A 461,373-nucleotide genomic window follows, 5' to 3' on the forward strand; every position below is an offset into this window, starting at 1 on the left:
GTTGTTAACGCTTTTGATGGAAAACAAGAAGTCTTGCGATGGGATTATCAAATGAGTGCAGTTTTAGATTTATTTGCGAATATGAAAAACCAAGTTTATGAAAAGGCGTTTGCGAATGTTTACCAAGTGTCCACCATCGCTTTGGAATGGGCAATGATGATCAAACATTCATCCAAACTGTCTTCTGTTTCGCTTCGAGACTTATTACGGTTTTCTACGACACGTACAGCGTTTGAAATTATGTATGCGACCACTTGGGATCAAAACCGACGCAATCCATAAAATATGAGATGATTATCAAAGACGGGGGAAATAAAACTTGATATAATGAGAACGATTAAGGAGGGCTTATATGCAAAGATTTAAAATTAAATGGCTGTTGTTTGCAAGTGCAATGGCGTATGCGTATTATTCATTTTTCTATAAGTCACCTACTTTAGGGATTCCCATTGCGGTATTTACAATCTTACTTTCTTGGTTTTTTTTGGAATGCTATTTTGATTTTTTATATCAAAAACGTAGATTAACATTTAAGTTTAATGAACGCATGATTATTGGACTTTCGTCAATTTTAATCTTAGTGGGTATTACGGGAGGGGATTTGATGGGATTATCCCGTTTACACCTCTTAATCTTCTCAAGTCTTTGGCTGGGGTTGCTTTTATTCAGTGCGTTGTATTTATTGCGTCATGCTGCCATTGATCCCCGCACACGGGTTTTAAATCAATTTGTGGAGCAGATGCTTCACATGTCAGAATTTGGACTCCAATGCATGCATACGCTTTATCAGGCCATGGTTTTGACGGATTCCACGTTTCCCATTGACAACCTCATCTTAACAATCTATGCGGATTCCTTAAAATATGATCATCTTGATTTTGAAATCCCATCCCCAAAATTAGAACATTTTATGATTCAAAATGTTGCGCCTAATCACATCGAACAGCTTTTAAACCATCATGTGTTAGAGAATCACTTTGAAGGGATACAAGCTGAGATTCAGCGTACGTTAAAAGATGTTTTAGAAGATGGAACGTTTGAAGTTACAGGAATCTCACCGCTTTATCGCATCGTTGTCTTTGCTTATGCGTTTAATCAAATAATAATACTTGACCGATCCCAGATGGATGTTCATGCTTATCAAATGCGGCGCCTTGATGATGCTCGCAATAAGAAACAGTATCATAGATTAATGCGTCACCGCGATGCCTTTGGTATTTTACAAGTATTCCGCGATACCCACATCTAAACTTATTCACCGCGCGAATCGAAATCGATAAATAAAGCCCTTATTCAAATTCAACTGAATAAGGGCTTTATGTTATGACTTATTTCTGATTATATACGAGAATAATTTCACGGTCATAATGACTTTCCGTCCAACCGATTAAGTGTTGACGGGATGTACGGTTGGCATGGGAGTGACCGAGATACTCAACATCCTCTTGATTAATAAATCGTTCCATTTGTTCTAAAGCATCGAGCGGTGCTTCGTTTTGATGACTATGGTCATGAAAAACTTTCGTCTTAATCATAAAGCCTCCTTAAGATTGAGCATTCACAGTTCTTAAAATATTTTCTGTACAACGAATCATCTCTTTCAGCGCTTCTTTTGCTTCCGTGATGTTGCCTTGAATTAAAAAATCAACGTAAAGATGATCAAAGAAATAATGAGAAATGGTATGAAATGGCGTGGTATCAAGGGTACGGGGGTTGCTTTGATCAAACGCTTCCAGTTCACATTCAAATTGGCGAGCTAAATCTTTTACATGCGCAAGATTTGCTTCTGCAGATTCGATTATATGATATTTGGTAAATGTCATATAATAATTCCCGCTCAAAAGATCAAGAAGACCCCAATTTGATGCACCATCCATCGTTGCCAGTGCATTTTCAAGTGCCCGTTTTAATTCATTACCCACACGCATTAATTCATCACAATGACGTTGTTGCATGAAAATCACCCCTTGTATCTGTATTATACCATAAGATTTTTGCTGTTATTCACACAAGATTGTGAAGATATTGTTAAAGTAGAAATTAGGAGGATTGTATGGAAAATTTTAAAACAATACGTAATCGTCGCAATGACCGCTCATATAAGTGGATGGAGATGGAACAGAATGCGCCCAACCATGGTGTTGATGCATTTCCTTTTACAGTCGCGGATGTTGATATGTATCATCCCAAAGCCCTCACCGAAGGGTTAAAGGCTTATCTGGATGATATGGTCTTTGGATACACGGCACCAAGCATTTTGTATTATGAGGCCGTCATCAGTTGGTATCAAAGACGCCATCAATGGGAACTCAAACAAGATTGGATCCTTCAAGCACCCGGAGTTGTCGTGGCGATTAATCATGCCCTCAAAGCGTTTACTAAGGAAGGGGATGGGGTGATGATTATGTCACCTGTTTATTATCCTTTTAAACGGAGCATTGAGAATTTAAAACGTAAGGTGGTTGAAACCACGCTTGTCGAAGTGGATGATGTAATCGTCATTGACTTTCAAGATTTTGAAGCGAAAGCAGCAGATGCAAACACAAAAGTATTGTTACTGTGTAGCCCCCATAATCCAGTTGGTCGCGTATGGAGTGAACATGAACTCAAACAAATTGAAGCAATCTGTGATAAATACGATGTACTCGTTTTCTCAGATGAAATTCATGGTGATTTAATCATGCCCGGGTACAGATTTATACCTTATGCAACCTTCAGCAAAACAGCACGTCAACACAGCATCACCTTTGTATCCGCAAGCAAATCGTTTAATTTTGCAGGGCTCCACAATGCACATGTGATCATTCCGTCACAATCACTGCGAAATCAATATCGGGATTCAGTAACGCAAGATGGAGGATCTTTGAATACAAATGTCCTCGGGCTTGCTGCAACTCAAATTGCCTATACACAATGCGAATCATGGTTTGATGAATTTGTTTGTTTGATTGCAGCAAATCATCAACTGGTTAAGTCATTTATCGCGCGTGAAAACATACCAATTCGTGTAGGTCCACTTGAAGGAACTTATCTTCAATGGCTCGATTTCCGTGATTCAGGATTGACGGAAGCGGAGCTTATCGAAAAGCTTCAGGAACACGATGTGTTTTTGAGCCCGGGCTCAAAATTTGGTGAATCGGGCCAAGGGTTTATACGTATGAATCTAGCCTGTCCCCAATCAATTTTAAAGGCAGGTCTTAAGCGAATCCAATCTGCAATTCAAGAGTGATGAATTCATCACTCTTTTTATGTATAATAAGATAAAGATTGGAGTTTTATATGAAAAATATTGTTGTTGTTGGAGGCGGCCCATCGGGGATGATGGCTGCAATTTCGGCGAAGAAAAATCATCCTCACGCCCATGTTATTTTATTGGAGCGTAATGAACGTTTGGGTAAAAAATTACGTATGACCGGTGGCGGCCGCTGTAATGTTACGGCGAATGTGAGTAATTAAGAAGTAATCAAACATGTTCCTAAAAATGGTAAATTTCTCTTTTCAAGTTTGACGAATTTTAATCCGCAAGATATTCAGTCTTTTTTTCCTGAAAATGGCTGTCCTTTAAAGATTGAAGATCATCACCGTGTTTTTCCAGAAAGTAACAAATCTCAAGATATTGTGGACGCCTTAAATCGAAAACTTCAAAATTCAGATGTGGAAGTACATCTTCATGCATTTGTAACCGGAATTGATACGGATCGGAATGTTGTTTATACAGAAGCAAAAAAATTCCCTTATGATCATCTGATTCTTGCGACGGGAAGCCGTACTTTACCCGGAACGGGTTCAGATGGTAACGGCTATGCCTTATCAGAATCGATTGGGCACTCAATTACGGACTTAGTGCCTGCTGAGGTTCCTTTAGTTTCCAATGATCTATTTGTTCAAGAGAAGACCTTACAAGGGCTGTCCTTCCATGATGTAACCATTCATGTTTATAAGGGTCAAAAAATTAAGCACAGTATTACGCATGATCTTCTGTTTACGCATTTTGGAATATCAGGACCTGCGGCATTACGGGCAAGTTTTTATGTCATGCGCATTCTCGATAAGGAGAGTCCTGTCAATTTAAGTATCGCTTTCTTGCCCAATGGTTCACTTGAACAACTACAGCTTCATGAGGATTGGGAAGCATTTGTACAAGAAAAAGGCATTCCAAAGCGCTTAATCGCGTACTTCAAAACATTCTGTAAGAATGATCATGAGATAATTCAAACACTTAAGAAATTTCCAATGACCGTTTATGCTACACGTGGGTTCGCACATGCATTTGTTACGAATGGTGGCGTCAATCTTAAAGAAATTGATCCAAAGACAATGCGATCAAAAATTAATCCAACCATTTCATTTTGTGGGGAGTTGATGGATTATAATGCATATACTGGAGGATTTAATATTACATCCGCTTTTTCAACAGGCTATACAGCAGGGCTTTTTGCGCTCGAAGATTAGTACACTACGGTGTGCTTTTTCTTTGTTCAATAAAAGTATCGTAAAGGACAGTATATAGGTACAATAACAATTCATTCCATGTTATTATTATAGAAAAGGAGGTCCTATGTCACATCATCAGCAAAATCAAAATGATCATTCTGAAACTCTGAGCGCACATGTAAAGACACAAACCTTTTTGCCCAGCGAATCTAATAAGAATCGGACGCGTTGTGTGATTATCTTGTTGATTCTCGGTTTTATTTCTGTTGGCGGTTATTTTCTTTGGGATCATATCTATCGCATTACGAAAATTGATCCATTTGCCAATGTAAGTGTTCGATTTCAAGGGGATGAAGAAGGGGCAAGCGGCTACATTGATATCAATAAAAAATTAATTGAGTCCGATCCACAGCTCAATCGCGTTCACAAAGCGATTAAGTATTCGCTAGAACCAAATGAAAATTTAAAAATTGGCGATCGTGTTGTTTTAAAAGCGCGTGTTCCCGAGTCTACGCAACGTTTTATGGACTCCAATAAACTTGTATTTACGGCTACTGAAAAAGTATTTACCGTTCAAGAAATTCACAATGAGGTAGTGTTTGATCCTTTTGATGGTTTTAAATTGCGATTTAGTGGAACCAATGGTGAAGGCATTGCGGAATTGGATACATCAGGGGTTACGCTGGCTGATGATACGATGAAGGAATTGTTTTCGATGTTAGAGTATGCCATTGTCAATCCATCTGAATTATCAATTGGAGATTCTGTAACTGTTACGGTAAAACCTTCTACAGCAGGGAAAACGTTTATGTTAGAACATCAAATTATGTTGGCACAAACAAGTATGGCTTTTGATGTAGATGCGTTAGCGGTCGTACCTAAAAACATTGAGCACATTAATAATCTGGATGTGCTTCGAAGTGATGCGAAAAAACGTGTCGAGGAAACGGTTAATGCGGACGCGCAAGAAGTATATGTTTGTTATGGAATTCTCCCTAAGAACATCACAAATGCACGTGATCGTGACTCGCAACAATCCTATGTAAATGGGACATTGATGTTTGTGTATCAGTATGAACATAAACATAAAGCATATGCGATTGCTTCAGGTTATACAAACTTGATGCTGGAAGGGGACCAAATTGATGAGTCGATGCTGATGCCGATGCAACCTGTCTCAAATCAACAATCCTTGGAAAATGTTTTGCTTGAGCTTCAAGATAACAACCTTACCTGTTCTCCAACGTCTTAATGCCTTCGGGCATTTTTTTATACGCAAACGGTTTCGATTTAAGATTGATTAATATATTTCAATGCTATACTTGCGTCGAAAGGAGTTAGCAATGAAATTTAAAGCAATATTACTTACAATAATTGGTTCGTTTTTAATCATGCCTGTGGCAGCGGATGATGCAATGGATGCAGCCGCACGTCAGCACTTACGTGACAAATATACGATTCATGAAGATAGTTTTAGACCTGTTATCCAACTGTTTGAAGATGGTTCGCAAGCGTTTGTCTGTGACAAGGTAGAATTGGACTACTATTTCACACTCTTACAAGATGATTTGGATGAAGGGATTGATAATTATCAGAATTATGCCTATCTCATTGATACAGGACGGGAGGATCCTGTAATTCGTACAAATCGTTATGATATGAGAGGTTTAGTCCGAAAACAAGCAATTTCTATGCCTCAATATGATGCGTCGTTACCGAATCGACTCCCGTTTAAAATTCGAAGTCTTAAAAAAGATGAGGGAACGACACAATGGTATGTGGATGTTAATGATGATTATCGAGGTGTTCAAAAAGATGGTAAAGGGATGGTGGGATATGATTTGTTCCTCAGTCCATTCCATATTGAAAATGATGATCATAATAATTTGCTGTTTAAGGAACTTGTGGATATCGCGGTGGTGGTTATTCGTCCAAGAGCAGGGCAGGAACCGGATGTAAAACGGTATACACTCTCTAAGTCAAGACCATCGATGAGCTTTGAAGGAGGTCGCATTGAAGTGACTCTCGAGCAAGGAATGAAACACATTCGCCTTGTGGATGATGGCACCTATGGATACGGTCAATTAAAGTTTGAGGTGGAAGGAAGCAGCGCATCCGTTACCAAAGATCCAAGCAAACCTTTGAACGATTTACCCATGGGAATTCGAGCACGTTTTGATTTTTTTGATCAAAAACGTAAAGGGAAAGAATTTGATAAGCTGGATGAAGTTCGAATATTGGAAGAACATCAAACACCGATTGGTCAAATGGTTCATCATGTGTATAGCAATGATCGCAAACCGGGATGCAGTTTATCAGACTTAAAGGAAAAACATGATAAACGTGTGGATGCTCTTGTAAACCGAATGGTAAGTCGATTCAATCAACTTGATGAAAGTACCAAGCAAAGTTTGAGTGAAAAATATTCGGTCAGGACGAGTCAAGCGTTAGCTGATTTAATGGAGCACTATGATCTGAATATCTATCCATTTAATCCAAAGCCTAAAGCCCTTATATCAATGACTCCAAAAACAACTGAGGATGTTTTGACTCAACCAACGGATTTAAACGATCCTGTGGGTCAAGCCATCGGGGAACCAGATCAATCGAAAACATTACATGTTGAATCATCTACAAGACTTCAAAATGTAGCGCCTGCTCCTCAAGCGGGCGCAAGTGCAGTGGCTAAGCATACGATTCAAGCGCCACGTTATCCCATTAAGTTAACGGAGTCACTACCACCAGTCAATTCGATCATTGAACATCAGGATCACCTTGAAATAAAACCTGTTGAATTGTCCACAGAACTTCAACATGAAAGATTACGTCATCGAGTAAGGCCAAGACATTCTGTAACAGATACGGTGAAAACGACACGTTCAGCCCTTAGTTTATTAGAGCCAGAAAAAGGACAGTCAAGTAATCTTAAAGCAACCATCGCATCTGCAATGGTTGTATTGAAAGATGGGAAAGCAGGGAAGATTGAGCCTTCATCGCATTCGGATATGCATCACTTGGTAACTGAGATGTTAAAGCAAGAACAAAATTTCGAAACGACTCAATTGCCATTGGCACAACAAGGCGGTAACGTTGATACACAAACTCAAAATCAATTGGTGTCATTGGAACTTAAGCGTCTACTTGTTCGAAATGCGAATGCGAATCAATCCATTGCATCTCAACCGCATCAAAGCATACCAACAGCCACATTCAACATTTCGGGAGACAAGATGGGTGTTCAAAATCCAATGGAAACCGTTAAATCGGAAACTCATGCGAATCCACAACAGATGTTACCATCGCAATCTAACGCTTCAAAACAACAAGATCCCCTTTACAGTAAACCGAAGCACTTACCCGCTACGGGTGTGGCAGAGCAATCTTCTTGGTTTCTAGGCTCCTTACTGTGCGTCCTAGGTATCTTGTTACGATCAAAACGATAAAAAAAAGACCCAGGAAGCAGGGTCTTTTTCATATTATTATATTATTTGTGCTATCGACTAAGACGGGATATAGGCTATAGCATTGCGCTTACTGATAGCAGTGTAATTAAGGAAGAGCGACGTAAACGTCTATCTGCTATCATAACTTAACCTTAACTATATCGGAGAATTAAGATTGAGTTGACCCTTACGATTGGAAGCCGGTAGAAGGGCACTGAATTGTGATAAAGGAGAAATTACAAGTTGTAAGACACAGATTCAGTGTAATATTTGGAGAAATGTTTATACGAATGATTTGTGGAGCCTTCGTATAAATAATTATTTTACTAAGCAGCTAATACTGATTTAAGGTATTCAGCAATTTCTGCATCTTGACAGCTTTCAAAGAATAATTCTTTGAATTCAGGATAGTCAATTGTTTCTTTTAAGAAGTCTTGATCGATTTCTTTAAGGATTTTAATTAATGGTTGGTGTGTAACTTCTTTAACACCATCTAAGATTTTTTTGTTGCGTTGTTCAGGGATAACGCGATCTTTAGGATATCCACCACCAAATGATTCTGAGAATAATTTTTCGAATGTGTAGTTAAGGTTTAATTCTCCACCCCAACCGAATCCTTGTGCAAATGGCATTGCAATACAGTTACCATCGTTTACTTGACCGAATAGGTAAGCGTCTAATGGGTTTGTAACGTGTCCACAAAGTACATTTGGGAATGAGTTACATGCTAACATAGCGCCTTGACCTGTTCCACATCCTGTAACAACAAAGTCAACTGCTTTTGTTGTTAATAAGATTGAAGCAAGAAGACCGTTTTTAACATATGTTAATTGGTGTTCTTGTTCACCGTTGTACATACCGTAGTTTACAACTGTGTGTCCAGCTTTTTCAGCCTCTTGTGTTAGTGATGCTAAGATAATTCCGTTTTTAGCAGCTTGTGAGTTTTCGTTAATTAATGCGATTTTCATATTTAATCCTCTTTCTAATAATCCACGTGATGTGTCCACCACGTGGCGTTCGATACATCGTTTTGGTTTTAAACTATGCTGGTTGTTTACCAATGTAAGCTAAGATACCACCATCAACATAAAGGATGTGTCCGTTTACGAAGTCTGATGCTTCTGAAGCTAAGAATACAGCAGGTCCCATTAAATCTTCTGGTTTACCCCAACGTGCAGCTGGTGTTTTTGAAATAATGAAGCTGTTGAATGGATGTCCATCAACGCGTCATGGAGCTGTTTGAGGTGTCTCAATATAACCAGGTCCAATTCCATTACATTGAATATTGTGTTCACCGTATTCTGATGCAATATTCTTAGTAAGCATTTTTAAACGACCCTTAGCAGCAGCATAAGCACTTACTGTTTCACGTCCAAGTTCACTCATCATTGAACAGATGTTAATGATTTTACCGTGTCCTTTTTCGATCATTGAAGGAAGAACAGCTTTTGACATGATGAATGGTCCATTAAGGTCGATGTCAATAACTTGACGCCAATCTTCTACAGACATTTCGATCATTGGTACACGTTTGATGATTCCAGCGTTATTTACAAGAATATCGATTGTTCCAACTTCTGTTTCAATTTGTTTGATCATTGCTGTAACTTGTTCTTCATTTGTTACGTCACATACATAACCATGAGCTTTAATGCCTTCTGCTTCGTATGCTGCAAGTCCTTTGTTTACAAGGTCTTGATTAATATCGTTAAATACGATTGTTGCGCCTGCTTCAGCATATCCTTGAGCTAAAGCAAAACCAATTCCGTATGATGCTCCTGTTACAAGAGCGATTTTTCCGTCTAAACGGAAGTTTTCCATTTTAAAGTTACTCATATTTAATTCCTTTCCTATCGTTGTACACGGCCTGAACCGTCACCTTTAGCAAGTGTTTCCACTTCCTGAACAGTAACACGGTTGTAATCACCCTCTACAGAGTGTTTTAGACAGCTCGCTGCTGTAGCAAACTCAATTGCATCTTGAGGTGCATAATCATTGAGCATGGAGTAAATTAATCCAGCACCCAATGAATCGCCACCACCAACGCGGTCTACAATACGAACGTTATATTTCTTTGAGAAATAAGCTTGATCGCCTGTATAAAGCATTGTTGACCAATTGTTATCACTTGCTGAGATGCTTTTACGTAATGTGATTGCAACTGCTTTAAAGTTAAAGCGCTCGTGAAGTTGTTTTGCAACATCAATATAACCATCATGGTTGATTTCACCTGTTGTGATATCTGTGTTTGAAGCTGAAATTCCAAATACATCGTGTGAATCTTCTTCGTTAGCGATGACAACATCAACATACTCCATTAATTCACCCATTGTTTTATTTGCTTGTTCATTACTCCATAACTTCTTACGGAAGTTAAGATCCCAACTTACAGTTAAACCGTGTTTTTTAGCTGCTTTTGCAGCTTGTAGTGTAATCTCGGCTACGTTTTCACCTAAAGCAGGTGTGATTCCTGTTGTATGGAACCAGTCGTATCCTTCAAAAATTGCATCCCAATCAAAATCTTCTGGTGTTGCTTCAGCGATTGCGGAATGTGCACGGTCATAAACAACTTGACTTGCACGTTGTGAAGCACCTTTTTCCAAGAAGTAGATACCAACACGATCGCCACCGCGTGTAATCTTGCTTGTATCGACACCGTAACGACGTAAATCGTTAACAGCGTTTTGTCCAATTGCATGTGTTGGTAATTTTGTTACAAATGCTGCGTCCACTCCAAAGTTTGAAAGTGAAACGGCAACGTTTGCTTCGCCACCACCGTAAGTCGCTTGATATCGATCAGCTTGCGAGAAACGGAGGTAACCTTCTGGAGCAAGACGAAGCATAATTTCTCCAAATGTAATTACTTTTTTCATTTAAATACCCTCTCTACATCTTTACGTCAGGATTAATCAAATGAATGGCAAATCCTGCGATTTCTTTATCTAAGTATGCAAAGTTGATTTTGTTTGTTTTCTTATTGCGAGTAATTGTATCTTCTACAACATGGATGCCTTTTTTCTCTAATTGATAAAGAGCACGTTCTGGGGAAGGTGTGTAAATTCCAAAGTGTCCGTGTTCACCACGTCCAACTGAGTTTAGGAATTCAAAACCGCGACCTGCGAAATGACTCTTAGGTTTTCCATAATACTTAAATCCAAACAAATTACATAATACTTCAGCATTTTCTTTGGCTTCTTCACTAGTGTTGTTATTGAAACCAATATGAATTAATTCATATGATAACAATGCATCCACTGCCTCACGGCTTAGGCGTTCAACAGTATCCCAATCTTTAGCTGCAATCGCATCAGCAGGCAACATGAAGCTACCACCAATAGCATTAATGCAAGGTAAAGCTAAGTAATCATGCATGTTCTTAGCATTAATTCCGCCTGTTGGCATAAATGTAATGTCAGCATACGGTGCACTGAGGTCTTTGATCTTCTTAGCACCACCACTTGATTCTGCAGGGAAGAACTTAACGTTTGTCAATCCATAAGAGATTGCTGTTTCAAGTTCTGATGCTGTAGAAATTCCAGGTAATACAAGAACATCATTTTCAACACACCATTTCACAACGTCATGATTAAATCCAGGTGTTACAATGAACTGTGCCCCAGCCTTGATTGCAGTTTCGGCTTGGGAAACTGATGAGACGGTACCCGCTCCAATTAACATATCTGGTAATTCTTTAGCGATGATTTCGATTCCGGGGAACGCAAATTCACTTCGGAATGTGATTTCCATACAATCGATGCCACCGTTATAAAGTGCTTGTGCCATTGGCAACGCATCTTCGATTTCAGTTATTTTAACTACGGGAACGATACCGATTTTTTCAACTCTATTTAAAACTTCACTCATATAGTAGTCTCCCTTTTATTTTGACCAATGTCCAGTCGGTCTCTAGCAAACCAGCTAAGACAATAATAGGTGAGTAAACCGGTTTTGTCAACTGGTTTACCAAAAAAATAATGTTTCGCCTATATATTAAGGACTAAATTGTGAAAAAAATGATAATTTCACATGAAAGCGGTTAGATTTATTAAAAAAAACCGTTGACATGACAAAATTCAAGGGCTATAATGCGTATGTCCAGTAAACCAGTTTATAAACGTTTTTCAAGGAGGTACTTACATGGAAAAGCATATTAAGCAAGTGACCATTGAGCCAATCCGCGATATTGATATTTTCAAGAATGCAACACTGCTTACAAAAGAAGAAGTGAAGCAAGCAATTGAAGATACCATTAAAAAGATTGATCTCAATATGGAGCACATTGGTGAGCGCTTCCCATGGTCAGCAACAAAAGATCTGAAATATCCGATCATCGATAATATCGAATGGACAGACGGATTTTGGACCGGTCTATTGTGGTTGGCGTATGAATACACAGGTGATGAGAAGTATCGTGAGCTCGCAGATAAAAATGTTGATTCTTTCCACCATCGTGTTGTAAATGATATTGAAATTGATCACCATGATCTTGGATTCCTATATTCATTATCATGTGTGGCAAGTTACAAACTAACAGGTTCTGAAAAAGCGAAAGAAGCTGCTGTTTTAGCGGCTGATAAGCTCCTTACCCGTTGGCAAGAAAAGGGAGAATTTATACAAGCCTGGGGCGAGTATAACAATCCTGAGCATTACCGTTTCATTATTGATTGCTTATTGAACATCCCACTATTATATTGGGCAACAGAAGTTACGGGTGATGACAAATATGCGGATATTGCAGAGCGTCATTTCTACACAAGCTGTCAATACGTAATTCGTGATGATGCAAGTGCATTCCACACATTCTACATGGATCCTGAAACAGGTGGTCCAGTACGTCGAGCAACACGTCAAGGTTATAATGATGAATCATCCTGGGCACGAGGCCAAGCTTGGGGTGTATATGGTATTCCATTAAACTATCGTTATACACATGAAGACGAAGTGTTCCCACTGCATGAAGGAATGACAAATTATTGCTTAAACCGTTTACCAAAAGATTTCGTATGTTATTGGGATCTCATCTTTACAGATGATGATAACCAATCACGCGATTCAAGTGCTGCAGCGATTGCAGTATGTGGTATGCTAGAAATGATCAAATATATGAAAAATGATGAACTTAAAACTGTGTATGAGGGAGCATCACACACAATCTTAAGATCGTTGATCGACAACTATACAAAAACAACACATGAACCAGGAAATCCAGTGCTTTATCACGGTGTCTATTCATGGCACAGTGGAAAAGGTGTGGATGAAGGAAACATCTGGGGCGACTACTATTATCTAGAAGCTCTAATGCGTCTTTATAAAGACTGGGAATTGTATTGGGAAGAAAGAGGTAAAATTATGAGTACTCCAAATATTGTAATGACACGTATCGATGAACGTCTCGTTCACGGTCAAGGTCAGCTTTGGATTAAATCACTTGGCGTTAACACCGTTATCGTGGCAAATGATGAAGCTGCACAAGATGTCATGGCTCAGACACTCATGAAAACTGTAATTCCAAAATCAGTTGCAATGCGTTTCTTCCCCGTTGACAAAGTTATCGAAGTTATTCATAAAGCGTCTCCACAACAATCCATTTTCTTGATTGTGAAAGATACAAAAGATGCTTTACGTTTAGTTGAAGGTGGTGTTCCAATTTCAGAGATCAATATTGGAAACATTCACAATTGTGAAGGCAAAGAAAAAGTTACACGTTCAATCTTCTTAGGTGAAGATGATAAAGACTGCCTAAGAAAAATGGTAGCAAAAGATATTGCTTTCAACACTCAAACAACACCTAATGGTGGAGACGGTGCAGCACCAGTTGACATCCGTAAATATATTTAAGCATTAAGGCAATAACTATTTATTTCTAAAAGGAAAAGAGAGGAATTTAATAATGAATATTACATTATTTCAAGCGATACTAATCGGTCTATGGACTGCATTCTGTTACGCAGGTATGTTATGGGGTATCTACTCAAACCGTGCTTTATTCTTAGCATTTGGTGTTGGGTTAATCTTAAACGGAAGTCACCCAGGTGCACTTCAAACAGCTTTACAAGTTGGTGCTATTTCTGAATTAGCATTTATGGGATTCGGTGTTGGAGCCGGAGGAACTGTTCCACCTAACCCAATCGGTCCTGGTATCATCGGTACATTGATGGCGATTACAAACCCTTCAATTACACCTGAAAGTGCATTAGCATTGTCAATTCCATTTGCTGTTGCAATTCAATTCTTACAAACATTTGTTTACACAATCCGTGCTGGTGCTCCTGAGAGTGCTGCAAAAGCATTAGAAAACAAAGATTTCAAGAAATTCCGTATGACTACAAACTTTACAGTATTACTATTTGCTATCGTAGGTTTCCTATTAGGATTCTTAGGTGCTTACAGTATGGAACTTCTAACACAACTTGTTGGATTAATTCCAGAATGGTTATTAAAAGGCTTAAACGTTGCTGGTGGTATGTTACCTGCAATTGGATTCGCAATGATCTTATCTGTAATGGTTAAGAAAGAATTAATTCCTTTCGTAATCTTAGGTTACGTATGTGCAGCTTACTTCCAATTACCAGTTATCGGTAGTGCTCTAGTAGGTGCTATCTTTGCAGTAAAACAATACAATGATTCACAAAACACAGTAAATGTATCAGGAACAGAAGTGGAGGCAGGTAACGATGACTGGATCTAATAAATTAACAAAAAAAGATTATTTTAAAACAACAGCACGTTCATACTTTTTACAAAACGGATTTAACTACAGTAACTACCAAGGTCTTGGTTATGCTTTAGTTCTTTATCCAGCATTAAGAAAAGTACATAGAAACGATGATGATTTCGCAGCAGCACTTGGTGCAAACTGTGAATTCTATAACACAAACCCTCAATTACTTCCTTTCATTACTTCATTACACTTAGTAATGGCTGACTCAGGACGTCCAATCAAGATGGCTTTAATGGGTCCTCTTGCTGGTATCGGTGATTCCTTATCACAATTTGCGATTGCACCACTTTTCTCAACAATCTTTGCATCACTTGCAATGGATGGTGTTTCAATTGCTCCGCTTCTATTCTTAATCACTATTAACGCTGTATTATTCGGTATTCGTTACGGACTGGGTGTTTATGGTTATAAAGTTGGTACAAGCATTATTGATAAATTAAGTGAAAAGATGGAACAAATCTCAACAGCAGCAAACATTGTTGGTGTTACAGTTATTTCAGGTCTTGCAGCTACATTTGTTAAGATGAAAGTTGATATTTCATTCGCAGCTGGAGAAATCCAAGAAGGTGTTAAACAATCAACCGTTAACATCCAAGGTCTTTTAGACAAAGTTGCTCCTGCATTGTTACCAATGCTTTATACAGGTTTAATGTACTACCTAATTAAGAAAAAAGGTTGGAATACATACAAACTTGTTATTCTTACAGTAATACTTGGTGTTGCCTTAAGCTTCTTCGGAATCTTAGCTTAGTATTTAACTTTAGAGAGCTACTTCGATAAGTAGTTCTCTTTTTTATTCATAAGGAGAACATAAGATGGTAAAGAATTCTTTATATCAAACAATTGAACACAAATCGAACGTCCTTGATCTCAAACGCTTAAAATCAATGTATAATTTTAAGGAAAAAGAAGTGGTCGCTTATGCAGATCAACTGATGATGAATATCTTTACATTCACTCGTGATTGGGATATGGAACCATGTGATACACCTTACACCTTAAATCCATTTGGATGGACAACCACACCAAATGGCGATGATGAGTGGATATTTATGTTGAATCGAATGGATTATCTTCCGTCATTAGTAATGGCGACCGTTTTAACGGACGATTTAAAGTATATAAACCATGCCAAAGATCGAGTGTTGCATTGGATTGATGCACATACACCACTCACTTCAGGACCCTCTACACGTACTCTGGATACTGCGATGCGGATGAATAATTGGTTGGATTTATGCCCTTATTTAAAGGCGTATCATCTTTTAGATGAGGATGTCTTTGCACGCATTCAAACCAGTCTTGAAACGCAAGCAAACTATCTTAAAGAACACTATTTAACCAAGTACACCTTGAGTAATTGGGGTAGTATTCAAACCTGTGTTTTGGCCAAGTATTTGGGGTGGCTTAAACACGATGCCGATACAGACTTTAAAACATGGGTTCATGAAGAAATACAGACCCAATTTGAGATTCAAGTATATCCAGATGGTATGCATTGGGAACAGTCAACGATGTATCACGTCGAAGTTCTAAATTATGGACTCAAGGCGTTACCGTATGTGAAAGACCAAGAAGGATTAAAGCAAACACTTGATCAAATGGCATACGCGCTTTATTATCAAGCAACCCCACAGGGTGATATTGTGGCATTTGGGGATAGTGATCGAACGGTTTTAGGTGGCATTTTGGGGTATTGCGCTGTAGCGTTACAAAATCCAATGTATAAATCAAAAGCTCATGATGTGCTTGATTTTGAGGTTTGTTATGCGTACGGCGTAATGATGCAGGATGCTTTTGAGGCATTGAAACGGAAGTTCCAGTTTCCTTAAACTACGATGGCGTGGATAGTGGTATCTTTACCACGCGAAGTGATTGGGGTTCGGATGCCCATTTCACTAGGTTTACGAATGGGTCTTTAGGAAGTGGACACGGGCATGCAGATAATCTCCATGTTTCAACATATTTCCAAGGAAAACCTGTATTGTTTGATCCAGGGCGTTTAACTTATCGTGAATATGACCCACGTCGCATGCACCTTAAAGGCATGGAAAGTCATAATACCGTTATTCTCGATGGAAAGCCTTCCGCAATTCCTGATACCTAATGGACGTATGCTTCTTTTTATAAACCACTTAAAAATTATGTGCGTCATGAGGGAAATTTCCATTACTATGAAGGCGTTGTGGTTTCGGATACTTCCGTGCACCAACGCAAATTGATTGTTATTGATGATGGTATTTGGATGATTGTCGATGAAGTTAAAGCTGAAGGAAATCATGTTGCTACAACGAAGTATCACTTAGATGAATCATTACTGTATCAAAATGGTATAATAAAGTTTGAAGATGAATCGAAATTAAATGTATTGAGTACAAGTCCGATCACCGTGGCTTCAGATGTAATTTCATATACATACAATAAGGAATCAACACATTCTGTTTTAGTCCAAGAACAGGATTTTGTGGATGCATGTGTAAACGTGACACTCTTTGTAGATCCAAAGTGGACGGTAACACGTCTACCCATTCTTCAAAATGGCGAGACGCCCATCGCTGATGAACGAGGTTGCGCGTATGCTTTTGAAAATGATGATGAAGTGATTGAGGTTTGTGTGCTTCACGAAGAGATTTGGCAAGGGAAAAAAATTATGTACTGTAATGGAAAACCATTCCACGCGAAATGTGTTGTACGCTCAAATCGCTTCGGACAAAAGGTAATGCGCGCTTAAATCAAAGCGCTAACAACTTGTTAATCGGTTTACTTAGTAATATAATAAGTACGTTATGATGTAAAAAAAGAATAAGTTGATGAAAGGAATTAAACATGACTCAGGAAAAGAAGTTAACGATTAAAGAAATCGCTTCGTTGGCGGGTACATCGAAAACCACCATCTCATTTTTCTTGAACGGAAAATTTGATAAAATGAGTGCGGAAACACGCGAACGCATTGAGAAAGTCATTGAGGAAACAAATTACAGTCCCAGTGTGGTCGCGCGCTCATTAAATGCAAAAAGCATGAAACTCATCGGTGTAATTATCGGTGATATCACCAATGCATTTGCAAATCAAATTGTTAAAGGAATTGATGAAGCAGCAAAAGAGGGGAAATATCAACTTATCGTAGGGAATACGAACTACGATATCGAAAACGAAGAGAATTATGTCAATCGAATGCTTGCGATGGGTGTTGATGGGTTTATTGTTCAACCAACAACAAGTTTTCATAAATTGATTAAGAAAATTCGTTCTCAAAATAAGGAGATTGTTTTTATTGATTCACAGACGAATGTTCAAAACAACCCTTGGGTAAAAACGAATAATTATGAAGCTGTTTTAGAAACGACCGAGGAAATGATGAAACTTGGGTATGAAGAGTTTATTCTTCTAACCGCAGATCCAAGTATTCTCTCAACCCGTCAAGAACGTTCACAAGGCTTTATTGATGCACTTGCATTAAATGGCAAACAATGTAATATGCAAATTGTGTCAGACAATGTCACACCCGCAGAAATTACAGAAATTATCAGCAATAATATTATGTTAAACCGTAAAACATTGATCTTTGCAGCCAACTGTTGGCTGTTACCCATTGTTTATATGGGATTGAAAGAATTACGGAATTTGATTCCTACCACAATCGGTTTACTTGGATTTGATAATACAGAGTGGACCAATGTTGCATCACCATCTGTCACGACCATTGTCCAACCTGCATACGATGAGGGCTATCAAGCAGCACGGATTTTGATTGATCGGATCGAAGGCGACTATATGGAAGCACCAAATCAAATTCTTAAATGTAATATTAACTGGCAAGAATCAACATGCCAAGGAGATCTTCTTTAGAGGTCTCTTTTTTTTACCTTAATTTATATTAAATGAGTTTAATAGCTAAGATTGAAAAGCGTGAGAATGCTATAATAGGAAATAAAGAGGAGGATGTTATGGAAAAATCAAACACTTTAAAATGGATGGTGCTTACCGCAATGATGACTGCACTGATTACTGTGGTCACGATGATGATAAAAATCCCTTCCGCAACCGGAGGTTATCTCAATCTCGGTGATTTTGGAATTATGATTTCAATGGCTGTAGTGCCGTTTCCCTATGCGCTCTTTGCTGCGGGAGTTGGAAGTGCTTTTGCAGATATTTTCGCAGGTTATGCCCTTTATGCGCCTTTTACCTTGGTCATTAAAGCAGGTGAAGTTGTGATTTTGTATGGCTTGAGACATCACCTAGAATCCTCAAGACGTTGGATTCCCTTCTGTTTGGCAGGGCTATGGATGATGGTGATGTATGGCTTTGTGGCTGTATGGATTGCGCAAAGTTGGGGTGCGATGCTTATTGCCTTCAAAGGTGATGTGTTCCAAGGACTTCTTGCGGCGGTCTTAGCGACCCTTTACTATCCAAGAATGGTTAAGCTTGTTTCAACCTTAAATCCTAAAAAAAACACCTTGATCGGAACTGACCTAGTTCCGTGGGACTAAAGAAAAAAACCTCTTGTATGAGAATTATTGTAAAATAGTTCAATATAGGAGGTTTTTATATGGGAACCGAACTATGCATAGCTATGAGACAAAGATGAAAGTTATAGAAATGAAATTGGCAGGCTACTCAAGCAGGTTTATTCAGACTGAACTTGGAATAAAAAATGTAACACAAGTCAAAACATGGTGGAGATGGTATCGAAATGGTGAACACTATCGATTTTCTCAACCTGTAGGCAAGCAATATACTTTTGGAAAAGGGCCTGAAGGAGACACGGTCGAAGAAACACAAAGACTTAGAATTAAATCTTTGGAGCAACAAATTGAACTATTAAAAAAGTATTTGGAAAGAGAAAGGATGTGGTTCCTGAAATAATCATCAAGCTCGTTGAAGAGTATCGCAACACTGTATCTCTTAAAGATATCTTGAATCTTTTTGGGGTACCTAAGTCAATGTATTACCGTTGGACTAAAAAAGAGCAACTAGAGTCTAATAATTATTCTGTCAATGAAGGATTAGTAATTGAACTTTGTAAAGAAAATAAATTTCGTTATGGATATCGAAAAATAACTGCATTAATTCGAAAGAAAGAATTATCAATAAGAACACTGTTCAAAAGATAATGCAGAAACACCAATGTCAATGCCGTGTTAGGTCAAACGGTATCGAAAAACAAAATCCGAAGATCATTATGCCCAATATCATTAATCGCGACTTTAAATCACTACGTCCTCTAGAGAAATTGGTGACAGATATCACTTACATCCCTTATGGCCATAAGATGCTCTATTTATCTACGATCATGGATTTATATAATGGTGAGATTATTGCGTCTACATTGAGTGACAGACAAAACCTAGAATGTGTGGTTGATACATTAAATCAACTTCCGGATATCGTTCAGCCATGTATTCTTCATTCTGATCAAGGGAGTGTCTATACATCAAAAGAGTATCAACTCAAAGTAAAAAATAAAAGCATTACCATGAGTATGTCCCGTAAGGGTACACCCGCTGATAATGCTCCTATCGAATCGTTTCATGCCTCGCTAAAGTGTGAAACATTCGAATTAAACCCAGAACTAAAGGGTTCTACTGAAATTGTATCACAAACTGTGATAAACTATTTAAAATATTACAATGAAAATCGAATACAAGAAAAGCTAGGATATCAATCTCCCGTAAATTATCGGTTAACTTCATCCTAACTTGGTTTTTTCTTTAGTCCCAAGGAACTAGGTCAGTTCCAAACTGATTGTTTTTTTATTCTACTTTATATATTTGAATGGTGTCATCGTCATCGAAGAAATGGTATGCCAAATCGGAAAACGATTCGGGATGAGCCAAAATTGCGGGATGTTTACTCTTTTTAAATAAATAGATCGATGTGTGACGCACTTTTTTGAGTAAACAATTATAGATTTGGATGTAATGACATTTACGAATGCGCTGATCATCACGACATCCCGTTAAAAGAAGGGGAGCACGTAGGTTACTCAAATCATCGAAGTAGGGTGTATTCCCAAATTCTAAGATTGCATTGGTTTCATTAACCACTGTTGTATGCCATTTTTTCCATGAATTCTTCGGAGGTTAAACTTTCCGGGTATACTGGAAAGTAACTTGCGACGCTCACGTGCAAGCGATTCAAGAAATTGCGGGCTTGATGATTCACCCTGAAAGTTATCGGCAATGATTTTATGAATCCGTCCGGGTTCTTTGAGTGCAATATTCACTGCAACAATTGCACCACCGCTCATTCCAACTAATTTTACATCTCGATAATCTTTAATATGAATCAATTCTAAAACTTGAGCAGCCTCATAAGCCCAAATATCAAGTGGGAATGTATCAATCTGCTCAGATTTTCCATAACCTAAAAAATCAATGAGAACGACTTTAAAGTCATCTTTATATAAATCAATAATCGGTTTAAATACATCAGATGATGATGCATTACCATGTAGGAAAATCAAGGGGTCTCCCATACCGAATTCTTCATAAAAGATCTCATGCCCCATAAAATTGAAATAAGACATTGTGTAACCTCCAAAATTACAATATCCACATTATAGCAAACTCTTTGTAATAAAACACAAAGAATGATTAAGTTCTCTAAATTACACGATGTAGTTGTTTAAGAAAAAAAATTATTAGGATAAAAAAGAGTATGGTAAAATAAAAATCGAAAGGAGGTTTTTTAGGAATACAAGCGCCTGGCTCATATTGAGCGACGAGGAAAGAGGAGAATCGAGACTTCGGCGGATGCCTCTTCGGTTATATGGAATCGTAAGATAAGGACAAATAGAACAAATCCCTTATCAACCATAATCTTAAAATAATAGGAGATATATAATATGTGTGGAATTGTAGGATATGTTGGCACGCGTAATGCTGTCGACGTTTTAAGCGTGGGATTATCCCACTTAGAGTACCGAGGGTATGACTCAGTTGGTTTAGCGATTCAAGAAAGAAAAAAAATAAAAACGTATAAAGAAAAAGGAAAAATTAAGAATTTAGAAATGCAACTTGAAGCAGCTCGTAAAGGTGAACCTTCCTGTGGTATTGGTCATACGCGTTGGGCAACGCATGGTCGTGCATCTAAAAATAACGCGCACCCACATGGCACAGAAAATGTAGTGTTGGTACATAATGGCATTATTGAAAATTATTTAGAGTTGAAAGAAGAATTATTAGCACTTGGTTACAGTTTTGTATCAGAGACAGATTCTGAGGTTGCGGCCAAGTATTTGGATTATCTAATAAAGCAATCAATCTCAAATCAAAAAGCCATTGAATTACTGTGTGACCGGATTCGTGGTAGTTATGCTTTTGCGATCATGTTTTTAAACGAACAGGATGTTCTTTATGGTGTTCGGCACGGCAGTCCATTGTGTTTAGCTATTGGAAAAGATGAAATGTTTCTTGGGTCGGATATGTCACCCATTTTGAGTTATACCAATGAGTATATACTTCTTGATGATCGTGAAATTGTCCGTGTTGAGTCGGATTCGTTTGTGGTGTACCGATCCGATGGTATCGAAGTTAAAGATAAAGTAATTCATTTTGCGAATTGGAATCAAGAATCATCCGATCGACAATTGTTTGAGCATTTTATGCTTAAGGAAATACATGAACAACCCGATGTACTTGACCGAACTTTAAAAACTTATACACAAGCTGATGATGAGGGTTCGTTAAATGTTTCCTTTCCCATCCCGTGTGATTTCTTTACAAACATTAAAACCATCCACATTATTGCATGTGGAACGGCCCTTTATGCAGGGTTATGCGCAAAGTATTGGATTGAAGCTGAAACAGATTATCGAGTCATGATTCATACAGCAAGTGAGTTCCGTTATTATCCTTTAAAGCTCGGTGAAGCAGATTGTGCATGGTTTATTTCGCAAAGTGGTGAAACGGCAGATAGTCTTGCCTGTTTACGCATGGTTTCTGAGCAAGGAATTAAGACGCTTGGAATTGTGAATACTCAAGGGTCTTCAATCGCACGCGAGGTCGATGTGTGTATTTATACATGTGCGGGGTTTGAAAAATCTGTGGCGAGTACAAAAGCCTACACGGCACAGATCGCATTGTTGTATCTTATTACATTATTACTTCAAGAATCGAAACATCCACATCAAGCCCTTGTGATGCTTCAACAATGTATTCGTGCACAACAAGACCTGCTTGAACAAAAAGATGACATTCAAGCGCTCGCACGAAAATACTTGGGGATTTCTTCAGTGTTTTTCTTAGGTCGTGGACTGGACTTCGCAACCTCGGTTGAAGCATCGCTGAAACTCAAAGAAGTTTCTTATGTTATGAGTGATGCTTATCCGGCAGGGGAATTAAAACATGGAACCCTTGCTCTTATTGATCCAAAAGTACTTTCAATTGTGACCTTAACACAAATGGATACTAAAGAAAAAACCCTGAGCAATTTACAGGAGGTGCAAGCACGATCAGGTCAACTTCTGTTGATGACCAGCGACCCGATGCTTTCGAGTTTTTGTGATGATGTGTTCGTCGTGCCAAAGGTTGATGATAAAACCATGCCGTTTATCAGCATTATTGCACATCAATTGTTTGCCTATTACAGTGCAAAAATCAGAGACTGCGACATCGATTGTCCACGAAACCTGGCAAAATCAGTTACCGTAGAATAACAAAAAAAACGTATCCTTCTGGAGTTGTCAAACAAAAGTAGACATTAATAAAAGACTAGAAACCCTTATCCATTTTATATTGGATAGGGGTTTTGTAATTTAAACAGTAAGCAGGTCTTTCAAAATTGAAATAATGTACATATTCTTCGATAAAATTTTCAAAGTTATCTACGGACCAGTATTGATAATCACACGCCATTTCTGCTTTAATCCATCCATTTAATGATTCGATAATTGGATTATCTGTAGGTGTTCCAGCTCGCGACATAGATCTAATTATGTTATAATTTTCATGCGCTTTAGCGAAAGCTTTAGAGTGGTAGACAGCTCCTTGATCTGTGTGAAGAATCGTGGAGCTGTTTTTTTATTATCCTTAAGTAGCGCAAGGAGATCCTCGAGACACTTGTAGTAAGGCTTAGGATCACCAGTTGTACGCGATAATGCAGAACTGATAATTTCATTGTTAAAGGTATCAACCATTAAAGTCCATTCATAATTAATCCTTTGTTTCGAATATGTGTCATATCTGAAACAATAATTTCTAAAGGTTTGGTTGCCTTCCATTGATTCTTTATAATATTAGGATAAATTCGACTTTGTGTTCCAGGTTTTATGGGAATAGTGTTTAACTTTTGATTTAATATTTAAAACTTGCAACACTTGTGGATTAAATTATCGGAAAATTCAATCCCTAAATCACTTTGCTTTCTCATGACTGCAGCGATATCATGATAACCATAACTTGGAAAACGGCGATGCCAGGCTTTAATCACAAAGCTAAGAATCGCTCTTTTTTGTTCATAAATATTGAGATCATTCTTATGCTTTAACCACTTGTAATAACCAGATCGGTTCAAATTCATAAATCTAAGAATGAACGTAATCGGATGTTTAAAAGATAAGTCATGTGCTATTTAGAATTCTTGTCTTTTAAAGTAACGAACTCCTTGTTTACACCAACTCCTTTCACCTGGTACCCTTTTTTTAATCGTGCAATCTCAATATCTCGTTTTAGAATTTCGAGTTGAAGTCGTTCGATCTCAGTTAATGATTTACTCGTATGAAGCGCAGAAAAATGATTTCCTGTCTTTTTCTTGTTTTTTAAACCCTCTTTACCATCACGCATTAATCGATCAATCCACCCATTAATCGTTCCTTTAGGACTTGTGATAGTTTCGCAGCACTTATATGTTCATCAATATGACGTGTAACGACTTTAATACGATCCTCATAAGTCCATTTATTATTTAATCCACCTTTGGGTCTTCCCATCATTAATACCTCCGTTTTATCTTTGATTTTATTATTACACAAAAAAAGTAGACAAGTCTTTTTTACTTGTCTACTTTTAGTTTACTACTCCACTTCGAAGGAAGTGTTTTTTTTTATTGGATACGGCCAAAGCTGGATGCATTATTTTGGGGATTACGTTGGTCAAGATCTTTTTGGAGAAGGACGCTTGCACGTTTGATGGAATGGTGGCCAAATCGTTCTCGTATCGTGTCGAGGGTTTCATCAAGCTCGGTTATGGGTTCATCAAAAAGTGAAAGCTGAATGGGTTGGCAGGTAGAGACGAGGTCACTTAATGTGATGGTGATGCTGCGAAGTGGTTTGTTTTGGTCCCAATATTTCTCAACTAAAAAGAGGGATTCATTAACAATTTGTTGTACCGTATTGATGGGTTGATTCAGCTTTTTTTGTCTGGATAGGGTTTCAAGTTTGTGATCACGAATACTGATGCGAAGGACACTGCCTTTCTTTTCAATTTTACGACACCGACTTGAAACCGATTCAGCCAAGACCAACAATACCCGTTTGACCTCGTCAATGGTCACAAGATCTTGAGGTGTGGTCATGCCATTACCGATTGATTTGGCGGGATCACTGTAGGGGTTAACTTCTGATGAATCCTCACCATTCGCAAAGGCTTTGAGTAAGCTTCCCATCTTCCCAAGATGCGTATGCAAAGTGTTCTCATTTGCACAAGCCAGATCACCAATGGTTCGAATGCCAATCTGATTAAGACTTTTTTGAGTGCTGGGACCAACATATAGAAGTTCTTGAACAGGGAGTGGCCAAATCATTTGCTTCATATGGGACTCCATGAGGATGGTTAGCCCATTGGGTTTTTGGAAATCTGAACCAAGCTTTGCAAAGATTTTATTAAAACTCATTCCAATTGACACCGTCAAGCCGACTTCTGCTTTGATGCGCTTTTGGATTTCCGTTGCGATATCTCCCGGCTTTCCAAATAATAGAATAGAATCGGAGATATCGACCCATGCCTCATCAATCCCAAAAGATTCCACTTTATCGGTATAGGTTCGATAGATGTCTTTGACCTGATTGCTTATCATAAGATAATCTTCATAGGAAGGTGGAACAATCACGAGACCTGGACATTTGCGTCGCGCATCTTTAAGTGTCTCTGCCGTTTTAACGGCCTTAGCTTTCGCCAACGGATTACGTGTTAAGACGATGCCATGTCGTTTGGACTCATCGCCACCAACACACATGGGGACATTCGCCAAGGATGGATTTTTTAGTATTTCAATTTGCGCAAAGCAATAGTCAATATCGCAATGAAGAATGTAACGTTGCTTCATAAAGTCACCTCAATAATCTCAGTATAGGTTATTGTGTTGCGTAATTCAATAGAAATACGCAACATTGGGAGTTTTGTTGTATGGGGGTTGCATAATGGGTATAATAGAAAAAAGAGGTGATTGCATGACATTACAAGAACTGATTACGATATTTAGAGCGCGCCACAATCTCTCATTAGAAGAAGTTGGTGATGCGGTGGGTGTGAGCCGGTCGACGGTTTCACGCTGGGAAACGGGAGTTATTAAAAAGATTTCATTAGAAAAGCAGGAACGGTTGTCGCATTTATTTAAAATAAACGTTCCCAGATTATTTAGATTATCATTTTTTTAAGCCGGTTTTAGGTGTAGTTAGGGCAGGGTACGATTTGTTAGCGCACCAAGATATAATCGGGTATGAGGAAGTTTCAAAACGTGAATATGATCAAGGCGATTATTTTTTGAAAGTTGTGGGTGATTCCATGACGGGATCACGCATTTATGACGGGGATCTTATTTACGTTAAAAAAACACGAGAAATTGTATCGGGGGATATCGCCGTTGTGTTAATACAGGGGGATGAAGCGACCGTTAAACGTGTTATTTTAAAAGATAATTTGATGATATTAGAGGCTACAAACCCGGACTATCCAACGCGTTATTATAACCCAGAAGAAGTCATGATGTTGCCGGTTGAAGTAATTGGGAAAGTCCTAAATGTGCGTGTTGATTTCTAGAAGTAATCCTTCTTATGTAAATAAACGACAACCCCAAGGGTTAAGAAAAAACTAATCATAAATACAATTAGAGCGCATGAGGGTGGTCTTGGAAGGGGAGATCGATGTTCATGCCGTAAAAACTGGTAATAAAAGTTGGGACTGACAATACGAGTGTAATCGATGTGAGGGTCTGCATTATTTTATTCAATCGATTTGAAAAAAGCGATTCGGACACATCAACAATCGAATTGATGATTTGTTGATACATTTCGATATTTTGAACTAATTGATTCACCTCGATACGAATGTTTGTATATTCCGAAGATCGTTCAGATTGCCAGAGGGGATGTGGTTTTTCTTTCATAATATAATTCGCGACATCACCAATGGCATTAATAGCTGTTTGATAACGAATTAACTTTCGACTTAAACTAAAGAGGGCTTTAATGTTTGCTTTTGTAACCAAATTTTCCATGGTTTCTTCATACTCCGAGAGCTGTGCGTTGATGATTTGAACCATCATTTCATAGTTTTTAAGCGTATGTAAAAGAAGGTCAGTGAGGGTAGCGTGCTGAATGTCTTCGGTTAAAGAAATCGATTCATGACAATAAAGATTATAAACGGTACCCATTTGTTCGATACAAATGGGTTGAATGTTTTCTGGTGAGCTTGGATAATTAAGAATGATATAGAAATTGCCACTTAGAAGACGGATATGAGCCAGTTCCGCTTTATCGGATAACGATTGACGGATATATTCGGGTAATTGAAGCATGTGAGCATCTTGATAGATTATAAGATTCATCGTGAATCCTCCTTGTATAGGTATTATAACACGTGAGAAGAATACGAAATTAAGAAAACCTTAAACTGCTTTAGTGTATAATAGATTTAATTGGAGGACGCATATGTATAAAATCATGATTATTGAAGATAACGATACAATTCGTAATGAACTCAGTAGTTTCTTAAAAAAGAACGGCTATGAGACCACACTCATTACTGATTTTACGAATGTTTTGGATACGTTTAAGCAGGAAGATGTGGATTGTGTACTTCTGGATTTATCTCTTCCTGAAGTTGAGGGACATTATCTTGCGAAAGAAATTCGCAAAATAAGTGAGGTTCCGCTTATTGTTGTTACCAGTCGAAACAGCACCATGGATGAACTGATGTCCATGAATTTAGGGGCTGATGATTTTATTACCAAACCGTATAATTTACAAATTTTGTTAGCGCGATTGCAATCCGTTTTACGACGTGCTTATGAAAAAAATGATACCCCAGTAACTGTTTTAAGAGGGGTTGAGTTAGACATACCGCGCGGAATGGTGCGTTATCAAAATCAAGAGCAAGAACTTACCAAAAATGAATTACGCATTCTATCATTCCTTATTGCAAATAAAGGCAGTATTGTTTCACGACAAGATTTGATGCAATACTTGTGGAATACGGATTGGTTTGTGGATGATAATACATTGACTGTAAATATTAATCGTTTGCGTAAGAAACTTGAAGAAATTGGAATTGTGGATTTTATAGAGACAAAACGTGGTATGGGATATACAATTCATGAAAACTAGAGATTTTTTGATGGATAAAGCGTATCTTATAATCCTCGTTGGAATTTTAGAAGGTGTTGTTTCATTCTTCCTTTTGGCTGTGGGGATTCAGCATGAAATTGTGTGGATTATCATGTTTCTCTTCGCACTGGTGTTGCTTGTGGTTTTAGGGGTTGAATTTTCCCGTAGAAAGCGATTTTATGATGAACTGCTGATGAATTTAGAAGGGTTGGATCAAAAGTACTTGATTACGGAAATGATCCCTGATGGGGAGTTTTTGGATGCAAGGCTTTGGGTTGAGGTTGTAGAAGATCTAAGCAAATCCATGGCAGACCGAGTGAATGAGTATAAACGGCGTCAAGAAGATTACAAAGAATACATTGAGTTATGGATTCACGAAGTGAAAACACCTTTAGCAGGGGCAAAGCTGATTGCTTCAAATAATTCCAATTCAGAAATGGATCTCATAATCCGTGAAATGAACCATGTTGAAGATTACCTGGAACAAGTTCTTTTTTATGCACGGTCAAGCTCACTTGAAAAAGATTATATGATTCAGCCCCTTAATCTCAATACACACATCCGTAATGTCGTTAAAGAACTTGCACCCATCTTTATTCAGCGTAAAATTCAAATCGAGATCCAGGTGACAGAAGAACATGTATACAGCGATTCGAAATGGGTTGAATTTATGATTAAACAAGTCCTATCCAATGCGTTAAAGTATGTGGATGAAGGGTGCGGTCATATTTTCGTATCGACGACCATTCAAGAACATGCCATTACCCTTCAAATCTGTGATAATGGACCGGGAATCCCAACGCAAGACTTAGAACGGGTGTTTGAACGTGGGTTTACCGGAGCGCGCGGACGCCAAAACAAACAAGCGACAGGAATGGGATTGTATCTTGTGAAAATGCTAAGTAATAAGTTGAACTTAGATGTAACTATTGAGAGTCACGAAGGAACCTGTGTTAATTTCGTCTTTCCAAAATCAAAAATGATGTTTAAGTAACCTCGTGAACGAGGTTTTTTTATTTCAAATACACTATAATAAAAGTAAGTGACAATAATGTCATATAACTGTAATGATAATGAATTGTAGAATCATCAAGAATTCTTTAAACTCAATGTAGGAGGTTGGTTATGACAACAATACTAGATGTAAACAATATTGAAAAATACTATGGTAAAAAAGGAAATATTACCAAGGCACTTGATGGTGTCTCATTCACAATTGAAAAAGGGGAATTTGTAGGAATTATGGGACCATCGGGTTCTGGGAAAACAACCCTTCTTAACTGCATTTCAACCATTGACTCGGTAACCAGTGGAACCATTGGGGTGAACGGTCAAAATACTACAAAACTTAAGAAAGAGCATTTACAACGTTTTCGTCGAGAGCAACTTGGATTTATTTTCCAAGATTTTAACTTACTGGATACCCTCACTGCTTATGAAAACATTGCTTTAGCGCTCACCATTCAAAACATTAATCATAAAGAAATTGATCAACGCATTCAAAGCGTGGCGCGTCTTTTAGATATTGAAGAAGTACTTCAAAAATTTCCGTATCAAATGTCAGGGGGGCAGCAACAACGTGTCGCCTCAGCGCGTGCATTAATTACAAATCCAAGTCTTATTTTAGCGGATGAGCCTACGGGTGCTTTAGATTCAAAATCAAGCCGTATGTTGCTAGAGAAACTTCAAGAACTGAATGAACAAGAACAAGCGACTATTATGATGGTAACCCATGATGCATTCAGTGCAAGTTATGCGCAACGCATCCTCTTCATAAAAGATGGGAAAATCTTTAATGAGTTGGTACGTGGTAATGATAGTCGCAAAGAATTCTTTGATAAAATTATTGATGTTGTAACGTTACTTGGAGGCGATTCCGCAAATGTACTCTAAACTCGCACTTCGTAATGTTAAGAAGAGCTATCGAGATTTCTTTATCTACTTTATCACCTTGACGTTCTCGGTCTCTCTATTTTATGTTTTTTCTTCATTTGGTGCACAAGCATCAATTATGGATTTAAGTTCATCACAAGGTTCAATGGTTGAGGCGTTGACACGTATTATGAATGCGATGTCCTATATTGTCGCCGTTGTCTTTGCATTTTTAATTCTCTATGCAAATCATTTTTTAATTAAGCGTCGCCATAAAGAACTGGGCGTTTATACGTTATTGGGGATGCCGAAACGCTACATATCTCGAATTTTAATTTACGAAACACTCTATATTGGGGTCTTTTCATTAGGCTCTGGATTGCTTTTAGGTCTTGCTTTATCTCAAGTTATGACACTATTGAGTGCAAAGGTTCTAAGTGTAGCAACACATTATCATTTTGTATTTTCAATGGTTGCGACTGTGAAAACAATTGTGTGCTTTATGATTATTTTTACAGTAGTCATGATTTTTAATGGTGTGATTCTTAATAAATATAAATTAATTGATTTATTGCGTTCAAAACGTCAAAATGAAACACTTAAAGTACGTAAGACATGGATGAGTGTTGTCATTTTTATTCTTGCATGTGTCCTTATTGGGTATGCCTATAAACTGGCATTGAAACCAATGGAACTGATTCGTTTGCTTCCCCTTGTGTTGGTTGCAGGGGCATTGGGAACTTTTATGCTCTTCCTATCGTTTTCTGGATTTATGCTTAAATTTATGCAATTAAACCAAAAACGTTATTACAAGGGTTTAAATAGTTTTGTCTTTCGTCAAGTGAGCGCAAAAATCAGTACAACGTATAAAATGATGTCTGTGATTACCTTGATGTTGTTGATTGCGATAGGAGCCCTTGCTACTGCATTTAATTTAAATTATGTACTTGGCAATGAACTGGAAAAAGCAACCGGTTACGATGTTAGTGTTGTCGTTTCCGGTTCAGAAGGGAAGGATTACGCGCGTCTTATTGATGAAGTCAAAGGCTTTGAACATCAAACAACCGCATCCCTTTATGATCTGGGCATTGAAGCGAAGGATATGGGGATGGAACAGGAACTTTATCAAGGTCAACGCATTTTATTTATGACAGAGACTGATTTCAATGGTTTACGAACGCATGAAGGGTATGAACCCATTCACCTTGATGAAGATGAAGTTTACTTCCAAAAAGCACCAACCGCAGGGTTACAGGGCAGTGATTTGGAGAAACTGGATGCGATTCCAATTTTAGGACAAGCGTTTGTGCTTCAAGCAAATCATGATGTGAAACCGGTAAGGATTGCGAATGGATCCATGATTCACGGATCACTCTTTGTGGTTAATGATGTTCATCTATCAACATTAAAAGCAGAAATGATTTCAAATGACGCATGGAATCAAAATACATTCATATCCAATCTTGATGTTCATGGCTCACAAAAAGAAGTCGTAGAAAAACTTGAAAACAATTTTGAGGGACAGTCTCTTGGCTTGTATCATAATATTCTTAGTTCCGAAGATGTGAAAGCGTCAATGAGTGGAACCGAACTCTTATTTACCTATGTGGGTATTTATCTTGGATTGGTGTTCTTGTTAAGCAGCGTGGTTGTATTGGCGCTTCAACAGCTTTCGGAAGCCAGTGATAATCAATCACGTTACCGTGTTCTCACAAAATTGGGTGCCGATGAGCATATGCTTAAACGTTCAATTCTAAAACAGATAACGATTTATTTCTTTTTACCACTTCTCATTGCGTTAATCCATGCTTATGTTGGTATCAAAGCAATGAATGTGAACTTAAATTTAGCGGGTCTTGCACCGGACACCATGGTGCCTGCAATTCTTACAACCAGTGCAATCAGTATGTATTTGATCTATTTCATCATTACGTATTTCTCAAGTAAGGCCATTACACTGGAAGCTTAAACACACCTAAGGGTGTGTTTTTTAATATGACATTGTTGTAAGTTAAGTGTAAGGAGATTCGATGGTTTGCTTCTTGCATAAAATCTATACTATAGATAACAAGGAGAAACATTATTAAAATACAAATTAAAAAACTATTTAGAAATGATTAAACACGCAAAAATCTACAAGGACGTAACTCAGAACTAACAAAACCCAAACCTTGCCTTGCGGAAATGAGTGCTGAAGAACAAGCAATCGGGCAAGCGCTATCCAGTTTTGTGATCACGACGATCATTACATTATAAGGGAGGCAATTATGTATTTTAAAATAGCCTATAGAAATGTTAAGAAAAGCTATAAAGATTATTCTGTATATTTTATCACATTGACCTTTTCGGTAGCCCTTTTCTATATCTTCGGATCCTTTGAACAGCAGTCAGCCATTTTAAAAATGACGGCAGGGCAAGGTCAAGCTGTGCAAGCCCTTGTAACAACCATGAATGTTATGTCAGCCATTATTTCTGTTGTGTTCGCATTTTTAATTCTCTATGCGAATCAATTCTTAATTCGACGTCGTCAAAAAGAGTTGGGCCTTTACACATTACTGGGGATGCCAAAACGAAACATTGCGCGAATCCTAACATATGAAACCCTCTATATTGGTGTGATGTCCTTAGGGACCGGGTTAGTTCTTGGCTATCTCGGATCTCAGGCAACCGCAATTTTAAGTGCTCAACTCCTTAAAGCGAACATCACATACCATTTTATTTTCTCAATCAAAGCAACACTTAAAACAATCCTAAGCTTTTCCGTTATTTTTATCATTGTCCTTATCTTCAACGGTAATGTCATTCGGAAACATAAGCTTATTGAACTCTTTCATGCACATCGCGTCAATGAAACTGCTGAAAACAAACGTGCTGTTTTACAATTTATGGTAGGTGTCATTTTACTGATTCTTGCTTATAAATGGGCACTTGTACCCTTACATCTTGTGGTCTTTATGCCTTTGATTATTGCCTTGGGATCATTTGCTACGTTTGTTATTTTTAAAGCACTTTCCGGCTTTATGCTTAAGTTTATGAAGATCAATCAACGCCTCTATTATAAAAATCTCAATGTCTTTGTATTTCGCCAAGTTGCCTCAAAGGTCAATACTACTTACAAGATGATGGCGGTTGTAAGTCTTCTACTCTTATTTGGTATCGCAACATTATCAACGGGGTTTAACCTAAATTCAGTTATGGATGAACAAATTAAACGCAATACACCTTTTGATTACACCTTAATGGTGCCGTACTTATCGATCGAACGTGATCTTGAAATTGAAACCTTTATTGCGGACCAGAACATCGAAGGCTTTGCATCAATGAATCTCTACAACACTGATTATGATGCGGATGTACTCGATAGTGTTGTGATGCACGCCAAAAGCCAACAACAACCACGAATCTATCTTGCGGATATTGAGGATTATAATATGATCCGCGTCATACACAATCAGCCAACCATTGATTTAAGTCCGAACAGTGTATACCCTTATGGTCTTAAACATCACAATCAAACCTTAAAAGCGGATGCTAAAGTTATCTTGGGTAAGGGAGATTATAATGTTGTTGATGATCGTGATGATGAGTCGATAAGCATTAGAAATGGTGATTTTAATGATGTCGTCTTACTCATGAATACGGAAACACTTCATGATACACTTGCATCTCAAACGAAACCCGTAACGATGACAACAATCTACAATGTGAATACAGACAAAAGCAGTTTACTCCAAACATCTATTGAACACAAACTTGACGAATTGGGATATGATCACAATGATATTATAAGTGTTAGTTCAGAACAACTGTTTGAAATGCTATTGGGAATTGAGCTGATTTTTACTTTTATGGGACTTTATTTGGGCGTTGTTTTCTTAATCAGTAGTGGTGTCATTCTTGCCCTACAGCAACTTTCTGAAGCAAGTGATAATCAGGTACGCTATCGTGTACTTGAGAAATTGGGAACGGATGAAGGCATGATGCATCACGCCATTTTCAAGCAAGTTGCCTTGTATTTCTTCATACCACTCTTGCTGGCTGGTGTTCATGCATGGGTTGGGATATCTGCGGTTAATATAAACTTAGATCTTGCAGGCCTTAAGGCAACCAGTTTTATGCCAACCCTTTTAACGTGTGTTGGGGTTATCGGTATTTATTTTGTATACTTTATTGCAACCTATTTAGGCAGTAAGTCAATAATTAAAGGAAACTAGAGATTTCATCTAGTTTTTTTTATAGAATGTTGTATTATAGTTGTAGTGTAAAAGGAGCGTTCCATGAATTTATTTATAAGAGAAGATATTCGGACGAATAGTTTTGATGACCCGGAGTTTGAACAAAAGCTTGCTTCAATGTGGGAGCGATTCAATACATCATTACCACATTATGATGCGGCGAAATATGCAGTCTATACGGACTACAAGACAGACTATAAGGGATTGTATTCTCTGGGCCTTGCAACTGAGTTTGAACAAACAAGCGAATTGTTGGTCGTGGACGAACGCAATGATTATCAAGTGTTTCCTGTTGATGTAACCGATGAATTTGGTGTTTTAAATACATGGAAATTGATCTGGTCGTTGGAGGCATCGGATAAGTTAAAACGTGCGTATACCATTGATTTTGAAAAATACTATGAAGATGGACGTATCGATATCTTTATCGCAGTAGAATAACATTTATGTTATTCTTTTTTATTACGAGAATGTAAGGTGGTCGTTTATTGAAATATGATAAAATACAACTAAGGAGTTCTAACTATGGTCATAAAAATGGCATTTAAAAACGTTCGAAAAAGCTATAAAGACTATACCGTGTATTTTGTGACACTGGCTTTTTCTGTAGCACTTTTCTATATTTTTGGATCCTTTCAAGATCAAGCGGGAATCTTGGAACTTACAAATCAAATGGGACGAACGTTTGAACTGGTATCAGAAGCCCTCAATGTGATACCTTTTATAGTCGTCGTAATCTTTGCTTTCCTTATCGTCTATGCAAATAATTTCATCATTGGCAGACGAAAACAAGAGTTTGGATTGTACATGCTTTTGGGGATGTCACGTTTTAAAATGTCATTGATTTTGATGGCAGAAACATTTTTAATTGGATTGGCTGCACTTGCAGTAGGCCTGTTCTCAGGCTATATCTTAACGCAAATTACGAGTGTGTTGATGGGGACAATCCTAGCGGTTCCGATTCACTATCAATTTATCTTTTCAACACAGGGGGCGCGGCGAACGATTTATTGTTTTAGTGGAATCTTTGTATTGATTATGTTTCTTAATCAACGGAAACTGCGGAAGATTACGTTAAATGAATTGTTTAATGCTCATAGAACACAAGAGATGTTGCGAAATGTTTCGGTTTGGTGGACGGTATTTCAACTTATTGGGGCGATTGCGATTTTGATTTTTGATTACTTATGGGTTCTTAAAGCAGGGCAACTTATCTTCTTTATGCCGATTATTGTTGGGATTGGAATCTTTGCGACAATCCTTTTATTTAAATCTATGGCAGAATTTGTGGAATATTTTGTACATATAAACCGCTCACGATACTATCGCAACCTTAATTTATTTGTCGTTCGACAAGTTTCAAATAAAATTCGTTCGACATATCGTGTCATGGCCGTGGTATCCATTACCTTATTGTTTGGTATTACTATTTTAGCGACGGGGCTAAACCTTAATAAACGCATTTCTAATTTTGCGGTTGAAACCATTCCTTATGATGCCTCATTTACGTTTATGTATGATGACGTGGGAACTGTGAAAAATTACTATAACGATTTAAATCTTAATGAATATTTTAGTTCGGGTTTTCAAATCAACCTCTATCGATCGGAATCTTTTGATACGGAGGTATTCAATATTTATGATGATATTGGTGAAGAAAAACCCGTTAATGAACCTTTGGCTCTCATGACGCTAAGTGATTACAATAAAGTTCGAACCATCCAAAATAAACCGTTGTTGACGCTTTCGAAGAATCAAATCTATTTTCAACCGGATTACAACAATCTCATTACAATGCGTGCGCGTTTGGTTGATGTCCTTGATTATCGAAAACCCTTAACCTTAGGTTCTGTTGACTATTTCCTACAACCTTATGATGAGGCAAATTTTGTGATTTTTTCGAATCAGTCAAATGGCTATCCAATCCTTGTAGCTCATGAAGATGATGTCAATTCGATAAAGGCCACCTGGCCCGATGTTTTTATAAAAACTGTAGTAAGTGGCAATGCACTACATTCAACTGAAGGAGATATTGAACGTATTCTAGAACATGTTCAAGAAAGACAAACCCAAGATCTCACAAATTATTATGATACCGATGTACTTACAAGATATAACTCGGGGCTTACAGGTATGGGAACTGAAATTATTATTGCTGCAATTGGCCTGTATGTGGGGATGGTGCTTCTTATTGTTAGTCTCGTTATTTTGGCGTTACAACAGTTATCGGAGGCTAGCGATAATCAAGGGCGGTATGAAACCCTGCGTAAGATCGGGGCATCACATGCCATGATTAATCGAGCATTGTTGAAACAGACGGCCTTATACTTTTTCATCCCACTAGGGGTTGCATTGATTCATACGGTAGTCGGTTTGATTGCAGTTGAGCGAAATTTAAACCTTATAAATTTAGGGTACACATCAAATGTACTCAGTGTGTCAACAGTGGTTATTGTCTTTATGTTCTACTTGATCTATTTTGTGATCACTTATTTCAACAGCAAACGTATTATTAAAGTAAAACGCAAATAAAAAACAAATAAAAAACAAATAAAAAACAAATAAAAAACATACTCATTTGAAGTGAATCCCTAATTACTAGTACGGAAAAGAGATTTACATCCATGGTGGAGTATGTTTTTTATTTCTATTTCAATGCTTGATGATTTTCGGTGTAGGCATCAAAGTGTTTCAGTTCAAGCATTTCGATAAAGAGGTCAACGCCTGATTCAAAAAAATCTCTAAGAACTGGATTGTCGTTATTATACTTCACCATCATGAGATCTTTTGGATTCAATAATTCATGACTGATGTCATATCGTAGCTGAGCAATTAAGATTGATGTGAGTGCATTCGTTTCATAACGAATCCAATCAATGGTATAGGTTAGGTCGTTTTCAACATATTCGGACAATCTTTGATAGTAGTTACTTAATAAGTTACTCCCAAAAATCGCTTTTTGAAGGTAAATGGTTGTGTGTACAGATTGTTCATTTCCATAGGCGGTGATAAATGACATAACACGATTAAATACTTCTTGGCCTTCGTTTGTATTAAAGTAAGTGCCAGGAATTGATTGGTCATAGTTTAGCGCATAGTAACCCTCGGTGAGTTCTTGTAAGACAATACGAAGTTTTGTGTCCTTCTCAAGTTTTTTCTCTTGATCAATTTGCTTCTGATGGTTCTCTTTGATTTTTTTGAGTTCGGTATCTGCAGATTGTTTTCTACCGAGATATGAACTAATGTATCCAAAAAGAGAACTCAGTAAAACACCAGACAGACTGATTATAGCGACAACGATTTGATAGCTGTCCATGATATTCATAAAATAGATTGATGTAGGCATACACAAACCTCCTTTAAAAGCATTATAACGTATAATGAACGAAAACCAATCATAGAATTTAAAATCATAAAAAAAACTCTATAAGTAAACTTATAGAGTTGGATTAACTGTTTGGAGCAGGTGAGGGAATTGAACCCCCGCCTCAACCTTGGCAAGGTCGTGTTCTACCATTGAACTACACCTGCAAATGGCGGTCCAGACGGGAATCGAACCCGCGATCTCCTGCGTGACAGGCAGGCATGTTAACCGCTACACCACTGGACCATTTGCAAAACGTTAAACCTTTAACGCTCATATATATTACCATAGATATATTCTTATTCCAAGCCTTTTTTACAACATAAACTAGTTTTTTTTTGTCTGATTTCAAAACAACACTGGAATGCAACCTTACAGTCAACAACACGACGGAAAAATACGAAAATTCACTTCTAAAAAGTACCATGAAGTTATTATACGAAAAAAAAAGAACGTTACGTTCTATATTATTTTAATATTTTTGGAGCAGGTGAGGGGAATTGAACCCCCGCCTCAACCTTGGCAAGGTCGTGTTCTACCATTGAACTACACCTGCAAAAAAATGGCGGTCCAGACGGGAATCGAACCCGCGATCTCCTGCGTGACAGGCAGGCATGTTAACCGCTACACCACTGGACCATTTTTTTATTTAAGAAACAAATAATGGCGGAGATGGGGAGATTTGAACTCCCGCGCCAGTTACCCGACCTATACCCTTAGCAGGGGCACCTCTTCAGCCACTTGAGTACATCTCCAAGTTTGTTTCTTGCGCTCTTCTTTGAGTGCTCATTCATATTATCACAACAATAGGTCTTAGGCAATAGCCTTTTATTGTTTTTTTTTAATATTTACCGTTGTTTGGGGTATAATCAGTCTATGAACAATAAAAATAAACAAAAGACTGCAAATATGTTACTTAAAATCACGCTATTCGCCGTTTTAGTAATCGTATTTATTCTAACAGAATTTATGAAACCAAATATAAATTCAAACAAGGAACAGGCTACACTAAGTAAGTGTATTGACGGGGATACAGCACAGCTAAACATTGGTGGGAAAAAAGAGAAAGTTCGTTTTATTGCTGTTGATACACCTGAATTACGTCAAAATGATGAGTACAATCCTCAGTTTTATGCTGAAGAGGCAAGTTCGTTCACATGCAATCATTTAAAAAGTGCAAAAACGATTGAACTTGAATATGATCCCAACGCAGATAAATACGACAAGTATGGATGTGTGATAGCGTGGGTGCGTGTTGATGATGTACTTTTGCAAGAACTCCTGGTTTCGGGCGGCTACGCTAAAGTGAAATACATTTACGGAGACTATCTTTATGTAGATCAACTGAATCGTTTGCAAAATCAAGCGAAAAAGCAAAATATTGGCCTGTGGCGTGATAAAGGTAGACATTAAATCGCTATATCTTTAAAATAAATTATAGATGGAGGAAATTATGATCGAAAAACGTAAAAATTTTATAATTAATATTTTATATTTTGCAATAAGTTTTAGTCTTGCTGCTTTAGTACTTAAGTTTTCAACAAAATACTTGATGCCCTTTATTATTGGTTTTGTGATTGCATTCTTGTTGAAGCCGGTAATATCTAAATTAACGAAAAAAATTGGAAATCAAAAAGGGTCTTCACTTTTAGTTGTTATTCTTTTCTATATATTATTAGCTGCGGCTATTTTTTGGATCTTGGTAGCGGTTATTGCAGGCATCCAAAATTTTGCTAAGGCTGTTCCAAGTTTTTATCAAACGACACTCTCTCCAGCAATCGAATCAATTATTGTTTGGGTTGAAGGTGCGGTCGTAAATCTCGACCCTGATGTAATTGATATTATTGAATCAATCGGTCGCTCTGTGGTGCAAAGCATCGATGGGATTTTCAAAGGGATTTCGGGTGGTACAATAAACTTTATAACACGATTAATTTCCTCGATTCCAAGTGTATTAATTTCAATCCTTATCGCGATTATTTCATCGTTCTTCTTTACACTTGACTATCAAGGGATTGTAAATAGTGTGATGGGAATGATTCCACTTAAACAAAGAACGTTAATCTTAGATATTAAAGATGGACTCATTTCAGTTCTAGGAAAATATTTAAGAGCATATGCCAAGTTGATGTCATTAACGTTTGTTGAATTATCAATCGCATTCTTTGTTCTTGGAATTCATAACCCAATAGGATTAGCCTTTATGGTAGCAATCATTGATATTCTTCCAGTTCTTGGTACTGGGACAGTTATGATTCCTTGGTTCATTATTGAACTCATTATGGGAAACACACCACTCGGTGTTGGTTTAATGATTACTTACATCATTATTACCGTCATTCGAAATATCTTGGAACCAAAGATTGTTGGAGATCAAATTGGATTGCATCCCCTTGCAACCCTTATCCTTATATATGTAGGGTTGAAGATGTTTGGTTTCGTAGGTTTATTCGCACTTCCAATCTCGGCAACAATTCTTAAAACGCTTCATGACGAAGGTAAAATAACCATCTTTCGCAGAGATGAAGATTTGAATCAAACGGCCATAGAGGACTAGAAGAAATTAATAATCGGATGCAGTCACATTGACTGCACTCTGATTATTATATTTTTTTTGTTTAATATGTTGACAACAACGATTAGTGTGATAAAATGTAAATGCTTATGAATTAATACTGGGTTTCTTTCGTGGAAACCTAATTAATATGTGAGTCGCGGCACACATGGTACTGTGTGCACAAAAAAACTAAGAAGGGAGAAAATTAATGCCTACAATTAACCAATTGATTCAAAAAGGTCGTACAAAACGCGTTTACAAATCGAAATCACCGGCATTAGGTCGTAGTTTAAATACGATTAAACGTCAAACAACTAAAGTAAATAGTCCACAAAAACGTGGAGTATGTACACGTGTTGGTACAATGACACCTAAGAAACCTAACTCAGCATTACGTAAATATGCACGTGTTCGTTTGAGTAATGGTATGGAAGTTACGGCTTATATTCCAGGAATCGGTCACAACTTACAAGAACATAGTGTTGTTCTTATTCGTGGTGGTCGTGTTAAAGACTTACCTGGGGTTCGTTACCACATCGTTCGTGGAACAATGGACTGTGCTGGTGTAACTGACCGTCGTCAAAGCCGTTCACTATACGGTACTAAAAAACCAAGACAAGAAGATTAATTAACATCAAAAATGAGAGGAGTGAATTAAATGCCTAGAAAAGGACATGTTCCAAAGCGCGACGTAGTTGCTGACCCAATTTACAATTCAAAATTAGTAACACGTTTAATCAACAGAATCATGATTGATGGTAAAAAAGGTTTAGCACAATCAATTCTTTATAACGCTTTTGCAATTATTGAAGAAAAAACAGGTCGCCAACCAATGGAAGTATTTGAGGAAGCTTTAGACAACGTATTACCAGTCTTAGAACTTAAAGCTCGCCGAGTTGGTGGATCAAACATCCAAATCCCTATTGAAGTAACTCAAGAACGTCGTTTGACACTTGGACTTCGTTGGATTGTTCAATATTCACGTTCACGTGGAGAAAAAACAATGGAAGAACGCTTAGCTGCTGAAATCATCGATGCATCAAATGGTGTAGGTGCTTCAGTTAAGAAACGTGACGATGTGCATAAAATGGCTGAAGCCAATAAAGCATTCGCACACTACCGTTGGTAAGATTAACGTAGAAAAGGAGACTTACATCTTATGGCAAGAGAATTTTCATTAGATAAAATGCGTAATATCGGTATCATGGCTCACATCGATGCTGGTAAAACAACTACAACAGAACGTATTCTCTATTATACAGGTCGTACACATAAGATCGGGGAAACTCATGATGGTGCTGCAACGATGGACTGGATGGCGCAGGAGCAAGAACGTGGTATTACAATCACTTCAGCTGCTACAACTGCTGCTTGGAAGGGCCACCGCGTAAACATTATTGATACTCCTGGTCACGTTGACTTTACTGTTGAGGTTGAACGTTCATTACGTGTTCTTGATGGTGCGGTTACAGTACTTGATGCTAAATCAGGTGTTGAACCTCAAACAGAAACTGTTTGGCGTCAAGCAACAAAATATAACGTACCTCGTATCGTGTTCATTAATAAGATGGACGCAACCGGTGCAGATTTCTATATGTCAGCAAAAACTATTGTTGATCGTTTAGGAGCTAAATCAGCACCAATCCAAATCCCTATTGGGGTTGAAGACTATTTCGATGGTCTCATTGATATCGTTGAGCAAGAAGCACATATGTTTGCTGACGTATCACAAAAAACAGATGATATTGTTGAAATTCCTGAAGAGTTTAAAGCTCAAGTAGCTGAAGCTCGTGAAGTATTATTTGAACAAATCTCTGATTTCGATGAAGACTTTATGATGCTTATTCTTGAAGGTGTTGAACCAACAGTTGAACAAATCAAGACTGCTATCCGTAAAGCTGTAATCAGTGGTGAATTCTTCCCAGTACTTTGTGGTGCTGCTTATAAGAATAAAGGTGTTATCGCGATGCTTGATGCAGTTATCGATTACTTACCTTCACCAGTTGATATTCCAGCTGTGAATGGTACTTTACCAAGTGGTGAAGAAGCTGTTCGTGAAGCAAGTGATGAAGCACCATTCTCAGCTCTAGCTTTCAAAGTTATGACTGACCCATTTGTTGGACGTCTTACATACTTCCGTGTGTACTCAGGTGTTGCAACATCAGGTGGACCAGTATATAACTCAGTAAAACGCAAACGCGAACGCTTCGGTCGTATCATGCAAATGCATGCTAACCACCGTGAAGAAATCGATAACGTTTATGCTGGTGAAATCGCTGCTGCTGTTGGTCTTAAAGTTACAGGAACAGGGGATACACTTTGTGATGAAAAGAATGAAATCATTCTTGAATCAATGGTCTTCCCAGAACCAGTTATTAACGTTGCCGTTGAACCAAAATCAAAAGGTGACCAAGATAAGATGGGGCTTGCTTTAGCTAAATTAGCTGAAGAAGATCCAACATTTAAAATATATACCGATGATGAAACAGGACAAACAATCATTGCGGGGATGGGTGAGTTACACTTAGACATTCTTGTAGATCGTATGAAACGTGAATTTAAGGTTGAAGCTAACGTAGGTGCTCCACAAGTTGCTTACCGAGAAACAATTCGTAGTGCAGCAGACTGTGAAGGTAAATTCGTTCGCCAATCTGGTGGTCGTGGACAATACGGACACGTTTGGATCAAATTCGAACCAAACCCAGGTAAAGGTTTTGAATGGGTTGATAAAGTTGTTGGTGGTACAGTTCCTCGTGAATTTATCAAATCAGCACAAGAAGGGCTTACAGCTGCACTTCAAAATGGTTTAATTGCTGGATATCCTGCAATTGATATCAAAGCTACTTTATTCGACGGATCATCACATGATGTTGACTCCTCAGAAATGGCTTATAAAATCGCTGCTAGCATGGCTTTCAAGGAAGCTGCTAAAAAATGTAATCCAGTACTATTAGAACCAATCATGAATGTTGAAATCACAGCACCAAGTGAATACTTAGGAGCAGTTATGGGAGATATCTCAGGACGTCGTGGACAAATTCGTGATCAAGAAGAACGCGGTAACGCAGTTATCGTTAAAGCTTGGGTTCCACTATCAAATATGTCTGGATATACAACTGACCTTCGTTCATTTACACAAGGTCGCGGTAACTCATCAATGCAATTCGATCACTACGAAGAAGTGCCTAAGAGCATTGCAGAAACAGTTGCTAAAAAGAAAAAATAACCAGTTGATATTTACGTATTGATTTTATATGAAGATTATCTTAATATATAGTTGATAGGCAATATTTTATACATAGGAGGAAAATTGCACATGTCAAAAGAAAAATTTGATCGTTCCAAACCCCATGTTAACGTTGGTACATTAGGACACGTTGACCATGGTAAAACTACATTAACAGCTGCTATTACAAACGTATTAGCTAAAAAAGGTGGCGGGGCTGCTCAAGCTTACGACCAAATCGATAAGGCGCCTGAAGAAAGAGAACGTGGAATCACAATCTCAACTTCACACGTTGAATACGAAACAGAAGCTCGTCACTACGCACACGTTGACTGTCCAGGTCACGCTGACTACGTTAAAAACATGATCACAGGTGCTGCACAAATGGACGGTGCTATCTTAGTTGTTTCAGCTACAGATGGTCCAATGCCTCAAACTCGTGAGCACATCCTACTTGCAAAACAATTAGGTGTTCCTTACTTCGTAGTATTCTTGAACAAATGCGACATGGTTGATGACGAAGAGTTAATCGACTTAGTTGAAATGGAAGTTCGTGAATTACTATCAGAAAACGATTACGATGGAGATAACTGTCCAGTTATCCGCGGATCAGCTCTTAAAGCATTAGAAGGCGAAGCACAATGGGAAGAAAAAATTATCGAACTCATGGATGCTATCGACGCTAATGTTCCAGAACCAGTTCGTGATACAGACAAACCATTCTTAATGTCAGTAGAAGACGTATTCACAATATCAGGTCGTGGTACAGTTGCTACAGGACGTGTTGAACGTGGAGAATTAAAACTTAACGAAGAAGTTGAAATCGTTGGTATTCACCCTACATCAAAAACTGTTGTTACAGGTATCGAAATGTTCCACAAAATGTTAGATTCAGCTATGGCTGGTGATAACGTTGGGGCACTTCTACGTGGTGTTAACCGTGAAGAAATCGAACGTGGACAAGTTCTTGCTAAACCAGGTTCAGTTACACCTCACAAAATCTTTAAAGCTCAAGTTTATATCTTAAGCAAAGAAGAAGGTGGACGTCATACTCCATTTGTTAACAACTACCGTCCTCAATTCTACTTCCGTACAACAGACGTAACCGGAACAATTCAATTACCTGAAGGTGTTGACATGGTCATGCCTGGTGATAACGTAGAAATGACTGTAGAACTTATCGCTCCAATCGCTGTAGAGCAAGGTACAACATTCTCAATTCGTGAGGGTGGACGTACAGTTGGTGCTGGTAACGTTACAGAAATCGTTAAATAATTACTTTTTAATAAATGAACCTCTACTAAGTAGAGGTTTTTTTATGCAAACAAGTCAAATTGTGGACTCGTACCTATTGTCGCTATTTATATAAGAAAAAAATGGATTTTTCGAGATCAAACAGAATGTAATTACAATCAATAGAACCGCTTAAAAGGAGGATTTTTATACCAATTTATTTTTTTTGAAATAATAGTCTAAAAGTCCTTGAATTTATAGATAGATAGTGTATAATACTAAAGCGACTGCATAGAAGTGCAAGGTTGCCGGCACACTGAATAGCGTTGTCATGGTCAGTGAGAAGCCGGGGAATTTGTACAGAGCAGGTCTATTGGAAATAGACAGTAGAAGGAGGAATTTCCATGGCAAAGAATTTTATTCGTATTCGTCTAAAAGCTCATGAACACCGTACTATTGATAGTGCAGCACAAAAAATTGTTCAAGCTGCTAACGATCACGGCGCACAAAAGGTAGTAGGACCAGTTCCATTACCAACAGAAAAACAAATCGTAACAATCTTACGATCAGTACACGTTAATAAGGATTCTCGTGAACAATTTGAATCAAGAACTCACAAGAGATTGATTGAAATTGTTGGCCCAACGGCAGAAACTATCGACGCATTAAGTCGTTTAGATCTACCAAGCGGTGTTGATATCGAGATCAAACTTTAGTAGAGAGGAGTTATCATGAAAGGATTACTAGGACGTAAATTAGGAATGACACAAGTCTTCACAACTGACGGTAAATTAATTCCAGTTAGTGTTGTCGAAGTATTACCAAACGTTGTTCTTCAAAAGAAAACAATGGAATCAGACAATTATGAAGCAGTTCAATTAGGTGCCTTCGACGTGAAGGAACAACGTGCAAATAAATCTGAGATTGCTCACGCTGCTAAAGCAAGCACTGCTCCAAAGAAATTTGTTCGTGAAATTGCTGGCTCAGAAATGATGAATTTTGAGGTTGGCGCAGAAATTAAAGCTGATTTATTCAGCGAAGGGGAATATGTTGACGTAACTGGAACATCACGTGGACATGGTTTCCAAGGTTCAATCGTTCGTGCGAACCAAAAAACAGGACCTAAAGCTCACGGTTCAGGATACCACCGTGGAGTTGGTTCACTTGCAACAGGTGGATTAAACCCTGCTGTAATTAAAAAAGGTCGTATTTTACCAGGACAACATGGTGGATACACTACAACAAACCAAAAATTAGAAGTTATCAAAGTTGATACAGAAAGTAACTATCTATTAATTAAAGGAAACATTCCTGGACCTAAGAAAGGTTTCGTAATTGTTAAATCAACAGTTAAACGCGTTAAATCTAAAGATCCAGTTGAATTAGTTGACTTTGCAGTTAAGGAGGATTCCGAAAATGCCTAAGTTAGATATTTTAAACCTTGAAGGCAAGAGTCTTCGTGAACTTGAGTTAAACGAAGCAGTATTTGGAATTGAACCAAATAATCAAACAATCTTTGAAGCCGTTGTTATGCAACAAGCTTCACTTCGTCAAGGTACACACAAAACTAAGAACCGTACAGAGGTTCGCGGTGGTGGACGTAAACCATGGCGTCAAAAAGGAACAGGGCGTGCTCGTCAAGGGTCAATCCGTTCTCCTCAATGGCGTGGTGGTGGAGTTGTTTTCGGACCTACTCCAAGAAGCTACAAATACAGCCTTAACCGTAAGGTTCGTCGTTTAGCTCTACGTTCAGCATTATCACAAAAAGTTATGGATTCAGAAATGTCAGTTGTTGAAAACTTAACAGTTGCAAACGTTAAGACTAAAGAATTCATTACAGTGATGGATGCACTTAAATTAAACAAGAAAACTCTATTTGTTGTTTCAGCTGAAGAAAATGTTGACAATGCTTACTTATCAATGCGTAACCTATCAAACACAATGATGTTAGATGTTCAAGGTTTAAACGTTTATGATATCGTAAATTGCGATCAAATTGTATTCACTGAAAAAGCAGCTATTGAAGCTGGGGAGGTGCTTGCATAATGAAACGTAACCCTAGAGATATTATTGTTCGTCCAATTGTTACTGAGAAAACAGTAGCGATGCAACAAAATGATAACAAAGTTACTTTTGAAGTAGCTAAGGGATCAAACAAAATCGAAATTCGTCAAGCTATCGAAGAAATTTTCAATGTTAAAGTTGAAAAAATCAACGTTATCAATGTTTTACCACGTAAAAAACGTGTAGGACGTTACGAAGGACAAACTAAGGCAGTTCGCAAAGCAATCGTGAAACTTGCTGAAGGTTCAAAAATCGAAGTTCTTTAATCAATAAAACTTATCGGAAGAATTACGCTATTTCCGGATAACTTGCGTAGGGAGGAATTATTACATGGCAATTAAACATTATAAGCCAACTACTCCTGGACGTCGCGGAATGACAACTTTAGCTAACGAACAGTTATCTAAAAATGTTAAACCAGAACGTTCATTAGTAGCTCCACTAAGTAAAACTGGTGGACGTGGTAATACAGGTCGTATTACAACTCGTCACATCGGTGGTGGACACAAACGTCAATACCGTATTATTGACTTTAAACGTAACAAAGATGATATTCCAGCAAAAGTTGCTACAATCGAATATGATCCAAACCGTTCAGCAAATATTGCTTTATTAAACTATGCTGATGGTGAAAAACGATACATTTTAGCTCCAAAAGGGTTAAAAGTTGGAGATGTAATCTTTAGTGGCGCATCTGCTGATATTAAAGTTGGTAACGCTAAAGAATTAGGCCAAATGCCTGAAGGTACATTAGTACACAATATCGAATTAAAACCAGGACGTGGAGCACAATTAGTGCGTTCAGCTGGAACATCAGCTCAAGTTCTTGGTATTGAAGAAAAACATGTTACTGTTCAATTAGCATCTGGGGAAGTTCGTAAGATTTTATCAACATGCCGTGCAACAATCGGTGAAGTTGGAAACTCAGAACATTCATTAGTAAACATTGGTAAAGCTGGACGTAAACGTCATATGGGTGTTCGCCCAACTGTACGTGGTTCCGCTATGAACCCTGTTGATCACCCTCATGGTGGTGGGGAAGGACGTACTCCAATCGGACGTAAGTCACCTATGACACCTTGGGGTAAAAAAGCTATGGGTGTTAAAACTCGTAGAGATAAGAAAGCATCGACTAAGTTAATTGTACGTCGACGCAATGATAAGTAGACGAAAGGAAGGAAGAAAGATATGAGTCGTAGTTTAAAAAAAGGACCATTTTGTGATCTTCATTTAATGAATAAAGTTGAAAAACTAAATGCTGAAAGCAAAAAAGAAGTTATCAAGACTTGGTCACGCCGTTCAACTATTTTCCCTCAATTCGTTGAGCATACGTTTGCGGTGCATAATGGTAAGGAACACGTTCCTGTGTTTGTTACTGAAGACATGGTAGGACATAAATTAGGTGAGTTCGTACCAACACGTCGTTATACAGGTCACGCAGCTGACAAGAAGGCGGGTCGTTAATATGGAAGTAAAAGCAATAGTTAAAACAGTTCGTGTTACTCCACGTAAAGCACGTCTTGTTCTAGATGAAATTCGTGGACTTGATGTTGATCATGCAGCAGCTATCTTAAGATATACACCTAATTCTGCTTCAAAAGTAATTGCTAAAGTTTTAGATTCAGCAATTGCAAATGCAACAAACAATCATCAATTAGATGAAGAAAAACTTTACATCTCAGCATGCTATGCTGACGAAGGTGTAACAATGAAGCGTTTCAGACCTCGTGCTAAAGGTTCTGCAGCGCCAATCATGAAGCGTACAAGCCACATTACTGTTGTGGTTTCGGAACGCGCCTAAAGGGAGGACAGACAATGGGACAAAAAGTACATCCGATCGGTATGCGCGTTGGTGTCATTCGTGATTGGGAATCACGTTGGTATGCTGAAAAAGATTTCGCAAATTTATTACACGAAGATAAATTAATTCGTGACTATATTTTCAAAAATCTTAAAGATGCATATGTATCACGCGTAGAAATCGAACGATCAAAGAATCGTGTTGACATCATTATCCGTACAGCTCGCCCAGGAGTTGTTATTGGAGTTAATGGTGCAAATATTGAAAAAGTTAAAAAAGATATTGCAAAAATCTCAGAAGGCAACACAGTTAACATTAAAGTGTTAGAAGTTGCTAACCCAGATTTAGATGCTCATTTAGTTGCTCGTAATATTGCTGAGCAATTAGAACAACGTGCATCATTTAGAACTGCTCAAAAACGTACAATTCAACGTACAATGCGTGCAGGTGCTAAAGGAATCAAAACAGCCGTTTCAGGCCGTTTAGGTGGAGCAGATATGGCTCGTACAGAAGGATATTCAGAGGGAATCGTTCCTCTACATACACTTCGTTCAGACATTGACTACGCACACTATGAAGCTAATACTCAATTTGGTATCTTAGGTGTTAAAGTATGGATCTGCCGCGGAGAAGTATTACCAGGTCAAAAGGTTCAAGAACCTGAAGCACCTAAGGGTGGTAAGTTTGATCGTCCACGTCGTCGTAACGACCGTCGTCCAAACAACAACCCACGTAATGCTAAACCAGTAGCTTCAGCTGCATCAAAAGACGAGCAAGGAGGTAACTAGTTATGTTAATGCCAAAACGTACAAAATATAGAAAACCACATCGTCTTTCATACGAGGGACGTTCAAAAGCTGGACGTACAGTTGCTTTTGGAGAATACGGTTTGGTTGCTGAATCAGGAAACTATGTAAGTAACCGTCAAATCGAATCTGCTCGTATTGCAATGACTCGTTATATGAAACGTGGTGGGAAAGTTTGGATTAAAATCTTCCCTCACTTAGCAATCACTAAAAAACCATTAGAAGTTCGAATGGGTTCTGGTAAAGGTGCACCTGAAGGTTGGGTAGCCGTTGTTAAACCAGGTCGAGTAATGTTTGAAATCGCTGGAGTATCTGAAGAAGTAGCACGCGAAGCGTTCCGCTTAGCTTCACACAAACTAGCAGTTAAAACTCGATTTGTTAAAAAGGGAGAGGAGGAACAAGTATGACAACAGTAAAAGAAATCCGTGAAAAAAATGACGCTGATTTATTAGTTGAAATTGATGCTTTAAAGGAAGAGTTATTTGATTTACGTTTCCAACAAGCAATTGGTCAACTTGAAAATCCTGCTCGATTAAGAGAAATCCGTAAAACGATTGCTCGGATTAAGACAGTGATCACTGAGCGCGAGCTTAGTGACAATAAGTAGGAGGTCACAACGCGATGGAAAGAAACAAGCGCAAAGTTTACCGTGGTACTGTTGTATCTGATGCAATGGATAAAACGGTAGTAGTAGAAGTAAAAACGTCAAAACGTCATCCATTGTATGGAAAACGTGTAAACTATTCAAAAAAATTCAAGGCTCATGATGAAACTAATGAAATCAAAGTTGGAGATATTGTTGAAATTATGGAAACTCGTCCATTATCAGCAACAAAATTCTGCCGCGTAACAAAATTAGTTGAAAAAGCCGAAGTATTGTAGGAGGTTGTCAAGATGATACAAAATGAATCAAGATGTAAAGTCGCTGACAACACTGGTGCTAAGGAAATCTTAGTAATTCGTTGCCTAGGTGGTAGCCGTCGTCGTTCAGCAAGCATTGGAGACATTGTTGTTGGTACGGTTAAACAAGCTATTCCTGGTGGAACAGTTAAAAAAGGTGATGTCGTTAAAGCGGTAGTAGTTCGTACTAAATACGGTGTACGTCGTGAAAATGGATCATACATTAATTTCGATGATAACGCAGTTGTTATCTTAAAAGATGATATGACTCCTCGCGGAACTCGTATTTTTGGACCGGTAGCTCGCGAGCTTCGTGAATATAATTTCATGAAAATCGTATCATTAGCACCGGAAGTGTTATAGGAGGCTTTTATGAGAATCAAACGTGGAGATAATGTTCAAGTAATTACAGGCTCATACAAGGGGACCATTGGTGATGTCATTGAAGTTTCACCTAAACATGACAAAGTAAAGGTTGAAGGTGTTAATTTAATTAAAAAACACATGAAACCAAGCCAAATGAACCCAGAGGGTGGTATTATTGAACAAGAAGCATGGATTCATGTTTCAAACGTAATGTTATACGATGCTAAAGCAAAAGCTCCAAGCCGTGTAGCTTACAAAGAAGAAAAAGGTAAAAAAGTTCGCGTCTATAAAAAATCAGGCGCAGCAGTAAAATAAGGAGGTATAGCTAAATGAACTTAAAAGAACAATACAAAAATGAAGTAGTTGCTAAATTAGTTGAAGAATTTAACTATACTTCAGTAATGCAAACACCTAAACTCGAAAAAATCGTTGTTAACATGGGTGTTGGTGAAGCAATCAACAACGCTAAATTCTTAGATGATGCTGTTGCTGATTTAGAAATTATTACTGGTCAAAAACCAGTTATCACAAGAGCTAAAAAATCAATTGCTAACTTCAAATTACGTGAAGATATGCCTATTGGATGTAGAGTAACACTACGTGGTCAAAAAATGTATGACTTCTTAGAAAAACTTATCAAAGTTGCTCTTCCTCGTGTACGTGACTTCCGTGGTATTAACGGTGGATCATTTGACGGACGTGGTAACTATACTATGGGTGTTAAAGAACAATTAATCTTCCCAGAAATTGATTTTGATAAAGTAAATAAAGTTCGTGGTATGGATATTACTATCGTTACTACAGCTAAAACAGATAAAGAAGGTTATGCTTTACTTTCAATGTTAGGCATGCCATTTAAAAAGGAGGGTAACTAATGGCTAAGAAATCAAAAATCGCTCGTGAAAAACAACGTCAAGAGATCGTAGATCGCTACGCAGAAAAACGTGCTGAGTTAAAAGCCAAAGGTGATTACGAAGGACTTCAAAAACTTCCACGTAATGCATCACCTGTACGTCTTCACAACCGCGACATGGTTGACGGACGCCCTCACGGATACTTACGTAAATACGGTATGTCTCGTATTCGCTTCCGCGAAGCTGCTCATAAAGGGCAAATTCCAGGCGTTAAAAAGGCAAGCTGGTAGTATAAAGGAGGAGCTTTTCAGATGTATGTAACAGATCCAATCGCTGATTTACTTACACGTGTTCGTAATGCTATTCAAGCAAAACACGATGTAGTTGAAATTCCAGCAAGTAAAGAAAAAACAGAAATCGCTAGAATTTTGAAAGAAGAAGGTTTTATCCGCGACTACCTAGTTAGTGGTGAAGGAATCCAAAAGACAATTACAATTGTTCTTAAATATGGTCCTAACAACGAACGAGTAATTAGCGGGTTAAAACGAATTTCAAAACCTGGTAAACGCGTATACGCGAAGACAAATGAAGTTCCACGTGTTCTTAACGGACTTGGAATTGCAATCATTTCAACTTCAGAAGGTATGCTAACAGACAAGCAAGCTCGCGCTAAACATGTTGGTGGCGAAGTCTTAGCTTACGTTTGGTAAGAGAGGAGACACTAAATGTCACGTATCGGAAATAAAACGATTACCATTCCGGCAGGCGTTGAAGTCGAAGTAAAAGCTGGCAATGAGGTGACAGTAAAAGGTCCTAAGGGAACTTTAACACGTCAGTTCAGTGAGCTTTACGAAATCGAAATTAACGAAGGCGAAATCAACGTTAAACGCCCGAATGATTCAAAAAAAGTTAAACAATTACATGGTACTACACGATCACTAATCGCTAACATGATTACTGGAGTAAGTGAAGGATTCACTAAATCTCTAGAATTAGTTGGTATCGGGTATCGTGCATCTAAGTCAGATAACAAGTTAGTCTTGAATGTTGGATACTCACATCCAATCGAGTTTGAACTAGAAGATGGTGTAGATATCGAAGTACCTAGCTCAACAGCTATCAACGTCAGTGGTGTTGATAAGCAACGCGTTGGAGAATGGGCAGCAAATATTCGTGCTACTCGTAAACCTGAACCATATCTCGGTAAAGGTGTTAAATACAAAAATGAAGTTATCCGTCGCAAAGAGGGTAAAACAGCAGCTAAGAAATAGTGGGAAAGGAGAATTTGAACGATGGCAAAAAAATTATCAAGAAATCAAGAACGAGTTCGTCGTCATGCTCGAGTTCGTCGTAAAGTCAGTGGAACGCAAGAACGCCCACGTCTTAGCGTGTATCGATCAAATGGAAACATTTCTGCACAAGTTATTGATGATGTTACAGGTAACACATTAGTATCAGCAGGATCGGTACAAATGAAACTCGCAAATGGCGGTAATATTGAGGCAGCAGCGCAAGTTGGTAACGCTGTAGCTAAATTAGCATTAGAACAAGGAATTAAATCTGTAGTGTTTGACCGTGGTGGTTATATTTATCATGGACGTGTTAAAGCATTAGCAGAGGCAGCTCGTGAAGCTGGACTAGAGTTTTAATAAGGAGGAACATGATGAATCGTAAACCTAGAAGAGAACAACGCGAACAAGAATTCGAAGAACGCGTTGTTGTCATCAATCGTGTAACTAAAGTTGTTAAGGGTGGTCGTCGTTTCCGCTTCGCTGCTCTAGTTGTAGTTGGTGACAAAAAAGGTCGTGTCGGTTTCGGAACAGGTAAAGCCAACGAAGTTCCAGATGCAATCCGCAAGGGTGTAGAAGCCGCAAAGAAAAACTTAATTAACGTTAAGATGATTAACGGAACATTGCCACATGCAAACACAGGTAAATTTGGTGCCGGAGAAGTATTTGTACGTCCTGCAGCAGAAGGGACTGGAGTTATTGCTGGTGGAGCAATTCGTGACGTTATGGAGTTAGCAGGTGTTACTGACGTGCTAACAAAATGTATTGGTTCACGTACACCAATCAACATGGTTCGTGCTACATTTGAAGCACTAGAATCAATGAAAACAGTTGATGAAGTTGCGAATTTAAGAGAAATCAAAGTCGAAGACGTACGATAGTAGGAGGCCTTTATGAAATTACATGAATTAAAATATAATGAAGGTGCACGCCAAGATCGTAAACGTCTTGGTCGTGGACAAGGTTCAGGAACTGGTAAGACATCAGGCAAAGGTCACAAGGGTCAAAATGCTCGTAGTGGCGGTGGTGTTTCACTAGGATTTGAAGGTGGTCAAACACCATTGTTCAAACGTATTCCAAAACGCGGTTTTAAAAATGTTAACCGTGTGGACTACGCAGTTGTAAACTTAAGTTCATTAAACGTATTTGAAGACGGAACTGAAGTTACAATTGAAGCACTTTTAGAAAAAGGAATTATCAAAAAAACACTTGACGGAGTTAAAATCTTAGGTCAAGGTGAATTAGAGAAAAAATTAGTTGTTAAAGCTAACGCATTCTCAAAATCAGCAGTTGAAAGTATTGAAAAATTAGGTGGAAAAGTAGAGGTAATCTAATGAGATTTTTTACTGATTTATTCAAAAATAAAGAAATCAGAATAAGAGTCATTTTCACACTTGCAATGTTATTGATTTATCGACTAGGGACAGTTATTCCTGTTCCTAACGTCGATAGCGTTAAAGTCGCAGGATCAATGGCTAGCGAACTAAATTCAAATACATTAGTTGGAATGATGAATATTCTTGGTGGAGGGTTTATCCAATCATTTTCAATTTTCGCTCTAGGTGTAGGACCTTACATTACCGCATCAATTATTATCCAATTGTTATCAATGGATGTTATACCATATTTAACTGAGTTAACGAAGTCTGGTCAAAAGGGTAAATTACAACTTGACCGAATTACACGTTACCTTGGCGTGGTATTAGCATACATTCAAGCGATTGGAATTATTAGCTTACTCAACAATCAACATAAAATTCTGTTGAGTAGTACTGTAGCGGACTACTTCTTTATGGGAACTGTAATGGCTGCGGGAACAATGTTCCTTCTATGGCTTGGTGATCAAATCACTCAAAAGGGTGTAGGTAATGGATTATCAATGATTATTTTCGCAGGTATCGTATCAAATCTACCAAGTCAGTTTAAAGGCGCTTTTGCTGAAATGACTAAAGCTGGTACAACTATGGGCTTTGTATGGTGTGCAGTCTATGTGCTCTTATACTTAGCGATTATTATTCTTGTTATCTACATGAACGGCGCCGTTCGTAAGATTTCAATTCAATATACATCAAACGTAGGTGGAACCACTCGTGGTAAGAATATGAACCATTTGCCATTAATGATTAACTCTGCATCAGTTATTCCAGTAATTTTTGCTGGAGCAATTATGCAAGCACCTGTTATTGTTATGAGTTGGATTAACCAAAATAGTGGTTTCTACAAGTTTATGACAACAACAATGAGCTTACAACAACCGGTAGGATTAATTGTCTATGCATTATTAATAATTGCATTCACATTCTTCTACACACACTTACAAGTTGACCCTGAAAAGATTTCAGAGGATTTCGGTAAGAATGGATCATATATCCCAGGTGTACGCCCGGGTAAAGATACAAAGAATTACATCAGTACAATTCTAAATAGAATTACGGTATTAGGAGCCTTATTCCTAACATTTGTAGCATTACTCCCTCATGTGCTACCGATGATTACACAGGGAGCAATTCCAGCAAGTACAGCAATTGGTGGTACAGGTATCATCATCGTTGTCGGTGTTGCACTTGAAACAGTTAAGGAACTTGAGGGTCGTATGACACAACGTTCATACAAAGGTTTATTTAACAAATAACAATTAGGAGGACAGTTTATGAATTTATTAATCATGGGTCCTGCTGGTAGTGGTAAAGGTACAATGTCAGCGCATATTGTTGAATTGTTCAATGTTGCTCACATTTCAACTGGAGATATGTTTAGAGAAGCTATCTCAAATGCTACTCCAGTTGGAATTGAAGCAAAATCATATATTGATCAAGGAAAACTTGTGCCTGACGAAGTAACCGACCGCATGGTAAAAGAGCGTATCTCAAAAGATGATTGCTTGAATGGTTACTTATTGGATGGCTATCCACGTAACTTACATCAAGCAGAAGCACTTGAGGTAATGTCAAATGATATTAACCGCCCTATTGATTTAGTAATCAATCTTGAGGTAGAATATGAGGAGCTTGTAAAACGAATTACGGGCCGTCGTCTATGTAAAGATTGTGGTGCGATCTATCATATTGACAACAATCCACCTAAAGTAGAATCTAAATGTGATATTTGCGGTGGAGAACTATACCAACGAAGCGATGACAACGAAGAAAAACTTCAAGTTCGTTTTGAAGAGTATATTAACCAAACAAAACCAGTTATCGATTATTATCGTGAAAAAGGTTTAGTTCGTGACGTTAATGCATCTCAACCTGCAGAAACCGTTATGAATGAGATAAAAAACATCTTGGAGGCGGTTAAATGATATCAACCAAGTCTGAACGTGAATTAGAATTAATGCGCGAAGCAGGAAGAATTGCTTTTGAGTGCCAAGAGGCAGTCAAGGATGCAATCCAACCTGGTGTATCAACCAAACATTTGGATGATATTGCTCGTAATTATATTCTAAGTCAAGGTGCAACACCAGCGTTTCTTGGTTATGATGGATTTCCGGGTTCAATTTGTGCTTCGGTAAATGAAGTTTTAGTTCATGGTATTCCTAGTTCAGAGGTAATCCTCAAGAATGGCGATATTATCACGATTGATGTAGGCGCTATTTATAAAGGTTATTACAGCGATCATGCTTGGACATATCCTGTTGGGGAAATAAGTGATGAAGCAAAAAACTTATTAAAAGTAACTGAAGAGTCGTTATTTGCAGGAATTGAAGCTGCTGTAGCGGGAAATCGTATTGGAGATATTGGTCATGCGGTAATGACAGTAGTTCAACCATTTGGTTATGGACTTCCTGTTGAATACTCAGGACATGGTGTCGGAACTTCGATGCACGAAGCTCCATACGTACCCAATGTTGGTGTTCCTAATAAGGGAGCGCTTCTTCGCAAAAATATGGTTATTGCGATTGAACCTATGGTTCAAATTGGAACCAATAAAACATCTGTATTAGATGATGAGTGGACTGTTGTATCAGAAGACAGATCCTTAACAGCTCATTTTGAACATACAGTGGTAATTCTTGAAGATAGTTATGAAATTTTAACTCGAACAAAGGAGGCTTTTAAACACTCATGAGCAAAGAAAATGTTATCGAAGTAGATGGAGTAGTTCTTGATACATTGCCTGGAGCAATGTTTAAGGTGGAACTCAGTAATGGTCATGAAATTTTAGCTCACGTATCTGGTAAAATCCGTATGCACTACATTCGCATTTTACCGGGAGATCGCGTGACTGTTGAGATTTCGCCTTACGATTTATCACGTGGGCGCATTACATTTAGACATAAATAAGATAGTTTTAGGAGGAGAATACTATGAAAGTAAGACCATCTGTAAAACCAATGTGTGAAAAATGTAGAGTTATTCGACGCAATGGTAGAGTAATGATTATTTGTGAAAATCCAAAACACAAACAAAGACAAGGATAGGAGGACGTCATATTAATGGCTCGTATAGCAGGAATTGACATTCCACGTAATAAACGTGTAGTAGTCTCATTAACATATATCTACGGTATTGGCTTAACAACATCAAAAGAAATCTTAGAAAAATGCGAAATCAGCCAAGATATCCGCGTTAAAGATTTAACTGAAGAACAAGTTAATGCAATCCGTCGTGAAGTAGAATCAATCAAAGTTGAAGGGGATCTTCGTCGTGAAGTTAACCTTAACATCAAACGCTTAATGGAAATCGGTTCAAACCGAGGAATCCGTCATCGTCGTGGCTTACCAGTTCGTGGACAACGTACAAAAACAAATGCACGTACACGTAAAGGACCTCGTCGTACAGTAGCAAATAAAAAGAAATAATAAGGTTAATTAATTAGGAGGAAAACGTAATGGCAAAAGCAAAAGTAGCTCGTAAACGTCGTGTCCGTAAGAATATAGCACGCGGAGTTGCACACATTCATTCGACATTTAACAATACTATTGTTACAATTTCAGATGAACAAGGAAATGTTATCGCTTGGTCAAGTGCTGGTGCTTTAGGCTTCAAGGGTTCACGTAAGTCAACACCTTATGCAGCTCAAATGGCATCAGAAGCAGCAGCTAAAGCGGCAGTTGATCATGGTATGAAAACAGTTGAAGTTAGTGTTAAAGGACCTGGACCAGGTCGTGAATCGGCAGTTCGTGCACTTCAAGTAGCAGGACTAGAAATTAGTGTAATCAATGATGTTACACCAGTTCCGCACAATGGATGCCGTCCACCAAAACGTCCACGTGGATAATAATATAAACTATAACAAGGAGGTATTCATAGATGAACAAGTTTGAACGTGCGAAATTTGAAGTAAAAGAATTTGATGAAACAGCACATTATGGTAAGTTCGTTATCGAACCACTTGAACGTGGTTTTGGTAATACTATCGGGAATGCGCTAAGACGTGTACTCCTTTCATCTTTACCAGGAGCAGCAGTTTACTCAATTAAAATTGAGGGTGTGTATCATGAATTCACATCAATTGCAGGCGTAGGAGAAGATGTTACAGGTATAGTTCTCAACGTTAAGGATCTTGTTTTAAATGTTCAAGATGAAGAAGTTTATACACTTCGCATCTCACAAAAAGGTCCTAAAGTTGTTACAGCAGCTGACATCGAATGCCCAGCAAATGTGGAGATCTTAAATAAAGATCACATTATTGCAACACTTGCAGAAGGTGCAGTGTTAGAGATGGAGCTTAAAGCTCGTAATGGTCGTGGCTATGTAAGTTCTGATGAAAACAAATTAATCTATCAAAATGCATCACAAGGAATTGGCACGATTTTTACAGATTCTATTTATACTCCAATTGAAAGAGTTAAGTATCATATCGAACCGACACGTGTCGGTCAAGACTCTAAATATGATCGTTTAATTATGGAAGTTTGGACAAATGGTTCAATACAACCTCAAGTAGCGTTATCATTAGGTTCAAAAATTTTAATGGACCATTTAGAGCAAATTGTTGCAATTAAAGATTCAGTTTATGAAACAGAATCTGTAATTAAACCTGATGTTTCAGGCGTTGAAAATCCAATGGCAACAATGATGATCGAAGATTTAGACTTGTCAGTTCGTTCATATAACTGCTTAAAGCGCGCAGGTATTCAAACAGTTGAAGAGTTAACACTTAAAACTGAAGATGAAATGATGCGCATTCGTAATCTAGGTAAGAAGTCACTTAAAGAAGTTAAAGACAAACTCCATGATCTTGGATTAGGCTTTAAATCATTTGAATAGGAGGAAATAGAATGAAAAACCGTAAATTAGGTCGTGATTCAGCTCACCGTAAAGCATTGCTACGCAATCTTTCAACTAGCTTAATTGTTCATGGTCGAATCGAAACAACAGAAAAGAAAGCAATGGAACTTCGTTCAGTTGCAGATAAACTTGTAACTCTTGCAAAACGCGGGGATTTACATGCTCGTCGTGAAGCAGCAAAAATCGTTTTTAACGTTGTTGCTGATGAAAAAACTGGTCAAACAGCTCTTCAAAAACTTTTTGATGAAATTGGACCTAAATATGCAGACCGCAATGGTGGTTACACACGTGTAATCAAAACTGAAATGCGTCGTGGTGATGCAGCTCCAATGGCTATTATTGAATTCGTTTAATATTAGTTAAAAAAAGATAATCGATACAGTATGCACGGGAGTATCCACTCTCGTCTCGAGGTATTGTACTCAAAATATAATCTTTTAAACCGCTTTAATCATTTAAGGCGGTTTTTGTGCTCTAGAGCCCGTGTAGGTCCCCTTAACAGTACAAAATCGTTTTTAAGGTAAAAATACACATAAAGATGATATTGATCCTAGGAGAGGATTTGGGAGAAGCATAAAAATAATCCATCACGCTTCCATAACGAAATATTATTTCAAACTGTGTCCAATATCGGCGAAAATATTATTTGACATATTCATATAAATAAGGTAATTTATTGATAGAGGTACATCAGTACCGAGGAGGAGAAATATGGACGCATTTGTAAAGTTTTTGGATGAAAAATTGTCCGCGCCAATGGCTAAACTTGCGAACCAACGACATCTGAGAGCAATTCGTGACGGGATCATCGCTACATTGCCGTTAATCGTTGTGGGATCTTTCTTTTTGATTCTTGCAGCACCGCCATTACCACAGAGTTGGAAGCTCTATCAATTTCTAACAGGCCATGCCGCTAAAATTCTACTGCCATTTAGATTATCGATGGCAATCATGACGCTTTATGCTACATTTGGAATTGGATCAAGCTTGGCTAAGTCTTATGATTTGGATGAACTTTCGGGAGGAATTTTAGCGACTGCAGCCTTCCTATTGACTTTTATACCGATAAACATTCCTGCAGATGCAGGGTTGGAAGTATCGGGATGGGTATTACCAATGGCAAACCTTGGTGGAGCAGGGATGTTTGTTGGAATTATCACATCAATCCTTGCAGTCGAAATATTCCGTTGGACTGATAAATCAAACTTCAAGATTTCAATGCCGCCTCAAGTTCCAACATCTGTTGCGCGCTCGTTTGAAGCACTTGTTCCAACCGCAATCATACTTGTACTTATGGCAACCATTACGTATTGGATTGGCTTTAACTGGCATACATTTATCGCTGGACTTGTAAAACCAATTGTCCATGCTGCCGATACACTACCAAGTGTTCTTATCATTGTTTTCCTTGTTACATTCTTCTGGTCATTTGGGATTCATGGTGTCTCCATTATTGGGACATTAGCACGTCCGATTTGGCTACAACTATTGGATAATAATACCGCTGCATCCGTAGCGGGACAGGCACTTCCAGCAATCAGTGCAGAGCCCTTCTATCAATGGTTTATTTGGATTGGTGGTTCAGGGGCAACGATTGGTCTTGCAATTGCCATGGCCTTCTTTTCAAAATCCGCATATGCTAAATCATTAGGTAAAACCGCATTTATTCCTGCATGTTTTAATATCAATGAACCGATTATATTTGGTGCACCCATTGTGATGAACCCAATATTAATCATTCCATTTATCATTACACCACTTGTAGGTACGGTTATCGCGTGGTTGGCAACTTCAGCCGGCTTGGTTAATCGTGTTATTGTTACAGCTCCGTGGACGTTGCCTGGACCTATTGGGGCCTATATCGCAACAGGTGGCGATTATCGAGCAGCGATTTTAAATATTCTACTCATCGTAATTTCAGTTGTGATTTACTATCCATTCTTTAAAATCTATGATAATAAACTATTAGAAGAAGAACGCGTAGGAAGTTAAAAAATTGTGATCTAGACGGGGGTCTTGCAACTGCAAGACCTCTTTCGTTAAAATGAGGTATACTATGTATAAATACGAAAAAAGTAATTCAGCACCCCTAATCAGTTTTAAAAGTGCATTTATTATTGTTGGGAGTATTCTTCTTGGCACAATCATAGTACCGGCAATGTTAAATCAAGTTGGTTTAAACCAAAAATGGATACAAGTAATCGTAGTATCAAGTATTACAGCATTATCTACCAGTTTTTGTTTCTTTTTTATTGAAACAAATAAACGATTATCACGTTCATTTTGGTTGGTATTTTTGATTTTATTTCTTGTCATAGGGCTTATCTCGACATTTTGGATTTATGAAATATTATATATATAGGAGCAATTATGAGAAAACTTGGAATTTCAATCTATCCTGACAAATCGTCAGTAGAATCAATGAAGCACTATATCGATGACGCAGCAGATGCGGGCTTCTCACGAATCTTTTCGTGTTTGTTATCGGTTGAGAAACCTAAAACAGTTATTAAAGATGAATTTTTAGAAATAAATCGTTACGCACGATCAAAAGGTTTTGAGATTATTGTTGATGTTAGCTCTAGAGTCTTTAAAGATCTTGACATTAGCTACGCAGATTTATCATTTTTCTCAGAAATAGAGGCGGATGGTCTTCGACTTGATGCTGGATTTGGGGGGAGTGAAGAAGCAATGATGACCTTCAATCCTTATGACTTAAAAATTGAGATTAATATGAGTAACGATACACACTATATTGATACAATTATGGACTATCAGCCCAACCATTATAATTTGATTGCATGTCATAATTTTTATCCGCATCCATATTCGGGACTTAATGAAGATTATTTTATGAAGTGTACTCAAAACTTTACCAAATACGGTTTGCGCTCTGCTGCATTTGTAACCAGTCAAGCGGAAGGATCGTATGGCCCATGGCCCGTTTCAGACGGACTTGTAACACTTGAAAAACATCGATACTTACCACTTGATGTTCAAATTAAAGATTATATCGCGATGAACATTGTCGATGATATTATTATTTCTAACTGTTATCCTACTCAAGCAGAAATGGATGCAATAAAAAAAATCGATTTATATAAGCTTAATTTAAAGGTTGAATTGGTTAAAGAAATACCAGAAATTGAGCGTAAAATTGTCTTAGAGGAGCCTCATTTTAATCGAGGTGATCGAAATGATTATATTATCCGTTCAACCATGTCACGCGTGAAATATAAAGGTCATGATTTCAAAGTTTTAACACTCCAGATATGATTAAGCGTGGCGATATAATTATTGAAAGTAGTTTATTTGGTCATTATGCTGGGGAACTTCAAATTGCAACTCAAGACATGAAAAACACAGGGAAATCGAATGTTGTGGGTCATGTCGTTGAGGAAGAACTTTGCCTGTTGGATCGTATTAAGCCATGGCAAAAATTTAGTTTTACGCTATGAAGTATTACTTAGGCATTGATGCAGGAGGAACTTATACGCGCATGGTGATGTTTAATCAGGCTGGTATAGAAGTAGACTTCGTACGTCTGGAAAGCATCCATTATATGCAGGTTAGTTTTGATGGGATTACAAAAATTCTTCAACACGGTAAGACTGAGTTGGAACAACATGGTTATTGTTTTAAATCGGTAGATGTTGCAATTGGAACAGCAGGTTATGGCAATGATCCTAAAATTAGAGAAAAATTGAACATGCAATTTGGTCTGTATTTCCCCAGGCACTTATTATGAATGATGCGCAATTCGCGATGGTTTCAGCATTGGATAATTATGACGGTGTTTATCTTATTTCGGGAACAGGGTGCATTGCTATGCGTAAAATAGGATGTTCTACGGACCGGAGAGGTGGTTATGGGTATTTGCTGGGTGATGAAGGAAGTGCTTTTTGGATTGGACGCAATTTATTAAGTGTTTTACCCAAGAATCGGATGGGCGCTTACCGAAATCTGATTTTTATCATGCGATGATGGAGCATTTCAAATTAAACCAGCCTTATGATCTTGTGGGTGTTGTGAATGAATCCCAAGACCGTTATCGAGGCTTTGCGGCAGAGGTTAGTCTTGTGGGTTCAAAATGTTTGCATGTTGACCATGTTGCCACAATCTATCGAAATGCGGGGATCGAACTTGCGAAACTGGCAAACAGTTTTGAGCTTAATGGAAAAACGAAAATTGCCTTTGGTGGCGGTGTCCTATTAAATAATGAATGTGTTCGAGATTCAGTTATCGAGCACATTCAGGAAGGTTATGATGTCGTGGGGAACCATCAAGCTGTAGAATATGCCGCCTATCTACTTTTAAATCAAAAAAAACCTTATGAAATTTCATAAGGTTTTTTCTTCGTATTGAAAGAGTTCATCAAGAGTACAATTCAAAATGATTGCACATTTAAATGCGAGTTCTAAAGACGGATTATAAGACCCTTTCTCAAGAGCAATAATGGTCTGCCGTGACACCCCGACTTGATCGGCGAAAATCTGTTGGGTATAGCCACAAGCTGCTCGTTTTTCACGAATATGATTGAGTATCAAAAATAAGCCTCCTATCGGTAATAGAGTTGTTTTAATTTAAAGTAATAGCTTAACTCGTAGACTGTAAAAAGGATTGCGATGGCATAAAGAATCGTGCTACTTTGCACAGAGAGTGGCCCCATCATGAGTGCAAAAAGATAAATGAGCATTGTCATTACAAGAATATTGCCTGCAAAGCGACGTGCAGGCGCATCAATTAAAATACTTCGTTCATCTTCATTCAATTGATCAATCTCTTCAAACAGAAATGTTTTCCAAGAATCTCCACTTTTTTTCTTGTAGATAAATAGAATCGTTAGGGCAAATGTAATGAAAAGGAAGACCCATATAATAGAAATTTTAGCCTGAATTGTGACGGGTTCCACACCCGCATCAGTTATAATGAGTTGTTTTATCTTATCAAATTGGATCATGGTTCCAAGAAATCCCCAAATTAGAATGATGACATAAATAATTCGATTACGTGTTTGTTTCATAGTATTCCTCCTGTTAAGTTAACTTCACATCAAAGAAACCACTATGTCAAGTTTGGTTTACATGAAAGCAATAAGCACTTTATTTATTTCGTTTTGATAAATGGCTTTAAGTTGCGGAAATGCACCAACTGCATCGAATTCATCAGTTCATGCTTGAACTTACATCTTTAATTTCTTACGATTGATATGGTAGGAGGAAGTTATGATGAAAACCGAAAATAGTACTTCTTGTTTTATCGCTTTTGACACTTATTACTCCTGGATCTACAGTCCTCTCTGTGGCTGCAGATACTTCGATACAAGCGCAAAATACTGTTACGATTATGCACACCAATGATATGCACGGTCGTTTTGGTACGAAATCGCTTGGGCTTGCACACATTAAGACACTAAAAGATGAGATAAATCCACTACTATTAGTCGATGGTGGCGATGCCTTTCAAGGTCTACCGATTTCAAATGTAGATAAGGGTGCAAGTATGGCAAAAATCATGAATGCCGTTGGCTATGATGCAATGGTCGTTGGAAACCACGAGTTTGATTTTGGTACGGCGGTTGCATTAGGTGAAGCGGAAGGTTTTGGTTCAAACGTAAAGTTTCCAGTCCTTTCATCAAATACGGTCTATACTGAGTCAAATCAAAAAGTCTTTAAAGAGTCGACGCTTATTTCAAAACCAAATTCAAACGCTGCCCTTATTGAAAAGGATGGTTATAAAATTGCGGTGATTGGGGCAACAACTCCTGAAACTCAGACTAAAACGCATCCTAAAAATATTGAAGGCATATCATGGTTGGACCCAATTCCAACCGTTACACATGAAATTCTAAAAGAAGACTATCAGGATGTTGATTTTTATGTTGTCTTAACACATCTCGGTATTGATAATGAAACTAAAAATGCATGGCGCTCAGATACGCTAGCACAATCTTTATCTGAAAACAGTAGTATGAAAGATAAGAAGATTCTCATTGTAGATGGTCATTCTCATACGCCTATTGAAAATGGAATTCATGTCGGGGATAATGTAATCTTAGTTCAAACCGGAGAGCATTTAAACAACGTAGGACTTGTAACGCTTAATCTAGATGATTTCGGTTCAAGTGTTGCGAAATTAATTCCCTTAAAGGACATTGCAAATCAACCAGATCCAGAAATAATGAATATTATTCAAACTTCAGATGCGGCATATTCAGATCTCGTCGCGAAAGTCATTAAAGAAAACAATATGATTGAATTCCAAGGTCAACGGGATTGGGTACGTGTTCAAGAAACAAACTTGGGTAATATCATTACCGACTCGATGGTAGCTTATGGAAAAGAAGGATTTAAAAATCCTACAGATTTCGCGGTCATTAATGGTGGTGGTATTCGGGCAAATCTTTCGAAAGGACCGATAACATTAGGTGATGTCATCAGTGTATTGCCCTTTGGGAATGTAATGGCTCAAATTTCGGTAAACGGCCAACAAGTTTGGGATATGTTCGAGTTCTCGCTGCGTACTGATGTGCAAGATGCTCTTGATAATCATGGACTTCCAAAATTAGGTTCAAATGGAGGTTTCTTACATGTATCGGATACGATCCGCATCCATTATGATCCCACAAAAGATGCATCCAGTCGCGTCCTAAGAATTGAAATTTATGATGCTAATCAGGATCAATTCGTTCCAATTGATTTCGAAAAAACTTATTACATGGCGACCAATGATTTTCTTGCTGCTGGTGGCGATGGATACTCGATGTTGGGTGGTGCGCGTGAAGAAGGACCATCCCTTGATGCAGTCTTCGCAGATTTTATAGAACATAACGCATTTATCGATTGGGGACGCTATGATGAAACCCAAATTCCGCAACGAATTATTTCGATTCTTGAAAAAGATTATGCCAGCCCAGGTGTATCTCCTTAGAATTTGGAGCGCTTGAGCAAATCTTGATAAAGCAAAGGCAATTAAGGCGAAGGATTATCCAGAAGATAGTTTTCAAAACCTTCAAGATGCGATTGCTATCGGAGAATCTTACCTTCAGACGCTAAGCAAGAGAACCGCTTCGCCTGTTTCACAAGCCGATATTAATAAAGCGATTGAGCAGATTGAAGCGGCGATTGCGAATCTCAAACTTAAAGACATGAAGAAGCCAATCGTGGTTCCTGAAAAACCGGAAACACCTGGAATCGGTACAAAAGATCCAATTCTATCAAGTGAACAAGAAAGTTTAAATATTTCGACCTTACCCAAAACAGGAATCAACAATCGTTTTACTTACGGTCTAGGGAGCGGTTTAACAGTTCTTGGCTGGATTTTTGTGAGAGGAATTCACAAAAAGAAATCAATAACTAATAAGAAATAAGAGGCTAAATAAATATCAAGAATGAATATTAGAATTAACACGAAGTTTACACAATCTTCCGCGTCTTATAACTTTAATTTCCACTTGAATCTGTGGTAGAATAGTAATAGATAAGAAAGGGAGGATCATGTATGAAAAAAGTATTTCCACTCGCAATTCTTGGCGCCGCAATTGGAGCTGCAGGTTATTATATGAATCAAAATAACAAAAAGCATGTTGAGAAAACGATTGAAACTCTCGATGAAATTAGCCGATCAGCTGAAGATACGGTCTCAGAACTTGCACAAGAAATTGATGAATCGGAAGAAGCTTAGTAAAACTAAGCTTTTTTTAGTTTTACGGTCTCAAATATGATAAAATATCATAAGTAAACACATAAAAAGGTGAGGTAAATAATGAAAAAGACACTAATAGAACGACTTGTTCGTTATACAAAAATTAATACCCGTTCCGATGCGGCGTCCCAAACGCTTCCATCATCGAAAAACCAATTTGATTTAGCTGAGGTTCTCTATAATGAGTGTATTCAAATCGGTCTTGAAAAAGTTCATATGGATGAATTTGGAATTGTGACGGCGCTTTGCCCATCAAATGTTGATGAGGAGGTACCGACCATTGGATTTATTGCGCACATGGATACAGCTGATTTTAATTCAGAGAATGTAAATCCTCGTGTTATTGAAAACTACGACGGATCTGATATCGTTTTAAATGAAGAACTTAATATAGTTTCTAAAGTATCGATGTTTCCATCCCTTAAAAATTACGTAGGGAAAACATTAATTGTGACAGATGGTACAACGTTACTTGGCGCCGATAATAAAGCTGGAGTTACGGAAATTATGACTGCCATGGAATATCTTATTGAGCATCCAGAGGTAAAACATGGAGCTATTCGAATTGCGTTTACCATTGATGAAGAGATCGGTACAGGGGCTGAAAGTTTTGATGTTGAAGCATTTGGGGCTGATTTTGCCTATACTGTTGATGGTGGTGCTTTAGGCGAAATGGAATAGGAAACATTTAATGCGGCGGAATCCGTTGTTACGGTGAAGTGTGTTTCGGTACATCCCGGTTCTGCAAAAGATACAATGGTAAATGCTTCTGTGGTAGCGCATGAATTCTTTGTGATGTTACCAGTTCACGAGCGACCTGAACACACTGAGGGTTATTAAGGATTTTACTTATTAACCGAAATGAGTTCAACTATTGAAGATGCAACGATGTCATTTATCATTCGTGATCATGATATGGATCGATTGATAAGTCGTAAAGCAATGTTGGACACCATTGCATCAAAACTTAATGAAAAATATGGTTATGACTGTGTTTCTGTAAAAACAACGGATACATACTACAATATGAAAAACATTATTGAAAAAGATATGAGTATTGTTGAACTTGCAAAGAAGGCAATGGTTTCCATTGGTGTTGAACCTATTATTGCGCCAGTACGTGGTGGTACCGATGGATCACGTCTTTCTTACATGGGATTACCAACTCCCAACCTCTTTACAGGTGGTGAAAACTTCCACGGTAAACATGAGTTTGCGGTCGTGGAAACAATGGCAAAAGCTACAGAATTAATTATTGCGATTTCAGAATTAAATACAGAGCGCTAGTTTGGAGTGATTAGAGTTGAAACAATTAGCAGTTAATGGATTAACGTTTTCATATGATGGTTCAAGAAATGCTATTGATAACGTATCATTTGATGTTAAAAAAGGGGATTATGTAACCGTAATTGGTCATAATGGAAGTGGTAAATCTACCCTTGCAAAACTAATAATCGGATTACTTGATTGTAAAGAAGGAACCATTGAAATTGATAATTTACGTTTAAATCCTGACAATGTATATGATATACGCGAGAAAATTGCAATCGTATTTCAAAATCCGGACAACCAGTTTATTGGTTCCACTGTTCGCGATGACATCGCATTTGGATTGGAAAATCGAATGATTGATCCAAGTGAGATGGATGCTTTGATCCACGCGTATTCAAAACGTGTTGGGATGGAAGATTTTCTGAGTCATGAACCTACTAAATTAAGTGGAGGACAAAAACAACGTGTTGCAATTGCAGGTGTTTTAGCCATGCAACCGGAGTTGTTAGTTTTAGATGAGGCAACAAGCATGCTTGATCCCAAGGGTCGAAAAGAAGTGAATGATCTCGTTCATGAATTGCATACAGAAAATAAAATGAGCATTTTATCCATTACCCATGATATCGAAGAAGTGACAATGAGTGATTATGTCATCGTTATGAATGACGGAAAAATTGCAATGCAAGGAACTCCAGAAGAAATTTTAGTTCACGCGGAACGTTTGGTTAAACTCTCATTGGATATTCCTTTTAGTCTTAAATTTTACCAAGCAATGAAGGCTTATGGAATTACATTATCAACGCCATATGATTTAGAAGGGATGGTGGAAGAATTATGTCAATTACATTCGAAAATGTAAGTTATGTTTATGCACCCAATTCGCCATTTTCCCATCATGCGTTGACGGATATTAATACATCCATCCAAACAGGTAAGATTACGGCCATTATTGGAGCAACAGGAAGTGGTAAATCAACTTTGGTCCAACATTTGAATGGACTTATCCAGCCCAGTCATGGCAGGGTAACAATCTTAGACCATAAAATACAAGCAAATGATAAAACACGTAATTTGAAGCAATTACGTTCAAAGGTTGGCTTGGTATTTCAATTTCCAGAGATGCAACTCTTTGAAGAAACGATTTACAAAGATGTTGCTTTTGGACCGAAGAATTTTGGTTTTGATGAGAAACAAATTCAAGAGAACGTTGCCCGATCATTAAATCTTGTTGGAATTCAACCGGAAATATGGGAGCGATCGCCTTTAGATCTTTCAGGAGGCCAAAAACGTCGCGTTGCAATTGCAGGGGTTCTTGCAACCAATCCAGATGTAATCGTTCTTGATGAACCGACTGCAGGCTTGGATCCACAAGGAAGCAAGGACATGATGGATTTATTTGTTCGATTGAATCAAGAGATGAACAAAACAGTGATTATGGTTACCCATGATATGGATCATGTCCTAAGATATGCAGATAATGTTTTAGTGCTAAATCAAGGCCGCGTCTATTACGATGGACCTGTTAAGGAATTCTTTGACGATCCAAACAAGCTTGAGACCTTGGGCTTTGTAGCGCCGAAAATATTGCAGTTGAAGCAACTACTCAAAAAGCGTGGTTTTGATACAGACTCGTCTTTAGAACTTGATGAGATTGCTGGAATGATCAAGGGGGAATTAAAATGAACGATATTGCACTCGGTCGTTATGTCCCACTCGATTCTAAAATTCATAAAATGGATCCGCGAATTAAAATTATTGCAATGCTTGTCTTAATGGTATCGATTTTTATGGTTAAAAATGTTTGGGCGAATGGGTTGCTCTTCCTCTTTTTTGTATGTGCAATCCTTGCCTCCAAATTAACATTTAAATTTATTCTGAAATCAATTAAACCGATGATGTTTATGCTTATCTTCTTATTTGTGATGAATATGTTTCTAATACGAGATGGGGAATTGTTGGTACATGTTGGTTTCTTTAAAATATACAGCGGAGCACTATATCAAACGGCATTTATTGTTACGCGATTAGTCTTGATGATTATGGTCACAACACTGCTGACGGCAACAACGGCACCCCTCGATCTAACACTTGGTATTGAAGATTTGTTGAATCCCTTGAAGAAAATTGGCGTGCCTTCTCATGAAATCGCGATGATGATTTCGATTGCGCTTCGCTTTATCCCAACGCTTATTGAAGACACGCAACGAATAATGGATGCTCAAGCGAGTCGTGGGGTTGATCTCAAAGAGGGCACATTTAAAGAGAAAATAAACGGTGCAATTTCTATGTTGATTCCTTTATTTGTTTCAATTTACCATCGTGCGGAAGATCTAGCGGATGCAATGGAAGCACGTGGTTATTATCCTGGTAAAACCCGAACCCGTTATAAGCAACTTAAAATTACTGCTTCGGATTGGATGATGCTGTTTCTCTGTATCATGATCCTCATTGCTGTAATTGGAATGGGGCGCTTCTAATGCGATTTAAAGCGACAGTTCAATACGATGGATCTATGTTTAAAGGCTGGCAAAAACAGCCGTCAGGTCGTTGTATTCAAACTGAAATTGAATCAGTCCTCACAAGAATCAATAAAGTTCCAATTCATATCAGTGGATCAGGACGCACCGATGCAGGCGTTCATGCCTTAGGTCAAGTCTTTCATTTTGATAACATCGTAAATATGGACGAAAAACAATTGTTTCGTGCACTTAATACACTTTTACCCGATGATATCTCAATAACAGATATCCATCCAGTTCATTCTGATTTTCATGCTCGTTTTGATGTTGTGTCGAAAACGTATGAATATCGGTTAAACATGGGGTCTTACAATCTTTTCGAACGAAACTATGTTTATCAATACAATAAGTCTTTAGATCTTCAAGCTGTTCGAGAAGCAATGCAAGTTTTTATTGGAACGCATGATTTTACTTCATTCAATGCGACCGGTCTTGATGAAATTGAAAATCAGGTTCGAACCATTACTGATTTTGATCTCATCGTAGCGGGTGATCAATTAAGTTTTGTAGTTTCTGGAGATGGATTTTTGCGTTATATGGTTCGCATGATCGTTGCGACATGTGTTGCATGTGGGAGTGGTAAATGTACACCTCACGATATCAATTTGATGCTCAAAGAAGCAGATAAAAACAGTGTTTCCTACAATATTGATGCTTGTGGTTTATACTTGAAGGAAGTTAACTATAAATAAAGCTTGTTTTCTTGACATGAGCCTTTAAAAAGCATACAATAGTAATCGGCACTTTATGCCAATAGTAGCCCCGGAAACTACTTTTGGTTTAGGAGGAAATTATTATGCGTCAAACAACTATGACGAAACCAGCAGAGGTTGTACGCCAATGGTACATCGTCGACGGAACAAACATGACATTAGGTCGTCTTGCGAGTGAAGTTGCACATGTATTACGTGGTAAACACAAACCTTCATACACACCTAACGTTGATGGTGGAGATTACGTAATCGTAATCAACGCTGACAAGATTAAAGTCAGTGGAGATCAAGAATATAAGAAAATGTACTACAATCACTCACACTACCCAGGTGGTATGAGAGAGCGTTCAACACGTACAATGCGCGAAACATACACAATCGAATGGGTTGAAAGAGCTATTCATGGTATGTTACCACATACACGTTTAGGCGATAAACAACGTACACACTTATTTGTATACAAGGGCGAAAACCACCCTCACGCAGCACAACAACCTGTGGAAATGGTTATTAAGGGATAGGAGAATATATGACAACAAAAAATAAAAACGCTGTACAATACCTAGGTACAGGACGTCGTAAGACATCTGTTGCTCGTGTTTATTTAACTCCTGGAACAGGTGTGATTACAATTAATCACAAACCAATTGAAGAGCATTTGCCTTCAGAACTATTACGTATGACAGTTCGTTCACCATTTGAAGTTACTTCAACTCAAGATACATTTGACGTAAACGTTAATGTTAAAGGTGGCGGTTTAACAGGTCAAGCCGGAGCAATCCGTCATGGTATTACTCGTGCTTTAATGGAAGCATCAGCAGATTACCGTCCATTGTTAAAAGCAGCTGGATTCGTTACACGTGATCCACGTGCTAAGGAACGTAAAAAACCAGGTCTACGCGGCGCTCGTCGTGCACCTCAATTCTCAAAACGTTAATCTCAAAGATTTTCAATTTTGGAAACTCTCACTTCGGTGGGAGTTTTTTTTATCTTATTCACAGGATGGGTGTGTTAAAAATGATGCACTAAAATCACGATTGTGATTGTTCCTAAAGGAATTTTCACAATTTTAGAAATATCAATTGACACCCTTATTTATAGATGATATATTGTTAAGGCAGTTAAGAAATGGGCCTGTAGCTCAGTTGGTTAGAGCGCACCCCTGATAAGGGTGAGGTCGCTGGTTCGAATCCATTCAGGCCCACCATTTCTTTAATAAATTTTTGGGGTTTTAGCTCAGCTGGGAGAGCGCCTGCCTTGCACGCAGGAGGTCAACGGTTCGATCCCGTTAAGCTCCACCAATTTTAAATTAAAAGCCATTCAATGAATGGCTTTTTTTATTGATACTTCAAAATTTGGAAGGGTGAAATTATCACTTATCCAGGCGTTTTAGCGATTCTAAGCCCTGTTTGATGCATTTATAACTATAACTGGCATACATACCGTTTAACGCTTAGGAGCGCCCAAATAAAGAGGTGTAAATATATTGGAAATATATACTATATTGCTGAATTTACTATTGTTTTTTTTAGGAACCTGTGATATTATAAATACACGAAATACATGGGGTTTTAGCTCAGCTGGGAGAGCGCCTGCCTTGCACGCAGGAGGTCAACGGTTCGATCCCGTTAAGCTCCACCAAATTTCAAATAACAAACGACATCAGATGTCGTTTTTTTATTGCGATTCGTAGTTTAATCTTGAATTGTGTGATGATTGGGCACAAGATTATCACAGTCATTTCATTGCAAATATTTAGGTATCGGCGTTATACTATACATATAGGAGGATTTTGAGATGAATAACTTGTATGAAGAAATGAATGTATTTTTGGCTGATCAAATTGTTTTGGGTATGAAAATTCATAATATCCACTGGTTCTTAAAAGGTGAAGGCTTCTTCCCTGTTCACGAACAAATGGACACCTATTATGAAGAAGCAGAAGAACGTATTGATGAAGTTGCTGAACGCCTTCTAACAATCGGATCAAAGCCTGTAGGAAACTTAGCAGAAGTCCTAAAAATGACTTCGATTAAAGAATTGGATCAATCTTGGAAAACAGCAAAAGAAGGTTTTGAGCACCTTATTGTTGATTTTGAACACATGAATCGTTCTGCATTACGATTGGTTGAACTTGCTGAAGCAGCAAACGACCCTGGAACTGCGGACTACTTTACGGCAGTGTCACAAGATCTTGGCAAAAACTTATGGATGTTTAATACTTACATTCGTGACTAAGTTGTTATTTTAGAGCATCTTTTGATGCTCTTTTTTTTATATTTGAACTTATTTTGTCGCGGTTTAATCACGTTTTTTGTTTTATTTTTTTATTTGTTTGATTTGACTCATTTCGTGTTGACATGGGTGTTTGAGAGTGGTATATTATTAAGGCAGTTAAGAAATGGGCCTGTAGCTCAGTTGGTTAGAGCGCACCCCTGATAAGGGTGAGGTCGCTGGTTCGAATCCATTCAGGCCCACCATTTCTTTTGTTTAAATTTTGGGGTTTTAGCTCAGCTGGGAGAGCGCCTGCCTTGCACGCAGGAGGTCAACGGTTCGATCCCGTTAAGCTCCACCAATTTATCAATTTGTAAACGTTCTACTGAGATCGATGATCCTTGTATGAACGTTTTTTTATTATAGATTTGATGAGTGAATGAGAGAGTCCGTGTTCTCTTATTTAGAGACGATTCGATACGTTTTAGAGTCTTTGGATGTCCTCATCCTTGATGATGTCTTGAGTGTGTTCGGATTGCTGAATTTGGAACATTTACGGCATATAGGGTGATGTAAAAGCACGATAGCGTAAAAAGTGATAATTGTTTGAAAATCTTATTGACACACTATGTTTTGGGTGGTATATTATTAAGGCAGTCAAGGAAATGGGCCTGTAGCTCAGTTGGTTAGAGCGCACCCCTGATAAGGGTGAGGTCGCTGGTTCGAATCCATTCAGGCCCACCATTTTTACTTGACAATAAGATTTGGGGTTTTAGCTCAGCTGGGAGAGCGCCTGCCTTGCACGCAGGAGGTCAACGGTTCGATCCCGTTAAGCTCCACCATATATAAATTAACGCATGACTACGGTTATGCTTTTTTTGTATGGGGATGTTTATCACAATAATACATAGAACTGTCGACAAAATGTCCCTGTTGTGAACTCATTTCCCGTTATAATAAGGATAAGAGGTGGTAGGATGATTAAAACAATTGATTTACATCATGATGACGTGATGCGACTTGTGGATGTATGGGAGCAGTCTGTGCGTGATACGCATGATTTTATTACTGAAGCAATGATTGATGCGATGCGTCCAGAAGTTCATACCGCATTTGCATCAATGGATGCAGTCGTTGTCTATGAGGATCATCATATGATTTCAGGGTTTATGGACGTATTAAATCAAAAGGTCGAGATGCTCTTTCTTGATGCATCTGCTCGAGGGCACGGTGTGGGTTCGCGTCTCATCCACTATGCGATTTCAGAATTCTCTGTAAATCGAGTTGATGTGAATGAACAAAATTATCAAGCGCGGGGGATTTTATGAACATTTGGGTTTTGAGGTGTATGACCGTTCAGAGTGTGATGATGCAGGTCGTCCGTTCCCAATCTTACATATGAAGCGTTCTAGGGTGGTTTGAGTGTGTTTTTTTTTCGATTTACATGCTTTATTTGAGAAATGTTAATTTAATTTCATATTCACCGTTTTTTCACGTGGTATCATGAGAATGGTCGAATTTTATAAATGGAGGCATACTATGCAATTATTGGCTGCACAATCACAGTCTATTATGGATTTGGGAATTCACGTAATTTTAGGTGGGTTCGGTTTATTCATGTTGGGAATTAATTCATTGGGAGATGGTTTTAAAAAAGTAGCGGGAAACCGCATGCGGGATTATATTGATAAATATACGAGCAATCTTTTTTCTGCAATTTTAGTGGGGGCTTTGATTACAGGAATTATGCAATCGAGTTCTGCGGCTACGGTTATTTCCATTTCGCTTGTTCGCGCGGGCTTAATGCGCTTAGATCAAGCAATCGGAATTTCTTTAGGCGCAAATATTGGTACGACTGTAACGGCGATTATCGTTGGATTAAATATTGATGAAATGGGTTATTTCTTCTTATTTATTGGGGCAATGATGGTGCTCTTTGCGTCACGTCGTGATATTAAAAACTATGGACAAGTTGTTCTTGCATTTGGTTTAACATTCGTTGGGTTACAAATTATGAGTGAAAAGCTCATGCTTATACAACAAATGCCATTTTTTGAAGCGTTAATGGTGCAACTCTCTGATCATCCTTGGTTTGCGATGTTAGGTGGTACGGTGTTAACTGGAATTATTAATTCATCTTCCGCAACAATTGCGGTTGTTCAAAAGATTTATGGTAACGGTGGTATGTCCATGGTTGCTGCGACGGCGTTTGTATTTGGTTCAAATATTGGTACGACGGTGACAGCATTGTTTGCGTCAATGGGTGGTTCCATTGCAACACGTCGTGCTGGTTTGTTCCATACAATGTTTAACGTTATTGGGGCAGTCTTGATGATGTTATTTGTAACACCTTATTCACAATTTATTTTAAAAATTAATGCCTTAATGGGTGGTACGGATGCTATGGCCGTGGGAATTGCGCATTTTGTATTTAACCTGTTCTTTGCAATTCTGGTAATTCCGTTTGTTCCAGCCTTTATACGTCTTCTTAAGATTTTAATTCCTGGTGAAGATAAAATTAGAAGTCGTGAAAAACTGAAACCTCTTGATCGTGATATTATTCATACTTATCCAGAAGGCGCGCTTCAACTGGCAAAAGCACGCACCACCAAAATGGGTGACTTGGTTCTGGAAGCCGTGGATGCATCCCATGGTTACTTACATTCTAAGGATGACGAGGATTATGAGATTGTCATGCAACTTGAAGGTATGGTGAACCAGTTGGATACGGAATTGACGGAGTACCTCCTTGAAATTATGAAACATAGTAATTCTGATTCACATATCGCGGATACGTATACAAAGTATTTAGAAGTTATTAAAAATTATGAACGTATGAGTGATTTATCAACCAATCTCGTTGAGTTTTATCGTATGGTTTTTGAAAATCGTGAGAATTTCTCTGAAGATGCTTTGCATGATTTAGATACAATGTATAAACTTCTTATGGATATGATGCGTCGTTCACTCAAAATCTTTGATACTGAGGATTTAACGCGTTTTGATGCTTTAATCCGCGATGAGGAGTATCTAGACTTGATTGAAGATAAATATCGTGAGAAACATTTCCAACGCATGGCGGAAGGGATTTGTGATGAAAAGGTTGCAAGTTCTATCTTCATTGACGTTCTCGGTATTTTAGAACGTATTGGCGATCATGGCGTTAATGTTTCAGGTTATGTGCATTCCGCAGTTGGTGTGCATGCGAATCGTGAAGATGTTATTTTAAAATCAAATAATTAAACCGAAAACTGAAACGCATAAGTTTCAGTTTTTTTCTTTTAACTCTTTTAAAGAAATATATACCATGCTTGATTGATATTGTGATATTATGGTGATGGTCTAAATTTTTTTTATGGAGGAAAGAATGAATAGTTTATTCTTGGCAACTCAAAATCCATCGTTTTCGGATTTGGGTATTAATGTCATTCTAGGTGGATTCGGCCTTTTTATTCTTGGAATTAAATTTCTTGGAGAAGGATTAAAGGAAGCCGCAGGGCCTAAAATACGAGATTATATTGAAAAATACACGAGTAATACCGTGATGGCGATTTTAGTTGGTGTTGCAATTACTGCAATCATGCAATCAAGTACTGCCGCAACGGTTATCTCAATTAGTTTAGTACGCGCAGGGTTAATGCGTTTGGATCAAGCGATTGGTATTTCAATTGGAGCGAACGTAGAAACAACGGTAACCGCGTTAATGATTGGTTTAAATGTTGATGAATTGGGTTTTATTTTTATTTGTAGGTGCGATGATTATTGCATTTTCAAAACGCAAAAAATATAAAAATATCGGTCAGATTTTATTTGGCTTTGGAATTACTTTTGTTGGTTTAAAACTGATGAGTGATAAGTTAATCCTCATTCAATAGTATCCATTCTTTGAAGCATTTATGCTTAAAATGTCACAAAGTCCTTGGCTTGCTCTTTTTGCAGGTACCATAGCGACGGCAATTATTAATTCTTCTATGGCAGTCATCGCACTTGTTCAAAAGATTTATGCGAACGGCGGTATGTCGATGGTTGCGGCTTCTGCCTTTGTATTTGGTTCGAATATTGGAACGACACTTACGGCAGTGCTTGCATCCATTGGTGGGTCCGTGTCAACGCGACGCGCCGGATGGTTTCATGTAATTTTTAACTTTACAGGGGCAATTATTGTTATGATATTCATAGAGCTTTACGCTGCCTTTATGGTAAGTGTTAATGAATTAATTGGTGGCTCACTCGCTTTTGCGGTGGGACTGAACCATTTCTTTTTTAATCTAATTTTCGCGATTGTGATCATACCTTTTGTACCAGCGTTTATTCGTTTGATGGAATTTTTAATTCCTGGTGAAGATAAAATCAAAGAACGTGAAAAGATTAAACCTCTTGATTACGGTTTGATTGGAACCTTTCCAGAAGGGGCGCTTCAATTAGCACGTAAAACGACGGTGAAAATGGCAGATTTAGTTCTAGAATCAGTCGAAACGTCGAATCAGTTCTTGCATTCGCGAGATATGGAAGATTATGATGTTGTGATGCAACTTGAGGAAATGGTGAATGGTTTAGATACAGATCTTACTAAATATTTACTCGAAATTGCGAAGCAAACGGATGTTTCCGGACATATTACCGAAGAATACACCAAAAACTTAGAAATAATAAAGAATTATGAACGCATGAGTGACCTCTCGACAAATCTAGTGGAATTTTATAAAATGAGTTTTGAGAATCGTGAGTCGTTTTCAGAAGACGCGCTTCGTGATTTGGATACTATGTACCAACTGCTTATGGATATGTTGAAGCGTTCAACGAAAATATTTGAACGTGAGGATTTATCAGGATTTGAATCTCTATGTCGTGATGAAGAGTATATGGATCTTATTGAAGAGAAATACCGCGAGAAGCACTTTCAACGCATGGCAGAAGGAATCTGCGATGCAAAGGTTACGAGCTCAATCTATATTGATATTTTAGGTATTCTTGAACGTATTGGAGATCATGGCGTTAATATTGCACGGAATATGTTCTCGGCTGTGAAGTTGCATACTTCTGACGAACACTAAAAGGGGGATATTATGAAGAAAATTTATTTTGCAAGTCCATTGTTTACGCATATGGAGTTTCGTTATAATGCGGAAGTTGTTGCACAAATTCGATCGGTTTACCCAAATGTGGAGGTCTATCTTCCTCAGGAACAGATGGAAATTAACGATAAGAATAGTTATGCGAATTCCATGATGATTGCACAGGCAGACACGGATGCGCTTTTGAAATCAGATCTTATTGTTGCGGTATTGGATGGGCAAACCATTGATGCCGGTGTCGCATCAGAGGTGGGTGTTGCCTATCAAGCAAATATTCCGATGATCGGACTCTATACGGATAGTCGTCAACAAGGGGCTGACAACGCAGAAAAAATCAATGCTTTGCGTGAAGTTGCGGAATCACAATTTTCTTATGTGAATTTGTACACTGTGGGTCTTATCAAACTTAAGGGAACAGTCGTAACGGATGAACAAACACTTATTGAACTTATTGGTGAAATATTAGGTCAATAATTGACCTGTTTGACACCACCTTTGTTTTTGGGTATAGTATCAATAACAAGGCGGTGGGAACATGGACAGAATTTCTTTCTAAATCATTAATAATAAAATAGGAGGAAGTTTTGTCATGTTTAATTTTAGTCTTAATATTAAGACGGAAGCAGGGCGCGAGCTTATCGCGCCTTTTTCTATGTCTTTAAATCAAAATGATCGCGTCGCATTAATTGGTGAGGAAGGGAATGGAAAAAGTCTAACCCTTAAGGCACTCGTCCAAGATAATTCTTTAGATGAGCTTCATGTTTCAAGGACGCTAAACAGTCGTCATGTGGTATTTGGCTATCTGAGTCAAGAAATGCCTCGAACGTTGCTTGAACAAGATGCGCTTTCGTATATCATTAAAGAACAATGGAATCGATATGGTGATGTGTCTCGGAAAATGAAGGAAGTCTTACCTCATTTTGAAATGGAGGATTTAAATCGTCCCATGCACTCATATAGTGGTGGGGAGCGCGTGCGCTTGCAGTTATTACAGTTGATGGTGCATCCATGTGACTGTTATCTTCTGGATGAGCCCAGCAATGACTTAGATTTAGAAACGTTAATGTGGCTCGAAGGGTGGATGCTTGCGCAAACCAAACCCATTATCTTTGTATCGCATGAAGTCATGTTCTTGCAAACGTGTGCGAATCGTATTGTTCATCTTGAACAAACACATCGTAAAACACGCTCACATGTTACAGTCTATGAAGGTGATTATCAAGGATATTGTGATGCCTTTCTCAGTCAGATTCAAAAACATAATCATGATGTTAAGTTGCGTCAAAAAGAAAAACAAAAACAAGAAGCGCGATGGCATCAGTTATACCAAAAAGTAGAGCATCGTCAACGGACACAAACCCGTCAAGATCCAGCAAAAGGACGTCTTTTGAAGAAAAAAATGCATACGATAAAATCGATGGAGCGACGTTTTGAGCGGGAAGTCGTGCCGGAAAAACGCGATTTTGAAGGTGCGATCAAGCTATCGTTTGAGGAACAAGCGAGAATCCATCAAAAAAAGATCTTAGATTTTCATCTTGATGAATTGGTGCGAGAAGGACGTATTCTGGCTTGTGATCTCGATATTGTGGTGTATAGCCGTGATCGCATTGCCATTGTTGGGTCCAATGGTGTAGGGAAGACAACGTTTCTGCATGAAATAATAAAAGAAATTGATGCTGAAGATGTCGGTGTGATGCATCAGTCCTACGATCTTAACTTGGATTATGATTTGTCACCGATTGAAAACTGTGTTCTTGAAGGGTCCCGCGATGAACGTGGTCTGATCACAAATCATCTAGGGAGTTTGAAATTTACAGAGGATGAGATGAACACGCCGATGGAACGGCTATCGGGTGGTCAAAAAGCTAAGGTATCACTGCTGAAATTAGTTCTTAAGAATCCGAAAATAATCATTCTCGATGAGCCAACACGAAACTTGAGTCCACTCAGTGTTGGTGTGATCTATCACTTACTTAATAACTATCAAGGGGGGATTATTTCTGTAACGCATGATCGTGCACTGATTCAAGAAGTGATGGATGATGTTTATTCATTTGATGCATCTGGACTTAAGAAAATATCTTAATATTTCCCGGGTGAATTTTTTGTGAAGAAAATTGTTTTCGAATCAATTTGAGACTTTGCGTGAAAACGAGTAGAATAAAAGATAAGGATGGTGGAACTATGAAAGAACACGTAATTCGTTTAATGCCGGGTGATGATTTATTGCAAGGAATTGATGCTTACTGTAAGAAATTTCAAATTACATCAGGCTATATTGGAACCTGTGTTGGCAGTTTATCCAGTGTAGTGTTTCGAAAAGGACATAATAAAAAAGAGATACAACTCAAAGGGCCATATGAAATTGTTTCGTGTGTGGGAACCGTTTCTCAAGGAGGACACCATATTCACGCTTCCATCAGTGATTTGGAATTTAAAGTAATGGGTGGTCACGTAGCGCTGGGATGTACGGTAAAGTCAACGGCAGAGATTGTTATTATTGAGCTGGAACATCATCAATTAACACGAACTAAAGGTGAATTATCTGGATTTAAGGAGCTTGAAATCGAAGTTACCGGTAGTGTATGTAAAGAGCGTTAAAAAAAGAACGGAGGCCTCCGTTCTTTTTATGTATTTGAATTATTAACAGTTTGTTTAGATTTCGCAAGTTCTGCGTCGATGGCAATGGCGATACAAAGACATATTAATGCATTGCGATCGTCATTAATATCAAGTTCATAACTATCACCCCAACGCAGCCATTTTTTTGAAATCGTCATGATGGTATTATCGCGGGACGTAACTTTATAATGGTGATCAAGATAATCACCACTTAGTTTCCAATCAAGGTGTTTAAGTGAAAATTTCATTTTTAAAAATGTGAAGTTCTTTTTTAAGTTGATCTTGTGATCAGGGGTGATCAGGGTATATTCAGATAAAAATCGAAATGGTCTTTGTTTTACGGTTGCAACTGATTTTTGTGTTGCATCTTGAATTGTAAATTTTCGACCGATGGTTAAGGCTGGGCCTTTGACTGTGTATACGGTAGTTCCGTTTTCGTCCTTGACCTCAAAGCGATCACGAATTGAGAAGACGTGTTGTTTTATATATAATTTCATATTTTTTCTCCTTAGGTCTTGATTTGAAAGTCAATGAGATGTACAATTTAATCACGCCGGCTTAGCTCAATAGGTAGAGCAACTGAATCGTAATCAGTAGGTTGGGGGTTCAAGTCCTCTAGCCGGCACCATAACATTTACACCAGATGGTGTTTTTTTTACAGTCTCAGTTTATCACAATCAATTCATGTCGTCGATGGATGTGTTTTGAAATATATAGAAAAAACATTTCATATAAGTATTTGAGTGTAAGGGGTTTATGTCCTTTATTTAAAGGAAATCTATGAAATATTATTTCAATACATTGGGCTACCATTTTGAAAATGAATTTGATATAATGACACTGTACATAAAGGAGAATATCATGGAAGGTTTAGAATTACTTAGTTTTCAAATGATTTCATTTAACGGGTCGGCTCGTTCATGTTTTGTGGAAGCAATTCAGGCAGCGAAAGAGGGCGACTTCGAACGTGCAGAACAGCTTATGGCTGAAGGTGAAGAACAATTTGTTGAGGGACATCGTGTTCATGCACAATTAATTCAACAAGAAGCTCAAAATGGTGCTACTCAAGTCAATTTATTGTTGATTCACGCAGAAGACCAAATGATGAGCGCAGAAGTATTAAAAATTATGGCTACAGAGCTTATTGACATTCACAAGAAAATTCAATAAGAGCTGTGGCTCTTTTTTTATTATTTAGCACATGGTACAATGCAATTAGTTAGATAGAAACATAAAATGAGGAGATCATCATGTTAAAAGAAAATAAAATATGGATTGCACAGGGCGAAACCCCAGTGTATATTTTACCGCAGATGTTAAATCGTCATGGACTTATTACTGGTGCTACGGGTACCGGAAAGACGGTTACATTGAAAGTTTTAACGGAAGCATTAAGTGATTTAGGTGTTCCTACGTTTTTAGCGGATATTAAAGGTCATGTGTCCGGTCTTGCTTCCGCAGGGATTGAAAATCCAAATGTTTCCAGCCGTGTTGAAAAATTTGGCGTGGACGGTTTTGAGTACAAAGGGTTCCCGGTAACGTTTTGGGATATTTACGGTAAGGGTGGTATTCCAGTTCGTACTACTATTTCAGAAATGGGCCCCATTATGCTCTCAAAACTTATGGATCTTAATGAAACACAGGCAAGTTTACTCTCGTTAGTTTTCAAAATTGCGGATGCTCAGGGACTGTTACTGCTTGATATTAAAGATCTCAAATCCATGTTAGATTATGTTTATCAAAACAATAAAGAGCTCACTGCCGAATATGGATTGATGTCTACACAAACCATTGGTGCGGTTGTTCGCAAGGTTGTGTTTTTAGAGGAACAAGGTGCAGACATCTTTTTTGGTGAACCAGCTTTAGATATTCAAGATTGGATTTGTACAGATTCGAATGGACGAGGTATGGTTAATATTCTTCATAGTGTGGAATTGTTCCGCCACCCAACACTGTATGCGACGTTTTTACTTTGGATGTTATCGGAACTCTTTGAAACCTTACCTGAAGTGGGTGATGTCGAAAAACCGAAGATGGTTTTCTTCTTTGACGAAGCCCATCTACTCTTCAAAGATGTACCTAAAGCATTGGTGGACCGTATTGAACTTGTTGTTAAGTTGATTCGATCAAAAGGTGTGGGCGTTTATTTTATTTCTCAAAGCCCATCGGATATCCCCGACCGTGTTTTAAGTCAATTGGGAAATCGTATCCAACATGCCCTTCGTGCCTATACCCCTGGCGAACAAAAACAAGTACGAGCAGCAGCTCAAAGTTTTAGAGCGAATCCAAATTTTAATACTGAAACTGCAATAATGGAGTTGGGTACAGGTGAAGCTATTATCTCAACACTCGATGAGAAGGGGACGCCACAAATTGCGGAACGTGCTTTTGTCTTGCCTCCACAAAGTCTTATGGCTGAAATTGATGCAAGCTTACGTACATCGATGATTCAAAGCAGTAGTTTTTATCAAAAATATATAGAATCTATTGATCGCTTTTCGGCCTATGAATCGTTAGCTGAAAAAATGACACAAGCAGGAATTGAAGAGGAACAAGATAAAATGAATTTAGAACTTGAAAAAGAACGTCTCGCTCTTGAAAAAGAAAAGCAAAAATTAGAAAAAGAAAAAGAAAAATTACAAAATCGTAAGAAGACAACAACACGTCATCGTCAAACACCGATTGAAAAAGGCATGAACCGAACGATGAGTACCATTGGGAATGAACTCGGTAAAGCGATTACAAGAAATATTATGGGAATTCTTACTGGAAAGAAATGATTGGAAATGTTAACGCTTTCTTATAGACGCTATTTGCCTTTGTTGTTATAATAGTTTCATATCGAGGAGGATATTATGAGAAAAATTATTTTATTATGTTCAGCAGGTATGTCAACAAGTATCCTTGTTACAAAGATGCAAGAAGCCGCTGCTGCACAAGGATATGATGTAGAAATATCAGCTCACGCTGTAAGTGAAGCCGCACGCGTTGGTGCTGATGCAGACATCATCCTATTAGGACCCCAAGTTCGATTCAATTTAAGTACAGTTCAAAAACAATTACCAGAAAAACCAATTGAAGTTATCGATATGCGTGCATACGGTACGATGAACGGTGAAGCCGTGATTGCGGAAGTTAAAAAAGTACTTGGTGATGCTTAAATCTAAAAAATGTTAGTGAAAAATAACATTTTTTATTTTATAATAGAAAGTAATTACGATGGAGGTTGTTATGAAAATAAATATCGTGTATTATTCAGCTTCAGGAAATACGCAAATGATTGCGGATTCAATTTATGAAGCGGTTGAAGATTTGGGAATTGATGGGAGTAATGATTTTGTGACAGACGTGACAGCGGATGCTGTTATTGATGCAGATATCCTATTTCTAGGATCCCCAGCAATGAATGATGAGAATGTTGAGGAGTATGAGTTTAGACCGTTCTTTGATGATTTGCTTCCCATGCTGTCAGGGAAACGTGTGGTGTTGTTTGGCTCTTATGATTGGGGCGAAGGTGTTTGGATCGAAAATTGGGAACGTGAGATTGTTGATGCGGGTGGAATTGTGGAACGAAAATTTGCATATCAATGGGAACCGACCGAAGCACAATTAAAAGAAGCATATGAGGAAACGAAAACACTTCTCACAATGTAAATTGTTTCAATGAATGTATAATTTACATATTCTTTGTCAAAAGTGTTGACATTTTTCATTGTGTCGGTATAATTAGTTTATAGATAGTTCATCTATCTAAAAAAACTTGTCCTTTAGACCATCGCTCATAGATAATCTATTTCCTCAAAATTATATAAATTAAGTATTCCTCCAATAATACTGACGATGGATCTTAAAAAACACACATCACTCGGAACTGACCTAGTTCCTTGGGACTAAAGAAAAAACCAAGTTAGGATGAAGTTAACCGATAATTTACGGGAGATTGATATCCTAGCTTTTCTTGTATTCTATTTTCATTGTAATATTTTAAATAGTTTATCACAGTTTGTGATACAATTTCAGTAGAACCCTTTAGTTCTGGGTTTAATTCGAATGTTTCACACTTTAGCGAGGCATGAAACGATTCGATAGGAGCATTATCAGCGGGTACCCTTACGGGACATACTCATGGTAATGCTTTTATTTTTTACTTTGAGTTGATACTCTTTTGATGTATAGACACTCCCTTGATCAGAATGAAGAATACATGGCTGAACGATATCCGGAAGTTGATTTAATGTATCAACCACACATTCTAGGTTTTGTCTGTCACTCAATGTAGACGCAATAATCTCACCATTATATAAATCCATGATCGTAGATAAATAGAGCATCTTATGGCCATAAGGGATGTAAGTGATATCTGTCACCAATTTCTAGAGGACGTAGTGATTTAAAGTCGCGATTAATGATATTGGGCATAATGATCTTCGGATTTTTGTTTTTTCGATACCGTTTGACCTTAACACGGCATTGACATTGGTGTTTCTGCATTATCTTTTGAACAGTGTTCTTATTGATAATTCTTTCTTTTCGAATTAATGCAGTTATTTTTCGATATCCATAACGAAATTTATTTTCTTTACAAAGTTCAATTACTAATCCTTCATTGACAGAATAATTATTAGACTCTAGTTGCTCTTTTTTAGTCCAACGGTAATACGTTGACTTAGGTACCCCAAAAAGATTCAAGATATCTTTAAGAGATACAGTGTTGCGATACTCTTCAACGAGCTTGATGATTATTTCAGGAACCACATCCTTTCTCTTTCCAAATACTTTTTTAATAGTTCAATTTGTTGCTCCAAAGATTTAATTCTAAGTCTTTGTGTTTCTTCGACCGTGTCTCCTTCAGGCCCTTTTCCAAAAGTATATTGCTTGCCTACAGGTTGAGAAAATCGATAGTGTTCACCATTTCGATACCATCTTCACCATGTTTTGACTTGTGTTACATTTTTTATTCCAAGTTCAGTCTGAATAAACCTGCTTGAGTAGCCTGCCAATTTCATTTCTATAACTTTCATCTTTGTCTCATAGCTATGTATAGTTCGTGTTCCCATATAAAAACCTCCTATATTGAACTATTTTACAATAATTCTCATACAAGAGGTTTTTTTCTTTAGTCCCACGGAACTAGGTCAGTTCCCTCCCAGATGTGTGTTTTTTTGTAATTCATCACAACTATTAACATTAAAACGACCGATTCGCTTAAACCATTCTTTTTAAATCATAAAAGTCATAAGCACATCAAATTATGACTTTTTTAAAAAACACAAATACGTTATAATAAGTTCAAGTGAGGTAAGTCTATGAAAGTAATGTATCCAGGATCTTTTGATCCAATCACAACAGGTCACATTGATTTAATCGAACGTTGTGCAAATATGTTTGATCATGTAGTTGTGGCAATTATGGTTAATGAAAAGAAATCAGGAACGTTTACAATGTCAGAACGTTTAGAAATGGCTTGTGACTGTTTATCTCATCTGTCCAATGTTGAGGTTGTTATTGGCGAAGGTCTCACCATTGATTTTGCGGAAAAGCAATCATGCCCAATTCTTGTCAGAGGGATTCGCGCAGTTATGGATTATGAAAATGAATTGCAGTTAGCGACTTCCAATCGTGTTCTAAATGAATCCATTGAGACGCTTTTTTTGGTCGCATCACCCAAGTATTCATACATTTCTTCCAGTGTAGCGCGTGAGATTGCTCGTTACGGAGGTGACCTTACTGGATTTGTTCCTCAAAGTGTTGCAGTGCGACTGTATCAAAATATGATGTTGTGGTTTAGGTCTATAACGCGGCTTTAGCTCAGTGGATAGAGCAAGTGCCTCCTAAGCGCTGTGTCACAAGTTCGATTCTTGTAAGTCGCACCAAATATTTTTACTCTTGAAGTTGTATCAAGAGTTTTTTTTATTGATATTGGCTCGTTTCGTGAGCACATTAGTTTTATAGAAATCTATGATATAATAACAAGTGCACATATAAAAAATAAAAACAAAAGTCAAAGGTCTCATTCTATGAGTATAAGAGAGGAATACATTTTATGAAAAAGAACGCAATAGTTTTAATATTGCTGATGGTAGTTAATAAATTCTTTGGAATTTTTAGAGAATTGTTACTGGCCAAGTATTTTGGTGCGACGGCGATTACTGATGCATACATCATCGCATCGTCCATTCCTAATTCATTATTTAGTTTTATTGCAACAGGGATTACGACGTCATTTATCCCGATTTTTAGTAAGATTCATAAGCGTGAGGGAAGTGACAAAGCTGAAGGATTTACAAGTAATATCATTAATATCTTACTTGTAGTTTTCGTGGGTGTTATTCTTTTAGCGGAAATCTTTACTGAGCCGCTTGTACGTCTATTTGCTTCTGGATTTAACGCAGAAACGATGGCTTTGGCAGTTTCCTTTACAAGAATTACATTACTTGCTGTGTTTTTCCAAACCATTCTCGCTGTATTACAAGGCTACTTACAAATTAAGGAACGCTTTGCAGCTCATGGTATAAGCTATGTAATTATGAATATCGTAATTGTTATAAGTATTATTTTATCAAAAGGAAATTCTATATACCTTCTAGCCTATGGGGTAACCTTTGCGATTGCCAGCCAATCACTCTTTATCTATTTGATTGCGAAACGCTCGGGTTATAAACATCAATTCAAATTAAAAGTTCGCGATGAACACATTAAAATTATGCTTGTTATGGCAGTTCCTGTAATTATTGGTTCGTCGATTGATCAAGTTAACGCTAGTTTTGATAAGACAATTGCTTCAGGGGTTATTGAAGGTGGGATTTCAATTGTAAATTATTCAAATAAAATTAGTGATTCAATTATCGGTCTCTTTGTGAGTTCGATCATTACAGTTTTATTTCCGGCTATGGCGAAGTTTGCTGCCAATGGTGATCATGATGGACTTAAAAAATCAATTTCCAATACGCTGATAGCGGTCAATATGATTGTTGTTCCAGCAACATTGGGGATGATGGTGTTATCACAACCTCTGGTTCAGTTGTTCTTTGGTCGTGGGGCTTTTACACCGGAAGCGGTTGTTTTAACGTCGAATGTGTTAATTGCCTCGTGTTTGGGTCTTATTGTTAATGCGAATGCAATGATTTTACTCCGTGTCTTTTACTCATTAGGGGATACCCGTCGTCCGGTGGTATACGGAGCAATTTCTGTTGGCGCAAACATCGTCGCGAGCTTATTCTTTGTTCAGTTTATGGGATTACCGGGTCTGACCCTTGGTACAAGTATCTCAAAACTGTTTTATTTTATCCTAATCTATTATTTCTTGTATAAAATGATCGGAGATTTCAACAATCAATATATTTTTAAAACCGTTCTTAAACTGATCGTGTCAGGATCAATCATGGCGGCTGCGGTCTTCTTTGCCTATCCATTTATCAGTGCGAAATTGAGTTTGGTAACGGGTCTTGTTCTTGTAGTTTTACTGAAAATCGTTGTCTACTTTGTTGCGGTTAAATTAATGCGAATCGAAGAATTTGATCAAGCACTCGATAGTGTGAAAGCAAAATTTATCAGTAAACTAAAACATTAAAGTTCTCATTTGAGAACTTTTTTACTTGTAAGGGATAAAAAGCCATGTTATATTATAAATAACTAGAAAGGTAGCAGATTGCTATCCGGTGAGACTTATGGGAAATGCGCCTCGACTTAAAACATAATAACTAAAAAGGAGGCGTTTTTTCAATGTTTAACATAAGTCTTGATGTTAAGACAGATCAAGGACGTGATCTTATCACGTCTTTTTCTATGTCCGTAAATAAAGGGGATCGTGTGGGCGTGATCGGAGAAGAGGGAAATGGTAAAAGTGTATTTCTTAAATCACTTGTCAATCGTCCCGAAATTCAAAAACTCAGAATCCACCGTTCCTTGCATCCAGAATCCATCGTTTTTGGATATCTAGGTCAGGAGTTGGAACCGCAGGAGCGTGCTCTAACGCTCTTGGAATTTGTGTTAGGGAGTGCTTGGGATCGTTTTGGGGAGTTTGTCCCCTTGTTTTTAACGATGGTACCAACATTGGATGAAAATGACTATAATCGCACCATGGACTCATTAAGTGGTGGTGAATGTGTTCGTATTCAATTACCAAAGCTTCAGATGCAAGATGTTGACTGTTATGTTTTGGATGAGCCCACCAATAATTTAGATATAGAAGGCTTAATCTGGTTTGAACACTGGATGGAAATGCAAACCAAACCCGTTATCTTTGTATCACACGATCTTAATACGTTAAAACACAGTGCAAATCGCATTCTACACTTTGAACAATTACATCGTAAATCAATTTCAAAATTAACACTGTTTGAAGGATCCTATGATGCATATATTGAAAATCGTGAACGAGCCAGAGCGCACCATAATCAACAAGTTCGTTTTCAGAAACGATTTGAAGCGAAACAAGAGGCAACATGGCAAAAGCAGTATCAAAAAGTGGGTCATCAACTTCGAAATGTGAACCGGGCAGACCCTGGTCTTCAAAAGAAAATGAAAAATTTAAAAGCACAAAAGAAGCGACGATCTAAACAAGTGACCTTGGAACACCAAGATCAAGAAGAAGCAATTAGAATGGAATTCGGCAAACAAAAACCAGTCTATTCGAATGTTGTTTTATCCATTGATATTCCATTTTTAGAGACCGATTGGGGTGTCCGAGGCCGAAACTATTACTACCGTTTACATGCAGGTGAAAAAGTTGCGCTTGTAGGTCTAAATGGTAGTGGTAAAACGACTCTTTTTCATCGTATGATTCAGGGTCTTGAAGGGAATGTAGGTGTGATGCATCAGGATCATCATCAAAATCTTGATGTGAGAAAAAATGCAATTGAAAATTGTATGCGGCTTGGGGAAGCGGAAATGGAAGTTCGAATTGAACTTGGCAGACTTAACTTTACTTCTGATGAGATGGAACTTCCGATTATCCATTTATCCGGTGGACAAAAGGCAAAATTATCGCTGTTAAAGATATTACGGACAAAACCGGATGTGTTGTTATTGGATGAACCGACGCGTAATTTAAGTCCATTTTCATTAAAGGTGATCTATGAGATGTTAGCGGATTATCACGGTGCGATTTGGTGTATTACGCATGACCTCCAACTTATCCAACATGTATTTAAAGATGTTTTAGAAATGACACCCAATGGTTTTACGAAACGTTAAGAAATGCTTGACAGCAAGGATATTCGTGCTATTATTGCATTAATAACAAACTTTATGATTGAGAGGAGTAGCTTTCAAGAAGTAAGTTCAGAGAGTCTGTGGTTGGTGTGAACAGATCTTACCTCGAAGGTGAATGGGCTCATGAAAGGCGGAATGAACACTTCGGTAAGTAGTTTACGACGGTTGCCCCCGTTAAATGGGCAGGAATATGATAGTATTCCTATTGAGCTACGTAGATTACGTAGAGTTTCAGGTGGTACCGCGAAGACTTCGCCCTGTATGGGTGAAGTTTTTTTTGTTCTTAGGGAGGTGATGACCGTGGTATGAAGTGATTGGTGTTTGTTGAATCATTTTGATAAAGGAGCGAAACATATGAAAATCAAAAATTTAACCCTTTCGACCTTGTTTTTAACACTGGGTCTTGTATTACATATCACGGTCCCGGGTACCGTAGGTTTTATGAAACCCGATTTTATGCTTGCGATGTTTTTCTTTGCGCTTTTTGGACTGCAATCGTTTCGAGAGGTTATCGTTGTAAGCATAGTTTGTGGCTTTTTGACTGCCATGACAACGGCAATGCCTGGTGGGGAAGTTGCTAATGTCATCGATAAACTCATTACCGGTCCACTTGTCTTCTATGGATACCAATTCTTAGTTAGAAAATTGGATTTAAAGGTTTCGTCGTGTTTGATTACGTGTCTTGGAACTTGTATATCCGGCTTGATTTTTTTAAGCATCGTTCAAGTGCTGGGTGGGATTTCCCTCCCGCTACAATTTTTCCTATTGGGTATCATTCTTCCGGCGATGGTTGTAAATAGCATCCTTGTTTTGCTAATTTCAAAGGTGATGGAACGCATTCAACCGAAAAAAGAGCCTAATCTTCATTATTAAATATGAGATGGTTTCGTATCAAAAAATAATGTTTTGGATCAGATTATTTTCTGTGTTTTTAAAGATAAGTTTGATTAAGAAGACTAGAGTGGGTATACGTCCATGGAACACGATTGTATCAGTGTGTGTTTTGAGATTAAAAAGTCTTATACGTTGATAATGCGCTTTGATTATTTGTATAAATCCGATAATTTCACACTAGCATTCCCATAGTTTTTCGTTATAATAGGAACGAGGGATAAAATATATGAAACTGATCGATTTAACACAAACATTTAATGAAGCAACTGGGGTCTTCCCAGGCGATACGAAAACAAAATTTGACTTGGATGCATGTTTTGAAGATGACGGCTACACAAACTATTCGGTGACGGCATCCTTGCACACAGGAACTAATGTGGAAGTTCCCATGCACCTATCAAGTGATGAGCGATTTATCAGTAATTTCCCCATTGACCGGTTTATTGGTCGTGGCGTTATGATTGATGTTCGCAATCAAAAAGAAATTGGTTATAAACCGGATTACGAGCTCTTGGTGAATCAAGGGGATGTCGTCGTGTTTTATACTGGATTTGATGAGCGCCGTGGTGAGAAAGCGTATTTCGAAGATCATCCAGTCTTTACTGAGGAACTTGCAATGTTTCTTGTGGAAAAACAAATTAAGATGGTAGGGATGGATATTCCATCACCTGATTTGGAACCTTATTATGTCCATAATATTCTTATGGATGCGGATATTATGATCTTAGAAAATCTCAACAACTTAGATTCATTACGCTATCATAAAGATTTTATTATTTCGGCAGTGCCGCTCAAAATCGAATCAGAAGCAAGTCCTGTTCGTGCTTATGCTGTTTTAAAATAATGAGGCGTAACGTAACGTATGTGTGTATTGTGATGCTTTTTGGACTTACAGGCTGTCAAACACATCAAAACTCCGTCTGCGAAAAAGACTATGTTGTCGATGGAAGTCTAATCCATGAAACGTATCGTGATACAATCTCGGATAATTATACAATTGAGCGTCTCCATACTTTTCAAATCAGTGATTTAAAGGAAAATATCGATGACTGGTTTTTAACGCAATTACCCCAAAAGGAAATCGTGATGTTCAAGGAAATTTTGAATCAAGAATCGTTGCGGTTTACCATGTTAAGTACAGACCAAGATTTTAATCAAGGAACGTTTTTAATTTCTCATCGTTATGTTTTTGATATGATGAGTTCGGATGAATTGCATCTTGTTTCCACAACATTTAATCAGTCCGTTCTAACTTTTGAAGCGTTAAAGACTTATCGCACACAACAAAATTTTAAATGCACGTATTAACGTGCATTTTTTATTGCTTCGATAAATGCGTTGTGGTATTGTATCGGTATAACGATACAGAGGTGGAACTATGAAATTAGAGATTAATAATCTTTCAAAATCGTTTGATCAACAAGTAGTTTTGAAGGACATTAATTTAACGCTTGAAAAGGGAAAGATTTATGCGTTATTGGGGCGCAATGGAGCAGGGAAAACAACATTTTTTAACTGTATTAGTCAAGAAATTCCCTATGACCAAGGGACGGTTTGTTTTGAGGATGGATCACCCTTAACCCAACAAGATGTCGGGTTTGTTTATACAAATCCGATGTTGCCTGAGTTTTTGACAGGACTTGAATTTCTGACATTTTTTATTGATATTCATAAGGATCAAGGATTTAAACGTGAAGATGTTCATTCTTATTTTGATACAATACAATTCAATCAAGATGACCGTTATAAACTTATCAAAGACTATTCACATGGAATGCGTAATAAGCTGCAGATGCTCTGCATTATGATGTTGAAGCCAAAAGTTCTCTTTCTTGATGAACCATTAACTTCATTTGATGTGGTTGCATCCATTGAAATGAAACGTCAACTCGTAGCGTTTAAAGAAGACTGTATTATGGTTTTATCAACCCATATGATGCAGATCGCTGAGGATATTTGTGATGAGGTGATTATCTTACATCACGGTGAAGCATCCATCTTAGATTTTGGGCGATTGCATGATCCTTCGTTTGAGGAAGATATCATTCATATCTTAAGTGATAATCATCAATCATAATGTTTTAAAGGATATTACAAGGGTAAATCGAACGAATCAATTTATTTACTACCTTCGTTCGATAAAACCACTACGTAAAGTCATCTATACCAATATTTATGAAAAAACGGATCAAAAAAAGAAACTGGGGCGCGTTGTATCGGTTTTTCATTTTATACGAATCGTCGTGAATCAATTTGTTTATCTATTTATTGTTTTTGGTCTGATTGCGAAAATATTTCCATCCGTTCCGATTGCGTTTATTTGGTTGCTCTTGGTGTTGCTTGGGTGCTGTATCAACACCATATCGACGGATGACTCTAAAGAGAAGTGGACCTTAATACGTTCCTTCAAAGTGGATTATCAATCTTACTACATGTTTCGTATGCGAAATGACTTCATTGAACGGATGCTTTACGCAATCGTGATGATGTCTACCGTTTTAATGTATAACCAAAGTTTTTGGATTGCATTGATGATGGGACTGTTTGTGATGGCGTCCAAAATTATCGCGGAAGGCATTGATTTAACCTATTTCGATCGATACCACGAGAAGATTAAAGGAAGTTATAAAATAGGATTTATGCTGGTGCTTACTTTGAGTGTAGGTGGTCTATATTTATTGAACCTCTTATCGGATCATTTGTTCTTGATTGTGACATGCATCACTGTCGTCGGTGCAATTGGATTTATAATTCGCAATCCATTTAATGCATCGGATATACATGAAGCATATGGACTCACGATGCTTCAACGTACACGTCCCGATGAAAGCCTTGCAGAGATAAATCTTAAAACAACACAGGAAACGTTACGCATTGATGATGATTACAATCTTGAACGATCGAATCGTGTTTTGAATCATCAAGAAGGATACAGTCTTTTGAATCGACTTTTTCTTGAACGTCACCGGCGCCTATGGTTTAAACCCTTGCGTTTCCGATTTGTAATTATTTTGGTGGCAATGCTCCTAAGTATCGTGGTGTTATGGGGAATGCGAATTCTTTTCCCTAATGAATTTATTGATGTCTCGAAAACACTTTCTACGGAGATTTTTAAATCGATAGGACCTTATATTTTTGTCGTCTATTTGCTGAATATTGGCGAATCGATGACCCGTGCTTATTATCTAAACTGTGATTCGAAATTATTGAATTACGCTTTCTATCGTCGTCCTGAAATTATTTGGAAACAATTTCTTGGGCGGCTTGGAACGCTTGTAACATTGAATTTGATTCCACTTTTACCAATCATCTTGGGTGTGGTTTTTATGGTTTCAGTTGAATTCATTGTACCAGTACGTGGTGAAGTCATGATGTTTATACTTACCCTAATACTTTTAAGCATCTTCTTCAGTGTTCATAATCTACTGATGTATTATACGTTGCAACCTTACAATGAATCGATGCAAGAGAAGGGAATACTCTACAACCTCATGAAGATTCTTGTGGTGATGGTTGCTTATAATGGTAATCGTCTAAGTTCAGTACCGAATCTAAATATATGGCTGTCTATTATTACAACCGTCTATTTTGTATTGGGTGTGTTTTGTGTACGAATGTTTTCAGGGAAAACCTTCAAAATCAGGAAATAGTTTTATTCGGACAAATTTCGATAAACGAGTAAGAGACTTGAACCCCGAGGATATCTTCTCTATAATTAAGAAAATGCAGGGGAGCTGGATTGATGAAAAGAAGAAAAGGGTATTTAATGGTCATGACCGGTGTGTTTTTTATCGCCGCGGTGTCTCATTTGATTTTCCCAAGTTATATGATTGAAAATTCAATTTGGGGTTTTGATTTTGGATGGCAGCGTGAATTGGGAGCAATGTATCTCGCGATAACCTTTGTGAACTGCTATGCACTCTATACACACAATGATGATCAACAACATATTTTGGTCATGCTGGCGATGACGATGTGTATTGGAGTGGGGTTTAATAATTTAGGTGCATGGCTTTCATCGCCTTTAGACCATAATTCTGTTCATATCGTAGGTGTGATTAATTTTTTAATAATTGGTGGATTTGCTGGGGTTTATCAAGGCTATCGAATTATGGCAAATGCAGTGGAACAACGACAATAAAACGACAATAAAACGACAATAAAACGACAATAAAACGACAATAAAACGAGGCTTAGATGTCCTCGTTTTATTATGTCAATTCTTGACTAAAACATAAAAAAACCAACCGAAGTTGGTTTGAAGATATATTTGGTGCACCAGATAAGATTTGAACTTACACGACTTGCGTCACACGCCCCTCAAGCGTGCGCGTCTACCGATTCCGCCACTGGTGCATTGCACTTAATTGCTTTTTTATTATAGCATTGGAATAAACAATGTGCAAGATTAAAAGTGGCTAATTTAATGATTTACGTAAAATATCGTGTATAATATTTATGGTTAAGAAGGAAGGTTATAATGAAAATTCATAAAAAGACGTCAATGACAGAGGGCGTCATTTGGAAAGAAATGCTCTTGTTTTCAATTCCGCTTTTGATTGGGAATCTATTCCAACAACTTTATAATACCGTGGACTCCTTTGTGGTTGGAAACTATGTGGGTGAAGAAGCGCTTGCGGCAGTTGGTGCAAGTACGCCTCTAAGTAACGTTATTATTGGTTTGTTTATGGGGATTTCGACTGGTGCGGGTATTCTTATTTCTCGATATTTTGGGGCGAAGAAAGATGAAGAATTGCATGATTCGATTCATACCTTTATGGCGTTTTCGTTGATTGTAAGTGTTTTTCTTACATTTTTCGGTTACGTAATGTCCCCAATATTTCTGGGGTGGCTCAAGACACCCGCAAATATTATGGAACCTGCAACACTTTACTTAAGAGTTTATTTTTGGGGTGTAACCGGTCTTGTTATTTATAACTCAGGAGCAGCTATTTTACGTGCAATCGGGGATTCACGCAATCCCTTAATTTATCTATGCATCTCAAGTCTTATAAATGTTTCATTAGACTTATTGTTTGTTATTGTTTTTGATATGGGAATTTTAGGTGTTGCGGTTGCAACACTGATTGCTCAGCTTACATCTGCAATTTTAGTCTGGATGCATTTACTACGCGTTGATGATATTTATCAACTCAAGATGACAGATATTCGTATTCATCGAGATAAACTGTATGAAATTATTCGATTGGGAATTCCTACTGGAATTCAACAGACTGTAGTTTCATTTTCCAATGTCTTGGTACAATCGTATATCAATGCCTTTGGTTCTGCAGCCGTTGCCGGATTTAGTGCGGCGGATAAATTTAATGCGTTTTTATCCATGCCAACTCAAAGTTTTTCGTTAACAATAACGACTTTTACCGGTCAAAACCTTGGAGCTGGACGTAAAGAACGTATTATGGAGGGGGTTCGTACTGCTCTAGTTTTAGCGGTCGGGATCGTTATTATTATCGGGATTCCAACGTTTATCTATGCAGATCAACTCATTGGTTTCTTTTCACCTGAACCGATGGTTATTGTATATGGTGCACGGATGTTACGGATTATGGTGCCATTCTATTTTGCACTCAGCACAACAAGTATTTTGAGTGGTGCATTACGTGGTGCAGGCCTCACAATGGTTCCGATGATTATCATGATTTCGTGTTTCACCATCCTAAGACAAATATTCTTATTTATCATGATGCGAATCAATCATTCCATTGATTGGGTATATTGGAGTTATTCTGTTACCTGGATCAGTTCAATGATTCTTACGCTTCTTTATTCAAAAGCTTCAAAATGGCTTGAAAAAGCATAGTCCTCCAACGAGGACTTTTTTATGTTACAATAAAATAAAAAGGGTGGACAATATGAAAAAATTAAACATTATCGTTGATGTTCAAAATGACTTTGTATCGGGGACACTTGGTTTTGAAGGTGCAAACCAAGTGGTTATGAATATAATCCAAAAATTAGAAAATGAGCAAGATTGTGATGTTGTGTTCACACGTGATACGCATGGTTCAAACTATCTTGAGACGCAAGAAGGACGTCGATTACCAATTGAACATTGTATTTTGGGGTCTCATGGATGGGCGTTGGATGCGCGGTTAGAGCCATTTATTAAGCCGGATTCAATTATTTTTAATAAACCGACGTTTGCATCGTTGGAGTTGGGGAATTATTTAGATCAAAAAAATTATGATGAAATTGAAGTGATGGGTCTTGTTTCAAATATCTGTGTTATTAGCACGTGTGTGATGGTTAAGGCTGAGTGTCCCGAATCCCGCATTCTTGTAGATGCATCATGTACAGACAGTTACGATCCTCTTTTAAATCAAAAGACCTTTGATGTCCTTGAAGGTTTACATGTGGATGTGATTCGATGAGTCGGGCGAGTATTAAGCGCGGACTTTTAGCTGTATTAGCTTTGGTTCTTTTAATTGTAGGTGGCGTTGCTGTTTACTTTATTGTGGATCCATCTCCTGCAGCATATCTTATTCGAAAAGTGTTTGAAGGCGGGTTAGCGGTAAAACCACATGGTTATGAATTGATTGAATCTGAAGTTGATGCTTACACCGATTTAACGTATTAATCCACTGCTGGAAGAAATACCTTTGATTTGTTTGGACCGAAAAATGCCCAGAAGTTGCCGACGATTATTTGGGTTCACGGTGGTGCATTTGTGGGTGGTGATAAGCACGATAATTATGAGTATGCGGTTCAATTAGCGCATCAAGGCTATCGTGTTATTAATCTTAATTATGACCTCGCTCCAGAGGCGGTTTATCCGTCCCCAGTTCACCAAGTTGGTGAAGCCATAACATATCTTCAAACCCATGCGGATCTCTTTGGTTTAGATATCAATAATATTATTCTCGCGGGCGACTCTGCGGGGGCACACATTATCTCGCAATTCATGATGGTTCAGGTGGATCCGGCGTATGAACAAAAATTGAATCAAAATGTAACTTTAAATCCAAGTTCTGTCAAAGGGATGGCATTGTTTTGTGGTCCCTATGATTTAAATGGTCTTTTAAATATGCAGTCTTCATCCGGTATTTTAGATTTCTTTGTGAGCCGTTTAGCGTGGGCTTATATGGGTGAAAAGGCATGGATGGATACCGATTATGTTGAGTCATTGTCCATTCTTAATCATGTAACGAGCGATTTTCCACCGACATTTATTACTGACGGAAATCAAATGAGTTTCATGGAAGATGGCTTAAAAATGCAGGCAAAATTGGAATCGCTCGATGTTCCAGTCACTTCTGTCTTTGATGAAGGTGTGGCAGATGTTTTAGGTCATGAGTATCAATTTAAAATGGATAATCCGTATTCGGTTCATACATTTGAAGAATTTGTTGGATTTCTAAATAATTATACAAAGAAGGTGTGAAGGCTTACATCTTTTTTGATGGGGTTTTATATATGCAATGAATATGCGATAATGTTATAATAAACACATGAAATGAGAAAGTTATGAAGAAACGTTTAGGATTATTAAGTGTCGTAATTATCGTGATCGATTTGCTATCTAAGACATGGATCGACAAAACAATTCCATTATGGGAATCGTTACACGTTATACCCGGATTTTTCTCACTTCGGTATGTACGTAATACAGGAGCAGCATGGAGCTTGTTGGATGGTCAAAAATGGCTGTTTATCGTTCTTGCATCAGCAGTATGCATTGTGCTCGCCTATTATTATGTAAAAGAAGATAAACCTGTCATTTTGACAGCGATTGCCTTAATATTTGCAGGTACTTTTGGGAATTTGTTCGACCGCGCAGTTTATGGCTATGTACGTGATATGTTTGCGTTCAATATCTTTGGATATCAGTTTCCTGTATTTAACGTAGCAGATATGAGTTTGGTTGTAGGGGTTTGCATTCTAGCAATCGTACTCTATCTCGATGAAAGAGGTCAAAAATATGAATAAATTAATTGTAGAAGAAATGTTTGATGGAATGCGTATTGATCAGTATATGGCACTTGCTGTAACAGATTATTCACGCAGTGTTTTACAAACATGGATTAAAGATGGAAAAATAACAGTGAATGGGAATGCGGTTAAACCGAACCTTCGCTTAAAAGAAGATGATATTGTTGAGTATGAAATTACGGAAGAACAAATTTCGATTGTTCCCGTCGCGATGGATTTGGATATCGTCTATGAAGATGACGCAATCCTTGTTGTGAATAAACCAAAAGGGTTAATTGTGCACCCATCACCATCAACCTTAAATCAACCTACGTTGGTTCATGGCTTGTTAGCACACACAACGCAGTTAAGTAATCTTAATGGCGAACTTCGCCCAGGTATTGTTCACAGAATTGATAAAGATACAACGGGTTTGTTAGTTGTAGCAAAAACAAATGAAGCGCATGAAATTTTAGTTGAAGACTTAAAACAACGACTTATTTCAAGAGAATATGTTGCAATTGTTCATCATCAATTTAAACATCAAAGTGCAACGGTTGATGCGCCAATTGGTCGTGACCCCAAAAACCGTCAACGCATGGCTGTCACAGATCAAAACAGTAAGCATGCAGTAACGCATTTTTATTTGACAGAACGGTTTAACGATTATAGCGTCTTGCGTTGTAAGTTAGATACAGGGCGTACGCATCAAATTCGTGTTCATGCTCAGTATATTAAACATCCAATTGTAGGTGACCAAACGTATAGTTATAAAAATACATGGGATACAAACGGTCAATGTTTGCACGCTCAAAAATTATCGTTAACGCATCCCATTACAAAAGAGGTTATGACGTTTGAAGCTGAATTACCTCAAACAATGAAAGATGTAATCGAGGACATCAGGAGGTTAGATTAATGTATACAAAGTCTCAATATGATGCATGGGTAATTGAAGTCGCAAACTATTTTATGAAGCATTTTCAATATCAAATGGTTTCAATGACTCAAGACAGTTCACAGGTATGGCTTGTGAATCAAAATGTTGAGGACAATTCGATAATCATGGTTACTTCGACATCCCTTTCAAATATTGATCGTGCAATGATTTCAAAACACCGTGAAAGCCTTGCACTCGTGTTTAAGACGAAGGCAGAGGGTCTTAATATCAGTGTGAATCAAGAAGACAAAGTTGGGGATGATTTGAATGTGGTTGTTGGACCGAATTATATTTCATCGTCGCAAATCTTAGATTCTTATGGTGAATTGAAGGGGTTACTAAAAGTAAGCCAAAATCCGGATCGTTCTTTGTCAAAAGCGGTTCTTAGTCTGAAAAAAACAATCGGAAAAATGCAAAAACAAGCACGTCATCGCTCATTTCCTGTAACCAATGTTATCTCAATTATTTGTGTTGTGGTGTTCTTAATTGCACAATACTTAATCTTAGTGCCTGGGTTAAACATCAATACGGTTGCGGTTATGTTGGGGGCATTTTATAAACCATTTATTGTTCATGCTCATGAGTGGTTCCGTTTTTTAACTGCAGGATTTCTTCATATTTCGTTCCTTCACCTGATTATGAATCTGATGTCTCTCAGAAATTTAGGTGTGGTGATGGAAACGGTGATGGAAGGTAAAAAGTACTTATTTACCTTGATTGCTGGAATTTTGATGGGGAATGCATTTGTTTTTATTCTCGATGAGGGTGTTATTGGACTTGGTATCAGTGGTGGTTTATTTGCCTTGCTGGGTGCAATGTGCGTTTATTTGGTTGAAACAAAAGCAATGCGTAATCCAAAGGTTATGTCTCAAGTTTTCCAAGTGTTATTTATTAACTTAATTATTAGTACTTTACCTGGTGTGAGTGCAACGGCTCACTTAGGTGGTTTAATTGCTGGAGTGTTGTGTGGACTTATTTTTTCAAAACGAAAAGATTGGGACTATTTACGTAAAGGAACCATGGTATTATCGTCAGTATTTGTCGTTGGCATTGGAATCGTAATGACTCAGCATGCTGGAACCTTATCCAGTCCAAGATTGGATATGTCTGTGATTAATAGTTGGTATAAACTTGGATTTTAAAATTATGCAAACCGCTTAAGCGGTTTTATGAAGTAGGGGAATCGTATGAGTAAACGAGATAATGTCATTTCTTGGGATGAATATTTTATGGGCTTGGCTCATTTGTCGGCGTTACGGTCAAAAGACCCTTCAACTCAAGTTGGTGCCGCAATTGTGGATCAGCAAAAAAAAATCTTTGGAATTGGCTATAATGGCCTTCCAACGGGATTGAGTGATGATGCGTTTCCTTGGGAGCGTGAGGGAGATTTTCAAACAACGAAATATGCTTATGTCGTTCATGCAGAGTTGAATGCAATTCTCAATGCGACCCAATCGTTACAGGGGTGTACAATTTACGTTTCTTTATTCCCATGTAATGAGTGTTCAAAAGCAATTATTCAAAGCGGTATTAAAGAAATGGTTTATGAAGATGATAAGTATGCAGAAACAGATGCTGTTTTAGTGTCAAAACGCATGTTTGATGCAGCAGGGGTTTCCTATCGTAAGATTGATAAACCCATCGCGGTTTCGCTTACACATCGTTAAGAATGCGTTGTGTATTGGCGAAGTGAACCTTAGCAACATTTTCGAGTTCCTCTTTGCCATAACGCTTTACAAATTCTTTACCAAATGTATCAACGTGAGGACCAGCGCCTTTGGGGAATGTACAGTCGTATTTGCTGGATAGTTTATCAAGGTAATCTAAAAAACCAAATCGCGCAATGATTGCACCGCATGCGACGGCAATATATTTGTTTTCGGCTTTAGTTTCACAGATTAATCCCCTGAAGATTTCCGGTTCGCCTTTAAGGGCATTGTAGTAAGGTTTTTCAGCCATGAACTGATCAATGATTGCATAGGGAGGCATTACATAGCGTTTTTTTAAATTTAAAAAAGCTTGATTATGGAGCTTTGCCTTAATAACATTCATGTTCATAGTTGGATGGACACGGTTGTATTTCTTATTATCGAGAATAAGAAGACTGTATTGAAGCTCACGTTTCAGAATCGGTGCGATGTTTCGAATTTTATCATCCGTCATTTGCTTCGAATCCACAATCTCCGAAACGGGAATGCGTGATAAGTCGGATTCATTCACAATACAAGCACACACCGTGATGGGGCCGAAGTAATCTCCGGTACCGACTTCATCACTTCCTGCCATAGAACCTTTGAGCTTCGATGTTGAAGCAACACTAGATTGTGGTTTTGCAGGCTGTTCTGAATAGGATGAAGCGTGAAAAGATGCGCCTTCCCCGCTGAAAACAACCTTACCACTGGTATAGGCTGTAATGGTTACATCACTTCCCTTAATTTGGAAGTGAGTGTACTGAATATCGTAACGAATCGGATATTTTGAATATCGTGATTTTAATTCGTTAATTTGGTTATCTGTTAATTTTAATGTAATAGTTGTCATACTAATAATATAGACTATTTTTTATGAAATGAACAGTTGAACCCTTAAAATAAAAATACAAAAGGAGTGATTTTATGGTGATGTTTCCTAATGATTGGATGGGCTACTTAAATGGGGTTATTATAATATGGTTTGCGGTGACCTTATACATTGGATACAAGAAAGGTTTGTTGTTGCAACTTGTTGATGTTGTTGGAACATTTGTATCTCTTTTTGCAGCATGGATTTTTGCACCGGTTTTTGTGCAAGTTTTCCAATTCTTCAAAGCATCGGGAACGGGGTTTTTAACCATTAATCAACTCGTTGTACATCAAATGAATCAGTTGATTTGGTTTGTAATTCTATTCATTGTGATTCGTATCGTTTTAATGCTTGTAACACCACTTGCAACGGTAATCTCAAAAGTCCCTTTAGTAAAGCAAGTAAACTCAGCAATTGGAGGGGTCTTTAGTGTCGTGTTTTTTGCACTTAAACTTGTTTTGATCTGCGTTATATTGACGACACCAATCATCAAAAATGGCCAGGAAGTGATCGATAACACGTGGCTCGTTTATGTTGAGAATGCTTCAAAACCAGTTTTAGGAGCTTTTGATGATTTCATGAATCAAAATACTGCAATTCAAAGCATTATTACAGATCAACAATTATCGCCAAGTCAACAAGAAGCCATGGTCAAGTGGCTTGAAAAACATGGTTTTAATGAAATACAGATTAGGGAGTATCTAGAAAAATATGAATAATACATCGTCTCGATTAGAGTTCGATAAAGTGCTTGAGCGCATCGCTCATTTCGCATCTTTTTCCTTGGGAAAGGAAGCGGTTTTGAATACGGTTCCTTCATTTTCTTCATTAATCGTAAAACGTGATTTGGCTCGTGCTAAAGATGCGTTGCAATTAGTGGTTGTGAATGGCTCAATGTCCTTTGGAGGGATTACCGATGTGTCCTATGCCTTAACCCTTGCTGAAAAGGGTGGGACTTTATCCGTAGAAGATATCGTAGATGTCGGACGCTTTATGCAAGGTCTTGAACGTCTAAAAAAACAATTTAGAAATTTAGAAGGGTCTTATCCTGCACTTGAGGATTTATTTGAAAGTCTTGAAGTGAAAGCATCAACTTTGAAACATATTGAGCATTGTTTTGGAGAACAAGGTGAAGTTTTAGATCGTGCAAGTGCTCATTTGGGCGAACTAAGACGCCAAAGCAAAGCACTGGAACAAAATATTGAGAATAAAACACAAGAGTTTTTAACAAAAAATCGGGCAATGCTGAGCGAAGCCGTCGTTTCACTCCAACATGGTCGTCGTACATTTTTAGTCAAACCTTCAGATAAGTATAAGCTTGAAGGAACAATTTATGGTGAATCCGCAAGTGGGCAGTCGGTTTATTTTGAGCCTGCCTTTTTAGCGCGAATGCAAAATGAATATCAAAGTCTCATCCATCAAGAACATGATGAAATTGAACGTATTTGTCGTGAAACATCAAACTTAATTGCGGAAGATGCTCAACAGTTAACCACAGATCTTGATACGGTCGCAATCATCGATTGTCTTTTTGCGAAAGCAGAATGGGGATCACACAATGATGCTGTGGTAGCGACCTTGACCCAAGATCGTTTATACTTAAAAAATGCACGTCATCCTCTTATTAATCCGAAAGAAGTTGTCGCGAATACATATACCTTAACACCACCTCATAAAATGATCTTAATTAGTGGTCCCAATACAGGGGGGAAAAGTGTGAGTTTGAAAACAATGGGGTTATCGATTCTCATGACTTTAGCGGGTTGTCCAATTTGTGCGGAATCAGCAGAAGTGATGTTAGTGGACCAAGTGTTTGTGGATATTGGTGATCAACAGTCAATTGAAAAATCATTATCTTCTTTTTCTGCTCATATGGAAACAATGACGCAAGTGAATGCTCAAACAACATCCAAATCCATTGTATTGCTTGATGAATTGGGATCGCAAACGGATCCTCTTGAAGGGGAAAGTTTGTCAATGGCTATTTTGGATCACTTTAGATCGGTTGGTTGTTGGGTTATTGCGACGACACACTTTTCAAGACTTAAAAAATACGGAACGCAATATGACGATATTCTGATTGCAAGTGTTGAGTTTGATTTGCAAAATCTTAAACCAACATACCGTTATCGTGAAAATGTAATGGGGGAATCCAATGCTTTTGCGATTGCGAAGCGTCTAGGGTTACAAGCGGACATTATTGACCGTGCTTTTAAATACAAACAAGAAGGTCAATATGAAGCGGATCATTTATTAGAAATTCTTGAAGCGAAAATTAATGAACAAGATAAGCTTGAACAAGAGCTTCTAAAAGAAAAAGAAGCGATTGAAACACTTAAGCACGAAGCATTGATGAAACAAAAAGCACTTGAAGCTGAGTTTGTTCGTAAAGAACAAGCCTTGCGTGAAGAGAATGAAGCATTATTGGAACAGATGGTTGAAGAGGCGGAACGCCAATTGGATGTATTAAATAAAACGAATCGTCCTGACCTTCGAAAAAAAGCAGTTAAGCAAATTCAATCATTGCAAGCAGAAACAGCTGTTGATGAGACCATTGGTAAGGGTGATCGTGTACAGTTAAAATCCACCAACCAAGTTGGTATTGTAGATTCAATTGAAAAAAACACAGCCTTTGTCTCGATTGGTGGTTTAAAAGTAAATGTTGATTTAAGCAAGCTCACTCGTATTGCTGGACCTGCGAAAAAGGTGAAAGCAAAACCAACACGAAGTCATAGTGTTAATGCGAGATCTTCATTTAAAACAGAATTGAATATTATCGGTCTTCGTGTTGTGGAGGCTATACCTCAAGTTGAGAAATATATTGATGAGTGTGTACTTCATAAAGTACCAACGTTTAGAATTATTCATGGACATGGGACGGGACAACTTCGTACTGCAGTTCATCAAACACTACGTCGTAATAAACATGTAGGCTCCTTTGAATTAGGTGGTGTTGGTGACGGTGGTATGGGTGCGACGATTGTGAAATTAAAACAATGACCCATACAACAATTGAAGAAAAACTGAAACGACTACCGATGGAGCCGGGTTGTTATCTTATGAAAAATAAAAATGGGGAAATCATCTATGTGGGAAAAGCGAAAAAATTAAAAAATCGCGTAAGCTCCTACTTTACAGGTGCCCATGATCATAAGACAACGCGCATGGTACGTCAGATTGCTGATTTTGAATTTATCATAACCAGTACGGAGAAAGAGTCCTTAATTCTAGAGATTAATTTAATTAAAGAACACCGTCCTCAATTCAATATTATCTTTATGGATGATAAATCATATCCATATCTTAAAGTACCACGTGAGGGGAAACCCGAGGTTTTGGTCGCTCGCGATCGAAAGCAATCAAAGCAATTTCATTACTTTGGACCGTATCCAGATGCTACTGCAGCCCGTGATATGGCGCGGCTTCTAAACGATTCTGTGCCTACAGGAGATACCTTATTACCCAACACATTAGCCATTTACAGTGCATTTAATCGAACGGGAAAACGTTATTCAAAAGAAGAATTAGATGTTTGGCGTCAAAATGTTATGAGTATTTTGAATGGCAATATAAAAACCTTTAAAGAAGAATTAGAGCGAAAAATGCTAGAGGCGAGTGAATCTTTAAATTTTGAGTTGGCTCAAGTCTATAAAGAAAAATTGCACGCTCTAGATTATATTGGTGATAAACAACAAGTTCAGTTTTCTTTAAACGAACGATTTGATTTGTTCCACTACGCCTACTATCAAGGTTACATTGCAATTGTCGGATTGTTTGTTCGTGGGGGTCGTTTATTAGAGCGCAGTATGGCGGTTGAAGCATGCATGGAGGAGCCCCTCGATGCGTTTGTCTCTTTTATTGCGCAATTCTATGAAAATCAACCGTTACCGAAAACAATTTATGTTCCAAACGTTGTCGATGCGGAAGAGTTGGGGGATGTTTTAGAGGCTGAAGTCAAAATTCCGATTCGAGGTAAGAAGAAAACCTTGTTGGAGATTACCCAAAAAAATGCACAACAACAGCTCGATGATCAATTCTCATTACTTCGTGAACGTCAACAATTCAAAGATGAAGCGTTGAAGGATTTAAGTGATGCTTTAGGTATGGAGACTTTGATTCATCGTATTGAAGTTTTTGATAACTCACATATTTCGGGTTCATTCGCAGTATCAGCGTGTGTTGTTTATGATGATGGGGAGCCAAATAAAAACTTATATCGACGGTATAAGTTGCATCAAGGTAATGATGACGTTGCATCCATGAAGGAAGTTTTGTATCGACGTTATTTCCGTTTGTTACGTGAAGAGAAGCCAATGCCAGATTTAGTGTTGGTTGATGGTGGTAAACCACAACTTAATGCGCCTTTGGAGGTTTTAAGGGATCTCGAATTGAATTTAAGGGTGTGTTCTCTTGTTAAAGATGATCGTCACCGTACACATGCTTTAATGCGTGAAGATGGCAGCATGATTTCAATCAATAAAACCAGCTCCCTTTTTAATTTCCTTATGCAAATGCAAGATGAGGTGCACCGCTTTGTGATTACATATCATCGTAACCTAAGGAAAAAAGCAATGACTCGATCAATTCTTGATGAAGTAAGTGGATTAGGGAAGGTTCGACAAAAAGAACTATATAAGAAATTTGGATCACTTAAAAATATTCGTGCAGCATCTTTAGAAACTTTGAAGACGGTTTTACCGGAGGATGTTGCGATTGATTTGTATGATATACTACATATAGATTGGAATGATTATCATGAAAAAAATTAGTACATTGGGAATTTTTGATTCGGGACTGGGTGGCTACAGTGTCTATCAATACTTAAAACAAAATCTTGATCCAGTCTCTTTGGTGCTCTATGCAGATCAAAAGCATGCACCTTATGGGAATCAATCGGATGATGCAATCATTGGGTATACCATCAATGCAATGCAATGGTTCCATGATCGAGAGATCTTAGATGTCGTCATTGCATGCAATACGGTTTCGGCGGTTGCTCTGACAACCGTACGTAAACATTTTCCCGATATGAATCTTATTGGTATCATTGAACTTACCGTTGGTCAAATTGATTTGACAGATGATGTTTGTGTGGGAATTGTATCGACACTTGCCACATTTAATGCCCATGCATATCGTAATTTGATTCATGAAAAAGGATCAGGATCGGTTAAAGAACTTGCGCTCCCTGAATTGGTTAATATTATTGAAGGTCTAAATCAAAATTTAGATTTAGAAACATACCTTCGGAATGAATTAACGCCAATTCTTGAGGCAACCGATTTGATTCTTGGATGTACGCATTTTCCACTAGTAGAAGATGTCTTTAGAAAAATATATAAGGGAAATATTCATGATTCCAAACGACCGATTCGTGAATTTATTGAAATGAATTATTCGTTTAACTCATCAGTGTGTCAAACCTATACAACGGGTGACGCCCATAAAATGGAACGTCAAATAGAACGTCTCTTTAAATCAATAGAAAAGGTGGAAACAATATGACAGAAATTATCGTTTGCAGTGATAACCATGGTAAGAAAAAAGTTCTCGATGCGATTTTACAGAATTATCCTCATGCAGATGCCTACATTCATTGTGGCGATAATGAACTTGATCTTGAATCCATGAAACCCTTCCATGCAGTGACCGGTAATAATGATACATTCTATAAGTACCCTGAATCGTTAGTTATTGAGGTTAAGGGAACCCGTATTTTTGTAGCGCACGGTCATTTAATGCGTTACCGTCATATCGAAGAGGATATTATTGCCTTGGCCAAGGAACACCGTTGTACCATTGCGTGTTACGGTCATACGCATGTTCCGGTTGTGAAAGATGTCGATGGGATACTGCTCATCAATCCCGGTTCACTCTATTATAATCGTGACGGATCGCCGACATGTTTCGCAAAAATCACGATTACAGATGATAAAGTGACCGTCGAAGAATTATTTGAAAGAGATTTATAAAAAGCATTGTATTCTATGCGTCTTAATGATATTATTGTAGACGCATAGAGCACAATTTGTCTCCGTAGCTCAGTGGATAGAGCACGCGCCTTCTAAGCGTGTGGTCGGGAGTTCGAATCTCTCCGGGGACGCCAATTTTAAACGATAACACCTAAATTAGGGTGTTTTTTTTTATGTTTTCCAAAAAAGTTCACATATAATAAAATCTACACGATAAAATGAGTTTAACAATAGGATTTTATGTGAAAATTTAGTACAATTATACAAGAACTTTATATGGAGGGGCATATGAAAGTAGAAAAGAAACACATTATTGGATTTTTTGGATTATTAGTTTTTTGCTTAGGTTGTGGTGTTGAATATTTTCAAGGTGTATCCAAGAAACCAGTGGAACAAGAGCCCCCAAAGATTATAAAAAAGAAGCCGGATCAATTTAAGGTTTCAAAGTTTGTAAAGCGTGAAAAACAAGATGATGTAGAGATTGAGGAAGGCGATCATTTTGTGGAGAATGTTCGTAGTGAAGAAACACCGATTCCCTTTGATACGATAGAAAAAAATGATGATGGACTTAATAAAGGCGAAACGGTAATTGAACAAGAGGGACAACTGGGTCTTAAGCGTACTGTTTACAAAGAACTCTATAAAAATAATGATTTAATTGACTCAACAATGGAATATACCGAAGTGGTTTACCAACCCGTAGATGAAATTACACGGGTTGGCATTAAAGAGGTTGTTGTGAATCATGAGTACATTAATAAAGAGGAATCGCTCTTAATGTTTCAACGTGTGAATCAGATTCGAAGTGAACATCAGTTAGAACCTTTAACGTGGTCGGAATCCTTATTTGAATACGCTGGGATTCGTGCAGTGGATTTAGAACAAAGTTTTGAACATCGACGACCCGATGGAAGCTCATGGGATAGTTTAAATCCACAGTTGATTTTTGCTGAAAACTTGGCAAAACGGGCATTTTCAGTTGATAGTGCCATCAGTGGATTTATGGAATCACCAAGTCATCGTGCAAACATTTTAGATGATTTTAAATCGGGTGCTTGTGCTCTTTATAAAGCATCTGATGGAAATTGGTATTGGGTGCAATTGTTTGGATATTGAAACGGTCTTGTTTGAAATGGAAACAAAGGTTATTATAGATGAGGTATGTGGAGGTAAAGCATGGGTCGTATAAAATATTATTTTAGAAGGTTAAAAGCATTGGATTATAAAAACATGTGGCGAATTGCAGGTATAATTCACCAGGAAACAGGAAAATTTAGACTTGTGATTCTTCTTGATATGATTGGTTGTTCGTTTATCTATCAATCGGGTTATTTTGATTATTTTGAGTTTGAGTTTTATTTATTGAATCGTGCTGAACGAAAAACGTTTATCACAGGGGGAATCGCAAACTCAATTATAGTAAAGTATAATCAAAAAGAGTTTAGACATAAATTTGCGGATAAGTCAGAATTTAATAAAGTGTTCCGAGAATATATCGGGCGTGATTTTGTGGACTTACGAGAATCATCTGATGAATTAATTAAGGCTTTTTTAGAGGGGCATGATGTTGTGATGGCTAAGGTTACTGATAGTTTGATGGGATATGGTGTCGAACGATTTGTAACTTCTGAAATTCAGGATTTTGACTCCTTTAAAAAAGAACGTATGGAACGCCGTCAATTTTTAATTGAAGAGTATTTTGTTCAGCATGAAGCCATGTCATCCCTTTATCCAGAAAGTGTTAATACACTTCGCATGATTACGTTCTTTGATGGTAAAGATGTTCATGTGTTGGAAGGGGTCTTGAAAATTGGAAATGGTGGACATTTGGACAATTTTGGTGCGGGTGGTATGTATACCGTTTTGGATGATGGTGGTAAGGTGCTGTATCCAGCATTTGATAAAGATGCCGTTGCCTTTGATAAACATCCAATTACCGGTACTGATATTGTTGGTTTCCAAGTGCCTCTTTACGACGAAATTGTTGAGATGCTAGATCGCGCAGCGCGTGAGGTTCCTCAGATTCAATATGTTGGCTGGGATGTTGCTGTGGGTCAAAAACGACCTTCACTCATTGAAGGAAATTACAATACCGGTGTATTCCAAATGAAACCAAGTTTAACGGGTTCAAAGGAAGGGCTGTTGCAAAAGTTCCGAAAAGTAATCGATATTTAAACCTCGACATTGTCGAGGTTTTTTTTGATTTTGTACCCTTTTAAAAGATAACGAAAACAAATGCGTTACTTTTGTTTTTTATCAAACAAAAGTGTGTTAAAATGAAACAGTATGAAAGGAAAAGTATGAACAACTATTATGAAACGTGCATGAACTCAATTCAAAGCCTTCTTGATGAAGGAAAAACACGTGAAGCACTTGTGCTTATCGATGAAGAATTGAGAATGCCTTATGTACCCGAACCATATTTTACGCAGTTTCAATCCATTCGTGATTCGATACGAATCGATACAAGCCCATCAAGTAAATACTATGAAGATATTGAGGACTTAGAGGAAGCATTACGTGGAAATGAACTTTTACAACAAAAGGCCATTATTTCTTTGGAACGTATGAACCTACGTAATGAACTCCCTCATATAAAAAAATGGCTTGCAGATGAGTACACCGAAGATTGGATCAAAAAACAAATATTATTTTTCTTGATTGATCAGTCGATTGATTTGAAATTGAATTTAAAGTTAAAAATGACGGAGCAGGTGGTTGATACATCTCAATTGGAAAATCCATTTGAATCAGAAGCGTATCAAGCATGTGTATTACAGTTGGGTGATATGCTTGAGTCTGAAAACCCGAGTTTATTAATTCTTTGTCTTGGTGCTTTGGAACAACGCGTCCTCGATGCATTCCCAGTGTCAATTGATGAATTAAAAGCAGAGGAAATATTGTATACAGTGAACACTTATTTGTATAAAGTATAAAGAATGCAATCCCCACTCATTTCGGTTAAAATAGAGTGGTCGTAAGTTTTTAGCACTCGTGTGTTGACTGTGCTAAAAGTTATGTTATAATAGTGAAGTACTAGGAGGACAAAAATGAAATCTACATGGACATTAAATGAAAACTCAACAGGATTATTAACTGTTGAAGTTGAAGAAAAAGCTTGGAAAAAAGCACAAGATAAAACTTTAGAAAATGCAATTAAAAACGTTGAAATTCAAGGGTTCCGAAAAGGACAAGCACCTAAAGAATTAGCTCGTAAACAAGTAAACGAACAAATGATTATGATGGATGCAGTTAATGCCATCGCTAATGAAGCATTTGTTGCAGGTATGGTTGAACAAAAAATTGAACCTGTTGCAACACCTGAATTAGACATCGAAGCAATGACTGAAGATGCATTAACATTGAAATTTATCGTTACTGTTAAACCAGAAGTTGAATTAGGTGAATATAAAGGTCTTGATATCAAACGTAAACGAATTACTGTTTCTGCAAAAGATATCGAAGCTGAGCTTGAAAAATTACAAGCAGAACAAGCAGAATTACAACTTAAAGACGGTGCAGTTGAAAACGGCGATACAGTTGTAATGGATTTTGAAGGATTTAAAGACGGCGTTGCATTTGAGGGTGGAAAAGGTGAGAACTATACATTAGAAATTGGTTCAAACTCATTTATTCCAGGTTTCGAAGAAGCAATGATCGGTATGGTTTCAGAAGATGAAAAAGATTTAGATATCACTTTCCCAGAAGAATACCATGTAGAAGAACTTGCTGGTCAACCAGTTGTCTTCAAAGTTAAATTACACGAAGTAAAAACTAAAGTGTTACCAGAATTAAACGATGAGTTTGTTGAATTGTTAGATGATGAAGAAATTACATCTTTAGATGCACTTAAAGATTCAATTAAGAAAAATCTAAAAGCACAACGTGAACAAGCAGAAGAAGATCGCGTAAATGAAGAACTTGTGGAAACAATTTCAAATAATGCAAAAATTGATATTCCTGCAGCAATGATTGAAGAAGAGTTAAACCAAATGTTTAATGAATTCAACCAACGTCTTGCACAACAAGGTATGAACTTCGATCTTTACTCACAAATTCTAGGACAATCAGAAGAAGATGTTAAAGAACAAATGCGTGAAGATGCAGAAAAACGTGTACGTACTCGCTTAACACTTGAAAAAATTGCTGAAGTTGAAGGATTAAAAGTAGAAGACGAAGAAATTGAAAAAGAATTTACAACAATTTCTGAAGTATACGGTATGGAACTTGACCAAGTTAAAAACTTAGTTTCACCTGATGCTATCGGATACGATATTTTATTACGAAAAGCGATGGAGCTAGTACAAGAAACTCTTGCTTAATTAAAAGACGCTTAGCGTCTTTTTTATCCTTAAAGGAGGGATTGCTATGAGCGAAAAAAATATAACAATAAGCGTTCCTGTTGTTGCAACGCGCGGTGTTATTGTGTTTCCAGAACAAGAAATTATGATTGAAGTTGGCCGTCACAAGAGCATGAATGCTATTGACGAAGCAGAAAAGTTCTTTAATGGACAAGTCGTGCTTGTAAGTCAAAAAGACATTCTTGTGGATGATCCGCGTCAAGATGAACTTTTTGAGTATGGTTCACTTGTTAATATTAAAGCCGTAAAACGTAAACAAGGATTTTTACGTGTTACATTTACAGGATTAAAACGTGTTAAAATCGACACATTAAACGATGATGGACGCATGCTTTTCGGTGCAGTAACATCTTTAGATGATATTATTGGCGAAGAAAACGAAGAAATGGCATTAGTTCGTCGTATTACGAATGAAATTGAACAGGTTTCTGTTCAAAATATAACAATCCCTACTGAGATTGTTAATCAACTAACGATGGGCGTGTCTGCCTCACAATTGAGTGATCAATTTTCTCAATACTTCCCACTTCAACTTGAACGCAAGCAGGAATTGCTGGAAGAATTAAGTGTAAACGAACGTCTTCTAATGATTATCGAAGAGATTCAACGCGAGCATACGCTTGCTCAGATTGAAAACACGATTAACGAAAAGGTTAAAGATCGTGTTGAAGAAAACCAACGTGAATATTACTTACGTGAAAAAATGCGCGCAATTCGTGAAGAGTTGGGTGATGTCAGTGATATTGGCGAGGATAGCGATGAATTCCGTGAAATGATCGAGAACAATCCTTATCCAGAATATGTTAAAGAAAAAGCGATGGAGGAATTGCGTCGTTATGAAATGTTACCACAAGCCTCAGGTGAGTCGGGTGTTATTCGTTCATATCTAGAATGGCTATTAAAAACACCATGGTGGCAACAAACGGAAGATATTAAAGATTTAAATCTTGTGCGTGAACAACTTGATGATGACCACTTCGGTTTGGATAAAGTTAAAGATCGTATTATGGAGTATCTTGCGGTTAAAGAAATGACCGGGAATTTAGAAGCTCCAATCATCTGTCTAGTGGGGCCTCCAGGGGTTGGTAAAACGTCACTTGCGAAATCAATTGCGGATTCACTTGGTCGTGAATTTGTAAAAGCATCTGTAGGTGGTGTGCGTGATGAAGCGGAAATTCGTGGTCACCGTCGTACTTATCTTGGATCATTACCAGGACGTATTATTCAGGGAATGAAAAAAGCGGGTGTTGTGAATCCAGTGTTCTTAATTGATGAGATTGATAAAATGGCTTCAGATTATAAGGGCGATCCTTCAAGTGCGATGCTTGAAGTGTTGGATCCTGAACAAAACAAAATGTTTAGCGATAACTACTTAGAAGAACCTTATGATTTATCAAATGTTATGTTCGTAGCGACTGCAAACTACTTAGGGGATATTCCTGAAGCGTTACGCGATCGTTTAGAAATTATTCAACTTAGTTCATACACTGAAGAAGAAAAACTTAATATAGCGAAAGAACATTTAATACCAAAACAATTGGAATCAAACGGACTTAAAAAATCTCAATTCCGTATGAGTGATGCACAATTACGATATGTAATTCGTCACTACACACGCGAAGCAGGGGTTCGCCAATTAGAGCGTGTCATTGCGTCGTTATGTCGAAAAACGGTTCTTGCAATCCTCAAAGATGGTAAGAAAACAATTACAATCAATAAAGACCTAATTACAGAGTGGTTGGGACAAATTATTTTCGAATATGGCCAAAAAGAGAAGAAAGATCAAGTTGGTGTTGTAACAGGTCTTGCTTATACTCAATTTGGTGGTGATGTACTTTCAATTGAAGTAACAACGTACGAAGGTAAGGGTCGACTTGTGGTTACGGGACAATTGGGTGATGTAATGAAGGAGTCGGCAGAAATTGCAATGGGATATGTTAAGAGTCATGCTCGCAGCTTGAATATTGCTCCGGATTTCTTTGAAAAACATGATGTCCAAGTTCACGTACCAGAAGGTGCTGTTCCAAAAGATGGTCCTTCGGCAGGTGTAACCTTTACGACGGCATTAATCAGTGCTTTAACTGAAAACAAAGTGCGTGCAAACCTTGCGATGACTGGTGAAATTACATTGCGCGGTAATGTCTTGCCAATTGGTGGTTTAAAAGAGAAATCCCTAGCGGCACATCGTGTAGGCATTAACCGAATTGTCATTCCAAAACTCAATGAAAAAGACTTAGCAGAAGTTCCAGATGTTGTTAAGGAAAGTGTAACATTTATTCCATGCGAAACCATTGATGAAGTGTTGAAAGAAGCGCTTATTTAATGGCGTGGAAGACAAATGATGCGCAGTTGATTATCTCAGCTGCGCATTCGTCTCAATTTCCTGAGACGGGACAAAAAGAAATTGTTATGGTAGGTAAATCAAATGTAGGGAAATCTTCGTTGATAAATGCGATAACAAACCGTAAGAAGTTAGCTTATGTTGGACAAACACCTGGGAAAACCCGTTTAATAAACTTCTATCATATTAACGATGAAGTTATTTTAACGGACGTACCAGGTTATGGTTTCGCAAATCGTTCCAAACAAGAGCAAATCCATTATGGGACGTTGATGGATAGTTACTTTGAATTACGTCATCCATCCGTCATGCTTGTCCTTGTGGATGTTCGTCGTGGTGTAAGCCAAGATGACCTAATGATGATTGAGTTTGCGATTCATTACGGAATTCGTTATGCTCTTGTTTTATCAAAAGTCGATAAATTATCAAAGAACAAGATCAATAACATAAAGCGTGATGTCTTTAAGGAATTCCCGGATGTTACGGTACTTGAGTTTTCATCATTAAAAAATGAAACGCGTGAACCAATCATTAAATTTATTGAACAAAATATTTAACAATATTAACTGCAATGCGATGTCAATGACATCGCGATGGAACACATGAGAGGGACGAAAATGAAAAAACTATTTTGGAAAATTAAGTATTATTTTAAACGTCTTTTTAGTATGGATTTTTCTGGATTTAAAAATGCTATCCAATATGCACATGAAAAGAGTGGGCGTTCTCGTATCGTGTTATTTTTTGATATGGTTTGGTGTTCATTTAAATATACTGCGGGCTATGTTGATTACAATGAGTTTGAATTCTATGATTTGAACAGTAAGCAACGGGAAACCTTTATTACACTCGGTCATTCTGCAAGGATTGCTAAGTACTATAATGATCCTGAATATCTCGATATTTTTGATGATAAATCAATTTTTGTGAAGCGTTTTAGTGATTTTGTTCACCGTGATACCTTTGATATTCGTGAAAGCGACGCAAAAGGGCTTGAAGCCTTTGTTCGTAAACACGGAAAAGTCATGGCAAAACGTACAACGGATTACGTTGGTCGTGGTATTGAGGTTGTTGATGTGAATGAAAATCCGGATCTTGATTTTGAAGAACTTTATGTAGCATTGATGGATAACCGTCAATATCTTATTGAAGAGTTCTTTAAACAACATCCTAAAATGAATGAATTATCACCTACGAGTGTTAATACGCTACGCGTCATTACATTTTTAGATGATGAGAATGTTCCTCGAATTTTAGTATCGGTATTAAAATCGGGATTAGGAAGCCACGTTGATAATATCGGTCAGGGCGGTATGTATACCATTCTTGATGATACGGGAACCGTTGTTTACCCATTTATCGACAAAAACTGTAATCAACATACAAAGCATCCAATTACTGGAACTGATTTGATTGGTTTTCAAGTGCCCCATTATGAACAACTGATTTCGAGCATTAAAGAAGCGTGTCTTGTGATTCCACAAGTTCGCTATATGGGTTGGGATGTTGCGGTTGGTGTTGATGGTCCTGAAATTATTGAAGGCAATTCATCGACTGGTCCATTCCAAGTGATTCCAAGTATGTCTGATGAAAAAGTCGGTGTTAAGCCGATCTATGATCAATACATTAAAACGTATTAAAGAGCGAAAGCTCTTTTTTTATCTGCTCAGGTCTAATTGACGGGTAAGTTTTTATGTGATAAAATAAGATAAATCGTTGAACAAGAAGAGTAACTTATGGATTGAGCTAAGAGAGTTGTTGGTTGGTGCGAAACAATCTGATGCATGAGTGAAGGTAGCTTGGGAGATTGATGTCTGAACGTTAAGTAAGATGTTACGTAGCCCGCGTTAACGGCAAGAAGGCATACGCATGTATGTAAATTAAGGTGGTACCACGATTCATCGTCCTTTGGATGGTGTTTTTTTTTATTTTTTAAGGAGGAATTATGAAGGCTAAGACAGATTTAGTACTTGAAACGGAGCGGTTAATTCTTCGTCCGGTCGTTCTTGAAGATGCCGATGATATGTATCTCTATGCACGGACGTATCAAGTAACACGTATGACACGATTTAAGCCTCATCAAAATGTCGAGGATACGAAGCAGGCAATTAAGAATGTCTTTTTATCCAGACCTCAAAAAAGTTGGCCGGAAGCGTTTGCGATTACTTTAAAAAATAATGGCCGAATGATTGGTACGTGTGATTTTTGGCCAATCAGTGAATCGGAAGGTGTGTACGAGATGGGTTATGCATTAAATCCGCGTTTTTGGGGATTAGGTCTGATGACTGAAGCGGCAACTGCGGTTTTAGATTTCGCATTTAACACATATGATGTACGTCGTATGGAATTGAAACATTTAAAGTGTAACCCCGCGTCGGGTGCTGTCGCACGAAAAATAGGTTTTATTGAAGAAGGAATCAAACGTCAAGCGGCGAAGTTCGAAGACGGCTATGATGATATTGTATGTTATGGACTACTCAAGGAGGAATATGATGACCGAGAAACTGGCGAAGAAGTATGCTCACAACGAAGTTGAATTAAATAAATACAATGAATGGATTGAAAAGGGTTATTTTACCGCAGGAGATACCTCAAAGACGCCTTATTCATTGGTAATTCCACCCCCAAATGTTACAGGTAAATTACATTTAGGGCACGCATGGGATAATACATTACAAGATATTATTATTCGTTATCAGCGATTGCTGGGTAAGGACGCACTTTATTTACCTGGTATGGATCATGCAGGGATTGCGACTCAGGCTAAAGTTGAGCAAAAAATGCGTGAACAAGGCATTTCACGATATGATCTTGGGCGCGAGGCTTTTTTAGATAAATCGTGGGAATGGAAAGAAGAATATGCGGGTCATATTCGCGAACAATGGTCTAAACTGGGGATTTCAGTTGATTATTCGCGTGAACGATTTACACTTGATGAAGGTTTAAACCAAGCAGTTAATAAAGTTTTTGTGGATTTATATCGTGATGGTCTAATTTTTCAAGGTTATCGCATTATAAACTGGGATGTTGAAGCACAAACTGCGCTTTCAAATATTGAAGTGATTCATAAAGAAGTCGAAGGAATTGCTACACATTTGACTATACTGTTGTTGAAACAGGGAACAATTGAAAGTTTCCACAACACGTCCTGAGACGATGTTTGGGGATGTTTGTATTGTTGTCCATCCGGATGATTCTCGTTACACTCATGTTGTCGGTATGCATGCGATTAACCCTGCCAATGGGGGATCTTTACCGATTATTACCGATGATTACATCGATATCGAATTTGGTACGGGTGTCATGAAATGTACACCTGCTCATGATCCTAATGACTTTGTTATTGGTGAAAAATATGGTCTTGAAATGCCAATTTGTATGAATCCTGATGGCACGATGAATGATCTTGCAGGGAAATACCAAGGTATGGAACGTTTTGAATGTCGTAAGGCTTTAGTGGCGGATATTGAAGCAGCTGGTAAACTTGTTTCAATCGAGAAACATGTACACCAAGTTGGGCACTCAGAACGTACGGATGTTATTGTGGAACCATATCTTTCAAAACAATGGTTTGTTAAGATGAAGCCCTTAGCGGATGAAGTTCTTGCACACCAACAAGGTGATGATAAAATTAATTTTTACCCGGAACGCTTTGAAAATACGTTCACACGCTGGTTGGATAATATTGAAGATTGGTGTATATCGCGTCAATTATGGTGGGGTCACCGTATACCCGCATGGTTCCACAATGAAACTGAAGAGATTTATGTAGGACTTGAAGCACCGGAAGATATTGAAAATTGGCATCAAGATGAAGATGTTTTAGATACATGGTTCTCGAGTGCATTATGGCCGTTTTCAACGCTTGGATGGCCAGAGAACACAGAAGATTTGGAACGTTATTATCCAACGAATGTCTTAGTAACCGGATATGATATTATCTTCTTCTGGGTCGCACGTATGGCTTTCCAAGCCCGTTATTTTACGAATTCAAGACCATTCGATGATGTCTTAATTCATGGTTTAATTCGTGATCAAGATGGCCGTAAGATGAGTAAGTCATTGGGTAATGGTGTTGATCCAATGGACGTGATTGAAACGTATGGTGTTGATGCCTTGCGTTATTTCCTCACGACAAATTCAACACCGGGTCAAGATATGCGCTATATGCCAGAAAAAGTAGAATCTTCTTGGAATTTTATTAATAAAATTTGGAATGCATCCCGTTTTGTATTAATGCATATAGAAGACGGCGTTTATGAACTCGAGAAAGCTACATTATCACAAGTTGATCGTCATATTATCGATAAGTTAAATCAAACACTTGAAGAAGTATCACGAAATATGGATAAATATGAATTTGCGCTCGTAGGAAATACCTTAACACGTTTTGTTTGGGATGATTTCTGCAGCTGGTATATTGAATTGAGTAAGAGCGGATTACAAAGTGATGTGGCTGATGTTGTGTACGCAACCAAGGCAACGCTCTCACATATGCTTAAAAACATTGTCATCCTCTTACATCCTTTTATGCCATTTGTTACTGAAGAAATATATTGTGCATTACCGAATCATTTAGATTCGATTAACTTGGAATCATGGCCAGTTGCACTGGACATTGAATCAACAGATCTTGAAGAAGTTGACTTTATGATTGAAGCAATTCAAGCAGTTCGTGAGGTTCGTGTAAGTTATGATGTGAAACCTTCGAAACCACTAAACGTTGCGGTTCTCGATGCAAATAATGGCGTGTACGCTTTTAATCCAGTACTTACACGTATGTTTGAATCGATGGTTAAGGTTACTATAACCTCATTAACTGAAGGCAGTATTACCCAACCAATTCATGGTGGTGCAATCTGTTTCGTACAAGAAGAGCTTGTTGATCGTGAAGCGTTGGTTGCGAAACTTCAAAAAGAGCAACAAAAACTTGAAAGTGAAATTACTCGTGCAGAGAAAATGCTTTCAAATGAAAAATTTATTGCGAAAGCGCCAGAATCAAAAGTATTAGAAGAACGCGCTAAACTTGATCAATATCGTCGACAACTATCATTGGTTTTAGAACAATTACAATAATTAAAAGGACCCTCGAGGTCCTTTTAATTTGCTTAAATTACGAATGTACGTGTATAATCGAACTTAGAAGGATAGGTTATGAATATGAAATTAGATAAAACAACATTCTCGATTATTGAATTTAACGAAGAGGTGAGCTACCTTGAAACGAAAGCTGAAGAAGGATTGATGCTTGAAAGCTATGATGGAATTGGCTACCATTTCAAGGCAAGTGAGCCAGCCAAATTAAACTTCGAAGTGGCGTATACAATAGAACCGATGCACGACAACCTTATGGACTTGTATCTGAATCAAGGATTTATTTTAATTTGCGATTACAGGAGTGAAAAAGGAGGAACTTATTATTATTTCGCAAGACCACGTTCAAACCAACCCATAGAATCGTTTAATGAGGACCGCGTTGAGGTCATACAAATGATGATCCACCGCATTGAAAGGTTTACAGGGATTGTAATTGGGGCGTTGCTTGTATTTTTCATCTATTTGTATTTAAATTATCGCAATAATCTTTATTTCATTATTATTGGTGCTGGTGGTGTTTTGGGTATCTATACGTACCAACTTCGTCGTAAAGCGAAAGCGGTACTTGAAGAAATTAGTAAATAATACTGGTAAATCAAGTCAAAATTTACTAAAATCAAGATAGAGGTACAAACTAAATAAAAAGGAGGAAATTATGGCTACCATTAAAGATATCGCATTGAAGGCACACGTCAGTCAGGCAACCGTTTCTCGGATCTTAAATGAGGATCCAACATTAAGTGTCAAAGATGAAACCCGTGACGAAGTGTTTCGTGTTGCGAAAGAATTGAATTACCGGATTAAGAAAAAGAATAAAAAAGCAGATGTATTGATGGTTGGTATTGTTCAATGGATTTCAAGTAATGAAGAGGAAGAGGATCCCTACTACTACTCACTCCGTATGAGTGTTGAGAATTTCTGTATCAGTCATAAAATTCAAATAAAGCGTTATTATAAAGAGAATATGGTTGATGTGTTTTTGGAAGATGATCTGGATGGATTAGTCTGTGTTGGTAAGTTCTCACACCAACAGGCAAATGATTTGGAGCGGCATTGTCCTGCGATTGTATTTGTGGATTCAAATCCTGATTCGCACAAATATTCTGCTGTTGTACATGATCTTGAAGGGGCTACTGCAGCTGCCATCAACCATCTTAAAGCGATGGGACACACACGTATTGGCTATATTGGAGGTCGTGAGTATTTAGGGGCTACGAAGATTGAATATGTTGATCGACGCGAAAGTACATTTAATGAGTTGATGCAAAAGGATCCTGAATTGGATTTTAATAAAGCGAATGTTTACTTGGGGAAATATACAGCTCAAACGGGATATGCAAGTGTGATTGAAGCATTAAAGCATGAAGTTGTACCTACAGCTTTTGTTTGTGCAAGCGACACGATTGCAATGGGTGCATTACGAGCTTTAGGGGAAATGAAAGAATCAATCCCGCACCAAATATCCATCGTCGGGTATAACGATATTGCCAGTGCTAAGTTCTTTAATCCGCCCCTTACAACGGTTGCGTTGGATACAAAATACATGGGTGAGTTGGCAGCGCAATTGTTGACATTGAGGATTAGCTCTAAGAGTTTTATCCCGGTTAAGGTTGTCTGTTCCACGAAGCTGGTGGTTAGAGAAACTGTGTTTTCAGTAAAAACTTTACTGTAAGCGTTTACATGGGTTATTATGACCTTGCTAGTGGTAAAACATTTACTAGAATTTAGTACAGGAGGAAGTACAGATGAAGAAATTGAGTAAATTGATTTTAGTATCATTGTTAGCGCTTACTTTATTCGGATGCTCATCCAAGGGTGGAGCAGAAGGAAATGCTAATGAAGGTGGAAAGACTTACAACATCGGAGTTGCAATCTATAAATTCGATGATAACTTCATGACACTATATCGTGAAGAACTTGCATCATACTTTAAAGAAGTAGGGGAAAAAGACGGAAACACTTACAAACTTGACATTCAAGATGGTAAGCAAGACCAAGCAAACCAAACAGAGCAAATTAATAACTTTATTGCTCAAGGTAAAGATTTAATCATCGCAAACATGGTTGACCCTACAGCAGCAGGATCAATTATCAATTCAGCAAAAGCAAAAGACATTCCAGTTGTATTCATTAACCGTGAACCAGAAACACAAGAATTAGAAATCTGGCCAGGAAAAACAACATATGTTGGTGCTGATGCAACACAATCCGGAACAATCCAAGGATATATGATCGCAAACCTTGAAAATAAAGGTGATATCGATGGTGATGGCGTTGTAAGTTACATTACTTTAATGGGTGACCCTGCAAACGTTGATGCAAAACAACGTACAGAGTTCTCAGTTAAAGGTCTTGAAGAAAAAGGCGTTAAAACAAGTGCTTTAGCTCAACCTTACCAAGCGAACTGGGATACAGCTAAAGGTCAAGAATTTACAGCAAACGCATTAGAACAATTTGGAAATAAATTAGAAGTTGTATTTGCAAATAATGACGGTATGGCAGTTGGTGCTGTTACAGCAATCGAAGCAGCTGGACGTAAAGTTGGTGAAGATATCTTCGTAGTTGGAGTTGATGCAATTCCAGATGCGATCGAACTTCTAAAAGTTGGTAAGTTAACAGGTACGGTTCTTAATGACCACTTTAACCAATCACACACAGCAGTTGATGTAGCACTTGAATTATTGCAAGGAAAAGATGTTTCAGCTTACTACTGGCATGATTATGTTGGAGTAACAAACCCTGAAGAAGCAGAACTTAAACGTGCAGAAGCTCGTAAAGAAACTGTAGAAGAAGCAGTAAAACGTTACGCAGAACGTGACGCTCAATAATTTAAAAATACGTTAATGTTTAATCTCAAGTGTGCTTAACGGCACACTTGAATATTTATAAGGATAGGAAGGTGACCGACATGAGCGAATACATCCTAGAAATGAAAGATATTAATAAAACATTCCCTGGGGTTAAAGCATTAGACCATGTCAATTTACGATTAAAACCGGGTACAGTTCATGCACTTATGGGTGAAAATGGAGCTGGGAAATCAACGTTGATGAAATGTTTATATGGAATCTATCATAGAGATTCAGGGTCCGTAATCTTTAATGGTAATGAGGTTGAATTTAAAGATGCAAAGGAAGCCATTGATTCAGGAATTTCAATGATTCATCAAGAATTACAACCAATTCGTATGATGACTGTTGGGGAAAATATTTTCTTAGGAAATTACCCAATGACCAAATTTAATACGGTCGATCATAAGAAAATGTATCATGAAACGAAACGTTTATTAGAAGAAGTTGGATTGGATGTGGAGCCAACAACGTTACTTAATGAATTAACCGTTTCACAAATGCAGTCAATTGAAATTGCAAAGGCAATTTCGCATAACGCTAAGGTTGTAATTATGGATGAACCAACATCATCACTAACTGCTACAGAAGTGGAGAAACTGTTTGCAATTATTGATAAACTCACCAAAAAAGGCATCGCAATTGTTTATATTTCCCACAAGATGGATGAAATATTAAGAATTTCGGATGAAATAACAATCATGCGGGATGGTTGTTATGTTGGCACATGGCCAGCAAGTGAAATGACGAATGATTCAATTATTAAAAATATGGTTGGTCGTGAGTTGAAAAGTTTATTCCCTCCAAAGACAAACAAACCGACTGATGAAGTTGTCTTACGTGTTGAGAATTTAACGTCACCAAATCCATTGTCATTTAAAGAGTGTTATTTTGAATTAAAACGTGGTGAAATCTTGGGGGTAGGGGCCTTGTAGGCGCTCAACGTACCGAACTTATGGAAGCGATCTATGGTATGCGCGCAATTGATCATGGGATTGTAAAATTAGGGGATAAACAACTTGTTGTGAATCGTCCTCAAGATGCAATCCGTAATGGAATCGCGCTGGTTACGGAAGACCGACGCGGGAATGGTATCTTTGGTGTTTTATCCGTATCGGATAACGTTGCCATCGCATCGATTGATCAGTATATTCATAAAGGTCTTTTGGATGATAAAAAAATAAGCGAAGTTGTTGATCGCAGTATTGATCGCCTAAACATTAAAACTGCAAGCAAGAAAACGCATATTGAAAATCTATCTGGAGGAAACCAACAAAAAGTAATTCTATCGCGTTGGTTAGCCAATAATCCTGACATTCTAATTTTAGATGAACCAACACGTGGTATTGATGTTGGTGCGAAGTTTGAGATTTACCAAATCATTAATGAGTTAGCTGCTGAAGGTAAGAGCATCATCATGATTTCTTCAGAGATGGCGGAACTTTTAGGGGTCTCAGATCGTATTATGGTAATGTGTGAGTGTCGTGTTTCAGGCTTTTTAGATAAAGAAGAAGCAACACAAGAAAGTGTTATGACGCTTGCAACGAAGTTTATGGAATAAGGGAGAAAAATTATGACAACGCATTTATTTGAAAAAAAAGATAAAAAATTCGATCTTAAAGATTTTTTAACAAATTACTCTATGTATATCGTGGTTGCGGTTATGATTCTGTTTACAGGTATTACACAAGATAACTTCTTTACCGTCGGAAACGTTTCCAACATTCTTGCGAATACATCAGTACGCTTTATTATCGCTTTAGGGGTTTCAGGTACATTAATTATTCGAGGAACTGATTTATCGGCAGGACGTATCGTGGGATTATCCGCATTTATTACCGGAACACTTGTTCAAAAGCCGGACTTTATTGGTAAATTCTTTCCAAATGTTCCAGATATGCCTTTAATTGTACCATTACTGATTGTATTGGTTGTATGTACGGTATTTGGGATTATCAATGGTCTCATTGTTGCTTATCTTAATGTTCCACCGTTCCTAGCAACATTGGGTACACAAATTATGATTTATGGGATCAATATGCTTTACGGTCAAAATAAACCGATTGGTACGTTTAAAGATGAGTTTATCCAAATTGGTCAAGGTAAAATTTTTGGCGCCATTCCATACTTAACGATTATCGCAATTTTTGTTGGGATCTTAATGTGGATCTTATTTAATAAGACAAAACATGGTAAATATATGTATGCGATCGGTGGTAATGAAAATGCAGCTGAAGTATCAGGTGTGAACGTTCGCCGTTCTAAAGTACGTATCTTTGCACTCGCAGGGTTCTTATATGGATTAGCTGGCTACTTACTCTCTGCTAAAACTGGATCTGTTGGACCATCAGCAGGACAAGGTTATGAACTTGAAGCGATTGCATCAGCAACAATCGGGGGTGTTTCAACAGCTGGAGGACAAGGTACAGTACCGGGAATCTTACTTGGGGTATTTGTATTTGAACTCTTAAAAGTTTGTCTTTCATACTTAGGTGTATCACCTGATATGACAAACGTAATTCAAGGTATTGTTATTATTATTGCCGTTGCACTTGATATCCGTAAAACGACACGTAAAAAATAATTATGGAAAAACAACTTGCACAACAATTTGAGACCGTATTTGGTGTAAATCATGAATTTGAATTTTTTGCACCAGGTCGTATTAATTTAATTGGGGAACATATTGACTACAGCGGCGGTTCAGTATTTCCTTGCGCGATTACATACGGTACTTATGCGCTTGTTCGTAAGCGCAACGATAAACAACTCAATCTTTATTCAGCCAATTTTGAGAATTTAGGCATTATCACTTCGGAAGTCGATCAACTTGTTTATGATGAAAAAGATGATTGGGCCAACTATCCCAAAGGTGTGATCAAAATGTTTGAGTTGGAAGGTCATGTATGTGACTTTGGCCTCGATATTCTCTATTATGGAAATATTCCAAATGGAGCGGGTCTTTCAAGCTCAGCTTCGATTGAAGTTCTAACAGCTTGGATTGTCAATAAACTGTTTCATTTCAATGAAGATATGATTACATGTGTTAAATTATCACAGAAAGCAGAAAATCAATTTATTGGTGTAAACTGCGGTATTATGGATCAATTTGCTGTGGGGATGGGCCAGAAAGATCATGCAATTTTATTAAATACGAATACGCTTGCTTATGAATATGTTCCTGTTGAACTGGGGAATGCATCCATCGTCATTGCGAATACAAATAAACGTCGTGGATTAGCGGATTCTGCTTATAATGAACGCAGAGCTCAATGCGAAAAAGCGCTTGCTATTCTTAAAGAGGAATATAATATTGAACACCTCTGTGATCTCTCCTTGGATCAATTGATAGCAAAAGAATCTCTATTTGAAGACAAACTTGTATATCGTCGTGCTTATCATGCTGTAAGTGAAAATGAACGAACTCAGCGTGCTTCAGAAGTTCTTAAATCAGGGGATATTCATGCTTTCGGAATGCTCATGAACGAAAGTCATCAATCACTTCGTGATGATTATGAGGTTACTGGAATTGAACTTGATACCCTTGTGGAAAGTGCATGGGGTCAAACAGGTACCATTGGTGCACGCGTCACAGGAGCTGGTTTTGGAGGCTGTGCGATTGCGATTGTTGAGAATCAACACGTTGATGCATTCATTCAAAATGTCGGCACAGAATATGCTGAAAAAATTGGTTATGACGCAACATTCTACGTTGCGTCCGTTGGTGAAGGCACACATCAAATTAAATAATTGAAAAGGATGTGGCCTCACATCCTTTTCAACATTCATAAAGGGGAAACAGTATGTTAAATGTGAAACAGGTGATGACACACCAAGAAAACGTCAAAGAAATTACATTAAAAACTGAAGAAGCCGAGGTAAAAATTTTAACTTTGGGTGGAACCATTACATCATTTAAATTGACGGATGATCTTAATGTGGTAACGTCATTTATGAATTATGAAGATTATCTCAATAATTCTGTTTACTTAGGGTCGTGTATTGGTCCTTTAGCAGGAAGAACACGTGATGGAGTGATTCATTCAGATGAAACCACTTTGAATCTAAGTCAAAATAATGGTAAAGCGCATTTACATGGTGGTTATGAAGGCTTATCTACTCGTAATTTAACCATTAAAAGTCTTTATGATGATGACGAACCGATTGTAGTACTTGAAGGGGATTTTAATCATGAACGTGATGGTTATCCAGGTAATGTACGTTATGAGATTATTTATCGTTTAGATGGTTCATCATTGTCGGTCAGCTATACTGTAACGCCTTCATGTTCAATGCCTTTAAATCTTACGAATCATATGTATTTTGATTTATTGGGCCATGGTGATTTATCACAGCATCATCTTCTTGTTGACGCGGATTGCGTTGCTTATCTTGATGAGGATTTATGTACGGATGGTACATTGATTGATGTAACGGATACAGTCTTTGATTTACGAGATAACCCATCGCTTGAATCTGTTTTACAAGGCTACCATCCACAATTTCAAAATACACGACATCTAGACCACAATTATCAATTAATCGGTGATAAACGCGTTATATTGTCCGCTATGAACAAATCATTACTTATTGAAACATCGTCCCCGGCGGTTCAAATTTATTTTGCGAATTATTTCGATGAAAGTTTTAAGAACGGTCACGGTCAATTTGCCTTGAATCACTCAGCCATCGCCATTGAACCGGAATATTTACCAGGAAGTTGTGTTCCTTGGTTTTCAGAAGAAAATCCATATCAAGAAATCACGACGTATACCCTTAAGAAATAAGAAAAGACGAAAGTCTTCTCTTTTCATTGATGGGTGACATTTACATAAAGGAATTACCCTTACATTTGTAGATGTAAAAATTGTCATCAAAAGGTGTTCCATTTTTAATCATGGAGATACAATCATACACTAGATTCTAAGCGAGATATGATAAGATAAAGGAAGAAAAGAGGGATAGTGTGAAAATAGTTCATTTAGCAGATTTACATATTGGAAGAAGGCTTAATGATTTGAGTCTTCTTGATGATCAACGGTATGTTTTAAATCAAATTATTGAGGCATTCGATACCATCAAACCGCATGTTTTGATTATTGCGGGGGATGTTTACGATAAAGCAAATCCTAGTTCAGAAGCATTTGAAGTTTGGAATGATTTTTTGACGCAGTTAGCGCAACAAAGTATTCATGTTTTAATTATTTCAGGGAATCATGATTCTCAAGAACGGCTGGGTGTGGGGCGTGCTCTTTTTGAAGAACACGATATTTATTTAGCGTCTCATTATACAGGTGCGATTTCGTCGGTAACACTCCACGACGATTTCGGACCCGTTCATTTTTATCTGTTTCCTTATATAAAACCGTCCATGGTGCGCAATTACCATCCGGAGTTTACGGGGAATACATTCCAGGAGGCATTTGAATTTATTTTCCAAGATTTAACGATAAATCAAGATGAGCGAAACGTCGCGATTGCGCATCAATTTGTAATTGGAAATGGTATGACGCCAATCTTATCCGACTCTGAAATCGGACCCTCTGTAGGCGGGTTGGATGCAATAGATGCATCTTTATTTAAAGCATTTGATTATGTAGCGTTAGGTCATATTCATCGACCTCTGGCAATTGGTCGTGAAACCATTCGATACGCCGGCTCACCGCTAAAGTATTCATTCTCAGAATGCATGCATTCGAAACAATTACCCATCATCGACCTTAATAACGATGTATCCCTTTCGTTTATAGATATTAAACCCCTTCGGGATGTACGCTTGATAAAGGGGCCTTTAGAAAATCTTTATGAAATCGGAAAGGTTGAAGGAAGTGAAGATTATATTCATGCGGTGTTGACGGATGATATTATTCAAGGTGATGCGCTTCATAAATTAAGAAGTGTTTATCCAAACCTTGTGAGTTTGGATTTTGATAATACACGTACATCGACGGAAACTTCATTAGAACGTGCGACAACAATCTTAGAACAAAAACCTTTTGATCTTTTTAATACCTTTTTCACTGCACTCAATGGTCGTGATTTTAATCAGGAAGAATCAGATCTTGTGAAAGCAGTTATCGATGAAATTCAGGAGGAAATCTTATGAAACCGATACTTCTTTCGATACGAGCATTCGGTCCGTATTTTGAAGAAACGACCGTAGACTTTACACAGTTTCACGAAGGTTTATTTTTAGTGACTGGCGATACAGGTGCAGGAAAAACCACTATTTTTGATGCCATATCTTTCGCGCTTTATGATGTAGCCAGTGGGAGCCAACGTCAATCAGAATCACTTCGAAGTGATTTCGCGGATCCCTCTGTTGAAACGTACGTTTCGTTAACCTTTAGTCATAGAAATGAGACTTATCGCATTATTCGAAAACCTCGCTATGAGCGTTTAAAAGCGCGTGGAGAAGGCACAACCGTGCAGAATGCAACGGTACAACTTTATCTTCCAAATGGTCAAGAAATGGACGACATGAAAGCGGTGAATGCGAAGCTTATTGAAATTATTGGTTTGGATGCACAACAATTCAAACAAGTAGTCATGATTGCGCAAGGAGAGTTTTTAGAACTTCTAAATGCATCAAGTACGAAACGTTCCGAAATTTTTCGGACACTTTTTGATACGGAATTCTATCTTAAACTTCAAGAAAAATTAAAACAGAAAAATCTCAATCTTAAACGGGAATTGGAACATACAAAACATGAAGTGCAAAGTGTGTTAGATGGACTTCCAGATTCCATCGAAACGATTGAATATACCGGATTTAATCTTGACGATGTTAAGGATGATTTGGAACAAAAACAGGAGATAATGATAAAGCAACGCGCATCACAGCTTGAAACACAACAAAATTTCTCGATTAAACGGGATGTCCTTCTGGAATCAATTAAATCGTGGCAGTCGCATCAGCAAATCTTGAATTCTATTAAAGATAAAGAAATCGAAGCAGCTCAGTTGTATAAGCAAAAATCGGACTTTGAGGTCTTACGAAAAAATTTTGAAACTGAAACACTCATTGTGAACCACTTGATGCCGGTACATCACGCGCTTAAAGCTAATGAGGCAAAAATAGCGGCGCTAAATCTTCGTTACCAAGAAATTTGTGCCAAACTAAATACAGTTCAAAAAGAGTTCCAAGAAATTGAAGAACGTTATCTTCAACGAAATATACGTTTGGAACAGCTCGAACTCTTAAAACAACAAAAAACGATGTACACGAAAATGCTACCTCAATATAAGGCCTTGCAGACAGCTAACGATGCATACAAACAGGTAACAAGTGACCTTGATGCATTGAGTCAAAAAGAAAAGACGATGCTTAAACAGATTGAAAATAAAGAAACGTTGAACTCATCGATTTCATTGCTTATTGAACAAAAAAATGAACTTGAAAAACTCATTTTAATCCGATTGCATGAACTTGATACAGATTGCCAGCAATTAGAACTTAAACAAAAACACATTCATGACTTTGATCAAAAAAATATTCTTACAAGTCAATGGGAAAAGGCGTCTGATGAATACCGTGAAAAAGAACATGTTTATTTGCAAGCCAGAGATCAACTTGTGAAACAAGAACTGCGCTATTACCAGGAACAAGCGGGTATGCTAGCACAAAATCTTGAAGAAGGATCCCCTTGTCCGGTCTGTGGTTCCTATGATCATCCAAACCCAGCCCAGGTTGTGGAATCGGTTCTAACTTATGATGAACTTCAAGTATTAAAAAACGAGGTTCAAAAGAAGCAAGAAGGGTGCCAAAAGCAGGTGTTGGTTTGTAATAATCTCAAATCAAAAATTGAAAACATATCAAAAGAAATTGGACCTATTGATGAGATAGCGCTACGCGAGGATTATCAATTGCATCTAGAACGGATTGATGCGAAGCGAGCCCTAATTGATGAACACAAACGTAACCTTGAAACCCAAACTTCACAACTAAATGCACTCCAACAACAGCATCAAAATTTAGATAGTCTCAACAATGACTTAGAGAAACTGAAAGAGACCCAACATCAAATTCAAATGCGTAAAGTTTCGCTTGAAGCACAAATAAATATGATTCAAGCTGAATTAGAGTTCGAAAGTATCACGATATTGTCAGAGAAAATCGATCATTTAGATGTGCAAATTATAAGCGCGGAAGCCAAGGAACGTCACGAGTTGGAACGATATCAAGCGACCGCTCGTCTTCTTGAACAGATCGGAATTCAACGAATTGAGACGTCAAAACAACTTGAAACAGAACGTGCTGAATGTTCGGAAAAACAACATCAGTTAGAAAAACTCAGTAAAAAATATGCCATTAACCTTGAAGCGGTTGACTGGAGTACGCTCAACGAAACACGTCTTAATGAGCAGGCGCAACAACTGAAAGATTATGACCATCGAATCATTCAACTGAGTTCTGAGATTAATCAGTTAAAAGCTCAATCGAAAGAAACACCGAAACAGAGCTTGGAACACTTAAGCGAAGAAAAGGATGACGTTGAGAAAACATTAGCCAATCTTAATACATCGATACAAGAGGTTTCAACCCATACTGCGAGCTTGGCAATGGTATTGAAGCGATTGGAAGTCATTCAAAAAAACAGTGCAACGCTGGAACGACAAGGTGCATTATTGGATGGCCTTTCGAAAACTGCGAACGGTCATTTAAGTGGTAAACAAAAAATCGCACTTGAACATTATGTTCAATCAGCATATTTTGATTACATTGTGGAAGAAGCAAACAAACGGTTTACGCCAATGACTTCAAATCGATATGTTCTTTTAAGACAAGAAAAAGCTGAAAGACTTAACACAAAGTCGGGCTTAGATTTGGATGTTTATGATCAATACACGGGTAAGATACGCTCGGTTAAGTCTTTATCGGGAGGAGAGTCCTTTAAAGCATCGTTATCACTTGCTTTAGGATTATCAGATGTAGTACAACGGTTTTCAGGTTCAGTTCGTGTCGATGCTCTCTTTATTGATGAAGGGTTTGGAACATTGGATGATACCTCACTCCAACAAGCCATGAAATCATTAACGGACCTTGCAGGCACTGCGGAATATGTCGGTATCATTTCTCATGTACCGGAGCTGAAAACACTAATAGAACAACAAATTATGATCACGAAGACAGAAAAAGGCAGCACAATTAAGACACGTGTGCTTTAAGCCACCTGTCTTTTTTATTGACAAATTCTAGAGATTAGGATAATATCTAAATGCGAAACATTTGCAACAACAGGAGGTAAACCATGAAACAAGATCGGTCAACTGCGCATCGGAATTTAAAATCACCCAACATTAAAACACGAAAACGCGCATTAAAAATAATCAAACAATTACGTAAAAAGGGGAAATAAACATGAAAAAAGAAATTCATCCAGAATATCGAAAAGTTGTCTTTATGGATATCAATACACAAGCTCAATTTATCATTGGTTCTACGATTCAAACAGATAAAACGATAACACTTGAAGATGGGCGTGTGATGCCACTTGTAAATCTTGATATATCGTCAACATCGCATCCATTTTATACCGGAAAACAACGAGAAACGCGTGTTGAAGGTCAAATTGCGAAATTTAATCGTAAGTTTAAATCACAACAATAAAAAAAGCCCTTTATCTAGATAAAGGGCTTTTCGTTTAATCTAAAGGTGTCCAAACAAATTTCTTAACAATTGCTGTTGTTACAAGATAGAGACCGACGATTCCAAGAACGTATGCTAGATGATTTAAACTTAAAACTTGAAGTTCAATTGACTGAGCAAGCGGAGTTAGAACGAAGATTAATGTAATAAGTACAGCAAGTGCTGAGACGCCTACTAAGATCGAAGCAGGTTTGTTCTTGAATGAGAACGGTTTTTTAGCACGAATTACAAAGATAATGAGTGCTTGCGATAAGATTCCAAATGTAAACCAGAATGTTTGGAATAAGGTCGCTTGTTCGGCAGTATTTACGCCGAGCACATACCATAGTGTGATAAAGCACAGGATATCAAATACTGAACTTAAAGGTCCAAATACGGACATAAAGTGTACCAATCGATCCGATTCAAGTTTGCGTGGTTTATCGAGATCTGATTCGTCGCAATTATCAAATGGAATCCCTGTTTGAGCAAGATCACTGAGTAAGTTTTGAACAAGAATATGAACGGGTAACAGCGGTAAGAAAGGCAAGAAGATACTTGCAACGATTACGGAAATCATATTTCCGACATTACCACTAACAGCCATTTCTAAGTACTTAATCATATTAACAATTGTCTTTCGGCCTTCCATGATTCCTTTTCTAAAACCGTTAGGTCTTTTTTAAGAAGAATAATGTCGGCACTTTCTTTGGCAATGTCAACCGCAGTATCAACTGAGATTCCAACATCAGCTTGTTTTAATGCAAGGGCATCGTTGATACCGTCGCCTAAGAAACCAACTGTATGATTGTTTGCCTGGAATGCTTCCACAATACGTTGTTTTTGAACGGGGGATATTTTAGCGAAGAGATGACATGTACCTACAACGGCTTGAAGTTGTTCATCACTCATTTCTTCAATATCTTTACCCATATATGTTACTTCTGTATCAATCCCAACTTTACTACATACTTTCTTAGCTACACCTAAACTATCTCCGGTGATAACAACAACATCGACACCATGACGATTTAAACTCTCGATCGTTGGTTTTGCGCTTTCTTTAGGTGGATCAAGGAATCCAATAAAACCAATGAGTACGAGATCTTTTTCATCTTCGACACTGAATTCATGATCTGTTGGTAGTTCATTTTTTTGTGCAACGGCAATCATACGCAAACCATCATTATTATGTTGCATATAGACATCCATTGCTTCTTCACGTGTTTCATCATCGAGTGGGTATACTTTTCCATCACGATCGATATAGGAACACAATTTCATGATTTCTTCAACAGCACCCTTTGTAATAAGTTGTTTTTTACCGTTACTGTCTTCCAAAATAACACTCATTCGACGACGTGCAAAATCAAATGGAATTTCATCAACAATTGTATAATAGTTAACTAAGTCATCCATGTTGTAACTTGTTGCACGTTCAATAATTGCAAGGTCAATTAAGTTTTTTAGTCCACTTTGGAAATACGAGTTAAGATAAGCATGTCGCAATACACGCATGTCATCTTCACCGGTTGTATCCATATAACGTTCTAAAATAATATCCTCCTGAGTAATCGTACCGGTTTTATCGGTACACAAGACATCCATTTCACCAAATGATGAAATTGAACTTTGTGATTTCACAATGGTTTGATGTTTAGACATGTTTATCGCACCACGTGCCAAGCCACTGCTAAGGACTACAGGGAGCATTTCAGGTGTTAATCCGACTGCTACGGTGAGGGCAAAAACAAATGATTCAATAGGATTTGCCTTAAAGATCCAATTTAGGATGAAAATTGCGGGTAGCATAATGAGCATTAATTTCATAAGCAAGCGACTTACTGTTGAAATACTGCTTTCGAAACTGTTTGGACGTTTTGAATTTTTTAATGATCGGTTCATTTGTCCAAGATAAGTATCGCTACCTGTTCGAATTACAACCGCACGCGCGGAACCGGAAACAACGTTTGTTCCCATTAAACATAAATTCGTAAAGTCACTGTCTGCATCCATTTGGGATTCGTCAAATTTAACAAATTTCTCAATAGGTTGAGATTCACCGGTTAGTGTGGCTTGTGAAATAAATAAATCTTTTGCGGAAATTACTCGCATATCTGCAGGAATAATATCTCCAGCAGATAGACGGACAACATCCCCTAAGACAAGATCATCAATTGGAATTTCTATAAATTGACCATCGCGAAGCGCTGCCGTTGTATTAGAAACCATATTTAAAAGTTTCTCGCTGGCTGCACTGGATCGCTCATCTTGAATAAATGAAATCAGTGTAGAAATAATAATAATAATTGCTAAAATTGAAATGGTTAAATAATCTTTTTCCTGTGTTAATAAAATATCCGTAATAAATGTAATTACGATAACGACCATTAAGACTAAATTAAATGGATTAATTAAAACGTTAACAAATCCAATAAGAGGGTTTTTCTTTTTTTGAGGCTTGATCTCATTAGGACCATATTCTTCGAGCTTTTCCTCTGCTCGATTGGATGTATAACCCTCTGGAGATGCATCCAATTGTTCAAACAATTCCTCTTGGTTAAGTTGGAGTGTTTGAATTAGCTCTTTGTTTGTTACTGACATAGTTATAAACTCCCTTCATACTGTCATGTATGAACAAAATTTATCGATGACTTTCTTGAGGTGTACCCAAGGGGTCATCATCCAAAGATCGTTCACTAATACTGTCGTTCATGCAACTCTGACCTTCCATTGGTTTTCACCTCCTCGCTTTAAAACTATAACAAATTGAGGTTCATTAAGCAATAAAATCGAGGAGACATTGAAACTTAATGGTAAGAATATTTAACAGTTATGATATAATTCAAAAAAGTGGGAGGTAACATATGAAAAATGTAAACTTGAGCAATGAACTCGGAATTGATACAGTACTCTTTGATTTGGACGGTACAATTCTACCGCTTGATGGGGATGACTTTGAACGAACATATTTAACATCGATTACACAAAAAGTCGCGCATATTATTGAACCGGAAGCAATGGCAAAAGCGTTGTGGAAATCAAGTGCGGCAATGATTCAAAATACTGATATTTTTAAAACGAACGAACAGGTGTTTTATGATTGTTTTGAAACACTGGTTGGTACAGAAATTAAAACTCAAATTGATGCGATATTAGATGATTATTACGAACATGAATATGACATCGTGGAGACGGTTACATCGATTTCAAAACCGATGGTTGATGCGGTTTATTATTTAAGAGAAAAAGGATACAAAGTAATTCTAGCAACCAATCCGCTTTTCCCAAAACTTGCCACGGATAAACGAATTTGGTGGTCGGGTCTCGAATTAGATGATTTTGATGATATTACTCGATTTGAGAAAAATCATCATTGTAAACCCAACCCAATGTATTATGAAGAAATAATAAGTGATAATAAGTTGGATCCGAATGCGTGTCTAATGATTGGGAATGATGTTGAAGAAGACATGATGGCATCACAATTTGGGATGAAGACGTGGTTATTAACGGATAATTTAATTCATCGTGGCTCAGATTATCATTGTGACTGGATGGGTTCACGAGAGGAATTAATTAAGAAAATAAAGGAGTTGTTTTAATGCGTATAGGATCAGTAAAAGAACGAAAAGATTTTGAACAACGTGTAGGGATTATGCCTTCTCATGTTATTGAATATATTAAAAACGGTCATGAAGTCTATGTGGAGTCTGGGTTAGGCCTTGGGAGTGGCTTTACCGATGAAGAATACCAACATAACGGTGCCATTCTTTGTGATGATGCTGCTTCTGTTTGGAAACAATCAGAAATGATCATTAAAGTAAAATAACCCATCGCAGAAGAATATGATTTAATGCAACCCAATCAAATTCTTTTCACTTACTTGCATCTAGCCGATAATTTACCCTTAGCTAAAGCATTAATGGAACGGAATGTAATTGCCGTGGCCTATGAGACTGTGACAGATGAATTAGGGCGCTTACCGCTATTAAAACCAATGTCTGAAGTAGCAGGGCGACTCTCGATTCAAGAGGGTGCGAAATATTTAGAAAAAACCTATGGTGGAAAGGGAATTTTATTATCTGGGGTTCCTGGTGTCCGTGGGGGTCATGTTGTCATTATTGGTGGTGGTGTTGTTGGTATGAGTGCATGTAAAACGGCGTTAGGAACGGGAGCAACCTTGAGTGTAATGGATCGGAATTTAGATCGATTGGCTTATATTGAAGATGTTTTCGGAACTGCTGTCAATACAATATATAGTGACTTAAAAAATATTGAAGATGAGCTCCGCCGTGCTGATGTTGTGATTGGAAGTGTCTTACTTCCTGGTGCTCGTGCCCCAAAATTGGTAACGCGTGACCATTTAAAAATTATGGAACCTGGAACCGTGTTAGTTGATGTAGCGATTGATCAAGGGGGATGCTTTGAGTCCAGTCACCCAACAACTCACAGCAATCCGGTATTTGTTGACCAGGGAATTGTTCATTATTGTGTTACCAACATGCCTGGGGCGGTTCCCAAGACTTCAACCTATGCGTTGGGGAATGCGACTTTACCATATGGTTTAAAAATTGCTAACAGTGGTATTCATGAAGCGGTAACCAATGATCCAGGGATTAAAAATGGTTTAAATATTTATCACGGACAGGTTGTGAATGACGCGGTTGCGGCTGCACTTGATTTAGAATATATTGAATATGAAAACTGTGTTAAAGTGGTGCAACTTTAGTGGTTATTTGTTAGAATGTAGTAAAGGAGGTGGCCGTCATACCAAATGTTATTACACATGGGCTGATGGCACTCGATGTTTATAATGAACTTGACGTGTCTACAGTCCAAAAAGCGATAAAAAAACATCCGCGAGCATATTTGCTTGGGAGCAATGGACCCGATATTTTGTTTTATTACAAAGTATTTCCATGGCAAGATCAAGAACTGAATAAAATTGTCGCTGATTATGGTGGGATTGTGCACCGAACTCATGTTAATGATTTTTATAATCAAGCGGTGAGTTTTATAAAGGAAATGAAAGATGAACGAAGAAAAACCATTCTAATTGCGTTTATTGCCGGACATTTTCAACATTGGTCTTTGGATACCTTAGCGCATCCATTTGTATTTTATCGCGGAGGCGAAATTGCTGGATCAACACGTTACTGGCATTTTCGATATGAGTCAATGCTAGACTCACTCATGGTTACATATGTAAAACGACGGGATATGGCATCGTTAAAACCAAAACGATTTGTCGATGTCAATGAAGAAGAACGACGTGTTATTGCTTCGTTTTATCAAACAATGCTCGTTCAAGTTTTTGGAATCTATTTGGAACCCTTAGTAATTGAAGAAGCAATTAGTTCCTTTAAAAAGATTTTGAATTATTTATACGATCCGCACAATATTATGACTCCAGTGATTCAAAAACTGGAACGTAAAATGGCTTATCCGTGGGCGTTTTCAAGTCATATCGTAAATTCGAATATCGATGCGCGATACGACGTTCTTAACTTAAAGCGTGAAACATGGTCAAACCCAACAAATATCGATGATACATCGAACGAGACATTTATGGAACTCTATGAGTCATCCATTGTGCTAGGGAATGAATGCATCGGGGCTTTAAACGATGCATTAGAACACAATGAACCTGTAAATTTTGACGCACTTCTAGGAGATCGTCGCTATGATACAGGGCGTCCACCCGGACGTGAGATGAAATACTATGATAGTATTTATCAAAAGTAAAAAACAATAACAATAATAGGGAGGGTTTTATATGTTAGTTTATATTCATGGAAAAAATGTGGAAATCACAGATGCAATGCAAGAAAAGGTGGAAGAAAAATTAGAATTCTTACACAAATATTTCGAGGTAGATGACTCATGGCGTGCAAATGTGGTTGTCAATGTTTATCCTCAAGGTTCAAAAGTTGAAGTGACGATTACATCAAAAATTGGACCACTACGTGCCGAAGTTTTACATGAAGATTTCTATGCAGCACTCGATCGAGTTGTTGATAAATTAGAAGATCAAATTCGCCGTCATAAAACAAAAATTTCACGTAAAAACCGTGAGGGCTTATCACAAGCATTCTTAAATATGATTGCGGAATCTGAGGCAAAAGAAGAATCTAAACTTGTTAAGACAAAATCCATTGTGGCTGAAAAAATGAATCTTAATGATGCGATTGTAGATATGGAAATGTTGGGTCACTCATTCTTTATTTATACGGATGATGAAACATCAGATGTTGCAGTTGTCTATAAACGTCTTGATGGCGATTATGGTTTACTCGAAGTCGATCGCGATAACGATTAATTTTCAACGATTAATATGATATGATATACTTATCAAAACGGAGGTTTGAACAATGAGCTTTAAAGATAAACTTAAAAATATTCTTACACCGGTTGAAGATGAATATCTTGAACTAACTGACGAGGAGGCTGAGAGCTTGAGCGAATATGAAACACCACGCGCATCTTCGGAAGCGCCTAAACTACCATCAGATACAAAAATGGTTTTATTTGAACCGCGATCATTTGAAGAATCAGAGGAGGTTGCGCGTTATCTAAAAGAGAAACGTGCAGCAGTTGTAAACTTACATCGATTACAACGTGACTATGCACAACGTACGATTGATTTCTTAACCGGAGTTGTGTTTGCACTTGATGGATCAATTCAAAAAATTGGCCACAATGTAATTCTTTGTACACCACGTACAATAGGAGTTCAAGGGGAAATTAGTATGAACCTTGAAGATTTAGATCAATAGTAATTGAGTATGTCTCATAAACCCAAATTTAGAGTGATGCGCCAAGGGTATGATCGCTTTGAAGTTGATCAAATGATTGCGAATTTGGAACATGATAAAACGATATTAACAAAACAAATTGAACTTTATCAAAAACAAGTGGAGTCATTACAGGAACAACGTGATATAATCAAAAAGCGATATCAACAATTGGTAAGCGAAAGTGGTGTTCGTGAGAAAGCTGCAGAAGAAATGTCGCGGCTTGCCTTACGGGAAGCAAATTCAATTATCGATACAGCCTATATGAATGCGGACATGATTGTTCGTGAGGCGATGTCTACATCGCGTCAAGTACTCGTTGAAATAGCTCGTATTTCAAATGAATCAAACGAACTCCGTGACGAATTAAAAGAAAAATTAATGGAATTAGAGGTGGCAATTGACGATTTAACCTTGCCAGATGCGCCCAATTCCAAACTTATTGGTGAAGATCAAGACACATTAAAACGATAAATTGTTTCAGAGAGCTTGTGGCTGGTGAAAACAAGTAACAATCCGTTTTAGTATCACTTGTGAACCTTACTTTTGAAATTATAGTAGGAAGTACGTACTACGGCGTTAACGTATTGAGATTACAGATTACTCTGTAAATTAAGGTGGTACCGCGTTGAAGACGCCCTTATGAGGGCGTCTTTTTTATATGTTAGGAGCAAAAATATGAACTACAAAGACACACTGTTATTACCCAAAACAGATTTTGAAATGAGAGGAAATCTTAATAAAAAAGAACCTGGAATTCAAGCAGATTGGGATAAAATGAACTTGTATGAACGAATGCAAGAAGTGCGCGAGGGCGCACCACTTTTTACCGTGCATGATGGTCCTCCTTATGCAAATGGAAACATCCATATTGGTCATGCTTTGAATGGTATTCAAAAAGATTTAATTATTCGTACCAAATTTATGGCAGGTTATCAAACACCATTTAGACCAGGTTGGGATACACACGGGTTGCCTATTGAAAACGCAATTCAAAAATTAGGTGTCAATCGCAAAGAAATGCCGATTTATGAATTCAGAGCACTTTGTGAGAAGTATGCTCATGAACAAGTGGCGATTCAAATGGCTGATTTTAAATCGTTGGGTAAAATTGGTGATTATAAGAACCCTTATTTGACCCTTAATAAGGATTTCGAAGCAACACAAATTCGTGTATTTGCGGAAATGGCGATGAAAGGGATGATTTATAAAGGATTAAAACCGGTATATTGGTCACCATCCAGTGAATCAGCACTCGCTGAAGCGGAAATTGAATACCGTGAACGTCGTGACGCTGCAATTTTTGTCGCATTTGACGTTGTTGATGGCAAAGGCGTATTGGATGCAGGCGATAAGATGGTTATTTGGACAACGACGCCTTGGACCATTCCAGCAAACCTTGCAATCTCTGTTAATGCAAACATGGATTATGTTCTAGTTAAAACTGAGAAGGGTAATATGGTGTTTATGGAAACACTTATGGAATCCGCACTTAAAGAATTAGAACTTGAACAGGGCGAAATTTTAAAACGTTTTAAAGGACGCGATATTGAAGGTGTAACAACACAGCATCCGCTTTATGACCGTTTGTCACCTGTATTAAATGGTGATCATGTAACGGATGAAGCGGGTACCGGTTGTGTTCATACAGCGCCTGACCATGGGGTTGATGACTTTAATGTTTGTGCACTTTACGGTATTAAACCAATCAGTCCTGTCAACGAACAAGGTGTTTTAACTGAAGTTACTGGTGAATTTGCGGAATTGTTCTTTGAAGATGCAAATAAAGCCGTAACCATGAAACTTGAATCCTTGGGTGCTTTATTAAAAATGGGATGGATTAAACATAGTTATGCACATGATTGGAGAACAAAAAAACCAATTATCTATCGTGCAACAACACAATGGTTTGCATCCATTGACTCCGTACGTCAAAATGTATTGGATGAAATTGAAAAGGTGGAATGGACACCTAAATGGGGTCAAAAACGCATGCATAATATGATTGCAGACCGTGGTGACTGGTGTATTTCACGTCAACGTGTTTGGGGCGTTCCAATTCCAATTTTCTACGCTGAAGATGGAACACCAATTATTGAACAAGATGTTTTTGATCATGTAGCAGACTTAGTTGAACAATTTGGTACCAATGTATGGTTTGAGCGTGAAGCAATTGATTTACTGCCAGAAGGTTATACTCATCCAAATTCACCTAATGGTACATTTAAGAAAGAAACGGATATCATGGATGTTTGGTTTGATTCTGGATCTTCACATACGGCAGCACTAAATCACTGTAAAACACCACTTCCTGTTGATGTTTATGCAGAAGGTTCTGATCAATACCGAGGTTGGTTTAATTCATCACTTATTATTTCAGTGGCCCTCTATGGTTTTGCCCCATACAAACAAGTTGTAAGTCATGGATTTATTATGCATGATGACGGTGAAAAAATGAGTAAATCAAAAGGGAATGCTTTAAGTCCTCAAGCAATTACAGAGACTTTAGGAGCAGATATTTTACGCCTTTGGGTTGCAAGTGTAGATTACCATTCTGATATCAAAATGTCCCAAGACTTATTGAAACAAGTATCTGAATCTTACCGTAAGATTCGAAATACATTTAGATTTATGCACGGAAACCTTGCGAACTTTGATATTGAGACAGATGGTATTGCCATCGAAGAATTGTCACTGTTAAACCGTTATGTTCTAAACGAAGTAATTCGTGTTAATAAAGAAGCACAAGAGGCATATAAAGCCTTTGACTATCAAAAAGTTACAACAGCAGTTGTTAGTTCATTAACAAATATGATGTCATCCTATTATCTAGACTATACCAAAGATATTCTTTATATTGAAAAAGAAGACGACCGTGCTCGCCGTGAAATCCAAACTGTTATTTACCACGCATTGATGATTTATTCACGCATTATGGCACCGATTCTTGTTCATACAACTGAAGAATTGAATCGTGTCTTTAGACCTGAGGATGAGAGTATTCACCTTCAAGCTTTTAGTCAATTGGTTGATCCAGTTCTTTCAAGTGAAGAGGTTGTGGAAATGGATTCGCTCTTAAAATTACGTGAAGCTGTTTTCAAAGCACTTGAAGAAAAACGGGCAGAGAAGATTATTGGTAAATCCTTGGAAGCCCATGTGCGTCTTCATCTTGATGATGAAAACGCAGGTCGTGTGCGAGATATTCTCGGCAAACATGATGCACAATGGTTTATCGTGTCAAAACTAGAACTTGTAGAAGATGCATTAACTGACGTTATGGGATTTGAAATCGCTGTTGATAAAGTGGAAGGTCATACATGTCCACGCTGTTGGAATATTGTTGATGTTGTGGGTGAAGATGAACTTTGTCTTCGTTGTCATAATGTTGTCAAGGTGTAGATATGATCATTACATCACTTCAAAATGATTTCATCAAACACTGTGCTAAATTGAATAAGAAGAAGTATCGGGATGAATATAATGAAGTATTGATCGAGGGAGAGCATCTTATACAAGAGGCTGAAACGGCTGGAATTGTAAAGAAAACAGTAGGATTATCTGAAAATAATGATATTCAAATTACGGAACACATCGCTCATAAGCTCTCCAATACGGTATCGGGATCTTCGCAATTTGCGGTGATTTCGAAACCTCATTATGAATTAAAAAAATCTGAACGCTATTTAATTTGTGATGGCATTCAAGATCCGGGAAATCTTGGTACGATTATTCGCACAGCGCACAGTTTTGGGTTCGACGCAGTTATTGTGTCTGAAACCTGCGTCGATGAATTTAATCATAAAGTGATTCGTTCAACTCAAGGATCGATATTTCATATTCCAGTCATTCGAATGTCCTTGGCAATGGCAATCACTCAAATAAAATCGTGGGAGGTACCTGTATTTGCAAGTTATCTCGGCGAGAATACGCACAATTTACAAGATATCCAAACCCATCCAATTGCGGTTGTGATGGGTTCCGAAGGAAGCGGTGTATCTGATTCAATCGTGGACTTGTGTGATGGTACGGTTAAAATTGAAACATCACAGTTTGAATCATTAAACGTTGCGATTGCAACAGCAATAATCTGTTACACGCTTCGAAAATAGGGAGGAACCATGGAATTAAGATCGTTTACGGATTCTGATTTACCATTATATGCAGAACTTGCAACCAAATTTCTTACAAGTCCCGCATGTTTTGGAGAACCAGATTTTGAATTGTTTACGCGAAACTTTAAGCACATCATTAAAGAAAACGACTGCTTTGGCTGGTTTTTAGTCGAAGATGGTAAAGTCTGGGGATACCTCTTAAGCTCAATTATGTTCTCAACTGAAGTTGGGGGCTTGCAGTTGTGGGTGGAAGAGTTGTCTGTTGAAGATGCATATCGGGGTCAAGGTCTTGGAACTGAGGCGTTACCCATTTTGATGGATGCGTTTCCCGATGTAGTTCGCTTTAGACTTGAGGTAACGCCAAGCAATAAAGGCGCGAAAAAATTATATGAACGTTTAGGATTTGAGTTTTTGGGATACGAACAAATGATTCTAGACCGATAAAAAAAACTGCAGGAACGGAGATCTTATTGATTCTCTCAATTCCTGCAGTTTTTTATAAAAGCACCACACATTGAGTCGTTTGTGTGGTGCTTTTAGTAAGCTTATTTATTGTCTGTGTACAATTGATTTACTTTTTCCCAATTAATAATTTCAAAGAAACTATTGATATAATCAGGACGACGGTTTTGATAATTAAGATAATATGCATGTTCCCAAACATCAAGACCTAAAATAGGTGTTAACCCTTCTGAAATAGGGTTATCTTGATTTGCCGTTGAAACGACTTTAAGTGATTTGGTTTCATCCAACACTAACCAAGCCCATCCACTACCGAAGCGTGTTTTTGCCGCATTTGAAAATGATTCTTTAAATGCTTCAAACGAACCAAAATCTTTATTAATTGCATTCATGAGCGCTTCACCAGGTTCTTGACCTTTTTGAGGGGATAAGAATTCCCAAAACATTGTATGGTTTAAATGACCACCACCATTGTTTTGAACCGCTGTACGAATGTCTGCTGGGACATTGTTTAAGTTCTCAATTAGGCTTGTTAATGATTCTTGCTCCAATTCTGGGTGCTTCTCAAGTGCTGTATTTAAGTTTGTAATATATGTTTGATGATGCTTTGTGTAATGAATTTCCATTGTTTTTGCATCGATTTGTGGTTCTAATGCATTAAATTCATATGAAAGTTCGGGTAATTTATAAGTCATCGTAAGTCCTCCTCTATTTATAAGTAAATTGTAACAAAGATGAAGGGGATGGTCTAACTAAATGCCTAGAAGTGCAGAATACTTTTCGATGAGATAATCAATGTAGTAATCAGGGTTGAAGGGTTCGTTGGTTACGTTCTTTATTATTGTTTGTGTATCGTACATACCGCCGTATTGATGAATGTGGTCACGTAGCCATTGGAATATAAGGTCCATTCTACCGTCTAACAGTGCCTCATCAACATTTACGTCCTCTTGCATTTTCTTCATGAATTGAGCAGCGTATGCTGTACCAAGTGCGTAGGTTGGGAAATACCCAAATGAGGCATCGCTCCAATGTACATCTTGAAGAATTCCATTGCTTGGATTTTCAGGGGTAATTCCAAGTAATTGTGTCATTTGATCTGCGAAATATTGATCAAGTCCCTCAGCGCTGTGATTATGATTGAAAATCTCTTTTTCGGTATTATAGCGAACCATGATGTGAAGCGGGTAAGTGAGTTCATCAGCTTCTACTCGGATAAAGCCTTTTTCTACATAATTAATCCTTTTTATAAATGTATCGAGGTCAACATCGTAATTGTGTTTTTGCACTTTCAGCGATAATTGGGTTATCATGATTTTCATTTTCCTTCAAAATCTGATAGGTTGTTGGATCGGTAAGTAGCTCAAAATATTCGCCCGAGAGAATCGATAGGGCCTTATTTCGAAAAGCTGCACCATTTCTTGGAGCAATGGTGAGTGCGTCAAAACTCATTGTTGTTATTGCAAGGTTTAAACTATTCAATTTATCGAGTAATACTTCATATGTCATATAGTGACCTCCTAATTATTCCTTATATTGTACCGCAAGCAGTGATAAAATGAAATAAATAACAAAGCTTGCATCCATTTCTGTTTTTTTATGACAAAAGTCATGTATAATAAATCTATATATGGGAGGGTTCATTATGTATGATAAATGCGTTGAAATGTTAAACAGTCGTGGCGTTGAAATTTCAGATATTATCGAATGTGTTGTTTTTCTCCAAAAGGACTATGTCGAAGATATCGATTCGGTTGACATCCACTCGATAGTGAACAGTGTTTTGAATAAGCGAGAAGTTCAGCATGCGTTAATAACAGGTATTAATATTGATATTTCCGTCGAAAATAAAAACTTCGGTGGTGAAACGATTGAGGACATCATACATCGTGATGAAGGTCTCTACGGCATCGATGAAGTACTCGCCTATGGAATTTGTAACCTTTATGGATCAATTGCACTCACGAATTATGGCTATATTGATAAAGTAAAACCTGGAATAATTGGTGCACTCAATGATCACAACAATGGGCAGTGTAATACATGTTTAGATGATATTGTAGGAGCAATTGCTGCATCAGCTGCGAGCAAATTAGCTCACAGTCAACATCAAGAAAGTAATACAAAGCAATAACGTAATAACTCATAAAAGAAAAGGTGGTGTTATCTGTGTATTCTTCAAATGACGTTGCTCTAACTGTAGAAAAACTTTTAAAACGCTTGGAAGTAGAGAAAGATGGACTGGTTCTTGTTCATGAAAGCGATGGATTTGACCCGTTTTACTCAAAAATTATTCTGGATAGAATCCAAAGTCATATGAAAGATGGAACTGTTTGTGTATTTGGTGATTGCGAGTTCAATTCGGATGTACTTGTTAAGGATATGGTTCCCTACATCTCAAATCAAGAACGACTTGTTCTCTCAAGTGGGAAAATGATGCAACTCATGACACTTCAACAAGAATGCATTTATGCAACACACCCGAGTTTGATGATAGCGACTGCCGGTAAATTTAGTCGTTATTTCGGAAGACCGACGGATTTAGATTTTCCTTATGGAACCCATTCTGTATTCACCGATTTTTATGATCTAAATGCTACCTTAATTTTAGTCGGCGATGTCTTAGAATTATTTGAGGCCAAGTTTGCGTATGCTACACTTGACCATCATGTTATTCGAAAGACTGCCTGTCTAAAGGATAAGTCGGTGATGACGTATCTGGATATTGTCCCCAATTATACTCGTATTTATGATTTGGTATTTAATTCTAAACTGCTTCTTTATGAGCAATTGGATGGGCAGACACTTTACGGGGTCAAATACCGAGATTTTATTGATTATTTAAGAGAGGGACTTTAACCTCTTTTTTATTTTGCTTGTAAAATATATAATAAGAAAGGATGTTTTAATTCAACGATTCTAAAGTATTGAGGTGACTTAAATGAAAACTAAAGATCTTGTAACAATATCAATGTATGCAGCACTTTTCTCAGTTTTGGAGTATATTACGGTTACGTTTGATGTTTTGAAATTGCCACAAGGTGGCTCTATTTCTCTAAGTATCATTGTTTTAATAATCGCAAGTTATCAATTAGGGTTTAAAAAATCGCTCTGTGTAGCAATTTTATCTTTTGTCGTAAAATTTATGATCAAAACGCCCATGGTGGTTCACTGGATTCAATTTCTATTTGATTACATTTTTGCGTATTCTGCCTACTCAATCGCCGGTCTCATTCCGAATCTCAAAGTCCACGATCTATCCCTACCGTTTGGTGTCATCGTTTCAAATATATTAAGATTCATAATCCATACAATTTCAGGGCTTTTATTCTATGCTGAGTTTTATCGTGGGAATGTCCTACTCGGTGTTGTTTCATATAACGCAACTTATATGGTTCCAACTACAATCATATCATTCGCATTCATTTTAGCGATTCTACCTAAAATGAATGCTTTGTTAACGCCACGAACTTCAATTAAGAATAGAAATTAGGATAATATTGTGTATAATGTTAAAGGATGGGGAGTGTTGTTATGTTACCAAAAATTGGAGAAGTAATTTATATTCAAAGTTATAAACACGATGGATCACTCCATCGAACATGGTCAAGTGGAACGGTGCTCGATGTCGATTCAGAAAAAATTGTGCTAATAACATACAAAACCTGGGTTGTTGAGTCTGATGGAAGAAGATGGTTTACCCGTGAACCAGCAATTTGTTTCTATTACTTAAATCGTTGGTATAATGTTATGTCGATGATTCGTAATAAGGGTGTATATTATTATTGTAATCTTGCTTCACCAAGTGTGTTCGATGAAGAGGGTCTTAAGAATATAGACTACGATCTGGATGTTAAGGTTTTTCCAGATGGAAAATATATTGTTCTAGATGAAGATGAGTTTGAAGAGCATCAAGTATTAATGAATTATTCGCAAGAAATTATTGATGTTGTAGTCGAAGAGAAAGACCGTTTGGTCGAACAGGTAAAGAGCAAAAGTTATCCATTTAACGAAGAAGAAATCTATAGATATTTCGATAAATATTTAACGGTAAAAGAATTTAAATGAAAATCCATAAAACATTTGACAAATCTATAGATGTGGGATATTATATAGAAGCGCTAAGGGAAACCGAGTGCAGAAAATGGTCTTTGAAAACTAAACAGGAAACGTCAATTTCAAAAAGAAATACGGATAAATAAATAAACAAAACTCGTCAGAGTTAAAAAGAGAAAGAATCAAATGGAGAGTTTGATCCTGGCTCAGGATGAACGCTGGCGGCGTGCCTAATACATGCAAGTCGAACGAAGTGAAGAGGAGCTTGCTCCTTGGAACTTAGTGGCGAACGGGTGAGTAATACATAAGCAACCTGCCTCGATGCCTGGGATAACAGAGGGAAACTTCTGCTAATACCGGATACGTTAATCTAAGACATCTTAGATTAATTAAAGATGGGATACATCACAACGAGATGGGCTTATGGCGCATTAGTTAGTTGGTAAGGTAACGGCTTACCAAGACGATGATGCGTAGCCGACCTGAGAGGGTGACCGGCCACACTGGGACTGAGACACGGCCCAGACTCCTACGGAGGCAGCAGTAGGAATTTTCGGCAATGGGGAAACCTGACCGAGCAACGCCGCGTGAGTGAAGACGGCCTTCGGGTTGTAAAGCTCTGTTGTAAGGAAGAACGATAGGAAGAGGAATGCTTTTATATGACGGTACCTTACCAGAAAGCCACGGCTAACTACGTGCCAGCAGCCGCGGTAATACGTAGGTGGCAAGCGTTATCCGGAATTGGGCGTAAAGGAGCGCAGGCGGTTTATCAAGTTTATGGTTAAAGTTCGGGGCTTAACCCGTGATGCCATAGAAACTGGTAGACTAGAGTGCAGGAGAGGTTAGTGAATTCCATGTGTAGCGGTAAAATGCGTAGATATATGGAGGAACACCAGTGGCGAAGGCGGCTAACTGGCCTGTAACTGACGCTGAGGCTCGAAAGCGTGGGAGCAAATAGGATTAGATACCCTAGTAGTCCACGCCGTAAACGATGGATACTAAGTGTTGGAGAAATTCAGTGCTGTAGTTAACGCAATAAGTATCCCGCCTGGGAGTATGCGCGCAAGCGTAAACTCAAAGGAATTGACGGGGCCCGCACAAGCGGTGGAGTATGTGGTTTAATTCGAAGCAACGCGAAGAACCTTACCAGGTCTTGACATACCGCGCAAAAGCACAGAGATGTGTAATAGTTATGGCGGATACAGGTGGTGCATGGTTGTCGTCAGCTCGTGTCGTGAGATGTTGGGTTAAGTCCGCAACGAGCGCAACCCTTGTCTTTAGTTACCAGCATTAAGTTGGGGACTCTAAAGAGACTGCCGGTGATAAACCGGAGGAAGGTGGGGATGACGTCAAATCATCATGCCTTATGATCTGGGCTACACGTACTACAATGGCGTATACAGAGGGCAGCGAAGCAGCGATGCGGAGCGAATCTCAGAAAGTACGTCTCAGTTCGGATTGAGTCTGCAACTCGACTCCATGAAGTCGGAATCGCTAGTAATCGCGGATCAGAATGCCGCGGTGAATACGTTCTCGGGCCTTGTACACACCGCCCGTCAAACCATGAGTTGGTAATACCCGAAGCCGGTGGCCTAACCTAGTTTACTAGGAGGAGCCGTCGAAGGTAGGATCGATGATTGGGGTTAAGTCGTAACAAGGTATCCCTACCGGAAGGTGGGGATGGATCACCTCCTTTCTAAGGAGTAATTAGAAAGACGTGAAGTTGACACCTAAAGTTTCCTGTTTAGTTTTGAGAGTCCGTTGGAATCTCAAGAAAAATGATCTTTGAAAACTGAATAACAGAAAAGAAAAAGAGATAGACAAAGAAATAAATGTTATCAACATGATCTTTTCGAATAGTTGTATAAAACTAGATTTACATCAAGTTAAACAAAAACAGTAACTTAAGCAATTAAGTAAGCAATCAAAGCAAACACACAGCTTATCAAGCGATAAGCGTAAAAAAACCTGATTTTAAGAATTAGGGCGCGAAATTACATGTGATTAAATATGTAAGGGCGTACGGTGGATGCCTAGGCACTAAGAGCTGATGAAGGACGCGACTAACAGCGAAATGCCTCGGGGAGTGGTACGTACACAACGATCCGGGGGTATCCGAATGGGGAAACCCAATACTGGTTATGCAGTATTACACATAAATGAATACATAGTTTATGATGAGGCAACCTTGCGAACTGAAACATCTTAGTAGCAAGAGGAAAAGAAAACAAAAGTGATTCCCTGAGTAGTGGCGAGCGAAACGGGAAAAGCCCAAACCATCTTCGTGATGGGGTAGTAGGACCACAACGTGGGATATCGAAGCTAGTCGAATGGCATTGAAAGGCCAGTCAAAGAAGGTGCAAACCCTGTAGACGAAAGCGTAAGATACTCTAGTGGTATCCTGAGTACGGCGAGGCACGTGAAACCTTGTCGGAATCAACCGGGACCACCCGGTAAGGCTAAATACTCCTTAGTGACCGATAGTGAACCAGTACCGTGAGGGAAAGGTGAAAAGAACCGCGGAAGCGGAGTGAAATAGATCCTGAAACCGTATGCTTACAAGAAGTCAGAGCCCGTTAATGGGTGATGGCGTGCCTTTTGTAGAATGAACCGGCGAGTTACTCATAATGTGCGAGGTTAAGTTGAAGAGACGGAGCCGAAGCGAAAGCGAGTCTTAATAGGGCGATATAGTACATTGTGGTAGACCCGAAACTGAGTGATCTAGCCATGACCAGGTTGAAGTTTGGGTGAAACCAAATGGAGGACCGAACCGACCATCGTTGAAAAGCTGGCGGATGAGTTGTGGCTAGCGGAGAAATTCCAATCGAACTCAGATATAGCTGGTTCTCCCCGAAATAGCTTTAGGGCTAGCGTCAATGTAAGGCCACTGGAGGTAGAGCACTGAATGTATGATGGCCCCATCTCGGGGTACTGAATATAATCAAACTCCGAATGCCAGTGGATAGTAGTTGGCAGTCAGACTATGGGTGATAAGGTCCGTAGTCGAAAGGGAAACAGCCCAGACCATCAGTTAAGGTCCCAAAATTCATGCTAAGTGGAAAAGGATGTGGGGATGCACAGACAACTAGGAGGTTGGCTCAGAAGCAGCCATCCTTTAAAGAGTGCGTAACAGCTCACTAGTCGAGTGACCCTGCGCCGAAAATGTACCGGGGCTAAGTATGATACCGAAACTATGGATTTATTGTTTCAATAAATGGTAGGGGAGCGTTCTATACTGCGTTGAAGCTGTACCGTAAGGAGCAGTGGAGTGTATAGAAGTGAGAATGCCGGTGTGAGTAGCGAGATGTCAGTGAGAATCTGACACACCGATTGCCTAAGGTTTCCAGGGGAAGGCTCGTCCTCCCTGGGTAAGTCGGGACCTAAGATGAGGCTGAAAAGCGTAGTCGATGGACAACAGGTTGATATTCCTGTACCCGATACATAAGTGAAGGAATGACAGAGAAGGCTAGGTTAAGCCAGCGACTGGAAGTGCTGGTTTAAGCGAAGGAGCTGTATGGTAGGCAAATCCGCCATGCAAAGCAAAGGCGTTATGAGGAGTGACCCCGTGAGGAAGTAGCGAAGTAACTGATGCCAGCTCTCAAGAAAAGTTTCTAGCGTTAATTATGTATTGGCCCGTACCAAAACCGACACAGGTAGGCAAGGAGAGAACCTAAGGTGAGCGAGAGAACTGTTGCCAAGGAACTCGGCAAAATGACCCCGTAACTTCGGGAGAAGGGGTGCTCGTAAGAGCCGCAGTGAAGAGGCCCAAGCGACTGTTTAACTAAAACACAGCTCTCTGCAAAGTCGCAAGACGAAGTATAGGGGGTGACACCTGCCCGGTGCTGGAAGGTTAAGGGAATATGTTAGAATTCGTTCGAAGCATTGAACTGAAGCCCCAGTGAACGGCGGCCGTAACTATAACGGTCCTAAGGTAGCGAAATTCCTTGTCGGGTAAGTTCCGACCCGCACGAAAGGTGTAACGATTTGGGCGCTGTCTCGGCAGCAGACTCGGTGAAATCTTAGTACCGGTAAAGATGCCGGTTACCCGCAACTAGACGGAAAGACCCCATGGAGCTTTACTGTAGCTTGATATTGAACTTTGAGCCTACATGTACAGGATAGGTGGGAGACTATGAAGCATGTACGCTAGTATATGTGGAGTCGCCATTGGGATACCACTCTTGTATGTTTGAAGTTCTAACCGCGTACCGTGATCCGGTACCGAGAGTGTCAGGTGGGCAGTTTGACTGGGGCGGTCGCCTCCTAAAGAGTAACGGAGGCGCCCAAAGGTACCCTCAGATTGGTTGGAAATCAATCGACGAGCGTAAAGGCAGAAGGGTGCTTGACTGCGAGACCTACAAGTCGAGCAGGGACGAAAGTCGGGCTTAGTGATCCGGCGGTTCCGCGTGGAAGGGCCGTCGCTTAACGGATAAAAGCTACCCTGGGGATAACAGGCTAATCTCGCCCAAGAGTTCACATCGACGGCGAGGTTTGGCACCTCGATGTCGGCTCATCGCATCCTGGAGCTGAATTAGGTTCCAAGGGTTGGGCTGTCCGCCCATTAAAGCGGTACGCGAGCTGGGTTCAGAACGTCGTGAGACAGTTCGGTCCCTATCTGTTGTGGGCGTAGGAAATTTGAGGAGCGCTGTCCCTAGTACGAGAGGACCGGGATGGACATACCGCTGGTGTACCAGTTGTTCTGCCAAGGGCATCGCTGGGTAGCTAAGTATGGACTGGATAAGCGCTGAAAGCATCTAAGCACGAAGCCAACTCCAAGATGAGATTTCCCATACGTAAGTAGTAAGACCCCTGAGAGACGATCAGGTTGATAGGTCAGAGGTGGAAGCATAGTGATATGTGGAGCTGACTGATACTAATAGGTCGAGGTTTTAATCACAAAAGATACAACGATTCGAAAAAGATCAAATTTCTGTTATTCAGTTTTGAGAGTTCATCTCTCTAAAGCACTAAGATCTGGTGGTTTTAGCGAAGTGGTCACACCTGTTCCCATCTCGAACACAGAAGTTAAGCACTTTAGCGGCGACAATATCTAGCCAAGCGCTAGTGAAGATAGTTCATCGCCAGGTAATTTGACACTCTATTTAGAGTGTCTTTTTTTATATTTGTGTAAGAAGTGTGATATAATTATTCGGATGGTGATGAAAATGAAAAAACAAATAAAAACATACTCAGTAACTGAGACAATGCAATTAGGAGAGCAATTTGGACAAAGTCTGTCAAAGGGTTGCCTTATATCTTTAGCAGGTGATCTAGGCGTTGGAAAAACTGCGTTTACAAAAGGCCTTGCGAAGGGTTTAAATATTTCTGAGACAATTAGTAGTCCGACATTTACGATTCTAAAGGAATACGACGGTCGACTGAATTTAAAACATATTGATGCATATCGATTAGAAGGTGTTTCTTCGGATGCGATTGGTTTATTTGATTTGTTAGACGATGAAAATGTTGTCGTACTCGAATGGGGAAAATATCTGGATGACTTGGATTTCAAAATAGACTATCTAATAACTCTTGATTATGATGATGAAAATGAGAGAACAATTACAATTGAGGAGCTGAATTAATGAATACACTAATTATTGATACATCGCATAAATTTCTTGCTGTTGGCTTGGAGGTTGATGGGACCTTGAAAGTAAATAAACAATCTCTTATGGATAAAAAGCAATCTGAATTTTTATTAACTTATGTGGATGAAGCAATTCGAGAAGCTAAATTGGTTCCTATGGATATCGACCAAGTCGTAATTACAAGTGGACCAGGAAGTTACACTGGTTTAAGAATTGGGATGACTTTCGCTAAAACATTTGCACTGACTAATCATAAACTAAAGGTTTATAAAGTTAATACATTGCTTTCTTTATCTGGAAATAATAATGGTTTCTCATTCATTGATGCGCGATCAGGTCGTGTATTCGGTGCTTATGTATCAAATGGTATAGTTAATGATGAGCGTATATATATGATGGATGAATTAAAGGATATTGATCTTGATTTATTTGGTGATCTGGATTTGTTGGATCAAAAATCAGAAAACCCACGCATTATACAGAATATTCTTGATGTAAAGGACTCTTGGGAAGTAGAAACAAATATTGATTTACTTGTTCCGAATTACATCAAATAATGATTCGTAACGCAACAATTGATGATGTTCAAGCAATTATTCAAATTGATCAACTTACACTTGCTTCGCATTGGACTGAAAAACAATATTTGGATGAACTATCAAACACAAATTCCGTGGTGGATGTCATTGAAACGAATCATAGCGTGATTGGTTTTTATAGTCTTAGGTTGATTGGAGATACATGTGATATACTCCAAATTGCAATTCATCCAGATTATCAATCCCAAGGTTATGGAAAGAAACTTATGAATCATCTATGTAGTGTTTCCACAAATTACAAGGTAAAAGAAATCTTCTTAGAAGTTGAAGAAAACAATACAAATGCACTCCAATTCTATCTAAAATTTAATTTTGAAATGATATCAATTCGTCAAAATTATTATGGTACAAACAGAAATGCAATTGTGATGAGAAAGGTGTTATAAATGTTAATATTAGCTATAGAGTCAAGTTGTGATGAAACATCTTGCGCAATAATTAAAGACGGTATTGAGGTTTTAAGTAACTCGGTATCAACTCAAATTGAAATTCATAAACAATATGGTGGTGTTTTTCCAGAAGTCGCTTCAAGACTTCATGTAGAAAACATCAACATCGTAATTAAGGATGCTTTAAACAAAGCAGATATAAAAATTGAAAACGTGGATGCGATTGCTGTTACACAAGGACCCGGTTTAATTGGGTCTTTACACGTAGGTGTTATGGCAGCCAAAATAATTGCCTGGAGTTTAGGAAAACCTTTGGTACCAGTACACCATATTGCGGGTCATATTTATGCCAATAAATTGGTTGGAGATTTGAAATTTCCATTGCTTGCTCTTGTTATTTCGGGAGGTCATACTGAGCTCGTCTCAATGATCGATGAATATCAATTTGAAGTAATTGGTAAGACTCAGGATGATGCGGTAGGAGAGGCATTTGATAAGGTTTCACGTCTACTTGGATTAGGCTATCCCGGCGGACCGGTAATTGACAAACTCGCACAGACAGGAAAAACGAATTATCAATTACCAAAAGTAAAAACAGAAAATCCACTGGATTTCTCTTTTAGCGGACTAAAATCAGCAGTGAGACAATTAACGCTTCGTGAGGAGCGCAATGGTCGTGAGGTTATTGTAGAAGATGTTGCATATGCATTCCAGCATGCAGCGGTTAGAGAGCTCATGTCACGTGTTGAATACGCTCTTGAGAACTCAAAAATTCAATATAAATCGCTTGTGTTGGCAGGCGGGGTCGCTGCTAACTCAGAGGTACGTAAACAAATTGTAGATTTAAATATAAAATATCCAAACTTAAATATTTTAGTTCCGCCACTTTGGGCATGTATGGATCAAGCGGCCATGATCGGATTAGCAGGTCAAATCGCTTATGATAAAGGTGTGCGCGGAGATTGTGAAATATCAGCGCTTTCTAACAAACAACTAATTTCTTATTAAAGTTTTCACATTTAATATAGGAAGACTTTGTGATATGATTTACACGGTGGTGATATCATGAGTAATATATCTAATGTACCAAAGGCAACTATGCAAAGGTACCCTATATATTTAAAGGCATTAAGAAAACTCTATAATATGGGAGTTGAACGTATTTTATCGCGAGAATTATCTTTATTTGTAGATATTGAATCTACTACAATTCGGCGTGATTTTTCGTTTATTGGTTCTCTCGGTAAGCAAGGATATGGTTATGATGTGAAAACGTTAATTGAAACGTTTGATAATCTTTTAGGTGTGAGTTTTGAAGAAGAGTTGATTTTAGTGGGTGCCGGTAATTTAGGGCGTGCTATTCTAAATTATAATCGTTGGAATCACGTAGTTGGAGAAATTGCGTGTGCATTTGATATTGATCCTAATAAATTAGGGGAGGCATCGGACATTCCGATTTACCATATGAGTGAGTTGGAAGAGCGAATGCCTAAAGGATGTCGCATTGCTATCGTAACGGTTTCAAAAAATGTGCAAGAAACAATCGATAAACTTGTGGATTTAGGAATTGTAGGAATTGTTGACTTTTCGAGTGAACATATTCAAGTTCCAAAACATGTAATCGTAAAAACTGTAGATGTCGTATCTACGGTTCAGGAATTAATTTTCCAAACTAATAATATTCGTTAAAAATAGTTGAGGTGTAAAGATGATTTCATATTTAACAATACGAGAGTGCTATGACTTATTAGCATATGGATCGGAAATTGAAGTAGATGCAATTGAGTTTGTTCAATTGCAAGGTTGGGTTCGAACCAACCGCAAAGGGAAAAATGTTGGGTTTATAGAACTGAACGACGGAACCTATTTTAGAAGTGCTCAATGTGTATATGCAGCAAATCTTGAAAATTATGATGAAATTGGTAAATATAATACAGGAACAGCCATTACCGTAACAGGTTTGTTTAAAGTAACACCTGATGGTAAACAACCTTTTGAAATTGAAGTTAAAGAAGTCAAGTTGGAAGGTGAATGCAGTTCAGACTATCCGTTACAGAAAAAACGCCATAGCTACGAGTATTTACGTGAGATTGCTCATTTACGCGTTCGTACCAACTCATTCATGGCAGTTTTCCGTGTTCGATCGGTGCTTTCAATGGCAATTCATGAATTTTTCCAAAACCAAGGATTTGTTTACGTTCATACCCCAGTTATTACTGGAAATGATGCTGAAGGCGCAGGAGAAGCGTTTGTTGTTACAACACGTGATGATGCAAAATATGAAAAGGATTTCTTCGGAAAAAAGGCAAGCCTTACGGTATCTGGACAATTGCATGCAGAAGCTTTCGCACTTGCATTTAGGGATGTGTATACATTTGGTCCAACTTTCCGTGCAGAAAACTCAAATACAGCCCGCCATGCAAGTGAATTTTGGATGGTTGAGCCAGAGATTGCGTTTGCAGATCTCGAAGACAATATGAATTTAATCGAAGACCTTGTAAAATATTGTATTGAATATGTCCTTGAAAATGCACCTGAGGAAATGAAATTCTTCAATGAACGTATTGATACATCATTGTTAGAGCGACTCAATCAATTACTCTCAAGTGAATTCAAGCGAATGACTTATACTGAAGCAGTCGAGTTACTTCAAAAAGAGAATGACCGCTTTGAATATAAAGTTGAATGGGGAACGGACTTGCAGTCAGAACACGAACGTTTTATTAGTGAAGAAGTTGTTAAAGGACCTGTATTCATTACGGACTACCCTAAAGAAATTAAGTCATTCTATATGCGTCTCAACGATGATTGTAAAACCGTAGCAGCTTGTGATTTACTCGTTCCGCACGTTGGTGAACTCGTAGGTGGATCACAGCGTGAAGAGCGTCTTGATGTCCTTGAAAAACGTATGGAAGAACTTGATATACCAAAAGAGAGTCTTGAATGGTATCTTGATTTAAGACGTTATGGTGGTGTCAAGCATGCAGGATTTGGAATTGGATTCGAGCGTTTCTTAATGTATATTACTTCAATGACTAATATTCGTGATGTGCTTCCATTTGCACGGACACCACGTCATTTAGATTACTAGGAGTAGGACATGGATTTTAAATCAAATTATGTTCCAAAAGAAAGAAAAAGAGCGAACTACAAAATTGTAGTTCCTTTTATTCTATTAGTAGGGCTGCTAGTTTATGCTGTTTATGACCTTTATAAGCCTGCAAATCAAGAAATGGATCCTCATTTTTCGATATGTAAGACGGATTTTGTTCAAACACAAGAAATCCTTGCACATTTAGAACATCAACCGCCCATTGATTTGAATGATTATGGTATCTATGGACAAACGTTAGGATTGTATAATAAATCATACACAGTTCATGAACAAGATCCTTTTGATGGCAAAACTGTGTTTTTGAATAACCTTTGTAAAAATGAAGAAAGTGTCTATATGATGAACGTTGATTTGGACAATAAAATTCCAATGGAGATGCTTGAAGATGGTTTTTATCAAATTAAAATACTAGAAGGGCTCAAGCAGTTGTCACTTCGATCAGACAATAAAATTGATGACGTCTTTTATTCCGTATCCAAGGATGGCTATTCTAAAAAAATTCGAATTATCGCGGATAAGGATTTGTTTAATGACGATCAAGAAGTTATGAATGATAATTATGTATTTTTAGAGGTTTCATCAGTAGAAACACCGAAAGAAAATATTGATATCGTTATTGATCCAGCAGCATTTATTGAAGATGAGAATGGAAATATTGATTATGGTGGTCAACGCTCGGATCTAATCGAAAGTCAAGAAATGTATCGTACCGCTGAAGGAATCAAAACTCAGTTAGAGGCTAAGGGACTGACGGTAATGATTGCACGTGATGATAAGCTTCCGAAGTCATTAAATGGTCCGGATGGACGTCTAAAGACTGCTTACGATGTTGGTGCGAAGTATTATATTCAATTGCGTTTTCCGAACAGTCCATATGAAGGTGATAAGGGTGCAACGATTATGTACTCTAACTTTACCTCTAATAAGCTCGCTACAAATATTATGAAAAACATTATGAATACAACGTCCTTAAAACCATCGATTTGGTCTTCAGGGAGAAGTATGGATGGTGTGTATCATCCAGAACAAGTTGATGGGTATGATTCCATTGATTCTATACGTGAAGCAGGTGGTCGTTTTACTGGGGCGGGAAGTATGAATGAAACATATCTCGAATTAAATCAATTTGCGTCGTCTAGTAACAAGGGTATGCAATCGATTGTAATTGAATATGGGTTCATGAATGATGATGAAACATTTAAGACATGGAAACAAGAACATTCGAAAATTGTTGATGCAACGGTAGCAGGAATTCTTGCAGAATTAGGGTACTCAAAATAATTAGGTGAAAGTATATGTTAGTTCAAGTTAAAAGTGCATTTAAATCTTTTGGAAGTCAGGAGCTTTTTAGAGATTTAAATTTAATTATACAAGAGAATGAAAAAGTTGCGCTTATTGGAGCCAACGGTGTTGGGAAAACAACATTATTCAATGTTCTCTCAGGTAATGAAATTTTAGATAAAGGGAGTGTGTTTTGGAAGTCAGGTATCCGGACTGGATTTCTAGAGCAAATCCATATAACGCAAGATCAAGTGATCCTCAAAGATTTTTTCGCAGAGGCATACAGTGACATAACTCAACTTCAGGCTCAACTTCATGATTTAGAGCAAATTATGAAGACGGATCATAGTGAAAAGGTTCTAAAATCATATGACCGTATTCAAACTGAATTTTTAAGACGTGGTGTATACTCGATTGAGACAGAAGTTCATACGCTTCTTACAAAATTTAATTTTTCTGTAGAAGATTTGAATCGACCATTGAATACATTTTCCGGAGGTCAAATCACACGTTTAGCGTTCGTAAGACTCTTATTAAGCAAGCCAGATATTCTATTTCTTGATGAACCGACAAACCACCTCGATATTTCAACGATTGAATGGCTTGAAGGGTATCTTAATGCATACGATGGTTCTGTCGTTGTGGTATCGCACGACCGATTATTTTTAGATCGTGTATGTAATGTTGTTGTGGAGATTGAAGATTACATTGCGACACGATATTCGAGTAATTACTCAGGATATCAAGTTCTAAAAGAAAAAGATATTGAGCGTCATAATATTAAAGTTCGAAATCAACAAAAAGAAATTGAACGTATTGAATGTCTAATTGAAAAATTTAGATATAAAAAAAATAAAGCAGCTTTTGCTCAATCAAAGATTAAGTATCTCGAGCGTATTGATCGACTTGAGACAAAGGATTCGAAAACAAAAGAGTTTAAAGCAGAATTTAAATCCCAAGTAAGAGGTGGAAAGGATGTTTTAACCTTAAGTGATTTTGTTATTGGTTATGATAAACCTTTAACAACCGTGACACAAACCTTTACGAGGGGGCGTCGTTATGCAATTGTCGGTGATAATGGTACGGGAAAATCAACGCTTCTAAAATCTTTAGCGGGACGTTTAGAACCGCTCAGTGGTGACATTTTACTCGGACATCAAATTGAAATGGGATATTTTGACCAAAATCTTCTAGACTTTTCTATGGAAAAAACTGTTTTAGAAGAAGTATGGGATGACTTCCCTCAGTTAGATCATACAGAAATTCGGACTGCTTTAGGCCAATTTCTTTTTAAGGGTGAAGAGGTTTTTAAATCTGTTTCGGTTCTTTCTGGGGGTGAACGTGTTCGTTTGTCTTTAATTAAATTAATGCTCAGTCACGATAATCTTCTAGTTCTTGATGAACCAACCAATCATCTTGATATCCAAGGTAAAGAAGCACTGGAAAAATCATTAAGTCATTATGATGGTACTATGATTTTTGTTTCGCATGATCGGTATTTTATTGAAAAACTTGCGACGGATATATTGCTCTTAAAAGATGGTGTTCTTGAACACACAGAAAAGAGTATGAATGAGATTGTAAGTGAAAACAAACAAAAGTCCATGGAGCAAAAGGAATCGAACAAAAAAGAATATGTTAATCTAAAAAAATATAAAAATAGACAAAAGAAACTTGAAGAAGAACTGATTGAGTATTATGAAGATTTAGAAATCCATCGTGAACTTCGGTTCAATCCCGATTATTATCATGATTATGAAAAAATGAATGAATTAAATCAAACGATAGATGAAATTCATAATGAAATTAAGAACCGAGAAAATGAATGGGCTGAGGTTTCTGAAATCTTAGAAGAAAACGCTTAGAAATTGCTTTCTTATTTGGCTATTTTGATATTATTGTGTATAATAGGAATTGGTAAAAAATAAAGGAGTAGATTACTATATGGCTAAATGTTTAGTGGCTCAATCAGGTGGGCCAACATCAGTAATTAACGCTACTGTTGCAGGTATCGTTAAAGCAAACCAACTGAACCCAATTTATGATGTGGTTTTAGGTGGTCTTCACGGAATTGAGGGAATTCTTGAAGAAAAATTTGTGGATTTAACACACATGAGTGAAGACGAAAACAATGTTTTACGTCAAACACCTTCAAGTGCTTTAGGTTCATGTCGTTATAAGTTAAAACGCGAGAACGTTGCAGATTTCGAAAAATTGTTTACAATTTTAGAAAAACATGATATCCGTACAATGTTCTACGTTGGTGGAAACGACTCAATGGATACAGTGTATGCATTGTCACAATATGCAGAAGCAAATGGACATACAGAATTCCAGTTTGTTGGTTGTCCAAAAACTGTTGATAATGACCTTATGGTTATCGATCACTGTCCAGGATTTGCAAGTGCAGCGAAATTTATTGCTACAACTGCTTACCAAACATGGTTGGATAGTACAGTTTATACACGTCAAGATGTATTCATTCTTGAAACAATGGGACGCGATGCTGGTTGGTTAGCAGCAAGTGCATGTGTTTCAGGTGTTGTTGATATGGTAGTTCTTCCTGAACTAGCGTTCGATAAAGAAGCATTCTTGAAAACAGTTCAAAAACACATTGATGAAAAAAATAAATGCTATATCGTTGTAAGTGAAGGTGTTCGTTATGAAGATGGAACTTACTTAGCTGCTGGTGAATCAAAAAATGATACATTTGGCCATGCAGTTCTTGGTGGAGCAGGAAATGCTTTACGTGAAATGATTCTTGAAGCAGGTATTTCAGAACGAGCTAAAGTTCAAGATTTAAGTAACGCTCAACGTTCACACGCTACAGAACAATCAAAAGTAGATGTTGATGAGTCATTCAAACTTGGTATGTCAGCACACATGCGTTCAATGGAACCATCATTTACAGGTAAAATGGTAGCTCTTAAACGTGTTGAAGGTGTAGAAGAATACGATGTTGAATTCTTTGCAACAGATGCAAGCAATGTAGCAAACCATGTTAAGAACTTCCCAGTTGAGTGGATCTTACCAGAATTTGCAGGTATCACTCAAGAAGCACATGACTACATCGCACCTCTATTAGTAGGACGTCCAGTAGTTATGTTTGACGAAAAAGGTTTACCTCGTCAAGTAAAACCATTCTACATGCGTTAATTCAAAAGAGGAACTGACCTAGTTCCGTGGGACTAAAAAAAAACCTCTTGTATGAGAATTATTGTAAAATAGTTTAATATAGGAGGTTTTTATATGGGAACACGAACTATGCATAGCTATGAGACAAAGATGAAAGTTATAGAAATGAAATTGGCAGGCTACTCAAGCAGGTTTATTCAGACTGAACTTGGAATAAAAAATGTAACACAAGTCAAAACATGGTGGAGATGGTATCGAAATGGTGAACACTATCGATTTTCTCAACCTGTAGGCAAGCAATATACTTTTGAAAAGGGCCGGAAGGAGACACGGTCGAAGAAACACAAAGACTTAGAATTAAATCTTTGGAGCAACAAATTGAACTATTAAAAGTATTTGAAAGAGAAAGGATGTGGTTCCTGAAATAATCATCAAGCTCGTTGAAGAGTATCGCAACACTGTATCTCTTAAAGATATCTTGAATCTTTTGGGGACCTAAGTCAACGTATTACCGTTGGACTAAAAGAGCAACTAGAGTCTAATAATTATTCTGTCAATGAAGCATTAGTAATTGAACTTTGTAAAGAAAATAAATTTCGTTATGGATATCGAAAATAACTGCATTAATTCGAAAGAAAGAATTATCAATAAGAACACTGTTCAAAAGATAATGCAGAAACACCAATGTCAATGCCGTGTTAAGGTCAAACGGTATCGAAAAAACAAAAATCCGAAGATCATTATGCCCAATATCATTAATCGCGACTTTAAATCACTACGTCCTCTAGAGAAATTGGTGACAGATATCACTTACATCCCTTATGGCCATAAGATGCTCTATTTATCTACGATCATGGATTTATATAATGGTGAGATTATTGCGTCTACATTGAGTGACAGACAAAACCTAGAATGTGTGGTTGATACATTAAATCAACTTCCGGATATCGTTCAGCCATGTATTCTTCATTCTGATCAAGGGAGTGTCTATACATCAAAAGAGTATCAACTCAAAGTAAAAAATAAAAGCATTACCATGAGTATGTCCCGTAAGGGTACACCCGCTGATAATGCTCCTATCGAATCGTTTCATGCCTCGCTAAAGTGTGAAACATTCGAATTAAACCCAGAACTAAAGGGTTCTACTGAAATTGTATCACAAACTGTGATAAACTATTTAAAATATTACAATGAAAATCGAATACAAGAAAAGCTAGGATATCAATCTCCCGTAAATTATCGGTTAACTTCATCCTAACTTGGTTTTTTCTTTAGTCCCAAGGAACTAGGTCAGTTCCAGACTCCAAACGGAGTCTTTTTTCTTTATAATCAAGAACACATCGCGTAAGTTGTTGATTTAAAATCAATAAAGTGGTTAAATGTGGATATACATGCTAATAAAAAAACAATCACTACAAAGTGATTGTTGAAATTTTATTATGGCGGAGAAAGAGGGATTTGAACCCTCGCGAGCTTTCACTCCTATCGGTTTTCGAGACCGACCCCTTCAGCCTCTTGGGTATTTCTCCAACAATGTGTATTATACCAAGTTTTAATAAAAAAAGGAATATTTTATTGAAATTTATTTTTGATAGGAGTATTATAGGTTTTGTCTTTTTAAGGAGGGCAAATTATGGATGAACATATTCTTCGAATATTGAAAGCAAATCAAAGTGCAAAGCAGTTGGTTCATGAACATGAGTTGACGAATGAATTTGATCAAGAACACTTTGAAGAATTAAAAAAATCGATAGATAATGCGTTATCAGAAGTATTTGAACACGAATCTGCAAAGATTCGAGAAGAGTCTAATGCACGCTACGAACGCCTTAAGCCTATGTCAGATCATGAATATAACGAACGTGTCAAGGACTTGGACGAGCGGTTTAATGTAGCCAAAAAAGAATGGGAGCAAATTCTTTTTAAAAGAATTACTACATTAGATGGCAAGTGATTATGCAATGTCTACAAAGGCACGTTCGTTTTATAGTCAACATTTGACGGCTGCACACTATCGATCGATGCTAGAAATGCCTGATATTCCGGGAATTGCAAGTTTCTTGAAGAATGAAACACGATACGAGGATGTATTAGAAGGCATTAATGAAAAAGGGATTCACCGTGGTTTTTTTGAACAGCGTATTCGTTTAAAATCACATTTAGAGTTCTTAAGTCTTATGCGGTTTATTCAAACTAGTAAGCATCATTTTTATGAGTTCTATGTTCGCGAAGTCGAAATCTCGCAAATAATATTTATTCTGCATGCGATTGATGCAGGAACAAGTCATTTTGTAGAGGACTTTGTTGAAGATCTTAATCATCTTATGTCATTTGATGTATATGGTTTAGCGCAATGCACAACATTTGAAGCGGTTTATAAGTATTTAGAACATACGTCTTATAATAAACCACTCGCGTTCCTTACAGATAGTGTTGTTGATATTTCAAAGTGCGAAGATAGCTTAAAAATATTCTATAACCAACGTATGTTGGATCTAATTCGCCATGAACCAAACAACAAAGAATTACTCGAAGTTTTTCGAATTAATATTGAACTTGAAAATATTTCGAACGTTTACCGAATGAAAAAGTATTTTAATATGACATCGAATGAGATTCTAAAACGCGTTCATTATGAACCATACTATATCTCAGAAAATAGACTTCAAGATTGGATTTTTAACTGCGACGCAGACAGTTTTTTAGAAGCATTTAAAGAGACACCTTATGGTAAGTATGAGGATTTTGAAGGAGACCGTCACATCGAATATTACTTTGATATGATTCGTTATAGTATCATGAAACGAAAAATTCGTTTTTCAACAAATTCAGATGTGATTTTGTTCTCTTATATGTTTCTAGTGAAAATAGAAATCGAGAATATTATTGATGTTGTTGAGGGAGTTCGATACCAGATGAGCCCCGAAGAAATTGTTAAGTTGCTGATTATTTAGGAGGTGGTTTAGTGGCAATAGAAAAAATGAGACTTGTTATGGTATCAACGGAACCTGAAAATGTGTTATCGATGATTGACAATATTATGACTTGTCCAAACTTTCATCCTGAACTTGCGACGGAAGTTGTAAAGGATGGAGACGGTGGGTTGTTATATCCCAACGATCGAATTTATGACAGTTATCTTTCACGATGTGAGCGTATTATTACAGATTTACATTTAACGCTAAGTGATAACCATGATCGCAGTTATTCAGTGGAACAAATTGAAAATGCTCTACAAGAAGCTGAGCAACGATATAATACACTTCACCGACAAGAATCGTCTTTATCAAGTTTAAATGATGACGACAAAATAGCATTAAGTAAGTTGCGAGAGTATCCTTTAGATCAAGTAGAGGAGGGCTTTATCCGTGTACATTTCGGAAGAATTCCTACTAATTCATTATCTAAAATTACACTGCATAATGATGAACGATTTGTATTCACAGAATTGCATCGAACGAAGCAGTATGGTTGGATTGTTTGGATTTGTTTGGAAGAAGATGAAAATCATCTTGTCCCAATGTTTGAGACCTTATTTTTTGAACCGCTCGCGATACCGATTGGTGCGGATGATAGTTTAAGAAAAGAATGTGCCGATTTGTTAGAGAATATGTATGGATATATTAAAGAACAATCGATGAAAGAGGCATACTATAAATATATAACAATCTACAATCAAGAAGCGGTAATTGTTGGATTTATTCCAGAAACAAGACTTTCGGTTTTTGAGTCGTTATTTCCAAAAGAAATGAAGGTTTTAAACTTTGATGCATCAACGCAAGAAGGTTTATTACCGCCAACACGATTGAAGAATGGTTGGTTCTCTCGACCGTTTGAGACTTTTGTTGAAATGTACAGTTTGCCTAAATATGGCGAATTTGATCCAACTACATTTTTTGCAATAACATATTGCTTGCTGTTTGGGATTATGTTTGGCGATTTAGGTCAAGGGTTTGTAATCGCATTAGGCGGGTATTATTTATCTAAGAAAAAAGGGATTAAGCTTGGAGATGTTGCGGTCCGAATTGGAATGTTCTCCATGTTCTTTGGATTAATTTATGGTTCGTTTTTTGGAAACGAAGAAATTTTGAAACCAATTCTAGCGCCATTTGGATTACCGATTCATGTTACAAGTCCTGATTTCACGATGACGTTGCTCTTAACAACAGTCACACTTGGAGTTGTCTTGATTTTAATGTCAATAGTGCTCAATATCTTTTTATCGTTAAAGAAAAAAGATTTCACGAACGCAATTTACAGTCAAAACGGTATTGCGGGCTTGATGTTTTACGGGTTTATTATGGTGGCCGTCGCATTAAATTCTCAAGGAATCAATGCTGTCAATCCACTAACAATTTTCCTGTTTATTGTTTTACCGTTAGTCATGATTTTATTTAAAGAACCGTTATCGAATCTTATGAATAAAATGAGTGCTTCTCCCCATGAAGGTTGGGGTGGTTACTTAGTCGAAAGTTTCTTCGAATTATTTGAAGTTTTATTAAGTTTTATCGCCAACACGATGTCATTTCTTCGTGTTGGAGGGTTTGTCCTTTCACATGCTGGAATGATGAGTGTTGTTATGACTCTCAATGAGATGGCGGGAAATGCGGGTATTTTAATCTTAATATTCGGTAATATTTTCGTTATCGGTTTAGAAGGACTTATTGTGGGTATTCAAACATTACGTTTGGAATATTATGAAATGTTTAGTCGTTATTACGACGGTGGTGGAAAGCCATTTAAATCAGTTTACTAAGGAGGAAATATTTATGTCATTATCATTATTTGAAATTCTCGGACCAATGCTTTTAATTGGTCTTATCACGTTACCACTTATACCGGTATATAAGAAAAAAGTGGATCCACAAAATGCGAAGTTCCGAGTTTGGTTCCAAGTATCATGTTTCTTTGCAGCATTAATTGGTGTTGTTTTGATTAGTGGTTATACACATGCTGATGAAGCTGTCTCAAATGCGTTTCAAGGAAGTAATGCACAGGGAATGGCTTATTTAGCTGCTTCGATTGCTGTAGGCTGTTCTGTACTTGGTGCTGGATATGCTGTTGGTCAAGCGGCACCTGCTGCAATTGGTGCTATTTCTGAGAAGGGTGAAAACTTTGGTAAAGCAATGATTTTCGTTGCACTTGCTGAAGGGGTTGCGATTTATGGGCTCTTAATCGCTATTCTTATTATTAATAAATTATGAAAATGTATCTTATCAGTGACAACATCGATACCCAAATGGGACTACGTTTAGCTGGTATTGAGGGTGTGGTTGTTCACGAAAAAGAGGAACTTAAAAAAGAACTTGAAACTGCAATTCACAGTGCTGATATTGGAATTGTTTTACTTACAACTAAAATTTTCGATTTAGATCGTGAGTATATTCAAGATTTAAAATTAAATCTGTCGAGTCCTTTAATTGTTGAAATATCAGACCGACATAAATCTCATGAAGTTCAATCGATGCTTGATGAAACAATTTCTAAAATTATCGGAGAGGTGGTATAAATGGCTGGAGAAAAAGCTAAGGTTTCAAAAGAAATCGTTAATATTATTGATGAAGAAGCACGAAATTATACAGAAATGAGTCAACGTGCTCAAAAAGAAAAAGTAGATTCAGAACTTTCAGCATATAAAATTCAAGTTGAATATTCAATTAAATCACGTATTCGAAGTATTAAAGATCGCGAAGAAAAAAAACGCAGTCGCGTCGAATCGGAATTAAGATTCAGTGTGCAAAAGCGTCTTAGAATGCGTCGTCAAGAATTGCTTGATTCATTTGGAAATGAAATTAAGGAGAAAGTAGTTCATTTTCGAAAATCGGAGGACTATAAAAATTATCTCGATCAATGTCTTGATGGTTTAAATCTTGATCCAACACTGCCGGTAGTGATTTCGATTTGCAGAGAAGATCAGTTATTATTTGATGTAAAAAATGCAACAATCGAGTTTATTGAACTTGAACTTGGCGGGTTTTTATGTGAAGTTGGCAATGTTGTTTATGATTACACATTGGATTCTAGATTTAATGATGCAATGAAATATTTTGTTCAGGAAAGTCAATTATGGATATAGAGGTGATCAATATGAGTACAATTTATTGGATTAATGGTCCAATTATTAAGAGTCAAGATGTTGATAACTTCACAATGTCTGAGATGGTGTATGTTGGACATCAAAAATTATTAGGAGAAGTTATTGGAATCGATGATGATTTCGTGACCATTCAGGTTTATGAATCAACATCTTCTATGAAAGTTGGAGAACCCATTGAACATACGGGCCAATCCTTAAGTATTGAGTTAGGACCTGGACTTTTGGGTAGTATTTATGATGGTATTGGGCGTCCTCTCCAAGGATTGTCTGAAAAATATGGTTCCTATCTCGATGTGGGTCAAAGTATGCGTACATTGTCCGAAGATCGTGAGTGGCACGTGAATTTTTCCGTTTCAAAAGGTGATTTTGTTGAGTTAGGTCAGATTTACGCAACATTTGAAGAAACAGGTTCAATCGAGCATCGTTTGATGGCTACGACGGCTGGAATTATTGTATCGGAGTGTCAAGATGGACTTTATAAACTTGATGATACGCTGTTAACATTAGAAGATGGAACCGTGGTTACACTTTCTGTAATGTGGCCAATTCGCCATGAACGCCCTGTCGCGCGTCGTATTGATGCGAAGCAACCATTGATTACGGGACAACGAGTTATTGACACGTTGTTTCCAATTGTAAAGGGCGGTAGTGCCGCAATTCCAGGTGGTTTTGGCGCAGGTAAAACAATGCTTCAACATCAACTTGCAAAATGGTGTGATGCCGATATTATTGTCTATATTGGATGTGGCGAACGTGGGAATGAAATGGCTCAGGTTCTTGAAGAATTTTCAGAATTAATTGATCCAAAAACGGGACGTACGCTAATGGAACGAACCATTTTAATTGCAAATACATCTAACATGCCTGTAGCAGCGCGTGAGGCCTCTATCTATACGGGTATTACCTTTGCAGAGTATTACCGTGATATGGGCTATCATGTAGCCCTTATGGCTGATTCGACGTCACGCTGGGCAGAAGCATTGCGAGAGTTATCAGGACGCCTTGAAGAAATGCCAGCAGAAGAAGGATTTCCAGCTTATCTTGCATCAAGGTTAGCGGCCTTTTATGAAAGAAGTTCGTTTGTTGATACGCTCAATGGTGATGTGGGTTCAATTAGTATTATTGGTGCGATATCACCTCAAGGTGCTGATTTTTCGGAGCCTGTAACACAAAATACGCAACGTTTTATTGGTTGTTTCTGGGCTTTAGATAAAGCTTTAGCGTACATTCGTCATTTCCCATCTATAAACTATAATTTATCCTATAGTGAGTATCTTGTTCAATTAGATGGATGGTATGATCAACATATTGCACCTGAGTTTTTGGAGTATCGACAAATGATTCTATCTATTCTTAATGAAGAAACAAGTCTGATGGAGATTGTCAAATTAATTGGTCAGGATGTCTTGGCAGATAGACAAAAATTAACGCTTGAAATGGGACGTGTGATTCGTGTCGGATACCTACAACAAAATGCATTTCACGAGTACGACAGTTCTGTTTCGCTCCAAAAGCAATTTGAAATGTTGAAGCTCATTAACTATACATATCAACAATGCCAATTGGTGCTACATGATAAAAAACCTATGAACGCAATCACAAACACCCATATTTTTGATGAAATTGTGGGAATTAAATATGCCATTGATGAAGATTTATCAAAGTTTGATGCATACTATAAAAAAGTAGACGACGCACTTGCGTCCATTCAATAGGAGGAGATCGATATGAGTATATTATTTAAAGGATTATCGCGTATTAATGGTCCTCTAGTAGCAATTGAAGGTGTTAAAAACGCATCCTTTGATGAACTCGTGGAACTTGTAGATGATGACAATCATAGACGTCTTGGACGCATTATTGAATTGCAAGGTGAGCGAGCATTAATTCAAGTTTTTGAAAATACTGAGGGCATGTCGAAGAAAAACATGTTAACACGATTAACTGGAAAGCCTATTGAGATTGGTCTTTCTGAAGAAATATTAGGTCGAAGTTTTAGTGGCTCTGGAGTTCCAATCGACGGATTAGGACCCGTGTTTACTGAGAAATTCTCGGATATTAATGGACGAGTTATTAATCCTGTATCTAGAATTTATCCTCGAGATTATATTAATACAGGCGTTTCCGCTATGGACGGGTTAAACACACTTATTCGTGGACAAAAATTACCGATTTTCTCAGGGAGTGGGTTATCCCATAATGAGCTTGCTGCACAGATTGTTCGTCAAGCGAAGTTGCATGGAGATAGTAATGAAGATTTTGCTATTGTCTTTGCTGCGATGGGAGTAAAACATGATGTTGCGGCATTCTTTAAACAGACATTTATGGAACACGGTGTAATGGATCACGTAACCATGTTCTTAAACCTTGCCAATGATCCAATCATTGAGCGAATTTTAACACCACGATTTGCACTTACTGCGGCTGAATATCTTGCGTTTGAAAAAAATATGCATATTCTTGTTGTGATGACAGACATTACATCATATTGCGAAGCATTGCGTGAATATAGTTCTTCCAAAGAAGAAGTTCCAGGTCGAAAGGGATATCCAGGGTATCTCTATTCAGATCTTGCAAGCATGTATGAGCGAGCAGGATGTGTTGAAGGAAGTACTGGATCATTAACTCAAATTCCTATTTTAACAATGCCTAATGATGATATATCACACCCGATTGCGGACTGTACAGGTTATATTACAGAAGGTCAAATTGTACTGGATCGAGGCATGACGCAAAAAGGAATCTATCCACCCATAAACGTTTTACCGTCCCTCTCACGTCTAATGAAAGACGGGATTGGAGAGGGTTTAACTCGGGGCGATCATTCAAGTGTTTCGTCACAACTCTTTGCTGCCTATGCAAAAGTAATTGATGTTCGAAATTTAGCCTCAGTTATCGGGTTGGATGAACTTTCGAAAGCGGATCAAAAATACCTATCTTTCGGTAAGATTTTTGAAAACTATTTTGTTGGTCAAGGCGATGGAACAAACCGCGGTGTCGCTGAAACCTTAGATATTGGTTGGCATTTGTTATCATTGCTACCAATTCATGATCTTGACCGCCTTGATTCAAAATTACTTGAAGCGCATTATGATCATGCTGCTGCAGTGGTATATTTTAAAGAAAATAGCCCCGAACTTGTTGATGCAGTCTTGTTAGAAGGAATGCACTAACGTGTTAATTACTAAAGGAAATTTACTTGCATGTAAAGAGTCGTTACGATTAGCAAAGTTGGGCTACGAGCTAATGGATCGAAAACGAGTTATTCTCATGCAAGAGTTATCCAAAATGATGGATGACGTTAAAGAATTGCGTGATGTGATCGACGAAACTTACGATAAAGCATATCTTTCTTTACAACGTGCAAATGTTTCATTAGGTGTAATTGATCGCATTGCAAAATTAATGCCTGTTGAAGAAGAAATTAAAATAGTCTATCGATCTGTTATGGGGATTGAAATACCTAAAGTAACCATCGAGGAAAAGGAAGTTAAAATTCCATATGCGCTTAGTGTAAGTAATTCGAGACTTGATGAAGTTTTTTTGCAAATGCGTCAGGTTAAGCTCTATACCGCAAAACTAGCTGAACTGGACAACGGTATGTACCGACTTGCAAAAGCAATTGAGAAAAGTCGAAAACGAGCTAATGCACTTGAACAAATTGTTATTCCAGATCTTGAGATTAAAATCAAAACAATTTCAGATGCACTCGAAGAAAAAGAGCGTGAAGAATTTATTCGAATGAAATTAGTAAAAAAAATGTAATTGAGAAATGACAGACGGTTATCGTCTGTTTTTTTTATAACTAAGATAAAGCAGATGGCTGAAAAAGATATAATAAAAATTGGAAATTGCGTATAAGAGCAACTCTGTAATAGAGATGGAATGTTTGGAATGTGATTATTCCAATATTGAGCATCAAAGTTTCATACTAACTTTTACTAAAAACTTTGATTACGCTAGTAAAAAGTGCTAAAATGACAATGATGAATTAGGGAAAAAGGAGATTATTCTATGATTAAAGGTATTGCTGCTTCAGCAGGTGTTTCAGTATCAAAGGTTTTTAAACTTCAACATCCAGTTTTAGAAATTGAAAAACGTGATGCAAACGCCGAAGAGGAAATCAAAAAATTACAAGATGCTGTTCTTGCTACTCAAAAGGATATTACAGCGATTAAAGAAAATGCAGTTGGACGTCTTGCTGATGAAGAACTCGCAATTTTCGATGCTCACTTAATGGTTACTCAAGATCCAGAATTTGTGGGTCAGATTGAAGAGATGATCAAAAATGATGCTGTTAATGCAGAATTTGCAATTAACGAAATTGGTAATATGTTTATTGGTATGTTTGAAAGTATGGATGATCCTTACTTCCGTGAACGTGCTGCAGATATTAAAGATGTGACGTATCGTATGAAGTGTCATGCTTGTGGCTTAAACATTCCTGATTTAACAACAATTAGTGAAGAAGTTGTAATAGTTGCAGAAGATTTAACACCATCCGATACAGCACAATTGGACCGTAATTTTGTTAAAGGTTTTGCTACCGAAATCGGTGGACGTACATCTCACTCAGCAATTATGGCTCGTAGTTTAGAGATTCCAGCAGTTGTGGGTGCAGGAAGTCTTTTAGACCAATGTGAACATGGTGATGAAGTGATTCTTGATGCTTTAGAAGGGGTTATCATTTTTAAACCATCTGAAGAAGAAAAAGCTTCGTACTCTAAAAAAGCTGCAGAATATGCAGAACACCGTAAGAGTCTTCTAGCGTTAAAAGATGCTGAATCTGTATCAAAAGATGGACGTCACGTTGAACTTGCCGGAAATATTGGTACACCTAATGATGGAGAGGGTGTCGTTAATAATGGTGGAGAAGCTGTTGGACTTTATCGAACAGAATTCCTTTACATGGATGCTTCTGAATTACCAAATGAAGAAGAACAATTTGAAGCATACAAGACTGTTCTTGAAAACATGGCACCTGGTCGTGTAGTCGTTCGAACGCTTGATATTGGTGGAGATAAGGAATTATCATACCTTAAATTTCCACATGAGATGAATCCATTCTTAGGTTATCGAGCAATTCGTTTATGCCTTGACCGATTAGATATTTTCCGTGTTCAAATTCGTGCACTTCTTCGTGCAAGTGTTTATGGAAAATTAGCAATCATGTTCCCAATGATTGCAACAATTCAAGAATTCCGTGATGCTAAAGCGATTGTGGAAGAAGAAAAGAAAAACCTATCAAAAGAAGGTATTGCATATAGTGATGAGATTGAACTTGGAATGATGGTAGAAATTCCTGCAGCAGCGATGCTTGCAGATCAATTTGCTAAAGAAGCAGACTTCTTCAGTATCGGAACAAATGATTTAATCCAATACTCAATGGCTGCTGACCGTATGAATGAAAAAGTATCATACCTCTACCAACCATATAATCCTTCCATTTTACGTCTTGTAAAAATGACGATTGATGGTGCCCATAAAGAAGGTAAATGGTGTGGAATGTGTGGTGAAATGGCAGGGGATGAGAAGGCAATTCCTTTATTATTAGGACTTGGTCTTGATGAATTCTCGATGTCAGCCTCATCAATTTTAGAAGCACGTCGTATTATCCGTGATTTAAGTTACGAAGATATGAAAGAATTAACAGATAAAGCGCTAAACTGTGCAACAACAGAAGAAGTGCTTGAACTCTTGGATAATGCTATCCAATAATCAAATTTCTATTTTAAATAATCTTGATCAAAATATTTTTGAGATGATGTCTGCGGACAAATCAGGTCATGATTATTATCATATTAAGCGTGTTGTGAATCTCACTTCACGCTTAATTTCTGAAACGGATAATGAGTTCGTAATAAAATCAATTGCTTATTTACATGATGTGTTTGATGATAAAACATTGAAAACAGACAATCTCGAGTTATCACTACAAAATCTTTTTAAGAAATGGAATCTTGATTTTGAGGGCTTTGAGGATGAAATTATTCTCGGTGTATCTCAAATTGGATATAAAGGTGGATTTGGAGTTCAAAATAAAATTCGATCTGCACAAATCGTATCGGATGCGGATTATCTCGATGCAATGGGTGCTATTGGGATCGCGCGAACATTTTATTATGCTGGAAGTAAGGGGACACCGCTCTATGATCCGACACTAAAAAGTGTTGAGATCGATTCCTTATCAGCTTATCGCACATCAAAACGAAACGCGATTGAACATCTCGATGAAAAATTAGTCAAGCTCTATGATTTACTCGAGACAGAAAAAGCCAAACGTATAGGTAAAGCAAGGCATCAGCGTTTATTAGATTTTTACCAAGATTTTTACGATGAAATGAACGAATCGGAAATGTAAAAAAGACAGGAAACTGTCTTTTTTTAGAGTGCAAGAAAGAATCCAATACTAATAATTGGTACAAACGGGTAATGTTCTTCTAGGGATTGACGTCTCAGTATCAATGAACATAAGAAAAAAAACGCAACGAATCCCATATAATAGATGCCCATTATACTTTTTTGCATTCCAGAGTAGAAACAAAGGGCCTCGATGAGTAGGACATCTCCGTATCCTATACTAGCTCTAAATCGATAGCAAAGATAAAAAGGGAGTCCAAAAACAATCGAACTTATAAAGTTATCGATTGTGATGGGTATTGGACAGATGATTCGTAAAATGTAGATTAGGTAAATAAAACATTTTGGTATTTTAAGTAATTTAAAGTCAAAATAAGATAAGAGCACCAGGATGACGACTAATAATGTGTTCGTGGTTTCAATAACAATCCCCCCTTATTAGATAATCTTCATATCAAGGTAACCATAAAAAAAGAGCTTACGCTCTTATTTTGAAAAGATTGTGATTGAAGCAATAAAAGGAAGTTCACCGTGTTTGCATTGGCCATCTGCTTTCCAATTTCGATAATGACCACCGGTAATCTTTCCACGGATATGATAGATTGAATTGAAAGATTTGTGGACTTCTACGAGATGTTTTGTGGGGATGTAACCAATAAGAACAAGATCATCATCAGAAACACCTGCCATAACTTTAATATGAGTAAGTGTTTCTTTACGATTACGCTCCTTAACAAGACTGATTGAAGGAATGTCGTTGAAGATGGTTTCAAAGATATACTTATCCAGTAATTTATGATTTTTTATTTGATCATAGTTCATTTTGTATGCAACGGATTCTTTGAGGAGTCCTCGTGCATTCATTTTGTGTAATAATTGATAGATATTCTCTTGGTTTTCATCACTTCGCACAAGCGTTAAGGTAATTCTTGATGATTCGTCCGTTGGATTTGTGCTTTCCAGTGCTGGGTTAGACGCTTCTTTTGGTACGAAAGACGTAGCATTCTTCAGCGGATCATCAAAATTTGAAGGGTTGAAGATACGTGTTGAATTTGTTTCTTCAAATGCTTGCGAATTAGAATCGCTTGATTTATTTTTTTGATTGGTTAGAGCAATATCGAAATCTTCTTCATCTTGATTGTCGAATACGGGCTCTAAGGGCTCATCTTCTTCCTCATCATCGGTTAAGTCTTCATAATCCTGTCCCTTATGAATGGAGATTACAATAATACTTATGATTACGAAAAATAATGATGTACCACAAGCTAAAGCTGCATAGAGACGGTAACCTTCTTGATTCAGAATGTAAGCACCACCAAGACATCCGAGTCCAATTAAAATTAATAATGTTGGTAATATATTTCGTTTTTTCATCTAAACACCCTCTCTTTACGACTACATTAAGTGTAACCTATCCCTCTGTCAGAAGGCAAGTAAATAACCAATGTGTTTTCAAATAAAAACAGTAGATAATCTACTGTTTTTATTTATCTTCAAGCGATTTAATATCTTTTCGTAACTTCAAATATTGTAGTGAAAAGTATCCACTCATAAGAACTAATAATACAATTCCAATATACATAATCCATAAGTCAAACTCTGATGGATTAAAGCGTCCGTCTGCATTTCGTGTAACAAGGATAATAATTACAAGCAAAGGCACGATTACATAGGATCCAGTATCGGTTTTTTTGGATTTTAAAGCACTGAGAGAATTGAGTTTCGCATAGTCTTCATCTGATATCTTAATTATGTTGCGATCTTTTAAAAAGATGTATTTTTCATAAAGATAAAAGCCGATAAACACTACGACTGACACGATAACTGAAACGAGAAGGGATTGTCTTAATAATCCATAAGACAATACGAATCCAAGCAGAACCCAAAGATTTCGTCCTGTAATAATATTCATAATCTTCATTTCACGTTCAAGGATATGGTAACCTTCTTGTTTTCCCTTGATGACATAAAGTAAACGACGACGTTTATCTTTTAGCATGTCCATCTTAAATAATTCTTCATCTGTAAAATTCATAATTCGCTCCTACCTACAGTACACCATGATATTTTAAAGCATACATAATGCCGTCTTGATCAACGTCATGTGTAATAAAATCAGCGACTTCTTTTGCGGTATCACACGCATTTCCCAGTGCAACTGAATAATTCGCATTTTTTAAGAAATCCACATCATTGTCACCGTCTCCAAAACCTACATAACGTGTTACATTGAGGTGTTGGTTTAAGGTTCTTAATCCGTTGTATTTCCCACCCTGAGATGGGATTACTTCGAGATTTCCAAGTTGATCAAAAGCGGTGTTTTTATCACCGATAAGTCTATTATAATCATCTTTTGAGAGTGTGTCGATATCATAACTAATTAAATTATAGATTTTTTCATTTTGATAGGGCACAACAGGATACGCAGCAGGGATTCCAAAATGCTTCAAAGAATCCAATAAACGTTTATTGGCCTCACTTGTAAGCGTGTTTCGCGCTCCTTCTAAAAGCAAGGGTCCTTTATTAACTGCAATAAGATCATGTATAAATTCTGGTTCAAAATATATTTCAGAAATAACACGTTGCTCCGAATCTAAAATAAGCGAACCATTTGAAAGAACATAGCCATCCCATGGAAAGATATTATCGACTCCAGCCTCATGAATACCTAATAAACTCCGACCCGTACATAAAGCAACTAAGTATCCTTTTTCTTTTAACAGGTACAATGCATCAAGTGTACTTTGTGGAACTGTATGAGTGGTATTATCCAATAACGTTCCATCAACATCAAAATAGAATATTTCATTGTTTTTCATTTTATCACCTTAGATAGTATAGCATGAATGTGCTATGATACCCTTATGAATATTGAAATCAGTAGAAGTAAACGCAAGACGATGGCAATTTTAGTTCAAGATGGACGCGTTATCGTGAAGGCTCCCTATGGGACATCTGATACCGTAATCGAGTCGTTTGTTGCGCAAAAGACATCGTGGATTGAAAAACATTTACAAGCCTATGCACCCCTTGGATACCATCATAAGAGCATCGATCGGCTTCGTGTTTTTGGTGTGTACAAACACATAATATCGCTTGAAGGAAGCCCCTTTAAGATTATGGAGTCAGCAGATAGCATAGAAATTACGATTCCGCCTTCGCTGTCTGAATCCCGTATCAATCAAAGGGTGGATGATTATTTCAAAGAACAACTTGAATTACGATTAGATGCACTTGTGTGTTTGTATGCATGGCGATTGAAATTAAAAACGCCTCCCTATAAGGTGAGACGTTATAAACGCTTATATGGTCGCTGCAATCAAAATCACGAACTAGCGTTTAATACATATTTATATCATGAGAGCCTTCCATTTATTCATTACGTAGTCCTTCATGAATGTGCTCACATTATTGAATTTAATCATAGTGATCGATTTTATAACGTCATATCATCTATTATGCCAACTTATAAGGCGGTCATTCGTTCAAATAAGATAAGACCAACGTCTCATCTGGATCAATAAAGATGCTCTTTTGTGTCGAAATATTTACCAATCCAGGGTTTGCACCCGGGATTTTTTTTATATTTTTTGCTTGTGTGTAGTATACCTCAACACTGCTTCCATGTCGGGCCTTGGAATAATATGCTGCAAGATGTGCACAGAGACGAATCTTGGATTCATCCAATTCAGATGATTTAATGATGACATGAGCGCCAAATGTATTGGCAGCATGAAACCACATATCATCTTTTCGTGCGAGTTTAAAGGTTAAATAGTCGTTTTGAAGATTGTTTTTACCAATGAAGATTGTTGTTTCATCATCATAAACAATTGTTGAATAGTTCGGCTTTTTCTTTTTCTTTATGGTTTGTTTCCCGATTCGCTTTTGATTAATAATTCCAAGAGAAATTAGCTCGTCACTAATTTCTTGAGCATCCTCAACAGTGGCTTGCTCAGCTTGGGTTTGAAGTTGTTCAAAATAATGGATTCGTGCCTCTGTTTTATGAATTTGATCCTCAAGATAGAACAAACTGGTCTTTGCCTTTTGATAACGTTTAAAATAGCGCTTCGCATTGTCTTTGCCATTAAATCGTGGATCCAGTTCAATGGTCACATCATTGCCTTCGAAATCTTTTACGGTAATCTCACGGTGCCCGCTAGGTAAGGTGCTTGCGAAAGCAAAGAGGAGGTCACCTTTTTCTCTCAAATAATCACTGTCTTGTGCTTGATCATAATCATCATACAATTTAGGAAGTTTAATGCGACTACGTTTTAACTCGCGTTTGATTAGTTTTAAAAGATCTCCGGTATGGGCTTTAATGCGATCTTTCTGCTGTAAATCCTTAAAGTATAAGTCAAGACCTTCCATGATTGGCTCTTTTTTAAAATCCTGTTTTAGGTGGGTTAACTCAAGAATATGAAAACCACGTTCATACAAATAGATGTTTTGGGACTCAGATAAGCATCGAATGATTGCTTCTGGAGTTTGAGTTTTTAAACGGAATGTAATTTCACGTTCTAAAAGGGGAGAAATCCCATTAAATTGATTTTTTAATGCGTCTTCAGGATTATAAGAGGCAAGTTCCAAAAATGATTTCTTATCAAATTGAGGGGGATATTCATAGAGACCTCCGCTCACGATTGCTCGCGAAGCATTTTCAAAAGGCGCGATGCGCTTGAGTGCATCAATAATCACACCATCCTCATCGACAATGATAATGTTTGCATATTTCCCGAGAAGTTCGACTACGAGACGGTAAGGTCTTATCACTCCCATGTTGTCACGGTGCTCAATATGGATCTCGAGAACTCGATCAAAACCATATTGGGTAATTTGTGTAATAATACCGCCTTCGAGATGTTTTCGCATTAGGGTTAACAAATGTGTCTGATCGAGATTTGCAGTCGGTTTTTCTTTTGTCCATTGAACTCGACTAAACACAGGGTGTGTTGAGATAAACATATTCAATTTTTTACCTGCAAAACAATGAAGCATAAATTCATGATTCGAAGGTTGAGTAATTTTATTAATTTTAACAGGACAATCTTCATTCATCATCCTCACAATTCGATTTAACAGTACGCCATCTATAGCCATTTAATCTACCTCTCAATACTAATATTTAATATTATACCATTAAGTATGCATGGTTTATAAAATTGTTTGACTTGTTATGGTATAATAAGTAAAATTATTAAAAGGGATGGTGTTTATGAGACGAGGATTATTAATTATTTTTTCAGGTCCTAGTGGGGTAGGAAAAGGAACAGTTCGTAAATTGTTTTTTGATCGTGAAGAGTTGAACCTAGCGTTTTCTATTTCAATGACAACACGCAAACCACGAAATGGTGAAGTAGATGGACAAGACTACTATTTTGTTACTCAGGAGCGTTTTGATGAAGCACTCGCAAATAATGAGTTGCTTGAGCATGCTGAGTTTGTTGGGAATCATTATGGAACGTTGTTAGCGGAAGTGGACCGATTACGAGATTTAGGTAAAAATGTATTACTTGAAATTGAAGTTCAAGGTGCACTCCAAGTGATTGATCGAGTTCCAGATTCACTCAGTATTTTTTTAGTTCCGCCAAGTATGGAAGAACTCAAACGTCGCATTGAGGGAAGACAAACGGAATCCCAAGATGTCATTAATGAACGACTTGAAAAAGCAGCAAAGGAAATGGAATTAATGAATCATTACCGCTATGTAATTTGTAATGAGGATCCACAGAAAGCTGCAGACTCTGTTGCTTTAATTATTAAACGAAACATTGAAACAACTCTATAAGAGTTGTTTTCAGTCTATAGGAGGTGAAGTCATTGAAATACTTAGAGGTTTATATTGAAGAGAGTTTCTTAAATAATCAAACACTTACATACTCAAATAATGGTTTTAATGTCTCACCCGGTGTTAGGGTTATGGTTCGCGTTCGAAATCGCTTAATGGTTGCCTTTGTGCACTCTGTAAAAGAACCGTATGAAACAACATATAGAGTCGCGCCCATTGATTCAGTTTTGGATGATGTTCCGATTTTAAGTGAGGAGCTCTACGATCTTGCATCATGGATGAGTTATGAGTACATGACACCCATGATACGCTGCTTACAAACGATACTACCAAATAAATTAAAACCAAAGCGTTCTGCAGGTACGATTAAAACAGAACGTATTTTGACCGTTAAGTCTCAAAAAGATTGGTCAGTACTCACACCGAAACAACGTGCTTTTCTAAAGTACCTGCAAGAACATTCAACGCTCACATTAAAAGATGCGCGAGCATATTATTCCGACTATCGAAAACTCATTGATCGAGGTTTTGTGGAGGAATTTGAACGTGAAGTAGCTTATCAGCCTCAATTTGTGAATGCAAATTATCAAAACCTATTCTGACACAAGACCAAAGGAGTGCACTCCAAAAAATTGAATTTGGTGTGTCCCATACCTACTTATTACACGGTGTAACAGGAAGTGGCAAAACAGAAATATACCTTAATGCTGCTGCAAAGGTATTGAAAGATGATAAGCAAGTATTAATTATGGTGCCGGAAATTTCGCTCACACCTCAAATGATTGAAAGGGTTTCGAAACGATTTGGTGAAGATGTTGCGATTTACCATTCTGCATTAAACGATCAAGAAAAATATGAACAATATGTTAGGGTGCAAAAACAAGAAGTTAAAATTGTTGTCGGGACACGTTCTTCGATTTTTATGCCTTTTGATCATTTAGGGTTAATTGTCATGGATGAGGAACATGATTCAAGTTATAAACAAGATCAAATCCCGATGTATAATACTCGAGACATCGCCATCAAACGCAGTCAATATCATCAGTGCCCCTTAGTTTTAGGGAGTGCATCCCCAGCTTTGGAAAGTTATGCACGCGCCCTTAGGGGAAAGTATCAACTGTTAGAACTCAATGATCGCATCAATCATATGTTTCCCAGTGTTACGCTTGTTGATACGCGAACAGCGCTTTATGATAAACAGTCGCCTTATCTCACTCAAACACTTATAAATGGCATTCATAAACGGCTAAGTCAGGGAGAGCAAGTGATTTTGCTGCTTAATCGAAGAGGGTATAATACCCTTCTGAAAAACGCTAATACAGATGAGGTATTGCTTTGCGAACATTGTGATGTTGCTTTAAATTATCATAAAGATGACCAAACAATTCGCTGTCATATGTGCGGAGAAATCTACCACCAATTACCACTGGTTGATGGAAGACCACCCAAAATAATCGGAAGTGGTGTTGGAACACAACGCTTGGTTGAGGAGTTGGAAAGTATTTTTCCTCAAGCACGCATTGCGCGGATGGATGCTGATACGACTTCAAAGAAAAATGCGCATCAACGCATCCTCAATGATTTTATTGATCATCAATCGGATATTCTTGTAGGAACACAGATGATTGCTAAGGGATTGGATGTCGAAAATGTAACGTTAGTCGGAATCGTTAATGCCGATGCAACACTTGCGTACGCTGACTATCGCTCAGTTGAGTTGACCTTCAATATGTTGTTACAAGCTTCAGGCCGAAGTGGTAGGGGTCAGTACCGAGGGGAAGTCATAATTCAAACAAGTAATCCAGATCATTATGCAATTGTGTGTGCAGTAACCCAAAAATATAAACATTTTTTCAAACAAGAAATGGAATACCGAAAAATTGCGGGCTACCCACCTTACAATTACTTAATTTCACTTGTTTTTTTAGATGAGGATCCTTTGAAATCGTGGCAAGCTGCCGAAGATTTCCAAAAATTATTAAGTGACCAAAAATTTCAAATATTAGGTCCAACTGAACTTCGAAAGCTTCAACGAAAATATCGAACGCGCATGATCCTAAAAGGAAAAGATTTAGATTCAATGATTAACATCTGTAATCAAGCATTGCAGTTATACCGAAAAATTAATGGAACAGGAGTTGTCGTGGACGTTAATCCCATGACGTTAGAATAAGTATGAGAAGATTAGAGACTTATAAAGTACTAAGTGAAGTGTATTTCAAAGGCAGACACGCACACCTTGTGCTCAAAGAACTGGATTTGCCAGTGCAAGATCAAGCATTTGTGAGTGCTTTTGTTTACGCTACGCTGCAGAATAGCTTATTTTTAGATTATCAATACGAAGATTTGGTGGATGCAAAGTTGCCTAAAGAAGTACGCCTTGTAATTAAAATGGGATGTGCTCAATATTTCAAAATGGATAAAATCCCTGATTACGCATTAGTGAGCGAGACGGTTGATCTTTGTAAAACCATTGGGAAACACCGTTACGCTGGTGTTGTTAATGCGGTTTTGAAAAAAGTGATTGCACGTAATGAACGCCCTTTATTGGGCAATGACCTTGAAGTCGCATCGATTCAATACAGTATGCCACTTTGGATCATGAAACTTCTCTCAAAACAATACAGTGAATCGTTTTCAATAGACTATGCGAAGTACTGTCAGGCGATAAAGCCAACCTACGTTCGTTTTAACACTTTAAAACCAACAACTGATGATTTATCAAATTATATCCTAAAGGATAATGAAACCATACAAGCAAAGCCAGCACTGTTTAAAAGTGAATATTTACAAGAAGGTTATGTTCTTGTTCAAGATCGAAACAGTCAAGAAGTGGTGCGTTGGATGGATTTAGAACCTTCGTTATCGGTCCTTGATTGCTGTTGTGGTCCTGGAACGAAAACCGTTCAAATTGCTAATTATCTTGAAAATACAGGGTCAATTACAGGTGTTGAGCTTCATGAATCACGTGCGCAAGCAACAAAGTCTCTTTTAGAACGCTGTAATGTAATCAATACACAAGTTGTAACAAGTGATGTACTTGAATTTCAAACAAATCAAGAATATGATCGCATTCTTGTTGATGCACCTTGCTCAGGTTTAGGTGTTTTATCGCATAAGCATGACTTGCGCTATCATATATTTCCACAAGACTTGGATGAATTGGTTAAAATCCAACAAAAAATGTTAATTCATACGTCGCAATTCGTAAAAAAACAGGGACTTCTTGTCTATTCCACGTGCACCCTGAATCGAAAAGAAAATGAGAAACAAGTCCAAACATTCTTAGAAAATCACTCAAATTTTGAACTTGTTCAAGAAGTCACCCTTAACCCGGTTGAGACAAAGGGTGATGGGTTTTATATCGCCAAATTGAAGAGAACATGTTAATATAAATAAATAGAATAAGTGAGGGTTTCGCGTGAAGTATACAAGTATCAGTGAAATCGGATTAATCCGCAAAGAAAATCAAGACTACGTTGCTGTAGTTGAAAATGACAATGCACTTTTAGCTGTTGTATGTGATGGTATTGGGGGCGCGAATGCAGGATCTGTTGCAAGTCAAATGGTTGTAAAACTACTTCGTGAAGCTTTTATTGATAAGCGTGAATTTTCAAATCTAAAGGATATTCGTGCTTGGTTTGATAAATCAATTACATCCATTAATCGTGCGACCTACCATGAATCTTTAGTCGTGCGCGAGTATTCGGGCATGGGAACGACACTTGTTGCAGTTGTTGTCTTGGGTGATGATGTGATTGGTTTCAATATTGGTGATAGCAGAATTTATAGTGTGAACCAAAATCAATTAACATGTTTGAGTCATGATCACACGTATGCATATGAAATGTATAAACGTAATGAAATTTCGAAAGAAGAAATGTATAACCATCCTAAACGTAATATTTTAATGAATGCCGTTGGAATTGATGAAAATGTTGATTTTGAAGTCATTGACATAACGTCACAATGGGAATATTTATTGCTTTGTTCGGATGGACTTCATGGTTATGTTCCGCAAGAACACATTGAAGCAACCTTTAAAATTAATGGCCTTCTTGCTCAGCGGAATCATTTAATGGAAATGGCATATAAAGCGGGAGGATATGATAATATTTCAATTATTCTCCTCGAGGCAGATCGTCATGAATAGTAGTATTATTGGATCACGTTATCGTATTGTTAAGAAGATTGGTACCGGAGGGATGGCGGATGTCTACTTAGCACTCGATACTGTTTTAAATCGTGAGGTCGCACTCAAAGTTTTAAGAGGTGATTTATCACATGACCCGGTAGCGCTTTTGAGATTTCAACGAGAGGCAAATGCAGCCTCTGGATTGAATCATCCAAGTATTGTTGAGGTATATGATGTCGGTGAGGATGAAGGTCAACATTACATCGTCATGGAGATGATTCGAGGAACTACACTTAAACAACTCGTTCATCGCCGAGGTGCTTTAGATAAATATGAATCGGTAGCAATTATGCAACAACTCGCATCTGCATTACAACATGCTCATGCAGCACAGGTAATCCACCGAGATATTAAACCGCAAAATATTCTCGTGAAGGATGATGGAACGGTAAAAATTACGGATTTTGGTATCGCACTTGCCGGTGACGCAATCCAATTAACCAAATCAGATTCCGTATTAGGTTCAGTGCATTATATGGCTCCAGAGTGTTCTCGGGGTGAAGGTGCAGGAGAACAATCGGATGTGTATTCTCTTGGTGTTGTTTTTTATGAATTACTCACAGGGGATGTTCCTTATCGGGGAGAGACACCGGTTGAAATTGCTATGAAACATATGAGGGAACCATTTCCTTCTGTAATGAAGTTTAATCCTACACTGCCCAATTCAATTGCGAATATTATTGCACGTGCTACGCATAAAAACCGTACGCATCGTTATGCAAACATGAAAGAGTTTGTAGAGGATTTAGACACATGTCTCCTTGAATCTCGTGCGGATGAACCTTTATGGGAAGCAACGATGGAAAGTGATGATGGAACGAAATTAATTGAGAAACTTAATGGGGTAACGGAAACGGTCCCCAATCAAGACAAACCTAAAAAGAAAAAAACGATGATTATTGGTGCAAGTTTACTGGCTATTATTATTGTAATTTTTGGTATTTGGATGATCTTCGCCCCGAAAAAACCAAATGATGTAGAAATTCCAGACTTAGCAGGACTAAGTGTATCAGAAGCGAAAGAACATCTTGCAAGTTTAGGTCTTAATTATTCCCCGTCATATTTATACGAGATTTCCGATAAATATGAAGATGGCAAATTAATTGGTACAAAACCCGAAAAGGGAACGAGAGTTCTTAAAGGAGACCAAATTAAACTTATCGTATCGCAAGGAAAGATTTACACTGTAGAAGATTTTTCTGGGAAATCCGTAAATGATGTTAAGGCAACTTTATCTGATAAAAATATAAATATTAAAACGACTTCAGAATATTCAGCATCAGTTCCAACGGGTCATATTATCCGTCAGGAAGGATTGATGCCAGGTGATAAAATTAAGCTAGAACAACGTTATGATATTATTTTGGTTGTTAGTTCCGACAAAGAACTTGTGTTACCTGGGGACTTAATTGGTAAATCCATTGATGAAGCGAAAGCACAATTAGAAGAATTGGGTGTTGAGGTGACCACTTCAGAATTACCAACGCAAAACCTTAGTATTTCAGAGTTAAACAGTCTGAGCTTTGGCACGGTAATTCGGTCAAATCCAATGCCTGGAAGTTATTATATCCAAAATTCAGGGAATTCTGTGACATTGTATTACTATAGTGAGAGCAGTCGTCCCAAAGAAGAAGACGAAAAAGAAGAAAAGCCAAGTGATTCTGATGAGCAATCTGAAGGGAATCACGACAGGGAGGCATAATGAAAGAAGCTGTTATCACACGAATTGTATCCAACCGATATTCCGTTTATTTTGAAGGGGAGTTTATTATCGCGACTGCAATGGGGAAATTGAGGCTCGGTGATAAGCCAATTGTCGGAGATCATGTACATATCGAGGAGTTAGAGGGGAAATGGGTCATCCAACGCGTTCTTCCCCGCCGAAATCAATTGATTCGTCCACTTGTGGCAAATGTTGATCAAGCTCTTATTGTGATGTCTGCGAAAGAACCTGATTTTTCCTTTACTCTGGTCAATCGTCTTATTTTTCTTGTATCCCTTCAAAACATTAATCCTATTATTATAGTCTCAAAGAGTGATTTAGCGGATGAAGCACTCAAACAAAATATTCTTGATGAATATGAAAAATATGGTTATCAAGTCATCATGAGTGGAAGTAATTTACCAACCGATCCGCTTGAAGCGATTATGAAGGGAAAAATATCTGTCTTAGCAGGTCAAAGTGGTGTTGGGAAGTCAAGTATTCTCAATCGCATTAGCGACGATCTAGAACTTAATACACAAGAAATATCTAAGGCATTAGGACGGGGTAGACATACGACGCGCCACAATCAAATTTATCCTTTATGCGGTGGATGGATTGCGGACACACCGGGCTTTTCTTCATTAGATTTTAGTACTGTAGATCCGCTCGAGTTATCGCAAGCAATCCCTGATTTTGCGCCTTATATCGGAAATTGTAAGTACCGTGATTGTATGCATATAAAAGAACCGGGTTGCATTATTAAAGAAAACGTTGAAAGTGGAGCAATCTCAAAACAACGATATCAAGATTATCTTGATTGCTTAACATTAATTAAGGAGGAGTCACGATGAGTAAAATCGTATCACCATCTTTATTATCCTTGGATTTTAAAGATATGAAAACACAATTGAAACGTGTAGAAGTAGCAGGTGCAACGTGGTTGCATTACGATGTAATGGATGGAGTTTTTGTGGACAATATAAGTTTTGGTCCAGCAATAATGAAACAAATTGGTCAAGTTTCAGATTTATTGATGGATGTCCACCTTATGATTGTAAATCCTGAAAAGTACTTTGATATGTTTATTGAAAATGGCGCTGATGCAATAACCTTTCATACAGAATGTTATGGTGACCCAACTCAAGGCATTGAAGCTGTTAAGTATTTGAAGAAAAAGGGGATTAAGTCGGGGATTACATTAAGACCAGGAACAGATCTTGATAAAATTGTCCCTTACTTAAAACATGTAGATCTGGTTTTAGTGATGAGTGTTGAACCGGGATTTGGAGGACAAGCGTTTATGCCTGAAATGCTTGAACGAATCAAGCAACTTGATGAAATGCGAAAACTAAATAATTATGAATATCTTATTTCGGTAGATGGGGGCATTAATGGTGAAACCGGTCCTCGTGCACGTCTTGCGGGCGCAGATATCCTTGTTGCGGGTAGCTATGTATTTGGGGATGATATTGAAAAGGCGGTTTCGTCTTTACTATGAAAACCGTCACAATCGTTTTAGGAGAGCATCACGAAACTATTATAGGAGATGTCATTGGTGTGGATTTTGGTGCTTATGTATGTGCTCGCGATGGTGTAGCGATGACATTAGCCTGTGGCGATTTTGATTCTGTAACAACAGTGCAATTCAAGGAGATTGAGTTGCACTGTTCGCATATTCATAAATTAAACCCCATCAAAGATGAGACTGATTTTAAGTATGCATATTCTCTTTGTGATGATTATGATATTATTCGCGTTCTTGGCGGTTTGGGACGTCGAAAGGATCACGAGTTCATAAATATTATGACAGCGATGAAGGACTCAAGAATCGAGTTATATGATGGCTTAAACAAAATAAAACGATATGGCTCAGGGAGCCATATCGTAGATAAGTTAAATTATAAGTATTTTTCGGTTGTTGTACTTAAACAAGGTTATATTACCCTGAAGGGTTTTAAATATCCTCTTACTCGACGAGAAATATTTCCTTTTGATGATTATCTCACTTCAAATGAAATGATTCATGATAAAGGAGAAATAATCCTCGAAGATGCAAGTGTTCTCGTTATTCAAGCATGCGATTCATAATAAAAAAACGGTGTGAACCGTATTTTTTATTATTTTGCTTGTTGTGCTTTCAATGATTTTAGTGCACGGGCGGAAATACGGACACGAGTTGGTTTTCCATCCACCATAATTGTTGCATTTTGCAAGTTTACATTCCATTTACGACGAGTCGCACGAAGTGAATGTGAACGTTTGTTTCCTGATAGTGTTTTTTTACCGGATACGGAACATACTCTAGGCATACCGTAACCCCCTTTCTTATCTATTTCATAACGCTTGACTATAATATCATATAGATTTTGTTTAATCAAGTATCTCAGGGAAAAATTATCACCAAAAATTCTTGTGTGAAATAACAAGCAAAAATGCACTTAACACACCATCTATCACTTTGCTATTGGACTTTATTATGATATTATTATAATAGCACAAGGAGGTTCGCTGATGGAGAAACAAATAGTTGCAGCTTTAGAAATCGCGGATCATGAAGTGCGCTTATTAGTTGGACAATTTTTCAATGGCCGATTAAATATATTAAAGGTTGAACGAGTCCCACATTTAGGTGTGGCGGGCTATTCGATTATGAGCGAAACGCATGTGGTCGATTCAATTAAAAAAGCGATTGAAAATGCATCGCGTAATTTGGGGGTTGTAATAAAACAAGTACTATTACTTGTTCCTGGCGTCCATATGAAGCGAATCAATAAACAATTGCGCGTACCAATCACTGGGCGTATTTCTGAGAATGATGTAAAAAGAGCATATAAAGAATTATTAAACGTAAAAGCTCCTGAAGGACATATATTAACGAACGTATTAATGAGTAAGTATTTTGTGAACGGAAGTTCGACTCGTAAATTACCATTAAATGAACGATGTGAAAGTTTAACGATAGAAGCAGATTGCTACTTCGGGAAACAATCCATCATTTTCCCATATGTGTCATGTGTTGAAAAATCAGGATTAAAGATTATTGATATTGTTTTAGATGATATTGGTTTTGCAAAAGAGGCTTCATTATTTGAAGCGTCAATTGATAAACCAATTGTTTCTTTAACATTAGGTGAAAAACTAACAAAATTATCACTATTTAGTAAAGGTATTCTCTTATCTAATGATTATATCGATCGTGGATTTGATGTCTTTATGAAGAAAATCGAACGTACATTAAAAGTGCCAACGGATGTTGTGCATCGATTATTGTATTTTAATGTCGATTTAAATAATGAAAATCCGAAAGATGACCCTATATTTATATGGTCAACTAAATCAACATCCCATACCTTATCTCAGGTAGATCTTATGGATTTAGTTGCAGAGGATATTCATAAATTTATTGTTGAAATATGTAATAGTTGTGAACCGATTTTTGAAAGTCTTGGGGAACCTCGTTTTATTATTAGTGGAGAAGCCGCAGAGATTTCAGGAATTACAAATTGTATTGAAAAAATAACAGAAGCGGAGGCGGTTACATACCGTTCTACAACATTTGGTGTAAAAGATTATGGTCTAACATCTCTTGTAGGGGCATTTTACTTTTATAAAGACCAAAGTATATTCCGTGATGTAACACTCTCAAGCGTTGATGAAGATGAGTTTAAGCGAGTTGTGTTACAATATGAAAAAGACGAAGATGACTCGATTACTCAAAAACTGAAGAGCATGTTCTTTGAACGTTAGATGGAGGAGTGAACAAATATGGATGCGAATTTTGAACAAGTAGCAAGAATTAAAGTAATAGGTGTCGGTGGCGCTGGATGTAATGCGGTTAATCGAATGGTTGATGAAGGCATGAAAGGTGTAGAATTTTATGTCGCAAATACAGATTTACAAGTGCTTAACTGTTCGCCTGTAGTTAATCGTATAGAATTAGGCCGTGAGGTGACGAAGGGTCTTGGGGCAGGTGCGAATCCAGAAATGGGACGTAAAGCTGCCGTTGAGAGTGAAAATGAAATTCGAGAAGCTGTAAAAGATGCTGATATGGTCTTTGTTACAGCTGGTTTAGGCGGTGGAACTGGTACAGGAGCATCACCACTTGTTGCGAAAATCGCGCAAGAAGAAGGTGCACTTGTTGTAGGGATCGTTACAAAACCATTTACATTCGAAGGACGTCGTCGTTCAAATCAGGCAATGTCTGGATTGGAAGAATTAAAGTCTTATGTTGACTCATTAATTATTGTAAGTAATAATCAATTACTTGAAGTGATTGGACGTATTCCATTCCAAGAAGCATTTAAAGAGGCAGATAATGTACTAAGACAAGGTGTTCAAACAATTACTGATCTGATTGCTGTTCCTGCAATGATTAACCTTGACTTTGCGGATGTTCGATCCGTTATGGCAGGACAGGGAAGTGCTTTAATTGGAATTGGTATGTCACAAGGTGAAAATAAATCAATTGAAGCGGCTCAAAAAGCGATTACTTCTCCACTTTTAGAAGCACAAATTGATGGTGCTCGTAATGCGATTGTAAACGTTACAGGTGGCGATTCAATTTCGATTCAAGATGCATCAGAGGCAGTAGATTATATTCGTGATGCAGCGGGAAATGATATTGATATTATCTTTGGAGTTGCGATTAATGAAAATATTGGTGATTCCATTATTGTAACCGTAATTGCGACTGGTTTTGATGGTGCGGAAGAACCTGCACCTGAAGCCCATGCTACGCGTACTGCGGCTGAAGCAAGACCCGCTTATCAAACGTCACATAACAATCAGGAAGAACGTCGTACTGAAAACAATGATATCCCTGAGTTCTTTAAAACGCGATAAGTCACATTGTTTGATCTTTTAAAAGATTAGAAGTAAAGAAAGAACACGTTTCTTTCTTTTTTTATGAAGTTATTTCTGAAGTACATACATAGTAACGGAGGTGATTTATGCTTTCGTTATATATAACTGGATTGATTGTATTAATCGGATTGGCGGCGGTATACAAAATCCTAACAAGTAGTAGCGGCAGTTTATCTTATGGTAAAGCCAAAATTCAGTGGGGACGATGATGGTCGACAATATCACCTAATGCCACGTGAGAAACTTTTAGCGCTCGGTCCTGAAAAACTTTCGGATGCGGAACTGATTGCAATCTTATTACGGACAGGAACACGCAATAAAAGTGTTACAGTCCTTGCTTCTGAAGTCATACAATCGATTGGCGGAATTCAGAATCTGATTACGATTCAATATGGGGAATTATCAAATATCAAGGGTATGAAAAAAGCTAAATGTTCAACTCTCATTGCGTTACATGAGTTGCTTCGAAGAATTGTCAAGCCAGTGCCTGGGGAAAAGATTCAACTAAGTTCGTGTCAACATACAGTGAGGTGGTTAAATCTTGAGATTGGGTTTGAGGAACAAGAACGCTTTCTTGTGCTTTTTCTTTCCACTCAGAACAGACTGATTCGCTACTTAAATTTATTTAAAGGTACGGTTGATCAGAGTTTAGTTCATCCACGTGATGTCTTTAGAGAAGCGGTACGATGCAATGCATCTCGAATTGTACTCGTACACAATCATCCTGGAGGATCGCTCGCTGCCAGCGAAGCAGACATAGAGATGACTCAAGTTTTGATTAACTCTGGTTATATGATTGGAATTGAGGTGCTCGATCACATTATCGTCACCTCAACAGAGTCTGTTTCATTACGTAAATTGCAACCGCTTTTATTTGGAGAATAGGGGTTAAAACCCTTATTCTTTCATTTGTAAAAAGTTGGATTTGTAAGTATAATAAAGAAGGTGATTAAATGAAACGAAAGAATAATTTTAGACGTTTACTTATTTATTTGTTAACAACAGTTATTGTTTGTCTTTTTGGAATGGGATTTGTAAAAAAATCGTCATTTTATGAATCATCAGATCGTAATTTCTTTAGTTTCATTTCGATGGTACGTTATGGGTTAATTGATTATCCAATTGAAACAATGAGCAATGTCGTAAAAGACACATCGACGATGTGGGATGTGCGTCATGAAAACGATAAGTTAAGAACACAATTAGAAACATCTCATCATTGGCAAACGCGATTAAATGAATTAGAGAGTGAAGTGGCTGAACTTAAAGCGCTGAATGAACTTAATTCAGTCTATTCAGAATTTACACAAGTTAACGCAACTGTAAAAAACCGTTCATCTGAAAAATGGGATTCCGTTATCACAATTGATAAAGGAAGTGAAGATGGTGTTGCTGTTGGCGACGGTGTTGTGGCTCCGAAAGGAATTATTGGTAAAGTATTAAGTGTTGATAAAAATCAATCATTGGTAGCACTTCTAATTGCTAATGATGAAAATTCGAATGCTACGGTGCAAATAGAGGTATCGAAAGGGAATTATGTTCAAGGAATTTTAAATTCGTATGATCATGAGAAGAAATTGTTTTCTGTCGTACTTCTTGAGTCTACTTCAACCATTGCCGCAGATATGCCTGTATCAACTGCAAGCATAAGTAGTGTCTATCCAAGTGGTTTGTTTGTTGGGAAAGTCGACTCTGTTAAAAATGTTGCAGATAGTGTTGGCGTGCTTGTGTATGTAAAACCTTCTGTAGATTATAATAATATTAAGTATGTTTCGGTGGTGAAAAAATCATGAGAATGATTCGCTGGATGCATTTTCTATATATTTTGGTTTTATTGGTTTTAGATTCAATTTTTAATGCTCTGTTTACGCAACTTGGTTTGAGTTCGATAACGTTTGTAAGCAGTTTGCATTTTCTTGGACTAATGCTATTAACGCAAAATGATTCTCAGACTGAATCGATTGTCAAAGCGATTCTTTTAGGGATATGGATGGATTTAAACCATATTGGATCGTTTCCAATGTTCTTTGTTAGTTATTCCGTCACAATAGCGATTTTAAGAGTTTGGGATCGTTATATTGGGACATCAACATTTGAGTTTCTAGTTCTAGCAGTTATTGGGTTGTTTATCAAAGAAATGTTAATTTTTGGAATGTTACCTCTTGTTAAAGGGGTATCGTATGGTTTAATTACTTTTATAAGTACTCGAACTTTATGGGTAATTATCGGTAATTTAATTCTGCTACCAATCGCTATGACGTTATATAAATTAATGCATCGTATGATTATGCAACGTGTTCAAAATTTATATATGCGTTAATAAAAACAGAGGGAGATATTGATTTATGAACATATTTCAACGCATTCAAAAATTTTTTGATGATCATTTCAGTTGGAAGCAACTTGTTCCTTTTATGTTATTTTTATTAAGTGTATTTTTATTGATGCAAACATGGGCTGTTTGGCAACATGCAATTGAGTTAGCAAAACGCATTCTACTACCATTTGTTATCGGTTTTGCGCTCGCATATATTGTTAGACCCATTGCTGTTTTCTTTGAAAAATACAATATTAAGCGGGCTATTAGTGTTCCCATCACGCTTGTATTGTTTGTGGTACTGATTGTACTTCTTTTTTCATCAATTTTACCATCACTCTATACAGATATATCACAATTAATTGGTAATAGTATGGATGGGATTCAACAGCTTTACAATTACTATAAAGAGATTAATCATAATAATCCTTCACCTTGGGCAGATGATATATTTAAGCAAGTTATGGGGATGCTCAATGGAATTGTCGGTCAGATACCAACATTGCCTGCTGCAGCATCACAGTTTTTATCAAAGATTTTTTCAACAATCACGACTGGAATTTTTTCATTTATTATTGGGATGTATTTTGTTTTTGATTATGAAAATTTCACGGGAAGTGTTTTACGAATTGCAAATAACATTTCACCTAAATTGGGGAACTCTATCATTGTTATTGATCATGCAGTTAGCCGTTATTTAGGGACGCTTGTAGTTATTATGACCATTACATGCATTGAGTACAGTTTGCTTTATCTAGCTGTCGGCCATAATTATGCATTTGTTCTCGGGGTGTTGACCGCATTTGGATTATTAATTCCATATATTGGACCAACTGTTGTGCATGTACTGGGGATTTTAACGGCATTAACGTTACCGTTACCACGTGTGCTTATTCTTACTATTGGTTTAGTTGTTTTGTCAAATGTAGATGGTTATGTGGTGTCACCGATGGTTTATTCAAAACGCGACAAAATCGAACCCCTATGGTCGTTATTCGCATTTTTTGCGTCGAGTGTTTTATTTGGATTTGTAGGGATTTTAATTTCCATGCCATTATACTTCTCGATACGTGCCTTATTTAACTTGAGAAAGAATAATTGGGTTATCCCTGAAGAAAATTAGTGTATAATAAAATGTGAAAAGAGGTTGTGTATGAAACGATTGATGAGTAAAATACTAGTGTTGGTTATCATACTGGGGACATTGTCGGGATGCGTTCCTAGAAGTCGGAATGTAATCGTTACAAATTATCCAATTCAGTTCTTAGTTGAGCGTCTTGCTGGTGAGCGTGTAAACGTTCAACGGATTGACACCGGTTTAATACCTCAACAGGCGACAGTCAAAGATGATTTTCAAGAAATCATCAAAAAAGCAGATACAATTTTTTATATTAATGAATTACAGCCCTACTGGCAACTTTACCTCGATGATCTTCAAAATTCTAAATTGCAGATGATCGATTTATCGGAGCGATCAATGTTGTATCCATTTAAACGATATACAAATGTAGTAGTTGATGGCCAGTCCCATGCGATTGAATCTGCATATTATGAATCAGAAGCTTTTGCCGCTGTGGATCAATACGACAAAGATCCATTTTTATGGATGGATCCTTTAGCGATGACGTCCATGGCACGTACAATAAAAGATTGGTTGGTTCAAACGTATCCAGATGAGGAAGCTTATTTTACAGAACAGTTTGAAGTCTTAGAAGTTGAATTAACAGGACTTCAAGCGCAGTACCAGTTATTGCGAGATTCAGAAAAAGGGATTAAGTTTGTTTCAATGACACCATCTTTTGGTAACTGGCAAAAGAGTTATAATATTGGTGTTTATCCCGCAACCTTGTCAAAATACGGAGTGTTGCCGGATGAAGAAATGTTGAATGCAATTAGATCACGCATTGCAAAAGATGGTGTTCAATATATTGCGTATGAAGAGAATATGCCAGAAGAATATGTAAAATTATTTAATCAATTAAAAACAGAGTTTAATTTAACACAAATTGAATTAAGCAATCTTTATAATCTATCAGATAAAGATATCGAAGCGAATTATGATTACATCGCGAAAATGAGACTTAATCTAGAAACCCTTGAGACGATTGCTAAGTAATCCCAAGGGTTTTACTTATTTAGAAAGTAGGAAAACATGAATAAATTATTATTAATCGATGGGAATTCAATGCTTTTTAGAGCATATTATGGAACACTTTCAAGGGGTTATATGAAATCCAGTTCAGGTGTAGTGACAAATGCAGTATATGGCTTCTCAACGATGCTTGCAAAGGCTATAGAAATTATCAATCCAACACATGTGCTCGTTGCATTTGATACAAAGGATAAGACGTTCCGTCATGATATGTTTGAAGCCTATAAAGGAACACGTAAAGAGGTTGATGAAGAATTGGTGTCACAATTTGCTCTTGTACGTGAATTTTTAGATGCATATCCTATACAACGGTTTGAATTAAGTGGGTATGAAGCAGATGATATCATTGGAACGATGTCAAAAATGTATCCTGATTCGAAAGTTGAAATTCTGACAAGTGATCGTGATATGCTTCAATTAATTGATGATAATGTTGATGTTTTGTTAATGAAAAAGGGTCTTACAGACTTGCGTTTAATGGATAAAATGAGTCTTTTGGATGAGATGGGTATTGAACCAAAACAAATTGTCGATATGAAAGCTCTCATGGGTGACGCAAGCGATAATATTCCCGGTGTTCCTTCGATTGGAGAGAAAACAGCGCTTAAACTTCTCGGCCAATATGGTAGCTTTGAAAATCTTTATGAACACAAAGATGAAATCAAGGGGAAAATGGGCGAAAAAATTCGGGAATTTGAGGACCAAGCGAGAATGTCATATCAGTTGGCTGAAATCTATACTTCTGAACCACTTGATATTGATCTATCTTCCATTAAGTATGAAATTCCAAATGAATCTTTAAATGCATTCTATCGTAAATATGATATGAATTCGCTTATTACAGATCATTATGATGTCGAAACAATTGAAAAAGAGAATATAAAGTTTATTCATTTGGATTCATCCTGGCAAAAATCAGCCATCGCAATTTCGATGGAGCTTGATAAAAAGGGAAATCTTCAGGGGTGTTTCATTTCTGATGGGAAGGAAAATATTTACCTCACACTTGGGGAAATGGTTGAAAACCCTGAATTTAGAGCTCTGATTGAGTCCGATATTTCCATTGTAGTAGATTCATCAAAATCGCTTTATCGTTTTTGTCTTGAGAACCATTTTGAAATTCAGCATCAGTTCGATGACCTTTTATTGCTTGCATTTATTGTAAACTCATCGATTACAACTATGGCACGATTAAAAGATGAATTTGCGCTCTGGTTTCATGAATACGAAGGGATGGAGAAGGGTGCGGCTTTCACTCAAGCTATTCTTTCTCAATTTAAAACTTTAAGTGATGAAGCAAAACAAATTGAAGTGCTTTCTGTCTATGAAGATATTGAAAAACCTCTTGTCCCCATCTTATCAAAATGTGAATTTAGGGGGATCAATGTCGATCGAAGCGTTCTTGATGATATTGCAAGTGCGACACACCAAAAAATTGAGACGCTGAGTAAACATGTTTATGACCTTGCAGGCATGGAATTTAATTTAAATTCACCGAAACAGTTAGCGGAGGTCTTGTTTGATCATTTAAAACTCCCAACGAAAAAGAAACGTTCAACTGCTGTAGATGTGCTTGAAGGTTTGATTGATGAGCATGAGATTATTGCACCTATTTTGGAGTATCGTAAGTATCAAAAACTCTATAGTACCTATGCCGTAGGATTGACCAAACATATTCACGCCGATGGGAAAATACATACTTCTTTTAACCAACACGCAACACAAACCGGTCGTTTATCGTCAAGTGATCCAAATTTACAAAATATCTCTGTTCGTGATGAAGAAACACGAATGATTCGAAAGGCTTTTGTAGCATCAGAAGGATGTACGTTAATGTCAATTGATTATTCTCAAATTGAACTTCGTGTCCTTTCTTATCTTGCTGATGAGAAGCGTATGATGGCGGCATTTAATGGTGGCCATGATATTCATGCTGAAACGGCAAAGGCAATTTTTGGAGTGGATGAAATTACCGATACCATGCGACGTCAAGCAAAAAGTGTTAACTTTGGAATTGTTTATGGTATGTCCGAATATGGATTGTCTAAACAGTTGGATATAAACATACCTGAGGCGCGTCATTTTATAACACGATATAATGAAATATATCCGAACATTACGAAGTATATGGATTCCGTGGTAGAAGATTGTACGCGTGATGGTTATGTTAAAACCCTATTTAATCGACGTCGATATATACCTGAAATCTATGATGCAAATCGAGCGGTAAAAGACTTTGGTAAGCGTGCTGCGATGAATGCACCCATTCAAGGGACTGCAGCGGACATCATTAAGATAGCTATGATCAAAGCAGATGAATTGCTTGTATCCAACAATTACAAATCTGCTATGATTTTACAAGTTCATGATGAGCTTGTATTTGATGTTTATGATGATGAGCTTGAAGCGATTCAAAATCTTATGGTATCAGTTATGGAACACATTGTTTCTTGGCCGATTGATCTGAACGTTTCTGTGGATACCGGTAAGGATTGGTATTAATAATGCCTGAGTTACCAGAAGTTGAGACGATTGTACGGACCCTAGAGAAGTCACTGAAAGGAAAACGTATAATTTCAATTAATTTTATTTATCCAAAGCTTCTTGAAACGCAATCGGAGTATCCACTGGAGGCATTAGAAGGAACATATTTTAAGGATTTCCATCGTCGAGGAAAATATTTGTGGTTTGAGATGTCGAATGGTTTACATTGGATTCTGCATTTGAGAATGGAAGGCAAATTTCACCTATACGACGAGGTAAAAGTGCCATCTAAACATACTCATTGCGTTATTAATTTTGATGGAGGAACGATTCACTATCTGGACACGCGGAAATTTTCGCGTATGGCTGTCGTATCGGATCCAATTCGATATTTAGAAACCAAAAATTTAGGATTTGAACCGTTTGACCCTAATTTAAGTGGTGACTATCTATATCAGAAAATTCATCAATCCAATCGTGTTATGAAAACGATCTTACTAGACCAAAGTATTATTGCGGGAATTGGCAATATCTATGCAGATGAGATACTTTTTGAAGCACAAATTCATCCACTTACCACCGGATCAAAAATATCAAAAAAACAGTGTGATATGATTGTTGAGACGGCACAAGTTATTTTGATGAACGCAATCAAGGCGGGTGGAACAACTATTCGTTCTTACACGTCCTCGCTTAATGTTACTGGTCGTTTCCAAGTTAATTTGAATGCCTATGGGAAAGCGGGGGAACCGTGTTCACGATGTGGGAAGACCTTGGAGCGCATTGTAGTATCAGGACGATCAACTGTTTTTTGCGGAAAATGTCAGAAGGTGAGACGATGAAAATTGGAATAACAGGAACAATTGGGGCAGGTAAATCGAGTGTAAGTCAATATATAAGAGACTCCGGATATCACGTTTATGATATGGATCGTTTGACGCATTCATTTTACGAACCCAATGGTATTTTATATGATTATATTATCGCGCTACTCGGTTCGCAAATTTTAGAAACAGATGGAACCGTAAATCGTCAGAAAATGTCTACCATTCTATTCAAAAATCCGGAAATGCTGGCGGAACTCGAACGAAACGTTTTTTCGGAAGTCAGAGTATTTATTGAGGAGATTATCGATAATGAAAAATCAATAATTTTCTTTGAAGTCCCACTTCTTTTTGAGGCAAATATGGAAGACTTGTTTGACAGCATCATCATGGTGAGTGCAGATTATAATACACGAATTCAAAGACTGTTGGCTCGAGGCATGAAAATGGAAGATATCAACCTTAGAATGAATCGACAGTATTCGGAAATAATCAAGGAAGAAAAATCAGATTATATTTTATATAATAATGGTACACTTTCCGAATTAAATTACGACACTGAGATATTGATACAAAGAATTAAAATGGAGGGTTTAAAAGATGCAAGAAGTCGTTTATAAAACAAATGTAGATTTTAAAATCGCGCCGGATCAGATGGAAGCGTTGGTACTTTTATATCAGCCACTGTTTTCTTATCCTGCATTAAGTCTTTATCTAACCCTTTATGAGTTTGGGCAATATGAATGCGAAGTACCGATTCAGACCTTAACGCATATGTTACAACTTGGAATTTCAGAAATAAACGATTATCGAAAAGAACTGGAAAGGTTTGCACTTGTGCGAACCTTTGATACAGGCGTTTTAACGCTTGTGCTTGTACCGCCAATGAATCCACATGATTTTCTCCAACATCCTACTTTTGGAAGACTCTACTCGATTGTGAGAGGGAGCGAGTCATTCATCGAAGTTTGCACACGCTATCGTAAAGACGTTTGTGTCGAGGTGGATAATGAAATATCGGCGAGTTTCGATTTAACACGGCTATCGTCTTGGGATGAATCACTTGAGGAATCCTATACATCGAAGCGAACTGAAGGAGCGGGCCTGATCCGTAAGCACAAATTTGACGTTGAAGGGTTCTTTAAGTCTATTAGTAATGCGATGTATCCCCAAGCATTTCGAACGGATGATGTCCGAGAAAAAGTAGGTGTTTTTGGATCGTTTTATAACTTAAGTTATTTAGATATGAAATCGGTATTAATGGCATCTACAAATTTTGAAACAGGGACATTTGATTCAAAAAGGTTCCAACATCTTATTGAAAAAAATCATGGAACACAAAGTGTTGCGAGTGTTTCAGATCCATATGAACTTGATCCGATTAGTTTCCTCGCCTACAAACAAGAAGATACTTATATTATCGATGCCGATCGTAAGCTCTTAAAATCTTTGGAGCATAATTTTGGCTTTGATAATAAAGTTATAAATGTCCTCATAGAGTACATATTAGAAACAAATGATAAGAATTTAAATCGAGGGTTTGTTGAAAAGGTTGCATCATCATGGAAACGTCGTGGTGTGAAGACGCTCGAGGATGCCCTCAAAGAAAAAGAAACGCCAAGTCACACAAGCAATAAACGCATTGCGAAACCCAAAGTAGAAGTGGTGAGTCCGACATATTCGACTGATACTACCATTGATAAAGATGTTGATTCCCTGAAATCGCGATTGAAAGGGATGTTAAGTAAAGGAGAAATCTAGATGAGTATGCGCAATCTAAAATTCGAGTTAACCGATGAACAAGTTCAAAAACGTTTGGAGACGTTTGAGCGTTTACGTACATTGCCAGAAATAATTGATTTCATGAAACGTTTCGAATGCCCTGACGCTATCATTGAAGCAAATGCATTTCAATTTAAAAACTGGGTATTAAATAAACGGAAAGCAGAATCGTATACGCCTCAAGAACTTGAAAATGATCCGAGTTTAGGTCAATATGTAGACCTAATTTATGATCAATCAACAGGTATTTTGTCGGAACAGATTTATGAACTTCCAATTGTTCGTGAAATTGCTGAAGAAAATGCATATCTAAATCAATATGTCATTTTTGATTTGCCATTGAGTTTACATAATGCACTTTTTTCGAAAATTTCCATTGAACATGAGAATCCAAATTATTTAAATGTACTTGAAGATATGATTAATTTTGTTGAAAATGATAAGCTGGGATATTATCTCTATGGTAATTTAGGAATTGGAAAGAGTTACTTAAGTGCATGTGTTTCCAATGATTTTGCCAAGAGTGGACGTAATGTGGCGTTTATTCATGTTCCAAAACTCATGAGTCATTTAAAGCAATTATTTACACATCCGTCAGAGATGGAATATACGTTGAGGAAACTTAGAAAAGTACCTTTGCTCGTTTTAGATGATTTAGGAGCAGAACCGATAACGTCATGGAGTCGTGATGAAATTTTATTATCAATACTCAATGAACGCCTTGAGAATAAGAAGAAGACCATTATAACAAGTAATTACAGTCCGGATATGCTTGTAGACTTGTATAAACTTGATAATAAGGGAACTTCTGATGAGATTCGAGCTAAAAGATTGGTAGATCGTATCCATGCTTTAACAATCCCATATGAAATGGTGGGTCAAAATCGACGAAACAAGTAATTTCTCAACATTTTGTAGAGAAATAGCAATAAAATAGTGGTATGATTACAAGAGAGGTGAATTATGAAGAAGATTGGCATATTAACTTCAGGTGGTGATGCTCCGGGCATGAATGCAGCGATTCGTGCCGTTGTCCGTTCTGGTATTTCAGCAGGACTTGAAGTATTTGGTGTTTTTGACGGATACGAGGGCCTAGTTAACGATAATATTCGTAAACTAAGTCGTGGTGATGTTAGTGACATTATTATTCAAGGTGGAACAATTTTAGGGAGTGCACGTCTTGAGGACTTTAAGCTTCTTGAAGTTCGTGAAAAAGCTGTAGCGAACTTAGAGAAACACGGTATTGAGGGTTTGGTTGTCATAGGCGGTGATGGTAGTTACCGTGGTGCGATGGCACTTACAGAGATGGGGATTAACTGTATTGGAATTCCAGGTACCATTGACAATGATATTGCATCTACTGATTACACGATTGGTTTTGATACAGCATTAAACACAGTTATTCTTAATGTTGATAAACTCCGTGATACTTCGAGTTCACACCATCGTTGTTCAGTTGTAGAGGTTATGGGAAATCGATGTGGTGATTTAGCCCTCTATGCTGGATTAACAACAGGTGCTGAAGTAATTATTACAAAAGAAACAGGATATGATGAATCAGAAGTATTAGAACGCTTAAGCAGAATTGAAGAAGTGAAGAAAAAACGTCATGCTATTGTTATTATTAGCGAAAAAATAACGGATGTAGAGCTTCTAGCGCAAAAGATTTCAAGACATACTGGTTTTTCTGGCCGTTCAACTGTTTTAGGTCATATTCAACGTGGTGGATCACCGACGGCACGTGACCGTATTTTAGCAACACAATTCGGTGATAAAGCAGTAAGACTGCTTATCGCAGGTGATGGCGGTAAATGCGTCAGCATCTTAAACGAAGAAATAGTAGCAATTGATATTGATGAAGCATTGAAAATGCCTAAAAAATCAAGTAGAGCGCTGTTTGAATTACATGACAGATTGGTATAGGAGGATAAACAATATGCATGAAATGAAAAAAACTAAGATTATTTGTACTATCGGACCCGCTTCCGAATCACCAGAGATGATCGAAAAACTCGCAAATGAAGGAATGAATATCGTTCGTTTTAACTTCTCACATGATGTTCAAGAAAATCATTTACGTCGTATGAAAGTTGTTCGTGAGGTGAGTGATCGAATTGGTATTAACTTGGGAATTCTTTTAGATACAAAAGGACCTGAAATTCGTTGTGGCGATATGGAAAATGGCGCACTTGAATTTGCAGAAGGTGATATCGTTCGTGTAGGGGTTGATGCAGATTACGTAGGAAATAATGAGCGTTTTACTTTATTAGTACCAGAAGTTTACGAAGACGTTAAAGTAGATGACTACTTACTTATTGATGATGGTAAAATGAAACTAACCGTTATTGATAAAAAAGATGGAGATCTCGTTTGTCGTGTCGATAATCCAGGTCTAATCAAAACACGTAAAGGTGTTAACGTACCGAATGTTGTGTTAAGTATGCCATTCCTTTCAGAAAAAGATCGTGCAGATATCACATTTGGGGCAGTAAATGGAATTGATTATATTGCAGCATCTTTTGTAAGACGTGCACAAGATGTTTTAGATATTCGTGAAGTGATTGAAGCAGCTGGAAAACCAGACATCCAAATCATCGTTAAGATTGAAAACCAAGAAGGATTCGATAATATTGAAAGTATTCTTGAAGTCGCAGATGGTGTGATGGTTGCTCGTGGTGACTTAGGTGTTGAAGTAAGTACACATTTAGTTCCTATTTACCAAAAACAAATCATTAAGACAGCAAATAGAATGGGTAAACCAGTTGTAACAGCTACACATATGCTTGAATCAATGCAACAAAACCCACGTCCTACTCGTGCTGAAGCAAGTGATGTTGCGAATGCAATCTTAGATGGTACTGATGCAATTATGCTTTCAGGGGAATCAGCTGTTGGTGCCTATCCAGTAGAAGCTGTTCGTACAATGGCTGAAATTGCAATTGCTATGGAAGAAATTATTCCTTACCGCGATCGTTTGCGTCATTCAATTGAATCATCAAAACGTACAATTCAAGATTCAATCGGAATTTCTATTGCTGAAACAGCCTTAAACCTTGATGATGTAGCCGCAGTTATTGCATTTACTCAAAGTGGTTCAACAGCAAAACGTATTTCAAAATACCGTCCAAATGTTCCGGTAATCGCTGTTACTTTCACAAAAGAAGTTCAAAATCGTCTAGAAATCGTTTGGGGTGTAAAACCTGTGGTTTCCGATATTCGAAACGAAATGACAAATGATGATGAAATCGCAAATACAATTGCGAAAAACTTTGGTATTGAACCAGGTAAAAAAGTTATTATTGCAGCTGGATACCCAACAGGTACCGGTAATACAAATACAATGAAAATTATTGAAATTAAATAAGGAGATTGTTATGAATAAATATATCGGAGTTGATTTAGGCGGTACGAATGTACGTGTAGCTGTTATTGATGAAGATGGAAAGATTCATGAGCAAGTTAAAAGCGAATCATACGCACTTGAGGGACCGGAAGTTGTTTTAGATAACATCATCTCGATGATAAAAAATCTAAAACAATTTGATGAATGTGTTGGCATTGGACTGGGTTTACCCGGTCCAGTTAACACAGAACTCGGGTGCGTAACCTTATCTACAAACATGAAAGGGTTTACGGAATATCCGGTAATCGACTATCTCAAAAAACATATAGATTTACCAATCTATATGGATAATGATGCAAATGTAGCAGGTCTTGCGGAAGCACTTGTTGGTGCAGGTAAAGGCAATAATGTAGTCTATTATTTAACGCATTCAACTGGTATTGGAGGGGCACTTGTATTTAATGGACAAGTCCTTTCAGGTCATAAGGGTTATGCAGGAGAAGTAGGAAATATCGTAATTGACCGTGAACGCGTTCGTCGTTCGGACATCAACACACTTAATGCAGGTGCAGTTGAAAATGAAGCGAGCGGTTCAGCATTAGTTCGCAAAGCTCAAGAATTGATTGATCCAAAGATTCAGTCTGCTGAAGAAATCTTTACGCTCATGGAACAAGGAAATGAAAAAGCGATTCAACTTATTGATGAGATGTCATATGATTTCGCAATGATGCTCTCTTCAATTGCACATGTATGTAATCCACATATTTTTGTAATTGGTGGTGGTGTTACGAAGTCAAAAAACTTATATTGGGATCGCATGATTGGTTATTATCAGGATTTAGTTCACGAACAAATGAGAGATACTCAATTTGTAGAGGCTGAATTGGATGAACCCGGTGTAATTGGTGCTGCGATGTTGTGTTACTCGAAAGAAGGTCACAGATAATGAATGATTTATTAAAAAAATATGCTAAATTAGCGGTGCGTTCAGGTGTTAATGTTCAAGAAGGACAAACAGTTTTAGTAAATGTTAAAGCTGAACATTATGAATTTGCACGTTTAATTGTTGATGAAGCCTATGCAGCAGGGCAAAAAGGTTGTTGTTAAATTTGGTGATGACCACATTGCTAAAATGCATGTACAAAACCAAGATATGGATACTTTAACAGATATTCCTCAATGGCTTATTGATGAATATGACAGTTATTTGGAAGAAGATTTATGTCGTTTATCCATTTATGCACCATCACCAGGTCTTATGGCTGATGTTGATGGCGATAAACTTGCTGCACAAGCAAAGGCACAAGGACAAGCTCTAAAACGTATGCGTGAATATACAATGGCAAATCGAGGACAATGGTCACTTGTTTCACTTCCAACAAAAGAATGGGCACATGTTGTGTTCCCAAATTTAGAAATTGATGAAGCTTATGATAAATTGTTGGAAGCAATTCTCTATGCTGTTCGTATTAATGAAAATGATGATCCTGTGTTAGCATGGGAAAAACATAATGAAAAACTATCACATCAAAACAAAATTCTAAATGATTACAATTTCAAATCCTTGCACTTTAAAAATGGCAAGGGAACAGATATTGTCGTAGGTCTCGTGGATAATCATGTTTGGGCTGGCGGCGAAGAAGTCTCTGAACGCGGTTATACTTTTAATCCAAATATGCCAACAGAGGAATCATTTACGATGCCAGATCGCCTTAATGTGAATGGTATTGTCTATAGTACAAAACCTTTAAATTACAATGGTAAACTTATTGATGAATTTTGGTTGAAGTTTGTTGATGGAAAAGTTGTTGAGTTTGATGCGAAACAAGAACGTGAAACACTTGAACAGCTTTTAAACACGGATGAAGGAAGTCGACACATTGGTGAAATCGCATTGATTTCTCACAAATCACCAATTTCGGATTTAAATATCCTATTCTATAATACACTCTTTGATGAAAACGCATCTTGCCATATGGCTTTAGGACGTGCCTATCCAATGAATATCAAAGGTGGAACAGAAATGACCGACGAGGAATTACTTGCACATAATGCTAACGACTCATTAAATCATGAAGACTTTATGTTTGGTAGTGAAGATATGAGTGTTGTCGGAACAACACACGACGGCGAATCAATTATTGTGTTTAATGAAGGTAATTTTGTAATTTAGTTGATATTTCTTTACTATTGATGTATAAATAATATATAAACAGTGAAGAGGACAAAAATACGTTGTTTTGAACTAGAGAGTGAAGTGGTTGGTGAAAACTTCTCGTAGAATATGCGTATTTACCACCTCAGAGTTGGATTTTAGAAAAAATCCCGTATTCTGGCGTTAACAGTTTAAGTGCACAATTTAAATTGTGAATTAAAGGTGGTACCGCGTAAATTCGTCCTTTTGGATGGATTTACGTTTTTCTTTTTTATAGAGGAGGTTATTATGGTAAATATTAGAGAAGATGAACGTCTTAATATCTTGAATCACTCATCAGCACACTTACTTGCTCATGCTGTGAAACGTCTTTATCCTGAAGCAAAGTTCTGGGTAGGACCTGTAATTGAAGATGGTTTTTATTATGACATGGATTTAGGAGATCAAGTACTTACAGAAGAGGATCTACCTAAAATTGAATCAATGATGCGAAAAATTGCTAAAGAAGACAAGCGCATTACACGAGAAGTGTTAACAAAACAAGAAGCGTTAGAAATCTTTAAAGATGATTCGTATAAAATCGATATTATTAACAATCTTGAAGATTATGCAACAATAACTGCATATCGTCAAGCTGAATTCATCGATTTATGTCGTGGTCCCCATGTTGAGACGACAAAGAAAATGAAATATTTCAAATTATTAAAAGTTTCTGGAGCGTATTGGAAAGGGGATTCCAAGAATAAAATGCTTCAACGTGTATATGGAATTACATTTGAAACTGAAGAAGACCTTAATCAATACCTTGAATGGTTAGAAGCTGCGAAAGCACGCGACCACAAAAAACTTGGTAAAGAACTTGAACTCTTTATGATGAGTGAATTTGGGCCAGGATTCCCATTTTGGTTACCAAATGGTATGACATTACGTCATGCTTTAGATGAATACTACTATAACGCGCATATTAAACGTGGTTATGTGCTTACACAAACACCAACAATGCTGAATAAAGAGTTGTGGGAAGTTTCAGGACACTGGGAAAACTACCGTGAAAACATGTATACCTCAACAATCGATGATCGCGAATTCGCAATCAAGCCGATGAATTGCCCAGGTGGAATGCTTGTCTATAAAAACGGCTTACATTCATACCGCGATTTACCGATTCGTCTTGCTGAAATGGGTCATGTGCATCGTCATGAAGCCAGTGGTGCGCTAAATGGTTTATTCCGTGTGCGTTCCTTTACACAAGATGATGCCCATCTATTTATGAGAGAAGATCAATTACAAGATGAAATCGTAGAAATATTAGATTTTATTGACGAGATTTATTCTACATTTGGTCTTTCATACTCAATCGAATTATCGACACGTCCTGAGGACAAGTATATTGGTGACATTGCGGTTTGGGACCGATCTGAACAAGCCCTCAAAGAGGCTTGTATGGCTGCTGGTGTCGACTTTAAAATTAATGAGGGAGATGGTGCGTTCTACGGTCCGAAACTCGACTTTAAAGTGCGAGATTCATTGAATCGTGTATGGCAATGTGGTACGGTTCAATTAGATATGAATCTTCCTGAACGTTTTGATCTTACATATGTCGCAGAAGATGGTAAGAAAAAACGACCTATTATGCTTCATCGTGCAATTTTCGGTTCAATTGAACGCTTTATCGGTATTCTTATTGAACACTTTGCAGGGGGATTCCCACTATGGATGGCTCCAAAACAGATCGAAATTATTCCTGTTAATACAGAGTTCCATATGGACTATGCCAATGAAGTTTGCGATCTTCTTTTAAATAAAGGAATTCGTGCACATGTCGATGGACGTAATGAAAAATTAGGCTATCGCTTACGTGAAGCGCAAAAGAATAAAATTCCACTTCAATTAATCATTGGAGATAAAGAAATCGAAGATCGTAGTGTCAATGTTCGCCGTTATGGTGAGCGTGCACAAAACCCATTTGAACTTGATGGATTTATGCAATTAGTGGAAGCAGAAATTAAATCCCGTTATATTCATAAAATTGAGAAAGACTAGTTTTTAAGGCATTAAATCGATCATAAATCGAGCGTAAATACACCATTGTATTTACGCTCTTTTTCGATATGTCAGTCCTCAAAGTGAAGTAGAGGGGCACTTATCCCTACATATATGATACCGGTTACATTTATTTGTGACATTTGTATTGATTATCAATATAAAATTCGATACGATATAGATACAAGGAAACTTGTATGGAGGAAACAGATGAAAAAACTATTTTCTAGTGTTTTAGTTGTCTTGTTAGCTCTTTCTCTAACCGCTTGTTCAGGTGGCGAAAAAGCACAAGATGGTAAAGGCGCAGAAATCGCTTTGATTACTGACGTTGGTACAATTGATGACCGCTCATTTAACCAAGGTTCATATGAAGGCGTTAAACAGTATGGGGACGAAAATAAAGTCACATATACATACTATCGTCCCGTTGCAAAAGATGACGAGGCATACTTTAACGAAATCGAAAAAGCGATTACTGAAGGGGGCGCTAAGGTTGTCGTTATGCCAGGATTTTTATTCGCGAACGCAGCTTTTAGAGCACAAAAGGAATTCCCAGATGTTAACTTTATTTTTGTAGATGGTGCTCCTTCGGAAACACCACAGTCGGAGCCTGTAATTGGTCCTAATATGTATTCTGTTGTTTGGGAAGAACAACAAGCTGGATTCTTAGCAGGATACGCTGCAGTCAAAGATGGCTATACAAAATTAGGTTATATTGGTGGTATGAAAGTTCCAGCTGTTGAAAAATTCGGTTTAGGTTATGTTTACGGAGCGAATCATGCAGCTGAAGAATTAGGTATTACTGTTGATATGATGTACAAGTATTCAGGAACATTTGAAGCATCTCAAGAAGTTCAGATGTTAGCTTCAGGTTGGTATGCAGGGGGAACTGAAGTAATCTTTGTTTCTGCTGGTGGTGCTGGTCCTTCAGTATTTAAAGCTGCAGAGGATAAAGAAGCTAAGGTTATTGGTGTTGACGTTGACCAATCAGGCGAAAGTGAAACAATCATCACTTCTGCTTTAAAAGAACTTCAACTTGCTGTTTATGAAGGATTAAAAGCACACTATGATGGCAAATTCCCAGGTGGTACGCAACATGCTTACAATATCAATGACGACGGTGTCGGATTACCTAAGAATTTCGACCGTTTCAAAACCTTTAAACAAGAAGATTTAGAAAAAGTTATCGCTGATATGAAAGCGGATAAAGATGGTGTTACTTCAACGATTAAAAAACAACATGCTGATGACTTTACAGATGTTATCAGTGATCCAATCTTGAAAAATATCAACATCACATTTATTAAATAGTAATGTAAAACGGCTAATTAGCCGTTTTCTTTTGCATAAGTGGAAAAAGAAGTGTTTGAATCAACGTCCTTCACTTGATAAAGTAAAAGTGCAGGGGGGATGATTATGAAATCTAAATGGGTTATTATGCTTTTAAGTTTTGTGCTGCTTGGTGGATGTTCGACACAATCATCGCAGGAGCAAACAAAATCTGAAGTCGCACTGATTACAGATATCGGAACGATTGATGACCACTCATTTAATCAAGAGTCGTGGGAAGGGATTATCGATTTTTGTAAGGATCACAATGTCTCGTATAAGTATTACCGTCCTGAGAATAAAGATGATATTGCATTCTATAATGAAATTCAAAAAGCGATTGAAGAAGGGGGCGCAAAAGTTGTTGTATTACCAGGATTCTACTTTGAATCGACTGCAGCAAAAATTCAAGATGACTTCCCTAATGTCAAGTTCATATTGATCGATGCACTTCAAAGGCTAATGAGGCCGGTGAGGTTGTGATTCGCGACAATCTTGTTCCCGTACTTTTTAGAGAAGAACAAGCAGCATATCTTGCAGGCTTTGTCACCGCACTTGAAGGATATACTAACGTAGGGTTTGTTGGCGGCGCAAAAATTCCAGCTGTAGAACGCTATGGAATGGGATTTGTGAAAGTTTTACAAGATGGTGCGAAAAGTAAGGATAAAGTTATTCATTTAAAGTATAAGTATTCAGGAACATTGGAACCATCCACTGAGATACAAATGTTAGGATCGAGTTGGTATAATGAGGGAACAGAAATTATTTTTGCCTCTGCAGGTGGTGCAGGACAATCAATTATTAAGGCAGCAGAAGATGCTGATAAGCGATTTATTGGGGTTGATGTGGACCAGTCATATATGAGCGATAAGGTTGCATTTTCTGCAACAAAAGGGATTCGGAAAACGGTTAAAAACCTTCTCGAGGCAAACTATAAACCAGAATTTCCGGGTGGAAAACGTTTAATCGTAGATCTCTGGCATGATGGTGTTGGTCTAGCTTATAAAGAAGATCGATTGAAAGAAATCAATAAAAACCAGGTTGATACGCTTATTGAAAATACGATGCAATTGATCGAGTCCAAAGAACTGATTATCCAAACGGAACATGATGAAAGCGGGGCTATTTTTTCAGATAAAAGTCAATTTTCAAATTTACAAATCGAATACTATCGCTGAGCATGAAGCTCAGCGATTCGTATGTATCCCATTATTGAAAGCGCTTGCTAAACTGTGTTGAAAATGCTAAAATTTAGGTGAACATCAATCATATTCTACCAAGGGGATCATTGAAGTTAGAACCCATCACAAAGGGTTAATTACCACACAAATGATACAATCTATGCGCTTCAATTGAGTAAAATATGAGGGTTTAAAGTAAAAAAATAATATGGGGATGATGCTTATGAAAAATCGACAATCAAATATCAAGTCTGCTTGATATTTTTATTATTTAAATTTTACTGTTTTATAGGTCTTTTTTTGTGTATGATATGTTTAAGGAGTGTAAGGGAATATGAAAAATATTGTTGAAATGAATCATATCACCAAGACGTTTCCAGGCATTAGAGCCAATGATGACGTCACAATTTCACTTCGTGAAGGGGAAATTCTAGCGCTACTGGGTGAGAATGGCGCTGGTAAGTCAACGTTGATGTCTGTGTTGTTTGGAATGTATCAACCAGATTCAGGGGAGATTGTCATTCGTGACAAAGTAACCCAAATCAATAACCCTCATGAGGCTACCTACCATAAAATTGGAATGGTACATCAGCATTTTAAATTAGTAGATAACTTTACGGTTACAGAAAATATTATTTTAGGCGTTGAAACCGTTGAGCGCGGCATGGTCCGTCTTGCGGAAGCTCGAAAAGACATCATTGAGTTAAGTAATCGATACAATTTAAATGTTGATCCGGATGCGAAAATATCTGATATATCTCTTGGAATGCAACAACGTGTTGAAATTTTAAAATTACTTTACCGTGAGAGTGATGTCATGATTTTCGATGAACCAACGGCTGTTTTGACACCTCAAGAGATTCAAGAGTTAATGGCAATTATGAAACAACTTCGATCGGAAGGCAAATCAATTATTTTTATTACGCATAAATTAAATGAGATTAAAGAAGTTGCCGATCGTGTGTCAGTTTTACGTAAAGGAAAATTTATTGGGACTGTTAATGTTAAAGATGTGACCGTCGATGAAATGTCCGAAATGATGGTTGGTCGAAAAATAGATTTAAATATTGATATGAAACCACAAGAACGTGGTGAAGTTGTTTTAGAAGTTACAAATATTAATGTGGCTTCATCCCATGGAAATCATGATGCTGTAAAAGCAGCTTCTTTTGCATTGCATGAGGGTGAAATTGTAAGTATTGCAGGGATTGAAGGGAATGGGCAACATGAGTTGGTTTATGCAATTGCAGGGATGTTACCCATAACTCAAGGAGAGATTGTGCTCAAAGGGGAAAGTATTGAAGATAAATCGATACGATACCGAAATACACATGGTATCTCGCATATCCCTGAGGACCGTCACAAAGATGGCTTAGTCCTTGATTATAAATTAGATTATAATCTCGTCTTAAAACAATATTTTACAGATCGATTCCAAAAAAACGGGATGCTCCGATTTGATAAAATTGAAACATACGCTCGTAAAATGATTGAGAAATTTGATATTCGTAGCTCAAAAGGACCAAGTTCTGTTGTGCGCAGTATGTCGGGTGGAAATCAACAGAAAGCAATTCTTGCCCGTGAAATTGATATGGGTTCTGAGGTTCTGATGGCAGTTCAACCAACGCGAGGTTTGGATGTAGGAGCAATTGAATATATTCATAATCAGCTTGTGGCTCAACGTGATGCTGGAAAGTCAGTGCTTTTAGTATCTTATGAGTTATCTGAAATTATGAACATTAGTGACCGGATCCTCGTAATGTATAACGGAGAGTTTGTAGGTGAATTTAAGCCGGAAGATATTACGCAACAAGAACTGGGCTTATATATGGCTGGAGCAAAGCGGGGTACTCTAAATGGCAAAAACTAGTTTAATTGGAAAAAAAATTAAAGACTTTTTCGCGAATGAAGGCAATCATGCAGTAATTGCATCTTTTCTTGCAATCATCATTGGTTTGTTTGTTGGATTTTTAGTGATCCTTTTGACAACGCCACAATATTCACTCAGTGCATTTTGGATTATTCTTAAAGGTGGTTTCCATCATAATTTACGCGGTATGGGTAACGTTCTATTCCGTGCTGCGCCGATTATTCTAACGGGATTATCCGTCGGATTTGCATTTAAAACGGGTCTCTTTAATATCGGAGCCTCCGGACAATTCACGGTTGGTGCCTTTACTGCCGTATATATTGGTGTGAACTGGACATGGATGCCTGCTGGAACTGGTTGGATTGTCGGATTAATTGGTGGAGCACTTGCAGGAGCGCTATGGGGTGCGATTGTTGGTGTTTTAAAGGCTTATCGAAATGTGAATGAAGTTATTGCTTCGATTATGCTGAACTATATAGGAATGTATGCAGTAAATTATCTAATTACTAATACGGCATTTGATTCCGTTCATTCAAGAACCTTACCGCCTGTCAATGCATATTTACCGGTACTTGGTTTGAATAAAATTTTTCCAAGATCATCAGTAAATATTGGTATTGTTATTGCGATTGTTATGGCAATTCTAATCTACATTGTTTTAGAAAAAACGAAATTCGGATTTGAACTCAAGGCAGTAGGGTATAATCGCCATGCAAGTCGTTATGCAGGAATTAATGAAAAAAAATCAATTATTCTCTCGATGACAATTGCTGGAGCGCTTGCTGGCCTTGGAGGTGCAGTAATGTATCTTGCAAATGTTGGAAAATACATGGATGTCCTCAATGTTCTTTTAACAGAAGGTTTTGATGGTATTTCTGTCGCATTACTTGCACAAAGCAATCCGATTGGTATTATTCTTTCGGGTCTATTCATCGCACATATTACGTATGGTGGTAATAATCTTCAATTATTCGGTCTTGAACCTGAAATTATTTCTGTTATCACCGCAACAATTATTTATGTGAGCGCACTAACAATACTTCTTAAGGGATTTATTGCGAAAGTGACTAAAAATTCCGGAGGTGATAACTGATGAACACACTCGCATTTATTGTTCAACAGATGTTATATGTTGCGATTCCATTATTGGTTGTTTCACTTGGAGGACTTTTCTCTGAACGTGGTGGAATTGTCAATATCGCTTTAGAAGGGATTATGGTTTTTGGTACCTTCTTTGGAGTTATCACTCTCTTTTTCCTTCAAAATCATATGTCAGGTCAATTGCTGTATATTGTTGCAATGTTAGCATCCATCCTTGCAGGACTTGCGATGGGAGCAGTTCATGCCTTCGCGGCAATTAATATGAATGCAGACCAAACCATTAGTGGGACTGCGATTAATATGTTTGCTCCGGCATTCACGGTATATATTGCGCGACTTTTATATTCTGTAAAAGAAATTCCTTTTAGAAATGAGTTCCTCATTCGAAAAGTACCATTCTTATCAGAAATCCCAATCGTTGGAAAACTGTTTTTTACAAACGCGTATATTTCTACCTATATTGGTATTGCAATACTTTTTATCGCAACTTTTGTTATCTATAAAACACGCTTTGGATTACGTTTACGATCTGCTGGAGAAAATCCTCATGCACTTGATGCTGCAGGTGGAAATGTAAAACGAATTCGCTGGGCGGGTGTTCTTATTTCTGGAGCATTGGCTGGTCTTGGTGGACTTATTATCACAGTTCCAATCAGTACTTCATTTACGGGAACAGCCAATGGATATGGGTTCCTTGCATTAGCAATTCTTATTTTCGGACAATGGAGACCGAAGACGATCTTCTTCTCATCGCTATTTTTCGCACTTGCGCTAACGCTTTCAAATGTTTATTCGGGAATACCGTTCTTGAATGGGCTTGGAATTCCTGATCAAGTATTTAAAATGTTGCCATATATTGCGACTTTAGTCGTACTTGTATTCACATCTAAGAAATCTGCCGCACCTAAAGCTGCGGGTCAACCTTATGATGCAGGGAAACGTTAAATTAGAATATTAAAAGAAAAAAGGTATGATTTTCTAGGAGAGAATCATACCTTTTTTTGTGGAAATGTATTTTAAAACAGAAAACATTGAATTCCATAGAGTCTATTTATTTTCGTTAATATTGTGAAGAAGTTCTAATTTTAGGTCATAGAGTTTTTGCGACAAATCAACGTAGTAGCGGTGAGGGTAGTGAAGACGTTTAACCTCATCCCAAATTGTTTCCAATTCTTTTTGCGAATATAGAGCGATTTCTTCAAGATTGGGTAGTTCATAAACACATTTACCATTTTGATAAATGGGAACTTGTAATTCTCTGACTTGATAATCGGTAAGTGTTTTTTTCTTCCAAGGCGCTGATGGATCAAAGATTGTAATCGTATCTGTTGGAATAATCTCATCTGCAAGTGCAATGTAATCTGCAAGTGCCTTGTTTGTATGATTATCATAAAACGATAGAGACGTTTATAACTTGGGTTTGTAATTTTTCGATGTTTTCGCTGACTTTAATTTTAGGTGTCAGGGTTCTATCTGAATGTTCTTGGGCAACTAACTTGTAGACGCCTCCCAAGACTGGCTCAGATTTAGAAGTTATCAAATTTTCGCCAACACCAAATGAATCAATTTGTGCACCTTGGTAAATGAGGTCATCGATGAGATATTCATCAAGAGAGTTTGAAGCCATAATCTTACAATCTTCAAGTCCTGCCTCATCAAGCATTTTGCGCGCTTCCTTGGATAGGTAGGCGAGGTCACCGGAGTCGAGTCGGATGGCTTTAAGGCGGTATCCATTTGGAATTAGATATTCATGTGCAACACGTATTGCGTTAGGGATACCGGATCCTAATGTATCATAGGTATCAACTAGAAAAATTGCATTATCTGGATTAATTTCCGCAAAAGACATAAACGCTTCAAATTCAGAATCATGAAGTTGAATATACGAGTGTGCCATAGTTCCAGAAACATTGGCTCCGTATTGATAACCAGCAAGCGTGTGCGATGTCCCGATACATCCAGCGATGATTGCAGCACGTGCTCCATCGACCGAAGAATCATAACCATGTGCACGACGTGCGCCAAATTCAAGGACAGCACGTCCTCGGGCTGCATTTACAATGCGACTCGCTTTAGTTGTCACTAAAGTAGAATAGTTGATGGATAACAAGAGCAGTGTTTCGATAAGCTGTGCTTCGATCACGGTACCCCGCACCGTTACAAGGGGTTCATTTTGGAAGACTACAGTTCCATCTTCCACTGCCCAAATATCGAGATTTAATTCTAAGTTTAATAAATAATCAAGAAATTTCGGATCTGTAAAGCCTTGTTCATAAAGATAATCAATATGATCCTGTGTAAATTTAAAATTATTAATTGTTTCGATAAGTTTGCTTAAGCCATTGAAAATGAGATAGCCCCCTTGGTTTGGTATTTTACGGGTAAACATATCAAAATAAACAATTTCTTCATGTCGGTTTTGTTTGAAATATGTATAAGCCATCGTAAATTCATATAAGTCAGTCAAAAAGACTGCATCATTAGGTTTTATCATTCTGTCACCGTTCTTTCTATTTACATCATATTGATGTACAATGCTATTATATTGTATCATTTTTTGGAGGATGTATCATGAATGAAGAATTAATATTAAAAAATGGCATAAAGGTTTATCAAATTAATGAAGAAAAGTTTCATGAAGTGTATCTTTCGTTAAAAATTGTATTTAAGCTTGAATCACGAACAAATACGATTGCTAATTTATTAACACGTATGATGGGAGACCGATTGATAGAAAACCCTACAAAAACATCACTGGCACAGCGACACGATATGTTGTACGGGGCGAAGACCAGTGCTTTAACGTATACTCTTGGCACGTATCAAGTTATTGACCTTGGAATTAAAATGATTCATGAGCGATTCACAAATGAATCGTTGCTTGATCAACAAATTAAGTTGCTTAAGGATATGTATCTGTATCCACTTCTTTCTGAACAAACCCTTGAAGAGGCTAAGAAAAATTTACGTATTAGTCACATGCACATCAAAGAAAATGCATCCCAAAATGCTTTGGTTAAGAGTTTTAAGTATGCGGGCGAGGGTCAATTATTTGGATTAAGTGCTTTTGGTGATTTAGAAGATTTGGACACCATTACCTTATCAGAAATTCAAAATTTCCATACACGTTGCATTCAAGAATTTAATAAACAAATCTATTTAGTTGGAGGTATTGATCGTGAGTGTAATTTCGATGCATTTACAGTAGGTCATTCAATGCCCATAAATGAAGCGCTATTAAAAACCAAAATTACAAACGCGTATCTTGAGGAACGTTATAAAGGAAGTCAAAGTGAGCTGGTATGTGTTTATGAAACAAGCATCACACCTTATGACGATTTATATTATGCATATTTGGTATTTATCGCATATTTAGGTCAACTTCCAACATCACTTTTATTTCAAAATATTCGCGAGAAACATAGCTTATGTTATTCAATCTATGCATCGCGTCAAGTCTATGATGGAATTTTCTATATTGCGACAGGCGTAAGTGATAAAAATGTTGAGAAAGCAATATCACTGATTGACGAGCAATTTGACTTGATTCGTGAGGAGCCTTTAGATCTTAAAGCAGCGATTAATTACTTAGATCTTTCATTGGAAGGCAATACAGAACGAATTAAGAGTATTGCAGATCATACCTTTAGAAACAATATGTTAAAGGTGAATGAATCCATTGAATCAATGCAAGAAAAAATTCGTGCTGTAACAGAAGCGGATGTGAAAGCCGTACTAGAAAAAATTACAAAACCGTTTATCTTTGCGTATCGAGGTGAAACTAATGAAAACAATTAAGAACGATTTTAACGAAAAAGTGTATACATTTACGACACCCAGTGGCTTGAGCGTTACTGTAGTGCATCGACCCGGATTTAAGCGGTCCAGCGCAGTTTACGGAACGCCATTTGGTGCATTAAATCTCAAACAGAGTTTGAACGGAACTGTTGTTGAGCACAAGTCAGGGGTTGCACACTTCTTAGAACATAAACTTTTTGAAGATGAGAGCAAAGACATTTTGAGTCAGTTTGCGGAACTTGGTGCAAGCGGTAATGCTTTTACCTCTTATGAACAAACGATGTATTATTTTGGGCATAACGGTGATTTAGAAGCGCCATTACGCTTGTTGATTCAATTTGTGAGTAAGTTTAGTGTAAGTGAAGCCAGTGTTGAAAAAGAGAAGGGTATTATCATCGAAGAGATTAAAATGTATGAACAGATGCCGGATATGCGTTTATTAAACGAAACGTATGTAAATCTATTTCACCACTATCCCTTTATCTATGACAATGCGGGAACAGAACAAAGTGTGACAGAAACGACACGTGCTGATTTACTTAGAGCATTTGAAATGAATTATTCAGACCATCGTATGGCATTGACGATTGTAACGCCTATGGATCCACAAAAGGTGGCGGACATTGTACTTGAAGAAACTGAATGTCATCTTGCATCCGAGGAAGAAGTGGTTGATTTTTTTGATGAAGAACCGTATTGTGTAGCGATTAAAGAGCGCGAAATTCAAGGGGATGTTGAAGTTCCTAAGATGACTTATTCCTTTAAGTTTCCATATAACCGGAATCATAAGCTTAAAGATGAATTTTTAATTCGTATGTTATTGGAAATGAACTTTTCGGAAATGATTCCAGACTATCAGGTTTGGCTTGATGAAGGTATTGTTTCGAACTCATATGGTTATGATGTTGATATTCGTGAGTCCTTTGGAGTCATCTATTTTGTGAATGAAGGCCATAAACACGAAGCGTTTAAAGCGATTATCAAAGAACGCATGGCTCATATTAAACATGATGAAGCGTTATTTAATCAGTTAAAGAAGCGTTATTATGGTGAAATGATTATGTCATTAAGTAAAACTGATGAGCTCGCCATTACGTTGGGCCGAGCACACTTCGATGGGATTTCGTATTTTGAATATTTAGAAATGATTCGAGACTTATCCTATGATGCACTCGTAGAAATTGTGGGTGTGATTTTAGACAGTGACGATACGTTTTTACGAATGATTCATGCAAATAACTAAGTTAGATTCTCAAGAATCTAACTTTTTTGTTGTATTTACAAAAAAATATTTAGGATGTTTATAATTTGAAGTAAATTTATATTTGTGGGCAATTCCACACAAAAAATAAAAGGAGGATACTATGAATTTTGTCCAATTGGTTGGTCACATAGAAACTATGCCTGTGCCAATAGAAGATCACTCAAATGAGAGTTATGCATTGATGCACGTTAGTGTTACTTCAAATTTTAGAACTCCGACAGGGATTTTTAGAAAGGATACCTTCCCAATTCTACTTTGGCGGGGTGCAAGTGAGACGACGACAAACTCTTGTAAACCGGGGAGTTTAATCTCTGTAAAAGGTCGATTGGAAATTAATGATGATCAATTCATCTTAATTGCAGAACATCTTGAGTTCTTGTACCCGAAAGAGTACCCAAGAGAGTGATTTTTTTGTATAATAGAAAGTAGGTGATAAAATGAAAAATTATTTGGAAATGTGTCAATTTGTATTAGACCACGGTTCACTACGAGAAGATCGTACGGGAACGGGTACCAAGGGTGTTTTTGGCTATCAGATGCGTTTTGATTTAAGCAAGGGATTTCCCTTGCTTACTACTAAAAAAGTTCATTTTCCATCGTTAGCGAAAGAGCTACTGTGGTTTGTGAGTGGCGACACCAATATTAAATGGCTTGTCGAGAATAAAGTCCGAATTTGGAATGAATGGCCTTACGAACTTTATAAAAAATCTGAAGATTACAAGGGTGAATCGATGGATGAATTTATTCAACGCATTCTTGAAGATGATGTATTTGCGCAAAAACATGGGGAATTAGGACCCGTTTACGGCAAGCAATGGCGTGATTTTGGGGGCGTTGACCAATTAAATAATGTCATTGAAACAATAAAAACAAATCCATACTCACGTCGTATTATTATGAGTGCTTGGAACCCTACGGAGGTTGATCAAATGGCATTGCCACCGTGTCACGCATTTATGCAGTTTTATGTAAGCAATGATCAAAAATTATCATTGCAACTTTATCAGCGCAGTGCGGATGTATTTTTAGGTGTTCCATTTAATATTGCTTCATATGCGTTGTTGTTACATATGATTGCTAAAGTGTGTGATTTGGAGGTAGGAGAGTTCGTTCATACCTTTGGAGATTTACATATCTATAACGATCACTATGATGCAGTTCAATTGCAACTAGCACGTGAACCAAAATCTTTACCACAACTGGTTATCCATGGAAACCAAGAGAAAATTACGGATTTCAAGTTTGAAGATTTTGAAGTGGTTGGCTATGATCCACATCCACTAATTAAAGCTAAGGTGAGTGTGTGATGATAAAAATCATTGTTGCAATGAACCAACATCGTACGATTGGCTTGAATGGCTCAATGCCGTGGCATAATAAAGAGGATCTCCAACATTTTCGCAAAACAACTTTAAATCAAAAAGTGATTATGGGGCGAAAAACATTTGAAGGTCTTCCAAAGAAACTCGATAATCGAGAAATATATGTTGTAACACGTAACACTTTGATTGAAAATGCAATTCCAGATCTTAGGGCATTTTTAATTCAACATCAAAATTCCAAAGAAACTATTTTTATCGCAGGTGGCGGCGAAATTTATGCTCAAAGTTTACCTTTTGCTCACGAATTAATCATTTCGTATATACCAAATGATGTGATTGGTGATACATTTTTTCCAGATTTTTCTGATTTAGAATTCAAGATCAAGAATCAGGTTGAATATAGTACTTTTAAACAAGTTACTTACGAGAGGATATAATTATGACTATAGTAGAAATTATTGAAAAAAAACGTGATGGTTTTGAGTTAAGCCAAGAAGAAATTAGTTTTTGGATTAACGGAGTTACTAAAGGTACGGTTAAAGATTATCAAACCAGTGCTTTACTCATGGCAATTATGCTCAAAGGGATGAGTTTGGATGAAACAACTGCGCTAACGGATGCGATGATGCGTAGTGGTGATATCATTGATTTATCATCCATTGTAGGGAAAAAAGTTGATAAACATTCCACGGGTGGAGTTGGCGATAAAACAACAATTATCTTAAGCCCAATTGTAGCGGCAGCCGGTGCCAAAGTTGCGAAAATGAGTGGTAGAGGATTAGGACATACAGGTGGAACACTCGACAAATTAGAATCAATCCCTGGGTTTAATATTGAAGTGTCCAGTCAAGATTTTATTGATCAAGTAAATGCAATCAATCTAGCGGTTATTGGTCAGACTGGAAATTTAGTTTATGCAGATAAGGTCCTCTGCTTCGCGATGTTACTGGAACGGTAAATGCAATTCCTTTAATTGCATCGTCAATTATGTCAAAAAAACTAGCAGGTGGTGCTGACTGTATTTTGCTAGATGTGAAATACGGTGAAGGTGCTTTTATGAAGACTGTAGAAGATGCTCGCGAATTAGCGGACACCATGATTACAATTGGTCGTAATCTTGGCCGAGAAGTCAATGCGATGCTCTCAAATATGAATCAACCATTGGGTCATTCAATTGGAAATGCTTTTGAAGTAAAAGAAGCAATTATGACTTTAAAAAATGAAGGTCCAAAGGACCTTGAAGAATTGTGTCTTGTTGCTTCTGGATACATGCTATTCCAAGCAGACCTTTCGGATTCCCCAGAAGCGGGCTACGAATTGGCTAAAGAAACATTGCAAAGCGGTGCTGCCTATGAAACCTTCTTAAAGTGGATTCAAGCACAAGGTGGCGATGTATCGGTTTTTGATAATTTAGATCATTTCACAAATGCAAAATATGAAGTTGAAGTGTTTGCAGAGCAGGATGGGTATCTCCATGATTTAAAAGCAATGGAACTGGGTATTGTGTCAATGCATTTAGGCGCAGGAAGACAAACGAAGGAAGATGTCATCGATTACAAAGCGGGTATTGTGCTTCGTAAAGAGATTGGAGATATCATTCATAAAGGTGATTTGTTAGCGACTTTATATAGTGATACACCCATTACAGATGATCACAAAAATAATACAGTATCGTGTTTTATCATGGGTCAAGAAGCAGTTGAAAAACCAAATTTAATTGCTGCCGTGCTATAATAGTTTAGATTGGAGAATAACCATGAATTTTGAAGTATCTATTGATCAATTTAATGGTCCATTGGATTTAATGCTTTATCTTATAAAAGATAAAAAGTTGGATCTTTTTGATTTGAATATTGATGACTTAGCGGACCAGTATATTGCGTTTATAGATAGCGTTCGAGATCAAAAACTTGAAGTAGCATCTGAATATCTAAGTGAACTTGCTGGTTTAATTGAGTATAAAAGCAAGCGTCTTTTGCCTAGAGATAAGAGTGAACTTGACGCTAAAGACGTTGAAGATGATGAGAATGATCTTGTGAGACGACTCATCGAATATCAACGGTATAAAGAGGTCAGTATTGAATTAGCGGAGCGGTATGAGGAACGATCAAAACAATTCGCGAAACCAATCTCGTCGCGCTTATTTAAGGAAATTAAAACGAGTTTGCAAGATTCGGTTACCTACGAGCAAACACCTTATGACCTTATGAATGCAATGATGAAAGTGATGAGTCGTTTTAAGTTAGCCCATCCTCAGGATGTTTCAATTGAACGCGCTGAGCTTTCTGTAGATGATGTTGTAGAGGACTTAAGAAAAGTATTTCAAGGAGGGGTTGTTTTATCGCTTGATCATGTATTGTCACAAGCACCTAACTTGCAATACCTGCTTGTATCCTTCTTAGCCGTTTTAGATATGTTAAGAATAGGAGATTTAAAAATGAGCTATCAAGATGAAGCGGTCTATTTGAAAGGGGCGATTTAATGACTGATTTTGCAATCATAGAAGGCATTTTATTTGCCTTTGGCGAAGAAGGCGTTGATAAAGAACAATTAATGCTCGCGCTTGGGATCGAAAATGAAGCATTTGATAACAAAATAAATGATTATAAACAAAGTTTATTGGACTTAAATCGAGGTTTGGAATTGGTTGAATTCGGATCTGTTTATAAGTTGATAACAAAAAAAGAGCTACACGAAACAATTTCGGATATGCTTGAATTTAATAAAAATCGGCAATTATCTCAAGCCGCTTTGGAGACTCTCGCAATAATTGCCTATAAACAACCAATTACACGGTTAGAAATTGAAGAAATACGCGGTGTAAATAGTGATATGATGTGTCGAAGATTAGAGGCATTGGATTTAATTCAAGAATGTGGTCGTGCGGATTCTGTAGGGCGTCCAATTCTGTATGAAGTGACGAATTCGTTTATGGATGTCTTTAAGCTGACAAGTTTAAAAGAATTACCAGAAATTAAGATAGAAATGTTGGAAGAAAATAATGAACTCTTTAAATAATATTAGATTACAAAAATTTATTGCGATGAGCGGCTATTGTTCGCGTCGTAAGGCCGAAGTTTTAATAAACGAGGGTAAAGTAAAGGTTAATGGGATTAAAGTGACCGAACAAGGGATGAAGGTGTCAACGGAAGACCGCGTCATGGTTAACGGCATCATTATTACCGTAGAAGAAAAAAAAGTGTATTACATTCTTAATAAACCTCGTGGCGTTGTTTCAAGTGCAAACGATGACAAAGAACGGGAAAGCGTTGTTGATTTAGTGCCTAATGATATTCGGGTATTTCCTGTAGGCCGTTTAGATCGTGAAACAACAGGTGCGCTCATCTTAACCAATGATGGCGATTTTGCATACTACATGACGCATCCAAAATTCGATTTATCGAAAATATATCGTGTGAGTGTGCAGGGGAGACTTTCTTATGAAGTAACCAATTCTCTTAAGGAAGGCGTCTCAATTGAAGGGGTCGATTATAAAGGTGTTGAAATTAGTCGTGTTAAATATGATGTGACGAAAGATAAGACACAATTCTCGATTACACTCCATGAAGGTAAGAATAGACAAATCCGTAAAATATTTGCCCACTTTGGTCTGCCGGTATTAAAGCTTCACCGTTATCAAATTGGATATCTCAATATTAACGATCTCAAAATTGGACAATATCGTGAATTAAAACCATTTGAGGTAAAAAAATTACTTCTAACCGCTAAAGGTGAAATCTAATGCAACAATTCTTCATTGAATCAATTGAAGACTTGCAACTCAGTGCAGATCAATTACATCAATGCCGAAAAGTACTTCGAATGCAGGAGGGTGATTCGATTCGACTTGTAGATCACATGGGAAACGGTGTCATCGCAACATTTTTGGACGATGCCCTCACACAACTCAAAGTTCAAGAATCAATTGTTTGGGCAAAAAAGAAATATAAATTAAGAATTGTTGCTTCATTAATACGATCTGAGCGATTGGAGTGGATGATTCAAAAAGCGTGTGAATGTGGTGTTGATGAGATTGTGCTTTACCAAAGCCAACATGGTGTTGTTCGTGATTTTGGTAAACGATCTGAACGTAAAATGGAACGCTTAAATCTTATTGCGAAAGAGGCATCTGAACAATCTTATCGACAATATGAGGTGCCAGTCTTAGGGATTGCGACACTTAATGAATTACCACAGTATCAATCGGATTTAAATCTTTATGCGGATATCGGAAATCAACCGCATCTTATTCACGTTGTAGACGAAGCGACACCATCCATTACGGTCCTTGTTGGACCAGAAGGTGGCTTTAGTAACGATGAACGTGTTAAGTTTGAGGCCATGGGGTATCGTCAGGTCAGCCTTGGTGATAATGTGCTTAGAGCTGAAACTGCAAGTATCTATATTTGTAATATCGTTTCGGCGTGTGAGGTGATTAAGTGAATATATTGAATAAATATCATGACCAAAAACGACCGAAAAAAGAATTGAAACTGTTGATGTAAATGAATAAATATTATAATTTGGGAATGAGCCTTAAATCAGATTCTGATCTCTTTAAACTGGATATATTTAAACATAGTTTAGAAACTAAAAAAGCTTTTGAAAATGAATTTGAGCGTATTCGTAATGAACATTTTGATATGTGGGATAATCTGCTTTTTAATGAACGAAATTTCATTGTTCAATGCGACATCGCACCGATGAAGTCAAAATTAAAAGTATTCCAGATTGAAAATGAAAATAGAGTATACATTCCGTTTTTCGATCCTTTGTTAAATACACTTTATGATCGTGAAACCGCAATATTGGAATTACCTCAATACTTTAAACTCTATAGTGATTTTCAAGATCGATTAATTTCAAGTGATATCTATGGATTGAATCCGTATATCTCTAACATGAGTTCCGCACGTTTTATCGCGCGAAATGAGAAAGAAATCGTGTTATTTCGCAAAGATATCAATGTCTTTTATCGATTTAATTTAAAGGGGTGTGAATCATTTCCACTATGGATTGAAAAGCAACTCGACGCGAAACAAATTAAACAGGTCGCTGATTTGATTTTAACTTTGGATGAAACTAAATTATTAGATTATTGTATTGAAAATGAACTTATCAAACCGCGCTGCATTAAGAAAATTAATAAACAACGCGTTAAAGCAGAAAAAAAGAGTAGGAGATAAGTATGAAATTGAATAAACTTGTGAACACAGAATTTGATGGTGATATTGATCATTTAGTACTCGATTCTCGTGATCGTGTTAAGAATGGTATGTTCTTTTGTCTAAAGGGGTTGACTGTAGATGGTCATCAATTTGCCCAACAAGCGGTCGAAAATGGTGCTGTTGCCGTTGTGCACTCCGATGACATTGAACCGATTGAAGGTGTTATTTATATACGTGTCGAGGATGTCATGACTGAATTACATCGGATAACGGATCGATTCTATGACAGTCCATCAAAAAATATGTATGTGTATGGTATTACCGGTACGAATGGAAAAAGCACGACAATGCTCACGGTGCGCAATATTTTAAAACGATTTGGCGTGAATGCAGGGTATATCGGCACAATTTCTGTGGAATATAATGATCATAAATTTGCACCATCATTAACTACACCGGATATTGTTGAATTGCAGTCTTACCTTCATGATATGCGTTCGGAAGGTGTTGAAGAAGTATGTCTTGAGGTGTCAAGTCAAGGGTTAGCATTAAGAAGAGTCGAGTCTATAGATTTTGATAATGCTTCATTTACCAATCTTACCCATGATCATCTTGATTATCATAAAACGATGGAAAATTATTTTGAAGCTAAGAAAATGCTTTTTGATAATTTAAAACCATCAGGATTTATGGTCATCAATATTGATAATGAGTATGGAGAGACCCTACTAAAACAAGATTATTCTCATGTTGTGACCTATGGAATTGAAAATAAAAATGCAAATTATCGTGCTCAAAATATTGTTTTACATGATGACTTTACGGAATTTACACTTGTTCATGAAGGGAAATCCTACGATGTTGTTACCAATTTCGTTGCGATATTTAATGTATACAATATGCTTAATGTCATCGCCATCCTTCATCAACGTGGATACGAAATCGAAAAGATTATTCCAGAACTTAAAGATATTGAACATGTTGATGGTCGTCAAACAATGATTTCAAAGGGACAACCGTATCGAGTTATTGTCGACTTTGGACATGCGCCGGATAGTATGAAAAATGTTTATGAATTTGTTCGTGAAACACAACCTCAATCCGCTCGAATCATCACGGTTTTTGGGGCAGCGGGAGGCCGAGATACGGCTAAAAGACCGATTATGGGTCGCGTTGCTTCAACTTATTGCGACCATGTTATTATTACAGAACACGATAACCGTGATGAATGTGTCGTGGATATTACTGAAGATATCATTACTGGCATTGATGGCGATAATTATGAATTTGTACCCAATCGAATTGATGCAATTGAAAAGGCATTAAAAATGGCTCAACCAGGCGATACTGTTGTGTTAATTGGAAAAGGTGAAGAGAAATTTATTTACCGTGAGCATGGAACGAAAGAAAAGTGGATGGGTGATGAGGTTTGCGCATCACGTATCATTGAAAAACTATATGGAGGAAAAGAAAATGAAATTAAGTAAATACATTGATCATACATTACTAAAACAAAATGCTACCGAGGCTCAAATTCGTGTTTTATGCGATGAGGCAAAAACGTATGATTTTATGAGTGTGTGCATTAATCCAGGATTTGTTTCCCTTTGTAATGAACTATTAGAGGGTACTGACGTTAAAGTATGTACCGTTATCGGTTTTCCATTAGGCGCAAATACAACTGAAGTTAAAGTTTATGAAACACAAAACGCTTTAAATAACGGCGCGGATGAAATTGATATGGTTATTAATGTAAGTGCATTAAAAGATAAAAAATATGACTTAATTGAAAATGAAATTCGATCCATTAAATCCGTTTGTGGAGATAACATTCTTAAAGTTATTATTGAAACATGTCTTTTAGAAGATGATGAGATTGTGAAGGCTTGCGAACTTGCTGTTGCTGCGGGGGCGGATTTCGTAAAAACTTCAACAGGATTTAGTACAGGCGGAGCAACAGCTAAAGATGTGAAGTTAATGAAAGATACAGTCAAAGACCAAGCTTCCGTAAAAGCTTCTGGTGGCGTTCGAAGCCAAGAAGACATGGATGCAATGATTCAAGCGGGTGCAACCCGTATTGGTACTTCTTCGGGTGTTGCATTAGTTAAAAACGAAGTGAGTCAATCTGATTATTAAAAAAAGGTATTTTAAGCCTTCAGATACACAAGATGTATTTGAAGGCGAAAATACTTTTTTTTATTCATACCAATTAATTTGTTCGTTTTCATTGATTAAGGTTCGGTAACCAATTGAAAGAGATGTGAATGTTGTGAGTGCAACACCTGTGGTAATTGCTATCATAATTGCGGTTTGATACATGATGGCGGTGAGGGGCTCTGTACCCGAGATTATTTGTCCAGTCATCATGCCAGGTAATGAAATAATACCCATATTGAGCATATTGTTCAGCGTTGGTAAAAGTGCCATTTCGAGAGATTGATTCACAAACGGAATCATAATTCTTCTGGGTGTGACACCTAAATTTAAGAGTGTTTCGACTTTATTGCGCTCAAGATCCAATGTATCAGTAAGCGTCTTAATGCCTAAGCTTAAGCCATTCATGGCATTTCCAATAATCATACCACCAACGGGAATAGCATATTGAGGGTTAAAGACACTGGTTTTAACGATAACACCTACAAAAAATGCGACCACAAACAGTCCGGAGGCCATTAAACAAATAAAGATAACCCGCTTAAATTGTGGATTCAAACGTGGATTTTTCTTTAAAATTCTAAAAGTAGAAAAAAGGACCATCGACATTAAATATAAAATAACAAAAATAGGATGTGGATTGCCGAAAATATACGTTAGAATCAGTCCAGACAAATACAATTGCACCGACATTTTGATGCTAGCGGTAAATAAGAGTCGGGTCTGACTTATTTGTGCTCGTTTCATAATAAACAATACGACGAGTAATAGAAGATAGATTAAACTAAATTGAAGAATACTCAACTGTATAATGCCGCTATTCATGGCTTATGCCCTCCTTTAAATTTGAAATATGGACAATATCATCGGCATATTTTTCGGTCAACTGAGAATTATGACTCACAATAATTAAGGTTAATTGATTTTCATTGCAGTAAGATTTGATGTTATTTAATAGAATATCAGCTGTTGTATCATCAAGGGCAGAGGTGGGCTCATCAAACATAATCGCATGACGTGCCAAAGAAAGACAAATCGCAATATAGATTCGTTGACGTTCTCCACCGGACATTGAAGTTACTCGATCATCGAGATGTGCTGATGAGCATGCATAACTCAGAAATGTTTCCATCTGAGTATCCGATAATAATGCATTGTCTCTTAAACGATAAAACGCATGAAAATTCTCACGCACACTTAGTTCGAATAAAAAAACAGATTGGTCACATAAAATGTAGTCCCTGCGTCGTTGTATGCGATTATAGTCTTCTATCGCACCATCTTTCAATAAGATGGTACCATCAAGTGGATCAACCATGCCATTGATTAGTTTAAGAAGTGTCGATTTTCCTGAACCGGAAGGGCCAGTGATAAATGTTGTCTTGCCTTCAATAATCTGAATTGAAGGGTAATGCAATATATTCATAAAATTAAGATTTGTTAGTTCAATCATAAAATGCCTCCATAGAATTATCATAGCTTAAACATCAGGAATTGAAAGCAAAACTACACAATAATTTATTTTTGTTTACTTTGGGCTCATAAAACTATAAGATTAAACGGTTGATGTTCTGTCAAAGAACACAAAATGTATAAAAGAATTTAAAGAGCAATTATATGGAATTTAAAGACTTAGGAATAAATGAAAAAATACTACAAGCATTAACGGAGCAGGGATATCAAAAGCCAACTCCAATTCAAGAACAAGCAATCCCTGCATTGCTTAAACATCAAGACCTCATTGGACTTGCGCAAACCGGAACCGGTAAAACGGCTGCTTTTGCGGTTCCTACCTTACAAAATTTAAAACAAAAGGCATTTGACCGTAATGGGAAGCGTAAAATAAGAACGCTCGTGTTAACACCAACACGCGAACTTGCCATCCAAATTCAGGAAAATTTTGAAATGTATGGCAAATATATGGATTTACGATCAACTGTGATCTTTGGTGGCGTTGCTCAACGTTATCAAGTAAAAGCACTTCGTAATGGAGTCGACATTCTGATTGCAACACCGGGTCGTTTAGAAGATTTAATGAGTCAAGGTTATATAGACTTATCTCATATTGAGATTTTTATTCTTGATGAAGCGGATCGTATGTTGGATATGGGATTTATTAATGACGTGAAACGCATCATTAAAAAACTTCCTAAAAAGAAACAAACACTTCTTTTCTCAGCTACAATGCCATCAGAAATTTCAAGTATTGCGGAGATGCTTTTAAATCATCCCACAACGGTTGCGGTTACACCCGTATCCTCAACTGTTGAAACGGTAGATCAAAGTGTTTATTATGTCGATCAGCGCAATAAGACACAACTTCTGATTGATGTTTTGGAGAATAAGTCTTTTGATTCTGTTCTTGTGTTTACGCGTACAAAACGTGGTGCAGACCGTGTGGCACGTGATTTATGCCGTAGCAACATCAATGCAGTCGCAATTCACGGAGATAAATCACAAGGGGCACGTCAACGTGCTTTGAGTGGTTTTAAAGATAAAACCATTAATGTTATGGTGGCCACAGATATTGCGGCGCGTGGTATTGATATCAATGAATTGAAATATGTCGTAAACTATGAACTTCCAGAAGTTCCTGAAACTTATGTACATCGAATTGGACGTACGGGTCGTGCGGGGTTTAGTGGATCTGCGATTTCGTTTTGTAATTTTGAAGAAATCCCATTACTAAAAGATATTGAACGTGTGATTCAAATGCGTGTTCCTGTAGTCAAGTCACATAACTACCCATTGCTTGATAAAACAATTAAAGATGGGAAGATTAGTAAAAAGAAAAAAGCGAAGTTAGAACGAATAAAAGCTGAAGAATCCAAAACTAAGAAAAAACCAACTAAGCAAAAAGACTCTAAATCAAAAGGAAAACCTAAAAAAAAAGAAAAAGAACTCAATGGACCCTACGATTGGAGTAATCATGCTTCAAAAAAGGCAAAGAAACAATCACAAAAAGCAAAGAAGTCGAACAGTTCTCGTTTGCACGATAAAAACCAAGAGCAGAAGTCAACACAGCGTCGTAAAAAGTCAGTTCGATAACCACATCATTTGGAGATCATTTTGAGAAAAACACACCAAAACGTGAGTGTGAGGGTGCTTAATGACGCGCTTTTTACGGTTTTAGCAATATATCGAAAAAATCCTAATTATATACTTGATTTTGATATATGAAGTGTTATAATTAATTTGCTTGCATCAGAAGGGAGGTTAGTCATGTCGAGAATTGTAGTAAAAGAGAACGAAGGTTTGGATGACGCATTACGCAGATTCAAACGTCAAGTATCTCGTAATGGTACCCTTGCTGAGGCTCGCAAAAGAGAGTTTTATGTAAAACCTGGCGTACGACGCAAATTGAAGTCGGAAGCTGCTCAAAAAGCACGCCGTAAAAAACGTAGATAACAAAAACCAGAAGCGCTAAGCGCTTCTTTTTTATTGCATGTTTTTTATTTTGCGATATGATTAATACATAAGGAGGACTACTCTTGGTAACTCAAACAGTCAATTTAAACGAACTTGATATCTCACTCCAGCAACTTGTTGGTATTGAGAATAAAAATATTAATCTTATTGAAAAAAAATATGAAGTAAATATTCAAGCACGGGACGCTCATCTTTCAATTGAGGGTGCTGAGTCCAACGTTGAGGACACGGTTTCATTTATTCGACTTGCATCTTCTGTCATTAACCACTATGAACGACTCGATGTTCAAGAATTTGAGTATTTGTTTGATGTTGTCGCTCATCATCAAACTGACCGTTTTATCGAAATGTTGGACGAAGTCTTAACTCGATCCTATACAGGTAAACCCATTCGTCCAAAGACGTTAGGTCAGAAAGTATTTATTGATGCGTTCAAGCATCATGATTTAACGTTTGCGGTTGGACCTGCGGGGACCGGTAAAACGTTTTTAGCGGTGTGTTATGCAGTTGAGCTTTTAAAAAAAGGGGAAATACAAAAGATTATCCTTACGCGTCCTGCTGTTGAAGCAGGCGAGAATTTAGGGTTTCTTCCAGGAGACCTTAAAGAAAAAGTTGATCCCTATTTAAGACCTTTGTATGATGCATTGGATGACATGCTTTCTCCAGAACGTGTTCAACGCTATATGGATAAAGGTGTCATTGAAATTGCACCGTTAGCGTATATGCGCGGTCGTACCTTGGATGATGCAATGATTATTCTTGATGAGGCGCAAAATACGACAAAATCTCAAATGATGATGTTTTTGTCACGACTTGGTCGTAATTCAAAAATGATTGTGACCGGAGATATCGATCAAATCGATTTACCGCGTCATCAAGCTTCTGGGCTTCGTGTTGCGCAAGATTATTTATCCGATATTTCTGAAATTCAATTTGTGAATTTGTCGCACAGTGATGTGGTTCGTCACCCATTGGTGATTAAAATTCTTAAGAAGTTTGCGGAAGGAGATCGACGTGAGCAAGAAAATTCTAATAATCGAAGATGAGGAAGGAATACGTCGTCTGTTACGTTATGATTTAAAACAGATGGGTTTTGATGTTCATTCTGCTAAAGATGGCCGTGAAGGGCTTGAAATGGCTCTTGATGGCCAATTTGATGTCATTATTATTGATTGGATGTTACCGTATTACGACGGCATTGAACTTGTTTCAAGGTTTAGAGGTCGTGGTTTAAATGCTGTTTTAATTATGCTGACGGCTAAAGATGAAGAAGCGGATATTCTCGAAGCGTTTGAAGCGGGGGTTGATGATTATCTCTCAAAGCCTTTTTCACCTCGAGAGCTCTCAGCGCGTATTACTGCACATCTACGCCGGGTAGATATGAACCACGAATTAAGAAGGATTGAAGTCGGGGATATTGTGATTAATTTGGATCAACATACCGTGATGGTTGCTGGTGAGAATGTTGAACTTACGAAAAAAGAATTCGACTTATTAATCTACCTTCTCCAAAATGAAAATATTGTCTTAACACGTGCTCAAATTTTATCAGAGATTTGGCATTTTGATTATGATGGGGATACGCGAATTGTTGATGTCCATATTTTTAAATTAAGAACAAAACTTGAAGATTCAAATGTTAAAATTAATTCGCTGAGAGGAGTTGGATATGTTGCGAAAAGAGAATAAAATACAATTACTCGTTCTTGTACTTCTTTCGGTGATTGCGCTTTGGAGTCGCACCGTTGTTTCAATACTGTTTTTAAGTTTGGGGATGGCACTTTTATTTATCCTTGATACATTAAATACAAAAAATAAAGTTGAAACAATTAAAGAAGATGTTGAAATGGTAAAAAAAGAAGCAACGGTGCAAGCCGATTATGCGTTTGATCGTACTGTGCAGTTGATTAATGCAATACCGTCACCTTTGGTCTATATTGATCAACGTGGAGATTTTGAGGTGAGTAATCAATATTTTGATCAACTCATTCATGTTGATGCAAAGAGTGTATACGATGTAAAAATTGATTCGCCAATACGACAAACATTATTGGATGCGTTCCTAAATGAAAAACAATTTGTTCGTCAAGTCAGCTACCAAGATGTCGAATTTCAAGTGTTATCGATACCGTTCTTAACTGAAAAGCGTCGATACAATGGCTGCATGCTTATTTTTCAAGATGTTACCCGTATATTAGAGGGCGAAAAAATGCAAAAACGCTTTATTGCTGATGCATCGCATGAGTTGCGTACACCCATAGCATCCATTAAAGGAATGGTTGAAATCTTAAATCGACCTGGATTCAATGATGTTGAAACGCTGCAAGAATTTTTAAAACAAATCGAAAAAGAAAATAACCGTCTTGATCACATTGTTGAGGATTTATTGCTTCAATCACGTCTAAAATCAAATACGGTCTATTTAGAGAAAACAGTCTTTAATCTCAAACAATTTTTTGATGGGTTAATCTATGAACGAAGACAAGAACTGCATCAAGCCAATATTAAAGTGGTTTTAAACTGTCCATCCAATATTACAGTTTACGCAGACCAGTTTCGCTTGTCACAAGTATTTCTTAATCTTTTCAATAACGCAATCAATTATGCGGAAAATGGCCGAATCAAAATTCAATGTGATACGGATGATGAGCATGTTCATATCAACTTCTCAGATAACGGAAAAGGCATGGAACCTGATTTAATTCCCCATATTTTCGAACGATTCTATCGAGGGGAAAAAGATCGCAGTCGTGAAAATGGAGGAAGTGGCCTGGGTCTTGCGATTTCTAAGTCGATTGTTGAGGCGCACGGGGGGACGATTAATGTCTCCAGTACCATTGATAAAGGAACAACCTTTACCATAAAGTTAACACAGAATTAACAGTTAATTGATTTTCTTTTAATGATGCATCGCTATACTTTCCGTAATGGTAGGAAAGGGAGCGTGTATTATTATGAGGAAATCTTTTATTTTGCTTTTTCTATTTTCATTCATTCTAAGTGGGTGTCATACTTCAAGTAATGAAAATGAAATTAAGGTTTATACACGAGACGGTTCATCGGGGACACGGGAAGCGTTCGAATCGATTGCTGGAATCAAATCGATTACACACAACAGTGCTGAAACAACAGGGAATGGCGATATGGCTACCCAAGTGGGGCAAGCACACAATGCAATTGGATATGTATCGTTAGCAATGGATTTTCAAAGTAATGGCATTAAACCACTACGTTATTTAGGTATTATGCCATCCATTGAATCAGTGAATGCAGGTACTTATCAACTTGCGCGTCCATTTAGTTTTGTAACGCGCGGTGAAGGGGATTTTGATTCAAATGAGAAACAAGCGTTGGTACTCGCGTTTCTGGATTACTTAAATAATTCGATTGAAGGTAAGGAAATTGTTTTGGCCTCAGGTGGAATTGTGGATATTTCGAAAGGCGTTTTATGGGAAGATTTGAAGGAACGTCATCCCATTGTGTCTAGAGATAATTCAGATCTAGTGCTTAAAACAGGTGGTTCGACTTCTGTTGAGCCGACCATTAAAGCTGCGGTTGAATCGTTTATTCCAATGGCTGGGAATTTTAAATATGAACCCAATCATACTGGATCGGGTGATGGCTACAAGCGCACATTGGGCAGCGAAAAGGATGGTGCCAATCATATTGACATTGGATTTGCGTCACGAAAATTCAAAAAAGAAGAACCTGTGGATAAGGGAATGATATCAGGAGTGTATTGTATGGATGCTGTAGTCGTGGTTGTTAATGAGGCGAATCCACTCGAAGATATCACTCCGGAACGCCTTCAAAAAATATTTAGCGGAGAACTCTCGCAATGGAAGGAACTTGTATGAGTTACAAACAGAATCGTTTCGGGGTTCACACTCCGGAAGGCTATCAACATCGAAAAAGAACAATTGATATTTGGGTTCAAAGCATTTTAAAACTGATGGGAATTCTTGCGGCATCGATGGTCGTTGTAATCTTTGTATTTATCTTTAAACGTGGTATTGCTGTTTTTCTTCCTTCATATGGTCCAAATCAAATTTCATTACTGGATTTTCTTACTGGATTTGTTTGGGAAGCGGACAAGAAGATATATGGTGTGCTTTTTATTGTGATTAATACGGTCATTACCGCATTTTTAGCAATGTTAATTGCGTTTCCAATTTCAGTGCTCACTGCATTGTTTATTTCTAAAATTGCACCCAAGAATTTATCCAAGCTACTCACAACGGTGATTGAGATGCTTGCGGCAGTTCCTTCTGTTGTTTATGGTGTTTTTGCTTCGGGTGTCATAGTGCCATTTGTCGATGAATTTGCAACCGCTCTTGGTTTTTCAACATTTGGTGGAAGATCAATGTTAGCGGTTGTAATCCTACTGGCGATAATGGTGTTACCAACCATGACTTCGCTTTCAATCGTTTCAATGAATGCGGTTGATAAAAATTTAGAACTTGGTTCGCTCGCGTTGGGCGCTTCATCGACTCAAACGAATTTTAAAGTGGTTTTAACGTCAGCGAAATCTGGAATAACTACGGGGCTCATCCTTGGGTTGGCACGGGCGTTTGGTGAGGCTACGGCCGTTTCGATGGTTGCAGGAAATAAACCGACCGGACCAACATGGAGTCCATTTGATATCACGCGAACACTGACATCTACGATGCTCTCAGGAATGAAAGAAACATCGGGCGTTGATTATGATGTGCGATTTAGTGTCGGGATTGTGCTTATGGTTATTATTTTGATCTCAAACTTAGTGATTCATGCATTCAAAAAGAAAGTGGGGAATGACGGAAAATGACACGTAAACGTAAAATTCACGATTTGTTCCTAAATGGTATCACGTATCTCGCTTCTTTGCTTTCAGTTCTTGTTCTTATCGGCATTTTTAGTTTTGTGGTAATTCGGGGTAAGGATACACTCAGTTGGGATATGTTACGTTCAAATTATTGGTCGGAAAATTATTTGCTGGGGTTCCCAGATACAAAATCAGGAATGTTTGTTGAGCCTGAGAATTTAGATACTGCAGATGTTTTTAATGAAAACTATGGTATTGCCATTCGAGATCATCAAAATCATGAAGGGAAAAAGACGGTTATCGTATCGTATGTGGATGAAAAAAGTCCATTTAATGAAACGATTAACTTAACTGCTGGGCCACAATTTGAAAAGCATCACGTCATTCATAAAGGTGATGCAATTGAACGACTTACAATGAGTGACTCCAATGGAGAACGAATGATTTCTGGCCATGTCGCTGGGGATGATGCCCAGCAATTAAACATAAAGCTAAATGAAGCTCAAAGTTTGCAATCCATTTATTATAAAACACAAAGTGGGGGAATTTGGGGTTCTATTCTTGCAACCTTGCTTCTGATTGGGACATCGTTGCTCTTTGCATTACCCCTAGGAATCGGCGCAGCCCTTTACCTTACAGAGATTGCACCAGATACTGCGTTGACACGCATGTTAGAAAGCAGTATTGAAATGTTAGCAGGTGTTCCAAGTATTATCTTCGGGCTTTTAGGGATCGCTGTTCTCTTTCCTATCACCGCTTTCTTTAATGTATCGGGGTTAAGTATTCTTCTTGGCGGGATGACGATGGCCGTAATTTTATTACCAGTTATAATTCGATCGGTGAAAGAATCGTTGTTGGTTGTACCTGACGGTTTACGATCGGCATCGCTTTCACTTGGTGGAACCCAAACACAGACTATCTTTAAAGTGGTGCTCCCAAGTGCTTTACCTGGAATCTTATCAGCTGTGCTCTTATCAGTTAGTCGGATAATTGGGGAGTCGGCAGCTCTTATCTATACAATGGGAACGTTTGTGAACGATGCACCGGGTATCACTCAAGGAGGAACCTCACTTGCGGTACATATTTGGTCTGTTATGAGTCAAGAACAACCTAATTTTGAGTTAGCCAGTGCTATTTCAATTGTTATTTTAGGGCTTGTATTAATCTTAAATTTATCCGTCAAATATATTTCTAAGCAACTTCAAAAAAGGATGGGATATTAATCATGAATAGTTTCCAAGTTAAAAATTTAAATCTTTTCTACGGGGATCATCAGGCACTCAAAGATATATCTATTGACATAAAAAAACAAAAAGTTACTGCTTTTATTGGACCTTCAGGATGTGGTAAATCGACGTTTCTACGATGCTTTAATCGAATGAATGATTTAGTAGAAAGTTGTCGAATTGAGGGAAGTGTACTTTTTGAAAATGAGAACATCTATGGAAGGGATGTGGATGTGGTGGATTTAAGAACACGGGTAGGGATGGTGTTTCAACACCCAAATCCCTTTCCAATGAGCATCTATGATAATGTTGCGTATGGATTGCGATGCCAAGGTATCAAAGACAAACATGTTCTCGATGAAGCTGTTAAGACCGCGCTGATTAAAGCGGCACTCTATGATGAGGTTTCGGATCGATTGGGTTCATCAGCACTCCGTCTATCAGGAGGTCAACAACAACGTTTATGCATCGCGCGTGCAATTGCTTTAAAACCTGAAGTGATTTTGATGGATGAACCAACTTCAGCACTCGACCCAATTGCTACCGCAAAGATTGAAGAATTAATTCTTGATTTAAAAAAAGATTATACAATTATTATCGTAACGCACTCAATGCAACAAGCGGGGCGTATCAGTGATATGACTGCCTTTTTCTTAATGGGTGATATTGTTGAATATGAAACGACACGTAAACTCTTTCATACCCCTAAAGATAAGCGTACTGAAGACTATATTACAGGCCGATTTGGCTAGGAGGAACTATGCGATTAGAAGACAAAATGTTGGTGTTTGAAGCGGATTTATTAGCGATGGCAGATCGCGTTCGTAAGCAGATGGCAATGGCGATTCAAGCAATAGTTACGGAGGATAAAACACTTGCTTTAAATGTCATAGAGAAAGATGACTATATTAATGATTCGGATGAAAGCATAAATGATCAAGCGATTGAAATTCTTTCGTTAATGCAGCCGGTCGCGAAAGATTTGAGAATGGTCGTTGGCGGGATTAAGGTGTCCGCGGATTTGGAACGGATTGGTGACTATGCCAAAAATATGGGGCGATACGTTATTAAAAGTAAAGAATCTCAACCTGAGTATCAAAGTGATGTTGAGTTGTTGGGGGCTAAGTTCCTCGAAAATTTCGATGCAGTTGTATCGCTTTTAAAGAAACCGAATGTTAAAGATGCCTATGTTGTTGCGGAGATGGATGAAGCTTTAGATGAACTTTTTCAAGGGATTATGGCGCGATATGCTTCAGAGCCTATAGAATCAGATCGTATTCCAACTCAAACAATTGGAATCTTGCGTAATATTGAACGTGCAGGTGATCACGCGACGAATATTTGTGAGCATGTAATCTACATTGTGAAAGGACGTCATATCGATTTTGGGTAATATGTGATAAAAGGCTTAGATTTAAGCCTTTTTTTTGTGATATAATTAATGCGGAAGTGATAAAATGGAAATAAATTATATTAATCAATCAAATGATGACTTTTGGGACGCTTATGAGACGTATCTCAAGCCAATTTTGGAAGAGACTTTAAGCAAGACTGCTTTTGAGAAGGCAGTAGAAGTTAATGTTGTTTTAGTAGATGACCAAAGCATCCATAACTTTAATAAAGAATTCCGTAATATTGATCGACCTACAGATGTTTTAAGCTTTGAGGATGGTTCAATGGATGAGGAAGTTTTTATGATGGGGGATATTATTATCAGTGTTGATGCGATTCGCCGACAAGCAGAAGAATACGGGCACTCCCTTAAACGTGAGTTCTGTTTTCTCGTAGCACATGGGTACCTCCACTTATTAGGCTATGATCATCATACGCCGGAGGAGGAAGTCGTTATGTTTGGACTACAGAAAGAAATCTTGCATGATATCGCTCGCAAAGATTCTTAAACGTACCCGGAAAAAATTTAAGTCGGCATTTCAGGGTGTTAAGACCGGAGTGTTATACGATCATAGTATTCTGATACAACTGATTCTTGGATTCATTGCCATCATCGTTTTTGCGTTGATCGGGATTACTCCCGTTGAATGGATGTTTGTGGTGAGTGCAGTTTTTATGGTTCTGGTTACAGAATTTTTAAATTCAGCCGTAGAGGATATTTGTGATTTGCTTATTAAAAATTATAACTTGCATGTAAAAGAAATTAAGGACATTGCAGCAGGTGCAGTGTTGTTAGCAGCAATATATGCAATTATTATAGGAGTTATCGTGCTCACAAGGAGATTTATATGAAAGACGAACTCATTTCAAAAGCTTTTGAAGCAATGCGTAATGCCTATGCACCGTACTCGAATTACCATGTTGGCGCATGTCTTTTGACTCGCGATGGTAAGACGTTTGTAGGTGCAAATGTCGAAAATGCATCATATGGTGCAACAAACTGTGGTGAGCGAAGTGCTGTGTTTTCCGCTTATTCCCATGGATATCGACAAGCGGATATTGTTGGAATTGCAATCGTAACGGATGGCAGTCTTTTAGCAGGACCGTGTGGAATATGCAGACAAGTACTTTCAGAGTTGCTTGAACCGACAACACCGATCTATTTATCAAATGGCAACGAATCAATGACCACAAACATTGAAGAATTGATGCCATTAATGTTTGGAAAGAAGGACTTAAATGACATTTAAATCAGGATTTATTTCAATTGTTGGTCGTCCCAATGCTGGGAAATCAACATTAATTAATCAAATCGTTAAACAAAAAATAGCGATTGTTACAGAAAAAGCACAAACAACACGAGATGCGATTATCGGGGTTAAAACCGAAGAGGATTATCAACTTATTTTTATTGATACGCCTGGCATTCATAAACCAAAACATCAGTTGGGTGAACGAATGAATCGAACAGCCTATGCGCATTTTAAAGGCGTTGATTTGGTTTACTATATTATTGATGGTGCAGAACCATTTGGAACTGGTGATGAATTTGTCATTGAGCGATTAAGCAAACTGAAAATTCCCGTATTCCTAATTATTAATAAAGTTGATAAGATGAGCGAACAGGCTCTTTTAGAACGAATTGCTGCTTCGACTGATTTTAAATTTACGGAGATCATTCAATTTCAGCTTTAGAAAACAATAATGTTGATCGATTATTGGATGTGACTCTAAGTTATATGGAAGAGGTGTGATGTATTACCTAAAGATCAAGTGAGTGCATACCCCGAACAATTTATTATGGCTGAAATTGTTCGTGAAAAAATTCTTGAGTTAACAGAAGAAGAAATACCTCACAGTGTAGCAGTTGCGATTGAGCGAATAGTTAAGAAGAAGAATGCGACAATCATTAGTGCTGTTATCCTCGTTGATCGACCTTCACAAAAAGGGATCATTATTGGTAAACAAGGGAGTATGATTAAGCAAATAGGGGAACGTGCTCGTGGAGAGTTGGAAACAGTTCTTGGAGAAAAAGTGTTTTTGGAAACCTATGTTCGTGTTGAAAAAAACTGGCGTAATCGTGCTCGAATGTTAAATCAGCTTGGATATATTGAAACTGAATATGAACAATAAAGATATTGGATTCATTGTGTCAATTGTTCCTTTTCGTGAACATGATGCAATGGTCCATTTTCTTGGTTATGAATATGGATTGATCCGGATGATTTTGCCGGGTTATTACCGTGCAAAATCAAAACAAGGTCGATTGGGTTTAGAATTTTCAAAAGTTCAATATCGATTTAATTATCAAAATCAAAAATTAAATCGAATTATAGGTGGGGAATCAATCAATGCGTATTTACAAGTGCGACAAGATCTTGATTGGTTGATGTATATGTCGTTGGTATCGGAATTAACCGTCCGTTGTTATGATGCCAATACGCATGCTTCATTCTATAATTGGTTTGAAAATTGTATTGAATCCACAGATTTAAAAGTGCTTTGTATCAAGTATTTGGCATTTCTAATTCAATTACAGGGATTTACTCCAGATGTTGAAGGGTGTGTGGTGTGTGGAAATACTCACGTAAATGCATTCTCAATTGAACAGGGCGGTTATGTCTGTGCAACCCATGCGTACCATCAATTTAAAACGACGAAGTCATTAATGATTGCACTACTTGGAATATTTTCAGATCGTGATGTCGATGCATATTTAGAGACAATCAATCAATATGAGTTGTTAAAAATATTGGTTGAATATTTAGAATTTCATGGGGATTATAAATTTAATAGTTGGAAACTCATTTCTGATGTATAATAGAGGGAAAGCAATTGGAAGGTGAAAGAATGAAAAAATATGAATTTGAAACGATAGTAAACCATGTTAGAACAAGTGGTTTCGTTTTTCAAGGTAGTGAGATTTATGGTGGTTTAGCAAATACTTGGGATTTTGGTCCTTTAGGAATTGAATTAAAGCAAAATGTTAAGAAATTATGGTGGGAGTCTTTTGTTTCTCGAAATCCATATAACGTTGGGATTCAATCTGCTATTTTAATGAATCCATCAGTATGGCAAGCAAGTGGTCACTTAGACACTTTTAATGACCCTTTGATGGATTGTCGAAAATGTAATACGCGTCATCGCGCTGATAAACTTATTGAAGCGTTTTCGGAAACTGAAATTAATGCGGGTGTTATGAGCAATGACGAAATGGAATTGTATATTCAAGAACATCAAATTCCATGCCCTAATTGTGGTGGTCATGACTTTACAAACATTCGTCAATTTAATTTAATGTTTAAAACATTCCAAGGTGTTACGGAGGATAGTTCAAACGCAATCTATTTACGTCCTGAAACGGCACAGGGGATGTTTGTTAATTACCGTAATGTCCAACGTTCAATGCGTAAAAAACTACCATTTGGGATTGCGCAGATTGGTAAGTCATTTAGAAATGAAATTACACCAGGACAATTTATTTTTAGAACACGTGAGTTTGAACAAATGGAATTAGAATTCTTTGTGAAACCAGGTGAAGACCTTGAGTGGTATGAATATTGGAAGAAATTCGCAATGGATTGGTTAATTGGGCTTGGTATAAAACCTGAAAATCTACGTTTAAGAGAGCACGATGAAGATGAGTTATCACATTATTCTAAAGGAACAAGTGATATCGAATATCGTTTCCCATGGGGGTTTGATGAGTTGTGGGGCATTGCTGACCGTACTGATTATGACCTTAAACAACATCAAGAACACTCAAAAGTAAGTATGGAGTATTTAGATCCTGAGACAAATGAAAAATTTATCCCTTACTGTGTGGAACCATCTTTAGGGGTTGAACGATTAATGCTTGCGTTAATTTGTGAAGCCTATGATGAAGAAGAACTTGAAAATGATACACGTGTTGTAATGCATTTTTCACCAAAACTTGCGGCAACACAAGTGTGTGTGTTGCCGCTTTCCAAAAAATTAAGTGAACCGGCTCGTGAGGTTATGCATAAGCTAATGGGATCTTTTGCTTGTGATTTTGATGAGACGGCAAGTATTGGAAAACGATACCGTCGACAAGATGCAATCGGAACACCATTCTGTATTACATTTGATTTTGATTCTTTAGAAGATGAAAAGGTAACGTTACGCTATCGTGATTCAATGGAACAGGTTCGTGTAAGTGTGGACGAAGCGATTGCATTGATGCATGAAGAAATTAACAAATAAGAATAACGGGTGAGTGATATGAAGCGAATGCCAGAAGAATTGATCAATGACATTCGTGCTAAAACGGATATCGTTGATACCATTTCTCGATACATGACACTATCAAAGAAAAGCAAAAATTACTGGGGGGTTTGCCCTTTTCATGATGATAATAATCCATCTATGTCAGTCTCTCCAGATCGACAAATTTATAAATGCTTTGTTTGTGGAGCAGGCGGAAATGTTTTTTCTTTTGTAAAAGATTTTGAGAAAATTGGTTTCATTGATGCTGTCGTTAAAACTGCATCATTTATTGATGTTGATGTTTCAGAGTACGAACAGCAAAATATAGCACCGATAGACAATGAAAAATTAAAGTTATTTCAAGCACTTGATGAGACTCAAAAATTTACTGAATTTCAACTTTATACAAAGGCGGGTAAGGATGCATTAAGTAAACTTGAAGCACGTGGTTACAGTATGGAGTTGATAAAGAAATTTGGTATTGGCGTTGCATTTGGCGATAATCAATTATCAAAATATTTGTTAGCAAAAGGTTTTAACGAAAAAGAACTTGTGGATGCGGATTTAGTTCGGGTCTCCGAGCGTGGGGTTGAAGACGTGTTTTATCAGCGTATCATGTTTCCAATCTATGATCGACATGGGCGCGTAATTGCTTTTAGTGCACGGGCTCTAAATGATGATAATAAAGTTAAATATATCAATACTTCCGAAACGCGTTTATATACCAAAGGATTGACAGTTTATAATATCCACAATGCAAAAGATGCAGCACGTAAACAAGATTTTATTCTGGTAGCTGAAGGTGTTACCGACACAATTGCTTTTACCAAATCAGGCTTTGATAATACCGTTTCTTTACTGGGGGTCGCTTGTACCAATGAACAAATTCAAATGTTGAAACAGTGCAGTTCAAATATTGTTTTGGCTTTCGATGGTGATCGTGCCGGACTTGAAGCGACATATCAAGTTGGTTTGAAGTTACGTAAAGCACATTGTACAGTTACAGTATGGTATAATGATACGGGATTAGATCCAGATGAATGTATTCGTGAATTTGGAATTGAACGTGTTCAAAAAGGTGTTGCTGACCGTATTAATTGGCTAGATTTTTTAATGAGTTATGGAATTGGAAACTATGGTTTGGATTCATTTGATAATCGTAAACGAGTTGTTCAATTTATGATTGATCATTTAAAAGATGAAGACGAGTTGGAACAGAGCTATTACCTCAAGAAACTTTCTGACAAAACAAATTTTGAATATAGTGTGTTATCACAACAACTCAATGCGCGTAGTCTTTCGCTTGAACGTGATACCCACCGAATTCCGAATAATGTTGATCATGCGATGGAGTTTAATGTAAAAATTCCTGAAAGAGCAATTTTGAGACAAATGCTGATTTCTAAAGAAGCAGCATACCTATATCGAGATCAATTAGGCTTCTTAGTGTCCGATTTGGCAACTGATTTTGCACTAATAATTCTCGATTGTTATCGTAATCAAGAAGTTATTGAAATTGCAGATATTTTATCTTTAAACATATCTGATAAAATGAAAAAATTTGCTATCGATATCGAATCAAGCGACTTATTGCATGGCTATAATCGAGCAAGTATGGAACAAAATATTAATTTGATTCGGGATCATCTTGTCGTCATGGGAGTCCATGATATGAAGGGTCGGGTGCTTCAACAAGATAAGATTGATGATCAAGCAGCACTACTCGAAGAAGCAATAAAACAATTAAGAAATAAAAATAAGAGAGAAGGAGAACATTGATGGCAGCTAAAAAATTAAAAACATTAGAAGAAGTTAAAGAGAGTTTTCTAAAACAATATGAGAAAAAGCGTGTTCTATTAAATGATGATGTAGAAAAGGCGATTGATCACCTTAATTTGAGTGATGATGATTCTGAAGAGCTTTTTGAGTGGTTTACAGAAAAAGGCATTATTCTCAGTGATGATGAAGATGATATTGATGAGGAGGTAATGCTTGAAGCTGGTGAGCCGGATGTCGATGATGATTTTATTAGCGATGAGTCAGAAGAGGAAGATGAAATCTTTGACGATTCACTGAATAAAGTTGACCTTAGCTCATACGAAAATGAATTAACCAGTGCCAACATGGTTCGCATTAATGACCCTGTTAAGATGTATCTCAAGGAAATTGGTCGAGTTAATCTTTTAGATGCTAAAGATGAACCTGAAATTGCACGCCGACTTCAAGAAGGGGAGCAAGCTAAAGAATTTATCATTAATAAGTATAAAGAAATTGTGGATCCAGCAATTACGGATGAGGAACTTGCGGAGCGTCTAACGGAAAACCAAATTGGGTACTTTTTTGATGATTTCGAAGCGTACCTTACGGATAACGGTGATGAGGAAAATCTTGCCTTTTTAACTAACTGGGTTGCAACTTATTACGATGGGTTGGAGGCGCGACGCATCCTAATCTCTGCAAACCTTCGTTTGGTTGTTTCAATCGCTAAAAAATATGTAGGTCGTGGAATGTTATTCTTAGACTTAATTCAAGAAGGAAACATGGGTCTTGTTAAAGCAGTTGAAAAGTTTGACTATACAAAAGGCTTTAAATTTTCAACATATGCAACATGGTGGATTCGCCAGGCCATTACTCGAGCAATTGCAGACCAAGCACGTACGATTCGAATCCCAGTACACATGGTCGAAACAATTAATAAATTAACCCGAATTCAAAGATCACTAGTTCAAACGCTTGGTCGTGAACCAACAGCTGAAGAAATTGCAGCTGAAATGGAAAACATTACCCCTGAAAAAGTGCGTGAAATTCAGAAAATTGCTTTAGATCCAGTTTCATTAGAGACACCGATTGGTGAAGAAGATGATTCGCATCTTGGTGATTTTATTGAAGATAAAGATGCATTATCACCAGATGAGTATGCGAACAATCAACTTCTTAAAGAAGAGATTAAAATGGTTCTTGAAGGGTTAACGGAACGGGAAGAAAAAGTCTTACGACTCAGATTCGGTTTAGAAGATGGACGTACTCGTACGTTAGAAGAGGTCGGGAAAGAGTTTAACGTTACACGTGAACGTATTCGTCAGATTGAAGCCAAAGCACTTCGTAAGTTGAAACATCCTACACGATCAAAACGCTTAAGAGACTTTGTAGACAAACGATAATATGAAGCTTTCGAATCGACTTACAGAGATTTTTAATTTAATTCCTGATCAAGCACGTGTTGCTGATGTGGGAACAGACCACGGATTACTTCTTATCAAAGCGATCCAAGAGCATAAAGCGTCTTTTGGTTATGGTCTTGATATTGCAGAAAAGCCATTACAACAGGCACGTGAAAATGTCGAGCGTTTTGGATTAAAAGATAAAATTGAACTCCAGTTAGGTAATGGTCTTGAAGGGTTTCAGGGTGACGCTAATTGCTATGTTATTGCGGGAATGGGCGCTGAAACAATATGGTCTATAATTTCTAATTATAAATTTAATGAGAATGATACAATTATCATTCAATCAAATACAAAAAATGCTTGGCTGCGTCAAACCGTTAGTGAGCATGGATTTGCACTTATTGATGAACGATTTATTTTAGAGCGAGAAATTCCAGTATTTATTATGGTAATCAAGGTCTCGACGTCAAACCAGAGTGCATTAACACAGGAAGATGTGTTGATTGGTCCTATGTTAAAAAAACAACTTAATGAAGATTATCGAATCTATTTAACCAATCGCGCAAATCATCTATATTCTATTAAGAAGCATAATGTTGCTTTCGAAGAAGAATATAACACCATAAAGAATATTTTAGAAAAGGAGTGTTAATATGATGAATAATATTAATAAAAGATTTTTTGAACTGAATAAATTTAAAGATCTTACATCAGTTCAAGAAAAAGTTCTTAAAGAAATTAAGACTAAGCGTGATTTGATTGTTAAATCGGATACCGGTACAGGGAAAACGCATGCGTTCTTATTCGCTATTTTGGAACTTATTGATCCAACGGTAGAACAAACACAGGCTTTAATTCTTGCACCAACGCGTGAATTAGCGATGCAAATCCAGAGCTTTGCACGTGAAATTACTACTTTAGATGAACGCATTACGACCGAACTTGCAATTGGTGGTATGGACAATAGCCGTCTTAAAAAGAAAATTGAAAAACAACCGATGATTTTAATCACGACACCTGGGAAATTTATTGATATTTTAGGTTGGAGTGTTCTAAGACTCGATTTCATCAAGACTTTTGTTATAGACGAAACAGATATGATGTTAGACTATGGATTTATCAATGAAGTTGATACGATTGCATCAAGATTATCGAATGATACAATTTTTATGCTTTACAGTGCGACAATTCCAAGTGGGCTTCGTGCATTCATTAAAAAGTATCTAAAACACCCTATTGAAATCGTTTCAACAGAAGAAAAATTGAAACCAAGAATTGATCATATTCTCATTAATCAACGTCATCGTGATATGAATGAAGCAGTCCTTGACGTTTTATCAGCAATCAATCCATTACTTGCTGTTGTTTTCGCCAACACTAAAGTACAAGCAGGGGAAATTGCTCGATATCTTCGTGATTATGGAATTGAGTGTGTAGAGTTACATGGTGACGTTAGTGACCGTGGCCGTAAACAGGTATTGAATCAAATTAACAGCAAACGTGTTCAGTACATTGTTGCGACTGATTTGGCTGCTCGAGGTATTGATTTACCTGAAATCAGTCATGTCATTAATGCAGGGTTACCAAACCATGATTTAGATTTCTATACGCACCGATCAGGCCGAACTGGTCGAAGTGGTCGACAAGGATACAGTATTAGTATTGTTACCCAAAAAGATCAGGGTGCGGTAACGCGATTGATGAAAAAAGGTTTACGTTTTGAGTATAAACGCGTTAAAGACGTAGGTCTTGAAGATGTCCGTCCTTGGTTTAACCTCGAAAAACGTACCAAACAACTCGATCCAGAAATTGTCCAGGTGCTTCATCGTAAAAACGTGAAGGTTAAGCCTGGTTATAAAGTTAAGCGTAAACGAGAAATTGAACGTTTAACAAATAAGAAAAAACGTAATATGATTCAACAAGAAATTCGAGAACAGAAAAAAGAACGTGCAAAAGCAAAACAACGCGAACGTGCACTCGACACTGAGAAGTAGTGACTTAACGGGAGGTTTTGATGGGTATTTTTAAGCGACGTAAAAAAACTGACAATTATACAGGAAGCAGTGAACATTTAAAACAAGGATTAGATCTTGATAAGATGATTAATAATCGTCTGAAAATCTTTGTTGTGATTTTAATCGCCATCGCTGGGGGTCTTGTTTTTAGATTGTATAAAATTCAAATTGTAGGTCAGAATCATTATGAAGATTTACTAGCTAAATACTCATCGCCACCGGTTCGAATGCCAACAATGCGTGGTGAGTTTTTGGATTCAAGGACGTATTATCGTTTCAAATAAAGCTGTAAATTCAATAACCTATTATCCGTCAAAAATGCCTGAAGGCATGAAAGAGGAAGAAGTAGCGCTTAAGTTTGCAAAGCAGTTTGAAGTTAAAGATGAGTTGAATGAAGATGATTTAAAAGTATTATGGCTGAGAAAAAACAATCTTGGTGAAAGTCTTTTCACAGAAGAAGATCGCAAAATAATTAAAGAAACGGACATGGATCAGAGTGCCGTCGAGTCGTTAAAGAAAAGTAAAATTACGAAAGAGATGACTGATTCCCTTTCAAAAGATGATCGCCTTGCTTTTCAAGTGCAAGTTAAAATGGGAAACATTCAAATGGGGCAACCCTCAATTATTCTAGAGGAAGCCACGAATGAACAAATTTCGTATTTAGCGGAACATGCTGCTGAATTTCCCGGCTTCTCACGTACGACATCTTGGAAACGTGAACCCAATAAAGAAGTGGATTTAATGTCACTTATTGGTGATTTAGGGGATGTTCCATATGAAAAACGGGATTATTATGTTGCTGAGGGATATGAACTCAGCGAGCAGGTAGGAGCCTATGGATTAGAATACCAATATGAACAATTCCTTTCGGGTTATAATAGTGAATATGAACGAACCTCGGGAAGTAAGTTTAAACTTCAAAAAGATGGACGCAAAGGTAATGATATACGTTTGACTATCGACATGGATTTACAAAAAGAAATGGAAAAGATTGTTAAAGAGCGTCTTGATTATCAAAAAAGCATTGGTGAGCGTACAAAGATTAACAATCAAATTCATGTTGTAGCAACCGATCCTCAGACCGGCGACATTTTAGGTATTGTAGCAATGGTCCGTGGTAAAGACGGTAAATACTATAATGATCCTCAGTTAACGATGCTTCAAGGGTATCCTGTTGGGTCAACGATTAAAGGGGCGACAGTATACATGGGGTTGGATCAAGGGGTTATGAAACCCGGTGAGACCGTCAATGATACGCCTATGTATATTGAAGGGACACCACCAAGACATTCATGGCGTAATCTTGGAATTGTTGATGATCAGACGGCATTACAACATTCTTCAAATATTTACATGTTTAATGTTGCAATACGTCTTGGTGGATCTTCATATGTACCCAATGGACCACTTGTATTTTCGGATGCTGAAAAAACCTTTGCACTTATGCGAAATTACTACAGTCAATTTGGTTTAGGGGTTCGTACTCAAGTAGATTATCCGCGAGAAGAAATTGGTTATAAAGGCGGCACAAGCAATTCAGGGTCATTACTAGAATTTGCGATCGGTCAATTTGATAACTACAATGCAATGCAACTCAGTCAATACATCACGACAGTTGCTAATGGCGGATATCGATTACAACCTCATTTTGTAAAAGAAGCGTTAAATCATGATACGCACCGTCCTGTCTATCAAAACAATGTTAATATTCTTAATTCCATTGAAAATAAAGAAATGTTAGAGCGAGTTCGTTCCGGTATGCGTTTGTGTGCTTCCTCAAATATGTGTGGGGATCTTATTCCAACCGTACCATATAGTGCTGCAGCAAAAACTGGGACAGCGCAAGCGTATGATCCAGAGATTGGTTCCTATATCAATAATACATATGTTGCATTTGCTCCATATGAGCAGCCCAAAATAGCTGTAGCATGTATTGCACCGCTTGCTTATACTGAAGATTTATCGAATCCTGTTACAAATATTTGTACTTCAACAGGAGATCGAATTGTTGATGCTTATATGAATTTAAAATAATATATGCAATTAAAATAATATATGATATAATGAGTTGGCTAATAAATATTGGAGGTAACTATGAGAACTCAAGCGATTTTAGTTTGCACAGAATGTGGCGATGAAAACTATCACACAAGTAGAAACAAAAAAGTTCAATTAGAACGTATGGAAGTTACAAAATACTGCCCACGTGAGCGCAAACATACATTACATAAGGAAAAAAAATAAGCCTCTTTTGGCTTTTTTTTCTAGGTGAAAACGATGAAAGTAACATACAAGACATTAGGCTATGCAGCCACAAATACATATTACTTAAGTGATGGGAACCAAATGCTTATCATTGATCCATGTTTAGATCCACATCAAAATACTACCAATCTTTTAAAACCAACAGAGGGTTTTGAGGTTCTTGGCGTGCTCTTGACACACGGCCATTTTGATCATATTTCGGGTGTTGACGTTATCGTGGATACATTTAAGTGTCCGGTATACATGTATCATGAAGAAATTCACTATCTAAAAGATATGTCGTATAATTTATCAAATCAAACACCGGAGCCTTTTACGATCAATGCGAATCCGATTGCAATTGATTTGGAACCGTTAACAATCGGTCCTTTTGAATGTGATGTTGTTAAGACAGCAGGTCATACCAGTGGCTCTATTTCTTTTGTTTTTGATGATTTTATATTCGATGGTGATTTTATATTTGAACAAAGTATTGGAAGAACAGATTTACCTACCGGCAATATGAACGTCATGAATGCATCACTAAGGAGTTTTATAGCGGATTTTGGTGATATTGATTATATACTTTATCCTGGGCATGGGTCACCAACATCACTTTATAAAGAAATTGAAACCAATCATATTTAAAACCTAATCTATAGATTAGGTTTTTTTTATCTATTCTCGTAATTTAAGGTATGGAATATATTGATAAGAAATTACATGATTTATTAAAGATGGCACTTTCACAATCAATTACAGATATCCATTTCGACATTACGGAAATCTTTCAAGTGATTCGCATGAGACGCCATAAAAAAACGATTAGAGTAATCCATGATCGAGCAAACTCTATGAACACTTAAAATATATATCGCGTTTTGATTTAAGTTTAACAGACATTCCACAAACGGGGACGTTTAGTATGATTTTTGATCGAAAGTATTATTTTAGATTTGCTGCAATTGAAACGTTTGAAAGAAAAAATGGTGTTGTTCGGATTTTGAATATTGTATTGATTCATTCTGCCTACGAATGTATATCGAATAAGCGAATTGTAAAATCACTTTTAAAATCTTTTGAAGTAAACTCCGGTTTAATTCTATTTTCGGGTGTAACCGGGTCAGGTAAGTCTACAACCATGTTCAATGTTCTTAAGGAAATTACGACAGCATCCATTTACAGTGTTGAGAGTCCAATTGAGCATTTCTATAGCCATATTATCCAACTCGAGCCCATTAAATCACGACTTACTCAAGAAGATATTTTGAACCAACTTTTAAGGATGGATGCTGACATCATTGTGTTTGGTGAAATACGTACACGACAGGATTTAAGTCTATGTATTCGAGCTGTGAATATGGGGCATCGTGTATGTGCTACGATTCATGCGAGAAGTTCTTTTCATACAATCGATCGTCTCTTTGATCTTGGCGCAACGCGCTATGAAATTGAAACAGGATTAAACGGTATTTTATACCATTATCTGAAAAATACAAAAGGAGGGGCTATTTTTAAACATGAATTTTCAGATAAACTTCAAATTTATGACTACCTTAATCAAACATGTAAAAACGAACCTGTTGTCGATCTCTGAAACGGATAAATCAGTTTTAAGGCTTCTTGTCGTTGGTCTTTCTTTTCAAGAAATTAAATTTTACCTAAACATAAAAGATCAATCTTTCGATGCATACCTTCATCGAATCCTTCCAATCAATCTCTATGCACTTTATCCTCAAGTATCTGGAATTACACTTCTAAAGTTATACGATGAACTTAAAACACGAAAAGCTTATCGTTTCAAATTATTATGTCAATCGCTCGGATATTGGATTTTTCTTCACGCAGTCGTTTTATTTATGTTTGTATTTTACCGGAATCTATTGTATCCCGCTGTCGCCAAAGAACTTGAAGTATTTTCAAATAATCAGATTTATTCAAATGTTTCTCAAATATTGAGTCGAATTCTTTTGTATTTACAAATGTTGTTTCTAATACTCTTTATTTTAGCACTAAGTGTTTGTAGTCATAAAAAAATACGAATGATGATTGGTGCGGTGATCAATGGAATTTGGAAAGATAATTTGCTTGTTTTGTATCTATCGGAACAATTTTGTTTATTCTTCTCGATGATTTATCCTGAAACTAAAACAACACGTTTAACGCTTAAGTGTCTTCGAACTTCACTTTCTAAAACACTATCTGGTTCAATTGCATTTGAAATTGAACGTCTTTTGGAACAGGGTCAAGACATTTCAGATGCGTTATCACACGCTTCGCTCCATAGTTTAATTAAAAGCAATATGCGTGAGGGATTTCTATTTAATAATTTAGAATCGGTTTTCGTCACATGTTTAAATCTTACAGATATTCTTATATTGCACAATCTTACAAAAGTCATTCGAACATATAGGATGTTCGTCTCGATAAACATAATTATGATTGTGGTTATCTACTATGAACTAGTTATGATTCCACTTAAACTTATGGAGGGATTATGAAGCAAGGATTTACGCTAATTGAAATGGTACTTGTGATGACGATTGTCGCAATTATCTTTATGTTGACACTACCAAACATTCAAAAGACGATCACGATGGTAAATCGGAAAGGGTGTGATGCTCAGAAGAAAATCGTAGATGCAGCAATTATGCAATATAAAATAAATTATGATGAATTACCAACAACAATAGATCAACTGATTAATGCAGGTTATTTAAGAGCAAATCAATCTAAATGTTTCAACGGTGAGGGCATCCACATTGAAAATGGTCAAGCTGTATAATATACGTTTTAGCCTGTGTGAATTTCTTCTTATGGTATTTGTTGTGAGTGCATCGATTCCAGTATTTCTTTCGTTTCAAATTGAGATGAAGCACGAACCCAATTTGCTTGAGTATCAATTAAGTGCAATGGAAGATCTCGAAGTGGTTCCAATTCATGATAATCATTGGTTTAATGCGAATGGAAACATCAATAAAGGAGGGACAATTCAAATTGACGAGTACCGTTGTGTCATTCAACTTGGTTTTGGACGGTATCGCTGTGATTAACTGCTTTACTTATATAGAGGTGATGTATTGTTTATTTATTTTAAGTTTGATGACTTATTTATTGTGTCTGTTTTATGCATAGAGCTTATTCGTTAATTGAGTATCTCTTGTGTTTAGCAATTACACCTTTGTTAATGCTTGTTTTAAATCAGACTCTTGAACGGAGTTACATGCTTTTGGTTGAGGCACCGAGAATTAAACAGAATACTGTTTTTGAACTTCAGCTGCAACAGCTTTTAATTCGGAGTCGACGCGTAAAATGTGAAGCCAATCGGATATACTTTGAAAGAAACAATTTAGTTAATGAAATCAGTTTTAATGGGAAATATATTATTAAAAAACCAGGTTATGAGATTCTCTTGCATAATGTTACAGACTTTTCATGTGGAGGAAGTAGGGTGACTTATACGTTTGAAGCGAAAGAATACGAGTTTTATGGATGGTAATTTTGTCGGTTGCGCCAATGTCGTTTTTGTTATTTTATGTTTTTCAATTATTAAAGCATCAACACTCTATGTAAAGCATTATCGAATGAAGCAGACCATTAATAATATACAACAAAGGATCGAATTGGAACGACTGGTGATTGACCATTTTTGTTTTGAGGATGAGGATTTCATGTACGAAGATGTTAACTTTGAAGTTTTTGCACAAAAAAAAGATCAAAAAGTTTATGTTTCTATAAATGGTATTAGGTCATATCGGTTTTCTTATGATATAATTGATGATGGAAGTTTTAACTTAACTAAAATGGAGGATTAATTATGATTCAATCAAATGATTTAAGAGCTGGGATGTCAATTATCTATGAAGACAACTTACACCAAGTGTTGGATACATCGCATAATAAAACAGCGCAACGACAAATGATTATCAAAGCTAAAGTTCGTAACATGCGTTCAGGTTCTGTTACGGAACTAACAATGATCGGTGGCGATAAAGTTGAGCAAGCACATATTGATAAACGTGTAATGCAATATCTATATGATGCTGGCGAAGAACTTGTTTTCATGGATGGTGAAACATACGAGCAACTCGAAATTTCAAAATCCCGTCTTGAATGGGAAATGAACTTTATGAAAGAAAATCAAGATATTACTGTTGTTTTCTATGAGTCTGAAGTACTTGGTGTTAATTTACCAGAAAAAATTGCTTTAAAAGTTACTCAAGCTGAGCCAGCTGTTAAAGGTGATACAGCAACGAATGCTCAAAAAAACGCTGTTGTTGAAACAGGTTTAGAAATCCGCGTTCCGTTATTTATCAGCGAAGGTGAGATTGTACTTGTAAATACTACAGATGGTAAATATTCAGGTCGTGCGTAAATCTATTATCAAATAACCACAAGCAAATTCATTGTTAAATCGTGAATTTGCTTTTTATTTATCAGTACAATTATTGGACATTAGGTACAACTTTACTTATAATAAACGTGTATACTTCAGGGCAGGGTGAAATTCCCGATCGGCGGTAAACCCCGCGAACCAATTGGTTGAACTTGTGAAATTCAAGTGGCGACAGTTAAAGTCTGGATGGAAGAAGTTTTTTTCATGTTCGCCTTGAGTATTAATATTTTTTTACAAGGAGGCTAATATGAAAAAATATAATACTCGCACAATGGTTAGTATAGCAATGCTGACAACAGTATCCGTGATTCTCTACATGTTTGAATTTTATGTACTTCCGGGATCACCGTTACAAGCAGATTTAAGTGATTTACCGGTTATTATCGGTGGTTACCTTCTCGGCACAGGTCCAGGACTTATGATTGCTTTTTTAAAGAATATATTGCATATGTTCTTTTTATCAAAAAATGCAGGACCGGTTGGAGAGATTGCGAATTTTAGTTATGCAGTCTTAATCATGTTACCCATTGCATGCTATAAACCTACTACAAAAACCAAACGTAGTGGATTATATGTTTTTACAGTATGTGCGAGTGCACTTTTAATGAATCTTATTAATTATTTTATAACATTCCCATTATATGGAATGAGCCAAGAAGGCGCGTGGAACTTGCTCTTTGCGGTGTTTTTACCATTTAATTTAGCAAAAGGGACGCTCTTAATCGTTTTCTTTAGCGTTTTACGTCCCCATTTACATAGAATCACAGGACATTAATGTGATATAATTACCTCAAGGAGTGATTGGATATTATGAAATCTCGAGTGAATAAATATCAAGACTTACATGAGCAAATTGCATTGGACTCTGAAAGTAATATTGAAAATTCAGATCTCTCACATTTTGCGAATCGATTGAATCAAATTGATAATCAATTTGATAAAATGGATGTCGTTGCAAGGGAAGATCGTGAGCCAACACATGCACGCCAAATTGAAGAGGTTCAAGAAGAACATTCGATTGATGAAGAACCGAAAGTAGAACCTCAATTTGATACGTTTGAGAGTGCATATCTCAAAGATTTTTTGGATGAAGTAAAAGAGTATAATGTTCGCAAAGGTTATCGTGATCTTGAGAATACCGATGCAAATATTTTAAGCGAGTTAAATAAATCGTCAGAAATTGCGAAGCCATTTAATGACGATGAAATGACAACGGTCTTACATGCGATTGATCCTGAACTGTCAACGATGGATGCAGATGATTTTATTGAGGATGAAACGGAAGAAGATGTGAATCTTGATGAATTACCCAATCTTGATGAGACAATAGTATTCAAATCTGTAGAACATAATTCAGTTGATGCGTATGAAGCAGAGGATGAGCTTGAAAAGACAATTGCGATGGCAGTTCAAGAAATGGTTGATGATGAAGAAACTGTAGTAGATATTAACAACCAAGAAGCATTATCTGATGTCGAGTTTGAATTAGATTCTGATGAATTTGACAATATTTTGTCTGAGGAAGACGATTCAATATTTGAAATGCAAGCGCAATTAGAGGCGATGGAAGATTATTCAGACAGTGATTTTGACTCGGATAAATTCCGCAGTGAATTACTCGCTCAAACACAAACATTACAACATAAGATTATTGATCAAGAACAAAATATTGATCAAATGAATGAAACGATGGTACGAACGAATAGAATGTTAAACGTTGTTTTATCATTACTCATTCTTGCGATTATTGTTGTATTGTTATTGATTGTAGCGCAATTTAGGAAGTAGGAATGTTTTTGTGTTTAATATAGCAATTGATGGACCGAGTGCATCGGGTAAAAGTACCATCGCTGAGCAATTAGCAAAAAAATTAGGATTTGTCCATATTGATACGGGAGCAATGTATCGTGCAGTAGCACTAATTTGTTTAAATCAAGATATTGATTTGAATGATGAAAAAGCTTGCTTTAATATCGTTAAAGATTTAGTTATTGAATTACCAGAAGAAAATATGATTTTGGTTAATGGAGAAGATGTGTCACTTCTTATTCGAAATGACCGTGTATCCAAAGCAGCTTCACAGGTTTCTAAGCATAAATCGGTTCGAGATGTATTGGTATCCATTCAACGCGACATAGCTTCGAAAAAAGGATTTGTATTGGATGGACGTGATATTACATCGGTTGTTCTTCCAGATGCAGAAGTGAAGATTTTTCAAACAGCGGATGCAGGGGTTCGTGCGCGTAGACGTTTTAATGAGTTGGTTAAAAATGGAATTGAAACGACCTATGAAGCAGTTCATGCAGATTTGCTTGAACGTGATGCGCGCGATATGAATCGTCAAGAATCACCACTCATTAAGGTTGAAGATGCCATTGAAATAAATACAACATCAATGTCAATTGAAGATGTTGTATCACAAATAATAAATATTATAGAGAGTAGGAATTTGAATGATTGATGGAGTAGTAGCAATCGTTGGCCGTCCTAATGTAGGGAAATCATCTCTGTTTAATCGAATTATGGGCGAGAGAATTTCTATTGTTCATGATGAAGCAGGGGTTACGCGTGATCGTCTTTATGGAAAGACCACATGGTTAACAAAAGATTTAAGATTTATTGATACGGGTGGAATTCAGATGGAAGGTCAACCGTTTCAAGAAGAAATAAAGATGCAAGTTGATATTGTAATTGATGAAGCAGATATGATTATTTTTGTAGTGAGTGCCAAAGATGGTTTGACTACGGATGATGAGTTTATTGCACGTCTTTTAAGACAAACCAATAAACCAGTTATTATTGCTGCAAATAAGGTTGATGATGTTCAATTTGTTTCAGATATATATGAATTTTATGCACTTGGTTATGATGAACCGTTTGCGGTTTCTTGTGAACATGGTATTGGTTTAGGGGATCTCCTTGATGAAGTCATCAAAAAATTACCACAAGATGGTATCACAATGTATGAAGATGAACTTAGTTTCTGTGCAATTGGTCGTCCTAATGTAGGGAAAAGTTCATTGGTCAATGCAATATTAAACCAAGATCGTGTTATTGTTTCCAATATTGAAGGTACCACACGTGATGCAATCGATACGCCTTTTAGAATGAATGACCGTGATTACGTAATCATTGATACTGCTGGGATTCGAAAGCGTGGAAAAATATATGAAGACGTTGAAAAATATTCCGTTCTTCGTGCAATGAGCGCGATTGATCGAAGCGACGTTGTTCTATTTTTAATTGACGGTGAAGTCGGTATTCGTGCTCAAGATAAACACGTAGTTGGTTTTGCGCATGAAGCAGGAAAACCAATTATTATCGTTTACAATAAATGGGATGTCGTAGATAAAGAAGAAACGGCAATGGAAGATGTTAAAAAAATCATTTGTAGTGAGTTTATGTACTTATCCTATGCTCCAATTGTATTTGTATCCGCATTAACACGTAAACGTGTTCATACATTGATTCCCTTAATCGAAGATGTTCACGCAAATAGCATCAAACGTATTAGCACCAGTGTTATTAATGAAGTTATTCATGATGCTGTAATGCTTACGCCACCGCCATCACACAATGGAAAGCGTTTAAAAGTATTTTATGCATCACAAGTAAGTACGGTGCCACCAACTTTTGTAATTTTTGTGAATGATCCTGAGTTGTGTCACTTCTCTTATAAGCGATACTTGGAAAATGCTCTAAGAAATGCTTTTGATTTCACAGGGACACCGATTCGAATACTTATTAGAAAGAGGGGAGCTTAATGAAAATCGGAATTGTAGGTTCTGGTAGTTGGGGAACTGCTTTGGGGCAAGTCTTAGCGGATAATGGCCATGAAGTTATGATGTGGGGACGTAAGTTGGACCAGGTTGTTGATGTTCATTTATATCATTTAAATGAGGAATTCTTCCCAGGGATAAAGCTTAACGAACGATTAGATGCTACACAACATTTCGAGGATATTTTAGACTCTCAAATCATACTGCTTGCGGTGCCAACTGGAGCCGTCGAAGAGGTATGCATCGAGCTTAATGCTCATTTAGATCATCCTGTCATCATTATTAATGTCGCGAAAGGACTCCATCCTACAACGCATGAGTTGCTTGATCACGTTATTAAGCGTGTTATCGATTCCGATAAACTCACAGGTGTTGTTAGTCTCATTGGTCCTTCTCATGCGGAAGAAGTTGTATTACGTAAAATTACAACAATTAATGCCGTGTCGGATGATATGGAACTTGCGGAACAAATTCAATTACTTTTCTCTAATGAATATTTTAGAGTTTACACCAATGATGATGTGATTGGATCTCAATATGGAGTTGCTATCAAAAATGTAATTGCACTTGCAAGTGGAATGGCTGCGGGGTTAGACGCAGGTGATAATGCACGTGCAGCATTAATTACACGTGGTTTGACAGAAATGCAACGATTTGGTGTTCACATGGGTGGACAGCCGGAAACCTATCTTGGACTTTGTGGTGTCGGTGATCTCGTCGTAACTGCGACATCGGTACATTCGCGCAATTACCAAGCGGGTATGGAAATTGGTCAAAAGAATTCAGCTGATGGATTTTTAGATCATAACACAAAAACTGTTGAAGGCGTTTTTGCTGCAAAGGTAGTTTATGAAATTGCAGTGGAAGAAGGCATTGAGATGCCAATAACTGAACAAATTTATAAAATTATTTACGAAGAAAAACGCCCTTCTGAAGCCATAAGTGAATTAATGGTGAGAGATTTGAAACCTGAGCGTATTTAACTTGTCAGACAGCAGTTATAATGCTATTATTTGATTATGAAATGGAGGTTTCAATATGAGTGAAACATACAACAAGAAATTATTAAGCGAGTCAATCGCTGGCAAATTAGACATTAGTAAAAAACAAGCAAATGAATTAATCGAAACATTCCTAGACGAGGTAAAAGAAATTCTCGAAAACAAGGGAACAGTCGATTTAGCTGGTTTTGGAAAATTTGAGGTTCGTCATCGTGCAGAGCGTGATGGTTTTAATCCTCAAACAAAAGAAAAAATCCGCATTGCCGCATCACACAGTGTTGGATTCAAACCTGCGAAAGCTCTTAAAGACGCAGTTAAATAATTAATGATTTTAAAAAAGGAGCTCGTCTCCTTTTTCTATAGTGGAGGTTAGTATGGGTTTAATGGGTGTCGGCTATGGATTTGTAATCCTTGCCGCTATAATATCTTTTGCTGCACAGATTTATGTCCAGTCTGCCTACAGCAAATACAGCCAAGTTGATACATTTGAGCATCTGACGGGTGCACAAGTTGCACGTCGTATTTTGGAGTTAAAAAATATTGATGATGTTCAAGTAGTTGAATCAAATGGTGGTGAATTGAGTGATCATTACGATCCAACCAACAAACTTGTTGCACTTTCACCTAAAGTTTATCACGAGACAAGCATTGCTTCGGTTTCAGTTGCTGCTCATGAATGTGGTCATGCAATTCAACACGCTGAAAATTATGGTTTTATTGCTTTACGTAATAAAGTTTTACCGTTTGCAATCGTCGCAAGTAAATTTAGTATGATTCCAATTATGATTGGTTTATTTGGAAGTCCACAATTTTTAAAAATTGGAATTATCTTATTATGTGTTATTGCAGTTTTCCAACTCGTAACACTTCCTGTTGAGTTTGATGCGTCCTTACGAGCCGTCAAAATATTAGAACAAGAGTCTGTACTTGACTCAGGGGAACTTCAAGGTTCTAAGAAGATGTTAACGGCTGCAGCGTTGACCTATGTTGCAGCATTGGTTGGAACACTATTGAGTATTCTACGTTATATTGCGATTTATAATCGAAGAAACGATTAAGACACCAAGTGTGTCTTTTTTTTATGCACCTAATTCCCTATAGCTTATTTAAAGAGGGGGGATTTAGATGCATATCAATTTTATATTTTTTTGCTTATTCATGATGTTCTTTACGACAGCGGTATCATGTGAATACATCGATGATCGCCAACGGGTTCCAAGTGAACTTCTCGAAGTTAGCTTTGATAAAGGCGAACTCTCTTTAAGTGGATGGGCTTTTATGAGAAGCTACATTAATTATTACGGTTCTACGACCCATTCGTTCAGTTTAAATATAAAAGGTCCTACCCATAAGGTTTTACCTCTTGAGTTGGATTCAGTGGATTTAACGAGTATCATGTCTTATCGAGGCAATAAGCAATGTCGTGATAATCAAAAGCGAACCCAATCGTGTAATCATATTTATCAAAATGTTGGATTTAAGGGGTCGATACCGCTTCAAGAGCTCCAGGAAGGCGATTACGATCTAACACTTGTAATTCATCATAAAGATACGGAACATCGAGTGGAAGTGCCTTCATATTTGACGAGTATGCGTTCATTGTCGCATTACCATGAAGGACTGGAATATGTCGTGGATTCTGTTTTCAAGCAAGGCGGCCTTACGGTGTATTATCACACACTTATAGCAACCGCAACACCATCTCCATCTTATGAGGGAAGGGTTGTGGAGTATGGTCAAACGTGTTCCAGTGCAGATGGAAATACTGCATTTTACCGGAAAGGGGCAACATTTCATAACATAATGGACGTGTCTCGATACAAAGATCTCGTTTCGTATTTCAAGGTTCGTGCGAAACAATCTGGGTGTTTTGACGGACGCCAACGATTGGTAGAGGGCAATGAAGTCACAGTGCATATTCCAAGTACGTATGTAAATTATACTGGAGGGAGGATGAAGCTGAAAATTCGTCAAAAACTGCCTAAACTTGATGCACAACCTTTAAAAATCAAACAGTATCAAACTTATGATGCATTTGAAAAGGTAACTGCATTTGATCATAGACAATTGAATACTTCCAATCGTATTAACATTTCATCTAATAATGTTAATGAGAGGATTCCTGGAGTTTATCAAACATGTTATGTAATTACAGACTCGTGGAAACGGAGTGCGCGTTCATGCCGTAAAGTTATCTTGGAGAAGATTCCGACTTATTCTAGGTATATGAGTGAAAATAGTTTTTCTAGAGCTCGATTAAAACTTTGGAATCAAATTGAACTGAAACGTGTGATTCAAGATGCATTTTTGCGTAGAAAGCGGTACATAAAAAAATCGTATTGATGAAATATATGGAGTTCATCAATACGATATATTTAATTATTTTTTTGCTTCTTTTTCTACAGCAGCTTGTGCAAGGATATTTAAGTAATTCCAAGGACGGTCAAAATGAGGTTGGAAGAAGAAATCAACATATGCTAAATCTTCAATCGTCATTTTATTTTGAACTGCAAGTGAAAGTGTGTTTGCGGATTGAGTAATATCATATTTTGATATGACTTGACCACCAACAATGCGATGTGTGTCTTTTTCATAGACAAGTTTCATCATTACTTCTTCTGTTGTTGGCATAAACTCAGGGCGGTAGTTATCTTTAACAAGTACAGAGTCTACATCTAACCCAAAGAATGGCGCTGAATTCACCGTAACACCGGTGGATCCAATATTATAGCCAAAGAGATAAAGACCTGATGTACCTTGTGTTCCACGATACTTAACTTTGTTTTCAACAATATTTTTTCCTACAAGAGTTCCCATTCTTACAGCGTTGGTTGCAAGTGGAATATAAGCGTGATCGCCCGTTGGATTGTAGTGAACTGCGACATTATCACCCGCAGCATAAATTTCTGGACGGCTTGTTTGCATATACTCGTTAACTTTGATCGCGCCATTTGGTAGTGTTTCAACCTTATCTTTAATTAATTCTGTACTTGGTCTAAATCCAACACACATAATTACAAGGTCTGCATCGAAACTACCTGCGGATGTGACAACTTGACTTACATTTCCATTATCATCGGCTTTAAATTCTTGAACAGTTTGGTCCAATGCAAGCTTGATGCCACGGTTTGTTAAGTCAGCTTCGAGAACATCCGTAAACTCAGGATCTAAATACTTATTAAGGATTCGATCGAGGCCATCAACTAATGTTACATCCTTTCCTGATTCACCAAATGCTTCAACGAGCTCGATTCCAATATAACCACCACCAACAATAACAACTTTTTCAGCTTTATCTTTACGTGCGATGATTTCTTGAGCTTGATTATAGTTTTTACACAACATAATATTTTCAGATTCAATACCTGGAATTGGCGGAACAATTGGCCAAGAACCTGTTGTTAAGACTAATTTATCATAGGTTTCTTCAAAAGTTTCATTTGTAAGTAAATTTGTAACAGAAACGCGTTTTGCATCAACATCGATATCTGTAACATTATGTTCCATATGAACTTCTGCACCTAATGATGCGAGTTCCTTAGGACTTGAATAAAATAGGCTTTGTGCGTCTTTCACAACACCACCGATATATAAAGCAATACCGCATGATAAAAATGAAACATTATCATTACGTTCGAAAACCTTAACCTCAGCAGTTGGGTCTTCATTAATTATTGCTTTAACTGCGGATGTACCTGCATGTGTACAACCAATAACTACAACTTTCATACATAATCCTCCTTAATGTATACGCTTATTATACCAATGTTTAAAATGAAATTTGAGTGATATGACCGTAAACGAATAACTGTTGTTGACACAGAATCGAATCAAATATATAATAATTGTTGCGAACCATTTGCAAATGGTTTAAACGTACACATTAACATTAAATAATTATAAAAATATAAAATAAAAGGAGAGGACATGCAAGCTATACTTACGGTAGAGAATATGAGTTTTTCTTATTCCAAAAATAATATTTTAGAGTCTGTGTCCTTTGCGATTCATGAAGGAGATTTCGTAGCGCTCATTGGCGCTAATGGTTCTGGAAAATCGACACTTCTAAAGGTTGTATTGGGATTTGAGCGGGCAAAAGAAGGTTCGGTAACACTTCTTGGAGAGCCAATTGATCGATTTAGTCAATTTGATTCCATTGGATATGTCCCACAAGGTGGGTTATTGGGAGTTGCGGATTTTCCGGCAACTGCGTTGGAAATTGTAATGCTTAGAATTTCCAAGGGTAGTTTTTTTAATTTTTATTCCAAATCCCGTAAAAAACGTGCACTTGAAGCTTTAAAACGTGTGGGTATGGAAGCATATGCTGATGAAATGATAAATAATCTTTCGGGTGGGCAATTGCAACGCGTTTTAATCGCACGTGAATTAATTGTAGAACCGAAAGTACTGTTTTTAGATGAACCGACCAATGGTTTAGACCAAGATGCGATACAAAATCTTTATCAGTTACCTGAAATTCTTAACCAAGAACATAAAATGACAGTAATTATGGTAACACATAAGCTCGATCATGATGTTCAGAAGATTAATCGTATTTTTGAAGTGAAAGATCGTACAGTTCAAAAGGTGACTGCACATGTTTAAATATGAATTTATGCGAACCGCTTTTCTTGTCGGTGGTTTATTAGCCATTATTATTCCTTTGATTGGCGTCGTTGTTGTTTTTAAACGCATGTCAATGATTGGAGACGCACTTTCGCATGCTTCTTTAAGTGGCATTACAATTGGTCTGATTTTAGGATTTAATCCAATTGTTGGTGCGATTGCTCTAAGTTTGGTGGCTGCATTAAGCATTGAATTTATACAAAAACGATTTGGAAAATATCAAGAATTAGCCATCGCAATTATTATGTCGTTTGGAATCGGTTTATCGGGCGTTTTATTGGGGTTTGTTAAAAACCCAGCGAATTTTAACAGTTTTCTATTTGGCAGTATCGTAGCGATTGGTGGGAGCGACAATTGGTTGGCAATTTTATTGAGTCTTATCGTTATTATTGTATCGATTCGATATTATCGAGAGTTTTTCTACCTTGCATTCGATGAGAAATCAGCGATGTTATCGGGTATTGATACAAATCGCATCTCGTTAATCTTTACCATCTTGACTGCAATCACCGTATCGGTTGCATCACGCATTGTCGGTGCGCTCATTGTTTCATCGCTCATGGTAATTCCCACAGCATGTGCAATGCAAGTATCAAAAAGTTATCGATCAACAATGCTTTATGCAATTGGATTTTCATTATCATTCGTTTGGGCAGGATTAGCACTCTCGTACAGTCTTAATCTTGCACCCGGTGGCACCATTGTGCTTTTGGGTGTCGCAATATTAGTTTTACTCATTCTAATAAAAACTGTATTAAAGCGAGGGTAATCTTGAATTTACCTTCGCTTTTAGTTATAATATAGAAAATAAAAATCATTGAAGAGAATAAGTAACAGGACATATCTTTTATAGAAACAATAGGGTTGATGGAACTATTGATTGATATCCTGCGAATTCATCTTGGAGAGAAGCTAATCACTTACGTGTCGTTTGCGTTAAAAACGAAGAGATGTATACATTATTTTGTATAAATCAGGATGGTACCGCGCTTGACGTTCCTGGACGTGCGGTTTTTTTTTATGTTTAAGGAGGATTTAGATGGACTTAAAAGAAATTATGAATCAAGGGCTTGAAGCAATCAAATCTGCTCAATCACTTGAGCATTTAAATGATGTTCGTATTGAATATCTAAGTAAGAAAGGTCTTCTAACAAAAGTTATGGGCCAAATGAAAGATTTATCCAATGAAGAGAAACCTTTATTTGGTAAACGTGTTAATGAAGCGAAACAGAGCATTGAGTCAGCACTTAAAGAAAAACAAGCAGACTTAGAAGCAATAAAATTAGAGCAAGATATGGCTCGTGATGCGATTGATGTGACGCTACCTGGAACGCAGTTTAAACAAGGAAGTCAAAATCCATTAATTCTAATGCGTCGCGAAATGGAAGATTTCTTTAGAGAAATGGGATATAAAGTCGTGGAAGGGGATGAAGTTGAACTTGATTTATACAACTTTGAACGTGCCAATATTCCGCAAGATCATCCTGCTCGTGAGATGCAAGATACATTTTTTATTGATGAACATACTTTACTTAGAACCCATACAACGGCAATCCAAATGCGTGCATTAGAAGAATATGCGCCTTCGGTTCCAGTTAAAGTTATTTGTCCTGGAAAAGTTTACCGTCGTGATGATGATGATGCGACACACTCGCATCAATTTGTACAGATGGAAGGTTTAGTACTGGGTCATGGCATTACGTTATCGGATTTAAAAGGGACTTTAAACCTTTTTGCGAAGAGGATGTTTGGAGAGAGTCGAGAAATTCGCTTTAGACCAAGCTATTTCCAATTTACCGAGCCTAGTGTTGAGATTGATGTAACATGTCATCTTTGTGGTGGCAAGGGCTGCAACATTTGTAAGGATACTGGCTGGATTGAAATTCTGGGTGGTGGTATGGTTCACCCAAACGTCTTGCGTGCAGCGGGTTATGATGACCCAACGCTTTCAGGATTTGCCTTTGGAATTGGTGTCGAACGCATTGCAATGCTTAAATACGGAATTGATGATATTCGATCATTTTATACAAATGATAAACGATTCATTGATCAATTTAAGCGGTTTGAGTAGGAGGTTAGAATGTTAGTTAGTAGAAAATTATTAAATAGATATGTGGATATTGCTGATATCGACACATTAACACTTGCGGATACCCTCACAAACGCAGGTTTAGAAGTAGAAGGTATTGAACCGCTCATTCATGGTACCAATTTAACCGTTGGTCATGTATTAGAATGTGTTCCACATGAAGACAGTGACCACTTAAATGTATGTCAGGTAGACTTAGGTGATCGCGTAGAACAAATTGTTTGTGGCGCATCAAATATTAAAACCGGCTTAAATGTCTGTGTTGCTCAAGTCGGTGCAGTGTTACCGGGAGATTTTAATATTAAAGCATCAAAAGTACGTGGTGTAGAATCAAATGGAATGATTTGCTCTCTCAATGAACTTGGTGTAGCTGAAAAATTCCAAACTGAAGAACAAAAAACGGGGATTGTCGTTTTACCAAAAGCAGAGCCGGGAAGTAATCCTGCCGTTGCATTAGGATTAGATGATGAAATTCTTGATATTTCTCAAACGCCGAATCGTTCTGATTTTATGTCAATAATCTCAATTGCGCATGAAGTGAGTGCGCTGTTTGGTCGTAAACTGACATTACCGCAATTTGAAGGTGTAGCGAACATCGGTAGTGAGACCAAGCTTCAAATTCAATCATATACTGAAAAGTCACCACTTTTTTTAGGTAAAGTAATTGGTAATGTGACAATTGGGACATCACCAAGTTGGATTCGTGAAGCCTTGATTGGTTCTGGAATTAAACCAATTAATAATGTTGTCGATATATCAAATCTTGTCATGCTTGAAACCGGTCATCCAATGCATTTTTACGATATTGACTTCCTAAGTCATCAAAACTTGTCAGTTCATGATGATTTTGAAGGTACAGTAGAAGCGCTTGATGGTCAAATGTATAAACTCGAAAAAAATGATCTTGTTATTATGAATGGTGAGGTTCCAGTGGGGATTGCAGGGATTATGGGTCTTGGTAATTCGATGATTCAACCGAATTCTAAGGGACTCGTAATTGAGGTCGCACGTTTTAATCATGTGTCTGTTCGTAAAACAGCAACACGTTTAGGGTTAAGCAGCGAGTCATCTACACGTTACACAAAGCCAATGGATAATAATGCATCCAAACAGGCGATGGATCGTGCAGTTCAACTTTTAATCGAGTATGCAGATGCAACAAATATTGAAGAAACTGTTCAGTGGGGCGCGCTTGATAGCACTCCTGTCGAGGTTTCAATCACGGTTGATCGTATCAATCAATATCTTGGAACTTCTTTAGAAGAAGCTGTCATTATGGATGTATTTGAACGTCTCAATTTTAAACCGCGTCACGTTGAGGGAATGATTACATGTACAATTCCTTCATATCGTAAAGATATTTCGATTGAAGAGGATCTCATTGAAGAAGTCATCCGAATCGTTGGTTATGATGTCATGGATGAGACATTACCGCTTATGGATTTAACACTGGGTAATTTAAATAATCAACAACTTAAGACACGCATGATTGAAGATGTATTATTAGGCTTTGGTGCAGACCAAATTCTATCCTATACACTTGTAGATGAAGCGAAAACAGTTGGCTCTGAGTCATTGGGTACTCCAATTCGTCTAGCCAATCCTATCAGCGATAAACGAGCTTTCTTAAGAACGCATTTATTACCATCGATGGTGGAAGTCTTGGCGTATAATAATGCTCACAAAATTTCCGATGTTCTCTTTTTTGAACAGTCTTCAGTTTATGCCGAAGGTGTTAAATCAAATCGTTTAGGAATTATTGGTCAAGGTTCGCTCTTTAATAAGAATTGGACTAAAACAGAAATTCCTTTAGACTTCTTCACACTTAAGGGAATGGCGATGGAATTATTTGATAAATTAGGATTTAGTGAAAAACGCTTCCAATTCAAACAAAGCGGTTTTGATGATACAAAATTCCATCCATTCAAGAGTGCAGAAATTCTATTTGACCGTAAGCACCTGGGGGTCATTGGACAGCTTCATCCGACCTATGCGAAAGAACATGATTTGAAAGATCCTATTTATTTAGAAATTGATTTGGATTCTCTTTTAGGTCAAAAAGCAGGGGCCATCAAAGCAACTTCGGTCGCAAAATATCCAATCATGACTCGAGATCTCGCAATTCTTTGCGATAACAATCTATCGGTAAGTGATTTAATCCAATCGATTGAAAAAGTATCACGAAAATATTTGGTAGACTTAAACGTCTTTGATGTGTTTACATCTGAAAAACTAGGGGATAAAAAATCTATTGCATTCCAGTTGTCTTTTGGGCAAGACCGTACCTTAGAGGTCGAGGAAATTAATGATATAATGGAAGCAGTAGTTGAAGAATTGAAAAAACGTTTCAACGTTGAAGTGCGATAACATTAGGAGGTAAAAAATATGGGTAGAGCATTTGAAGTTCGTAAGGCGTCGATGCAAAAGACAGCGGCAGCTAAAACGAAGGTATATTCACGATATGGAAAAGAGATTTATATGGCGGCTAAGGCTGGTATTCCTGATCCTGAGATGAATGTGGGTTTAAAGCGTATTATCGATGAAGCAAGAACAAAACAAGTTCCTGCGGATGTCATTAAACGTGCGGTTGAAAAAGCTAAAGGGGGTTCTGAAGAGAACTACCATGCGGTACGTTATGAAGGATTTGGACCCGGTGCATCGTCATTTATTGTTGAATGTTTGACAGACAACGATAACCGAACATACAGTGAAGTTCGAAATTGCTTTACAAAATCTAAAGGGAAAATTGGTGTGAATGGTTCGGTTGTTCATGGTTATGAACACGTTGGTTTATTATCATTTGAATCCAATGATGAAGAAGCAATCATGGAAATTCTTCTTGAAAACGATGTTGAATTGATCGATATTGAACAAGAAGAGGGTCATATGACAGTTACTGTTGATACGACAAGCTTACATAAAGCGAAAGAAGCACTTGAAAGCAAATTGGGCGAAATTCAATTTGATGTCCTTGAGATTACTTATTTACCGAATGAATATGTAACCGTCGAAGGTGAAGATGCCGATAACTTTAAAAAAATTCAAGCGATGTTTGATGAAGTTGAAGATATTCAAGAAGTCTATCACAACGTTAAGTTTGAAGATTAAGATTGTAAACCTCTAGAATTATTACTAGAGGTTTTTTTGTGAACCTTTGATGAAGAATGTATGGATTAAGTCAAAAGCTTTGATTGGTCTGTACTATGTACGATATAATCAACATATACAAAAGGGAGGCTTTAAAATATGGGAAATTTATTAGACAAAGCAAAAGAACTTGCAGCAAAAGCAAAGAGCTCTGCTGATGATTTGGGTGTCAAAGCCAAAGAAACCGCCGAAGATCTTGGTGAAAAAACTGAGTCGGTCACAAAAGAAGCATCTGAAAAGATGAATGAATTTGGAGAAAAAGCGAAAGAAACTGCCGAAGATGTATTGGAAAGGGTCGTGATATGACCGCCGATGCTGTAACAAAAGGTAAGCAAGTCGCTGAAGATTTATCGGAAAAGGCTAAAGAAACCGCTGAAGACTTAACCGATAAAGCGAAAGACATTTTTAATAAATAATTTAACGTGTTAAATGGATAAAAAAAACCTTAAGATATCAAATGAAGATTGGAACTGACCTAGTTCCGTGGGACTAAAGAAAAAAACCTCTTGTATGAGAATTATTGTAAAATAGTTCAATATAGGAGGTTTTTATATGGGAACACGAACTATACATAGCTATGAGACAAAGATGAAAGTTATAGAAATGAAATTGGCAGGCTACTCAAGCAGGTTTATTCAGACTGAACTTGGAATAAAAAATGTAACACAAGTCAAAACATGGTGGAGATGGTATCGAAATGGTGAACACTATCGATTTTCTCAACCTGTAGGCAAGCAATATACTTTTGGAAAAGGGCCTGAAGGAGACACGGTCGAAGAAACACAAAGACTTAGAATTAAATCTTTGGAGCAACAAATTGAACTATTAAAAAAGTATTTGGAAAGAGAAAGGATGTGGTTCCTGAAATAATCATCAAGCTCGTTGAAGAGTATCGCAACACTGTATCTCTTAAAGATATCTTGAATCTTTTTGGGGTACCTAAGTCAACGTATTACCGTTGGACTAAAAAAGAGCAACTAGAGTCTAATAATTATTCTGTCAATGAAGCATTAGTAATTGAACTTTGTAAAGAAAATAAATTTCGTTATGGATATCGAAAATAACTGCATTAATTCGAAAGAAAGAATTATCAATAAGAACACTGTTCAAAGATAATGCAGAAACACCAATGTCAATGCCGTGTTAAGGTCAAACGGTATCGAAAACAAAATCCGAAGATCATTATGCCCAATATCATTAATCGCGACTTTAAATCACTACGTCCTCTAGAGAAATTGGTGACAGATATCACTTACATCCCTTATGGCCATAAGATGCTCTATTTATCTACGATCATGGATTTATATAATGGTGAGATTATTGCGTCTACATTGTGTGACAGACAAAACCTAGAATGTGTGGTTGATACATTAAATCAACTTCCGGATATCGTTCAGCCATGTATTCTTCATTCTGATCAAGGGAGTGTCTATACATCAAAAGAGTATCAACTCAAAGTAAAAAATAAAAGCATTACCATGAGTATGTCCCGTAAGGGTACACCCGCTGATAATGCTCCTATCGAATCGTTTCATGCCTCGCTAAAGTGTGAAACATTCGAATTAAACCCAGAACTAAAGGGTTCTACTGAAATTGTATCACAAACTGTGATAAACTATTTAAAATATTACAATGAAAATCGAATACAAGAAAAGCTAGGATATCAATCTCCCGTAAATTATCGGTTAACTTCATCCTAACTTGGTTTTTTCTTTAGTCCCAAGGAACTAGGTCAGTTCCATTTCAATCTTAAGGTTTTTTTGTGTTAAAGTGTTTCAATAATTTGTGGAAGTCTCGTTTTAAAGAGTTTTTTAATGACCTGATACAGGATAAAACTGAGTAAAATGAGTAGAATTCCAAATGTATAAATAACATGAATCGGGTTAAAATTCATCGCTGCGTAAACAAATCCTCCAATAATCAAAAACGAAGAGAAAAGTGGGATTAAAGCGAGAAAGTTTTGTTTAATGGCTTGGGTTTCATTGTCCCATACTAATTTTGGTGAGAAAACGTCTAAGACGATTGCACTCGTGTTTGAAAGGATTGACCCTAAAAATGCACTAAGGACAAAAGAATGATATACCCAAAATTAAGATTCAAGAAAATCGCGAGCAGGATTCCAATAATCCATGTTGGAATAACCGTTATCAGAGATCCGATCAGAATCTTTGCATGGACCAAGGTCATAAAATCGAGAGGCATTGCTTGAAACTGTTGTAGGGTACGCCCTTCACGCGATATTGAAGTCGCGGTAATCATTCCAACATTCGCCATGAAATAAGATATTACAAGACCAATAATAAAAACGAGCGCAAATTTAACCGACAAGGGTTGAGTGTAAAATTGTAATGTCATGATTTCTTGAACGGTCTGATTTATTTCCGACAAGGATACTGGGGACTTGGAGACCCCAATTACAAATGGAATCACAAATGATACCGGTATAATAATCAAACCTGCGAAATAGTTTGTTGTGAATGTTGGGGTTCGAAGAATATTTCGAATGTCGTATCTCATGATGGCACTGAGTGCAGAACGTTTCTTTGTTGATTTATTAAACGCTTTAGTTGTGAGTGCTGTCTTTTTCGAACTTGCTTCATCAATTCCAATAACGCCTTTAAAATATAGTTTTTGCACAAGCGTAACACAGAGGAAAGGACTGAGTATTGAAATTAAGATTCCAAGAAACAACTTTTCATAATCTGCATAAACAACACCTTGTGAGAGCAGTGGTATTGTAGGGAAAATGCCATTCATGACTTTAAGTAAGGCGTTATCACCCGATGCAATACTGGTCATGATTTTTGATAAGAAGTCGGCACCGCCGGTTCCGGATGTTTGACCAAGAAAGGCCATACCAAGCCCCAATACAATACCGAGCAACGTTGAGACATAGGTATAAACGTCTTTATTTTTGAAAAATGGAATAAAGGTCAAGACGAGAATCATAAAGATCAACGATAGTGTAAATGGAATTATCGGAATCATCAGTGAACTCACGATAAATCGGATTATAAATAAGAAATCTGGTTTAACATTTACCATATACGCAATTGCGAAAGGAATAAAAATAACTGCAGCGCTGAGATACGTCGTGATCAAACTCGCAATAAATTTTGAAAAAAGAATATCGGCAGCACGAACGGGTAGCACTAAATAGCGCTCAATATCTTTTGAAAAATAAAATATCCCTGGAACGATGAGAATGCCCATAATTAAGATATAAATACTAGCACTCGCAAATAATGTATGGATTGCTATTCCAGGCTGTCCTAACGAAACTGCAGATTTAATAAGTGCATTCCAAAGAAAGAATACAATTCCACCGAGATAAATGAAAAGAAAGCCAAATAAGAGAAACATATATTTTGAATTTTTTTTTCTTTTTGGTTGAGAGTTGCTGCGTAAAATCATAAGTCGTTGTCTTCAACATTATTTTTGTTAGTGTGAGAATTAGACTCATTTTGTAAGCTCCAAGAAGATTTCTTCAAGTGAAAGTTGATTGTAGTTAGATTTCAGTGACTCAAGGGTACCTGTATAGACAATCTTACCGTGATTGATGATAACGACTTTATCGCATAATTTTTCCGCAACTTCAAGAACATGGGTTGAAAAAAATACCGCGCCACCGTGTTGAGCATGTTCACGCATGGCTTCTTTTAAAATATAAGAAGATTGTGGATCAAGTCCGGTTAGGGGTTCATCCAGGATGAGTAAGTAAGGATTGTGTAGAAGAACGCCAATCACCATAATTTTTTTTCGCATTCCATGTGAGTAGGATAGAAGTTTATCATTCAACGCCTGTTCCATCCCCAATAGGTGAGTATAGTTTTGGATTCGTTGTTGGCGATCTGTTTCATTGATGTTGTAAATGTCGGCAATAAAATTGAGATATTCAATCCCTTTCAGTTTTAAAAAAGCATTGGGATCATCAGAAACATATCCAAACTGTTGTTTTGCTTCAATCGGTTGTTCGCGGATGTTTAAATCGTTGAGTGTAATCGAACCCGAGTCCGGTGCCAAAATGCCTGTAAGCATTTTAATTGTCGTTGTTTTGCCGGCGCCGTTTGGTCCAATAAATCCAACAATTTCTCCAGAATTAATCTGAATAGATACATCATCAACAGCTTTATGGGACCCATTATAGGTCTTTGTGACGTTCTTTATATTTATCATAATCTTCTCCTTGATCATAAGATGTATTAATTATATCACTATTTTCACTATTTTCAATATCTTCACCAAAGTGGATAAAAATAGAGGGAATCATCCCTCTACATCCATGTAATTTTTCGTTCGGTTCCGTCTTTAATTCTTTGAATATTCGAACGATGACGGTAAATAACAATTATTGCGATAATTGCGAACGCAAAGGTTACTTGAATGTTATCTTGTGAAATACCAAGAATAACAACTGCAGTAATAATTGAAATCATAGCGGATAGTGAAACCATTTTAGATAAGTACAGTACTGCAAAGAAGATGAGTACAGGTACGATAAAATGCAGTACAGGTCTTTTTGTCACAAGAATTGAAATCCCCAATAAAAATCCCATAGCGGTTGAAACGGCTTTTCCACCTTTAAACTTAGCGAATATTGGAAAACAATGACCCAATGTTGCGAAAAATCCAGCGTAAATCGTTGCATCTGGGAATAAGAAATTGGTGATAACCATTGCGATGGTTGCTTTTAAAACATCTAAGACCGCAACGGCAACGCCAGCTTTCGCGCCCAAAGTTCGCCCAGCATTTGTTCCCCCAAGATTTCCAGAACCGTGTTCACGGATATCGGTATTAAAAAAAAGTTTTCCAATAACTAATGCATTTGGAATGGATCCTAAAAGATATCCAAGCACACTTGCTAATAATATTTCCATAAATTCACCTCAAAATCATTTTACCATGTTCAATGGCAAAGTTAAAAGAACTTTTCATGCTGGTTGAACTTTTAATACTCAAATAATTATTATGTCATGATATAATACACGTTGAGAGGAGTTGGAGAGCTTGAGTACACAAAATTATTCAGCTTCAAGTATTGAAATTTTAGAAGGTCTTGAAGCTGTAAGAAAACGCCCTGGGATGTACATTGGATCTACCGATTCACGTGGTTTGCATCATTTAGTATGGGAAATTATGGATAATGCGATTGACGAAGCGCTTAATGGTTTCGGAACGACAATCCGTTTAAATATAGAAGATGATATGACTGTTTCGATCCGAGATGAGGGTCGAGGAATGCCGATTGAAACTCACACAAGTGGTGTTAGTGCATTGCAGGTCATTTTTACTGTGCTTCATGCCGGCGGAAAATTTTCAGAGGCAGGTGGATACAAAACAAGTGGAGGTCTTCACGGAGTTGGTGCATCTGTTGTAAATGCGTTGAGTGAAGAAGTTAATGTAAGTGTATTCCGTAAAGACGGAACTTATAATATGACGTTTAGAAATGGTGGTAAAGAAATCGAACCCCTTAAAAAAACAAGTGATCGGGGTCCGATTGGAAGTCGCGTTCGTTTTAAAGCTGATCCAACTATTTTTAAAAATTCAAAATTTAGTTTTGATACCATTTGTGAACGTGTTCAAGAGAGCGCATTTTTACTACAAGGGATTCAGTTTATTGTTACGGACGAGCGTGTCAATATCACACGAGAATATCGTTATGAAAAAGGACTTGAGGCCTTTATGGAGTATATTCATGAAGATCAAGAAGTATTAAATGATGTTATTTTACTAAATGGTTCTGATCAAGGAATTTCAGTTCAAATTGCATTGCAATATAATGAAGGCTATAACGAAGACACCTATTCATACGTTAACTTGGTTCGAACCCATGATGGAGGGACTCATGTTGCAGGTTTTCGTTCTGGATTTACGAAAGTCATCAATGAATGGGCTCGTAAACATAACCTTTTAAAGGAAAAAGAAAAGAATTTTGAAGGAAATGATGTTCGTGAAGGGCTTTCTGTCATTCTATCAGTAAGTATTCCTGAGAATCTTCTTCAATTTGAAGGACAAACAAAAGGGAAATTAGGAACGCCTGCCGCAAAAGGTGTTGTTGATGCGGTAATCTCAGAGCAGTTACCTTACTACTTGGATGTTCATCATGAAGAAGCTACAAAGATCATCACTAAAATTCAAAAAGCTTCGCATGCCCGTTTAGCGGCTCGTAAAGCACGTGAACAGGCACGAAATGGAAAACGAAATAAGATTGAACGTATTTTGTCAGGAAAGCTTGCGAATGCTCAAACGCGAAATAAAAACAAGAATGAATTGTATTTAGTCGAAGGGGATTCAGCGGGTGGTAGTGCTAAGCAAGGACGTGATAGTAAATTCCAAGCGATTCTACCGTTGCGTGGTAAGGTTTTAAATACGCAAAAGGCAAAATTTGAAGATATTCTCAAAAATGAAGAATTAAATACAATTATTCATTGTGTGGGTGCTGGTGTTGGGAAAGATTTTGAGTTAAAAGATTGTAACTATAATAAAATCATTATTATGACCGATGCGGATACAGATGGTGCTCATATTCAAGTGCTGCTTTTAACCTTTTTCTTTAGACACATGCGTCCGCTTGTTGAGGCAGGGTATGTTTATATTGCGCAACCGCCGCTTTACCGTGTTAAATCCGGTAAAAATGTCCATTACGCTTATACTGAAGAGGAATTGGATGCATACCGTAAACAGTATGGTAAGGTTGAACTTCAACGCTATAAAGGGCTCGGGGAAATGAATGCGGATCAACTTTGGGAAACCACGATGGATCCAGCGAGCCGTTCGTTAATTCAAGTTCAAATCGATGACTTTTTAGTCGCTGATAAACGTGTCTCCGTACTTATGGGTGACAAGGTTGATGTTCGTCGCGATTGGATAGAACAAAATGTCGCATTTACGTTAGAGGAGGATCCACATGTCGCATGATTCATTAATTAAATTACCGATCGAAGACATCGTTGGTGAACGCTTTGGCCGGTATTCTAAATACATTATTCAAGAACGTGCGCTCCCAGATGTGCGTGATGGATTAAAACCTGTACAACGTCGTATTTTATATGCGATGTATCATGATAAAAACTTCTATGATAAACCATATCGAAAATCCGCAAAAACAGTGGGTCTTGTTATTGGTAATTATCATCCTCATGGAGATAGTTCAGTTTATGAAGCAATGGTTCGAATGTCTCAATCATGGAAGATGAATATGCCCTTGATTGATATGCAAGGAAATAATGGTAGTATTGATGATGATCCCGCAGCGGCGATGCGATATACAGAAGCTCGTATTTCAAAATTGTCTCAAAAACTTCTTGAAAACATTGATGAAGACGTCGTCCCTTTTGTACTAAACTTTGATGATATGACGACTGAGCCTTCCGTTTTACCAGCACGATATCCAAACCTTCTTGTGAATGGTTCGACAGGGATTGCGGCTGGATATGCAACCAATATACCGCCATTCAACCTTAATGAAATTATGGATGCTTCAATTTATCGCTTACATAATCCAGAGTGCGGTGTAGATGAAATCATGACTATGGTTCAAGGTCCTGATTTTCCAACAGGTGCCATTATTCAGGGTAGAGATGGAATTGAAGATATTATTCGTAAAGGAAAAGGACGCATTGTAGTTCGCGCTAAGGCAGATATCGTAGAAAATAAAAGCATGAAGCAAATTGTTATTACCGCATTACCTTATGAAGTGATTAAGTCTAATGTTGTTCGTAAAATTGACGAATTGCGTTTTACTAAAGCCAGTGAGGGATTTGGTGATGTGATGGATGTCCGTGATGAATCCGATCGTACAGGGTTACGGATCGTCATTGACTGTAAACGTGATGCTAATGTAGAAAGCATTCTCAATCTTTTCTATAAATACACGGAATTACAAGTTTATTACAATGCGAATATGGTTGCGATTGTTGATCAACGTCCACAGGTTTGTGGTCTTTTAGAAATTCTTGATGCCTACTTAAAATTTAGACAAGAAGTTGTGCTTAACCGTAGTAAATATCGTTATGAACAAAAAGAAAAACGATTACATATTCTTGAAGGGTTAATGAAAGCAACATCAATACTTGATGAGATTATTGCAGTCATTCGTCGTTCAAATAACCGCTCTGAATCACGCAATAATATCATGGCCGAGTTTGGATTTACCGAAGCGCAAGCAACCGCAATCGTTGATTTACAACTGTATCGTTTATCTTCAACGGACATTAATGCCCTTCGCGATGAATTCGCAAAACTGGCAAATGAATTAGAATATCTCGATTTAGTCATTAACAATATCGATATGTTAAACAATCTTATTGTTAAAGAATTCATGGAAATCAAAGAAACTTTTGATACGCCACGCAAATCATCAATAGAAGCGGAGATTTCAGAACTTGAGGTCGATCACCTCAGTCTTATTACAAATGAAGCGGTTATGGTTACCGTCTCGCGTGATGGATATCTCAAGAAAGTATCATTACGTTCATACGGTTCAAGTCAAAAAGATGTGATAGCACTTATGGATGAAGACATGCCAGTATTTAGTTCAGAAGTAGAAACAACCGATTATCTCGTCTTTGTAACGTCTAAAGGTCGTTATGGCATGATTCTTGTGCACGAAATTGATGAGGCTCGTTGGCGTGATACCGGTTCACACATTAACCAATACATGAAATGTGATCCAAATGAAAAAATCATCAGTGTCTTTACATTAAAATCGTTTGATACCTATCAATTTATCGTGACATCAACAGCATCGGGTATGGTGAAGAAAACAGCCATTTCAGAACTTGAAGTTAAGCGTACAAATCGACTTTACGATGTCATGAAGTTAGGGAAACATGATGAGTTGGTGGGTGCTGTCATTACTTCGAATGAAGATCATTTACTACTTGTAAGTAAAGAAGGACAATGCATGCGCCTTGATCTCTCAGAAATTAATCCAATTGGTTTGCGTGCTAAAGGTGTTATTGGAATGAAACTCAAATTAAATGATCGCATTGTCTCGACAATAGGATTATCGGATGAAAGTGACGTTGTTTTCGTATCAGACCGATTCCAAATGAAACGTATTAAGGCGCAAGATATTGCAATCAATAACCGTGCAACTCAAGGGACTTCAATTGTGAAAACGGTTAAGAGCAATCCGCACTATTTAGGTGAAGTTTTTGTGGGTAATATACAAGATCATATCTTAATATATAATGACCATACATCAATTATTTCAATTAAAGATGTGCCTATTATGTCATCAGATGCAACATTCTCAACGGTTACGGATGAAAAAGATTTCTCAATACTGAGACCGCTTGTTCATGTTGTAAAGGTTGCGTTTCCTAAATCAGAGGCGAAAAGCATTGATGAACCTTTGAAACTTGATTTATAATTATGTATAATTGTAGGGTAGAGTTATTACGTTCGACCTTACAAAACCAAGTCTGGCGGTTGTATACTTCCAGACTTTATTATTTCAATTAGGAGGTTTTATGATTAATCGGTATTCAAGAGATGTAATGAAAACAATATTTAATGATCAATTTCGTTTTGAAGCGTGGCTAAAAGTTGAGATCCATGCTGCAGAGGCATTCAATCAATTGGGCGTTGTTCCTGATAATGATTTAAAAGCATTACAAGAAAATGCTTCCTTTGATATCAATCGAATTTATGAAATTGAAGCGGAAACACGTCATGATGTTGTCGCATTTACCAGAGCCGTAAGTGAGACACTGGGTGATGAAAAACGATGGGTTCATTACGGCTTAACGAGTACTGATGTTGTTGATACGGCATATGGATATATTTATAAGCAAGCAAATGATATCCTGGAACACGGTCTTATTGATTTTATTGAGGTTTTAAGACAACAAGCCATTCGCTATAAAGATACTCCATGCATAGGACGTACGCATGGAATTCATGCTGATATTACAAGTTTTGGCTTAAAGTTTGCGCTTTGGTATGATGAGATGAATCGAAATTTAACGCGCTTTCAAAGTGCACGTAAAGATTTAGAAGCAGGTAAAATTAGTGGTGCTGTTGGAAATTTTGCGAATACAGATCCTTATGTACAAGATTATGTATGTGCGCAATTAGGCATTACGTCCACAAATATATCAACCCAGGTACTTCAGCGAGATCGCCATGCATTCTATATGTCGACACTGGCATTAATTGCGACAAGCATTGAAAAAATTGCAACAGAAATCCGACACCTTCAACGAACAGAAGTTGGTGAATTGGAAGAATTCTTTAATAAAGGTCAAAAAGGATCTTCTGCGATGCCTCATAAACGAAATCCAATCAGCAGTGAAAACATGGCGGGTTGTGCACGTGTGATACGTGGCTATATGATGACATCCTTCGAAAACGTCGCATTATGGCATGAGCGTGATATTTCACATTCCAGTGCGGAACGTATCATTTTCCCGGATGCAATCACCTTATTGGATTATATGTTGCATCGATTTACACGAATTGTTGCGAATTTAGTTGTTTATGAAGACAAAATGATGGATAATATCAACTTGACACACGGTGTTATTTTTGCACAACGTGTAATGACAACATTGATTGATAGCGAGGGATTAAGTCGAGAAGCGGCGTATGATTTAATACAGCCACTTGCAATGGAAGCATACAATACGCATACATCGTTTTTGGATGTGCTTCTTAAAAATGAGAATGTTTTAACATTGATGACTGAAGATCAATTAAAAGAGTGTTTTGATTTAAACTACTTCTTAAGAAGAGTTGATACCATTTTTGAAAGGGTAAATATATATGGAAAATAAAAAATGCGTTGGTTGTGGTTCAGTCTTACAAACTGAAGATGCAATGGGACGTGGTTACGCGAAATCAATTGAGAATGATTATTGTCAATCATGTTTTCGTTTAAAGCATTATCGCGATTTTAAACGTGTTAAAGCTGATGTTAATGATGGAACGACGCTTGAGTTTATTGAGCGTTTTGATGGCCATATTCTATGGGTTTTAGATATTATGCATTTAAATCAAAGTATGCACACAGGGTTGCTTCGTGCATTAAGAAATAAAAGTGTTGTGCTTGTCGTGAATAAGCGTGATCTTTTACCGAAGTCTGTTTCAAACAACAAACTTACAAATGCAATTATGCGTGCACTGAAAAATGAAGATGTATCGTTGATGGATGTTGTTTATGTTTCAGCCTTGAAAAAGAATACACTTGAAGCGTTGACACCATACTTGGAGGATGCTCCGTGTGCGTTTGTAGGATGTGTCAATGCAGGGAAGTCTTCTTTACTCAATGCATTAATGGGAAAAAACGATTTATCGGTATCGCCGGTTGCATCCACAACTGCGGATGTGTTACATATTGAAACGGAACATTACGATGTTTACGATACACCGGGATTAAGCAATGAAACTGAATTGCTCTCTAAGTTTACAGATGAGAACTTGGTGATGTTAGCGCCACAAAAAACACTGAAACCTGCTGTATATCAATTATATGAAAAACAAACGATTTTACTGGGGAATCTTGGGGCAATCACGGTTACTCCTAAGTCACACGTTCACGTTGTTTCATATCTTCCATTCGAGCTGAAACGGATAAAACCGGAACGGTTGGAAGCAAATTTTGAATTGGACCATGATTTTATGATTCAAAATCCTTCATACCGTAAGAAAAAATGGCCGGTAACGGATAAGCACATTGATATTGAAATTTTCGATGTTGGATTTATCAGTATTCAAGGTGAGTTAAAAGAATTAGAGACTCGTTTCGATAAAGAAGCGGAAGTCGTAATCAGAAAGGCGATCATTTAATGTTAAGTAAAGATCAAAAAAAAGAATTAAAACGTATTTCTCATGAAGAAAAAACAACTGTATTTATTGGAAAAAATGGATTAACTGAAACTGTTTATGAAACGTTTGAGACATCCATGTTAGCTCACAATCTTGTGAAGGTAAGTATTCAAAAAAATTCAGATGTTACAATTTTAGAAGCAATTGAAGCATTTGAAGATCGATTTAGTTGTGATTTAGTAAGTAAAATAGGGCGCGTTGCAGTTTTCTATCGTTACAGTAAAAACGGACGAATTAAAGTTTGAGAAAAATAATCTTGTTTGGCGGGAGTTTTGACCCCATTCATGATGGCCATTTAACGATGGCGAAGCACGCCCTAAAACAACGTAATGCGGATGAGCTTTGGTTTATTGTCAGTGCACAAAATCCGTTTAAAGAAGGAAGTTCCGCATTCCATCATCGATTTGAGATGGTGAAGTTGATGACTCGACCTTTTAAAAAAATGAAGGTTCTTGATCTAGAATCGAGAATGCCTTTACCCTCGTACTCAATCGATACCGTAAGGGTATTAAAAGCCCAGTATAATGATTGTGAATTTGAGTGGTTAATTGGTTCAGATCAACTGCCGACTTTAAATCAATGGAAGGCATTTGACGAACTACGTCAACAGGTACAATTCGTCATTTATTCACGCGATTCAAATGTTGATACGCAATTTCCACGTGTCATCGGTCCAGTTCTACCGATAAGTTCGACTGAAATTCGAAAAGGTTTCATTACCAAGACGGCACCATGCGTCCTTCAATACATGACGGAACGTGGTTTATATCTCGACGAAATTTTACGGAATCGTGTGTCAATGCGACGATATGAACATGTATTAAGAGTAAAAGATCTCGCATTAGAAATTGCAGCTGTACATCATGTTGATGCGCATCGCGTTGCGCTCGCATGTATGATTCATGATTTGTGTAAAGAAGATTCTGATGAAATCTTACTTAACATCATGAAGGCAACGTTTCCCCATCATATCGATTTGCATTCTGCATTTTATCATGGTTTTGCGGCAGCGTCAGAATTATCAAAAAAATACTATGTGCGAGATAAACAAGTATTAAATGCTGTTAGAGGACATGTTAATGGTGCTTCGACTCATAAAATTGGAATTATTTTATATATTGCTGATAAATGTGAACGAGGCAGAGGCTATGACAGTGAACCTTTAATATCTTTATCAAAACGTAATTTAGTTGAAGGATTTCAAGAAGTGAAAAGGGCACAAGGTGCCTATCTAAGGAGAAATAATGAATAATTTATTAGATGTAATTGTGAAAACAATTGACGAAAAAAAAGCAAATGACATTGTTACAGTTGATTTTAAACGAGAAAATCCATTATGTGACTATTTTGTAATTGCGGATGCACCAAGCGTTCGCCAACTTAATGCTATTGCTGAGTTTGTTGAAGAAGCGATTGAAAAAGAAGGATATAAAATTCGCAGTATTGAACGTCAACATGGTTCAACCTGGATTCTTATTGATGCATACGATGTAGTAGTTCACCTGTTTTTAACTGTGGAACGTGGCCACTACAACTTAGAAAAACTCTATCAGGACTATATTGATGAAAACGTATTACGATAGTCTTTTTTCCTCAAAAGAAGGTACTCAGTTATACAAAGCGTTTGTTCAAAAACATGCTGTTGGTAATACCCTTTTAGAAATGGCATGTGGAACGGGTGATTTGCTTCATGAACTTGATGATTATTTTGATGTTAAGGGTGTTGACCTCGATGATTCCATGCTCGCGTTAGGGTATGAAAAGTATCCTGAATTAGCCAATAAAATGGTTCAAGGTGATTTTCTTACGTATGAAGATCAAAAAACGTATGACACACTTATTTGTGTTGGAGACAGTCTTAATTACATATTAACTGAAGAAGATTTATTAAACTTTGTTGAGCGAAGCGTTGCTTTATCATCCAATATTATTTTGGATTGTCACCATCCCTATCGCTTAAATGAATTTGCCGATGATTACTATGAAGAAGGGTCAACCGATACCTTTGATTATGCATACCAAATTGAAGTGGATGGATCTCATTTAGTTCATGTCATTAATTTTTTAGATGGAACCTTTGACAGTGTTTATCAATGGGTATTTGATCCACAAATTTTAATTGATGCGTATGAAAAACATGGTTATTCTGTAAAAATATATACGGACTTTAATCACAAGGGGATTTGTGATGAGGGTGAGAAAGTAATGCTTGTCATTACAAAGGAGCGCTTATGATTCTCATTATTGGTGCGATGCAAGAAGAAGTTCAAGCATTGACGTCACTTATGTCGGGGGTAACATCGAGCAATGTTGCCGGTATTGATGTTTATATGGGTGTCTTGTCTCGTCAAGAAGTGGTTGTTGCACAAAGTGGTGTTGGTAAGGTTAATGCTGCTTACACTGCTTCTTGTTTGATAGGCATATACAATCCGCATCTTGTCTTGAATATTGGAAGTGCCGGTGGATTAAAAGCTGATCAAAAGCATGGTGATATGGTTGTGGCAACACATCTTCAATATCACGATTTGGATATTGGACCGGGAACCGACACGGACCCACGCTTTATTTTTAAAACAGATTCAAATCTTTTCCAAATTGCAAAAGAAACTCTTGAAAGCATGGGAAAACGTTTCCATGTTGGATTAATCGTTTCGGGAGATCAATTTGTGACAAAATCATCACAAGCTTTCCTTAACATCCAAAAACATTTCTCAGATGCAATTTGTGTCGAAATGGAAGCGACTGCGATTGCTCATGTGTGTTATCGAAGTCAAACACCATTTATCGTTTTAAGAGGGCTCTCTGATGTTACACATGATCCTGAAAATGATCTCGATTTTGAACAGCACTTACCTCTTGCAAGTAAAGTGAGTGCGATGTTGTGCCAACAATTTATTCTGAATTTGTAAAAGAAAAAGTACGAGATCATCTCGTACTTTTTGATTGCTATCGTAAGATAGTTTATGATTTTTTGCTTTCGATTCCATAAGGACCAGTCCAAAGACCGTTATCGAAGAACCATGTTTTAAATCATCGCTTGTAAAGGATTATCTTGTTTAAATACAAGTGTTGACTTAACATCAACTTTATCCTTTTTAGCTTCAATTACGACAAATGCAGGATATTTCTCAACACCCAATAATTGTTTTAAGCGTGTTACTGAGATGTTTTGAGCATCAGACATATCAATCGTTGTAATTTCAGGTGTGGGACGTACTTCTTGTTCTGTTGTTAAAGGCAAGTAATGCATCTTCAACATAATCAGAGTCGGAATTACCATCTTTTAGTAAGAATACGTGTTGTCCTGGATTATCATTTAAAAATGACTGAATTTCATTAAGTTTAATAACCGTTTCGCTTTTAGGCATACCGGTACTCAGCGTTAGAGCACTTGTTTTTGGTTTGAATTGATCGTATAAAACGACAAATAATGAAACGAGTGCAACTGCAGTAAACGCAATTAGAATAATTCGTTTTCGCATATTTCCTCCTAACGTAGCCAATAAAAGAATAGCACTTTGTTCAGAGAAAATCAAATTGTAGGATACATCTTTCATGTTTCATCATATTACGGTATAATAAGTTCATATGAGAATGGGGGTTTCTATGTTCCTCAAAAAGATAGAAATGCAGGGTTTTAAATCCTTTGCGGATAAAGTAGTTATAAATTTTGATGATGCCGTTACGGGTATTGTAGGTCCAAATGGATGTGGTAAAAGTAACATTAGTGATGCGATACGTTGGGTTTTAGGCGAACAGTCCGTAAAATCAATGCGTGGCTCGAGTATGACTGATGTTATTTTTAATGGGTCTGAAACGCGCCGGAAGGTCAATCTTGCGGAAGTTACTTTAGTCTTCGATAATGAAGCACGGCCTTTAAACAGTGATTATGAAGAATTAGAAGTAACACGAAGACTCTATCGGGATACTCGTGAGTCTGAATATTTAATCAATAAAGTTCCATGTCGATTACGCGATGTTCATGATTTAGTAATGGATACGGGTTTGGGTAGAGATTCATTATCCATCATCTCGCAAGGGACAATTAGTTATTTTGCCGAAGCAAAACCTATTGAACGTCGTGTGATTTTTGAAGAGGCAGCTGGTGTCTCCAAATATAAAAAACGTAAAATTGAATCCATCAATAAACTTGAACGCACAAAGGAAAATGTTGATCGTATGCAAGATATTGTGGATGAGATAACACGTCAGGTTAGTTCATTGAAACGTGCTGCTAAAAAGGCAGAACAATATAAAGAAAAAAAAGCGTTGCTTGAATCGATTGAAGTTTCAGTTATCTGTCGAGAGATCAAAGAACTGGAAGAACTTATTAATTCAAATAAAAACGATACCTATCGTTTAGAATCGGAGATTGCAACCTTAGAAACAAATATTGGCGTCTATGGTCATGAACTCCAAGAGAAACGTCAAGAAATTTTTAAGATGGATCAAGATATCGTTAAAGGGCAAGAAAAGGTTATGCAATTTGTCCGTGAGATTGGTATCTTAGAAACGCGAAAAGTTGAAATTGATGAACGCCGTAAGTACACATTGGAAGTCGGCGATAAACAAGCAAAGGCACAAGAACTCTTTGCTGCTATGAATGATGCGAAGTTGGAATATGATGAACGTAAAGAACGTCATCAGAAACTAAATGCTGAAGTGGAATTGTTAACTGAAACAACGTATGAAAAAAATCGAGAACTTGCAGATAAACAACAATCCCTGAATACGTTGTTGTCATCTCTAAACCAATTAAAAAACAGATTGGAACTTGTGGTGCATCGATTGGAACGCCCTTTTGAATCTCAAGCAGGTGTTCAAGCTGTTATGAATAACAAAGCATCGCTTTTTGGGGTTCTTGATGCTGTGGGGAATGTTTTTACCCCTAAAGACGGTTTGGAAGTCGCCATCACAACGGCTTTGGCTGGTTCGATGGTTCATATTGTTACTGAGAATGATAAAGCGGCAGTGAATGCGATTAACTTTTTAAAGAAAAATATGTCAGGGAGAGCAACTTTTATTCCTCTTACATCATGTAAATCACGTTCTGTTGCGGATGATGCCTTAACGGTTTGTGAACATGCTCCAGGATTTATGGGTGTTGCTTCAGATTTTGTATCCAATGATCCGGTATTTGAAATCTTAAAGAGAGTTTGCTGGGCAATGTTCTTGTCGTATCCACAATTGAAGATGCTAACCGTCTTGCGAAACAATTACACCATTCCTATAAAATTGTCACGCTTGATGGGGATGTTATGCATCGTGGTGGAACAATGTCGGGTGGTAAGACTAGAAATAACCAACAGTCCATGTTGACGCTTAAACGTGACAAGGAATCTTTAGAAGAAGAAATCACAAAGCTTAAAGATCGAATTGTATTCTCGGAAAACGAAGTGCGAATGTTGCAAACAACGATCAAAGAAACGAACGACATCTTAATGCAACGCCGAATTGCTTTAGCGCAATTGGAACCATTGCTTGATGTCAAACGATCGAAGTATGAGCGTTTACAACAAGAGTATGAAGAAATAAATCCAAATGATGAGTTTATGACCGAGGATGTTGTTGACGAAGTTGTAGGAAAGCTTAATCGTGCTTATATGGAGCGTGATGAGTTAAGTTCTAATCTTGCCTTGATTCGCGAACGTCGTTTGGCACTTGGGAATGATGTTCAACGTAAAGAAGTCTTGATGCGTCAATATCGAAGTGAGTTAAATAAATTGACGCAAGAAAAACATGAAGTGAATTTGAGTGATACCAAGAATGCAACACGACTTGAATCAAATCTTGAACGTTTATCAAGTGAGTATCAAATGACCTTTGAATATGCGCTTGAAAATATTTATGATGAATCGGCTGCAAACGGTCGTGATGAAGTTCTTAAGCTGCGCGGCGAAATTGCTGCATTGGGAAATGTTAACCTTGAAGCCCCAGAAGAATATCAAGAAGCGTTTGAACGTCATGAATTTCTAACGAAACAGCTCGATGATCTTATTTCTTCTCGTGATAAACTTCTTAGTGTCATCGAAGAGATGGATCAAATCATGGTTAAACAATTTAAAGAAATGTTTGATAAGATTAACGGGGAGTTGGGTTCAGTATTTGGTGCTTTGTTTGGTGGAGGGAAGGCGAAACTTGTGTTGGAAGATGAAGATGATCTTCTAAATACCGGAATCGATATTGATGTACAGCCACCAGGGAAATCGGTTCAAAATATTCGTCTGTTTTCAGGAGGCGAAAAGAGTTTAATCGCAATTTCAGTTTTGTTTGCGATATTAAAAGCACGACATGTCCCATTATGTATTTTGATGAGGTTGAAGCTGCGCTGGACCAAGCAAATGTTGAGCGTCTTGCAAACTATATCAAAGATTTCAGTGATGACACCCAATTCTTAGTAATTACGCATAGATCGGGAACGATGGCACAATGTGATGTCTTGTATGGTGTAACCATGCCGACACGTGGTGTTTCATCCATGTTGCGTGTACGTTTGGATGAGGCAATTGAATTAAAGGAGGAAGTATAATGGGATTTTTTGATATGTTTAAAAAATCAAATAAAAAAGATCAAAAAGAACAAGCACTTTATTCCACCGGGTTGGATTCAACCAAAGCATCTTTTGGTAATAAGCTTAAACAAATGTTTACAGGTAAACCTAAGTTTGATGATGCTTGGTATGATCATCTTTTAGCGGTTTTGATTCAAAGTGATGTATCTTTAAAAAGCGCTCAAAAAATTATTAAAACATTTCGAAAAAATGTGAAAACTTCGATGAGTGAAGAAGAAGAAGCTTTGGAAACGCTTGTGGAAGTGATTTTAAGACAGTATGGGGATAATTTGGAACCATATGCCATTGAACCAGGACGCCTCAATGCAATTCTTGTTGTGGGTGTGAATGGTTCGGGAAAAACGACGACTTGCGCAAAATTGGCGTATAACTATCAACAAGAAGGTCATAAAGTATTGTTGGTAGGTGGAGATAGTTTTAGAGCAGCTGGAAGTAACCAACTAAAAGTATGGGCTGATGAGCTTGGTGTTGATTTTATTGGCGGTAAGGATAATCAAGATCCGGCATCGGTCTATGTTGATGCAGCGCGGTATGCCAAGGAACATGATTTTGATGTCATGATTTGTGATAGTGCAGGTCGCTTACAAAATAAAGTAAACCTTATGAAAGAACTCGAAAAAATGAAGCGTGTTTTAGAGCGTGAAGTGGGAAGTATTGATCATACCTACCTAGTGATTGATGGTAATACCGGACAAAATGGATTATCTCAAGCGAAAATGTTTACTGAGGTCACGCCCGTTGATTCCTTAATCGTTACGAAACTGGATGGTTCACCTAAAGGTGGGGTTCTGATAAGTATCAAAGATGAATTGGATTTAAAGGTAAGTCATATTGGTTTGGGTGAATCGGTCAGCGATTTAAGAGCGTTCGATATCGAGAGTTATCTCTATCATCTTGTGAATGATAACCATGAGCATTGAGAAAGCAATCGAATTAAATCGGCTTTTTGATTACTACGAAAGTTTGTTAACAGAAAAACAAATACAAGTTTTTCAATATTATTACCAAGATGACTTGTCATATCAAGAAATTGCGGATATCCTTAATATTAGTCGTTCGGCTGTTTATGATAACTTAAATCGAACAACCAAATTACTCGAAGAGTATGAGCAGAAGTTGGGAGTTGCGACATCCTATCAAAAATTATTTGATAAACTTTATGCCCTAGGGGATGGGGAAGTCAATAGAATCTTAGATGATTTCAATAGAGGAGGAAATTATGAGTAAAGTTTTAGCGGTAAATGCCGGAAGTAGTTCATTGAAATTTCAATTATTAGAAATGCCAGAAGCAGAAGTGCTTACAAGTGGTATTGTTGAGCGTATTGGTTTAAATGATGGAATTATCACATTTAAATATAACGATCAAAAAGATACAGATACTTTAAATATTCCAGATCACCATGTAGCGGTAGATCTTGTATTAAAAGGTCTTGTCGAAAAAAATATTGTTTCTGATTTATCAGAAATCGTTGCAGCGGGTCACCGTGTTGTTCATGGTGGTGAGTATTTCCAAGGGAGTGCATTATGTGATGAAGTGTCTGTAGCGCAAGTTGAAGAACTTGCTGATTTAGCTCCTTTACATAATCCAGCAAACCTTATTGGTTATCGCGCATTTAAAGAAGCGTTACCAAATGCTACACATATTTTCGCATTTGATACAGCATTCCACCAAACAATGCCTGAAGAAGTGTTTATGTATGCATTACCATACGAATACTACAGCGATTTAGCGGTTCGTCGTTATGGTGCACATGGTATTTCTCATGAATATGTTGCACAACGCACAGCAGAATTAATGGGTAAAAACGTTGAAGATGTTAACTTAATTGCACTTCACTTAGGTAATGGTGCTTCGATTTCTGCAGTTGAAGGCGGAAAATGTGTTAATACATCAATGGGTTTCACACCATTAGCAGGACTCATGATGGGTACACGTACAGGTGATTTAGATCCTGCAATCGTGACTTATTTAATGCGTAAGCTTGATATTACAGCCGAAGAAGTTTTAGATATTTTCAACAAAAAATCTGGAATGGCTGGAATTAGTGGGATTTCAAGTGATGCTCGTGATATCGAAAACGGTATTGATGACGGCAATGAACGTGCAATTTTAACACGTAAGATGTATGCACAACGTGTATTACAATATGTGGGTGCTTATGCACTTCAATTAGGTCATGTTGATGGTCTTGTCTTTACAGCGGGTCTTGGAGAAAACGATACAGGAACACGTGAAGCAATTTTAGATGTGTTACAACCAGGATTAAAACTTGATTATGACCGTGAATTAAATAGTAAAACACGTGGTAAGGAAGTTAAATTGAGTACCGATGCTTCTTCAATGGATATTTGGGTTTGTCCAACAAATGAAGAACTCGTAATCGCAACAGACGCTTACAGAATTCATAATGAACAAAACTAAATTTCAAGAATATGTCGAATCTTATGATAAGATTTGCTTATTTCGCCATGTCCAACCAGATGGGGATGCTTTAGGTTCCCAGGTTGGTCTGGCAAAATGGTTGAAGTTAAACTATCCTGATAAGGAAATCTTAATGTTAGGAAGCGATCTCCATAATTTTACGATTTATGAAGCCATGGATCAGGTAGAAAATCTTGGCTCGTTTTTAGCGATTGTTTTAGATAGCGCAAATCAAGAACGTATCGATGATCAACGTTTTCAAGAGGCAAAAGCGATTATTAAGATTGATCACCATCCAGAAGTAGATATTTATGGTGATTTACAAATCGTGGATTCGAGTCGAGGCAGCGTTTGTGAAATTGTCGCGGATTTATTGCGAGAACTTCAGATGAACATGGATGAAACGATTGCTAATACGCTTCTTTCGGGTATTTTGACCGACACACAAAAGTTCTCAATTGAAACAACTTCTTCTAAAACACTCCGTGCAGCAGCTTGGCTTATGGATGAAGGGGCGAACATTACAAAACTTAATCATGCGCTTTTCCTGCGTACGCGCAGAAATTTTGAAATCAATCGCGAGATTCAAAATCATATCCAAGTAAAAGATGCTTTTGCATATGTTATCATTGACCAAGCATTGCGTGATCAAATGGGAATTACTGAGTCTGATGCGAAAATGTTTACAGGTTCAATGGCAGGTGTGCGTGAGTTTAAAATTTGGGGATTGTTTATCCAAACTGAAGATGGAACGTTTAAAGCATCGTTAAGATCTCAAAATAATACAATTAATACCATTGCACAACGCTATAACGGTGGTGGACATCGTCTTGCTTGTGGTATTAAAGGTTTGACCTATCAAACGATGGAATCACTTATTCAAGAATTGGCAGAAACATCGCTATTATAGCGATGTTTTTTCATGTATAATAATGATAGAGGTGGCAAAATGGCGACACATTTAATGGTTCGCAGTCATTATTCGCTCTTAAAAGGAATGATGTCTGTAGACTTAATCTGCGAAAAAACAAAAGAATTTGGTATGAAGAGCATCGCCCTGACTGATCGGCATGTTCTTTTTGGTGCACTTGATTTTTATGTAGAAGCACAAAAACGTAATCTTAAACCGATTTTCGGTATGGAAATTACGATTGATGCTGATGATTTTCAATATGATTCACTCGTTCTCGCACGTACGAATGAGGGGTATCAAGGGCTTATTCACTTATCCTATCTTCTTTCACAACAAGAATGTGTATCGGAGGCGGATGTGATTCCTTTTCAATCCGATTTAGTGTTCATTGCATACTCCGAACAAGGGCCCTTTGAAAAAGGGATGCTCGGTAAAGATTTGGATGATGTTGCAATCGTAATGGAACGACTCAACGCTTCGTTTTCGCATTTCTATATTGGATTATCACATCAAGAGTCCGGTTTTTTTGCAACTGTTAACGATCAACTTCGTCAAATGGCGGCTTTAAGAGGGATTGACTGTGTTGCGCTTCCAAAAGTATATTACGAAAATAAAGATGATGAGGAAGCCTTTCGAGCTTTGCAAGCAATCGATAAAGGAACTTATTTAGAAGATAAAACGCTTGTTTCTTCCCCGAATCGGCATTTTACGACGTGTGATGATTTTACGGTGCTTTATCAGGAATCTGAAATTGAACTTACTAATGCCATCGCGGAAATGTGTCATGTATCGATCCTTGATTTGACAACAGAATTACCGGAGTTTGAAACGCATCAAGATGTAAGTAATAAGATTTATTTAGAACAGTTGAGTCATTTTGGCTTGAAGCGCAGATTAAATCAATCTGTACCTGTGAAATACCAGGAACGTTTGGACTATGAGTTGAAAATTATCAATGACATGAATTTTACAGATTACTTCTTAATCGTCTATGACGTGATTCGCTATGCGAAAAAAGAGGGGATTTATGTAGGACCAGGTCGTGGGAGTTCTGCGGGTTCCCTTGTTGCCTATTGTTTAGGTATCGTTGAAATTGATCCGATTGAGTATGATTTGTTATTTGAACGATTTTTAAACCCTGAACGTGTATCAATGCCCGACATTGATATAGATTTTCCAGATGATAAGCGGCAATTTGTAATTGATTACGTAAGGGAAAAATATGGTGATAATTATGTTGCTCATATTGTGACATTTGGGACACTCAAGGCGCGGCAAGCGTTTCGGGATACAGCTCGAGTATTGCAAGTTCCAATTCGTAAGGTTGATCAAGTTTCAAAACTTATTGATCCACTTTTAGATTTGCGTCAAAATTACAATCAGAACAGTCGATTTAGATCGCTTCTACAATCTGAGAATATCTTAACCAAAACGTTTGAGCTTGCGTGTAGTCTTGAAGGTATGCCACGACATACGTCGACCCATGCTGCTGGAATTGTGTTGAGTAAAAAACCACTTGAAAATGTGGTCCCTATTATTCAATTAGACTCAGAGACCAAAGCGGTCCAATATGATATGAGTCGTCTTGAGTCAATTGGTCTTGTGAAGATAGATTTTCTGGGACTCAGAAATTTGACGATTATTGACAATATCAGTCGTCAAATTAATGAACAGGAGCGATTTGACATTATGGCAATTCCTCTTGACGATAAAAAAACTTACGATTTAATTTCACGGGCAGAAACGGTTGGGGTGTTTCAACTTGAATCCGATGGGATGAAAGCATTGTTAAAAAAAGTGAAACCGTATAAGTTTAGTGATATTGTAGATACCATTGCACTGTTTAGACCGGGACCTATGGAAAATATTCCATTGTACCTCGAAAATCGTGCGCATCCCCAAAACGTCAAGTATATTCATGAGGACTTAAAAAAAATTACGGAAAGTACCAATGGGATTCTGATTTATCAAGAGCAGATTATGCAAGTTGCTCAAATTATGGCGGGATTCAGTTTAGCTCGAGCGGATATTTTACGTAAAGCAATGAGTAAGAAAGATGCTAAAGAACTTGATGGTTTAAAAGCGGAGTTTGTTCAAGGATGTATCGATAAAGGTCATAGTAATGTTTTGCGCAAGAGCTTTTTGCGCTTATCTATAAATTTGCGAATTATGGATTTAATAAATCTCATTCGGTTGCATATGGTTTAATCGCCTATCAATTGTCTTATTTAAAAGCAAATTATCCGCATTTATTCTATACTTATTTACTCACCAGTGTGATTGGAAGTGAGGTTAAAACACGACAATATATTGATGAATGTCGTCGTAGGAAGGTTGAGTTACGACCGGTTAACTTGGAACAAAGCACTAATCATTATACACTTGAGGGATTTGCGATTCGCTTGCCATTTACCGTTATTAAAGGTATTAGTAAAAGTATCGGGGCTAGAATAAGCACTGAAGTAAATAAAAATGGGCCATATTTGAGTTACTACAACGCAATTAGCAGACTCAATTTAGTGGGCATCAAGAAAAATCAGTTTGAGTTATTGATTCAAGCAGGTGCGTTTGACTATTTAAATCCTGATCGTTTGAGTATGATTGCATCTCTTGAAGAAGCGTTACGCTATGCGAACATCATTCGAGTTGAGAAAGATGGTCAATCATCCTTGAATATGGATTTAATCAGTGAACCAATCTTTACAATGGTAACTGAAAATCGGCGACAGGTTCTCAATGATGAACTGCTTGTTTTGGGCTTTTACTTTAGTGAGCATCCAACATTACGCTTAAAACAGAAACATGAAGCGGACTCAGTCATTGATGTTAAAGTTCGTGATAAATATTTCAGAATCATCGCAATGGTTGATCGGATAAAGCTCCATCGAACCAAAAAAGGGGACCAAATGGCCTTTATTCAATTAAGTGATGATACAGGTTTGATTGATGGAGTGGTATTTCCGTCAGTATATGATAAAATAAAAGTGAACCTAGAAATAGGAGCACTTGTCTTAGTGAAGGGGCAGATGCGTGAACCGGGCTCTTTGATCATAATGGATATGTACCGATTTGATTCAAATCCGGAATTTCACGAATCATAAAATGAAAGAGGTGAATTCACATGGTTAGATTTTTGATTGTAGATGATGAAGAGAAAATTAGAGAAGTTGCCAAGGAATATGCAAAGGCGACGGGTTTATTATGTGATGAGGCGTCCGATGGAGCTGAAGCAATAGAAATGGTCAAAAGCAATGACTATGATGTTGTTGTATTGGACATCATGATGCCAAATCTTGATGGTTTTACTGCATGTCGTGAAATAAAGAAAATCAAAGATGTTCCGATAATTATGTTATCTGCACGTCAAGAGGAGTTCGATAAGCTTCTTGGTTTTGAATTGGGAATTGATGACTATGTCACCAAACCGTTTTCGCCAAAGGAATTAATGGCTCGAATCAAAGCGGTAAGTGAACGCGCTAAAGGAATGAAACACAGTGTTTATTCATTTGGTGGTCTTGAAGTGGATATTACAGGCCGTAACTTAATTATCGATGGTGAAAGAATTAATGTCACCCCTAAAGAGTTTGACCTATTGGTCTTTCTCATTCAGCACAAAGATCAAGCGCTTTCGCGTGATGTATTGTTAGACAAAGTATGGAATTATAATTATTATGGTGACTATCGTACCGTCGATACTCATATTAAAATGTTAAGACAAAACTTAGGTCCGTATCGTGACTATATCGTAACGGTACGTGGAACAGGCTACAAGTTTGAAATCAACAACTAAAAATATGGCCTTTCGTATTTGGTTCTACTTCCTATTATTAACAGGAATTATGCTGTTATTTTTATGGATGTTACAGATTTCATTTATAGGACCATATTACGAGCGTAATCGATCTCAGACGATCCAAATGAAGGTCACAGAGATTGAACGGTTGTTAGAACGATCGGATATTTCGATAGTCGAAGAAGCAACAGGAAAAATTCTTGCAACTGAAAACATGTGTATTAGTATTTATAACGATATTGGGGTTCGTACTTATATTGGTGAGAACCCCAATATTCCTTGTCAGTTAAACAATCTAAAAAATTCTACGATGAAAGAGTATATGATTATGGCTGATAATGCTTCTACACATGATTTTTCGATTAATTTTAATAATGGAATCCATGAGCAAGGAATGTATTTTTATGGGAGAAGTACACTCATAAATGGGAAACCGAATTACATTTTTGTTATTTCTCCGATAAAACTTTTAGATTCAACGGTATTTGTTTTAAAAAGACAATTTGGATTGCTAGCACTTGTAGTATTTAGCGTTGCGACAATTGTTGCTTTTATCTTATCGAAGCGACTATCAAGTCCAATTACAAAAATTACCAACAGTGCTAAAAAGTTGGCGGATGGCGATTTATCAGTAGATTTTGAAGGGGATGATTATTCTGAAGTTGAAACTTTGGCAAGCACATTGAATTATGCAACCCAAGAGTTTCGTAAAACCGATGAATTACGAAGAGACCTAGTCGCCAATGTCTCTCATGATATCAAAACACCTTTAACCATGATAAAAGCATATGCAGAGATGATTCAAGATATCTCCGGCGATAATCCAGAGATGCGTGAACAGCATCTTCATGTTATTGTGGATGAGGTTAATCATTTGGAACGTCTTGTAAATGATATGTTAACCTTGTCAAAATATGAAGCCAATGTATTCGATATTAAAGAAACTGAGTATTTTATGTTACAACAAATTCGCAGCACCACCCATTTGTTTTTAGCAATGGATTTACAATTTGAAGTTCATTGTGATCCTAACTTAATGGTGATAGCGGATGAAATTAAAATGGGTCAGGTTCTCTATAATTATATTAATAACGCTACCAAATATGTTGGTGAAGATAATTTAATCATCATTAAAGCAGAAGTTGAAGGGGATTTTGTTGTCGTTTCCGTTACAGACCACGGAATTGGAATTAGCCCTGATATTATTGATCATATTTGGGATCGGTACTATAAGATTGATAAAAACTACCAACGTAGTGGATCAAGCAGTGGGCTGGGGTTATCCATCGTTAAAGCGATTTGTGATGCCAGTGGATCAAAATATTGGGTTGAATCGGAATTAGGTTCGGGAACTTCGTTCTATTATTCTGTAAAAAAAGCAAATTAAAAAGTTAGGTTTAACCTGGAGTAGTAAACTAAAAGTAGACAAGTAAAAAAGACTTGTCTACTTTTTTGTGTAATAATAAAATCAAAGATAAAACGGAGGTATTAATGATGGGAAGACCCAAAGGTGGATTAAATAATAAATGGACTTATGAGGATCGTATTAAAGTCGTTACACGTCATATTGATGAACATATAAGTGCTGCGAAACTATCACAAGTCCTAAAGGAACGATTAATGGTTGGATTGATCGACTCATGCGTGATGGTAAAGAGGGTTTAAAAAACAAGAAAAAGACAGGAAATCATTTTTCTGCGCTTCATACGAGTAAATCATTAACTGAGATCGAACGACTTCAACTCGAAATTCTAAAACGAGATATTGAGATTGCACGATTAAAAAAATGGTACCAGGTGAAAGGAGTTGGTGTAAACAAGGAGTTCGTTACTTTAAAAGACAAGAATTCCAAATAGCACATGATTTATCTTTTAAACATCCGATTACGTTCATTCTTAGATTTATGAATTTGAACCGATCTGGTTATTACAAGTGGTTAAAGCATAAGAATGATCTCAATATTTATGAACAAAAAAGAGCGATTCTTAGCTTTGTGATTAAAGACTGGCATCGCCGTTTTCCAAGTTATGGTTATCATGATATCGCTGCAGTCATGAGAAAGCAAAGTGATTTAGGATTGAATTTTCCGATAATTTAATCCACAAGTGTTGCAAGTTTTTAAATATTAAATCAAAAGTGAAACACTATTCCTATAAAAAACCTGGAACACAAAGTCGAATTTATCCTAATATTATAAAGAATCAATGGAGGGCAACCAAACCTTTAGAAATTATTGTTTCAGATATGACACATATTCGAAACAAAGGGATTAATTATGAATGGACTTTAATGGTTGATACCTTTAACAATGAAATTATCAGTTCTGCATTATCGCGTACAACTGGTGATCCTAAGCCTTACTACAAGTGTCTCGAGGATCTCCTTGCGCTACTTAAGGATAATAAAAAAACAGCTCCCACGATTCTTCACACAGATCAAGGAGCTGTCTACCACTCTAAAGCTTTCGCTAAAGCGCATGAAAATTATAACATAATTAGATCTATGTCGCGAGCTGGAACACCTACAGATAATCCAATTATCGAATCATTAAATGGATGGATTAAAGCAGAAATGGCGTGTGATTATCAATACTGGTCCGTAGATAACTTTGAAAATTTTATCGAAGAATATGTACATTATTTCAATTTTGAAAGACCTGCTTACTGTTTAAATTACAAAACCCCTATCCAATATAAAATGGATAAGGGTTTCTAGTCTTTTATTAATGTCTACTTTTGTTTGACAACTCCAGTTTAACCCTAACTTTTTTTGACTTCAATTTATTGAATTGGATCAGCGTTAAAATAAATAGCATTTGTTTTAACGCTGTCATTGCGAGATTCAAGTAATTCTTTGACCGTTACAAATTTATAGCCTTGATCATGCAGTTTTTTTGCTGCACATTTAAAGCCTTCGTAACTGGATTCATAAATATCATGGAGTAAAATAATTGCACCATCATGTTTATATTTATCGATGGTATTACAAATCTGTTGAGAATCTCGAGATACCCAATCTTCACTGTCTACAGACCAGTTTACAAATGTTACGGGTGCTCCCTCGCGAACCGCTGCATTTGCACTTCCATAGGGTGGACGTACCATAAATGGACCTTTTAATCCTGAAGCTTTATACAGTGCATCGTCGGTATCTTTGATCTCCTTATTTACATCCTTAATATCCATTGAATTAAAATCCGGGTGTGTATAAGAGTGATTTGCAATTTGATGTCCTCGACGAACAATCTCTTTTACAACTGACGGATTTTGGTTAACCCGCTCGCCAAGCATAAAGAATGTTGCTTGACCTTCATATTTATCCATTTCATCCATAATTAACTTCGAATTACGATGATGTGGACCATCATCAAAAGTAAATGCAACCAATTTATCTTTTGGATTAATACCACGATCGAGGTAGACAGGTGGAATTTCGCCATCTGTTTTTTCATACGAACCGATCGAATGGGAGAAGTAATCTGTAATTTTAGATAGATCAAATGAAACGGGATCTTTAAATCCGTCGATTGTAAAGACTACACCTGAATCCGATAATGAAATCGACGCATTTTCGTCAAGTGATGTTGCCTTGAGATAGCTAAGTCGATTCATTTCTTTGGGTTTGGTAAGTGTTGCTCTTACATCGCTGATGAGTTTCTTTCGACCAAGATCATTAAATAAGTCAGTTGCTTTGACAAATTCTCCAGTTTCAATATCGTAGGTTCTAGAGATTTGATCTGTAATTTCGTTATTTAATAATGTTTTAATATCTACAGTTACATATTTATCATGGACTTGATAAATTGAGTAATCTTGGAATATTTCAGATTTCTTTCCATCTTTATTTGATAATCCTTTCGAACGCTCTTTGCTTTGAGCGGTAATCGCTTCAATCCAAGTGTTTACTTTTTCATTATCGAGTGTTGGATAATGTAAAACCATGACGTTATCATCGGTTGCTTCTTTGATGACTTCATGATGACCAATTTTTTTATACTCGTTTGAAACACGGGTCATGTATCTCGGATACTTTGAGAAAGGATTAAATATCAAAGTCACGATGATTGTTACAACAACGAGTAGGGCGGCGATAATTGACGCCACTGCCTTCATATTGAGTTTGCGTACCTTGATGCTTCGTTTAGCTTTCATAGACGCACCCACAAAATAAAAATGCTTTCATCCCAAATCCACCTTTCGTTAAGATTTTAACATATAAACAGTGGAAATTAATGATATTATCGGAAACTTAAGAAGAATTTAAGGAATAAAAATCGAAAATGATTTGTAATTCAAAAAAAGAGCTTCTTAACTAGATTTTAAACGCAAAAAATCGCTTAATGATTGTATAAATAGCCTTTTGATTTTATTGGGCTTATGTTAAAATTTTTCTTTAAACAAAGCGGTGTTTGAGCTGAAAATAGAGAATAGTCAATATATTAAATAATTTCGATATAGACTAGACATTATATTGGGACTGTTATATAATGTTAAGGCATTTAAAGGCGTAGTTGCATGTCTCTGGACGTACAACCGCACACTGTAAGGTTTAAGTGATTCGTCCACCTTACTTGGCGAGTCTTATGGCAAAAAATTGAAGGAGGTGTACTATGTACGCAATTATTGAAACAGGGGGAAAACAAGTTTTAGTTGAGAAGGATCAAACAATTTTTGTAGAAAAATTGGATGTTCAAGAAGGTGAAGAAGTTGTTTTTGAAACAGTTGTTGCTGTTAAAAACCGCACACTTAAAGTTGGTACTCCATACGTTAAAGGTGCGACTGTAACTGCTAAAGTTGAAAAACATGGAAAAGGTAAGAAAATTACTATCTTCAAGTATAAAGCTAAAAAAGGTTCAACACGTAAAAAACAAGGTCATCGTCAACCGTATACTAAGTTAGTTGTAACTGACATTAACGCAGGATAGTTCGATGATACATGTATCTGTTTTAATTAGTGAAGGCATCTATAAAAAAATGACCGTAACAGGTCATGCTGGTTCAGGTGAACACGGATTTGATCTTGTGTGTGCGGGAGTTAGTTCCATAATGGTTGGTGCTCTCAATGGTTTTGATTCATTAGATGATTCAGTAGAATTGGTCATGACTCAAGAACCACTAATTGAAATCGAAATTAAACATAGTAATGAACTAAATCAAAAACTATTTGAGTTTGTCTTGTTGCAACTTAAAACAATGGAACAAACTCAATCTAAATATATCGAAATAAATGAAAAGGAGGTTACTTCATGAAATTCGTATTAGATATCCAATTATTTGCTTCTAAAAAAGGTGTTGGTTCGACAAAAAACGGTCGTGACTCACATTCAAAACGTTTAGGCTCAAAGCGCGCAGATGGTGAATTCTGTACAGCAGGTTCAATCTTGTACCGCCAACGTGGTACAAAGATTCATCCAGGTGTTAACGTAGGCCGTGGTGGCGACGACACTTTATTCGCTAAAGTGGATGGTGTTGTTAAATTCGAACGCATTAGCAAAACTCGCAAATGTGTTTCAGTTTATCCAGTAGCTTAATCTGAAGCCCCCTTAAATAGGGGGTTTTTAATTGAAATGGAAAGGGTGATTTAATGTTTGTAGATCGCGTTAATATAAAAGTAGTAGCCGGAAACGGTGGCGATGGAATGACATCATTCCGTCGCGAAGCATTTGTTCCACTTGGTGGACCTTATGGCGGTGATGGTGGAAAAGGCGGCGATATTGTTTTTGTTGCCGATTCGAATAAATCAACATTGCTTGATTTAAGATATAATAGTGTTATCAAGGCTTCACATGGTACACCGGGTAAGAATAAAAAAATGCACGGAGCAGGCGCAGAAGATGTAGTTTTAAGAGTTCCTGTAGGCACTATGGTTATTGATAACGAAAAAGGTATTGTTATTGCTGACTTGACAGAAGTAGGCCAACGTGAGGTTGTAGCGCATGGCGGACGCGGTGGTAGAGGTAATGCTCGATTTGCAACAGCAAATAACCCTGCACCGACTTTTTCAGAAAAAGGTGAATTAGGTCAAGAACTTGATATCACAATTGAGTTGAAACTGCTGGCTGATGTAGGAATAATTGGTTATCCTTCAGTTGGGAAATCAACATTACTTTCTGTGATTTCAAGAGCCAAACCAGAAGTTGCTGATTATCATTTCACAACAATTGCGCCAAATCTTGGGATTTCAAGCAGTCCAGATGGACGTTCATTTGCGGTAGCCGATTTACCAGGTCTTATCGAAGATGCCCATCTTGGAAAAGGTCTTGGTCATGTATTCTTGAAGCACATTGAACGATGCCGTGTTTTAGTCCATGTTGTCGATATGGGTGCAGAAGATGGACGTGATCCGATTGAAGACTATAAAGTTATTAATAATGAATTGGAAAAATACAATGAATCGTTATTGAAAAAACCGATGGTTGTGGTCGCCAATAAGATGGATTTAGATGTTGCGCCTTCAAATTTAGAGAAGTTTAAAGTAGCATATCCCGATTTAGAAATTTTTGAACTTGTAACGATGGTTGGGGAAGGGATTGATTCGCTTCTTTACCGCCTTGCAGATATTCTTGACGAACATGTTGAAGAGCGCATTGAAGAACAAAGTGAATCCGTTGTCTATAAATATGAAGCTCCAAAACGTAATTTTGATATTGAACAAATCAATCAAACAAAATGGCGTGTTACGGGTGATATTATTGATCGTCAGCTCCGTCAATATGAATTTGATACAGAAGAATCTGCCATCCAATTTGGCCTTGCTATGAAGCGTTTAGGTGTTGATCAAGCACTTCGTGATGCTGGCGTAAAAGATGGAGATATTGTAATTGTTGCAGATATTCAATTTGTTTTTGAAGAAGGTATGGTAGAATAATAATAGGTGATAATATGATTGCATTTATTTCAGGTGTTGCAGTGGATCGAGGAATCGATTATGTTGTGGTCGATAACCATGGTATTGGTTATCAAGTTTTTTGTGGGAATCCAGAAATGGTTACATTAAATGAGAGCATAATATTTCACACTTACCAGCATGTGAGAGAAGATGCAATCATTTTATATGGATTTGTCGATAAACGTGAGTTGGATATTTTTCGCCAATTAATTACAATTAAAGGCGTCGGACCTAAAACGGGGATTACAATTTTAAGCCGTTTTAGTGGTGAGGATATCATTCGCGCGATTGACCAAGAAGATATGGCTTTCCTTAAGAAACTGCCAGGTGTGGGTCCTAAGATGGCTTCTCAAATGATGTTAGATCTTAAGGGAAAATTTGTCGCATCCGATACACCGTCAACAAAACATGTGGCAATGCCACTTGTTGATGAAGCGTTGGATGCACTGGCTGATCTTGGATTTAAAAAAGCAGAGTTAAACAATATAAAGCAGGAGTTGTCGCTTCTAAATCTTGATTCCGTTGACGAGATGATTAAAGAAGGCTTAAAACTCTTACATTCAAGAAAGAGGGGATTGTAGATGGAAGAACGTCTTATGTCGGGTGAAGCAGTTTTATCCGGTCAAGATTACGAAGAAAGTTTACGTCCCCAAACACTTTCTGCTTATGTTGGTCAAGAGGGATTGAAAGAAAACTTAAAGATTTTTATCGAGGCTGCGAAGTCACGGAATGAAGCACTTGATCATCTCTTGTTTTACGGTCCTCCGGGATTGGGTAAGACTACCATAGCGCATGTTATTGCAAATGAGATGCAGACCGGCATCAAGGTTACAAGTGGACCAAGTATTGAACGAAGTGGTGACCTTGCTGCTATTTTATCAAGTTTAGAACCAGGAGATGTGCTATTTATCGATGAGATTCATCGAATGCCAAAAGCTGTCGAGGAGGGTTTATATCCAGCGATGGAAGATTTTACTTTGGATCTTGTTGTTGGTAAGGATTCATCAACAAGAAGCATTCAAATTGATTTACCACCCTTTACACTTATTGGAGCGACGACGCGAGCGGGGATCTGTCCTCCATTACGTGATCGTTTCGGCATTATTTCTAAGCTCGAATATTACAGTCAAGAAGAACTTGAAACCATTGTTGCCCGAACCAGTCGAGTTTTAAATACGGTTATTGACCGTGAAGGTGTCAGTGAAATTGCAAAACGTTCTCGTGGAACACCTCGAATTGCCAATCGTTTATTTCGTCGTGTTCGTGATTTTGCTCAAGTCTTAAACGATAATGTTGTTGATATTTCAATCACAAAACTTGCGCTCGATAAGTTGAAAGTTGATAATTTAGGGCTTGATGATGTCGATTTACGGTATCTGCGTGGGATTATTGAACGATTTGATGGTGGACCGGTTGGAATTGAGGCTATAGCCGCTTCAATATCCGAAGAAACAATGACGCTTGAAGATGTATATGAACCCTACTTATTACAACTGGGTTTTATAAATCGCACTCCCCGAGGTCGTGTTGTTACGACAAAAGCATATGAACATCTTAAAATTGATGTTAATCAAAGGCTATTTGAATAGAGGTAAAGTATGAAAGTTTGTATAGTTACAGGTGGTAGTGGCGGTCATATTTACCCCGCAATTACTTATGCTGATTTCATTAAGAAAAATCGAAATAGTGAAGTTGTTTTCATTGGAAATGACCATAAAATGGAATCATGGATTGTTCCAGAAGCGGGATATCCGTTTTTTGCGATTCATAACCAAGGACTACAAGGCTCTGTTTTGGATAAAATTAAAGCTGTATTTTCTCAGTTTGGTGCATATCGTTCAGCAAAAAAACATCTTAAAACAATTCAACCAGATGTTGTATTTGCTTTTGGAGGTTATGTATGTGGACCGGTTACTTTTGCGGCAAAATTCCTTAACATTCCCATTGTTTTACATGAGCAAAATGCTTATCCTGGAAAAGCAAATAAGATGATTGCGGATTCTGCGAAAGCGATTGTTACATGTTATGAGGAAGCATTTTCGGGTAGAGATCATGTATATTATCTTGGCAATCCGCGTGCTTCGCTTATTCATGAAGATATCGATAGCTCTGATGAGGTCAAACGGCTTAATTTAGATTTAAATTTAAATACAGTTCTCATGGTTATGGGGTCTCAAGGTTCGACTGCTATGAACAAGAAATTCGTGGATTTTGTAAAACAATACGATGACGCATCGGCACAAGTCATCATCGTGACGGGACCACTCCATATTGAGGAATTCAAGAAAACAGTTGGTGAGGTTCATCAAAATATCCGACTGGAAGGGTTTGTTGATCAAAAAGCATTGCTACCAGTCATAGATTTAATTGTATGCAGATCTGGTGCATCAACGGTCGCTGAAATTGAATCATTTGGGCTTCCTTCACTACTTATTCCCAGCCCTTATGTGGCTAATAATCATCAATTCTACAATGCTAAATCGTTATTTGATAAAGGTGCATGTGATATGCTATTAGAGGAAGATATCCATGATAATATCTTAAATAAGCATGTTTTTGAACTGATTCGTAATAAACAACGATTGATTGATTTAGGAAGCAATGCGCATAAACGTGCAACGCCTGATGCGGTTTCAAATATTGCTGATTTAGTTGAAAAGGTGGTGGGGGAAAATGACACGTCGCAATAATCCTGAATTAAACGATGAACGGGAACCAATTGATAAAATTAAGGCCTCGATAGACCTTAAAAAGAAGACAATTCGCCGTAATAAACGCAAACGAAGACTTATCAAATCGATCCAAATTTTAGTTGTAATTGGAGCTCTTTTAGGGATTTACTATTTTGATAAAAGTGATGCTTCACGAATTCACAACGTAAGAGTAAATGGGAATGTGATTCTCAGTGATGACGAAATCAAAGATGCGCTTAACATTCATGAAAATCAACGGATATATTTAACGTTTAGACTTTTTATAAATCAAAAAGGAAAAAAAGTTAAGGGGATTGACAATGTTGATGCTAATGTATATTATCGTCAAGGTATCGTGAATTTAAACGTAACTGAAAAAAAAGCTGTAGGATACACATTAGAACCAACGATACGTATTTATTTTGAAGATGGATATTATAAAGAATTCGAATCGATAGATCCTGCGACAGTTGAACGCTTGCCGTTACTTGTTGGTTTTACGGAAGAATCGATGACTGAATCTTTATTAGCAGCTTTAGCCACCATTGATGATGGCTCGATGGCTTCAGTTTCCGAAATTCATTTTGAACCAACTAAAGTTGAACCAGACTATATGAGGATTGTAATGAATAATGACTATTTTGTTTTTACAAATGTAGAAACTTTACCACAACTGAATAAATATGCTACTATTATAAGTGGGGCTGATCCGAATGCTCGTTGTATCGAGTTTATCGAGTACGGTCCAACTGAAGAAACACAGTCTGCTGTTGTAAAGGCATGTGGATCATAAAAATATAAAAATATGAAAGAGGAGGAGAAATGATGGCGATTGAAAAAACCAATGAATTTGGAAAAATCAATGTTTCAAACGAAGCAATCGCAATGCTAGCTGGCGGTGTCGTGACAGAATGTTATGGTGTTGTTGGTATGGCCTCTCAGCAAGTCTTTAAAGATGGCCTTGCAGAATTGTTAAAAGGTGAAAATTATTCCAAAGGTGTTATTGTGCGTAAAGGGGATAATGGATTTGATTTAGATTTATATATTATTGTGAGTTATAACGTTAAGATTTCAGAAGTAGTACTCGAAGTTCAAAAGAAAGCGAAATACATGTTAGAAAAAACACTTCAACAAAACTTTAATACGATTAATGTTTATGTTCAAGGTATTAAGGTTGTTCAATAATGAATACGATTAATGGCGATATCTTTTTGAAGATGCTTCAAAGTGGTGCCAACAATCTGACAAATAAGCATCATGAAATCAATGCTCTTAACGTTTTCCCAGTTCCAGATGGCGATACTGGAACTAATATGAATCTTACGTTTACAAGTGGTCTAACAGATTCTAAAAAAGCTGTTACATCTCATTTGGGTCAATTATCCAAAACATTATCTCGTGGTTTATTAATGGGCGCACGTGGAAACTCAGGTGTTATCCTTTCTCAAATCTTCCGAGGTTTTGCTCAATCCGTAGAACATTTGCAAGAAGCAAGTGTAATGGATCTCGCAGAAGCGTTCCAAAAAGGGAAAGAAGTTGCATATAAAGCAGTTATGCGTCCTGTTGAAGGAACAATTCTAACTGTTTTACGTGAAAGTTCACAAGCAACATATGAATTCGTTCTTAAAAACCCGGAAATTTCAGTTATTGAATTTTTTGAGCGTTTAGTATCCGAAGCCAATATTTCTTTAGATGGAACACCAGAACTTTTACCTGTTTTAAAAGAAGTTGGTGTTGTCGATAGTGGTGGTAAAGGTTATGTTACCGTTCTTGAAGGGTTCTTAGCTGAATTAAAAGGCAATCCTATTGAACTTGAAGAGGGTGATGAGTCCAATCATGCTGCTGCATCTGATTTCGAGCATGATGAGTTTGGTTACTGTACTGAATTTATCGTACGTCTCGATGAAGCGTCAATCAACCGTTATAATGAAGATAAATTTAGAGCGCAATTAGAAGCGCTTGGTAATTCTTTGGTTGTTGTTACAGATGAAGATTTGGTCAAAGTTCATGTTCATACATTGAAGCCAGGTAATGCTTTAAACTTAGCGCAACGTTATGGTGAATTTGTTAAACTCAAGATTGAAAATATGTCAGAACAACATAATACGATTTTGGATGCAGAATCAAATGCAACTAAAAATCAAAAACAACATAGTAAATATGCGATTGTCGCGGTTGCTGCAGGATCAGGTGTTGTTGATATGTTTAAAGAACTCCGTGCAGAATATATTATTAGCGGGGGTCAAACGATGAATCCTTCAACTGAAGACTTTGTTGCATTAATTAATAACATTGATGCAGATCACATTTTTATTTTACCGAATAACTCAAATATCATTATGGCTGCGAAACAAGCTCAAGATATTTGTGAAGATAAAGATATTCACGTTATTGAAACCAAGACAATACCTCAAGGTTTATCAGCGTGTGTTATGTTTAATCCAGATGTCGACGTTGAGGATAACTTAAGTGAAATGCTTGAAGCTGTCGCAAATACAAAGACAGGTCAAGTTACATACGCAATTAAAGATACAATGTTTGAATCCATTGAAATTAAACAAAATGATTTCATGGGTATTCTTGAAAAAGACGTTGTTGTAACCAACCCAAATCGTTTAGAAACAACAAAAGCACTTTGTGCGAAGTTAATCGATGATGAGAGTGAACTTGTTACCTTAATCACGGGTGAAGATGTATCTAATGAAGAAGCGGATATGGTTGTTGATTTTATTGAATCTAACTATGACGTAGAAGTAGAATCACATCGTGGTGAACAACCTGTTTATTCATACATCATTGGAGTAGAGTAAAAGGGCTTAGCCCTTTTATTTTTATATGAAAATCACGGACAAGCAGTTAAAAATCATTGAAACTTACGGTGCGGATTCGCCCGAAAGTTTTTTAATGGTTTTTCCTTATCGATATGAGCGTCTTGAAGCGAAACCATTCGATGCCTGGCGTTCAGGGGATACCGTTGTTTTTTCGGGACGATTATTGGGTGGTTTTAAAAATTTTACATTTCGTAAGAATCAATCTGTAACAAATTTTAAAGTTGTCTATCAGGATGAAATTGTACCCGTCGCGATTTTTAATCGACGTTATCTAAACACGCGTCACTATGAACAAGGAATCGTTGTCGTGGGTGTCGTTGGGAATGATGGCAAAATTACAGCTAAAACGGTAAGTAATAAAGATATTCGTGATATTATCGGGATTAAGCCAATCTACAGTCAAAAATCTGGAATTAAGCAATATGAGATTGAACGTTTGATTGGGAAGATTATTGAAAGCGTATCGTTAGCCAATATCATCCCTTCTGAATTTCAGACGCGTTATAAGTTGATGGACCGTTTTGATGCAGTGAAGGCCATTCATATGCCCCAAAGCGAAGTTGAACTTCACCATGGTTTAAGAACTCTTAAATATGAAGAGTTTTTGGCATATCATTTATCCATTAGCTTAAATAACAGTGATCGCGAATATGGTATTTCAAAGGTATTTGATGAAGATCGAATTGCGGCAATGGTCAACGAGCTTCCTTTTAAGTTAACGGTCGACCAAGTTCAGTCGTTAAATGATATTCTTGATGATTTAAAAGAGACTAAAAAAATGAATCGTTTGCTTCAAGGTGATGTTGGTAGTGGTAAGACAATTGTTGCATTTCTTTCTGCATTTGCGTGTTATTTAGCTGGTTATCAAGTAGCAATCATGGTACCGACGGAATTACTCTTAATGCAGCATGTGAGAGCATTTCAAAAACTTTTTCCACATGTAGACTGTGTTGTATTGTCGCAAGGGGTTGATCAGCGGGATCAAGTGCTTCAAGCAATTGCTACAGGAAAGGTTCTTGTTGTTTTTGGTACCCATGCTCTTTTCCAAAAAGATGTTATTTTTGATAATTTGGGATTCGTGATTATTGATGAGCAACACCGATTTGGTGTTGAACAACGGCGCGCACTCATTGCGAAAGGAAATCACATTGATACCTTAATGCTTTCTGCTACGCCGATTCCACGAACTTTAGCCGCAAGTCTATTTTTTGATTTAGACGTATCAACGATTTCGACTTATCCAAGTCATCGAAAGCAAATCGAAACTCATTGGATTCGTGAAAATTCCCTTCGCAGTATCATGGAACCAATTCAAAAACGATTAAACAATCACGAGCAAATCTATATCGTTTGTGCTGCGATTGATGAAGGGGAACGAGCGGGTGTTAAAAACGTTCACACATTATTGGGTAATTTAAAACCTGTGTTTACTAATTATAACGTTGATATTGTCCATGGAAAAATGCCGAGTGACTTAAAGAATGCGAAAATGCAGGCATTTGTTTCGGGCGAGATTGACATTCTCATTAGTACAAGTGTTATCGAGGTTGGATTGGATGTTCATAATGCCAATATGATGATTATCTATAATGCTGAGCAATTTGGATTGGCGACCCTCCATCAGCTTCGGGGTCGTGTTGGCCGTGGAAAAATCCAAGGCGTATGTTATCTACTGAGTTGTAATGAAAGTGATGAAACGGCTCAACGTATGAATGCGTTGGTTTCTTCACATGATGGATTTGAACTCTCGGTGATTGATATGAGACTTAGAGGATTTGGTGATGTGCTAGGCCAACGTCAATCTGGGCTTCCAAACTTCATACTGGGTGATATCATTAAGGATGAAAATATTTTAAAACAAGCTAAGATTGATGCACTTACTATTGCTCACGATTTAAATAATAAGGATTATGCAGAAATAATTGCGGATGTCGACCGCCGACAGTATTTTAAAACGACATAATGGTGTATAATATTATAAGGTGATAACATGACAAAATGGGATTTATTGGATTCTATGAAGATTCCATACTTTAATAAAGATTTAATTAATAATGCGTTTATTCATTCTTCATATGTAAATGAAGCAGAAGAATTATTGGAAGATAATGAGCGTCTTGAGTTTATGGGCGATGCAGTTTTACAAATTTGTGTATCAGAGCGTCTTTTTAAGCATCAAGATCATTTTAATGAAGGTGATATGACGCTTTATCGCGCAAAATTAGTTTGTGAGGATGCGCTTGCGCAGTACAGTTTAAAACTTAAACTCAATGACTATTTGATGTTGGGAATGGGTGAGGAGAAAAATGGTGGTAGGGTTCGTGTATCCATTATCGCTGACTTGTTTGAAAGTTTTATTGGTGCTCTCTATTTAGACAGTGGTATTGATAGCGTCAATCGAGTGCTTGATTCTGTAATGAATGATGCGTTTAATGAACTTGAATCGTTGAGCATTACGGATTACAAAACAAAGTTACAGGAATATATCCAATCCGATTCACGTAAGTCGGTGAGTTATGAGGTTATTAATGTTGTGGGTCCTTCCAATGCCCCTGAATTTGAAGTCGTTGTAAAGTTGGATGAACTTATTTTTGGCCAAGGAAAAGGCTTATCAAAAAAGAAAGCAGAACAGATGGCTGCAAAGGATGCTTTTGAAAAATTAGTAAAATAATAAAGGAGATGATATCGTGACCGAAATTTTTGACAAACTTGGAATTAATAAAAATTATTCGTTTCATTTGGAGGATGCGGACATTATCTCATGTAAGTATAATCCAGAACAAAAGAAATTGATTCTAAACTTGAAGGTAATGAAAGCATTACCTTTTTCAGTCTATCGAGAGGTAGAAAAGAAATTAAAATTATATACCAAAACGGATGTTGAAATTAAGGTTGAATCTGAGCAATGTGACTTGGACTTTTTAAACATCAGTCAGTACACTGACATGATTGTTAGGGTAAATAATTTATCGGCAGTCAAAGAAGCGTCATTGCAACTTATAAATCAAGAACTTAAGTTACTCTGTATTGATTCTCGTCATCAAGAGGCAACATCGCGTGAATGCGCCATGTTGTGTGATGCTTTGAAATCATTTGGCATCCATCTTGATGTTTGTGCAGAAATCTCAGTTGAAAATCTTGCAGATGAAATTTCAGAAATGCCTAAGGTTGATAAAGTTGAGGTCATAGACCGTAAAGTGGTATCAAGAGTACCAAAACGACGAAATGGTAAAGGGAATTATAATCCAATTAAGATGAGTTTGCTTACGGATGAAGCCCGTGATGTTTCGGTTGCTGGGAAGGTGTTTGATGTTGAGGTTCGCGAAACGCGTACAGGGAAATTTATCGCGAAGTATTATTTAAGTGATGGGGAGTCAGCAATTTGTGTTGTTGATTTTGCAGATACTGAAGACGAAATCATTTCAAAAGGAATTTGTATTCGAGTCTTTGGGACCTACGTGTTCGATGCGAAATATGAACGTGATTACATTTTTAAAATGGATCGCTATGAAGAAATTGACAATATTTTCCGCCGTTTTGATACTGCTGATGAAAAACGTGTCGAGTTCCATTTACACACGAAATATTCTGAAATGGACGGTATTAACGATGCTTCAGAATATATGGCTCAAGCTTTTGAATGGGGGCATCCCGGAATGATCATAACGGATCATACGGGTGTTCAATGTTTTCCTAAAGCGTATGGTAATCTCAAGAAATTACGTTCAAAATATCCAGATCACGCATTTAAACTGGGTTATGGCGTTGAAATGAATATGGTTGATGGTGAACTTAAAATTGTTTCAAATGCACATGGTGAACCACTCCAAACAGGATCATATGTTTCTTTTGACTTGGAAACTACGGGACTTTCAAATTATTATGACCACATTATTGAATTTGGTGGTGTTTTAATTGAGAATGGACGTGTTGTTAAGAAGATGCAAACGTTTATCAAAGCACCAGTTCTGGTTCGACCATTTATTCAAGAATTAACCAATATTACGGATGCTGACTTAATGAATGCACCTACAATCGAAGAAGCAATGGATGAAATTTTAGAGTTTTTAGGGGACCATGTTCTGGTTGCTCATAACGCCCAATTTGATATTGATTTTATTCAAGAAACTCTTCGCCGAATGGGAAGAGCACCAATTCAAAATGCAGTTATTGATACTCTAGATTTATCGCGTGCTCTTTTTGATAATCGTCGTTCATACCGATTAGGTAGTATTGCGCGATTTATGCGAATTGGTTATGACGAAGGGGTTGCTCACCGGGCAGATTATGATGCGGAAGTATTGTCTCTTGTATTTTTAGAAATGTTGCGCTTAGAGCAATTAAGTTCAATGCAAACGATTGATGAATTACAATCCTTAAATAATGAATCAAGTTTTAAGAAATTACGTAAAAGTCATTGTACAGTAATAGCCAAAACACAATCAAGTATTAAGGATTTATATCAATTAATAACGTTATCTCATACCAAATACCTTGCGTTCTTCGGTAAAACATCGAAAGGTGATGCAGTTATGGCAGAACCGAGAATTCTAAGGAGTGAATTAACGCGTTTTCGCGAGAATTTATTAATTGGGGCAGGATGTACTAATTCAGAACTCTTTGAGATTGCGATGAATAAAAGTCAAGAAGCGCTGGAGCGTTGTATTTCGTTTTATGATTATGTAGAGATTATGCCTTTAGATTTATATGCGCCTTTGTTGGAGAGTCAAGCCATTGAAAGTGAGGACCGTTTAGTTGATATTATTAATCGTATTATTACGACAGCGAATAAACTAAATAAACCGATCTTAGCAGTTGGGAATGTTCATTACAATCATCCAAGTGAAAAAGTCATTCGTGATGTCTATATTCACTCACAAGGTATTGGAGGTTCACGTCATCCGCTCTATATCTTTAATGAGCAACGTCGTATGGCTTTTGAAGCACCCGATCAACATTTTAGAAGTACAACCGAGATGTTGGATGCTTTCGCCTTTTTAGGTCCAGATAAAGCATATGAGTACGTCGTGAAAAATCCCGTGAAATTATTGGATCAAATTGAAGATATCGCACCAAAGAAAAAAGAATTGTTTACCCCGCATTTAGAGAACAGTGATGAGCTCCTTAAGGAAATTGTGTATCGCAATGCCCATAACCTTTACGGAAATCCGCTTCCTGAAATTGTTGAGGCGCGCATTGATCGTGAGCTAAAATCAATTTTCGGTAATGGATATGGAGTTATTTACTATATCTCACATCTTCTTGTAAAGAAATCATTGGATGATGGATATCTTGTCGGATCTCGAGGCTCAGTTGGTTCTTCACTTGTTGCGACCATGGCAGAAATAACCGAAGTTAATCCCTTGGCACCTCATTATGTATGTGACAATTGTCATTATAATGAGTTCTTCCTTGGTGGTGAATACTCTTCAGGATTTGACTTGGACCCGAAAGATTGTCCGAATTGTGGTAAAGCACTGCATTGTGAGGGACAAGATATTCCTTTTGAGACCTTTTTAGGTTTTGAAGGTGATAAAGTACCTGATATTGATTTAAACTTCTCGGGTGATTATCAGGAATTTGCACATGCTTATACGAAAGAAATATTCGGTGAAGAATATGTTTATCGTGCTGGAACAATTTCAACAGTGGCTCAAAAAACTGCTTTTGGTTATGTTCTTGGTTACCATGAAAGTATGAATATTACCAACAGTAATAATGCATGGAATACATATCTTGCGGTTGGTGCCGAAGGGGTTAAACGAACGACTGGACAGCATCCAGGTGGAATTATTGTTGTTCCAGATTACATGGATGTTCATGACTTTACACCCATTCAATATCCTGCGAATAATCCTGATTCGTCGTGGTATACGACGCATTTCGAATTCCATGATATTGATGACAACGTGTTAAAACTTGATATTTTAGGCCATGTCGATCCTACGGCGATGAAGATGTTAGAGCGCCTTACGGGTGTTGACATTCATGATGTGCCGATGAACGATAAAAAAACGTTATCCCTTTTTGGGTCTACAGAAGCCTTGGAAGTTGATGAGCGTAAATATCATGAAGTAACAGGGGGACTGGGATTGCCTGAGTTTGGTACTCCATTTGTTCGTGGCATGCTTGAAGCGACACGTCCTAATAAATTCTCAGACTTAGTTCGAATTTCAGGATTATCACACGGAACAGATGTTTGGAGAAATAATGCAGAAGAATTAATAAAACAAGGATTAGCGTTTGATAAGGTAATTGGTTGTCGTGACGATATTATGGTTGACTTGATGCATTATGGCCTTGAAGCAAAAGAAGCATTCACCATTATGGAAAGTGTTCGTAAAGGACGCGGACTCACGGACGATTGGATTGCTTCGATGAAAAAAAATAATGTGCCGGAGTGGTATATCGATTCGTGTTTAAAAATCAAGTACATGTTCCCGAAAGCCCATGCGGTTGCATATGTTATGATGGCGATACGGGTTGCTTGGTTTAAAGTTTACTACGCGCGTGCATATTACGCGGTGTATTTTACATTGCGAGTTAACGCTTATGAGATCGAAACGATGTGTGCTTCACAAGAAATCGTTGCCAGTCGTTTAAACTCAATTAATATGCGCCTGAAGAGTTTCGATACAAAGAAAGACGTTTCGATAAAAGAAAAACTTGATTGATACACTTGAAGTAACGCTTGAACTTCAAAGTAGGGGATATAAGGTAAGTCCAATTGATTTAGAATTGTCGAAGGCAACTGAGTTTAGTTTGGATCCGCGCGACGATAAAGCGATTTTACCGCCATTCAATGTTGTTGATGGGTTAGGTGATAATGTTGCCCGTCAGCTTGTGAAGGCGCGAGAAGAGCAACCGTTTATTTCGAAAAAAGATTTAATGACTCGTGGCGGAATCAGCTCAACTTCAGTCAAGAAATTAGACGAGTTGGGTGTCACGACACATCTACAAGATAGTAATCAGATGAGTTTGTTTTAAAAGATTAGATGCTAAAAATTAATCTATTTTTAACTGCTGAAACTGGATGCATAAATTTGCTTTTACCACGGTTTAAGTGTATAATATGCATATACTTTTAAACAGAGGAGTGGTTAAGCCACTCCTTATATATTGTCTAAGGAGCGAATATGGAAAAGTATTTAGAGAAAATTAAACCAACTGCAGAAGCGCTGGGACTTGATATTATTGATGCAGAACTCATTGGCAACGATTTGCTTGAATTGAGTATTGCACGTAAAGACTTCACACCTGTGGACTTAGAAATCTGTGCGAAGGCTGGTGAAGCATTTGGTGAAGCATTGGATTTTGAGATTGGTCTGGATGTAGGTTCTGCTGGTGCAGAACGTGTCATTCTTGAAGAAGATTATGAAAATGTTGTTGATCAATATGTATTAATTAAATTTAAAAATCCAATACAAGGTGCTGACTATGTAGAAGGAACAGTAATATCCGTAGACGAAAACGAGGTTGTTGTATCTTATAGACAAAAAACAGCATTAAAGAAAATTGCAATTGAACGTTTAAATATTAAAATGCTAAGATTAGCGGTTAAAGTTTAAGGAGATAGTGAAATGAACGTTAAGAATGTTATATTAGCGATGCAAGAGATTGAAGATAATCGCAATATTTCAAAAGAGATTATTATTGATGCATTGCAAGACTCATTGATTAAAGCATATCGCAAACAAATCGGGGTTCCGGATGCACTTGTCGATGTAATCATTGATGAAAGAACTCAAGAAATGAAATTATTCCATAAATTCCTTGTGGTTGAAGAAGTAATGGATGACGAATTAGAAGTTGGAATTACAGAACTTCCTGAAGGTGCAGAAGGCCTTCAAGTAGGGGAGTACTACATGATCGAAGAACCAATTATGGAGTTAGGACGTGCCGCAGCGACGCTTGCGAAAAATGTGATCAAACAAAAAATTCGTGAAGCCGAAAAGCAAGCTGTTTATGATGAATACATTGATCAACTGGGTGAGATGATTATGGCCATGGTTGAAAGTGTTGAAGAAAAATTTGTGGTTCTAAACCTCGGTAAGTCATTGGCAGTCATGCCACGTGCAGCACAAATTGAAGGTGAAACATACCGTGAAGGACAAACACTTAAAGTTGTTATTACGGATGTAAACCGTGATACTAAAGGTGCTCAAATCTTGGTATCGCGTGCTGATGCAATGCTTGTGCGTCGTTTATTTGAAAATGAAGTTCCTGAAATTTTTGAAGGACAAGTTGAGATTAAAGCAATTGCACGTGAAGCAGGTGAACGTACTAAAATCGCCGTATATTCCCATGATTCTGATATTGATCCAATTGGAGCATGTATTGGACCAAGTGGAAGTCGTGTTCAAGCCATTATTGAAGAACTCAAAGGTGAAAAAATTGACATCTTTGAGTGGAGTGATAATATGGTTGAGCTAATCAACAATGCACTTGCTCCTGCAGAAGTAATTGCAGTTTATCCAAATGCGGATAATAAGGGCCTTGTGGTTATCGTTGATGACAACCAGCTATCCTTAGCGATTGGTAAACGCGGTAAAAATGCGCGTTTAGCAGTTCGTCTGACAAAACAACGCATTGATATTAAGTCTGTATCTGAAGCGCAAGCAGAAGGTATTGATTATGTTTCCTTAATGGCAGCATATGAAGCAGAAATTCGTTCAAAACAAGTTCGAGACGAAATTGTTGAAGAAATCGAAGACCGCGATGAAGTAGTAGAAACAGTCGAAGTTGAAGAATCTACTGATGAAGTAATTCAAGAAGTGGAACAAGACGTTGTCGAAGATGTGACTGAAGAAGAAACTCAACCGGAAGAAGTTGAAGAAACGATTAAAATTGACCGTAAAGATGTTTTCAAACCACGAACAGACTATGTGTCAAAATTCGAACAACTTGCTGATGCATCACGTAAAGAAGAAAGTGATTTACGCCATCGTAGACGTAAACCAGAACGTGAAGAAGAGAAGCCAGTAAACACAAGCGAACTTCTTAAAGAAAAAGAATATGAAATTCTTCCTGAGTATTCACCTGAAGAACTCAAACAAATTGAGAAACAACAGGCTGCAGAATCGAATTCATGGTTAGAAGAAGAAATTGACTTCGATGAATTTGATGAGTACTACGACGCCGAATAATCTTAGGAGGTGTGTCATGAAGAAAGTACCATTGCGCAAATGTATTGTAACGGGAGAACAACATCCAAAAGCGGATTTGCTTCGCGTTGTATTAACACCCGAGGATACAATTGAAATCGACCCAAGTGGGCGAAAAAACGGGCGTGGAGCATATTTATATGTGACGGAAGAGACCATTGAGAAAGCTCAGAAGTCTCGTGCTCTCGAACGTGCACTGAAAACTAAAGTTCCGGTTGAAATTTATGAGGAGCTTAAGAACTATGTTCGATAAACAAAAAATGTTAAATACGCTTGGTTTATGTCAACGTGGACGAAAGTTAGTTTACGGAGATGAATTGCTTCCAGCAATCACAAAAAACAAAGTGTATGCAGTCGTTTTAGCGGATAATGCATCCGATCGAACACGAAAACAAATCCAAGATAAGTGTAATACAGCGGGAATTCCTGTTATTGGAGGAATTACACGTGAAGAATTGTCGTGGTCAATTGGCATGACAAATCGTGTTGCTGTTGGAGTAAGTGATCGAGGATTTAGTAAAGTATTTAAATCTTACTTAGTAGAAAGAGGTGACGTAGTAAGTGAGTAATAAAAAAAGACAAAGAAATAATAAAAACAAACAGAATCGTAATAATAAGCGTCCCGCTCAGGACAACTTTAAACCGAAAGATAACGTCGTAATTTCGGAGATTGAGTATACTGATGGTATTACGGTTAAGGAATTATCTGAGAAAATAAATAAAAGTCCTGCTGAAGTAATTAAACTTTTATTTATGATGGGAACGATGGTTACGATCAATACGTCTTTAGATGATGATACGGTACAGTTAATCTGTATGGAATATGAAATTGAAGCAACACGTGTTGAGCCTGTTGATGAATTAACATTGGATGATGAAGAAAAAGATGATCCATCAACTTTAGAACAACGTCCTCCAATTGTTACAATTATGGGACATGTTGACCACGGTAAGACAACAACATTGGATACAATTCGTAATACGGATGTCGTTGCGGATGAGTTCGGTGGTATTACCCAACATATTGGGGCTTACCAAATTACTCATAAAGGCAAAAAAATTACCTTTTTAGATACTCCAGGTCATGAGGCTTTTACAGCAATGCGTGCTCGTGGTGCGAGTGTAACCGATATTGTTATTGTTGTCGTTGCTGCGGATGATGGTGTGATGCCACAAACACGCGAGGCAGTTGATCACGCTCGTGCAGCGAACGTTCCACTTATCGTCGCAATTAATAAAATCGATAAACCGAATATTAATATTGATCGTGTATATTCAGAATTTAGTGATCTTGGAGTTATGCCAGAAGAATGGGGTGGAGACACTGTATTCGTTAAAATCTCGGCAAAATCTGGCGAAGGAATTGAAGAATTGCTCGAAACAGTTCTTGTAGCTTCTGAGCTAGAGGACTTGACAGCAAATCCAAATCGCTTGGCGTTTGGTACTGTTATTGAGGCTAAACTTGATAAAAGTCGTGGTCCCGTCGCAACCCTTATTGTTCAAAAAGGAACATTACGTCAAGGGGATCCAGTTGTAGTAGGAACTACATTTGGTCGAATTCGTAAAATGGTTGATAACCGTGGTCGCGAGTTACAAGAAGCATTACCTTCAATGCCTGTGGAAATTATTGGTCTAAGTGATGTTCCAATTGCAGGGGACTCATTCAGAGCGTTTGATGATGAAAAGAGTTCACGTGCCGTTGCGGATAAACGTAATCAAGCTCGAATTCTAGCAGATCGTAATCAAACAAGTGCATTAAGTCTTGATGATTTATCACAACAAATTGCTGATGGTGAAATTCAAGATATTAATGTTATTCTTAAAACGGATGTTCAAGGTTCAGCAGAAGCGGTTAAAGCAGCGCTGGAACGTATTGAAGTTGGTGATGGACATGATGTTCGTGTAAATGTTATTCGTGCTACTGTAGGTGGTATTACAGAGAATGATATCATGTTAGCATCTGCATCAAATGCTATTATTATTGGATTTAATATCCGACCTACTGCAGCAATTCGAAAGAAAGCTGAAGAAGAAGGAATTGAAATTCGTCTTTACAATATTATCTATAAAGCAATTGAAGCTATGGAAGCAGCGATGAAGGGTATGTTAGCACCTGTGTTTGAAGAAAAAATCTTTGGTCAAGCTGAAGTACGTGAGATTTATAAAGTTTCTAAAGTTGGTACAATTGCTGGATGTATGGTTACAGATGGTAAAATGCTTAAAGAATCCGGTGTACGTCTAATGCGTGATGGTGTTGTTATCTATGAAGGGCAAATGGCTTCATTAAAACGATTCCAAAATGATGCAAAAGAAGTATCGCAAGGATTTGAATGTGGTATTACAATTGAAAACTTTAATGATATTAAAGATGGTGACGTTATCGAGTCATTTGGTGAAATTGAAGTTGAACAAAAGTAGAACAGAGGTAATTTAATATGACAGTTAAAAAAGAACGTATTGAATCTATCATTAAGCGTGAACTTGCTCCAGTGATTCAAAATCGCTTGAACGATCCAAGTTTAAAGTTTGTCAGCATAACAGAAGTCGATGTTACTAACGATTTCTCGTTTGCGACAATTTATGTTAGTTTTTTAGAAGATGCTAAGAAAAAACCAGGTATGGATGCTTTAAATAAAGCAAAAGGTATGCTTCGTTCAGAAGTGAGTAAGGCATTAAGTATTCGCCGAACTCCTGAGTTAATTTTTAAACTTGATGAATCATCTGAGTATGGTGCTAAGATCGACGGTATCTTAGAATCACTTAAAAAATAATAAAAAAGGCTTGGACTATAAATCCAAGCTTTTTTTATGGGAGTATAAAAAAACGGCATTTACTTGCCGTTTTTTGGGGGTTTAATCATACCTTCATGAATCGCGTTAAGAACTGTTTCGTACGCTCCTCCTTAGGATTCAAGAATAATTCCTCAGGGGATCCTTCTTCCAAAATAATTCCGCTATCCATGAATAAGATGCGGTCACTGACTTCTCGAGCAAAATCCATTTCATGAGTAACAATAAACATGGTATAGCCTTCTTTGGCTAAGCTTTTAATCACTTCAAGTACATCTCCGACCATTTCAGGGTCTAGGGCTGATGTGGGCTCGTCTAAGAGGAGAAATTCGGGTTTCATACATAATGCACGCGCAATCGCAATACGCTGTTTTTGACCTCCAGAAAGCTGTTTAACGCTTTGGTCTTTAAACTCAACCATGCCAACGCGTTCAAGATTTTTAATGGCTTCTGCCTCTGCTTCTTTTGGATCCACTTTTAATACTTTAATCGGGGCAAGCGTACAATTTTCTAATACAGATTTATTGTTAAAAAGATTAAATGACTGAAAGATCATACCAACTTGTGAACGGTATTGATTAATATCCATTCCATGATCCGTTACATCTTCATTGTTAAACGTGATTGTTCCGTTGTCAAACGTTTCAAGAAGGTTAATACAACGTAAAAGTGTTGATTTACCACTACCACTTGAACCAATACACGAAACAACTTCACCTTTTTTTATTTCAAGATTGATGTCTTTCAAAACTTGCAATTCACCAAATGATTTATTTAAATGTGATATGGATAAGAAACTCATTGTTAATTACCTCCTTCTTTTTTATCGAAGTGAACTTTATGGGTTACTGATGCGGGATAACTCCCTTTTGGTGCATCCATTCGTTTTTCAATCATATTTAAGATTTGAGTTGAGCATATTGTTAGGACAAGGTAGATAAGCGAAACAATAAAGAATGGCTCCATTTGTCGGTAATAGATACCGGTTAAACGGTTACCTTGGAAGAACAGTTCTGATACTGTAATCACATTTAATACCGATGAATCTTTAATATTTACAACAAATTCATTCCCAATTGCAGGGATTGCATTACGAATGGCTTGCGGTAAGATAACATAACGTAATGTTTGTGCCTCAGTCATGCCAAGTGAACGTGCAGCTTCATTTTGCCCTTTATCTATCGATTGAATTCCGGCACGAATGATTTCAGACATATAAGCAGAGGTATTAATCGAAATAATGATGATCCCTGCTGTAAGAGGGGAGATGGCAACTTCTAAACCACGTAAACCATAATAGATTAAGATTCCTTGAACCATCATTGGAGTTCCACGTAAATATTGAACATAGGCTGTGACAATAACATTCATTAAGCGTTTTAAAAGACGGGGAATCCCTTTATCGCGCTCGCTGATTTTAATTTGACGAAACCCTGCAATAACAAGACCAATAATCAAACCGAATGTTGTCCCAGTCAAGGCAATTAAGAGGGTAATTCCCAATCCATTTAAAAATAATTTCCAGTTGTTTTGAATAAGGAATCCAACACCGGCAAAGAATCCAGATGGCATTAATTTAGTTTGGTCTTCACTCGAACTTGGTTGTCGCTTAATGGCTTCGGACATCATGGCGTCACGTTGTTCAGGTGATAGTTTACTTAATGCATCGTTAACGTCATCAAGAAGCTTGTCATTACCTTTAGCAAGCCCAATTGAAACAGTTACTTCCTCTGCATCGACGATAAATCCGTTATTACCTTCAAACTCAACAATCGCTAAGTTTGGATTACTGCTTGTAATCGCAAGTGCAACGGGTTTTTCAGATACAAATGCATCAATGGCATTATTATTAACGGCGGTTGTTAAGAAAGGAAAGGACTCAAGGGGAACACCATGATTAACTGATGGAATTTGATCTACAAGCTGATCATGCATGGTTCCAATTTGTGCTGAAACATGCGCTCCGGAAAAATCGCTTAATGCGGTTGCATTTGCATAAGGACTGTCTTTTTTAGTAACTAAAACCATCTCACTTGTATAATAAACATCGGTGAAGTCAACTTCTTGACGACGTTCTTCTGTATTAGTCATCCCAGCAATAATGAGATCAATGTCTCCAACTTTTGCGGATTCCAATAGACCTTTAAATACTGCGTGTTCTTTGATTACCAGATTGCGATTGAGTTCGTTCGCGATGTGACGTGCCATCTGAACATCATAACCATCACAATAGCTATGTCCATCTGATAAAGGTTCTGTAAATTCAGTTTCTATCGACTGTGTCCAATTAAATGGGGCATAATTGCATTCCATTCCAACGACTAAATCATCCTGTCGCTGTGACGAGTTCGTACAACCGGTAATGGTTAGTAGAACGAAAAATATAAGTAATACTTTTTTCATGTTTTTGCTCTGCATAACATGTCTCCTCCTAAAATAAACAAAAAAAGACCCACGCTAGAGGTCCATATTGAAATAAGGATAGTCTAGCTCCACTTCACTAAGGAAGGAGTGTTATAGGTATTTCCTATAACCCCACAGTAAAAATTTGCGGTTTTTACCGTTCGGCGATGGTTGCCTTTTTGTATCTTCAAAGCCTGCAAGCTCCAATACATACTTATCTGCATCGCTACCTCTAATATTGTCTTTTAATAGACTTATCATATCACTCAGTGAAATTAAGTCAAGTTTGCTTTTGACTAGTTGTGAAAAACCTATATAATTTATAGGTAGAAATGAGGTTCTTATGGACGGTATCTTATGTATTAATAAACCACAAGAAATGACATCATTTGATGTGGTAGCGAAAGTACGAAAATTATTAAAAGTTAAAGTAGGCCACAGCGGGACGTTGGATCCAATGGCTACCGGTGTTTTAGTGTTAGCCGTGAATCAAGCAACTAAAGCACTTCCTTATTTAGGGTTGAACGATAAAACGTATCGCGGTAAGTGTAAATTAGGATTACGAACATCGACTGGAGATGTTTGGGGAGATGTCGAAGAACATGCGGATATCCCTGAAGTTTCTGAAACAATCGTATTAGCATGTTTTGAAACGTTAACGGGACCTCAAACACAACGTGTTCCTAAAGTTTCAGCAAAAAAAATAAATGGAAAAAAATCATACGAGTATGTATTTAACGATGAAGAAGTGAAACAACTTTATACAGATATAACAATTTATAAATTAGAACTTATTGCCATTGAAGGGGATGAAATTGAGTTTAGAGCTTTTGTGTCCAATGGTACATATATACGTACGCTTTGTGAAGATATCGGTGTTTTATTAGGGACTTTGGGAACGATGTCTGCTTTGGAACGTGAACAAGTCGGACCGTATAGACTTGAAGATGCTATAACATTAGAAGCATTAACACCCGAAGTTGAGTTGATATCGGTTAAAGATACAATTGCACTGCCTAAGATTGTTAATCCTCGCATGGAGGATTATGTTAAAAATGGAAAGAGACTTAAATTAGATATTGTTGAAGATCAAGTGCTTATCGATACAGGAGCATATTATGCTGTCTATGAGCGTGAACATGATACAACATTTAAATCAGTAAGAGGACTTTGGTAATGAAGCAAATTACAATACGAGACTATTTACAACTTCACCGTAATAACCATCAACTTGCAGCGTGTATTGGTTATTTTGATGGATTGCATCGAGGGCATCAAATATTAATTAATGAAGCAAAAAACATCGCACAACAATTCAATTATGAGACTGCGCTGATTACCTTCGATCCCGATCCATGGACCGTTCTTCATAATAAATCACATGTTAAACATTTAACACCGATCAAGGAAAAGGTACGTATTGCGGAATCATTAGGTATTGATTATCTGATTACGATAGAGTTTACAAAAGATTTATCAAAACTTTCACCCCTTGAATTTATTGAGAAAATTCTCGTTCCACTCAATGTTAAGACCTTAATTTGTGGTGCAGATTATAAATTTGGTTATCGTGGTGTGGGAACCGTTGAAGACTTAAATGAGATGGGTCACTATTGCTTTGATACCCACGTTGTTCTATTGGACCATGTTAATGAGCAAAAAATTGGTACAACAGCCATAACGCAAGCAATTTTAAATGGTGATGTCGAACAAGCTAATGACTTATTAGGACGTTTGTATGCGATTAGTGGATTTGTAGTAGGCGGTCAACATCGTGGCCGTGAGATTGGCTTTCCAACGGCGAACATGGATGTTGTCGATGAATATGTAATACCGAAGCAAGGCGTTTATGCTGGGTTTGTAGAAGTTAAAGGGAAAACCTATCAATCTGTTATTAATATTGGTCATAATCCAACATTTAATACGACTGAACACCTATCCCTTGAGACTTATATTCTTGATTTTGATGAGGATATTTATGGTGAAGTGATCAAACAATCTTTTGTGAAGCGACTACGTGATGAATTAAAATTTGAATCAATTGATGCACTTGTGACACAAATGCATTGCGATGTAAAAGAAGCGAGATTAATTTTAGATGAAATTGACCGCTGATTATAAAGAGATGCTCATCGAATCTTTTGGTGAGGCACAGTTTCAAAAAATAGTTGAAGCGTATCAGATGGATTCTGTACATGGATTACGATTGAACCCTTTAAAGCCGTGTACCTTACCGTTTAGTGGAACCGAATCCTTAATCAATCACCAAATCCTTATTCCGGATGACTATGCGAAGACGGTAACACATCCACTAAGTCATGCCGGTTGTTATTACATTCAAGATCCAACCGCAACGACACCGGTTACAGCGCTTCATGTAGAACCTCATGATATTGTTTTAGATTTATGTGCAGCACCAGGAGGAAAAACGACGCAAATTCTCAGTACATTGACGACCGGATTTCTAATCAGTAATGAAATTGACTCAAAGCGCAATATCAAACTTCAGCACAATTACGATCGTTGGGGATCAGAGCGGGGTGTTGTGACCCAGATGGATACGGATGATCTTGTGCACATACTTGCGAATACATTTGATAAGGTTTTGTTGGATGCGCCATGTAGTGGTGAAGGCCTCTATCGCCGTACCCCTGATTTTGCGCTTGAATATAAAAAAAGCGAAGCGTTACGCTTTAGCGTGCTACAAAAACTTTTACTTGAGAATGCTTTTACCGCATGTATTGATGGTGGTGTTATCGTATATTCGACATGCACCTTGAATTTTCATGAAAACGAACATGTGATTCTTTCTTTTCTGGAAGAACATCCAGAATGTCACTTAGAGGTTGTTGATCTTCCAGAAAAAAACGATGGTTATCTTGGTTTGGGAAATAAGGTTTCGCGCTATTTTCCATCAAAAGATGGTGAAGGACATTTTATAGCTCGAATTCGAGTATCTAAATCCAATAAAGAACGTCATCAATTAAAGTTTGGGAAACATAAGCCCACACCCTTTGACTGCTTTGATCGAACCCTTGTCGGTAACATTAAAGAACGTGCTGGCAAGCTCTATGGGCTGAGACATCGAGGTTTTCTTGAAGAACCACTTCATATAACCCGAGATGGTGTTTTTATGGGGGAAATCAAGAAAAATCGAATTGAATACAGCCATACACTTGCGCAATCGTTAAATTTTACCGATGCATTTGAACATCTTGAATTGGACCTAAAATCTGCATACCGCTACTTATACGGGCACCCTGTAAGGACACCGATTCAAGGCATGCATTGTGTTACCTATAAAGGACATGTTCTGGGTTTTGTTAAAGGTGATGGTAAGAAAGGGAACAATCGTTATCCCAAGGGATTACGAAATAACTTTGAGTCTTATTAAGAGGAGGTGGGGAACATGGTGGTAAGTAAACGAACAGCTATTACTAATATTAAAAAAGAAACGGCTTCATTTCTTGAAGAAAATATGAGACATTTTATCATTGATAATGCAGCCATGGAATTTTATGCAATGGCGATCGATGTAAATCCGCAAAACGGTATGTTAAGCATTTCGTTAAATACTGATTTTGATTTTAATAAAAAATTGCATCAATATCGCATTCAAAGTAATAACAACCGTTATAATGAACGTGAAGCCATTGAAACACTAAAATTCACAACCAATGAATGGCATTATCAAGCATTCGCATCATCTTGTCCCATTAGCCAAGAGCTCTATGATCACTATTTCAGACAAAATTTTGAAGCTTATCTTGAAATTATTACATCATGTTTAGTTGAATTTAAAACGACTGCAGTCTATGACGCAATTTCGAAATGTGATTGTTTTACAATTCTATGCAAAGCGGAAGAAGAACCTTATGCTATATCACTGGGACGCACCCAGCGCATAGAGGAGAAAATGTCGATTTAACACGGGTTCAGTGATAATTCGTAAACCTTTTGAGTTCTTTCTTTTGTTTAGATTTTTTTTCTGTTATAATTAGTTTAGTAGGTGATAAATATGTCAAATGAATATGTCTTAATTCAAAATGAGAAGACTGGTTTTGGTCAAATTGCAATTTCGAACAATGTTATTAATCATATTGTTCAGATTACAGTGAATGAAAATGATGCTATCTTTTTTGAAGATGGATCAGGAAAAAAATCATTGATCGTTTCAAACGAAAATGGTCACGTTAATGTAGACCTTAAAGTACGCGTTAAATATGGTAAAGATGTTGAACGTGTATGTCGTGCATTACAAAATGATTTGCAACGCAACATTGAATTGATGGTTGATTTCAGTAATACATCAATCAATATTAATGTTGTCGGATTTAAGTTTAATTAGAAGCAGGATTCTGCTTCTTTTACTGTGGAGGTTTTTTTATGGTAATGTCGCGATATAACGAACGACAAAATGCAATGTCAGCAATCTATATTCATCTCTTAAGAGAGCAAACTATGCAAGAAGTTCTTGAGGATAATCGTTTTGTTTCAGAAGTAGGGACGTTTATTCAAGATTTTAATTTGCAAGACGAGATGCTTCAAGTTGTGATGAATGTCGAAGCACGTAAAGATATTTATTCGCGAGCAATCGATCATTATTTAACGAAATGGCGTTTTGACCGTCTCGGTTTTATTGAACAAGCAATTCTTTTAATGGCTTGTGCTGAATTGGAACTCGGTTATCAAGATAAAGTTGTTATTGTTAATGAAGCGGTTAATCTCGCTAAAGATTTTTCAGATGAAGAGTCTTATAAATTAATTAATGGAGTCATTGATGCACTATGATAACTCAGGATGTAATTACGGTTACAGAATTTGTTCATGAATTAAAAGGTGTTATTGATCAACATCCTTCTTTTAAGAATGTCGCATTAGTCGGTGAGCTTTCTAATTTTAAAGCACATCATAGTGGGCATTTTTATTTTTCCCTAAAGGATGATAAAAGTAGAGTTACGTGCGCTATGTTCCGTCGCAGTGCAAGTAAAGTTTTATTTAAGCCAAAAGACGGTGATAAGGTTGTTATTTTTGGTCGCTGTGAAGTGTACACGGATACCGGTACGGTGCAAATTTATGCAGATCGTATGAATTTAGATGGTTTGGGTGATTTGTATATCCAGTTTGAGAAATTAAAAAAAGATTTTGAAAATCGAGGTTATTTTGATCCCAAGCATCGAAAGCCAATTCCTAAGTATCCTCAACGTATCGGCGTTATTGTAGGGGAGAAAAGCGCCGCTTATGCCGATATATCCCGTACACTTCAAGAGCGTTGGCCACTGGCACAACAAATTGATCTCTTGGCTTATGTACAAGGGGAGCATGCCTCTAACAGTTTGGTTCAACAAATCAAAACAGCACATCTTCAAAATATCGATACCATCATTTTAGGTCGGGGTGGGGGATCGATTGAAGACCTATGGGCATTTAATACACCCGAAGTTGTTGAAGCAATCTTCTCTAGTGAAATTCCAATTATTTCAGGTATTGGTCATGAAAGTGATGTTACATTATCAGATTTTGTTGCAGATTATCGTGCTGCGACACCCACTGCTGCAGCCGTTGCTGCAACACCGAATTGTGTCGAGATGAACACCATGATTCGTGATTATAAAAACCAGTATTATCTTGCAGTTCGAAATAAGTATCTTAGACGGATGGGTGACTTTACATACTTGATTCAAAGCAGTGCATTAAAAGATCCAATTCTTTTAGTCGAACGCAAACAACAAAAGTTAGATACGTTGACTGTCCGAATTACACATCAACAGACTTTATTTGATGAATCAAAGCGGATGCTTACACTGTTTACGAATCGAATGGAAAATTCGTTGCAGATAAAACAAAATAATTCACACCATGCGATTAACCAGTTTATGAGTTTAAGTACCACTACAATTCAACAGAAATTGAATCAATCATTACAAAAGTTCAATATGATGGAAAATCGATATGTCTTCTATTCGCAATATATTGAACGTAACATTAAACAAAATCAGCTCATGATTCAACAATATAATGGTCGCTTTCAGTCACTTGTGGAGCGGGACTTAAACTTGAAAAAAGAGCGTTTAAACGAGATACTTAAGTCACTTAAGTATCGTTCACCCTTGGAGGTAATTCAACGAAATCTTAACCAAGGGTATGTGATTCCACGTAAGAACGATACGCATGTTTTAAGTGTTGATGCACTGAATCTTAACGATCACATTCAGTTAGAATTTAAAGATGGATTTGTGGTGACACAGGTCATCAGTAAGGAGTCTAAAGATGAATAAAGATTTTAATTTTGAAATTGCAATGGCGCGTCTTGCGGAAATTGCAAATGAGTTGGAAAAAGACAGTCTTCCCTTGGATCAAGCAATTGTTCTTTTTGAAGAAGGTTTGAATTTATCCAAGCAATGTCAAGAACGTTTAAGCGGATATGAAAATCAAGTTAAAGCTTTAGTTCAAAAACATCAAGGGGAACAAAATGATTAAAGACATCGATAAACAATTATTTACAATTTTAGCGTATTACCCCGAGACCTCTGTTGTTAAAGAAGCCATGTCGTACTCACTAATGAGTGGAGGAAAGCGTTTAAGACCTCAACTCTTATTGGCGATGCTTCAAGATTTTGGTTGTGATTACCAAATTGGTCTATATCCTGCATGTGCACTTGAAATGGTTCATACCTATTCTTTAGTACACGATGATCTTCCTGCGATGGATGATGATGATATGCGACGTTTTAAACCAACCAATCACAAAGTGTTTGGTGAAGGTGTTGCAATTCTTGCAGGAGATGCACTTTTGACAGGGGCTTTTACAGCTTTGTCACAGGCGTCTTTAGATGCAGATGTTCTCGGAAAGTGTTTTGAAATTCTAGCGCGTAATGCTGGAAGTAATGGGATGATTTTAGGTCAAGAATTGGATATCGATGATCAAATCCAGCATATTGATGATCTCGTTGCGTGCTACAATCTTAAAACCGGTTGCTTATTTGCAGCGGCATTTGAAATGGCAGCCGTAATTGCAGGGCAGGATGCGTACCAAAAATTAGCTCATGAGTTGGGCTTATCCTTGGGCGTTGCTTTTCAATTCCAAGATGATCTTCTTGAAGTTACAAAATCTTCAGAGGAAATCGGGAAGAGCAATCAAAGCGATGCAGAACGCGATAAAACAACTGTTGTGAGTTTATTGGGTCTTGAACAAGCTCGCACCTTAACGGAATCGTATTTTTCAAGTATTAAAGATTTATTAAGAAAAATGAATATTGAAAATGGAAATCTGAAACAGATTATTGATGAAATGATGAGTCGCGAATTATAGGAGGCACGTCTCTTGTTTGAACAATTTAGCAAATCGTATGATATTAAATCTTTAACCGTTGATGAATTAGAAAAACTCAGTGATGAAATCGCTGTTTTTCTTGCGTCTAAAACGCGATATGAAGTGGATACTGTTATTGAAAATATCAATGTTCTTGAAACCACTCTTGCGCTCCATCATGTATTTGATCTGACTTGTGATAACGTAATTTTTGATGGTGGCAAGCAGGTAATGGTACATAAAATACTTACAGGCAGATCACAGGAGTTGATGCTTCGAAATTCAGGTTCGATGTACCTTGATGATCAAAATACGATGGATCGTTATAGTGGTGGAAAGCCAGGTGAAGGGTTGGGAGTTGCCTTGGCTTATGCTATTGAAAATCCGGATGTTCATAATGTAATTGTTCTGAATGACTACGCATTGAATTACGGTATTACGTACGAATCATTGGTTCAAATTAGTCGTTTTAAGCCAAATTTAACCATCATTTTAATTGATGAACAGCAGTCGCTTTTAAGACATTATACCTCGATGGATGCGTTAATTAAGTCAATTCGTATTAGCAAAACGTATACGGGTCTAAAAAAAGATGTTAAATCGATTTTAGATTCAAATCCAATCAGTAGACCCATACTTGCCACACTGACAAAGATAAGGGATGCAGTCAAAGAAACTGTCTTAGAACCAACTATTTTTAAGCAATTTGGGGTGGATTATCAAGGGCCAATCGATGGTCAAAATCTCAAGGAGTTAATCCGAGTATTTGAATTGTCAAAAAAATATAAAGGTCCGCATGTTATCCATGTGCAGACGCGTTTAAAAAATAAAAAACAACGGAAACTTGAATTTCCAACTTTTAAAACTGATCATGACCGTGCGGAAAATTATCATACTTATCTAGAAGCGATTGATTATCAATTAACAGATATTGCGCAAGATGACCCCGATTTATATGTGCTTTCGGATGCCTATAAACTTAAGGATTATTTGCCAACATTTGCGCTTACACGACCAGATCACTTTATGACGACGTCCGGATCAACACAAGCCTTAATCTCGATAGCACATGGACTTGTTCGTGAAGGAAAACATGTCCTTATATCAATTCATGCCTCCCAGCTTGAAGGTATTGTGATGCAACTACGTAATCAATTTTCAATCAAACAATGTCCCATTACAATTATTGTAAATGATTCTGGACTTAATCCAGAAGGCGATACGTATCGTCAAGGAATTTTTGATATAGGAATCTTTGCGAATCTTACACATTTTAAAGTGTATATGGGAAAATCAATTGTAGATACGATTTCAATTTTAGAACGGGTAATCCAAGAACCTCAAATTAGTGTGATCAGAATTCCGTCAGGTCTTGAGTATGTTGCCCCGAATAGCGAATTAAAACCAGTAAAGGGATGGCATCTTGAACATGATTTTTCATTTGATAGCTCTGGGGTAATTCTTTCTTTTGGACCCTCTATTAATGCACTTAAACAACGAATTCAATCCAACGACTTGGATATAGGATTAATTAATTGTACTGAAATTATGTATGTGGATCCTACTCTATTAGAAGAAATAATTAGATGCAACCTTAAAATTGTAGTCTACGATGTTGAAAGTACGAAAAGCGTTCTTTATCAGAATGTTCTTCAAAGCCTTTATCAGCGTGGTGCAAATAATGAGTGCATCGATTTACATGTTTCATGTATTCATTTAAATAAAACTTCAAAAGATGCGAAATCATCTCAAAAAATACATATTAATAATGTTTTTGATTATTTTCAGTAGTAAAGGAGGAATACCATGCTAACTCATTTGACGATTGACAATTTTGTACTGATTCACCATATTTCGGTGGATTTTTCAGATCATTTTAATGTTTTCACAGGTGAGACGGGAGCGGGTAAGTCTCTATTGGTCGATGCGTTAAATTTCGTTTCGGGACAACGAAGCAGCGCTTCGGTAGTTGGCAAAAATGGGAAAAGTGCTCGTGTCGAGGTCGCTTTTAATCTTGAAAAAGCACAGAATCTTACCAATAAACTTAAAGATTTTGATTTGTATGATGATGCGGATGAATATGCAGTCATTTCGAGAGAGATGAATTTGGAAGGACGCAGTATTTGTAGAATTAATCATCGTGTCGTTAACTTGTCGACGGTGAAGTCATGCTTGGATGGTGTTCTCGATATTCATTCACAGCATGAAACGCAATATCTTTTAAACCCGAAGAATCACTTGAAACTACTGGATGAGTTTGCTCAAAATGAAACAGTTCGTTCACAGTATCAAGAATTGTTTCATCTCTATCAAGCCACTGAAGCACGCTTAAACAATCTTGAAAACAGTAATATTAATCCCGATGAGATTGAATTCGGAAATTTTCAGCTTAATGAGATTAATGATCTCAATCCGAGCCTTGATGATTACCATCAAACGAAACAAGATTTAGAAATGTTGTCCAATTTTGAGAAAACAAAAACATTTACGAACGCATTAGAGGATATTTTGGATGGTGACGAGGGTGTCGTAGGGAAACTCTATGAGTTTTTAGATCGTATTGATGTCCTTCGAGATGAAACGCTTCAAGAGCGGTTTAAACATGTTTATTTTGAAGCTGAAGATCTTCGAGATGAGTTGGTACGATATAACAGTGGTTTGGTTTTTGATGAGTATGAATTTAATCGTCTACAAGATCGTGTCTATCAATATGATCAATTAATTCGGAAATATGGTTCAATCGATGGTGTATTAAAAAAACAAGAAGCATTGATTCAACAGATTGAACAAGCAGAACATTTTGATGATTTTAAGATTGATTTAGAGAATGAATTGAGAGCCGTACAGCTTCAATTGAGTGAAGCAGCGCAATATTTATCACAATCACGTTTTAAAGCTAAAGCGGATCTAGAAGCTGCAGTGATTGCACAACTTGATGATCTCTTGTTGGAAAATGCGCAATTTGTAATTGACCTTAAAAACTCAAGTTTAACGTTAGATGGTGCGGAGACTGCACATTTTCTTGTATCGATGAATAAAGGGATTCAACCTTCTCCATTAGAGCGTGTAGCAAGTGGTGGAGAACTTTCTCGCTTAATGTTGGGTTTAAAAACGATTTTCAGTTCAATTTATGGCGTATCTACACTTATTTTCGATGAAATCGATACGGGAGTTAGTGGTCGAGTTGCGCTCAAAATTGGTTCTAAAATGAGTAAAATTTCTCAAACATCTCAAGTTTTGACGATTTCGCATCTCGCTGCAGTTGCAGCTTGTGCAGATCATCATTTCTTGATTTCTAAAAATGAAGTCAATGATGAAATTGTCACGGATATTCAAGAAATTACTGAAGATGACCGGATTCATCAAATGGCACTCATCATGTCAGGAAATGTCACGGAAGCCGCTCTATATTCTGCCAAAGAACTTCTTAAAGAAGGGCAACACTTACGATGGCACAAGTAATCTTTCATATTGATATCAATGCATTTTATGCCAGTGCTCATTTAATTGCGGATGCAAGTTTGTATGGAAAACCGGTAGTCGTATGCAGTAACCATAGAGGATCCGTGATTACAACTGCCTCTTATGAAGCACGTTCATTTGGAGTGAAATCGGCTATGCCGCTGGCTCATGCCAAGCGGTTATGTCCCAATTTAGTGGTTATTGAAGTAGATTTTGAACTCTATCAGGATTTATCGGTTAAGTTTATGAATCTTATCCGCAGTTATTCAAGCCTAATGCAACCCGCTAGTATCGATGAATGTTATGTTGATATGACGGAAGTAATTAAAAACTATGAGAAACCACTCGATCTTGCAGTTGAAATCCAACAAAAAGTTTGGGATGAATTAAAACTTCCGATTTCAATTGGCGTCGCACCCAATAAATTCTTAGCTAAAATGGCGAGTGATATGCAGAAGCCACGAGGCATCACGGTTTTAAGAATTCGCGAAGTGCCACAAAAATTGTGGCCTTTACCCATTGAACTCATGCATGGAATTGGGAATAAAACAGTTCCTCGATTAAAAAAAATAGGTATTGAATCCATTGGTGATCTTGCGAATCAGAATGCAGACCATTTAAAAAATATTTTGGGAATTAATGCTCACAATTTTGTTCAAAAAGCAAATGGATATGATCATTCAAAGATTGATACTGATGTAACGATGAAGTCAATTGGTCAATCAAAAACTTTTAAAGATGCTATGTCTGATCTCGATGAAATTCGAAATGCAATTTTAAACGAACTGGATGAAGTTATCCGGCGTATGGAACTTCAAAATGTAGTAGGGAAGACCGTATCTTTTTCAATTCGACTTGATGATTTCAAAACCGCCACACGTTCATTTACATTTGATGAATACACAAGTGATCAAAATTTATTATTTGAGCGTTTGATGAGCGTGTACGATGAATTTGATGGTCTTGGAGGTGTATCATTTATTTCTGTCACCATGACCAATTTAATGCCCAGAGATGAAATCATAGAGCAACTGAATATTTTTGATGATTTGGAGGAAGTTACGGTCAATGACATTATTCATCGGTTAAATAAACAGCTCAATCAAAATCTTTTTAAAACGACTCGTTCAGTTTTAAAGGAGGCAGCTTATGAAAAGCCAAGCGAATGATTTTATACATTATCTTCAATATATTGATCCTAAAGCTGCTTTAACCGTCACGTCCTATCAAAATGATTTAAACCACTATATTGATTATCTAGAAAGCGACGGTTTGACATCTTTACAAGAGGTTGATGCGGAAATAATTCGAAAGTATATTGATCGTATTCACGATGACTATGCGGCTTCAACACTTCAGCATAAGATCGTCGTAATTCGGCAATTTCATCAATATCTACTCAATAGTGGTCAGCTTCACCATGATCCGACAGTTTTCATTTCGGTCAAAATAAAGGTTCACGCATTCCACTCAGTGTATCGGAGGATGTAATCCGAAAGCTTTTTTCTTTTGATCGTGTTACCGGTAAAGATTATTTGGATTATGCGATTTTAATGCTCCTTTATCGATGTGGTCTACGCGTATCGGAGTGTGTTCATTTAGAGTTTTCACACGTTTATATTGACCAACAGTGGTTGCGAATTCTTGGGAAAGGGAACAAGGAGCGGATGATTCCCTTATCAGAAGATGCAATTGATAGTCTGAATGATTATCTGAATGACATTAGGCCGCAGTGGCTGATTCAATCATCAGATCGAATATTTATTAACGCAAAAGGCAAGGGAATCTCAAGACAATATATCGATTCTATGATAAAATCTAGATGTAAAGAAATGGGAATTACAACTCCGATTTCAGCGCATACTTTGCGACATAGTTTCGCAACAGCTATCTTAGACACAGGCGTAGACTTGCGTATTATTCAAGAACTCCTCGGTCATCAAGATATCTCAACAACTCAGATTTATACTCACGTAAATAAGAAGACATTGAAGCGAGAGTATGATCAGTATTTAAAAGGTGGTTTTTCGAATCAAGGAGGGAATAGAGATGAAGAAATTTGATCGAATTATTACAGTAGTAATGGACTCAGTTGGTGCCGGTGCAGCACATGATGCAGCGAAGTTTGGTGATGTTGGCACAGATACGTTAGGCCATATTGCAGAGGCAATGGATGGGCTTAACATGCCAAATTTGGAAAAACTTGGTCTTGGTAATTTACATAATATTAAAGGTGTATCTCAAGTTGAGGAACCTCAAGCATACTATACAAAAATGATTGAAGCTTCTAATGGTAAGGATACGATGACAGGACATTGGGAAATGATGGGTCTTTATATTGAAAATCCTTTTATCACGTTTACCGAGACAGGATTCCCTAAAGAACTCTTAGATGAGCTTGAAAAGCGTACCGGTTATGGCATTATTGGAAATAAGGCAGCAAGCGGAACTGAAATATTGGACGAGTTGGGTGAAGAGCACATGGCGACAAAGAAAATGATCGTCTATACTTCAGCGGATTCAGTGCTTCAAATTGCAGCACACGAAGAGGTGTTTGGTCTAGATGAACTTTATCGATGCTGTGAAATCGCCCGTGAGTTAACCATGAAAGATGAATGGAAAGTAGGTCGTGTTATTGCTCGCCCATTTGTTTGTGAGGGTAAAGGCGCATTTAAACGTACTTCAAACCGTCACGACTATGCTTTAAAACCATTTGGAAAAACGGCACTTGACTCGTTAAAAGAGAATGGTAACGATGTGATTAGTGTCGGAAAAATTGCAGATATTTTTGATGGAGAAGGTATTACCGAAGCTTATCGAACCAAGAGTAATGAGCACGGAATGGAAGAAACAATTCGTATTACTCGAGATCATAAGTTCAACGGATTTATGTTTGTGAATCTTGTAGATTTTGATGCAATGTATGGTCATCGTCGCGATCCAATTGGTTATGGAAAGGCTTTAGAAGCATTTGATGTTCAACTTGGAACGCTCCTTCAATATATTGGTGATCGTGATTTACTCATTATAACGGCTGATCACGGAAATGATCCAACGCACACAGGTTCAGACCATACTCGTGAAGAAGTACCTGTACTTTATTACTCACCATTTTTAGAAGGAAAAGGTCTCTTGAAAAAAAATAATACGTTCTCTGATTTAGGTGCAACAATCGTGGATAACTTTGGTGCAAAGCCGACTGAATATGGAACGTCGGTTCTTGAACAGTTAAAATAATTTAAGCACCAGATTTCTGGTGCTTTTCTAAAAGGAGGATCTATGAACTTTATAGAATTTTGTGATGCGGTTCGTGTTATAAAAGGTTATGTACTCTACGATCCACTTCAAAATTTACGCGAACAAGCCTATAATCCCGATTCGGTTGTAACGCTTATTCTGGAAGGGGAACGTATTTTCGTTGCGGATTTAAATGTAACCGAACGCTATACCTTAAACTCTAACCTATCATACCTTTACCGCCTTAATCATCAGTATAAAGATGCGCTTTACTATATGGAAAAGTGTATTGATTATGCTTATGGGACGCCCCATAATGAAATTCAGCTCATGAATCTCATTGATAAGGCAATAATTTTAAAATGTTTAAAATATTATGAAATTGCGATTGAACTCTTTGATTCACTTGAAACCCATGAACATTTGGATGAAATTCCACATGTTTTAGATCGAATCTATCATGAACGGGGTAAGTGTTTGCTTGAAATGAATGAATTTACGCTCGCAGAGTCTTATTTTAAGAAAACACTCGAGCTGCGTCTTTTATCTGAAAATGAAGATCTAATCAATGAGACTGAAGAGGCTTTAGAGTACACGCAATCAATCGAATTCAAATTAATTAATGGTCATGAGTATCCCATTTATATGGATGATTTGGTCCTTGTGGATGCATACTATGTACCTAGGGATACTGTACAATCGTATATCAAAGACCGTGAATTTTTTGCGATGAAGGCTCAAGATGTTTTCGCTACATTTTGTGCACGCGTCGAACGGAAATGGGAGAATACCGAGGAGGGCGAAGCGATTGTTGGTTATGATGAGCATAACACGATTGTTGCTTTGGTCCATCTAAATCCAAAGGGGATTGAACAGATGCTTCATGCTTATCAAAATCATGATTTAGAGTCCTATTTATTGAAACTGAATCAACTCAGCAGACAAATACAATAACAAGATATCATAATCTTGTTTTTTTTATTTTTCAAAATTCACTTGATTAAATAAAGTGACATGCTATAATATCCATGTTTTTACGAATCGTATATCATCACTAATATGGAGTGATAGTTTCTAGCCGATACCAATGAAAAGATCGGACTACGATAGGAAAAGTTCTTTTTCCTATTGGTAAAAACTTTTTTTATATTAAAATAGAATCTTTTTTATCATATATGTGTCTAATAAGGGACACGTTTCTACCTGATACCGTAAATATCAGACTATGATAGAAAGTGTTTTTTAGTTTTCTATCATTATGTTGATAGAAAGCTTTTATTTTGTTAGGAGGCGTCCATGAAACGTTTTAAAAATTCGGTGTATCTTTTTCCGGGATTATTACTCGTCGTTGTTTTTATGATAATTCCACTTGTGATTACCATTATGCCCACATTCATCAATAATGGTATTACATTTACAAACTATACATCTGTCCTTACGGATCCGTTTTATCAAAGTATTTTGATACGGACCATCCGTATTGGTCTGGTTACGACATTGATATGCCTTGTATTGGGATTTCCAACAGCCTATTTTATCGTAACTGGATCTGAATTGCGTCGGAAATTAACCATGGCACTCGTGTTATTTCCCTTATTTACAAACGCAGTAATTCGTGGGTTTGCCTGGATTACGATTCTCGGTAAGAACGTTTTTTTGAATCAAACACTCTTAAATTTTAATTTGATCCAAGAACCGATAGGATTTATGTATACAGAATTTTCAATTATCATTGGATCTGTTTATTTATTTCTTCCCGTTATGGTTAATACGTTGGTCTCCGTTTTATCGAAGGTTGATGGGAAATTAGTCGAAGCCGCACAGACTTTAGGTGCGAAAAGTGGTGCAATATTTAAAGAAATTGTATTGCCAGTCACATTCCCAGGAATTGTCTTGGGTTCGGTACTTGTTTTCACCGGAACAATAAGTGCCTATGTTACACCATCATTACTTGGTGGAAACAAGAATATGATGCTTTCTACGCTTTTGTATCAGCAGTCCAATGAGCTCATGAATTGGCAATCGGCAAGTGTCTTCGCATTTATCATGATTCTTCTTTCTGCAGGCATTATGAAATTAATGACCTACTTAAGTCATAAAGTTGATCAAAGGTGGATGTCTCATGAATAAAAGTCGTTTTCTCGATTGCATTGCTTATCTTGCGATAAGTTTTATTGGAATTCCTTTGATAATCATCACGGTGACAGCTTTTGGAGAAGCTCCGATTATTCAATTTCCAATTCAAGGATTTACGTTAACTTGGTTCTCTAAAGTGTTTCAATCTCAAGTATTTATGGAAAGTTTTGTATTAAGTTTGAAAATATCTGTATTGGCTACGATTTTATGTATGGTGATTGCAATTCCAGCTTCGTATGCACTCGTGGTAAATAAAGGGAAGTGGAGTGAGCGAATTAACTCAATTTTTCTCGCACCATCATTAATACCTTCAATTGTACTCGCTTATGCACTTTTTCAATACTTAGTGATTCAGCTTCATTTAAGTTTGAATATCGCTTTAATTATTGGTCATATGTTGATTGTATTTCCTTATACGATTCGAATAATTTGTGCCTCACTTCATGAATTTGACTTAAGCATTCATGAGGCAGCTGTTGTATTGGGCTGTGGACAATTGGAAGGCTTTGTGAAAGTTGTACTTCCAAATATCAAAGATGCATTAGTATCGGCAAGCATCATGGGATTTATTAATTCGTTTAATAATTTACCCGTTTCGATGTTTCTAAAAGGTCCGGGAATGAATACATTACCTGGGGCGCTCATGAATCATATTGAGTATAATTTTGATCCAGTAGTGAGTGCATTATCTGTTATTCTTATGGCATTTACAATGGTACTGATGTTTGTCATGGACAAAGGATTGAGTAAAAAAGGAGCGAATGTTTAATGAATTTTGCGGTATTAGATCAAATTAGTGTTTCTTATGATGGCAAACACAATGTGCTTCAAGATTTAGATTTAGAGATAAGAGAAGGGAACTTTTATCTCTACTTGGACCATCAGGGGGCGGTAAATCTACAAAGTTACGTACCATTGCAGGATTTAATGCAATTCGGACGGGAACATTTTATGTAGAAGATAAAAGAATGAATGAGGTTAAAACAAATGAACGAGATTTTGGAATGGTGTTTCAAAGTTATGCGTTATTTCCTCATTTAAGCATTCGTGAAAATATTGCCTTTGGGTTAAAACAACGAAAGGTAAATCGTGGCATGATTGCAAGTGAGGTTGAAGGAATGGCCCGTATTTGCGGTTTAACAGAACTGCTCGATCGTTATCCAGGTCAATTATCCGGAGGCCAGCAACAGCGTGTTGCACTCGCTCGAGCCCTTGTTATTAAGCCGAAGTTATTACTGCTTGATGAGCCCTTGAGTAATCTTGATGCTCAACTTAGGATTCAAATGCGGGAGGAAATACGACGAATACAACAAGAACTGAAGATTACTACTGTATTTGTGACCCATGATCAAGATGAGTGTTTTGCGATAAGTGATCGTGTTGCAATTATGAATAACGGCAAAATTGAACAACTGGACACACCTGAAGTGATTTATTCAAGTCCTCAAACGCATTATGTGGCGGAATTTGTTGGATTTGAAAACATAAAACCAATCGAAGATTTCAAGTTTTTAAATAATGGACAAGGTCTCATTGCTTCAAAAGATTATGTGTCGTCAAAATCGTTTGGTATTAGACCTTCAGACCTCATGCTCGGTTCGGGAATTAATGAAATGTCAGGACTCATTAGTTCTGTTGCATACCTAGGGAGTTGTTATCAATATCAATTAGAGACTGAATGTGGTGCATTTAAATTATGCACACAAGAAAAACTTCAGATTCATTCAGTCGTATCGTTTAGAATAAATCCAGAATCAATTGTCTTTATTTAGGAGGAAAATATGAAAAAGAAAATTGCATTAGCGCTTGTATTATTAATGGTAAGTGGATGTTCTCAAAAAAAAGAGACTCAAGAATTAGTTGTATCCTGATGGGGACTTAGTGAAGAAGTCTTAAGAAATGAGGTTTTTAAACCGTTTGAAGAAATGCATAATGTAAAGATTGTTTTAGACAGCGGTAGTACTTCAGAACGTTTTGCGAAATTCAGTAGTGGGGACAACAGTAACATTGATGTTATTGAGTTATCACAAAAAGCAGCAGATGATGGTTATCAAGCGGATTTATTTGAGAAAATAGACCTTAATAAATTGGAAAATGGATCAGCCCTCATTGATGCAGCTCAAGAAGTAACACGACGTGGTTATGGTGTACCTTATACAATAAATAGTATTGGTATCGTTTATAATACTGACACTGTTAAGGAGCCAATCGCATCATGGAAAGACTTATGGCGTGAAGATCTTGTTGGAAAAGTAGCAATCCCTGAAATTGCTTCTACATTTGGTCCTGCAATGATTCAAATGGCAAATGATTACAGTGGAGGCGATTTAAGCAGTGATAACGGTGAGAGAGCATTTGAAGGGCTAGAAGCGTTGCAACCAAATATTAAAAAGACTTATAAAAAATCCTCAGATCTCTCTGTCATGATGAGTACTGGAGAAATCGATGTTGCTGTTGTGGGTGATTTTGGTTTTGATGTCATAAAGAAATCTGTACCAACGGCTGAACTTGTATTCCCAGAATCTGGTACCTATGCAAACTTTAATACCATTGAAATTAATAAGAACTCAAAAAATAAAGAGCTTGCCTACAAATTTGTTGATTGGCGTTTAAGTCAAGTGCTACAAGAGAAAACTGCTGCAACACTGAATGAGGCGCCTGTTAATAAAAATGTTGTGCTTAATGACGAGGTTGCATTAAACAAAACCTATGGACCTATCGCTGAAAAGGCAAAAACACTAAATTACGAAGTAATGAATCCTCTAATGCCTGAGTGGATTGACCGTTACAATCGTTTGATGAACCAATAATGATTACAAAATTTACAGGTGCTTTCCTTTACAACACGGCACAGCGACAATTTGAAAAAGGAGACTTCTACATTCAAGATTCAATGATTTACCATATTGGGGAGGCAAAAATCAATCCGGATCATGAAATTAATGTAGAAGGCAAATGGATTATTCCTGGTCTTATCGATATTCACATGCATATTGAAAGTTCCATGACAAATCCAAATGAGTTCTCAAACACCGTGCTTCCAATGGGTACAACGACTCTTGTAGCGGATGCACATGAAATTGGTAATGTGTTTGGAACCGAAGGGTTGATTGATTTTATGGACATCGATACGAACCTTGATATCTTTTATGCAATTCCTTCTTCCGTTCCATCCACAAACCCATTTCTAGAGACTACAGGTGGAATTATTGATGAATCAGCGATTAGAACGCTCTGTAAACACCCTAAAGTGATTGCATTGGGTGAGATTATGAATTTCAAAGATGTCATTTCTGATGAAGATACCATGACTCGTAGAATTATTGAAACGTTTAAAGAATGCAAACCTGGATCACCAATTGAAGGCCATATTCCAAGAATAACAGGGCTTGAATTATCACGTTTTATTCAGCGAGGATTGGTTCAGATCATACATTGCAAACTCCAGAATCAATCCTTGAACGTACACGTATGGGCGTTTTAGTTCAAATGCAGGAAAAATCACTCAGTAGGGAAACAATCGCGACGCTTTGTGAGTATAAGCTTCACGGAAGCTTCTGTTTAGTAACCGATGATGTTATGCCCGATGACTTAATTCACAAAGGACATATGAACCATCTTATTCAATTGTGCATCAAATGTGGGATGCGCGCAGAAGATGCAATTTATGCAGCAACGCTAGTCCAATCACAGCGGATGCAACTGAATGATCGAGGTGTTTTATCTCCTGGAAAACTGGCAGACTTTATAATCCTTGATGATTTAGATGCTTTTGCGATCCAATCCGTATATAAAAAAGGGATTAACGTCCAAAATCTTGAGCATGAACACTTTCTTTTCGATGATGACTCAATATTTAATACTATCAAGCGAAATCCGATTACTGAAGCAGATATTGTATCTTCAATTTCAAAAATTAAAGGTGACGAAGCAACAATAAGAATTATGCACCGTGAAGTTACCAATACATTTACCGAAGAACAAAATCAATCCATTCCTGTGAGGGAAGGGGTCTTACAGTGGCAGGATGCAGGACTCACAATGATTGCGGTAATTGAGCGCTATGGACATCAAAGTCCAATTGCAATTGGTTTTACCGATAATGGTTTTACAGAGAAGGGGGCAGTTGCTACTTCTTGGACCCATGATCATCACAACATACTCGTTATGGGAACGGATGTACAAGATATGGTCAATGCCGTAAATCACTTAATTGATAAGCCAGGTGGTATTGTTTCCATCATCAACAAGAACATTCATTTCGTTCCTTTATCGTATGGTGGCATTGTCTCTACACAATCAATGGAATCTCTAGCACTTGATGTATCACAGATAAGACATGACTTAAGAACATTGGGTTATGAGGCTCAAAATGGATTAATGAGCTTTTCGGTTTTAGGCTTAATCGTATCACCAAGCTTAAAAATATCCGATAAAGTTTATGTCGATGTGAGAACTCAAGAAATCAAGCCATTATTTATAAATCCAAATATTACATAATATAGATTATACGAAGTTGTATATAAATAATAAAAAAAGACCGATATTAGTGTAGGGAACTGACCTAGTTCCGTGGGACTAAAGAAAAAAACCTCTTGTATGAGAATTATTGTAAAATAGTTTAATATAGGAGGTTTTTATATGGGAACACGAACTATGCATAGCTATGAGACAAAGATGAAAGTTATAGAAATGAAATTGGCAGGCTACTCAAGCAGGTTTATTCAGACTGAACTTGGAATAAAAAATGTAACACAAGTCAAAACATGGTGGAGATGGTATCGAAATGGTGAACACTATCGATTTTCTCAACCTGTAGGCAAGCAATATACTTTTGGAAAAGGGCCTGAAGGAGACACGGTCGAAGAAACACAAAGACTTAGAATTAAATCTTTGGAGCAACAAATTGAACTATTAAAAAAGTATTTGGAAAGAGAAAGGATGTGGTTCCTGAAATAATCATCAAGCTCGTTGAAGAGTATCGCAACACTGTATCTCTTAAAGATATCTTGAATCTTTTTGGGGGACCTAAGTCAACGTATTACCGTTGACTAAAAGAGCAACTAGAGTCTAATAATTATTCTGTCAATGAAGCATTAGTAATTGAACTTTGTAAAGAAAATAAATTTCGTTATGGATATCGAAAAATAACTGCATTAATTCGAAAAGAAAGAATTATCAATAAGAACACTGTTCAAAAGATAATGCAGAAACACCAATGTCAATGCCGTGTTAAGGTCAAACGGTATCGAAAAAACAAAAATCCGAAGATCATTATGCCCAATATCATTAATCGCGACTTTAAATCACTACGTCCTCTAGAGAAATTGGTGACAGATATCACTTACATCCCTTATGGCCATAAGATGCTCTATTTATCTACGATCATGGATTTATATAATGGTGAGATTATTGCGTCTACATTGAGTGACAGACAAAACCTAGAATGTGTGGTTGATACATTAAATCAACTTCCGGATATCGTTCAGCCATGTATTCTTCATTCTGATCAAGGGAGTGTCTATACATCAAAAGAGTATCAACTCAAAGTAAAAAATAAAAGCATTACCATGAGTATGTCCCGTAAGGGTACACCCGCTGATAATGCTCCTATCGAATCGTTTCATGCCTCGCTAAAGTGTGAAACATTCGAATTAAACCCAGAACTAAAGGGTTCTACTGAAATTGTATCACAAACTGTGATAAACTATTTAAAATATTACAATGAAAATCGAATACAAGAAAAGCTAGGATATCAATCTCCCGTAAATTATCGGTTAACTTCATCCTAACTTGGTTTTTTCTTTAGTCCCAAGGAACTAGGTCAGTTCCGTTTAAAGTGTGTTATTTATTGAGGTTTTAGATGTTACTTTGAGTGCAATCCAAACTGCAAGAAGTCCTGCAGTAAGTTTTCCAATCATTAACGGAAGGATTAACTGTGGTTGGAAATTAGCGGTGAATGCGAGATGGTCACCAATAACAAATGCACCACAAACTGAAAATGCTGTAATGGCAATCATTTCACGATCACTCATAGTATCATCAATCATTGCAAATGCTGCGATGACATTTGCAGAACTCGCAAGGATACCGGTCGCAATTTTTCGAGAGATACCTAATTTGTCAGAAAGATTTTCAATGGTTTTTTTAAGTTTCGTTTCAATTAAATAGACCATAGGTAATGCTCCACTTAACATTAAACCAATATACCCTGCAACTTCGAGGGCACGTTCAATATCGATACTGTCCGCAATAATGGGATCAAGAATATAACCACCCAATAAATTGGTAAAGATATGTGTGAAATGTTCGAGAATACTGATTGTAAGAATGACTTTTGTAAAAATCTCAATAAATTTTGAAAAATACTGAAATCCTTTAATCATAAGTTCTGATTTTTTCCAAAGACCTATTGCCATCAAGAGGCAAATGATGATCAGTGGAAGCAAATTTTTAACCAGAATCATCAGTGTCATGTTTAAAAGGATTTGGGGTGCATTGGGATCTGATGATACGATAGTGCGAACCATTGGATTAAATATCATGATAAGAACATTGGTGATGAATACACCTATTGGTATGGTAATAAACCCAATCATTGTACCAACTGAGAGTTGACGGTGGTATTTAACATCAATGATTTTTGTGGCAATGGGAATACTAAATACAATGGTTGCACCTGCCATATAACCAACGGTCATTGAAATAATCCAGGCTTCGTGGGTTTGTGCTAAAGCCGCTGCAAGTTGATACCCACCCATATCAACAGCGAGTAAAGATGTTGCTGCCATTGCAGCATCAGCACCAAAAACGGTAAACAGTGGTGCAATAAATTTAGAAATAAAGATATTGAGGATGGGCAATGCTGCCATAATTCCAGCAATTGGTATAAAAAGACCTCCAATTGCTTCAATTCCTGCAGTAAATTGTTGACCCAATTCGGATTCACTATCTTTAATTGAATAGAAACATCCAATGACAGCACAGGCCATGATGATGTAGATTACAATATCACTAATGATTTTCATAGGTTCCCTCATAGAGCGCTAAGGCTTTGTTTCCATAAGATTTTGAGTTATTATACCAGATTGTAAGATATTCACCTACCGCTGCGCCATTCGATTCTTGGAAAATGGCCCAAACAAACCAATAGTATGATGCAATCGCAATATATGCGATAAAATGACGTTGCATTAAAGGATCCATCGGTGCTTTGTTATAAAGATTGAGGACTTTCATTGCTTCCTCATAAGTGTAGTCGGAGCATGCAATAAAGGTACCAATATCAACCCCTGGATCATCAACGCCTGCATATTCCCAATCAATTGGGTATAATGAATTACCTGAAAATAGGATATTAGGGTCGTAGAAATCACAATGACATAGACGCAATGGAACCTTATCGTTATCAGCATATGCTTTAACGGATTCAACCATCTCGAATAATGCATCAAAATCATCGAAGGCGTTGCGATCTTCGATTGAGAGTTTTTCAATAAAGTCACATGATTTTTGCCATATATTAAATTCGAATTCACCTTCAAGTTGTTGGTCATGCATGTCTTTAATCATTTCGAGTGCTTGTTTTACTTCATCCCATTGATGATAATCAAGTTTTCGTGCTTGTTCAATAAAAAATGAGAGTTTCCAGCCCTTTTCGGGATCCATATAAATATATGAATCATCAAATCCTAATTCTTTTGCTTTATGCTGTGCAAAAAACTCTGATTTACGATTGATGTATTCATCGGTTCCAACACCTGGATGACGGTAGATATAGAATTTTCCATCATATTCAAATTTGAGCGATAGATTGGTGAGACCATCTTTAATCGGTACAATCCCGGTAATATCTGAAACGTTACAGTGAAGGACAGATATAATATTATTGAAAATTTCACTATCTTTTATATCTAAATAGGAAGCATCAAAAGTTTGCAGTTCTTCCAGTGAATCAAACTCTTTTATAATATCTGGGGAGTATACTTCCGCATACATTTCGAATTGATTCATATGTTCAACATATACTTTTTCCCAAAGTTTTGCTTTTGTTTCTTCTTTTGGATACTCTTGTTTAAGAAGTTCACTAAAATCGTGTGAGAACGTTCGATCAAAGAAAACGTGACAGACCATACAGTAATAAGAACCGGATCCGATTCCAATTTTAGTAATGAGCCCTTCATCGGTAAAATCCGCATAATATTCCCCCGTTTCATGGGATGCATGCATTTGAACGGGATATGTTGTTTTATATTCATATTGATTGAATACATTTTCTACGAAGTAGTTATCGGAAGAACAAATGTATGTATTTTTCAATTGATCCAATACGAGCATCAATGTGGATGTGTTATTGTAACGATAATAATCATCATTCACTACAAATTTAACTTGATACTTATCCTCTAAGTAATAAAATTGTTCTTTCATATAACCCAGTACAATTGTAATATCAGTAATGCCTCGTTCATGTAATTGACGAATTTGTCTTTCAATCAGGACTTCACCGTGAACTTTTAAAAGTCCTTTAGGACGCTCATATGAGAGTGGTGCAAAGCGTGATGACATACCCGCAGCCATAATGATGGCATTGTCAACGCGGTAAGATTCCATTGCTTGGGATCCCTTTGCCGTCACCTTACCATCTTGGTCAAGGTAGTTCATCGTTTCAAGGGATTCCTGTGCCATTTTCATTGCTTCATTGAACATTTCTGGTGAGTGTTCAATGCCTGATAAACACTCACGTAATAATTTAAATTGATAGATATTCATGAAATTCTCCTTTTAGTAATTTTATCATCTATGTTCAATAAAGACAATATTATAAAGAAAATGAACATAATAAAAAACAGCATGATTCGATGCTGTTTTGGTTATTTTTATACTATTTTTTACGCTTAAAAAGTTCTACCAATTCACCCGGATTTTCGGAGGAAAGAATCGAACCCATCATGATAAAAATTACAAGTATGAATTGCTTAAAATTAAAGGTCTGATCAACCATAAACTGAAAGAAAAATGCCCATGCTGGATAACTGATATTTAAACCCATTGCTTTACTTGGACCGATTAATGAAATGGATTTATAGTAGAACGAATAGGAAATTGAACCAATAATACCACTGATTACAACCATCAAAAATATTGGGTTCATTACGCTGATGTTTTGAAGCTGATGATATCCGATTATCGGCATAATAACTAGTCCATAAGTTATAAAAGATACAAACTGACGAATTGTTAGCGCAATATGTGATGGGACGTCTTGTTTGAGTGCTGTACTAATTATTACAGCTTCACTCCCCCATCCAATAACACAAATACTGATGAAGACAAGACCGAGTTTTAAGTTTGAAATTCCCATGCTCCCTGTAAAACCCATCAGGATAATAGCGGTGATTGCGATAAATAAACCCAAAATAGTTCGCTTGTTCGGTTTCTCTTTTAGGATAATAAAACTCAAGAGTGCTCCGAAGAGCGGATAGATTGCTGAAATACTTGCTGAGATTGCGGGTCCAAGATGGTTAATGGATAAAATATATGCCCCCATTCCTAGAGGTCCACCCAGAAGGGCCGCGATTGCAATCACCAGCCCTGATTTTGAGCATAAAACCTTAATGAAATTTTTCAATTGATTTTGAAAAATCAGCAGCATCAGTAAAAAGATAAATGACGCTCCATCATGGATAAAGGTCGATATAAGGGGTGCGTTAGACCCAAATGCGATAAACATTGCCGAAGCGAGAACAACACCAATCATTACAGTATCAAGTCCCCAGAATAGTCCTGAGAATAGACCTGTAACTGTTCCTTTATGATGCATTTCGATGATCCTTTAATACTACCTCATGATTTGAAACACGTTCTGACTCTGGCGGTAACTGCATATAGTCTCCGTAGTTTAATGTAAGAATTTCATCATATTCCGCTGGAATTAAAAATTGATGATTTTCAAAGACACCTGCAGTCACGGAGTCTAAGATCGCATTACGAATGAAAGTTGCCTGATAGATTGCGTCATTAAAATTGAATACCAACATATTTGCATACTCCGTTTTATCATTATTGTATTTTCAATCCAAACCTGACGTTTTTATAGAGCGTTGGGAGTAAGAAATTAACACGATAAAAGATTCGATTTAAGTGATAGAATGTGCTTTTAATTAAACGTTTTTTCCCTAAATCTTCATCAGTTACAAATGTATATACAAATAGTGAGATCAATTTATTGTAGAAACTAACTTTTTTCTTTTGCTCGTTACGAAGTTCTAAATCATCTGGAATATTATCATAAGGAAAGATATCAATCCAGACACCATGATTAATATTGAGATAGTCTGTAGATTTCTCTACAAGTTCTACTTTGTTACTTCGAATTTTGCTAAAAGCATGATAGTGATCTTTTTCAGTTTTAAATGATTGGTAAAAAAAATCTTGATTCAATTCTTCAGCTACAACCTGTTCAAATCGGTTAAATTCACTGCGGGACATATTTACATCAATATCATCCTCCCATGGAATAAAGCCTTGGTGACGAATCGCCCCCAGTAATGTTCCAGATGACAACGAATAGATTATGTTGTGTTTTTTACAGATCCGATCAAATTCAATGAGAATATTCAACTCTTCTTGCTGTAGTTTGTTCATTTAGTCCTCCATAGCTAACGCTAAGCGTGCATATTTATGTGCGTAATGGTATTGATCTAATGCATAACTTCCAAACGATTCACCCCTTGCCTGTTTAAATTGAGCCCAAAGTGCCCATAAGTATCCTGACAAACTCACATACATATATAAGATTTTCGTTTCTTGTTTTGTAGGTTTTCGTTCAAGATAGATTTCTATTAATTCTAAAATTCGTGTTTCTTGATGACCAGAGTAGATTGCATGCATGGCAATATCTAAAATTGGATCACTCATACCGGCATATTCCCAGTCTAACAGCCTTAAGGAACCATCATACAGTTTCACGAAATTTGACTCAACAGGATCAATATGACATAAAACTTTCGGACGATCTAGTTGTTTCAAATATTCAATTTCTTCTTCAATCAGTTTTGAAACTTCATTGATATCATCAAATAAAATTGCGTTTGAATCTTTACATAACATCATATAATAAGCAATGCGTTCTTCAAGATCGAACGTATGATCCACGGATATACCACTTGTATGTAACGTTCGCAATATTTTAAATGCTTGGGGAATATCGTCGTGATTGATTGATTCACAATGCTCATAGTACCGTGAAATTTTATACCCATTATGTGGGTTTATATAATAAAGTTTATCTGATATTTTTAAAGGATTTATCGTCTGATATACTTCTGCTTCTTGGCGACGGTTAATGAGTTGCTCAGTTCCTTTTCCAGGGGCCCTAAACACGTATGACTTATTGTTGACTCTAAATATAAATGAATCATTGGTCATCCCCTTTTTCATGGATTCAATACCACTGATGTCTTGGGAAGAAACATCAAAAACATCACAAATAATTGTAATCATTTCATTTTTAGTTTCAGTTAAGTACGATGGATCATAAACACGCAATTCCTCGATGCTTTCAAATTCAAAGATGGAATCCCTTTTGACCTCATTTGAAAAGATTTGAATCTTGTTAATTCGATCAAGCCAACAGTTCTCCCAGTAATATTGTTCTTTTCCTGCAATTTTAATATCACGATTCACAGCCTCGATGATTTCTTTTGACGTCTTGGCATCAAAGAACGTTGGTCCATAGAGGCCTACAACATCCTTACCGCCAATTTCCATATCTGTAATGAGACCGTTAGGAGCTGTGTGTACCGTCCATTCATCCGTTTCCCCTTCGAAATACGTCGTAGCGTACCATGACTTATATTCATACTTATGAAACATATTTTCTGTAATATAAATGTCTGAGGGCATGATTAAGGTGTTTTTCATAACATCTTGGGCATGATATAGGGTTGAAATATTATTGAATCGATGATAATCGGGATTATGAATCAGTTCAACACCATACTTTAAAACAAGGTATTCAAATTTTTCTTTGAGATAGCCAACGGCGACATATATTTTTTTTATTCCAACTTCTTGAAGTTGCTTGATTAAGCGTTCAACCATACGCTCACCGTGAACTTCCATGAGACCTTTGGGAGTATCATAGGTATAAGGTACAAACCGTGAACCAAATCCTGCTGCTATGATAATGGCATTATCGACTTCATATTCTTCAAGGAATCGAAGTCCCTCTTGAGTAATCTTGAAATTATTTACATATCCTCGATTGATGCAATCATTTAAGAGTGAATTAACCTTCCCTAAGGAAAAATTTGTGTGTTTACTTAATTCACGCTGTGATGAAATTTCTTGCTCAAGTAACGTTCTGATTATATAAAATTTCGAAAACATTAAAAACCTCCGTTCAAATTTGCTACCACATTGTAACATTTGAACAGAGGTTTATCAATTACCTTTGGTATAACTTAAGAGTGTTTGCGACAAAAGTATGTGAATCATGTATCAAGTCGTCAAACGCATCAAAAGATACGGTTTGATTTGATTCCAGCGTCTCCACAATCGCATCCAAATCACCTTGTTTGACAATAGTCATAAAAGGATGATCAGCAACCTCTTTATTCCCACCCGTATCGTAAGCGATAACCGGTGTTTGGCAACATAAGGCTTCAATATTTGTAGTTGGATAATTATCCTCGTAAGTTGGGTTTATAAAACGATAAGAGAGCGTGTAATATGCGGCCAGTTGCTCAGCACTATCGGTTCTTAAAACACCATCAATTGAAGCGGGTAATGCCTTCTTTTGCTCCTCTGTTAAACCAATCAGGACAATTTTGTAATCCTCAGAAATCATCGTACTCAATTTAATGAAATCATTTAAACCTTTCCGTTGTTCCCAAATGCTTGCTACACCCAGTAATACGCGTTTTCCTTCGTATTTTTGGCTTAATTCTTGATCATAAGTCGGTTTGAATAGGTCTGTATTAATACCGTTATGAATCACTTCACATGGATATTGCGAAAGAAAACTTTTTGAGAGTAAGTTCTTAAGCCAATATGAAGGCGTAATTAAGGTTAAATTATCAAGTCCGCTAAATGCATTCTTTTTCCATAAGAAATTCTTTTTTTGACGTTTGAAAAGCAATGCCTCTGGATAATCACGTGTTGAATTGCATTCGACACATCCCTCATCCCACATTTTACATCCATGAAAGTCAAAATATGCACTACTACCACTTATTGGCCAACAATCATGGAATGTCCAATAAATCTTCCCTTTATAGGATTTAAGCGATTCAAATAACATTTCAACATTTAAGTAATAGCCGTGAAGGTTATGCAAGTGAATTACATCGGGTTGGTAGGATTCAATTTTTTGAATCAGTTTTTGAGTCGCACGGTTTGAATGAAGACCGTGACGGTTAAAGAGTCGAGTCATAAGAACATGGTTATATGTAGAGCGTTTATCGCCAATATAAAAAGTGTCTGTTTTGTCCTTGGCATCATGACGTCCATAACTGATTAAAACCTCATGGCCTTCTTTTTTTAATCCATTTGCGAGATCGCGTACAATTTTACCAGTACTGCCATAATCACATACCGAATTAATAAATAGAACCTTCATTATTTGCTCCAAACAGTACGATTGATGTAGTCAACATATGAAATGATTATGCGTAATACCTTTTCGGATACATTTGGCATACTGTAATCAGCAACATGGCGCAACGTATTGGGTTCTTGCGTTTCTAATACCGCTAACCCTTGTAGAATACGTTCTTTTCCAAGACCTACCATCATGACCGATGCTTCTTCCATTGCTTCTGGACGTTCGTGTGCTTCACGTAGATTAAGCGCTTTAAATCTCAGAATTGAAGACTCTTCACTAATTGTACCACTATCACTGAGTGTCGCTTTCGATTCCATTTGAAGTTTAACATAATCGTTAAATCCCATTGGTTTCATGATTTTTACAAGCGGATGGAAGGATACACCCTTCGCATCAATCATATTTTTTGTTCGAGGATGTGTGCTCACAATGATTGGCATCTGATATTTTTCAGCAATCGCATTGAGACTATCAACAAGATTTAAGAAATTCTTCTCTGAGTTAATATTCTCATCACGATGAGCGGAAACGACAAAATATTCACCTTTCGTGAGATTAAGTGTTTCTAGAATGTTACTTGCAGCAATATCATCATGACGCGATTGGATTACCTCAAACATTGGGCTTCCAGTTTTAATGACGCGATCTGCGGATAAACCTTCACGCAATAAATACTCACGTGCAATATCGCTGTATGTAAGGTTGATATCAGAAATATGATCAACAATTTTACGGTTTGTTTCTTCAGGAACGCGTTGATCAAAACAACGATTTCCAGCTTCCATGTGAAATATTGGAATCTGTTTTCGCTTTGCAGCAATTGCGCAAAGACAGCTGTTTGTATCGCCAAGCACTAAAAATGCATCGGGATTCACTTCTTCTAAAACAGGTTCAATATTGATAAGAATATTACCAATGGTTCCCACTGGTTTTCCCGTTGCGGTTTCTAAAAAATAATCTGGTTTTCGAAGCTTAAAATCGTTAAAAAAGACTTCATTTAATTCATAATCGTAGTTTTGACCTGTATGAACCAGCACGTGGTCAATTGCATCACTTGATTCTAAACGATTTATCACAGCGGATAATCGAATTATTTCGGGGCGTGTTCCCACGACAGTCATAACTTTTAGTTTTTTCATCTAAACCTCCAAATAGTGTGTATCGGGTGTTTCGGGATTGAACGGTTCATTCACCCACATCACCGTAATTAAATCCGTAGTACCCGTATTAATGATATTGTGCGTATATCCAGTAGGTATATCGATAACTTCGAGTTTATCCCCAGATACATGATATTCTATAATTTCTGTTTCAAAGATATCTCTAAATTGGATACAGCCTTGACCCGAAACAACAAGAAATTTTTCGTTTTTACTGTGATGCCAATGATTCCCCTTTGTAATTCCGGGTTTCGATATATTAATACTTACCTGACCACGATCAGGAGATTTTAAAAATTCTGTGAAGGATCCACGGTCATCACATTTCATATCGAGGAAATAATTAAATTTATCTTTGGGTAGAAAAGCTAAATAAGTACTGTATAGTTTTTTCTCGAATCCATCCTTAAGATTCGGTACAAAAAGGGAATCACGTGACGCTTTAAAAGCATATAATAAGTCAGCAATTTCACCTAAAGTCACATCATAAGATGTTGGGACAGTACAATAGATTTCCTCCACAATGGTAGGCGTTCCATTTATTGCACGTATAAGCTCTAAGACAACATCATCAATATACATAAGATTTAATGAAACATCGGGATCATTAATCTGTATGGGTTCATTTCGTGATATCGCATGACACCATGTTGCAATGACCGTATTGTAATGTGGTCGCGACCATTTTCCAAATAAATTTGAAAAACGATAGATCCAAACAGGTGCTCCGGTTTGTTTTATATGGTTTATCAAAACGGACTCCCCTTCACGTTTGCTTCGCCCATATTCATTATCCAATACTGCTTGAATGCTTGAAGAAACAAGAATGGGCGCTTTATTTTTATTTTTTTCAAGAGCATTACAAAGGTGTTCTGTAAAACCTACATTTCCCTTCTGAAATTCTTCGGGGTCTGTCGGACGATTAATGCCTGCAAGGTGAACGACAACATCTGCTTGAGCACAGTAATCGTCAAGTTCAGAAAGAGTATTATTGCGATCATAAGCAAGGACTTTGTGTCCAAGATGATCTAATGTCGCAATCAGATTTTTTCCAACAAAACCTGATGCACCGGTAACCAGAATTTTCATCTACATCATACCCTTTAGCTCATCTTTAATTTCATAAAGATCGACTAACTTAGCCTTAATTTCTTCTACATTTAGGCGATATGTATTATGAGAGTTATATTCTTGTTCTTCATGAATTTCCTCACCTTCCATGAAATATTTATCGTAGTTGAGATCGCGTTGATCCATCGGTACACGATAATAATCTGTAAGGTCTTCAGCTTTTTCAAACTCTTCTTTTGTTAGAAGGGTTTCATAGAGTTTTTCTCCATGACGTGTACCAATGATACGTGTTCCTTTTTGATATCCTGTGAGTTCGACAATCGCTTGGGTTAAATCTTCGATTGTACTTGCAGGTGATTTTTGTACAAAGAGATCGCCCGGTTCGCCATGTTCAAAGGCAAATAATACCAATTCGACTGCTTCGTCAAGACTCATCAAGAAACGGGTCATGTGGGGATTTGTGATGGTTAATTCTTTACCCATACGAATTTGTTCTAAGAATAATGGAATTACAGATCCGCGTGAAGCCATGACATTTCCATATCGCGTTCCACAGATAACGGTATTGGTTTCTTTCGCAATCCGAGCTTTCGCAACAAATGTTTTTTCCATCATCGCTTTTGAAATTCCCATAGCATTAATTGGATATGCTGCTTTATCTGTTGAAAGACATACAACACGTTCTACACCACAGTCAATAGCAGTTTCTAATACATTATCGGTTCCAATAACGTTTGTTTTAACGGCTTCAATTGGGAAAAACTCGCATGAAGGAACTTGCTTAAGCGCAGCTGCATGGAAGATGTAGTCAACACCACGAACTGCATGAATCAAGGATTCTTTCTGACGAACATCTCCAATATAGAACTTTAAGCGATCATCATTGAAAAACTTACGCATATCATCTTGTTTTTTCTCATCGCGCGATAAAATGCGGATTTCCTTAATATCTTCTTTTAAGAGTCGACGTACTACGGCATTTCCAAATGAACCGGTACCGCCTGTAATGAGTAATACTTTATTTTCAAACATAATTTTTACGCTCCCATGTGTTTTATAATTATTTCGTATGCATGTGCAACAGTATAATGATTCATTAAATAATCATGTCCATTTGCACCCATTTTTTTTCTTAAATCTTGATTTGATACAAGCGTGTCAATTGCTTGATACCATGCATCAACATCAGTACTTTCAATTCCGAATCCATACTCATTTGACATTGCAATGGTTCCAATATCTGTAGCAGTGTCTGTTGCACAAACAACCGGCTTTGAAGCCTCAAGATAGGTTAAAAGGCGTTGTGGGTAATTAGGAATTGTAAAACGATGATCTAAGAAAATTAAACCAACATCACATTGACTTACAAGACTATTATATACCCTACTTTCAAGTTGCCCTAGGAAAAGTGTATTGGATATATTTTTTTCTTTAATAAATGAGGTAATAAGATCTTCTTTAGCACCCGATCCTGCAATTAAGAAAACAATACGTTCATCATTTTTAATACGATCAATACACTCAATGACAAATGGGATTGCTTGCGGAGCTCCTAAATTACCTCCGTACAAAAGAATTGTTTGATCATCTCGAATCGCATAGGCTTCACGGATAGAAATGCTGTCATGTGCCGTATTGTTTTCATTAATATCCAAAGCATTTGGTAAAATTTCAAGCCGCCCAATTGTAGAAGGATGGTGAATTTCCATGTATTTTAGGTTTGCGGGTGACATGGTACCAATTACATCAAACATTCTATAGAGCGCTTTTTCTTTATGAGCGAAGAAACGATGAATAAGTCCGTTCGCTTTCATAAAACCAAGGTCAACTGCATTTTGTGGAAATATATCCTTAAGCATGAGATAGCATAATGCATTGGGATTTTTTGATTTAAGATAGTTAACTGTTTTGAGTAACGTAATGGGTGGCGTCGAATAGAGAATTAAGTCAAACGATTCATGACCTAAATGCTTCTTAAGTGCGCTTCTAAATTGTGAATCAATTCTAAGCGTTGCGATACCTTTATCGATTAGGTTACTATTTTTCGTTAAATTTCCTGTTTTAATACCAAGATAGTGCATGCCAAATTGTTCATAATACTCGGTTTCTTGGTCTAAACGTTTTTCACGGGCATAAGCAATGGTAACATCATGACCTTTTTTTTGGAACTCAGAAAGCAAATCAAAGTAAATACTGTGACGATGCATCCCTGAATTGGTAGAACTCAAATAAAGTACTTTCATAGGACCTCCTTAATATTGCCACAATAAAGAACCATCTTTATTGTAAAGGCGTTGACGACAATACGTATCTACAGTGATCACACCATCGGGTGCAATTCGATAAAAATCGTTACTTAAAACGGGGACAATTGGCTCAAACGACTCATTAACATAAAGAAAGAAATGATAATCGATGTACTCCAAATCAAGAATTTTATAGGTATAAGGTTTATCAAATTCCACATATTTTACGCTGATAATTTCATCTCTATAAGGGAACATATTAAGAATGCTTTCCGGTAAATTCTCAACATCATAAGATTTTACTTCAAGTGGTTGTGTAGTAATTTCTTGACGTTCGGAAGCGTCATTTGTTAATGCTGACTGAATCCGTTCTTCAGTCACCTCAGCGCCGGTTAAATCGAGATATTCAGTCGATTTAAAAGCTTGTTTTAAGTCATCATTAGGTGTATATGCAACAAGTGATCCATAGACTGTGGGTTTTCGTTTAAAGCTTGGTTCAACAATCCATGTGCGATCAGTCCCTAAGATTCCATAGAGCTCTGACTCATGATCCCACATTGCATAATAAGATAAATCCTCACGATAATTCGATGAAATCGGTAATGAAGCCTGTGCATCTAAAAGTTCATCACGTTCGTCATTACAATCACGTCGAATTGTGAGATAAGCAAAGCGATTATCATAATCATCATAATTTGGACGATTGAAAATGGTATTAAAACGTAAGAGTTTGTTTGTTCCTCGATAATTAGATTGATGCATATAAGCATTGATATCTTTGTAAAGAAATAACCCCGTGAAGCATGCAAGTCCTGTATAAATGAAGCCATTCAAAATCCGGGAGTCTTTCAAGAAATAGTAATCGAGAATGTATTTAAACACAACAATGCAGAGGATAAAGGTATAAATCGTCGTACGACCAGCAATTAATTCGGAAAATTTGAGGCAGAAATAGACACCGAAGCCCAGCAATGTCGCATCCACAAGATATTTTTTAAATACGGTATCTGTGATTTTATCGTAGTGATAAAGAATTATTGCGGAAAAACCAATGCGGACGATCCCAGCGAAATTTAATACCTGTGTTTTCGCATCAATGTATCCCATTATTTTCTTCGAACCGGGAATAAATGGAAGATGCGCTAAAACACGTTGCCATGGAATAAATGCAAAGAGGAACGAGACACCTAAAAGAATAAGAAGGTTTTTCTTATTCCATTGAACATTACGCGCTAAATAAATCACTGGAATATAGAACAATACGGATATATGGAATAATGCAAGCACAGCGATTAATAACAGCGATTGCTTCTTCGACAAATGCTTCTGTGGATTAAAAAAGTAATACGATGCGACGGCCATAACAAGTCCTTGTCGTATTGCACTCAAATTCCAAACAAAGAAAAACATCCCAATAAAGAGTATTAAGGACACAAGTGACGCATTTGTTGTATCATCGATCCATTTTACAAAAAAACCAAGTGTAACTGCACCAAAGAATCCAATAAAAAATTGGAATGGAAGTCCGATAGATTTAAAGATAAAAATAAAAATTCGGAACCCGAGTTCAATGTTGCTTTGGTGGTCTAACATTTTTCCAAATGTTGAAACATTTTGAAGATTATAGAGATATTCATAGGAAAAATAATCCGTTCCTACCCCTACTCTAAAAATAACAATAATGAAAAGCGGAACTGTTGCCAAATAAAATTTTTGCTTGTTTGTCAATCTAGGTAAAAAACTGACAATAAAAGGAAAAATCAGTGCGAAATAGTACATAATTACCTCCAATAAAATAATATAAAATAATAAGTCTTAAAGATACATTCTCTAAGACTTATTCGAGCTTAAAATCCTTCAGTACTGTCTTTTTTAAATATCACGACGACGGTGCGTAGAATTAATTTAAAGTCAGTCCAAATTGAATAGTTTTCAATATACATAAGATCCATAAGAAGTTTATCTTTTGGAGATGTATTGTACTTACCTTCGATTTGAGCAAGACCTGTTAAGCCCGCTTTCACCTTGAGACGGTAAGCAAATTCCGGTAAAACTTTTTGATACGAATCGACATTTTCAAGCATTTCAGGACGCGGTCCGACAATGCTCATTTCCCCTTTTAATATATTAATAAGTTGTGGAAGTTCATCCATTCGAATTTTTCGAAGTACTTTCCCAACAGACGTAATCCGATCGTCGTGTTCTGTAGCTGAATAATTTTCAACGTTTTCTTTCATCGTACGGAATTTATAAACATCAAAAATACGGCCATCGATTGTTGCTCTTTTTTGTTTGAAAAGAATGGTACCCCCGTCATTAAGTTTGATTGCAATTGCCGCAATAATCCAGATTGGTGACGAGACTATCGCTCCGATTACCGCAACAAAAATATCTAAAATACGTTTCAATACCCGCTGTTCAAAGGATAAGCCTTGTATGTTAACTTCAACCATCGCCTTATCATCTACAACCATCGAAAATCCTGAAAGCTCCACAATATCTGAAATTGATGGCGCAAACATAAAATTCAATTGATGTTTATAGCATAGATCAACGAGACGTTTCCGCTCACTTACAGGTGTTTCTAAGATCACTACGTAATCAACATTGAAAAGCATCGCTTCTAAATTTGGATCATCAACAGTAATACACCCCAAAATATCATACTGAAGCTTAAAACGTTCCAAATAGTGATTAACCTTCGGTAAACTTTCCTGATCGTTTTTATCATAGACTATAATCGTTCGTGATGGCTTATACATTTTAAAATAGATGTAATTACCTAAATAAGCGAAGACCACAATGCCTACAATTTGAATGATCATGGTATAAAAAAGTAAATCCAATTGTTCAATTTTAAAAGATTGATTGTTGTTTGGATTTGTATTCATAACCATTAATTGAAAAAACGTTGCTAAATCTGTCAAGATAATCGCAATCGTAGAATTATAGATAATTGGTTTGCTTTTCTTAATACCAATTTCAAAAGGTCCGTAAACCTTAAGCATTAAAATTCCAATCAAGATAAAGGTTGATCCGGTAATGACCGCTGTTCTTGACCAATTTTGTAGCGCAATATTTTCTTTTCCAAAGAGATAAAAGAATACCGCTGCTAAAAACACAAAGATAAATCCCTTTAGAGCCACAATTACTAATGACTTTAGATTTTTACTCATATTTTCTCCTAATTATTAACTACTACCCGTAAAACACAAATTCGTTTTCATATAGAAACATTTTTATATTTTTAGTAATCAAATACGTTATAGATAAAGTGTTTTCACAATAAATTCCATTGAATGGGTTGAATCAAGTTTCAATGGAATAATTTTGTATAAAACGCAGTAGATAACCTATTTATCCTTGTCAATTATACCATTTTGACGTGTTAGATTCAATATTGTAGGGCTGTCTTCATTAATTGTTAAGAAAGAATTCAAAAAAACAGAATCAATTTGATTCTGTTTCAGTTGGCCAGGGATTCGGACAAATTTGCCCAAGGATCATACGTTCGTTTGAGGCTGTTGCCGAAGGAACATTACTTGGTTTTCCTGCTAATGTTTCATTCCCCAATATGGCAAACGCAATGGCTTCTTTCGCATCGCTTGAAAACCCTAAATCTTCTTGAGTACAAACTTGAATCTCTTTTGGTAACATTAAACGAATTTCTTCAAGTAATACTGGATTATAAGCGCCCCCACCGCCAATAATTACTTTATGTATCGTGTGTTTAGGCATAATATATTGTTTATATGCATTTGTAATCGAGTAGGCAGTAAACTTCGTCAAGGTGTAAATTACATCATCTGGATCATAACCTTCTTTATAGAATTCAGAGACCATTCGTTCACCAAACATTTCACGCCCTGTGGATTTGGGCGGTTCGATCTTAAGGTAGGGATGATTTATCAGTGATTGATAGAGTTCGTCGATTAACAAACCCTTTCGGGCATGGGTGCCATTCTCATCGTAGAGTTCTTGATAATAATGAGCCGTAGCCGCATTCATCATCATATTACCCGGACCTGTATCAAAGGCAAAGACATCATCGAGATGTGCATTTGCTGGAATTACGGTAACGTTTCCAATTCCACCAATATTTTGAAGCAAGACGGTCTGTGTTTTTTCACGATAAATTAAAAACTCAGGATATGGAACCAGTGGGGCTCCGTCCCCTCCAGCCACAATATCCATGACTCTAAAATTAAAAACAACTGGCACTTTATGATGGAAAGCAATCATTGATGGATCCCCAATTTGTAGCGTTGATTTCAAAAAATGATTCTGTGGGATTGGAAGGTGGTAAAGTGTTTGGCCATGAGACGCTACAAAGTCTAATGAACCTTTAAAGTTAGTCTCACTTAACACCTTCGTTGTAGCTTCGTTATAGAGCACTCCCAATTCAAAATTAAGTGAACAAATTTCATCAATTCGTGATGTCTCAGGAACACTGGCATCTAAAATACGTTGACGTAATTGTTCCGGTATTTCAAGGGTTACAAAATGGATTAATTTGCATGTAGTATCAATACCAGAACCTTGAATTTTAACTAAAGCTGCATCAATGCCATCAAGTGATGTCCCCGACATCAGACCAACCGCATATTTAGTTTCCATATTTTTCACGCTACTTATTTTCTAGAGCACGTGCAATATGACCTTGATTTTGATTTAAAAGTTGCACAGCATCTTCAACCTCAAGGTTACAAAGTTCCATAACAATTGCGACTTTAACACTCTGGTCGCTTAAATCTAACAAGTCTGTTGCACGGTCATAAGGACAACCGGTCGCATTCATAATAATACTACGCGCACGCTCAATAAGTTTTGCATTGGTTGCTTTTACATCGACCATAAGATTACCGTAGACCTTGCCCAGTTTAATCATCGCTCCGGTTGAAATCATGTTTAATACCATTTTAGTTGTAGAACCAGATTTCATGCGTGTAGAACCCGTAATGACTTCTTGACCAACTACCACTTCAATGGGATGATCTGCATATGCAGCGAGTTTACTTTCTGAAACGCATGCAACAGAAATGGTTTGTGCCCCAAGTTCTTTAGCGTATTTAAGTCCGCCGATACAATAGGGCGTACGTCCTGACGCACCGATTGCACATAAGATATCATTTTTAGAAAAATTAAGGGCTTTTAGATCTTCAACACCACGCATTTCATCATCTTCAGCCGCTTCAACTGGATGCCTTAATGCAGTATCTCCACCAGCAATAATACCAACCACAGATTCCTCACCAACACCAAAAGTTGGAAGACATTCTGATGCATCAAGAACACCAAGACGACCGGATGTACCTGCACCCATATAGACAAGGCGTCCACCTTGAGCAATAGCCTCATAGGTTGCATCTATTGCAGCTGCAATTTCGTGAGTCTGTTCACCCACTGCATCAATGACACGTTGATCTTCATTGTTAATCAAAGCTACCATCTCAACGGTATCGAGTCGATCAATATTTTTAGTATTTGGATTTTGAAGTTCAGTTCCAATTTTTGATAAATCGATTTTCATATATCTGTCCTCATTTCATTGTATATCTATTATACCTGCTTTGAAATGATATTTAAATTTATTTCACTAATGCTTGAAATAAATTTAAATATTCCGGATTGACTTGATCGTATCCCGTGTATTTACGATCTTACGACGTGTTTCTTCAATATTATTTTTGGCGACGCCTAAGTAAAGTAAATCCGAAATTGCGAGCATCGAAAAACGTGAAGCTATTGATCCCAAACGCACTTCTGACTCCTCTTTCGGTATATTAATGACGAAATCGGAATTCTTTGCCAGCTCATTACGACCGACTTGAGTAATTGCAATCGTTGTCGCACCTTTTTCTTGTGCAAGTTTTTGAGCCATAATAATTTCACGGGTTTGACCTGAATACGATAATGCAATCGTGACATCATTTTCAGTTATATGAGTTAATGACGACATTTCTAAATGGAAATCATCAAAATACACAACATCCGCATCAATCCGCACAAATTTGTGATAAAGGTCCTGACATACAATCCCTGAACCACCAATACCCAATAAATAGATACGACGTGCATTGCTAATTGCCGCAATCGCTTCATCCAACACTTCTAAATTTAAGAGTTTGTAAGTATTATCAAATGTTCGGTGATTGCTATAGTGTGATTTTCGTACCATTGTTTCAATCGTATCTTCTTCTTTAATGAGTTTATCGAACGATTGTTCTTCTTCACTATGATCTCGAGCAAGCTCTACTTTTAGGTGAGTAAATCCGTTATACCCTATTTTTTTGGAAAAACGAACGATGGCAGCCGCTGACGAATTAATTTCTTTCGCAAAATGCTGAGACGAAAAATTAACGACCTCATTTTTATTTTCGAGTATATACTCAGCGATGCGCTTTTCTGTATCAGTATAAGTGTGCATATTCTCTTTTATCCTATAAATACAACTCATCTAAAATCCTCCTATGATATTTTAATTATCCTGTTCTTGTTTAACCAACGATTGATCATACTTTCTAAAAAACGGGAAATAAACTGCTGTCGTAATCACAATTAAGAGTAATGATAAGACAAGTGATCGTACATCACCAAGGGTTGAAATAAACAAACCTAATGGCATTGGTATCACCCATGGCGCAACAATACTTGGGATTGCTACAAAACCCAACTTCATTGACCAATACGCAACAGAACCGGTGATTATGGGTGCCACGAAAAACGGTATTCTGAAGTATTGATTTTCAACGATCGGTGTTCCAAAAATAATATTTTCGTTAATATTGAATATATTTGAAACAACGCTGTCGCTTCCAAGTTGCTTAAGATGACGACTTTTCGCAAAGATTAGGTTAACGGTTAAACCTAAAGTACAACCCGAACCACCGATCCAAACACACCATCCTAAGAACGCTTCAGTTCCGATATACACCGGTAAATCCCCTGAAAAAATCATAAAGCCATTCACAAGCATCATATGGAACCAAAAAGGTCGCATTAATGTTCCAATAACACCGACACCATGAATCCCTAAAATCCAAAACATACAAATAATCATGATGAGTGAAAGCATTACAATAAATCCACTCAAAACATTGGTTATACTTATAATAACATTAGCTAGGCCTAGAAAGAAATGGTTAAAAACAAATATAAAAATAAAAAGACATAGCATGAGGACGAACGTTGGCCATAATCGATTATAGTAATCGGTAACTGCTTGGGGAACATGTTTCCCTTTAACCTTAAATTGATCCAGTCGATTAATAAAATATGATATCGCTACCACAACAATCATCGTAACGATTGGAAAAGCTGTTACGTAGCCCTTTGGAACCAAAACAATCCCAGGTAACAGAGATAAAAATACAGCACTCATTCGAAAACTTACATCAATGTCTGCATTGAGGGTTTCACTCGCAATAAGATAAGCCAATGAAACAGCGAGCATAATGCAATACAATTGGTAGAACAAGACCGCCTGGGTACGAATTGAATCAGTAATTCCCCCAATCTGATCAAACTGATAAAAGATAAATATACAAACACCTAAAATTATATTGATATAAGCCATTTTATTAATTGCATTTTTAACTGCATTTAAGGAACGACTTCCCTGTACCAATGTAACGAACTTTTCTAAAAACATAATCAACTTCCTCTTCTAATTACTCATAATACCAATAATATTTTAAAAAAGAAGGATTGAATCCTTCTTAGTCAATGCGTACAAATTTAATTTTAGTATAACGATCAATGGAACATACAAGATCAACATAGTCTGGATGTATAAATCCGATTACATTTGTTCGAGCATCCATTGGAAATGCTTTCTTACAAATTTGCATTTCACCACTGTAACGTCCAGATAATTCGTTTTCGATGGTAATGGCTCCACGAACCCGTGCGCCATTATCCATTACAGGAATTCCCGGAATCCGTGGTGTTAACATACGAATAACATGTTCCGATAAATCCTTACGAACTTCAAACGTTTTATCATACATTGAAGGTGCATGCTTACTAAAAAATGCAGGTATATGCATGATTGAGTCTTTCATATACGATTCAATATAAAATAATGTTTCAAGGTGTGCTTTACTATCACCAATTAAAATATCTGTGATACCACAATCATGCATGAGCTCTACAGCTGCAAGATATGGATTACATTGACGGTGTTTCTCAACCGTTGGTAAGCCTTCGTAAAGTGGGAATCGTTTTAGCGCATCCCCTGGAACAAATGCCATAATTTTAATTTTATGTCGAATAAACACTTCATTAATTTTTTTAAAATAGTCTAATGAAAGTCCCGTCTCTGTTTTAGGATAAAAGTTATGTAAAACAGAAATGTTATTAAAATCGACACCCGCTTCCAAAGCATCGAGAATATACGGTTCATTTACAACACTTGCATTTAACATTAAGTCAAAATCTTTTTGAAGTGCTTTAACGATTTCAAAATCATCAAATCCGTAATCCAAACGCAATGACGTAAATCCAAGTTCTTTTAATGCTTGATAGTCATTGGCCTTAATGCCTAATTTCTCAAACGTTGCGGGGGAGATATCAGGTACCAATTCAAGACCCAATCGTTTTACTTCTGCTAAGAATTTTGGCATTTCTTGATCAAGTTTCGACAAATCTTCTTCTGGGATATGGAGTGAAGTAAATAAATACTTCACTCCAATGGCAGCAGCAGCTTCCAAATACCCATAATCTAAATCTTTAAAATAACTCGAAATACCTAACATAATTTAATTTTCTTTCGCTTCTTCTACAGCAGCCATTTCAGCAAGGTCATTTTTCTCCATTGCTTTAACAAATGGATAGAAGCAGAGGAACATAAATACCCATCCAACAAGGACGAATACGGTTGCAGGAATACTTCCAGCTGTCGCTAAATAAGTTTTAATTGGTGCAGGTGTAATCCAAGAAATCATTAATGCCGGTACAGGAATCACACCAAGCGTTGTTAGAATAATTGCAGCAAGTGCAAGTACTAAGTAGCTTAAGATAAATGGAATCATCATCAGTGGATTCAACATAATTGGTAATCCAAAGATAAGTGGTTCCCCAATATTGAATAACGATGCTGCTAATGCAAGTTTACCCAGACCGCTTAAACGTGGCGATTTAGACATAATTAAGCAAAGTGATAATGGGAACAATCCTGTCCAAATATAGTTATCCATAAATACGGATGTATAAGTATGTGGTAAATTTGCAAGACTTCCGGTAGCTTCAAATGCAGCAAGGTTTAATTGTGACATTTGACCCCAGAATGTTCCACCAACTGAGTTTACAATGTTTGAACCATGAATACCAACAGCCCATAAGATCCGGTTTAAAAGTGTTGCGATCATCACAACGATTGGTGAATCACCAACAGCTACTAATGGTTTGAACACACCAGCAATTAATTCTGGAATGTTTAATTGGAAAACATGACCGAGTAACCACCAGAATAAAATGACAAAGAAACTTGGAATTAGAGCGATAAATGATTGAGATACCATTGGTGGAACCCCTTCAGGCATTTTAATAACAAGTTTTTTATTAACAACGAAACGATAGATTTCAACAGTAATAATTGCCACAATCAGTGCCGCAAATACTCCAAGAGCTCCCATATACGTTGATGGAACCCCTGTAAACTTACCTTCAACACCATCAACCATTGTTGTAACAGTTTGTGCAGGATTTAAAAGTAAGAATGATGCAACCGCAAGAATCATTGGTTGAACAATATCATGATTTTCTCCGCGTTGTTTGTTGTAGTACTCTACTAAACCATAAGATGTCGTGATAACAGTATATAAAGCAATAAATCCAGTACCGACTCCAGAAGCTGCCGCAATAACCCAGCGATTATCTCCTAAAAAATCAGTCCATGCTTTAACTGGGAATGATGCAACAAGTAAAAATACAGAACCAATAACTAATAAAGACATGATTCCAAGTCCAGTACGTTGCATTACTTGAACGTATTTCAATTGAGAAAATTTAATTAATGGTGGGGCAATCTTCTCTTCTATAAATTGTGTTAACTTCTCCATATTAACTCCCTTTCTTGCACTTGTTAGTGCTTACATATGAATAGTAACCGATTTCAAAATATATTTCAACCTTTCTTTGTAAATATTGGAATAATATTTCAATATATTCGTTTTTAATTGTAATCGGTTCCATATTTTGCTAATATGATTTTGTAGAAAGAGGTATAAATTATGAATACAATTATTATTAATAGCCCTATTATGCAAAAGCAAATTCAAAAAATTGTTGAAGGAATGACAGATCCTAAATGTACATTTATTAAGAAAGATGGAATCAAGCTCTACTTTGAAACGGATATGGAAGACAAAGATGAAGCTTGCAAACGCATTAAAGCTGAAATTAAAAAGGATCCAATGGCGGGTGCAATTATGTTCACCGTTAAAGCAGATGAATACATTTAAATAAAAAGAAAAGAAAACGTTCACGGATGCAGTGAACGTTTTTTTATACAAGATATCATGTTTTAATATTACCCGTCTATGTTGTGATCGGGATATGTACTGACCATTTGTGTCTTAGAAATGCGTTTATAAAACATTCGATAATTCCTATGAAACATCGTTGATAGAACATGTATCATCATAAAAATCCAATAACCCATAATAATTAAAAGATAGAGCACTGAAGTGAGCGTATCGATGTATGGATTTGATGTCGAGAGCCCTTTAACGAGTAAACCACTTAGATCGCCAAATCGTATCATAAAGACATATACAAGAAGGCAACGCATCAAAATACCTTTAACTCTGGATTGTGATTCATCTACTTCAATTCGAATTTGCACGATAGACATTCCTAAGGTTGACCCTTGATGTGAAAGAGGCCATACAAAAAAGAAAAACATAAGTCCATAAAATGAGTCACGGACTCAAATACTGGATATTGAGGAACCCCCGGCATTACCGCACGCATTCCAAGTGTAAAGATTGAAATCGCAAGCGTCATGATGACGCTATCTATTAGATAAGCAATAAGACGTCTCACATACGTTACCGTTACAGATTTTTCCGCAGATTCGAGATCTAAAGCCTCGCGTGTAGGAAAGAAATAGGTCATTGCGGGTGCAATTGCATAACCTATTAATCCACCCATACTGTTTAAAATCAAATCATCAACATCAAACAATCGATAAGGTCCTGGATAAATCCCATAGAGACCGGTAATTTGTGTAAGTTCAAAAAACAGCGACAAGCTAAAACTTAAAATCAATGTTTTTTTCAAGTCACACTTAAAGTATAACGAAGGTAAATCCCAAAGGGTAGTGTCATCACAATATTAAATACAGGTTGTGTGAACACCCCTTCGCGCAATCCGACAACAAGTGATCTTGGATCTGAGAAACGCATGGATGTTTCACGGATAAAGTCTGAAACAAACGTAAATGGAATGAGTTGAATCATCTCACGCCAATGTGTATGAACATGTTCACGCTCAGGTAACGGTAAAATCACAAGGTAAAATGCACAGAGCAAATAGAATATAAAACTGTAAACTACAAACGCACGCCACTTCGATACCGACCCATGTTTATGATAGTCATACATTAAATATGGAACTAGAATTGCGAATGCAATGAATGGAAAACTGATTAAAGCAGTTCGTATTGGATAGAGATAGGTTTGCATCATCATTTAACCTTTCAAATTTATTTGCGTTCTAAATATTCTTCGTAGGTTCCAAGATAATCAACTAGAGTACCATCTTCTTTAAATTCCATAATGCGTGTTGCCGTTGTTTCAATAATTTGATGATCATGTGAGGCAAGAAGAATTGTTCCTGGAAATTTAATAAGTGCATTATTAAGTGCGGTGATTGACTCCATATCAAGGTGGTTTGTTGGTTCATCAAGAATCAACACATTTTTACCCATGATCATCATTTTAGACATCATACAACGTACTTTTTCACCACCGGATAAAACATTAAGTTTTTTTAATGCGTCATCCCCCGCAAAAATCATTCGACCTAAAAAGCCGCGAACATAGGTCTCGTCTTTTTCGTCAGAAAATTCCATCAACCAATCAACAATTCGTGCGTCATTTTCAAAATCTTCATCAAAGTTTTTATTAAAATAACCATAATCAACGCTTGAACCCCAATGAACTGATCCTGCATCCGGTTGAACACGTTCCGTAATAATATCAAAAAAGCGTGATTTTGTGATTTCTTGATCACCCACAAAGGCTACCTTTTCACCATTTCCTATGGTGAAACTTAAATTTGTGAAAAGTTGTTTTACTTCAAGGCTCGCACTTAGATCACTTACTTCCAATACGGAACTACCAAGATTACGTTTTGGTTTAAATTCAATAAATGGATAGCGACGTTTTGAAGGTACCATTTCATCGAGTTTAATTTTTGAGAGTGCTTGTTTACGTGATGTTGCTTGTTTTGATTTCGAAGCATTGGCACTAAAGCGGTCAATAAAATCTTGAAGTTCTTTAATTTTTTCTTCTTTTTTCTTATTTGCGTCCTTCATTTGACGAAGCATTAATTGACTGGATTCATACCAGAAGTCATAATTCCCAACAAATAATTGAATTTTACCAAAATCAATATCAGCAATATGTGTACACGTTTTATTTAAAAAGTGACGGTCATGTGATACAAGAATAACGGTGCTTTCAAAATTAATTAAAAATTCTTCAAGCCATTGAATTGCTTCAAGGTCAAGGTGGTTGGTAGGCTCATCAAGTAAAAGAATATCGGGATTACCAAAAATTGCTTGAGCTAATAAGACCTTAACTTTGTCCGAACCTGGGAGTTGTTCCATCTTGGCTTCATGGTATTGACGATCAACACCTAAACCATTTAAAAGTGTAAAGACCTCTGCTTCCGCATTCCAACCATCCATATCCGCAAATTGTTCTTCCAATTCTCCTGCGCGAATACCATCCGCTTCCGAGAAATCTTCCTTTGCGTAAATAACCTCTTTTTCTTTCATAATTTCATAAAGTTTTTCATTCCCCATGATAACTGTCTCTAAAACCGTATAATCATCAAATGCAAAGTGATCTTGCTTTAGAAATGAAAGACGTTTGCCACTTGGAATGGAGATGTGACCGCTTGTGGGTTCAAGTTCTCCCGATAAGAGTTTAAGGAAGGTTGATTTCCCTGCACCATTGGCTCCGATTACACCATAACAATTCCCTTCAGTAAATGTTATTGATACCTCTTCGAATAATGCCTTGCCATCAAACATTAACGATAAATTATTTGTACTAATCACTGATATTCTCCTTTAAATTCATTCAAACTCCTATTATAGAGTAAATTTATAAATAAACAATAAAAACAAGACAGATTTGTCTTGGTTTTTACGTTACTTATCTGCATACTAGTATAGCAAATTTTTGTGAATTTAGTACTCAAATGATATTAAAGCCATTATAGCCATGACACATTGCCGGTAGTGATGTCATAAAATGCACTGATAACTTTTACATCATGGCGTTGAATCGAGGAATTTTCCGCAATTTTAAGAGCTGTTTTTCGTGCGTGATTTGCTGAAGAAATGTCAATCCCTTCTTGCACTACATGCGCCTGAATCTGATCAACAATCGTTTTCAAATTCCCTTTTAAGGACAGTTGATGATAAGCAGCATTAATTGCTCCACATTGACTGTGCCCTAAAACAACAACCAAAGGTGTTTTAAGATTTTCAACCGCATATTCAATGCTTCCTAACACCGAAGCATCCGTAACATTCCCAGCATTTTGAATTAAAAACAAATCTCCCAACTTACAATCAAAAATAATATCAGGGGATACCCGTGAATCCGAACAACTTAGGATAATTGCATAAGGATTTTGTCCCTCCCCTAAGTCTTGCATGTCATGTTGTGAATGATGTGAATTTTTAACGGTTTGGTGGGTAAACCGAACATTACCATCCTTTAATAAATGAAGTGAATTTTCCCATTGATGCTTCATAAACGATTCTCCTCTTGCAATCTTTTAAATTAAACGATTTTCTGTGTTTTATTATAAAGTGAATCCACATCGAAACAAACGACTGTCATGAAACCTTCACAAAATGTCATTAAGAATTCTTCTCGTGTATTTAAGGTAAGAGTGCTATGATATTAAAAGAATGGAGCTGAATTATGAAAGCAGAAATTATTTGTGTAGGAACGGAATTGTTGTTAGGGGATGTTGTGAATACAAATGCGACATACATCGCGCAACAACTTGCAAGCAATGGAATCTTTTGTTATCACCAAAGTGTTGTTGGTGATAATCCAAACCGTCTGGAAGAGACGTTTAAAGAGGCGTTGAAACGAAGCGAACTCATTATTTTCACTGGAGGATTGGGTCCGACTTATGATGACTTAACCAAAGAAGTGATTGCAGAGGTCTTAGAACGCCCCCTTACCCTTCATCAACCTTCAATGAACAAACTTGAAGCATATTTTAAAACCACTGGCAGATCAATGACCGAAAATAATATCAAGCAAGCAATGATTCCACAAGGTGCCCATGTTTTTGAAAATTTATGCGGTACAGCTCCTGGAGTTTGCATTGAAACTAAGAATCATACCGTGATAATGTTGCCCGGTCCACCCCGTGAAATGACGATGATGTTTGAAACATCTGTGAACGATTATCTAAGCCAAAAGACTAACTTAGTACTTGTATCTCATAAACTCTATTTATTTGGAATTGGGGAATCAAAAGTTGAATCGATTTTAAAAGATAAAATGATCGATTATCAAAACACTACCATCGCCCCCTATGTAGCGGATGGTAGTGTGATGTTGCGTGTTACAGCCAGTGGCAAAATCTACCAAGAAGCAGATGCACTCATTAAACCAGTTCTTGAAGAAATAAAAGACTTATTCTACGATTTTTATTACAGTACTGATATTCCCGCTTTGGAATCGGTGATCGTTCCCTTACTTGCAAGTAAAAATATGACGGTTGCAACTGCAGAAAGTTGTACCGGTGGGTTAATCAGTACTCGAATAACGCGTGTATCCGGGAGCTCCCAAGTATTTAATTTAGGTGTGACAACATACTCAAATGAACAAAAACATAAAATTTTAAACATACCTCAAGCGTATTTTGAAACCGTGGGTGCTGTTTCACCTGAAGTGGCAGCACAAATGGCCACAAACGTTCGATTATTGGCTGAATCGGATCTTGGAGTTGGGATAACCGGCATCGCTGGACCAACAGGCGGTTCTGATGAAAAACCTGTTGGTTTGGTTTATGTGGCTATAGCCACTGCGGAACGTGTATCTGTTAAAAGATTACAATTAGGACGAAATCATGCGAATGAGCGCATTCATATTCAAGAAATGGCAACGAACCATGCTTTGAAATTGATTTTAGACGAAGTTAAAAACAAATAAAAAAACGATGTAGCTAAACGACAAAAGGCTACATCGTTTTCATGTCGAAATATATTCAAGGAGAAGTGCGAATATATTTTTCGGTCCAATGTATCGGGCATACATTTCCCCCCAGACCGTTCGACAAAGATAATAATAAAATCTAATTCTTAATATCACCTTAACTAAAACTTAAATCGATTTAAGGTCCCGAGACCACAATTCAAAATTCATAAACAACACCTTCATTCAACAGAAAAATTCAAATCAAAGCGAAAGATATCCATTAATCAATAAAACAGTGTATAATCCTTATTATAGTGCATGAGCGGGGGATCAATATTATGAATAAAAAGAATCTCATAACCTACTTTCTATTAATATCGGTGTGTATTGGTTTGTTTATGTATTCATCTTTAAATCCATTTATGAAACACACACGTTTTTATAAATGCGGTAATGAATTGGAATCTCAACTCATTTTAACGCATACTGGATCTTACGTTATTCTCAATCAAGATGGAACCTTTTATAAAGACAATTATCATCGCACATTTTTAAGATCGTTTCGTTTAACAGACCATAAAGATGTACTGATTGCCTCTTTAAATAAATCCATTCGATTTAAATCGCGAAGTCATGGAGATATGGTCTGTCAACAGAACTACCTCAATGATGAACTCAAAAGCACTGACCGTATGGCACAATTAATTCGGGATCATCACAATCACTTGATTGAATTGAGTGACCTTATTAAGAATAAGACGAATAATACCAGTCCTTTAATTACCTATAATACGATAGACTACCAAATAACTTTATTTGAAAAAAACTTCGACCATATTCTCGGTAATTAAGTTAATTTCACTTAAAATCCATCTTCACGCTATAAACTAAAATTCTAGAAATTGGGGTCTGTTATGAATAAATTATCACGCCTTGAGATTCTCTCTCTCGGTATTACTGTTTTTTCCATGTTTTTTGGAGCGGGAAACCTTATTTTCCCATCCATGATCGGTTACCAATCGGGATACAACCTTCCGATATCGATTTTTCTTTGCTTTGTCTGCAGTATTTTAACCTTTTAGGAATCTGTGCAGTTGCGAAAGCAGAAGGATTTTATCAATCGGATCAAGGTTCATCCTTACTTCGCTACAGCTTTTACAGTTGTCATCTATATATCAATAGGCCCCGGCTTAGCGATCCCGCGTGCGGGTACAATGCCTTTTGAAATCGCAATAAAACCGATGTTGGCTGAGTCGCATTTAGGAATTGGTATGTTTGTTTATACGCTTGTATTCTTTGGTCTAGCTGGTTGGTTGTCAATGAAACCAAGTAAATTGGTGGATCGCATGGGAAAAGTTCTAACACCGATTCTTTTGAGTCTTTTAGTGCTTACTTCGATTTTAATTTTTTCAAATCATACGCAAATTATCCTCCCACCGCAAGATCCTTATCGTCTCCATCCTGCAACCGCGGCCTTTGTCGACGGATATATGACGATGGATGCGATTGGGTCGCTTACCGTTGGGCTTGTCCTTTCGATGATTATTCGTGATTTCGGGGTTACAGACAAAAAAGTTATTCGCAAAACAACATATCGTGTTGGAGCAATTGCCGCAGTTTTATTATTTCTTGTATACATCCTTTTAGCGCTTTTAGGCTCTCATATCGCACCAAGTTTACCCAATGCCACAAACGGTGCGGGAGTACTCATTGCGGTGTCATATGCCGCCTATGGCACTTATGGACCCATTGTACTTGGGATTATCTTTACCCTTGCATGCTTAACAACCTGTGTCGGTCTCATTACCTCATGCAGTAAATATTTCTCAGAGCTACTCAAAATTCTCAATTATGAAAAATTTGTCGTTTTACTTTCGAGTATAAGTTTAGTAATTGGAAACTTCGGACTCAATCAAATATTAGCCATCAGTTCACCAATACTGAGTGCAATCTATCCAATTGCGATTACATTGATACTCCTTACATTGATTGGGAACATCCCGGATATAACCTTTAAAATTACAACCCTTGTTGTCGGAAGTATAAGCGTTATGTCAAGCATTAACCATGCTCAGAATACATTCTTTAAAATTGTAAGTGAACTTCCTTTACATCAACTTAAATTATCATGGGTAATTCCTGGAATTATCATTGCAATTGTCACGACGCTTTATGCAAACCTCACTCAAATTGAGGCGTAAAAAAAACGACCGAAGTCGTTTTTTTTATTTGCCGATCTTTTCTTTGACCCATGCAAAGAATCCTTTATGTTCTTTGACTGTTTCTTCAATTACTTTCGTTTCTTTCTCTTTTTTTATGGCTTCAGTTCTCATAATCATTTTCGAACTTCCTTCCATATCGGAGCCAAGGCCACTTATTGTTGTGTTGCTTTCAGCAATTTCAATAAGCCCATCTTTCACATCCAGCACGCGAGTTAAATCATCAAGACTTATTTCATCATGTGACTTAGCTTCAGCGAGGCCTTCAGAAACCTTGTTGTTTAATTCCATTGAACCTTCAGCCAGTTTTGAGGATCCTGATTCAAGTTGAGAGCCGGCTACATATGCCTGAGTGGTTCCACTTGCAAGTGCATCGAGACCTTCTTTGACAGAACTTGATCCATCATTAAGTTGGTTCATTCCATTGGATAATTCCGTAGCACCTGAAGCAAGTTTTGATGATCCTTCCAATAAAAGCTTACTTCCTTCAAACGCCTCTTTTGATTTAGCATCAAGAACCATAGCGCCTTCGTTAAGTTTTTTTGCGTTTTCATTCAGTAACATCGAAACATTCTCAAATTGTTCCAAACCGTTGTCCAGTTGGCCAAGACCCGTTAAAACAGCTTTTTGATTTGTATTCACAGTTTCAAGTCCTTGTTTCACGGCTTCACTACCCTCTACAAGTTTTGGAAGTTGTGAGTCGATTTGGCCATAAATTGAATTTACAGCTGCATTCGATTGTTCAAGGGCATGAACCGTTTTAACGAGTGCTTCGTATTCTTGTTGAATTTCTGTACGGTCTTTTTCTTCTGGAATGAGTGCAATTGCCTTTTCAAGTACAGATATTTGATCTTTCAATGATGCAATGGTTTGTGTAGATTGATTAATTTGATTTAATCCCATTGTATTAGCACCTTGAACTCCCGTTACACCGGTGACAACTTGATCAGTGCCTTCGGTAAGTTGTTGTGTTCCTGCATCAATTTGGGCCATACCTGAATTGAGTTTTGAAACTGAATCTTTAACTGGTTTCAATGCTTCAGAAGCCTTAACAAAACCATCACTTAACTGTGTTGCTTTTGACGCATACTGTGTCACACCTTCACTTAAAGCCATGTACCCATGACTTAACTGTGCAGCTTTTTCACCAAACAGCGAGGTATTGTCAGCAAGGGATTGTGCACCAACTGAACTGCGATAGATTCCATCGAAGAAAACACCTGCTCCAGATGAAAGTTCATGCGATCCATCGTTAATCTTACCAACTGCATTTACATAGTCAGTAATACTACTATTTAATTGATTTGAACCCTCCGATAATTGTTGTGTTCCATCAGCAAGTTGGTTGGCAGCATCTTTTAATGTATCAATGCTTCTTGCGATATCGTCAACACGATCGAAATGCTCTAATGCATCTAAATCAGGAATGTTTGAAGTTGCGGTAAAAACAATTGGACTCATTTCGAAATCTACAACATTCGCTTGGACTTCAATATGGTTATCAAGACCAAATAAGTCTTTAGTAATACCTAAATTCTCTTTCATCCCTGGAAGCACTGCAAAGGTTGCGATTTGATTGTTTCCATCTTGAATTAACTTACCTGTATTCACAGTAACATCTTTAAAGACGTCTGATGATAAGTTCATGACCGTTGCAACCAAATAAGGTGCATAACCGTTCTTAGTACCTCCATTTTTTAATTTAATAGTGCGTGGATCGTTATTTTTAATGTCAATTAAAATTTTCAATCGACCACTTTGTCCTAGAATTTCTTCAGGACGAACCGTTTTACCATCTAAGGTATAGTGTATGGTTGTCTCAATTGGTAGAGCTTGTTCAAGATCACCTTGATAATACACATCTTTTTGATCGGTATTCCAAAGTACTGTATTTCCAGCAATTCCCGGTTGATCATCTGTTTTAACATTTACAATATTTTTTAGATTGGATTGATCCGTTACTGTTTTTAGTGCTTTATCTGAATGCAAGTGTACACTCGATACTTTATGGAGGACCCGACCATCACTATCTAAATTTACAAATACAGTTTCATCTTTTTTTATGGGTTCATCTGCACTAACTGGTATAACTGCAACCATAATTATCGCAATTGCTCCACTGAGTGCACGGATTGAATTTTTAGTCTTCATTCGTTCTTACATCTCCTTTATTACGTTTGATCCATCCGCGTGTTGTTTTACTAATAATGCCTTCACAGCCAAGTAAAATACCCGGAAGGATAAATAAAATAACCAGCGTAGAAATGATCGCACCGCGTGCAATCATGCCACTTAAACTTGATACCAGTTCCATCTCCGAAATCATAGCGACGCCAACTGTTGAACCGAAAAACGCTAATCCGCTTGTTGTAATTGACTTAGCAGACTCTTTAACAGCGATTTCCATCGCATCATGTTTTTCTAAACCATTTCCACACTCTTCTTTAAATCGCGTAGTAAGCAGTATGGCGTAATCGACTGTAGCACCTAATTGGATAGAACCAATTACAATACCGGCGATAAAAGGTATTGATGATCCCATATAGAATGGAACACTCATGTTGATAAAGATGGCAAGCATAATTGCGGCGATTAGAAGAACCGGAATCGATACAGACATAAAGACAAGGGCAATAATGATAAATACTGCCGCAAAGCTTAGCGTATTAACACGAGCAAAGTCTTCGTCCGCAATATCAATGAGGTCTTTCGTTAATACCCTTCTCAGTTAATAATGCGTTGTCATCGTAACGTTTCATAATTGAAGAAATTGCTTCAATTTGTTGATTTTCTTCATCCGTAGCGGATTTAAATGAAGAATTAATAATTAAACGTTTGTAATCACCTTTTCAAAGATTGAAACAACTTTTCTGGTAAGAATGATTCTGGGATTGTTGGTCCTACATATTTTGATATGAAATAACATTTTCAATGCCATCTAACGCTTCGATTTCTAATCATTCGGGTGATTTCGAAATCAGGAACCGTATTCGGAATAACAGCGAAATGTGTTGTTTGCATATTATAATCATCTTTAAGTGTTGTAAGTGCAACCATGGATGTCATATCTTTAGGTAAAGATTCATCAAGGTTATAGTAAACATCATTATTACTTTGGCCAATGTATGCCGGTACAAAAAGGATTGCACCAATTAATACAAAGGTTTTCGCATGACGTGTTACCAATTTAGATAAATGATCAAATTCTGGTAATATGGTGCGATGGCGCCATTTATGAATCGGACCATCGAAGATAAGAATTAATGAAGGTAAGACTGTCAATACAGATAAAACACCTAAGACAACACCTTTAGCCATTACAAATCCAATATCTTTACCAATGGTTAGATTCATAGCACCGATAGCTAAAAATCCTGCAACGGTTGTTAACGAACTCCCTACAATTGACGATGCGGTTGAAGCGTTTGCAGAACCCATTGCGTGTTCTTTATTTGGATTTTTACGTAATTCTTCTTCATAACGATGCAATAAGAAAATTGAATAATCCAAAGTAACGCCCAATTGAAGTACTGCGGCTAAGGATTTGGTTATATATGATATTTGACCAAATATCACGTTTGTTCCAAAGTTATATGCGATTGCATAGCCTATACTTAATAGAATAATAAAGGGTATAATTGTTGACTCTAACGTCATTGCAACCACTAAAGTAGCAAGTAGAACTGCAAGTCCCACATAAATGGGTGTTTGAGCATCAGCAAGCTCCTTCGTGTCTTTAAGTAATGCCGACATCCCACTCAGAAATGAATGGTCATCAAGCATTGATCGTATCTCACCAATTGCTTCATGGGTAAGCGGTGCTGCGTTTCCTTCTTCAAACTTAACGATCAGTAATGTTGAGTTTTCACGGAATAACAAGGATTGAACATCTTCCGGTAGCATTGTTGAGGGAACTGATGTATCTACGAGATCGTCAACCCAAATAACATCTTCAACACCCTTAACCATTTTAATTTTTTCTTTGGTCTTTACGACATCTTTGTTTGTCATATTTTCTATGACTAACATTCCTGTAGAAGCACCACCAAATTCTCGGTCTAATATTTCTTGACCTTTAACCGACTCAGAATCTTTGGGAAGATAAGTTAAAATATCATAATTTATCTTCGTAGAAACTGTGCCGTAAAGCGATGGGATCAATAACAAGGTCGCAATGATTAAAATTATTTTGCGATGTTTTGCAATTGCATCTCCAAACGCTTGGGTAAAACCTTTCTTCACGAAATCATCTCCTAATAATACGTTTTATGGTATCAAACAGGAAAGGTTTCATGGTTTCTAAACTTGAAGGTTCCTCAAGAATGATTGTATTATACGCAATCGAACCGGTAAGTTCGATTACGATGTAAATCGTATGATCGATTTCCGCATCGGATATCCCTACATCTTTTAGGCCTTTCGTAAACATATGATAGATTAGGTTAATCTCTTCATAGTCTTCTTTTGCTCTTTTAAGAACCCCCCATGATAAATTCTTATGAATAAGCTTAAGCAGTAAACGATCTTTTTCTAAAAAATCAAGAATCACGTTTATAAAGAAGATTACTTCATCTTCAAAATGTTCAAATACATTTAAGTGTGTTTCATTCACTGCATAGACTAAGACATCGGAGCTTTTTTTAAAGATAATGCGATCTAAAATATCATACTTATCTTTGAAATAAAGATAAAACGTTCCTTTGCCAACACCTGCATGCTTTGCAATATCGCTGATTAATGTTTCATTAATACCATGACTTGTAAATAAATCATACGCTGCGTTATACAACTTGTTTTCTTTAAGTAACTTGTTTTTCTCAAGTTTAGATACCATATTTCCCTCCTTCGATACAAACTGACCGTTGGTCATTATGTCAGCCGTTTTCTAGTTTAACGCCAAACTGACCATTGGTCAACTTATTTAATTTGATTGTATCGTTTTTATTTTCTCTCAATCTATTATCGCATTATTCGCGCAATAAAAAAACACGGTTTCCCGTGTTAACATGCTGTGTAAGGCAAAAGTTGATCAAGAATAACTAAGTGATCTTTAGAAACCATGATCTCGCATTGTTTATTTTCAGAATTGATTTGTGCAAGCAAGTCACGTGTCTGACCTGAAGGTGCAATAATATCGCCCTTGCTGTTTACGGTCACCATCTTAATAAAATGTGATTGACCGGACTTTAAAGCTTCAGCAATGGCACTCACGCCTGAATTGCAACCTGCCTGAGTTACACTTTGTACTGATATTCCGGTAAATACGGTTCCATCTTTTGATAGCATTGCAGTAGACTCACCATCTAATGATGCGTTGTCGGATAGCGCTACACATCTTGAATTTTGTAGTGCGATTTCAATTAATTCACTGTATTTCATACTTATCTCTCCTATTTCTTCGTAATTCTATCACAACAATTACACAATTAAAAGTGCTTTTGTTAAAATAAATATACATTTTAAAATCCATGAGTTTGTAAATTATTTTAAACTTTTTATTAAATATACATTAAAATAATTCGTTTTCAATTCCTTACTAAAAACTCCAAAAATTTTATGAATTTTCCATTTTTTTTTAAAATAACCCAACAAACTAAAAAAAATCTTTACATTCACCCCAAAATATTTTATATTTGACAAGAAAAAAGGAGAAATACAATGAAGAAACCTTACGAAGATTTTGGATGTAAACTCTTCACAAAAGATGTGATGAGTGAATATTTACCACGTCCTGTTTTTGAACGTTGGCTGAGTGCAATCCAATATAAAGCGAAAATGGATATGGCAAATGCCGAAGCCATTGCTCATGCGATGAAAGTCTGGGCATTGGAGCATGGGGCAACTCATTATTCGCATTGGTTTCATCCCATGACCGGATCGAGCGCTGAGAAACATGATGCCTTCATCGAACCGGATCGAAATGGTAAGCCAATTACGCGATTCTCTGGCAAAACATTAATTAAAGGCGAAACGGATGGATCATCGTTTCCAAATGGCGGTTTAAGACAAACATTTGAAGCGCGTGGCTATACCTATTGGGATGTAACCTCAACCGCATTTATCCGAGGTCATGTTCTGTTTATCCCTTCAATTTTTATTTCCTATCACGGTGAATCTTTAGATGAGAAAGCCCCTCTTTTAAAATCCATGGAGGCCTTAAGTAAGCAAGCCACACGTATCGTCAATCTCTTAGGTGATAAAAGTGTTACAAGTGTTGATGCCATGATTGGACTTGAACAAGAATATTTTTTGGTCAATGCGAAGCATTTTGAAAAACGCGAAGACTTAATATTTACTGGACGTACACTTTTAGGCGAAAATGCTCCGAAAGGTCAGGATTTAGTGGGACACTACTATGGGAATATTCCTTCAAATGTAGTTCATTATATGGAAGATGTGAATGATGAACTTTGGAAATTAGGTGTCTATAGTAAAGTAGAACATAATGAAGTTGCTCCAGCTCAATTTGAAATTGTAACCCACTTTGATAAAGCAAACATTGCGCTCGATCAAAACATGATTGTTATGGAAACATTGCAACGTGTTGCCAAAAAGCATCATTTATCTGCACTTTTACATGAAAAACCATTCAAAAATATCAATGGTTCAGGTAAACATAATAACTGGTCGTTGGTAACCAATACCGGGCATAATCTCTTTGAACCTGGAGAGCGTCCTCATGAAAATATTCGTTTCCTTGTATTCGTATGTGCGCTTGTGGAGGCAGTTGACTCGCACGCAGAATTACTACGCTTTGCAGCCTCCTCTGCAGGAAATGATCATCGTCTCGGCGCATCCGAAGCACCACCCGCAATAATTTCACTCTTTGTAGGTTCTGTTCTTGAGGAAATATTTAAGCAATTGGCCACCTCAAAGAAAATTAATATTGAAAAAGAAGTTCAATATTTTACTCCTCTTACAACACTGAGCGCTGTAACGAAAGATTACTCTGATCGTAACCGTACGTCCCCTTTTGCATTTACTGGAAATAAGTTTGAGTTTAGAATGCCTGGTTCCTCGATTTGTAGTGCTTTTGTGAATACTGTATTGTGTTCAATTATGGCTGAATCGCTTGAACGTATTGCGAATGACTTAGAACAATTCAAGTATATTCAAGATATTCGTGAACATGCCCTTGGACACTGTCAGCGGATCATTAAGGCTCACCATCGAATTATTTTTGATGGCGATGCTTATCACGATAATTGGAAAGAAGAGGCATTACAACGTGGGTTACCAAATCTTGAGCACTATGTAGATTCTATCGCTTCAATGCTCTATCCCAATACAATTGCGCTATTTAAAAATACGGATGTTCTAAGTGAGCGTGAATTAGAAGCGCGTACCATCATCGTGCAGACACGCTTTATCAAAACCATCAACACCGAAGCAAACACATTACTTAAGATGGTAAAACAAGATATTATGCCTGCAATTGTCACCGCTATTAATCACCTATCAACCTCAGACAGTCAAAGCAGTTATATCCAGCGTCAAATCACAAACCTTGAATCAAATCTTGACGCTCTGGATGCGGCCATAATAACGCTTGAAGACAAAATACTATTTGTTCATGAAATCACAGATTTAGAAGAAAAGGCATACGCAATGCATCATCAAATTCGACCAGAATTTGAGACGATACGAACCCTTGTTGATCAAATGGAACGAGTCATCGCGAAATCGCATTATCCCTTCCCTACCTACACCCAATTACTGTTTGAACTTTAACAAAAAAAGGTATTCAATTTTGGAGTTGTCAAACAAAAGTAGACATTAATAAAAGACTAGAAACCCTTATCCATTTTATATTGGATAGGGGTTTTGTAATTTAAACAGTAAGCAGGTCTTTCAAAATTGAAATAATGTACATATTCTTCGATAAAATTTTCAAAGTTATCTACGGACCAGTATTGATAATCACACGCCATTTCTGCTTTAATCCATCCATTTAATGATTCGATAATTGGATTATCTGTAGGTGTTCCAGCTCGCGACATAGATCTAATTATGTTATAATTTTCATGCGCTTTAGCGAAAGCTTTAGAGTGGTAGACAGCTCCTTGATCTGTGTGAAGAATCGTGGAGCTGTTTTTATTATCCTTAAGTAGCGCAAGGAGATCCTCGAGACACTTGTAGTAAGGCTTAGGATCACCAGTTGTACGTGATAATGCAGAACTGATAATTTCATTGTTAAAGGTATCAACCATTAAAGTCCATTCATAATTAATCCCTTTGTTTCGAATATGTGTCATATCTGAAACAATAATTTCTAAAGGTTTGGTTGCCTCCATTGATTCTTTATAATATTAGGATAAATTCGACTTTGTGTTCCAGGTTTTATAGGAATAGTGTTTCACTTTTGATTTAATATTTAAAACTTGCAACACTTGTGGATTAAATTATCGGAAAATTCAATCCTAAATCACTTTACTTTCTCATGACTGCAGCGATATCATGATAACCATAACTTGAAAACGGCGATGCCAGTCTTTAATCACAAAGCTAAGAATCGCTCTTTTGTTCATAAATATTGAGATCATTCTTATGCTTTAACCACTTGTAATAACCAGATCGGTTCAAATTCATAAATCTAAGAATGAACGTAATCGGATGTTTAAAAGATAAGTCATGTGCTATTTGGAATTCTTGTCTTTTAAAGTAACGAACTCCTTGTTTACACCAACTCCTTTCACCTGGTACCCTTTTTTTAATCGTGCAATCTCAATATCTCGTTTTAGAATTTCGAGTTGAAGTCGTTCGATCTCAGTTAATGATTTACTCGTATGAAGCGCAGAAAAATGATTTCCTGTCTTTTTCTTGTTTTTTAAACCCTCTTTACCATCACGCATGAATCGATCAATCCAACCATTAATCGTTCCTTTCGGTATTCCTGTTTCTTGTGATAGTTTCGCAGCACTTATATGTTCATCAATATGACGTGTAACGACTTTAATACGATCCTCATAAGTCCATTTATTATTTAATCCACCTTTGGGTCTTCCCATCATTAATACCTCCGTTTTATCTCTGATTTTATTATTACACAAAAAAGTAGACAAGTCTTTTTTACTTGTCTACTTTTAGTTTACTACTCCACAATTTGAATACCTTTTTCTTATTATGAATTGTACTTATAATGATCCATAAATGCATCTAACGTTTCTCTTTGAGCTTCAATTTGCTTATAAATTCGAGCAATCTCTTCTTCAAAGTCATTCTTAGTTGCAGTAGTTTCAGTAACCTTTGGAGTTGGTGCAAAGTTTGCGATCGGATCAACAACAGGATCTTGAATATTCATATGTTGAATACGAGTCCGTTCTTGCAAGGCATCATGAGATGGGTTTGTAAAATTAACACGTCCCATTAATGCTTCCATTTCTTTTTGCATATTCTGTAGTTTCTGAAAGAGTTGATTGATTTGGGTGTCTTTTTCATCGATAATCCGTTCAAAGTCTTGTCTGGGTTGCCCTTGAAACGTTTGTGTATCTAATCGTTCTTTAAGACGACGCACCTCATCGTTCAATCCTTTACGAACCTGATATTTGTCAATCATTTCTTGCTTAAGTTCTTCTTGCAATTGTGCAATTTCTTGTTTTAAAAGTGCACGTTCTTGATCGAATGTAAAAGATGGAGCATTGTTTACTTCTGCTTCCAAACGATTAATGATCATATCTTTCTTTTGCAGTAATTGATCATATTGTGTACGGATATCTTCTACACGTTGCATAATATTTGGTTGTAATTGAACTTGTTCAAGTTGTTGTGTTAAATTTTGAATTTTTTCTTGCAACAACATTACGGTCTCATCTTTTTCAGATGTCATCAGTTCAAGTTTTTTAGTTAAAAATTCAACTTCATTGGTTAATGTTTCAACTGCCAAATCATCTTGATTGTTCATCGCTTCCACAGCATCATTAAGTTCTTGGATTTTGGCTTCAAGAGTCTTAATTTCCTCTTCTTTCTCATCAAGGACATTTTGTGTATGTTCAATTGATTCCTGTTGCTCATCAATAGTACCTTGTTGATCCATGAGTCGGGCTTCAAATGCTTCGCGTTGCGTTTCAAGTGATTCGACCATACGAGCAGCTTCTTGTAGTGCATTATTGCGTTCAAGAATCATATCTTCTTTTTGATCGATTAAAGCCATAAAGTTTTCTTCTTGAGCTTGATACTCTTCTAAAATTTTCATGGTACGCGCAATTTCTGAATCTTTTTCAGCCAGTTTTGTTTCCATAACTAACATTTGCTCACGTAATTCATGGACTTCCGCATTGCTTGTCTCAAGTTCAATTTCTTTTTGTTTTAAAAGACGAACACTTTCTTCAAGTGCACGGTTCTTTTCTTGAAGACTTGCTTCAAGTTGATCAAGATATTGTTCAACTTTGATATTCTCTTCTTCATTTTCTTTCACTTGTTGGGTTAAAACGGATACTTCACCATGTGCACGTTCTAACTGTTCCTGGAGTGATTGATAGTGAGAAGATATTTTATCTAACTCTTCTTGTAATTCTCCACTAACGGCTTTATATTGATTTAATTCAGTTGAGAATTGTTGTTCTTGATGTTTAATATTCTCAGCTAATTCTTCATTTAAACCTTTAATGCGTTTGTACTCTTCTTCAATTTCAATCATTTTCGATTCCGCATCGGTAAATTGTGATTTAAGTAATGCGTTTTCTTGTGAAAGTGACGCTTTTTCAAGCAACATTTCTTTAATTTGAAATTCGAGGTTTCCTTGCATTTGTGAAACACTCTGTTCAATTTGTTCTACATATGCTTCTACACTACCGCGTGTATAGCCTCCGAAAAGTGTCTTTTTGAATTTATTTGATGATTCTTCGAGCTCATCATCTTCATCATCCTCGATGTCATTTGACGCATCAAATGTCGGCATGGCAAAGTCGTTTGATTTTGAATCATCACCAAAACTCATATCAAAAAAATCGTTCATCTTATCCCTCCTTCATAATTAATTCATGGAATGTAATATCACTTAGTGACGTTACAATTTCAGGTGACGCTTCAATTAGATGACGTGCACCCTTTACTTTTCTACCCAGACGCCAAGGTTTTATTATTTCATGGTCAATAATATTAAAGTCTTTATCTAAGTAGATTACGCAAATGTCAAACTTCATAAAACAAGTGTGAACACGAGCACAATGAAGAAATAACATCCCTTGATCTTCATTGATTTCTTTTCTTAACATCAAACCTTTAAAACGTGTTCCAAAGTTTGATGCAATCTCGAGGTTTTTTATCATTAGCGGCCTCCCAATGCTTCAATAATCGTCGGCACAGCAGGACCGAGCAGAATAATAAAGATAACAGGAAAATAAAGAGCACCATTGGAATCAAAATCTTAACTGGAATTTTCGCAGCACGCTCTTCAACATCTTGACGATGTGAAGTACGAATCATTTGCGATTGACTCATCAATACATTTTGAAGTGAGATCCCAAGTTCGTCCGCTTGAATGATTGCGTTGGTAAAGGCTTTTACCTCTTCAATTTCAGTTCGTTCGGATAGTCGGTTTAATGCCTCTTTACGAGGTTTCCCCAACATAATTTCACGCTGACATATACGAAACTCATCAATCAACGGTCCTTCAGCTTTGGTTGTAACATGTCCGAGTGCTTGGTCAAAACTCAAACCAGCAACAACCGAAACACTTAAAATATCCATAACTTCAGGCAATTGTCCTTTGATAACTTTTTTACGTTTTGTTATCTTTCCCTCTAGTGAATAACGACGATATACGTATCCACCAGCCATTCCCATCAACATATACATAATTCGAGAAAATCCGCGTTGATGGGATGTAATTGCGAAATAAAGTCCTACCACCCCAAAACCGACAATAATGATTACGTTCATTGCCCGATAATCTTTTGGGTCGGTGGTAATTCCCGCTTTAAGCAAACGATCTGCGAGTTTTAGCTGCGATTCTGCTTTAACCGGTAACATTGTTGATACGGCATGAACCAATTTATCAACAATAGGTTGTAAGAAACGTTCTTGGAACGTTTTATCTAAAATGTCATCAGAACCATGTTTTTGTGTACTTGAATTCTTTGTTTCGTCGAGTCGCTTTTTAATCACAAGTGCTTTACCTGTTAATACACTCATTACGAAATCTACGAAGACATACGCAAAGATTGCTCCCGTAATAGCTTTTATCATGAATTCCTCCTACATCTCAATATTTGTTATTTTTTTGATCATAGCATAACCCATAATTTCAAGGGTTGCACTAACACCGAGCAGTGCATAACCAAACGGCGTGGTAAACACAGGCTCCATATATTCTTTATTAACCATCGAAATTAAGACTAAAACAACAATCGGAAGTCCCGCAATAACTTTTGCAGATGCATCCCCTTGTGCAGTAAGCGCCTTAATATTTTTTTGAATGGTAATACGTTCTCGAATTGCTTCACCGATATTATCCAAAACATCCGCAAGGTTTCCCCCTACTTGACGCTGAATGCTAACGGCGGTGTTCATCAATTTCATTTCTTCAGATTCCATGCGTGTCGAAACTGCGGCAAGTGATTTTTCAATGTTCTCGCCCAATTCAACTTCACGGCAAACTTTTAGAAATTCAGGTCCAATTGGATCTGGTAAATCTTTTGCTATACTTGCAAGAGCTTGCTCAAAGGTAAATCCGGCACGCAAACTGTTTGAGAGAATCAATAAGGCATCCCCTAACTGTTGGCTAAATTTACCGATACGTTGTTTACGTTTCACCTTGATATACATTGGCGGACCTACAAGAGCAGCTACAAATGCAAAGAGCGTCACAATCATTCCTTTATCTAATGCAACACATATAACAACTGAAAACGCAGCGAGACCCAACCACATCTTTAGAAATTCATCAGGTCGTAAGTTAATGCCAGCCATTAAAAGATTATCTTTTAACTTTTCAGGAACTTCAATACTGATGGATTGTTTCTCTTTCTTTTGATCTTTTTTTGATTTTTTTGAATATCCGTATAAACTTTGTTTTTCAATTAAGTCAAGACGGTCTTTCAACATAATGAAGCGATGATAAATCAAATTTAATACAAATTGCAAGACAACAAGCGTAATATAACTAAGGCATGCTGCCATAATGATCCACATTATTTTTGGAACCACTCATCTTTCACAAGGATACCATTCGCTTCTAATGTATCAATGATGTATGGACGAATTCCTGTTGGCATAAATTTACCTTTAACTTTACCAGCAGCATCATAGCCCTCTTGTTTGAAAACAAAGATGTCTTGAAGGGTTACAATTTCTCCCTCCATACCTGTAACTTCGGTGATCGATACAACTTTACGTGATCCATCACGAAGACGCGTTTGTTGAACAATAATATTAATCGCAGAAGCAATTTGTTCACGAATCGCTTTAATCGGCAAGTCCATTCCCGACATCATAACCATGGTTTCAAGACGTGAAACCATATCACGAGGTGTATTGGCGTGACCTGTCGCTAAAGAACCATCATGACCAGTATTCATCGCTTGTAACATGTCCAAGGCTTCTCCCGAACGAACCTCACCGATAATAATACGGTCAGGACGCATCCGTAAGGAGTTCTTTACCATGTCACGAATCGTTACCGCACCTTTACCTTCAACGTTAGCAGGGCGTGCTTCAAGGGTAATAACATGATTTTGCATCAACTGAATTTCAGCCGCATCTTCAATGGTTACGATACGTTCCGTTTCAGGAATAAAACTGGATAAAACGTTCAATAATGTGGTTTTCCCAGAACCAGTACCTCCAGAAACCACAACATTACAACGTCCCTTAACACAGGCTTCTAGAAATGCAGCCATCCCAAATGATATTGAATTAAAACCAATTAAGTCACTAATTTGAAGTGGTGTCGAATTAAACTTACGAATCGTAATTGTAGGGCCACTTAACGCTACCGGAGGTACAATGGCATTAACACGCGAACCATCCGGTAACCGCGCATCTACCATTGGGTTTGCTTCATCACAACGTCGACCCAAGGGTGAAACAATCCGGTTAATAATTTGAGCTACGTGAGCATCATCTCTAAAGAAGACGTTGGATAACTCAAGACGACCCTTACGTTCAATATAAACGGTATTTGGACCGTTAACCATGATTTCAGAAATATCTTCATCCCGAATCAAAACTTCTAAAGGTCCCAACCCAGTAACATCATCAAATATTTCTTGAATAAGCTGTTCGCGTTTTGCTTTAGTCATGGCTTCTGCACGTTGGGTTAAACATTCTGTAATAATTTCACGAACATCAATGCCTTCTTTATCGCCGTGATTATCTTGAATGCGTGCATTATACGAATCAATAGTTTCACGGTGAATAATAGCTTTTAAATCTTTAAATTGGTCAACTTGAGGTTCGGCATCAACTTCAAATACACCAGGCATAAACGCTAGTCCATCACCGGAGCCGCCACCTTCAGTTGCTTTAGCACGTTCTAAGCGTTCTGATAACTTCATTATTTACCACCTTTTTTTCGTTTACCTTTTTGCTTTAGCAGGTTTTCTTTAGGTTTTGGTAAGAATTTCGCAAGCAGTCCAGCAGGTCCCGCTTCTTGTTCATCAGGTGAATCAGATTGATCAATTTCATCCGCCATAACTTGATATGCCTTTGCGACACCCGATAATGGAGAATCAATCGCGATCGGTTTCCCTTGATTCAGTGCATCGATGGATGATTTTAAATCATAAGGAACGGTGTGCCATAATGGGAACTCCAAGACGCGTGAAACATCTTTAGGTTTTACACGACCCGGTTCTTCTTTTGCGACTACCAATTTAATTTTTTCATTACCTGCTAGTGAGGTTACAATCGACAAGCCTTTTTTCGTTCGTCGTAATGTTGGAATATCCATTCCGGTTACATAAATAATTGTTGATGAGAGATCAAAACATGACAAGTTAATGTTGTTAAATCCCATACTTGTATCAATAATCAAGTAATCATAATAGGAACGAAGTGAAGATACGATTTTTTCAATTTGAGAAACTGAAATGTTATCCGCAAATTCAGGACTGTTCGGTGCCGCAAGCACATTCACACCGGAAGGGTGAACAGCCATATATTTTCGGATGGTATCAACGTTTGGACTCGCCTGTTCTTGTAACAATTCTGCAAGGGTGTCTTTGGTCTCGATACGCATTGCTGTAGCGACTTCACCAAATTCTAGATCAAAGTCTAAAATCGCTACTTTTAATTTCTTTTGCGCAAGTTTAACCGCTAAGTTCATGGCAACGGTTGTACGACCAACACCACCCTTTGAACTGAATACTGTAATAACTTTTGATTTCCAGTTATTGGTTGAACTGTTCTCAAGCGCAATCAGTCGAGATGACTCATTACTGTGAATTCCTTTTAATTGCTGTATTAACGTTGAACGATCAATTTGCATTGGCAGGATATAATGAACACCTGTTTGCATTACCTTTTGCATCGTTTCACTTGTATATTCTTGAGTAAGAACTACAGGTACAGATTTAGGACGTAATAAATATATTTGTTGACAAACACGTTGCAGAATACTTTCATGAGAAGAATAAATTAGAACAATATCTGGTTTTGTTTTTGAGATATCATCTAAGACTTTGTTCTCATCGTTTGATTTACCTACGATGCGGATTTCGTCATCTTGTAGCATTGGAAAGAGTCGTTGAGCGACACTATCTTCAGCAAATACTAAAACTTTTAACTCCATCTAATTCTCCTTCTCTATTTCAATAAATCGCCTGTAATAACACCAGGAACTTTATCAACCTTGTCATGATCATGACTTCTTAAGATTGCACGGTTTGTACCTACGGATTCCGAAACCGCCAATTTCAACGCATCTTCTGCTGAAACAGCAAGTGTTACCGTCGTATACATTTTATCCGCTACTTTTTTATCATCAGGTAAGGTTTCTTGATCAATCGCAAGAACTTCCTTATTTTGTAAAAGGAGCACTGCTTTTTTCTCTTTTAAACCAAGTACAGGAATGCGTTCTTTACCATCAACTGCAGTCTCAACTGATCCAGCATACAACTGAGGATAGTTTTTCTTCAAATAATCATATTTTTGAAGTGTATCTTCTGGCAAGTCACTATCTAATACAGTGATAATATCAATTTTATTTCCGACACGGATTAATCCTTGCATCCCATATTGACCCTCAAGTTTAACAGTATAAGCACGCATATTGTCCGTAAGAACAGTACTTAACCCACTTGATCCTTGACCTACAACTTCAACCTTTTCTCCGGTAAACATATCGCCAACAGACATCTTCGTCGTTGTAACTTTTCCTACAACACGTTCCGCATCCGCAAAAGCACCTTCAGGTGCAGCGTCTTTATGAACATTTTTAACTTCTACCATATCTTGAGTAATACGAGTTTGTGCTGTAAGGGGTTTAAGCGCTACAACAACTTGCGTTAAATCTTTCTTCGGTATTTCCTTTTTTAAACCTTGGATTGGGTTCATTAACGCTAAAAGAAATACCCCTGCAGCTACAACCACAGAAATTAATTTATTCTTATCCAAAGTAATTCCTCTTTCTTAATATTAATAAACACCATTAATGGTTGGAGTACGACCATCCCAAATCGGTTGTTGATCTGTAAAGTTTTGCCATACAGGTAATTCAACTTTGATTGGGAACTCATCAATTCCAAGGGCTTTTAAAGTTGTCGTTTTATAAACATCACGCAATATAATTGTCCCTGTAAGACTAATCATATAGTTACCATTGGGTGACATACCACGCTGTTCATTCCAAACCAACTCAAATTGACTTGGATCAATACCATTTCTCTTTAAGATTTCATGTGCATTATCCAATGCAATTTGTTGTCCTTGTTGTGAGTGTAACATTTCTTCAGTAATATCCAGTCGCGCTTCACGCACTAAATATGCTACTTCTGTTAATTTATCTTTCTTACTCATTGCTAAAACAACATCTGTTGAAAGTGCAACACATCCCAATAGAAACATTAAAATAAATGCAAACATTATAAGAATATTTCCATCTTCTTCATTTTTAAAATTTACCACTGCTGATTCTTACCCCCTACTAACTCAATTCTTCTAATTTTATAAAGATTATTTTTTAATTCAACACCATCTTTGAGAAATGGCTTTGAGAAAGGAGTAATCGGGTAGACTTTGTATTTTACATCCGACGCTATTTCCATTGTCGTTGTTTTAAATTTACTGTTCGCACGGTCTTTATCCGTACCATCTGGGACACCATAATTAAATTCACGTTTTCCAGCAAGAACGGCAATCCGACTGTTTTCAATCGTTACACGACTTACATCAATCGGTGCACCCTTTTCTTCAATATTTTTTTCATACATATCACGAATATGGGTGTTTGCCCAACCCCCGTCAACAATATAACTTTGGTTAGTATGTAATGCATGTTTTTGTTGAGGACCGAGATCCAATTGAATCGCCATTTTACGTAACGAATAGTCAAATTGAACTTTATTGTAAACAACCCAGCTCACATCAATTAAAAAACAAACAATCAATAGAAAAAGTGGCAGCACAATCGCAAATTCTACCATTGCCTGACCTTTTTCTTTTTTTGATTTATTGACCAACTTTGACATTAGCATCACCATCGCCTCCTAAGTATATTAAACCACTGTACGTTTCAGTTAGACGAAGTGTCTCACCCATTACCTGTTTTGTAATATACATTGAGAAAGGAACATCATAAGTAGTTGTTACGGTTACATAACGTATATCAGTTCTGTTTTTATGTCCGATAAAGCCACCATCATTTACACTCCAAATTTTCCGTGTAAAATCACGATGTTCAATATCCGATAAATCAATTTCATATTTTAAGCGTTTAGGGTCAAGTGTACCGTTATTGTTAATAAGTGTTTCAATCGTCTTTTCTTTACTGCTAAATCGGGATTGATCTTTTACACCACCCGTTGCACCACCTTCGTCGTACAATACCGCAACCTTTTGAATTTCACTGGTTAGATATTGCAAATTGACCTTTGCATGCACCGCTTTACCAACGTCCATGATCAAAGCAAGCATAATTATAAGAATAGGAAGGATTAAAGCAAATTCCGTAACACTTTGACCACTTTCACCTTTAAGTTTTTTTATCATATTCACTCCTTAAAGCGACAAATAAAGGGGATGAAAAATCATCCCCTCGGAACTATCCAAGCCGGATAGAGATTATAAACTATTTAAAGTTAAAGTATCACTTGCGCGATACTTTAACAATTTATAAATGCGTGTTAAGACTAAGCGCCTCTACCTGCTTGTAATTCTTTACCTACGTTTTCGAAGATTCCTTTTAGGTTTGTACCTAAAGTTTTCATAACAACGATAACTACTACTGAAACAAGAACTAAGATAAGTCCGTATTCAACCATACCTTGTCCTGATTCTTCATTTAATAACCAGTTTTTCATAATTTTCTCCTCATTTTTCTTCCCTAGTTTATTTTAGGGACTAGATCAGCGACTGTTTCAAACATCGTTTTTACATAACCACTCCCAATGGATTGGAGTACCACTACAGTAACTACCGAAACCAATACAAGAATAAGTCCGTATTCAACCATGCCTTGTCCAGACTCCTCGTCCATAAATTCATTTACGGTTATCATAACTATCTCCTAACATCCTAACAGAACACTGCAAATCAACATACTGATGACTGGGTAATACAGCGCGAATAAAGCACCGCCCATTAATTGTGTACACATGGGGAATGTACTACCGATGTACATCGTTTTATTATAAAAACCAATAACAATGTAAATTAACAAGCAAAGTACGATACCTATTAGAAATGTTAGAATATTAGGTAATCCCAACATAAATGATAATGCAATTGCAAGCTTTATATCGCCTGCTCCCACACCGAGACTTCCAGAGAATGCTTTTGTCAAGAAGGCTGTAGCAAAGAACAGAATACCTGTTAATAGCATTGCTATAAGTCCAGTTGACAATCCATGAAATCCATTTGATGCAAACTGATAAACAACTCCAATAACAAGGATACTAAGGACCATCTCATTTGGAATTATTCGAATACGTTGATCGATTCGAATACCATAAACTGCTAAGAAAGCAATTATGGAAATAACAGTTGCTTCAAAGAATCCGAATGATGTATATGCAACTAAAGTAGCTGCACCGACATAAATGCCATTCATCAATGCGTCATGCGCATCTTCTGGACGAAAGACCTTATAGATCTTATTGTTACGATTTTGTTTACAAGCAACTGTATCTTTCACAAATCTTGAAATGTTGTATCCTAGTGTAAAAAATAAAGCTGTTAGAACAATATAAACAATAATATTCACTATAGAATCTCCTCATCACCGACATAGATAGTATATGACGATACGCGCACGCTATCTACCAATATTTTGACGTGAATTTCACAAAATTTTAACCATTTACCCATCTTTGTTGTAGAGTACGCATTATTTGTCATGATATTTGTAAATAATTGTATTAAATGTGAAAAAAGTAAAAAAGATACCGTAATTTGGTATCTTTTTATATCTTATTTAACTTAATGAGACTTATATTCAACAAGCTCTGATTGAATGTGTAATCTAATTCACCGTCAAGTTCCAAATATTTAACCTTCATTCTTGGATTTGACTGTTGACGTATGTAATCACGTTCTTCTGGCGTGAGATTTGAAATCCCTGTATCCTCAATCCAGTTCTGACAGAAATAAGCATTCTTATAATCTAAATAACGTTCCGTCATCTTGTAACGACCGTTTATGCTTTCAATTTTAAAATTAACCTTGCGCTCATAATCAGAACCACTGTTTCGATCCTTTGCGTCAACACGTCGATAAGACTCATAATAATTTGAATATACAATAATGGCGTAATCGTGATGATTTCGAGTGACGATATACCCCTCTCCATAATCAACCACCGTACCAAATAATTCTTGAAGGAATTTAAGCACGTAAAATGGCATCCGCTCAACACGGAGATGGTTGTAGAAACTTGAGTAGGACATCGGAAGCATTTCTTGCTGCGTTCTCCCAAGGATATTCCAAGATGAAAAGTAAAAATCCCCTAAATTTAGCTGAAGTAAAATAGGCAGGAACAAAAGATTATAGAACGGGTTATCAAAAGAATCGTTCCATCGGTAATCATCGTCTACCGCATAATTAAATGACGCTGCAACAATATGACGTCCTAATCGGTCTGCTGGTAAATTACTTCGAATCGCTTGATTAATCTCACGAATGTCATTAAGAATTTTCGGTAGTAATTGATCACTGCCAAAATCATTATTCGTAAAATTTAAATCGCACGTGTAAAATGCTGGATCAATATTCATACCTGCAATCATTTCAAGATACTCATGATGAATTTCTCGCGTATCATTATCGAAGCTCCCCAGATACAAACCCCAACGGACTTTTTCTTGGTCAAACTTTTCTTGAAGTACATTTACAAAAGAATGGATGCATTCTTTAAACATTGGTCTTCGTGCATGATCACTTACAGCATCATTGATTGTAGGAAAGTACAATTCATAACCCCATTCACGAAGTTTTGAATTACTAATAATTAATGATGCTTCATCCAATGCCTTTTGCATTCCAACGACTGCGTGACTCATTTCGTTTAAACTCGCTCCTTCTTGCAACAAAGCATTAAAGGTTACGAAATCAAGTCTTAAAACGGGAACAATATCAAATTCCGAAAAAACAGTAAAGATATTGTAGATTTCAAACGAGGAAAAGTCACGAAGTGCTCCAGATTTCGTTTGCAACTTAAATACACCATCTAAGAATGCAAGTTTAATCTTGACTGTTTTAAATTTAAAATGTCCCAACGTTTCACGCAATTCTGCAATACTCAAGAAATCACGATCAACAACACAATCCAAATCCACAACGACTCCCCATGCATTCCGGAAATGACCTTTAATAAAATTTGGATTAATTCGCGCTTCTAACGCCTTAATCGGTTCGTTTTCCAATTGACTGGGTCCTTTCGTCCCCACCTCTAAGAAATAACGCACCTTCGAATCTGCTGCATATGGATACTCTAAAGATGCAATATAATCCGTTGTATACTGTTTTCTAAATTGAGTTGGTGATAAGCCGAAAACTTTTTGGAAATCTCGACCTAATGCTTTGATGTCTAAAAACCCACAATGATTTGAAATCTCTGTCATTGTTAAATCTGTATTGATAAGACAGTCAACAGCGTAATTGATACGATTTACTCTAAAGTACTCACTAACATTAACACCTGTAATCTTCTTAAACATTCTTGATAGATAAGCACCGCTGGCATTATATTCATCCGCAAGTCCTTCTAACGTAATTTTTTCATTCTTCGCATCTGCATATTTTTCAGTAATATCAATAACGATTGATTCAATTGAATCTGTTGTCTGAATGGTTCGCTTTTGATTCATTACAAACAGTTTGATGGAATCAACGACTTCTTTAACGGCATGATAGCTATTTTCAAACGTTACTTCACCGGCATCTTTTTGACCGTATAAGTGACGAATGGATGCGATAAGACGCACTTTATTTCTTTGGTCTTTAATGGTACTATCAATACTTACCTTTTGCGATAAGTTAAACTGTTCTTCTGCAAACGACGCATCAATTTGTGTTACAAGAATTAGATTATCGCGACTGTTTGCATAAAAGCAATGCGCTCGATTCGGCTCAAGAATATAAACATCACCCTCATTTAGATTTAAATACGAACCCTTAACGCGAAGCCCAATCATGCCCTTAACAACATAAATGACCTCAAACGCCTTGTTCGCCTCAAATTCCTTACCATCGATTTGTTTCAAAAACGTACGGTACGGTAAATTTCTTCTAACAACAACTACTCCATTATTCATAGCAATACCTGCGAGTGAGCAGGATTCTGATTTTTTGATATGTATAGTATTCATGGTATGGTTCTCCCTTGCACATTGTCATCAAAAAGAATCACAATACATCCCTAGAATGCTTGTGATTGCCTCTTTCTTTGATAAGCATTACCCATACTTATTCAACTCAAAGATCGTATTTTTGTTTATATCTTTTCTTGATCGAATACAACATGTAAGATTTTAACACATTTCAACAAAATTTCACATAGAATTTGCATATTTGGTATGTTTCTACGCAAAATATGTCTTTTTTGTGCACTTTTCCGTACTATTTCGCAAAATAAAAAGAAGGTTTCCCTTCTTTATGGATTTGTGATGTGTGCTTCTCCAACTTTTCGTGCCGTGGCAATTTTTGACTCAGTAATAAAATAAAAATGATTCCCAGGATGGTCAACTGTCCATCCCATTGTAAAGAAACGGTCATCGCCTTCATCTTGATGGGCATTTAAATGCATGGGACCAACCTCATATTTACCGTATGAATAATCTAAGAAAAGCACTTTTTGTTTTAACTCGATTGTTGGGTTATCAGAGTGAAACCCTTCAAAATCATCGCGTTTTAATTTCATATACCCTTCCATCGAAACTGTATTGTGTTCAAAAGTATAGTACTTTCGATTTGCCTTGCCATTTGAAATCATATTCCGCATATTCAAGCGATATGTAATTACATCATTCGCAGATACTTCCAAATAAATACTGAACATCATAAAGAGAACAAGTAAGACGACCGACAACACATTTAACCCTTTACGCTGTAACCAATGTCCCTCTTTTTGATCGACATAGTTGAGTAAATGACGAATAACGCCATAATACAAACAAAAACCAAGAAGTCCACCAAGTGTATTGGTAATTAAATCTGTTACATCAAAATGCCAAAGAATCACACCGAACGCAAGCGTCAACAGTAATTCAAGACATTCAATTAACAACGATATAAAAAATGTAACAAATACCGTATATTTAATATTCCGAAGCCGTTTAAAGAATACGGGTAAAAATACCCCCATCGGAACCATCATCAAAACATTCAACAACGGTTCTTTTAAATTTTTGAGACTCAACCCACTCCGAAACGGCACTAAATTATAATAATCGATAGACACATTCTCAAGCGAAAAATGAATGGCCGCATTTTGAATTTCTTTTTGATTTAATGGTAGTGGAAATAACGTAAGATCAAGAACCTTACCGAGATATAAAATGAATAAAAGACCGAGTATTTTATTTTTAATTGTGGTTTTACGATATTTCACTAAAAAAAACATCGCAATGAGAATATATACGATGATCCCAGAATTGATCGATACCCCTTGTGTATTCTTAATTATTGGACCTAAATAACGTTCAAACATGTAAAACTCCATTCTATACCCAAATTTTACATGATTCCCTTATTGTTGTCGAGAATTCTGGAGATTAATATGTTTAATTTCATCGATTGGTGATTCTTTAACAAATTTACGTGGTTTTTCTGTTTTAACGATGACATCATCGTGATAAATAATCCGTGTCCGAATTTCCATAATCCCATTTTCTCCAGATACTGGATGCATCATGTCGATTTTATTTGGATCAATATAAATTGTTTTAAACGGAATTTCGACATACTCAACAACCTCATCGTATGTTACTTTTTTACACACTGCATAAACCGTCATGTCTTTATTAACCCTGATTCTATTTTCGGATATTGCATGATTATCAAAGGACCACCCTTTGAAAAGAACCGCTTGTTCCGCATCAAATAAATGTTTCTTCGGCAATTCAAAAACAGTATTTTTACGAACAACTTGGATTGTTTTGGTAAACGCTTGAAATGGTATGGATTCTGATTTTAAAACTACAAACGCATAATTATTTTTAAATACAATAAATGACATTACACAGATACAAACTGAAACTAGAAAAACATACCTTATTCGTTTATTTTGATTCATAGATACCCCTCTATAACGTATCATAAAACTAAGTTTATTTACGAAAATCGTTATTTAAGACAAAACCATTCCTATTTAGTACAAAAATGAACGCTTAAAAAGATTTATGTTATAATGTTTCAAGATATTTTAGTGAAGGATTGTAAAGTTTAACCTTCATGATGAAAGAAGGTTAATGATGCCCTATCTAGAAATTAAAAACCTAACGCACACTTTTGTGGAGCGTCAGTTGTATAGTAATGCCGAGTTTCTCCTCCATAAGGGAGATCATATTGGTCTTGTAGGATTAAATGGCGCTGGTAAAAGTACTTTAATTCGATTTATGACTGGTGACTTATCGCCAGACTTTGGAACCGTTGTCTGGCAAGATAAAATTGAACTTGCCTTTATGGATCAATATGTTCGTGTTGACCCGAATTTAACCATCCATGGTTACCTATCAACAACCTATAAAGCTTTATTTGAGCTTGAGGCTCGTATGAATGCATATTACCTCGAATCGATGGAAGATGATGATGCACTTCGTAAAGCTTCAAACATTCAAGAACGTTTATTGCTTTCTGAAGCAGATGTATTGTTACTGGATGAGCCGACCAACTTCTTAGACGTTGACCATATTGAATGGCTTGCGAACTACCTTAACGCATACCCTAAAAGTTTTATTGTTGTTTCACATGATGATTCATTTATAAACCGTGTTGCGAATGTGATTGTAGATATTGATTTCCAAAAAATAACACGCTACAACGGAAACTACGATGCTTTCTTAAAACAGAAAGAACATAATCGAATGGAACAGCTCAGCCTTTATACCAAACAACAAGCTTATATTCACAAAACGGAAGCATTTATTCGTAAAAACAAAGCAGGTGGTAATGCGAAAATGGCACGTGGACGTCAAAAACAATTAAACCGACTCGACCGTGTCCATGCACCCCTTGCTCATGCAAAACAAAACTTCGCCTTTAAAACACTTTCTCAAGCTAATGTTCGGGTTCTTGAAACCCTTGAACTTGCAATTGGTTATGATTCTGTATTAATTGACGGATTTAATATGAAAATTTACGGTGGTGAACGCTTTGCGATTACAGGATTTAATGGTATTGGTAAATCCACACTAATTAAAACCATCATGGGTCAGCTTCACCCTTTAGAGGGGAGCATCTACCTTAATGATGACCTCCAAATCGGATACTTTGAACAGAGCCTCAATTGGGAAGATGATACGTTGACACCAGTTCAAATTGTTAGTCAAACATATCCAAAGTTTTCTCAAGGGGAAGTACGTAAAACCCTTGCTTCCGTAGGAATGAAAGAAGAACACTGGAGTCGCAGCATTAAAACATTAAGTGGTGGCGAACAAACTAAAGTAAAACTTTGCCTTCTGATGAACCGATATACCAACATGCTCGTACTTGACGAACCAACCAACCATCTCGATATTGAGAGTAAAAATGCCTTAAAATACGCATTACAGGCTTATACAGGAACCATCATTCTTGTATCTCATGAAGCCAGTTTTTATGAGGATTGGGTTGATCAAATCATCAGTATCGAAAAATAAAAACTTAGACTCTATGAGCCTAAGTTTTTTTTAGTCTGTAATTTCTATGGAACGGTGCTCAGGATGATTAAAACTTTTAATAAAAACAAGTGGACTCCCGTCATTTTTATAAATAATGGATTCAATAACTAAAATAGGACTTTCAAGTTTAACACCCAGTAAATTCGCGTACTTAATGGGAACATGCATAGGGATCACCGTAAACGATGCACTTCCTCGATTGAAAAACGAATTAAAATTTTCGAGTTTTGGGAGATCATTGAACGCGTCATCGGATAACTGATTTCGAGCAATATAAACTTCTTCAATCGCAATATTAACATTATTCATGGATAAAATACGAATAAAACGAACAACTGAAGTGTCTTGCGTAATGTTTAACTTTGAACTTACATCCGCACCACATGACGCCTTCACATCAAAATATAAGATCGTATGCTTATCAAATTCAGGGGTTAATAACGAATTCTTTTTAATCAATCGCTTATCAGAGACAAAGGTTCCGCGATTTGCATCACGGTATAGACAACCTTCATCAACCAATTCATTAATCGCTTTACGAACCGTCATCCGACTTGCCTGAAAATGATCAGTGAAATCACGTTCACTAGGAATTGAGGCATTGGGCTCCATCATATCGATCATCTTAATGATCTTATCTTTAATTTGCTGATAAAGTGGAATTTTCATCCATACACCTCCAATATATACCTATTATAAAATAATCTATAAAACATTCAACGATTATTTGATGAATGCGAAAGGACGCCAAGGTTTGATGTAATCAAGAAGCATCATTTCTGAGTTTGGGATGTGACCGATTTTATTCTTGTTTCCCTCATTTGGCATGGGTTCAAGAACAATATGTAATTCCCCTTTATATCGACCGTATGCGTCATTTAATATAACAACATCACCACGCTCTAAATCTACGGTATTCTTGGGTGAAATCACTTCATTTGCATAGGTAAGACGCGGCATCGTTGAACGCGCCATATACGCACTCATATCCCCACGTACAAAATGATAATGATCATAAATAATTTGCGCTTCAACCTCAGAGAGTTCAACATCCAAGTCTACTTTAAATTGTAACTTCCCTAATGCTATCTTGGCACACGCCTCCAACTCTTCATCTGACGCGTATGCATTTCCAATAAGAATATCATCAATCATCTTAGTCGCGATTAATTCACGAATTTGCACATCAATCGGTAAATCACGATGATGTTCAAGGGTACACAATCCTTCATAAACAGGCCAGGGTCCAAACGTTCCACTATTCTGACTGGATACAAATGCAGCGCTTTGCAGGCCAAGTTTACGAATCTTTTGATTACAAAAATCAAAATGCGCTTTACTTAGACCCGTAAATCGTTGTGGATAAAAATTATGACATGTAATCAATGCATTTTTATTGGGATAAAAAGTCATGACATTCTCAATATAGTCATTTCCTTGACTTGAGTTTAATTCAATTTTTAAGTCGTATTGGTTAAACGTCATTTCACTTTCAAATGCTCCATTAAACCCTTCATCCAAACGGATACCATCGACCCCAATTTCCTTAAAAAACACTAAATTAGAATGCTTGATTTCAAATGCCTTAAATACTGCAGGTGCCACATCTACAATAACTTCCATCCCGCGCTGATGCGCTGCATCCGTAATGGAGCGATAATCCTGAATGAGTTTGTTTTGATTGCTTGAATCAGTTTGAAGTAAACTCATAAAAATACGCTTAAACCCACAGTCTGCCGCTTTATTTATGTATGTGATATCCTGTTCCATCGTCGAATTTTCTGGATAAATTGATATTCCTAATCGTGCCATAATATGCTCCTTTTCTACGCCTTGACGCTGCGTTCATTCAAGATTGTTTGAATTTGATCTAACAGGAGATTAATTCGTTTTTGACTGCCTTTACGATAAAAGCGTTCCATTAATTTGAAATTCAACATCTTTCGCTTCTTAATTGAATGATATGACTCGGCGTATGTTAGCTTAAATTGAGAATCATCAAGAGGTTCTAGATGATATTCAAGGGTGTTAATCCCTTGAGCACTCTCAAAGCGTACCGAGTATGTATTCGGTCGTTTAAGTTCTAAAAGGGTTACCGTAACACTGCCAGAATTACCCATGCGACCTCTTAGTTGTTTTTGATATTGATATCCTTCGTAAATTTCATCTTCCGTAAGGTTATGACCTGTACTTGTCGCAAGACCCATAAGCAGTGATTCGATTAACAAATCATAACACTGTTCCGGTGTGCCTTGCATCGTTCTATATACTTCCATTAATTTCGCCCCTTTCGATAAAAGAGTATCATCGCAATGACAATGAGCATGACACCCGAAATCAAGATACCAAACCCTTGATCTACCGTACTGGATAGTAAGACCAAAAGCGTTCCGATTGCGAATATAAAAACAATCCACTGTTTCATAATTAACCTCCACTAAAACAAATATTAGGAGCAGTTAAGCCCCTAATATCTCAATAAATATTATTCTTGTGTTTCAGTATAATCAATCTTATTTGCTACCATTACAAATACGGCCCAAATTGCTGTACCAATAACCAAGTTAATCAATGCTAGCATGGCTGCTGTAAATGAGAATCCCGTTGCCATCCATGCATAAAGAATTGGTGGCATAACCCATGGAACTTCTAAGAATACAGGTGGAACGATTCCAGCTGATGTTGCAAGATATGCAATCGTAACAAGAATTGTTGGTACTAAAATCCAAGGGATTAAGTAAATTGGATTTAAAACAATTGGTAATCCAAAAATCACTGGCTCGTTAATATTAAACAATCCCATTGGCGCACTTAACTTCGCCACTGCACGATTTTCTTCACGTTTCGAGAAAATAAGAAGCGCAATAATGAGTCCTAACGCACAACCAGCGCCACCCATCCACGCAAAGGCATCAAATGATCCACGTGTCCATAAATAAGGTAAATTTTCTGCAGATAAGGCTGCATTATATGCGTTTGTATTTGCAGTTAAAGCTACTTTATACACACCATCAAGGGCTGGTGCTAATACATTGGTACCGTGAAGTCCAAAGAACCAGAATACCGAGACTGACATTGTTACAAAAATAACTGACCCAAGACCTTGTGAAACATTTAAGAAAGGCATTTGGACATATTTAAGAATTAAATCCCCAACCGAAGCATCAAAGAATGTTGATGTAAGGTATGCAAGTGTTCCAACAGCATATAAAGCCACACAACCTGGAATAATTGAAGCAAATGCGCGGGAAACTGCCGGTGGGACTTGATCCGGTAACTTAATTGTAATGTTCTTATTCATAAGTTTTGCATAGATTATTGTTGCAATAAACCCTACAATTAAAGCCGTAAAAAGACCCTTAGCATCCATATAGCCAATGCCAATGAATCCCCAGCCCACTACAGGTTCTGCTAACCCAGCCACATCGATGGATGCAACTTGTGGTGTCACAACAATAAATGAAGCGAGTGAAATAAGACCACCCGCAAGTATCCACATCATAGGCTTTCGATAATTGATAACCGATTGCAAATGCAAACACTAACGCTAAAATTGCCAGTGTTCCAAACCAAATGTTTCCGTTGATACCAATAAGCCAACTAAATGCATCGGTAATGCCATCTGCACCAAATTTAGCGGGTAAATCACGTACAAGTGCATTTAATAATACCGCGACAGACCCAGCCATCGTGATTGGCATGATGCTTATAAATGCATCACGAATTGCCACTAAATGCTTTTGTGAACCAATTTTAATTGCAATTGGGACGAAATGCTCTTCCATCCATGAAGTTAATTTCTCCATATATATCTTCTCCTTTACTACAGCTCATACCGGTTATTTTAAGTGGTATATACCATGTAGTTAATCTTAATATAACACACTCATATCGAGATGCAAGCGTTATCATCAGACTTTCACAAAAATAACACGAACTCAAGACGAACTTGATTCCACAAAAAAAACAGGTTTATGAAACCTGTTTTTTATTCTTGATTTAAAAGTCCAAGTGTGCGCGATGTCTCGACAACAAAGATTACGCCATGTCCTGGTTTATCAATTTCAAACGATGTATTGAGCGCATGAACGATGGCATCCGTCATATCCATTTGCGATAGGATGAGGATTACTTCTTTCTCAGGCTCAATATCCATATTAAACAATTTTTCATGCTCATGAGTTCCAGACCCTCGTGCATGAATAATGGTTCCCCCTGTTGCACCATGTTCTTTTGCAACATGCATTACATCTTGGGCAAATCCATCATCGACAATAATAAAAATAGCATCGATACCCACGTTTCGCTCACCTTCCTTTAACGTTTTAATATGACTTGGTAATTTTTGAATCCCAAGAACACTTTTAAGCGGGACTGAAAAAATTACGCCTGAATCGGTTTTTTTAAAATTTGTGTGCTTTTGAATGTGATCATAGAAATCTTTCTCAAGCAATTCCGGCATAATTGTAAGACATACCTCTTTACGACGTTCTTCAATCCCAAGAAGATTGAGCAGACGGTCTCTGACACATCCACGTCCTTGAAACACAGTTCCACCGGTAGCACCGACTTCGCGCGAAATTGATAGAATATGCGAACCGCGTTCACTTTCCACAATTGAGCAAACCATGATAAGATTTGAAATTTGGAAAGGCATAAACTACCCCCCTCTTTTTTTTGTTTTTAGTCCATATAAGACACCTAAAATTTGAATTGCGATAATTGGCATCATTGCAATCATCGCGATGACACCAAATCCATCGGTCATAACATTTGCTGTTGGAATTGCAGTTGCCGCACCTTGTGCAAACGCTAAGACAAAGGTTGCAGTCATGGGTCCAGAAGCAACGCCCCCGGAATCATAAGCAATCCCTACAAAAATGTTGGGTACCTTAAACGACAGCATCGATGCGAGCATAAAACCAGGTAAGAGCATATGCCAAAGTTTAAGGTGCTCTGAAGTAATGCGAAGCATCGACAACATAACCGCAAAGGCAATACCAATTGAGAGTGTAACTAAAATTGACTTTTTCTTAATATGACCCGAAGTAACTTCCTCAACTTGTTCTGTTAGAATATAGACCGCTGGCTCTGCCAAAACAACAACCATCCACATTAGAAATCCTACGACTAATAAAAGGGCCCGATTTGGTACCAACGCCACATCATGTCCTAAAATTCGACCTGCATCCATAAAACCCGCTTGTACGCCCGTCATAAAGATTGAAAGACCGAAGAATGTATAGAAAAGCCCTTTAAAAATTTTGTCTCGACGAATTCGAGTAAGTTTAAATTTCAAGACGTCAAACACGATAAAGAGGATGGTAAGTGGTAAAAGTGAAAGCAATGACTCTTTGAACATTGTAGGCAATATCTGAATAAAAGGCAAGAGAATCCCCTGTGATTCAAGAATCACGGCACTTTCACCTTCAATCCCACCCAAACCTCTGATCAAACTTAAGATCATAACCATAAAAATGGGACCCTCAGACGCTAAGCCAACCATACCAAAGCTGTCCTCTTCCGCATGTTTCCCACCTTTTAACTGAGAAAAACCATAACCTAAAGCAAGAATAAACGGTGTGGTCATCGCACCCGTTGTAGCTCCTGAGGCATCAACGGAGATTGCAAGAAACTCTTCCGAAACAAAGATCCCTAAAACCATAATCCCAAAATACGTTACCGCAAAAAGTTTATTGAGAGGTTTATTAAATAAAATCCTTAAAAGACCGATGGCAACCATAAGACCAACACCCATCGACACAACACTTACAATTAATGTTGCGGATAACGTTCCACCCGAAGCCATATTCACTTCATTCGCAAGAATTTGCAGATCAGGCTCTGCAAAGGTAATTAAGAACCCAAGGATAACCCCTAAAAGTGCAACAATGCTTACTTTATTCGTTCTTGCAATGGATTTTCCCATGAGCGTTCCAATTGGAACAATTCAAGTTCTGCTCCAAGAAAATCCCCAGACCAACAATCACAAACAACGCACCCATTAAAACGTACCAAAACTTCCGTTTCTAAAGGCACAATCAGCAGATGCATTAAAAGCACTAAAACTGTAATGGGTAACACAGAAAAAGATACTTCTTTAAATTTATTCAATAAGATATTCAAAAAACCCCTCCTAACTCACTGTTTTTAATATAACATGAATCAACGTTCATAATCTATTTATGTGGAACATCACATAAAAAAATCTAACCGAAGTTAGATTTCTTTAGTACTTATCAATATGACGTTTCGCCTCTGAAAGCGACATTCCTGTTTTCTCAATCAACATTTTGATGGCTAGAATCTTTTTGCCAGATTGTACGAGATTCCGAATTTCCGTTTCAGAATACTCACTGACACGTGTAGACGTATTGGGTGTTGTTTTACTCCCAAATTCTAGTTTATGGTGATGAACTTCTGCTTCCGTATAGGGTCTTGATTTTCGTTCCGCTTCAAATACATCGTATTCTGTTGTTCGTTCTTGAATTCGAGCAATGCTTAAACCGATAATCAGCACAACAAGAATAATAATTAAACCTACAAGTACTTGTTCCATAATAATCACCTTCTTTCTCTTATCATATCTTATCTGCTCATTATTTAAAACAATTAGTAGTAAATACAATGTTTTTTTAAGCTTTTAATCACATTTAAAGAACTTTTTGCTATACTATAACAAACTAATCATAGGTTAAGGGGATACTAAGATTAACTCATCATATCGGAAAGGTACGATGAAATGAAAAATAAAATTAAAGAAAAGCGTAAAGCATTAAAATTGACACAACAAGAACTCGCAGATCAAACCGGGGTTACCCGGCAAACGATTTTAGCCGTTGAGCACAACAAGTATGTGCCATCATTACAACTTGCTTTCAATATTGCGAAAGCACTTAAGACTGACTTACAAGATGTTTTTATTGATGAGTAGTCCCCAAATCACAAATTAGTTTACAGGCTTATGCCTGTTTTTTAATGATTAATCGTCGATCGAATCCAAGTAGCTTCCAACACAAACTCCAACGCTGCATCCAAGACCCAAGCCCAATACTAATTTATCAAGGATAAGTCCGACAACCAAGCCGACACCGACTCCAATCGGAATCCACGTTGCAAGTGTATTTTTTTCATGTTTCATAAAACCCTCCTTAAAATTCGGTTCCTTTAAGTATGGGTGCCACCCACACAAATCCAGCCCCTGCAAGTGCATAAGCAACTAGACTGGCTGTTATTCCTAGAGATAGGATATTGGCTTCAATATCAATGCCTAGAAGCCCTGACATCGTCAATACGACTCCAATAGGCAACAAACAAAGAATCATACGAATCAACATATCGACAATTTGATTGTTTCGTGATTTCATAATACGAATTGTAAGAATTGACGAAACATTGATCAAGGCAACATAACTCGATACAAAAACACACGCAACCACAATATCCACAACACCTGCCTGTGTAAGCACACCGGATACCAGCGTAAAGCAGAACGTGATGGCTAACGATTTAAGGAATGGAAGTTTAACGGTATTAAAAAGCTTACGCAACGGCGCATCCGGAATCAGATATAAATGGTATTGACTCAAATCATCCTTTAACGTATCTACATTTGCCTGATTGAAGAGTGCAATAATAATAAACATAACATACCCTTGAAGCGGGAGTTTCATCACAAATCCCATGACACTATATATGAGATAGAGCAAAACATCCTTCAGCCCAATCATCCGTCGTTGTTTTTTTAATAACAAGACGTTTTTGTCATGGATTGCGCGTGCACCAGCACCATACTTAATCTCAACATGTTTTATTTTATCGGTATCGATTTCTTGTTTGCCTGCTTTTGCACGGGCATAAAATTCTGAAAATCCTCGGCATCGAGCATCGCCTGTTCAAAAAAATCACCCTTTGTGTTCGCAAAAACATAGACGGCCAGAATGTGGAATAGAATCATAAGGCCAAATCCCAGGGTTAATTGCCCTAGATTTGATGATACAAATCCAACAAGTCCGAGTTTTGCCCATCCGAATAAAGGAATCCAAAAGAATGCATCTTGGGTTACAAATGCCATTAGAGATCCCATGAAATCAAAACCGTTTTGTAAAACTGCAAACCAAAGATAACCAAAGCACTCAGAATGAACCCTGCAAAAAGAATTCGTGGTCCTTTGCTCTTTGTTTTATTGATAATTCCTTTTAAGTAAAACCATTCCATGATGAGTGAAAAGGCACTAATTAACAGTGTCGTCATGAAAAAAGTAATGAGGACAAGTTTCAACGGCATTACAAAATGAAGACTAAACTGAAATGCACAGAGAAATGATGCCAATATCGATAAGAGCATACTTCCCCAGACATTTTCAAAGGGTAGTAGACTTAAAATTTGCTTTCGATTAAAAGGTCCAATAAACATGAAATAGGAGTCTTCTAAAAAGAAGAGACTTTGATGTTTGGATAAAACCATCGACAACATAAAAAATGCACTAATGCCTAAGACAATCATTATATAGGCTTGCATCAACTCTGGCGGCATGATCATTTTCCCTTCATGTCGAAACATGGGAATCAGCATCGAACCATAAAGTACAATTGCCCCTAAAGTAACCAGCGCCGAGGTTGGTTTCTTAAATATATTTCTTATTTTCGCAAAGCGTTTGAGTATAGATAATTTAAGCAAGATGACCATATTATTGACCATCCTTGCCGACTTCAAAGTAAATTTCTTTTAGACTTCTATCTTGAATATCTTTACGCAATACTTCACAAATAACATGACCTTTTTTCATAATATAAGCACGGTCCCATACATCACTTACAATATCGATAACATGTGTGCTTAGAAGGACACTTGTCCCTTTATTTTTAAGACTTGTAAGGAGTTTAAGGGTATCCTCAATACTTTGCGGATCGAGTCCCATCATAGGCTCATCAACGAGAATTGCTTTAGGTTCTGTAATTAAAGCAAGAATCATTGAAAGTTTTTGACGCATCCCCTTTGATAATTCTTTCGCAGTGGTATCGCGCTTATCATCAAGTCTAAATAAATTCAAATATTCCGTCGCATTATGTTCATAATCTTTGACTTCATAAGCATGACCGATAAAATCAATGTGTTCTTGAACTGTAAGCAAATCATACAAAACAGGAACTTCAGGAATGTACCCAAAACGCTTTTTAGCTTCGACACTGCGATTATCATAACCGCAAATTGAAATTTCGCCATCATAGTCTAATAATCCAATGATGGACTTAATTGTTGTGGATTTTCCGGCTCCATTTTCCCCAAGTAATACGGTAATCTCCCCTGGATTCGCAATTAATGAAACATTATTGGCCGCTACTTTGGTGCCGTATTTCTTTGTCATATTCTTTACATGAATCATACTCAATCTCCTTTAATGGTAATTAAATGGTATCATGTACAATTGAATTTACGTTTTAAACGACCTAAATGACCCTATTTCTTGGCTAAACGACAAAAAAGAAGGCCTTAGCCTTCAAGTGTTTTCCGTCCTTTTCGTGACATCGGAATGATTTCTCCGTTGTCCAATTCAATTTCAGAATTACCGCGATCAACCCGTTTTATGCGTTTTTCATTCACAACATAGGATCGATGTACACGTACAAACGTCTTCCCCAAATCAAGATCAATTTTTGATAAATTCCCAACAAAATCAATAAATCGCGATCCGCATGAATAATAATGCGGTGTTTTCTTGTGATGTTTCAAAATAGAGGGTCTCACTTACTGGAATATGATAAAGATCATCAAAAATTTTGATCGTATAATACTCCCCTATTTCCATTTGCTCTTTAATGACACGGTTAATGGTTTCCTCGATACAATGGCGAATGCGAATATCCACTTGACTCATATCATCTTTAAGAATATAATCCATAGCTTCCAAACGCATCTTAAAGGTTTCTAATAACAATTCATCATGTGTTGTGATAAAAACGAGATACCCACGCGGATCACGCTCTCGAATCACTTTTGCGAGCTCGAACCCATTCATTGCATCCGGTCCTAAATCGACATCAAGAAAATAGAGACCGCGTACATTCTCAGCTGCACCTATTTCCAAAATGGTTTCGGGATTGTCAGCTGCGCAAAGTACTTTCATGTCATAATTCTCAATAACAATATGTTTCTAAATAACATCTTTGATATGATTTCGAATCCTTGTCTCATCTTCTACGATATATACAGGTATCATGTTAAGCCTCCACTCTTAGTTCTTGTTTAAATTTTTGATGTGTGCAGGATGTATGTCCCACTGCCTTTCGATATTTATTTAAAATACTACGGTAACTTTGTAGCCCCAGACCGCGTCCGCTGCCTTTCGAACTGTAGTCAGAATTAAAGATTTTATCAATTGCAATGGGTTCATGAATCGTATTTTCAATGATGACTTTAAGGTAAGTATCTTCTTGGTAGAGGAGCACGTTAATATATCCAGTCGGATACCCTTCTACAGCCTCAATTGCATTATCGATGAGAATGCCAAGCGCACGAATAAAATCGTTGGAATGCATTGAAATGGTTTTAATGGGATTCATGCATTCAAACACATAGTCAATCCCCTTCGCTTGCATTTCAATAAACTTACCCAAAAGCAAACTTTTTATTTCCATGATTTCGATGTTGGCAAGTTGTGCCGTTTGTTTAACTTCCTTCTCAAGCTGATGATCGAGGGCTAATGTATTGGTTCTTAAATACTCACGGCCTCCATTAAGCCCACTGGCTTCAATTTGATGGGCAAGTTGATTAAAGGTATCACGATAGATTTTTTGACTCTGTCGGACCCCTTCTTGAAGCTTAAAAAGTGAATGAAGATAGTAATTTTGCTCCGCAATATAAGCATTGGTCGCATCAATACGCTTGGATACAGATTCAAACGAGAGAAAGACCACACTTCCAATCGCAAGACAAGACAGGATTAAGATGAGATGAACACGATTACTTTCAAGATACTGATAAATTTCTAAGTTTTTGCCATTCACTTCAAGCAAGACAATCCCACCAAGCACCAAAATCATTGAAATTCCAAACCCATAACGAAGTTCATACAACGTATTCAAAATTACCTCAACAAAACCAGTATCGTTTGGCGTCTGAGTAATTTGAATGGGTTCAGGATGATCAATATGGTCCATGTAACGTTCTGTTTGATCAAGAATGCGTTGTACCGATTCATCCCCTTCATCAAAAGCCAGATAAATACTTGAAAACAAATTTTTAAAATCATGTCTCAACATACGTACTTCCTGAGTTAATCGTTCCAAAGATTGTGCCTGTTGAACTTGTTGGAGGTAGTGAACCCGCTGTGTATGGAGAATCAATCGTTGATGTTCTAATACTGAAATCACCAAAATAATCAAGATGACTTCAAACACCACGATCACTCCAAGAATAAAGGACGTATTACTGTAACTCTTGCTACCGTAGACATAAATGATCCGGAAAATATCTTTAATGCACCAAAAGATAAATGTCACCAAAAGCGACTTTCGCCGTGAGGTAAACAGTTTTGAAAAATAATCACTAAAATTTGAAATTCGAAAAAGTATTGAAACTAAATATGCAACACAGGCAGTGAGAATGTATCCCCCCAAGATTGTCCACGAAATGAATTGAGGATAAGGTGATAGAATTTGATACAACATCGTAGTCACAACCGTAAAAAGACTCCCCGTAATAAAGTAACTGAATAAACTGGAAGACAAAGCATGGAGGTATGTGATATGGGCATCTCGAGCTAGAATTACAGATAAAACAAGGGCTTGAATGGCAAAAACAGGACCTTCAACTAAATACATGAGATTACGATTCAAGAGATTGGCTACCAACCCCGGTGTAAATTCTAAAATGTAATTATTAAGAACTTGGATTAGAATAAATAATGTTATGAATTTGAAAAATGTTTGTTTACGATGATGTAGTGCAATCATTTCACGATTCAAAAAAAACCAAGAAATTCCATAAAAAAACGATATTAAAATCGCAATGACTGTAATCATTAAAAAATATGTCATGATTCCTCCTGGTAAGTGATCTGAATGAATATGCGATTAGCGCTTAAATTTAAAACCACGCTTGATTGAACACGTACGCTCATGCTGTGAGCGCATAACATTTCGTTCATGAAGTAACGGTGTTAAAAGGCGTTGAAAACTCTTGGAACGGACATGCACATCATCCCAATCGATTTCTTGATACAATTCTAAAGCCAAAACCTTTGCTTGTTTAGGACTTAAAACTGATTGAATTTCAATGGCTTCCGCAAGCTTATCCAAGCGAAATTGTTCTAATTGACTAATCATCAGATTTCACCCCTTTATAATCCATTAACGTTAAGATTTCCTTATGGTTGGTTGCCTTAAACGATGACATATCACCCGCGAACTCACCATCGATATTCATCGACATCATGGTATCCGATTCAATTTCAACTTCACAACACTGACGAATAATGAACATTTCATTATCGTATTCACGACTCATCATGCCTTTAAGTATTTGTCGAATTTGCGAAACATTTTTGGGTTTACGAATTAACATTACCTCAAACAAACCATCTGAAAGTTCAATATCATTTTCATCATAGTGGAAAATGCCGCCAACCGACTTGGAATTTGTAATCCCACCAAAAACAAAACTCCCCGAAAACAAGGTATCATCAATTCGAACCTTTAAACCATATGCATGAATGCGACGAAACGTGAGAAAACCATAAATCAAATATGCACGGTAACCTAGCCAATTTTTAAGGTTTTGAGGTGTTTTATAAGTAACCTCCGTAAAATTCCCAAATGTGAGGGCAAACGTAAAACAATCCGTTTCATTTAACACACCCAAATCAACTGGACGTTCCGTTAAATTTTCAAGATTACTGAGTATATCTGTAATATGTGCAACATTCCCTAAATTCTTGGAAATCTCATTTGCCGTTCCAATAGGTAGAATAATGAGAGGTTTTTGGATCTTGTGATTATATAATCCCTGAACCATCTGACTAACCGTTCCATCACCACCCGCAATAATATAACCTTCATACGTGTGTTCCACTTCATCCATAATCTCTACTGGACCATAATTAAGATCCGTCAGAAATAAATCAAACCGAATTTTACTTTGATTTAGACAGTGGATGAACTCATTCAGTTCATTACGTTGCGAGACACCCGCTTTTGGATTATAAATAAACAAATACATACCATCACCTCGATTTGTAAATATTATACCACAGGATGTCATCGCTTCGCATATTCAAACTACAATCCTTAGGATAAAAAAAAACATTGGCGTTTTCGCGAATGGTTTTTAGATTGTTTGTTATATTTTATAGCACCATTGAAGCGCTAAAGTACCAATACCTGCATGGGTTGCGACTGCGGCGGGTAGATTCACAATTCTAACTGTGAACGGACCTAGTGATTCTGTGAGGAAATCTTGGAACCGTTTTAAAGTATCTAACCCTTCACTGTGGAGCAGATAGATATCATGCGTATCCGGTTTCACTTCATGGTGAATCAAATCATTGACCAATAAGGAAAAAATTCTACGTTCCGAGCGGGCAACACCCAGTTTTTCAATGGATTGACCTTTATTTTCCAAATACAAAACCGGCTTAATTTTGAGTAAACTCGCAACTTTCGCAGCCGTTTTGGAAACCCGACCGCTTGCAATCACTTGATCAAGCGACTGAGGATAGATGTAGGACACTTGGTTTGAGAAGAAATGATCCAGGTAAACTTCAATTTGTTCAACCGTGTAATTTTCTTCATTCATCTTACGAATCGCACGCACCGCTTGTTGAACCGGACCCGTGATGGAATACGTATTGATAACAGTCATATTTGTAATCTTTAAATCTTGTTTCACCATTTCCATCGAACTATAGGTTCCGGATAAAGCCGTTCCAATGCTTAAAGCAAAAATATGATCATAATCTTTGCCCATTACGTTTTCAAACAGTTCATAAATCGTCCCAAGGTTGGGTTGAGACGTTTTTACGACTTCATGATTTCGTAATAAATCATTTACTTCTTGTTCCGTGATAGTAACTTGATCAATGTATACAGTGTTATTATGGATAATGGTCAATGGTGCAATATATACGTCAAATGCTTCAATTTCAGCTTGCGTAAATGATACTGATGAATCACATATTATGGCTATTTTTTTCATAATGCCCCTCCGTTATAGATAGAGTATATCGAAGTGCATGCACCGTGTCAAAGTATATTTAAGAGAAAACGAAATTATCTGAAATTTCACTCAATTCCCTCGTCAAATACCTTTTAAAAATAGGCTATAGAGGATAAATTGTTCTACAGAATTTTCCCAATATCTTTAAGCTCAATCGACACCTTCCCGTTAATATCTGTAGAGATATTAACAATGTCACTGATATCTAAAATATCGAGGGGTAAAATAATCTCAATCCCCGACTCCGTAACAATACGATGTTTCTTTGCTGCCTGTGTACGATTAACCATTTTTAAATTGATCATATCGTGAACATGTTCGTGCTCAAACGTCTCATCGATTAAACGTTCCTCTTCCTCTGAAAAGGTGTCAAATACTTCTTTTAAAATTTGTTTAGGCTCTATTTCATCAAAAAAATCAACATTATCGGTAATCACTTGCTTCGCTTTAACGATATTTTCAAAATGAGAATCGTCTCGAACTTCTGAGATGGTACTTACAAGTGTATCCACAACTTGAAAACTCGTCTTAGAATTCGCAATAATCTCACAATCTAAAAGTGATTCCAGAAGTTCTCGATAACGAATATCTTGAAATTTAACCAAAGTTTCCCCAGTTGTGAGGTTAACCATAAATGCATTTTTGACACTCGCAAACGTTTCCGGAAGAATCGCTTGATTATGCACTAAAGCATTTTCTAATCCGTGCTCATTTTGCGTAATTTTGATATAACCGTTTTTGCTTAACACTTCAAACATTGCAAGTGAAACAAAATCACCCATATCAACCATAGCAAACAAGAGATTTGTACTCTCAACCGTCATCGCTGCAATATGATGGTCAAACCAACGTTGTGCAAGTTTTTGAGTTTCTTCCATAAAATTAATTGGCGTACCAATAAGACTTAAAAAAGGACTTCCTGGGTTTAGTTTTGCTTTTGAAGCTGTTGGGCTTGTTTGAAATGCTTTCGCGAGTTTCGCAATAAAAGGCTCCACATCTTTTGATGTATTAAAATTTAAGGGTTTTTCTGATAGAATCATTGATTGTAAATCTCGATCTAATGAATGTATTACACCTTTATCAATATTCATAATTACCTCCACGATGATACCTAACTAATATAACAAAAAACAACATGAAAATCATGCTGTTTTAAGTAAATAATGTGTCATCCCTAACTTAGATACGTTCTTGTTTTTGCTTAATATAACAAATTGATCCAATAGCCACAACCACAAGAACACTTGTATATAGAACAATGTACGTCCAAGGTTCAACGCGCGCTTGGATAAATTCCTCACTCAAAATGGGTGCCTTATGCTCAGAACTTCCAGCAATTCAACATATTTATCTTGATGGGACCCATCTACATTGATTGCAGGACGTTCAATTGAATTCACCCGAATTTGAGGACGCTTTTCATCTTCTTTAGCGGGAATTGAACCAAAAGCTAGAATTGACACGGATAACGATACTGCTATTATTGTTGGTTTAAACATCCAATGCCTCATTTCTTCCCTTATAATTTATCACAATAAGTTCACATTGTTCAATGATATTTGCAGAAAAGAAAAAAAGACGATTCTTGGTGGAGTAGTAAACTAAAAGTAGACAAGTAAAAAAGACTTGTCTACTTTTTTTGTGTAATAATAAAATCAAAGATAAAACGGAGGTATTAATGATGGGAAGACCCAAAGGTGGATTAAATAATAAATGGACTTATGAGGATCGTATTAAAGTCGTTACACGTCATATTGATGAACATATAAGTGCTGCGAAACTATCACAAGTCCTAAAGGAACGATTAATGGGTGGATTGATCGATTAATGCGTGATGGTAAAGAGGGTTTAAAAAACAAGAAAAAGACAGGAAATCATTTTTCTGCGCTTCATACGAGTAAATCATTAACTGAGATCGAACGACTTCAACTCGAAATTCTAAAACGAGATATTGAGATTGCACGATTAAAAAAAGGGTACCAGGTGAAAGGAGTTGGTGTAAACAAGGAGTTCGTTACTTTAAAAGACAAGAATTCTAAATAGCACATGACTTATCTTTTAAACATCCGATTACGTTCATTCTTAGATTTATGAATTTGAACCGATCTGGTTATTACAAGTGGTTAAAGCATAAGAATGATCTCAATATTTATGAACAAAAAAGAGCGATTCTTAGCTTTGTGATTAAAGACTGGCATCGCCGTTTTCCAAGTTATGGTTATCATGATATCGCTGCAGTCATGAGAAAGCAAAGTGATTTAGGGATTGAATTTTCCGATAATTTAATCCACAAGTGTTGCAAGTTTTTAAATATTAAATCAAAAGTGAAACACTATTCCTATAAAAAACCTGGAACACAAAGTCGAATTTATCCTAATATTATAAAGAATCAATGGAGGCAACCAAACCTTTAGAAATTATTGTTTCAGATATGACACATATTCGAAACAAGGGATTAATTATGAATGGACTTTAATGGTTGATACCTTTAACAATGAAATTATCAGTTCTGCATTATCGCGTACAACTGGTGATCCTAAGCCTTACTACAAGTGTCTCGAGGATCTCCTTGCTACTTAAGGATAATAAAAAAACAGCTCCCACGATTCTTCACACAGATCAAGGAGCTGTCTACCACTCTAAAGCTTTCGCTAAAGCGCATGAAAATTATAACATAATTAGATCTATGTCGCGAGCTGGAACACCTACAGATAATCCAATTATCGAATCATTAAATGGATGGATTAAAGCAGAAATGGCGTGTGATTATCAATACTGGTCCGTAGATAACTTTGAAAATTTTATCGAAGAATATGTACATTATTTCAATTTTGAAAGACCTGCTTACTGTTTAAATTACAAAACCCCTATCCAATATAAAATGGATAAGGGTTTCTAGTCTTTTATTAATGTCTACTTTTGTTTGACAACTCCAATTCTTGGATCGTCTTTTTAGGAAATGGTTGCACGAATTAATTCTACCGGATCTTCTACATTACCACTTGGCATGGTTACCGACTTACGGAAGATGCCTGGTGTCATGTTTTTTTGTTTTACAAAGTTTCGATGAAACGTTTTACTGTTGTTATAACCTACAGCGATGCCGATGTCGACAATCGCCAAATCGGTTGATAAGAGGAGCTCACACGACTTATTGATCCTAAGATAATTCAAGAAGTCTTCAAAGTTCATTTCAACTTGGAAAAGCAGAATCAAATTTAACTCAACAAGTGGTATGTTGAACTTATCCGCTACTTCTTGAATTTTTAAGTTTTCTTTGTAGTTGTTATACATGTAATTTAAAACTTGATAAGAAAGACTTAATTCCTTATCATTAATCACTTGATGAATATTTCGATAAATCTTACGATATTCATTCGGTGTGGTTCCAATACGTTCATTATATACTTTTGATAAATGTGATGCATCTGCAAATCCCGTCAATTCCGCAATCTCACTCAGTGACATCCCTGTATAAATAAGCAAGTCTAAGGATTTCACAATACGCATCTCATTAAGTAACGCAGTAAAAGACAACCCTGTTACATCATAAATGTACTTGCTGATGGCAGACTCACTCATATAGAAAAAGCCTGATAGTTTCGAAAGTGTTAATTTTTCACTCAAATGCGAGTATAAATATTTGAAAATTTTATAACGATGATCAAGTTCAATTTCTTGATTTGACTTCATCTTACATTCCTTCTTATTCGCAAATCGTTGGAAATGAATGACAAGTTCGATCAATTTATTAGTGACGTAAAGTTTCGATAAACTTTGTTCTTCAGGAATGTCGAGGTTTGATTCAACGCCGACTTCATCACGAATTTCATCTAAAACCTTTAAAATAACGTCTGCCTCTTTGGCAGTACATTGAATCACGTGATTTTTTTCTAAGGGTCCTGTCACAGCAATCATATCATTACTTGGATTCGCTCCACACTTCATCGCTTGAGAAATGTAATCGATATTATAGATTATGCGCACAAATTGGAGGGGCCTGGCCACGCTCTCAATTTCTGTAATTTCCCAAGGAAGAATTGCGATAAGAGAATTTTCTCTAATAGGATAACTTATACCGTCAATCAAAATCGTTCCCTCACCTTTTTTGATAAAGAGAAAGCGTGACGCCTGATGAATGATCGGATAGGTTGGTAAGTCAATAAATTCCATGTCAAAACTGCATAGCTTTCGCTTATCATATCGAGAGCAGTTTTTACCTTGTATTTCAGTTACAAAGTCCATGAAATATACCCCCTTTCACACTTCTTGATTACACTCTTATTGTACACTAAAAAAACACTTTTTTACAGTACCTAGATTGCCCTCTTACAGCATAAATTATTTAATCTTAATCATGTTTTACGACGAAAATAAAACGTGCAAGGATTGGCATCTTACACGTTAAATAAACTTAAAACCCCTTGAAACACCAATATATCGAAATCAATCTCACCAAGATACATATCGATAATCGTAAATAAGCATTGTCATGTTCTGGAAGATTGTTAATATCTTGCTAAAAGAAAAAGGAATGGAAGGCAACATCCATTCCTTGATTCATTTTTTTATTATAGTTTAAATTATAAGCATCGCTCCGGTTAGAATAATAACACTTACGATCGCAATTATTAGGATAATTTTCTTCGAGAATTTAATCCATGTAGAGTATTCAACTTTGGCGATTGCAAGACCACCCATGATAGCTCCACATGTTGGAGTAAAGAGGTTGACAAGACCACTACCCGCTACAAAGATCATTACCATAACTTCAGGACTAAAGCCTAATTCAGATGCAAGTGGAGCCATAATTGGCATCGACACAGTTGCAAGTCCTGATGAGGAAGGAATAAGGAAGGTTAGTACGAGATAGAGTAAGTATGCAAGCGGTGCAAAGATGATTCCAGGCACCCCTTTTAGTGCGTTTGCAGCATTGGTTAAGATGTAAACATCTAGTCCTGTTTCAGTCATAAGAACTGAAGCACCACGTGCTAATGCAATAACGAGAACAACACTCATCATATCGGCAGCGCCATCCATGAATGTATCGACGATTTCTTTCTCGTTAAGTTTACCAACAATACCAATAATGATACCCATGAGCAGGAACCATGTTGTTGCTTCTTGGAAATACCATTCTCCAAATGGAATTCCTGTTAACCAAGCAGTCCAGCTATCAAAGAATGTAATTCCAAAGGATCCCCATGGAATAAAGGAAAGAATCATTACTAAGAATGTAATACCAAACAAAATAAGAACTGTTTTGTGTGTACCGGTTAATTCAACAGCGGTTGCACCTTCTGCATGTCCATAATGTTTATCAATTTCTTGTTGTTCTTGAAGTGAAAGGATGGTAGATCCTTTATCTTGTTTAACTTTTTTCGCATAACTCATTACAAAGTAAATTGAGGTTAAGAGTGCGGAAATCCATAATACAAGACCAATTAACATAACAAGTCCATTATTTACTGGAATGTCTTTAGGAATGGCATCCAGAGCTGCACCAACTGCAAATGGGTTAATTGTCGATCCAAGTACCCCAGCACCCGCACCAAGCAAGACAACTGCGGAACCAACAACAGCGTCAAACCCTGCTGCAACCATGGTTGCAGTAAGCAGTGCATAGAATGGCACAGTTTCTTCAAGCATTCCGTAGGTAGAGCCACAGATTGAGAAGAGTGTCATTAATACTGGAATAATTACAAGTTCATTACCTTTAAGTTTTTTAACTAAAGCAGCAATCCCCGCATCCAATGCACCAGTTTTTGTTACAAGTCCCAAAAATCCCCCTAGAATCATAACAAACACACAGACATCAATCGCATCTGCAAAACCTTTAACTGGAGCCATCATGACTGTTGATAATGTAGCACTTGTTACATCAGGAATTAAGACTGTTACAAGAGCTAAAACAAACAGAATGATGAAAAGAATTGAAAACGATGAAAGCATTTTTCTAGATTTCTTTTCTTTTGCCATATTTTTCTCCTCCGTATGTCATCTATATAGATTGACTATTTTTCGATGATCGTTCCGGTAACGCCTGCAAGTGCATCTTTTGCTCTCACAAGTGATGTAACAAGAGCTTGCCCCTCTGATGCATGTTCAACAAAATCCAAACACGCTTCAATCTTAGGCAACATACTTCCAGGAGCAAAATGGCCTTCCTTGATGTATTGTTTTGCTTCTGCAACATTCATCGTTGCAAGTTCTTCTTGTTGTGGTGTGTTGTAGTGAATGCAAACACGATCCACTGCCGTTAAAATAATAAGCATATCGGCATTTAGGTCAAGAGCAAGCTTTGAGCAAGAACGATCTTTATCAATAACAGCTGCAACCCCTTTATAACCTTCAGCTGTTTCTATAACAGGAATACCGCCACCACCGACTGTAATGACAATATCGCCTTGACCTGTTAATTGCTTAATAAGATCAATTTCAACGATTTCTTTTGGTAATGGTGAAGCGACGACACGACGATACCCACGTCCTGCATCCTCCATAAAACTGTATCCCTTTTCTGCTGCAAGTTTCACAGATTCTTCTTCAGTATAGAAGAGTCCTACAGGTTTCGTTGGTTTTTCAAATGCTGGGTCGTTTTCGTCCACAATCATTTGAGTCACAACACTTGCACAGTGTTTATCTATTTTACGTTTACGCAATTCGTTTTGAATAGCTTGTTGTAGATGATATCCAATGTAGCCTTGACTCATCGCCCCACATTCTGGAAAAGGCATGGCTGAAGTTCCACCGCCATTATTTGCAGCGAACTCCATTGCCAAATTAATCATACCTACTTGAGGACCATTACCGTGACCCACGATCACTTCATAGCCTTCTTCAGCCATATCAACGATTGTTTGTGCTGTTTGTTTAACGAGCTCGATTTGCTCTTCAGCATTATTACCGAGTGCATTACCACCAAGAGCGATTACAATACGTTTTCCCATAGAAATCGCCTACTTAAGTGTTGCATACATCACAGCTTTGATCGTATGCATTCTGTTTTCTGCTTCATTGAAGACTTTTGATTGTTTTGATTCAAATACTTCGTTTGTTACTTCCATTTCTTTTAAACCATATTTTTCATGGATTTCTTGTCCAATTGTAGTCTTAAGATCGTGGAATGAAGGTAAGCAGTGTAAGAAGATTGCATCATCAACTGCATTTGCCATAACATCACTATTTACTTGATATGGACTTAAGAGTTTAATACGTTCTTCCCAAACACTATCAGGTTCACCCATTGATACCCAAATATCAGTGTAAATGACATGAGCACCTGTTGTTGCTTTTTTAACATCTTCAGTTAATGTTACAGTACATCCGTTTTCTTTTGCGATTGCACGGCATTCTTTAACTAATTCTGCGTGTGGCATTTGTGCTTTTGGTCCACAAGCTGTAAAGTTAAGACCCATTTTTGCACATGCTACCATAAGTGAGTTTGCAACGTTATTTTGAGCATCCCCCATAAATACAAAGTTTAGACCTTTGAGATAACCGAAGTTTTCTTCAATTGTAAGTAAGTCTGCGATCATTTGCGTTGGGTGGAATTCTGTAGTTAAACCATTCCATACTGGAACGCCTGCATCATCTGCTAATGCTTGAACAATTTCTTGTGCATAACCACGATATTCGATTCCATCATACATGCGACCAAGTACGCGTGCTGTATCAGGAATGCTTTCTTTTTTACCCATTTGGGAACTACCTGGATCTAAGTATGTAACACCCATACCCAAGTCCATACCTGCTACTTCAAATGAACAACGTGTACGTGTTGACGTTTTTTCAAAAAGTAATACGATGTTTTTTCCTTCGAGGTAACGGTGTGGTGTTCCTGTAAGTTTTAAATTTTTAAACTCTTTTGATAAGTCTACTAAATATCTAATTTCTTCTGATGTGAAATCCAAAAGCTTTAAGAAGCTTCTTCCGCTTAAATTTACTCCCATGTGATCTTAATCTCCTTTATATTATTTTTTATTAAATATCTTCACGAACTAATGGCATACTCATGCAACGAGGGCCTCCACGACCACGAACAAGTTCGGCACCACGCAACTCGATTAATTTGAGTCCATGTGATTTTAATAACTCGTTACTAATTTCGTTACGGTCATACACAACAACAACACCTGGTGCGATTGTTAATGTATTGGAACCATCATTCCATTGTTCACGTTCTGAAGCCATCATGTCTTCCCCACCACATTTAATTAATGTTACAGGACGTCCAACATGTTTTGATAAGATGGATTCCAGATCGGTATCAATCTTAACAATATTCACATCACCATTTGTACCTTTAGTAATCTCAAATACTTGAAGTGGTCCAAGGATACCTGGGTGAATTGTAAATTTGTCATAGTCAACTTGTGTAAACACTGTATCCAAGTGCATAAATGCACGACTGCTTGGAATATCAATTGCAAGAATTGTTTCAATTTCTGTGCCCTCAACATTGAAGATATTATGTGCGATGTCTTCAATTGCTTGAGCTTGTGTACGTTGTGAAATCCCAATCGCTAATGTTTTAGCGTTGATGTTTAGGATATCGCCACCCTCAATGTGGAAATCTGCTGTACGATCATAATAGTAAGGAACATTTCCTTTGTATTCTGGATGATATTTGAAGATGTAGTCTGCATAGATTGTTTCACGATTACGTGTTACAGAATACATACGATTCAAGCTTACACCATCACCAATTGATGCAAATGGGTCACGTGTAAAGTAAAGGTTTGGAAGTGGATCTAAGATTAAATCTTGAACCTCTCCAGCCATTTCAACTAATGACTTTTTACCTGAATGATCAAGTTCATGTGTGCGAACACCTTCCATTGTTTTTAATACAAGTTCTTTTTCATCTTTAATTGAATCTAAGAAATTGTAAACCATGTCGTGTTCACGTTTGGTTTTGATGCCGCCTTCTTCAATGAATTGATCTAAGAATTGTTTACGTAGATTTGAATCTTTAATTACTTCTGCCATTAAATCTTCAAGGTAAACAACTTCAATATCGTTATCACGAAGTGCTTGAGCAAACTTGTCATGCTCATCTTGTGCATCTTTAAGGTAAGGAATGTCATCGAATAGAAGACGTTCTAGTGTATCGGGAGTAAGGTTTAAAAGCTCCCTACCAGGTCTATGTAATAAAACTTTTTTAAGCGTTCCAATTTCGCTTGTAACTCTAATTGCGCTCATTACGTTTCCTCTTTTCTTTTTTTCTAGGTTTTGAAAGTGAACTGATCAGGAACACTTTCATCAACCGAACATAGAGTGTCTAATTCCCATGGGTTGTGCGACCTTCTATGTTTACATTTACATTGTAAGCGCTTTTTTGATTGCGTGTAGGACAATTAACCCATTTCAAATTGTATTCTTAGCATTTGCGGAATTTCATGTGATTTTTTTGATTAGTTCCATTTAAACATATAAAAACCCACTTAAAAGTGGGTTTTTATCATAAATGAAATCTTCTCGCCTTTTTTATAATCATGCAAAGAACACATTCAAAGGCGTAAATTTCCGATTATTTCTTAATCGATGTCCTTTTCAAGTTTTAGAAGGGTCTGTTTTAAAGTGAGTCCGCCTCGAAATCCTGTTAGTGCCCCATTTTCCCAATAACCCGCCGATGACAAGGTACACAAAGAAGTAGTGGATTTTGAGAGACCGCTCGAGCAACAGCACGCGTCTTCCGTGTTGTAAACAACATGTCTGACAGAGCCTCGTAACTGATCGTGGATCCATAAGGTATGGATTGAAGCCCTTCCCACACTTGACACTGGAAGGATGTGCCAATCAACTGGTAGCGAAAATCAAAGCATGTACGCTCACCTGATAGATATTCGTTTAATTGTTCTACGACTTCCTCACAGGCCTGCATGTCCAATTCTAAATGATCCACTTTAAATTTTCGTTTAAAAAAATCAAGATCCTCTGCAGTACTAAGAAAAACGATGTTGTCTTGGTGTTCAACAATAAGATAATCATGTCCTTGAATATTACAGATTCGACCAATCATAGTTATCCCTCCGTCGGTTTATGATACCTGGCTTAATGTTCCATTTTCAAGTTTCCATACCTCATCCGCAATTCTAAGAGTTGAAGCTCGATGGGATACAATGAGAATGGTTTTGTCTTGTTTGTAAGCTACAATCGATTTTAAGATTACAGCCTCATTAAGGCCATCTAAATTGCTTGTGGGTTCATCTAAAAGGATAAAATCGCCTCCATGTAAAAAGACGCGTGCTAATCCAATACGTTGACGTTCTCCAGATGATAAGTTACTTCCAAGTTCTTCCATCATCGTATCATACCCTGAAGGAAGGGTCATGATAAAATCATGAACTGAGGCTTGTTTTGCTGCCTTATAAATTTCATCCTCGGTTGCATTCGGTCTAACCAAAGCAATATTATTCTTAATTGTATCTTTAAAGATATCCGTATCTTGGCTCATCATACTTTCAATACTTCTTAGATGTTGGGTTTCAATTTCCTTAATATTAAGATCATTAATGTGAACACTGCCCTCGTTCACATCCCAAAAACGCATAAACAGTTTCAAAATGGTGGATTTACCCGCACCGCTTTCACCAGTAAGTGCAATAATTTTATTTTTACCGATGTTCATCGAAATCCCATCCAAAATCACTTCTTGGTCATATTTAAAGGTTACATCCCGCATGGATGCTTCGTTAAAGGGTTCTTTTTCACCAACTGAAACCGCGTCAACCTGGGGCTTTTCATCCAATAAGTCAAGAATTCGTTGTCCGCTCGCTAATGTATGATACAAATCACCACTCAAATTTGACAATGCAATGACTGGGCCAAACGAACTCATATGCAACGTAAATATCAGTAATAGAATTTTGAAATCCAGATGTCTTCCATAATAAAGAATCGCAAATCCTGACAGCATGATGATGAAATCAACTACCACGCGCATCACACTTTGATATCGATTGAGTGAATTTTGCTTTTCATTAAGATCATATGTTCGTTGTTTGAGTAAATCCATGGTTCGTTGTGAATTTTGATATTGTTCCAGTTCTTCAATACCACGAATTGAATCAAAACCCGTGTGTTTAAGTCTCCTAAGTCATTTCGTATCTCAAGTCCCAGTTCATTTCCTAATTTACTCCTCATAATTGGGATAACAACACCTACAAGAAGCAGTGCACTTAAAGAAATCAATGCTATGGTTCCAGCTCGGAAAGCAATTGTGAGAACCACTGTAACGGAAATTATCACTGCAATAATAATGGGCGAAATCGTATGGGCATAGAACACTTCTAATAACTCTACATCATTGGTAATCATTGCAATTAAATTTCCGCGATCTTTTGTCTCTAATTTTGCGGGGGCCAGGGCTCTTAATTTCTCAAAAACTTGATGACGGATATGGGCTAACAGTTTAAAAGCTATAAAGTGATTTAAAGCTTGTTCACCATATCGAAACACCCCTCTTAATAAGCCACAGCAAATAAGAATGATGAGTAAAAAAGTAAATGAATTGCTTTCAATAATTTCGACTACAATACGTGCTGATAAATAAGAAATTCCGATGGCCGCGAAATGCCCTAGTACGCCAAGGGTAATTGCGCCCAACATCGGAAGATAGAGTGGCTTTACAAACCCTACAAGACTTTTCATAATACCTAATCCAGTTCGCTTTTTCATCGTTAACATGCCTCCAAGAAAATATAGTTTTCAAGATCTTGTTGTGCTTTAACAAGTTCTTGATAAACCCCAGGCGTTTCCATAAGGGTATGGTGATCACCACATTGAACAATCTCACCTTGATCAAGTACGTAAATGCGATCACATTCAAAACAGTTTGCCAAACGGAGAGAAATCATAGTAATCCCTTTTCCGTCATGACGAAGTTGTTGAATGGTATTAAGAATAATCATTTCACTCTCAACATCAATATTGGACGTTACTTCATCAAAAATATAGAATGGGGTATCGTGAACTAAAGCACGTGCAAGAGCCAAACGTTGTTTTTGTCCTCCAGAAAGATTAGAGCCGCGTTCCTTAATTTCATGATCAAGACATAACTCAAGATTTACACGATTTAAACATGCTTTAAGACTCTCATCGGAATAAGAACCGCCCATCATCAGATTTTCGCGGACACTCCCCTTAAAGATAATACTGTCATGAATTACATATGTTACATGTTTATAAAGTTGACTGCAGTTAATCTCTTGACCACCAAAATAGAGGTGTCCGGATTGCGGAAGAATGCGTCCCATAAGCAAGGCGACCAACGTGCTCTTCCCCGAGCCACTTTCACCAACAATACCAATAAATTCATGGGACTCTGCATAAAAGTTTATTTTTGATAAAACGGGCGAATCTGTATATGAAAACGATACGTCTTCGACAACATACCCTTGATCACTGAATGAGTCCGATAAGATCTTTTTACAATCTGCCTCCGTTGCAAGTAATTTAAATATTTTCTCGCTTGCAGCCATTCCATTCATTGCGATATGGAAGTAGGAACCCAGCTGGCGCATTGGAATAAAAAACTCCGATGAAAGTAAAATAAAGAGTAACATTCCTGTTAGGGAGAGAGTCCCTGATTTATAAGCAAAAACTGAAATGACAAGTGCCAACATGGCTCCCCCATAGGCGACCAAATCCATCACGGATATAGAATTCAATTGCATAATCAAAACCCGCATGGTCACTTTCCGAAAAGATTCGGCATCCTCATCCATTTGTTCTTGACGCAAACGATCTGCATCAAAGACTTTTAAGGTTGTCAGACCTTGAAGGTTCTCAAGAAAATGATCGCCTAAACGTGTGTATTTCGACCAATACTTATTTAATAATTTTTTGGCAAGCTTCTGAATTACAATGATTGATAAAGGAATCAACGGAACACAAATAAAAAGAACAAACGCTACACGAAAAGAATACTGAAGCAAAAACACAAAGAGTGTTAAAGGTGCAAGAAGACTATAAATAAATTGGGGTGTATAAAGGGCAAAATAATTTTCGAGTTGTTCAACCCCTTCTGTCGAAACTTGCGTAATTTCACTGCTCGTTAAAACCGATTGATAATCTGATCCAAGCTCAAAGAGCTTCCCAAAAATTAACGATCGCATTTTAATTTTTACACATGAACTTGTCTTTTGCATTGCACGCGAGCTTTTAAAAATTGCAATCCCCTTTAAAACAAGGGCAATCCAAAAATAAAATGGAACATGGAATGACATGCCTATATAATGGTCGCCTAAAACCTTAACAAAAACATACGTTAATACGATATTTGTAATGAGTGCGACCCATTTATAAAAAACTGTTTCCAAAATTGGTTTTTTTGCTTCCTCAACAGTCTTTATGAGTTGAATATTGATCATACTTTGAATCCTCCAGCATCGTTACGTCATCTTCATCTGCAATTTTAAAGATAAAATAATAATATTTAAACAGAATAAGCAAACCGATTATGATGCGTGCATAAAAATTTTTTGAAAAATAAAAAGCACACGCCATCATGATCGTAGCCAAGCATAAAATTTTCTTTTTAGTTTTTCGCTTCATCGTGTGTTTCGTGACAAAATCATCCAAATGATTTTGATATACCGACGTATGCGTTAACCAGTGATGAAATCGGTCAGAACTCTTTGCACCACATATGGATGCACATAACAAAAAGGGCGTTGTGGGTAGCACTGGGAGCAATACACCCAACAGGGCTAATCCTAAAAATAGAATTGCTAAAATCATCATAACTGTTCGTCTCATAATCCACCTCGTCAAGAAATTATAAACGATAAACAACGCATTAATCATGTGAAATCATTTGAATTCATATATTTTTAAGAAGTGAAATCTAAATAGTGTCCGAAATGCACGCACTTGTGTAATTTCACCTCAAATTAACAATTGTTTTGCACGATGCTATTCTTCTCTTTTTAGGCTTTTATCTGGATTCACCACATGATATAATTTCCAAGTAAAAAATAGAGGTATGAATATGGAATCATGGATTATTACGTCGAAAACAATTGGGCAACGCATTGACCATTTTTTAAATGAACACCTAGACCTATCACGAAGTAAAATTGCGAGTATGATCAAAGATGGAACCATCTTATGTAACGATATGCCCACGAAAGCAAATTACAAAACGAAACTCAATGATTGTATTACCGCTTCAACCTATCAAGTAAAAACATTGGATATAGAACCTGTTAAAATGAACATTGATGTCGTTTACGAAGACGAATACCTTCTTGTCGTGAATAAACCCAGAGGGCTTGTCGTACATCCGGGTCATGGTGTTAAATCTGATACGTTACTTCATGGATTGATCTATTATTTAAATCACAACAAAGATCACTATATTCGCCCCGGTCTTGTTCATCGCATTGACCGAAATACATCTGGACTTCTTGTCGTTGCCAAAGATGATAAAACACATCAATTTCTCGCTGAGCAGTTGCTTGATAAAACAATGAATCGAACGTATTACGCCTTAGTTCACGGCGTATTGCCACAGGCCCATGTTCTGGTTGATGCGCCCATCGGCCCTGATAAATCAAACACCAAGATTATGACTGTGAATCAAGCACGGAGCAAACCAGCCCGAACCCATTTCGAGAAAGTTGAAACTTATATAAACTCAAGTTTGATTCGTTGTAAACTTGAAACTGGAAGAACACATCAAATACGTGTTCATGCGCTTCACGCTAAGATTCCGCTTCATGGTGACCCCCAATACGGGCACCCGCTTGATGCAGATCAAAGTGGCCAATACCTTTGTGCTTCAAAACTTGAATTTATTCACCCTAAAAGTTTAAAACTCATGCAATTTGAAGTGCCACTTCCTGAATATTTTATCGAGAAAATTAAAACAATCACACATGCAAAGTAAGTCTTTTTCCCAAAAGAAAAACAAACATCACTGAAGTATTTAGCGATGTTTGTTTTTTTTATGCTTCCAATCGACTCATAATTTTAAATAACAGACTCATTCCAAAATTCCCCAAAGCCATCCATAGACATGTCCTAAAGGGATTCTGTTTCAATGAAATTGCCGTACCGAAGCGCTGTTGGAGAGCATCCAGGATTACAGGCGAAATAAGATAGAGTGCAAGCATTAAAGCGGCTGTAATGAATGCAATCTTCCCAAAAAGTTTCGTCCAATGCCAGCCCGTATTCATAAGCATAAGCGTTAAAAGAATGAGTGCTATACTGACAAGGCTCCCCATGATAATCTTACTGCGTTCGTTCATAAACCAATGAACCCAAGTTAACACGCGTTGTTGATTGGGAGAAAGTTCTTGTTGAACACGAGTAATGATGGTTTCATACGTACGCTGCACATCTGGATGATTTAAAGAATCCTCCACGACTGCACTGACTTCTTCAACCGAAACATTGCCCTCGCTCAATGACTCAATTTCAGGGGCATAGGATTCAATATAGGATTGAACCTCTCCCTTTAATGCAAGCTCATTCATACTGATGTCACCCGTCACGACATCACTTAAAGCATTCGTTACCAGTGTTTCAGAAATTTCTTGAAATTTTGGATCTTGAACAACCTCTTTTTGCAATGCATCAAACTCATTTTGCTTTGGTTCTGGAATCATGGCGCGAATCGGCTCAAAGTAGTGCGCTACCTGTGTTTCAACATCCATAAATGTTGGTTCAATAAATGAAGAGATCTGTCCCAATTGGGATTGTACCATCAATGTGCCAACCAATACGAACATAGCAACAATTACAAGCAAACTCAAAAGTCCATTAACAATTTTTTTCATAATCCACCTCAAAGTCCATTATACATGATTCGAATCATTACGGTAACAGCCTTTGGTTATGATCTTGTGTACGTTGCATTGCCTCTTGAAATTGATTTTGATCTAAATCATCCCGTTTTCGAAACTCAATAAAATCACAACGCTTAGATAGTTCATGAATCAGAAGATCACCGATGTATCGTGGGGTCAATTCATACCCTGTAAGCATGTCCAATGATTCCATGGAATGGGGATTAACATCGACGACATCGCCCCGGCAGTGAGCATAAAAATCTCGCACCAGTTCACCTCGTTTTATTTGGTCACCGCAGACACTAATGTAACATACCATTGATGTTTTTGACCCTGAACGACGTTGCGCAGTACCACAGAACTTTTTTCCGTGTATACTCATATCCGTATCACCAGGACAATATGCACCCGCTACTTTATATATCTCAATTTTATTTGAAATGGGTCGAAGTGCTTCACGAATAAAATCACCATACATAAGGTAGTTATCGTTCATCGACGCAGAAGAATGAAATGTAAGTGACATATTCAAAACCCCTTCATCCGCCACGATTGAACGACCCCCCGAGTTACGAATCATAACCGGTTGGCCTTGTTTTTGGTAAAACGCAAGCCCTTTATCAAAATCATCCATTCTTACATCATCAACACCCATATTGATGCCTTTATGTTGAAAAAGATGTAGAATCAACTCATCTTCTGCAACATTTTTTAACGAATATGCATCTATTGAAGTCGATATAAAAGCATCCTCCGTTTGCATAATTTCATCAATAACAATTCCCTTCATACAATCCCCTACTTTCTAACTCAATCTTAGATTCATCAATCCTCCAAGTCAACAACCATGACCTTTCACAAACACATGATATAATCGAGACAAAGGAGGCATTTTATGGAAAAACAACAATACGATGTGTTGCAACAGCTTTATCTTTTGTACCAAACCCGTTGTGATCGAAAAGATTGTTCGCGAACGGTTTCTAATTTCAACAGTTCATTCATACAAGAAATTGCTTCAAACCTCGACCTGGATGAAGAACAGGTTAAAGAGAGCATCACGTTACTCCAAGAAGCGGGTTATACGAAACTATGGGTTGTTGGTGGTTTTGAGCTCACGCGACGTGGCATTCGAGAAGCGCAACGATTATTTCAATAAAATCTTAAAAAACGCTCAACAAAACCTGCGAGCGTTTTTTTTTGATACCCTTTAAAAGCGGTCATAACTTATTCAAATGTATGTTTCAAAATCCGTTTTAAGGTCTCATCATCATTAAATTCAAATTGGTCAACAAGACTTGCATCGAGATGCGTTAAAAAACGACTGTTTCCCATTGAATCCATGGCGATAATTGCTTCTCCATCTTCAGATCCCGCATACGCACGTTCGATATTTCTAAAACCACGAGCATCTGCTTCTTCAATTATTTTGCGTGCAAGAAATTCACGTTTATCAATATTAGACTCTACTTCTTCATTGGTGACAAGATATGCATCCACTTGGGTTGCATCATCAACCATCCCTGTCTCTGAACTATCCATGTATACTACTGGAATCACAAAGACCGAAATTCGTTCATTAGGAACAAACATGTGTTTTGTGATTGGGACACGCTTACCACGGTAGTGAATTTCCTCATAATCAGGCAAGTTTTCTCGATTGATCGAGTAATCCGTAAACGGTTCTTCGACCCCTTCAATTTGGTACTGTTCAATTTCAATATGAGGAATTTGTTTGATAAAGTTAAGCGCATTTGCTTCTGTATCAAAGATCCCTAATGTATGATGACGCTCATACTGCATTATTTTAACAATAAACATTGTCTTACTCCTTCCGACGCTCCAGCGCTTTAAACGATAACGTTATTTGCTCAACATTTATATTTCGACCGATAACTACGAAATGACTTTGCGTTTCTTGGTTTTCATCACCATAATCAATCATAAAGGTGCTCGCAACCCCCTGAACGACAATGGATGCATCGATTCCCTCTACCGACAAAAGCCCTTTATAACGAAGAAGATCATGTCCCATTGATTCTACCAGTTCCACAAGCCACTCTTTAAAATCAGAAAAAGAGAGTGGATTTCAGCGTAAAGTGTCAAGGTATCCACGTGTGAATGACGATGATGTTTGGTTTCATGCGATTGATTTAAAACCGTTTGATTTAACGAGGCATACTTGGTATGTGATGCATCAAAACGGTCTTCATTTAAAAGATGAAGATAAGTTTGATCCTGTTTTAAAAGAGAAACTGGAGCTAATGGATTAATAGCTTTTAACTTACCTAAAAGGGAATACGGTGTTGATGAGGCTTTCGTGATGTAAATCCGATCAGCAAAAGCGATTTGCTCCAACGATTCACGGTAGTGTTCCAATGCTTGATCCCCATTGAGTGCATCCACAAGGGTAATAATTTCGTTTAAAAAGAAATGGTTTTGGATTGGTTGTGACTTTAAAATCGTTTAAATTAAGGGATTTACTTCCGCAAGTCAGCTTGTTTTAATGCAAGGGCATCTTTTGGGCCTCAAACTGTTGCTTTAAGTCTAGAATCGCACGTTCAAATTCACGATCATCGACACAACATAAACACGCACTGTTAATTTCAAAAATACGATCTTGATCATATTTAATAAATGCTTTATCCAGGTTTACAGATCCAATTTCATTGATAATTAAACCAATTGTATCGTCTTGAGACTCACGTAGAATTTGATTGATGAATGTTGTTTTTCCAGATCCTAAAAACCCAGAAATAATTGTAATTGGGATCATAGCGCCCTCCTTATTAATAATTCTATTATGCGTGAGCGACAGAATTCACGCAAGTAAAAAGTGTCTTAATTCAAAATAAAAAGATCCATTGATGCCAATTCAATCAAAGTAGAGAGGTTTGTTTGACAAAACCGGTTTACTTAATTAGAATGGTTAGTGTTGTCGTCACCGATATGTGATGATTTGTGGAGGAAAGAATAACAATATGAAAAACAAAACAATCTTAAGAACCTACTTTAGTTTCTTCTTAAGTGGGATCTTTATCCTAGGTATTGGCGCAATTATGCCAGACCTTATTACAAACCTGAATCTCTCTTATAGCGATGCAGGAACCTTACTCTCAATGTTTGCGGTAGGTAACCTACTTTCTAACTTTATCAGTCCCTTTGTATCTGAACGCTTCGGAAACAAAATTGCGATTGGTATTCTCGCTGCACTTGTACCCTTAAGTTTCTTATCGATTGTAGTATTTACAGAATCCATTCGTAAAATATTATGGCTTGGATTTATCTTAATGAGAATTGGACGTGGTGCCGTAAGTATTTTGAGTAATGCCATCGTTAATGATCTTAGTGATAATAAGTCACGAGACATGAATATGCTTCATACAATTTTTGCGATTGGTGCCGGTCTTGCATCCTTTGTAATTATTGGTTTGAAAAAAATTGGATTTGACTTTAATCAACTCATTCTATTTTTAACTGCAATTACAACCATTTCATGGATTAATTATCTCACCATGGATCTCGATTTAAATGGACAACAAAAATCCACAAATGTTGTGGAAACGCAAAAATTAGACTTCGCTTTCTTTGCAGTTGCATTTGTTATGTTCTTCTATCTAGGTTTGGAGAATACGATTAACGGTTGGTTTATGACCTACTTAAAGAGTATGAACATTTTGTCCGACGCATTTGCTGCAACCTTAGTTTCCTTGACATGGATTATGATAATGATTGGACGTTTAATGACTGCATTTATTTCTCAAAAAGTTAAAGGATCCAAACTGGTGTTGGTTTATACCGTTGGAGCCGCAATCGCATTCTTTGGTCTTGTATCAACAATGAATCCAGTCATTATTACAATTTCGATTTTAGGACTTGGATTATGTCTTGCAGGAATCTATCCAACAAGTATTGCGAATACATCAAAATATGTTATTGGGAACCAAAAACGTTTAGCCTTATTGCTTACATGTGCTGCATTAGGTGGAATCATTACCCCTCAAATTATTGGATCAATTGCAGACCGTACAAGTATGGTTTTCGCGATTAATGTTCTTGCAATCAATGCAATTGCAATGGTATTCTTCGCATTTATCTCTGATCGTAAATTATAGAAATAATTCAAACCACTTTCGAAATAAAGTGGTTTTTTTTGTTTAAAAAAACCAATTCATGAAGAATTGGTTTAAACGCGTAATGTATGCTACGACTCTATCGTAAATACGATCTCATCAGCATCCTGATGTGTTGCGATCTTACTTCCTGCTAATACCACACCAACATAGATCATGAAGTAGCCACATGTATAAATGATGCTTGGAACGCCATTTAGAAAACTTAATGCTACCGGTGGTGTTGAAACATACCCATAATTTGTTTGGATTAGATGGTTAATAAAACTTACGATGATAAAATAACCACCCACCATCTTGATGACACCTAATGTTGCACTTTCCTGCATGGAGAAATGATAAAGATACTTCATATAGAGTGGCACTAAAATCATTAATGAATGTCCTACAAAAAATTGTATAAACATCGCATTCGGGAAGCTAAACCCACTGGTATCTGCTAAAATCAAGGCAGTTACGGCTGCAGGAATTCCAAGCAATCCCAAAACTTCATAGATACATTCCTGTTTCGATACAAGTAGAATAATTGTCATAATCTGCAAAATACGACATGGATAAAGCGGTAACGCGTCATGTAAGGTCAGTTGATGATTCATCGCATACCAACTATAAAGTAACCCCTGTTGAATCAAATAGACGCCAAGGAAAACCCATCGTAACCAAGCATATTTCCCCATTGCAATTTCATCACGTTTTTTAATCACTATTCCGATACAAATCCCCGCCAATATTAACATTAAGAAATGAATCGGCGTATAGAGTGTAAAAGGGTTTTGACTAAAGTATAACTTTTCACTTAATTGACTCATAAAAACTCCATTTTTCTATTTTTAAAGTAACATTCATTATACCCTATTTCACAATAAAATCACACTGATTTTGGCTGAATCAAAATGAAATGACGTTAATAATTACAAAGAATGCATTCCTCCAAATCTAAAACAGAAGGGCTTTAGGTTCTAGCTTTTCTAATAAAACATTGTGAATAAAAAACACCAAAAAGAATTTGGTGTTTGGATCGATCAAATCGATTCACGAATTAATCTATCGTTAAGGATTTAATATAGACAGGATGATTGTTTTTCGCGCGATAACTTCGGTCAAGGATATATCCATTTTTTAAGTAAAGATGCTGGGCGAAATCGGTGGTTAGGATGAGTTTAAATACTCGATTTATCTGCGCTTCGCTTTCGACTTCCATCAGTAATTTTGAAGCCAACCCATGTGTTCGATGGGATGGCTTGACCCAAAGTTCACGAACAAACATCACATGCTCCGTAAAAACCAATGGGTAAGATGATCATATCGACACATGATAAACGCAATGATCTGACCCGCTTCTTCATACGCTAAAACTTCATTGTTTTCTTCACGATTCATTGCTTCAAAAAATTCATGATGATTGCTTATTTCATAACCAAATTCATGAAAATACGCCATAAATGCATCTTTAAAGAGTGCATCGGTTAAGTCATCAATACATACTTTTTTCATTTAATTACCTTCCTTTTGAACCTTTATAATCGTGTCTGCTCTAAAAATATCCAAAGGTATTTTAAAAAAATAAATTTAGAGGGATCTCATCATATTTTTTCATCATTAATCCCTCCTTTCTCTAAAAAAGTATAACATAGAATACATTTCATAATCGATGTTTATTATCATTAACAGACCCTATCAAAAAAAGAACTCATAATCATGAGTTCTTTTTAAACCATTATTGTTGTTTACGTTTCTTTTTAAGACTTACAACATACATCAACCCACCGAGTGTAATCAGTGTCGTCACATTTCGTGATCCAACACCGGTTGTTGGTAATGTGGTTGGTGGTGTGGTTGATGTGGTTGGTGTTTCTGTTTTCTCATTTGGATCGATGACAATAGGTTTGTCTTCTTCCTTTTGAATCGTTACATCAACTTTAAATTCTTTTACATATGGATTGGATTTCATGCGGAAGAATGAACGCTGTAAGCGTGTAAGACGTACCGTTACCGCATAAGTTCCTTCCGTATTTTGGTCGACAAGTTCCATAAAATTCGTTTCAATATCAAACGCAATGCCGTCTGGGTTTTGAATATTAAGGGCTTCAATAAATGCCGCTTCTGTGATTGGTTTTGAACCATCTAACGTTACATTTGGATTCAAGGTAATTGAATCTAAAGGTCCCTTAATGGTTTGATCACGATATTCTAAACCAAAAATCGCTTCACGAAGATTATTCGTAACAACCTCAAGGATTGAAGTTGTTGCGGATGCATCATTAAAACTTACATTTGCAAATGATAGTTGTTTATCTCAAGCTGCAAGACTTTCCTCAGTATAAAGTGATCGATCAATGCTCTCAGCAATTTCAATCATCGCTTTAAGCGATGCACGTGCCTTCTCAATTTGATTGCCAACTTCTTCTAAGTTATCGATATGCTCTTGCAATAACTGTGCGAGACTCTCCAGTGTTTTCACATCTGAATTCAGATCATCCACAGCATCTTGCGCTTTAAGAATTGATGCTTGCATCGCTTGTACACCAGTACTTTCATACCCTTCGATATCAATGTTTTTAGCCTTTGTAATCATCGCTACTAAAGCATTGCGTGCATCGCGTATCGTTGAGTCATAAGTAACTGTGTATGTTTCTGTATTAATACCATCCTCTGCTCTTACAACATATTTCATCCCATTATCGGTTTCAATAGCACTAATGCTCGCATTCTGCGATGTCTTAAGTTCGAGTTCAGGTAGATTATTTGTTTTTTGTTCATAAACAAAATTGTTATTTTGCGCGAAAGCATCAACTTCTTTTCCATCAACAAGTAATGTCACGTTAAAGTCTTGATGTGCTTTAGCGATGCGATCATAAACTTCCACTTCTGTAATCGCAATTCCTTTTTTGTTTGCTTGTTTGGTCATGTTAATGCGTACCGCATATGTTTCCACGCCATCAAATGTTAACGTATTCATGGTTTCATACGCAAACGGTTTTGCCTTAAGGTTTTGTACTTCAACCCAATTATTTGGATCATTCAGGACTGAATCCTCACTGCTTATATGACCAAATTTTGTTGGCAATTCTGGTTTAATTCCTTCTTTCAAGACTTCAACTACATACGAACCAGGGAATCCTGTTCCATTATCTTCGAAGAAACCAATACTAAAGTTATCAACGAAGCGTGGTGCCATAGTCCCTGCATCCGCAAAGACAATTCCCACCCAGTCTTTTTCGCGACTTTGTGCTTGCCAGTTGGTCCAACGGTTTGCAGGACTGTTAGTATACGAGATAACCGCATCGTTCATTGCACTGACACGATCGTTAGAACCTGGGCCATCGTTTGTAAAGGATGCGATTGCAGCTGGCAATTCCGAACCGGTCCACATCTTAGCGATGTTATCGCCTTTTTCGTAATCGGCGGTAACGCGGATCGATAGCGTTGTTTCGGCATTTGCTGTTTCGACCATACCTTTGAGTATATAGGTCCCTGGGGTTTTTAAGTTTTCTTTATCAAAGGTTTCCCAAGTGACATTAAATTCATCAACACGACCCGTATTGTGGTATGCCTTTGCTTTAAGTGGTAGTTTAAAGGATTTATCTTGAGGTGTCACAAGACTAAAGCTTTCAACACCGACATAACCCTCGACAATAACCTTAGCGACAGGTTGAAGTTTTGTACCCTCAACATGACCCTTAATTTCCAAGGTTCCGTATTCTTCAAGACGTTGTTCATCAAATGCATCCCAAGTTACTGAAACGTCTTTATCAAAGAGTGTTTCATATTGGGCTGTAACGGTTTGAGGCAGTTCAATCTTCTTACTGCGATCTGTTCTTATCACGATTGGTTTAAATGCTTTAATCGGTTCTTGAACATCATTTTTCGTTACCGTAAAGGTAACATCGTTGCTTTCATATGATTTACCACCGTAAGCAATATGCGCTTTAACAGTATACGTTCCCTCTTGATGTAAGTAGATTAAGCCCGATTCCATACGAACTCCTGATTTCTCACCTTGGACCACTTCATATGTGATATCAAGTAATGAAGGTGCAATCACTGCTCCATCTTCAAGGAAACTTTCCAATTTAAAGGCAATGGTTTCCTGAGTTTTACCTTGTAAACGATCGAGTGTAAGGGTTGAATGATCATAAACTGGATCGGAAACAACATAAGTCAAATCATAATCTTTCGAGTTTAACCCATCTTCAGATGTAACACGAACTTTCCCTTGATAATTATTATCGCGGGTAGGTTGGACGACATTTACAAAAGAACCTGGTTTTGCTGTACCCTTAAGAATTGGTAATGCTTTTCCAAATGGTACGCTTACAACATAAACATTTTGATCGGATTTAAAGTTTTCTAGCGGTTTGTCATCAAGATGAATCATTTCCAATTCAGCTTTAGAATTGGCTTCAATCTTAAGGGTATCACCGATTACTTTTAATTCAGAAAGACCCATAGGTCTTGGCTTATCGCCATTCATTTGTGAAGTCATATTGAGGCGAATAAACTTCGCATCAACTGTATCAAAGGTGATTGGAATTTCCTTGGTCACATCCCCTGCTGTCACCACAAAATTATCATTTTTACTTTGATTTAGAACAGGTGTAAAGGATACACCATCAACACTTGTTTCAATGATTAAGGAAGCAGGTACTTTCGTTGTATTGTCTGTAAAGAAATGAATTCCAACTTGATGGATTGTTTCAATCTTTTCAAACTCTAACATGACCCATTCTTCTTTTTTGTCACCATAATTATTAACCCAGTTGGTCCATCGGTTTTCAAAAGCAATGGTACCATCATTAATCCGTTCGATTCGATCACCACCACTCATGTAGGAGCTTGTAGCGATTGGATACGTATCTTGTGGACGACGCACGGCAATATTTTCTCTTACCGCTTTCGGTTCTAACACTGTAATATGGGCAGTGCCCGGATAATCCTGACAACCCGAATGTGCTTGACCGGAAACCTTGATAATGCCTGCTTTCGCAACCATAGCTTCAGAAATAGAGTCCCATGTTACCGGTAAGTTTACTTCCGCACCATTTGAATAATAAGCGGTAACGGTTGAAGGTAAGGTTGGTACGGTGCCCTTTGGCGTCGCAAGGATTGGATCAATAAGATCAGTAATCATGCGCACCCATACGGTTGCCGTTACAGGGCGTGTTACCCCTTCGACGGTTCCATTCACTTTAAAGGATCCGGGTTGTTCAAGGTTCGATGCATCGATGGTTTCCCAACTTACATCCACTTTCTTTTCCGTTCCGTCAGAGTAAATAGCATTTACAGTCGTTGGGAGTTCAGGTTGGACATGTGTTTCGGTAAATACAGAAACATCATCAAATCCTAAAATTTCAGGGGTCTCAGGTTGTTTCTCAATCGCAAAGACTTCAGTCTTTGCTTCAGATAAGTTTTCAGCTTTCGCAGTCAACTTAAAGGAACCTGGTTGGCCATCCGATTTGACAATGACAAGTGCTTTACCATTGAACGCTTTTCGTTGCCATGTACCATCATGTTGTGCTTTATAACGTTCATTACTTGCAGGATCCCCATTATCGACCCCAACAATCTCACCATTTCCCTCTAGGGTAAAGATGATATTATTTTGAGCATTCGGATTCATCACACCGTTTTCATCTACAACATTCACATGAATGTAGGATAAATGATCACGACCATTTTGAATCACACGTTTTTCAGGAGCTAATGCTACAGCTGCAGATCCTTTTGAAGTCTGAATCACATCTTCAGCGATAACGTTGCCCTCTGCGTCTTTCGCAACGGCTTTTAAAGTCCCAGGTTTAAAATCCAAACGCCATTCTAAGTATAATTCTTTAGCATTGGCACCTTCCTGATAAGGACGACCATACGCTGTTGTTTTTTGAACAAATGCTTTTTCGCCCAGTGAGACGTCATCTAAGAACAACTCAACCTTCGCCGCATTGGAGAAGATACGTACGGGAATTTTCCCATCGCGTGTTCTCATATTGTAGTCTAAAAGCGATTCTTTCTCCCAGTTCCAGTGTGGTAAGATGTGCACCATTGGATCAGTCTTTACATCTTTCCATTGACTTTGATAGAGGTAGAAATCATTTTTAGGGAATCCAGCGGTATCAATGATACCAAAGTAAGATGATTTTGGTGGCGTTTGATTTTGGTTGTGCCATGGTGTTGGCTCACCAATATAATCAAATCCGGTCCAAATAAACTGACCCGCATACCCTTTTTCATCACGATCTGGAATCCATGAATTGGTTGCTGTTTTACCCCAACCAACATGATCATTACCATAATCCGATTGTTGATACTTACGCGCTGCACTGTTGTCATGCGAACGTAATTCATCCGGGAATGCATAAACACCACGACTTCGTGTTGCTGAGGAGGTTTCAGATCCATAAATCAACCAATCTGGATGTTTTGCACGAATCGTTTTATAAGAATCTTCAGCATAGTTGATTCCAACTGCATCAACTTCAGCACTGATACGCTCATGTGCACCTGTTGCAGCCCAACGGTAAACATCTTGTCCCATGGTTGTATAGCGCGTTTCATCAACTTCTTTCGTCCATCGGTGTAAATTACGGATCGTTTGAACTGCTTTTTCACTACCTCCGTTGGACTCTCCAATTTCATTACCTAAAGACCACATAATGACTGCAGGTGAGTTTTTACCACGTGCAACCATACGTTTAAGGTCATATTCTGCCCATGTTTGGCCTTCAAGTGCTTCGGGATGGGTTGCTTTTGCATCGAAGAAACGACCATAATCATAAGGCTTTTTACCACCATACCATGTGTCAAAGGCTTCATCGATAATCATAAGTCCCAAATCTTCAGCAATCGCAAGGAGCTTATCATCTGCAGGGTTGTGCGTAATTCGAACAGCGTTAACGCCCATATCTTTTAGAATTTCCATTTGACGTCGCATTGCATCATAATTCGCAACTGAACCCAGTGCACCTTGATCATGGTGCATTGAAACTCCATAGAACTTAACATCGTTACCATTTAATGAAAAACCGCCATCAGGAGTCCAATTCATAAAACGATAACCAAATCGTTCGATTGTCTCATCGACGACACGGTTATTTTTTAAAACTTGTGTTTTAACGCGGTACGTTACCGGTGTGTCGATATCCCATAACGTTGGATTTGTAACCTTTATGGTTGAATCCAAGGTGTGTTCTTTCCCAGCTTGAATTTCAACTTCTTTCGTTTCGGATGATCCCATTGAAGTTCCATCAACCGTTACAACTTCAGTTTTAACTTTAACTTTTTCAGCTTTTTTTGATTTATTTACGATGGTCGTCTTAACATCAGTCGTAACCTCATGACCAACTTCTTTTTCTAAGTTTGGTGTTAAGACGGTTGTTCCATACTCTTTTACGGAAACATCGTCAGTATACGTTAAGGAAACATCACGATAGATTCCACTTCCTGAATACCATCGACTACTTGGCTGTTTATTCACAACTTTGACCGCAATCGTATTCGGGCCTTCTTGATTGATATAATTCGTTATATCATAAGAAAAAGGCGTGTAGCCGTTCGAATAGTTTCCAACTTCTTTACCATTCACAAATACCGTGGAATCCATATAGACGCCACCAAAATTTAAACGAACATGTTTGTCCATCTTTTTATCAAAAATAAATGTTTTGCGATACCAACCCGTACCACCATTTAACAAACCACCCTCATTTTGTGCCGGTGAGTTATGGTCAAAATCAAAAAAGATCGACCAGTCATGAGGTAATGATAACGATTGCCAATCTGTTTCAGCATAATCAACTTCGCTTGGACTTGATGCGCCTGAAACATTCAGCTTAAATTTCCAATCATCATTAAAATCAACATTTCGTGAATCTGTTTTGATTACAACAGGTTCCACGACAGCAGCATGGATTGGGGTTTTTTCTATGAAAACACTTGAGCAGGTCACAGCTACCACCACCCCCATAATTTTAACTGCTTTTCTAAATGACGAATTCATACTCTTCCTCCTATTTAGTGAAAACCAGTAAACATTTAAATATCTTTAATCGATATCTTTACCAAAGATATTTCTCATGTATTTCATATTGTTAGCGCTTACGTGTCCATTATTGCGTTTGCAAGCATACTTGTAAAGTGTAAACGGTAACATTTCACAAGTAAAATATTGGTAAACTTTACTTAATTCCCGAATACCCTTGTATGAGTGCTTTTAACCCTAAACGTTACTTGATTATCGTTGTTCGTCAATTAACCTTAAAAATTCTTTGGTAAAGCGTAAAAATAGAAATATGATATAATAATAGAAAAATGGAGGCACTATGAAAAAAATCACAACCTTACTTGTTATGAGTTTTTTTGTTTTAATTTCACTGACTGGGTGTTCACAGACCCCTAACCAACCGAAACCGGATGCGTCATCAGAGGTTCAAGACTTCTCAAAAGACACCAATCCTGTCGTCACAATCGAAATGGAAGATGGCGGTATTATTAAAGTAGAACTTTATCCAGATATCGCTCCAAACACCGTAAACAATTTTATTAGTTTGGCTCAAAATTCGTTTTACGACGGCTTATTATTTCATCGCGTCATTCCGGGATTTATGATTCAAGGTGGTGATCCAAAAGGAACTGGAACTGGTGGTCCTGGCTATACGATAAAAGGCGAATTCGCTCAAAACAATTTTGATAATCCTATCAAACACCAACGTGGTGTTATATCGATGGCACGCAGCAAAGGCAATGATACAGCAGGTTCACAATTTTTTATCGTAACCAGCGATTCCCCTCATCTTGACGGAAGTTATGCCGCTTTTGGAAACGTTATTGAAGGCATGGAGACCGTTGATCGCATCGTGAATGTAAAAACAAATCAGGAAAATCGTCCTGTCGATGGAAGCGAACAAGTTATGAAGCATGTAACAGTGGATACCAAAGGGAAAACCTATACCACTCCGACTCAAAGTTAGGTGTATTATGTAGAGACAGAGGATGCGATAACCGTACGGAAGATGTACGGTTTTTTATGTTATAAAAAAAGGAGTTTCCATGAATGAACTGAACCCCAAATTTTGGACAAGCTAATTATCTTTTAAATTTAAGGATTGATTCCTGTATTGAACAGGGGTCAGTCCTTTTAGTTTGCTCTTAATTCTCTTGTTATTATAAGAGTCGATATATTCATCAATTGCATCAACTAATTCTTCTACCTTTTTATACTTATGTTCTTGGTCATAATACATTTCTGATTTTAGTAGCCCAAAAAAGCCCTCCATGAGTCCGTTATCAATACTATTTCCCTTTCTTGACATACTTCTAATCATCGAATGTGCTTCTAATTCTTTCACATAAAATTGATGTTGGTATTGCCATCCTCTATCCGAATGAATAATTGTTCCTTGCGTATCGTTACAAGAAAATGCCTTGTGAAGCATGTCTCTAGTTTGATCCAAATTAGGACTTGTAGATATGTTGTAAGATACAATGTATCTACCATATGCATCAAGTATTGGTGAAAGATAGATTTTCTTCCTTGCACATTAAACTCAGTGATATCCGTAAACCATTTTGATTGGGTTTATCAGCTTCAAAATCTCTTTGAACTCGATTCTCAACAATGGTTCCCACTGTCCCTTATATGAAGAATACTTACGTTTCTTTCTTATGATTGAATGTAATCCCATTTTATTCATAAGTCTCAAGACTTTCTTGTGATTTACACGAATTCCTCGATTATTTAGTTCTAAAGTAATTCTACGATAACCATATCGTCCTTGTGATCATAATAGATTTCTATAATCTCTTGCATGAGTTCGTCGTTTTGGTATCAAAATCAATTTTGAAACGTAGAAGTAGTAAGTAGATCGAGCGAGTCGGATATTTTTAAAAGAATCTCTAAGGGATATTTTGTCGTAGTAAGGAGACTACTCTGGTTTTCTTCTTTCGCGCTCCACCCTTTGTTTCACTACGGCATTCAATTTTTAAATATTCATTCTCCGCTTCCAAATACTTGTTTTTCTTCAATGCCTTTAGTTCATCATTAACTGTTAACAGTTTAGTTGGTTTTGTCATAGATGGTTTACCTCGTTTCCGTTCTATGACATTATAGCCGTTTTCTTTATAATTTTTAATCCAATTGTAAATCAATCCATCAGAACTTAATCCAAGTTCGATGGCGACAGCTATTGTACTTTCTCCATCCATTAATATCCGATTTATTACTTCTGACTTAAATTCATGAGAATAAAAGTGATTTTTGTTTCGTCTTAGAACATTGGGTCCATGTTGATCGATAAGTCTTACCAAATATTTAATACTTGATTTATTAATACCATACTCATTTACTAATGAACATACTGATTGTCCTAACTTTCGTTTTTCATATATTTCAATTTTTTGTTTTCGTGTTAGCTTAGCCATAAAAAACCGCACCTCCTCATCTTTGTCCAAGATTCGGGGTGCGGTTCATGAAATGGAACTCCTTATAATCCGTTGATTCTTTAGTCTAGTTTGAGGTTGGGAGGACTCGATTGACTTCTCCCGCTAAATTCGAAATTGGAAGTGTCTGAAGCACTACTTGACCGGGTCCAGTCAACTTAACCAAGAAGAACCCTTCACCACCGAAAAATTTATTACTTAAACCTTTTACGGTTTCAATTGCATAAGATACACCGGTTTCAAACATAAATAAATTCCCTTGATCGACTAATAAGGACTCACCTGCTTGAAGATCATACGTAATGAGTGACCCATCCGCTTCAAGAAAGAGGTTCCCAATGCCTGAAAATTTTTGAAGAATAAAACCCTCACCACCAAAGAATCCAGCCGATAATTTTTTGGTGAATTCGTTGGAAAATTCAACGCCTGGTTCCGAAGCGAGAAAGGCATTTTTTTGAGCGATAAAGGTTTTAGAACCGTCCATAACGATATGTTTAATTACACCTGGCATCGACATTGCGAACGCAATTTCTTGATTGGAAGCCTCAGCAGTATACGTATTTTGGAAAAATCCTTCTCCCGAAAAAGCACGGCCAAACGCTTTCTTAAAGCCGCCTCCCGAATGTACCTTATAAGTCATATTGGAGGTCATCCAAGACATATTTCCAGCACTTGTAACTAAGGACTCCCCCTCATTAAGAAAACAGCGTAGGACTGGATAAGTCCCTTCAATTTTAAATTCCATAAACGTTCTCCTTTTCTTGAATTATATCATAAACAACAAAAAGAGGCATTATGCCTCTTTAGTGTTCTTTACGATAAGACTTATAAACGAAAACCATTCCCACTAACGCTACGCCCATTGCACCGTATAGCAGTGTTTTTGATGCGGAAACCCCAGTGTTTGGCAAGGTTTTTGAAGTAGGTGTTGCACCTTGATCCGATGGACTTGGAGTATCTTCTTTTGTTGTTTCAGAACCACTAGGTTTTTCCGTTTTCGGCTCCTCCACCTTCGGTTCCTCTGTTTTGGGTTCTTCTGTCTTTGGTTCGATTCCCTTAAGTTTTTGATCCAATGCCTTCAATTTATTAAACGCATCATCCGCAATTTGCAGCGTGTGTGCTTGGTAATCAAAATCAGCGGAACGCATCATAAAACGCTTCTCAATATTCAGTTGATCTTCAATTAAAGCATCTTCAAGTTCCTGCCATTGATTCTGAATTTCTTTACGTTTCGCATCATCTTCAAACACTTGATGCGCAATTGAATTCGCATTCCAATACCATGAATTTTCATCAAATGATGTACTCGTAACTTGGTAAGATTTATGCGTATCAGTTATGGTTCCCATATAAGGAATATAAGGCGAAACCAAGGGTGAACCCACAGCAAGCCACATTACCGCACCCGCATCTGTTGGCAGCGATTCTTTAATTTGAAAGATATGTGCTTCCATTGTATTAATATTACCAATTGGATACTTAAGTCTTCCTTTATCGTATTCTCCGATAATATTCCCTTTGTTATCCAATTTAATTTCATCGGAAGGAATAAAGTCTGTACCTTCGAGTCGGTTCCGTTGGAATTTCATCACATCCTTCAACCCAACCTTACCATCCATCGATTGTAGTAATTCAAAGGTATCATCATTATAATTAATGGTGCTGTTTGGGTTGATTGCTTTGATCCCAGACCAAACGCGAGAACGGTTCCCCTCACTCATTTTTATTGGATTGTATGAATTTGCGATATGGAATGATCCATTTTGTTCAACATAGCGACCGGCTGCTATCGCAGTCTCTTTAAGATTTTCGGACTGGATTACCGCTCCCTCATCAAAACCATCAAGCGTTCCAAGGTAAAAAGCATTTGGAAAGACCCCAAACTTATCATCAGGGAATTTAATGGCCGCATATTGGTGACCGGAAAGAATTTCCATATACCACACTTCATCCTTGTCCGCTAAAACAACAATATTTCCTTCGCCAGCACCCTTTTCATCAATTACGTTTGCAATAAGTTCGATCCCTTCACGAGCAGATTGAATGCGTGGTAAAATTAACGTTGTGATGGCCGCCTCTGTTAATCCATCCGATAAATAGGGATCCACAGTTTTATAAGCTGGATCATATTTTGCAGATACCGTAGCCGTCATCACAACCCCTTTTTCATTAATTCCAGCAGCATCATACATACCTTCTTGCGGGGTTACATCAGGAATCGCAGTGTATTTAAAATTATGTTCACTTTGTGGATAGCTAAATCCATTCGATGGGTCTACAAATGGAACCGAATTATCAATCATCCGTTCCCCCACATTTTTAACAACAAAGGTTTTATTATGATTTAATTCAAGGTCTTCAGTACGACCAATAATTACAGAACCATCCTCGGTTAAATTTTTCCCAACAATGATACCGGTACAAGCAAAGGCACTTGTAATGGATAAGCTCATACCCACAAGACTTAATAGACCTGTTAATGCAATTTTTTTTATTTTATTCATAGTTTCCTCCATTTATAAAAAAATGCACACGAAAACATAACGTAGTTTGTTCTTTTATACCTCCCTTTCTATGTCTAAATTCATAGTATCATAATGTTTATTTTTGAAAAGATACGATTGGAAACTGGGCAATCATGTAATATTTTTCATCCATTAAGGTCTGGGCATGACACATCTAAAATAAAAAAACGATATACATGATGTATATCGTTTTCGTTCTTATGACTTCACAAGTACGGGTTCCTCATTTTGTAAGGATTGAGGGGATTCATGATACGTTTTAAGATTTAATTCTTCTAAGTCGTGTGCAACACAGACCGCACTGACCCCATCATCCACAACATTAATTGCCGTGACAAGCATTTCGACAGGACGGTTAATTGCGAGAATAAAACTGTATGCAGCAAGAGCATATTGGTTTGTATATCCCATTCCTGTAAGGATTGTAAAGAGTAGAATGGCTCCCGATCCCGGTGCAGCTGGCGTACTGATGGAACCAATGATGGTTAGAAGAATAATTGAAACTAACTCAACGATTCCAACATGATACCCTGCTACCGATGCAACAAAGAGCGTCGCAATAATTTGCGTGACTGCAGTTCCTGTCATGTTAATGGTGGAAGCGAGAGGCACAATAAAGGAGGCGACCGCTTCATCAACACCAAGCTCATTCATTACGGTCTCTTGTTTCAATGGCAGCGTCGCTGCTGATGATGAGGTAGAGAAGCCAAATACAGCAACTTTATACATCTTCTTAATAAATGGAATGGGTGATAACCCCGTCTTGATTGTAATAAAGAACGGAAACAACACAAACCCTAAAACAAGAAGTGTTAACGATGTTAAGATCATGTAAATGAGAGCTGGTTGTAAGTAATCCGTTCCATATGATTCGAGCGTACGAACAAGCAAACAGAAAATTGCAATCGGACCAAACTTCATAATAACGACATCCAATAATTTCATGGAAAGAAGATAAATTTCATCAATAAGTTTCGGTAAAACTTCCATTTTCTCACCGAGTTGTTGAGCCATAACACCTACAATAAGCGCCAGCACTACAACCGCGATAATATTTGAATTACTGCTGAGTGTTCCTAAGGCGTTATTATTAAACGCATTAAGCAACATCGATAATGGGTTGGTCTGATTCACAACCCCTTCAGTAATCTCAATTGCACCGAGATTCGCAATTTGGAAGACCCCTAATTTATAAGCGGTAAATCCAGTAACACTTGCTAAGACGATTGCGATGGCCAAGAGTTGCATAAAATTACCGAACCCTTTTTTGGCGAGTTTATTTAAAACGCGTGTTTCTTGAATTTGTTGAATTGAACGCACAATTGATGTGAAAATGAGTGGCACTAATACAAGTTGTAATAAGCGCATAAAGATCTGACCAATAATATAGAAAATACCAATTGCTGTTGTATTTGCCGGCTGTAAGATATCCGCAAACAATAAATCATTAATTTGCTTCCATAGTGAAGCATTACCATTTCCAATCAAGGTTTCTCTTAAAAAGATAAAACCAAGACCGACCCCTAAACCTAAAACCAATGTCCAAATAATTCTACGTGTGAAGTTGTTTTTCTTCATATTTCCCTCCTGTATTTGGCTCCAAATAATAAGTTTTCCAAAAAAAAAACTTATTTTGAATCAAATAAGTCCGAAAAGAATATAAATATATACTAAAAAAATATATTTTTACTCCTTATAAACATCTCGTGCTTACTTAAAGGATTCGTATGTAGTGTATCAAAGTTACTCTAAGAATTCAAGACCCATAATACGACAAAATATGATTTTTAAAACAAGGGTCCGAAACGGAAATAAAATAAGGTTTCATGATTGCTTGTGTTTTCTGTGCTTGGGATGAGGCAAGTACAATGGTTGGATGATAAACCCTAAACCCCATCTTTCCCGGTGTATGAGCCGATTTTAAAATTTTAAGCTTATCAAAATCATCGCCACAAATCGCAAAAAAAACCGGATTCGATTCATCTGATACATAGATGAGCAGACCATCTTTTAAATCTGATAGGCAGTATGGAATGTTTTGTAAATCTTGAATATCTTTTTTCCAAAGTGTTACAAAATGACCCTTCTTTTGAGGCGTGCTCCGCCCCTCTCGAAAAACAATTTCAAATTGATGGTTAATCATAACATTCATCCCTGAATAGGCTTCATTATAGGGATCTCGTGACATGATATTTACCGGAATACCTGCTTTAAGCAGTGCTTCAATGCCTTTTGACATATAAACTCCTCTCATTAAAAAGAAGTCCTAAGACTTCTTATTTGTTTATTTCGTATTCAAGAACATCCTTCGCAATGTCCGCTTGTGTTACCGTATGGTCGTCGTTCACAATCATGATTTTCTTACCATCTAAAGCATCTTGACCATATTTTTCTTTAAGGTAATTCAGAGCTTCACGTTCTTTAACTTTATCTTGAATAATGTCTTTTTCGATTATTTTTTTAACGATTACACCAACACCGAGTACGGCTGCTGCACCGAATGCTACTTTAAATAATTTATTCATAATAGTACCTCCTTGTTAGTAATATTATAACACGCCCTCTCACGATTATCATTAATTATCATAAGACGTTCACATCAATTAAATGTTCCGCAATATATTCCGCCACGCCATTCTCATTATTACTTCTCGTAATCGTATCCGCAACGATTTTTAAAGTATGTCGAGCATTTTCCATTGCAACACCAATCCCCGATTGTTTTATCATGGTTAGGTCATTATCACTGTCACCAAAACAAATTATCTCATTAGGTTGTATCCCACGACTTGCGGCATATGCCATTATTGCATCGCCTTTATTAATGCGCTTAGGCATTATTTCCGCCCACCCAGGCGCAACCATTAACAGATCAAAATCCGACTCCATTTCAAAAGCAATACGTTCCTTTACCAATTCCGTATAGTCTGCATTTTGAATATAGACGATTTTCAGAATTGAATCTCCCTTTTCAAAACGGTCGTGAATATCGTCTAAATGATTTATTTTAGAAACTCTTGTGCCATCACTAAAAAATCTCAAGCGATCTTCATCTTCACCAAAAACAAAATCTTCTTCCGATTTGGAATCCATTTGAAAATATATAATGTCATCAAAGCAATAGAGAATGCCCATAAAATACTTCGTACCCAGTGCCTCCATGCGCTCACATGCTTCATAACTCATTGGAGGTTCAATTGCCTTATAATTTCGAATAGGATGCTCTACACGCATCCCATTGAGTGACACAATGGGAATTTCATTTGGATCAAGACCCAAGGCTTCCGCAATCGCTGCAGCACTTTCATAATTTCGCCCCGTCGCAAGCATGAACTCATATCCTTGATTGCGCGCTGCATGAATCACCTCCCGTGTACGGTCCGTAATGACATGTTCAGAATTCAATAAAGTACCATCAATATCACTTGCTATTAACTTAATCATAAAAAGCTCCTTTATCTATTTATTTTCAAGATTTTTCATTATTTCCACTAATTTGTTAAACATCGCGTCCTCATAAGGGCTGTGTCCACTTGTCTCCACCAAATGAAATTGCACCTGATCCAGTTTTTGTGCTAACGCATAAGCACCACTGGGGCGACAATCCACATCATACCGTCCATGCACAATTTCAGTTGGAATCGATTGAATACATTCAATATGATTGAGAATGTATTGATCATCATCCCAAAACATGTTATTCGCAAAGAAATGACACTCAAGCGTCGCAAGACTGATGTCACCATCAGAGATTTCTAAATGCTGTGCCTTAGGTACCAAATGTACTAACGAGCTTTCCCATGTTGACCACGCTTTTGCACACAGTCGTTTTTGCTCATCATCGCCTTTGGTGAAAACATGATAGTAAGCACTGATTAAATCATGACGCTTATCAGGAGCAATGACAGCTTTAAATGCTTCATGTTCTTCTGGATAAAAATACGATGCCCCTTCTTGATAGAGCCAATCAATATCCGATTTTCTTCCCAAAAAGATACCTCGCAATACCAATTGCGAAACACGATTTGGATGTTTAATCGCATATAACAGTGCTAATGTTGATCCATAACTACCACCAAATACAATCCAAGACTCAAGACCATAATGTCGACGAATCATTTCAAGATCTTCAACACCTGTAAAGGGCGTATTATCTACCAAGGTCGCAAAGGGTTTTGACTGACCGCAACCGCGTTGATCAAAAGCAATCACAAACCATTTCGTTAAATCAAAAAAACTAAATGATTTCTCAGAGATCGACCCACCCGGTCCACCGTGTAAAAAAACAACCGCAGGATTCTCGCGATTTCCACGCGTATAAACCGCTAATGTTTGACCATCATGCGTTCTTAATTGTTCTGTTATTTCCATCTTTAACCTCTTTTTCTTTTTATTATTATATCATGAATTTAAATGTGTCTAGAAAACTTGAAATAATATATCGTAATCGCTATTATAAGTATGTTATGTAATTGAAAAGAGGTCAAACTATGAACGAATTACAACGCGAAGATTATAATATTTTAGTTTGGGTTAAAGCATTTTGTGAACGAGAGAAGATTAATTATTTCCTTTATGCAGGGACATTACTGGGTGCGATTCGTCATCAAGGTTTTATTCCCTGGGATGATGATGTTGATATCGCAATGGAGCGCGAAGATTTCGAACGGTTTGATACACTCATGGCCAAAGAACTTGACCATAATTCACCTTACCGATACCAATCACGCATTAAGGATAAATACCTTGCGATTGAGTATTCCAAAGTACGCTCCGATGTTTTAAAAATCAAAGAAACTGTTTCAAAAACTCAAAAAGGATATGAAGGTGCATGGGTTGATATTTTCCCAATGGATCGCGTTCCAGACGACGAGACGCTACGTCGTGAACAATTTGAGCAGGTCAATAAGTATACGCGTCTTCTACGCATTTTCTTATTAGTTCAAGAAACGGAGAATGATAAAGGCGTTAAACTTATCGTAAAGAAAACAATGCAATTCCTTAATGAAAAATTATACAAGATTAATGTTTTTATTCCAATTTTGATGAAAAAACGCTATAAAGCCATGACCAAATACAAGGACGTCGATACGACATATATTGGAGACTTAAGTTATTTATACTTTGAAAATTACGACCAATTTAATGCAACGTTAATTGATCGTAAATATATTGAAAACCCAGTCGAGGTTCTCTTCGAAGATGAGATGTTTAAGGTGCCAACCTATTCCGATGCAGTGTTAACACGTGCATTTGGCGACTATATGACACTCCCCAAAGAAGAAGACCGAAAGATACACCGTATTGAAACCTTAGAATCATAAAAAAAGTGTATGTTCCCATATCTGGAACATACACTTTTTTATTTAATCTGCAAAGTTATCAAAATACCCTTGAACAAACACAATAGGCGTTCCTTTATCGCCAGAACCACTTGTTAAGTCACAAAGTGAACCAATAAGGTCCACCAAACGACGCGGTGTCGTTCCTTGTGCAGCCATATTGCCAACTAGATTATCATCTTTATCTTTAATATGAGCTTCAATTGCTTTCTTAAGCGCTTCACCTTCTAAATCTTTAAAATCATTATCGGCAAGATACTTAAGTTTCAATTCATTCGGTGTACCTTCAAGACCTTTTGTGTAAGCTGGAGAAACTGTAGGATCTGCAAGTTCCCAAATCTTTCCAATTGGATCCTTAAACGCACCATCTCCATAAACCATAACTTCCACATGCTTTGAAGTTGCTTCAAGCATACGTTTTTGAATATCTTCAACTAAATCTGTGCATTCTCTTGGGAAAAGTTTTACAGAATCTTCAGTAGATTTATTTGAGCCAAGGAGACCATAGCGTTCATTATAACCACTACCATCAACACTTTCATTTAAAATATCGTCGAGACCACAAACAATTTTTGCTCCATTATCGCGTAAAATTCGTTTCGTACGTGGATTGGTATGAATATCACACGCTAAAACTTTATCTGTATAATCTAAGATTGTGCGTGGGTTGTTTGAGAAAATAATTTCAACTTCCGCACCTGCTTCTTCAATAATACTTGCGTAATAAGCAACGTAATCAATTCCAGTGAAAGGGTGTTTGTTCTCACCAAACAAACCACGATATTGCTCAAGATTTAGAACATCACTATATGGGTTAATACCTGATGCATCAAGCTGATCAAGACTCACAAGTTCATTACCTACTTCATCTGAAGGGTAACTTAACATGAGCACTACCTTATCAACACCTTTAGCGATTCCACGTAAACAAATTGAAAAACGGTTCCGTGAAAGGATTGGGAAAATCACACCCACAGTTCCACCTTCCATTTTCTTATTTACATCTTTTGCAATGGCATCAACAGAAACATAATTTCCTTGAGCACGAGCAACAATGGACTCCGTTAATGCGATAATATCACGATCACGCACATCAAAATTTTCACTCTTTCCAGCTTCCAAAATGCTTTCTGTAACGATTTGAGCTAAATCATCACCTTCGCGAATGATCGGACAACGAACACCTCTTGAAACAGTACCAATTTTTCTTTCCATATATAACATCCTTTTTCTTTATAAAACACCGAAAGCCTCGTATAGAGGCAATCCATTAATGATTGTAACACATTTAAGCATAAATTTAAATAAAAAATATAAAACAGTATCACTTTAGGATACGTTTATGCTATGATATCACTAAAACAATTTTAGAGGTTAACCAATGAAGTCAATTCGTTATTATATTTATTATATGAAAGTCAAAAATAAGAAAGCAAAAGATCGAGAGATGCAATTTGAGCTCGATGCCTTTAAACAATTATCACAAATTCCAAAGTCGTATACGTATCATGGCACATATATTCCGATCCATCGAAATAATGGCATTACAGAAATTGATCTCATTGTCGTAAATTGTCACGGTATCTTTTGTTTTGAGGTTAAATACACAAAGCACCCGTTCATAGGATCACAAGATGCTCAGTTTTGGTATAAAAAAGGTACTCATCAACGTATACGTAATCCTTTTATCCAAAATCGCTATCACGTCGAAGCACTGGCCACCTATTTAGGTATGGATGCTGCCTTGATTAAAAATTGTGTTCTTGTTAATCAAATCGATCAGCCTTTACCCGATCTATTCACCCTTAAATCTGCGATGACTCAAACACGTTCGACCTCAAATCGTCTGTCTCAATCCGAGATTCGAAGCATTAATCGATTATTACTCAAACGACAGCGGTGGATGCTCTTTAAAAAATGGAAACATCGTCGTTATCGTAAAAAAATGATATTGCGTTGTATTAATGGTTAGGGTACCTACAGCCATTCGACCACTTTTTTTAAGATAATACCATTGATTCTTATAGTGTTTCCAACCGGTTTTCATGGATCCTGATGATTCTAAATAATACCAATCTCTACGAACCTTTTTCCATCCTGTTGCCATGGCCCCTGACGATTCGAAATAATACCATTTTTGATTGATTTGCTTCCAGCCTGTCACCATGGATCCCGATGGTTCCAAATAGTACCATTTCTGATTGATTCGCTTCCAACCCGTAGCCATCATTCCGGATGGTTCAAGATAATACCATTTATTCTTATCTTTTTTCCAACCAGTCGCCATAGCGCCTGATTTTTCAAAAAAATACCACTTATTTTCAATTTTACGCCAACCACGAATCATGGTAGCATTCTCATGAAAATAGTATTTAGAACCCGAAATTGTTTTCCATTGTACTTTTACTAACTTAAGATTCTCGTCGCGATAGGACGATCGACCTTCTAAGCCTTGCCAACCCGAGTAGAGTAACGGTTCCTTTAGTTTAACCTTGGGCTTTATTTTCTTCTTATCTCCCTGATTTATAGCAGGATTTTTCTTTTGACCCTTTAATTCGAGCGTTTCAATTTCTTTAAGAATCTGAGCCAACTCAATAGAGTCACTGCGTTCTTGTGCATTTTGAAGTTTTTGCCTTAAAATCGCTTTATCTTTTTCCGAGATTTTATGACTTTGAGTTATTTTGAAACTAACATGTTCCACGCTTGTGATAAATAAACGATGCTCCTCATTTAATTGACTTGCTTGTTTACGAACCTTATCAAGTTGATGCTCATCTTTACTCGACTCAATCGCCCCCACCAGCTTTTCAAAATCTTCAACGGTCAGAAATTGAAATGTTTCGTGCAACGTTTGTTTTAACTCATTTTTTTTATTTTGAAGATTAACACGCTTTTCCTCGTCTGTGATCATCTTTTTAATTGCTTCAATTTTGCGACGTTTCGTTTCTCCTTCAAGTGCTTTTATTTGACTGAGGTAATCGTTGCGTCTTGAATTTGTAAGCATCGCCTTACCTTCAAGATATCTTTGAAATTCGATATCATCCGGATTACTTGATTCATCCAACACAGGATTTTTTTGCTCATCCTTATCTTTTTGATCCATGCGTTTCCATGGCTTGCCACCTTTTTTTATATGTTCTAATTCAATCTTCTCAAAAAAGGGAATCACTTGTCCCTCCAAGTCTTTTGAATTCATCCAAATGCTCGCGAGCTGCTCCGCATAGTAACTGCGACTATTTTGATCGAGACGATCAAAGGACTGAATCGCTTTAAGATACGACGCTATTAGATTGCCATTTCGCTCTATTTTTTCTTCTAAAGCTTGAATTTCCGCTCTTAACTGATTGAGCTGCATGTCATCGATGGTTTCTTTTGAGCGATCAATAAAGTGTCTTATTTGATAACCGGATAAAAATCTATTTTGGCTCAATTCACGTTCAAACCGTTCAAGATTGCGTAATCGTTTTTTCTGTGCAACACTTTTTTCAACGATTGATTTAATTTGATTTATTTTTTCTTGTCGTTGATGAATTGGTGTTCGTTCAATCATACGAATATACTTTTCGATATGATCAACATGACGTCAAATATCTACTTGATCATCATCCATATCTTCAAGTGAAACCAAATAAGCTTTTAAAGCAACCAAATCACGGGCACGCGGCACGCTTTCATCAGCGTAAATCGACGCATCAAATCCTATAACACTTGCAGTACACAATACAGTACATGCCAATGATAACAGTCTTATTTTCATGTACAAAATCTCCTTAAACTGTAGAATGCCCTTAGGATAATTGAGAACGTTTCAAATGTAAAGACTAAAAATTAAATACGCCAAAGGGTAGTTAAAGTGAATTTAAAATGAGACAAAGAAATCAAAAGCAAGATAGTCACAACACGTAAAATTTATACGACATCTAAAAATCATCAATGAAGGCTTTAGGGTCCCCTATCCGCAATCCATAACGATTTCGAAGATCATGTCATAAGAGCATGATACATCATGTAGGAACGCAAGCCGATTTGGTATAATAAAAAGGTAAGAAGGAGGCATAATATGAAACTAAATATTGATTGTGTAAGAGATATTCTACTCCATCTCGATCACCCCGAACCAACCATCACCTTTGAAGCACTGTCACTGGGTGATTTGCAAAATGTTTATCAACAGCATCAGTGTCTTGATCATCTCCGTAAAATGCATCATGCACATATTGTAACCTTGTCACAATCGGATTCGGAGAATCCTTCAATTCAATTAACTCCAAACGGACGGAATCTTATCGATGCTGTTAAAGATGATCGCCTTTATCAGGAATTCAAAAAAGAAATCAATGAAAAGTATCCAATCTATACAGTCGAAATTTTTGCTTATGGACTGTTTGCATACCGTTCTACACGATATGGACTCTAAGAATGCACTGTCGTTGCATTCTTTTTTTTGTCTTTAAAGGAATAATACATTTGAATTAGGACGAAAGAAATTACTGCCGGAACTACCCAAGCCAAACCCTGTCCATTTAGCGGGACTCCTTTCAAAAGCGATCCATTCGTAAACACATACACATCAATGATTGAAACCATCGACATTAAGGTCGTGACACCAATTGTTGCTTTATATACTGAATGCTTGAGATCCGCAAACAATTCAAGAAAGTTCAATACAATAAGAACCATGGCAATTGGATAGATTGCTTCCAATAAAGGAACTGATATCTTTAAAATCTTACTTAACCCTAAATTTGAGGTAATAAAACTCCATATTGAAATCGCAATAACCCAATTTTTATATGAATACCTTGTTTTCGATGAAAAATACTGGCTGCACGACGTAATTAACCCCACCGAAGTTGTAAGACATGCTAAGGTAAAAATGATTGCTAATAAAAGAACCCCAACTGGTCCAAAAATATGCGTGATGATATGCGCAAGGGTTTGTGCGCCGTGTTCTGAATAACCGTATGCATGACCACTAAGCGCACCTAAATAGGCAAGAGATCCGTAAACAATCATCAACAAGACCCCTGCAAATAAACCGGATCGAACGGTATTTTTTACGACATCTGATTCTTCCGTTATTCCAAGACTTTGAATGATTTGCGCAATGACAAGTCCAAAGTTTAAAGCAGCAATGGTGTCCATCGTAAGATAACCATCAAGAAAGCCTTGAACAAGAGGTGTGGTTTGATAGTTTCCAATTGGTGTCGTAAAACCATCAAACGGTTTTATAAAACTTCCTACAAACACAATAACCATAAGCACAAGTAAAAGGGGTGTTAGGACTTTCCCCATTCGATCTACCAATTTCGTCGGATTTTTAGAAATAAAATACGCAATCGTAAAAAAAACAAATGTAAATAAAAATAAACCAATTTGCTGATATCTTGCCAAAGAACCCAAGAAGGGTGCTACCTCCATTTCAAAAGGCAGACTTCCCGCTCTTGGAATTCCTAAAAGCGGTCCAATAGAAAGATAAATTAAAAACGTAAAAACCAATGCAAATTTAGGGTGAACTTTTGATGCAAGAGGAAAGAGGCCTCGATGCTTTGATATGGCAATCACCGCAAAGATGGGAAAACAAACCGCAGTAATATAAAATCCTGCTAAAGACAACATTGTGTGGGATCCGGAAGATTCTCCGAGAAACGGTGGAAAGATTAAGTTTCCGCACCAAAAAACAATGAAAACAGTGTTAATGAAACAAATAATGTATTTTTTCGAGATAATTTCTGCATATACTTCTCCTTAATTCATAAAATAATCGACAAAAAAAACTCATCCACAAGGGACGAGGTTATCGCGTTACCACCCAAATTCCATACAAAGTATGGCTCTCAACGTACATAATAATACGCGTTTCGGGTAACGGGGAACAGCCGGTATCACTTACTTATTTCAGCAATACATCTAAGTGATGATTTTCAGATACTCTTGAATCATTGACTCTCAGCTAATGTCAACTCTCTGTGCACGCAACAAGTATAGTACTCCTTCACTATCGTAGATTTATTTTCATAATAATAATCAATCTACGGTGGCTTGTCAATACATAATCTCTCAAAAATATTTATTGATGTTTACGACGAGAATCCAAGAACATCAAGAATCCCATTACAATCATCACAAATACAAACCCTGGAAGATCAGACGCACGACCTGTTGAAGGTAAATGACTTTCATCGTTTACACCATTGTCATCTGAATTTGATGTTTCATCGCCTGCACTTTCATTTGTGCCAGGCTTTTCATTCGGCGTTTCTCCAGGTTTTTCTTCCGGTTTTTCAGGTGTGATACCACCATTACTATTTTGATCTTCTTTTATCAATTCTATGGTTTGAGTACGTGTTTGACCATTTTGGGGATTTAGATCAAATGACAGTGTTTTTATATTTGATGCCGAGCGCATCAACATGTTTTGATCATTTAATGAAATTCCAACGTCAATCGTATCAACAGATTGCGATGGATCACTAACACTTACAGTTAGCTTTCCATTTTCATAACGGAAAAGATAAGAACCAGGTTGAAGGTTTAATGAACGAATTGGTAAGCCTTCAATATCAAGATTTAGGTGATCTTCCTTAAAGACATTCACCGCAATAATCTGTTGTTGTTCATCATATGCTGCGTGCATTGACGCATCATTTCTTAAAATATGAATTGGATTTTCTTGACTCAATGATGCTGTTTCAGCTTGTTGTACTGCGGTAAGATCATGACAGCGTAGGATGCATTATCTGCATGAGCTGAATGATTTTGTCGAATGGATACGAAATCATTTTCATACTCTTTATCATTACCAAACAAGGTATTAATCGATTGGTAGGTTCCTTTACGCGTTTCATATTCAAATGTAATAGGTGCCTCTTCTAAGAATACATAGCCAACAGCATCATGATAATGACTGGATTCATAATGAGCCCACATATTTGGTGTGACGGTCATTTCATGTTGTGAATCGGTCAAGACTTTACCATTAATTGAGAATTGATCTCCAAGACGTGTATCGATGATGCGATTTTCAAAAATCGTTTCAATCGTGTCTGGTGAAGTTCCATGAATGTTACTTCCCATTAAAATTACTTTATCGTCTAAGAAAAGATAGGATTTCTGTGCAGTAAGATCTTGTTGATTGAAGTTAGATTTATCGAGCTTCATTACTGCAGCACCATTAGCACCTTGTTCAACCCCACCAACAAAACTTTGGGGTGATAGCAATCGTTCTCCACTGCTTAAGGCGAGTTCACGCGTATCCAATGTTACACCTGGTAAACGATATGGATTCACAGTTGGCCAATAACTGACTCCGAACTGGCGATCATCATGGGTATAGAGGTAATACATACCATCTCCGGTATACCACCCTTGCCCATTTTCACCACTGAAGGACTCAAAATTAGCAATACGATTGGAGTACATACTCAATCCGAGTGTATAACGATCATGATGTACGGCAACACGATCCATCGCAGAGAAAATTGACACTTTCTTTTCAAGTTCAACAGGATCACGATCTGCACTTAATGCTTTTGTGATCTGTTCTGCATGTTTCATATCACGCACATGATCGAGTGGATTAATGGCTTCTTCGATTTTCGGATACCAAAGCGCTGTGACACTTTCCACCTTATCTCTAAATAAGTCAGGGGCAATCTCACTGACAAACAGAAGGTTACCGAGCATGCTGAAGCCACCACCATATGCACTGGAGGACTTCATAAGTTCAGGAGCACGCGACATTCCGCGTCCTTGAACCATTGCCATAAGTTGTCCTTCATGGAGCATACTGATAAATCCACGTTCTAATACAGGGAATAACGTTTGGTATGTTGATTCATCCAAATGCCATGGACTTGGTTGTAATAGCGTTACAAGGCTTGATACCCCTTCTAAATAAACGGAACCGTATCCGCCTGTATAGGGAATTGTTTTATGTTGAACCATTGATCCATCTTCATAGATACCATCTTCCGATGTCGCAAGTTCAAATAAAGGAACTAAATCGTTTTGAAGTCGCTCTAGCTTGGAAACATCTTCACTTAATAAAGCGGTTCCTAACAAACTCATTGCTAAATCCGTACGGTTTGCTCCAGTCCCAATATCGCCCTTTTTACTCATCTGGTCAACTGCATTCGGTACATAGCTTGCCACAACCGCTTCTAACGCCTCAAGGCGTTGATGAGGAAGATAGTCTGCAAGTAAGATCAAACTATCGGTAATTGCTTTGGCACTACCAATTTGATAATCCCACCAATTTCCTTCAAAGACCGATTGATTTCCGTTATAATTAAAGACTTTATAAAGGTGTTCCATACCCGAAACAATTTCTTCATAAACATCTCGTTGTTGATAAAGAGCCGATTCTGGCATTTGATATGCAAGTACGACTGCTTTAAGATTACGGAATTGTTTTGTCATATTCGAAGATTTTGTAGCACTGGTGTTCTCCCAAAGATCTTCACGATAATCATTTGTTTTTTTCATACTACGATAGAGTGATTCGCCTTCACGAATAACTTTATCTTTAAATGAATCTTTAAGAGAACTTGAGATACTGCTATCACCAATATAGCGCGCTTGCCACTGATGAATCATCGATTGCATCGCTTCATTTTTTTCAGTCGCTATAACTTCTACATGAATCGTTTTTAAAAGTCTTGTTCCTGAGAAAATTTGAATCTCGGTTACCCCTTGTTTTTGCGGTAACAGTAATCCTTCTTCCGTTACATTCACGATTTTTTGATCTTTAGAAATAAATGTCAAATCACGATAGTTAGCATGACGGGGTGTTAATTCAAACTCAATGAAATACCGTTGATTTTCATCAATTTTAAGATTGTCTGATGCAACTGAAAGAGACTGAATCGGTAATGAGGTCGAATTCAAAACCGTCACGGTTACTTCATCATAAACACTTGGATCAAATGCAGATCGAACTTGAACTTTTGCGATTCCCGGTTTTAAACCAACAATCGATCCTTGATCAACAGTTACAACGGACGGATCACTGGATGACCACTCTAAAGTTTTTTGATTGATTGTCTTAGGCTCTGTGGAAACCGGTAAGAATATTTTTTGATTTAATGCCATTTCAAGAGCATTCGTATCCAATTGAATGGATGTTGCTCCAATTGGCTTTTCATAAAGCATTAAGTCATCAAGGAAGTAAGATCCTTTCGTATTATGCATCCGGAACACCGGTAAAATCTGTGTCGTTTTATCATCAGTTGTGAATTCCACTTTAAAACGAACCCATTGATCGGAAGCATTAATGGTATCCGCATGGACTACACCTGATAATTTGTTGGCAGCATAACCATCAACTTGTAAATTAATACGAGCTTGAGCTGCATTCAACGTTTCAAGGTTTTCAGATTTAAACCATCCCTCATACACATACGTTGTCTCAGGTTTCACATCATAACGTTTTTGCGGTTTAAAGAAACTTAAAGCACTTTGATCATTACGCTCAAGATTGATCTTCACAGCATACGATCCATCTTTAACATCCGATTTAACCATTTCCGCACTGTAGTACGATGCATCGAGGTTTGAAGATTTATAGCGTTCAAAAACCCATGATTCAGGTTTTAAATCTTGATCCCACAAACCAACATCCTGATGCCAATTGATTTGACTTGTGTTGCCTTTATTTGGAGCCTTAACGAGTTTTTCAAAACTACCATTTTCTAAAATATTTACGGCAAATAAGTTTGTATCTTTCGGTGCACGTACACTTACATGAATCGTTTTACTCAAACCACTTTTAGAGTCGAATACTGTAATCACACTGTTTCCCTCTGAAACTGCAGTCACAATCCCTTGAGCATCAACGGTTGCGATACCGAGATCACTGGATGACCACTCCAAACGATCTACAGGATAATCACTGGGTTCCACAATCGGTTTAATGCTGGCTTGATCTTGAGGTGCTAAAGTCATTGCATCCTGCACCACATCAAGACTTGTAAGCTTAATATCCGAAGCAATTTCTTTTTCCTGCAATGAAATATTTTTAATTGAATACGATCCTTTTATAAATGAAAATTTAAATACGGGTAAAAAGTCTGTTGCGGATTCAATT

General features: G+C 37.2%; 464 protein-coding genes, 17 tRNA genes, 3 rRNA genes, 24 pseudogenes, 4 riboswitches and 7 other annotated features (1 of these 519 running past the window's edge). Of the genes and pseudogenes, 353 read left to right on the forward strand and 155 right to left on the reverse strand.

Features of this window, described 5'->3' with window-relative positions; all coding sequences use genetic code 11:
- The first annotated feature begins 51 nt into the window (after window positions 1–51).
- Window positions 52–282, forward strand: coding sequence for a hypothetical protein (locus EEI45_RS03980; RefSeq protein WP_125164233.1), 231 nt, complete (start codon window positions 52–54; stop codon window positions 280–282).
- Between the two features lie 70 nt (window positions 283–352).
- On the forward strand, window positions 353–1,249 hold the full coding sequence (locus EEI45_RS03985) for a hypothetical protein (RefSeq protein WP_125164234.1): 897 nt from the start codon (window positions 353–355) through the stop codon (window positions 1,247–1,249).
- Between the two features lie 79 nt (window positions 1,250–1,328).
- Here the strand turns inward: EEI45_RS03985 and EEI45_RS03990 are convergent, their stop codons facing one another.
- Complete coding sequence (locus tag EEI45_RS03990) at window positions 1,329–1,535, reverse strand: hypothetical protein (protein ID WP_125164235.1); 207 nt, start codon at window positions 1,533–1,535, stop codon at window positions 1,329–1,331.
- Between the two features lie 9 nt (window positions 1,536–1,544).
- Complete coding sequence (locus EEI45_RS03995; RefSeq protein ID WP_125164236.1) at window positions 1,545–1,955, reverse strand: hypothetical protein; 411 nt, start codon at window positions 1,953–1,955, stop codon at window positions 1,545–1,547.
- A gap of 98 nt (window positions 1,956–2,053) precedes the next feature.
- On the opposite strand from EEI45_RS03995, the gene EEI45_RS04000 reads away from it, so the two are divergent.
- The 4 genes and pseudogenes from EEI45_RS04000 to EEI45_RS04015 all read left to right on the forward strand — a co-directional run bounded on the left by EEI45_RS04000 (window position 2,054) and on the right by EEI45_RS04015 (window position 7,877).
- Window positions 2,054–3,229 carry a MalY/PatB family protein gene (locus tag EEI45_RS04000; protein WP_125164237.1) on the forward strand — a complete coding sequence of 392 codons (1,176 nt, stop codon included), beginning with the start codon at window positions 2,054–2,056 and terminating at the stop codon, window positions 3,227–3,229.
- 50 nt (window positions 3,230–3,279) lie between these two features.
- Window positions 3,280–4,452, forward strand: a pseudogene (locus tag EEI45_RS04005) (NAD(P)/FAD-dependent oxidoreductase).
- A 106-nt stretch (window positions 4,453–4,558) separates the two neighbouring features.
- A complete protein-coding gene (locus tag EEI45_RS04010) occupies window positions 4,559–5,686 on the forward strand; it encodes a hypothetical protein (RefSeq protein WP_125164238.1) in 1,128 nt (375 codons plus the stop codon).
- Between the two features lie 91 nt (window positions 5,687–5,777).
- On the forward strand, window positions 5,778–7,877 hold the full coding sequence (locus tag EEI45_RS04015) for a hypothetical protein (protein ID WP_125164239.1): 2,100 nt from the start codon (window positions 5,778–5,780) through the stop codon (window positions 7,875–7,877).
- Window positions 7,878–8,203: 326 nt separating this feature from the next.
- Here the strand turns inward: EEI45_RS04015 and EEI45_RS04020 are convergent, their stop codons facing one another.
- The 4 genes and pseudogenes from EEI45_RS04020 to EEI45_RS04035 all read right to left on the reverse strand — a co-directional run bounded on the left by EEI45_RS04020 (window position 8,204) and on the right by EEI45_RS04035 (window position 11,741).
- Window positions 8,204–8,845: an RpiB/LacA/LacB family sugar-phosphate isomerase gene (locus EEI45_RS04020; protein ID WP_125164240.1), complete on the reverse strand. Its 642-nt coding sequence runs from the start codon at window positions 8,843–8,845 to the stop codon at window positions 8,204–8,206.
- A 73-nt stretch (window positions 8,846–8,918) separates the two neighbouring features.
- A pseudogene (locus tag EEI45_RS04025) lies at window positions 8,919–9,713 on the reverse strand (gluconate 5-dehydrogenase).
- 14 nt (window positions 9,714–9,727) lie between these two features.
- Window positions 9,728–10,750, reverse strand: coding sequence for a sugar kinase (locus EEI45_RS04030; protein ID WP_125164241.1), 1,023 nt, complete (start codon window positions 10,748–10,750; stop codon window positions 9,728–9,730).
- A gap of 13 nt (window positions 10,751–10,763) precedes the next feature.
- Window positions 10,764–11,741: a bifunctional 4-hydroxy-2-oxoglutarate aldolase/2-dehydro-3-deoxy-phosphogluconate aldolase gene (locus tag EEI45_RS04035; protein ID WP_125164242.1), complete on the reverse strand. Its 978-nt coding sequence runs from the start codon at window positions 11,739–11,741 to the stop codon at window positions 10,764–10,766.
- A 273-nt stretch (window positions 11,742–12,014) separates the two neighbouring features.
- On the opposite strand from EEI45_RS04035, the gene EEI45_RS04040 reads away from it, so the two are divergent.
- From EEI45_RS04040 to EEI45_RS04070, 9 genes and pseudogenes are all read left to right on the forward strand, one after another.
- Window positions 12,015–13,715 (forward strand): PTS sugar transporter subunit IIB, encoded by a 1,701-nt coding sequence (locus tag EEI45_RS04040; RefSeq protein WP_164503753.1) that lies wholly within the window; start codon window positions 12,015–12,017, stop codon window positions 13,713–13,715.
- A gap of 52 nt (window positions 13,716–13,767) precedes the next feature.
- Entirely contained in the window at window positions 13,768–14,565 is a 798-nt protein-coding gene (locus EEI45_RS04045; RefSeq protein WP_125164243.1) for a PTS mannose/fructose/sorbose/N-acetylgalactosamine transporter subunit IIC, read from the forward strand.
- Window positions 14,552–15,349 carry a PTS system mannose/fructose/sorbose family transporter subunit IID gene (locus tag EEI45_RS04050; protein WP_125164244.1) on the forward strand — a complete coding sequence of 266 codons (798 nt, stop codon included), beginning with the start codon at window positions 14,552–14,554 and terminating at the stop codon, window positions 15,347–15,349. The genes EEI45_RS04045 and EEI45_RS04050 overlap by 14 nt, the downstream gene beginning before the upstream one ends.
- 64 nt (window positions 15,350–15,413) lie before the next feature.
- Window positions 15,414–16,430 carry a heparinase II/III family protein gene (locus tag EEI45_RS09170; RefSeq protein ID WP_228410542.1) on the forward strand — a complete coding sequence of 339 codons (1,017 nt, stop codon included), beginning with the start codon at window positions 15,414–15,416 and terminating at the stop codon, window positions 16,428–16,430.
- Between the two features lie 11 nt (window positions 16,431–16,441).
- Window positions 16,442–16,705 (forward strand): heparinase II/III domain-containing protein, encoded by a 264-nt coding sequence (locus EEI45_RS09175; protein ID WP_228410543.1) that lies wholly within the window; start codon window positions 16,442–16,444, stop codon window positions 16,703–16,705.
- Window positions 16,706–16,744: 39 nt separating this feature from the next.
- Window positions 16,745–17,329, forward strand: coding sequence for a hypothetical protein (locus EEI45_RS09180; RefSeq protein WP_228410544.1), 585 nt, complete (start codon window positions 16,745–16,747; stop codon window positions 17,327–17,329).
- Between the two features lie 95 nt (window positions 17,330–17,424).
- Window positions 17,425–18,447, forward strand: a complete 1,023-nt coding sequence (locus tag EEI45_RS04060) for a LacI family DNA-binding transcriptional regulator (RefSeq protein WP_125164245.1) — start codon at window positions 17,425–17,427, stop codon at window positions 18,445–18,447.
- A gap of 98 nt (window positions 18,448–18,545) precedes the next feature.
- Window positions 18,546–19,088 carry an ECF transporter S component gene (locus EEI45_RS04065; protein WP_125164246.1) on the forward strand — a complete coding sequence of 181 codons (543 nt, stop codon included), beginning with the start codon at window positions 18,546–18,548 and terminating at the stop codon, window positions 19,086–19,088.
- Between the two features lie 73 nt (window positions 19,089–19,161).
- Window positions 19,162–20,296: pseudogene (locus EEI45_RS04070) on the forward strand (IS3 family transposase).
- A gap of 55 nt (window positions 20,297–20,351) precedes the next feature.
- Here the strand turns inward: EEI45_RS04070 and EEI45_RS09185 are convergent.
- Both EEI45_RS09185 and EEI45_RS04075 read right to left on the reverse strand, forming a co-directional pair.
- Window positions 20,352–20,645, reverse strand: a complete 294-nt coding sequence (locus tag EEI45_RS09185; RefSeq protein WP_228410545.1) for a hypothetical protein — start codon at window positions 20,643–20,645, stop codon at window positions 20,352–20,354.
- The gene (locus EEI45_RS04075) at window positions 20,618–21,127 is read right to left on the reverse strand and encodes an alpha/beta fold hydrolase (protein WP_228410546.1); all 510 of its coding nucleotides are present in this window, start codon (window positions 21,125–21,127) and stop codon (window positions 20,618–20,620) included. Before EEI45_RS04075 ends, EEI45_RS09185 begins: the two co-directional genes overlap by 28 nt.
- 318 nt (window positions 21,128–21,445) lie before the next feature.
- Between EEI45_RS04075 and glmS the strand changes: the two genes are divergently transcribed.
- Entirely contained in the window at window positions 21,446–23,257 is a 1,812-nt protein-coding gene (gene glmS, locus EEI45_RS04080; protein WP_125164247.1) for a glutamine--fructose-6-phosphate transaminase (isomerizing), read from the forward strand.
- Between the two features lie 55 nt (window positions 23,258–23,312).
- Here glmS and EEI45_RS09190 read toward each other — a convergent pair whose 3' ends face one another.
- From EEI45_RS09190 to dinB (EEI45_RS04095), 6 genes are all read right to left on the reverse strand, one after another.
- A complete protein-coding gene (locus EEI45_RS09190) occupies window positions 23,313–23,525 on the reverse strand; it encodes an integrase core domain-containing protein (RefSeq protein ID WP_228410277.1) in 213 nt (70 codons plus the stop codon).
- 8 nt (window positions 23,526–23,533) lie between these two features.
- The gene (locus EEI45_RS09195; protein ID WP_228410547.1) at window positions 23,534–23,737 is read right to left on the reverse strand and encodes a hypothetical protein; all 204 of its coding nucleotides are present in this window, start codon (window positions 23,735–23,737) and stop codon (window positions 23,534–23,536) included.
- 164 nt (window positions 23,738–23,901) lie between these two features.
- On the reverse strand, window positions 23,902–24,120 hold the full coding sequence (locus EEI45_RS09200; protein WP_228410548.1) for a hypothetical protein: 219 nt from the start codon (window positions 24,118–24,120) through the stop codon (window positions 23,902–23,904).
- Window positions 24,121–24,167: 47 nt separating this feature from the next.
- A complete protein-coding gene (locus tag EEI45_RS04090) occupies window positions 24,168–24,383 on the reverse strand; it encodes an ArsR family transcriptional regulator (RefSeq protein ID WP_125164248.1) in 216 nt (71 codons plus the stop codon).
- Window positions 24,383–24,532, reverse strand: coding sequence for a hypothetical protein (locus EEI45_RS08555; protein ID WP_164503754.1), 150 nt, complete (start codon window positions 24,530–24,532; stop codon window positions 24,383–24,385). The genes EEI45_RS04090 and EEI45_RS08555 overlap by 1 nt, the downstream gene beginning before the upstream one ends.
- Before the next feature lie 110 nt (window positions 24,533–24,642).
- The gene (dinB, locus tag EEI45_RS04095; protein WP_125164249.1) at window positions 24,643–25,863 is read right to left on the reverse strand and encodes a DNA polymerase IV; all 1,221 of its coding nucleotides are present in this window, start codon (window positions 25,861–25,863) and stop codon (window positions 24,643–24,645) included.
- 124 nt (window positions 25,864–25,987) lie between these two features.
- Here dinB (EEI45_RS04095) and EEI45_RS09205 point away from each other — a divergent pair, with 124 nt between their 5' ends.
- On the forward strand, window positions 25,988–26,194 hold the full coding sequence (locus tag EEI45_RS09205; RefSeq protein ID WP_228410549.1) for a helix-turn-helix transcriptional regulator: 207 nt from the start codon (window positions 25,988–25,990) through the stop codon (window positions 26,192–26,194).
- Window positions 26,195–26,228: 34 nt separating this feature from the next.
- The gene (locus EEI45_RS09210) at window positions 26,229–26,576 is read left to right on the forward strand and encodes a LexA family protein (protein ID WP_228410550.1); all 348 of its coding nucleotides are present in this window, start codon (window positions 26,229–26,231) and stop codon (window positions 26,574–26,576) included.
- Window positions 26,577–26,643: 67 nt separating this feature from the next.
- Here EEI45_RS09210 and EEI45_RS04105 read toward each other — a convergent pair whose 3' ends face one another.
- Window positions 26,644–27,363: a CorA family divalent cation transporter gene (locus EEI45_RS04105; protein ID WP_228410551.1), complete on the reverse strand. Its 720-nt coding sequence runs from the start codon at window positions 27,361–27,363 to the stop codon at window positions 26,644–26,646.
- A 103-nt stretch (window positions 27,364–27,466) separates the two neighbouring features.
- On the opposite strand from EEI45_RS04105, the gene EEI45_RS04110 reads away from it, so the two are divergent.
- The 7 genes from EEI45_RS04110 to EEI45_RS04145 all read left to right on the forward strand — a co-directional run bounded on the left by EEI45_RS04110 (window position 27,467) and on the right by EEI45_RS04145 (window position 36,780).
- Window positions 27,467–28,141 carry a response regulator transcription factor gene (locus EEI45_RS04110; RefSeq protein ID WP_125164250.1) on the forward strand — a complete coding sequence of 225 codons (675 nt, stop codon included), beginning with the start codon at window positions 27,467–27,469 and terminating at the stop codon, window positions 28,139–28,141.
- Complete coding sequence (locus EEI45_RS04115; RefSeq protein WP_125164251.1) at window positions 28,131–29,135, forward strand: sensor histidine kinase; 1,005 nt, start codon at window positions 28,131–28,133, stop codon at window positions 29,133–29,135. The genes EEI45_RS04110 and EEI45_RS04115 overlap by 11 nt, the downstream gene beginning before the upstream one ends.
- Before the next feature lie 131 nt (window positions 29,136–29,266).
- A complete protein-coding gene (locus EEI45_RS04120; protein ID WP_125164252.1) occupies window positions 29,267–30,034 on the forward strand; it encodes an ABC transporter ATP-binding protein in 768 nt (255 codons plus the stop codon).
- Window positions 30,024–31,982: an FtsX-like permease family protein gene (locus EEI45_RS04125; RefSeq protein WP_125164253.1), complete on the forward strand. Its 1,959-nt coding sequence runs from the start codon at window positions 30,024–30,026 to the stop codon at window positions 31,980–31,982. Before EEI45_RS04120 ends, EEI45_RS04125 begins: the two co-directional genes overlap by 11 nt.
- Before the next feature lie 298 nt (window positions 31,983–32,280).
- The gene (locus EEI45_RS04135) at window positions 32,281–34,227 is read left to right on the forward strand and encodes an FtsX-like permease family protein (RefSeq protein WP_125164254.1); all 1,947 of its coding nucleotides are present in this window, start codon (window positions 32,281–32,283) and stop codon (window positions 34,225–34,227) included.
- 63 nt (window positions 34,228–34,290) lie between these two features.
- Window positions 34,291–34,689 carry a GyrI-like domain-containing protein gene (locus EEI45_RS04140; protein ID WP_125164255.1) on the forward strand — a complete coding sequence of 133 codons (399 nt, stop codon included), beginning with the start codon at window positions 34,291–34,293 and terminating at the stop codon, window positions 34,687–34,689.
- An 84-nt stretch (window positions 34,690–34,773) separates the two neighbouring features.
- Window positions 34,774–36,780: an ABC transporter permease gene (locus tag EEI45_RS04145; RefSeq protein WP_125164256.1), complete on the forward strand. Its 2,007-nt coding sequence runs from the start codon at window positions 34,774–34,776 to the stop codon at window positions 36,778–36,780.
- A 115-nt stretch (window positions 36,781–36,895) separates the two neighbouring features.
- Here the strand turns inward: EEI45_RS04145 and EEI45_RS04150 are convergent, their stop codons facing one another.
- The 6 genes from EEI45_RS04150 to EEI45_RS04175 form a co-directional block, all read right to left on the reverse strand.
- Window positions 36,896–37,594 (reverse strand): hypothetical protein, encoded by a 699-nt coding sequence (locus EEI45_RS04150; protein WP_125164257.1) that lies wholly within the window; start codon window positions 37,592–37,594, stop codon window positions 36,896–36,898.
- A gap of 112 nt (window positions 37,595–37,706) precedes the next feature.
- A tRNA-Gly gene (locus EEI45_RS04155) sits at window positions 37,707–37,779 on the reverse strand.
- 3 nt (window positions 37,780–37,782) lie between these two features.
- Window positions 37,783–37,858, reverse strand: a tRNA-Asp gene (locus tag EEI45_RS04160).
- A gap of 236 nt (window positions 37,859–38,094) precedes the next feature.
- Window positions 38,095–38,168: transfer RNA gene (locus EEI45_RS04165), tRNA-Gly, on the reverse strand.
- Between the two features lie 7 nt (window positions 38,169–38,175).
- A tRNA-Asp gene (locus EEI45_RS04170) sits at window positions 38,176–38,251 on the reverse strand.
- 25 nt (window positions 38,252–38,276) lie between these two features.
- A tRNA-Ser gene (locus EEI45_RS04175) sits at window positions 38,277–38,367 on the reverse strand.
- Window positions 38,368–38,488: 121 nt separating this feature from the next.
- Here EEI45_RS04175 and EEI45_RS04180 point away from each other — a divergent pair.
- The 40 genes and pseudogenes from EEI45_RS04180 (at window position 38,489) to EEI45_RS09220 (ending at window position 63,287) form a co-directional block, all read left to right on the forward strand.
- On the forward strand, window positions 38,489–39,025 hold the full coding sequence (locus EEI45_RS04180; protein ID WP_125164258.1) for a thermonuclease family protein: 537 nt from the start codon (window positions 38,489–38,491) through the stop codon (window positions 39,023–39,025).
- Between the two features lie 40 nt (window positions 39,026–39,065).
- Window positions 39,066–40,169 carry a sporulation integral membrane protein YtvI gene (gene ytvI / locus EEI45_RS04185; protein WP_125164259.1) on the forward strand — a complete coding sequence of 368 codons (1,104 nt, stop codon included), beginning with the start codon at window positions 39,066–39,068 and terminating at the stop codon, window positions 40,167–40,169.
- Window positions 40,170–40,377: 208 nt separating this feature from the next.
- A complete protein-coding gene (gene rpsL / locus EEI45_RS04190) occupies window positions 40,378–40,797 on the forward strand; it encodes a 30S ribosomal protein S12 (RefSeq protein WP_003775175.1) in 420 nt (139 codons plus the stop codon).
- A gap of 30 nt (window positions 40,798–40,827) precedes the next feature.
- Window positions 40,828–41,298: a 30S ribosomal protein S7 gene (gene rpsG, locus EEI45_RS04195; RefSeq protein WP_003775176.1), complete on the forward strand. Its 471-nt coding sequence runs from the start codon at window positions 40,828–40,830 to the stop codon at window positions 41,296–41,298.
- Window positions 41,299–41,328: 30 nt separating this feature from the next.
- On the forward strand, window positions 41,329–43,395 hold the full coding sequence (fusA, locus tag EEI45_RS04200; protein ID WP_125164260.1) for an elongation factor G: 2,067 nt from the start codon (window positions 41,329–41,331) through the stop codon (window positions 43,393–43,395).
- Window positions 43,396–43,485: 90 nt separating this feature from the next.
- A complete protein-coding gene (tuf, locus tag EEI45_RS04205) occupies window positions 43,486–44,670 on the forward strand; it encodes an elongation factor Tu (RefSeq protein WP_018579501.1) in 1,185 nt (394 codons plus the stop codon).
- A 362-nt stretch (window positions 44,671–45,032) separates the two neighbouring features.
- The gene (gene rpsJ / locus EEI45_RS04210) at window positions 45,033–45,344 is read left to right on the forward strand and encodes a 30S ribosomal protein S10 (protein WP_125164261.1); all 312 of its coding nucleotides are present in this window, start codon (window positions 45,033–45,035) and stop codon (window positions 45,342–45,344) included.
- 15 nt (window positions 45,345–45,359) lie between these two features.
- The gene (gene rplC / locus EEI45_RS04215) at window positions 45,360–46,052 is read left to right on the forward strand and encodes a 50S ribosomal protein L3 (protein WP_125164262.1); all 693 of its coding nucleotides are present in this window, start codon (window positions 45,360–45,362) and stop codon (window positions 46,050–46,052) included.
- Window positions 46,045–46,674 carry a 50S ribosomal protein L4 gene (rplD, locus tag EEI45_RS04220; protein ID WP_125164263.1) on the forward strand — a complete coding sequence of 210 codons (630 nt, stop codon included), beginning with the start codon at window positions 46,045–46,047 and terminating at the stop codon, window positions 46,672–46,674. The genes rplC and rplD overlap by 8 nt, the downstream gene beginning before the upstream one ends.
- Complete coding sequence (rplW, locus tag EEI45_RS04225; RefSeq protein ID WP_125164264.1) at window positions 46,674–46,958, forward strand: 50S ribosomal protein L23; 285 nt, start codon at window positions 46,674–46,676, stop codon at window positions 46,956–46,958. The genes rplD and rplW overlap by 1 nt, the downstream gene beginning before the upstream one ends.
- A 64-nt stretch (window positions 46,959–47,022) precedes the next feature.
- Window positions 47,023–47,859: a 50S ribosomal protein L2 gene (gene rplB, locus EEI45_RS04230; protein ID WP_125164265.1), complete on the forward strand. Its 837-nt coding sequence runs from the start codon at window positions 47,023–47,025 to the stop codon at window positions 47,857–47,859.
- A 21-nt stretch (window positions 47,860–47,880) separates the two neighbouring features.
- Window positions 47,881–48,156 (forward strand): 30S ribosomal protein S19, encoded by a 276-nt coding sequence (rpsS, locus tag EEI45_RS04235; protein ID WP_003775192.1) that lies wholly within the window; start codon window positions 47,881–47,883, stop codon window positions 48,154–48,156.
- A gap of 1 nt (window position 48,157) precedes the next feature.
- Window positions 48,158–48,493, forward strand: coding sequence for a 50S ribosomal protein L22 (gene rplV / locus EEI45_RS04240; protein WP_003775195.1), 336 nt, complete (start codon window positions 48,158–48,160; stop codon window positions 48,491–48,493).
- A gap of 14 nt (window positions 48,494–48,507) precedes the next feature.
- On the forward strand, window positions 48,508–49,281 hold the full coding sequence (rpsC, locus tag EEI45_RS04245) for a 30S ribosomal protein S3 (RefSeq protein WP_125164266.1): 774 nt from the start codon (window positions 48,508–48,510) through the stop codon (window positions 49,279–49,281).
- Window positions 49,282–49,283: 2 nt separating this feature from the next.
- Complete coding sequence (gene rplP, locus EEI45_RS04250) at window positions 49,284–49,706, forward strand: 50S ribosomal protein L16 (protein ID WP_125164267.1); 423 nt, start codon at window positions 49,284–49,286, stop codon at window positions 49,704–49,706.
- Complete coding sequence (rpmC, locus tag EEI45_RS04255) at window positions 49,703–49,906, forward strand: 50S ribosomal protein L29 (RefSeq protein WP_003775201.1); 204 nt, start codon at window positions 49,703–49,705, stop codon at window positions 49,904–49,906. Before rplP ends, rpmC begins: the two co-directional genes overlap by 4 nt.
- A 14-nt stretch (window positions 49,907–49,920) precedes the next feature.
- On the forward strand, window positions 49,921–50,181 hold the full coding sequence (rpsQ, locus tag EEI45_RS04260; protein WP_003775202.1) for a 30S ribosomal protein S17: 261 nt from the start codon (window positions 49,921–49,923) through the stop codon (window positions 50,179–50,181).
- A 12-nt stretch (window positions 50,182–50,193) separates the two neighbouring features.
- Entirely contained in the window at window positions 50,194–50,562 is a 369-nt protein-coding gene (gene rplN, locus EEI45_RS04265) for a 50S ribosomal protein L14 (protein WP_125164268.1), read from the forward strand.
- Between the two features lie 9 nt (window positions 50,563–50,571).
- A complete protein-coding gene (gene rplX, locus EEI45_RS04270) occupies window positions 50,572–50,880 on the forward strand; it encodes a 50S ribosomal protein L24 (protein ID WP_125164269.1) in 309 nt (102 codons plus the stop codon).
- 14 nt (window positions 50,881–50,894) lie between these two features.
- Window positions 50,895–51,440: a 50S ribosomal protein L5 gene (rplE, locus tag EEI45_RS04275; RefSeq protein ID WP_125164270.1), complete on the forward strand. Its 546-nt coding sequence runs from the start codon at window positions 50,895–50,897 to the stop codon at window positions 51,438–51,440.
- Window positions 51,440–51,709 (forward strand): 30S ribosomal protein S14, encoded by a 270-nt coding sequence (rpsN, locus tag EEI45_RS04280; protein WP_003775210.1) that lies wholly within the window; start codon window positions 51,440–51,442, stop codon window positions 51,707–51,709. The genes rplE and rpsN overlap by 1 nt, the downstream gene beginning before the upstream one ends.
- Before the next feature lie 21 nt (window positions 51,710–51,730).
- Window positions 51,731–52,129 (forward strand): 30S ribosomal protein S8, encoded by a 399-nt coding sequence (gene rpsH, locus EEI45_RS04285; RefSeq protein ID WP_125164271.1) that lies wholly within the window; start codon window positions 51,731–51,733, stop codon window positions 52,127–52,129.
- Window positions 52,130–52,144: 15 nt separating this feature from the next.
- On the forward strand, window positions 52,145–52,690 hold the full coding sequence (rplF, locus tag EEI45_RS04290; RefSeq protein WP_125164272.1) for a 50S ribosomal protein L6: 546 nt from the start codon (window positions 52,145–52,147) through the stop codon (window positions 52,688–52,690).
- A 21-nt stretch (window positions 52,691–52,711) separates the two neighbouring features.
- Window positions 52,712–53,068 (forward strand): 50S ribosomal protein L18, encoded by a 357-nt coding sequence (gene rplR / locus EEI45_RS04295; protein WP_125164273.1) that lies wholly within the window; start codon window positions 52,712–52,714, stop codon window positions 53,066–53,068.
- A 14-nt stretch (window positions 53,069–53,082) separates the two neighbouring features.
- A complete protein-coding gene (rpsE, locus tag EEI45_RS04300; RefSeq protein WP_125164274.1) occupies window positions 53,083–53,589 on the forward strand; it encodes a 30S ribosomal protein S5 in 507 nt (168 codons plus the stop codon).
- A gap of 12 nt (window positions 53,590–53,601) precedes the next feature.
- Window positions 53,602–54,042, forward strand: coding sequence for a 50S ribosomal protein L15 (gene rplO, locus EEI45_RS04305; protein WP_125164275.1), 441 nt, complete (start codon window positions 53,602–53,604; stop codon window positions 54,040–54,042).
- Window positions 54,042–55,340, forward strand: coding sequence for a preprotein translocase subunit SecY (gene secY, locus EEI45_RS04310; protein ID WP_125164276.1), 1,299 nt, complete (start codon window positions 54,042–54,044; stop codon window positions 55,338–55,340). The genes rplO and secY overlap by 1 nt, the downstream gene beginning before the upstream one ends.
- Window positions 55,341–55,358: 18 nt before the next feature.
- Window positions 55,359–56,009 carry an adenylate kinase gene (locus EEI45_RS04315; RefSeq protein WP_125164277.1) on the forward strand — a complete coding sequence of 217 codons (651 nt, stop codon included), beginning with the start codon at window positions 55,359–55,361 and terminating at the stop codon, window positions 56,007–56,009.
- Window positions 56,006–56,776: a type I methionyl aminopeptidase gene (gene map, locus EEI45_RS04320; protein WP_125164278.1), complete on the forward strand. Its 771-nt coding sequence runs from the start codon at window positions 56,006–56,008 to the stop codon at window positions 56,774–56,776. Before EEI45_RS04315 ends, map begins: the two co-directional genes overlap by 4 nt.
- Window positions 56,773–56,991 (forward strand): translation initiation factor IF-1, encoded by a 219-nt coding sequence (gene infA, locus EEI45_RS04325; protein WP_003775226.1) that lies wholly within the window; start codon window positions 56,773–56,775, stop codon window positions 56,989–56,991. The genes map and infA overlap by 4 nt, the downstream gene beginning before the upstream one ends.
- Before the next feature lie 23 nt (window positions 56,992–57,014).
- Window positions 57,015–57,128, forward strand: a complete 114-nt coding sequence (rpmJ, locus tag EEI45_RS04330; RefSeq protein WP_016357297.1) for a 50S ribosomal protein L36 — start codon at window positions 57,015–57,017, stop codon at window positions 57,126–57,128.
- A 15-nt stretch (window positions 57,129–57,143) separates the two neighbouring features.
- Window positions 57,144–57,509, forward strand: a complete 366-nt coding sequence (gene rpsM, locus EEI45_RS04335) for a 30S ribosomal protein S13 (RefSeq protein ID WP_125164279.1) — start codon at window positions 57,144–57,146, stop codon at window positions 57,507–57,509.
- A 29-nt stretch (window positions 57,510–57,538) separates the two neighbouring features.
- Window positions 57,539–57,928, forward strand: coding sequence for a 30S ribosomal protein S11 (rpsK, locus tag EEI45_RS04340; RefSeq protein ID WP_003775229.1), 390 nt, complete (start codon window positions 57,539–57,541; stop codon window positions 57,926–57,928).
- 32 nt (window positions 57,929–57,960) lie between these two features.
- Window positions 57,961–58,920, forward strand: a complete 960-nt coding sequence (locus EEI45_RS04345) for a DNA-directed RNA polymerase subunit alpha (protein WP_003775232.1) — start codon at window positions 57,961–57,963, stop codon at window positions 58,918–58,920.
- Between the two features lie 11 nt (window positions 58,921–58,931).
- Complete coding sequence (gene rplQ / locus EEI45_RS04350; protein ID WP_018579484.1) at window positions 58,932–59,294, forward strand: 50S ribosomal protein L17; 363 nt, start codon at window positions 58,932–58,934, stop codon at window positions 59,292–59,294.
- 358 nt (window positions 59,295–59,652) lie between these two features.
- Window positions 59,653–60,933: a PTS sugar transporter subunit IIC gene (locus EEI45_RS04355; protein WP_125164280.1), complete on the forward strand. Its 1,281-nt coding sequence runs from the start codon at window positions 59,653–59,655 to the stop codon at window positions 60,931–60,933.
- A 64-nt stretch (window positions 60,934–60,997) separates the two neighbouring features.
- The gene (locus EEI45_RS04360; RefSeq protein WP_125164281.1) at window positions 60,998–61,303 is read left to right on the forward strand and encodes a hypothetical protein; all 306 of its coding nucleotides are present in this window, start codon (window positions 60,998–61,000) and stop codon (window positions 61,301–61,303) included.
- A 59-nt stretch (window positions 61,304–61,362) separates the two neighbouring features.
- Window positions 61,363–62,399: pseudogene (locus tag EEI45_RS04365) on the forward strand (DUF871 domain-containing protein).
- On the forward strand, window positions 62,396–62,689 hold the full coding sequence (locus tag EEI45_RS09215; protein WP_228410201.1) for a hypothetical protein: 294 nt from the start codon (window positions 62,396–62,398) through the stop codon (window positions 62,687–62,689). The pseudogene EEI45_RS04365 and the gene EEI45_RS09215 overlap by 4 nt, the downstream one beginning before the upstream one ends.
- A gap of 154 nt (window positions 62,690–62,843) precedes the next feature.
- Window positions 62,844–63,287 (forward strand): hypothetical protein, encoded by a 444-nt coding sequence (locus EEI45_RS09220; RefSeq protein ID WP_228410202.1) that lies wholly within the window; start codon window positions 62,844–62,846, stop codon window positions 63,285–63,287.
- On the opposite strand, the gene EEI45_RS04375 is transcribed toward EEI45_RS09220, so the two are convergent.
- Window positions 63,282–63,488 carry a helix-turn-helix transcriptional regulator gene (locus EEI45_RS04375; RefSeq protein ID WP_125164282.1) on the reverse strand — a complete coding sequence of 69 codons (207 nt, stop codon included), beginning with the start codon at window positions 63,486–63,488 and terminating at the stop codon, window positions 63,282–63,284. The two genes, EEI45_RS09220 and EEI45_RS04375, sit on opposite strands and share 6 nt — an antisense overlap.
- A gap of 11 nt (window positions 63,489–63,499) precedes the next feature.
- Entirely contained in the window at window positions 63,500–63,964 is a 465-nt protein-coding gene (locus EEI45_RS04380; RefSeq protein WP_125164283.1) for a hypothetical protein, read from the reverse strand.
- Between the two features lie 242 nt (window positions 63,965–64,206).
- Between EEI45_RS04380 and EEI45_RS04385 the strand changes: the two genes are divergently transcribed.
- The 24 genes and pseudogenes from EEI45_RS04385 to EEI45_RS04495 all read left to right on the forward strand — a co-directional run bounded on the left by EEI45_RS04385 (window position 64,207) and on the right by EEI45_RS04495 (window position 81,039).
- Window positions 64,207–65,871, forward strand: a complete 1,665-nt coding sequence (locus tag EEI45_RS04385; protein ID WP_228410203.1) for a 5'-nucleotidase C-terminal domain-containing protein — start codon at window positions 64,207–64,209, stop codon at window positions 65,869–65,871.
- Window positions 65,872–66,088: 217 nt separating this feature from the next.
- Window positions 66,089–66,310, forward strand: coding sequence for an LPXTG cell wall anchor domain-containing protein (locus tag EEI45_RS09225; protein WP_228410204.1), 222 nt, complete (start codon window positions 66,089–66,091; stop codon window positions 66,308–66,310).
- A gap of 131 nt (window positions 66,311–66,441) precedes the next feature.
- Complete coding sequence (locus EEI45_RS04390; protein WP_125164284.1) at window positions 66,442–66,624, forward strand: hypothetical protein; 183 nt, start codon at window positions 66,442–66,444, stop codon at window positions 66,622–66,624.
- A gap of 81 nt (window positions 66,625–66,705) precedes the next feature.
- Window positions 66,706–67,932: pseudogene (gene pepT / locus EEI45_RS04395) on the forward strand (peptidase T).
- A 16-nt stretch (window positions 67,933–67,948) separates the two neighbouring features.
- Window positions 67,949–68,776 carry an energy-coupling factor transporter ATPase gene (locus EEI45_RS04400; protein WP_125164285.1) on the forward strand — a complete coding sequence of 276 codons (828 nt, stop codon included), beginning with the start codon at window positions 67,949–67,951 and terminating at the stop codon, window positions 68,774–68,776.
- Window positions 68,752–69,600 (forward strand): energy-coupling factor transporter ATPase, encoded by an 849-nt coding sequence (locus tag EEI45_RS04405; RefSeq protein ID WP_125164286.1) that lies wholly within the window; start codon window positions 68,752–68,754, stop codon window positions 69,598–69,600. Before EEI45_RS04400 ends, EEI45_RS04405 begins: the two co-directional genes overlap by 25 nt.
- Window positions 69,597–70,394 carry an energy-coupling factor transporter transmembrane component T family protein gene (locus EEI45_RS04410; RefSeq protein ID WP_125164287.1) on the forward strand — a complete coding sequence of 266 codons (798 nt, stop codon included), beginning with the start codon at window positions 69,597–69,599 and terminating at the stop codon, window positions 70,392–70,394. Before EEI45_RS04405 ends, EEI45_RS04410 begins: the two co-directional genes overlap by 4 nt.
- The gene (gene truA, locus EEI45_RS04415) at window positions 70,394–71,128 is read left to right on the forward strand and encodes a tRNA pseudouridine(38-40) synthase TruA (RefSeq protein ID WP_125164288.1); all 735 of its coding nucleotides are present in this window, start codon (window positions 70,394–70,396) and stop codon (window positions 71,126–71,128) included. The genes EEI45_RS04410 and truA overlap by 1 nt, the downstream gene beginning before the upstream one ends.
- Before the next feature lie 104 nt (window positions 71,129–71,232).
- The gene (rplM, locus tag EEI45_RS04420) at window positions 71,233–71,670 is read left to right on the forward strand and encodes a 50S ribosomal protein L13 (RefSeq protein WP_125164289.1); all 438 of its coding nucleotides are present in this window, start codon (window positions 71,233–71,235) and stop codon (window positions 71,668–71,670) included.
- A gap of 8 nt (window positions 71,671–71,678) precedes the next feature.
- A complete protein-coding gene (rpsI, locus tag EEI45_RS04425) occupies window positions 71,679–72,086 on the forward strand; it encodes a 30S ribosomal protein S9 (RefSeq protein WP_018579469.1) in 408 nt (135 codons plus the stop codon).
- A gap of 193 nt (window positions 72,087–72,279) precedes the next feature.
- Window positions 72,280–72,356: transfer RNA gene (locus EEI45_RS04430), tRNA-Ile, on the forward strand.
- Between the two features lie 18 nt (window positions 72,357–72,374).
- Window positions 72,375–72,450: transfer RNA gene (locus tag EEI45_RS04435), tRNA-Ala, on the forward strand.
- Window positions 72,451–72,714: 264 nt separating this feature from the next.
- Window positions 72,715–72,790, forward strand: a tRNA-Ala gene (locus EEI45_RS04440).
- 156 nt (window positions 72,791–72,946) lie between these two features.
- A complete protein-coding gene (locus EEI45_RS04445) occupies window positions 72,947–73,387 on the forward strand; it encodes a Dps family protein (protein WP_125164290.1) in 441 nt (146 codons plus the stop codon).
- 165 nt (window positions 73,388–73,552) lie between these two features.
- Window positions 73,553–73,629: transfer RNA gene (locus EEI45_RS04450), tRNA-Ile, on the forward strand.
- A 19-nt stretch (window positions 73,630–73,648) separates the two neighbouring features.
- Window positions 73,649–73,724 (forward strand) — tRNA-Ala (locus EEI45_RS04455).
- Between the two features lie 306 nt (window positions 73,725–74,030).
- Window positions 74,031–74,107: transfer RNA gene (locus tag EEI45_RS04460), tRNA-Ile, on the forward strand.
- Between the two features lie 22 nt (window positions 74,108–74,129).
- A tRNA-Ala gene (locus EEI45_RS04465) sits at window positions 74,130–74,205 on the forward strand.
- Window positions 74,206–74,340: 135 nt separating this feature from the next.
- Window positions 74,341–74,691 carry a GNAT family N-acetyltransferase gene (locus tag EEI45_RS04470; RefSeq protein WP_228410205.1) on the forward strand — a complete coding sequence of 117 codons (351 nt, stop codon included), beginning with the start codon at window positions 74,341–74,343 and terminating at the stop codon, window positions 74,689–74,691.
- Window positions 74,692–74,902: 211 nt separating this feature from the next.
- On the forward strand, window positions 74,903–76,606 hold the full coding sequence (locus tag EEI45_RS04475; RefSeq protein ID WP_125164291.1) for a Na/Pi cotransporter family protein: 1,704 nt from the start codon (window positions 74,903–74,905) through the stop codon (window positions 76,604–76,606).
- Window positions 76,607–76,730: 124 nt separating this feature from the next.
- Window positions 76,731–78,417: pseudogene (locus EEI45_RS04480) on the forward strand (Na/Pi cotransporter family protein).
- A gap of 12 nt (window positions 78,418–78,429) precedes the next feature.
- Window positions 78,430–78,912, forward strand: a complete 483-nt coding sequence (locus EEI45_RS04485; RefSeq protein ID WP_125164292.1) for a nucleoside 2-deoxyribosyltransferase — start codon at window positions 78,430–78,432, stop codon at window positions 78,910–78,912.
- 115 nt (window positions 78,913–79,027) lie between these two features.
- On the forward strand, window positions 79,028–80,524 hold the full coding sequence (locus tag EEI45_RS04490) for an ATP-binding cassette domain-containing protein (RefSeq protein WP_125164293.1): 1,497 nt from the start codon (window positions 79,028–79,030) through the stop codon (window positions 80,522–80,524).
- A gap of 98 nt (window positions 80,525–80,622) precedes the next feature.
- A complete protein-coding gene (locus tag EEI45_RS04495; protein ID WP_125164294.1) occupies window positions 80,623–81,039 on the forward strand; it encodes a PPC domain-containing DNA-binding protein in 417 nt (138 codons plus the stop codon).
- A 26-nt stretch (window positions 81,040–81,065) separates the two neighbouring features.
- On the opposite strand, the pseudogene EEI45_RS04500 reads toward EEI45_RS04495, so the two are convergent.
- Window positions 81,066–81,572: pseudogene (locus tag EEI45_RS04500) on the reverse strand (LURP-one-related/scramblase family protein); the annotation flags it as partial.
- 40 nt (window positions 81,573–81,612) lie between these two features.
- Between EEI45_RS04500 and EEI45_RS04505 the strand changes: the two are divergent.
- The 5 genes from EEI45_RS04505 to EEI45_RS04525 all read left to right on the forward strand — a co-directional run bounded on the left by EEI45_RS04505 (window position 81,613) and on the right by EEI45_RS04525 (window position 84,714).
- Window positions 81,613–81,688: transfer RNA gene (locus tag EEI45_RS04505), tRNA-Thr, on the forward strand.
- 233 nt (window positions 81,689–81,921) lie between these two features.
- Window positions 81,922–82,230, forward strand: a complete 309-nt coding sequence (locus tag EEI45_RS04510) for a PTS lactose/cellobiose transporter subunit IIA (protein WP_013853133.1) — start codon at window positions 81,922–81,924, stop codon at window positions 82,228–82,230.
- Between the two features lie 80 nt (window positions 82,231–82,310).
- Complete coding sequence (locus EEI45_RS04515) at window positions 82,311–83,840, forward strand: helicase HerA-like domain-containing protein (protein ID WP_125164296.1); 1,530 nt, start codon at window positions 82,311–82,313, stop codon at window positions 83,838–83,840.
- A gap of 75 nt (window positions 83,841–83,915) precedes the next feature.
- Complete coding sequence (locus EEI45_RS04520) at window positions 83,916–84,221, forward strand: PTS sugar transporter subunit IIB (protein WP_003775282.1); 306 nt, start codon at window positions 83,916–83,918, stop codon at window positions 84,219–84,221.
- A gap of 70 nt (window positions 84,222–84,291) precedes the next feature.
- Window positions 84,292–84,714 (forward strand): flavodoxin domain-containing protein, encoded by a 423-nt coding sequence (locus EEI45_RS04525; protein WP_125164297.1) that lies wholly within the window; start codon window positions 84,292–84,294, stop codon window positions 84,712–84,714.
- Between the two features lie 253 nt (window positions 84,715–84,967).
- Here the strand turns inward: EEI45_RS04525 and EEI45_RS04530 are convergent.
- A pseudogene (locus EEI45_RS04530) lies at window positions 84,968–86,117 on the reverse strand (IS3-like element ISErh1 family transposase).
- 249 nt (window positions 86,118–86,366) lie between these two features.
- On the opposite strand from EEI45_RS04530, the gene coaD reads away from it, so the two are divergent.
- The 10 genes from coaD to EEI45_RS04580 all read left to right on the forward strand — a co-directional run bounded on the left by coaD (window position 86,367) and on the right by EEI45_RS04580 (window position 95,308).
- Window positions 86,367–86,867, forward strand: coding sequence for a pantetheine-phosphate adenylyltransferase (gene coaD / locus EEI45_RS04535; protein WP_125164298.1), 501 nt, complete (start codon window positions 86,367–86,369; stop codon window positions 86,865–86,867).
- Window positions 86,858–86,933, forward strand: a tRNA-Arg gene (locus EEI45_RS04540). Before coaD ends, EEI45_RS04540 begins: the two co-directional genes overlap by 10 nt.
- A gap of 170 nt (window positions 86,934–87,103) precedes the next feature.
- Window positions 87,104–88,630, forward strand: a complete 1,527-nt coding sequence (murJ, locus tag EEI45_RS04545) for a murein biosynthesis integral membrane protein MurJ (protein WP_125164299.1) — start codon at window positions 87,104–87,106, stop codon at window positions 88,628–88,630.
- Window positions 88,631–88,782: 152 nt separating this feature from the next.
- Window positions 88,783–90,255: an ATP-binding cassette domain-containing protein gene (locus tag EEI45_RS04550; RefSeq protein ID WP_125164300.1), complete on the forward strand. Its 1,473-nt coding sequence runs from the start codon at window positions 88,783–88,785 to the stop codon at window positions 90,253–90,255.
- A 45-nt stretch (window positions 90,256–90,300) separates the two neighbouring features.
- Window positions 90,301–90,536 (forward strand) — a binding site (T-box leader).
- 91 nt (window positions 90,537–90,627) lie between these two features.
- Complete coding sequence (locus EEI45_RS04555; protein ID WP_125164301.1) at window positions 90,628–91,146, forward strand: tryptophan transporter; 519 nt, start codon at window positions 90,628–90,630, stop codon at window positions 91,144–91,146.
- Between the two features lie 247 nt (window positions 91,147–91,393).
- Window positions 91,394–92,011: a cyclase family protein gene (locus EEI45_RS04560; protein ID WP_125164302.1), complete on the forward strand. Its 618-nt coding sequence runs from the start codon at window positions 91,394–91,396 to the stop codon at window positions 92,009–92,011.
- Window positions 92,011–92,475: a hypothetical protein gene (locus tag EEI45_RS04565; RefSeq protein ID WP_125164303.1), complete on the forward strand. Its 465-nt coding sequence runs from the start codon at window positions 92,011–92,013 to the stop codon at window positions 92,473–92,475. The genes EEI45_RS04560 and EEI45_RS04565 overlap by 1 nt, the downstream gene beginning before the upstream one ends.
- A gap of 70 nt (window positions 92,476–92,545) precedes the next feature.
- Complete coding sequence (locus EEI45_RS04570) at window positions 92,546–93,244, forward strand: ABC transporter ATP-binding protein (RefSeq protein WP_125164304.1); 699 nt, start codon at window positions 92,546–92,548, stop codon at window positions 93,242–93,244.
- Window positions 93,225–94,817, forward strand: a complete 1,593-nt coding sequence (locus EEI45_RS04575) for a hypothetical protein (RefSeq protein WP_228410206.1) — start codon at window positions 93,225–93,227, stop codon at window positions 94,815–94,817. Before EEI45_RS04570 ends, EEI45_RS04575 begins: the two co-directional genes overlap by 20 nt.
- A 92-nt stretch (window positions 94,818–94,909) precedes the next feature.
- Complete coding sequence (locus EEI45_RS04580) at window positions 94,910–95,308, forward strand: hypothetical protein (RefSeq protein ID WP_125164305.1); 399 nt, start codon at window positions 94,910–94,912, stop codon at window positions 95,306–95,308.
- 130 nt (window positions 95,309–95,438) lie between these two features.
- On the opposite strand, the gene EEI45_RS04585 is transcribed toward EEI45_RS04580, so the two are convergent.
- A tRNA-Leu gene (locus EEI45_RS04585) sits at window positions 95,439–95,523 on the reverse strand.
- A 124-nt stretch (window positions 95,524–95,647) separates the two neighbouring features.
- On the opposite strand from EEI45_RS04585, the gene EEI45_RS04590 reads away from it, so the two are divergent.
- The 8 genes from EEI45_RS04590 to EEI45_RS04620 all read left to right on the forward strand — a co-directional run bounded on the left by EEI45_RS04590 (window position 95,648) and on the right by EEI45_RS04620 (window position 101,703).
- On the forward strand, window positions 95,648–96,988 hold the full coding sequence (locus EEI45_RS04590) for an MATE family efflux transporter (RefSeq protein ID WP_125164306.1): 1,341 nt from the start codon (window positions 95,648–95,650) through the stop codon (window positions 96,986–96,988).
- Window positions 96,989–97,040: 52 nt separating this feature from the next.
- Entirely contained in the window at window positions 97,041–97,559 is a 519-nt protein-coding gene (locus tag EEI45_RS04595; protein WP_125164307.1) for a cysteine hydrolase family protein, read from the forward strand.
- On the forward strand, window positions 97,556–97,765 hold the full coding sequence (locus EEI45_RS09230; protein ID WP_228410207.1) for a hypothetical protein: 210 nt from the start codon (window positions 97,556–97,558) through the stop codon (window positions 97,763–97,765). Before EEI45_RS04595 ends, EEI45_RS09230 begins: the two co-directional genes overlap by 4 nt.
- 27 nt (window positions 97,766–97,792) lie before the next feature.
- Window positions 97,793–98,569 (forward strand): alpha/beta hydrolase, encoded by a 777-nt coding sequence (locus EEI45_RS04600; protein ID WP_407644007.1) that lies wholly within the window; start codon window positions 97,793–97,795, stop codon window positions 98,567–98,569.
- An 83-nt stretch (window positions 98,570–98,652) separates the two neighbouring features.
- Entirely contained in the window at window positions 98,653–99,114 is a 462-nt protein-coding gene (gene lspA / locus EEI45_RS04605; RefSeq protein WP_125164308.1) for a signal peptidase II, read from the forward strand.
- Entirely contained in the window at window positions 99,107–100,015 is a 909-nt protein-coding gene (locus EEI45_RS04610; RefSeq protein ID WP_125164309.1) for an RluA family pseudouridine synthase, read from the forward strand. Before lspA ends, EEI45_RS04610 begins: the two co-directional genes overlap by 8 nt.
- A complete protein-coding gene (locus EEI45_RS04615) occupies window positions 100,015–101,178 on the forward strand; it encodes a rhomboid family intramembrane serine protease (RefSeq protein WP_125164310.1) in 1,164 nt (387 codons plus the stop codon). Before EEI45_RS04610 ends, EEI45_RS04615 begins: the two co-directional genes overlap by 1 nt.
- A gap of 45 nt (window positions 101,179–101,223) precedes the next feature.
- Window positions 101,224–101,703, forward strand: a complete 480-nt coding sequence (locus EEI45_RS04620) for a deoxycytidylate deaminase (protein ID WP_125164311.1) — start codon at window positions 101,224–101,226, stop codon at window positions 101,701–101,703.
- Here the strand turns inward: EEI45_RS04620 and rnhC are convergent.
- Window positions 101,690–102,577: a ribonuclease HIII gene (gene rnhC, locus EEI45_RS04625; RefSeq protein WP_125164312.1), complete on the reverse strand. Its 888-nt coding sequence runs from the start codon at window positions 102,575–102,577 to the stop codon at window positions 101,690–101,692. The two genes, EEI45_RS04620 and rnhC, sit on opposite strands and share 14 nt — an antisense overlap.
- Before the next feature lie 80 nt (window positions 102,578–102,657).
- On the opposite strand from rnhC, the gene EEI45_RS04630 reads away from it, so the two are divergent.
- The 27 genes and pseudogenes from EEI45_RS04630 to EEI45_RS04755 all read left to right on the forward strand — a co-directional run bounded on the left by EEI45_RS04630 (window position 102,658) and on the right by EEI45_RS04755 (window position 132,828).
- Window positions 102,658–103,317 carry a CvpA family protein gene (locus EEI45_RS04630; protein WP_228410209.1) on the forward strand — a complete coding sequence of 220 codons (660 nt, stop codon included), beginning with the start codon at window positions 102,658–102,660 and terminating at the stop codon, window positions 103,315–103,317.
- Window positions 103,310–105,598, forward strand: a complete 2,289-nt coding sequence (locus tag EEI45_RS04635; RefSeq protein ID WP_125164314.1) for an endonuclease MutS2 — start codon at window positions 103,310–103,312, stop codon at window positions 105,596–105,598. Before EEI45_RS04630 ends, EEI45_RS04635 begins: the two co-directional genes overlap by 8 nt.
- Complete coding sequence (uvrC, locus tag EEI45_RS04640) at window positions 105,595–107,367, forward strand: excinuclease ABC subunit UvrC (RefSeq protein WP_125164315.1); 1,773 nt, start codon at window positions 105,595–105,597, stop codon at window positions 107,365–107,367. Before EEI45_RS04635 ends, uvrC begins: the two co-directional genes overlap by 4 nt.
- Complete coding sequence (gene murI / locus EEI45_RS04645; RefSeq protein ID WP_228410210.1) at window positions 107,354–108,103, forward strand: glutamate racemase; 750 nt, start codon at window positions 107,354–107,356, stop codon at window positions 108,101–108,103. Before uvrC ends, murI begins: the two co-directional genes overlap by 14 nt.
- Entirely contained in the window at window positions 108,100–108,570 is a 471-nt protein-coding gene (locus tag EEI45_RS04650) for a YfcE family phosphodiesterase (protein ID WP_125164317.1), read from the forward strand. The genes murI and EEI45_RS04650 overlap by 4 nt, the downstream gene beginning before the upstream one ends.
- 58 nt (window positions 108,571–108,628) lie before the next feature.
- A tRNA-Arg gene (locus tag EEI45_RS04655) sits at window positions 108,629–108,704 on the forward strand.
- 154 nt (window positions 108,705–108,858) lie between these two features.
- Entirely contained in the window at window positions 108,859–109,686 is an 828-nt protein-coding gene (locus tag EEI45_RS04660; RefSeq protein ID WP_125164318.1) for a G5 domain-containing protein, read from the forward strand.
- A 60-nt stretch (window positions 109,687–109,746) separates the two neighbouring features.
- Window positions 109,747–110,745 (forward strand): sugar-transfer associated ATP-grasp domain-containing protein, encoded by a 999-nt coding sequence (locus tag EEI45_RS04665; protein WP_125164319.1) that lies wholly within the window; start codon window positions 109,747–109,749, stop codon window positions 110,743–110,745.
- A gap of 71 nt (window positions 110,746–110,816) precedes the next feature.
- Entirely contained in the window at window positions 110,817–111,506 is a 690-nt protein-coding gene (locus EEI45_RS04670) for a DUF3196 family protein (protein ID WP_407644008.1), read from the forward strand.
- Between the two features lie 114 nt (window positions 111,507–111,620).
- A complete protein-coding gene (gene tig, locus EEI45_RS04675) occupies window positions 111,621–112,892 on the forward strand; it encodes a trigger factor (RefSeq protein WP_125164321.1) in 1,272 nt (423 codons plus the stop codon).
- A gap of 46 nt (window positions 112,893–112,938) precedes the next feature.
- Window positions 112,939–115,254: an endopeptidase La gene (lon, locus tag EEI45_RS04680; RefSeq protein ID WP_125164322.1), complete on the forward strand. Its 2,316-nt coding sequence runs from the start codon at window positions 112,939–112,941 to the stop codon at window positions 115,252–115,254.
- Window positions 115,254–115,829, forward strand: coding sequence for a ribosome biogenesis GTP-binding protein YihA/YsxC (gene yihA, locus EEI45_RS04685; RefSeq protein WP_125164323.1), 576 nt, complete (start codon window positions 115,254–115,256; stop codon window positions 115,827–115,829). The genes lon and yihA overlap by 1 nt, the downstream gene beginning before the upstream one ends.
- A 60-nt stretch (window positions 115,830–115,889) precedes the next feature.
- Entirely contained in the window at window positions 115,890–116,912 is a 1,023-nt protein-coding gene (locus EEI45_RS04690) for a sugar-transfer associated ATP-grasp domain-containing protein (protein WP_125164324.1), read from the forward strand.
- A 67-nt stretch (window positions 116,913–116,979) separates the two neighbouring features.
- Window positions 116,980–117,184 (forward strand) — a binding site (T-box leader).
- A gap of 33 nt (window positions 117,185–117,217) precedes the next feature.
- Window positions 117,218–117,808, forward strand: a complete 591-nt coding sequence (locus tag EEI45_RS04695; protein WP_125164325.1) for a GNAT family N-acetyltransferase — start codon at window positions 117,218–117,220, stop codon at window positions 117,806–117,808.
- Window positions 117,765–120,348 (forward strand): annotated as a pseudogene (locus tag EEI45_RS04700) (valine--tRNA ligase). Before EEI45_RS04695 ends, EEI45_RS04700 begins: the two are co-directional and overlap by 44 nt.
- Before the next feature lie 78 nt (window positions 120,349–120,426).
- Window positions 120,427–120,954, forward strand: a complete 528-nt coding sequence (locus EEI45_RS04705) for a DUF2812 domain-containing protein (protein WP_228410212.1) — start codon at window positions 120,427–120,429, stop codon at window positions 120,952–120,954.
- 70 nt (window positions 120,955–121,024) lie between these two features.
- Window positions 121,025–122,041 carry a LacI family DNA-binding transcriptional regulator gene (locus tag EEI45_RS04710; RefSeq protein WP_125164326.1) on the forward strand — a complete coding sequence of 339 codons (1,017 nt, stop codon included), beginning with the start codon at window positions 121,025–121,027 and terminating at the stop codon, window positions 122,039–122,041.
- 73 nt (window positions 122,042–122,114) lie between these two features.
- Window positions 122,115–123,197: a galactose ABC transporter substrate-binding protein gene (locus EEI45_RS04715; RefSeq protein ID WP_125164327.1), complete on the forward strand. Its 1,083-nt coding sequence runs from the start codon at window positions 122,115–122,117 to the stop codon at window positions 123,195–123,197.
- Window positions 123,198–123,277: 80 nt separating this feature from the next.
- Window positions 123,278–124,153: a sugar ABC transporter ATP-binding protein gene (locus EEI45_RS09235; protein ID WP_228410213.1), complete on the forward strand. Its 876-nt coding sequence runs from the start codon at window positions 123,278–123,280 to the stop codon at window positions 124,151–124,153.
- A 20-nt stretch (window positions 124,154–124,173) separates the two neighbouring features.
- Window positions 124,174–124,779 carry an ATP-binding cassette domain-containing protein gene (locus EEI45_RS09240; RefSeq protein WP_228410214.1) on the forward strand — a complete coding sequence of 202 codons (606 nt, stop codon included), beginning with the start codon at window positions 124,174–124,176 and terminating at the stop codon, window positions 124,777–124,779.
- Window positions 124,780–124,791: 12 nt separating this feature from the next.
- Window positions 124,792–125,802, forward strand: a complete 1,011-nt coding sequence (locus tag EEI45_RS04725; protein WP_125164328.1) for a galactose/methyl galactoside ABC transporter permease MglC — start codon at window positions 124,792–124,794, stop codon at window positions 125,800–125,802.
- A gap of 2 nt (window positions 125,803–125,804) precedes the next feature.
- Window positions 125,805–126,968, forward strand: coding sequence for a galactokinase (locus EEI45_RS04730; protein WP_125164329.1), 1,164 nt, complete (start codon window positions 125,805–125,807; stop codon window positions 126,966–126,968).
- A gap of 53 nt (window positions 126,969–127,021) precedes the next feature.
- The gene (locus EEI45_RS04735) at window positions 127,022–128,005 is read left to right on the forward strand and encodes an aldose epimerase family protein (protein ID WP_125164330.1); all 984 of its coding nucleotides are present in this window, start codon (window positions 127,022–127,024) and stop codon (window positions 128,003–128,005) included.
- Window positions 128,006–128,184: 179 nt separating this feature from the next.
- On the forward strand, window positions 128,185–129,324 hold the full coding sequence (locus tag EEI45_RS04740) for an exonuclease SbcCD subunit D (RefSeq protein ID WP_125164331.1): 1,140 nt from the start codon (window positions 128,185–128,187) through the stop codon (window positions 129,322–129,324).
- Entirely contained in the window at window positions 129,321–132,386 is a 3,066-nt protein-coding gene (locus EEI45_RS04745; RefSeq protein ID WP_125164332.1) for an AAA family ATPase, read from the forward strand. The genes EEI45_RS04740 and EEI45_RS04745 overlap by 4 nt, the downstream gene beginning before the upstream one ends.
- A gap of 83 nt (window positions 132,387–132,469) precedes the next feature.
- The gene (locus EEI45_RS04750; protein WP_125164333.1) at window positions 132,470–132,577 is read left to right on the forward strand and encodes a putative metal homeostasis protein; all 108 of its coding nucleotides are present in this window, start codon (window positions 132,470–132,472) and stop codon (window positions 132,575–132,577) included.
- Between the two features lie 2 nt (window positions 132,578–132,579).
- The gene (locus tag EEI45_RS04755; RefSeq protein ID WP_125164334.1) at window positions 132,580–132,828 is read left to right on the forward strand and encodes a type B 50S ribosomal protein L31; all 249 of its coding nucleotides are present in this window, start codon (window positions 132,580–132,582) and stop codon (window positions 132,826–132,828) included.
- Window positions 132,829–132,862: 34 nt separating this feature from the next.
- Here the strand turns inward: EEI45_RS04755 and EEI45_RS09245 are convergent, their stop codons facing one another.
- A complete protein-coding gene (locus EEI45_RS09245) occupies window positions 132,863–133,471 on the reverse strand; it encodes a cation transporting ATPase C-terminal domain-containing protein (RefSeq protein WP_228410215.1) in 609 nt (202 codons plus the stop codon).
- Window positions 133,468–135,450 (reverse strand): magnesium-translocating P-type ATPase, encoded by a 1,983-nt coding sequence (mgtA, locus tag EEI45_RS04760; RefSeq protein ID WP_228410216.1) that lies wholly within the window; start codon window positions 135,448–135,450, stop codon window positions 133,468–133,470. The genes EEI45_RS09245 and mgtA overlap by 4 nt, the downstream gene beginning before the upstream one ends.
- Before the next feature lie 263 nt (window positions 135,451–135,713).
- On the opposite strand from mgtA, the gene EEI45_RS04765 reads away from it, so the two are divergent.
- The 9 genes and pseudogenes from EEI45_RS04765 to EEI45_RS04805 all read left to right on the forward strand — a co-directional run bounded on the left by EEI45_RS04765 (window position 135,714) and on the right by EEI45_RS04805 (window position 144,199).
- Window positions 135,714–136,451 (forward strand): HAD family hydrolase, encoded by a 738-nt coding sequence (locus EEI45_RS04765; RefSeq protein ID WP_125164335.1) that lies wholly within the window; start codon window positions 135,714–135,716, stop codon window positions 136,449–136,451.
- A pseudogene (ald, locus tag EEI45_RS09255) lies at window positions 136,451–137,578 on the forward strand (alanine dehydrogenase). Before EEI45_RS04765 ends, ald begins: the two are co-directional and overlap by 1 nt.
- 65 nt (window positions 137,579–137,643) lie before the next feature.
- Window positions 137,644–138,594, forward strand: a complete 951-nt coding sequence (locus tag EEI45_RS04775) for a zinc dependent phospholipase C family protein (protein WP_202606012.1) — start codon at window positions 137,644–137,646, stop codon at window positions 138,592–138,594.
- 31 nt (window positions 138,595–138,625) lie between these two features.
- Window positions 138,626–139,168: a ribosome hibernation-promoting factor, HPF/YfiA family gene (hpf, locus tag EEI45_RS04780; protein WP_003775373.1), complete on the forward strand. Its 543-nt coding sequence runs from the start codon at window positions 138,626–138,628 to the stop codon at window positions 139,166–139,168.
- 52 nt (window positions 139,169–139,220) lie between these two features.
- Window positions 139,221–139,625, forward strand: coding sequence for a cell division protein SepF (locus tag EEI45_RS04785; protein WP_003775374.1), 405 nt, complete (start codon window positions 139,221–139,223; stop codon window positions 139,623–139,625).
- A 9-nt stretch (window positions 139,626–139,634) separates the two neighbouring features.
- On the forward strand, window positions 139,635–140,117 hold the full coding sequence (locus EEI45_RS04790; protein WP_125164337.1) for a DivIVA domain-containing protein: 483 nt from the start codon (window positions 139,635–139,637) through the stop codon (window positions 140,115–140,117).
- Window positions 140,083–140,288, forward strand: a binding site (T-box leader). Its footprint overlaps the gene before it by 35 nt.
- A gap of 33 nt (window positions 140,289–140,321) precedes the next feature.
- Complete coding sequence (ileS, locus tag EEI45_RS04795; protein WP_125164338.1) at window positions 140,322–143,042, forward strand: isoleucine--tRNA ligase; 2,721 nt, start codon at window positions 140,322–140,324, stop codon at window positions 143,040–143,042.
- Window positions 143,043–143,044: 2 nt separating this feature from the next.
- Window positions 143,045–143,752, forward strand: a complete 708-nt coding sequence (locus tag EEI45_RS04800) for a TrmH family RNA methyltransferase (protein WP_125164339.1) — start codon at window positions 143,045–143,047, stop codon at window positions 143,750–143,752.
- 9 nt (window positions 143,753–143,761) lie between these two features.
- Complete coding sequence (locus tag EEI45_RS04805; protein ID WP_125164340.1) at window positions 143,762–144,199, forward strand: GNAT family N-acetyltransferase; 438 nt, start codon at window positions 143,762–143,764, stop codon at window positions 144,197–144,199.
- Window positions 144,200–144,300: 101 nt separating this feature from the next.
- Here the strand turns inward: EEI45_RS04805 and EEI45_RS04810 are convergent, their stop codons facing one another.
- The 3 genes from EEI45_RS04810 to EEI45_RS09260 are packed head-to-tail and all read right to left on the reverse strand — an operon-like array spanning window position 144,301 to window position 145,726.
- The gene (locus tag EEI45_RS04810) at window positions 144,301–144,912 is read right to left on the reverse strand and encodes a superoxide dismutase (protein ID WP_125164341.1); all 612 of its coding nucleotides are present in this window, start codon (window positions 144,910–144,912) and stop codon (window positions 144,301–144,303) included.
- Between the two features lie 57 nt (window positions 144,913–144,969).
- The gene (locus EEI45_RS04815; RefSeq protein ID WP_228410217.1) at window positions 144,970–145,539 is read right to left on the reverse strand and encodes a gluzincin family metallopeptidase; all 570 of its coding nucleotides are present in this window, start codon (window positions 145,537–145,539) and stop codon (window positions 144,970–144,972) included.
- Window positions 145,481–145,726: a hypothetical protein gene (locus tag EEI45_RS09260; RefSeq protein ID WP_228410218.1), complete on the reverse strand. Its 246-nt coding sequence runs from the start codon at window positions 145,724–145,726 to the stop codon at window positions 145,481–145,483. The genes EEI45_RS04815 and EEI45_RS09260 overlap by 59 nt, the downstream gene beginning before the upstream one ends.
- Before the next feature lie 136 nt (window positions 145,727–145,862).
- Here EEI45_RS09260 and EEI45_RS04820 point away from each other — a divergent pair, with 136 nt between their 5' ends.
- The 17 genes and pseudogenes from EEI45_RS04820 to EEI45_RS04900 all read left to right on the forward strand — a co-directional run bounded on the left by EEI45_RS04820 (window position 145,863) and on the right by EEI45_RS04900 (window position 163,641).
- Window positions 145,863–146,351, forward strand: coding sequence for a phosphatidylglycerophosphatase A family protein (locus EEI45_RS04820; RefSeq protein ID WP_125164342.1), 489 nt, complete (start codon window positions 145,863–145,865; stop codon window positions 146,349–146,351).
- 35 nt (window positions 146,352–146,386) lie between these two features.
- Window positions 146,387–147,076 (forward strand): hypothetical protein, encoded by a 690-nt coding sequence (locus EEI45_RS04825; RefSeq protein WP_125164343.1) that lies wholly within the window; start codon window positions 146,387–146,389, stop codon window positions 147,074–147,076.
- 82 nt (window positions 147,077–147,158) lie between these two features.
- Window positions 147,159–147,710, forward strand: coding sequence for an energy-coupled thiamine transporter ThiT (locus EEI45_RS04830; protein WP_125164344.1), 552 nt, complete (start codon window positions 147,159–147,161; stop codon window positions 147,708–147,710).
- Between the two features lie 41 nt (window positions 147,711–147,751).
- A complete protein-coding gene (locus EEI45_RS04835) occupies window positions 147,752–148,285 on the forward strand; it encodes a DUF402 domain-containing protein (protein WP_125164345.1) in 534 nt (177 codons plus the stop codon).
- Between the two features lie 171 nt (window positions 148,286–148,456).
- A 16S ribosomal RNA gene (locus tag EEI45_RS04840) occupies window positions 148,457–149,969 on the forward strand.
- 306 nt (window positions 149,970–150,275) lie between these two features.
- Window positions 150,276–153,170: ribosomal RNA gene (locus EEI45_RS04845) — 23S ribosomal RNA — on the forward strand.
- Between the two features lie 76 nt (window positions 153,171–153,246).
- Window positions 153,247–153,360: ribosomal RNA gene (rrf, locus tag EEI45_RS04850) — 5S ribosomal RNA — on the forward strand.
- The 16S, 23S and 5S rRNA genes sit together here, the layout of an rRNA operon.
- 78 nt (window positions 153,361–153,438) lie before the next feature.
- Complete coding sequence (gene tsaE, locus EEI45_RS04855; protein ID WP_125164346.1) at window positions 153,439–153,858, forward strand: tRNA (adenosine(37)-N6)-threonylcarbamoyltransferase complex ATPase subunit type 1 TsaE; 420 nt, start codon at window positions 153,439–153,441, stop codon at window positions 153,856–153,858.
- A complete protein-coding gene (gene tsaB / locus EEI45_RS04860; protein ID WP_125164347.1) occupies window positions 153,858–154,421 on the forward strand; it encodes a tRNA (adenosine(37)-N6)-threonylcarbamoyltransferase complex dimerization subunit type 1 TsaB in 564 nt (187 codons plus the stop codon). The genes tsaE and tsaB overlap by 1 nt, the downstream gene beginning before the upstream one ends.
- Window positions 154,421–154,849, forward strand: a complete 429-nt coding sequence (gene rimI / locus EEI45_RS04865) for a ribosomal protein S18-alanine N-acetyltransferase (protein WP_125164348.1) — start codon at window positions 154,421–154,423, stop codon at window positions 154,847–154,849. Before tsaB ends, rimI begins: the two co-directional genes overlap by 1 nt.
- Window positions 154,850–155,860, forward strand: a complete 1,011-nt coding sequence (tsaD, locus tag EEI45_RS04870) for a tRNA (adenosine(37)-N6)-threonylcarbamoyltransferase complex transferase subunit TsaD (protein WP_125164349.1) — start codon at window positions 154,850–154,852, stop codon at window positions 155,858–155,860.
- Window positions 155,861–155,917: 57 nt separating this feature from the next.
- Complete coding sequence (locus EEI45_RS04875) at window positions 155,918–156,541, forward strand: redox-sensing transcriptional repressor Rex (protein WP_003774010.1); 624 nt, start codon at window positions 155,918–155,920, stop codon at window positions 156,539–156,541.
- 19 nt (window positions 156,542–156,560) lie between these two features.
- Window positions 156,561–157,943, forward strand: a complete 1,383-nt coding sequence (asnS, locus tag EEI45_RS04880) for an asparagine--tRNA ligase (protein WP_125164350.1) — start codon at window positions 156,561–156,563, stop codon at window positions 157,941–157,943.
- 9 nt (window positions 157,944–157,952) lie between these two features.
- Window positions 157,953–159,248 (forward strand): N-acetylmuramoyl-L-alanine amidase, encoded by a 1,296-nt coding sequence (locus EEI45_RS04885; RefSeq protein ID WP_125164351.1) that lies wholly within the window; start codon window positions 157,953–157,955, stop codon window positions 159,246–159,248.
- Window positions 159,249–159,262: 14 nt separating this feature from the next.
- Entirely contained in the window at window positions 159,263–161,113 is a 1,851-nt protein-coding gene (locus tag EEI45_RS04890; protein WP_125164352.1) for an ABC-F family ATP-binding cassette domain-containing protein, read from the forward strand.
- Window positions 161,114–161,192: 79 nt separating this feature from the next.
- Complete coding sequence (locus EEI45_RS04895; RefSeq protein WP_125164353.1) at window positions 161,193–162,404, forward strand: diphosphate--fructose-6-phosphate 1-phosphotransferase; 1,212 nt, start codon at window positions 161,193–161,195, stop codon at window positions 162,402–162,404.
- Between the two features lie 93 nt (window positions 162,405–162,497).
- Window positions 162,498–163,641: pseudogene (locus EEI45_RS04900) on the forward strand (IS3 family transposase).
- A 182-nt stretch (window positions 163,642–163,823) separates the two neighbouring features.
- Here EEI45_RS04900 and EEI45_RS04905 read toward each other — a convergent pair.
- A tRNA-Ser gene (locus EEI45_RS04905) sits at window positions 163,824–163,912 on the reverse strand.
- 104 nt (window positions 163,913–164,016) lie between these two features.
- Here EEI45_RS04905 and EEI45_RS04910 point away from each other — a divergent pair.
- The 11 genes from EEI45_RS04910 to EEI45_RS04960 all read left to right on the forward strand — a co-directional run bounded on the left by EEI45_RS04910 (window position 164,017) and on the right by EEI45_RS04960 (window position 174,841).
- Window positions 164,017–164,337, forward strand: a complete 321-nt coding sequence (locus EEI45_RS04910; RefSeq protein ID WP_125164354.1) for a hypothetical protein — start codon at window positions 164,017–164,019, stop codon at window positions 164,335–164,337.
- A gap of 7 nt (window positions 164,338–164,344) precedes the next feature.
- Window positions 164,345–165,337: a V-type ATPase subunit gene (locus EEI45_RS04915; protein ID WP_228410219.1), complete on the forward strand. Its 993-nt coding sequence runs from the start codon at window positions 164,345–164,347 to the stop codon at window positions 165,335–165,337.
- 11 nt (window positions 165,338–165,348) lie between these two features.
- Window positions 165,349–167,139 (forward strand): V-type ATP synthase subunit I, encoded by a 1,791-nt coding sequence (locus EEI45_RS04920; protein WP_125164356.1) that lies wholly within the window; start codon window positions 165,349–165,351, stop codon window positions 167,137–167,139.
- Between the two features lie 13 nt (window positions 167,140–167,152).
- On the forward strand, window positions 167,153–167,587 hold the full coding sequence (locus tag EEI45_RS04925) for an ATP synthase subunit C (protein ID WP_125164357.1): 435 nt from the start codon (window positions 167,153–167,155) through the stop codon (window positions 167,585–167,587).
- A complete protein-coding gene (locus tag EEI45_RS04930) occupies window positions 167,584–167,892 on the forward strand; it encodes a V-type ATP synthase subunit F (RefSeq protein WP_125164358.1) in 309 nt (102 codons plus the stop codon). Before EEI45_RS04925 ends, EEI45_RS04930 begins: the two co-directional genes overlap by 4 nt.
- A complete protein-coding gene (locus EEI45_RS04935; RefSeq protein ID WP_125164359.1) occupies window positions 167,893–168,459 on the forward strand; it encodes a V-type ATP synthase subunit E in 567 nt (188 codons plus the stop codon).
- An 11-nt stretch (window positions 168,460–168,470) separates the two neighbouring features.
- Window positions 168,471–170,195 carry a V-type ATP synthase subunit A gene (locus EEI45_RS04940; RefSeq protein WP_125164360.1) on the forward strand — a complete coding sequence of 575 codons (1,725 nt, stop codon included), beginning with the start codon at window positions 168,471–168,473 and terminating at the stop codon, window positions 170,193–170,195.
- 12 nt (window positions 170,196–170,207) lie between these two features.
- A complete protein-coding gene (locus EEI45_RS04945; RefSeq protein WP_125164361.1) occupies window positions 170,208–171,653 on the forward strand; it encodes a V-type ATP synthase subunit B in 1,446 nt (481 codons plus the stop codon).
- A 1-nt stretch (window position 171,654) separates the two neighbouring features.
- Window positions 171,655–172,245, forward strand: a complete 591-nt coding sequence (locus EEI45_RS04950; protein WP_125164362.1) for a V-type ATP synthase subunit D — start codon at window positions 171,655–171,657, stop codon at window positions 172,243–172,245.
- A gap of 249 nt (window positions 172,246–172,494) precedes the next feature.
- A complete protein-coding gene (gene ptsP, locus EEI45_RS04955) occupies window positions 172,495–174,198 on the forward strand; it encodes a phosphoenolpyruvate--protein phosphotransferase (protein ID WP_125164363.1) in 1,704 nt (567 codons plus the stop codon).
- Complete coding sequence (locus EEI45_RS04960) at window positions 174,170–174,841, forward strand: HD domain-containing protein (RefSeq protein WP_228410220.1); 672 nt, start codon at window positions 174,170–174,172, stop codon at window positions 174,839–174,841. Before ptsP ends, EEI45_RS04960 begins: the two co-directional genes overlap by 29 nt.
- Before the next feature lie 23 nt (window positions 174,842–174,864).
- On the opposite strand, the gene EEI45_RS10075 is transcribed toward EEI45_RS04960, so the two are convergent.
- The 4 genes from EEI45_RS10075 to EEI45_RS04980 all read right to left on the reverse strand — a co-directional run bounded on the left by EEI45_RS10075 (window position 174,865) and on the right by EEI45_RS04980 (window position 177,659).
- A complete protein-coding gene (locus tag EEI45_RS10075) occupies window positions 174,865–175,269 on the reverse strand; it encodes a prepilin peptidase (protein ID WP_125164913.1) in 405 nt (134 codons plus the stop codon).
- 57 nt (window positions 175,270–175,326) lie between these two features.
- Entirely contained in the window at window positions 175,327–176,214 is an 888-nt protein-coding gene (locus EEI45_RS04970; protein ID WP_125164364.1) for a hypothetical protein, read from the reverse strand.
- Between the two features lie 109 nt (window positions 176,215–176,323).
- The gene (locus tag EEI45_RS04975; RefSeq protein WP_125164365.1) at window positions 176,324–176,875 is read right to left on the reverse strand and encodes a hypothetical protein; all 552 of its coding nucleotides are present in this window, start codon (window positions 176,873–176,875) and stop codon (window positions 176,324–176,326) included.
- A gap of 13 nt (window positions 176,876–176,888) precedes the next feature.
- Window positions 176,889–177,659 carry an HAD-IIB family hydrolase gene (locus tag EEI45_RS04980; protein WP_125164366.1) on the reverse strand — a complete coding sequence of 257 codons (771 nt, stop codon included), beginning with the start codon at window positions 177,657–177,659 and terminating at the stop codon, window positions 176,889–176,891.
- A 45-nt stretch (window positions 177,660–177,704) separates the two neighbouring features.
- Between EEI45_RS04980 and EEI45_RS04985 the strand changes: the two genes are divergently transcribed.
- A complete protein-coding gene (locus tag EEI45_RS04985) occupies window positions 177,705–178,364 on the forward strand; it encodes a M48 family metallopeptidase (RefSeq protein WP_125164367.1) in 660 nt (219 codons plus the stop codon).
- Here the strand turns inward: EEI45_RS04985 and EEI45_RS04990 are convergent.
- The gene (locus EEI45_RS04990) at window positions 178,318–179,940 is read right to left on the reverse strand and encodes an Rqc2 family fibronectin-binding protein (protein ID WP_125164368.1); all 1,623 of its coding nucleotides are present in this window, start codon (window positions 179,938–179,940) and stop codon (window positions 178,318–178,320) included. The two genes, EEI45_RS04985 and EEI45_RS04990, sit on opposite strands and share 47 nt — an antisense overlap.
- Window positions 179,941–180,055: 115 nt before the next feature.
- Between EEI45_RS04990 and gmk the strand changes: the two genes are divergently transcribed.
- Genes gmk through EEI45_RS05030 form a run of 9 tightly spaced genes read left to right on the forward strand, consistent with a single transcriptional unit; the run spans window position 180,056 to window position 188,616 of the window.
- On the forward strand, window positions 180,056–180,628 hold the full coding sequence (gmk, locus tag EEI45_RS04995; RefSeq protein WP_125164369.1) for a guanylate kinase: 573 nt from the start codon (window positions 180,056–180,058) through the stop codon (window positions 180,626–180,628).
- Window positions 180,629–180,660: 32 nt separating this feature from the next.
- Window positions 180,661–181,230: a primosomal protein N' family DNA-binding protein gene (locus EEI45_RS09265; protein ID WP_228410221.1), complete on the forward strand. Its 570-nt coding sequence runs from the start codon at window positions 180,661–180,663 to the stop codon at window positions 181,228–181,230.
- Window positions 181,231–181,271: 41 nt separating this feature from the next.
- Window positions 181,272–182,801 (forward strand): replication restart helicase PriA, encoded by a 1,530-nt coding sequence (priA, locus tag EEI45_RS05000; protein ID WP_267128094.1) that lies wholly within the window; start codon window positions 181,272–181,274, stop codon window positions 182,799–182,801.
- 2 nt (window positions 182,802–182,803) lie between these two features.
- The gene (locus EEI45_RS05005) at window positions 182,804–184,018 is read left to right on the forward strand and encodes a transcription antitermination factor NusB (protein WP_125164370.1); all 1,215 of its coding nucleotides are present in this window, start codon (window positions 182,804–182,806) and stop codon (window positions 184,016–184,018) included.
- Between the two features lie 31 nt (window positions 184,019–184,049).
- Window positions 184,050–184,781 (forward strand): Stp1/IreP family PP2C-type Ser/Thr phosphatase, encoded by a 732-nt coding sequence (locus EEI45_RS05010; RefSeq protein ID WP_125164371.1) that lies wholly within the window; start codon window positions 184,050–184,052, stop codon window positions 184,779–184,781.
- On the forward strand, window positions 184,774–186,525 hold the full coding sequence (pknB, locus tag EEI45_RS05015) for a Stk1 family PASTA domain-containing Ser/Thr kinase (RefSeq protein WP_125164372.1): 1,752 nt from the start codon (window positions 184,774–184,776) through the stop codon (window positions 186,523–186,525). The genes EEI45_RS05010 and pknB overlap by 8 nt, the downstream gene beginning before the upstream one ends.
- On the forward strand, window positions 186,525–187,379 hold the full coding sequence (rsgA, locus tag EEI45_RS05020; RefSeq protein WP_125164373.1) for a ribosome small subunit-dependent GTPase A: 855 nt from the start codon (window positions 186,525–186,527) through the stop codon (window positions 187,377–187,379). Before pknB ends, rsgA begins: the two co-directional genes overlap by 1 nt.
- Window positions 187,376–188,026 (forward strand): ribulose-phosphate 3-epimerase, encoded by a 651-nt coding sequence (gene rpe / locus EEI45_RS05025; RefSeq protein WP_125164374.1) that lies wholly within the window; start codon window positions 187,376–187,378, stop codon window positions 188,024–188,026. Before rsgA ends, rpe begins: the two co-directional genes overlap by 4 nt.
- Window positions 188,023–188,616: a thiamine diphosphokinase gene (locus EEI45_RS05030; protein WP_125164375.1), complete on the forward strand. Its 594-nt coding sequence runs from the start codon at window positions 188,023–188,025 to the stop codon at window positions 188,614–188,616. Before rpe ends, EEI45_RS05030 begins: the two co-directional genes overlap by 4 nt.
- A gap of 29 nt (window positions 188,617–188,645) precedes the next feature.
- On the opposite strand, the gene rpmB is transcribed toward EEI45_RS05030, so the two are convergent.
- Window positions 188,646–188,837: a 50S ribosomal protein L28 gene (gene rpmB, locus EEI45_RS05035; RefSeq protein ID WP_013853067.1), complete on the reverse strand. Its 192-nt coding sequence runs from the start codon at window positions 188,835–188,837 to the stop codon at window positions 188,646–188,648.
- Window positions 188,838–189,039: 202 nt separating this feature from the next.
- Between rpmB and EEI45_RS05040 the strand changes: the two genes are divergently transcribed.
- The 23 genes and pseudogenes from EEI45_RS05040 (at window position 189,040) to EEI45_RS05145 (ending at window position 214,917) form a co-directional block, all read left to right on the forward strand.
- Window positions 189,040–190,275: a cell division protein FtsA gene (locus EEI45_RS05040; protein WP_125164376.1), complete on the forward strand. Its 1,236-nt coding sequence runs from the start codon at window positions 189,040–189,042 to the stop codon at window positions 190,273–190,275.
- Window positions 190,276–190,293: 18 nt separating this feature from the next.
- Window positions 190,294–191,370, forward strand: a complete 1,077-nt coding sequence (gene ftsZ / locus EEI45_RS05045) for a cell division protein FtsZ (RefSeq protein WP_125164377.1) — start codon at window positions 190,294–190,296, stop codon at window positions 191,368–191,370.
- A 198-nt stretch (window positions 191,371–191,568) separates the two neighbouring features.
- Window positions 191,569–192,276 (forward strand): RadC family protein, encoded by a 708-nt coding sequence (gene radC, locus EEI45_RS05050; RefSeq protein WP_125164378.1) that lies wholly within the window; start codon window positions 191,569–191,571, stop codon window positions 192,274–192,276.
- Between the two features lie 68 nt (window positions 192,277–192,344).
- Entirely contained in the window at window positions 192,345–193,184 is an 840-nt protein-coding gene (gene mreC, locus EEI45_RS05055; RefSeq protein WP_125164379.1) for a rod shape-determining protein MreC, read from the forward strand.
- Between the two features lie 14 nt (window positions 193,185–193,198).
- Window positions 193,199–193,711, forward strand: a complete 513-nt coding sequence (locus EEI45_RS05060; RefSeq protein WP_228410222.1) for a hypothetical protein — start codon at window positions 193,199–193,201, stop codon at window positions 193,709–193,711.
- A 25-nt stretch (window positions 193,712–193,736) separates the two neighbouring features.
- On the forward strand, window positions 193,737–194,831 hold the full coding sequence (locus EEI45_RS05065) for an AI-2E family transporter (protein ID WP_125164381.1): 1,095 nt from the start codon (window positions 193,737–193,739) through the stop codon (window positions 194,829–194,831).
- A gap of 30 nt (window positions 194,832–194,861) precedes the next feature.
- Window positions 194,862–195,824: a metal ABC transporter substrate-binding protein gene (locus EEI45_RS05070; RefSeq protein WP_125164382.1), complete on the forward strand. Its 963-nt coding sequence runs from the start codon at window positions 194,862–194,864 to the stop codon at window positions 195,822–195,824.
- A gap of 36 nt (window positions 195,825–195,860) precedes the next feature.
- Entirely contained in the window at window positions 195,861–198,362 is a 2,502-nt protein-coding gene (gene polA / locus EEI45_RS05075; protein ID WP_125164383.1) for a DNA polymerase I, read from the forward strand.
- A 2-nt stretch (window positions 198,363–198,364) separates the two neighbouring features.
- On the forward strand, window positions 198,365–199,186 hold the full coding sequence (gene mutM, locus EEI45_RS05080) for a bifunctional DNA-formamidopyrimidine glycosylase/DNA-(apurinic or apyrimidinic site) lyase (RefSeq protein ID WP_125164384.1): 822 nt from the start codon (window positions 198,365–198,367) through the stop codon (window positions 199,184–199,186).
- Window positions 199,183–199,788 (forward strand): dephospho-CoA kinase, encoded by a 606-nt coding sequence (gene coaE, locus EEI45_RS05085; protein WP_125164385.1) that lies wholly within the window; start codon window positions 199,183–199,185, stop codon window positions 199,786–199,788. The genes mutM and coaE overlap by 4 nt, the downstream gene beginning before the upstream one ends.
- Complete coding sequence (locus EEI45_RS05090) at window positions 199,769–200,929, forward strand: DnaD domain protein (protein ID WP_125164386.1); 1,161 nt, start codon at window positions 199,769–199,771, stop codon at window positions 200,927–200,929. Before coaE ends, EEI45_RS05090 begins: the two co-directional genes overlap by 20 nt.
- Entirely contained in the window at window positions 200,930–201,850 is a 921-nt protein-coding gene (locus EEI45_RS05095) for an ATP-binding protein (RefSeq protein WP_125164387.1), read from the forward strand. It abuts the gene before it with no gap.
- Window positions 201,851–201,913: 63 nt separating this feature from the next.
- Window positions 201,914–202,873, forward strand: a complete 960-nt coding sequence (gene pfkA / locus EEI45_RS05100; protein ID WP_123171370.1) for a 6-phosphofructokinase — start codon at window positions 201,914–201,916, stop codon at window positions 202,871–202,873.
- 13 nt (window positions 202,874–202,886) lie between these two features.
- A complete protein-coding gene (gene pyk / locus EEI45_RS05105) occupies window positions 202,887–204,314 on the forward strand; it encodes a pyruvate kinase (protein WP_125164388.1) in 1,428 nt (475 codons plus the stop codon).
- 10 nt (window positions 204,315–204,324) lie between these two features.
- Window positions 204,325–205,239 (forward strand): ROK family protein, encoded by a 915-nt coding sequence (locus EEI45_RS05110; RefSeq protein WP_125164389.1) that lies wholly within the window; start codon window positions 204,325–204,327, stop codon window positions 205,237–205,239.
- Window positions 205,239–206,466: pseudogene (locus tag EEI45_RS05115) on the forward strand (aminopeptidase). Before EEI45_RS05110 ends, EEI45_RS05115 begins: the two are co-directional and overlap by 1 nt.
- Window positions 206,467–206,499: 33 nt before the next feature.
- Window positions 206,500–206,697: a binding site (T-box leader), on the forward strand.
- Between the two features lie 39 nt (window positions 206,698–206,736).
- Window positions 206,737–208,491: a threonine--tRNA ligase gene (thrS, locus tag EEI45_RS05120; RefSeq protein WP_125164390.1), complete on the forward strand. Its 1,755-nt coding sequence runs from the start codon at window positions 206,737–206,739 to the stop codon at window positions 208,489–208,491.
- Window positions 208,492–208,701: 210 nt separating this feature from the next.
- The gene (locus EEI45_RS05125) at window positions 208,702–209,802 is read left to right on the forward strand and encodes a BMP family lipoprotein (RefSeq protein ID WP_125164391.1); all 1,101 of its coding nucleotides are present in this window, start codon (window positions 208,702–208,704) and stop codon (window positions 209,800–209,802) included.
- A gap of 105 nt (window positions 209,803–209,907) precedes the next feature.
- A complete protein-coding gene (locus tag EEI45_RS09910) occupies window positions 209,908–210,303 on the forward strand; it encodes a BMP family lipoprotein (protein ID WP_267128095.1) in 396 nt (131 codons plus the stop codon).
- Window positions 210,300–210,998, forward strand: a complete 699-nt coding sequence (locus EEI45_RS05130) for a BMP family lipoprotein (protein WP_267128096.1) — start codon at window positions 210,300–210,302, stop codon at window positions 210,996–210,998. The genes EEI45_RS09910 and EEI45_RS05130 overlap by 4 nt, the downstream gene beginning before the upstream one ends.
- A 337-nt stretch (window positions 210,999–211,335) precedes the next feature.
- On the forward strand, window positions 211,336–212,871 hold the full coding sequence (locus EEI45_RS05135) for an ABC transporter ATP-binding protein (protein WP_125164392.1): 1,536 nt from the start codon (window positions 211,336–211,338) through the stop codon (window positions 212,869–212,871).
- Window positions 212,858–213,964 (forward strand): ABC transporter permease, encoded by a 1,107-nt coding sequence (locus tag EEI45_RS05140; RefSeq protein WP_125164393.1) that lies wholly within the window; start codon window positions 212,858–212,860, stop codon window positions 213,962–213,964. The genes EEI45_RS05135 and EEI45_RS05140 overlap by 14 nt, the downstream gene beginning before the upstream one ends.
- A complete protein-coding gene (locus EEI45_RS05145) occupies window positions 213,964–214,917 on the forward strand; it encodes an ABC transporter permease (RefSeq protein ID WP_125164394.1) in 954 nt (317 codons plus the stop codon). The genes EEI45_RS05140 and EEI45_RS05145 overlap by 1 nt, the downstream gene beginning before the upstream one ends.
- Before the next feature lie 102 nt (window positions 214,918–215,019).
- Here the strand turns inward: EEI45_RS05145 and EEI45_RS05150 are convergent.
- Window positions 215,020–216,466, reverse strand: a pseudogene (locus EEI45_RS05150) (nicotinate phosphoribosyltransferase).
- A gap of 77 nt (window positions 216,467–216,543) precedes the next feature.
- Between EEI45_RS05150 and EEI45_RS05155 the strand changes: the two are divergent.
- The 13 genes and pseudogenes from EEI45_RS05155 (at window position 216,544) to deoC (ending at window position 227,660) form a co-directional block, all read left to right on the forward strand.
- Window positions 216,544–217,770 (forward strand): M16 family metallopeptidase, encoded by a 1,227-nt coding sequence (locus tag EEI45_RS05155; protein ID WP_125164395.1) that lies wholly within the window; start codon window positions 216,544–216,546, stop codon window positions 217,768–217,770.
- Entirely contained in the window at window positions 217,757–219,013 is a 1,257-nt protein-coding gene (yfmH, locus tag EEI45_RS05160; RefSeq protein WP_125164396.1) for an EF-P 5-aminopentanol modification-associated protein YfmH, read from the forward strand. Before EEI45_RS05155 ends, yfmH begins: the two co-directional genes overlap by 14 nt.
- A 121-nt stretch (window positions 219,014–219,134) precedes the next feature.
- A complete protein-coding gene (locus EEI45_RS05165; protein WP_125164397.1) occupies window positions 219,135–219,440 on the forward strand; it encodes a single-stranded DNA-binding protein in 306 nt (101 codons plus the stop codon).
- A gap of 31 nt (window positions 219,441–219,471) precedes the next feature.
- Entirely contained in the window at window positions 219,472–220,341 is an 870-nt protein-coding gene (gene thyA, locus EEI45_RS05170; RefSeq protein ID WP_125164398.1) for a thymidylate synthase, read from the forward strand.
- Complete coding sequence (locus tag EEI45_RS05175; RefSeq protein WP_125164399.1) at window positions 220,341–220,793, forward strand: dihydrofolate reductase; 453 nt, start codon at window positions 220,341–220,343, stop codon at window positions 220,791–220,793. The genes thyA and EEI45_RS05175 overlap by 1 nt, the downstream gene beginning before the upstream one ends.
- A gap of 2 nt (window positions 220,794–220,795) precedes the next feature.
- Window positions 220,796–222,090, forward strand: a pseudogene (locus EEI45_RS10080) (pyrimidine-nucleoside phosphorylase).
- Window positions 222,091–222,112: 22 nt separating this feature from the next.
- Window positions 222,113–222,838: a segregation and condensation protein A gene (locus tag EEI45_RS05185; protein ID WP_125164400.1), complete on the forward strand. Its 726-nt coding sequence runs from the start codon at window positions 222,113–222,115 to the stop codon at window positions 222,836–222,838.
- Complete coding sequence (gene scpB / locus EEI45_RS05190; protein WP_125164401.1) at window positions 222,838–223,374, forward strand: SMC-Scp complex subunit ScpB; 537 nt, start codon at window positions 222,838–222,840, stop codon at window positions 223,372–223,374. Before EEI45_RS05185 ends, scpB begins: the two co-directional genes overlap by 1 nt.
- Complete coding sequence (locus tag EEI45_RS05195; protein WP_125164402.1) at window positions 223,358–224,098, forward strand: pseudouridine synthase; 741 nt, start codon at window positions 223,358–223,360, stop codon at window positions 224,096–224,098. Before scpB ends, EEI45_RS05195 begins: the two co-directional genes overlap by 17 nt.
- A complete protein-coding gene (locus EEI45_RS05200) occupies window positions 224,098–224,799 on the forward strand; it encodes an RsmE family RNA methyltransferase (protein ID WP_125164403.1) in 702 nt (233 codons plus the stop codon). The genes EEI45_RS05195 and EEI45_RS05200 overlap by 1 nt, the downstream gene beginning before the upstream one ends.
- Window positions 224,800–224,861: 62 nt before the next feature.
- Entirely contained in the window at window positions 224,862–225,542 is a 681-nt protein-coding gene (locus EEI45_RS05205) for a hypothetical protein (RefSeq protein WP_228410223.1), read from the forward strand.
- 2 nt (window positions 225,543–225,544) lie between these two features.
- Window positions 225,545–227,011 carry a UDP-N-acetylmuramoyl-L-alanyl-D-glutamate--2,6-diaminopimelate ligase gene (locus EEI45_RS05210; protein ID WP_125164404.1) on the forward strand — a complete coding sequence of 489 codons (1,467 nt, stop codon included), beginning with the start codon at window positions 225,545–225,547 and terminating at the stop codon, window positions 227,009–227,011.
- On the forward strand, window positions 226,998–227,660 hold the full coding sequence (gene deoC / locus EEI45_RS05215; RefSeq protein WP_125164405.1) for a deoxyribose-phosphate aldolase: 663 nt from the start codon (window positions 226,998–227,000) through the stop codon (window positions 227,658–227,660). The genes EEI45_RS05210 and deoC overlap by 14 nt, the downstream gene beginning before the upstream one ends.
- Window positions 227,661–227,720: 60 nt before the next feature.
- On the opposite strand, the gene EEI45_RS05220 is transcribed toward deoC, so the two are convergent.
- Entirely contained in the window at window positions 227,721–228,503 is a 783-nt protein-coding gene (locus tag EEI45_RS05220) for an ABC transporter permease (RefSeq protein WP_125164406.1), read from the reverse strand.
- Window positions 228,496–229,131: an ABC transporter ATP-binding protein gene (locus EEI45_RS05225; protein WP_125164407.1), complete on the reverse strand. Its 636-nt coding sequence runs from the start codon at window positions 229,129–229,131 to the stop codon at window positions 228,496–228,498. The genes EEI45_RS05220 and EEI45_RS05225 overlap by 8 nt, the downstream gene beginning before the upstream one ends.
- 164 nt (window positions 229,132–229,295) lie before the next feature.
- Between EEI45_RS05225 and EEI45_RS05230 the strand changes: the two genes are divergently transcribed.
- The 39 genes and pseudogenes from EEI45_RS05230 (at window position 229,296) to EEI45_RS05415 (ending at window position 261,698) form a co-directional block, all read left to right on the forward strand.
- Window positions 229,296–230,726, forward strand: coding sequence for a DEAD/DEAH box helicase (locus tag EEI45_RS05230; protein WP_125164408.1), 1,431 nt, complete (start codon window positions 229,296–229,298; stop codon window positions 230,724–230,726).
- A gap of 174 nt (window positions 230,727–230,900) precedes the next feature.
- Window positions 230,901–231,086 (forward strand): 30S ribosomal protein S21, encoded by a 186-nt coding sequence (gene rpsU / locus EEI45_RS05235; RefSeq protein WP_003773874.1) that lies wholly within the window; start codon window positions 230,901–230,903, stop codon window positions 231,084–231,086.
- Window positions 231,087–231,169: 83 nt separating this feature from the next.
- The gene (locus tag EEI45_RS05240; RefSeq protein WP_125164409.1) at window positions 231,170–232,153 is read left to right on the forward strand and encodes a PhoH family protein; all 984 of its coding nucleotides are present in this window, start codon (window positions 231,170–231,172) and stop codon (window positions 232,151–232,153) included.
- Complete coding sequence (locus EEI45_RS05245; protein ID WP_125164410.1) at window positions 232,122–232,796, forward strand: response regulator transcription factor; 675 nt, start codon at window positions 232,122–232,124, stop codon at window positions 232,794–232,796. Before EEI45_RS05240 ends, EEI45_RS05245 begins: the two co-directional genes overlap by 32 nt.
- A complete protein-coding gene (locus EEI45_RS05250) occupies window positions 232,777–233,988 on the forward strand; it encodes a sensor histidine kinase (protein ID WP_125164411.1) in 1,212 nt (403 codons plus the stop codon). Before EEI45_RS05245 ends, EEI45_RS05250 begins: the two co-directional genes overlap by 20 nt.
- 73 nt (window positions 233,989–234,061) lie before the next feature.
- On the forward strand, window positions 234,062–234,964 hold the full coding sequence (locus tag EEI45_RS05255; RefSeq protein WP_125164412.1) for a substrate-binding domain-containing protein: 903 nt from the start codon (window positions 234,062–234,064) through the stop codon (window positions 234,962–234,964).
- Complete coding sequence (gene pstC / locus EEI45_RS05260; RefSeq protein ID WP_228410224.1) at window positions 234,961–235,914, forward strand: phosphate ABC transporter permease subunit PstC; 954 nt, start codon at window positions 234,961–234,963, stop codon at window positions 235,912–235,914. Before EEI45_RS05255 ends, pstC begins: the two co-directional genes overlap by 4 nt.
- Complete coding sequence (pstA, locus tag EEI45_RS05265) at window positions 235,911–237,134, forward strand: phosphate ABC transporter permease PstA (protein ID WP_125164414.1); 1,224 nt, start codon at window positions 235,911–235,913, stop codon at window positions 237,132–237,134. Before pstC ends, pstA begins: the two co-directional genes overlap by 4 nt.
- 2 nt (window positions 237,135–237,136) lie before the next feature.
- Window positions 237,137–237,889, forward strand: a complete 753-nt coding sequence (gene pstB, locus EEI45_RS05270) for a phosphate ABC transporter ATP-binding protein PstB (protein ID WP_125164415.1) — start codon at window positions 237,137–237,139, stop codon at window positions 237,887–237,889.
- An 8-nt stretch (window positions 237,890–237,897) separates the two neighbouring features.
- On the forward strand, window positions 237,898–238,530 hold the full coding sequence (gene phoU / locus EEI45_RS05275) for a phosphate signaling complex protein PhoU (protein ID WP_125164416.1): 633 nt from the start codon (window positions 237,898–237,900) through the stop codon (window positions 238,528–238,530).
- A 64-nt stretch (window positions 238,531–238,594) separates the two neighbouring features.
- Entirely contained in the window at window positions 238,595–239,038 is a 444-nt protein-coding gene (gene ybeY, locus EEI45_RS05280; RefSeq protein ID WP_125164417.1) for an rRNA maturation RNase YbeY, read from the forward strand.
- Window positions 239,013–239,381 carry a diacylglycerol kinase family protein gene (locus EEI45_RS05285; protein ID WP_125164418.1) on the forward strand — a complete coding sequence of 123 codons (369 nt, stop codon included), beginning with the start codon at window positions 239,013–239,015 and terminating at the stop codon, window positions 239,379–239,381. Before ybeY ends, EEI45_RS05285 begins: the two co-directional genes overlap by 26 nt.
- On the forward strand, window positions 239,378–239,779 hold the full coding sequence (gene cdd, locus EEI45_RS05290) for a cytidine deaminase (RefSeq protein WP_125164419.1): 402 nt from the start codon (window positions 239,378–239,380) through the stop codon (window positions 239,777–239,779). Before EEI45_RS05285 ends, cdd begins: the two co-directional genes overlap by 4 nt.
- A pseudogene (gene era / locus EEI45_RS05295) lies at window positions 239,769–240,662 on the forward strand (GTPase Era). The gene cdd and the pseudogene era overlap by 11 nt, the downstream one beginning before the upstream one ends.
- Entirely contained in the window at window positions 240,652–241,350 is a 699-nt protein-coding gene (gene recO, locus EEI45_RS05300) for a DNA repair protein RecO (RefSeq protein WP_125164420.1), read from the forward strand. Before era ends, recO begins: the two are co-directional and overlap by 11 nt.
- Before the next feature lie 29 nt (window positions 241,351–241,379).
- Complete coding sequence (locus EEI45_RS05305; protein WP_125164421.1) at window positions 241,380–242,753, forward strand: glycine--tRNA ligase; 1,374 nt, start codon at window positions 241,380–241,382, stop codon at window positions 242,751–242,753.
- Between the two features lie 18 nt (window positions 242,754–242,771).
- Window positions 242,772–244,535 (forward strand): DNA primase, encoded by a 1,764-nt coding sequence (dnaG, locus tag EEI45_RS05310; RefSeq protein WP_125164422.1) that lies wholly within the window; start codon window positions 242,772–242,774, stop codon window positions 244,533–244,535.
- Entirely contained in the window at window positions 244,535–245,917 is a 1,383-nt protein-coding gene (gene rpoD, locus EEI45_RS05315; protein WP_125164423.1) for an RNA polymerase sigma factor RpoD, read from the forward strand. Before dnaG ends, rpoD begins: the two co-directional genes overlap by 1 nt.
- Window position 245,918: 1 nt before the next feature.
- The gene (locus tag EEI45_RS05320) at window positions 245,919–246,572 is read left to right on the forward strand and encodes a class I SAM-dependent methyltransferase (protein WP_125164424.1); all 654 of its coding nucleotides are present in this window, start codon (window positions 245,919–245,921) and stop codon (window positions 246,570–246,572) included.
- Between the two features lies 1 nt (window position 246,573).
- A complete protein-coding gene (locus EEI45_RS05325) occupies window positions 246,574–247,914 on the forward strand; it encodes a DEAD/DEAH box helicase (protein ID WP_125164425.1) in 1,341 nt (446 codons plus the stop codon).
- A 20-nt stretch (window positions 247,915–247,934) separates the two neighbouring features.
- Entirely contained in the window at window positions 247,935–248,219 is a 285-nt protein-coding gene (locus EEI45_RS09275) for a hypothetical protein (protein ID WP_228410225.1), read from the forward strand.
- Window positions 248,179–249,969, forward strand: coding sequence for a penicillin-binding transpeptidase domain-containing protein (locus EEI45_RS05330; protein WP_228410226.1), 1,791 nt, complete (start codon window positions 248,179–248,181; stop codon window positions 249,967–249,969). The genes EEI45_RS09275 and EEI45_RS05330 overlap by 41 nt, the downstream gene beginning before the upstream one ends.
- Window positions 249,970–250,029: 60 nt before the next feature.
- On the forward strand, window positions 250,030–250,179 hold the full coding sequence (rpmG, locus tag EEI45_RS05335) for a 50S ribosomal protein L33 (protein ID WP_125164426.1): 150 nt from the start codon (window positions 250,030–250,032) through the stop codon (window positions 250,177–250,179).
- A gap of 33 nt (window positions 250,180–250,212) precedes the next feature.
- Window positions 250,213–250,827 carry an MBL fold metallo-hydrolase gene (locus tag EEI45_RS05340; RefSeq protein WP_228410227.1) on the forward strand — a complete coding sequence of 205 codons (615 nt, stop codon included), beginning with the start codon at window positions 250,213–250,215 and terminating at the stop codon, window positions 250,825–250,827.
- A 253-nt stretch (window positions 250,828–251,080) separates the two neighbouring features.
- Entirely contained in the window at window positions 251,081–251,776 is a 696-nt protein-coding gene (locus EEI45_RS05345) for an ATPase, T2SS/T4P/T4SS family (protein WP_267128164.1), read from the forward strand.
- On the forward strand, window positions 251,700–252,680 hold the full coding sequence (locus tag EEI45_RS05350; RefSeq protein ID WP_125164427.1) for a hypothetical protein: 981 nt from the start codon (window positions 251,700–251,702) through the stop codon (window positions 252,678–252,680). The genes EEI45_RS05345 and EEI45_RS05350 overlap by 77 nt, the downstream gene beginning before the upstream one ends.
- Window positions 252,677–252,964, forward strand: coding sequence for a competence type IV pilus major pilin ComGC (gene comGC / locus EEI45_RS05355; protein ID WP_125164428.1), 288 nt, complete (start codon window positions 252,677–252,679; stop codon window positions 252,962–252,964). The genes EEI45_RS05350 and comGC overlap by 4 nt, the downstream gene beginning before the upstream one ends.
- Before the next feature lie 85 nt (window positions 252,965–253,049).
- Window positions 253,050–253,232: a competence protein ComGD gene (locus EEI45_RS05360; RefSeq protein WP_228410228.1), complete on the forward strand. Its 183-nt coding sequence runs from the start codon at window positions 253,050–253,052 to the stop codon at window positions 253,230–253,232.
- Window positions 253,233–253,306: 74 nt separating this feature from the next.
- Window positions 253,307–253,678, forward strand: a complete 372-nt coding sequence (locus tag EEI45_RS05365; RefSeq protein ID WP_125164430.1) for a hypothetical protein — start codon at window positions 253,307–253,309, stop codon at window positions 253,676–253,678.
- The gene (locus EEI45_RS05370) at window positions 253,668–253,994 is read left to right on the forward strand and encodes a hypothetical protein (RefSeq protein WP_125164431.1); all 327 of its coding nucleotides are present in this window, start codon (window positions 253,668–253,670) and stop codon (window positions 253,992–253,994) included. The genes EEI45_RS05365 and EEI45_RS05370 overlap by 11 nt, the downstream gene beginning before the upstream one ends.
- Before the next feature lie 2 nt (window positions 253,995–253,996).
- Entirely contained in the window at window positions 253,997–254,554 is a 558-nt protein-coding gene (gene efp / locus EEI45_RS05375) for an elongation factor P (RefSeq protein WP_125164432.1), read from the forward strand.
- A gap of 108 nt (window positions 254,555–254,662) precedes the next feature.
- Window positions 254,663–254,777: riboswitch (FMN riboswitch) on the forward strand.
- 45 nt (window positions 254,778–254,822) lie between these two features.
- Window positions 254,823–255,350 (forward strand): ECF transporter S component, encoded by a 528-nt coding sequence (locus tag EEI45_RS05380; RefSeq protein ID WP_125164433.1) that lies wholly within the window; start codon window positions 254,823–254,825, stop codon window positions 255,348–255,350.
- A 35-nt stretch (window positions 255,351–255,385) separates the two neighbouring features.
- Window positions 255,386–256,363 carry a hypothetical protein gene (locus tag EEI45_RS05385; protein WP_125164434.1) on the forward strand — a complete coding sequence of 326 codons (978 nt, stop codon included), beginning with the start codon at window positions 255,386–255,388 and terminating at the stop codon, window positions 256,361–256,363.
- A gap of 10 nt (window positions 256,364–256,373) precedes the next feature.
- Window positions 256,374–257,036 carry a (d)CMP kinase gene (gene cmk / locus EEI45_RS05390; RefSeq protein WP_125164435.1) on the forward strand — a complete coding sequence of 221 codons (663 nt, stop codon included), beginning with the start codon at window positions 256,374–256,376 and terminating at the stop codon, window positions 257,034–257,036.
- Window positions 257,029–258,339, forward strand: a complete 1,311-nt coding sequence (gene der / locus EEI45_RS05395; protein WP_125164436.1) for a ribosome biogenesis GTPase Der — start codon at window positions 257,029–257,031, stop codon at window positions 258,337–258,339. The genes cmk and der overlap by 8 nt, the downstream gene beginning before the upstream one ends.
- A complete protein-coding gene (locus EEI45_RS05400) occupies window positions 258,339–259,337 on the forward strand; it encodes an NAD(P)H-dependent glycerol-3-phosphate dehydrogenase (RefSeq protein WP_125164437.1) in 999 nt (332 codons plus the stop codon). Before der ends, EEI45_RS05400 begins: the two co-directional genes overlap by 1 nt.
- Before the next feature lie 55 nt (window positions 259,338–259,392).
- A complete protein-coding gene (locus tag EEI45_RS05405; RefSeq protein ID WP_125164438.1) occupies window positions 259,393–259,677 on the forward strand; it encodes an HU family DNA-binding protein in 285 nt (94 codons plus the stop codon).
- A 52-nt stretch (window positions 259,678–259,729) separates the two neighbouring features.
- Window positions 259,730–260,413 carry a zinc metallopeptidase gene (locus tag EEI45_RS05410; RefSeq protein WP_125164439.1) on the forward strand — a complete coding sequence of 228 codons (684 nt, stop codon included), beginning with the start codon at window positions 259,730–259,732 and terminating at the stop codon, window positions 260,411–260,413.
- 67 nt (window positions 260,414–260,480) lie between these two features.
- A complete protein-coding gene (locus tag EEI45_RS05415; protein WP_228410229.1) occupies window positions 260,481–261,698 on the forward strand; it encodes a DUF5011 domain-containing protein in 1,218 nt (405 codons plus the stop codon).
- Between the two features lie 36 nt (window positions 261,699–261,734).
- Here the strand turns inward: EEI45_RS05415 and EEI45_RS05420 are convergent, their stop codons facing one another.
- Window positions 261,735–263,084, reverse strand: a complete 1,350-nt coding sequence (locus EEI45_RS05420) for an FAD-dependent oxidoreductase (RefSeq protein WP_125164440.1) — start codon at window positions 263,082–263,084, stop codon at window positions 261,735–261,737.
- Window positions 263,085–263,282: 198 nt separating this feature from the next.
- Between EEI45_RS05420 and EEI45_RS05425 the strand changes: the two genes are divergently transcribed.
- From EEI45_RS05425 to EEI45_RS05455, 7 genes and pseudogenes are all read left to right on the forward strand, one after another.
- A complete protein-coding gene (locus EEI45_RS05425) occupies window positions 263,283–263,960 on the forward strand; it encodes a metal ABC transporter ATP-binding protein (RefSeq protein WP_125164441.1) in 678 nt (225 codons plus the stop codon).
- Window positions 263,953–264,750, forward strand: a complete 798-nt coding sequence (locus EEI45_RS05430) for a metal ABC transporter permease (protein WP_125164442.1) — start codon at window positions 263,953–263,955, stop codon at window positions 264,748–264,750. Before EEI45_RS05425 ends, EEI45_RS05430 begins: the two co-directional genes overlap by 8 nt.
- 39 nt (window positions 264,751–264,789) lie before the next feature.
- Window positions 264,790–264,985: a binding site (T-box leader), on the forward strand.
- Between the two features lie 35 nt (window positions 264,986–265,020).
- Window positions 265,021–266,052: a phenylalanine--tRNA ligase subunit alpha gene (gene pheS / locus EEI45_RS05435; protein WP_125164443.1), complete on the forward strand. Its 1,032-nt coding sequence runs from the start codon at window positions 265,021–265,023 to the stop codon at window positions 266,050–266,052.
- Between the two features lie 9 nt (window positions 266,053–266,061).
- Window positions 266,062–268,437, forward strand: a complete 2,376-nt coding sequence (gene pheT, locus EEI45_RS05440; RefSeq protein WP_125164444.1) for a phenylalanine--tRNA ligase subunit beta — start codon at window positions 266,062–266,064, stop codon at window positions 268,435–268,437.
- Between the two features lie 18 nt (window positions 268,438–268,455).
- On the forward strand, window positions 268,456–269,178 hold the full coding sequence (locus EEI45_RS05445; protein ID WP_125164445.1) for a YebC/PmpR family DNA-binding transcriptional regulator: 723 nt from the start codon (window positions 268,456–268,458) through the stop codon (window positions 269,176–269,178).
- A gap of 138 nt (window positions 269,179–269,316) precedes the next feature.
- Complete coding sequence (locus tag EEI45_RS05450; protein ID WP_228410230.1) at window positions 269,317–269,523, forward strand: hypothetical protein; 207 nt, start codon at window positions 269,317–269,319, stop codon at window positions 269,521–269,523.
- Between the two features lie 246 nt (window positions 269,524–269,769).
- Window positions 269,770–270,917, forward strand: a pseudogene (locus EEI45_RS05455) (IS3 family transposase).
- A 349-nt stretch (window positions 270,918–271,266) separates the two neighbouring features.
- Here the strand turns inward: EEI45_RS05455 and EEI45_RS05460 are convergent.
- The 4 genes from EEI45_RS05460 to plsY all read right to left on the reverse strand — a co-directional run bounded on the left by EEI45_RS05460 (window position 271,267) and on the right by plsY (window position 274,094).
- On the reverse strand, window positions 271,267–272,580 hold the full coding sequence (locus EEI45_RS05460) for a hypothetical protein (RefSeq protein WP_228410231.1): 1,314 nt from the start codon (window positions 272,578–272,580) through the stop codon (window positions 271,267–271,269).
- 96 nt (window positions 272,581–272,676) lie between these two features.
- Complete coding sequence (locus tag EEI45_RS05465; RefSeq protein WP_125164446.1) at window positions 272,677–273,393, reverse strand: ABC transporter ATP-binding protein; 717 nt, start codon at window positions 273,391–273,393, stop codon at window positions 272,677–272,679.
- Window positions 273,359–273,487 carry a hypothetical protein gene (locus EEI45_RS09925; protein ID WP_267128099.1) on the reverse strand — a complete coding sequence of 43 codons (129 nt, stop codon included), beginning with the start codon at window positions 273,485–273,487 and terminating at the stop codon, window positions 273,359–273,361. The genes EEI45_RS05465 and EEI45_RS09925 overlap by 35 nt, the downstream gene beginning before the upstream one ends.
- A gap of 4 nt (window positions 273,488–273,491) precedes the next feature.
- Complete coding sequence (gene plsY, locus EEI45_RS05470; RefSeq protein WP_125164447.1) at window positions 273,492–274,094, reverse strand: glycerol-3-phosphate 1-O-acyltransferase PlsY; 603 nt, start codon at window positions 274,092–274,094, stop codon at window positions 273,492–273,494.
- Window positions 274,095–274,224: 130 nt separating this feature from the next.
- Here plsY and parE point away from each other — a divergent pair, with 130 nt between their 5' ends.
- From parE to EEI45_RS05515, 9 genes are all read left to right on the forward strand, one after another.
- Entirely contained in the window at window positions 274,225–276,135 is a 1,911-nt protein-coding gene (gene parE / locus EEI45_RS05475) for a DNA topoisomerase IV subunit B (protein ID WP_125164448.1), read from the forward strand.
- Window positions 276,125–278,593: a DNA topoisomerase IV subunit A gene (gene parC / locus EEI45_RS05480; RefSeq protein ID WP_125164449.1), complete on the forward strand. Its 2,469-nt coding sequence runs from the start codon at window positions 276,125–276,127 to the stop codon at window positions 278,591–278,593. The genes parE and parC overlap by 11 nt, the downstream gene beginning before the upstream one ends.
- 100 nt (window positions 278,594–278,693) lie before the next feature.
- On the forward strand, window positions 278,694–279,998 hold the full coding sequence (purB, locus tag EEI45_RS05485; protein WP_125164450.1) for an adenylosuccinate lyase: 1,305 nt from the start codon (window positions 278,694–278,696) through the stop codon (window positions 279,996–279,998).
- A complete protein-coding gene (locus tag EEI45_RS05490) occupies window positions 279,988–281,010 on the forward strand; it encodes a GTPase (RefSeq protein ID WP_125164451.1) in 1,023 nt (340 codons plus the stop codon). Before purB ends, EEI45_RS05490 begins: the two co-directional genes overlap by 11 nt.
- A complete protein-coding gene (locus EEI45_RS05495; RefSeq protein ID WP_125164452.1) occupies window positions 281,010–281,294 on the forward strand; it encodes a YhbY family RNA-binding protein in 285 nt (94 codons plus the stop codon). The genes EEI45_RS05490 and EEI45_RS05495 overlap by 1 nt, the downstream gene beginning before the upstream one ends.
- A complete protein-coding gene (gene nadD, locus EEI45_RS05500) occupies window positions 281,291–282,301 on the forward strand; it encodes a nicotinate (nicotinamide) nucleotide adenylyltransferase (protein WP_125164453.1) in 1,011 nt (336 codons plus the stop codon). The genes EEI45_RS05495 and nadD overlap by 4 nt, the downstream gene beginning before the upstream one ends.
- Window positions 282,294–282,632, forward strand: coding sequence for a ribosome silencing factor (gene rsfS / locus EEI45_RS05505; protein ID WP_125164454.1), 339 nt, complete (start codon window positions 282,294–282,296; stop codon window positions 282,630–282,632). The genes nadD and rsfS overlap by 8 nt, the downstream gene beginning before the upstream one ends.
- Entirely contained in the window at window positions 282,613–283,284 is a 672-nt protein-coding gene (locus EEI45_RS05510) for a class I SAM-dependent methyltransferase (protein ID WP_125164455.1), read from the forward strand. Before rsfS ends, EEI45_RS05510 begins: the two co-directional genes overlap by 20 nt.
- Window positions 283,281–283,958, forward strand: a complete 678-nt coding sequence (locus EEI45_RS05515) for a 5'-methylthioadenosine/adenosylhomocysteine nucleosidase (RefSeq protein ID WP_125164456.1) — start codon at window positions 283,281–283,283, stop codon at window positions 283,956–283,958. Before EEI45_RS05510 ends, EEI45_RS05515 begins: the two co-directional genes overlap by 4 nt.
- Before the next feature lie 116 nt (window positions 283,959–284,074).
- Here the strand turns inward: EEI45_RS05515 and EEI45_RS09280 are convergent, their stop codons facing one another.
- Complete coding sequence (locus EEI45_RS09280; RefSeq protein ID WP_228410232.1) at window positions 284,075–284,290, reverse strand: hypothetical protein; 216 nt, start codon at window positions 284,288–284,290, stop codon at window positions 284,075–284,077.
- On the reverse strand, window positions 284,250–284,531 hold the full coding sequence (locus EEI45_RS09285) for a hypothetical protein (RefSeq protein WP_228410233.1): 282 nt from the start codon (window positions 284,529–284,531) through the stop codon (window positions 284,250–284,252). Before EEI45_RS09285 ends, EEI45_RS09280 begins: the two co-directional genes overlap by 41 nt.
- Window positions 284,532–284,655: 124 nt before the next feature.
- Between EEI45_RS09285 and EEI45_RS05525 the strand changes: the two are divergent.
- The 13 genes and pseudogenes from EEI45_RS05525 (at window position 284,656) to EEI45_RS05570 (ending at window position 297,463) form a co-directional block, all read left to right on the forward strand.
- Window positions 284,656–287,578 (forward strand): annotated as a pseudogene (locus EEI45_RS05525) (AAA family ATPase).
- On the forward strand, window positions 287,578–288,540 hold the full coding sequence (gene ftsY / locus EEI45_RS05530) for a signal recognition particle-docking protein FtsY (protein ID WP_125164457.1): 963 nt from the start codon (window positions 287,578–287,580) through the stop codon (window positions 288,538–288,540). Before EEI45_RS05525 ends, ftsY begins: the two are co-directional and overlap by 1 nt.
- Window positions 288,530–288,847, forward strand: coding sequence for a YlxM family DNA-binding protein (gene ylxM, locus EEI45_RS05535; protein WP_125164458.1), 318 nt, complete (start codon window positions 288,530–288,532; stop codon window positions 288,845–288,847). Before ftsY ends, ylxM begins: the two co-directional genes overlap by 11 nt.
- Window positions 288,840–290,042, forward strand: coding sequence for an acetate/propionate family kinase (locus EEI45_RS05540; protein ID WP_125164459.1), 1,203 nt, complete (start codon window positions 288,840–288,842; stop codon window positions 290,040–290,042). Before ylxM ends, EEI45_RS05540 begins: the two co-directional genes overlap by 8 nt.
- Entirely contained in the window at window positions 290,029–290,952 is a 924-nt protein-coding gene (locus tag EEI45_RS05545) for a DHH family phosphoesterase (RefSeq protein WP_125164460.1), read from the forward strand. The genes EEI45_RS05540 and EEI45_RS05545 overlap by 14 nt, the downstream gene beginning before the upstream one ends.
- A 39-nt stretch (window positions 290,953–290,991) precedes the next feature.
- The gene (gene dnaE, locus EEI45_RS05550; RefSeq protein ID WP_228410234.1) at window positions 290,992–293,163 is read left to right on the forward strand and encodes a DNA polymerase III subunit alpha; all 2,172 of its coding nucleotides are present in this window, start codon (window positions 290,992–290,994) and stop codon (window positions 293,161–293,163) included.
- 11 nt (window positions 293,164–293,174) lie between these two features.
- Window positions 293,175–294,056 (forward strand): helix-hairpin-helix domain-containing protein, encoded by an 882-nt coding sequence (locus EEI45_RS09290; protein ID WP_228410235.1) that lies wholly within the window; start codon window positions 293,175–293,177, stop codon window positions 294,054–294,056.
- Between the two features lie 20 nt (window positions 294,057–294,076).
- Window positions 294,077–294,745: a response regulator transcription factor gene (locus EEI45_RS05555; RefSeq protein WP_003773749.1), complete on the forward strand. Its 669-nt coding sequence runs from the start codon at window positions 294,077–294,079 to the stop codon at window positions 294,743–294,745.
- Window positions 294,729–296,135 carry a sensor histidine kinase gene (locus EEI45_RS05560; RefSeq protein WP_228410236.1) on the forward strand — a complete coding sequence of 469 codons (1,407 nt, stop codon included), beginning with the start codon at window positions 294,729–294,731 and terminating at the stop codon, window positions 296,133–296,135. Before EEI45_RS05555 ends, EEI45_RS05560 begins: the two co-directional genes overlap by 17 nt.
- Before the next feature lie 104 nt (window positions 296,136–296,239).
- Window positions 296,240–296,413 carry a hypothetical protein gene (locus EEI45_RS08560; RefSeq protein WP_164503737.1) on the forward strand — a complete coding sequence of 58 codons (174 nt, stop codon included), beginning with the start codon at window positions 296,240–296,242 and terminating at the stop codon, window positions 296,411–296,413.
- Window positions 296,389–296,604: an ArsR family transcriptional regulator gene (locus tag EEI45_RS05565; protein WP_125164462.1), complete on the forward strand. Its 216-nt coding sequence runs from the start codon at window positions 296,389–296,391 to the stop codon at window positions 296,602–296,604. The genes EEI45_RS08560 and EEI45_RS05565 overlap by 25 nt, the downstream gene beginning before the upstream one ends.
- A 47-nt stretch (window positions 296,605–296,651) precedes the next feature.
- Window positions 296,652–296,846 (forward strand): hypothetical protein, encoded by a 195-nt coding sequence (locus tag EEI45_RS09295; RefSeq protein ID WP_228410237.1) that lies wholly within the window; start codon window positions 296,652–296,654, stop codon window positions 296,844–296,846.
- Between the two features lie 38 nt (window positions 296,847–296,884).
- Window positions 296,885–297,463, forward strand: coding sequence for a DDE-type integrase/transposase/recombinase (locus EEI45_RS05570; RefSeq protein ID WP_228410238.1), 579 nt, complete (start codon window positions 296,885–296,887; stop codon window positions 297,461–297,463).
- Window positions 297,464–297,528: 65 nt separating this feature from the next.
- On the opposite strand, the gene EEI45_RS05575 is transcribed toward EEI45_RS05570, so the two are convergent.
- The gene (locus EEI45_RS05575; RefSeq protein WP_125164463.1) at window positions 297,529–298,899 is read right to left on the reverse strand and encodes a polysaccharide deacetylase family protein; all 1,371 of its coding nucleotides are present in this window, start codon (window positions 298,897–298,899) and stop codon (window positions 297,529–297,531) included.
- Window positions 298,900–299,268: 369 nt separating this feature from the next.
- Window positions 299,269–299,339, forward strand: a sequence feature (ribosomal protein L21 leader region).
- A gap of 18 nt (window positions 299,340–299,357) precedes the next feature.
- Here EEI45_RS05575 and rplU point away from each other — a divergent pair.
- The 20 genes from rplU to rbfA all read left to right on the forward strand — a co-directional run bounded on the left by rplU (window position 299,358) and on the right by rbfA (window position 319,095).
- Window positions 299,358–299,672: a 50S ribosomal protein L21 gene (gene rplU / locus EEI45_RS05580; protein WP_125164464.1), complete on the forward strand. Its 315-nt coding sequence runs from the start codon at window positions 299,358–299,360 to the stop codon at window positions 299,670–299,672.
- A gap of 4 nt (window positions 299,673–299,676) precedes the next feature.
- The gene (locus EEI45_RS05585; protein WP_125164465.1) at window positions 299,677–299,997 is read left to right on the forward strand and encodes a ribosomal-processing cysteine protease Prp; all 321 of its coding nucleotides are present in this window, start codon (window positions 299,677–299,679) and stop codon (window positions 299,995–299,997) included.
- Window positions 299,994–300,278, forward strand: a complete 285-nt coding sequence (gene rpmA / locus EEI45_RS05590) for a 50S ribosomal protein L27 (RefSeq protein WP_003773744.1) — start codon at window positions 299,994–299,996, stop codon at window positions 300,276–300,278. Before EEI45_RS05585 ends, rpmA begins: the two co-directional genes overlap by 4 nt.
- A gap of 53 nt (window positions 300,279–300,331) precedes the next feature.
- Window positions 300,332–301,615 carry a GTPase ObgE gene (gene obgE, locus EEI45_RS05595; RefSeq protein ID WP_125164466.1) on the forward strand — a complete coding sequence of 428 codons (1,284 nt, stop codon included), beginning with the start codon at window positions 300,332–300,334 and terminating at the stop codon, window positions 301,613–301,615.
- 14 nt (window positions 301,616–301,629) lie between these two features.
- Window positions 301,630–302,217: a Holliday junction branch migration protein RuvA gene (gene ruvA / locus EEI45_RS05600; protein WP_125164467.1), complete on the forward strand. Its 588-nt coding sequence runs from the start codon at window positions 301,630–301,632 to the stop codon at window positions 302,215–302,217.
- Window positions 302,218–303,225 carry a Holliday junction branch migration DNA helicase RuvB gene (ruvB, locus tag EEI45_RS05605; protein WP_125164468.1) on the forward strand — a complete coding sequence of 336 codons (1,008 nt, stop codon included), beginning with the start codon at window positions 302,218–302,220 and terminating at the stop codon, window positions 303,223–303,225.
- A gap of 9 nt (window positions 303,226–303,234) precedes the next feature.
- On the forward strand, window positions 303,235–304,326 hold the full coding sequence (gene murG / locus EEI45_RS05610; RefSeq protein WP_125164469.1) for an undecaprenyldiphospho-muramoylpentapeptide beta-N-acetylglucosaminyltransferase: 1,092 nt from the start codon (window positions 303,235–303,237) through the stop codon (window positions 304,324–304,326).
- The gene (locus EEI45_RS05615; RefSeq protein WP_125164470.1) at window positions 304,310–305,122 is read left to right on the forward strand and encodes a cell division protein FtsQ/DivIB; all 813 of its coding nucleotides are present in this window, start codon (window positions 304,310–304,312) and stop codon (window positions 305,120–305,122) included. Before murG ends, EEI45_RS05615 begins: the two co-directional genes overlap by 17 nt.
- A gap of 32 nt (window positions 305,123–305,154) precedes the next feature.
- Complete coding sequence (locus EEI45_RS05620; RefSeq protein WP_016357183.1) at window positions 305,155–305,514, forward strand: Asp23/Gls24 family envelope stress response protein; 360 nt, start codon at window positions 305,155–305,157, stop codon at window positions 305,512–305,514.
- Entirely contained in the window at window positions 305,514–307,139 is a 1,626-nt protein-coding gene (locus EEI45_RS05625) for a DAK2 domain-containing protein (protein WP_125164471.1), read from the forward strand. The genes EEI45_RS05620 and EEI45_RS05625 overlap by 1 nt, the downstream gene beginning before the upstream one ends.
- A 25-nt stretch (window positions 307,140–307,164) precedes the next feature.
- Complete coding sequence (locus tag EEI45_RS05630; RefSeq protein ID WP_125164472.1) at window positions 307,165–309,123, forward strand: ATP-dependent DNA helicase RecG; 1,959 nt, start codon at window positions 307,165–307,167, stop codon at window positions 309,121–309,123.
- A 27-nt stretch (window positions 309,124–309,150) separates the two neighbouring features.
- Window positions 309,151–309,831 (forward strand): ribonuclease III, encoded by a 681-nt coding sequence (gene rnc, locus EEI45_RS05635; protein WP_003773729.1) that lies wholly within the window; start codon window positions 309,151–309,153, stop codon window positions 309,829–309,831.
- Between the two features lie 16 nt (window positions 309,832–309,847).
- On the forward strand, window positions 309,848–313,834 hold the full coding sequence (locus EEI45_RS05640) for a PolC-type DNA polymerase III (RefSeq protein WP_228410239.1): 3,987 nt from the start codon (window positions 309,848–309,850) through the stop codon (window positions 313,832–313,834).
- Window positions 313,827–314,147: a helix-hairpin-helix domain-containing protein gene (locus EEI45_RS09300; protein ID WP_228410240.1), complete on the forward strand. Its 321-nt coding sequence runs from the start codon at window positions 313,827–313,829 to the stop codon at window positions 314,145–314,147. Before EEI45_RS05640 ends, EEI45_RS09300 begins: the two co-directional genes overlap by 8 nt.
- A 149-nt stretch (window positions 314,148–314,296) precedes the next feature.
- The gene (locus EEI45_RS05645; RefSeq protein ID WP_125164473.1) at window positions 314,297–314,728 is read left to right on the forward strand and encodes a ribosome maturation factor RimP; all 432 of its coding nucleotides are present in this window, start codon (window positions 314,297–314,299) and stop codon (window positions 314,726–314,728) included.
- A 12-nt stretch (window positions 314,729–314,740) separates the two neighbouring features.
- Window positions 314,741–316,306 carry a transcription termination factor NusA gene (gene nusA / locus EEI45_RS05650; RefSeq protein ID WP_125164474.1) on the forward strand — a complete coding sequence of 522 codons (1,566 nt, stop codon included), beginning with the start codon at window positions 314,741–314,743 and terminating at the stop codon, window positions 316,304–316,306.
- A gap of 16 nt (window positions 316,307–316,322) precedes the next feature.
- On the forward strand, window positions 316,323–316,577 hold the full coding sequence (gene rnpM, locus EEI45_RS05655; protein WP_125164475.1) for an RNase P modulator RnpM: 255 nt from the start codon (window positions 316,323–316,325) through the stop codon (window positions 316,575–316,577).
- Entirely contained in the window at window positions 316,567–316,893 is a 327-nt protein-coding gene (locus tag EEI45_RS05660) for a L7Ae/L30e/S12e/Gadd45 family ribosomal protein (protein ID WP_125164476.1), read from the forward strand. The genes rnpM and EEI45_RS05660 overlap by 11 nt, the downstream gene beginning before the upstream one ends.
- A complete protein-coding gene (infB, locus tag EEI45_RS05665) occupies window positions 316,886–318,742 on the forward strand; it encodes a translation initiation factor IF-2 (RefSeq protein ID WP_125164477.1) in 1,857 nt (618 codons plus the stop codon). Before EEI45_RS05660 ends, infB begins: the two co-directional genes overlap by 8 nt.
- 17 nt (window positions 318,743–318,759) lie before the next feature.
- The gene (gene rbfA / locus EEI45_RS05670) at window positions 318,760–319,095 is read left to right on the forward strand and encodes a 30S ribosome-binding factor RbfA (protein ID WP_125164478.1); all 336 of its coding nucleotides are present in this window, start codon (window positions 318,760–318,762) and stop codon (window positions 319,093–319,095) included.
- Between the two features lie 85 nt (window positions 319,096–319,180).
- Here the strand turns inward: rbfA and EEI45_RS05675 are convergent, their stop codons facing one another.
- The gene (locus EEI45_RS05675; protein ID WP_125164479.1) at window positions 319,181–319,915 is read right to left on the reverse strand and encodes an amino acid ABC transporter ATP-binding protein; all 735 of its coding nucleotides are present in this window, start codon (window positions 319,913–319,915) and stop codon (window positions 319,181–319,183) included.
- 2 nt (window positions 319,916–319,917) lie between these two features.
- Window positions 319,918–321,531, reverse strand: coding sequence for an ABC transporter permease subunit (locus tag EEI45_RS10025; protein ID WP_125164480.1), 1,614 nt, complete (start codon window positions 321,529–321,531; stop codon window positions 319,918–319,920).
- A gap of 61 nt (window positions 321,532–321,592) precedes the next feature.
- A riboswitch (Lysine riboswitch) is annotated at window positions 321,593–321,759 on the reverse strand.
- 100 nt (window positions 321,760–321,859) lie between these two features.
- Between EEI45_RS10025 and truB the strand changes: the two genes are divergently transcribed.
- The 25 genes and pseudogenes from truB to EEI45_RS05785 all read left to right on the forward strand — a co-directional run bounded on the left by truB (window position 321,860) and on the right by EEI45_RS05785 (window position 343,455).
- The gene (truB, locus tag EEI45_RS05685; protein ID WP_125164481.1) at window positions 321,860–322,693 is read left to right on the forward strand and encodes a tRNA pseudouridine(55) synthase TruB; all 834 of its coding nucleotides are present in this window, start codon (window positions 321,860–321,862) and stop codon (window positions 322,691–322,693) included.
- Window positions 322,693–323,631, forward strand: coding sequence for a bifunctional riboflavin kinase/FAD synthetase (locus EEI45_RS05690; RefSeq protein ID WP_125164482.1), 939 nt, complete (start codon window positions 322,693–322,695; stop codon window positions 323,629–323,631). The genes truB and EEI45_RS05690 overlap by 1 nt, the downstream gene beginning before the upstream one ends.
- The gene (locus EEI45_RS05695; protein ID WP_125164483.1) at window positions 323,615–324,910 is read left to right on the forward strand and encodes an RsmF rRNA methyltransferase first C-terminal domain-containing protein; all 1,296 of its coding nucleotides are present in this window, start codon (window positions 323,615–323,617) and stop codon (window positions 324,908–324,910) included. The genes EEI45_RS05690 and EEI45_RS05695 overlap by 17 nt, the downstream gene beginning before the upstream one ends.
- A gap of 15 nt (window positions 324,911–324,925) precedes the next feature.
- A complete protein-coding gene (locus tag EEI45_RS05700; protein ID WP_125164484.1) occupies window positions 324,926–325,444 on the forward strand; it encodes a DUF4303 domain-containing protein in 519 nt (172 codons plus the stop codon).
- A 90-nt stretch (window positions 325,445–325,534) separates the two neighbouring features.
- Window positions 325,535–325,864, forward strand: a complete 330-nt coding sequence (locus EEI45_RS05705) for an Asp23/Gls24 family envelope stress response protein (protein WP_125164485.1) — start codon at window positions 325,535–325,537, stop codon at window positions 325,862–325,864.
- A 44-nt stretch (window positions 325,865–325,908) separates the two neighbouring features.
- Window positions 325,909–326,307: a transcription antitermination protein NusB gene (locus EEI45_RS05710; protein WP_228410241.1), complete on the forward strand. Its 399-nt coding sequence runs from the start codon at window positions 325,909–325,911 to the stop codon at window positions 326,305–326,307.
- Window positions 326,304–327,794, forward strand: a complete 1,491-nt coding sequence (xseA, locus tag EEI45_RS05715) for an exodeoxyribonuclease VII large subunit (protein ID WP_125164487.1) — start codon at window positions 326,304–326,306, stop codon at window positions 327,792–327,794. Before EEI45_RS05710 ends, xseA begins: the two co-directional genes overlap by 4 nt.
- Window positions 327,787–327,996 carry an exodeoxyribonuclease VII small subunit gene (xseB, locus tag EEI45_RS05720; protein ID WP_123171450.1) on the forward strand — a complete coding sequence of 70 codons (210 nt, stop codon included), beginning with the start codon at window positions 327,787–327,789 and terminating at the stop codon, window positions 327,994–327,996. Before xseA ends, xseB begins: the two co-directional genes overlap by 8 nt.
- The gene (locus tag EEI45_RS05725) at window positions 327,989–328,828 is read left to right on the forward strand and encodes a polyprenyl synthetase family protein (protein WP_125164488.1); all 840 of its coding nucleotides are present in this window, start codon (window positions 327,989–327,991) and stop codon (window positions 328,826–328,828) included. Before xseB ends, EEI45_RS05725 begins: the two co-directional genes overlap by 8 nt.
- A gap of 12 nt (window positions 328,829–328,840) precedes the next feature.
- Window positions 328,841–330,619, forward strand: a complete 1,779-nt coding sequence (locus EEI45_RS05730; RefSeq protein WP_125164489.1) for a 1-deoxy-D-xylulose-5-phosphate synthase N-terminal domain-containing protein — start codon at window positions 328,841–328,843, stop codon at window positions 330,617–330,619.
- 15 nt (window positions 330,620–330,634) lie between these two features.
- A complete protein-coding gene (gene recN, locus EEI45_RS05735) occupies window positions 330,635–332,290 on the forward strand; it encodes a DNA repair protein RecN (protein ID WP_125164490.1) in 1,656 nt (551 codons plus the stop codon).
- A complete protein-coding gene (dinB, locus tag EEI45_RS05740; protein ID WP_125164491.1) occupies window positions 332,278–333,459 on the forward strand; it encodes a DNA polymerase IV in 1,182 nt (393 codons plus the stop codon). The genes recN and dinB (EEI45_RS05740) overlap by 13 nt, the downstream gene beginning before the upstream one ends.
- Complete coding sequence (locus tag EEI45_RS09315) at window positions 333,440–333,781, forward strand: site-specific integrase (RefSeq protein WP_228410242.1); 342 nt, start codon at window positions 333,440–333,442, stop codon at window positions 333,779–333,781. Before dinB (EEI45_RS05740) ends, EEI45_RS09315 begins: the two co-directional genes overlap by 20 nt.
- A gap of 44 nt (window positions 333,782–333,825) precedes the next feature.
- Window positions 333,826–334,353, forward strand: coding sequence for a tyrosine-type recombinase/integrase (locus tag EEI45_RS09320; RefSeq protein ID WP_267128101.1), 528 nt, complete (start codon window positions 333,826–333,828; stop codon window positions 334,351–334,353).
- On the forward strand, window positions 334,340–335,527 hold the full coding sequence (locus tag EEI45_RS05750; protein WP_125164492.1) for a phosphopentomutase: 1,188 nt from the start codon (window positions 334,340–334,342) through the stop codon (window positions 335,525–335,527). Before EEI45_RS09320 ends, EEI45_RS05750 begins: the two co-directional genes overlap by 14 nt.
- A 42-nt stretch (window positions 335,528–335,569) precedes the next feature.
- A complete protein-coding gene (locus tag EEI45_RS05755; protein WP_125164493.1) occupies window positions 335,570–336,481 on the forward strand; it encodes a hypothetical protein in 912 nt (303 codons plus the stop codon).
- Window positions 336,482–336,548: 67 nt separating this feature from the next.
- Window positions 336,549–336,651, forward strand: a riboswitch (purine riboswitch).
- 25 nt (window positions 336,652–336,676) lie between these two features.
- Window positions 336,677–336,773, forward strand: a riboswitch (purine riboswitch).
- A gap of 50 nt (window positions 336,774–336,823) precedes the next feature.
- On the forward strand, window positions 336,824–337,657 hold the full coding sequence (locus tag EEI45_RS05760; protein ID WP_125164494.1) for an ABC transporter permease: 834 nt from the start codon (window positions 336,824–336,826) through the stop codon (window positions 337,655–337,657).
- On the forward strand, window positions 337,650–338,432 hold the full coding sequence (locus EEI45_RS05765) for an ABC transporter permease (RefSeq protein ID WP_125164495.1): 783 nt from the start codon (window positions 337,650–337,652) through the stop codon (window positions 338,430–338,432). The genes EEI45_RS05760 and EEI45_RS05765 overlap by 8 nt, the downstream gene beginning before the upstream one ends.
- On the forward strand, window positions 338,432–338,620 hold the full coding sequence (locus EEI45_RS09930; protein ID WP_267128102.1) for a hypothetical protein: 189 nt from the start codon (window positions 338,432–338,434) through the stop codon (window positions 338,618–338,620). The genes EEI45_RS05765 and EEI45_RS09930 overlap by 1 nt, the downstream gene beginning before the upstream one ends.
- Window positions 338,572–338,856 (forward strand): annotated as a pseudogene (locus EEI45_RS09325) (ATP-binding cassette domain-containing protein); the annotation flags it as partial. The gene EEI45_RS09930 and the pseudogene EEI45_RS09325, both read left to right, overlap by 49 nt.
- 420 nt (window positions 338,857–339,276) lie before the next feature.
- Entirely contained in the window at window positions 339,277–339,435 is a 159-nt protein-coding gene (locus tag EEI45_RS09935) for a hypothetical protein (protein ID WP_267128165.1), read from the forward strand.
- 138 nt (window positions 339,436–339,573) lie between these two features.
- Window positions 339,574–340,473, forward strand: a pseudogene (locus tag EEI45_RS05775) (ABC transporter substrate-binding protein); the annotation flags it as partial.
- Entirely contained in the window at window positions 340,473–341,147 is a 675-nt protein-coding gene (locus EEI45_RS09335; RefSeq protein ID WP_228410244.1) for an amidohydrolase family protein, read from the forward strand. The pseudogene EEI45_RS05775 and the gene EEI45_RS09335, both read left to right, overlap by 1 nt.
- Window positions 341,135–342,163 carry an adenine deaminase C-terminal domain-containing protein gene (locus EEI45_RS09340; protein WP_228410245.1) on the forward strand — a complete coding sequence of 343 codons (1,029 nt, stop codon included), beginning with the start codon at window positions 341,135–341,137 and terminating at the stop codon, window positions 342,161–342,163. The genes EEI45_RS09335 and EEI45_RS09340 overlap by 13 nt, the downstream gene beginning before the upstream one ends.
- A 141-nt stretch (window positions 342,164–342,304) precedes the next feature.
- Window positions 342,305–343,455, forward strand: a pseudogene (locus EEI45_RS05785) (IS3-like element ISErh1 family transposase).
- Between the two features lie 42 nt (window positions 343,456–343,497).
- Here the strand turns inward: EEI45_RS05785 and EEI45_RS05790 are convergent.
- The 19 genes from EEI45_RS05790 to EEI45_RS05875 all read right to left on the reverse strand — a co-directional run bounded on the left by EEI45_RS05790 (window position 343,498) and on the right by EEI45_RS05875 (window position 365,810).
- Window positions 343,498–344,691: an ethanolamine utilization protein EutH gene (locus EEI45_RS05790; protein ID WP_125164496.1), complete on the reverse strand. Its 1,194-nt coding sequence runs from the start codon at window positions 344,689–344,691 to the stop codon at window positions 343,498–343,500.
- Window positions 344,678–346,435 (reverse strand): NTP transferase domain-containing protein, encoded by a 1,758-nt coding sequence (locus EEI45_RS05795; RefSeq protein WP_125164497.1) that lies wholly within the window; start codon window positions 346,433–346,435, stop codon window positions 344,678–344,680. Before EEI45_RS05795 ends, EEI45_RS05790 begins: the two co-directional genes overlap by 14 nt.
- Before the next feature lie 112 nt (window positions 346,436–346,547).
- Window positions 346,548–347,486, reverse strand: coding sequence for a DMT family transporter (locus tag EEI45_RS05800; RefSeq protein WP_125164498.1), 939 nt, complete (start codon window positions 347,484–347,486; stop codon window positions 346,548–346,550).
- Window positions 347,476–347,703, reverse strand: coding sequence for a LicD family protein (locus EEI45_RS09940; RefSeq protein ID WP_267128103.1), 228 nt, complete (start codon window positions 347,701–347,703; stop codon window positions 347,476–347,478). Before EEI45_RS09940 ends, EEI45_RS05800 begins: the two co-directional genes overlap by 11 nt.
- 22 nt (window positions 347,704–347,725) lie before the next feature.
- Window positions 347,726–348,310 carry a LicD family protein gene (locus EEI45_RS05805; RefSeq protein WP_267128104.1) on the reverse strand — a complete coding sequence of 195 codons (585 nt, stop codon included), beginning with the start codon at window positions 348,308–348,310 and terminating at the stop codon, window positions 347,726–347,728.
- Window positions 348,311–350,056, reverse strand: coding sequence for an NTP transferase domain-containing protein (locus EEI45_RS05810; protein WP_125164499.1), 1,746 nt, complete (start codon window positions 350,054–350,056; stop codon window positions 348,311–348,313).
- Between the two features lie 58 nt (window positions 350,057–350,114).
- The gene (locus EEI45_RS05815) at window positions 350,115–351,287 is read right to left on the reverse strand and encodes a glycosyltransferase (RefSeq protein ID WP_125164500.1); all 1,173 of its coding nucleotides are present in this window, start codon (window positions 351,285–351,287) and stop codon (window positions 350,115–350,117) included.
- Entirely contained in the window at window positions 351,287–352,411 is a 1,125-nt protein-coding gene (gene wecB / locus EEI45_RS05820) for a non-hydrolyzing UDP-N-acetylglucosamine 2-epimerase (RefSeq protein ID WP_125164501.1), read from the reverse strand. Before wecB ends, EEI45_RS05815 begins: the two co-directional genes overlap by 1 nt.
- Window positions 352,412–353,521: a polysaccharide biosynthesis C-terminal domain-containing protein gene (locus EEI45_RS05825; protein ID WP_125164502.1), complete on the reverse strand. Its 1,110-nt coding sequence runs from the start codon at window positions 353,519–353,521 to the stop codon at window positions 352,412–352,414.
- A complete protein-coding gene (locus tag EEI45_RS05830) occupies window positions 353,522–354,535 on the reverse strand; it encodes a polysaccharide biosynthesis protein (RefSeq protein WP_125164503.1) in 1,014 nt (337 codons plus the stop codon).
- A gap of 5 nt (window positions 354,536–354,540) precedes the next feature.
- The gene (locus EEI45_RS05835; RefSeq protein WP_125164504.1) at window positions 354,541–355,746 is read right to left on the reverse strand and encodes a glycosyltransferase family 4 protein; all 1,206 of its coding nucleotides are present in this window, start codon (window positions 355,744–355,746) and stop codon (window positions 354,541–354,543) included.
- Window positions 355,747–355,755: 9 nt separating this feature from the next.
- Window positions 355,756–357,528 carry an EpsG family protein gene (locus EEI45_RS05840; RefSeq protein ID WP_125164505.1) on the reverse strand — a complete coding sequence of 591 codons (1,773 nt, stop codon included), beginning with the start codon at window positions 357,526–357,528 and terminating at the stop codon, window positions 355,756–355,758.
- Window positions 357,529–357,596: 68 nt separating this feature from the next.
- The gene (locus EEI45_RS05845; protein WP_125164506.1) at window positions 357,597–358,925 is read right to left on the reverse strand and encodes an exopolysaccharide biosynthesis polyprenyl glycosylphosphotransferase; all 1,329 of its coding nucleotides are present in this window, start codon (window positions 358,923–358,925) and stop codon (window positions 357,597–357,599) included.
- A 274-nt stretch (window positions 358,926–359,199) separates the two neighbouring features.
- Window positions 359,200–360,366, reverse strand: a complete 1,167-nt coding sequence (gene anmK / locus EEI45_RS05850) for an anhydro-N-acetylmuramic acid kinase AnmK (protein ID WP_125164507.1) — start codon at window positions 360,364–360,366, stop codon at window positions 359,200–359,202.
- Between the two features lie 10 nt (window positions 360,367–360,376).
- Window positions 360,377–361,279 carry an N-acetylmuramic acid 6-phosphate etherase gene (murQ, locus tag EEI45_RS05855; RefSeq protein ID WP_125164508.1) on the reverse strand — a complete coding sequence of 301 codons (903 nt, stop codon included), beginning with the start codon at window positions 361,277–361,279 and terminating at the stop codon, window positions 360,377–360,379.
- An 84-nt stretch (window positions 361,280–361,363) separates the two neighbouring features.
- Entirely contained in the window at window positions 361,364–362,206 is an 843-nt protein-coding gene (locus EEI45_RS05860; protein WP_125164509.1) for a MurR/RpiR family transcriptional regulator, read from the reverse strand.
- 21 nt (window positions 362,207–362,227) lie between these two features.
- Window positions 362,228–363,400, reverse strand: a complete 1,173-nt coding sequence (locus EEI45_RS05865; RefSeq protein WP_125164510.1) for a PTS transporter subunit EIIC — start codon at window positions 363,398–363,400, stop codon at window positions 362,228–362,230.
- Between the two features lie 67 nt (window positions 363,401–363,467).
- The gene (locus EEI45_RS05870) at window positions 363,468–364,505 is read right to left on the reverse strand and encodes a MupG family TIM beta-alpha barrel fold protein (protein ID WP_125164511.1); all 1,038 of its coding nucleotides are present in this window, start codon (window positions 364,503–364,505) and stop codon (window positions 363,468–363,470) included.
- Between the two features lie 3 nt (window positions 364,506–364,508).
- Window positions 364,509–365,810, reverse strand: coding sequence for a PTS sugar transporter subunit IIC (locus EEI45_RS05875; RefSeq protein ID WP_125164512.1), 1,302 nt, complete (start codon window positions 365,808–365,810; stop codon window positions 364,509–364,511).
- Between the two features lie 171 nt (window positions 365,811–365,981).
- Between EEI45_RS05875 and EEI45_RS05880 the strand changes: the two genes are divergently transcribed.
- On the forward strand, window positions 365,982–366,212 hold the full coding sequence (locus EEI45_RS05880; RefSeq protein ID WP_125164513.1) for a hypothetical protein: 231 nt from the start codon (window positions 365,982–365,984) through the stop codon (window positions 366,210–366,212).
- A 68-nt stretch (window positions 366,213–366,280) separates the two neighbouring features.
- Here the strand turns inward: EEI45_RS05880 and EEI45_RS09345 are convergent, their stop codons facing one another.
- From EEI45_RS09345 to EEI45_RS05895, 4 genes and pseudogenes are all read right to left on the reverse strand, one after another.
- Window positions 366,281–366,604, reverse strand: a complete 324-nt coding sequence (locus EEI45_RS09345; RefSeq protein ID WP_228410246.1) for a hypothetical protein — start codon at window positions 366,602–366,604, stop codon at window positions 366,281–366,283.
- A gap of 2 nt (window positions 366,605–366,606) precedes the next feature.
- Window positions 366,607–367,442 (reverse strand): annotated as a pseudogene (locus tag EEI45_RS10085) (VanZ family protein).
- Window positions 367,443–367,456: 14 nt separating this feature from the next.
- A complete protein-coding gene (locus tag EEI45_RS05890; protein WP_125164514.1) occupies window positions 367,457–369,040 on the reverse strand; it encodes an ABC-F family ATP-binding cassette domain-containing protein in 1,584 nt (527 codons plus the stop codon).
- Window positions 369,041–369,198: 158 nt separating this feature from the next.
- Window positions 369,199–369,744, reverse strand: coding sequence for a carbonic anhydrase (locus tag EEI45_RS05895; RefSeq protein ID WP_125164515.1), 546 nt, complete (start codon window positions 369,742–369,744; stop codon window positions 369,199–369,201).
- Between the two features lie 173 nt (window positions 369,745–369,917).
- Between EEI45_RS05895 and EEI45_RS05900 the strand changes: the two genes are divergently transcribed.
- The 3 genes and pseudogenes from EEI45_RS05900 to brnQ (EEI45_RS05910) all read left to right on the forward strand — a co-directional run bounded on the left by EEI45_RS05900 (window position 369,918) and on the right by brnQ (EEI45_RS05910) (window position 373,351).
- Window positions 369,918–371,165, forward strand: coding sequence for a competence/damage-inducible protein A (locus EEI45_RS05900; protein WP_125164516.1), 1,248 nt, complete (start codon window positions 369,918–369,920; stop codon window positions 371,163–371,165).
- A 323-nt stretch (window positions 371,166–371,488) separates the two neighbouring features.
- Window positions 371,489–372,001: a hypothetical protein gene (locus EEI45_RS05905; RefSeq protein WP_125164517.1), complete on the forward strand. Its 513-nt coding sequence runs from the start codon at window positions 371,489–371,491 to the stop codon at window positions 371,999–372,001.
- A gap of 63 nt (window positions 372,002–372,064) precedes the next feature.
- Window positions 372,065–373,351: pseudogene (gene brnQ / locus EEI45_RS05910) on the forward strand (branched-chain amino acid transport system II carrier protein).
- A gap of 24 nt (window positions 373,352–373,375) precedes the next feature.
- Here brnQ (EEI45_RS05910) and EEI45_RS05915 read toward each other — a convergent pair.
- From EEI45_RS05915 to EEI45_RS05930, 5 genes are all read right to left on the reverse strand, one after another.
- Complete coding sequence (locus tag EEI45_RS05915) at window positions 373,376–375,520, reverse strand: hypothetical protein (RefSeq protein ID WP_125164518.1); 2,145 nt, start codon at window positions 375,518–375,520, stop codon at window positions 373,376–373,378.
- The gene (locus EEI45_RS09360) at window positions 375,510–376,097 is read right to left on the reverse strand and encodes an MMPL family transporter (protein ID WP_228410576.1); all 588 of its coding nucleotides are present in this window, start codon (window positions 376,095–376,097) and stop codon (window positions 375,510–375,512) included. The genes EEI45_RS05915 and EEI45_RS09360 overlap by 11 nt, the downstream gene beginning before the upstream one ends.
- A gap of 200 nt (window positions 376,098–376,297) precedes the next feature.
- Window positions 376,298–377,611 carry an efflux RND transporter permease subunit gene (locus tag EEI45_RS09365; RefSeq protein WP_228410249.1) on the reverse strand — a complete coding sequence of 438 codons (1,314 nt, stop codon included), beginning with the start codon at window positions 377,609–377,611 and terminating at the stop codon, window positions 376,298–376,300.
- 4 nt (window positions 377,612–377,615) lie between these two features.
- Window positions 377,616–378,203: a TetR/AcrR family transcriptional regulator gene (locus EEI45_RS05925; RefSeq protein ID WP_125164519.1), complete on the reverse strand. Its 588-nt coding sequence runs from the start codon at window positions 378,201–378,203 to the stop codon at window positions 377,616–377,618.
- A gap of 167 nt (window positions 378,204–378,370) precedes the next feature.
- A complete protein-coding gene (locus EEI45_RS05930) occupies window positions 378,371–378,748 on the reverse strand; it encodes a cytidine/deoxycytidylate deaminase family protein (RefSeq protein ID WP_125164520.1) in 378 nt (125 codons plus the stop codon).
- A 279-nt stretch (window positions 378,749–379,027) separates the two neighbouring features.
- Here EEI45_RS05930 and EEI45_RS05935 point away from each other — a divergent pair, with 279 nt between their 5' ends.
- Window positions 379,028–381,100, forward strand: a complete 2,073-nt coding sequence (locus EEI45_RS05935) for a glutamine synthetase III (RefSeq protein WP_125164521.1) — start codon at window positions 379,028–379,030, stop codon at window positions 381,098–381,100.
- Window positions 381,101–381,156: 56 nt separating this feature from the next.
- On the opposite strand, the gene EEI45_RS05940 is transcribed toward EEI45_RS05935, so the two are convergent.
- The 18 genes from EEI45_RS05940 to EEI45_RS06025 all read right to left on the reverse strand — a co-directional run bounded on the left by EEI45_RS05940 (window position 381,157) and on the right by EEI45_RS06025 (window position 397,256).
- Window positions 381,157–381,663 carry a DDE-type integrase/transposase/recombinase gene (locus EEI45_RS05940; protein ID WP_228410250.1) on the reverse strand — a complete coding sequence of 169 codons (507 nt, stop codon included), beginning with the start codon at window positions 381,661–381,663 and terminating at the stop codon, window positions 381,157–381,159.
- Between the two features lie 342 nt (window positions 381,664–382,005).
- The gene (locus EEI45_RS05945; protein ID WP_181950053.1) at window positions 382,006–382,380 is read right to left on the reverse strand and encodes a helix-turn-helix domain-containing protein; all 375 of its coding nucleotides are present in this window, start codon (window positions 382,378–382,380) and stop codon (window positions 382,006–382,008) included.
- A 110-nt stretch (window positions 382,381–382,490) separates the two neighbouring features.
- Entirely contained in the window at window positions 382,491–384,323 is a 1,833-nt protein-coding gene (locus tag EEI45_RS05950) for a hypothetical protein (protein ID WP_125164522.1), read from the reverse strand.
- 1 nt (window position 384,324) lies between these two features.
- Complete coding sequence (locus tag EEI45_RS05955; protein WP_125164523.1) at window positions 384,325–384,636, reverse strand: DUF192 domain-containing protein; 312 nt, start codon at window positions 384,634–384,636, stop codon at window positions 384,325–384,327.
- Window positions 384,590–385,555, reverse strand: a complete 966-nt coding sequence (locus tag EEI45_RS05960) for a type II secretion system F family protein (protein WP_228410251.1) — start codon at window positions 385,553–385,555, stop codon at window positions 384,590–384,592. The genes EEI45_RS05955 and EEI45_RS05960 overlap by 47 nt, the downstream gene beginning before the upstream one ends.
- A gap of 9 nt (window positions 385,556–385,564) precedes the next feature.
- Complete coding sequence (locus tag EEI45_RS05965; RefSeq protein ID WP_228410252.1) at window positions 385,565–386,500, reverse strand: type II secretion system F family protein; 936 nt, start codon at window positions 386,498–386,500, stop codon at window positions 385,565–385,567.
- Window positions 386,500–387,864 carry a CpaF family protein gene (locus EEI45_RS05970; protein ID WP_125164524.1) on the reverse strand — a complete coding sequence of 455 codons (1,365 nt, stop codon included), beginning with the start codon at window positions 387,862–387,864 and terminating at the stop codon, window positions 386,500–386,502. The genes EEI45_RS05965 and EEI45_RS05970 overlap by 1 nt, the downstream gene beginning before the upstream one ends.
- Complete coding sequence (locus EEI45_RS05975) at window positions 387,864–389,099, reverse strand: AAA family ATPase (protein ID WP_125164525.1); 1,236 nt, start codon at window positions 389,097–389,099, stop codon at window positions 387,864–387,866. The genes EEI45_RS05970 and EEI45_RS05975 overlap by 1 nt, the downstream gene beginning before the upstream one ends.
- Before the next feature lie 14 nt (window positions 389,100–389,113).
- The gene (gene cpaB, locus EEI45_RS05980) at window positions 389,114–389,923 is read right to left on the reverse strand and encodes a Flp pilus assembly protein CpaB (protein WP_125164526.1); all 810 of its coding nucleotides are present in this window, start codon (window positions 389,921–389,923) and stop codon (window positions 389,114–389,116) included.
- Window positions 389,924–389,944: 21 nt separating this feature from the next.
- Entirely contained in the window at window positions 389,945–390,433 is a 489-nt protein-coding gene (locus EEI45_RS05985; RefSeq protein ID WP_125164527.1) for a hypothetical protein, read from the reverse strand.
- Window positions 390,427–391,002, reverse strand: coding sequence for a TadE family protein (locus EEI45_RS05990; RefSeq protein ID WP_125164528.1), 576 nt, complete (start codon window positions 391,000–391,002; stop codon window positions 390,427–390,429). The genes EEI45_RS05985 and EEI45_RS05990 overlap by 7 nt, the downstream gene beginning before the upstream one ends.
- The gene (locus tag EEI45_RS05995; protein ID WP_125164529.1) at window positions 390,977–391,516 is read right to left on the reverse strand and encodes a TadE/TadG family type IV pilus assembly protein; all 540 of its coding nucleotides are present in this window, start codon (window positions 391,514–391,516) and stop codon (window positions 390,977–390,979) included. The genes EEI45_RS05990 and EEI45_RS05995 overlap by 26 nt, the downstream gene beginning before the upstream one ends.
- A gap of 140 nt (window positions 391,517–391,656) precedes the next feature.
- Window positions 391,657–391,827, reverse strand: coding sequence for a Flp family type IVb pilin (locus EEI45_RS06000; RefSeq protein WP_125164530.1), 171 nt, complete (start codon window positions 391,825–391,827; stop codon window positions 391,657–391,659).
- 23 nt (window positions 391,828–391,850) lie between these two features.
- Entirely contained in the window at window positions 391,851–392,024 is a 174-nt protein-coding gene (locus EEI45_RS06005) for a Flp family type IVb pilin (RefSeq protein WP_125164531.1), read from the reverse strand.
- Window positions 392,025–392,033: 9 nt separating this feature from the next.
- Window positions 392,034–392,729: a prepilin peptidase gene (locus EEI45_RS06010; RefSeq protein WP_125164532.1), complete on the reverse strand. Its 696-nt coding sequence runs from the start codon at window positions 392,727–392,729 to the stop codon at window positions 392,034–392,036.
- 199 nt (window positions 392,730–392,928) lie between these two features.
- Window positions 392,929–395,331 (reverse strand): AraC family transcriptional regulator, encoded by a 2,403-nt coding sequence (locus tag EEI45_RS06015; protein WP_125164533.1) that lies wholly within the window; start codon window positions 395,329–395,331, stop codon window positions 392,929–392,931.
- 284 nt (window positions 395,332–395,615) lie between these two features.
- On the reverse strand, window positions 395,616–396,671 hold the full coding sequence (locus EEI45_RS06020; protein WP_125164534.1) for a VanZ family protein: 1,056 nt from the start codon (window positions 396,669–396,671) through the stop codon (window positions 395,616–395,618).
- A gap of 39 nt (window positions 396,672–396,710) precedes the next feature.
- Window positions 396,711–397,256 (reverse strand): G5 domain-containing protein, encoded by a 546-nt coding sequence (locus tag EEI45_RS06025; protein ID WP_125164535.1) that lies wholly within the window; start codon window positions 397,254–397,256, stop codon window positions 396,711–396,713.
- 178 nt (window positions 397,257–397,434) lie between these two features.
- Between EEI45_RS06025 and EEI45_RS06030 the strand changes: the two genes are divergently transcribed.
- A complete protein-coding gene (locus EEI45_RS06030; protein ID WP_125164536.1) occupies window positions 397,435–398,820 on the forward strand; it encodes an ABC-F family ATP-binding cassette domain-containing protein in 1,386 nt (461 codons plus the stop codon).
- 30 nt (window positions 398,821–398,850) lie between these two features.
- Here EEI45_RS06030 and EEI45_RS06035 read toward each other — a convergent pair whose 3' ends face one another.
- From EEI45_RS06035 to EEI45_RS06065, 10 genes are all read right to left on the reverse strand, one after another.
- Complete coding sequence (locus EEI45_RS06035; protein WP_125164537.1) at window positions 398,851–399,510, reverse strand: GntR family transcriptional regulator; 660 nt, start codon at window positions 399,508–399,510, stop codon at window positions 398,851–398,853.
- A 54-nt stretch (window positions 399,511–399,564) separates the two neighbouring features.
- Window positions 399,565–400,653, reverse strand: a complete 1,089-nt coding sequence (locus EEI45_RS06040; protein WP_125164538.1) for a DUF871 domain-containing protein — start codon at window positions 400,651–400,653, stop codon at window positions 399,565–399,567.
- A gap of 14 nt (window positions 400,654–400,667) precedes the next feature.
- Window positions 400,668–401,117 carry a DUF3284 domain-containing protein gene (locus EEI45_RS06045; protein WP_125164539.1) on the reverse strand — a complete coding sequence of 150 codons (450 nt, stop codon included), beginning with the start codon at window positions 401,115–401,117 and terminating at the stop codon, window positions 400,668–400,670.
- On the reverse strand, window positions 401,117–401,266 hold the full coding sequence (locus EEI45_RS08565) for a hypothetical protein (protein WP_164503757.1): 150 nt from the start codon (window positions 401,264–401,266) through the stop codon (window positions 401,117–401,119). Before EEI45_RS08565 ends, EEI45_RS06045 begins: the two co-directional genes overlap by 1 nt.
- 60 nt (window positions 401,267–401,326) lie before the next feature.
- The gene (locus EEI45_RS06050; RefSeq protein WP_267128167.1) at window positions 401,327–402,292 is read right to left on the reverse strand and encodes a PTS sugar transporter subunit IIC; all 966 of its coding nucleotides are present in this window, start codon (window positions 402,290–402,292) and stop codon (window positions 401,327–401,329) included.
- Complete coding sequence (locus tag EEI45_RS10090) at window positions 402,201–402,647, reverse strand: hypothetical protein (RefSeq protein WP_228410253.1); 447 nt, start codon at window positions 402,645–402,647, stop codon at window positions 402,201–402,203. The genes EEI45_RS06050 and EEI45_RS10090 overlap by 92 nt, the downstream gene beginning before the upstream one ends.
- Window positions 402,648–402,829: 182 nt before the next feature.
- Window positions 402,830–403,498 (reverse strand): P-II family nitrogen regulator, encoded by a 669-nt coding sequence (locus tag EEI45_RS06055; RefSeq protein WP_125164540.1) that lies wholly within the window; start codon window positions 403,496–403,498, stop codon window positions 402,830–402,832.
- Between the two features lie 3 nt (window positions 403,499–403,501).
- Window positions 403,502–404,770: a DUF1538 domain-containing protein gene (locus tag EEI45_RS06060; protein WP_228410254.1), complete on the reverse strand. Its 1,269-nt coding sequence runs from the start codon at window positions 404,768–404,770 to the stop codon at window positions 403,502–403,504.
- Window positions 404,737–404,967 carry a hypothetical protein gene (locus EEI45_RS09375; protein ID WP_228410255.1) on the reverse strand — a complete coding sequence of 77 codons (231 nt, stop codon included), beginning with the start codon at window positions 404,965–404,967 and terminating at the stop codon, window positions 404,737–404,739. Before EEI45_RS09375 ends, EEI45_RS06060 begins: the two co-directional genes overlap by 34 nt.
- Before the next feature lie 103 nt (window positions 404,968–405,070).
- Entirely contained in the window at window positions 405,071–405,400 is a 330-nt protein-coding gene (locus tag EEI45_RS06065) for a hypothetical protein (RefSeq protein ID WP_125164541.1), read from the reverse strand.
- 183 nt (window positions 405,401–405,583) lie between these two features.
- On the opposite strand from EEI45_RS06065, the gene EEI45_RS06070 reads away from it, so the two are divergent.
- Window positions 405,584–405,775, forward strand: a complete 192-nt coding sequence (locus EEI45_RS06070; protein WP_125164542.1) for a helix-turn-helix transcriptional regulator — start codon at window positions 405,584–405,586, stop codon at window positions 405,773–405,775.
- Between the two features lie 48 nt (window positions 405,776–405,823).
- Here EEI45_RS06070 and EEI45_RS08570 read toward each other — a convergent pair whose 3' ends face one another.
- From EEI45_RS08570 to EEI45_RS09390, 12 genes and pseudogenes are all read right to left on the reverse strand, one after another.
- Window positions 405,824–405,982 (reverse strand): hypothetical protein, encoded by a 159-nt coding sequence (locus EEI45_RS08570; protein WP_164503758.1) that lies wholly within the window; start codon window positions 405,980–405,982, stop codon window positions 405,824–405,826.
- Window positions 405,983–405,992: 10 nt separating this feature from the next.
- A pseudogene (locus tag EEI45_RS09955) lies at window positions 405,993–406,927 on the reverse strand (putative ABC exporter domain-containing protein).
- The gene (locus EEI45_RS09965) at window positions 406,915–407,529 is read right to left on the reverse strand and encodes a putative ABC exporter domain-containing protein (RefSeq protein WP_267128108.1); all 615 of its coding nucleotides are present in this window, start codon (window positions 407,527–407,529) and stop codon (window positions 406,915–406,917) included. Before EEI45_RS09965 ends, EEI45_RS09955 begins: the two are co-directional and overlap by 13 nt.
- Window position 407,530: 1 nt before the next feature.
- Entirely contained in the window at window positions 407,531–408,226 is a 696-nt protein-coding gene (locus tag EEI45_RS06080; protein WP_125164543.1) for an ABC transporter ATP-binding protein, read from the reverse strand.
- Window positions 408,227–408,333: 107 nt separating this feature from the next.
- Window positions 408,334–408,573: a LytTR family transcriptional regulator DNA-binding domain-containing protein gene (locus EEI45_RS09380; protein ID WP_228410256.1), complete on the reverse strand. Its 240-nt coding sequence runs from the start codon at window positions 408,571–408,573 to the stop codon at window positions 408,334–408,336.
- Window positions 408,518–408,967 carry a response regulator gene (locus tag EEI45_RS09385; protein ID WP_267128109.1) on the reverse strand — a complete coding sequence of 150 codons (450 nt, stop codon included), beginning with the start codon at window positions 408,965–408,967 and terminating at the stop codon, window positions 408,518–408,520. Before EEI45_RS09385 ends, EEI45_RS09380 begins: the two co-directional genes overlap by 56 nt.
- 94 nt (window positions 408,968–409,061) lie before the next feature.
- The gene (locus EEI45_RS06090) at window positions 409,062–410,879 is read right to left on the reverse strand and encodes a GHKL domain-containing protein (RefSeq protein ID WP_125164544.1); all 1,818 of its coding nucleotides are present in this window, start codon (window positions 410,877–410,879) and stop codon (window positions 409,062–409,064) included.
- Window positions 410,880–410,915: 36 nt separating this feature from the next.
- On the reverse strand, window positions 410,916–411,167 hold the full coding sequence (locus tag EEI45_RS06095) for a penicillinase repressor (protein WP_125164545.1): 252 nt from the start codon (window positions 411,165–411,167) through the stop codon (window positions 410,916–410,918).
- A complete protein-coding gene (locus EEI45_RS06100; protein WP_125164546.1) occupies window positions 411,160–412,059 on the reverse strand; it encodes a diacylglycerol/lipid kinase family protein in 900 nt (299 codons plus the stop codon). The genes EEI45_RS06095 and EEI45_RS06100 overlap by 8 nt, the downstream gene beginning before the upstream one ends.
- Before the next feature lie 120 nt (window positions 412,060–412,179).
- Window positions 412,180–413,034: a DegV family protein gene (locus tag EEI45_RS06105; protein WP_125164547.1), complete on the reverse strand. Its 855-nt coding sequence runs from the start codon at window positions 413,032–413,034 to the stop codon at window positions 412,180–412,182.
- A gap of 143 nt (window positions 413,035–413,177) precedes the next feature.
- A complete protein-coding gene (locus tag EEI45_RS06110) occupies window positions 413,178–414,146 on the reverse strand; it encodes a nucleoid-associated protein (RefSeq protein WP_125164548.1) in 969 nt (322 codons plus the stop codon).
- 210 nt (window positions 414,147–414,356) lie between these two features.
- The gene (locus EEI45_RS09390; protein ID WP_228410257.1) at window positions 414,357–414,554 is read right to left on the reverse strand and encodes a hypothetical protein; all 198 of its coding nucleotides are present in this window, start codon (window positions 414,552–414,554) and stop codon (window positions 414,357–414,359) included.
- 179 nt (window positions 414,555–414,733) lie between these two features.
- On the opposite strand from EEI45_RS09390, the gene EEI45_RS08575 reads away from it, so the two are divergent.
- The 4 genes from EEI45_RS08575 (at window position 414,734) to EEI45_RS06130 (ending at window position 415,954) form a co-directional block, all read left to right on the forward strand.
- Window positions 414,734–414,883 carry a hypothetical protein gene (locus EEI45_RS08575; RefSeq protein ID WP_164503754.1) on the forward strand — a complete coding sequence of 50 codons (150 nt, stop codon included), beginning with the start codon at window positions 414,734–414,736 and terminating at the stop codon, window positions 414,881–414,883.
- Window positions 414,883–415,098, forward strand: a complete 216-nt coding sequence (locus tag EEI45_RS06120) for an ArsR family transcriptional regulator (protein WP_125164248.1) — start codon at window positions 414,883–414,885, stop codon at window positions 415,096–415,098. Before EEI45_RS08575 ends, EEI45_RS06120 begins: the two co-directional genes overlap by 1 nt.
- A gap of 47 nt (window positions 415,099–415,145) precedes the next feature.
- Window positions 415,146–415,469: a hypothetical protein gene (locus EEI45_RS06125; protein ID WP_228410258.1), complete on the forward strand. Its 324-nt coding sequence runs from the start codon at window positions 415,146–415,148 to the stop codon at window positions 415,467–415,469.
- A gap of 155 nt (window positions 415,470–415,624) precedes the next feature.
- Window positions 415,625–415,954 carry an integrase core domain-containing protein gene (locus EEI45_RS06130; protein WP_228410259.1) on the forward strand — a complete coding sequence of 110 codons (330 nt, stop codon included), beginning with the start codon at window positions 415,625–415,627 and terminating at the stop codon, window positions 415,952–415,954.
- A 53-nt stretch (window positions 415,955–416,007) separates the two neighbouring features.
- On the opposite strand, the gene EEI45_RS06135 is transcribed toward EEI45_RS06130, so the two are convergent.
- From EEI45_RS06135 to EEI45_RS06175, 10 genes are all read right to left on the reverse strand, one after another.
- Entirely contained in the window at window positions 416,008–417,300 is a 1,293-nt protein-coding gene (locus EEI45_RS06135) for an AraC family transcriptional regulator (protein ID WP_125164549.1), read from the reverse strand.
- Between the two features lie 333 nt (window positions 417,301–417,633).
- On the reverse strand, window positions 417,634–419,034 hold the full coding sequence (locus tag EEI45_RS06140; RefSeq protein WP_125164550.1) for a YfcC family protein: 1,401 nt from the start codon (window positions 419,032–419,034) through the stop codon (window positions 417,634–417,636).
- Window positions 419,035–419,069: 35 nt separating this feature from the next.
- Window positions 419,070–420,005 (reverse strand): carbamate kinase, encoded by a 936-nt coding sequence (gene arcC / locus EEI45_RS06145; protein WP_125164551.1) that lies wholly within the window; start codon window positions 420,003–420,005, stop codon window positions 419,070–419,072.
- 9 nt (window positions 420,006–420,014) lie between these two features.
- Window positions 420,015–421,007 carry an ornithine carbamoyltransferase gene (gene argF, locus EEI45_RS06150; protein WP_125164552.1) on the reverse strand — a complete coding sequence of 331 codons (993 nt, stop codon included), beginning with the start codon at window positions 421,005–421,007 and terminating at the stop codon, window positions 420,015–420,017.
- A 31-nt stretch (window positions 421,008–421,038) separates the two neighbouring features.
- Window positions 421,039–422,259 (reverse strand): arginine deiminase, encoded by a 1,221-nt coding sequence (gene arcA, locus EEI45_RS06155; protein WP_125164553.1) that lies wholly within the window; start codon window positions 422,257–422,259, stop codon window positions 421,039–421,041.
- 400 nt (window positions 422,260–422,659) lie between these two features.
- Window positions 422,660–423,079 carry a methylated-DNA--[protein]-cysteine S-methyltransferase gene (locus EEI45_RS06160; RefSeq protein WP_228410260.1) on the reverse strand — a complete coding sequence of 140 codons (420 nt, stop codon included), beginning with the start codon at window positions 423,077–423,079 and terminating at the stop codon, window positions 422,660–422,662.
- An 18-nt stretch (window positions 423,080–423,097) separates the two neighbouring features.
- A complete protein-coding gene (locus tag EEI45_RS09395) occupies window positions 423,098–424,075 on the reverse strand; it encodes an ABC transporter ATP-binding protein (RefSeq protein ID WP_228410261.1) in 978 nt (325 codons plus the stop codon).
- Window positions 424,003–424,737: an ABC transporter transmembrane domain-containing protein gene (locus EEI45_RS09400; protein ID WP_228410262.1), complete on the reverse strand. Its 735-nt coding sequence runs from the start codon at window positions 424,735–424,737 to the stop codon at window positions 424,003–424,005. The genes EEI45_RS09395 and EEI45_RS09400 overlap by 73 nt, the downstream gene beginning before the upstream one ends.
- 2 nt (window positions 424,738–424,739) lie before the next feature.
- A complete protein-coding gene (locus EEI45_RS06170) occupies window positions 424,740–426,431 on the reverse strand; it encodes an ABC transporter ATP-binding protein/permease (RefSeq protein ID WP_125164554.1) in 1,692 nt (563 codons plus the stop codon).
- Window positions 426,400–426,819, reverse strand: a complete 420-nt coding sequence (locus EEI45_RS06175; protein ID WP_125164555.1) for a YbaN family protein — start codon at window positions 426,817–426,819, stop codon at window positions 426,400–426,402. The genes EEI45_RS06170 and EEI45_RS06175 overlap by 32 nt, the downstream gene beginning before the upstream one ends.
- A 232-nt stretch (window positions 426,820–427,051) precedes the next feature.
- Between EEI45_RS06175 and EEI45_RS06180 the strand changes: the two genes are divergently transcribed.
- Entirely contained in the window at window positions 427,052–427,951 is a 900-nt protein-coding gene (locus EEI45_RS06180; RefSeq protein WP_125164556.1) for an RluA family pseudouridine synthase, read from the forward strand.
- Window positions 427,952–428,009: 58 nt separating this feature from the next.
- On the opposite strand, the gene EEI45_RS06185 is transcribed toward EEI45_RS06180, so the two are convergent.
- Entirely contained in the window at window positions 428,010–428,843 is an 834-nt protein-coding gene (locus EEI45_RS06185) for a hypothetical protein (RefSeq protein WP_125164557.1), read from the reverse strand.
- Window positions 428,844–428,880: 37 nt separating this feature from the next.
- The gene (locus EEI45_RS06190) at window positions 428,881–429,645 is read right to left on the reverse strand and encodes a lipoate--protein ligase family protein (protein WP_125164558.1); all 765 of its coding nucleotides are present in this window, start codon (window positions 429,643–429,645) and stop codon (window positions 428,881–428,883) included.
- Window positions 429,646–429,750: 105 nt separating this feature from the next.
- Here EEI45_RS06190 and EEI45_RS06195 point away from each other — a divergent pair, with 105 nt between their 5' ends.
- A complete protein-coding gene (locus tag EEI45_RS06195) occupies window positions 429,751–430,014 on the forward strand; it encodes a signal peptidase (RefSeq protein ID WP_125164559.1) in 264 nt (87 codons plus the stop codon).
- A gap of 68 nt (window positions 430,015–430,082) precedes the next feature.
- Here the strand turns inward: EEI45_RS06195 and EEI45_RS06200 are convergent, their stop codons facing one another.
- The 4 genes from EEI45_RS06200 to EEI45_RS09415 all read right to left on the reverse strand — a co-directional run bounded on the left by EEI45_RS06200 (window position 430,083) and on the right by EEI45_RS09415 (window position 431,631).
- Window positions 430,083–430,676 (reverse strand): hypothetical protein, encoded by a 594-nt coding sequence (locus tag EEI45_RS06200; protein ID WP_125164560.1) that lies wholly within the window; start codon window positions 430,674–430,676, stop codon window positions 430,083–430,085.
- A 4-nt stretch (window positions 430,677–430,680) separates the two neighbouring features.
- Complete coding sequence (locus EEI45_RS09405) at window positions 430,681–430,908, reverse strand: GTP-binding protein (RefSeq protein ID WP_228410263.1); 228 nt, start codon at window positions 430,906–430,908, stop codon at window positions 430,681–430,683.
- A complete protein-coding gene (locus tag EEI45_RS09410; protein ID WP_228410264.1) occupies window positions 430,896–431,261 on the reverse strand; it encodes a CobW family GTP-binding protein in 366 nt (121 codons plus the stop codon). Before EEI45_RS09410 ends, EEI45_RS09405 begins: the two co-directional genes overlap by 13 nt.
- Before the next feature lie 97 nt (window positions 431,262–431,358).
- A complete protein-coding gene (locus tag EEI45_RS09415; protein WP_228410265.1) occupies window positions 431,359–431,631 on the reverse strand; it encodes a GTP-binding protein in 273 nt (90 codons plus the stop codon).
- 205 nt (window positions 431,632–431,836) lie between these two features.
- Here EEI45_RS09415 and EEI45_RS06210 point away from each other — a divergent pair, with 205 nt between their 5' ends.
- Window positions 431,837–432,970 (forward strand): MFS transporter, encoded by a 1,134-nt coding sequence (locus EEI45_RS06210; RefSeq protein WP_125164561.1) that lies wholly within the window; start codon window positions 431,837–431,839, stop codon window positions 432,968–432,970.
- Window positions 432,971–433,059: 89 nt separating this feature from the next.
- Here EEI45_RS06210 and EEI45_RS06215 read toward each other — a convergent pair whose 3' ends face one another.
- From EEI45_RS06215 to EEI45_RS06225, 5 genes are all read right to left on the reverse strand, one after another.
- Window positions 433,060–433,797, reverse strand: coding sequence for a YwaF family protein (locus tag EEI45_RS06215; RefSeq protein ID WP_125164562.1), 738 nt, complete (start codon window positions 433,795–433,797; stop codon window positions 433,060–433,062).
- Between the two features lie 230 nt (window positions 433,798–434,027).
- Window positions 434,028–434,255 carry a GNAT family N-acetyltransferase gene (locus tag EEI45_RS09420; RefSeq protein ID WP_228410266.1) on the reverse strand — a complete coding sequence of 76 codons (228 nt, stop codon included), beginning with the start codon at window positions 434,253–434,255 and terminating at the stop codon, window positions 434,028–434,030.
- A complete protein-coding gene (locus EEI45_RS09425) occupies window positions 434,255–434,482 on the reverse strand; it encodes a hypothetical protein (RefSeq protein WP_228410267.1) in 228 nt (75 codons plus the stop codon). Before EEI45_RS09425 ends, EEI45_RS09420 begins: the two co-directional genes overlap by 1 nt.
- Window positions 434,483–434,705: 223 nt before the next feature.
- Complete coding sequence (locus EEI45_RS09430; protein WP_228410268.1) at window positions 434,706–435,134, reverse strand: hypothetical protein; 429 nt, start codon at window positions 435,132–435,134, stop codon at window positions 434,706–434,708.
- Between the two features lie 150 nt (window positions 435,135–435,284).
- Window positions 435,285–440,981, reverse strand: a complete 5,697-nt coding sequence (locus tag EEI45_RS06225; RefSeq protein ID WP_228410269.1) for an Ig-like domain-containing protein — start codon at window positions 440,979–440,981, stop codon at window positions 435,285–435,287.
- A gap of 322 nt (window positions 440,982–441,303) precedes the next feature.
- On the opposite strand from EEI45_RS06225, the gene EEI45_RS06230 reads away from it, so the two are divergent.
- Window positions 441,304–441,951, forward strand: coding sequence for a peptidylprolyl isomerase (locus tag EEI45_RS06230; protein ID WP_125164563.1), 648 nt, complete (start codon window positions 441,304–441,306; stop codon window positions 441,949–441,951).
- Window positions 441,952–442,062: 111 nt separating this feature from the next.
- Here EEI45_RS06230 and EEI45_RS06235 read toward each other — a convergent pair.
- The 8 genes and pseudogenes from EEI45_RS06235 to pip all read right to left on the reverse strand — a co-directional run bounded on the left by EEI45_RS06235 (window position 442,063) and on the right by pip (window position 450,315).
- Window positions 442,063–443,401 (reverse strand): annotated as a pseudogene (locus EEI45_RS06235) (IS3 family transposase).
- Window positions 443,402–443,486: 85 nt separating this feature from the next.
- Window positions 443,487–444,164, reverse strand: a complete 678-nt coding sequence (locus EEI45_RS06240; RefSeq protein ID WP_125164564.1) for a TIGR00266 family protein — start codon at window positions 444,162–444,164, stop codon at window positions 443,487–443,489.
- A gap of 58 nt (window positions 444,165–444,222) precedes the next feature.
- Window positions 444,223–445,923, reverse strand: coding sequence for a C69 family dipeptidase (locus tag EEI45_RS06245; RefSeq protein ID WP_125164565.1), 1,701 nt, complete (start codon window positions 445,921–445,923; stop codon window positions 444,223–444,225).
- 219 nt (window positions 445,924–446,142) lie between these two features.
- Entirely contained in the window at window positions 446,143–447,522 is a 1,380-nt protein-coding gene (locus tag EEI45_RS06250; RefSeq protein WP_125164566.1) for a dicarboxylate/amino acid:cation symporter, read from the reverse strand.
- Between the two features lie 178 nt (window positions 447,523–447,700).
- Complete coding sequence (locus EEI45_RS06255) at window positions 447,701–448,183, reverse strand: MepB family protein (protein ID WP_125164567.1); 483 nt, start codon at window positions 448,181–448,183, stop codon at window positions 447,701–447,703.
- Between the two features lie 37 nt (window positions 448,184–448,220).
- On the reverse strand, window positions 448,221–448,469 hold the full coding sequence (locus EEI45_RS06260) for a hypothetical protein (RefSeq protein ID WP_125164568.1): 249 nt from the start codon (window positions 448,467–448,469) through the stop codon (window positions 448,221–448,223).
- 58 nt (window positions 448,470–448,527) lie between these two features.
- Complete coding sequence (locus EEI45_RS06265) at window positions 448,528–449,388, reverse strand: Cof-type HAD-IIB family hydrolase (protein ID WP_125164569.1); 861 nt, start codon at window positions 449,386–449,388, stop codon at window positions 448,528–448,530.
- 15 nt (window positions 449,389–449,403) lie between these two features.
- The gene (pip, locus tag EEI45_RS06270; protein ID WP_125164570.1) at window positions 449,404–450,315 is read right to left on the reverse strand and encodes a prolyl aminopeptidase; all 912 of its coding nucleotides are present in this window, start codon (window positions 450,313–450,315) and stop codon (window positions 449,404–449,406) included.
- Window positions 450,316–450,434: 119 nt separating this feature from the next.
- Between pip and EEI45_RS06275 the strand changes: the two genes are divergently transcribed.
- The gene (locus tag EEI45_RS06275) at window positions 450,435–451,268 is read left to right on the forward strand and encodes a LicD family protein (protein ID WP_125164571.1); all 834 of its coding nucleotides are present in this window, start codon (window positions 450,435–450,437) and stop codon (window positions 451,266–451,268) included.
- Between the two features lie 42 nt (window positions 451,269–451,310).
- Here the strand turns inward: EEI45_RS06275 and EEI45_RS06280 are convergent, their stop codons facing one another.
- Window positions 451,311–452,501, reverse strand: coding sequence for a coenzyme F420-0:L-glutamate ligase (locus EEI45_RS06280; protein WP_125164572.1), 1,191 nt, complete (start codon window positions 452,499–452,501; stop codon window positions 451,311–451,313).
- A gap of 166 nt (window positions 452,502–452,667) precedes the next feature.
- Here EEI45_RS06280 and EEI45_RS06285 point away from each other — a divergent pair, with 166 nt between their 5' ends.
- On the forward strand, window positions 452,668–453,258 hold the full coding sequence (locus EEI45_RS06285; protein ID WP_125164573.1) for a nuclease-related domain-containing protein: 591 nt from the start codon (window positions 452,668–452,670) through the stop codon (window positions 453,256–453,258).
- On the opposite strand, the gene EEI45_RS10030 is transcribed toward EEI45_RS06285, so the two are convergent.
- Complete coding sequence (locus tag EEI45_RS10030; protein WP_125164574.1) at window positions 453,169–454,836, reverse strand: choline-binding protein; 1,668 nt, start codon at window positions 454,834–454,836, stop codon at window positions 453,169–453,171. The two genes, EEI45_RS06285 and EEI45_RS10030, sit on opposite strands and share 90 nt — an antisense overlap.
- 33 nt (window positions 454,837–454,869) lie before the next feature.
- Window positions 454,870–455,043 (reverse strand): hypothetical protein, encoded by a 174-nt coding sequence (locus EEI45_RS08580; RefSeq protein ID WP_164503759.1) that lies wholly within the window; start codon window positions 455,041–455,043, stop codon window positions 454,870–454,872.
- Between the two features lie 303 nt (window positions 455,044–455,346).
- Between EEI45_RS08580 and EEI45_RS06295 the strand changes: the two genes are divergently transcribed.
- Window positions 455,347–455,703, forward strand: a complete 357-nt coding sequence (locus EEI45_RS06295) for a DUF2513 domain-containing protein (protein WP_125164575.1) — start codon at window positions 455,347–455,349, stop codon at window positions 455,701–455,703.
- On the opposite strand, the gene brnQ (EEI45_RS06300) is transcribed toward EEI45_RS06295, so the two are convergent.
- From brnQ (EEI45_RS06300) to EEI45_RS06305, 3 genes are all read right to left on the reverse strand, one after another.
- Entirely contained in the window at window positions 455,700–457,016 is a 1,317-nt protein-coding gene (gene brnQ, locus EEI45_RS06300) for a branched-chain amino acid transport system II carrier protein (protein ID WP_323368227.1), read from the reverse strand. The two genes, EEI45_RS06295 and brnQ (EEI45_RS06300), sit on opposite strands and share 4 nt — an antisense overlap.
- 54 nt (window positions 457,017–457,070) lie before the next feature.
- Window positions 457,071–457,300 (reverse strand) — a binding site (T-box leader).
- 56 nt (window positions 457,301–457,356) lie between these two features.
- The gene (locus EEI45_RS09440) at window positions 457,357–457,968 is read right to left on the reverse strand and encodes a polysaccharide lyase beta-sandwich domain-containing protein (RefSeq protein WP_228410270.1); all 612 of its coding nucleotides are present in this window, start codon (window positions 457,966–457,968) and stop codon (window positions 457,357–457,359) included.
- Window positions 457,965–461,373 carry the 3' portion of a polysaccharide lyase family 8 super-sandwich domain-containing protein gene (locus tag EEI45_RS06305; RefSeq protein WP_323368219.1) on the reverse strand. 623 nt of this gene lie beyond the right edge of the window, so 3,409 of the gene's 4,032 nt are visible here — the last part of the coding sequence; its start codon lies off the right edge, out of view; its stop codon occupies window positions 457,965–457,967. Before EEI45_RS06305 ends, EEI45_RS09440 begins: the two co-directional genes overlap by 4 nt.

The organism is Erysipelothrix piscisicarius, from assembly GCF_003931795.1.
GTDB classification, from domain to species: Bacteria; Bacillota_I; Bacilli_A; order Erysipelotrichales; family Erysipelotrichaceae; genus Erysipelothrix; species Erysipelothrix piscisicarius.

What these genes read in the sequence shown, in the direction of transcription:
- EEI45_RS04800 (WP_125164339.1), top strand. Translation starts at nt 143,045, where the DNA reads ATGATCATTACATCACTTCAAAATGATTTCATCAAACACTGTGCTAAA.
- EEI45_RS05400 (WP_125164437.1), top strand. Translation starts at nt 258,339, where the DNA reads ATGAAAATCGGAATTGTAGGTTCTGGTAGTTGGGGAACTGCTTTGGGG.
- EEI45_RS06040 (WP_125164538.1), bottom strand. Translation starts at nt 400,653, where the DNA reads ATGGCACGATTAGGAATATCAATTTATCCAGAAAATTCGACGATGGAA.
- EEI45_RS09385 (WP_267128109.1), bottom strand. Translation starts at nt 408,967, where the DNA reads ATGAAAGTACTTTGCGCAGCTGACAATCCCGAAACCATTTTGGAAATA.
- purB (WP_125164450.1), top strand. Translation starts at nt 278,694, where the DNA reads ATGATTAATCGGTATTCAAGAGATGTAATGAAAACAATATTTAATGAT.
- EEI45_RS03990 (WP_125164235.1), bottom strand. Translation starts at nt 1,535, where the DNA reads ATGATTAAGACGAAAGTTTTTCATGACCATAGTCATCAAAACGAAGCA.
- EEI45_RS04745 (WP_125164332.1), top strand. Translation starts at nt 129,321, where the DNA reads ATGAAACCGATACTTCTTTCGATACGAGCATTCGGTCCGTATTTTGAA.
- EEI45_RS04150 (WP_125164257.1), bottom strand. Translation starts at nt 37,594, where the DNA reads ATGCCTACATCAATCTATTTTATGAATATCATGGACAGCTATCAAATC.
- EEI45_RS09245 (WP_228410215.1), bottom strand. Translation starts at nt 133,471, where the DNA reads ATGATTAAGTACTTAGAAATGGCTGTTAGTGGTAATGTCGGAAATATG.
- EEI45_RS09395 (WP_228410261.1), bottom strand. Translation starts at nt 424,075, where the DNA reads ATGGATTTACTCAAACAACGAACATATGATCTTAATGAAAAGCAAAAT.
- EEI45_RS09200 (WP_228410548.1), bottom strand. Translation starts at nt 24,120, where the DNA reads ATGAATTTGAACCGATCTGGTTATTACAAGTGGTTAAAGCATAAGAAT.
- asnS (WP_125164350.1), top strand. Translation starts at nt 156,561, where the DNA reads ATGATTTCATATTTAACAATACGAGAGTGCTATGACTTATTAGCATAT.
- EEI45_RS05615 (WP_125164470.1), top strand. Translation starts at nt 304,310, where the DNA reads ATGACACGTCGCAATAATCCTGAATTAAACGATGAACGGGAACCAATT.
- EEI45_RS04475 (WP_125164291.1), top strand. Translation starts at nt 74,903, where the DNA reads ATGCAATTATTGGCTGCACAATCACAGTCTATTATGGATTTGGGAATT.
- EEI45_RS05095 (WP_125164387.1), top strand. Translation starts at nt 200,930, where the DNA reads ATGAGTATGCGCAATCTAAAATTCGAGTTAACCGATGAACAAGTTCAA.
- EEI45_RS04660 (WP_125164318.1), top strand. Translation starts at nt 108,859, where the DNA reads ATGAAAGTAGAAAAGAAACACATTATTGGATTTTTTGGATTATTAGTT.
- EEI45_RS04570 (WP_125164304.1), top strand. Translation starts at nt 92,546, where the DNA reads ATGAAATTAGAGATTAATAATCTTTCAAAATCGTTTGATCAACAAGTA.
- plsY (WP_125164447.1), bottom strand. Translation starts at nt 274,094, where the DNA reads ATGGAAATATTATTAGCAAGTGTGCTTGGATATCTTTTAGGATCCATT.
- EEI45_RS06015 (WP_125164533.1), bottom strand. Translation starts at nt 395,331, where the DNA reads ATGAATACTATACATATCAAAAAATCAGAATCCTGCTCACTCGCAGGT.
- EEI45_RS04125 (WP_125164253.1), top strand. Translation starts at nt 30,024, where the DNA reads ATGTACTCTAAACTCGCACTTCGTAATGTTAAGAAGAGCTATCGAGAT.
- murJ (WP_125164299.1), top strand. Translation starts at nt 87,104, where the DNA reads ATGAAAAAGAACGCAATAGTTTTAATATTGCTGATGGTAGTTAATAAA.
- EEI45_RS05725 (WP_125164488.1), top strand. Translation starts at nt 327,989, where the DNA reads ATGATTAAAGACATCGATAAACAATTATTTACAATTTTAGCGTATTAC.
- EEI45_RS06170 (WP_125164554.1), bottom strand. Translation starts at nt 426,431, where the DNA reads ATGATCAATATTCAACTCATAAAGACTGTTGAGGAAGCAAAAAAACCA.
- EEI45_RS06080 (WP_125164543.1), bottom strand. Translation starts at nt 408,226, where the DNA reads ATGATTCATGTAAAGAATATGACAAAGAAATACGGCACCAAAGTAGCG.
- EEI45_RS05430 (WP_125164442.1), top strand. Translation starts at nt 263,953, where the DNA reads ATGTTTAAATATGAATTTATGCGAACCGCTTTTCTTGTCGGTGGTTTA.
- EEI45_RS09315 (WP_228410242.1), top strand. Translation starts at nt 333,440, where the DNA reads ATGAAAAGCCAAGCGAATGATTTTATACATTATCTTCAATATATTGAT.
- EEI45_RS05155 (WP_125164395.1), top strand. Translation starts at nt 216,544, where the DNA reads ATGAATGAAGAATTAATATTAAAAAATGGCATAAAGGTTTATCAAATT.
- EEI45_RS04765 (WP_125164335.1), top strand. Translation starts at nt 135,714, where the DNA reads ATGAAAAATGTAAACTTGAGCAATGAACTCGGAATTGATACAGTACTC.
- EEI45_RS05760 (WP_125164494.1), top strand. Translation starts at nt 336,824, where the DNA reads ATGAAACGTTTTAAAAATTCGGTGTATCTTTTTCCGGGATTATTACTC.
- EEI45_RS05960 (WP_228410251.1), bottom strand. Translation starts at nt 385,555, where the DNA reads ATGATAAAAGCTATTACGGGAGCAATCTTTGCGTATGTCTTCGTAGAT.
- comGC (WP_125164428.1), top strand. Translation starts at nt 252,677, where the DNA reads ATGAAGCAAGGATTTACGCTAATTGAAATGGTACTTGTGATGACGATT.
- EEI45_RS05005 (WP_125164370.1), top strand. Translation starts at nt 182,804, where the DNA reads ATGAGAAGATTAGAGACTTATAAAGTACTAAGTGAAGTGTATTTCAAA.
- EEI45_RS05540 (WP_125164459.1), top strand. Translation starts at nt 288,840, where the DNA reads ATGAGTAAAGTTTTAGCGGTAAATGCCGGAAGTAGTTCATTGAAATTT.
- EEI45_RS06065 (WP_125164541.1), bottom strand. Translation starts at nt 405,400, where the DNA reads ATGGAACAAGTACTTGTAGGTTTAATTATTATTCTTGTTGTGCTGATT.
- EEI45_RS05825 (WP_125164502.1), bottom strand. Translation starts at nt 353,521, where the DNA reads ATGAAAATTCTGGTTACCGGTGCATCAGGTTTTGTTGGAAAAAATCTG.
- ftsY (WP_125164457.1), top strand. Translation starts at nt 287,578, where the DNA reads ATGGGATTTTTTGATATGTTTAAAAAATCAAATAAAAAAGATCAAAAA.
- EEI45_RS05210 (WP_125164404.1), top strand. Translation starts at nt 225,545, where the DNA reads ATGAAATTGAATAAACTTGTGAACACAGAATTTGATGGTGATATTGAT.
- EEI45_RS05925 (WP_125164519.1), bottom strand. Translation starts at nt 378,203, where the DNA reads ATGGTATCTAAACTTGAGAAAAACAAGTTACTTAAAGAAAACAAGTTG.
- rplX (WP_125164269.1), top strand. Translation starts at nt 50,572, where the DNA reads ATGAGAATCAAACGTGGAGATAATGTTCAAGTAATTACAGGCTCATAC.
- EEI45_RS05110 (WP_125164389.1), top strand. Translation starts at nt 204,325, where the DNA reads ATGAATAAATATATCGGAGTTGATTTAGGCGGTACGAATGTACGTGTA.
- EEI45_RS05630 (WP_125164472.1), top strand. Translation starts at nt 307,165, where the DNA reads ATGAAAATCACGGACAAGCAGTTAAAAATCATTGAAACTTACGGTGCG.
- EEI45_RS09230 (WP_228410207.1), top strand. Translation starts at nt 97,556, where the DNA reads ATGAGTCGGGCGAGTATTAAGCGCGGACTTTTAGCTGTATTAGCTTTG.
- EEI45_RS09205 (WP_228410549.1), top strand. Translation starts at nt 25,988, where the DNA reads ATGACATTACAAGAACTGATTACGATATTTAGAGCGCGCCACAATCTC.
- EEI45_RS09930 (WP_267128102.1), top strand. Translation starts at nt 338,432, where the DNA reads ATGAATTTTGCGGTATTAGATCAAATTAGTGTTTCTTATGATGGCAAA.
- EEI45_RS05880 (WP_125164513.1), top strand. Translation starts at nt 365,982, where the DNA reads ATGAATACAATTATTATTAATAGCCCTATTATGCAAAAGCAAATTCAA.
- ybeY (WP_125164417.1), top strand. Translation starts at nt 238,595, where the DNA reads ATGGAAATAAATTATATTAATCAATCAAATGATGACTTTTGGGACGCT.
- EEI45_RS09215 (WP_228410201.1), top strand. Translation starts at nt 62,396, where the DNA reads ATGAAGTATTACTTAGGCATTGATGCAGGAGGAACTTATACGCGCATG.
- rplQ (WP_018579484.1), top strand. Translation starts at nt 58,932, where the DNA reads ATGAAAAACCGTAAATTAGGTCGTGATTCAGCTCACCGTAAAGCATTG.
- EEI45_RS05460 (WP_228410231.1), bottom strand. Translation starts at nt 272,580, where the DNA reads ATGTTTCTCTTATTTGGCTTTCTTTTCATTTATCTCGGTGGAATTGTA.
- dnaG (WP_125164422.1), top strand. Translation starts at nt 242,772, where the DNA reads ATGAAGCGAATGCCAGAAGAATTGATCAATGACATTCGTGCTAAAACG.
- rpsM (WP_125164279.1), top strand. Translation starts at nt 57,144, where the DNA reads ATGGCTCGTATAGCAGGAATTGACATTCCACGTAATAAACGTGTAGTA.
- ytvI (WP_125164259.1), top strand. Translation starts at nt 39,066, where the DNA reads ATGATCGAAAAACGTAAAAATTTTATAATTAATATTTTATATTTTGCA.
- EEI45_RS09415 (WP_228410265.1), bottom strand. Translation starts at nt 431,631, where the DNA reads ATGATCCCAATTACAATTATTTCTGGGTTTTTAGGATCTGGAAAAACA.
- EEI45_RS05965 (WP_228410252.1), bottom strand. Translation starts at nt 386,500, where the DNA reads ATGTGGATCATTATGGCAGCATGCCTTAGTTATATTACGCTTGTTGTC.
- EEI45_RS04405 (WP_125164286.1), top strand. Translation starts at nt 68,752, where the DNA reads ATGTCAATTACATTCGAAAATGTAAGTTATGTTTATGCACCCAATTCG.
- EEI45_RS04110 (WP_125164250.1), top strand. Translation starts at nt 27,467, where the DNA reads ATGTATAAAATCATGATTATTGAAGATAACGATACAATTCGTAATGAA.
- EEI45_RS04755 (WP_125164334.1), top strand. Translation starts at nt 132,580, where the DNA reads ATGAAAAAAGAAATTCATCCAGAATATCGAAAAGTTGTCTTTATGGAT.
- coaE (WP_125164385.1), top strand. Translation starts at nt 199,183, where the DNA reads ATGAAAATTGGAATAACAGGAACAATTGGGGCAGGTAAATCGAGTGTA.
- deoC (WP_125164405.1), top strand. Translation starts at nt 226,998, where the DNA reads ATGAAATTAAGTAAATACATTGATCATACATTACTAAAACAAAATGCT.
- EEI45_RS04875 (WP_003774010.1), top strand. Translation starts at nt 155,918, where the DNA reads ATGAGTAATATATCTAATGTACCAAAGGCAACTATGCAAAGGTACCCT.
- EEI45_RS06105 (WP_125164547.1), bottom strand. Translation starts at nt 413,034, where the DNA reads ATGAAAAAAATAGCCATAATATGTGATTCATCAGTATCATTTACGCAA.
- EEI45_RS04830 (WP_125164344.1), top strand. Translation starts at nt 147,159, where the DNA reads ATGAAAACTAAAGATCTTGTAACAATATCAATGTATGCAGCACTTTTC.
- EEI45_RS06135 (WP_125164549.1), bottom strand. Translation starts at nt 417,300, where the DNA reads ATGGACTTTGTAACTGAAATACAAGGTAAAAACTGCTCTCGATATGAT.
- EEI45_RS05515 (WP_125164456.1), top strand. Translation starts at nt 283,281, where the DNA reads ATGATTCTCATTATTGGTGCGATGCAAGAAGAAGTTCAAGCATTGACG.
- EEI45_RS04470 (WP_228410205.1), top strand. Translation starts at nt 74,341, where the DNA reads ATGATTAAAACAATTGATTTACATCATGATGACGTGATGCGACTTGTG.
- EEI45_RS04355 (WP_125164280.1), top strand. Translation starts at nt 59,653, where the DNA reads ATGGACGCATTTGTAAAGTTTTTGGATGAAAAATTGTCCGCGCCAATG.
- EEI45_RS04925 (WP_125164357.1), top strand. Translation starts at nt 167,153, where the DNA reads ATGTCATTATCATTATTTGAAATTCTCGGACCAATGCTTTTAATTGGT.
- EEI45_RS04525 (WP_125164297.1), top strand. Translation starts at nt 84,292, where the DNA reads ATGAAAATAAATATCGTGTATTATTCAGCTTCAGGAAATACGCAAATG.
- scpB (WP_125164401.1), top strand. Translation starts at nt 222,838, where the DNA reads ATGACTGATTTTGCAATCATAGAAGGCATTTTATTTGCCTTTGGCGAA.
- lon (WP_125164322.1), top strand. Translation starts at nt 112,939, where the DNA reads ATGAGCGAAAAAAATATAACAATAAGCGTTCCTGTTGTTGCAACGCGC.
- polA (WP_125164383.1), top strand. Translation starts at nt 195,861, where the DNA reads ATGAATAAATTATTATTAATCGATGGGAATTCAATGCTTTTTAGAGCA.
- EEI45_RS04390 (WP_125164284.1), top strand. Translation starts at nt 66,442, where the DNA reads ATGAAAAAAGTATTTCCACTCGCAATTCTTGGCGCCGCAATTGGAGCT.
- yihA (WP_125164323.1), top strand. Translation starts at nt 115,254, where the DNA reads ATGGCGTGGAAGACAAATGATGCGCAGTTGATTATCTCAGCTGCGCAT.
- EEI45_RS06005 (WP_125164531.1), bottom strand. Translation starts at nt 392,024, where the DNA reads ATGATAACCGTAAATGAATTTATGGACGAGGAGTCTGGACAAGGCATG.
- rplW (WP_125164264.1), top strand. Translation starts at nt 46,674, where the DNA reads ATGAAACGTAACCCTAGAGATATTATTGTTCGTCCAATTGTTACTGAG.
- EEI45_RS09400 (WP_228410262.1), bottom strand. Translation starts at nt 424,737, where the DNA reads ATGAAAAAGCGAACTGGATTAGGTATTATGAAAAGTCTTGTAGGGTTT.
- mutM (WP_125164384.1), top strand. Translation starts at nt 198,365, where the DNA reads ATGCCTGAGTTACCAGAAGTTGAGACGATTGTACGGACCCTAGAGAAG.
- EEI45_RS05660 (WP_125164476.1), top strand. Translation starts at nt 316,567, where the DNA reads ATGTTCGATAAACAAAAAATGTTAAATACGCTTGGTTTATGTCAACGT.
- EEI45_RS05935 (WP_125164521.1), top strand. Translation starts at nt 379,028, where the DNA reads ATGAAGAAACCTTACGAAGATTTTGGATGTAAACTCTTCACAAAAGAT.
- recO (WP_125164420.1), top strand. Translation starts at nt 240,652, where the DNA reads ATGAACAATAAAGATATTGGATTCATTGTGTCAATTGTTCCTTTTCGT.
- pstA (WP_125164414.1), top strand. Translation starts at nt 235,911, where the DNA reads ATGACACGTAAACGTAAAATTCACGATTTGTTCCTAAATGGTATCACG.
- EEI45_RS05970 (WP_125164524.1), bottom strand. Translation starts at nt 387,864, where the DNA reads ATGAAGTTATCAGAACGCTTAGAACGTGCTAAAGCAACTGAAGGTGGC.
- nusA (WP_125164474.1), top strand. Translation starts at nt 314,741, where the DNA reads ATGAACGTTAAGAATGTTATATTAGCGATGCAAGAGATTGAAGATAAT.
- rpsG (WP_003775176.1), top strand. Translation starts at nt 40,828, where the DNA reads ATGCCTAGAAAAGGACATGTTCCAAAGCGCGACGTAGTTGCTGACCCA.
- rimI (WP_125164348.1), top strand. Translation starts at nt 154,421, where the DNA reads ATGATTCGTAACGCAACAATTGATGATGTTCAAGCAATTATTCAAATT.
- EEI45_RS04410 (WP_125164287.1), top strand. Translation starts at nt 69,597, where the DNA reads ATGAACGATATTGCACTCGGTCGTTATGTCCCACTCGATTCTAAAATT.
- EEI45_RS05620 (WP_016357183.1), top strand. Translation starts at nt 305,155, where the DNA reads ATGGCGATTGAAAAAACCAATGAATTTGGAAAAATCAATGTTTCAAAC.
- EEI45_RS03980 (WP_125164233.1), top strand. Translation starts at nt 52, where the DNA reads ATGAGTGCAGTTTTAGATTTATTTGCGAATATGAAAAACCAAGTTTAT.
- EEI45_RS04050 (WP_125164244.1), top strand. Translation starts at nt 14,552, where the DNA reads ATGACTGGATCTAATAAATTAACAAAAAAAGATTATTTTAAAACAACA.
- pfkA (WP_123171370.1), top strand. Translation starts at nt 201,914, where the DNA reads ATGAAGAAGATTGGCATATTAACTTCAGGTGGTGATGCTCCGGGCATG.
- EEI45_RS05895 (WP_125164515.1), bottom strand. Translation starts at nt 369,744, where the DNA reads ATGAAGCATCAATGGGAAAATTCACTTCATTTATTAAAGGATGGTAAT.
- EEI45_RS05125 (WP_125164391.1), top strand. Translation starts at nt 208,702, where the DNA reads ATGAAAAAACTATTTTCTAGTGTTTTAGTTGTCTTGTTAGCTCTTTCT.
- EEI45_RS05565 (WP_125164462.1), top strand. Translation starts at nt 296,389, where the DNA reads ATGCGTGATGGTAAAGAGGGTTTAAAAAACAAGAAAAAGACAGGAAAT.
- EEI45_RS04610 (WP_125164309.1), top strand. Translation starts at nt 99,107, where the DNA reads ATGAATAAATTAATTGTAGAAGAAATGTTTGATGGAATGCGTATTGAT.
- EEI45_RS05320 (WP_125164424.1), top strand. Translation starts at nt 245,919, where the DNA reads ATGAAGCTTTCGAATCGACTTACAGAGATTTTTAATTTAATTCCTGAT.
- EEI45_RS05710 (WP_228410241.1), top strand. Translation starts at nt 325,909, where the DNA reads ATGTCGCGATATAACGAACGACAAAATGCAATGTCAGCAATCTATATT.
- EEI45_RS06125 (WP_228410258.1), top strand. Translation starts at nt 415,146, where the DNA reads ATGAATTTGAACCGATCTGGTTATTACAAGTGGTTAAAGCATAAGAAT.
- EEI45_RS05930 (WP_125164520.1), bottom strand. Translation starts at nt 378,748, where the DNA reads ATGAAATACAGTGAATTAATTGAAATCGCACTACAAAATTCAAGATGT.
- EEI45_RS05675 (WP_125164479.1), bottom strand. Translation starts at nt 319,915, where the DNA reads ATGAGTTTCTTATCCATATCACATTTAAATAAATCATTTGGTGAATTG.
- EEI45_RS05060 (WP_228410222.1), top strand. Translation starts at nt 193,199, where the DNA reads ATGCATTTTCTATATATTTTGGTTTTATTGGTTTTAGATTCAATTTTT.
- EEI45_RS06215 (WP_125164562.1), bottom strand. Translation starts at nt 433,797, where the DNA reads ATGAGTCAATTAAGTGAAAAGTTATACTTTAGTCAAAACCCTTTTACA.
- EEI45_RS09275 (WP_228410225.1), top strand. Translation starts at nt 247,935, where the DNA reads ATGGGTATTTTTAAGCGACGTAAAAAAACTGACAATTATACAGGAAGC.
- EEI45_RS04550 (WP_125164300.1), top strand. Translation starts at nt 88,783, where the DNA reads ATGTTTAACATAAGTCTTGATGTTAAGACAGATCAAGGACGTGATCTT.
- EEI45_RS04635 (WP_125164314.1), top strand. Translation starts at nt 103,310, where the DNA reads ATGAATAATACATCGTCTCGATTAGAGTTCGATAAAGTGCTTGAGCGC.
- pip (WP_125164570.1), bottom strand. Translation starts at nt 450,315, where the DNA reads ATGGAAATAACAGAACAATTAAGAACGCATGATGGTCAAACATTAGCG.
- rnc (WP_003773729.1), top strand. Translation starts at nt 309,151, where the DNA reads ATGACAAAATGGGATTTATTGGATTCTATGAAGATTCCATACTTTAAT.
- EEI45_RS06110 (WP_125164548.1), bottom strand. Translation starts at nt 414,146, where the DNA reads ATGAATATTGATAAAGGTGTAATACATTCATTAGATCGAGATTTACAA.
- EEI45_RS08580 (WP_164503759.1), bottom strand. Translation starts at nt 455,043, where the DNA reads ATGAAAATAAGACTGTTATCATTGGCATGTACTGTATTGTGTACTGCA.
- EEI45_RS04060 (WP_125164245.1), top strand. Translation starts at nt 17,425, where the DNA reads ATGACTCAGGAAAAGAAGTTAACGATTAAAGAAATCGCTTCGTTGGCG.
- EEI45_RS05220 (WP_125164406.1), bottom strand. Translation starts at nt 228,503, where the DNA reads ATGAATAGCGGCATTATACAGTTGAGTATTCTTCAATTTAGTTTAATC.
- EEI45_RS06285 (WP_125164573.1), top strand. Translation starts at nt 452,668, where the DNA reads ATGAAGTCAATTCGTTATTATATTTATTATATGAAAGTCAAAAATAAG.
- EEI45_RS04615 (WP_125164310.1), top strand. Translation starts at nt 100,015, where the DNA reads ATGTATACAAAGTCTCAATATGATGCATGGGTAATTGAAGTCGCAAAC.
- rpmC (WP_003775201.1), top strand. Translation starts at nt 49,703, where the DNA reads ATGACAACAGTAAAAGAAATCCGTGAAAAAAATGACGCTGATTTATTA.
- EEI45_RS09935 (WP_267128165.1), top strand. Translation starts at nt 339,277, where the DNA reads ATGTCAGGACTCATTAGTTCTGTTGCATACCTAGGGAGTTGTTATCAA.
- EEI45_RS09190 (WP_228410277.1), bottom strand. Translation starts at nt 23,525, where the DNA reads ATGTCGCGAGCTGGAACACCTACAGATAATCCAATTATCGAATCATTA.
- argF (WP_125164552.1), bottom strand. Translation starts at nt 421,007, where the DNA reads ATGGGAGTAAATTTAAGCGGAAGAAGCTTCTTAAAGCTTTTGGATTTC.
- EEI45_RS05690 (WP_125164482.1), top strand. Translation starts at nt 322,693, where the DNA reads ATGAAGCAAATTACAATACGAGACTATTTACAACTTCACCGTAATAAC.
- ileS (WP_125164338.1), top strand. Translation starts at nt 140,322, where the DNA reads ATGAACTACAAAGACACACTGTTATTACCCAAAACAGATTTTGAAATG.
- EEI45_RS09335 (WP_228410244.1), top strand. Translation starts at nt 340,473, where the DNA reads ATGATTACAAAATTTACAGGTGCTTTCCTTTACAACACGGCACAGCGA.
- EEI45_RS06195 (WP_125164559.1), top strand. Translation starts at nt 429,751, where the DNA reads ATGGAAAAACAACAATACGATGTGTTGCAACAGCTTTATCTTTTGTAC.
- rplM (WP_125164289.1), top strand. Translation starts at nt 71,233, where the DNA reads ATGCGTCAAACAACTATGACGAAACCAGCAGAGGTTGTACGCCAATGG.
- EEI45_RS06230 (WP_125164563.1), top strand. Translation starts at nt 441,304, where the DNA reads ATGAAAAAAATCACAACCTTACTTGTTATGAGTTTTTTTGTTTTAATT.
- EEI45_RS04665 (WP_125164319.1), top strand. Translation starts at nt 109,747, where the DNA reads ATGGGTCGTATAAAATATTATTTTAGAAGGTTAAAAGCATTGGATTAT.
- EEI45_RS05860 (WP_125164509.1), bottom strand. Translation starts at nt 362,206, where the DNA reads ATGAGTTGTATTTATAGGATAAAAGAGAATATGCACACTTATACTGAT.
- EEI45_RS04555 (WP_125164301.1), top strand. Translation starts at nt 90,628, where the DNA reads ATGAAAATCAAAAATTTAACCCTTTCGACCTTGTTTTTAACACTGGGT.
- phoU (WP_125164416.1), top strand. Translation starts at nt 237,898, where the DNA reads ATGCGATTAGAAGACAAAATGTTGGTGTTTGAAGCGGATTTATTAGCG.
- EEI45_RS05225 (WP_125164407.1), bottom strand. Translation starts at nt 229,131, where the DNA reads ATGATTGAACTAACAAATCTTAATTTTATGAATATATTGCATTACCCT.
- EEI45_RS04710 (WP_125164326.1), top strand. Translation starts at nt 121,025, where the DNA reads ATGGCTACCATTAAAGATATCGCATTGAAGGCACACGTCAGTCAGGCA.
- EEI45_RS05700 (WP_125164484.1), top strand. Translation starts at nt 324,926, where the DNA reads ATGGTGGTAAGTAAACGAACAGCTATTACTAATATTAAAAAAGAAACG.
- murQ (WP_125164508.1), bottom strand. Translation starts at nt 361,279, where the DNA reads ATGAAAATCGATTTATCAAAAATTGGAACTGAACTTCAAAATCCAAAT.
- lspA (WP_125164308.1), top strand. Translation starts at nt 98,653, where the DNA reads ATGAAGAAACGTTTAGGATTATTAAGTGTCGTAATTATCGTGATCGAT.
- EEI45_RS06185 (WP_125164557.1), bottom strand. Translation starts at nt 428,843, where the DNA reads ATGAAAAAAATTGTTAATGGACTTTTGAGTTTGCTTGTAATTGTTGCT.
- tsaD (WP_125164349.1), top strand. Translation starts at nt 154,850, where the DNA reads ATGTTAATATTAGCTATAGAGTCAAGTTGTGATGAAACATCTTGCGCA.
- arcC (WP_125164551.1), bottom strand. Translation starts at nt 420,005, where the DNA reads ATGGGAAAACGTATTGTAATCGCTCTTGGTGGTAATGCACTCGGTAAT.
- EEI45_RS04520 (WP_003775282.1), top strand. Translation starts at nt 83,916, where the DNA reads ATGAGAAAAATTATTTTATTATGTTCAGCAGGTATGTCAACAAGTATC.
- EEI45_RS05250 (WP_125164411.1), top strand. Translation starts at nt 232,777, where the DNA reads ATGTTGCGAAAAGAGAATAAAATACAATTACTCGTTCTTGTACTTCTT.
- EEI45_RS06140 (WP_125164550.1), bottom strand. Translation starts at nt 419,034, where the DNA reads ATGGCAAAAGAAAAGAAATCTAGAAAAATGCTTTCATCGTTTTCAATT.
- EEI45_RS05185 (WP_125164400.1), top strand. Translation starts at nt 222,113, where the DNA reads ATGAATTTTGAAGTATCTATTGATCAATTTAATGGTCCATTGGATTTA.
- EEI45_RS05205 (WP_228410223.1), top strand. Translation starts at nt 224,862, where the DNA reads ATGAATAAATATTATAATTTGGGAATGAGCCTTAAATCAGATTCTGAT.
- EEI45_RS04035 (WP_125164242.1), bottom strand. Translation starts at nt 11,741, where the DNA reads ATGAGTGAAGTTTTAAATAGAGTTGAAAAAATCGGTATCGTTCCCGTA.
- dnaE (WP_228410234.1), top strand. Translation starts at nt 290,992, where the DNA reads ATGGCGACACATTTAATGGTTCGCAGTCATTATTCGCTCTTAAAAGGA.
- rplD (WP_125164263.1), top strand. Translation starts at nt 46,045, where the DNA reads ATGCCTAAGTTAGATATTTTAAACCTTGAAGGCAAGAGTCTTCGTGAA.
- EEI45_RS04980 (WP_125164366.1), bottom strand. Translation starts at nt 177,659, where the DNA reads ATGAAAAACAATGAAATATTCTATTTTGATGTTGATGGAACGTTATTG.
- EEI45_RS06025 (WP_125164535.1), bottom strand. Translation starts at nt 397,256, where the DNA reads ATGAATCAAAATAAACGAATAAGGTATGTTTTTCTAGTTTCAGTTTGT.
- EEI45_RS05195 (WP_125164402.1), top strand. Translation starts at nt 223,358, where the DNA reads ATGAACTCTTTAAATAATATTAGATTACAAAAATTTATTGCGATGAGC.
- rpsN (WP_003775210.1), top strand. Translation starts at nt 51,440, where the DNA reads ATGGCTAAGAAATCAAAAATCGCTCGTGAAAAACAACGTCAAGAGATC.
- EEI45_RS05285 (WP_125164418.1), top strand. Translation starts at nt 239,013, where the DNA reads ATGATATCGCTCGCAAAGATTCTTAAACGTACCCGGAAAAAATTTAAG.
- ylxM (WP_125164458.1), top strand. Translation starts at nt 288,530, where the DNA reads ATGAGCATTGAGAAAGCAATCGAATTAAATCGGCTTTTTGATTACTAC.
- EEI45_RS05450 (WP_228410230.1), top strand. Translation starts at nt 269,317, where the DNA reads ATGGGAAATTTATTAGACAAAGCAAAAGAACTTGCAGCAAAAGCAAAG.
- secY (WP_125164276.1), top strand. Translation starts at nt 54,042, where the DNA reads ATGAGATTTTTTACTGATTTATTCAAAAATAAAGAAATCAGAATAAGA.
- EEI45_RS05955 (WP_125164523.1), bottom strand. Translation starts at nt 384,636, where the DNA reads ATGATAAAAAACCTCGAGATTGCATCAAACTTTGGAACACGTTTTAAA.
- EEI45_RS05995 (WP_125164529.1), bottom strand. Translation starts at nt 391,516, where the DNA reads ATGATAAAAAAACTTAAAGGTGAAAGTGGTCAAAGTGTTACGGAATTT.
- anmK (WP_125164507.1), bottom strand. Translation starts at nt 360,366, where the DNA reads ATGGAAACTAAATATGCGGTTGGTCTGATGTCGGGGACATCACTTGAT.
- EEI45_RS05140 (WP_125164393.1), top strand. Translation starts at nt 212,858, where the DNA reads ATGGCAAAAACTAGTTTAATTGGAAAAAAAATTAAAGACTTTTTCGCG.
- EEI45_RS05800 (WP_125164498.1), bottom strand. Translation starts at nt 347,486, where the DNA reads ATGCATCATAAAGGAACAGTTACAGGTCTATTCTCAGGACTATTCTGG.
- recN (WP_125164490.1), top strand. Translation starts at nt 330,635, where the DNA reads ATGCTAACTCATTTGACGATTGACAATTTTGTACTGATTCACCATATT.
- coaD (WP_125164298.1), top strand. Translation starts at nt 86,367, where the DNA reads ATGAAAGTAATGTATCCAGGATCTTTTGATCCAATCACAACAGGTCAC.
- EEI45_RS04075 (WP_228410546.1), bottom strand. Translation starts at nt 21,127, where the DNA reads ATGTCTTATTTCAATTTTATGGGGCATGAGATCTTTTATGAAGAATTC.
- rplF (WP_125164272.1), top strand. Translation starts at nt 52,145, where the DNA reads ATGTCACGTATCGGAAATAAAACGATTACCATTCCGGCAGGCGTTGAA.
- EEI45_RS05810 (WP_125164499.1), bottom strand. Translation starts at nt 350,056, where the DNA reads ATGTTTTCGAAATTTTATATAATCAGAACGTTACTTGAGCAAGAAATT.
- EEI45_RS06020 (WP_125164534.1), bottom strand. Translation starts at nt 396,671, where the DNA reads ATGTTTGAACGTTATTTAGGTCCAATAATTAAGAATACACAAGGGGTA.
- EEI45_RS06120 (WP_125164248.1), top strand. Translation starts at nt 414,883, where the DNA reads ATGCGTGATGGTAAAGAGGGTTTAAAAAACAAGAAAAAGACAGGAAAT.
- EEI45_RS05705 (WP_125164485.1), top strand. Translation starts at nt 325,535, where the DNA reads ATGTCAAATGAATATGTCTTAATTCAAAATGAGAAGACTGGTTTTGGT.
- EEI45_RS05065 (WP_125164381.1), top strand. Translation starts at nt 193,737, where the DNA reads ATGAACATATTTCAACGCATTCAAAAATTTTTTGATGATCATTTCAGT.
- EEI45_RS05830 (WP_125164503.1), bottom strand. Translation starts at nt 354,535, where the DNA reads ATGTTTGAAAATAAAGTATTACTCATTACAGGCGGTACCGGTTCATTT.
- EEI45_RS05815 (WP_125164500.1), bottom strand. Translation starts at nt 351,287, where the DNA reads ATGAAGGTTCTATTTATTAATTCGGTATGTGATTATGGCAGTACTGGT.
- EEI45_RS09235 (WP_228410213.1), top strand. Translation starts at nt 123,278, where the DNA reads ATGAGCGAATACATCCTAGAAATGAAAGATATTAATAAAACATTCCCT.
- EEI45_RS04090 (WP_125164248.1), bottom strand. Translation starts at nt 24,383, where the DNA reads ATGCGTGATGGTAAAGAGGGTTTAAAAAACAAGAAAAAGACAGGAAAT.
- rpsU (WP_003773874.1), top strand. Translation starts at nt 230,901, where the DNA reads ATGTCGAGAATTGTAGTAAAAGAGAACGAAGGTTTGGATGACGCATTA.
- EEI45_RS06175 (WP_125164555.1), bottom strand. Translation starts at nt 426,819, where the DNA reads ATGAGACGAACAGTTATGATGATTTTAGCAATTCTATTTTTAGGATTA.
- EEI45_RS05135 (WP_125164392.1), top strand. Translation starts at nt 211,336, where the DNA reads ATGAAAAATATTGTTGAAATGAATCATATCACCAAGACGTTTCCAGGC.
- pstB (WP_125164415.1), top strand. Translation starts at nt 237,137, where the DNA reads ATGAATAGTTTCCAAGTTAAAAATTTAAATCTTTTCTACGGGGATCAT.
- EEI45_RS06100 (WP_125164546.1), bottom strand. Translation starts at nt 412,059, where the DNA reads ATGTATTTGTTTATTTATAATCCAAAAGCGGGTGTCTCGCAACGTAAT.
- EEI45_RS05790 (WP_125164496.1), bottom strand. Translation starts at nt 344,691, where the DNA reads ATGAAAATCATTAGTGATATTGTAATCTACATCATCATGGCCTGTGCT.
- EEI45_RS04895 (WP_125164353.1), top strand. Translation starts at nt 161,193, where the DNA reads ATGGCTAAATGTTTAGTGGCTCAATCAGGTGGGCCAACATCAGTAATT.
- EEI45_RS08560 (WP_164503737.1), top strand. Translation starts at nt 296,240, where the DNA reads ATGATGGGAAGACCCAAAGGTGGATTAAATAATAAATGGACTTATGAG.
- dinB (WP_125164491.1), top strand. Translation starts at nt 332,278, where the DNA reads ATGGCACAAGTAATCTTTCATATTGATATCAATGCATTTTATGCCAGT.
- EEI45_RS04815 (WP_228410217.1), bottom strand. Translation starts at nt 145,539, where the DNA reads ATGAAAATCATGATAACCCAATTATCGCTGAAAGTGCAAAAACACAAT.
- EEI45_RS06030 (WP_125164536.1), top strand. Translation starts at nt 397,435, where the DNA reads ATGCCCTATCTAGAAATTAAAAACCTAACGCACACTTTTGTGGAGCGT.
- glmS (WP_125164247.1), top strand. Translation starts at nt 21,446, where the DNA reads ATGTGTGGAATTGTAGGATATGTTGGCACGCGTAATGCTGTCGACGTT.
- EEI45_RS03995 (WP_125164236.1), bottom strand. Translation starts at nt 1,955, where the DNA reads ATGCAACAACGTCATTGTGATGAATTAATGCGTGTGGGTAATGAATTA.
- EEI45_RS04750 (WP_125164333.1), top strand. Translation starts at nt 132,470, where the DNA reads ATGAAACAAGATCGGTCAACTGCGCATCGGAATTTAAAATCACCCAAC.
- EEI45_RS04915 (WP_228410219.1), top strand. Translation starts at nt 164,345, where the DNA reads ATGTCTACAAAGGCACGTTCGTTTTATAGTCAACATTTGACGGCTGCA.
- EEI45_RS05230 (WP_125164408.1), top strand. Translation starts at nt 229,296, where the DNA reads ATGGAATTTAAAGACTTAGGAATAAATGAAAAAATACTACAAGCATTA.
- xseB (WP_123171450.1), top strand. Translation starts at nt 327,787, where the DNA reads ATGAATAAAGATTTTAATTTTGAAATTGCAATGGCGCGTCTTGCGGAA.
- rpsQ (WP_003775202.1), top strand. Translation starts at nt 49,921, where the DNA reads ATGGAAAGAAACAAGCGCAAAGTTTACCGTGGTACTGTTGTATCTGAT.
- EEI45_RS05625 (WP_125164471.1), top strand. Translation starts at nt 305,514, where the DNA reads ATGAATACGATTAATGGCGATATCTTTTTGAAGATGCTTCAAAGTGGT.
- EEI45_RS08565 (WP_164503757.1), bottom strand. Translation starts at nt 401,266, where the DNA reads ATGAAACAGTGGATTGTTTTTATATTCGCAATCGGAACGCTTTTGGTC.
- uvrC (WP_125164315.1), top strand. Translation starts at nt 105,595, where the DNA reads ATGACCCATACAACAATTGAAGAAAAACTGAAACGACTACCGATGGAG.
- EEI45_RS06265 (WP_125164569.1), bottom strand. Translation starts at nt 449,388, where the DNA reads ATGATTAAGTTAATAGCAAGTGATATTGATGGTACTTTATTGAATTCT.
- EEI45_RS05070 (WP_125164382.1), top strand. Translation starts at nt 194,862, where the DNA reads ATGAAACGATTGATGAGTAAAATACTAGTGTTGGTTATCATACTGGGG.
- EEI45_RS05835 (WP_125164504.1), bottom strand. Translation starts at nt 355,746, where the DNA reads ATGAAAGTACTTTATTTGAGTTCTACCAATTCAGGGATGCATCGTCAC.
- EEI45_RS04805 (WP_125164340.1), top strand. Translation starts at nt 143,762, where the DNA reads ATGGAATTAAGATCGTTTACGGATTCTGATTTACCATTATATGCAGAA.
- EEI45_RS04725 (WP_125164328.1), top strand. Translation starts at nt 124,792, where the DNA reads ATGACAACGCATTTATTTGAAAAAAAAGATAAAAAATTCGATCTTAAA.
- EEI45_RS04595 (WP_125164307.1), top strand. Translation starts at nt 97,041, where the DNA reads ATGAAAAAATTAAACATTATCGTTGATGTTCAAAATGACTTTGTATCG.
- tig (WP_125164321.1), top strand. Translation starts at nt 111,621, where the DNA reads ATGAAATCTACATGGACATTAAATGAAAACTCAACAGGATTATTAACT.
- EEI45_RS08575 (WP_164503754.1), top strand. Translation starts at nt 414,734, where the DNA reads ATGATGGGAAGACCCAAAGGTGGATTAAATAATAAATGGACTTATGAG.
- EEI45_RS04690 (WP_125164324.1), top strand. Translation starts at nt 115,890, where the DNA reads ATGAAAAAACTATTTTGGAAAATTAAGTATTATTTTAAACGTCTTTTT.
- thrS (WP_125164390.1), top strand. Translation starts at nt 206,737, where the DNA reads ATGGTAAATATTAGAGAAGATGAACGTCTTAATATCTTGAATCACTCA.
- rpe (WP_125164374.1), top strand. Translation starts at nt 187,376, where the DNA reads ATGAGTAAAATCGTATCACCATCTTTATTATCCTTGGATTTTAAAGAT.
- EEI45_RS06055 (WP_125164540.1), bottom strand. Translation starts at nt 403,498, where the DNA reads ATGCCTTTCCAAATTTCAAATCTTATCATGGTTTGCTCAATTGTGGAA.
- EEI45_RS04045 (WP_125164243.1), top strand. Translation starts at nt 13,768, where the DNA reads ATGAATATTACATTATTTCAAGCGATACTAATCGGTCTATGGACTGCA.
- EEI45_RS05200 (WP_125164403.1), top strand. Translation starts at nt 224,098, where the DNA reads ATGCAACAATTCTTCATTGAATCAATTGAAGACTTGCAACTCAGTGCA.
- rplE (WP_125164270.1), top strand. Translation starts at nt 50,895, where the DNA reads ATGAACTTAAAAGAACAATACAAAAATGAAGTAGTTGCTAAATTAGTT.
- EEI45_RS06180 (WP_125164556.1), top strand. Translation starts at nt 427,052, where the DNA reads ATGGAATCATGGATTATTACGTCGAAAACAATTGGGCAACGCATTGAC.
- EEI45_RS04145 (WP_125164256.1), top strand. Translation starts at nt 34,774, where the DNA reads ATGGTCATAAAAATGGCATTTAAAAACGTTCGAAAAAGCTATAAAGAC.
- EEI45_RS04020 (WP_125164240.1), bottom strand. Translation starts at nt 8,845, where the DNA reads ATGAAAATCGCATTAATTAACGAAAACTCACAAGCTGCTAAAAACGGA.
- EEI45_RS09260 (WP_228410218.1), bottom strand. Translation starts at nt 145,726, where the DNA reads ATGACATATGAAGTATTACTCGATAAATTGAATAGTTTAAACCTTGCA.
- EEI45_RS04620 (WP_125164311.1), top strand. Translation starts at nt 101,224, where the DNA reads ATGAGTAAACGAGATAATGTCATTTCTTGGGATGAATATTTTATGGGC.
- hpf (WP_003775373.1), top strand. Translation starts at nt 138,626, where the DNA reads ATGTTAGTTTATATTCATGGAAAAAATGTGGAAATCACAGATGCAATG.
- mreC (WP_125164379.1), top strand. Translation starts at nt 192,345, where the DNA reads ATGAAACGAAAGAATAATTTTAGACGTTTACTTATTTATTTGTTAACA.
- EEI45_RS04000 (WP_125164237.1), top strand. Translation starts at nt 2,054, where the DNA reads ATGGAAAATTTTAAAACAATACGTAATCGTCGCAATGACCGCTCATAT.
- EEI45_RS05765 (WP_125164495.1), top strand. Translation starts at nt 337,650, where the DNA reads ATGAATAAAAGTCGTTTTCTCGATTGCATTGCTTATCTTGCGATAAGT.
- EEI45_RS05585 (WP_125164465.1), top strand. Translation starts at nt 299,677, where the DNA reads ATGATACATGTATCTGTTTTAATTAGTGAAGGCATCTATAAAAAAATG.
- EEI45_RS05905 (WP_125164517.1), top strand. Translation starts at nt 371,489, where the DNA reads ATGAATAAAAAGAATCTCATAACCTACTTTCTATTAATATCGGTGTGT.
- EEI45_RS05555 (WP_003773749.1), top strand. Translation starts at nt 294,077, where the DNA reads ATGGTTAGATTTTTGATTGTAGATGATGAAGAGAAAATTAGAGAAGTT.
- pheT (WP_125164444.1), top strand. Translation starts at nt 266,062, where the DNA reads ATGTTAGTTAGTAGAAAATTATTAAATAGATATGTGGATATTGCTGAT.
- rpsI (WP_018579469.1), top strand. Translation starts at nt 71,679, where the DNA reads ATGACAACAAAAAATAAAAACGCTGTACAATACCTAGGTACAGGACGT.
- EEI45_RS04140 (WP_125164255.1), top strand. Translation starts at nt 34,291, where the DNA reads ATGAATTTATTTATAAGAGAAGATATTCGGACGAATAGTTTTGATGAC.
- rnhC (WP_125164312.1), bottom strand. Translation starts at nt 102,577, where the DNA reads ATGACAACTATTACATTAAAATTAACAGATAACCAAATTAACGAATTA.
- EEI45_RS05645 (WP_125164473.1), top strand. Translation starts at nt 314,297, where the DNA reads ATGGAAAAGTATTTAGAGAAAATTAAACCAACTGCAGAAGCGCTGGGA.
- EEI45_RS05490 (WP_125164451.1), top strand. Translation starts at nt 279,988, where the DNA reads ATGGAAAATAAAAAATGCGTTGGTTGTGGTTCAGTCTTACAAACTGAA.
- truB (WP_125164481.1), top strand. Translation starts at nt 321,860, where the DNA reads ATGGACGGTATCTTATGTATTAATAAACCACAAGAAATGACATCATTT.
- EEI45_RS05415 (WP_228410229.1), top strand. Translation starts at nt 260,481, where the DNA reads ATGCATATCAATTTTATATTTTTTTGCTTATTCATGATGTTCTTTACG.
- rpmJ (WP_016357297.1), top strand. Translation starts at nt 57,015, where the DNA reads ATGAAAGTAAGACCATCTGTAAAACCAATGTGTGAAAAATGTAGAGTT.
- EEI45_RS05915 (WP_125164518.1), bottom strand. Translation starts at nt 375,520, where the DNA reads ATGAAGACTAAAAATTCAATCCGTGCACTCAGTGGAGCAATTGCGATA.
- EEI45_RS04490 (WP_125164293.1), top strand. Translation starts at nt 79,028, where the DNA reads ATGTTTAATTTTAGTCTTAATATTAAGACGGAAGCAGGGCGCGAGCTT.
- obgE (WP_125164466.1), top strand. Translation starts at nt 300,332, where the DNA reads ATGTTTGTAGATCGCGTTAATATAAAAGTAGTAGCCGGAAACGGTGGC.
- EEI45_RS04935 (WP_125164359.1), top strand. Translation starts at nt 167,893, where the DNA reads ATGGCTGGAGAAAAAGCTAAGGTTTCAAAAGAAATCGTTAATATTATT.
- EEI45_RS04705 (WP_228410212.1), top strand. Translation starts at nt 120,427, where the DNA reads ATGAATATGAAATTAGATAAAACAACATTCTCGATTATTGAATTTAAC.
- EEI45_RS05030 (WP_125164375.1), top strand. Translation starts at nt 188,023, where the DNA reads ATGAAAACCGTCACAATCGTTTTAGGAGAGCATCACGAAACTATTATA.
- EEI45_RS05545 (WP_125164460.1), top strand. Translation starts at nt 290,029, where the DNA reads ATGAACAAAACTAAATTTCAAGAATATGTCGAATCTTATGATAAGATT.
- arcA (WP_125164553.1), bottom strand. Translation starts at nt 422,259, where the DNA reads ATGAGCGCAATTAGAGTTACAAGCGAAATTGGAACGCTTAAAAAAGTT.
- EEI45_RS05360 (WP_228410228.1), top strand. Translation starts at nt 253,050, where the DNA reads ATGAAGCACGAACCCAATTTGCTTGAGTATCAATTAAGTGCAATGGAA.
- EEI45_RS05990 (WP_125164528.1), bottom strand. Translation starts at nt 391,002, where the DNA reads ATGCTAATGTCAAAGTTGGTCAATAAATCAAAAAAAGAAAAAGGTCAG.
- EEI45_RS05305 (WP_125164421.1), top strand. Translation starts at nt 241,380, where the DNA reads ATGAAAAAATATGAATTTGAAACGATAGTAAACCATGTTAGAACAAGT.
- rnpM (WP_125164475.1), top strand. Translation starts at nt 316,323, where the DNA reads ATGAAGAAAGTACCATTGCGCAAATGTATTGTAACGGGAGAACAACAT.
- EEI45_RS04945 (WP_125164361.1), top strand. Translation starts at nt 170,208, where the DNA reads ATGAGTATATTATTTAAAGGATTATCGCGTATTAATGGTCCTCTAGTA.
- EEI45_RS04930 (WP_125164358.1), top strand. Translation starts at nt 167,584, where the DNA reads ATGAAAATGTATCTTATCAGTGACAACATCGATACCCAAATGGGACTA.
- EEI45_RS05875 (WP_125164512.1), bottom strand. Translation starts at nt 365,810, where the DNA reads ATGGAGAAGTTAACACAATTTATAGAAGAGAAGATTGCCCCACCATTA.
- EEI45_RS04040 (WP_164503753.1), top strand. Translation starts at nt 12,015, where the DNA reads ATGGAAAAGCATATTAAGCAAGTGACCATTGAGCCAATCCGCGATATT.
- EEI45_RS05410 (WP_125164439.1), top strand. Translation starts at nt 259,730, where the DNA reads ATGGGTTTAATGGGTGTCGGCTATGGATTTGTAATCCTTGCCGCTATA.
- EEI45_RS05900 (WP_125164516.1), top strand. Translation starts at nt 369,918, where the DNA reads ATGAAAGCAGAAATTATTTGTGTAGGAACGGAATTGTTGTTAGGGGAT.
- EEI45_RS04775 (WP_202606012.1), top strand. Translation starts at nt 137,644, where the DNA reads ATGGCACTCGATGTTTATAATGAACTTGACGTGTCTACAGTCCAAAAA.
- EEI45_RS06190 (WP_125164558.1), bottom strand. Translation starts at nt 429,645, where the DNA reads ATGAAGGGAATTGTTATTGATGAAATTATGCAAACGGAGGATGCTTTT.
- EEI45_RS05405 (WP_125164438.1), top strand. Translation starts at nt 259,393, where the DNA reads ATGAGTGAAACATACAACAAGAAATTATTAAGCGAGTCAATCGCTGGC.
- EEI45_RS04495 (WP_125164294.1), top strand. Translation starts at nt 80,623, where the DNA reads ATGAAAGAACACGTAATTCGTTTAATGCCGGGTGATGATTTATTGCAA.
- EEI45_RS04985 (WP_125164367.1), top strand. Translation starts at nt 177,705, where the DNA reads ATGAATATTGAAATCAGTAGAAGTAAACGCAAGACGATGGCAATTTTA.
- EEI45_RS05175 (WP_125164399.1), top strand. Translation starts at nt 220,341, where the DNA reads ATGATAAAAATCATTGTTGCAATGAACCAACATCGTACGATTGGCTTG.
- EEI45_RS06245 (WP_125164565.1), bottom strand. Translation starts at nt 445,923, where the DNA reads ATGAATAAAATAAAAAAAATTGCATTAACAGGTCTATTAAGTCTTGTG.
- mgtA (WP_228410216.1), bottom strand. Translation starts at nt 135,450, where the DNA reads ATGTCAGTAACAAACAAAGAGCTAATTCAAACACTCCAACTTAACCAA.
- EEI45_RS04030 (WP_125164241.1), bottom strand. Translation starts at nt 10,750, where the DNA reads ATGAAAAAAGTAATTACATTTGGAGAAATTATGCTTCGTCTTGCTCCA.
- EEI45_RS06035 (WP_125164537.1), bottom strand. Translation starts at nt 399,510, where the DNA reads ATGAAAATTCCACTTTATCAGCAAATTAAAGATAAGATCATTAAGATG.
- EEI45_RS04560 (WP_125164302.1), top strand. Translation starts at nt 91,394, where the DNA reads ATGAAACTGATCGATTTAACACAAACATTTAATGAAGCAACTGGGGTC.
- EEI45_RS06275 (WP_125164571.1), top strand. Translation starts at nt 450,435, where the DNA reads ATGAACGAATTACAACGCGAAGATTATAATATTTTAGTTTGGGTTAAA.
- EEI45_RS04715 (WP_125164327.1), top strand. Translation starts at nt 122,115, where the DNA reads ATGAAGAAATTGAGTAAATTGATTTTAGTATCATTGTTAGCGCTTACT.
- EEI45_RS06280 (WP_125164572.1), bottom strand. Translation starts at nt 452,501, where the DNA reads ATGGAAAGAAAAATTGGTACTGTTTCAAGAGGTGTTCGTTGTCCGATC.
- EEI45_RS04910 (WP_125164354.1), top strand. Translation starts at nt 164,017, where the DNA reads ATGGATGAACATATTCTTCGAATATTGAAAGCAAATCAAAGTGCAAAG.
- EEI45_RS09240 (WP_228410214.1), top strand. Translation starts at nt 124,174, where the DNA reads ATGGAAGCGATCTATGGTATGCGCGCAATTGATCATGGGATTGTAAAA.
- infA (WP_003775226.1), top strand. Translation starts at nt 56,773, where the DNA reads ATGAGCAAAGAAAATGTTATCGAAGTAGATGGAGTAGTTCTTGATACA.
- ruvB (WP_125164468.1), top strand. Translation starts at nt 302,218, where the DNA reads ATGGAAGAACGTCTTATGTCGGGTGAAGCAGTTTTATCCGGTCAAGAT.
- EEI45_RS09340 (WP_228410245.1), top strand. Translation starts at nt 341,135, where the DNA reads ATGGGCGTTTTAGTTCAAATGCAGGAAAAATCACTCAGTAGGGAAACA.
- rpsE (WP_125164274.1), top strand. Translation starts at nt 53,083, where the DNA reads ATGAATCGTAAACCTAGAAGAGAACAACGCGAACAAGAATTCGAAGAA.
- EEI45_RS04010 (WP_125164238.1), top strand. Translation starts at nt 4,559, where the DNA reads ATGTCACATCATCAGCAAAATCAAAATGATCATTCTGAAACTCTGAGC.
- rpmA (WP_003773744.1), top strand. Translation starts at nt 299,994, where the DNA reads ATGAAATTCGTATTAGATATCCAATTATTTGCTTCTAAAAAAGGTGTT.
- EEI45_RS09195 (WP_228410547.1), bottom strand. Translation starts at nt 23,737, where the DNA reads ATGGTTGATACCTTTAACAATGAAATTATCAGTTCTGCATTATCGCGT.
- EEI45_RS05445 (WP_125164445.1), top strand. Translation starts at nt 268,456, where the DNA reads ATGGGTAGAGCATTTGAAGTTCGTAAGGCGTCGATGCAAAAGACAGCG.
- rpsC (WP_125164266.1), top strand. Translation starts at nt 48,508, where the DNA reads ATGGGACAAAAAGTACATCCGATCGGTATGCGCGTTGGTGTCATTCGT.
- EEI45_RS06045 (WP_125164539.1), bottom strand. Translation starts at nt 401,117, where the DNA reads ATGGAAGTATATAGAACGATGCAAGGCACACCGGAACAGTGTTATGAT.
- EEI45_RS05695 (WP_125164483.1), top strand. Translation starts at nt 323,615, where the DNA reads ATGAAATTGACCGCTGATTATAAAGAGATGCTCATCGAATCTTTTGGT.
- EEI45_RS05755 (WP_125164493.1), top strand. Translation starts at nt 335,570, where the DNA reads ATGAACTTTATAGAATTTTGTGATGCGGTTCGTGTTATAAAAGGTTAT.
- EEI45_RS05510 (WP_125164455.1), top strand. Translation starts at nt 282,613, where the DNA reads ATGAAAACGTATTACGATAGTCTTTTTTCCTCAAAAGAAGGTACTCAG.
- EEI45_RS05845 (WP_125164506.1), bottom strand. Translation starts at nt 358,925, where the DNA reads ATGAGTAAAAATCTAAAGTCATTAGTAATTGTGGCTCTAAAGGGATTT.
- EEI45_RS05420 (WP_125164440.1), bottom strand. Translation starts at nt 263,084, where the DNA reads ATGAAAGTTGTAGTTATTGGTTGTACACATGCAGGTACATCCGCAGTT.
- EEI45_RS04580 (WP_125164305.1), top strand. Translation starts at nt 94,910, where the DNA reads ATGAAAAGAAGAAAAGGGTATTTAATGGTCATGACCGGTGTGTTTTTT.
- EEI45_RS05840 (WP_125164505.1), bottom strand. Translation starts at nt 357,528, where the DNA reads ATGTACTATTTCGCACTGATTTTTCCTTTTATTGTCAGTTTTTTACCT.
- murI (WP_228410210.1), top strand. Translation starts at nt 107,354, where the DNA reads ATGAAAAAAATTAGTACATTGGGAATTTTTGATTCGGGACTGGGTGGC.
- EEI45_RS06210 (WP_125164561.1), top strand. Translation starts at nt 431,837, where the DNA reads ATGAAAAACAAAACAATCTTAAGAACCTACTTTAGTTTCTTCTTAAGT.
- EEI45_RS05380 (WP_125164433.1), top strand. Translation starts at nt 254,823, where the DNA reads ATGAAAAAATATAATACTCGCACAATGGTTAGTATAGCAATGCTGACA.
- rpsL (WP_003775175.1), top strand. Translation starts at nt 40,378, where the DNA reads ATGCCTACAATTAACCAATTGATTCAAAAAGGTCGTACAAAACGCGTT.
- EEI45_RS04135 (WP_125164254.1), top strand. Translation starts at nt 32,281, where the DNA reads ATGTATTTTAAAATAGCCTATAGAAATGTTAAGAAAAGCTATAAAGAT.
- EEI45_RS04315 (WP_125164277.1), top strand. Translation starts at nt 55,359, where the DNA reads ATGAATTTATTAATCATGGGTCCTGCTGGTAGTGGTAAAGGTACAATG.
- rpsS (WP_003775192.1), top strand. Translation starts at nt 47,881, where the DNA reads ATGAGTCGTAGTTTAAAAAAAGGACCATTTTGTGATCTTCATTTAATG.
- EEI45_RS04785 (WP_003775374.1), top strand. Translation starts at nt 139,221, where the DNA reads ATGAGCTTTAAAGATAAACTTAAAAATATTCTTACACCGGTTGAAGAT.
- EEI45_RS06255 (WP_125164567.1), bottom strand. Translation starts at nt 448,183, where the DNA reads ATGTCAAAAGGCATTGAAGCACTGCTTAAAGCAGGTATTCCGGTAAAT.
- EEI45_RS05040 (WP_125164376.1), top strand. Translation starts at nt 189,040, where the DNA reads ATGGAGAAACAAATAGTTGCAGCTTTAGAAATCGCGGATCATGAAGTG.
- rplB (WP_125164265.1), top strand. Translation starts at nt 47,023, where the DNA reads ATGGCAATTAAACATTATAAGCCAACTACTCCTGGACGTCGCGGAATG.
- der (WP_125164436.1), top strand. Translation starts at nt 257,029, where the DNA reads ATGATTGATGGAGTAGTAGCAATCGTTGGCCGTCCTAATGTAGGGAAA.
- EEI45_RS04380 (WP_125164283.1), bottom strand. Translation starts at nt 63,964, where the DNA reads ATGAAACAAACACGTAATCGAATTATTTATGTCATCATTCTAATTTGG.
- EEI45_RS05750 (WP_125164492.1), top strand. Translation starts at nt 334,340, where the DNA reads ATGAAGAAATTTGATCGAATTATTACAGTAGTAATGGACTCAGTTGGT.
- EEI45_RS10025 (WP_125164480.1), bottom strand. Translation starts at nt 321,531, where the DNA reads ATGCAGAGCAAAAACATGAAAAAAGTATTACTTATATTTTTCGTTCTA.
- fusA (WP_125164260.1), top strand. Translation starts at nt 41,329, where the DNA reads ATGGCAAGAGAATTTTCATTAGATAAAATGCGTAATATCGGTATCATG.
- EEI45_RS10030 (WP_125164574.1), bottom strand. Translation starts at nt 454,836, where the DNA reads ATGATTGAACGAACACCAATTCATCAACGACAAGAAAAAATAAATCAA.
- EEI45_RS05370 (WP_125164431.1), top strand. Translation starts at nt 253,668, where the DNA reads ATGGATGGTAATTTTGTCGGTTGCGCCAATGTCGTTTTTGTTATTTTA.
- EEI45_RS10090 (WP_228410253.1), bottom strand. Translation starts at nt 402,647, where the DNA reads ATGGAGAAATTAACTTCATGGATGGAAGAGCATTTCGTCCCAATTGCA.
- rpsK (WP_003775229.1), top strand. Translation starts at nt 57,539, where the DNA reads ATGGCAAAAGCAAAAGTAGCTCGTAAACGTCGTGTCCGTAAGAATATA.
- EEI45_RS06095 (WP_125164545.1), bottom strand. Translation starts at nt 411,167, where the DNA reads ATGATTAGTCAATTAGAACAATTTCGCTTGGATAAGCTTGCGGAAGCC.
- EEI45_RS06200 (WP_125164560.1), bottom strand. Translation starts at nt 430,676, where the DNA reads ATGTTTATTGTTAAAATAATGCAGTATGAGCGTCATCATACATTAGGG.
- EEI45_RS09425 (WP_228410267.1), bottom strand. Translation starts at nt 434,482, where the DNA reads ATGAAAAAAGTATGTATTGATGACTTAACCGATGCACTCTTTAAAGAT.
- rplR (WP_125164273.1), top strand. Translation starts at nt 52,712, where the DNA reads ATGGCAAAAAAATTATCAAGAAATCAAGAACGAGTTCGTCGTCATGCT.
- EEI45_RS05950 (WP_125164522.1), bottom strand. Translation starts at nt 384,323, where the DNA reads ATGAACGATTTTTTTGATATGAGTTTTGGTGATGATTCAAAATCAAAC.
- EEI45_RS05325 (WP_125164425.1), top strand. Translation starts at nt 246,574, where the DNA reads ATGATGAATAATATTAATAAAAGATTTTTTGAACTGAATAAATTTAAA.
- EEI45_RS04485 (WP_125164292.1), top strand. Translation starts at nt 78,430, where the DNA reads ATGAAGAAAATTTATTTTGCAAGTCCATTGTTTACGCATATGGAGTTT.
- EEI45_RS04120 (WP_125164252.1), top strand. Translation starts at nt 29,267, where the DNA reads ATGACAACAATACTAGATGTAAACAATATTGAAAAATACTATGGTAAA.
- EEI45_RS04835 (WP_125164345.1), top strand. Translation starts at nt 147,752, where the DNA reads ATGTTACCAAAAATTGGAGAAGTAATTTATATTCAAAGTTATAAACAC.
- EEI45_RS05465 (WP_125164446.1), bottom strand. Translation starts at nt 273,393, where the DNA reads ATGATAAATATAAAGAACGTCACAAAGACCTATAATGGGTCCCATAAA.
- EEI45_RS09225 (WP_228410204.1), top strand. Translation starts at nt 66,089, where the DNA reads ATGAAGAAGCCAATCGTGGTTCCTGAAAAACCGGAAACACCTGGAATC.
- wecB (WP_125164501.1), bottom strand. Translation starts at nt 352,411, where the DNA reads ATGAAAAAACTAAAAGTTATGACTGTCGTGGGAACACGCCCCGAAATA.
- EEI45_RS04360 (WP_125164281.1), top strand. Translation starts at nt 60,998, where the DNA reads ATGTATAAATACGAAAAAAGTAATTCAGCACCCCTAATCAGTTTTAAA.
- EEI45_RS04115 (WP_125164251.1), top strand. Translation starts at nt 28,131, where the DNA reads ATGAAAACTAGAGATTTTTTGATGGATAAAGCGTATCTTATAATCCTC.
- EEI45_RS05340 (WP_228410227.1), top strand. Translation starts at nt 250,213, where the DNA reads ATGAAAGTAACATACAAGACATTAGGCTATGCAGCCACAAATACATAT.
- radC (WP_125164378.1), top strand. Translation starts at nt 191,569, where the DNA reads ATGGTAAAGCCAAAATTCAGTGGGGACGATGATGGTCGACAATATCAC.
- EEI45_RS06160 (WP_228410260.1), bottom strand. Translation starts at nt 423,079, where the DNA reads ATGATTGGTCGAATCTGTAATATTCAAGGACATGATTATCTTATTGTT.
- EEI45_RS09420 (WP_228410266.1), bottom strand. Translation starts at nt 434,255, where the DNA reads ATGTTTGTTCGTGAACTTTGGGTCAAGCCATCCCATCGAACACATGGG.
- EEI45_RS09390 (WP_228410257.1), bottom strand. Translation starts at nt 414,554, where the DNA reads ATGTTTAAACCAACAATAATAGCAGTATCGTTATCCGTGTCAATTCTA.
- pstC (WP_228410224.1), top strand. Translation starts at nt 234,961, where the DNA reads ATGAGTTACAAACAGAATCGTTTCGGGGTTCACACTCCGGAAGGCTAT.
- EEI45_RS04180 (WP_125164258.1), top strand. Translation starts at nt 38,489, where the DNA reads ATGAACAATAAAAATAAACAAAAGACTGCAAATATGTTACTTAAAATC.
- EEI45_RS04630 (WP_228410209.1), top strand. Translation starts at nt 102,658, where the DNA reads ATGTTTCCTAATGATTGGATGGGCTACTTAAATGGGGTTATTATAATA.
- EEI45_RS05865 (WP_125164510.1), bottom strand. Translation starts at nt 363,400, where the DNA reads ATGTTTTTAGAAAAGTTCGTTACATTGGTACAGGGAAGTCGTTCCTTA.
- EEI45_RS04695 (WP_125164325.1), top strand. Translation starts at nt 117,218, where the DNA reads ATGAAGGCTAAGACAGATTTAGTACTTGAAACGGAGCGGTTAATTCTT.
- rplN (WP_125164268.1), top strand. Translation starts at nt 50,194, where the DNA reads ATGATACAAAATGAATCAAGATGTAAAGTCGCTGACAACACTGGTGCT.
- EEI45_RS04970 (WP_125164364.1), bottom strand. Translation starts at nt 176,214, where the DNA reads ATGAAAAAACGAAATATATTACCAACATTATTAATTTTAATTGGACTC.
- EEI45_RS04890 (WP_125164352.1), top strand. Translation starts at nt 159,263, where the DNA reads ATGTTAGTTCAAGTTAAAAGTGCATTTAAATCTTTTGGAAGTCAGGAG.
- rbfA (WP_125164478.1), top strand. Translation starts at nt 318,760, where the DNA reads ATGACAGTTAAAAAAGAACGTATTGAATCTATCATTAAGCGTGAACTT.
- EEI45_RS04065 (WP_125164246.1), top strand. Translation starts at nt 18,546, where the DNA reads ATGGAAAAATCAAACACTTTAAAATGGATGGTGCTTACCGCAATGATG.
- tsaE (WP_125164346.1), top strand. Translation starts at nt 153,439, where the DNA reads ATGAAAAAACAAATAAAAACATACTCAGTAACTGAGACAATGCAATTA.
- EEI45_RS09925 (WP_267128099.1), bottom strand. Translation starts at nt 273,487, where the DNA reads ATGATTCCCTCTATTTTTATCCACTTTGGTGAAGATATTGAAAATAGT.
- EEI45_RS05940 (WP_228410250.1), bottom strand. Translation starts at nt 381,663, where the DNA reads ATGGAGGCAACCAAACCTTTAGAAATTATTGTTTCAGATATGACACAT.
- dinB (WP_125164249.1), bottom strand. Translation starts at nt 25,863, where the DNA reads ATGAAGCAACGTTACATTCTTCATTGCGATATTGACTATTGCTTTGCG.
- EEI45_RS05145 (WP_125164394.1), top strand. Translation starts at nt 213,964, where the DNA reads ATGAACACACTCGCATTTATTGTTCAACAGATGTTATATGTTGCGATT.
- EEI45_RS04015 (WP_125164239.1), top strand. Translation starts at nt 5,778, where the DNA reads ATGAAATTTAAAGCAATATTACTTACAATAATTGGTTCGTTTTTAATC.
- map (WP_125164278.1), top strand. Translation starts at nt 56,006, where the DNA reads ATGATATCAACCAAGTCTGAACGTGAATTAGAATTAATGCGCGAAGCA.
- EEI45_RS04940 (WP_125164360.1), top strand. Translation starts at nt 168,471, where the DNA reads ATGAGTACAATTTATTGGATTAATGGTCCAATTATTAAGAGTCAAGAT.
- pknB (WP_125164372.1), top strand. Translation starts at nt 184,774, where the DNA reads ATGAATAGTAGTATTATTGGATCACGTTATCGTATTGTTAAGAAGATT.
- thyA (WP_125164398.1), top strand. Translation starts at nt 219,472, where the DNA reads ATGAAAAATTATTTGGAAATGTGTCAATTTGTATTAGACCACGGTTCA.
- EEI45_RS06240 (WP_125164564.1), bottom strand. Translation starts at nt 444,164, where the DNA reads ATGGAATTTAAAATTGAAGGGACTTATCCAGTCCTACGCTGTTTTCTT.
- EEI45_RS04975 (WP_125164365.1), bottom strand. Translation starts at nt 176,875, where the DNA reads ATGAATTTTACAGATGAAGAATTATTTAAGATGGACATGCTAAAAGAT.
- EEI45_RS04590 (WP_125164306.1), top strand. Translation starts at nt 95,648, where the DNA reads ATGAAAATTCATAAAAAGACGTCAATGACAGAGGGCGTCATTTGGAAA.
- EEI45_RS06295 (WP_125164575.1), top strand. Translation starts at nt 455,347, where the DNA reads ATGAAACTAAATATTGATTGTGTAAGAGATATTCTACTCCATCTCGAT.
- rpoD (WP_125164423.1), top strand. Translation starts at nt 244,535, where the DNA reads ATGGCAGCTAAAAAATTAAAAACATTAGAAGAAGTTAAAGAGAGTTTT.
- ruvA (WP_125164467.1), top strand. Translation starts at nt 301,630, where the DNA reads ATGATTGCATTTATTTCAGGTGTTGCAGTGGATCGAGGAATCGATTAT.
- EEI45_RS05385 (WP_125164434.1), top strand. Translation starts at nt 255,386, where the DNA reads ATGAAATCTCGAGTGAATAAATATCAAGACTTACATGAGCAAATTGCA.
- EEI45_RS05805 (WP_267128104.1), bottom strand. Translation starts at nt 348,310, where the DNA reads ATGAACAAACTACAGCAAGAAGAGTTGAATATTCTCATTGAATTTGAT.
- rplP (WP_125164267.1), top strand. Translation starts at nt 49,284, where the DNA reads ATGTTAATGCCAAAACGTACAAAATATAGAAAACCACATCGTCTTTCA.
- EEI45_RS06070 (WP_125164542.1), top strand. Translation starts at nt 405,584, where the DNA reads ATGAAAAATAAAATTAAAGAAAAGCGTAAAGCATTAAAATTGACACAA.
- EEI45_RS04105 (WP_228410551.1), bottom strand. Translation starts at nt 27,363, where the DNA reads ATGAATCTTATAATCTATCAAGATGCTCACATGCTTCAATTACCCGAA.
- gmk (WP_125164369.1), top strand. Translation starts at nt 180,056, where the DNA reads ATGAGACGAGGATTATTAATTATTTTTTCAGGTCCTAGTGGGGTAGGA.
- EEI45_RS08570 (WP_164503758.1), bottom strand. Translation starts at nt 405,982, where the DNA reads ATGAAACATGAAAAAAATACACTTGCAACGTGGATTCCGATTGGAGTC.
- rpmG (WP_125164426.1), top strand. Translation starts at nt 250,030, where the DNA reads ATGAGAACTCAAGCGATTTTAGTTTGCACAGAATGTGGCGATGAAAAC.
- rpsJ (WP_125164261.1), top strand. Translation starts at nt 45,033, where the DNA reads ATGGCAAAGAATTTTATTCGTATTCGTCTAAAAGCTCATGAACACCGT.
- EEI45_RS09285 (WP_228410233.1), bottom strand. Translation starts at nt 284,531, where the DNA reads ATGCGAAAACGAATTATTCTAATTGCGTTTACTGCAGTTGCACTCGTT.
- EEI45_RS09170 (WP_228410542.1), top strand. Translation starts at nt 15,414, where the DNA reads ATGGTAAAGAATTCTTTATATCAAACAATTGAACACAAATCGAACGTC.
- EEI45_RS04345 (WP_003775232.1), top strand. Translation starts at nt 57,961, where the DNA reads ATGAACAAGTTTGAACGTGCGAAATTTGAAGTAAAAGAATTTGATGAA.
- EEI45_RS04820 (WP_125164342.1), top strand. Translation starts at nt 145,863, where the DNA reads ATGTATGATAAATGCGTTGAAATGTTAAACAGTCGTGGCGTTGAAATT.
- EEI45_RS09345 (WP_228410246.1), bottom strand. Translation starts at nt 366,604, where the DNA reads ATGTCTATCGTGCAAATTCGAATTGAAGTAGATGAATCACAATCCAGA.
- rpmB (WP_013853067.1), bottom strand. Translation starts at nt 188,837, where the DNA reads ATGCCTAGAGTATGTTCCGTATCCGGTAAAAAAACACTATCAGGAAAC.
- EEI45_RS05495 (WP_125164452.1), top strand. Translation starts at nt 281,010, where the DNA reads ATGTTAAGTAAAGATCAAAAAAAAGAATTAAAACGTATTTCTCATGAA.
- EEI45_RS04510 (WP_013853133.1), top strand. Translation starts at nt 81,922, where the DNA reads ATGGAAGGTTTAGAATTACTTAGTTTTCAAATGATTTCATTTAACGGG.
- rplV (WP_003775195.1), top strand. Translation starts at nt 48,158, where the DNA reads ATGGAAGTAAAAGCAATAGTTAAAACAGTTCGTGTTACTCCACGTAAA.
- EEI45_RS04650 (WP_125164317.1), top strand. Translation starts at nt 108,100, where the DNA reads ATGACAGAAATTATCGTTTGCAGTGATAACCATGGTAAGAAAAAAGTT.
- EEI45_RS06090 (WP_125164544.1), bottom strand. Translation starts at nt 410,879, where the DNA reads ATGACATATTTTTTAATGATTACAGTCATTGCGATTTTAATATCGTTT.
- EEI45_RS06250 (WP_125164566.1), bottom strand. Translation starts at nt 447,522, where the DNA reads ATGAAGAAAAACAACTTCACACGTAGAATTATTTGGACATTGGTTTTA.
- EEI45_RS09910 (WP_267128095.1), top strand. Translation starts at nt 209,908, where the DNA reads ATGAAATCTAAATGGGTTATTATGCTTTTAAGTTTTGTGCTGCTTGGT.
- EEI45_RS05795 (WP_125164497.1), bottom strand. Translation starts at nt 346,435, where the DNA reads ATGAATATCTATCAATTTAAATTATTACGTGAGTGTTTATCAGGCATT.
- pyk (WP_125164388.1), top strand. Translation starts at nt 202,887, where the DNA reads ATGCATGAAATGAAAAAAACTAAGATTATTTGTACTATCGGACCCGCT.
- EEI45_RS06000 (WP_125164530.1), bottom strand. Translation starts at nt 391,827, where the DNA reads ATGAAAAACTGGTTATTAAATGAAGAATCAGGACAAGGTATGGTTGAA.
- efp (WP_125164432.1), top strand. Translation starts at nt 253,997, where the DNA reads ATGATTCAATCAAATGATTTAAGAGCTGGGATGTCAATTATCTATGAA.
- EEI45_RS03985 (WP_125164234.1), top strand. Translation starts at nt 353, where the DNA reads ATGCAAAGATTTAAAATTAAATGGCTGTTGTTTGCAAGTGCAATGGCG.
- EEI45_RS09940 (WP_267128103.1), bottom strand. Translation starts at nt 347,703, where the DNA reads ATGTTGGTATTCAATTTTAATGACGCAATCTATCAGGCAACTTTCATT.
- rsfS (WP_125164454.1), top strand. Translation starts at nt 282,294, where the DNA reads ATGAATAATTTATTAGATGTAATTGTGAAAACAATTGACGAAAAAAAA.
- parC (WP_125164449.1), top strand. Translation starts at nt 276,125, where the DNA reads ATGTCGCATGATTCATTAATTAAATTACCGATCGAAGACATCGTTGGT.
- tsaB (WP_125164347.1), top strand. Translation starts at nt 153,858, where the DNA reads ATGAATACACTAATTATTGATACATCGCATAAATTTCTTGCTGTTGGC.
- EEI45_RS05425 (WP_125164441.1), top strand. Translation starts at nt 263,283, where the DNA reads ATGCAAGCTATACTTACGGTAGAGAATATGAGTTTTTCTTATTCCAAA.
- EEI45_RS09965 (WP_267128108.1), bottom strand. Translation starts at nt 407,529, where the DNA reads ATGGTCATCTTGCTTAAATTATCTATACTCAAACGCTTTGCGAAAATA.
- rplU (WP_125164464.1), top strand. Translation starts at nt 299,358, where the DNA reads ATGTACGCAATTATTGAAACAGGGGGAAAACAAGTTTTAGTTGAGAAG.
- EEI45_RS06260 (WP_125164568.1), bottom strand. Translation starts at nt 448,469, where the DNA reads ATGAATAAATTATTTAAAGTAGCATTCGGTGCAGCAGCCGTACTCGGT.
- truA (WP_125164288.1), top strand. Translation starts at nt 70,394, where the DNA reads ATGCGATTTAAAGCGACAGTTCAATACGATGGATCTATGTTTAAAGGC.
- yfmH (WP_125164396.1), top strand. Translation starts at nt 217,757, where the DNA reads ATGAAAACAATTAAGAACGATTTTAACGAAAAAGTGTATACATTTACG.
- EEI45_RS04790 (WP_125164337.1), top strand. Translation starts at nt 139,635, where the DNA reads ATGTCTCATAAACCCAAATTTAGAGTGATGCGCCAAGGGTATGATCGC.
- EEI45_RS04735 (WP_125164330.1), top strand. Translation starts at nt 127,022, where the DNA reads ATGTTAAATGTGAAACAGGTGATGACACACCAAGAAAACGTCAAAGAA.
- EEI45_RS04990 (WP_125164368.1), bottom strand. Translation starts at nt 179,940, where the DNA reads ATGGCTATAGATGGCGTACTGTTAAATCGAATTGTGAGGATGATGAAT.
- EEI45_RS04810 (WP_125164341.1), bottom strand. Translation starts at nt 144,912, where the DNA reads ATGACTTATAAATTACCCGAACTTTCATATGAATTTAATGCATTAGAA.
- rplO (WP_125164275.1), top strand. Translation starts at nt 53,602, where the DNA reads ATGAAATTACATGAATTAAAATATAATGAAGGTGCACGCCAAGATCGT.
- EEI45_RS04565 (WP_125164303.1), top strand. Translation starts at nt 92,011, where the DNA reads ATGAGGCGTAACGTAACGTATGTGTGTATTGTGATGCTTTTTGGACTT.
- EEI45_RS09295 (WP_228410237.1), top strand. Translation starts at nt 296,652, where the DNA reads ATGAATTTGAACCGATCTGGTTATTACAAGTGGTTAAAGCATAAGAAT.
- ptsP (WP_125164363.1), top strand. Translation starts at nt 172,495, where the DNA reads ATGATTAAAGGTATTGCTGCTTCAGCAGGTGTTTCAGTATCAAAGGTT.
- EEI45_RS04445 (WP_125164290.1), top strand. Translation starts at nt 72,947, where the DNA reads ATGAATAACTTGTATGAAGAAATGAATGTATTTTTGGCTGATCAAATT.
- EEI45_RS05165 (WP_125164397.1), top strand. Translation starts at nt 219,135, where the DNA reads ATGAATTTTGTCCAATTGGTTGGTCACATAGAAACTATGCCTGTGCCA.
- EEI45_RS05975 (WP_125164525.1), bottom strand. Translation starts at nt 389,099, where the DNA reads ATGGAGTTAAAAGTTTTAGTATTTGCTGAAGATAGTGTCGCTCAACGA.
- cdd (WP_125164419.1), top strand. Translation starts at nt 239,378, where the DNA reads ATGAAAGACGAACTCATTTCAAAAGCTTTTGAAGCAATGCGTAATGCC.
- EEI45_RS04730 (WP_125164329.1), top strand. Translation starts at nt 125,805, where the DNA reads ATGGAAAAACAACTTGCACAACAATTTGAGACCGTATTTGGTGTAAAT.
- EEI45_RS05255 (WP_125164412.1), top strand. Translation starts at nt 234,062, where the DNA reads ATGAGGAAATCTTTTATTTTGCTTTTTCTATTTTCATTCATTCTAAGT.
- EEI45_RS06225 (WP_228410269.1), bottom strand. Translation starts at nt 440,981, where the DNA reads ATGAATTCGTCATTTAGAAAAGCAGTTAAAATTATGGGGGTGGTGGTA.
- ftsZ (WP_125164377.1), top strand. Translation starts at nt 190,294, where the DNA reads ATGGATGCGAATTTTGAACAAGTAGCAAGAATTAAAGTAATAGGTGTC.
- rpsH (WP_125164271.1), top strand. Translation starts at nt 51,731, where the DNA reads ATGTATGTAACAGATCCAATCGCTGATTTACTTACACGTGTTCGTAAT.
- EEI45_RS04515 (WP_125164296.1), top strand. Translation starts at nt 82,311, where the DNA reads ATGTTAAAAGAAAATAAAATATGGATTGCACAGGGCGAAACCCCAGTG.
- rplC (WP_125164262.1), top strand. Translation starts at nt 45,360, where the DNA reads ATGAAAGGATTACTAGGACGTAAATTAGGAATGACACAAGTCTTCACA.
- murG (WP_125164469.1), top strand. Translation starts at nt 303,235, where the DNA reads ATGAAAGTTTGTATAGTTACAGGTGGTAGTGGCGGTCATATTTACCCC.
- EEI45_RS06060 (WP_228410254.1), bottom strand. Translation starts at nt 404,770, where the DNA reads ATGGGAAAATCCATTGCAAGAACGAATAAAGTAAGCATTGTTGCACTT.
- EEI45_RS05090 (WP_125164386.1), top strand. Translation starts at nt 199,769, where the DNA reads ATGCAAGAAGTCGTTTATAAAACAAATGTAGATTTTAAAATCGCGCCG.
- EEI45_RS05350 (WP_125164427.1), top strand. Translation starts at nt 251,700, where the DNA reads ATGAATTTTCAGATAAACTTCAAATTTATGACTACCTTAATCAAACAT.
- xseA (WP_125164487.1), top strand. Translation starts at nt 326,304, where the DNA reads ATGATAACTCAGGATGTAATTACGGTTACAGAATTTGTTCATGAATTA.
- rsgA (WP_125164373.1), top strand. Translation starts at nt 186,525, where the DNA reads ATGAAAGAAGCTGTTATCACACGAATTGTATCCAACCGATATTCCGTT.
- EEI45_RS05945 (WP_181950053.1), bottom strand. Translation starts at nt 382,380, where the DNA reads ATGATGGGAAGACCCAAAGGTGGATTAAATAATAAATGGACTTATGAG.
- EEI45_RS05365 (WP_125164430.1), top strand. Translation starts at nt 253,307, where the DNA reads ATGCATAGAGCTTATTCGTTAATTGAGTATCTCTTGTGTTTAGCAATT.
- pheS (WP_125164443.1), top strand. Translation starts at nt 265,021, where the DNA reads ATGGACTTAAAAGAAATTATGAATCAAGGGCTTGAAGCAATCAAATCT.
- EEI45_RS04885 (WP_125164351.1), top strand. Translation starts at nt 157,953, where the DNA reads ATGGATTTTAAATCAAATTATGTTCCAAAAGAAAGAAAAAGAGCGAAC.
- EEI45_RS05575 (WP_125164463.1), bottom strand. Translation starts at nt 298,899, where the DNA reads ATGAAAGCTAAACGAAGCATCAAGGTACGCAAACTCAATATGAAGGCA.
- tuf (WP_018579501.1), top strand. Translation starts at nt 43,486, where the DNA reads ATGTCAAAAGAAAAATTTGATCGTTCCAAACCCCATGTTAACGTTGGT.
- EEI45_RS08555 (WP_164503754.1), bottom strand. Translation starts at nt 24,532, where the DNA reads ATGATGGGAAGACCCAAAGGTGGATTAAATAATAAATGGACTTATGAG.
- EEI45_RS05870 (WP_125164511.1), bottom strand. Translation starts at nt 364,505, where the DNA reads ATGTTAGGTATTTCGAGTTATTTTAAAGATTTAGATTATGGGTATTTG.